This is a genomic window from Pseudomonas sp. LBUM1653 (assembly GCF_059716115.1).
Window position 1 is genome coordinate 930514 of sequence record NZ_CP166803.1, and the last position, 452548, is coordinate 1383061.

General features: G+C 59.7%; 414 protein-coding genes, 3 tRNA genes and 7 pseudogenes (2 of these 424 running past the window's edge). 242 read left to right on the top strand and 182 right to left on the bottom strand.

From position 1 onward, the window contains the following. The 4 genes from ACA054_RS04100 to gatC form a co-directional block, all read right to left on the bottom strand. Positions 1-164: the beginning of a septal ring lytic transglycosylase RlpA family protein gene (locus tag ACA054_RS04100; RefSeq protein ID WP_497688299.1), read on the bottom strand. 208 nt of this gene lie to the left of the window's left edge; 164 of the gene's 372 nt are visible here — the first part of the coding sequence; its start codon is at positions 162-164; the stop codon falls past the left edge of the window. A 163-nt stretch (positions 165-327) separates the two neighbouring features. Next, the gene (gene gatB, locus ACA054_RS04105) at positions 328-1773 is read right to left on the bottom strand and encodes an Asp-tRNA(Asn)/Glu-tRNA(Gln) amidotransferase subunit GatB (protein WP_497688300.1); all 1446 of its coding nucleotides are present in this window, start codon (positions 1771-1773) and stop codon (positions 328-330) included. Positions 1774-1783: 10 nt separating this feature from the next. After that, entirely contained in the window at positions 1784-3235 is a 1452-nt protein-coding gene (gatA, locus tag ACA054_RS04110) for an Asp-tRNA(Asn)/Glu-tRNA(Gln) amidotransferase subunit GatA (protein ID WP_497688301.1), read from the bottom strand. 16 nt (positions 3236-3251) lie between these two features. Further along, positions 3252-3539: an Asp-tRNA(Asn)/Glu-tRNA(Gln) amidotransferase subunit GatC gene (gene gatC, locus ACA054_RS04115; protein ID WP_008054345.1), complete on the bottom strand. Its 288-nt coding sequence runs from the start codon at positions 3537-3539 to the stop codon at positions 3252-3254. 211 nt (positions 3540-3750) lie between these two features. On the opposite strand from gatC, the gene mreB reads away from it, so the two are divergent. The 8 genes from mreB to tldD all read left to right on the top strand — a co-directional run bounded on the left by mreB (position 3751) and on the right by tldD (position 15059). Then, positions 3751-4788, top strand: coding sequence for a rod shape-determining protein MreB (mreB, locus tag ACA054_RS04120; RefSeq protein WP_002555108.1), 1038 nt, complete (start codon positions 3751-3753; stop codon positions 4786-4788). Between the two features lie 142 nt (positions 4789-4930). After that, positions 4931-6067 (top strand): rod shape-determining protein MreC, encoded by a 1137-nt coding sequence (mreC, locus tag ACA054_RS04125; protein WP_497690243.1) that lies wholly within the window; start codon positions 4931-4933, stop codon positions 6065-6067. Next, the gene (gene mreD, locus ACA054_RS04130; protein WP_497688302.1) at positions 6067-6558 is read left to right on the top strand and encodes a rod shape-determining protein MreD; all 492 of its coding nucleotides are present in this window, start codon (positions 6067-6069) and stop codon (positions 6556-6558) included. The genes mreC and mreD overlap by 1 nt, the downstream gene beginning before the upstream one ends. A 33-nt stretch (positions 6559-6591) precedes the next feature. After that, the gene (locus ACA054_RS04135) at positions 6592-7188 is read left to right on the top strand and encodes a Maf family protein (RefSeq protein ID WP_497688303.1); all 597 of its coding nucleotides are present in this window, start codon (positions 6592-6594) and stop codon (positions 7186-7188) included. A 48-nt stretch (positions 7189-7236) separates the two neighbouring features. Then, a complete protein-coding gene (gene rng, locus ACA054_RS04140) occupies positions 7237-8694 on the top strand; it encodes a ribonuclease G (RefSeq protein WP_110746812.1) in 1458 nt (485 codons plus the stop codon). A 75-nt stretch (positions 8695-8769) separates the two neighbouring features. Further along, positions 8770-12573 carry a YhdP family protein gene (locus ACA054_RS04145; RefSeq protein WP_497688304.1) on the top strand — a complete coding sequence of 1268 codons (3804 nt, stop codon included), beginning with the start codon at positions 8770-8772 and terminating at the stop codon, positions 12571-12573. Positions 12574-12749: 176 nt separating this feature from the next. Next, complete coding sequence (locus tag ACA054_RS04150) at positions 12750-13598, top strand: carbon-nitrogen hydrolase family protein (protein ID WP_497688305.1); 849 nt, start codon at positions 12750-12752, stop codon at positions 13596-13598. 18 nt (positions 13599-13616) lie between these two features. After that, a complete protein-coding gene (gene tldD / locus ACA054_RS04155; RefSeq protein WP_497688306.1) occupies positions 13617-15059 on the top strand; it encodes a metalloprotease TldD in 1443 nt (480 codons plus the stop codon). 48 nt (positions 15060-15107) lie between these two features. On the opposite strand, the gene yjgA is transcribed toward tldD, so the two are convergent. Then, positions 15108-15632 carry a ribosome biogenesis factor YjgA gene (gene yjgA / locus ACA054_RS04160; RefSeq protein ID WP_034148278.1) on the bottom strand — a complete coding sequence of 175 codons (525 nt, stop codon included), beginning with the start codon at positions 15630-15632 and terminating at the stop codon, positions 15108-15110. A 108-nt stretch (positions 15633-15740) separates the two neighbouring features. Here yjgA and pmbA point away from each other — a divergent pair, with 108 nt between their 5' ends. The 6 genes from pmbA to ACA054_RS04190 all read left to right on the top strand — a co-directional run bounded on the left by pmbA (position 15741) and on the right by ACA054_RS04190 (position 21092). Further along, complete coding sequence (pmbA, locus tag ACA054_RS04165) at positions 15741-17087, top strand: metalloprotease PmbA (protein ID WP_497688307.1); 1347 nt, start codon at positions 15741-15743, stop codon at positions 17085-17087. Positions 17088-17334: 247 nt separating this feature from the next. After that, a complete protein-coding gene (locus ACA054_RS04170) occupies positions 17335-17742 on the top strand; it encodes a FagA protein (RefSeq protein WP_497688308.1) in 408 nt (135 codons plus the stop codon). Then, the gene (locus ACA054_RS04175; protein WP_497688309.1) at positions 17723-19099 is read left to right on the top strand and encodes a class II fumarate hydratase; all 1377 of its coding nucleotides are present in this window, start codon (positions 17723-17725) and stop codon (positions 19097-19099) included. Before ACA054_RS04170 ends, ACA054_RS04175 begins: the two co-directional genes overlap by 20 nt. Positions 19100-19126: 27 nt before the next feature. Next, positions 19127-19555 carry a DUF2753 family protein gene (locus ACA054_RS04180; RefSeq protein WP_497688310.1) on the top strand — a complete coding sequence of 143 codons (429 nt, stop codon included), beginning with the start codon at positions 19127-19129 and terminating at the stop codon, positions 19553-19555. 2 nt (positions 19556-19557) lie between these two features. Next, complete coding sequence (locus ACA054_RS04185) at positions 19558-20169, top strand: superoxide dismutase (protein WP_497688311.1); 612 nt, start codon at positions 19558-19560, stop codon at positions 20167-20169. 29 nt (positions 20170-20198) lie between these two features. Then, a complete protein-coding gene (locus ACA054_RS04190) occupies positions 20199-21092 on the top strand; it encodes a ZIP family metal transporter (protein ID WP_497688312.1) in 894 nt (297 codons plus the stop codon). A gap of 582 nt (positions 21093-21674) precedes the next feature. Here ACA054_RS04190 and ACA054_RS04195 read toward each other — a convergent pair. From ACA054_RS04195 to ACA054_RS04240, 10 genes are all read right to left on the bottom strand, one after another. Then, positions 21675-21950 carry an HPr family phosphocarrier protein gene (locus ACA054_RS04195; protein WP_497688313.1) on the bottom strand — a complete coding sequence of 92 codons (276 nt, stop codon included), beginning with the start codon at positions 21948-21950 and terminating at the stop codon, positions 21675-21677. A 15-nt stretch (positions 21951-21965) separates the two neighbouring features. Next, the gene (gene rapZ, locus ACA054_RS04200; protein ID WP_020796638.1) at positions 21966-22823 is read right to left on the bottom strand and encodes an RNase adapter RapZ; all 858 of its coding nucleotides are present in this window, start codon (positions 22821-22823) and stop codon (positions 21966-21968) included. Positions 22824-22825: 2 nt separating this feature from the next. After that, positions 22826-23290: a PTS IIA-like nitrogen regulatory protein PtsN gene (ptsN, locus tag ACA054_RS04205; RefSeq protein ID WP_056742951.1), complete on the bottom strand. Its 465-nt coding sequence runs from the start codon at positions 23288-23290 to the stop codon at positions 22826-22828. Between the two features lie 12 nt (positions 23291-23302). After that, complete coding sequence (gene hpf, locus ACA054_RS04210) at positions 23303-23611, bottom strand: ribosome hibernation-promoting factor, HPF/YfiA family (protein WP_008018717.1); 309 nt, start codon at positions 23609-23611, stop codon at positions 23303-23305. A gap of 75 nt (positions 23612-23686) precedes the next feature. Continuing rightward, entirely contained in the window at positions 23687-25180 is a 1494-nt protein-coding gene (locus tag ACA054_RS04215) for an RNA polymerase factor sigma-54 (protein WP_497688314.1), read from the bottom strand. A gap of 184 nt (positions 25181-25364) precedes the next feature. Beyond that, positions 25365-26090, bottom strand: a complete 726-nt coding sequence (gene lptB / locus ACA054_RS04220; protein WP_008054366.1) for an LPS export ABC transporter ATP-binding protein — start codon at positions 26088-26090, stop codon at positions 25365-25367. Beyond that, the gene (gene lptA, locus ACA054_RS04225; protein ID WP_497688315.1) at positions 26090-26638 is read right to left on the bottom strand and encodes a lipopolysaccharide transport periplasmic protein LptA; all 549 of its coding nucleotides are present in this window, start codon (positions 26636-26638) and stop codon (positions 26090-26092) included. Before lptA ends, lptB begins: the two co-directional genes overlap by 1 nt. Beyond that, positions 26625-27197, bottom strand: a complete 573-nt coding sequence (gene lptC, locus ACA054_RS04230; RefSeq protein WP_497688316.1) for an LPS export ABC transporter periplasmic protein LptC — start codon at positions 27195-27197, stop codon at positions 26625-26627. Before lptC ends, lptA begins: the two co-directional genes overlap by 14 nt. An 8-nt stretch (positions 27198-27205) precedes the next feature. Beyond that, entirely contained in the window at positions 27206-27730 is a 525-nt protein-coding gene (locus ACA054_RS04235; RefSeq protein WP_497637944.1) for a KdsC family phosphatase, read from the bottom strand. Beyond that, a complete protein-coding gene (locus ACA054_RS04240) occupies positions 27730-28704 on the bottom strand; it encodes a KpsF/GutQ family sugar-phosphate isomerase (protein WP_497688317.1) in 975 nt (324 codons plus the stop codon). Before ACA054_RS04240 ends, ACA054_RS04235 begins: the two co-directional genes overlap by 1 nt. A 275-nt stretch (positions 28705-28979) precedes the next feature. Here ACA054_RS04240 and ACA054_RS04245 point away from each other — a divergent pair, with 275 nt between their 5' ends. From ACA054_RS04245 to hisC, 10 genes are all read left to right on the top strand, one after another. Then, complete coding sequence (locus ACA054_RS04245) at positions 28980-29789, top strand: ATP-binding cassette domain-containing protein (RefSeq protein ID WP_497688318.1); 810 nt, start codon at positions 28980-28982, stop codon at positions 29787-29789. After that, positions 29789-30586, top strand: coding sequence for a lipid asymmetry maintenance ABC transporter permease subunit MlaE (gene mlaE / locus ACA054_RS04250; RefSeq protein WP_497637947.1), 798 nt, complete (start codon positions 29789-29791; stop codon positions 30584-30586). Before ACA054_RS04245 ends, mlaE begins: the two co-directional genes overlap by 1 nt. Continuing rightward, entirely contained in the window at positions 30586-31053 is a 468-nt protein-coding gene (gene mlaD / locus ACA054_RS04255; protein ID WP_497688319.1) for an outer membrane lipid asymmetry maintenance protein MlaD, read from the top strand. Before mlaE ends, mlaD begins: the two co-directional genes overlap by 1 nt. An 11-nt stretch (positions 31054-31064) precedes the next feature. Next, a complete protein-coding gene (locus ACA054_RS04260) occupies positions 31065-31706 on the top strand; it encodes an MlaC/ttg2D family ABC transporter substrate-binding protein (protein WP_497688320.1) in 642 nt (213 codons plus the stop codon). Then, positions 31703-32008 carry an STAS domain-containing protein gene (locus ACA054_RS04265; protein ID WP_497688321.1) on the top strand — a complete coding sequence of 102 codons (306 nt, stop codon included), beginning with the start codon at positions 31703-31705 and terminating at the stop codon, positions 32006-32008. The genes ACA054_RS04260 and ACA054_RS04265 overlap by 4 nt, the downstream gene beginning before the upstream one ends. Before the next feature lie 114 nt (positions 32009-32122). Then, positions 32123-32362, top strand: coding sequence for a BolA family protein (locus ACA054_RS04270; RefSeq protein WP_007912386.1), 240 nt, complete (start codon positions 32123-32125; stop codon positions 32360-32362). A 22-nt stretch (positions 32363-32384) separates the two neighbouring features. Continuing rightward, positions 32385-33650 (top strand): UDP-N-acetylglucosamine 1-carboxyvinyltransferase, encoded by a 1266-nt coding sequence (murA, locus tag ACA054_RS04275; protein ID WP_497637951.1) that lies wholly within the window; start codon positions 32385-32387, stop codon positions 33648-33650. A gap of 128 nt (positions 33651-33778) precedes the next feature. Beyond that, a complete protein-coding gene (hisG, locus tag ACA054_RS04280; RefSeq protein WP_008018703.1) occupies positions 33779-34414 on the top strand; it encodes an ATP phosphoribosyltransferase in 636 nt (211 codons plus the stop codon). A 126-nt stretch (positions 34415-34540) separates the two neighbouring features. Next, positions 34541-35866: a histidinol dehydrogenase gene (gene hisD / locus ACA054_RS04285; protein WP_497688322.1), complete on the top strand. Its 1326-nt coding sequence runs from the start codon at positions 34541-34543 to the stop codon at positions 35864-35866. A 1-nt stretch (position 35867) separates the two neighbouring features. Continuing rightward, positions 35868-36920, top strand: coding sequence for a histidinol-phosphate transaminase (hisC, locus tag ACA054_RS04290; RefSeq protein ID WP_497688323.1), 1053 nt, complete (start codon positions 35868-35870; stop codon positions 36918-36920). Between the two features lie 123 nt (positions 36921-37043). Here hisC and algW read toward each other — a convergent pair whose 3' ends face one another. After that, complete coding sequence (algW, locus tag ACA054_RS04295; RefSeq protein WP_497688324.1) at positions 37044-38204, bottom strand: Do family serine endopeptidase AlgW; 1161 nt, start codon at positions 38202-38204, stop codon at positions 37044-37046. A gap of 103 nt (positions 38205-38307) precedes the next feature. On the opposite strand from algW, the gene ACA054_RS04300 reads away from it, so the two are divergent. The 3 genes from ACA054_RS04300 to cysN all read left to right on the top strand — a co-directional run bounded on the left by ACA054_RS04300 (position 38308) and on the right by cysN (position 42141). Beyond that, positions 38308-39066, top strand: coding sequence for a Nif3-like dinuclear metal center hexameric protein (locus tag ACA054_RS04300; protein WP_497688325.1), 759 nt, complete (start codon positions 38308-38310; stop codon positions 39064-39066). A gap of 249 nt (positions 39067-39315) precedes the next feature. Further along, on the top strand, positions 39316-40233 hold the full coding sequence (cysD, locus tag ACA054_RS04305; RefSeq protein WP_053154630.1) for a sulfate adenylyltransferase subunit CysD: 918 nt from the start codon (positions 39316-39318) through the stop codon (positions 40231-40233). Between the two features lie 9 nt (positions 40234-40242). After that, positions 40243-42141 carry a sulfate adenylyltransferase subunit CysN gene (gene cysN, locus ACA054_RS04310; RefSeq protein WP_497688326.1) on the top strand — a complete coding sequence of 633 codons (1899 nt, stop codon included), beginning with the start codon at positions 40243-40245 and terminating at the stop codon, positions 42139-42141. A gap of 165 nt (positions 42142-42306) precedes the next feature. On the opposite strand, the gene yihG is transcribed toward cysN, so the two are convergent. The 3 genes from yihG to ACA054_RS04325 all read right to left on the bottom strand — a co-directional run bounded on the left by yihG (position 42307) and on the right by ACA054_RS04325 (position 45697). Then, positions 42307-43209, bottom strand: a complete 903-nt coding sequence (gene yihG, locus ACA054_RS04315; RefSeq protein WP_497688327.1) for a 1-acylglycerol-3-phosphate O-acyltransferase, YihG family — start codon at positions 43207-43209, stop codon at positions 42307-42309. Beyond that, entirely contained in the window at positions 43210-45309 is a 2100-nt protein-coding gene (gene pta / locus ACA054_RS04320; protein ID WP_497688328.1) for a phosphate acetyltransferase, read from the bottom strand. A 61-nt stretch (positions 45310-45370) separates the two neighbouring features. Further along, complete coding sequence (locus ACA054_RS04325) at positions 45371-45697, bottom strand: DUF3565 domain-containing protein (RefSeq protein WP_497688329.1); 327 nt, start codon at positions 45695-45697, stop codon at positions 45371-45373. Here ACA054_RS04325 and ACA054_RS04330 point away from each other — a divergent pair. The 3 genes from ACA054_RS04330 to ACA054_RS04340 all read left to right on the top strand — a co-directional run bounded on the left by ACA054_RS04330 (position 45666) and on the right by ACA054_RS04340 (position 48077). Next, complete coding sequence (locus ACA054_RS04330) at positions 45666-46151, top strand: FKBP-type peptidyl-prolyl cis-trans isomerase (RefSeq protein ID WP_008054392.1); 486 nt, start codon at positions 45666-45668, stop codon at positions 46149-46151. The genes ACA054_RS04325 and ACA054_RS04330 overlap by 32 nt on opposite strands. 122 nt (positions 46152-46273) lie before the next feature. Further along, positions 46274-46756 (top strand): glutathione peroxidase, encoded by a 483-nt coding sequence (locus tag ACA054_RS04335; RefSeq protein WP_497637960.1) that lies wholly within the window; start codon positions 46274-46276, stop codon positions 46754-46756. A 217-nt stretch (positions 46757-46973) separates the two neighbouring features. After that, entirely contained in the window at positions 46974-48077 is a 1104-nt protein-coding gene (locus ACA054_RS04340; protein ID WP_497688330.1) for an NADH:flavin oxidoreductase, read from the top strand. Between the two features lie 118 nt (positions 48078-48195). Here ACA054_RS04340 and ACA054_RS04345 read toward each other — a convergent pair whose 3' ends face one another. Together ACA054_RS04345 and cysZ are read right to left on the bottom strand one after the other, a co-directional pair. Further along, positions 48196-49395: a glycosyltransferase family 4 protein gene (locus ACA054_RS04345; protein ID WP_497688331.1), complete on the bottom strand. Its 1200-nt coding sequence runs from the start codon at positions 49393-49395 to the stop codon at positions 48196-48198. Between the two features lie 40 nt (positions 49396-49435). Further along, positions 49436-50188, bottom strand: a complete 753-nt coding sequence (cysZ, locus tag ACA054_RS04350; protein ID WP_408599759.1) for a sulfate transporter CysZ — start codon at positions 50186-50188, stop codon at positions 49436-49438. Positions 50189-50502: 314 nt separating this feature from the next. On the opposite strand from cysZ, the gene trxB reads away from it, so the two are divergent. Then, positions 50503-51459 (top strand): thioredoxin-disulfide reductase, encoded by a 957-nt coding sequence (trxB, locus tag ACA054_RS04355; protein ID WP_497688332.1) that lies wholly within the window; start codon positions 50503-50505, stop codon positions 51457-51459. A 172-nt stretch (positions 51460-51631) separates the two neighbouring features. Here trxB and ACA054_RS04360 read toward each other — a convergent pair whose 3' ends face one another. The 6 genes from ACA054_RS04360 to folM form a co-directional block, all read right to left on the bottom strand. After that, positions 51632-52882, bottom strand: coding sequence for a 2-aminoadipate transaminase (locus ACA054_RS04360; protein ID WP_497688333.1), 1251 nt, complete (start codon positions 52880-52882; stop codon positions 51632-51634). Positions 52883-53135: 253 nt separating this feature from the next. Beyond that, positions 53136-53474: a HopJ type III effector protein gene (locus ACA054_RS04365; RefSeq protein WP_497688334.1), complete on the bottom strand. Its 339-nt coding sequence runs from the start codon at positions 53472-53474 to the stop codon at positions 53136-53138. Beyond that, complete coding sequence (locus ACA054_RS04370) at positions 53467-53763, bottom strand: DUF1244 domain-containing protein (RefSeq protein WP_497637966.1); 297 nt, start codon at positions 53761-53763, stop codon at positions 53467-53469. The genes ACA054_RS04365 and ACA054_RS04370 overlap by 8 nt, the downstream gene beginning before the upstream one ends. A 104-nt stretch (positions 53764-53867) precedes the next feature. After that, complete coding sequence (gene folX / locus ACA054_RS04375; protein WP_008054404.1) at positions 53868-54239, bottom strand: dihydroneopterin triphosphate 2'-epimerase; 372 nt, start codon at positions 54237-54239, stop codon at positions 53868-53870. A 2-nt stretch (positions 54240-54241) separates the two neighbouring features. Beyond that, positions 54242-54817, bottom strand: a complete 576-nt coding sequence (gene folE, locus ACA054_RS04380; protein WP_497688335.1) for a GTP cyclohydrolase I FolE — start codon at positions 54815-54817, stop codon at positions 54242-54244. Positions 54818-54835: 18 nt separating this feature from the next. Beyond that, a complete protein-coding gene (gene folM, locus ACA054_RS04385; protein WP_497688336.1) occupies positions 54836-55546 on the bottom strand; it encodes a dihydromonapterin reductase in 711 nt (236 codons plus the stop codon). 220 nt (positions 55547-55766) lie between these two features. On the opposite strand from folM, the pseudogene ACA054_RS04390 reads away from it, so the two are divergent. Next, positions 55767-56726, top strand: a pseudogene (locus tag ACA054_RS04390) (MerR family transcriptional regulator). 3 nt (positions 56727-56729) lie between these two features. Here the strand turns inward: ACA054_RS04390 and ACA054_RS04395 are convergent. Next, the gene (locus tag ACA054_RS04395) at positions 56730-57335 is read right to left on the bottom strand and encodes a hypothetical protein (protein ID WP_497688337.1); all 606 of its coding nucleotides are present in this window, start codon (positions 57333-57335) and stop codon (positions 56730-56732) included. 54 nt (positions 57336-57389) lie between these two features. Next, a complete protein-coding gene (locus ACA054_RS04400) occupies positions 57390-57866 on the bottom strand; it encodes a PAS domain-containing protein (protein ID WP_497688338.1) in 477 nt (158 codons plus the stop codon). A gap of 102 nt (positions 57867-57968) precedes the next feature. Here ACA054_RS04400 and ACA054_RS04405 point away from each other — a divergent pair, with 102 nt between their 5' ends. The 4 genes from ACA054_RS04405 to ACA054_RS04420 all read left to right on the top strand — a co-directional run bounded on the left by ACA054_RS04405 (position 57969) and on the right by ACA054_RS04420 (position 62429). Beyond that, positions 57969-58424, top strand: coding sequence for a flavodoxin (locus ACA054_RS04405; protein ID WP_497688339.1), 456 nt, complete (start codon positions 57969-57971; stop codon positions 58422-58424). A gap of 168 nt (positions 58425-58592) precedes the next feature. Then, complete coding sequence (locus ACA054_RS04410; RefSeq protein ID WP_497688340.1) at positions 58593-59375, top strand: class II aldolase/adducin family protein; 783 nt, start codon at positions 58593-58595, stop codon at positions 59373-59375. Further along, a complete protein-coding gene (locus ACA054_RS04415; protein ID WP_497688341.1) occupies positions 59375-60277 on the top strand; it encodes an alpha/beta fold hydrolase in 903 nt (300 codons plus the stop codon). The genes ACA054_RS04410 and ACA054_RS04415 overlap by 1 nt, the downstream gene beginning before the upstream one ends. Positions 60278-61517: 1240 nt before the next feature. Then, the gene (locus ACA054_RS04420) at positions 61518-62429 is read left to right on the top strand and encodes an SDR family oxidoreductase (protein WP_497688342.1); all 912 of its coding nucleotides are present in this window, start codon (positions 61518-61520) and stop codon (positions 62427-62429) included. A 47-nt stretch (positions 62430-62476) separates the two neighbouring features. Here ACA054_RS04420 and ACA054_RS04425 read toward each other — a convergent pair whose 3' ends face one another. Beyond that, entirely contained in the window at positions 62477-62737 is a 261-nt protein-coding gene (locus tag ACA054_RS04425) for a bacteriocin immunity protein (protein ID WP_497688343.1), read from the bottom strand. Then, positions 62724-64781, bottom strand: a complete 2058-nt coding sequence (locus ACA054_RS04430) for a pyocin-S2/colicin E7-DNase domain-containing protein (protein ID WP_497688344.1) — start codon at positions 64779-64781, stop codon at positions 62724-62726. The genes ACA054_RS04425 and ACA054_RS04430 overlap by 14 nt, the downstream gene beginning before the upstream one ends. 706 nt (positions 64782-65487) lie before the next feature. Here ACA054_RS04430 and ACA054_RS04435 point away from each other — a divergent pair. The 4 genes from ACA054_RS04435 (at position 65488) to ACA054_RS04450 (ending at position 74001) form a co-directional block, all read left to right on the top strand. Continuing rightward, on the top strand, positions 65488-67281 hold the full coding sequence (locus ACA054_RS04435) for a DUF1302 domain-containing protein (protein ID WP_497688345.1): 1794 nt from the start codon (positions 65488-65490) through the stop codon (positions 67279-67281). 24 nt (positions 67282-67305) lie between these two features. Further along, the gene (locus ACA054_RS04440; protein ID WP_497688346.1) at positions 67306-68676 is read left to right on the top strand and encodes a DUF1329 domain-containing protein; all 1371 of its coding nucleotides are present in this window, start codon (positions 67306-67308) and stop codon (positions 68674-68676) included. A 140-nt stretch (positions 68677-68816) separates the two neighbouring features. After that, positions 68817-71369, top strand: coding sequence for a helix-turn-helix transcriptional regulator (locus tag ACA054_RS04445; protein WP_497688347.1), 2553 nt, complete (start codon positions 68817-68819; stop codon positions 71367-71369). A gap of 190 nt (positions 71370-71559) precedes the next feature. Next, the gene (locus tag ACA054_RS04450; protein WP_497688348.1) at positions 71560-74001 is read left to right on the top strand and encodes a dermonecrotic toxin domain-containing protein; all 2442 of its coding nucleotides are present in this window, start codon (positions 71560-71562) and stop codon (positions 73999-74001) included. Positions 74002-74006: 5 nt separating this feature from the next. On the opposite strand, the gene ACA054_RS04455 is transcribed toward ACA054_RS04450, so the two are convergent. Then, positions 74007-74801, bottom strand: coding sequence for an IclR family transcriptional regulator (locus ACA054_RS04455; RefSeq protein WP_497688349.1), 795 nt, complete (start codon positions 74799-74801; stop codon positions 74007-74009). Between the two features lie 165 nt (positions 74802-74966). Between ACA054_RS04455 and hmgA the strand changes: the two genes are divergently transcribed. The 3 genes from hmgA to maiA are packed head-to-tail and all read left to right on the top strand — an operon-like array spanning position 74967 to position 78227. Further along, entirely contained in the window at positions 74967-76271 is a 1305-nt protein-coding gene (gene hmgA / locus ACA054_RS04460) for a homogentisate 1,2-dioxygenase (protein WP_497688350.1), read from the top strand. Between the two features lie 3 nt (positions 76272-76274). Next, positions 76275-77579 carry a fumarylacetoacetase gene (fahA, locus tag ACA054_RS04465; RefSeq protein ID WP_497688351.1) on the top strand — a complete coding sequence of 435 codons (1305 nt, stop codon included), beginning with the start codon at positions 76275-76277 and terminating at the stop codon, positions 77577-77579. A gap of 12 nt (positions 77580-77591) precedes the next feature. Beyond that, positions 77592-78227 (top strand): maleylacetoacetate isomerase, encoded by a 636-nt coding sequence (gene maiA, locus ACA054_RS04470; protein WP_497688352.1) that lies wholly within the window; start codon positions 77592-77594, stop codon positions 78225-78227. 152 nt (positions 78228-78379) lie between these two features. Here the strand turns inward: maiA and ACA054_RS04475 are convergent, their stop codons facing one another. After that, complete coding sequence (locus ACA054_RS04475; RefSeq protein ID WP_497688353.1) at positions 78380-79183, bottom strand: SirB1 family protein; 804 nt, start codon at positions 79181-79183, stop codon at positions 78380-78382. Positions 79184-79366: 183 nt separating this feature from the next. Between ACA054_RS04475 and ACA054_RS04480 the strand changes: the two genes are divergently transcribed. Further along, positions 79367-80386 carry a Glu/Leu/Phe/Val dehydrogenase family protein gene (locus ACA054_RS04480; protein ID WP_008054432.1) on the top strand — a complete coding sequence of 340 codons (1020 nt, stop codon included), beginning with the start codon at positions 79367-79369 and terminating at the stop codon, positions 80384-80386. A gap of 202 nt (positions 80387-80588) precedes the next feature. On the opposite strand, the pseudogene ACA054_RS04485 reads toward ACA054_RS04480, so the two are convergent. Further along, positions 80589-80828 (bottom strand): annotated as a pseudogene (locus ACA054_RS04485) (YebG family protein); the annotation flags it as partial. Positions 80829-81120: 292 nt separating this feature from the next. On the opposite strand from ACA054_RS04485, the gene ACA054_RS04490 reads away from it, so the two are divergent. Next, a complete protein-coding gene (locus ACA054_RS04490) occupies positions 81121-81621 on the top strand; it encodes a phosphate-starvation-inducible protein PsiE (protein WP_008054441.1) in 501 nt (166 codons plus the stop codon). Here the strand turns inward: ACA054_RS04490 and ACA054_RS04495 are convergent. Next, a complete protein-coding gene (locus ACA054_RS04495) occupies positions 81618-81935 on the bottom strand; it encodes a DUF3509 domain-containing protein (protein ID WP_497688354.1) in 318 nt (105 codons plus the stop codon). The genes ACA054_RS04490 and ACA054_RS04495 overlap by 4 nt on opposite strands. 314 nt (positions 81936-82249) lie before the next feature. Continuing rightward, complete coding sequence (locus ACA054_RS04500) at positions 82250-83626, bottom strand: L-serine ammonia-lyase (protein ID WP_497688355.1); 1377 nt, start codon at positions 83624-83626, stop codon at positions 82250-82252. Between the two features lie 135 nt (positions 83627-83761). Here ACA054_RS04500 and ACA054_RS04505 point away from each other — a divergent pair, with 135 nt between their 5' ends. From ACA054_RS04505 to ACA054_RS04540, 8 genes are all read left to right on the top strand, one after another. After that, entirely contained in the window at positions 83762-84709 is a 948-nt protein-coding gene (locus ACA054_RS04505; protein WP_497688356.1) for a LysR substrate-binding domain-containing protein, read from the top strand. Positions 84710-84923: 214 nt separating this feature from the next. Next, on the top strand, positions 84924-85334 hold the full coding sequence (locus tag ACA054_RS04510; RefSeq protein WP_497688357.1) for an HPF/RaiA family ribosome-associated protein: 411 nt from the start codon (positions 84924-84926) through the stop codon (positions 85332-85334). A 197-nt stretch (positions 85335-85531) separates the two neighbouring features. Then, the gene (locus tag ACA054_RS04515; RefSeq protein ID WP_497688358.1) at positions 85532-85837 is read left to right on the top strand and encodes a DUF3649 domain-containing protein; all 306 of its coding nucleotides are present in this window, start codon (positions 85532-85534) and stop codon (positions 85835-85837) included. After that, entirely contained in the window at positions 85834-87414 is a 1581-nt protein-coding gene (locus ACA054_RS04520; protein ID WP_497688359.1) for a PepSY-associated TM helix domain-containing protein, read from the top strand. The genes ACA054_RS04515 and ACA054_RS04520 overlap by 4 nt, the downstream gene beginning before the upstream one ends. Beyond that, positions 87415-87741, top strand: coding sequence for a DUF3325 domain-containing protein (locus ACA054_RS04525; RefSeq protein WP_497688360.1), 327 nt, complete (start codon positions 87415-87417; stop codon positions 87739-87741). A 4-nt stretch (positions 87742-87745) separates the two neighbouring features. After that, positions 87746-88312 carry an RNA polymerase sigma factor gene (locus tag ACA054_RS04530; protein ID WP_497688361.1) on the top strand — a complete coding sequence of 189 codons (567 nt, stop codon included), beginning with the start codon at positions 87746-87748 and terminating at the stop codon, positions 88310-88312. Further along, a complete protein-coding gene (locus tag ACA054_RS04535; protein WP_497688362.1) occupies positions 88309-89298 on the top strand; it encodes a FecR family protein in 990 nt (329 codons plus the stop codon). Before ACA054_RS04530 ends, ACA054_RS04535 begins: the two co-directional genes overlap by 4 nt. A 214-nt stretch (positions 89299-89512) precedes the next feature. Further along, complete coding sequence (locus ACA054_RS04540) at positions 89513-91939, top strand: TonB-dependent siderophore receptor (RefSeq protein WP_497688363.1); 2427 nt, start codon at positions 89513-89515, stop codon at positions 91937-91939. A gap of 97 nt (positions 91940-92036) precedes the next feature. Here ACA054_RS04540 and ACA054_RS04545 read toward each other — a convergent pair whose 3' ends face one another. Continuing rightward, positions 92037-92483 (bottom strand): hypothetical protein, encoded by a 447-nt coding sequence (locus ACA054_RS04545; RefSeq protein WP_497688364.1) that lies wholly within the window; start codon positions 92481-92483, stop codon positions 92037-92039. 148 nt (positions 92484-92631) lie between these two features. Then, complete coding sequence (locus ACA054_RS04550; protein ID WP_497688365.1) at positions 92632-93507, bottom strand: helix-turn-helix transcriptional regulator; 876 nt, start codon at positions 93505-93507, stop codon at positions 92632-92634. 138 nt (positions 93508-93645) lie between these two features. On the opposite strand from ACA054_RS04550, the gene ACA054_RS04555 reads away from it, so the two are divergent. After that, entirely contained in the window at positions 93646-94548 is a 903-nt protein-coding gene (locus ACA054_RS04555; RefSeq protein ID WP_497688366.1) for a DMT family transporter, read from the top strand. A 5-nt stretch (positions 94549-94553) separates the two neighbouring features. On the opposite strand, the gene ACA054_RS04560 is transcribed toward ACA054_RS04555, so the two are convergent. Both ACA054_RS04560 and ACA054_RS04565 read right to left on the bottom strand, forming a co-directional pair. Beyond that, a complete protein-coding gene (locus tag ACA054_RS04560) occupies positions 94554-95063 on the bottom strand; it encodes a DUF2165 family protein (protein ID WP_497688367.1) in 510 nt (169 codons plus the stop codon). 176 nt (positions 95064-95239) lie between these two features. Next, complete coding sequence (locus ACA054_RS04565) at positions 95240-96214, bottom strand: 2-hydroxyacid dehydrogenase (protein ID WP_497688368.1); 975 nt, start codon at positions 96212-96214, stop codon at positions 95240-95242. 199 nt (positions 96215-96413) lie between these two features. Here ACA054_RS04565 and ACA054_RS04570 point away from each other — a divergent pair, with 199 nt between their 5' ends. Continuing rightward, positions 96414-96671, top strand: coding sequence for a hypothetical protein (locus tag ACA054_RS04570; protein WP_497688369.1), 258 nt, complete (start codon positions 96414-96416; stop codon positions 96669-96671). On the opposite strand, the gene ACA054_RS04575 is transcribed toward ACA054_RS04570, so the two are convergent. Both ACA054_RS04575 and norR read right to left on the bottom strand, forming a co-directional pair. Further along, positions 96668-97447: a YkgJ family cysteine cluster protein gene (locus ACA054_RS04575; protein WP_497688370.1), complete on the bottom strand. Its 780-nt coding sequence runs from the start codon at positions 97445-97447 to the stop codon at positions 96668-96670. The genes ACA054_RS04570 and ACA054_RS04575 overlap by 4 nt on opposite strands. Before the next feature lie 106 nt (positions 97448-97553). Beyond that, positions 97554-99104, bottom strand: a complete 1551-nt coding sequence (gene norR / locus ACA054_RS04580; RefSeq protein ID WP_497688371.1) for a nitric oxide reductase transcriptional regulator NorR — start codon at positions 99102-99104, stop codon at positions 97554-97556. A gap of 156 nt (positions 99105-99260) precedes the next feature. On the opposite strand from norR, the gene hmpA reads away from it, so the two are divergent. Then, complete coding sequence (hmpA, locus tag ACA054_RS04585; protein WP_497688372.1) at positions 99261-100442, top strand: NO-inducible flavohemoprotein; 1182 nt, start codon at positions 99261-99263, stop codon at positions 100440-100442. A gap of 126 nt (positions 100443-100568) precedes the next feature. Here hmpA and ACA054_RS04590 read toward each other — a convergent pair whose 3' ends face one another. From ACA054_RS04590 to ACA054_RS04610, 5 genes are all read right to left on the bottom strand, one after another. Beyond that, entirely contained in the window at positions 100569-101210 is a 642-nt protein-coding gene (locus tag ACA054_RS04590; RefSeq protein WP_497688373.1) for a helix-turn-helix transcriptional regulator, read from the bottom strand. Between the two features lie 99 nt (positions 101211-101309). Beyond that, positions 101310-102437: an NAD(P)/FAD-dependent oxidoreductase gene (locus tag ACA054_RS04595; RefSeq protein WP_497688374.1), complete on the bottom strand. Its 1128-nt coding sequence runs from the start codon at positions 102435-102437 to the stop codon at positions 101310-101312. A 137-nt stretch (positions 102438-102574) separates the two neighbouring features. Beyond that, on the bottom strand, positions 102575-103519 hold the full coding sequence (locus ACA054_RS04600; RefSeq protein WP_497688375.1) for an ornithine cyclodeaminase family protein: 945 nt from the start codon (positions 103517-103519) through the stop codon (positions 102575-102577). A 123-nt stretch (positions 103520-103642) separates the two neighbouring features. After that, positions 103643-105133, bottom strand: coding sequence for an ATP-dependent RNA helicase RhlB (gene rhlB, locus ACA054_RS04605; protein WP_497688376.1), 1491 nt, complete (start codon positions 105131-105133; stop codon positions 103643-103645). A gap of 98 nt (positions 105134-105231) precedes the next feature. Beyond that, the gene (locus tag ACA054_RS04610; RefSeq protein WP_497688377.1) at positions 105232-105888 is read right to left on the bottom strand and encodes an alpha/beta hydrolase; all 657 of its coding nucleotides are present in this window, start codon (positions 105886-105888) and stop codon (positions 105232-105234) included. A gap of 467 nt (positions 105889-106355) precedes the next feature. On the opposite strand from ACA054_RS04610, the gene ACA054_RS04615 reads away from it, so the two are divergent. From ACA054_RS04615 to ACA054_RS04630, 4 genes are all read left to right on the top strand, one after another. Next, the gene (locus ACA054_RS04615) at positions 106356-107387 is read left to right on the top strand and encodes an amino acid ABC transporter substrate-binding protein (protein WP_497688378.1); all 1032 of its coding nucleotides are present in this window, start codon (positions 106356-106358) and stop codon (positions 107385-107387) included. A gap of 65 nt (positions 107388-107452) precedes the next feature. Further along, positions 107453-108634 carry an amino acid ABC transporter permease gene (locus ACA054_RS04620; protein ID WP_497688379.1) on the top strand — a complete coding sequence of 394 codons (1182 nt, stop codon included), beginning with the start codon at positions 107453-107455 and terminating at the stop codon, positions 108632-108634. Positions 108635-108644: 10 nt separating this feature from the next. Further along, the gene (locus ACA054_RS04625) at positions 108645-109742 is read left to right on the top strand and encodes an amino acid ABC transporter permease (RefSeq protein WP_497688380.1); all 1098 of its coding nucleotides are present in this window, start codon (positions 108645-108647) and stop codon (positions 109740-109742) included. A 28-nt stretch (positions 109743-109770) separates the two neighbouring features. Further along, on the top strand, positions 109771-110535 hold the full coding sequence (locus tag ACA054_RS04630) for an amino acid ABC transporter ATP-binding protein (RefSeq protein ID WP_007905492.1): 765 nt from the start codon (positions 109771-109773) through the stop codon (positions 110533-110535). Between the two features lie 964 nt (positions 110536-111499). On the opposite strand, the gene ACA054_RS04635 is transcribed toward ACA054_RS04630, so the two are convergent. Further along, on the bottom strand, positions 111500-112468 hold the full coding sequence (locus ACA054_RS04635; protein ID WP_497688381.1) for a LysR family transcriptional regulator: 969 nt from the start codon (positions 112466-112468) through the stop codon (positions 111500-111502). Between the two features lie 270 nt (positions 112469-112738). Between ACA054_RS04635 and ACA054_RS04640 the strand changes: the two genes are divergently transcribed. The 4 genes from ACA054_RS04640 (at position 112739) to ACA054_RS04655 (ending at position 117637) form a co-directional block, all read left to right on the top strand. After that, positions 112739-114238 (top strand): efflux transporter outer membrane subunit, encoded by a 1500-nt coding sequence (locus ACA054_RS04640; protein WP_497688382.1) that lies wholly within the window; start codon positions 112739-112741, stop codon positions 114236-114238. Positions 114239-114377: 139 nt separating this feature from the next. Continuing rightward, positions 114378-116576, top strand: coding sequence for an FUSC family protein (locus tag ACA054_RS04645; RefSeq protein ID WP_497688383.1), 2199 nt, complete (start codon positions 114378-114380; stop codon positions 116574-116576). Beyond that, positions 116566-116766 (top strand): DUF1656 domain-containing protein, encoded by a 201-nt coding sequence (locus tag ACA054_RS04650; RefSeq protein ID WP_008153498.1) that lies wholly within the window; start codon positions 116566-116568, stop codon positions 116764-116766. Before ACA054_RS04645 ends, ACA054_RS04650 begins: the two co-directional genes overlap by 11 nt. A 10-nt stretch (positions 116767-116776) precedes the next feature. After that, positions 116777-117637: an efflux RND transporter periplasmic adaptor subunit gene (locus ACA054_RS04655; RefSeq protein WP_497688384.1), complete on the top strand. Its 861-nt coding sequence runs from the start codon at positions 116777-116779 to the stop codon at positions 117635-117637. Here ACA054_RS04655 and ACA054_RS04660 read toward each other — a convergent pair. The 17 genes from ACA054_RS04660 to yaaA form a co-directional block, all read right to left on the bottom strand. Further along, positions 117600-118385, bottom strand: coding sequence for an NHL repeat-containing protein (locus ACA054_RS04660; protein ID WP_497688385.1), 786 nt, complete (start codon positions 118383-118385; stop codon positions 117600-117602). The two genes, ACA054_RS04655 and ACA054_RS04660, sit on opposite strands and share 38 nt — an antisense overlap. 213 nt (positions 118386-118598) lie before the next feature. After that, positions 118599-118994, bottom strand: coding sequence for a DUF4440 domain-containing protein (locus tag ACA054_RS04665; RefSeq protein ID WP_497688386.1), 396 nt, complete (start codon positions 118992-118994; stop codon positions 118599-118601). A 119-nt stretch (positions 118995-119113) separates the two neighbouring features. Then, entirely contained in the window at positions 119114-119938 is an 825-nt protein-coding gene (locus tag ACA054_RS04670; protein WP_497688387.1) for an SDR family oxidoreductase, read from the bottom strand. Positions 119939-119968: 30 nt separating this feature from the next. Beyond that, positions 119969-120433 carry a multidrug transporter gene (locus tag ACA054_RS04675; protein ID WP_497688388.1) on the bottom strand — a complete coding sequence of 155 codons (465 nt, stop codon included), beginning with the start codon at positions 120431-120433 and terminating at the stop codon, positions 119969-119971. Positions 120434-120721: 288 nt separating this feature from the next. Beyond that, positions 120722-122173 carry a mannose-1-phosphate guanylyltransferase/mannose-6-phosphate isomerase gene (locus tag ACA054_RS04680; protein ID WP_497688389.1) on the bottom strand — a complete coding sequence of 484 codons (1452 nt, stop codon included), beginning with the start codon at positions 122171-122173 and terminating at the stop codon, positions 120722-120724. Between the two features lie 209 nt (positions 122174-122382). Next, positions 122383-123039, bottom strand: coding sequence for an alginate O-acetyltransferase AlgF (locus ACA054_RS04685; protein ID WP_497688390.1), 657 nt, complete (start codon positions 123037-123039; stop codon positions 122383-122385). 17 nt (positions 123040-123056) lie between these two features. After that, the gene (locus tag ACA054_RS04690) at positions 123057-124232 is read right to left on the bottom strand and encodes an alginate O-acetyltransferase (RefSeq protein WP_497688391.1); all 1176 of its coding nucleotides are present in this window, start codon (positions 124230-124232) and stop codon (positions 123057-123059) included. Positions 124233-124243: 11 nt separating this feature from the next. After that, a complete protein-coding gene (locus ACA054_RS04695; protein WP_497688392.1) occupies positions 124244-125809 on the bottom strand; it encodes an MBOAT family O-acyltransferase in 1566 nt (521 codons plus the stop codon). A 195-nt stretch (positions 125810-126004) separates the two neighbouring features. Further along, the gene (locus ACA054_RS04700) at positions 126005-127117 is read right to left on the bottom strand and encodes a mannuronate-specific alginate lyase (RefSeq protein WP_497688393.1); all 1113 of its coding nucleotides are present in this window, start codon (positions 127115-127117) and stop codon (positions 126005-126007) included. A gap of 8 nt (positions 127118-127125) precedes the next feature. Next, complete coding sequence (locus ACA054_RS04705; protein WP_497688394.1) at positions 127126-128577, bottom strand: alginate O-acetyltransferase; 1452 nt, start codon at positions 128575-128577, stop codon at positions 127126-127128. Positions 128578-128587: 10 nt separating this feature from the next. Further along, entirely contained in the window at positions 128588-130174 is a 1587-nt protein-coding gene (algG, locus tag ACA054_RS04710; protein ID WP_497688395.1) for a mannuronan 5-epimerase AlgG, read from the bottom strand. A gap of 26 nt (positions 130175-130200) precedes the next feature. Continuing rightward, complete coding sequence (locus tag ACA054_RS04715) at positions 130201-131685, bottom strand: alginate export family protein (protein WP_497688396.1); 1485 nt, start codon at positions 131683-131685, stop codon at positions 130201-130203. Next, positions 131682-133193: an alginate biosynthesis TPR repeat lipoprotein AlgK gene (algK, locus tag ACA054_RS04720; protein ID WP_497688397.1), complete on the bottom strand. Its 1512-nt coding sequence runs from the start codon at positions 133191-133193 to the stop codon at positions 131682-131684. The genes ACA054_RS04715 and algK overlap by 4 nt, the downstream gene beginning before the upstream one ends. Before the next feature lie 9 nt (positions 133194-133202). Beyond that, positions 133203-134372 carry a PilZ domain-containing protein gene (locus tag ACA054_RS04725; protein ID WP_497688398.1) on the bottom strand — a complete coding sequence of 390 codons (1170 nt, stop codon included), beginning with the start codon at positions 134370-134372 and terminating at the stop codon, positions 133203-133205. Positions 134373-134408: 36 nt separating this feature from the next. Then, the gene (gene alg8, locus ACA054_RS04730; RefSeq protein ID WP_497688399.1) at positions 134409-135890 is read right to left on the bottom strand and encodes a mannuronan synthase; all 1482 of its coding nucleotides are present in this window, start codon (positions 135888-135890) and stop codon (positions 134409-134411) included. A 168-nt stretch (positions 135891-136058) separates the two neighbouring features. After that, positions 136059-137375, bottom strand: a complete 1317-nt coding sequence (locus ACA054_RS04735; protein ID WP_497688400.1) for a nucleotide sugar dehydrogenase — start codon at positions 137373-137375, stop codon at positions 136059-136061. A gap of 810 nt (positions 137376-138185) precedes the next feature. Further along, positions 138186-138965, bottom strand: coding sequence for a peroxide stress protein YaaA (gene yaaA / locus ACA054_RS04740; protein ID WP_497688401.1), 780 nt, complete (start codon positions 138963-138965; stop codon positions 138186-138188). Positions 138966-139227: 262 nt separating this feature from the next. Here yaaA and ACA054_RS04745 point away from each other — a divergent pair, with 262 nt between their 5' ends. The 6 genes from ACA054_RS04745 to ACA054_RS04770 all read left to right on the top strand — a co-directional run bounded on the left by ACA054_RS04745 (position 139228) and on the right by ACA054_RS04770 (position 144569). Continuing rightward, positions 139228-140352: a polysaccharide deacetylase family protein gene (locus ACA054_RS04745; RefSeq protein WP_497688402.1), complete on the top strand. Its 1125-nt coding sequence runs from the start codon at positions 139228-139230 to the stop codon at positions 140350-140352. Positions 140353-140688: 336 nt separating this feature from the next. Further along, the gene (locus tag ACA054_RS04750) at positions 140689-142083 is read left to right on the top strand and encodes a PhoH family protein (protein ID WP_497688403.1); all 1395 of its coding nucleotides are present in this window, start codon (positions 140689-140691) and stop codon (positions 142081-142083) included. Between the two features lie 233 nt (positions 142084-142316). Further along, a complete protein-coding gene (gene moaC, locus ACA054_RS04755; protein WP_008080206.1) occupies positions 142317-142790 on the top strand; it encodes a cyclic pyranopterin monophosphate synthase MoaC in 474 nt (157 codons plus the stop codon). Next, positions 142787-143029: a molybdopterin converting factor subunit 1 gene (gene moaD / locus ACA054_RS04760; RefSeq protein ID WP_497688404.1), complete on the top strand. Its 243-nt coding sequence runs from the start codon at positions 142787-142789 to the stop codon at positions 143027-143029. The genes moaC and moaD overlap by 4 nt, the downstream gene beginning before the upstream one ends. 3 nt (positions 143030-143032) lie before the next feature. Then, on the top strand, positions 143033-143485 hold the full coding sequence (gene moaE, locus ACA054_RS04765; RefSeq protein WP_497688405.1) for a molybdopterin synthase catalytic subunit MoaE: 453 nt from the start codon (positions 143033-143035) through the stop codon (positions 143483-143485). Positions 143486-143792: 307 nt separating this feature from the next. Beyond that, positions 143793-144569 carry an ABC transporter substrate-binding protein gene (locus ACA054_RS04770; RefSeq protein WP_497688406.1) on the top strand — a complete coding sequence of 259 codons (777 nt, stop codon included), beginning with the start codon at positions 143793-143795 and terminating at the stop codon, positions 144567-144569. On the opposite strand, the gene ACA054_RS04775 is transcribed toward ACA054_RS04770, so the two are convergent. Beyond that, positions 144570-145526, bottom strand: a complete 957-nt coding sequence (locus ACA054_RS04775) for a DMT family transporter (protein ID WP_497690244.1) — start codon at positions 145524-145526, stop codon at positions 144570-144572. It abuts the gene before it with no gap. Positions 145527-145648: 122 nt separating this feature from the next. On the opposite strand from ACA054_RS04775, the gene ACA054_RS04780 reads away from it, so the two are divergent. The 9 genes from ACA054_RS04780 to ACA054_RS04820 all read left to right on the top strand — a co-directional run bounded on the left by ACA054_RS04780 (position 145649) and on the right by ACA054_RS04820 (position 154346). Further along, positions 145649-146542, top strand: coding sequence for a LysR family transcriptional regulator (locus ACA054_RS04780; protein ID WP_497688407.1), 894 nt, complete (start codon positions 145649-145651; stop codon positions 146540-146542). A 107-nt stretch (positions 146543-146649) separates the two neighbouring features. After that, positions 146650-147159, top strand: a complete 510-nt coding sequence (locus ACA054_RS04785) for a disulfide bond formation protein B (protein ID WP_497688408.1) — start codon at positions 146650-146652, stop codon at positions 147157-147159. Between the two features lie 828 nt (positions 147160-147987). Further along, positions 147988-148923, top strand: a complete 936-nt coding sequence (gene cyoA / locus ACA054_RS04790) for a ubiquinol oxidase subunit II (protein ID WP_497638037.1) — start codon at positions 147988-147990, stop codon at positions 148921-148923. A gap of 3 nt (positions 148924-148926) precedes the next feature. Next, positions 148927-150957, top strand: coding sequence for a cytochrome o ubiquinol oxidase subunit I (gene cyoB, locus ACA054_RS04795; protein ID WP_497688409.1), 2031 nt, complete (start codon positions 148927-148929; stop codon positions 150955-150957). A 3-nt stretch (positions 150958-150960) separates the two neighbouring features. After that, complete coding sequence (locus ACA054_RS04800; protein WP_497688410.1) at positions 150961-151584, top strand: cytochrome o ubiquinol oxidase subunit III; 624 nt, start codon at positions 150961-150963, stop codon at positions 151582-151584. Continuing rightward, positions 151585-151923, top strand: a complete 339-nt coding sequence (cyoD, locus tag ACA054_RS04805; RefSeq protein WP_497638040.1) for a cytochrome o ubiquinol oxidase subunit IV — start codon at positions 151585-151587, stop codon at positions 151921-151923. It begins immediately after the preceding gene. An 11-nt stretch (positions 151924-151934) separates the two neighbouring features. Then, positions 151935-152822 carry a heme o synthase gene (gene cyoE, locus ACA054_RS04810; protein WP_150754930.1) on the top strand — a complete coding sequence of 296 codons (888 nt, stop codon included), beginning with the start codon at positions 151935-151937 and terminating at the stop codon, positions 152820-152822. A 455-nt stretch (positions 152823-153277) separates the two neighbouring features. After that, positions 153278-153910, top strand: a complete 633-nt coding sequence (locus ACA054_RS04815; RefSeq protein ID WP_497688411.1) for a DUF6036 family nucleotidyltransferase — start codon at positions 153278-153280, stop codon at positions 153908-153910. Then, positions 153894-154346, top strand: coding sequence for a hypothetical protein (locus tag ACA054_RS04820; RefSeq protein WP_497688412.1), 453 nt, complete (start codon positions 153894-153896; stop codon positions 154344-154346). The genes ACA054_RS04815 and ACA054_RS04820 overlap by 17 nt, the downstream gene beginning before the upstream one ends. Before the next feature lie 100 nt (positions 154347-154446). Here the strand turns inward: ACA054_RS04820 and ACA054_RS04825 are convergent, their stop codons facing one another. Further along, positions 154447-154743, bottom strand: a complete 297-nt coding sequence (locus ACA054_RS04825; protein ID WP_497688413.1) for a DUF3077 domain-containing protein — start codon at positions 154741-154743, stop codon at positions 154447-154449. A gap of 291 nt (positions 154744-155034) precedes the next feature. Beyond that, the gene (locus ACA054_RS04830) at positions 155035-156453 is read right to left on the bottom strand and encodes an aminotransferase-like domain-containing protein (protein ID WP_497688414.1); all 1419 of its coding nucleotides are present in this window, start codon (positions 156451-156453) and stop codon (positions 155035-155037) included. Between the two features lie 148 nt (positions 156454-156601). Here ACA054_RS04830 and ACA054_RS04835 point away from each other — a divergent pair, with 148 nt between their 5' ends. The 10 genes from ACA054_RS04835 (at position 156602) to ACA054_RS04880 (ending at position 165920) form a co-directional block, all read left to right on the top strand. Continuing rightward, positions 156602-157702: an MFS transporter gene (locus ACA054_RS04835; protein WP_497688415.1), complete on the top strand. Its 1101-nt coding sequence runs from the start codon at positions 156602-156604 to the stop codon at positions 157700-157702. 42 nt (positions 157703-157744) lie between these two features. Beyond that, a complete protein-coding gene (locus ACA054_RS04840) occupies positions 157745-159025 on the top strand; it encodes an ATP-grasp domain-containing protein (protein ID WP_497688416.1) in 1281 nt (426 codons plus the stop codon). A 49-nt stretch (positions 159026-159074) separates the two neighbouring features. Further along, on the top strand, positions 159075-159569 hold the full coding sequence (locus ACA054_RS04845; protein WP_497688417.1) for a RidA family protein: 495 nt from the start codon (positions 159075-159077) through the stop codon (positions 159567-159569). A gap of 84 nt (positions 159570-159653) precedes the next feature. After that, complete coding sequence (locus ACA054_RS04850) at positions 159654-160139, top strand: cupin domain-containing protein (RefSeq protein WP_497688418.1); 486 nt, start codon at positions 159654-159656, stop codon at positions 160137-160139. A gap of 211 nt (positions 160140-160350) precedes the next feature. Then, entirely contained in the window at positions 160351-161007 is a 657-nt protein-coding gene (yfcF, locus tag ACA054_RS04855; RefSeq protein ID WP_497688419.1) for a glutathione transferase, read from the top strand. Between the two features lie 34 nt (positions 161008-161041). Then, entirely contained in the window at positions 161042-162394 is a 1353-nt protein-coding gene (locus ACA054_RS04860; protein WP_497688420.1) for a KamA family radical SAM protein, read from the top strand. A 31-nt stretch (positions 162395-162425) separates the two neighbouring features. Continuing rightward, positions 162426-163298: a branched-chain amino acid aminotransferase gene (locus ACA054_RS04865; RefSeq protein WP_497688421.1), complete on the top strand. Its 873-nt coding sequence runs from the start codon at positions 162426-162428 to the stop codon at positions 163296-163298. A gap of 21 nt (positions 163299-163319) precedes the next feature. Further along, complete coding sequence (locus ACA054_RS04870; RefSeq protein ID WP_497688422.1) at positions 163320-164078, top strand: TauD/TfdA family dioxygenase; 759 nt, start codon at positions 163320-163322, stop codon at positions 164076-164078. Between the two features lie 67 nt (positions 164079-164145). Then, a complete protein-coding gene (locus ACA054_RS04875; RefSeq protein WP_497688423.1) occupies positions 164146-165105 on the top strand; it encodes a diiron oxygenase in 960 nt (319 codons plus the stop codon). A gap of 14 nt (positions 165106-165119) precedes the next feature. Continuing rightward, the gene (locus tag ACA054_RS04880) at positions 165120-165920 is read left to right on the top strand and encodes an N-acyl homoserine lactonase family protein (protein WP_497688424.1); all 801 of its coding nucleotides are present in this window, start codon (positions 165120-165122) and stop codon (positions 165918-165920) included. Between the two features lie 108 nt (positions 165921-166028). On the opposite strand, the gene ACA054_RS04885 is transcribed toward ACA054_RS04880, so the two are convergent. The 7 genes from ACA054_RS04885 to ACA054_RS04915 all read right to left on the bottom strand — a co-directional run bounded on the left by ACA054_RS04885 (position 166029) and on the right by ACA054_RS04915 (position 173923). Continuing rightward, positions 166029-167459, bottom strand: a complete 1431-nt coding sequence (locus ACA054_RS04885) for an aminotransferase-like domain-containing protein (RefSeq protein WP_497688425.1) — start codon at positions 167457-167459, stop codon at positions 166029-166031. A 202-nt stretch (positions 167460-167661) separates the two neighbouring features. Next, complete coding sequence (locus ACA054_RS04890) at positions 167662-168366, bottom strand: hypothetical protein (RefSeq protein WP_497688426.1); 705 nt, start codon at positions 168364-168366, stop codon at positions 167662-167664. A gap of 338 nt (positions 168367-168704) precedes the next feature. After that, positions 168705-169532: an ABC transporter permease gene (locus ACA054_RS04895; protein WP_497688427.1), complete on the bottom strand. Its 828-nt coding sequence runs from the start codon at positions 169530-169532 to the stop codon at positions 168705-168707. A gap of 7 nt (positions 169533-169539) precedes the next feature. Continuing rightward, on the bottom strand, positions 169540-170412 hold the full coding sequence (locus ACA054_RS04900; RefSeq protein WP_497688428.1) for an ABC transporter permease: 873 nt from the start codon (positions 170410-170412) through the stop codon (positions 169540-169542). 10 nt (positions 170413-170422) lie between these two features. After that, positions 170423-171535 (bottom strand): ABC transporter substrate-binding protein, encoded by a 1113-nt coding sequence (locus ACA054_RS04905; protein ID WP_497688429.1) that lies wholly within the window; start codon positions 171533-171535, stop codon positions 170423-170425. 91 nt (positions 171536-171626) lie between these two features. After that, positions 171627-172718 (bottom strand): ABC transporter ATP-binding protein, encoded by a 1092-nt coding sequence (locus tag ACA054_RS04910; protein WP_497688430.1) that lies wholly within the window; start codon positions 172716-172718, stop codon positions 171627-171629. Between the two features lie 299 nt (positions 172719-173017). Continuing rightward, entirely contained in the window at positions 173018-173923 is a 906-nt protein-coding gene (locus tag ACA054_RS04915) for a LysR substrate-binding domain-containing protein (RefSeq protein ID WP_497688431.1), read from the bottom strand. 147 nt (positions 173924-174070) lie between these two features. Between ACA054_RS04915 and ACA054_RS04920 the strand changes: the two genes are divergently transcribed. From ACA054_RS04920 to ACA054_RS04935, 4 genes are all read left to right on the top strand, one after another. Further along, positions 174071-175675: a 5-guanidino-2-oxopentanoate decarboxylase gene (locus ACA054_RS04920; RefSeq protein ID WP_497688432.1), complete on the top strand. Its 1605-nt coding sequence runs from the start codon at positions 174071-174073 to the stop codon at positions 175673-175675. Positions 175676-175757: 82 nt separating this feature from the next. Then, positions 175758-177506 carry an amidohydrolase gene (locus ACA054_RS04925; protein ID WP_497688433.1) on the top strand — a complete coding sequence of 583 codons (1749 nt, stop codon included), beginning with the start codon at positions 175758-175760 and terminating at the stop codon, positions 177504-177506. After that, positions 177503-178447, top strand: a complete 945-nt coding sequence (locus ACA054_RS04930) for a CobW family GTP-binding protein (protein WP_497688434.1) — start codon at positions 177503-177505, stop codon at positions 178445-178447. Before ACA054_RS04925 ends, ACA054_RS04930 begins: the two co-directional genes overlap by 4 nt. Then, the gene (locus tag ACA054_RS04935) at positions 178444-179199 is read left to right on the top strand and encodes a class II aldolase/adducin family protein (protein WP_497688435.1); all 756 of its coding nucleotides are present in this window, start codon (positions 178444-178446) and stop codon (positions 179197-179199) included. Before ACA054_RS04930 ends, ACA054_RS04935 begins: the two co-directional genes overlap by 4 nt. Positions 179200-179521: 322 nt before the next feature. On the opposite strand, the gene ACA054_RS04940 is transcribed toward ACA054_RS04935, so the two are convergent. The 4 genes and pseudogenes from ACA054_RS04940 to ACA054_RS04955 all read right to left on the bottom strand — a co-directional run. Next, positions 179522-180592, bottom strand: a complete 1071-nt coding sequence (locus ACA054_RS04940) for an RHS repeat-associated core domain-containing protein (protein ID WP_497688436.1) — start codon at positions 180590-180592, stop codon at positions 179522-179524. Between the two features lie 139 nt (positions 180593-180731). Further along, positions 180732-182252, bottom strand: coding sequence for a sensor histidine kinase (locus ACA054_RS04945; RefSeq protein WP_497688437.1), 1521 nt, complete (start codon positions 182250-182252; stop codon positions 180732-180734). Beyond that, positions 182249-182968: a response regulator transcription factor gene (locus ACA054_RS04950; protein ID WP_497688438.1), complete on the bottom strand. Its 720-nt coding sequence runs from the start codon at positions 182966-182968 to the stop codon at positions 182249-182251. Before ACA054_RS04950 ends, ACA054_RS04945 begins: the two co-directional genes overlap by 4 nt. A 684-nt stretch (positions 182969-183652) precedes the next feature. Continuing rightward, positions 183653-183742: pseudogene (locus ACA054_RS04955) on the bottom strand (outer membrane lipoprotein carrier protein LolA); the annotation flags it as partial. 149 nt (positions 183743-183891) lie between these two features. Between ACA054_RS04955 and msrB the strand changes: the two are divergent. Both msrB and msrA read left to right on the top strand, forming a co-directional pair. Next, positions 183892-184422: a peptide-methionine (R)-S-oxide reductase MsrB gene (gene msrB, locus ACA054_RS04960; RefSeq protein ID WP_497688439.1), complete on the top strand. Its 531-nt coding sequence runs from the start codon at positions 183892-183894 to the stop codon at positions 184420-184422. 20 nt (positions 184423-184442) lie between these two features. Further along, positions 184443-185150: a peptide-methionine (S)-S-oxide reductase MsrA gene (gene msrA, locus ACA054_RS04965; protein WP_497688440.1), complete on the top strand. Its 708-nt coding sequence runs from the start codon at positions 184443-184445 to the stop codon at positions 185148-185150. 25 nt (positions 185151-185175) lie between these two features. Here msrA and ACA054_RS04970 read toward each other — a convergent pair whose 3' ends face one another. Next, positions 185176-186081: a LysR family transcriptional regulator gene (locus ACA054_RS04970; RefSeq protein WP_497688441.1), complete on the bottom strand. Its 906-nt coding sequence runs from the start codon at positions 186079-186081 to the stop codon at positions 185176-185178. 102 nt (positions 186082-186183) lie between these two features. On the opposite strand from ACA054_RS04970, the gene ACA054_RS04975 reads away from it, so the two are divergent. After that, positions 186184-187371: an aspartate aminotransferase family protein gene (locus ACA054_RS04975; protein ID WP_497688442.1), complete on the top strand. Its 1188-nt coding sequence runs from the start codon at positions 186184-186186 to the stop codon at positions 187369-187371. Here the strand turns inward: ACA054_RS04975 and ACA054_RS04980 are convergent. The 4 genes from ACA054_RS04980 to ACA054_RS04995 all read right to left on the bottom strand — a co-directional run bounded on the left by ACA054_RS04980 (position 187339) and on the right by ACA054_RS04995 (position 190554). After that, on the bottom strand, positions 187339-187593 hold the full coding sequence (locus ACA054_RS04980) for a Txe/YoeB family addiction module toxin (protein WP_008057655.1): 255 nt from the start codon (positions 187591-187593) through the stop codon (positions 187339-187341). The genes ACA054_RS04975 and ACA054_RS04980 overlap by 33 nt on opposite strands. Continuing rightward, positions 187590-187844 (bottom strand): type II toxin-antitoxin system Phd/YefM family antitoxin, encoded by a 255-nt coding sequence (locus ACA054_RS04985; protein WP_497688443.1) that lies wholly within the window; start codon positions 187842-187844, stop codon positions 187590-187592. The genes ACA054_RS04980 and ACA054_RS04985 overlap by 4 nt, the downstream gene beginning before the upstream one ends. A 181-nt stretch (positions 187845-188025) precedes the next feature. Continuing rightward, the gene (locus ACA054_RS04990; protein ID WP_497688444.1) at positions 188026-188508 is read right to left on the bottom strand and encodes a P-loop NTPase family protein; all 483 of its coding nucleotides are present in this window, start codon (positions 188506-188508) and stop codon (positions 188026-188028) included. A gap of 126 nt (positions 188509-188634) precedes the next feature. After that, a complete protein-coding gene (locus tag ACA054_RS04995; protein ID WP_497688445.1) occupies positions 188635-190554 on the bottom strand; it encodes an alkaline phosphatase D family protein in 1920 nt (639 codons plus the stop codon). A gap of 139 nt (positions 190555-190693) precedes the next feature. Between ACA054_RS04995 and ACA054_RS05000 the strand changes: the two genes are divergently transcribed. Together ACA054_RS05000 and ACA054_RS05005 are read left to right on the top strand one after the other, a co-directional pair. Continuing rightward, on the top strand, positions 190694-191035 hold the full coding sequence (locus ACA054_RS05000) for a potassium channel family protein (RefSeq protein WP_497688446.1): 342 nt from the start codon (positions 190694-190696) through the stop codon (positions 191033-191035). A gap of 61 nt (positions 191036-191096) precedes the next feature. Next, entirely contained in the window at positions 191097-191465 is a 369-nt protein-coding gene (locus ACA054_RS05005) for a PH domain-containing protein (RefSeq protein ID WP_497688447.1), read from the top strand. 152 nt (positions 191466-191617) lie between these two features. Here ACA054_RS05005 and ACA054_RS05010 read toward each other — a convergent pair whose 3' ends face one another. The 5 genes from ACA054_RS05010 to ACA054_RS05030 all read right to left on the bottom strand — a co-directional run bounded on the left by ACA054_RS05010 (position 191618) and on the right by ACA054_RS05030 (position 197765). Beyond that, complete coding sequence (locus tag ACA054_RS05010; protein ID WP_497688448.1) at positions 191618-191833, bottom strand: formate dehydrogenase subunit delta; 216 nt, start codon at positions 191831-191833, stop codon at positions 191618-191620. Next, a complete protein-coding gene (fdhF, locus tag ACA054_RS05015) occupies positions 191830-194712 on the bottom strand; it encodes a formate dehydrogenase subunit alpha (protein ID WP_497688449.1) in 2883 nt (960 codons plus the stop codon). Before fdhF ends, ACA054_RS05010 begins: the two co-directional genes overlap by 4 nt. Continuing rightward, positions 194709-196265, bottom strand: a complete 1557-nt coding sequence (locus ACA054_RS05020; protein ID WP_497688450.1) for a formate dehydrogenase beta subunit — start codon at positions 196263-196265, stop codon at positions 194709-194711. Before ACA054_RS05020 ends, fdhF begins: the two co-directional genes overlap by 4 nt. Beyond that, positions 196265-196741 carry a formate dehydrogenase subunit gamma gene (locus ACA054_RS05025; RefSeq protein WP_497688451.1) on the bottom strand — a complete coding sequence of 159 codons (477 nt, stop codon included), beginning with the start codon at positions 196739-196741 and terminating at the stop codon, positions 196265-196267. Before ACA054_RS05025 ends, ACA054_RS05020 begins: the two co-directional genes overlap by 1 nt. 712 nt (positions 196742-197453) lie before the next feature. Further along, positions 197454-197765 (bottom strand): DUF3077 domain-containing protein, encoded by a 312-nt coding sequence (locus tag ACA054_RS05030; RefSeq protein WP_497688452.1) that lies wholly within the window; start codon positions 197763-197765, stop codon positions 197454-197456. A gap of 824 nt (positions 197766-198589) precedes the next feature. Between ACA054_RS05030 and ACA054_RS05035 the strand changes: the two genes are divergently transcribed. Further along, positions 198590-199375 carry a hypothetical protein gene (locus ACA054_RS05035; RefSeq protein ID WP_497688453.1) on the top strand — a complete coding sequence of 262 codons (786 nt, stop codon included), beginning with the start codon at positions 198590-198592 and terminating at the stop codon, positions 199373-199375. A gap of 218 nt (positions 199376-199593) precedes the next feature. Here the strand turns inward: ACA054_RS05035 and ACA054_RS05040 are convergent, their stop codons facing one another. From ACA054_RS05040 to ACA054_RS05060, 5 genes are all read right to left on the bottom strand, one after another. Further along, positions 199594-200082, bottom strand: a complete 489-nt coding sequence (locus tag ACA054_RS05040; protein ID WP_497688454.1) for an SLATT domain-containing protein — start codon at positions 200080-200082, stop codon at positions 199594-199596. Between the two features lie 308 nt (positions 200083-200390). Then, on the bottom strand, positions 200391-200603 hold the full coding sequence (locus ACA054_RS05045; protein WP_497688455.1) for a KTSC domain-containing protein: 213 nt from the start codon (positions 200601-200603) through the stop codon (positions 200391-200393). 9 nt (positions 200604-200612) lie between these two features. Further along, positions 200613-202385 (bottom strand): ATP-binding protein, encoded by a 1773-nt coding sequence (locus tag ACA054_RS05050; protein ID WP_497688456.1) that lies wholly within the window; start codon positions 202383-202385, stop codon positions 200613-200615. Continuing rightward, complete coding sequence (locus ACA054_RS05055; RefSeq protein ID WP_497688457.1) at positions 202382-203566, bottom strand: SIR2 family protein; 1185 nt, start codon at positions 203564-203566, stop codon at positions 202382-202384. Before ACA054_RS05055 ends, ACA054_RS05050 begins: the two co-directional genes overlap by 4 nt. Before the next feature lie 51 nt (positions 203567-203617). After that, positions 203618-205027 (bottom strand): DUF2130 domain-containing protein, encoded by a 1410-nt coding sequence (locus ACA054_RS05060; protein WP_497688458.1) that lies wholly within the window; start codon positions 205025-205027, stop codon positions 203618-203620. 1133 nt (positions 205028-206160) lie between these two features. Here ACA054_RS05060 and ACA054_RS05065 point away from each other — a divergent pair. Further along, positions 206161-207063, top strand: a complete 903-nt coding sequence (locus ACA054_RS05065) for an FRG domain-containing protein (RefSeq protein ID WP_497688459.1) — start codon at positions 206161-206163, stop codon at positions 207061-207063. Between the two features lie 174 nt (positions 207064-207237). Here the strand turns inward: ACA054_RS05065 and ACA054_RS05070 are convergent, their stop codons facing one another. Next, positions 207238-207567 (bottom strand): hypothetical protein, encoded by a 330-nt coding sequence (locus ACA054_RS05070; RefSeq protein WP_497688460.1) that lies wholly within the window; start codon positions 207565-207567, stop codon positions 207238-207240. A gap of 157 nt (positions 207568-207724) precedes the next feature. Continuing rightward, a tRNA-Leu gene (locus ACA054_RS05075) sits at positions 207725-207809 on the bottom strand. 105 nt (positions 207810-207914) lie between these two features. Here ACA054_RS05075 and queA point away from each other — a divergent pair. From queA to ACA054_RS05105, 6 genes are all read left to right on the top strand, one after another. After that, the gene (gene queA, locus ACA054_RS05080) at positions 207915-208964 is read left to right on the top strand and encodes a tRNA preQ1(34) S-adenosylmethionine ribosyltransferase-isomerase QueA (protein ID WP_497688461.1); all 1050 of its coding nucleotides are present in this window, start codon (positions 207915-207917) and stop codon (positions 208962-208964) included. A gap of 14 nt (positions 208965-208978) precedes the next feature. Then, positions 208979-210094, top strand: coding sequence for a tRNA guanosine(34) transglycosylase Tgt (tgt, locus tag ACA054_RS05085; protein WP_497690245.1), 1116 nt, complete (start codon positions 208979-208981; stop codon positions 210092-210094). A 43-nt stretch (positions 210095-210137) separates the two neighbouring features. After that, positions 210138-210473: a preprotein translocase subunit YajC gene (gene yajC / locus ACA054_RS05090; RefSeq protein ID WP_007982729.1), complete on the top strand. Its 336-nt coding sequence runs from the start codon at positions 210138-210140 to the stop codon at positions 210471-210473. A 63-nt stretch (positions 210474-210536) separates the two neighbouring features. After that, positions 210537-212405 carry a protein translocase subunit SecD gene (secD, locus tag ACA054_RS05095; RefSeq protein ID WP_497688462.1) on the top strand — a complete coding sequence of 623 codons (1869 nt, stop codon included), beginning with the start codon at positions 210537-210539 and terminating at the stop codon, positions 212403-212405. Between the two features lie 9 nt (positions 212406-212414). Beyond that, positions 212415-213329, top strand: a complete 915-nt coding sequence (gene secF, locus ACA054_RS05100) for a protein translocase subunit SecF (RefSeq protein ID WP_497688463.1) — start codon at positions 212415-212417, stop codon at positions 213327-213329. 120 nt (positions 213330-213449) lie between these two features. After that, the gene (locus ACA054_RS05105) at positions 213450-214001 is read left to right on the top strand and encodes a glycine zipper 2TM domain-containing protein (RefSeq protein ID WP_401314676.1); all 552 of its coding nucleotides are present in this window, start codon (positions 213450-213452) and stop codon (positions 213999-214001) included. Between the two features lie 272 nt (positions 214002-214273). Here ACA054_RS05105 and suhB read toward each other — a convergent pair whose 3' ends face one another. Next, complete coding sequence (gene suhB, locus ACA054_RS05110) at positions 214274-215092, bottom strand: type III secretion system regulator SuhB (protein WP_008057724.1); 819 nt, start codon at positions 215090-215092, stop codon at positions 214274-214276. A 145-nt stretch (positions 215093-215237) separates the two neighbouring features. On the opposite strand from suhB, the gene trmJ reads away from it, so the two are divergent. The 21 genes from trmJ (at position 215238) to ACA054_RS05215 (ending at position 234247) form a co-directional block, all read left to right on the top strand. After that, positions 215238-216008, top strand: a complete 771-nt coding sequence (gene trmJ / locus ACA054_RS05115; RefSeq protein WP_497638094.1) for a tRNA (cytosine(32)/uridine(32)-2'-O)-methyltransferase TrmJ — start codon at positions 215238-215240, stop codon at positions 216006-216008. A 2-nt stretch (positions 216009-216010) separates the two neighbouring features. Then, complete coding sequence (gene cysE, locus ACA054_RS05120; protein ID WP_046820397.1) at positions 216011-216787, top strand: serine O-acetyltransferase; 777 nt, start codon at positions 216011-216013, stop codon at positions 216785-216787. 248 nt (positions 216788-217035) lie between these two features. Next, positions 217036-217527, top strand: coding sequence for a Fe-S cluster assembly transcriptional regulator IscR (gene iscR / locus ACA054_RS05125; protein WP_007903581.1), 492 nt, complete (start codon positions 217036-217038; stop codon positions 217525-217527). 50 nt (positions 217528-217577) lie between these two features. After that, complete coding sequence (locus ACA054_RS05130) at positions 217578-218792, top strand: IscS subfamily cysteine desulfurase (RefSeq protein WP_497688464.1); 1215 nt, start codon at positions 217578-217580, stop codon at positions 218790-218792. Between the two features lie 101 nt (positions 218793-218893). Further along, entirely contained in the window at positions 218894-219280 is a 387-nt protein-coding gene (gene iscU / locus ACA054_RS05135) for a Fe-S cluster assembly scaffold IscU (protein ID WP_046820395.1), read from the top strand. 34 nt (positions 219281-219314) lie between these two features. After that, positions 219315-219638, top strand: coding sequence for an iron-sulfur cluster assembly protein IscA (gene iscA, locus ACA054_RS05140; protein ID WP_003227904.1), 324 nt, complete (start codon positions 219315-219317; stop codon positions 219636-219638). An 8-nt stretch (positions 219639-219646) separates the two neighbouring features. Next, positions 219647-220168 (top strand): co-chaperone HscB, encoded by a 522-nt coding sequence (hscB, locus tag ACA054_RS05145; protein WP_497688465.1) that lies wholly within the window; start codon positions 219647-219649, stop codon positions 220166-220168. Positions 220169-220219: 51 nt separating this feature from the next. Next, complete coding sequence (gene hscA / locus ACA054_RS05150) at positions 220220-222082, top strand: Fe-S protein assembly chaperone HscA (protein WP_497688466.1); 1863 nt, start codon at positions 220220-220222, stop codon at positions 222080-222082. A gap of 2 nt (positions 222083-222084) precedes the next feature. Further along, entirely contained in the window at positions 222085-222426 is a 342-nt protein-coding gene (fdx, locus tag ACA054_RS05155; RefSeq protein ID WP_497688467.1) for an ISC system 2Fe-2S type ferredoxin, read from the top strand. A gap of 14 nt (positions 222427-222440) precedes the next feature. After that, positions 222441-222641: a Fe-S cluster assembly protein IscX gene (gene iscX / locus ACA054_RS05160; RefSeq protein ID WP_497688468.1), complete on the top strand. Its 201-nt coding sequence runs from the start codon at positions 222441-222443 to the stop codon at positions 222639-222641. Between the two features lie 92 nt (positions 222642-222733). Beyond that, entirely contained in the window at positions 222734-223159 is a 426-nt protein-coding gene (gene ndk / locus ACA054_RS05165; RefSeq protein ID WP_007916882.1) for a nucleoside-diphosphate kinase, read from the top strand. 28 nt (positions 223160-223187) lie between these two features. Continuing rightward, complete coding sequence (rlmN, locus tag ACA054_RS05170; RefSeq protein WP_497688469.1) at positions 223188-224330, top strand: dual-specificity RNA methyltransferase RlmN; 1143 nt, start codon at positions 223188-223190, stop codon at positions 224328-224330. A 16-nt stretch (positions 224331-224346) separates the two neighbouring features. Then, the gene (gene pilW, locus ACA054_RS05175; protein ID WP_497688470.1) at positions 224347-225105 is read left to right on the top strand and encodes a type IV pilus biogenesis/stability protein PilW; all 759 of its coding nucleotides are present in this window, start codon (positions 224347-224349) and stop codon (positions 225103-225105) included. Beyond that, positions 225105-226118: a RodZ domain-containing protein gene (locus ACA054_RS05180; RefSeq protein WP_497688471.1), complete on the top strand. Its 1014-nt coding sequence runs from the start codon at positions 225105-225107 to the stop codon at positions 226116-226118. The genes pilW and ACA054_RS05180 overlap by 1 nt, the downstream gene beginning before the upstream one ends. Before the next feature lie 3 nt (positions 226119-226121). Continuing rightward, positions 226122-227231 (top strand): flavodoxin-dependent (E)-4-hydroxy-3-methylbut-2-enyl-diphosphate synthase, encoded by a 1110-nt coding sequence (gene ispG, locus ACA054_RS05185; protein WP_007944259.1) that lies wholly within the window; start codon positions 226122-226124, stop codon positions 227229-227231. A gap of 37 nt (positions 227232-227268) precedes the next feature. Then, positions 227269-228558, top strand: coding sequence for a histidine--tRNA ligase (gene hisS, locus ACA054_RS05190; RefSeq protein ID WP_497688472.1), 1290 nt, complete (start codon positions 227269-227271; stop codon positions 228556-228558). A 41-nt stretch (positions 228559-228599) separates the two neighbouring features. Continuing rightward, positions 228600-229241, top strand: a complete 642-nt coding sequence (locus ACA054_RS05195; protein ID WP_497688473.1) for a tetratricopeptide repeat protein — start codon at positions 228600-228602, stop codon at positions 229239-229241. Next, positions 229234-230385, top strand: coding sequence for an outer membrane protein assembly factor BamB (bamB, locus tag ACA054_RS05200; protein WP_032831492.1), 1152 nt, complete (start codon positions 229234-229236; stop codon positions 230383-230385). Before ACA054_RS05195 ends, bamB begins: the two co-directional genes overlap by 8 nt. A gap of 239 nt (positions 230386-230624) precedes the next feature. Beyond that, positions 230625-232094, top strand: coding sequence for a ribosome biogenesis GTPase Der (gene der / locus ACA054_RS05205; protein WP_160390245.1), 1470 nt, complete (start codon positions 230625-230627; stop codon positions 232092-232094). A gap of 225 nt (positions 232095-232319) precedes the next feature. Next, positions 232320-233468: a pyridoxal phosphate-dependent aminotransferase gene (locus ACA054_RS05210; protein ID WP_497688474.1), complete on the top strand. Its 1149-nt coding sequence runs from the start codon at positions 232320-232322 to the stop codon at positions 233466-233468. Further along, positions 233456-234247: an amidohydrolase gene (locus ACA054_RS05215; protein ID WP_497688475.1), complete on the top strand. Its 792-nt coding sequence runs from the start codon at positions 233456-233458 to the stop codon at positions 234245-234247. The genes ACA054_RS05210 and ACA054_RS05215 overlap by 13 nt, the downstream gene beginning before the upstream one ends. A 179-nt stretch (positions 234248-234426) precedes the next feature. Here the strand turns inward: ACA054_RS05215 and leuA are convergent, their stop codons facing one another. After that, the gene (leuA, locus tag ACA054_RS05220) at positions 234427-236106 is read right to left on the bottom strand and encodes a 2-isopropylmalate synthase (protein WP_497688476.1); all 1680 of its coding nucleotides are present in this window, start codon (positions 236104-236106) and stop codon (positions 234427-234429) included. Between the two features lie 391 nt (positions 236107-236497). On the opposite strand from leuA, the gene ACA054_RS05225 reads away from it, so the two are divergent. Further along, positions 236498-236854, top strand: a complete 357-nt coding sequence (locus tag ACA054_RS05225) for a hypothetical protein (protein ID WP_497688477.1) — start codon at positions 236498-236500, stop codon at positions 236852-236854. A 108-nt stretch (positions 236855-236962) separates the two neighbouring features. On the opposite strand, the gene ACA054_RS05230 is transcribed toward ACA054_RS05225, so the two are convergent. From ACA054_RS05230 to ACA054_RS05240, 3 genes are all read right to left on the bottom strand, one after another. Next, positions 236963-237784 (bottom strand): peptidoglycan DD-metalloendopeptidase family protein, encoded by an 822-nt coding sequence (locus ACA054_RS05230; protein ID WP_497688478.1) that lies wholly within the window; start codon positions 237782-237784, stop codon positions 236963-236965. 3 nt (positions 237785-237787) lie between these two features. After that, complete coding sequence (gene xseA, locus ACA054_RS05235; RefSeq protein ID WP_497639860.1) at positions 237788-239167, bottom strand: exodeoxyribonuclease VII large subunit; 1380 nt, start codon at positions 239165-239167, stop codon at positions 237788-237790. Positions 239168-239562: 395 nt separating this feature from the next. Beyond that, positions 239563-240621: an IS110 family RNA-guided transposase gene (locus tag ACA054_RS05240; RefSeq protein ID WP_497690228.1), complete on the bottom strand. Its 1059-nt coding sequence runs from the start codon at positions 240619-240621 to the stop codon at positions 239563-239565. 142 nt (positions 240622-240763) lie between these two features. On the opposite strand from ACA054_RS05240, the gene ACA054_RS05245 reads away from it, so the two are divergent. After that, on the top strand, positions 240764-241528 hold the full coding sequence (locus ACA054_RS05245; RefSeq protein ID WP_497688479.1) for a sulfite exporter TauE/SafE family protein: 765 nt from the start codon (positions 240764-240766) through the stop codon (positions 241526-241528). Positions 241529-241589: 61 nt separating this feature from the next. Further along, positions 241590-242138 carry a sugar ABC transporter ATPase gene (locus tag ACA054_RS05250; RefSeq protein WP_497638110.1) on the top strand — a complete coding sequence of 183 codons (549 nt, stop codon included), beginning with the start codon at positions 241590-241592 and terminating at the stop codon, positions 242136-242138. A 301-nt stretch (positions 242139-242439) separates the two neighbouring features. Here ACA054_RS05250 and ACA054_RS05255 read toward each other — a convergent pair whose 3' ends face one another. Further along, on the bottom strand, positions 242440-243498 hold the full coding sequence (locus tag ACA054_RS05255) for an IS110 family RNA-guided transposase (protein WP_497690246.1): 1059 nt from the start codon (positions 243496-243498) through the stop codon (positions 242440-242442). Between the two features lie 285 nt (positions 243499-243783). On the opposite strand from ACA054_RS05255, the gene guaB reads away from it, so the two are divergent. Both guaB and guaA read left to right on the top strand, forming a co-directional pair. Continuing rightward, complete coding sequence (gene guaB / locus ACA054_RS05260; RefSeq protein WP_497688480.1) at positions 243784-245253, top strand: IMP dehydrogenase; 1470 nt, start codon at positions 243784-243786, stop codon at positions 245251-245253. Positions 245254-245352: 99 nt separating this feature from the next. Next, complete coding sequence (gene guaA / locus ACA054_RS05265; RefSeq protein ID WP_497688481.1) at positions 245353-246930, top strand: glutamine-hydrolyzing GMP synthase; 1578 nt, start codon at positions 245353-245355, stop codon at positions 246928-246930. A 73-nt stretch (positions 246931-247003) separates the two neighbouring features. Here guaA and ACA054_RS05270 read toward each other — a convergent pair whose 3' ends face one another. Beyond that, a complete protein-coding gene (locus ACA054_RS05270) occupies positions 247004-250087 on the bottom strand; it encodes a membrane-targeted effector domain-containing toxin (RefSeq protein WP_497688482.1) in 3084 nt (1027 codons plus the stop codon). Positions 250088-250293: 206 nt separating this feature from the next. Between ACA054_RS05270 and ACA054_RS05275 the strand changes: the two genes are divergently transcribed. Next, complete coding sequence (locus ACA054_RS05275) at positions 250294-251670, top strand: multicopper oxidase family protein (RefSeq protein WP_497688483.1); 1377 nt, start codon at positions 250294-250296, stop codon at positions 251668-251670. Beyond that, positions 251670-252167: a tRNA adenosine(34) deaminase TadA gene (gene tadA / locus ACA054_RS05280; protein WP_497688484.1), complete on the top strand. Its 498-nt coding sequence runs from the start codon at positions 251670-251672 to the stop codon at positions 252165-252167. The genes ACA054_RS05275 and tadA overlap by 1 nt, the downstream gene beginning before the upstream one ends. Positions 252168-252301: 134 nt before the next feature. On the opposite strand, the gene cmoB is transcribed toward tadA, so the two are convergent. The 7 genes from cmoB to ACA054_RS05315 all read right to left on the bottom strand — a co-directional run bounded on the left by cmoB (position 252302) and on the right by ACA054_RS05315 (position 259219). Continuing rightward, the gene (gene cmoB, locus ACA054_RS05285; protein ID WP_497688485.1) at positions 252302-253258 is read right to left on the bottom strand and encodes a tRNA 5-methoxyuridine(34)/uridine 5-oxyacetic acid(34) synthase CmoB; all 957 of its coding nucleotides are present in this window, start codon (positions 253256-253258) and stop codon (positions 252302-252304) included. Beyond that, positions 253255-254034, bottom strand: a complete 780-nt coding sequence (gene cmoA / locus ACA054_RS05290; protein WP_497688486.1) for a carboxy-S-adenosyl-L-methionine synthase CmoA — start codon at positions 254032-254034, stop codon at positions 253255-253257. Before cmoA ends, cmoB begins: the two co-directional genes overlap by 4 nt. Before the next feature lie 155 nt (positions 254035-254189). Beyond that, on the bottom strand, positions 254190-254825 hold the full coding sequence (locus ACA054_RS05295; RefSeq protein ID WP_497688487.1) for a lysoplasmalogenase: 636 nt from the start codon (positions 254823-254825) through the stop codon (positions 254190-254192). A gap of 2 nt (positions 254826-254827) precedes the next feature. Further along, the gene (locus ACA054_RS05300; protein WP_497688488.1) at positions 254828-255220 is read right to left on the bottom strand and encodes a protease inhibitor I42 family protein; all 393 of its coding nucleotides are present in this window, start codon (positions 255218-255220) and stop codon (positions 254828-254830) included. Positions 255221-255436: 216 nt separating this feature from the next. Next, positions 255437-257854, bottom strand: coding sequence for an endopeptidase La (gene lon / locus ACA054_RS05305; RefSeq protein ID WP_497688489.1), 2418 nt, complete (start codon positions 257852-257854; stop codon positions 255437-255439). A 184-nt stretch (positions 257855-258038) separates the two neighbouring features. Continuing rightward, a complete protein-coding gene (locus tag ACA054_RS05310) occupies positions 258039-258542 on the bottom strand; it encodes a L,D-transpeptidase family protein (RefSeq protein ID WP_497688490.1) in 504 nt (167 codons plus the stop codon). A gap of 125 nt (positions 258543-258667) precedes the next feature. Continuing rightward, a complete protein-coding gene (locus ACA054_RS05315; protein WP_497688491.1) occupies positions 258668-259219 on the bottom strand; it encodes an NUDIX hydrolase in 552 nt (183 codons plus the stop codon). A gap of 146 nt (positions 259220-259365) precedes the next feature. Between ACA054_RS05315 and ACA054_RS05320 the strand changes: the two genes are divergently transcribed. From ACA054_RS05320 to purT, 4 genes are all read left to right on the top strand, one after another. After that, positions 259366-259965, top strand: coding sequence for a CoA pyrophosphatase (locus ACA054_RS05320; RefSeq protein WP_497688492.1), 600 nt, complete (start codon positions 259366-259368; stop codon positions 259963-259965). Positions 259966-260020: 55 nt separating this feature from the next. After that, positions 260021-260545: a gamma carbonic anhydrase family protein gene (locus tag ACA054_RS05325; protein ID WP_212625688.1), complete on the top strand. Its 525-nt coding sequence runs from the start codon at positions 260021-260023 to the stop codon at positions 260543-260545. Continuing rightward, complete coding sequence (locus ACA054_RS05330) at positions 260542-260757, top strand: DUF1289 domain-containing protein (RefSeq protein WP_497688493.1); 216 nt, start codon at positions 260542-260544, stop codon at positions 260755-260757. Before ACA054_RS05325 ends, ACA054_RS05330 begins: the two co-directional genes overlap by 4 nt. A gap of 373 nt (positions 260758-261130) precedes the next feature. After that, on the top strand, positions 261131-262312 hold the full coding sequence (gene purT / locus ACA054_RS05335) for a formate-dependent phosphoribosylglycinamide formyltransferase (protein ID WP_497688494.1): 1182 nt from the start codon (positions 261131-261133) through the stop codon (positions 262310-262312). Positions 262313-262406: 94 nt separating this feature from the next. Here the strand turns inward: purT and ACA054_RS05340 are convergent, their stop codons facing one another. From ACA054_RS05340 to ACA054_RS05350, 3 genes are all read right to left on the bottom strand, one after another. Then, positions 262407-263723 (bottom strand): MFS transporter, encoded by a 1317-nt coding sequence (locus ACA054_RS05340; protein WP_497688495.1) that lies wholly within the window; start codon positions 263721-263723, stop codon positions 262407-262409. A gap of 233 nt (positions 263724-263956) precedes the next feature. Then, positions 263957-265222 carry a transporter associated domain-containing protein gene (locus ACA054_RS05345; protein ID WP_497688496.1) on the bottom strand — a complete coding sequence of 422 codons (1266 nt, stop codon included), beginning with the start codon at positions 265220-265222 and terminating at the stop codon, positions 263957-263959. 12 nt (positions 265223-265234) lie between these two features. After that, positions 265235-266047 carry a cytochrome C assembly family protein gene (locus ACA054_RS05350; RefSeq protein ID WP_497688497.1) on the bottom strand — a complete coding sequence of 271 codons (813 nt, stop codon included), beginning with the start codon at positions 266045-266047 and terminating at the stop codon, positions 265235-265237. Positions 266048-266242: 195 nt separating this feature from the next. On the opposite strand from ACA054_RS05350, the gene ffh reads away from it, so the two are divergent. The 11 genes from ffh (at position 266243) to ACA054_RS05405 (ending at position 276623) form a co-directional block, all read left to right on the top strand. After that, entirely contained in the window at positions 266243-267619 is a 1377-nt protein-coding gene (gene ffh, locus ACA054_RS05355; protein WP_497688498.1) for a signal recognition particle protein, read from the top strand. A 250-nt stretch (positions 267620-267869) separates the two neighbouring features. After that, positions 267870-268121 (top strand): 30S ribosomal protein S16, encoded by a 252-nt coding sequence (rpsP, locus tag ACA054_RS05360; RefSeq protein WP_003198088.1) that lies wholly within the window; start codon positions 267870-267872, stop codon positions 268119-268121. Between the two features lie 5 nt (positions 268122-268126). After that, positions 268127-268663 carry a ribosome maturation factor RimM gene (gene rimM, locus ACA054_RS05365; RefSeq protein ID WP_046820360.1) on the top strand — a complete coding sequence of 179 codons (537 nt, stop codon included), beginning with the start codon at positions 268127-268129 and terminating at the stop codon, positions 268661-268663. Positions 268664-268665: 2 nt separating this feature from the next. Next, positions 268666-269418: a tRNA (guanosine(37)-N1)-methyltransferase TrmD gene (gene trmD / locus ACA054_RS05370; protein WP_008057805.1), complete on the top strand. Its 753-nt coding sequence runs from the start codon at positions 268666-268668 to the stop codon at positions 269416-269418. A gap of 45 nt (positions 269419-269463) precedes the next feature. After that, a complete protein-coding gene (gene rplS / locus ACA054_RS05375) occupies positions 269464-269814 on the top strand; it encodes a 50S ribosomal protein L19 (RefSeq protein ID WP_003175895.1) in 351 nt (116 codons plus the stop codon). A 99-nt stretch (positions 269815-269913) separates the two neighbouring features. After that, on the top strand, positions 269914-270810 hold the full coding sequence (gene xerD / locus ACA054_RS05380) for a site-specific tyrosine recombinase XerD (RefSeq protein WP_497688499.1): 897 nt from the start codon (positions 269914-269916) through the stop codon (positions 270808-270810). Between the two features lie 250 nt (positions 270811-271060). Beyond that, the gene (dsbC, locus tag ACA054_RS05385; RefSeq protein WP_008057812.1) at positions 271061-271792 is read left to right on the top strand and encodes a bifunctional protein-disulfide isomerase/oxidoreductase DsbC; all 732 of its coding nucleotides are present in this window, start codon (positions 271061-271063) and stop codon (positions 271790-271792) included. A gap of 124 nt (positions 271793-271916) precedes the next feature. Next, positions 271917-273221 carry a homoserine dehydrogenase gene (locus ACA054_RS05390; protein ID WP_046820355.1) on the top strand — a complete coding sequence of 435 codons (1305 nt, stop codon included), beginning with the start codon at positions 271917-271919 and terminating at the stop codon, positions 273219-273221. Positions 273222-273290: 69 nt separating this feature from the next. Next, a complete protein-coding gene (gene thrC / locus ACA054_RS05395) occupies positions 273291-274700 on the top strand; it encodes a threonine synthase (protein ID WP_497688500.1) in 1410 nt (469 codons plus the stop codon). Positions 274701-274821: 121 nt separating this feature from the next. Then, positions 274822-276174, top strand: coding sequence for a transporter substrate-binding domain-containing protein (locus ACA054_RS05400; protein WP_497690247.1), 1353 nt, complete (start codon positions 274822-274824; stop codon positions 276172-276174). 161 nt (positions 276175-276335) lie between these two features. Further along, complete coding sequence (locus ACA054_RS05405; RefSeq protein ID WP_497688501.1) at positions 276336-276623, top strand: DUF3509 domain-containing protein; 288 nt, start codon at positions 276336-276338, stop codon at positions 276621-276623. Positions 276624-276793: 170 nt separating this feature from the next. Here ACA054_RS05405 and ACA054_RS05410 read toward each other — a convergent pair whose 3' ends face one another. Further along, complete coding sequence (locus ACA054_RS05410) at positions 276794-277804, bottom strand: TIGR02285 family protein (RefSeq protein WP_497688502.1); 1011 nt, start codon at positions 277802-277804, stop codon at positions 276794-276796. Continuing rightward, positions 277758-278957: a CaiB/BaiF CoA transferase family protein gene (locus tag ACA054_RS05415; RefSeq protein WP_497688503.1), complete on the bottom strand. Its 1200-nt coding sequence runs from the start codon at positions 278955-278957 to the stop codon at positions 277758-277760. The genes ACA054_RS05410 and ACA054_RS05415 overlap by 47 nt, the downstream gene beginning before the upstream one ends. A gap of 147 nt (positions 278958-279104) precedes the next feature. On the opposite strand from ACA054_RS05415, the gene ACA054_RS05420 reads away from it, so the two are divergent. From ACA054_RS05420 to ACA054_RS05430, 3 genes are all read left to right on the top strand, one after another. Further along, the gene (locus ACA054_RS05420; RefSeq protein ID WP_008057823.1) at positions 279105-279647 is read left to right on the top strand and encodes a YaeQ family protein; all 543 of its coding nucleotides are present in this window, start codon (positions 279105-279107) and stop codon (positions 279645-279647) included. A 57-nt stretch (positions 279648-279704) separates the two neighbouring features. Beyond that, the gene (gene recJ, locus ACA054_RS05425; protein ID WP_497688504.1) at positions 279705-281414 is read left to right on the top strand and encodes a single-stranded-DNA-specific exonuclease RecJ; all 1710 of its coding nucleotides are present in this window, start codon (positions 279705-279707) and stop codon (positions 281412-281414) included. Between the two features lie 305 nt (positions 281415-281719). After that, positions 281720-282826 (top strand): NADH:flavin oxidoreductase/NADH oxidase, encoded by a 1107-nt coding sequence (locus ACA054_RS05430; protein ID WP_497688505.1) that lies wholly within the window; start codon positions 281720-281722, stop codon positions 282824-282826. Between the two features lie 975 nt (positions 282827-283801). On the opposite strand, the gene ACA054_RS05435 is transcribed toward ACA054_RS05430, so the two are convergent. Then, positions 283802-285427 carry a glucan biosynthesis protein D gene (locus ACA054_RS05435; protein WP_497688506.1) on the bottom strand — a complete coding sequence of 542 codons (1626 nt, stop codon included), beginning with the start codon at positions 285425-285427 and terminating at the stop codon, positions 283802-283804. 412 nt (positions 285428-285839) lie between these two features. Here ACA054_RS05435 and ACA054_RS05440 point away from each other — a divergent pair, with 412 nt between their 5' ends. Further along, entirely contained in the window at positions 285840-286025 is a 186-nt protein-coding gene (locus ACA054_RS05440) for a hypothetical protein (RefSeq protein ID WP_090453315.1), read from the top strand. 63 nt (positions 286026-286088) lie between these two features. Here the strand turns inward: ACA054_RS05440 and ACA054_RS05445 are convergent, their stop codons facing one another. The 9 genes from ACA054_RS05445 to ACA054_RS05485 form a co-directional block, all read right to left on the bottom strand. Beyond that, positions 286089-286601 carry a BRO-N domain-containing protein gene (locus tag ACA054_RS05445; protein ID WP_497688507.1) on the bottom strand — a complete coding sequence of 171 codons (513 nt, stop codon included), beginning with the start codon at positions 286599-286601 and terminating at the stop codon, positions 286089-286091. Between the two features lie 694 nt (positions 286602-287295). Continuing rightward, positions 287296-288780 (bottom strand): APC family permease, encoded by a 1485-nt coding sequence (locus ACA054_RS05450; protein ID WP_497688508.1) that lies wholly within the window; start codon positions 288778-288780, stop codon positions 287296-287298. A gap of 279 nt (positions 288781-289059) precedes the next feature. Then, on the bottom strand, positions 289060-290484 hold the full coding sequence (locus tag ACA054_RS05455; protein ID WP_497688509.1) for a gamma-aminobutyraldehyde dehydrogenase: 1425 nt from the start codon (positions 290482-290484) through the stop codon (positions 289060-289062). 160 nt (positions 290485-290644) lie between these two features. Further along, positions 290645-291469: an ABC transporter permease gene (locus ACA054_RS05460; protein ID WP_497688510.1), complete on the bottom strand. Its 825-nt coding sequence runs from the start codon at positions 291467-291469 to the stop codon at positions 290645-290647. Further along, the gene (locus ACA054_RS05465) at positions 291459-292406 is read right to left on the bottom strand and encodes an ABC transporter permease (RefSeq protein ID WP_497688511.1); all 948 of its coding nucleotides are present in this window, start codon (positions 292404-292406) and stop codon (positions 291459-291461) included. Before ACA054_RS05465 ends, ACA054_RS05460 begins: the two co-directional genes overlap by 11 nt. Before the next feature lies 1 nt (position 292407). After that, positions 292408-293445 carry an ABC transporter ATP-binding protein gene (locus ACA054_RS05470; protein WP_497688512.1) on the bottom strand — a complete coding sequence of 346 codons (1038 nt, stop codon included), beginning with the start codon at positions 293443-293445 and terminating at the stop codon, positions 292408-292410. Between the two features lie 215 nt (positions 293446-293660). Further along, positions 293661-294815: a putative ABC transporter substrate-binding protein YdcS gene (gene ydcS / locus ACA054_RS05475; RefSeq protein WP_497688513.1), complete on the bottom strand. Its 1155-nt coding sequence runs from the start codon at positions 294813-294815 to the stop codon at positions 293661-293663. Positions 294816-294898: 83 nt separating this feature from the next. Beyond that, entirely contained in the window at positions 294899-296356 is a 1458-nt protein-coding gene (locus ACA054_RS05480) for a gamma-aminobutyraldehyde dehydrogenase (protein WP_497690248.1), read from the bottom strand. A gap of 131 nt (positions 296357-296487) precedes the next feature. Then, positions 296488-297402, bottom strand: a complete 915-nt coding sequence (locus tag ACA054_RS05485; RefSeq protein WP_020799666.1) for a LysR family transcriptional regulator — start codon at positions 297400-297402, stop codon at positions 296488-296490. 650 nt (positions 297403-298052) lie between these two features. On the opposite strand from ACA054_RS05485, the gene ACA054_RS05490 reads away from it, so the two are divergent. The 15 genes from ACA054_RS05490 to ACA054_RS05560 all read left to right on the top strand — a co-directional run bounded on the left by ACA054_RS05490 (position 298053) and on the right by ACA054_RS05560 (position 314639). Then, positions 298053-298736: a tellurite resistance TerB family protein gene (locus tag ACA054_RS05490; RefSeq protein ID WP_497688514.1), complete on the top strand. Its 684-nt coding sequence runs from the start codon at positions 298053-298055 to the stop codon at positions 298734-298736. 294 nt (positions 298737-299030) lie between these two features. Continuing rightward, positions 299031-300653 (top strand): methyl-accepting chemotaxis protein, encoded by a 1623-nt coding sequence (locus tag ACA054_RS05495; protein ID WP_497688515.1) that lies wholly within the window; start codon positions 299031-299033, stop codon positions 300651-300653. Continuing rightward, positions 300653-301189: a chemotaxis protein CheW gene (locus ACA054_RS05500; RefSeq protein WP_497688516.1), complete on the top strand. Its 537-nt coding sequence runs from the start codon at positions 300653-300655 to the stop codon at positions 301187-301189. The genes ACA054_RS05495 and ACA054_RS05500 overlap by 1 nt, the downstream gene beginning before the upstream one ends. Then, on the top strand, positions 301186-302457 hold the full coding sequence (locus tag ACA054_RS05505) for a CheR family methyltransferase (RefSeq protein ID WP_497688517.1): 1272 nt from the start codon (positions 301186-301188) through the stop codon (positions 302455-302457). Before ACA054_RS05500 ends, ACA054_RS05505 begins: the two co-directional genes overlap by 4 nt. Then, a complete protein-coding gene (locus ACA054_RS05510) occupies positions 302454-303137 on the top strand; it encodes a chemotaxis protein CheW (RefSeq protein ID WP_497688518.1) in 684 nt (227 codons plus the stop codon). Before ACA054_RS05505 ends, ACA054_RS05510 begins: the two co-directional genes overlap by 4 nt. Further along, the gene (locus ACA054_RS05515; protein ID WP_497688519.1) at positions 303134-305419 is read left to right on the top strand and encodes a hybrid sensor histidine kinase/response regulator; all 2286 of its coding nucleotides are present in this window, start codon (positions 303134-303136) and stop codon (positions 305417-305419) included. Before ACA054_RS05510 ends, ACA054_RS05515 begins: the two co-directional genes overlap by 4 nt. Next, positions 305416-306426 carry a chemotaxis response regulator protein-glutamate methylesterase gene (locus tag ACA054_RS05520; protein WP_497688520.1) on the top strand — a complete coding sequence of 337 codons (1011 nt, stop codon included), beginning with the start codon at positions 305416-305418 and terminating at the stop codon, positions 306424-306426. The genes ACA054_RS05515 and ACA054_RS05520 overlap by 4 nt, the downstream gene beginning before the upstream one ends. A 47-nt stretch (positions 306427-306473) precedes the next feature. Continuing rightward, complete coding sequence (locus ACA054_RS05525) at positions 306474-307475, top strand: diguanylate cyclase (protein ID WP_497688521.1); 1002 nt, start codon at positions 306474-306476, stop codon at positions 307473-307475. A gap of 231 nt (positions 307476-307706) precedes the next feature. After that, a protein-coding gene (gene prfB, locus ACA054_RS05530; protein ID WP_104995687.1) for a peptide chain release factor 2 occupies positions 307707-308802 on the top strand; the annotation gives its coding sequence in 2 pieces (ribosomal slippage) (positions 307707-307778 and positions 307780-308802; 1095 coding nt in all). A gap of 102 nt (positions 308803-308904) precedes the next feature. Beyond that, positions 308905-310407, top strand: a complete 1503-nt coding sequence (gene lysS, locus ACA054_RS05535; protein WP_497688522.1) for a lysine--tRNA ligase — start codon at positions 308905-308907, stop codon at positions 310405-310407. 99 nt (positions 310408-310506) lie between these two features. After that, a complete protein-coding gene (locus ACA054_RS05540; protein WP_497688523.1) occupies positions 310507-311223 on the top strand; it encodes a TetR/AcrR family transcriptional regulator in 717 nt (238 codons plus the stop codon). A 162-nt stretch (positions 311224-311385) separates the two neighbouring features. Next, positions 311386-311940: a hypothetical protein gene (locus tag ACA054_RS05545; protein ID WP_497688524.1), complete on the top strand. Its 555-nt coding sequence runs from the start codon at positions 311386-311388 to the stop codon at positions 311938-311940. Between the two features lie 33 nt (positions 311941-311973). Then, entirely contained in the window at positions 311974-313251 is a 1278-nt protein-coding gene (locus ACA054_RS05550) for a flavohemoglobin expression-modulating QEGLA motif protein (protein ID WP_497688525.1), read from the top strand. Positions 313252-313398: 147 nt separating this feature from the next. Further along, positions 313399-314313 (top strand): alpha/beta hydrolase, encoded by a 915-nt coding sequence (locus ACA054_RS05555; RefSeq protein WP_497688526.1) that lies wholly within the window; start codon positions 313399-313401, stop codon positions 314311-314313. Next, positions 314310-314639 carry a PA3694 family proteiin gene (locus ACA054_RS05560; protein WP_046816479.1) on the top strand — a complete coding sequence of 110 codons (330 nt, stop codon included), beginning with the start codon at positions 314310-314312 and terminating at the stop codon, positions 314637-314639. Before ACA054_RS05555 ends, ACA054_RS05560 begins: the two co-directional genes overlap by 4 nt. 139 nt (positions 314640-314778) lie before the next feature. On the opposite strand, the gene lptF is transcribed toward ACA054_RS05560, so the two are convergent. The 3 genes from lptF to ACA054_RS05575 all read right to left on the bottom strand — a co-directional run bounded on the left by lptF (position 314779) and on the right by ACA054_RS05575 (position 316705). Next, positions 314779-315576 (bottom strand): lipotoxin F family OmpA-related lipoprotein LptF, encoded by a 798-nt coding sequence (lptF, locus tag ACA054_RS05565; RefSeq protein WP_497688527.1) that lies wholly within the window; start codon positions 315574-315576, stop codon positions 314779-314781. A gap of 46 nt (positions 315577-315622) precedes the next feature. Continuing rightward, complete coding sequence (locus ACA054_RS05570; RefSeq protein WP_497638170.1) at positions 315623-316030, bottom strand: DUF4398 domain-containing protein; 408 nt, start codon at positions 316028-316030, stop codon at positions 315623-315625. 330 nt (positions 316031-316360) lie between these two features. Next, positions 316361-316705 carry a pilin assembly protein gene (locus ACA054_RS05575; protein WP_497688528.1) on the bottom strand — a complete coding sequence of 115 codons (345 nt, stop codon included), beginning with the start codon at positions 316703-316705 and terminating at the stop codon, positions 316361-316363. A 200-nt stretch (positions 316706-316905) separates the two neighbouring features. Here ACA054_RS05575 and ppc point away from each other — a divergent pair, with 200 nt between their 5' ends. The 7 genes from ppc to ACA054_RS05610 all read left to right on the top strand — a co-directional run bounded on the left by ppc (position 316906) and on the right by ACA054_RS05610 (position 324182). Beyond that, entirely contained in the window at positions 316906-319536 is a 2631-nt protein-coding gene (gene ppc / locus ACA054_RS05580) for a phosphoenolpyruvate carboxylase (protein ID WP_497688529.1), read from the top strand. Positions 319537-319824: 288 nt separating this feature from the next. Beyond that, entirely contained in the window at positions 319825-320472 is a 648-nt protein-coding gene (gene adk / locus ACA054_RS05585) for an adenylate kinase (protein ID WP_497688530.1), read from the top strand. Between the two features lie 87 nt (positions 320473-320559). Continuing rightward, positions 320560-321234 (top strand): tRNA (adenosine(37)-N6)-threonylcarbamoyltransferase complex dimerization subunit type 1 TsaB, encoded by a 675-nt coding sequence (gene tsaB / locus ACA054_RS05590; RefSeq protein ID WP_497688531.1) that lies wholly within the window; start codon positions 320560-320562, stop codon positions 321232-321234. Between the two features lie 232 nt (positions 321235-321466). After that, complete coding sequence (locus ACA054_RS05595; RefSeq protein WP_497688532.1) at positions 321467-321772, top strand: hypothetical protein; 306 nt, start codon at positions 321467-321469, stop codon at positions 321770-321772. Then, positions 321769-322629 carry a DUF72 domain-containing protein gene (locus tag ACA054_RS05600; protein ID WP_497690249.1) on the top strand — a complete coding sequence of 287 codons (861 nt, stop codon included), beginning with the start codon at positions 321769-321771 and terminating at the stop codon, positions 322627-322629. The genes ACA054_RS05595 and ACA054_RS05600 overlap by 4 nt, the downstream gene beginning before the upstream one ends. Positions 322630-322662: 33 nt before the next feature. Further along, positions 322663-323484 (top strand): isocitrate lyase/PEP mutase family protein, encoded by an 822-nt coding sequence (locus tag ACA054_RS05605; protein ID WP_497688533.1) that lies wholly within the window; start codon positions 322663-322665, stop codon positions 323482-323484. 2 nt (positions 323485-323486) lie between these two features. Next, a complete protein-coding gene (locus tag ACA054_RS05610; protein WP_497688534.1) occupies positions 323487-324182 on the top strand; it encodes an extensin-like domain-containing protein in 696 nt (231 codons plus the stop codon). A 3-nt stretch (positions 324183-324185) separates the two neighbouring features. Here the strand turns inward: ACA054_RS05610 and ACA054_RS05615 are convergent, their stop codons facing one another. Then, entirely contained in the window at positions 324186-324806 is a 621-nt protein-coding gene (locus tag ACA054_RS05615; RefSeq protein WP_497688535.1) for an energy transducer TonB, read from the bottom strand. Positions 324807-324899: 93 nt separating this feature from the next. Here ACA054_RS05615 and ACA054_RS05620 point away from each other — a divergent pair, with 93 nt between their 5' ends. Then, positions 324900-325682: a class I SAM-dependent methyltransferase gene (locus ACA054_RS05620; protein ID WP_497688536.1), complete on the top strand. Its 783-nt coding sequence runs from the start codon at positions 324900-324902 to the stop codon at positions 325680-325682. A gap of 126 nt (positions 325683-325808) precedes the next feature. Here ACA054_RS05620 and ACA054_RS05625 read toward each other — a convergent pair whose 3' ends face one another. Continuing rightward, positions 325809-326444: a TetR/AcrR family transcriptional regulator gene (locus ACA054_RS05625; RefSeq protein ID WP_497688537.1), complete on the bottom strand. Its 636-nt coding sequence runs from the start codon at positions 326442-326444 to the stop codon at positions 325809-325811. Positions 326445-326537: 93 nt separating this feature from the next. On the opposite strand from ACA054_RS05625, the gene ACA054_RS05630 reads away from it, so the two are divergent. From ACA054_RS05630 to ACA054_RS05640, 3 genes and pseudogenes are all read left to right on the top strand, one after another. Further along, complete coding sequence (locus ACA054_RS05630) at positions 326538-327638, top strand: efflux RND transporter periplasmic adaptor subunit (protein WP_497688538.1); 1101 nt, start codon at positions 326538-326540, stop codon at positions 327636-327638. A 6-nt stretch (positions 327639-327644) separates the two neighbouring features. Further along, positions 327645-330710: an efflux RND transporter permease subunit gene (locus ACA054_RS05635; protein ID WP_497688539.1), complete on the top strand. Its 3066-nt coding sequence runs from the start codon at positions 327645-327647 to the stop codon at positions 330708-330710. Between the two features lie 737 nt (positions 330711-331447). Next, a pseudogene (locus tag ACA054_RS05640) lies at positions 331448-332074 on the top strand (Fic family protein); the annotation flags it as partial. A gap of 140 nt (positions 332075-332214) precedes the next feature. Here the strand turns inward: ACA054_RS05640 and ACA054_RS05645 are convergent. From ACA054_RS05645 to plsB, 3 genes are read right to left on the bottom strand one after another with little or no spacing between them, the layout of a single operon-like run. Then, a complete protein-coding gene (locus ACA054_RS05645; protein WP_497638184.1) occupies positions 332215-332904 on the bottom strand; it encodes a DUF4197 domain-containing protein in 690 nt (229 codons plus the stop codon). Between the two features lie 27 nt (positions 332905-332931). After that, the gene (locus tag ACA054_RS05650) at positions 332932-333330 is read right to left on the bottom strand and encodes a YbaY family lipoprotein (protein WP_497688540.1); all 399 of its coding nucleotides are present in this window, start codon (positions 333328-333330) and stop codon (positions 332932-332934) included. 51 nt (positions 333331-333381) lie between these two features. Further along, a complete protein-coding gene (gene plsB, locus ACA054_RS05655; RefSeq protein WP_497688541.1) occupies positions 333382-335877 on the bottom strand; it encodes a glycerol-3-phosphate 1-O-acyltransferase PlsB in 2496 nt (831 codons plus the stop codon). A gap of 164 nt (positions 335878-336041) precedes the next feature. Between plsB and ACA054_RS05660 the strand changes: the two genes are divergently transcribed. Continuing rightward, positions 336042-336251, top strand: coding sequence for a cold-shock protein (locus ACA054_RS05660; RefSeq protein WP_008035470.1), 210 nt, complete (start codon positions 336042-336044; stop codon positions 336249-336251). A gap of 92 nt (positions 336252-336343) precedes the next feature. Here the strand turns inward: ACA054_RS05660 and ACA054_RS05665 are convergent, their stop codons facing one another. The 4 genes from ACA054_RS05665 to ACA054_RS05680 form a co-directional block, all read right to left on the bottom strand. Then, entirely contained in the window at positions 336344-336721 is a 378-nt protein-coding gene (locus tag ACA054_RS05665) for a hypothetical protein (RefSeq protein WP_497688542.1), read from the bottom strand. Between the two features lie 84 nt (positions 336722-336805). Beyond that, a complete protein-coding gene (locus ACA054_RS05670) occupies positions 336806-337615 on the bottom strand; it encodes a putative RNA methyltransferase (RefSeq protein WP_497688543.1) in 810 nt (269 codons plus the stop codon). Continuing rightward, positions 337615-338766: a succinyl-diaminopimelate desuccinylase gene (gene dapE, locus ACA054_RS05675; RefSeq protein ID WP_497688544.1), complete on the bottom strand. Its 1152-nt coding sequence runs from the start codon at positions 338764-338766 to the stop codon at positions 337615-337617. Before dapE ends, ACA054_RS05670 begins: the two co-directional genes overlap by 1 nt. 244 nt (positions 338767-339010) lie before the next feature. Next, on the bottom strand, positions 339011-341602 hold the full coding sequence (locus tag ACA054_RS05680; RefSeq protein ID WP_497688545.1) for a glycosyltransferase: 2592 nt from the start codon (positions 341600-341602) through the stop codon (positions 339011-339013). A gap of 218 nt (positions 341603-341820) precedes the next feature. On the opposite strand from ACA054_RS05680, the gene tcdA reads away from it, so the two are divergent. Next, positions 341821-342630 (top strand): tRNA cyclic N6-threonylcarbamoyladenosine(37) synthase TcdA, encoded by an 810-nt coding sequence (gene tcdA, locus ACA054_RS05685; RefSeq protein ID WP_497688546.1) that lies wholly within the window; start codon positions 341821-341823, stop codon positions 342628-342630. A 117-nt stretch (positions 342631-342747) separates the two neighbouring features. Here tcdA and ACA054_RS05690 read toward each other — a convergent pair whose 3' ends face one another. From ACA054_RS05690 to ACA054_RS05705, 4 genes are all read right to left on the bottom strand, one after another. Continuing rightward, positions 342748-343152 carry a SufE family protein gene (locus ACA054_RS05690; protein ID WP_497688547.1) on the bottom strand — a complete coding sequence of 135 codons (405 nt, stop codon included), beginning with the start codon at positions 343150-343152 and terminating at the stop codon, positions 342748-342750. Beyond that, complete coding sequence (locus ACA054_RS05695) at positions 343149-344354, bottom strand: aminotransferase class V-fold PLP-dependent enzyme (RefSeq protein ID WP_497688548.1); 1206 nt, start codon at positions 344352-344354, stop codon at positions 343149-343151. The genes ACA054_RS05690 and ACA054_RS05695 overlap by 4 nt, the downstream gene beginning before the upstream one ends. Positions 344355-344499: 145 nt before the next feature. After that, complete coding sequence (gene dapD, locus ACA054_RS05700) at positions 344500-345534, bottom strand: 2,3,4,5-tetrahydropyridine-2,6-dicarboxylate N-succinyltransferase (protein ID WP_497688549.1); 1035 nt, start codon at positions 345532-345534, stop codon at positions 344500-344502. A 32-nt stretch (positions 345535-345566) separates the two neighbouring features. Then, the gene (locus ACA054_RS05705) at positions 345567-345929 is read right to left on the bottom strand and encodes an ArsC family reductase (protein WP_497688550.1); all 363 of its coding nucleotides are present in this window, start codon (positions 345927-345929) and stop codon (positions 345567-345569) included. A gap of 197 nt (positions 345930-346126) precedes the next feature. Between ACA054_RS05705 and ACA054_RS05710 the strand changes: the two genes are divergently transcribed. After that, positions 346127-347758, top strand: a complete 1632-nt coding sequence (locus tag ACA054_RS05710) for a Na+/H+ antiporter (protein ID WP_497688551.1) — start codon at positions 346127-346129, stop codon at positions 347756-347758. A 7-nt stretch (positions 347759-347765) separates the two neighbouring features. Here the strand turns inward: ACA054_RS05710 and dapC are convergent, their stop codons facing one another. From dapC to map, 3 genes are all read right to left on the bottom strand, one after another. Continuing rightward, positions 347766-348965 (bottom strand): succinyldiaminopimelate transaminase, encoded by a 1200-nt coding sequence (gene dapC / locus ACA054_RS05715; protein ID WP_497688552.1) that lies wholly within the window; start codon positions 348963-348965, stop codon positions 347766-347768. 168 nt (positions 348966-349133) lie between these two features. Beyond that, complete coding sequence (locus tag ACA054_RS05720; RefSeq protein WP_497688553.1) at positions 349134-351836, bottom strand: [protein-PII] uridylyltransferase; 2703 nt, start codon at positions 351834-351836, stop codon at positions 349134-349136. A 41-nt stretch (positions 351837-351877) separates the two neighbouring features. Next, complete coding sequence (gene map / locus ACA054_RS05725) at positions 351878-352660, bottom strand: type I methionyl aminopeptidase (protein ID WP_497688554.1); 783 nt, start codon at positions 352658-352660, stop codon at positions 351878-351880. A gap of 372 nt (positions 352661-353032) precedes the next feature. Here map and rpsB point away from each other — a divergent pair, with 372 nt between their 5' ends. From rpsB to ispD, 23 genes are all read left to right on the top strand, one after another. Continuing rightward, positions 353033-353770, top strand: a complete 738-nt coding sequence (rpsB, locus tag ACA054_RS05730; RefSeq protein ID WP_008028964.1) for a 30S ribosomal protein S2 — start codon at positions 353033-353035, stop codon at positions 353768-353770. Positions 353771-353960: 190 nt separating this feature from the next. Then, positions 353961-354824, top strand: a complete 864-nt coding sequence (gene tsf, locus ACA054_RS05735; RefSeq protein ID WP_497688555.1) for a translation elongation factor Ts — start codon at positions 353961-353963, stop codon at positions 354822-354824. A 211-nt stretch (positions 354825-355035) separates the two neighbouring features. Then, positions 355036-355779, top strand: a complete 744-nt coding sequence (gene pyrH, locus ACA054_RS05740; RefSeq protein ID WP_003222124.1) for a UMP kinase — start codon at positions 355036-355038, stop codon at positions 355777-355779. Next, on the top strand, positions 355776-356333 hold the full coding sequence (gene frr / locus ACA054_RS05745; RefSeq protein WP_497638199.1) for a ribosome recycling factor: 558 nt from the start codon (positions 355776-355778) through the stop codon (positions 356331-356333). The genes pyrH and frr overlap by 4 nt, the downstream gene beginning before the upstream one ends. 13 nt (positions 356334-356346) lie before the next feature. Then, the gene (uppS, locus tag ACA054_RS05750) at positions 356347-357102 is read left to right on the top strand and encodes a polyprenyl diphosphate synthase (RefSeq protein ID WP_046816513.1); all 756 of its coding nucleotides are present in this window, start codon (positions 356347-356349) and stop codon (positions 357100-357102) included. Further along, positions 357102-357908 (top strand): phosphatidate cytidylyltransferase, encoded by an 807-nt coding sequence (locus tag ACA054_RS05755; protein WP_497688556.1) that lies wholly within the window; start codon positions 357102-357104, stop codon positions 357906-357908. Before uppS ends, ACA054_RS05755 begins: the two co-directional genes overlap by 1 nt. Continuing rightward, positions 357905-359095, top strand: coding sequence for a 1-deoxy-D-xylulose-5-phosphate reductoisomerase (ispC, locus tag ACA054_RS05760; RefSeq protein WP_497688557.1), 1191 nt, complete (start codon positions 357905-357907; stop codon positions 359093-359095). The genes ACA054_RS05755 and ispC overlap by 4 nt, the downstream gene beginning before the upstream one ends. A 65-nt stretch (positions 359096-359160) precedes the next feature. Continuing rightward, entirely contained in the window at positions 359161-360513 is a 1353-nt protein-coding gene (gene rseP, locus ACA054_RS05765; RefSeq protein ID WP_497688558.1) for an RIP metalloprotease RseP, read from the top strand. Positions 360514-360587: 74 nt separating this feature from the next. Then, positions 360588-362963, top strand: coding sequence for an outer membrane protein assembly factor BamA (gene bamA / locus ACA054_RS05770; RefSeq protein ID WP_497638204.1), 2376 nt, complete (start codon positions 360588-360590; stop codon positions 362961-362963). A 45-nt stretch (positions 362964-363008) separates the two neighbouring features. Beyond that, positions 363009-363512, top strand: a complete 504-nt coding sequence (locus ACA054_RS05775; RefSeq protein WP_008057318.1) for an OmpH/Skp family outer membrane protein — start codon at positions 363009-363011, stop codon at positions 363510-363512. 3 nt (positions 363513-363515) lie between these two features. Next, the gene (lpxD, locus tag ACA054_RS05780) at positions 363516-364571 is read left to right on the top strand and encodes a UDP-3-O-(3-hydroxymyristoyl)glucosamine N-acyltransferase (protein ID WP_497688559.1); all 1056 of its coding nucleotides are present in this window, start codon (positions 363516-363518) and stop codon (positions 364569-364571) included. Positions 364572-364679: 108 nt separating this feature from the next. Next, positions 364680-365120, top strand: coding sequence for a 3-hydroxyacyl-ACP dehydratase FabZ (gene fabZ, locus ACA054_RS05785; RefSeq protein ID WP_007940511.1), 441 nt, complete (start codon positions 364680-364682; stop codon positions 365118-365120). After that, positions 365117-365893, top strand: a complete 777-nt coding sequence (gene lpxA, locus ACA054_RS05790; RefSeq protein WP_274077162.1) for an acyl-ACP--UDP-N-acetylglucosamine O-acyltransferase — start codon at positions 365117-365119, stop codon at positions 365891-365893. Before fabZ ends, lpxA begins: the two co-directional genes overlap by 4 nt. A 2-nt stretch (positions 365894-365895) precedes the next feature. Beyond that, positions 365896-367026 carry a lipid-A-disaccharide synthase gene (gene lpxB, locus ACA054_RS05795; RefSeq protein ID WP_497688560.1) on the top strand — a complete coding sequence of 377 codons (1131 nt, stop codon included), beginning with the start codon at positions 365896-365898 and terminating at the stop codon, positions 367024-367026. An 11-nt stretch (positions 367027-367037) separates the two neighbouring features. Next, a complete protein-coding gene (gene rnhB / locus ACA054_RS05800) occupies positions 367038-367664 on the top strand; it encodes a ribonuclease HII (RefSeq protein ID WP_497690250.1) in 627 nt (208 codons plus the stop codon). 344 nt (positions 367665-368008) lie between these two features. Further along, positions 368009-371530, top strand: coding sequence for a DNA polymerase III subunit alpha (dnaE, locus tag ACA054_RS05805; RefSeq protein ID WP_497688561.1), 3522 nt, complete (start codon positions 368009-368011; stop codon positions 371528-371530). Positions 371531-371670: 140 nt separating this feature from the next. Further along, entirely contained in the window at positions 371671-372618 is a 948-nt protein-coding gene (locus ACA054_RS05810; RefSeq protein WP_497688562.1) for an acetyl-CoA carboxylase carboxyltransferase subunit alpha, read from the top strand. Between the two features lie 133 nt (positions 372619-372751). Next, entirely contained in the window at positions 372752-374080 is a 1329-nt protein-coding gene (gene tilS, locus ACA054_RS05815) for a tRNA lysidine(34) synthetase TilS (RefSeq protein ID WP_497688563.1), read from the top strand. A 274-nt stretch (positions 374081-374354) separates the two neighbouring features. Continuing rightward, entirely contained in the window at positions 374355-375986 is a 1632-nt protein-coding gene (pyrG, locus tag ACA054_RS05820) for a CTP synthase (RefSeq protein ID WP_497638211.1), read from the top strand. A gap of 5 nt (positions 375987-375991) precedes the next feature. Continuing rightward, positions 375992-376837 (top strand): 3-deoxy-8-phosphooctulonate synthase, encoded by an 846-nt coding sequence (kdsA, locus tag ACA054_RS05825; protein WP_497688564.1) that lies wholly within the window; start codon positions 375992-375994, stop codon positions 376835-376837. 145 nt (positions 376838-376982) lie between these two features. Then, positions 376983-378272 (top strand): phosphopyruvate hydratase, encoded by a 1290-nt coding sequence (gene eno / locus ACA054_RS05830; protein WP_150630800.1) that lies wholly within the window; start codon positions 376983-376985, stop codon positions 378270-378272. Between the two features lie 171 nt (positions 378273-378443). Further along, the gene (gene ftsB / locus ACA054_RS05835) at positions 378444-378722 is read left to right on the top strand and encodes a cell division protein FtsB (protein WP_008057335.1); all 279 of its coding nucleotides are present in this window, start codon (positions 378444-378446) and stop codon (positions 378720-378722) included. Then, positions 378719-379426 (top strand): 2-C-methyl-D-erythritol 4-phosphate cytidylyltransferase, encoded by a 708-nt coding sequence (gene ispD / locus ACA054_RS05840; RefSeq protein ID WP_497688565.1) that lies wholly within the window; start codon positions 378719-378721, stop codon positions 379424-379426. The genes ftsB and ispD overlap by 4 nt, the downstream gene beginning before the upstream one ends. Positions 379427-379572: 146 nt before the next feature. Here ispD and ACA054_RS05845 read toward each other — a convergent pair whose 3' ends face one another. Then, positions 379573-380469, bottom strand: a complete 897-nt coding sequence (locus tag ACA054_RS05845) for a LysR family transcriptional regulator (RefSeq protein ID WP_497688566.1) — start codon at positions 380467-380469, stop codon at positions 379573-379575. A 108-nt stretch (positions 380470-380577) separates the two neighbouring features. Between ACA054_RS05845 and ACA054_RS05850 the strand changes: the two genes are divergently transcribed. The 8 genes from ACA054_RS05850 (at position 380578) to rpoS (ending at position 387791) form a co-directional block, all read left to right on the top strand. Then, on the top strand, positions 380578-381690 hold the full coding sequence (locus tag ACA054_RS05850; RefSeq protein WP_150704253.1) for an S-(hydroxymethyl)glutathione dehydrogenase/class III alcohol dehydrogenase: 1113 nt from the start codon (positions 380578-380580) through the stop codon (positions 381688-381690). An 88-nt stretch (positions 381691-381778) separates the two neighbouring features. After that, a complete protein-coding gene (gene fghA / locus ACA054_RS05855; protein WP_497688567.1) occupies positions 381779-382624 on the top strand; it encodes an S-formylglutathione hydrolase in 846 nt (281 codons plus the stop codon). Positions 382625-382667: 43 nt separating this feature from the next. Beyond that, positions 382668-383141 carry a 2-C-methyl-D-erythritol 2,4-cyclodiphosphate synthase gene (ispF, locus tag ACA054_RS05860; protein WP_137808032.1) on the top strand — a complete coding sequence of 158 codons (474 nt, stop codon included), beginning with the start codon at positions 382668-382670 and terminating at the stop codon, positions 383139-383141. Then, complete coding sequence (gene truD, locus ACA054_RS05865) at positions 383138-384196, top strand: tRNA pseudouridine(13) synthase TruD (protein ID WP_497688568.1); 1059 nt, start codon at positions 383138-383140, stop codon at positions 384194-384196. The genes ispF and truD overlap by 4 nt, the downstream gene beginning before the upstream one ends. Continuing rightward, entirely contained in the window at positions 384184-384936 is a 753-nt protein-coding gene (gene surE / locus ACA054_RS05870; RefSeq protein WP_497688569.1) for a 5'/3'-nucleotidase SurE, read from the top strand. Before truD ends, surE begins: the two co-directional genes overlap by 13 nt. A 38-nt stretch (positions 384937-384974) precedes the next feature. Continuing rightward, the gene (locus ACA054_RS05875; RefSeq protein WP_497690251.1) at positions 384975-385610 is read left to right on the top strand and encodes a protein-L-isoaspartate(D-aspartate) O-methyltransferase; all 636 of its coding nucleotides are present in this window, start codon (positions 384975-384977) and stop codon (positions 385608-385610) included. 211 nt (positions 385611-385821) lie between these two features. Continuing rightward, a complete protein-coding gene (locus tag ACA054_RS05880; protein ID WP_497688570.1) occupies positions 385822-386679 on the top strand; it encodes a peptidoglycan DD-metalloendopeptidase family protein in 858 nt (285 codons plus the stop codon). A gap of 104 nt (positions 386680-386783) precedes the next feature. Then, the gene (rpoS, locus tag ACA054_RS05885; RefSeq protein WP_046816537.1) at positions 386784-387791 is read left to right on the top strand and encodes an RNA polymerase sigma factor RpoS; all 1008 of its coding nucleotides are present in this window, start codon (positions 386784-386786) and stop codon (positions 387789-387791) included. A gap of 1110 nt (positions 387792-388901) precedes the next feature. Here the strand turns inward: rpoS and fdxA are convergent. Both fdxA and mutS read right to left on the bottom strand, forming a co-directional pair. Beyond that, positions 388902-389225, bottom strand: coding sequence for a ferredoxin FdxA (fdxA, locus tag ACA054_RS05890; protein WP_497688571.1), 324 nt, complete (start codon positions 389223-389225; stop codon positions 388902-388904). 142 nt (positions 389226-389367) lie between these two features. Further along, a complete protein-coding gene (gene mutS, locus ACA054_RS05895) occupies positions 389368-391947 on the bottom strand; it encodes a DNA mismatch repair protein MutS (RefSeq protein ID WP_497688572.1) in 2580 nt (859 codons plus the stop codon). Between the two features lie 202 nt (positions 391948-392149). Between mutS and ACA054_RS05900 the strand changes: the two genes are divergently transcribed. The 6 genes from ACA054_RS05900 to recX all read left to right on the top strand — a co-directional run bounded on the left by ACA054_RS05900 (position 392150) and on the right by recX (position 396449). After that, positions 392150-392884, top strand: coding sequence for a LexA family transcriptional regulator (locus ACA054_RS05900; protein WP_497690252.1), 735 nt, complete (start codon positions 392150-392152; stop codon positions 392882-392884). Positions 392885-393144: 260 nt separating this feature from the next. After that, entirely contained in the window at positions 393145-393495 is a 351-nt protein-coding gene (locus ACA054_RS05905) for a phage holin family protein (RefSeq protein WP_497688573.1), read from the top strand. A 194-nt stretch (positions 393496-393689) separates the two neighbouring features. Continuing rightward, positions 393690-394253, top strand: coding sequence for a glycoside hydrolase family 19 protein (locus ACA054_RS05910; protein ID WP_497688574.1), 564 nt, complete (start codon positions 393690-393692; stop codon positions 394251-394253). 77 nt (positions 394254-394330) lie between these two features. Then, entirely contained in the window at positions 394331-394831 is a 501-nt protein-coding gene (locus tag ACA054_RS05915; protein ID WP_497688575.1) for a CinA family protein, read from the top strand. A gap of 83 nt (positions 394832-394914) precedes the next feature. After that, positions 394915-395973, top strand: coding sequence for a recombinase RecA (gene recA, locus ACA054_RS05920; protein WP_497688576.1), 1059 nt, complete (start codon positions 394915-394917; stop codon positions 395971-395973). 8 nt (positions 395974-395981) lie between these two features. Continuing rightward, positions 395982-396449 (top strand): recombination regulator RecX, encoded by a 468-nt coding sequence (recX, locus tag ACA054_RS05925; RefSeq protein ID WP_497688577.1) that lies wholly within the window; start codon positions 395982-395984, stop codon positions 396447-396449. Positions 396450-396492: 43 nt separating this feature from the next. On the opposite strand, the gene ACA054_RS05930 is transcribed toward recX, so the two are convergent. Further along, positions 396493-397611, bottom strand: a complete 1119-nt coding sequence (locus ACA054_RS05930) for an LOG family protein (RefSeq protein WP_497688578.1) — start codon at positions 397609-397611, stop codon at positions 396493-396495. 478 nt (positions 397612-398089) lie between these two features. On the opposite strand from ACA054_RS05930, the gene ACA054_RS05935 reads away from it, so the two are divergent. After that, positions 398090-398284, top strand: coding sequence for a hypothetical protein (locus tag ACA054_RS05935; protein WP_497638227.1), 195 nt, complete (start codon positions 398090-398092; stop codon positions 398282-398284). A gap of 5 nt (positions 398285-398289) precedes the next feature. Here the strand turns inward: ACA054_RS05935 and ACA054_RS05940 are convergent, their stop codons facing one another. Further along, positions 398290-398712 carry a PA3611 family quorum-sensing-regulated virulence factor gene (locus ACA054_RS05940; protein ID WP_497688579.1) on the bottom strand — a complete coding sequence of 141 codons (423 nt, stop codon included), beginning with the start codon at positions 398710-398712 and terminating at the stop codon, positions 398290-398292. A 186-nt stretch (positions 398713-398898) separates the two neighbouring features. On the opposite strand from ACA054_RS05940, the gene ACA054_RS05945 reads away from it, so the two are divergent. The 3 genes from ACA054_RS05945 to ACA054_RS05955 all read left to right on the top strand — a co-directional run bounded on the left by ACA054_RS05945 (position 398899) and on the right by ACA054_RS05955 (position 400951). After that, the gene (locus tag ACA054_RS05945; RefSeq protein ID WP_497688580.1) at positions 398899-399642 is read left to right on the top strand and encodes a tRNA-uridine aminocarboxypropyltransferase; all 744 of its coding nucleotides are present in this window, start codon (positions 398899-398901) and stop codon (positions 399640-399642) included. 219 nt (positions 399643-399861) lie between these two features. Then, complete coding sequence (gene erdR / locus ACA054_RS05950) at positions 399862-400512, top strand: response regulator transcription factor ErdR (protein ID WP_497688581.1); 651 nt, start codon at positions 399862-399864, stop codon at positions 400510-400512. 76 nt (positions 400513-400588) lie between these two features. Beyond that, positions 400589-400951 carry a diacylglycerol kinase gene (locus ACA054_RS05955; RefSeq protein WP_034149863.1) on the top strand — a complete coding sequence of 121 codons (363 nt, stop codon included), beginning with the start codon at positions 400589-400591 and terminating at the stop codon, positions 400949-400951. On the opposite strand, the gene ACA054_RS05960 is transcribed toward ACA054_RS05955, so the two are convergent. Next, entirely contained in the window at positions 400948-401874 is a 927-nt protein-coding gene (locus ACA054_RS05960; RefSeq protein WP_497688582.1) for a LysR family transcriptional regulator, read from the bottom strand. The genes ACA054_RS05955 and ACA054_RS05960 overlap by 4 nt on opposite strands. 140 nt (positions 401875-402014) lie before the next feature. On the opposite strand from ACA054_RS05960, the gene fpr reads away from it, so the two are divergent. Continuing rightward, positions 402015-402794, top strand: coding sequence for a ferredoxin-NADP reductase (gene fpr, locus ACA054_RS05965; RefSeq protein WP_008054100.1), 780 nt, complete (start codon positions 402015-402017; stop codon positions 402792-402794). 172 nt (positions 402795-402966) lie between these two features. Here the strand turns inward: fpr and tsaA are convergent, their stop codons facing one another. The 6 genes from tsaA to rimO all read right to left on the bottom strand — a co-directional run bounded on the left by tsaA (position 402967) and on the right by rimO (position 408176). Further along, a complete protein-coding gene (gene tsaA / locus ACA054_RS05970) occupies positions 402967-403665 on the bottom strand; it encodes a tRNA (N6-threonylcarbamoyladenosine(37)-N6)-methyltransferase TrmO (RefSeq protein WP_497688583.1) in 699 nt (232 codons plus the stop codon). A gap of 174 nt (positions 403666-403839) precedes the next feature. Then, positions 403840-404610, bottom strand: a complete 771-nt coding sequence (locus ACA054_RS05975) for an SDR family oxidoreductase (protein WP_497688584.1) — start codon at positions 404608-404610, stop codon at positions 403840-403842. 194 nt (positions 404611-404804) lie between these two features. Continuing rightward, positions 404805-405275 carry a YehS family protein gene (locus ACA054_RS05980; RefSeq protein WP_103394455.1) on the bottom strand — a complete coding sequence of 157 codons (471 nt, stop codon included), beginning with the start codon at positions 405273-405275 and terminating at the stop codon, positions 404805-404807. Positions 405276-405351: 76 nt separating this feature from the next. Beyond that, positions 405352-406062, bottom strand: coding sequence for an rRNA pseudouridine synthase (locus ACA054_RS05985; protein ID WP_497688585.1), 711 nt, complete (start codon positions 406060-406062; stop codon positions 405352-405354). Between the two features lie 190 nt (positions 406063-406252). Then, positions 406253-406726 carry a GNAT family N-acetyltransferase gene (locus ACA054_RS05990; protein ID WP_497688586.1) on the bottom strand — a complete coding sequence of 158 codons (474 nt, stop codon included), beginning with the start codon at positions 406724-406726 and terminating at the stop codon, positions 406253-406255. Between the two features lie 112 nt (positions 406727-406838). Continuing rightward, a complete protein-coding gene (rimO, locus tag ACA054_RS05995) occupies positions 406839-408176 on the bottom strand; it encodes a 30S ribosomal protein S12 methylthiotransferase RimO (RefSeq protein WP_497688587.1) in 1338 nt (445 codons plus the stop codon). A gap of 290 nt (positions 408177-408466) precedes the next feature. Between rimO and ACA054_RS06000 the strand changes: the two genes are divergently transcribed. Next, positions 408467-410368 (top strand): potassium transporter Kup, encoded by a 1902-nt coding sequence (locus tag ACA054_RS06000; protein ID WP_497688588.1) that lies wholly within the window; start codon positions 408467-408469, stop codon positions 410366-410368. A 7-nt stretch (positions 410369-410375) separates the two neighbouring features. On the opposite strand, the pseudogene ACA054_RS06005 reads toward ACA054_RS06000, so the two are convergent. From ACA054_RS06005 to ACA054_RS06025, 5 genes and pseudogenes are all read right to left on the bottom strand, one after another. Then, positions 410376-410462: pseudogene (locus tag ACA054_RS06005) on the bottom strand (outer membrane lipoprotein carrier protein LolA); the annotation flags it as partial. An 84-nt stretch (positions 410463-410546) separates the two neighbouring features. Next, positions 410547-411842, bottom strand: coding sequence for a virulence factor family protein (locus ACA054_RS06010; protein WP_497688589.1), 1296 nt, complete (start codon positions 411840-411842; stop codon positions 410547-410549). Continuing rightward, a complete protein-coding gene (gene mprF / locus ACA054_RS06015) occupies positions 411842-414484 on the bottom strand; it encodes a bifunctional lysylphosphatidylglycerol flippase/synthetase MprF (RefSeq protein ID WP_497688590.1) in 2643 nt (880 codons plus the stop codon). The genes ACA054_RS06010 and mprF overlap by 1 nt, the downstream gene beginning before the upstream one ends. A gap of 278 nt (positions 414485-414762) precedes the next feature. Further along, positions 414763-414839 (bottom strand) — tRNA-Met (locus tag ACA054_RS06020). 229 nt (positions 414840-415068) lie between these two features. Continuing rightward, positions 415069-415145, bottom strand: a tRNA-Met gene (locus ACA054_RS06025). Positions 415146-415442: 297 nt separating this feature from the next. Here ACA054_RS06025 and dinB point away from each other — a divergent pair. Beyond that, positions 415443-416504: a DNA polymerase IV gene (gene dinB / locus ACA054_RS06030; RefSeq protein WP_497688591.1), complete on the top strand. Its 1062-nt coding sequence runs from the start codon at positions 415443-415445 to the stop codon at positions 416502-416504. Between the two features lie 132 nt (positions 416505-416636). Here dinB and ACA054_RS06035 read toward each other — a convergent pair whose 3' ends face one another. From ACA054_RS06035 to ACA054_RS06050, 4 genes are all read right to left on the bottom strand, one after another. Further along, positions 416637-417590 (bottom strand): hypothetical protein, encoded by a 954-nt coding sequence (locus tag ACA054_RS06035; RefSeq protein WP_110748752.1) that lies wholly within the window; start codon positions 417588-417590, stop codon positions 416637-416639. Between the two features lie 17 nt (positions 417591-417607). Next, positions 417608-419323: a proline--tRNA ligase gene (locus ACA054_RS06040; RefSeq protein ID WP_497688592.1), complete on the bottom strand. Its 1716-nt coding sequence runs from the start codon at positions 419321-419323 to the stop codon at positions 417608-417610. A gap of 142 nt (positions 419324-419465) precedes the next feature. Next, complete coding sequence (locus ACA054_RS06045) at positions 419466-421025, bottom strand: AmpG family muropeptide MFS transporter (RefSeq protein ID WP_497688593.1); 1560 nt, start codon at positions 421023-421025, stop codon at positions 419466-419468. Positions 421026-421069: 44 nt separating this feature from the next. Further along, positions 421070-421423, bottom strand: a complete 354-nt coding sequence (locus ACA054_RS06050; RefSeq protein WP_497688594.1) for an MGMT family protein — start codon at positions 421421-421423, stop codon at positions 421070-421072. 163 nt (positions 421424-421586) lie between these two features. Here ACA054_RS06050 and ACA054_RS06055 point away from each other — a divergent pair, with 163 nt between their 5' ends. Next, the gene (locus ACA054_RS06055; protein WP_497688595.1) at positions 421587-422594 is read left to right on the top strand and encodes a DUF481 domain-containing protein; all 1008 of its coding nucleotides are present in this window, start codon (positions 421587-421589) and stop codon (positions 422592-422594) included. A gap of 111 nt (positions 422595-422705) precedes the next feature. Here ACA054_RS06055 and ACA054_RS06060 read toward each other — a convergent pair whose 3' ends face one another. Continuing rightward, positions 422706-422915: a cold-shock protein gene (locus tag ACA054_RS06060; RefSeq protein ID WP_002554837.1), complete on the bottom strand. Its 210-nt coding sequence runs from the start codon at positions 422913-422915 to the stop codon at positions 422706-422708. A gap of 353 nt (positions 422916-423268) precedes the next feature. Here ACA054_RS06060 and dcd point away from each other — a divergent pair, with 353 nt between their 5' ends. Both dcd and ACA054_RS06070 read left to right on the top strand, forming a co-directional pair. Then, the gene (dcd, locus tag ACA054_RS06065; protein WP_007904652.1) at positions 423269-423835 is read left to right on the top strand and encodes a dCTP deaminase; all 567 of its coding nucleotides are present in this window, start codon (positions 423269-423271) and stop codon (positions 423833-423835) included. 107 nt (positions 423836-423942) lie between these two features. After that, complete coding sequence (locus ACA054_RS06070) at positions 423943-424152, top strand: hypothetical protein (protein ID WP_093225980.1); 210 nt, start codon at positions 423943-423945, stop codon at positions 424150-424152. Positions 424153-424259: 107 nt separating this feature from the next. On the opposite strand, the gene pdeM is transcribed toward ACA054_RS06070, so the two are convergent. Continuing rightward, positions 424260-424916: a ligase-associated DNA damage response endonuclease PdeM gene (gene pdeM, locus ACA054_RS06075; protein WP_497688596.1), complete on the bottom strand. Its 657-nt coding sequence runs from the start codon at positions 424914-424916 to the stop codon at positions 424260-424262. Next, positions 424916-427402, bottom strand: a complete 2487-nt coding sequence (locus ACA054_RS06080) for a ligase-associated DNA damage response DEXH box helicase (RefSeq protein ID WP_497688597.1) — start codon at positions 427400-427402, stop codon at positions 424916-424918. The genes pdeM and ACA054_RS06080 overlap by 1 nt, the downstream gene beginning before the upstream one ends. 128 nt (positions 427403-427530) lie before the next feature. On the opposite strand from ACA054_RS06080, the gene ACA054_RS06085 reads away from it, so the two are divergent. Next, on the top strand, positions 427531-428025 hold the full coding sequence (locus tag ACA054_RS06085; RefSeq protein WP_497688598.1) for a hypothetical protein: 495 nt from the start codon (positions 427531-427533) through the stop codon (positions 428023-428025). Between the two features lie 97 nt (positions 428026-428122). Here ACA054_RS06085 and ACA054_RS06090 read toward each other — a convergent pair whose 3' ends face one another. The 8 genes from ACA054_RS06090 to ACA054_RS06125 form a co-directional block, all read right to left on the bottom strand. Further along, on the bottom strand, positions 428123-428887 hold the full coding sequence (locus tag ACA054_RS06090; protein WP_497688599.1) for an ABC transporter ATP-binding protein: 765 nt from the start codon (positions 428885-428887) through the stop codon (positions 428123-428125). Positions 428888-428900: 13 nt separating this feature from the next. Further along, the gene (locus ACA054_RS06095) at positions 428901-430019 is read right to left on the bottom strand and encodes a succinylglutamate desuccinylase/aspartoacylase family protein (RefSeq protein ID WP_497688600.1); all 1119 of its coding nucleotides are present in this window, start codon (positions 430017-430019) and stop codon (positions 428901-428903) included. Positions 430020-430043: 24 nt separating this feature from the next. Beyond that, positions 430044-430754: an ABC transporter permease gene (locus ACA054_RS06100; RefSeq protein ID WP_497688601.1), complete on the bottom strand. Its 711-nt coding sequence runs from the start codon at positions 430752-430754 to the stop codon at positions 430044-430046. Next, positions 430751-431479 carry an ABC transporter permease gene (locus ACA054_RS06105; RefSeq protein WP_497688602.1) on the bottom strand — a complete coding sequence of 243 codons (729 nt, stop codon included), beginning with the start codon at positions 431477-431479 and terminating at the stop codon, positions 430751-430753. The genes ACA054_RS06100 and ACA054_RS06105 overlap by 4 nt, the downstream gene beginning before the upstream one ends. A gap of 55 nt (positions 431480-431534) precedes the next feature. After that, a complete protein-coding gene (locus ACA054_RS06110) occupies positions 431535-432317 on the bottom strand; it encodes a transporter substrate-binding domain-containing protein (RefSeq protein ID WP_497688603.1) in 783 nt (260 codons plus the stop codon). Between the two features lie 357 nt (positions 432318-432674). Beyond that, positions 432675-434360, bottom strand: coding sequence for an ATP-dependent DNA ligase (locus ACA054_RS06115; RefSeq protein ID WP_497688604.1), 1686 nt, complete (start codon positions 434358-434360; stop codon positions 432675-432677). Then, positions 434357-435388: a ligase-associated DNA damage response exonuclease gene (locus tag ACA054_RS06120; protein ID WP_497688605.1), complete on the bottom strand. Its 1032-nt coding sequence runs from the start codon at positions 435386-435388 to the stop codon at positions 434357-434359. Before ACA054_RS06120 ends, ACA054_RS06115 begins: the two co-directional genes overlap by 4 nt. A gap of 189 nt (positions 435389-435577) precedes the next feature. Continuing rightward, entirely contained in the window at positions 435578-438028 is a 2451-nt protein-coding gene (locus tag ACA054_RS06125; protein WP_497688606.1) for a penicillin acylase family protein, read from the bottom strand. A 227-nt stretch (positions 438029-438255) separates the two neighbouring features. Here ACA054_RS06125 and ACA054_RS06130 point away from each other — a divergent pair, with 227 nt between their 5' ends. The 3 genes and pseudogenes from ACA054_RS06130 to ACA054_RS06140 form a co-directional block, all read left to right on the top strand. Beyond that, the gene (locus tag ACA054_RS06130; RefSeq protein ID WP_497688607.1) at positions 438256-438915 is read left to right on the top strand and encodes a peptidase inhibitor family I36 protein; all 660 of its coding nucleotides are present in this window, start codon (positions 438256-438258) and stop codon (positions 438913-438915) included. Positions 438916-439429: 514 nt separating this feature from the next. Beyond that, positions 439430-440098, top strand: a pseudogene (locus tag ACA054_RS06135) (PAS domain-containing protein); the annotation flags it as partial. A gap of 129 nt (positions 440099-440227) precedes the next feature. Beyond that, a pseudogene (locus tag ACA054_RS06140) lies at positions 440228-440644 on the top strand (methyl-accepting chemotaxis protein); the annotation flags it as partial. Positions 440645-440757: 113 nt separating this feature from the next. Here the strand turns inward: ACA054_RS06140 and ACA054_RS06145 are convergent. Next, positions 440758-441294: a hypothetical protein gene (locus ACA054_RS06145; protein WP_497688608.1), complete on the bottom strand. Its 537-nt coding sequence runs from the start codon at positions 441292-441294 to the stop codon at positions 440758-440760. A 172-nt stretch (positions 441295-441466) separates the two neighbouring features. Then, positions 441467-442105 (bottom strand): glutathione S-transferase family protein, encoded by a 639-nt coding sequence (locus ACA054_RS06150; RefSeq protein ID WP_497688609.1) that lies wholly within the window; start codon positions 442103-442105, stop codon positions 441467-441469. Positions 442106-442571: 466 nt separating this feature from the next. Here ACA054_RS06150 and ACA054_RS06155 point away from each other — a divergent pair, with 466 nt between their 5' ends. Beyond that, a complete protein-coding gene (locus ACA054_RS06155) occupies positions 442572-442820 on the top strand; it encodes a DUF6124 family protein (RefSeq protein ID WP_497688610.1) in 249 nt (82 codons plus the stop codon). Positions 442821-443090: 270 nt separating this feature from the next. Here ACA054_RS06155 and ACA054_RS06160 read toward each other — a convergent pair whose 3' ends face one another. Both ACA054_RS06160 and gntR read right to left on the bottom strand, forming a co-directional pair. Next, positions 443091-443564, bottom strand: a complete 474-nt coding sequence (locus ACA054_RS06160) for a hypothetical protein (RefSeq protein WP_497688611.1) — start codon at positions 443562-443564, stop codon at positions 443091-443093. 190 nt (positions 443565-443754) lie between these two features. Continuing rightward, positions 443755-444786, bottom strand: a complete 1032-nt coding sequence (gene gntR, locus ACA054_RS06165) for an HTH-type transcriptional regulator GntR (RefSeq protein ID WP_497688612.1) — start codon at positions 444784-444786, stop codon at positions 443755-443757. A gap of 215 nt (positions 444787-445001) precedes the next feature. Here gntR and ACA054_RS06170 point away from each other — a divergent pair, with 215 nt between their 5' ends. Next, a complete protein-coding gene (locus ACA054_RS06170; protein ID WP_497688613.1) occupies positions 445002-445535 on the top strand; it encodes a gluconokinase in 534 nt (177 codons plus the stop codon). An 81-nt stretch (positions 445536-445616) separates the two neighbouring features. Continuing rightward, a complete protein-coding gene (locus tag ACA054_RS06175; protein ID WP_497688614.1) occupies positions 445617-446969 on the top strand; it encodes a GntP family permease in 1353 nt (450 codons plus the stop codon). Between the two features lie 179 nt (positions 446970-447148). Here the strand turns inward: ACA054_RS06175 and alaC are convergent, their stop codons facing one another. Further along, positions 447149-448366: an alanine transaminase gene (gene alaC / locus ACA054_RS06180; RefSeq protein ID WP_497688615.1), complete on the bottom strand. Its 1218-nt coding sequence runs from the start codon at positions 448364-448366 to the stop codon at positions 447149-447151. 139 nt (positions 448367-448505) lie between these two features. On the opposite strand from alaC, the gene ACA054_RS06185 reads away from it, so the two are divergent. The 3 genes from ACA054_RS06185 (at position 448506) to ACA054_RS06195 (ending at position 450308) form a co-directional block, all read left to right on the top strand. Further along, positions 448506-449168: a LysE family translocator gene (locus tag ACA054_RS06185; protein ID WP_497688616.1), complete on the top strand. Its 663-nt coding sequence runs from the start codon at positions 448506-448508 to the stop codon at positions 449166-449168. A 67-nt stretch (positions 449169-449235) separates the two neighbouring features. Beyond that, the gene (locus ACA054_RS06190) at positions 449236-449721 is read left to right on the top strand and encodes a GyrI-like domain-containing protein (RefSeq protein ID WP_497688617.1); all 486 of its coding nucleotides are present in this window, start codon (positions 449236-449238) and stop codon (positions 449719-449721) included. A gap of 98 nt (positions 449722-449819) precedes the next feature. Next, positions 449820-450308 (top strand): GNAT family N-acetyltransferase, encoded by a 489-nt coding sequence (locus tag ACA054_RS06195; RefSeq protein ID WP_497688618.1) that lies wholly within the window; start codon positions 449820-449822, stop codon positions 450306-450308. Between the two features lie 201 nt (positions 450309-450509). Here the strand turns inward: ACA054_RS06195 and ACA054_RS06200 are convergent, their stop codons facing one another. Continuing rightward, positions 450510-450995, bottom strand: a complete 486-nt coding sequence (locus tag ACA054_RS06200) for a GNAT family N-acetyltransferase (RefSeq protein WP_497688619.1) — start codon at positions 450993-450995, stop codon at positions 450510-450512. A 141-nt stretch (positions 450996-451136) separates the two neighbouring features. Between ACA054_RS06200 and ACA054_RS06205 the strand changes: the two genes are divergently transcribed. The 3 genes from ACA054_RS06205 to ACA054_RS06215 form a co-directional block, all read left to right on the top strand. After that, positions 451137-451562: a YybH family protein gene (locus ACA054_RS06205; RefSeq protein WP_497688620.1), complete on the top strand. Its 426-nt coding sequence runs from the start codon at positions 451137-451139 to the stop codon at positions 451560-451562. 67 nt (positions 451563-451629) lie between these two features. Then, complete coding sequence (locus tag ACA054_RS06210; protein WP_008060756.1) at positions 451630-451974, top strand: YciI family protein; 345 nt, start codon at positions 451630-451632, stop codon at positions 451972-451974. A gap of 1 nt (position 451975) precedes the next feature. Beyond that, positions 451976-452548 carry the 5' end (the start) of an RNA polymerase sigma factor gene (locus ACA054_RS06215; RefSeq protein WP_497688621.1) on the top strand. The gene runs 663 nt beyond the window's last position, so 573 of the gene's 1236 nt are visible here — the first part of the coding sequence; it begins with the start codon at positions 451976-451978; its stop codon lies off the right edge, out of view.

Sequence of the window (452548 nt, forward strand, 5' to 3'; positions counted from 1 at the left end):
TTCTTGTTGAAGCGCTCGCCACTGGCGGTGCGTTTGCCTTGGTGTTTGGCGCCGTAATAGGAGGCAACGCCGGTTTTGTCGTAGCCGTGCGGGTCGATGGTGTCGGTGCTGGCGCAGCCGGCGAGCAGCGAGAGCAGGGCGCAAAGTCCAAGTAGATGCTTCATTTGAAAGCTTCCGAAAACAAATGTGGGAGCGAGCTTGCTCGCGATTGGCATTCTGACAGTCAACTTTGTGTTGAGTGCCGGACCGCTATCGTCGGAACGCCGCCCGGAGCAAGCTCGCTCCCACAGTGATTTGAGCCAGACTTAAAAACTGGCTCCATTGCAATCAGCCTTCGAGCTTGCTTTTGAGCAGTTCGTTGACCTGTTGCGGGTTGGCCTTGCCTTTGGAGGCTTTCATGGCCTGGCCGACGAAGAAGCCGAACATCTTGCTGCGCTTGGCTTCGTCTGCCGCGCGGTATTGCTCGACCTGCTCGGCATTGGCTGCGAGCATTTCGTCCAGCACCGCCGAGATCGCGCCGGTGTCGGTCACTTGCTTGAGGCCGCGCTTGTCGATGATCTCGTCCGCGCTGCCTTCGCCGTTGGCCATCGCTTCAAACACCACCTTGGCTATCTTGCCGGAGATGGTGTTGTCCTTGATGCGCAGCAGCATGCCGCCCAGTTGCTCTGCGGAAACCGGCGACTGATCGATGTCCAGGCCTTGCTTGTTGAGCAGGCTGCCCAACTCGACCATCACCCAGTTCGCTGCCAGCTTGGCGTCACCGCCGATGCTCGCAACTTTCTCGAAGTAATCGGCTTGTTCGCGGCTGGTGGCCAGCACGCTGGCGTCGTAGACCGACAGACCGAACTGCTCCTGGAAACGCTCGCGTTTTTGCGGTGGCAGTTCCGGCAGGGTGGCGCGCACGTCATCGAGGAAGGTGTTTTCGATCACGACGGGCAGCAGGTCCGGATCGGGGAAGTAACGGTAGTCGTTGGCTTCCTCTTTGCTGCGCATCGGACGGGTTTCGTCCTTGTTCGGATCGTACAGGCGGGTCTGCTGGATCACCTTGCCGCCGTCTTCGATCAGCTCGATCTGACGCTGGATTTCGCTGTTGATCGCCTTCTCGATGAAGCGGAACGAGTTGACGTTCTTGATCTCGCAGCGCGTACCGAATTCGACCTGGCCCTTTGGACGGATCGACACGTTGCAGTCGCAACGCAGCGAGCCTTCGGCCATGTTGCCGTCGCAGATGCCGAGGTAGCGCACCAGGGCGTGGACCGCCTTGACGTAAGCCACGGCTTCCTTGGCGCTGCGCATGTCCGGCTCGGAAACGATTTCCAGCAACGGCGTGCCGGCACGGTTCAGGTCGATGCCGCTGGCGCCGCTGAACTCTTCGTGCAGGCTTTTACCGGCGTCTTCTTCCAGATGCGCGCGGGTGATGCCGACGCGTTTGACCGTGCCGTCTTCCAAGGCGATGTCCAGGTGGCCCTTGCCGACGATCGGCAATTCCATCTGGCTGATCTGGTAGCCCTTGGGCAGGTCCGGGTAGAAATAGTTTTTACGGGCGAACACGTTGTGCTGGCCGATCTCGGCGTCAATCGCCAGACCGAACATCACCGCCATGCGCACCGCTTCCTGGTTCAGCACCGGAAGCACGCCGGGCATGCCCAGGTCGATCAGGCTGGCCTGGGTGTTCGGCTCGGAACCGAAGGTGGTGGAACTACCGGAAAAGATTTTCGACCGGGTGGTGAGCTGGGTGTGAATCTCCAGCCCGATCACGACTTCCCATTGCATGTGTGTCTCCTCAGAAGCCGGTTGGGGTGCGGGTGTGCCAGTCAGTGTTTAGCTGATACTGGTGGGCAACGTTCAACAGGCGACCTTCCTGGAAATACGGAGCGAGCAGTTGCACGCCCACTGGCAGACCATCGACAAAACCGGCCGGCATCGACAGGCCTGGCAGGCCGGCGAGGTTGGCGGTGATGGTGTAGACGTCTTCCAGGTAGGCTGCGACCGGGTCGCTGTTCTTGGCGCCGAGCTTCCAGGCCGGGTTCGGCGTGGTTGGGCCGAGGATGATGTCGACCTCATTGAAGGCCGCCATGAAGTCGTTCTTGATCAAGCGACGAATCTTCTGCGCCTTCAGGTAGTAGGCGTCGTAGTAACCGGCGGACAGGGCGTAGGCACCGACCATGATCCGGCGCTGCACTTCCGTTCCGAAACCTTCGCCACGAGAGCGCTTGTACAGGTCTTCCAGGTTTTTCGGGTCTTCGCAGCGATAGCCGAAACGCACGCCATCGAAACGCGACAGGTTGGAAGAGGCTTCCGCCGGGGCGATCACGTAGTACGCAGGAATCGCGTGCTGCATATTCGGCAGGCTGATTTCCTTGACCACGGCGCCGAGCTTTTTCAGCTCTTCGACGCTGGCCATGACCAGATCGGCAATGCGCGGGTCGAGACCGGCGCTGAAATACTCTTTAGGCACGCCGATGCGCAGGCCTTGCAGCGAACCGTTGAGGCTGGCGCTGTAGTCCGGCACGGGCTCATCGATGCTGGTGGAGTCGTTCGGATCGAAGCCGGCCATACCTTGCAACAAAATTGCGCAGTCTTCGGCAGTGCGCGCCAATGGACCGCCCTGATCGAGGCTGGAGGCATAGGCGATCATGCCCCAGCGCGAAACGCGACCGTACGTCGGTTTCAGGCCGGTCAGGTTGGTCAATGCAGCGGGCTGACGAATGGAGCCGCCAGTATCGGTGCCGGTCGCCGCAGGCAGCAGACGAGCAGCAACTGCCGCCGCCGAACCGCCGGATGAACCACCCGGAACGTGTTCCAGGTTCCACGGGTTTTTCACCGCGCCGTAGTAGCTCGACTCGTTGGCCGAGCCCATGGCGAATTCGTCCATGTTGGTCTTGCCCAGGGTCACGGCCCCGGCAGCGGCCAGCTTGGCGACGACGGTGGCGTCGTACGGAGCCTTGAAGTTGTCGAGCATCTTCGAGCCGCAGCTGGTGCGGATGCCCTGGGTGCAGAACAGGTCCTTGTGGGCGATCGGCGCACCAAGTAGCGCGCCGTTCTCACCATTGGCCCGACGGGCGTCAGCGGCTTTCGCCTGCGTAAGCGCGAGGTCTTCGGTGAGGCTGATGAAGCTGTTGAGCTGCGGATCGAGCTGGGCGATGCGCGCCAGCAGGACTTTGGTCAGCTCTTCGGAGGAAAACTTTTTATCGGCGAGTCCGCGGGCGATCTCGGCCAGAGTCAATTGATGCATTGCAGGCTCTTTCCCTTTAGTCGATGACTTTCGGAACCAGGTACAGGCCGTTTTCGACCGCTGGTGCGATGGACTGGTAGGCCTCGCGATTGTTGCTCTCGGTCACGACGTCTGCACGCAGGCGCTGGCTGGCTTCCAGTGGGTGGGCGAGCGGCTCGATACCATCGGTATTGACCGCCTGCATTTCGTCGACCAGCCCGAGAATGCTGTTGAGGGCCGAAGTAATGTGTGGAAGATCGGCATCATTGAGGCCAAGGCAGGCCAGATGAGCGATTTTTTCCACGTCGGAGCGTTCAAGCGCCATTGGGATTCTCCAGTGGAAAACAAGACGGACGGCGTCCGTGTGTTAGATTGTCGGAACACTACCGCACTTCTACGGTCATATGGCCGCGATTGTGGGGTTTGGTGCACAGAAAAGCGGCCAATTTAACATATTGGCGCCTTGCCCAAAATCCCTGTCGTTGTTAGAGTTTGCCGCACTTTTTTACCCACGCGTTGCCTAGGGTCCCTATCCCATGTTCAAGAAACTGCGTGGCATGTTTTCCAGCGATCTTTCGATCGACCTGGGCACTGCCAACACCCTTATTTACGTGCGTGAGCGCGGTATCGTCCTGAATGAACCATCGGTTGTGGCCATTCGGACGCACGGTAACCAGAAAAGTGTCGTTGCTGTCGGCACCGAAGCGAAGCGCATGTTGGGCCGTACGCCGGGCAACATTGCTGCCATTCGTCCGATGAAAGACGGCGTGATCGCCGACTTCAGCGTCTGCGAAAAGATGCTGCAGTACTTTATCAACAAGGTTCATGAAAACAGCTTCCTGCAGCCTAGCCCTCGTGTGCTGATCTGCGTGCCATGCAAGTCCACCCAGGTTGAGCGTCGCGCCATCCGTGAATCGGCGCTCGGTGCCGGTGCCCGTGAAGTGTTCCTGATCGAAGAGCCGATGGCTGCTGCGATCGGTGCAGGCCTGCCGGTTGAAGAAGCCCGCGGTTCGATGGTCGTGGATATCGGTGGCGGTACCACCGAAATCGCGCTGATCTCCCTGAACGGTGTGGTCTACGCCGAATCCGTACGCGTTGGTGGCGACCGTTTCGACGAAGCGATCATCACTTATGTGCGTCGCAACTATGGCAGCCTGATCGGTGAGTCCACTGCCGAGCGCATCAAGCAGGAAATCGGTACCGCCTACCCGGGCGGCGAAGTACGCGAAGTCGACGTTCGTGGCCGCAACCTGGCTGAAGGCGTTCCGCGCGCATTCACCCTGAACTCCAACGAAGTGCTCGAAGCGCTGCAAGAGTCGCTGGCGACCATCGTTCAGGCCGTGAAAAGCGCTCTGGAGCAATCGCCGCCGGAACTGGCTTCCGACATCGCCGAGCGCGGCCTGGTGTTGACCGGCGGTGGCGCCTTGCTGCGTGACCTCGACAAGTTGCTGGCCCAGGAAACCGGCCTGCCGGTGATCGTTGCCGAAGACCCGTTGACCTGCGTTGCTCGCGGCGGTGGCCGTGCATTGGAAATGATGGATAAACACACCATGGACCTGCTCTCCAGCGAATAAATCGCCGGATCGCCTCTATGCTGTTGAGCGCGCAGGCGGCACTTTGCAGTGCTGCCTGTTCGCGTTTATCTTCTGTCGTCTGCATCCAGGCCGGTTTGATGCCGTATGAATAAAGAGAACATTTGCCTGGGAGGAGCGGCTTATTAAACCGCTTTTCACCAAGGGTCCCTCACTGGGCGTGCGCTTGTTGGTGCTGGTCGTGCTGTCGGTCGCGCTGATGGTGGTCGATGCCCGCTTCACACTGTTCAAGCCAGTGCGTAGCCAGATGTCGCTGGTGCTGATGCAGTCTTACTGGATCACCGACCTGCCGCAGCGGCTATGGCAGGGTGTGGCCAGCCAGTTTGGCAGCCGCACCGAACTGGTCGCAGAAAACGAAAAACTCAAGAGCGAAAACCTGCTGTTGCAGGGACGCATGCAAAAGCTTGCCTCCCTGACCGAGCAGAACGTTCGGCTGCGCGAGTTGCTCAACTCTTCGGCGCTGGTCAACGAAAAGGTCGAAGTGGCCGAATTGATCGGCATGGACCCCAACCCGTTCACCCACCGCATCATCATCAACAAGGGTGAGCGCGACGGCGTGGTGCTCGGTCAGCCGGTCCTCGATGCCCGTGGTCTGATGGGCCAGGTGGTCGAGTTGATGCCCTACACCTCCCGGGTCCTGCTGCTGACCGATTCCACCCACAGCATTCCGGTGCAGGTCAACCGCAACGGTCTGCGCGCCATTGCCAGCGGTACGGGCAACCCGGAGCGCCTTGAACTGCGTCACGTGGCCGATACCGCCGATATCAAAGAAGGCGACCTGTTGGTCAGTTCCGGCCTCGGCCAGCGCTTCCCGGCAGGTTACCCGGTGGCGACGGTCAAGGAAGTGATCCACGATTCCGGCCAGCCGTTCGCCATTGTTCGCGCCGTACCGACCGCCGCCTTGAACCGCAGCCGTTACCTGCTGCTGGTGTTCAGCGACACCCGGACCGCCGAAGAACGTGCCAACGATGCTGCCCAGGCCCAGGAAAGCCTGGATGCGCAGGGCGGTGGGCCGATCATTCCGGCGACCGTGCCAAGGCCGGCGGTTGTACCGGCGGCTGTTGCTGCTCCCGCTCCCGCTGCTCCTGCGTCTCCAGCGGCCACGCCGGCTGCCTCGACCCCGGCCAAGCCTGCCGCCAAACCTGCTGCCAAACCCACTGCGACTGCACCCGCCAAGCCACCGGCGGCGCAACCCGCTGTCGTCAAGCCTGTTGCCAAACCGCCTGTCTCCGCGCCGGCTACCACTGGGGGACGAGAATAATGGTCGGTGTTACAGCTTCCCGAAACGGCTGGATCGTCTGGCTGACATTCGCCATCGGCATGTTGCTCAGCGTATCGCCGCTGCCGCAATTCATGGAAATCCTGCGCCCCCTGTGGCTGGCCTTGCTGCTGGCGTTCTGGGCGCTGGCGCTGCCGCAGAAAGTCGGGATGGTCACCGCCTGGTGCCTGGGGCTGGCCGAGGATGTGCTGTACGGCACGCTGCTGGGTCAGAATGCGTTGATCCTGTCGCTCATCACCTACCTGGTGCTGGCGCTGCAACAACGCCTGCGAATGTTCCCGATGTGGCAGCAGAGCCTGGTGATCCTGGTGATCTTCGGCCTCGCCCAGCTGGTACAACTATGGCTCAGCGCCCTGACCGGCAACCGTCAACCGACCCTGGCGCTGGTATTGCCGGCACTGGTCAGCGCGTTGCTCTGGCCTTGGGTCAGCTTCGGTTTGCGCGGATTGCGTCGACGCTACAAAATCAACTGAGTCGCTCATGTATTCAGACAGGGAGAGGTCTTGATGAAACGGTTGTACCTCGCCTCTGGCTCACCGCGTCGGCGTGAACTGCTCACGCAGATCGGCGTGCCGTTTTCCGCAGTCAGTGCGGACATTGATGAAACCCCTTCATGTCACGAATCCCCCTCGGCCTATGTCGAACGCCTCGCGCGTGGCAAGGCTGAGGCCGGGCGCGGTGCGGTCGTGTCCGATGTAGATTTTTGCGTGCTGGGCGCCGACACCGCGGTCGTGCTGAACGGGAAAATTCTCGGCAAGCCGGTTGATGAAGCTGACGCTTGCGCCATGCTTATGATGTTGGCAGGACAAGAGCATGAAGTGCTGACGGCCATTGCCGTGCTTGACGGCGAGCGCTGCGAGTCCCGGGTGGTGCGCAGTCTGGTGCGTTTCCGTTCTGTCGGTCGCGATGAAGCGGCCGCCTACTGGGCCAGCGGCGAACCCCGGGACAAGGCCGGTGGCTACGGCATTCAAGGACTGGGCGCGGTGTTTGTCGCCGGGCTCACTGGAAGTTATTCGGCGGTGGTTGGACTGCCGTTGTGCGAAACCGCGGAACTGCTCGGCCATTTCGGCATACCCTGTTGGCAACCCAATAACGCGCGCTAAGCGTCGTACCCGGCCATTATCGTGAACATGCCTGAACGAGACCCTGCCATGAGTGAAGAGATCCTGATCAACATCACGCCGATGGAATCGCGCGTGGCGGTGGTCGAAAACGGTGTCCTGCAAGAAGTTCATGTCGAGCGCACGCAAAAGCGCGGGATCGTCGGCAACATCTACAAAGGCAAGGTCGTGCGGGTATTGCCCGGCATGCAGGCGGCGTTCGTCGATATCGGCCTGGACCGCGCTGCGTTCATTCATGCCTCGGAAATATCCTTGCGTGAAGGGCCGGCAGTCGAGAGCATCAGTGCGCTGGTGCACGAAGGCCAGAGCCTGGTGGTGCAAGTCACCAAGGACCCCATCGGCTCCAAAGGTGCGCGCCTGACGACGCAGCTGTCGATCCCTTCGCGTTATCTGGTGTACATGCCGCGCACCGCTCACGTCGGTATTTCGCTGAAGATCGAAGACGAAGCCGAACGCGAACGCCTTAAGCAAGTGGTCACCGATTGCGTGGCCAAAGAAGGCATCAAGGAAGCGGGCGGGTTCATCCTGCGCACGGCGGCCGAAGGCGCCGGGGCCGATGAAATCCTCATGGACATCCGCTACCTGCGACGTCTGTGGGACCAGATCAGCGAGCAGATCAAGACCATCAGCGCACCGAGCGTGATCTATGAAGATCTCGGCCTGGCGCTGCGCACTCTACGCGACCTGGTGAGCCCGAAGATCGAGAAAATTCGCATCGATTCCCGGGAAACCTTCCAGAAAACCACGCAGTTCGTCGCCGAACTGATGCCAGAGATCGCCGATCGTCTGGAACATTATCCGGGCGAACGACCGATTTTCGACCTGTACGGTGTCGAAGATGAAATTCAGAAGGCACTTGAGCGCAAAGTCCCGTTGAAGTCTGGCGGTTATCTGGTGGTCGACCCGGCGGAAGCGATGAGCACCATCGACGTCAACACCGGGGCTTTCGTCGGGCATCGCAATCTTGAAGAAACCATCTTCAAGACCAACCTCGAAGCGGCGACCGCCATTGCCCGTCAGCTGAGGCTGCGCAACCTGGGCGGGATCATCATCATCGACTTCATCGACATGGAAGATGAAGAACACCAGCGCCAGGTGCTGCGCACGCTCGAGAAGCAACTGGAGCGCGACCACGCCAAGACCAACATTATCGGCATCACCGAGTTGGGCCTGGTACAGATGACCCGCAAGCGCACCCGCGAAAGCCTCGAACAGGTCCTGTGCGAGCCGTGCACCAGTTGCCAGGGGCGCGGCAAGCTGAAGACACCGGAAACCATTTGCTACGAAATCTTCCGCGAAATCCTCCGTGAGGCACGCGCCTATCAGGCGGAAGGCTATCGTGTATTGGCGAACCAGCGAGTTGTCGACCGTCTGCTCGATGAAGAGTCGGGTAACGTCGCCGAACTTGAAGTTTTCATCGGGCGCACCATCAGGTTCCAGGTCGAAACCATGTATTCCCAGGAACAATACGACGTCGTGCTGCTCTGAACTGCTGCGTCTTGAATTTTCCTGAACGGCTGGCCTCAGCTTTCTGCAAGACTTTTGCCATGGGAGCCAACTGACATGGAGCGTCTGACACGCATATTGGCCACACTGACCCGCTGGGGTCTGGGCCTGTGCGCGTTGGTTTTGGTGTTGATGGCGTTGTACGTCAGCCTTGGCCGGGAACTGGCGCCGTTGGTGGCCGAGTACCGTGTCGAAGTCGAAACCAAGGCCAGCGAGGCCTTGGGCATGCCCCTGCAAATCGGCGAGTTGACAGGCAGCTGGAGTGGCTTCGCGCCCATCTTGTCGGCTCACGACGTGACCGTAGGCGAGGGTGCCAACGCCCTGCACCTGGAACACGTACAAGCTGTCCCGGACCTGTGGGCCAGTCTGCTGGCGCGCGACGTGCGCATCGCCAATCTGGAGCTTAATGGCCTGAAGATCAGCGTCAAACAAGGCGATGATGGCGAGTGGGCGCTGGAAGGATTGCCGGTCAAGGACAATCAGCCCCTCGACCCGGAGCAGTTGCTCAATCACATGCAAATGATCCAGCAGTTGTCGGTACTCGACAGCCAGGTCACTTTGCAGCCGTGGGGAGAATCGCCGCTGACCCTGACATACGTCGGCGCGACTTTGAAATCCGGCTCATCCCGTCAGCGACTCGATGCCCGCCTGACCCTGCCCGATGGCCAGCCATTGGCCATGAGTGTGCGTACCCGCATTCGTGCCAGCCAGTGGAAGGAAGGCGAAGCGGAGTTTTATGTAAGCTTGCCGCAAAGCGACTGGTCGAAATGGTTGCCCGAAACCCTGACCCAGCAATGGAATTTCTCCGAGATCAAGGCCGGTGGCGAGCTGTGGGCAACCTGGGGCAAGGGCGCCTTGCAAAGTGCCGCCGTCCGTTTCAATGCACCGCAATTCAAGGGTGCCTATGCCGAACGCAAGCCGATCCTGATCAACAACCTGGCGCTTAACGGTTATTTCCAGCGCAGCGCCGAGGGCATGCTGGTAACAGTGGATTCCCTGGCCATGAACCTTGGCGAGACCCGTTGGGAATCACGTCTGCAATTCAAGCAGACCACGGTTTCGGACAGGGCGCAGGATCTCTGGCACCTGCAAGCCGACCGTCTCGACCTGACGCCACTCACACCCTTGCTCAATGCCCTGGCGCCATTGCCGGAAGGGGTCGCCAAGGTGGTCGAGCAGCTCAAAGTCACCGGTGGACTGCGCAACGTCCTGATCGATGTGAAGCCCAATGCCACCGACGACAGCAGGTTCAGCTTCGCGGCCAACCTTGATCAGGTCGGCTTTGACGCGTATCACGGCGCACCCGCGGCGCGTAATGTCACAGGCAGCATCAGCGGGGACCTTGGTCATGGCGAGTTGCGCATGGACAGCAAGGATTTCATGCTGCACCTGGAGCCGATTTTCGCCAAGCCATGGCAATACATTCAAGCCAACGCAACCCTGTCCTGGAAGCTCGATAAGGAAAGTTTCACCCTGATCGCGCCGTACCTGAAGGTGCTGGGCGAGGAAGGCAAGATTGCCGGCGACTTCCTGATCCGCCTGTTTTTCGATGACACCCAGGAAGACTACATGGACCTGCGGGTCGGTCTGGTGGACGGCGACGGTCGCTACACCGCCAAATACCTGCCGACAGTCCTCAGCCCGGCGCTGGACGAATGGCTGCGTACGGCGATTCTAAAAGGTGCAGTGGATCAGGGTTTCTTCCAGTACCAAGGCTCGTTGAACCATGGCGCGGCTGAAACGGCCCGCAGCATCAGCCTGTTTTTCAAGGTCCACGATGCCGAGCTGGCGTTTCAGCCCGGCTGGCCGCATGTCAGCAAGGTCACGGGTGATGTGTTTGTTGAAGACAGTGGCGTGCGGATTCTAGCCAGCAAGGGACAGTTGCTCGACACCCAGGTCCGCGACATTTACGTCAATATCCCCCACGTGCCTGCCGGGCAGAACAGTCATCTGTTTCTCGATGGCGCGTTCGCCGGCGGATTGGGCGATGGTCTGAAAATTCTCAAGGAAGCGCCGATCGGCACTGCCGAGACTTTTGCTGGTTGGGAGGGCGAGGGCGATCTGCAAGGCAAGCTGAAGCTGGATATTCCGCTGGCCAAGGGCGAGCAGCCGAAGATCCTGGTTGACTTCAAAACGGCAAAGGCCCGTCTGAAACTGCCCGAGCCCCCCCTCGAGCTGACTCAGCTCAAAGGTGACTTCCGTTTCGACAGCAGCAAAGGCTTGAGCGGGCAGAACATCAGCGCGCGCGCCTTCGATAAACCGGTGACTGCGCAAATTTTCGCCGAGGGTCGCGAGGGCAAGCTCAACACCCGGGTCACCGCTTCCGGGCAGGTCGAAGTCAAGAAACTCACGGACTGGCTGAGCGTGACCCAGCCGTTGCCGGTGAGCGGCGTGATCCCGTATCAACTGCAACTGACCCTGGATGGTGCTGACAGTCAGTTGTTGGTCAGCTCCAATCTCAAAGGCGTTGCGGTTGATTTGCCAGCGCCCTTCGGGATGGCTGCCGATGCGGGGCGCGATACGACATTCCGCATGACCTTGCAGGGGCCGGAACGGCGCTACTGGGTGAACTACGGTGAATTGGCGAATTTCACGTTTGCCGCACCAAAAGACAATTTTGCCGACGGTCGTGGTGAGCTGTTTCTGGGCAGCGGCAATGCCGTTCTGCCAGGTGCCAAAGGCCTGCGGGTACGCGGTGTGCTGTCGGAACTGGATGTCGGCCCGTGGCAGGATCTGCTGAGCAAGTATGCCGGGCAAGATCCCGGCGGCAGTGCCAAGCAGTTGCTCAGTGGTGCCGACATCAAGGTCGGCAAGCTCAGCGCCTTCGGCACCACGCTGGATCAGGCAGCGGTGCAATTGACGCGCAAACCGTCCGCATGGGCCTTGCAACTCGACAGTCAGCAGGTCAAGGGCACCGCCAACATCCCCGATGCCAAAGCCGCGCCGATGGTGATCAACCTGCAAACTGTGCGTCTGCCGGCACCTGACCCTAAGGTCCTGGCCGACGAAAACTCGCCGGATCCGCTGGCCTCGGTGGACCCGAAAAAGATCCCTGCCCTGGATATCACCATCAATCAGCTGTTCCAGGGCAACGACCTGGTCGGCGCTTGGTCGCTGAAGGTGCGTCCGACAGCCAAGGGCATTGCACTCAACTCGCTGGACATGGGCCTCAAGGGCATCCTGTTGCAAGGCAGCGGTGGTTGGGAAGGCGCGCCCGGCGCCAGCACAAGTTGGTACAAGGGGCGGATCAGCGGCAAGAACCTGGCGGATGTGCTCAAGGGCTGGGGCTTTGCGCCGAGCGTCACCAGCCAGGAGTTTCACATGGATGTCGACGGCCGCTGGCCCGGCTCACCGGCATGGCTGGCCACCAAGCGTTTTTCCGGCACCCTCGATGCGTCGCTCAATGAAGGCCAGTTTGTCGAGGTTGAAGGCAGTGCCCAGGCGTTGCGGGTATTTGGCCTGCTCAATTTCAACTCCATTGGCCGCCGCTTGCGCCTGGACTTCTCCGACCTGTTCGGCAAAGGCCTTAGCTATGACCGGGTCAAGGGCCTTCTGGTGGCGACCAATGGCGTGTACGTGACCCGCGAGCCTATCCGCTTGACCGGCCCGTCGAGCACCATCGAGCTCAACGGCACTCTGAACATGGTGGCCGATCAGATCGATGCGAAACTGTTGGTGACCTTGCCGGTGACCAACAACCTGCCAATTGCAGCCCTGATCGTCGGTGCACCGGCGATCGGCGGGGCACTGTTCCTGATCGACAAGTTGATCGGTGACCGTGTGTCGCGCTTTGCCAGCGTGAAGTACACCGTCAAGGGGCCGTGGAAAGAACCGAAAATCACCTTCGACAAGGCTTTTTGACGCCATCTATGGAGTAGCATGGCCATAGGTTCCAATGCTCCGACGCTAATCCCTGTAGGAGCGAGGCTTGCCCGCGAACCAGGCGCCGCGGTTTATCAGCATTACCGCGTCATCGTTCTTCGCGGGCAAGCCTCGCTCCTACAGGAGTGTGTTGATTTCCAGATATAGGAAAGGCCATGTCTGTAGCTGTTATCCAAATGGTCAGCCAGAGCGATGTGCCGGCCAATCTGGCCCGGGCGCGTCAGTTACTTGAACAAGCGGCCGCGGGCGGTGCGAAATTGGCCGTGCTGCCGGAAAACTTCGCCGCCATGGGCCGGCGCGACATCGCTGACATCGGCCGCGCCGAGGCGCTGGGCGAAGGCCCGATCCTGCCGTGGTTGAAACAGACGGCCCGCGACCTCAAGTTATGGATAGTGGCCGGCACCTTGCCATTGCCGCCGGTGGATCAGCCGACGGCCAAGGTGCATGCCTGTTCGTTGCTGGTCGATGATCAAGGCCAGACAGTGGCGCGTTACGACAAGCTGCACCTGTTTGACGTGGACGTGGCGGATAATCGCGGCCGTTATCGCGAATCCGATGACTATGCTTATGGCAGTGGCGTGGTGGTTGCGGACACACCGGTCGGGCGAGTTGGCCTGACGGTTTGTTATGACCTGCGCTTCCCGGAGCTGTACAGCGAACTGCGTGCTGCCGGTGCGCAGCTGATTACCGCGCCGTCGGCCTTTACTGCCGTGACCGGCGCTGCACATTGGGATGTGCTGATTCGTGCGCGAGCCATCGAGACCCAGTGTTATGTGCTCGCGGCCGCCCAGGGCGGCACGCATCCGGGGCCGAGGGAAACCTGGGGGCACGCGGCAATTGTCGACCCATGGGGACGGGTGCTGGCACAACAGGATCAAGGCGAGGCCGTGCTGCTGGCCGAACGCGATAGCAGCGAACAGGCGTCCATAAGGGCGCGGATGCCGGTGTCCAGTCACCGGCGCTTTTTCTCGCAGGGCGCCCAGCGGCCTGCCTCAGAACGATGAATTTAAGGCGTAAAGCATATGAGCGAGTTGTTGTCCTCAGTCAGTGAACACCTCCTGGCACCCGGTGGTGTAACGATCGAAAGTCTCCAAGGTGTGCTCGGCGACCTGGCCGGCCCCGGCATCGATGCCGCCGACTTGTATTTCCAGGGGCAGATTTCCGAGTCCTGGGCGCTGGAAGACGGCATCGTCAAGGAAGGCAGCTTCAACCTCGACCAAGGGGTTGGCGTTCGCGCGCAATCCGGTGAGAAGACCGGGTTTGCCTACAGCAATGCCATTACCCTGGAAGCCCTGGGCGCGGCGGCCCGTGCCGCTCGTTCGATCTCCCGGGCCGGGCAGAATGGCACCGTGCAAGCGTTCACCACCCAGGATGTGGCGCAGTTGTACGGGCCGGACAATCCGCTGGAAGTGCTGACCCGTGCCGAGAAAGTCGATCTGCTCAAGCGCATCGATGCCGCCACGCGCGCCCTTGACCCGCGTATCCAGCAAGTCACCGTGAGCATGGCCGGTGTCTGGGAGCGGATTCTGGTGGCGTCCACCGATGGCGGCCTGGCGGCGGATGTACGACCACTGGTGCGCTTCAACGTCAGTGTGATCGTCGAGCAGAACGGCCGTCGCGAACGCGGCGGCCACGGCGGTGGCGGGCGTACCGATTACCGTTATTTCCTCGGTGAAGACCGCGCCATGAGCTATGCCCGTGAAGCGCTGCGCCAGGCGTTGGTCAATCTGGAAGCCATTCCGGCGCCGGCGGGTACCTTTCCGGTGGTGCTGGGTTCCGGCTGGTCGGGCGTGCTGTTGCACGAAGCGGTCGGTCACGGTCTGGAAGGTGACTTCAACCGCAAGGGCAGCTCGGCTTACAGCGGGCGCATGGGCGAGATGGTTGCCTCCAAGCTCTGCACGATCGTCGATGACGGCACCCTGTCCGGTCGCCGTGGCTCCTTGAGTGTCGACGATGAGGGCACGCCGACCGAGTGCACCACGCTGATCGAAAATGGCGTTCTCAAGGGCTACATGCAGGACAAGCTCAACGCCCGCCTGATGGGCGTGGCCCGCACTGGTAACGGCCGTCGCGAATCCTACGCGCACCTGCCGATGCCGCGCATGACCAACACCTACATGCTCGCCGGCGAAAGCGACCCGGCGGAAATCATCGCGTCGGTGAAGAAGGGCATCTACTGCGCCAACCTCGGCGGCGGTCAGGTGGACATCACCAGCGGCAAGTTCGTGTTCTCCACCAGCGAGGCGTACCTGATCGAAGACGGCAAGATCACCGCCCCGGTCAAAGGCGCGACATTGATCGGCAACGGCCCGGAGGCCATGAGCAAGGTGTCGATGGTCGGCAACGACCTGGCATTGGACAGCGGTGTGGGGACGTGTGGCAAGGACGGGCAGTCGGTGCCGGTGGGTGTCGGCCAGCCAACGCTGAAGATTGATGCGATCACCGTGGGTGGCACGGGCGCGTAAGAGTTGGAGCTGTGGGTGAGTCGCGTGGCGACTCACCCGGTCAGATACTTAACGCAGACCGCGTTGAGTCTCGTCCAGCTCTCGGATGTACTTGAAGATTTTACGGCTCGAAGCAGGAGGCTTGTTTTGCGCAACCTCGTGTTGGGCCTGACGGATCAGGGAACGCAATTGCTGGCGGTCCGCGTCCGGGTAGTCGACGACGAATTTTTCCAGTACGGCATCGTCGCCGGCGATCAGGCGATCGCGCCAACGTTCCAGGTTATGGAAACGTTCGTTGTACTGGCGAGTGGAGGCATCGAGTTGATCGAGCAATACCAGAATCGCGTCAGTGTCCTGATCGCGCATCAGTTTGCCGATGAACTGAAGGTGCCGTTTACGCGCGATGTTCGCAGTGTGCTTGGGCGCATCGGCCAGGGCCCGACGCATGGCGTCGGTCAACGGCAATTTTGCCAGCAAGTCAGGCTTGAGCGTTGTAAGGCGCTCGCCGAGGTCAACCAGAGCATGCAGCTCGCGTTTAACCTGGGATTTGCTTTTTTCTCCCGTATCGAGGGAGTCGTCGTAAGAATCAACCATGGTGGCCGTCCGCAAAGAAACGCCGCCATGATAACCAGTCGGGGGCCGCTTGTCCGGCCCGGTCGCTCGATGACCGTTACCGAAAGTAGAATTTGAGTGGAGAACAGCATGAGTGCAGTTGAAAGCGTCGGCCCACAAGCGTTGCCGGCACTGCAAGAACAAGTCGAGCAGATCATCGCTGAAGCCAAGCGACAGGGAGCCAGTGCCTGTGAAGTGGCGGTGTCCCTGGAGCAAGGCCTGTCGACCACGGTTCGCCAGCGTGAAGTCGAAACCGTCGAATTCAACCGTGATCAGGGTTTTGGCATCACCTTGTACGTCGGTCAGCGCAAGGGCTCGGCCAGCACCTCGGCCAGTGGGCCGGAGGCAATTCGCGAAACCGTAGCCGCTGCCCTGGCGATTGCCCAGCACACCTCGGAAGACGAAGCCTCGGGCCTGGCGGATGCAGCGCTGATGGCCAGGGATGTTCAGGACTTCGACCTGTTCCACCAGTGGGACATCACCCCGGAACAAGCGATCGAGCAGGCGCTGGCCTGTGAGGCCGCAGCGTTTGCCGCCGACAGCCGGATCAAGAACGCCGATGGCACCACCCTGAGCACGCATCAGGGCTGCCGCGTCTACGGCAACAGCCACGGATTTGTTGGCGGTTATGCGTCGACCCGGCACAGCTTGAGTTGCGTCATGATCGCCGAGGCGGATGGCCAGATGCAGCGCGATTACTGGTACGACGTGAACCGCCAGGGCAATTTGCTGGCCGATCCGGTGAGCATCGGCCAACGTGCTGCGCAACGGGCGGCAAGCCGTCTGGGCGCGCGCCCGGTCCCGACCTGCGAAGTGCCGGTGCTGTTCTCCGCGGAGCTGGCCGGCGGGTTGTTCGGCAGTTTCCTGTCTGCGATTTCCGGCGGTAACTTGTACCGTAAATCCTCGTTCCTCGAAGGAACCCTGGGGCAAAAGCTGTTCCCGGAATGGCTGACCATCGACGAGCGTCCGCATTTGATGCAGGCCATGGGCAGTGCGGGGTTCGATGGCGATGGCCTGGCAACCTACGCCAAACCATTCGTCGAAAAAGGCGAGTTGGTGTCCTACATACTCGGCACGTACTCAGGTCGCAAACTTGGTATGCCGAGCACCGCCAACGCTGGCGGCGTGCACAACCTGTTCGTCACCCATGGCGATGAAGACCAGGCCGCCCTGCTGCGTCGCATGGGGCGTGGTCTGCTGGTCACCGAATTGATGGGCCAGGGCCTGAACATGGTCACCGGTGATTACTCCCGTGGCGCGGCGGGTTACTGGGTCGAGAACGGCGAAATCCAGTTCGCTGTCCAGGAAGTGACCATTGCCGGCAACATGCGTGACATGTTCAAGCAGATCGTAGCCGTGGGTAATGACCTGGAACTGCGCAGCAACATTCGCACGGGTTCGGTGTTGATCGAGCGGATGACGGTGGCGGGCAGCTAAGCCGCACCGTTACACAAAAAAGGCGCGCCACCCAATGGGTGGTGCGCCTTTTTTATTGGGATTACACGTCCCCTGTGGGAGCGAGCCTGCTCGCGAATGCGTCCTCACTTCCGACTTACATGTCGTCTGACACTCCGCTTTCGCGAGCAGGCTCGCTCCCACAATGGATCTGGTGTGTTGGCTTATACTTGTGTTGGTTCTCATTATCATCTAATAATAAATCTCATTACCGAATGAGCCCCGGATCATGAGTTCTGCCTTGCACGAGCAGCCTTACCTCGAAAGCTGGCGCTGGATGAGTCGCCAGATCCGTTGTGCGATGGATCCAGACGAGCCGCGCCTGATCGAACATTACCTGGCCGAAGGCCGGTATCTGGCCTGTTGCACGGCAACCTCTCCATGGACCATTGCTGAAACATCCTTGCGTTTGCTGCTCGACACCGCCGCCGATGTCGCGCTGCCCTGGCACTGGCGCACCTATTGCCTCGACCAGGCCTGGCGCCCGTTGCGCGAACTCGAACGCCTCTCATTGTGCAAATGCCGCCTCAAGCGCTGGCAAAGCTACACCTGGCAACTGGCGACCTGCGAGTTGCAACCCTCGATTCCTCTCATAGAACTGGTGCAAGGATTTTCAGATGACCAAGACACGTATTGAGCGCGACAGCATGGGCGAACTTCAGGTCCCACAAGACGCCCTCTACGGCGCACAGACTCAACGTGCGGTGGATAACTTCCCGATCAGCGGCAAGCCGATGCCGGTGCAGTTCATTCGCGCGCTGATCCTGGCCAAGGCTGCTGCTGCCAGGGCCAACATCGAGCTCAAGCAGATCAGCGAGTCCCAGGGCAACGCCATCGTCGAGGCGGCGCAAGGTCTGCTCGAAGGCGATTTCATGCAGCATTTCCCGGTGGATGTTTTCCAGACCGGGTCCGGCACCAGCTCCAACATGAATGCCAACGAAGTGATCGCCACCCTGGCCAGCCGCCTGTTCGGCGAGCCGGTGAACCCCAACGATCACGTCAATTGCGGTCAAAGCAGCAACGACATCATCCCGACCACTATTCACGTCAGTGCCGCGCTGGCCTTGCACGAGCAGTTGCTGCCAGCCCTGACCGGGCTGCTACAGGTGATCGAGCGCAAGGCGCAAGAGGTGCATCACCACGTCAAGACCGGTCGCACCCACCTGATGGATGCCATGCCGGTGCGCATGAGCCAGGTACTCAATGGATGGGCGCAACAACTCAAGGCCAACATCGGTCATTTGCAGGGCCTGCAGCCGAGCCTGCAATCCTTGGCCCAGGGCGGCACGGCAGTGGGCACTGGGGTCAATGCGCATCCCGAATTCGCTGCGCGCTTCAGCCAACAGCTGAGCAAGCTGACCCAGGTGCAATTCACCCCGGGCGTGGATCTGTTTGCCTTGATCGGGTCGCAGGACACCGCCGTAGCCGTATCCGGCCAGCTTAAGGCCACCGCGGTTTCGCTGATGAAAATCGCCAACGACCTGCGCTGGATGAACTCCGGTCCTTTGGCCGGCCTTGGTGAGATAGAGCTCGAAGCCTTGCAGCCGGGGTCTTCGATCATGCCCGGCAAGGTCAACCCGGTGATCCCGGAAGCCACCGCCATGGTCGCCGCTCAGGTGATCGGCAACGACACGGTAATCACCATTGCCGGTCAGTCGGGCAATTTCGAGCTCAATGTGATGCTGCCGATCATTGCCCAGAACCTGCTGAGCAGCATCGAGTTGCTGGCCAATTCCAGCCGGCTGCTGGGTGAAAAGGCGATTGCCAGCTTCAAGGTCAACGAAGACCGGATCAAGCAAGCGCTGTCGCGCAATCCGATTCTGGTGACGGCACTCAACCCGATCATTGGCTACCAGAAAGCCGCTGAAATCGCCAAGAAGGCCTATCAGCAGGGGCGTCCGGTGATCGATGTCGCGCTGGAGCACACCGACCTGTCGCGTAGCCAGCTGGAAGAGTTGCTCAATCCGGAAAAACTCACCGCTGGCGGCGTGTAAGCACCACCACCGCTTTGGAGGCTCACCATGGAGCACTGGAAACGCACGATCGAAAGGGCAAATCGCTGTTTCATGTTGGGCGAGCTGGTCGATGCCCGCGAGGCTTACTTGCAGGCATTGGCCCTGGCCCAAGTGCTGTTCGAGCGCTGGGGAAATGCCGATGAAGCGGTGGCGGCCTGCGTGATCTCCCATCACAACCTGGCGGACCTGCATCTGAGCCTGAATCAGCCGGAGGAGAGCGCCGAGTATCTGTGCGCCATCCACCAGCACTTGTTGCAGGCCATGCAGGAGCCGCGACTGACGCCAGCCCTGCGTGAAGCGGCGCTGCGCCAGAGCAACAAGACCTACGTCGAGCTACTGAATTTCATCAGCGAACACGGTGAATACCCACGCACCCATCGTTTGCTGCACATCGATGCTGCCTCGCCTGCGCCTCACCATCATGGAGTCCACTGAACATGGCTTTTACCCTGCCTGCCTTGCCGTATGCCTATGACGCCCTGGAACCGCACATCGATGCGCAGACCATGGAGATTCACTACACGAAGCACCACCAGACCTATATCAATAACCTGAACGCTGCTGTCGAGGGCACCGAGTTCGCCGAGTGGCCGGTGGAAAAACTGGTCGCCGCCGTGCAGCAACTGCCTGAGAAGCTCCGTGCGGCGGTGATCAATCAGGGCGGCGGCCACGCCAACCATTCATTGTTCTGGGAGGTCATGGCGCCCCACGGCGGCGGCAAGCCTGAAGGCACGCTGGCCCAGGCTATCGATGAGCAATTGGGTGGCCTCGACAGTTTCAAGGACGCTTTTACCAAAGCCGCGCTGACCCGTTTCGGCAGTGGCTGGGCCTGGCTGAGCGTTACACCGCAAAAGACCCTGGTGGTGGAAAGCAGTGGCAACCAGGACAGCCCCTTGATGAACGGCAATACGCCGATCCTTGGCCTGGATGTGTGGGAGCACGCTTATTACCTGCAGTATCAGAACCGCCGTCCGGAATACATCAGCGCGTTCTACAACGTGATCAATTGGCCAGAAGTTGCTGCGCGCTATCAAGCGGCACTGGCCTGAGTCTTTTATAAAAACAACCAAGGCTGATTATGTGCACTGAAACACTGGCGGTCGGAAGTGGACGAATGTTTCGTTACGCATTTGGATCGCTGTTACTGCTGGCGGGCATGAGCCTGTTGGTTGCACACGGGCTAGCGTGGCTGGACCTGGAGCCGAGGCTATCGCGGGCATTGCAGGGCGGAGCGATCTGCGCCCTTGGCACTGCGCTCGGGGCCGTGCCGGTGCTGGTGATCCGGCGTATGCCCCAGGCACTCGGCGATACGCTGCTGGGCTTTGGTGCTGGCGTGATGCTCGCGGCGACAGCGTTTTCGCTGATCGTGCCGGGGATTGCCGCAGCAGAAAACCTTGGCATGACGCCGTGGGTAGCCAGCAGCCTGATCTGTTTTGGCATCATGCTCGGCGCGTTCGGTCTTTTCCTGGTGGATCGCAAGGTCTCGGGGGCTTCACCACAAATGCTCGTCGGCACCGTCGAGCATCCGGTGATCCCGCCACGGATCTGGCTGTTTGTGTTTGCAATCATTGCCCATAACATCCCTGAAGGCATGGCGGTCGGTGTGTCGGCCGGTGGCGGCATGGCTGATGCCGACAGTCTGGCAATGGGTATTGCCTTGCAGGATGTGCCGGAAGGGTTGGTGATCGCGTTGGTCTTGGCCGGGGCAGGGATGTCGCGTTTCAAGGCCTTTCTGATTGGTGCGGCGTCAGGGTTGGTCGAGCCTGTGTTCGCGCTGTTGTGCGCGTGGCTGGTGAGCCTGGCCGAACTGCTGTTGCCTTTGGGGTTGGCGCTGGCGGCGGGGGCGATGCTGTTGGTGGTTACCCATGAAGTCATTCCCGAGTCGCGGCGGCACGGTCACGACAAGCTGGCCAGCCTTGGGTTGCTGATCGGGTTTTGTTTGATGATGGTGATGGATACGGCGTTGGCCTAAAAAGATCGTAAGAACGCGGTTCGAGCCTGCGGCAGCTCCTGGATGGATCGTGTTTCCCAAGGAGCTGGCTTGTCGGCTATGAGGGCCACATCGTAGCGATGGCGGCCTCGCAGCCGACCAATCTCTTGCGGCTATACCCGATCTATTGTGGGAGCGAGCCTGCTCGCGAATGCGGCCTGACAGCCGACCTGGATTTTGTTGACTGAGTACATATCCATTCCTGCGGTAACGGCCACTTATGGTTTCGCCCTTACGGCGAGTCACTTGGAAAAGCCCCAAGTAACCAAGGGCTCTTGCCCCTGGCGTTCGGTGCCTCGCTAAGGCTCGGCATGCCCTCGCTCCGGTCCTGCTCCGTGGGCCCGCCGCCATCGGCCATCCATGGCCGGGGGCGGCTAACCCGGCATCCATGCCGGGTTGCCCACTGCGCAGAACCTCCACTCGGCCTCTCGAGGGGGCAAGAAAATCAAAAACAAAGCCAAAGCAAAAGCCAGAGCGAGGCGGCCTGCCGGTCGGCCTGATTTTATGTTCCGTGTAGATGCCGCAGGCTCGGCCAGCGTTCGGGCGATCTTTTGATCTTGACCTTTACTCGCCTTCGTCGAAGAAGTTGTTGATCAACGTCACCAGCGCATCCAGCGCTTCCTGTTCCTGCTCGCCTTCCGTGCTTAGATAAATCTTGGTGCCCTTGCCGGCAGCCAGCATCATCATTGCCATGATGCTTTTACCGTCGACAGTGGTCTCTGGCGTGCGTCCTACCCTGATCGTGCAATCCTTGAATTGACCGGCGATCCCAACGAATTTTGCCGAAGCGCGCGCATGCAGGCCCAGCTTGTTGATGATTTCGATTTCCAGAGCAGGCATCGCGGTGTGAATCCTTTAGCTGAGGTCGCGGTGGCGAACCTGGACGTTCTTCAGGGATTGCTGCAGGACCTGGCCAAGACGTTCAGTCAGGTAGACGGAGCGGTGATGGCCGCCGGTGCAGCCAATGGCAATGGTGACATAGGCACGGTTGCTGGCGGCAAAGCGTGGCAGCCATTTGAGCAGGTAAGTAGAAATGTCCTGGAACATTTCCTCGACATCGGGTTGCGCCGCCAGGTACTCGGCCACCGGTTGGTCGAGTCCGGACTGCTCGCGCAGTTCCGGCTTCCAGTAAGGATTGGGCAGGCAGCGCACATCGAAGACCAGGTCGGCGTCGACCGGCATGCCACGCTTGAACCCGAACGACTCCACGAGGAATGCCGTACCGGGTTCCGGCTGGTTCAGCAGGCGTAGCTTGATGGTATCGCGCAGCTGATACAAATTCAGGCTGGTAGTGTTGAGCTTGAGATCGGCAAGGTCGGCAATCGGTCCGAGCAGGGTGGTCTCGTCGTTGATCGCTTCAGCCAGTGAGCGGTTGGCATTGCTCAGCGGGTGACGCCGACGGGTTTCCGAGAAACGTTTGAGCAGGGTTTCCTCATCGGCATCCAGGTACAGGACATCGCACTGGATATGGCGGCTGCGCACTTCTGCCAGCAACTCGGGGAACCGCGACAGGTGACTTGGCAGGTTGCGAGCATCGATGGATACGGCAACCAGCGGTTGTGCCAGCTCGGTGTGTATCAGCGCTCGCTCGGCCAGTTCGGGCAGCAACCCGGCAGGCAGGTTGTCAATGCAGTAGTAGCCGTTGTCCTCGAGGACGTCGAGGGCGGTACTTTTACCGGAGCCGGAACGCCCGCTGACGATGATCAAGCGCATGATTAATGACCGTTTTGCTCGTCCAGGACAACCTGATACAAGGCTTCATTGCTCGGGGCGCTGCGCAGTTTTTCGCGCACTTCCTTGCGGTCGAGCATGCTGGCGATCTGGCGTAACAGCTCCAGGTGCGCATCGGTAGCGGCTTCCGGGACCAGCAGAACGAACAGCAGGTCAACCGGGGCACCGTCGATGGCGTCGAAATCGATGGGTGCATCAAGGTGCATCAGGGCGCTGATGGGCGAGGTGCAACCCTTCAGGCGGCAGTGAGGAATGGCGATGCCGTTGCCAAAACCGGTTGAGCCGAGTTTTTCACGGGCAATAAGAGCCTCGAAGACATCTTGCATCTCCAGATCCGGCACTTCTTTGTGGATAAGGTTGGCAATTTGCTCGAGGGCTTTCTTTTTACTGCCGCCCGGCACGTTCACCAGGGAACGGCCGGGGGTCAGGATGCTTTCAAGTCGGATCATGGGTTGGGAGTGTTAACGACCCGTAGCGCCCTGGAGGAGGCTCTGGGTCTTTTCCTTATGCTTTTTGAGTTGTTTATCCAGCTTGTCGGTAAGGGCGTCGATTGCCGCGTACATATCGGTATGTTCCGCGTTGGCGACCACTTCATTGCCGGGAATATGCAGCGTGGCTTCGATTTTCTGCTTCAGCTTTTCGACCGTCATCGTGACCTGCACGTTGGTGATCTTGTCGAAATGTCGCTCCAGTCGTTCGAGTTTTTCGCCGATGTAGGAGCGAAGAGGTTCGGTCACTTCCAGTTGGTGTCCACTGATGTTGACTTGCATACAGCTTCTCCTTCGTTGCCAGTGCATAAAGCGGCAGATCCAGATGATCTGCCACTGGAACGCTGTGGCGTGGCCCTACATCAACCGCTTGCGTTCGCTCGAAGGCGCGATCCCCAGGGATTCGCGGTACTTGGCGACGGTGCGGCGAGCCACCTGAATGCCTTGTGCCTCCAGTAAACCAGCGATCTTGCTGTCACTCAACGGCTTTTTCTGATTTTCCGCGGCAACCAGTTTTTTGATGATCGCGCGAATCGCCGTGGACGAGCATTCTCCGCCCTCGGAGGTGCTGACGTGGCTGGAGAAAAAGTATTTCAATTCATAGATGCCCCGAGGGGTATGCATGAATTTCTGCGTGGTCACCCGTGAAATCGTCGACTCGTGCATGCCGACCGCTTCGGCGATGTCATGCAGCACCAATGGTTTCATGGCTTCGTCGCCGTACTCCAGGAAGCCGCGCTGATGCTCGACGATCTGTGTGGCCACTTTCATCAGGGTTTCGTTGCGGCTTTGCAGGCTTTTGATGAACCAGCGGGCTTCCTGCAGCTGATTGCGCATGAAGGTGTTGTCGGCGCTGGTGTCGGCACGGCGAACGAAGCCTGCATACTGGGCGTTGACCCGCAGGCGAGGCACCGACTCCTGGTTGAGCTCCACCAGCCAGCGCTCGTTGTCCTTGCGCACGATCACGTCCGGAACCACGTATTCGGCTTCGGTCGACTCGATTTGCGAGCCCGGGCGCGGGTTGAGGCTCTGGACCAGTTCGATCACCTGGCGCAGTTCATCTTCCTTGAGCTTCATGCGGCGCATCAGCTGGCTGTAGTCGCGGCTGCCGAGCAAGTCGATGTAGTCAGTGACCAGGCGCTTGGCTTCGGCCAGCCAAGGCGTCTTGGCGGGTAGCTGGCGCAATTGCAGCAGCAGGCATTCGCCCAGGTTGCGCGCTCCGATGCCGGCGGGTTCGAATTGCTGGATGCGGTGCAGGACGGCTTCGATTTCGTCCAGTTCGATGTCCAGTTCCGGATCGAAGGCTTCGAGGATTTCCTCCAGCGTCTCGTCCAGATAACCCTGGTTGTTGATGCAGTCGATCAGGGTCACGGCGATCAGGCGATCGGTGTCGGACATCGGTGCCAGGTTCAATTGCCACAGCAGGTGGCTTTGCAGGCTCTCGCCGGCCGATGTGCGGGTGGTGAAGTCCCACTCGTCGTCATCGTTGCTCGGCAGGCTGCTGGCGCTGGTCTGGTAGACGTCTTCCCAGGCGGTGTCGACAGGCAGTTCGTTGGGAATGCGCTCGTTCCAGTCGCCTTCCTCGATGTTATCGACCGTCGGGGCGCTTTCCTGGTAGGAGGGTTCCTGGATTTCGGTGTTGGGTTTGTGTTCGGCGTTGTCGGCCAGAGGGTCGGAATTGTCGAAGTCGTCGCCTTCTTCCTGGCGCTCGAGCATCGGATTGGACTCCAGGGCCTCCTGGATTTCCTGTTGCAGGTCCAGGGTCGACAATTGGAGCAGGCGGATGGCCTGTTGCAGCTGCGGTGTCATCGTCAGCTGCTGGCCCATTCTCAAGACTAGCGATGGTTTCATGGCAGGGGCTTAACACCTTATTCGCCGGCGCACATGCGCCATCCACTACAGGGCGCCGGAGCGCCAAACATAAGCAAATTATATGCCCGAAACCGCGGCGTTTGCCTAGAGCGCTGTAACAATAAAAAAAGGTTGATTTTTTATTGCGGCAAGCGTTTGGGCGACCCGCCGGACACCTCGACGCTTACAGACGGAATTCATGCCCCAGGTACACTTCCTTCACCAGGTCGTTGGCCAGGATGGTTTCAGCGTCGCCTTCGGCGATCAGTTGGCCATCGTTGACAATGTAGGCGGTTTCGCAGATATCCAGGGTTTCGCGGACGTTGTGGTCGGTGATCAGCACGCCGATGCCCTTGGCCTTGAGGTGGTGGATGATCTGCTTGATGTCGCCCACCGAGATCGGGTCCACGCCGGCGAAAGGTTCGTCGAGCAGGATGAATTTCGGGTTGGTGGCCAGTGCCCGGGCGATTTCCACCCGGCGGCGTTCGCCACCGGACAGGCTCATGCCGAGGTTGTCGCGGATGTGGCTGATGTGGAACTCCTGCAGCAGGCTTTCCAGTTCCTTTCGGCGACCGGCCTTGTCGAGTTCCTTGCGGGTCTCGAGGATGGCCATGATGTTGTCGGCCACCGACAGTTTGCGGAAGATCGACGCTTCTTGCGGCAGATAACCGATGCCCGCCTTGGCGCGACCGTGCATCGGCTGGTGGCTGACGTCGAGGTCATCGATCAGCACGCGGCCCTGATCGGCCTGTACCAGGCCGACGATCATGTAGAAGCAGGTGGTCTTGCCGGCGCCGTTAGGGCCGAGCAGGCCGACGATCTGGCCGCTGTCGATGGACAGGCTGACGTCACGCACGACCTGGCGGCTCTTGTAGCTCTTGGCCAAGTGCTGGGCTTTCAGAGTTGCCATTACGGGGCCTTTTGCTCTTCGGTTTTCTTTTTCGGCTGGATCACCATGTCGATGCGCGGACGCGACTCGGTCACCTTGCTGCCCGTGGCGCGACCGGCGCTGGCCAGCTTCTTCTCGGTGTCGTAGACGATTTTTTCGCCCTGGGTGACGTTGTTGTCCTTATCGATGACTTTGGCCTTATCGATCAGTACTACGCGGTTTTGCGGAGCGAGGTACTGGATGGTCACGCCCCAGCCCTGAACAGGCTTGGTGTCGCCAGCCGTCTGCAGTTGCTCGAAGTAGGCCAGGTTGCCCACCGAAGTCACCACGTCGATGTCGCCGTTTGGGGCGCGGGTCATGGTCACCTTGTTGCCGGTGACCTTCATCGAACCCTGGGTGATGATGACGTCGCCGGTGTAAGTGGCGATGCCTTGCTTGTCGTCCAGTTGGGCGTCGTCGGCCTGAATGCGGATTGGCTGCTGCTGATCGTCCGGCAGAGCCCAGGCGCTCACGCTTCCCAGTGCTGCGCCCAGACTGAGCAAAATAGGGAGGGTTTTAACGAGCCTCATACTGTCCTCTTACGTTCGATAGCAGGTGTATCCTGCTTTCTTTCAAATACGCCTTCATTCCCTTGCCAGTCGATACACCGCCAGCGCCGTCGATTCTAACGTCTTGCTCGGTCTGCGCATATTGCTGCTGCGGGAACACGGTCATGCGAGTAGTGGTGATCAGCGTCCTGCGGTTTTTCTCGTCGAAACGGGTAATGCGCACCGAATCGATCAGTTCGACCTGGGTGCCGTCGGGGTTGACTTCGCCTTTTTCGCTCTGGACGTGCCACGGGAACTCGGTGCCCCGGAACATGTTCAGGTCGGGGTTGGTCAGCAGCGTCACTTCGGTGGCTTTCAGGTGCTCGACCTTGTCCGACGTCATCTCGTATTGCAGTCTGCCATCCGGCAGGTACTGCACGCTGTGGGCGTTGGTGGCGTAATAGTCGATTGCGCTCTCATCGACCCGCACTACCGGCTTGTCGAGGAAGCGTTCCGGGCTGATGTTCCAATAGCCGACCGCAGCGAAAATCGCCGTGATGCTACCGAACACCAGAATGTTGCGAATCTTTTTACTTAGCATGATCTGGCTCACAGGTACGCGGCGTTGGCCTCATCGAGGCGGCCTTGGGCGCGCAGGATCAATTCGCAAAATTCACGGGCGGCACCTTCGCCACCGCGGGCTTGGGTGATGCCGTGAGCGTGCTCGCGCACGAAACTGGCGGCGTTGGCCACTGCCATGCCCAGACCAACACGGCGGATCACCGGCAGGTCCGGCAAATCGTCACCGAGGTAGGCGACCTGCTCATAGCTTAGGCCGAGTTGGCCAAGAAGCTCGTCGAGCACCACCAGTTTGTCTTCGCGACCTTGATACAGGTGGGGAATGCCGAGGTTTTTCGCTCGTCGCTCGACCACAGGGGTTTTGCGGCCGCTGATGATCGCGGTCTGCACGCCGGCCGCCATCAGCATCTTGATGCCCTGGCCGTCGAGGGTGTTGAACGTCTTGAACTCGCTACCGTCTTCGAGGAAGTACAGGCGCCCGTCGGTCAGGACGCCGTCGACATCGAACACTGCGAGTTTGATCTGTTGGCCGCGTTGCAGCAGGTCCGTGCTCATTACATTACTCCCGCACGCAGCAAGTCGTGCATGTTCAGGGCACCGACCGGGCGATCTTCGCTGTCGACCACGACCAGCGCGTTGATTTTGTGATCTTCCATTATTTTCAGGGCCTCGGCGGCGAGCATTTCGGCACGGGCGGTCTTGCCATGGGCCGTCATGACCTGATCGATAATGGCGTTGTGGATGTCGATGCTGCGGTCCAGCGTGCGACGCAAGTCACCGTCGGTGAATATCCCGGCCAGCTTGCCGTCGGCCTCGAGTACGACGGTCATGCCCAGGCCTTTGCGGGTCATTTCCATCAATGCATCCTTGAGCAGGGTGCCACGCTGTACTTGCGGCAGCTCCTGTCCGGCGTGCATGACGTTTTCCACTTTCAATAGCAGGCGTCGGCCCAGCGCACCGCCCGGGTGGGAAAAGGCGAAATCCTCGGCGGTAAAACCGCGGGCTTCCAGCAACGCAACGGCCAGGGCATCGCCCATGACCAGCGCGGCGGTCGTCGACGAGGTGGGCGCCAGGTTCAGCGGGCAGGCCTCGTGCTCGACATGAACATTCAGGTTGACCTCCGCCGCCTTGGCCAGCGGGGAGTCGGGCTTGCCGGTCATGCTGATCAGCTGGATGCCCAGGCGCTTGATCAGCGGCAGCAGGGTGACGATTTCGTTGGTTGAGCCGGAGTTCGACAGCGCCAGGATGATGTCGTCGCGGGTGATCATGCCCATGTCGCCATGGCTGGCTTCGGCAGGGTGCACGAAAAAGGCCGTAGTGCCGGTACTGGCAAGGGTAGCGGCAATCTTGTTGCCGATGTGCCCGGATTTACCCATGCCGACCACGACGACGCGTCCCTTGCTGGCCAGAATCATCTCGCAGGCGCGCACGAAATCCGCGTCGATACGGGGTAGCAAGCCTTTTACGGCTTCCAGTTCGAGGCGGATGGTGCGCTGTGCTGACTTGATCAGGTCGCTGGATTGGCTCATTTCGAAAACGTTCAGCCTGATGAAAAGGCGGCGATTATAGCTGTTATGGCCCAAACCCTCACACAAGTTCGTCGCCCATTGTCATTCGTTGTTACCGAATCCCCTCTAGATGGAGCTTTTTGGCTGTCATGATGCTGAACATCGCCCGGCATTGGCCTTGGGCGCGTGGCGCTTGCAGTGATATAGTTCGCCGCCAGTTCGGCCCGCCCAGGAGGTATGTGCTTTTGTCAGGAAGCCAGGCGTCCGAGTGTGAGGCTGCATCGCAAGGAGTTTAGATGAGTGCCGATAACGCCTACGCGGTCGAGCTGAAGGGACTGACCTTCAAGCGCGGTGCGCGCAGCATTTTCAATAACATTGATATCCGTATCCCGCGCGGCAAGGTCACCGGCATCATGGGGCCTTCCGGGTGTGGCAAGACCACGCTGTTGCGCTTGATGGGCGCGCAGTTGCGGCCTGCCAGTGGCGAAGTCTGGGTCAATGGTCAGAACCTGCCGGCGTTGTCGCGCAGTGATCTGTTCGATGCACGCAAGCACATGGGTGTGCTGTTCCAGAGTGGCGCGCTGTTTACCGACCTCGATGTCTTCGAGAACGTCGCCTTTCCATTGCGCGTTCATACCGCGCTGCCCGAAGAAATGATCCGCGACATCGTCCTGCTCAAATTGCAGGCCGTGGGGTTGCGGGGCGCCATCGACCTGATGCCCGACGAGCTGTCCGGCGGCATGAAGCGTCGCGTCGCGCTGGCGCGGGCGATTGCGCTCGATCCGCAGATTCTCATGTATGACGAGCCCTTTGTCGGCCAGGACCCCATCGCCATGGGTGTGCTGGTGCGCCTGATCCGCTTGCTCAACGATGCGCTGGGCATTACCAGTATCGTGGTTTCCCATGACCTGGCCGAAACCGCCAGCATCGCCGACTACATCTATGTGGTGGGCGACGGGCAGGTGTTGGGGCAGGGCACGCCGGACGAGCTGATGAACTCGGACGAGCCGCGTATCCGTCAATTCATGACAGGCGAACCGGACGGTCCGGTCGCCTATCACTTTCCAGCGACGGACTACCGCGCAGATCTTCTGGGGAAGCGTTGATGCGCAAAATTTCACTTTTGGAAAGGGTGCGCCGGTTCGGCCACGCTGGCATCGATGTGCTGGCGGTGTTCGGGCGCTCGTCGATTTTTCTGTTTCACGCACTTCTGGGGCGCGGTGGCATTGGTGGCGGGTTTGGCTTGCTGATCAAGCAACTGCATTCGGTGGGTGTGATGTCCCTGGTGATCATTGTGGTCTCCGGGATATTCATCGGCATGGTGCTGGCGCTGCAAGGCTTCAACATCCTGTCCAGCTACGGTTCGGAGCAGGCGGTGGGGCAGATGGTGGCGCTGACGCTGCTGCGTGAGCTGGGGCCGGTGGTCACGGCATTGCTGTTCGCCGGGCGTGCCGGGTCGGCGTTGACGGCGGAAATCGGCAACATGAAATCCACCGAACAGCTCTCCAGCCTGGAAATGATCGGGGTGGACCCGCTCAAGTACATCATTGCCCCGCGCCTGTGGGCCGGCTTCATTTCCTTGCCGGTGCTGGCGATGATTTTCAGCGTGGTGGGTATCTGGGGCGGTTCCTGGGTGGCCGTCGACTGGCTGGGTGTCTATGAAGGTTCCTACTGGTCGAACATGCAGAACAGCGTGACCTTTGCCGACGATGTGCTCAACGGCATCATCAAAAGCATGGTCTTTGCCTTCGTCGTGACCTGGATCGCCGTATTCCAAGGCTATGACTGCGAGCCCACTTCAGAAGGGATCAGTCGTGCCACTACCAAGACCGTGGTGTATGCCTCTTTGGCTGTGCTCGGCCTGGACTTTATTCTGACCGCCTTGATGTTTGGAGATTTCTGATGCAAAACCGCACCCTGGAAATCGGTGTCGGCCTTTTCTTGCTGGCTGGCATCCTGGCTTTGCTGTTGCTGGCGTTGCGGGTCAGTGGACTGTCCCCGAGCCCGAGCACCGAAACCTATAAACTTTATGCGTATTTCGACAATATCGCCGGTTTGACTGTCAGAGCTAAAGTGACCATGGCCGGTGTGACCATCGGCAAGGTCACGGCAATCGATCTGGACCGCGACAGTTTCACCGGTCGGGTGACCATGCAGGTGGAGAAGCGCGTAGATAATCTACCGGCAGACTCCACTGCATCTATCCTGACCGCTGGCCTGTTGGGCGAGAAGTACATCGGTATCAGTGTGGGCGGGGAAGAAGCCCTGCTCAAAGATGGCGGGACCATCCACGACACCCAGTCGTCGCTGGTGCTCGAGGACCTGATCGGTAAATTCCTGCTCAATACCGTTAGCAAAGACGCCAAATGAGGAGCTTTTGAATGATCTCTACCTTGCGACGTGGCCTGTTGGTTCTGCTCGCGGCCTTGCCGTTGGTGGCCAACGCCGTGGCGGCGCCTACCGCGCACGAGCTGGTTCAGGACACCACCAACCGCCTGCTGGCCGACCTGGCCGCCAACAAAGAGAAGTACAAGCAGGATCCGCAGGACTTCTACACGGCGCTCAACACCATTGTCGGGCCGGTGGTGGATGCCGAAGGTATTTCCAAGAGCATCATGACGGTCAAGTACTCGCGCAAAGCTACCCCTGCGCAAATGAAGACCTTTGAAGAAAACTTCAAGAAGGGTCTGTTCCAGTTCTATGGCAATGCCTTGCTCGAGTACAACAACCAGGGCATCACCGTTGATCCTGCCAAGGACGAGTCGGGCGAGCGTACGAGCGTCGGCATGACGGTCAAGGGCAGCAACGGCGCGATCTATCCTGTGTCCTACACACTGGAAAAGGTTGGCGGCGAGTGGAAACTGCGCAACGTCATCATCAACGGCATCAATATTGGCAAGCTGTTCCGTGATCAGTTCGCTGATGCGATGCAGCGCAATGGCAACGACCTGGACAAAACCATCAATGGTTGGGCCGGGGAAGTCGCCAAGGCCAAGGAAACCACCGAGAAACAGACCCAATGAGTGAGTCGGCGGTCCGGATGGACGACGCCGGCGAGCTGCGGCTCAGCGGCGTGCTGGATTATCGCACCGGCCCTGAGCTGCGCCAGCAGGGGCAGGCGCTGATCAATGCCAGCAAGGCTGCGGCCGTGGTGGTCGATTGTTCGGCGGTGGAGAAGTCCAGCAGCGTCGGTCTGTCGTTGTTGTTGTGTTTCATGCGCGATGCCCAGGCGGCCGGCAAGGCGCTGAGCATCCGCGGGATGCCAGAAGACATGCGCGAAATCGCTCAGGTCAGTGAACTGACCGAGCTGTTGGCGCATCCCTAACCCGCATCTATGAACAAGCCCCCCGTCAGAGTCCTGCTTCGCGGGGTTCGCAGGCGCGGGGCTTTTTTGTATGATGTCCGACCCGCGCGCACAGGGCGCCGATTGAGGTTGAGCATGCAGGCCGTAGAAGTGAAGAGCTTCCTTGAAGGAAAGCTGCCCGGAACATTGGTTGAAGTCGAGGGCGAAGGCTGCAATTTCCAGCTGAACGTGATTAGCGATGAACTGGCGGCGTTGAGCCCGGTGAAGCGTCAGCAGCAGATCTATGCCCATTTGAACCCATGGATCACCGATGGCAGCATCCATGCTGTCACTATGAAATTTTTCAGCAGCGCGGCCTGGGCCGAGCGCACCTGAGCCCAAGGGCGTCGAGATTCTTATGGATAAATTGATTATTACTGGCGGTGCTCGTCTTGACGGCGAGATCCGCATCTCCGGGGCAAAGAACTCTGCCCTGCCGATCCTGGCGGCCACCCTGCTGTGCGATGGTCCGGTGACTGTTGCCAACCTGCCACACCTGCATGACATCACCACCATGATCGAGCTGTTCGGTCGCATGGGGATCGAGCCGGTGATCGACGAGAAGCTGGCCGTCGAAATCGATCCGCGCACCATCAAGACCCTGATCGCTCCGTACGAACTGGTTAAAACCATGCGTGCGTCGATCCTGGTGCTGGGCCCGATGGTTGCCCGTTTCGGTGAAGCCGAAGTCGCGCTGCCTGGCGGTTGCGCCATCGGTTCGCGTCCGGTTGACCTGCACATCCGTGGCCTGGAGGCCATGGGCGCGGTCATCGACGTCGAAGGTGGCTACATCAAGGCCAAGGCGCCTGAAGGCGGCCTGCGCGGTGCGCACTTCTTCTTCGACACCGTCAGTGTGACCGGTACCGAAAACATCATGATGGCCGCGGCCCTGGCCAAGGGCCGCAGCGTCCTGGCAAACGCCGCGCGCGAGCCTGAAGTGGTCGACCTGGCGAACTTCCTGAACGCCATGGGCGCCAAGGTTTCCGGCGCTGGTACCGACACCATCACCATCGATGGCGTCGAGCGTCTGCACACCACCACTTACAAGGTGATGCCGGACCGTATCGAAACCGGCACCTACCTGGTAGCCGCGGCCGTGACCGGCGGTCGTGTGAAGGTCAAGGACACCGATCCGACCATTCTCGAAGCTGTTCTGGAGAAACTCCGGGAAGCGGGCGCGGAAATCACCTGCGGCGAAGACTGGATCGAGCTGAACATGCACGGCAAGCGGCCGAAAGCCGTCAACGTGCGGACCGCTCCGTACCCGGCGTTCCCGACCGACATGCAAGCGCAGTTCATCTCCCTCAACGCCATTGCCGAAGGCACCGGTGCCGTGATCGAGACGATCTTCGAAAACCGCTTCATGCACGTGTACGAACTGCACCGCATGGGCGCCAAGATCCAGGTCGAAGGCAACACCGCCATCGTCACCGGCACCGAGAAGCTCAAGGGCGCGCCAGTGATGGCCACCGACCTGCGGGCTTCGGCCAGCCTGGTGATCTCGGCGCTGATTGCCGACGGCGACACCCTGATCGACCGCATCTACCACATCGACCGTGGTTACGAGTGCATCGAAGAGAAACTGCAGATGCTGGGCGCCAAGATCCGCCGCGTTCCGGGCTAGTTTTTGCTGCATGGGCACAGGGACGTGCCTGTTGAATTCGTTTCAAGTCGAGCCGGTTTCCGGCTCGATGTGTGTCCGGCGCCATTTGCGACCGGGCATGAGTACCTTGATAAGGACTGACGTTTCCCATGTTGACCATCGCACTGTCCAAGGGCCGCATCCTTGACGACACCCTGCCGCTTCTGGCTGAAGCGGGCATCGTGCCGACCGAGAATCCGGACAAGAGCCGCAAGCTGATCATCCCCACGACCCAGGAAGATGTACGCCTGTTGATCGTGCGTGCCACCGACGTGCCGACGTATGTCGAGCATGGTGCCGCCGACCTCGGTGTCGCTGGTAAAGACGTGCTGATGGAATACGGCGGCCAAGGCCTGTACGAGCCGCTGGACCTGCAGATTGCTCAGTGCAAGTTGATGACCGCCGGCAAGGTCGGCGCGGTCGAGCCCAAGGGCCGCCTGCGTATCGCCACCAAGTTCGTCAACGTTGCCAAGCGTTACTACGCCGAACAGGGCCGTCAGGTCGATATCATCAAGCTCTACGGCTCGATGGAGCTGGCGCCGCTGATCGGCCTGGCCGACAAGATCATCGACGTGGTCGACACCGGTAACACGCTGCGAGCCAATGGCCTGGAGCCACAGGATTTCATCGCGGCCATCAGTTCTCGGCTGATCGTTAACAAGGCTTCGATGAAAATGCAGCACGCCCGTATCCAGGCGTTGATCGACACCCTGCGCAAGGCAGTGGAGTCTCGACACCGCGGCTGATTCACCTGCGCGACCGTAAGGCGCGCCCGTCTATCCGCCTCATAGCCAGAATTCTCAGGTGCCCAAGCGGAAACGACTGCTAAGTTAGGGCGCCTGAGTTTTTGCCAATCCTATGAGGCTCTCGCTATGACCGCACCGACTGCAATTCGCCGACTCAACGCTGCTGACCCGGATTTCGCACATCATCTGGATCATCTGCTGAGCTGGGAAAGTGTGTCTGACGACTCGGTCAATCAGCGGGTGCTGGACATCATCAAGGCCGTGCGCGAGCGTGGCGATGCGGCGCTGGTGGAGTTTACCCGCCAGTTCGACGGGCTGGACGTCGCGTCTATGGCGGACCTGATCCTGCCGCGCGAACGCCTGGAGCTGGCACTGACGCGCATTACCGTGCCACAGCGCGAAGCCCTGGAAAAAGCCGCGGCGCGCGTGCGCAGCTACCACGAAAAGCAGAAACAGGACTCCTGGAGCTACACCGAAGCCGACGGCACCGTGCTGGGCCAGAAGGTCACGCCGCTGGACCGCGCCGGCCTCTACGTGCCGGGTGGCAAGGCGTCTTACCCGTCATCGGTGCTGATGAACGCCATTCCGGCCAAGGTCGCCGGCGTGACTGAAGTGGTCATGGTGGTGCCGACGCCTCGTGGCGAAATCAACGAGCTTGTGCTGGCGGCTGCCTGCATCGCCGGCGTTGACCGCGTATTCACCATCGGTGGCGCCCAAGCGGTGGCCGCGTTGGCCTATGGCACCGAAAGCGTGCCGAAGGTCGACAAGGTGGTTGGTCCGGGCAATATCTATGTCGCCACCGCCAAGCGCCACGTATTCGGCCAAGTCGGTATCGACATGATCGCCGGTCCGTCCGAGATCCTCGTGGTGTGTGACGGCCAGACTGATCCGGACTGGATCGCCATGGATCTGTTCTCCCAGGCCGAGCACGACGAAGACGCCCAGGCGATTTTGGTCAGCCCGGACGCCGAGTTTCTCGACAAGGTCGCCGCCAGCATCAACAAACTGCTGCCGACCATGGAGCGGGCCGAAATCATCGAAACCTCGATCAATGGCCGTGGCGCCCTGATTCTGGTCGAAGACATGAACCAGGCCATCGAAGTGGCCAACCGCATCGCGCCGGAGCACTTGGAGCTGTCGGTTGCCGATCCGCAAGCCTGGCTGCCTCAGATCCGCCATGCCGGTGCCATCTTCATGGGCCGTCACACCAGCGAAGCGCTGGGCGACTACTGCGCAGGCCCGAACCACGTTTTGCCGACTTCCGGCACGGCGCGATTCTCGTCGCCGCTGGGCGTATACGACTTCCAGAAACGCTCCTCGATCATCTTCTGCTCCGAGCAGGGTGCCTCCGAACTGGGCAAAACCGCTTCCGTGCTGGCCCGCGGCGAGTCGCTGACCGCCCACGCCCGCAGTGCCGAATACCGCATCATCGACGACAAGCAGGGGAACTGAGATGAGTAAATTCTGGAGCCCGTTCGTCAAGAATCTGGTGCCTTACGTACCGGGCGAGCAGCCGAAACTGGCGAAACTGGTGAAGCTCAACACCAACGAAAACCCGTACGGCCCATCGCCGAAAGCCCTGGCCGCGATGCAGACCGAACTGAATGACAATCTGCGCCTGTACCCGGACCCGAACAGCGATCTGCTGAAAAATGCCGTGGCCAAGTACTATGGCGTGCAGAGCAATCAGGTGTTCCTCGGCAACGGTTCCGACGAAGTCCTGGCGCACATCTTCCACGGGTTGCTGCAGCACGATCAGCCGCTGCTGTTCCCGGACATCAGCTACAGCTTCTATCCGGTCTACTGCGGGCTGTACGGCATCAAGTTCGACGCGGTGCCGCTGGACGAGCAGTTCCGGATCAACCCGGCGGACTACGCCAAACCGAACGGCGGGATCATCTTCCCCAACCCGAACGCACCGACCGGTTGCCTGTTGGCGCTGGACGCGGTCGAGCAAATCCTCAAGGCCAGCCCGGACTCGGTGGTCGTGGTGGACGAGGCTTATATCGACTTCGGCGGTGAAACGGCGATCAGCCTGGTGGACCGTTATCCGAACCTGCTGGTGACCCAGACCCTGTCCAAATCCCGTTCCCTGGCCGGCCTGCGGGTTGGCCTGGCGGTGGGGCATCCGGACCTGATCGAAGCGCTGGAGCGAATCAAGAACAGCTTCAACTCTTATCCGATCGATCGCATGGCGAATGTCGGCGCTGCGGCGGCGTTCGAGGATCGCGAGTACTTCGACAAGACGTGCCGGTTGGTCATCGAGAGTCGCGACAAGGTGGTCGCGCAGCTGGAGGCGAAGGGCTTTGAAGTGCTGCCCTCGGCCGCGAACTTCATTTTCGCCCGTCACCCCAAGCACGATGCGGCAGGCCTGGCAGCCAAACTGCGTGAGCAAGGCGTCATCGTGCGGCACTTCAAGCAGGAGCGGATTGCCCAGTTCCTGCGGATCTCGATCGGTACGCCTGAGCAGAATCAGGCCCTGATCGACGGCCTCGGCGACCTCTAAGACATCCCTCGACCCTGTGGGAGCGAGCCTGCTCGCGAAAGCGTCGGCACATTCAACATAAATGTGCCTGAGAGACCGCTTTCGCGAGCAGGCTCGCTCCCACAGTGGTTTTGTGTTGGATGACTAGTTTTCTTCTTTCTCTTTGACCGGCGCAGGCGGCGGACGCAAGCCTATTTCCGCCGTGAGCTTGAGTTCCTTGCCGTTGCGCATCACCTGGATCGCGACCTTGTCGGTCGGCTTGATTCGCGCGACCTGATTCATCGAGCGGCGGCCATCGCCAGCCGGCTCGCCGTCGATGCTGAGGATCACGTCACCCAATTGCAGGCCGGCCTTTTGCGCCGGACCGTCACGGAAAATCCCCGCGACCACAATGCCCGGACGCCCCGACAGACCAAACGACTCCGCCAGTTCCTGGGACAATGGCTGCACTTCGATACCGAGCCAGCCGCGAATCACCTGGCCGTGTTCGATGATCGACTTCATCACTTCCATGGCCAGCTTCACCGGAATCGCGAAACCGATGCCTTGCGACCCGCCGGACTTGGAGAAGATCGCCGTGTTGATGCCGGTCAGGTTGCCGTTGGCGTCTACCAGCGCACCGCCGGAGTTGCCGGGGTTGATCGCGGCGTCGGTCTGAATGAAGTCTTCGTAGTTGTTCAGGCCCAGCTGATTTCGCCCGGTGGCACTGATGATGCCCATGGTCACCGTCTGGCCGACGCCGAACGGGTTGCCGATGGCCAGGGTCACGTCGCCGATGCGCAGGTTGTCGGAGCGGCCGACGGTGATCGAAGGCAGTTTCTTCAGGTCGATCTTGAGGACCGCGAGGTCGGTTTCCGGATCGCTGCCGATCACCCGTGCCAGGGTTTCACGGCCGTCCTTGAGCGCCACCACGATCTGGTCGGCACCGCTGGTCACGTGGTTGTTGGTCAGGATGTAGCCTTCCGGGCTCATGATTACGCCGGAGCCAAGGCTCGACTCCATGCGTTTCTGCTTGGGCGAGTTGTCGCCGAAGAATCGACGAAACTGCGGATCCTCGAAGAGTGGGTGATTGGGTTTGTTGATGACTTTGGTGGTGTACAGGTTCACCACCGACGGCGCGGCGGTGGTCACCGCGTCGGCATAGGACACTGGGCCTTGCTGCATACTGGTGGTTTGCGGGGCTTGTTGCAGGTTGACGTCGAGGCTTGGAAGCCCGACCCACTGCGGGTAACGCTGGATGATTAACAGAGCGACAAGCACGCCGGCCAACAGCGGCCAGCCGGAAAAACGCAGCGCCTTGAGCATTAAGCACGTCCTGAGAGAGTTGCAGGCGGTATGAGACCGCTCATAATGACGCGCATTATACGAGGCCACGCGTGCCTCTGAACGGGATATTTAGGAGTCTTTTATGGCCGTCGCCCTGAGCACCCTGGTCGAAGAAGCCGACCGTTACCTCGGCAGTTCGAAAATTGCCGATTACTGCCCCAACGGCCTGCAGGTCGAGGGCCGGCCGCAGGTGATGCGCATCGTCAGTGGCGTCACCGCCAGCCAGGCCTTGCTCGATGCTGCAGTGCAGGCCAACGCCGACCTGGTGCTGGTGCATCACGGCTACTTCTGGAAAGGCGAGAACCCGTGCATCACCGGCATGAAGCAGCGCCGCCTGAAGACGCTGCTCAAGCACGATATCAGCCTGCTGTCCTATCACCTGCCGCTGGACCTGCACCCTGACGTTGGCAACAACGTGCAGTTGGCGCGGCAGCTGGACATCACCGTCGAAGGTCCGCTTGATCCCGACAACCTGAAAATCGTCGGCCTGGTCGGCTCGTTGAACGAACCCGTGACGCCCCGGGATTTCGCCCGTCGGGTGCAAGAAGTCATGGGTCGCGAGCCGTTGCTGATTGAAGGCAGCGCAATGATTCGCCGCGTTGGTTGGTGCACCGGTGGTGGGCAGGGCTACATCGATCAGGCGGTACTGGCGGGTGTCGACCTGTACCTCAGTGGCGAAGCCTCGGAGCAAACCTTCCACAGCGCCCGGGAAAACGACATCAGCTTCATTGCTGCCGGTCACCACGCCACCGAGCGCTATGGCGTGCAGGCGCTGGGTGATTATCTGGCCCGCAGGTTTGCGCTGGAGCACATCTTCATCGATTGCCCGAATCCCATCTGAATCGACCCATATCCCCCGTGGGAGCGAGCCTGCTCGCGAAGGCTGCGTCACATTCACCATTGATGCGTCTGACATGCCGCTTTCGCGAGCAGGCTCGCTCCCACAGGAGGCTGGGCACCCAAACAGGCGGGCATATTCATATGCTCTTTCGATCTAGTAGGCGTCCTGATTAGAAGGGGGCGCTGTGCTAGGATTCCCCGCTCGAACACGGCCCGGTGGCCGTTCATAAGAAAGTTTTCGTGAGTAGCCATGGTCGACAAACTGACGCATCTGAAACAGCTGGAGGCGGAAAGCATCCACATCATCCGCGAGGTGGCCGCCGAGTTCGACAACCCGGTGATGCTGTACTCCATCGGTAAAGACTCCGCCGTGATGCTGCACCTGGCACGCAAGGCCTTCTTCCCCGGCAAGCTGCCGTTCCCGGTGATGCACGTCGACACCCAGTGGAAATTCCAGGAGATGTACAGCTTCCGCGACAAGATGGTCGCCGAGCTGGGCCTCGACCTGATCACCCACGTGAATCCAGAAGGCGTGGCACAAGGCATCAACCCGTTCACCCACGGCAGTGCCAAGCACACCGACATCATGAAGACCGAAGGCCTGAAACAGGCTTTGGACAAATATGGTTTCGACGCCGCCTTCGGTGGTGCACGCCGCGATGAAGAGAAATCCCGCGCCAAAGAGCGCGTGTATTCGTTCCGCGACAGTAAGCACCGCTGGGACCCGAAAAACCAGCGCCCCGAGCTGTGGAACGTCTACAACGGCAAGGTCAACAAGGGCGAATCCATCCGCGTATTCCCATTGTCGAACTGGACCGAGCTGGACATCTGGCAGTACATCTACCTTGAAGGCATCCCGATCGTCCCGTTGTACTTCGCCGCCGAGCGTGAAGTCATCGAGAAGAACGGCACGCTGATCATGATCGACGACGAGCGCATCCTCGAGCACCTGAGCGATGAAGACAAAGCCCGCATCGTCAAAAAGAAAGTGCGTTTTCGTACCCTTGGCTGCTACCCGTTGACGGGCGCGGTGGAGTCCGAGGCCGAAAGCCTCACGGACATCATTCAGGAAATGCTCCTGACGCGAACTTCCGAGCGCCAGGGCCGTGTCATCGACCACGATGGCGCAGGCTCGATGGAAGACAAAAAACGTCAAGGTTATTTCTAAGGGGCTGTCATGTCGCACCAATCTGATTTGATCAGCGAGGACATCCTCGCCTACCTGGGCCAGCACGAACGTAAAGAGCTGCTGCGCTTCCTGACCTGCGGTAACGTCGACGACGGCAAGAGCACCCTGATCGGGCGCCTGCTGCACGACTCCAAGATGATCTATGAAGATCACCTGGAAGCGATTACCCGCGACTCGAAAAAAGTCGGCACCACCGGTGAAGACATCGACCTGGCACTGCTGGTCGATGGCCTGCAGGCCGAGCGTGAGCAAGGCATCACCATCGATGTCGCGTACCGCTATTTCTCCACCGCCAAGCGCAAATTCATCATCGCCGACACCCCCGGCCATGAGCAGTACACTCGCAACATGGCCACCGGTGCGTCCACCTGTGACCTGGCGATCATCCTGGTCGACGCCCGCTACGGCGTGCAGACCCAGACCCGTCGCCACAGCTTCATCGCCTCGTTGCTGGGCATCAAGCACATCGTCGTCGCCATCAACAAGATGGACCTCAAGGACTTCGACGAAGGCGTGTTCGAGTCGATCAAGGCCGACTACCTGAAGTTCGCCGAAGGCTTGAAGTTGAAGCCGACCAGCATGCACTTCGTGCCGATGTCGGCACTGAAGGGCGACAACGTGGTGAACAAGTCCGAGCGCTCGCCGTGGTACACCGGCCAGTCGTTGATGGAAATTCTCGAGACCGTGGAAGTGGCGGGCGACCGCAACTTCACCGACCTGCGTTTCCCGGTGCAGTACGTCAACCGTCCGAACCTGAACTTCCGCGGTTTCGCCGGCACACTGGCCAGCGGCATCGTCAAGAAGGGCGACGAAGTCGTGGTCCTGCCATCGGGCAAGAGCAGCCGCGTGAAATCCATCGTCACCTTCGAAGGTGAACTGGAACACGCAGGTCCAGGTCAGGCAGTAACGCTGACCATGGAAGATGAGATCGATATCTCCCGTGGCGACCTGTTGGTGCATGCCGACAACGTGCCGCCAGTCACCGACAGTTTCGAAGCGATGCTGGTGTGGATGGCTGAAGAGCCGATGCTGCCAGGCAAAAAATACGACATCAAACGCGCTACCAGTTACGTGCCGGGCTCCATCGCCAGCATCGTCAACAAGGTCGACGTGAACACCCTGGAAGAAGGTCCGGCCAGCGCGTTGCAGCTGAACGAAATTGGCAAGGTCAAGATCGCGCTCGACGCGCCGATTGCCCTCGACGGTTACGACAGCAACCGCACCACCGGCGCGTTCATCATCATTGATCGCCTGACCAACGGTACCGTCGGCGCCGGCATGATCGTCGCGCAACCGGTGGCGCATGGCTCCAGCACGCACCACGGCAAGCTGGCCCACGTCGCCACCGAAGAGCGCGCCCAGCGTTTCGGCCAGCAACCGGCCACCGTGTTGTTCAGCGGCTTGTCCGGCGCGGGCAAAAGCACCCTGGCCTATGCGGTTGAACGCAAGCTGTTCGACCTGGGTCGTGCGGTGTTCGTGCTCGATGGCCAGAACCTGCGTCACGACCTGAACAAAGGTCTGCCGCAGGATCGCGCAGGGCGTACCGAGAACTGGCGTCGTGCCGCGCACGTGGCGCGTCAGTTCAACGAAGCCGGTCTGCTGACCCTGGCGGCATTCGTTGCACCGAGTGCCGAAGGTCGTGAGCAGGCCAGGGAACTGATCGGCAAGGAACGTCTGGTGACGGTCTACGTCCAGGCTTCGCCGACGGTCTGTGCCGAGCGTGACCCGCAAGGCCTGTATGCGGCGGCCGGGGATAACATCCCGGGCGAGTCCTTCCCGTATGACGTGCCGCTGGATGCCGATCTGGTGATCGACACCCAGTCCGTGTCGCTGGAAGAAGGCGTCAAGCAAGTGCTGGAACTGCTGCGCAAGCGTGGCGCGATCTAAGCGCTAGCCGGTAAAAAGAAACCCGCCGATGAGTGATCATCGGCGGGTTTTTTTGTGTCTGGTCGGACGCCTTCGCGAGCAGGCTCGCTCCCACAAGGTCAAAGTTCACCGAAGATCAACTGTGGGAGCGAGCCTGCTCGCGAAGAGGGCGGAACATTCACCGAACTACTTCGCTGGATACTCCCGATGCATCTGCCCCAGCAACGCATCCTTGTCTTCCCACAACTGGTTGATCCACCCCTGGAACTGCAGGCGATACTCGCCGTCCTGGTCATAATTCTTGCCGATGAACTGCGGCGGAATCTTCAGCTCTTCAAAATGCACCACCACATCCGCAACATTCCCGCACAGCAAATCCCAGAAACCGGGACGCCCGGCCGGGTAGTGGATGGTCACGTTGACGATCGACTCCAACTGTTCACCCATGGCATCCAGCACAAAGGCAATGCCGCCGGCCTTGGGCTTGAGCAGGTACTTGAACGGCGATTTCTGCTGGGCATGCTTGCCTTCGGTGAAGCGTGTGCCCTCGACGAAATTGAAAATGCCCACCGGGTTGTTGCGAAACTTCGCACAGGTCTTGCGCGTGGTTTCCAGGTCCTTGCCTTTTTTCTCCGGGTGCTTTTCCAGATACGCCTTGGAGTAGCGCTTCATGAACGGAAAACCGAGCGCCCACCACGCCAGTCCAATCACCGGCACCCAGATCAACTCCTGCTTGAGAAAGAACTTCAGCGGCTGGATACGCCGATTGAGCACGTATTGCAGCACCAGGATGTCGACCCAGCTCTGATGGTTGCTGGTGACCAGATACGAGTGCTGATAGTCGAGGCCTTGCAGGCCGCTGAGGTGCCAGCGGGTGCGACGGACCAGGTTCATCCAGCCTTTGTTGGTGCTGATCCAGGCTTCGTGGGTATGGCGCATCAACCAGTGTGCAATGCGTTGGGTGAGCGCGAACGGCAGTACCTTGAACAGCGCCACACAGAACAGAAACGAGCACAGCAAAATCGTGTTCAGCGCCAGCAGTAGCGCGGCGATCACGCCGCGCGCCGGGGCAGGTAGAAAATCCAGCATTTACACATCCATAGGTCGGTTGGCAGCTTGAATCGCGGTGAGGGCAATGGTGTAGACGATGTCGTCGACCTGCGCGCCGCGCGGCAAATCGTTCACCGGTTTGCGCAGGCCCTGCAGCATCGGCCCGAGGCTGACGCAATCGGCACTGCGCTGCACGGCTTTGTGCGTGGTGTTGCCGGTGTTCAGGTCGGGGAACACGAACACGGTAGCGCGACCGGCCACCTGGCTGTTCGGTGCCAGTTGCCGGGCCACGGTTTCGTTGGCGGCGGCGTCATACTGAAGGGGGCCGTCGATCAGCAGCGAGTTTTGCTGTTCATGGGCGAGTAATGTCGCTTCGCGTACCTTCTCGACTTCCTCGCCGCTGGCCGACTCACCGCTGGAATAGCTGATCATCGCCACACGCGGAGTGATGCCGAATGCAGCCGCCGAGTCGGCGCTTTGCAGGGCGATCTCGGCCAGTTCGACGGCGCTCGGGTGCGGGTTCATCACGCAGTCGCCGTAGACCAGCACTTCTTCGGGAAACAGCATGAAGAACACCGACGATACCAGGGTGCAGCCCGGCGCAGTCTTGATCAGCTGCAGGGCCGGGCGGATGGTGTTGGCGGTGGAGTGAATCACGCCCGATACGAGGCCGTCGACTTCATCCAGCGCCAGCATCATGGTGCCGATCACCACGGTGTCTTCCAGTTGCTGCTCGGCCATCGGTGCGTTGAGGCTTTTGGTTTTGCGCAGGGCCACCATCGGCTCGACGTAGCGTTCGCGAATCAGGTCAGGGTCGAGAATTTCCAGCCCCGGCGGCAGTTCGATGCCTTGCGCGCGGGCCACGGCTTCGACATCTGCCGGTTTGGCCAGCAACACGCAACGGGCAATGCCACGGGCCTGGCAGATGGCGGCGGCTTGTACGGTCAGTGGTTCGCTGCCTTCCGGCAGGACGATGCGCTTGTTGGCGGACTGGGCGCGCTGGATCAATTGATAACGGAACACCGCCGGCGACAGGCGCATTTCCCGAGGGGTACCGCAGCGCTGGTGCAGCCAGTTGGCGTCCAGGTGGCTGGCGACGAAATCGGTGATGATCTCCGCGCGCTCGCGGTCGTCGATCGGGATTTCCTTGTTCAAGCCATTGAGCTGGTTGGCGGTGTCGTAGGACCCGGTGCTCACCGACAACACTGGCAGGCCCGCCTGCAGGGCGCCGCGACACAAGTCCATGATGCGCGGGTCGGGCAGGGTGTCGCTGGTCAGCAACAGGCCGGCCAGGGGCACGCCATTCATGGCTGCGAGGCTCACGGCGAGGATGATGTCGTCACGATCGCCAGGGGTCACCACCAGCACACCCGGTTTGAGCAGCTCCACGGTGTTGCGCATGGTACGCGCGCAAATGATGATCTTGGTCATGCGCCGGGTTTCGTAGTCGCCGGCGTTGAGCACCTGTGCGCCCATCAGGTCAGCCACGTCTCGAGTACGCGGCGCGTTCAGCTCCGGCTGGTACGGAATACAACCGAGCAGACGGAAGTCGCCGCTGCGCAACAGCGGCGAGTGTTCGTTCAGGCGTGCGGCGAAGGCCTCCATGCTTTCCTCGGTCTTGACCTTGTTGAGGATCACGCCGAGGACTTTCGGATCCTTGGGGCCGCCGAACAATTGCGCCTGCAGTTCCACGCGACCGGACAGTTCGGTCAGCACTTCGTTTTCCGGTGCCGAGACCAGGATCACCTCGGCATCGAGGCTCTTGGCCAGGTGCAGGTTGACCCGCGCGGCATAGCTGGCGCTGCGGGTTGGGACCATGCCTTCGACGATCAACACATCCTTGCCGATGGCGGCCTGCTGATAAAGGGTGATGATTTCTTCGAGCAACTCATCGAGCTGGCCGTCGCCGAGCATGCGCTCGACATGGGCCAGACCCAATGGTTGTGGGGGTTTGAGACCGTGGGTACGCGCCACCAGTTCGGTGGAACGCTCAGGGCCAGTGTCACCTGGATGGGGCTGGGCAATCGGTTTGAAAAAGCCGACTTTGAGGCCGGCCCGCTCAAGGGTGCGCACCAGCCCGAGGCTGATGGAGGTCAGGCCCACGCCAAAATCGGTGGGTGCGATAAAAAAAGTTTGCATGCGGATTCTCTAGAAGGTGCATGGCAATGGTGACGGCCTATAACTGGCCAACTACCGAAATTCAGTCGCCAAGGTTATCGCTAACCGTGCCTTGTGCGCACCAACCGCAATCAAAGGGCTGGCCTATTTTTTCGTGGCGCTGCAACGGGTCCATGACCCAGGCCCGCGATTGCCAGGGTGGCTGATGGCGCAGGTGCTGCGTGTGGCCGCAGGAAAGCTCGACCACCCAGTGGCCGTCTTCGTCCTGATGGAAGCCTGTAATCGTCGAATCCCGTTTGTCCGGGTTGTGTTCGCTTTCGGGCGATTGCTTCGCTAAACTGGGTCTTTCATTATTCTTATGCAAAAGGTCTCGCCCCATGCTGATCGCCGCCAATAAGGCTGTCTCCATCGACTATACCCTGACCAACGACGCTGGTGAGGTCATCGACAGCTCCGCCGGCGGCGCGCCGCTGGTCTACCTGCAAGGCGCAGGCAACATCATCCCGGGCCTGGAAAAGGCTCTGGAAGGCAAGGCTGTCGGCGACGAGCTGACCGTGGCCGTTGAACCGGAAGACGCTTACGGCGAATACGCCGCCGAACTGGTCAGCACCCTGAGCCGCAGCATGTTCGAAGGTGTCGACGAGCTGGAAGTGGGCATGCAGTTCCACGCTTCCGCTCCGGACGGCCAGATGCAGATCGTGACCATCCGCGATCTGGACGGCGACGACGTCACCGTAGACGGCAACCACCCGTTGGCCGGTCAGCGCCTGAACTTCCAGGTCAAGATCATCAACATCCGTGATGCCAGCCAGGAAGAAATCGCCCATGGTCACGTTCATGGCGAAGGTGGCCATCACCACTGATTTCTGCGCTAAGCTCAGATAGCTGGAGAGGCGCCCCGAGGGCGCCTTTTTAGTCTGCGGCTGTTCCAGGCGACACCACCAAGTGGCTGTTTCGAGAAGAACACGGGAATCTGGAGTACGTCATGAGTGCTTTTCACGAACTTAATTTGACAGCCCTGGATGGTCAGGCGCTACCTCTGGCACCTTTCAAGGGGCACGTCGTGCTGGTGGTCAACGTGGCCTCCAAATGTGGCTTGACGCCACAGTACGCGGCGCTGGAAAACCTCTACCAGCAATACAAAGGTAAAGGCTTCAGCGTGCTCGGCCTGCCGTGCAATCAGTTTGCCGGGCAGGAACCAGGTACCGAGCAGGAAATAAAGGACTTCTGCAGCCTCAACTATGGCGTGACCTTTCCGTTGTCCAGCAAGCTGGAAGTCAACGGTCACGAGCGTCATCAGCTGTACAAGTTGCTGGCGGGCGAGGGCGCGGAGTTTCCCGGTGACATCACCTGGAACTTCGAAAAATTCCTGCTAGGCAAAGACGGTCGTGTGCTGGCGCGTTTCTCGCCACGTACTGCTCCGGACGATCCAAGCGTCGTTCAGGCGATTGAAAAAGCCCTGGCCTGACATCTCCCCTCGTAGGAGCCGGCTTGCTGGCGATGGTCGTCAACGATGACGCGGATAGCCTGACACCCCACGGTGTTATCGAGTCCATCGCCAGCAAGCCGGCTCCTACAACGTCTCCCGCCTTTTGGCGTTCAATCACCCAAATCAATAGTGCTTTTCAGCGCGCACGAACCTCCATATTATCGCCGTCATAAAGTCATTCTTAGTGGAGCGTCCCATGCCCGTAAAAGCCCTGTTCAAACCGTTCCACCTCGGTACCCTCGAACTGCCCACCCGTGTCGTCATGGCGCCAATGACCCGCTCGTTTTCGCCGGGCGGCGTACCGAATTCCAAAGTGATCGAGTATTACCGTCGTCGCGCCGCTGCTGGCGTGGGCTTGATCATCACCGAAGGCACCACCGTCGGGCACAAGGCTTCCAACGGCTACCCGAACGTACCGCATTTCTATGGCGAAGCCGCGCTGGCTGGCTGGAAGAAAGTCGTTGATGCGGTTCACGCCGAGGGTGGCAAGATCGTTCCGCAACTGTGGCATGTCGGCAGTGTGCGTCGCATCGGCACCGAGCCGGACGCCAGCGTGCCGGGTTATGGTCCGTCGGAAAAAGTTAAGGACGGTCAGGTCGTGGTTCACGGCATGACCAAACAAGACATTCAGGACGTGATTGCCGCGTTCGCCCAAGCGGCGAAGGATGCCCAGAGCATTGGCATGGACGGCGTGGAAATCCATGGTGCCCACGGCTATCTGATCGACCAGTTCTTCTGGGAAGGCAGTAACCAGCGCACCGACGAATACGGCGGCAGCCTGGCCAACCGTTCGCGTTTCGCCATCGAATTGATTCAGGCGGTACGTGCGGCGGTCGGTGATGGTTTCCCGATCATCTTCCGTTTCTCCCAGTGGAAACAGCAAGACTACACCGCGCGCCTGGTGCAAACCCCGGAAGCGTTGGGCGAGTTTCTCAAGCCATTGTCCGATGCTGGCGTGGATATTTTCCATTGCTCGACACGCCGCTTCTGGGAGCCGGAGTTCGACGGTTCTGAACTGAACCTTGCGGGCTGGACGCGCAAGCTCACTGGCAAGCCGACCATCACCGTGGGCAGCGTTGGTCTGGACGGTGAGTTCCTGCAGTTCATGGTCAACACCGACAAGGTGGCACAGCCGGCCAGCCTGGAAAAACTGCTGGAGCGGTTGAACAACGATGAGTTTGACTTGGTGGCGGTTGGGCGTGCGCTGTTGGTGGACCCTGACTGGGCACAGAAAGTGCGCGACGGTCGCGAGGAAGACATCCTGCCGTTCAGCCGTGAGGCGTTGATGACGCTGGTTTAAGCAGCGTCTGGAAGAATGCTTTCGCGAGCAGGCTCGCTCCCACAGTGGTTATGCGTTGTACACAAAACCTGTGGGAGCGAGCCTGCTCGCGAAGACTGACTCAATATCACCAAAAATCTTATGGTACGGTCGGCGCATTCGGAATCGCCTGCTCCCCGACACAAGCCCCCCGCAACTGCCCCTCAAACTGCTCGATGATCGCCGCCCAACCCTGCCGACTGGCATGCTGGCGCGCATTGAGCCGCACACAACGCAAGGTTTCGCGCTTTTCCAGCAACCACACAGCGGCATCGCAGAATGCCTCCTCATCCCCCGGCATCGCCAGCACGCCGTTGTAGCCATGGCGAATATGCTGCGCCGCTGCCGCCTGGTCGTAAGCCACCACCCCCAGTCCCGAGGCCAGCGCCTCAAGCACCACATTGCCGAAGGTCTCGGTCAGGCTCGGAAACACAAATACATCCCCCGACGCATAGTGACTGGCCAGGGCTTCACCTCGTTGCGCCCCGCAGAAAATCGCTTCGGGCAACTCGCTTTCCATCAGCAGGCGTTGCGGGCCATCACCCACCACGATCAGTTTCAGAATGCGCTGTGGATAAGTGGCCTTGAGCGTATCGAAACAGCGTTTGAGCAAACCGAGGTTTTTCTCCGCTGCCAAACGGCCTACATGGATAACGGCAAGGTCTTTCTCGCCCAGCCCCCATTGCTCGCGCAGCGCATTCAAGCGTTTGCTCGGGTGAAACAACTGGCTGTCGACTCCGCGGGACAGCAACGCCAGGCGCTCGAAGTGCCGGCGTTCCAGCTCCATGCGCTGGCTGACACTGGGCACCAGCGTCAGGTTCGAGCGATTGTGGAACCAACGCAAATAGTGGGTCAGCAGCCGAGCCAACAAGCCGAACCCGTACTGGCTGGAGTACTGCTGGAAGTTGGTGTGAAAGCCGCTGACCACTGAAATGCCCAGGCGGCGTGCTGCGCGCAATGCCGACAAACCGAGTGGTCCTTCGGTGGCGATGTACAACACATCGGGGCGATGGCGCTTCCAGCGCCGGAGCAGCTTGTGCATCGACGACTGACCCCATTGCAACCCGGGATAGCCCGGCAGCGGCCAGCCTCGGCACAGCAACAACTCATCGTCGCCGCTCGCCGATTGATCGCAGCCCTGGCGTGGTCGCACCAATTCCACCTGGTGCCCGCGCGCGCGCAATCCGTCGCACAAGCGCCCAAGAGTATTGGCCACGCCATTGATTTCCGGAGGGAAGGTTTCAGTGATCAGGGTGATATGCAGAGCTGTCGTCATGACCTCAGTGTGGGCTGAGGCCATGTCGGCGTTGTGACGGTGAGATGATGGATTTGTGACCGATCTAGCGTTGGGTCACCAGATTTTCCGCCCCACGTTCGCGGACCCAGAACAAGGTCGCCCCCGCCACGGCCGCCGGCATCATCAGGATGTTGACCACCGGAATCAGCAGCACCAGGTAAACACTGCCGCCAAAACTCATGCTCTGCCAGCGCTTCTGCCGCAGCCAGGCGAGCATCTCGTTCCAGCCCAGCTTGTGGTTGTCCGCCGGGTAGTCGATGTACTGGATCGCCATCATCCACACCCCGAACAGCAGCCATAGCGGTGCTGCGATGATGTTCACCACCGGGATGAACGAGAGGATGAACAGCCCGAGCGCCCGGGGCAGGAAATAACCGAGTTTGCGCATTTCCCGGGCCAGGGTCCGCGGGATCATGGCGATCAGCTCGCCCCAGCTGAAGGCCGGAAAGTCGTCAGTGCCGCGCACCACCACTTCGACTTTTTCCGCCAGGAAGCCGTTGAACGGCGCCGCGATGACGTTGGCGAGCATGGTGAAGGTGAAAAACACCATCAACACCACCAGCACCACGAACAACGGCCACAGCACATAGTTGAGAAAACTTAGCCAGTCGGGCAGAGATGGCATCAGCGTATCGACCCACAGGCTGAACTGATGGCCGGCCAGATAGATCAATCCGACGAACAGCACCAGGTTGATCACAAGTGGAAGTAATACAAAAAGGCGCAGGCTGGGGCTGAGAACCAGTTTCAGGCCTTCACGCAGGTATTGCGGGCCGGACAGAACAGGGGCGGGCATAAGGTGCTCCGAGCAAAGGAAAACGCGCCGACCTTACCGGCTTTGCCTGACAGGCGAAAGCGCGACAGCGACATCGACATTAACTGTAACAAAGGCGTCCTGAATATCGCTCAGTGGGGATAGAGACCACCTATGAGCTGGATTGTTAAACCGTATTTCCTTAATCTTCGCCCCCTCGATACGCTGCACACATTCTTTTTACAGGACTGTCGAGTTCAAGCCTTCCCCAAGTGCTTTCAATGGTCCTTTTTTATTCCCGCCGGTCAGCCGGCGTTCCGCGCCAGGTATTCCGGGCCGGTCAACAGGAGCAGGTCATGTCTGAAGTCCGTCATTCGCGAGTGATTATTCTCGGTTCCGGCCCTGCCGGTTACAGCGCCGCCGTCTATGCCGCCCGTGCCAACCTCAAGCCACTTTTGATCACCGGCATGCAGGCCGGCGGTCAACTGACCACCACCACTGAAGTCGACAACTGGCCGGGCGATGTCCATGGCCTGACCGGCCCGGCGCTGATGGAACGCATGAAAGAGCACGCCGAGCGCTTTGAAACCGAGATCGTTTTCGATCACATCAATGCCGTGGACTTCGCTGCCAAGCCTTACACCCTGACCGGCGACAGCGCGACCTACACCTGCGACGCCCTGATCATCGCCACCGGCGCCAGCGCTCGTTACCTGGGCCTGCCATCGGAAGAGGCGTTCATGGGCAAAGGCGTTTCGGCCTGCGCAACCTGCGACGGTTTCTTCTATCGCAACAAACCTGTGGCAGTGGTCGGCGGCGGCAACACCGCTGTCGAAGAAGCCCTGTACCTGGCCAACATTGCCAGCAAGGTCACCCTGATCCACCGTCGCGAAACCTTCCGCGCCGAGAAGATCCTGATCGACAAGCTCAATGCCCGGGTTGCCGAAGGCAAGATCGAACTGAAGCTGAACGCGACCCTGGACGAAGTCCTGGGCGACAACATGGGCGTGACCGGTGCCCGTCTGAAGAACAACGACGGCAGCTTCGACGAAGTGAAAGTCGACGGCGTGTTCATCGCCATCGGCCACACCCCGAACACTTCGTTGTTCGAAGGCCAGTTGACCTTGAAAGACGGCTACCTGGTCGTGCAGGGCGGCCGTGACGGCAACGCCACGGCGACCAGCCTCGAAGGCATCTTCGCCGCCGGTGACGTGGCTGACCACGTCTACCGCCAGGCGATCACCTCCGCTGGCGCCGGTTGCATGGCGGCACTGGATGCCGAGCGTTACCTGGACAATCTGCAGAACGCTTGATTCTGCTTTCGTCGAAATAAAAAAACCGGCTTAGGCCGGTTTTTTTGTACCTTCGGAAAATGCACATACCCCTGTAGGAGCTGCCGCAGGCTGCGATCTTTTGATCTTGATCTTAAACAAACCAAGATCAAAAGATCGCAGCCTGCGGCAGCTCCTACAGGGGGGCGTATGTTCAGGCCAATTTCTTCAGGCACGCTTCGAGAATGTCGAGGCCTTCCTCCAGTACCGCAGATTCAGTCGTCAACGGCGCCAACAGCCGAATGATGTGCCGCGATTTGCCGCTGGGCATCAGCAACAAACCGGCGTCCCGGGCCAGTGCCAGCAGTTGCGTCAACTGCGCCGAAGCCGGTGTGCCGTCGGCGTTGATCAGCTCGATGCCGCGCATGGCGCCCACGCCGGTCAAGCGACCCAGATACGGCGACAGCTTGTTCGCGCGCCAGGTTTCGTAGCGACTGACAATCGCTTCTTCCTGTTGCGAACCCCAGGCTTGCAGATTGGCGTCAGTCATTTCATCCAGGGTCGCCAACGCTGCGGCGCAAGCGATGGGGTTGCCGGAATAGGTGCCGCCGAGCCCGCCCTTGGGCAAGTTGTCGAGCAGCGACTTGCGCCCGACCACCGCACCCAGCGGAACGCCGCCGGCGATGCTTTTGCCCAGCAGGATCAGGTCCGGTTCGATGCCCAGTCGCGAGAATGCAAACCGCTGGCCAGTGCGGCCGAAGCCGGACTGGATTTCATCGGCAATCAGCACGATGCCTTTTTCGTCGCAAAACTTGCGCAACGCCTGGGCGAACTCGACATCCATGGCCAGGAAACCCGCTTCGCCCTGCACCGGTTCGACGATAAAGCAGGCCACGTCCTCGACATCGATTTCGACGCTGAACAGGCGTTCCATGGCTTTGAGAGCCTCGGCGCAGGTCACGCCGTTGTCCCGGCTGGGGAACGGCAGGTGATACACCGGCCCAGGCAGCACACCGATTTTCTGTTTGTACGGCGCAACCTTACCGTTGAGGTTGAGGGTGGCCAGCGTGCGGCCGTGGAAGGCGCCATCGAAGGCAATGACCGCTGTGCGCCCGGTCGCGCCGCGGACGATCTTCAGCGCATTCTCGGCCGCTTCGGCGCCGCTGTTGGTGAGCATGCCGCTGACCGGGTAATCCACCGGGATAAATGCCGTCAGGCGATCCATGAGTTCGATGTAGGGCGTATGCGGCGCGGCATTGAAGGCGTAATGGGTCAGTCGGGTGGCTTGCTCGCGGATGGCCTCGACGATGCGCGGATGGCAATGGCCGAGGTTCAATACACCGATGCCGCCGACAAAGTCGATGTAACGTTTTCCATCGGTGTCCCAGACCTCGGCGTTTTTGCCGTGGCTGAGCGTGACAGGGTGAACGATATTGATCGACTGGCTGATGGATTCGCTGCGCATGGATGACCGGCTCGGAAGAAGGAGGGCTTCTTTTTATCTAAGCCGGGAGCAGCGGTGCCCGGCAAACGAAATAAAGTCGCCGGGTTAATCTTAAAAGTCGGGATGTGCTTAGCGCTGTGAACGCTGTCCCTGTGGGAGCGAGCCTGCTCGCGATGGTCGTGAACGATAACGCTGGGAGCCTGACACCCCGTGGCGTTCTTCAGTCCATCGCGAGCAGGCTCGCTCCTACAAGTTTAATCGGCAGCAAATTAGATCAGCGGCGGGTCAGTGGTGGCTGAGTGAATTTTACGCCTGCCAGGCCATGGGCAATCAAAGCACGGATATTGCCGTGATCGCTGCCCTCGGGTGTCGCCAGCACTGAACGGTAATGCTCGCCGAACGCCAGCAGCGCTTCTTCATCGCTCAGGCCTTCCAGCAGGGCCAGGCCCAGCGTCTTGCACGAACCTTCGTTCTGCCCGGCGGCGTTTTCCACGCCGCCATTGTTGAAGGCCTGGGGCTGGTAGTCATAACCGGCGGCAATGAACACCAGGGTATCGGCGAAGACGTGTTCCCCGCTCTTGAGGCTGGTGCGCAGGGTATTCAAATCACTCATTGGGTTTTCCTTTGGCAAACGCCGCTTGTTGTTCGACGCTGGCTTCTTGCTGAAATTGGGCTTTCCACTCGGCGTATGGCATGCCGTAGACCACTTCGCGGGCTTCATCGAGGCTGACCTCGATCTGGCGTTCATCGGCCGCTGCCTTGTACCACTTGGACAGACAGTTGCGACAGAAACCCGAGAGGTTCATCAGGTCGATGTTCTGCACATCCTTGCGGCTGTCCAGGTGGGCCACCAGCCGGCGGAAGGCGGCGGCTTCGAGCTCAAGGCGTTCTTGATCGGTCATAGGGGTCTCTTCGAGACAGCTTCAAGCGGCAAGCTTCAAGCTGCAAGATGGATTGCGGTGGCTTGTAGCTTACCGCTTGAAGCTTGAAGCTTGAAGCTTGAAGCTTAGCGGCTTGCCGCGAGTGTAATCGACACCGACTCGGCGAATCTCAGGGCATGAGGCTTGTCGACTTCGACTTCGGCGTACAGCACCGACTCATTGGCCATGACCAGGTCCAGCAGCTCCTGGGTCAGGCGTTCGAGCAGGGCGAATCGATTGCCTTCCACGTGGGCGATGATCGCCTTGGTGATGGTGCGGTAGTTCAGCGCGTGATCGATATCGTTGTCGCGCACCGCTTCCTGGGCAGCATAGAGGATGGTCAGGTTGATCAACACATCCTGCTTGTTGAGGATTTCATCTTCGTTGATGCCAATGTAGGTGCGCAGGCACAGGTCCTTGACCCGGATGCGCGCCATGCCTGGTTGAAGTTGTGGCATTGCTACTTGCTCCGTCCAATCAATTGCAGGAACTCCTGACGGGTGTTGGCCGACTCGCGGAAGGCGCCGAGCATCACCGAGGTGTTCATGGTCGAATTCTGTTTCTCGACGCCGCGCATCATCATGCACATGTGCTGCGCTTCGATGACCACGGCGACGCCTGCCGCGCCGGTCACCTGTTGCACGGCGTCGGCGATTTGCCGGGTGAGGTTTTCCTGGATCTGCAGGCGCCGGGCGAACATGTCCACCAGCCGCGCAATCTTCGACAGGCCCAGCACCTTGCCCGTTGGAATATAAGCCACATGCGCCTTGCCAATGAAGGGCAGCAGGTGATGTTCGCAGAGGGAATAGAGTTCGATGTTGTCGACGATCACCATTTCATCGTTGTCGGAAGCGAACAAGGCACCGTTGATGATTTCCTCGACACATTGCTCGTAACCGTGACACAGGTACTGCATGGCCTTGGCCGCGCGCAGCGGCGTGTCACGCAGGCCTTCGCGGTCAGGGTTTTCACCGAGACCGATGAGGATCTCGCGATAGCTCTGTGACAGGCGGTTCTGGGGTAGGGAAAGCGTCATGGAAGATCCTCGGGACACTTATTTGATGTGCCTTCCGCCGTTGACGGTCAGGGTCGTGCCGGTGACATATGGATTATCGAGCAAATAACGCAGGCTCTGGTAGATCACTTCACTGCCAGGTTCGATGCCCAGCGCGGATTTGGCCAGTGCCTTGGCGCGATAGGCGGCATCGTCGTCGGCATTGAACAGTAGCAGGGCGGGCGCGATCCCGTTGACCTTGATGCCAGGCGCGTACCTGGCGGCAAAGGACAGGGTCAGGCTGTCGAGCCCGGCTTTGCTGGCACAGTAGCCGATGTGCTTGCTGCTGCCCTTGCGGGTCACATCATCGCTGATGTGCACGATGTCGGCGGGGCTTGAGCGTTCGAGCAGGTCGGCGCAATGCAGGTTGATCAGGTAAGGCGCCAGCATGTGCACGCTGAACATGCGGGTGAATGCGGTGGCATCGGTGTCCGGGGCTTCGGCCAGCCATTCGGAGGCGTTATGGACAATCGCCCGCAGGCTGTCGGTCTGTGTTTTCAATTCACTGATGAAGGTGACGATCCCGGCTTCGCTGGAGAAGTCCGCGAACAGCCCGATCGCCCCCAGGTCACGCAGGGTTTGCACGCCGGGACGTTCGCTGCGGTAACTGAAAATCACGCGGTGGCCGTCTTCGAGCAATCGCTGCGCGCAATGCAGGCCGACACGCTGGCCGGCACCGGTGATGAGAATGGGGGCTGCGGAAGAGGTCATGAACGGCTCGCGTCGCGGTAAGAGCAAAACTATACCAGCGACAAGCCATCAGGTGGCTTTTGTAGGCGCGAGGCTTGCCCGCGACATCTTGGGACAAGCAAATACTATTCCTGATTCTACCTGCGACGTCGGTGACCTCGGTAACAATCTATTTCTTGAATCATTGAGGTGCAGCGGAGGTAAAATGGGCCTTGATTAATACATGGATGTAGGCCTACAAATGCCTGTCTTGACCGACGTTGACCTGGATGTGTCACCGGCGCTCTCCCTGGAACGGGAAGAGCTTTTTCCAATTCGCGAGGTGGCACGCCTGACCGGTGTGAATCCTGTCACGCTTCGCGCGTGGGAGCGACGTCATGGCCTGATTGTGCCCACTCGCACCGAAAGCGGGCATCGCCTGTATTCGATGAGCGATATCGAGCGGGTCCGAAGCATCCTCAACTGGATCGCACGCGGTGTAGCGGTCAGCAAGATCGGCAAGATCCTGGCCAAGGCAGCGCCGTTACAGGCATTGGCCCACATCATCCCCAGCAATCTGGTGCAGGCGGATTACGCACAGTGGCAGCATCAGCTTGCGGTCGCGGTCAATGCGTTCGACGACACCCGGCTGGAGCAGGTCTACGGGCAGATTTTTTCCAGCTACTCGCAGTCGGTTGTTTTCCAGGACATCATTCTTCCGCTGTGGAGGCAATTGCTGCAGCGCCAGGATACGTTTGGCCGGGCCAGCGAGTGGTTGTTCCTCGATGGTTTTCTACGCTCTCGGGTGGTGCAGCGCCTGCTGCTGATCCGTGACAGGGACCCCAGGCGAGTCATCGTCAGCGCCTTGGCAGGCCAGTGTCGCGAACTTGAGTTGCTGATCGCCGCCCTGTTCCTCGGCAACGATCAAATGGGTGTGCGGGTGCTGACTACCGGGCAACCGTTCGACGAACTGGCCCTGGTCTGCGAGAGGATCAAGCCCAGGGCGCTGGTGTTGTTTTCCAACCACGTCCCCACCTCCGATTTGCCTCAGCGCCTGAATCGTCTGGCGATGAGCCTGGATTGCCCCTTGTTGCTGGCCGGTTAGGCTTGTGACCTGGCGCAGGAAAGCCTCGCCGGGTCGTCGATCGGTTGCCTGGGAAACGAGGGCACGGTGATGCGCCAGCGCCTGAACCAGTTTCTGGCCGGCAGCCTGGATACCTGAGTGTCAGAGGTGCAGGGTAGGATGGGTCAAGCGATGCTGTTGCAGAATGAACTGGCGCAGGCGCTCGGTTTCATCCAGGTCGTTCTGGCTCAGCTGGTAGGCATAAAAACCCTGATCGGTTTCTTTTTCGAGGGTCCCACGCAGGGCGATTCGCTCATAGCCTGACGGGCTGAACCACAGGGCGAAGTGCTTGGGTGCCTTGGTCTTGTTGCGAATCTCCAGCAAAACCCCTTTGAACGATACTTCGTGCACCCACAGGGTGCCGGGTTGACCCTTGGCATTTTCCAGTGCCACCGGCTCGTCGAGCACCAGCCGCCATGGCCGGACCGATGGCCCGCCTTCATAAATGCTGGGCACGCCCAGGCGCAGATGCATGGCATGAAACTCGTCTTCCACCAGGTGCAGGGGGAAGGTCATCTGCTGGTTTTCGAAGTTGGCTTGAAGGGTGACCTGCTCATGCGCTGCCAGGCGCGTTAGCAGGTCACGGATCTGCGATCCACCATTGACGAGCAGGCTCGACGTCGCATCCCGCACATTCAGCTGCGGGTTGTGTTGCATGGTCTGGATAAAATCCAGCTCATCCTGGGTCAGGAGCGCGTCGCGTTGCATGGTGGGCTCGAAAGATTTAGTTACAGAGGCACTGGTGATTGTAGTTAATGACAATTAATTCGCTGTTTTGTTTTTGCCGTTCGTCGCTTTCAGCGCATCAAGCTCGGCCTGGACTTGCGCCAGTTGCGCTTCAAGCTGCGTCACGCGCTGCTGCGCCTTGACCTGTATGGTCACATCCTTCTGCACACCGATAAAATAAACCTGCCCATCATTTGGATTTTTCACCGTTGAAAGCGACAGTTCGTTCCAGAACGGAGTGCCATCCTTGCGATAGTTGCGCAGGATTTCCCGGCAGGCGCCTTCACTGTTCAGTGCGTCACGAATCTTCGGCAAGGCATCCTGATCGCGGTCCCCTGACTGCAGGAAGCGGCAGTCCTGGTAGAGAATTTCTTCGCTGGTGTAACCGGTCAGGCGTTCGAATGCCGGGTTGACGTAGATCAGGATCTTGTCTTGATCGCCTTCTTTTTCGGCAATCACGATGCCGTCGTTGGAGGCGTTGATCGCCAGCTGCAGCAGTTTCGCGTTGATCATCGGTGAAACCCTTCCTTGTTGGTTGTCTGTGGGATTCTAAAAGAACAATGCAGACCGTGCTGTTAATATCCCGGTCTTTTATTCAGCTTCAGGATCAGATTGATGAAAGTCGCCATCATTTCCGGCTCGGTGTACGGCACGGCTGAAGAAGTTGCCCGCCACGCCGCCAGCATTTTGAAAACCGCCGGTTTCGAAACCTTCCACAACCCCCGGGCAAGCCTCGCCGATCTTCAAGGTTTCGGTCCCGAGGCCTTGCTGGCGGTGACGTCGACCACCGGCATGGGCGAGCTACCGGACAACCTGCAACCCTTGTACTCGATGATTCGCGACCAGTTGCCCGCCGCCTGGCGAGGCTTGCCGGGGGCCGTGATCGGCCTGGGCGATGCGAGCTATGGTGATACGTTTTGCGGCGGTGGCGAGCTGATGCGGGAGTTGTTCGGTGAGCTGGGCATTCGCGAAGTCCTGCCGATGCTGCGCCTGGATGCCAGTGAAAGCGTGACTCCGGAAGCGGATGCCGAGCCCTGGTTGGCGGAACTGGTCACAGCTCTGCGGGCCTGATCGGCAACGCTGGTGCACCCGGCAGCCAGGCCAGTGATCCAAACTCTTCGGATCACTGACTCGCTCGGCCATCAAGCTGGCTGCCAATGCAACTACCCGAACCTCGGAGGGTGACTAGACTCGGTAGTCATTGGAAACACTCCATAATAAAAACCGAGGTTCCTTGTCGTGAGCGTTGCCCCCGTCCAGTCCCCCTCCAATGTCAAAGACCAGGTCAGCGCTGCCGAGTGGCAGACCCGCGTCGACCTCGCTGCCTGCTACCGCCTGGTCGCCCAGCATGGCTGGGATGATCTGATTTTCACGCACATCTCCGCCAAGGTGCCGGGCACCGAAGACTTCCTGATCAACCCATACGGCTTGATGTTTCACGAAATGACCGCGTCGAGCCTGGTCAAGGTCGATCAGGCCGGCAACAAGTTGATGGACAGCCCCTACGAGATCAACCCGGCGGGATACACCATCCATAGCGCGGTGCATGAGGTTCGCCACGATGTCGTGTGCGTGCTGCACACTCATACGGCTTCGGGCGTGGCGGTGTCGGCGCAGAGACAAGGCATCTTGCCGATCAGCCAGCAGTCGCTGTTTGTCCTGTCCAGCTTGGCGTATCACGCCTACGAAGGTGTTGCGCTCAACCACGAGGAAAAGGGGCGACTGCAAGCCGACCTCGGTGAAAACAATTTCCTGATGCTGCACAACCACGGTCTCCTGACCTGCGGCGGCAGCATCGCCGACACTTTCCTGATGATGTTTATCTTTCAGCGCGCCTGCGACATTCAGGTCATGGCGCAGAACGGTGGCGCTGAGCTGATTGCCATCGAACCGCAGATTCTGGCGGGTGCCAAGGCGATGATCGCCGGTGTCACCAAAAGTGCTCAAGGAATGGGCGGAGCGCTGGCCTGGCCGGCGCTGCTGCGCAAGCTCGATAAACTGGACCCGGGATACAAACTCTAATGCCACTCGCCGAGATTCCCCTGAGTGTCTGGCGCAAGCGCAGCCAGACCTTCATGTACCGTGGCCAGGCCATCCGTTACTGGACAGCGGGGCAGGGTGAGCCGTTGCTGCTTATCCATGGCTTCCCGAGCGCCAGTTGGGACTGGCATTACCTTTGGCAACCATTGGCCCAGCGCTATCGGGTGATTGCCTGTGACATGCTCGGTTTCGGCGACTCGGCCAAACCGGTTAATCACGAGTACAGCCTGCTGGAGCAGGCCGATCTGCAACAGGCGCTACTGGCGCATCTGAAGGTCGAGCAGCCGCTGCACCTGCTTGCCCATGATTACGGCGACAGCGTGGCCCAGGAACTGTTGGCCCGGCATTACGAAGCGGACATCAACCTCGCCAGTTGCGTGTTCCTCAATGGCGGGCTGTTCCCCGAAACCCATCGCCCGGTGCTAATGCAAAAACTCCTGCTCAGCCCACTGGGGTGGATGATCGGCCGTGCTTTCAGTCGTGATGGGCTGGTGAAGAGTTTCCGCCAGATCTTCGGCCCGCAGACCCGTCCCAGCGAGAGCCAGATGGATGATTTCTGGAGCCTGGTTGAAAGCAATCACGGGCCACGGGTCATGCATAAATTGATTGCCTACATCCCCGAGCGGCGAACCCAGCGCGAGCGCTGGGTCGGCGCGATGCAACGCGGTGAAGTACCGCTGCGGGTGATCGCTGGCGAGGTCGATCCGATCTCCGGTGCGCACATGGTCGCGCGCTATCGTGAGCTGATACCCAACCCGGACACGGTCCTGCTCGACGACATTGGTCATTACCCACAGATCGAAGCGCCGTGCCAGGTGCTCAAGCACTACCTGGCGTTTCGTGACCGGTCGATTTCACCACCGCTGAAGGTGGCTTGTTCGTAAGGACCGCGCTCATCCGAAATCAGCCCGAACGTCAGGGCTGTACCCGATCTACTGTGGGAGCGAGCCTGCTCGCGAAGGCGGCCTGACAGCCGACCTATTGTTTGTTGACGGAGTACATATCCGTTCCTGCTATAACGGCCACCTAGGGTTTCGCTTTTACAGCGAGTCACTTGGAAAAGCCCCAAGTAACCAAGGGCTCTTGCCCCTGGCGTTCGGTGCCTCGCCTAGGCTCGGCATGCCCTCGCTCCGGTCCTGCTCCGTGGGCCCGCCGCGATGGGCCATCCTTGGCCCAGCGCGGCTAAACCGGCATCCATGCCGGTTTGCCCACTACGCAGAACCTCCACTCGGCCTCTCGAGGGGGCAAGAAAATCAAAAGCCAAAGCCAAAGCCAAAGCCAAAGCAACAGCGAAAGCGAGGCGGCCTGACAGCCGACCTGATTGCAGGTCTGTCCGCGATCCAATTGTAGGAGCGAGCATGCTCGCGATAAATGTCCAGACAACGCGTTCATCCAGACAGGGCGCGTTATCGTTAACGTCCATCGCGAGCAGGCTCGCTCCCACAGGGGATCCAGGTACGGACATAAAAGTCAGGTCGGCTGTCAGGCCGCCTCGCTTTGCTTTTGATCTCGAGCGCCCCGTTAAACCACGCTGGCCGAACGCAGGCATTGCGCAGTGGGGAAACCGGCAGGACGCCGGTTTAGCCGCGCTGGGCCAGGGATGGCCCATCGCGGCGACCCACGGAGCAATGCCGGAGTGAGGGCATGCCGAGCCCTAGCGAGGCACCGAGTGGTGGGGCAGAGCCTTTTGCTTACTTTTCGCTGGGCCGGCATTCCGGCGTTTGGAAAAGTGAGTCGCCGTAAGGGCGAAACCATAAGCGGCCGTTACCGCAGCAATGGAATGTACTCAGACAACAATCTCCCACAAGCTTTGACGTGGAGTGGATCAACGTTGGTAGAGGTGCCGATGGAGGTCGTCACAGGTTGACGGATAGGCTCAGGGCGTGAGGGGGCAAGAAAATCAAAAGCCAAAGCAAAAGCGAGGCGGCCGACCGGCCGGCCTGATCTCAGGTGAACGTGTTCCCCCTGTGGGAGATTCCATGGTTTAAGGGAAGCCCTCAAACCGCCTAGCCTCATCATCCCCCTACCTTATCGCACACCATTCAGCCTTCCCCGTATTCATTGTGACCCGCGCCGCCGTGCCTGAAACTCCAAGCCAATGTCCCTGGCCTGCTGGAGTTCCCCATGAATGAGTCTGTGCGTTTCGAAGATAAAGTCGTGATCATCACCGGTGCGGGTGGCGGCCTGGGACGGGCGCACGCACTGCTGTTCGCCAAACAGGGCGCCAAAGTACTGGTCAACGACCTCGGCGGCTCAACCCAGGGCGAAGGCGCCAATGCCTCGGCGGCAGACCGCGTGGTCAACGAAATTCGCGAAGCCGGCGGCACCGCCGTGGCCAACCACGACTCGGTCACCGACGGCGACAAAATCGTTCAACACGCCCTCGACGCCTTCGGCCGCGTCGATGTGGTGGTCAACAACGCCGGCATCCTGCGCGACAAGACCTTCCACAAAATGGACGATGGCGACTGGGACCTGGTTTACCGCGTCCACGTCGAAGGCGCCTACAAAGTCACCCGCGCCGCCTGGCCGCACCTGCGCGAGCAAAACTATGGCCGGGTCATCTTCACCGCGTCCACCTCGGGCATCTATGGCAACTTCGGCCAGTCCAACTACGGCATGGCCAAGCTCGGCCTCTACGGCCTGACCCGCACCCTGGCCATCGAAGGCCGCAAGAACAACATCCTGGTCAACGCCATCGCCCCCACCGGCGGCACCCGCATGACCGAAGGCCTGATCCCGCCGCAAGTGTTCGAACAACTCAAACCGGAACTGGTCAGCCCGCTGGTGGTGTACCTGGCCAGTGAAAACTGCCAGGAAACCTCGGGGCTGTTCGAAGTGGGCGGCGGCTGGATGGGCAAAGTGCGCTGGGAACGCAGTCTCGGTGCGGGATTTGATCCGCGGGTTGGTTTCTCGCCGGAAGACGTGGCGGCGCATTGGCAGCAGATTTGTGATTTTGAGGGCGCCGCGCATCCGAAGGACAACATTGAGGCGTTGAAGGAAATGATGGGAAATTTGCAGAAGTATTCGTTGTAATAGAAAAAGGGGATCAAGCGTAAATGCTTGATCCCCATTTTTAGGTTTTATTCTTCGGTTTTAAATCCTGGCTTTTCGTTCGCTAGCCGCCAAGTTTTTACTTTTTCAATAATGGCTTCGGGGGTGGACTCTTCATCCGAATTTGCGTAGTAAATTAAATCAGACCCATGTGGGTGCTCAGTTAGCTTTTTAAACAATAGTATCGCATCTGTATGCTCCTTTTCGGTTGAAAAGTCTGCATTGCAGATTCTTGTGACGAACTCAAGAAATTCAGTTTCTGTAAAGTCTGAAAAATTAATGTTGTTCATTGTTTTTTACCTTTTTGTGCAGTTCAGAGTGTCTTTTTGGCGTGACAACTCTGATGTTGTCGATGTCATACACGGCACCGCCTTCTGAGATTAGATCTATATGGTGAAGCTCAAATTTGATTTTGTCTCCCAGATGATCGTCCTCGCGTGCAGATGGAGCCTTTCCGTTCATCATTGCTTTTATATTATGAGCTCTAAACTGTTTTGCTAATTCGGGATCTGAACCTGCGGCCTTCCAAAGTGCCTCTCTAAAGGCCCTGAAATTAGAAAAATTTTGTCCTCGGAGTTTGTCCGCGATTTGATTGGGGATCGCTGCCCCATTACCCTCTGAGGCTGATCCTAGCCATATACCAGGGGCAGGTTCTCCAAAACCAGTAGCCGCGCCTGGATCGTCCCGTCGATCCCTGAACATCACAAACTGAGGCGGAATACCCGACTCGATCGGGAATACGTAGATGTCACCCCCAAAGCTATAGAGATCCAGCTCCGGATTTGTATCTACCCTTCCTTCGAGAGCGGTTGCGGTAGCACCGGTGTAGGGGGCAGCGTCCGGTTGTGCCGCAGGAAGCGCCGTTGATGCATTGCCCGGGCTGACGATTGGCGTCCATGTCATGCCGGGGGACTGGGCGTCCGGGTTCTCGGCCCTGTAAAGGTTTAGAACCGGATCGTAGGTGGCGAAACGCACCGGCACTTTTCGAGGTAGTGCGGTGCCATTCGTGGCTGCGACGGAAAACTCTGTGGTGTTACCCACAGTCCGGGAGCCGATCGCGACCGGCAATTCGATTTCCCCATTTGCCTGGGCGATGGCATGCAGTGCATCGGCGTCGTAGGTCGTTAGATCCGAGAGCGGCACGCTCAAGGCGTACGGTTCTTTGTTATCCCGTAATGCGTAATAAACAAGCGCTGCGACGCCAACAACTATCACGACGCCGGACGCTGTCCCGACGGCTGCTGCCAAAGTCGTGATTGCCGCGGCGGCTGCCGAGCGTAGAGCGGTCCTGATCGCGAGCGTGGTTACCGCATCGACTGTCAGTGTTCCGGCTGCAACAGTGAACACCGGACCGCTTGCCGCCGCTGCGCCCGATACTGGAAACGGGCGACTAGCTTTGCTGGCATTCAGCAACTCCATCGCCTCACGGAGCGCTTGCTCCTCCGCCTGCCGTTGATTTTCGAGACGCAACTGCTCGGCTTGACGCTGTACCTCGGCCTCGGCTTCCAGGCGAGCCCTTTCAGCAGCGATGTACCGTGCCGCAGCCTCAGCGGCAATCCGGGCTTGCTCGGCGGCCACTCGCTCGGCTTCAGCCAGTGCCGTTAACCGCGCCTGCTCTTGCGCAAACGCCAAGGCTTCAGCTTCAGCCCTGATGCGTGCCTGCTCAGCCGCGACACGTTGAGCTTCCTGTTCAGCTGCCAATCGCGCCTGTTCAGCGGCCTGCATGGCATTGAAGGAATGTTGAAGATTCACAGTTCGCTGCTGGAGAGACTGCAAGGTTTGAGACAGCAGTTTTGTGTCATTAGCGGCGCTGAGTGATTGGTTCAGAGCCCGCATGGCAATGCCGTTCGGCCCCGGCCATTGTTCCATTTTCGTGGCTTTCAACATGTACTCGTGAATATTCCAGTCAAATGGATTTCGTCCATAAAACGCGTTGGCCGTTGTTGTTTTATTGTGGAGCTCTGCAGTTTTTCGCTGAGTAAGTGTATTTAGAACCTGTAGCTCGCGGATTATTGACTGCAGCGGCGCAACTGGCTCATTAGGACTTTCTGATCTGACTGCTGACAGGTCTGCCTCAATGGTTTGAGATAGTTGGCTGGATCTGATCTGATATTCCTGTTCCAGTTCGTTAATTCTACGTACAATGGCTGCCCGATTTTGAACGAAACTTTCTGCTCGACCGTAGCCGAATGGACCATTTCTAAGATGACTTGATCCTTTAGGCGGGATATTGATGTGGTCAGGCGCAACGCCTCTTATATCGACATAGCCATCAATTTCCAGATAGCCCGGTCTTGATTGGTTTGGACGTGGTGGTCCAGGTAGCTTTTGCATATTCATATCCTTGTGAATTTGCACGCTGTTTGAGAGTTAAGCTTTGCTTTTGTGCTTTATAAAATTACCGCGAAAATAGTAGCGATGGGTCTGAGAACTGTGTGGCCCTTTACGTGGGTATTTGAAAGGTATTTCGCTAGGGCGGAAGTAATTGCGAGACTATCTTCGGTTCACAAAGATATTTCTTACGTAGTTATAGGAAGTGCCCTGTAAGACTTGTTTAATATCAAATGAAACAGGCTGGCGACCGTCCATAAAAAAGGCCGCTGCAAACGCAGCGGCCAAAGAAGACGTTGGATCCAGGAGCTACAAATCAACGTCGATGTACACAGGGTGATGACTCGATACGTTCAAATCATCTGAAATCTGTCGCAAACGGCAGGGCGAGGGCACCTTCCGTTGCTTCGCGCTTTGCGGCTGTTGTCCCGAAAGCGCAGGGCAAGAATAAGTCTTTGCCGACAAACGAAAAATAGCGATCGCGGAGATGCACCGTTACCGCTGGCGCAACAGTCCTGCCTGCCAGCAGCGTAGACCATGTTTTCAATTGATGCCGCCACATCCAGTGTGTCTATGCCCCCGCGTAATCCCCCGTGCCACGCAGGCAGTCATCCTTTGGAGCGACACCACGAATACCTCCTTGGTGCGCTTATCGCTCCCGGCGTGCGGCAGTAGGGTGTGGCCTTCTGTCACTCACCGGGGAAGACGCATGACAAAAACAACAATGCGCGCCATCTTCACACCGCAGGCGCTGGCCGTTGCGGTGGCCTTGGGGTGCTGTGCCCAGGCGCAGGCTCTTTCATTCAACATTGGGGAAATCGAGGGCACGTTTGACTCGTCACTGTCGGTCGGTGCGAGCTGGGGCATGCGTGATGCCGATGATGCCCTGGTCGGCATCGTCAACGGCGGCAGCGGGCAGGCGTCGACCGGTGATGACGGGCGGCAGAATTTCGGGAAGGGTGAAACCTTCTCGAAGATCTTCAAGGGCATTCACGACCTCGAGCTGAAGTACGGCGACACCGGTGTGTTCGTCCGTGGCAAGTACTGGTACGACTTCGAATTGAAGGACGAAGACCGGCCATTCAAGCCGATCAGCGATCACAATCGCAAAGAAGGTTCCAAGTCGTCCGGTGGGCAAATCCTCGACGCCTTCGTCTATCACAACTATTCCATCGCTGATCTGCCGGGCACGGTGCGCGCCGGCAAGCAGGTGGTCAGTTGGGGCGAAAGCACCTTCATCGGCAACTCGATCAACAGCATCAACCCGGTCGACGTGTCCGCCTTCCGCCGTCCCGGTGCCGAGATCAAGGAGGGCCTGATTCCGGTCAACATGCTGTTTGCCTCCCAGGGCCTGACCGACAAGTTGACGGTGGAAGGCTTCTATCAACTGGAGTGGGACCAGACCGTCGTCGATAACTGCGGCACCTTCTTTGGCGTCGACGTGGTGGCCGATGGTTGTGACAAGGGCTACACCGTGGCCAGCCCGGCCATTGCGCCATTGCAGCCGATTGCCGCTGCCTTTGGCCAAGGTTTCGAGGTTACCCGCGAAGGCGTGGTCGTTCCCCGTGGCAGCGACCGTGATGCCCGCGATTCGGGACAGTGGGGCACGGCGTTGCGCTGGTTGGGGGACGACACCGAGTACGGTCTGTACTTCATGAACTATCACAGTCGCACGCCGAATGTCGGTACGACAACGGCCGGTCTCGCGACACTGGCGAGCATTCCGCGAATCGTCGCCACGGCCAATGCCATCGCCCCTGGCAGTGGTTCGGCCCTGGCGCAAAGCGTGATGCTTGGTCGCGGTCAGTATTACCTTGAATACCCGGAAGACATTCGCCTGTATGGCGCGAGTTTCTCCACCACCTTGCCCACAGGTACAGCGTGGACCGGCGAGATCAGCTATCGCCCCAACGCGCCGGTGCAGATCAACAGCACCGACCTGACCCTGGCGATGCTCAACCCGATCGCCGGTGGCGCGGCGTCGCCGATTGCGACTTCGCCTGGCGCCGACAACAAAGGCTACCGTCGCAAGGAAGTGACCCAGATCCAGAGCACCCTGACGCACTTCGTCGATCAGGTCGCGGGCGCGGATCGCCTGACCCTGGTGGGTGAGGCGGCCGTGGTTCACGTCGGTGGCCTGGAGTCGCGCAGCAAGTTGCGCTACGGCCGCGACTCGGTGTACGGGCAATACGGTTTCGGCGGCGATACCGATGGTTTCGTGACCTCGACCTCCTGGGGTTATCGCGCCCGCGCCATCCTCGATTACAACAACGTCATCGCCGGGATCAATTTCCGTCCCAACCTGTCGTGGTCCCACGACGTCTCCGGCTACGGCCCCAACGGGCTGTTCAACGAAGGTGCCAAGGCCGTCAGCCTCGGCGTCGATGCGGACTACCGCAACACCTACACCGCAAGCCTCAGTTACACCGACTTTTTCGGGGGTGACTACAACGTGCTCGAAGACCGCGATTTCGTGGCGTTGAGCTTTGGCGTGAACTTCTGACCTGGCTGAAAAAGGATGAATTCGATGCGCAAGATGATTCTGCAATTGGGCACCGCCCTGGCCCTGAGTCTGCTGGCCGTCAACGTGATGGCGGCGGTATCGGCCGATGAAGCGAACAAGCTTGGTACCAGCCTCACCCCGCTGGGCGCGGAGAAGGCCGGTAATGCCGCTGGATCGATTCCGCCGTGGACCGGCGGCATTCCGAAAAATGCGGGGGCGGTGGACAGCAAGGGCTTTTTGGCCGATCCGTTCGCCAATGAAAAACCGTTGTTCATCATCACCGCGGCGACGGTCGACCAGTACAAGGACAAGCTGTCCGATGGCCAGGTCGCGATGTTCAAGCGCTACCCCGAGACCTACCGGATCCCGGTCTATCCGAGCCATCGCACCGCAGCGCTGCCGCCGGAAGTTTATGAGGCGGCCAAGCGCAGCGCACTGAATGTGACACCGACCAACGACGGCAACGGCCTGGCCAATTTCACCGGCAATCGTTACTACGCCTTTCCGATTCCGAAGAACGGGGTCGAGGTGATCTGGAACCACGTCACCCGTTACCACGGCGGTAACCTGCGTCGCACCGTTACCCAGGCAACGCCCCAGTCCAACGGCGATTTCACCGTCATCCGCTTCAAGGACGAAGTGGCGGTGCCGTCGCTGTTGGGTGACTTGAAGCCTGGCAGCGATGAAAACGTCCTCAACTATTTCAGGCAGGAAGTGACCGCGCCGGCTCGTCTGGCGGGCAACGTGCTGCTGGTTCACGAAACCCTCGACCAGGTCCAGGAACCACGCAAGGCCTGGATCTATAACGCAGGTCAGCGCCGTGTTCGACGGGCACCACAAGTGGCTTATGACGGCGTGGGCACCTCTTCCGACGGCTTGCGGACCACGGACAACTTCGACATGTTTTCCGGAGCGCCGGATCGCTATGACTGGAAACTGATCGGCAAGAAAGAGATGTACATCCCCTACAACAGCTACAAACTTGACTCGCCCGACCTCAAGTACACGGATGTGATCAAGGCCGGCCACATCAATCAGGACCTGACCCGTTATGAGCTGCATCGGGTCTGGGAGGTCGTCGCCACGGTCAAGCCCAATGAGCGGCATGTGTATGCCAAGCGTCACATGTACATCGATGAAGACACCTGGCAGGTGGCCCTGGCCGATCACTACGACGGTCGTGGCCAACTCTGGCGGGTGGCCGAAGGGCACGCGCAGTTCTACTACGATCATCAGGTCCCGGCCTACACGGTCGAAGCGCTGTACGACCTGATTGCCGGTCGTTATATCGCCTTGGGAATGAAGAATGAGGAGAAGCGCAGCTTCGAATTCAACATCGCTGCCAAAGCCGGGGACTACACGCCAGCGGCGCTACGGAGTACAGGTGTGAGGTAAGTTTCCTACAGCTGCTACACAAAAAGGTGACCTCGCGGTCACCTTTTTTATAGGGCTCGATCAGTGCGTTGAATACTTCTTCAACAAGCGCCCAACAGAGGGCTAGGGTGGCGCCACAAAAATAAAAAAGGCGCACCACTATGACTGCCATGACGACGTGTCTGGACCGTCCTGGACTCCTGCCCCGATTGTCTCCCCATCACTTGTATCGTGCGCGTCTGGTCGAGCCGTTGCTGACCTCGACGGCGCGGGTGAAATTGCTCTGTGCGCCGCCCGGTAGTGGCAAGAGCGCGCTGCTGGTCGAGTGCATGCTCAACGCGCCTGCAACCTGTGAGGTCCGCTGGCTGCCATTGGCGGGTGAGGCGATCAGCGTGGGTGGTTTTTGCCAGCGCCTGGCTCAGACACTGGGACTGGCTACGGCGGATGAGTCCGTATTGGTGCAGCACCTGGCTCGATTACCGACAGCGACCTGGCTGTTCATCGATGACTACTGCCGTGTTCCTCACCCGGAGCTGGACCTGTTGCTCGACCGGCTGCTGGCCGGCAGCAGCCCGTTGGTCACCTGGTGGCTGAGTGGGCGGCGGCGTCCGCAATGCAATTGGCCACGGTTACTACTGGATGATGAACTATACAATGGCGAGCGCGCTGCGCTGGCGTTCAATCAAGGTGAAATCGAAAAGCTGTTGCATCACCTGGAACCGGCCCAGGCCGCGAAAGGTGCCGAGAGGATTTTCCGCCACAGTGGTGGCTGGTGCGCCGGGGTGCGGATTGCACTGCTGCAAAAATGCGACTGGACACGCCACGGCACCCTCTACGGTCGACCGGACACCCTGCACGACTACCTCGAGCATGAGCTCTTCGCCAACCTGACTCCGGAACTTGCCGAGGCCTGGCGGGTGCTGGCGCTGTTGCCGCGATTCAACGCTCGGCTCAGCGATCACCTGTTCGGCGCCGGCGAGGGCGCGCAATACTTGAGTGCGTTGCAGGCTCTGGGTTGTTTCATCGAGCCCTGGCAAGACTCGACAGACTGGTTGCAGATTTTCGCTCCCCTGACCCTGTTGATGCGCGATGAACAATGGCCGGCCGGACGCTTCTGGCATCGTCGTGCCTGTCAGTGGTTCGTCGCCGAACAGGACTGGAAGGCCGCGTTCGAACAGGCCTTGCTCGCGCAAGAGTTCGAGGTCGCGGTCAGTCTGTTGCAGCATTTCAGTTTTGAGCAGTTGTTCGAAGAGCAGACCGTGGTACTGCTGCTGCGTTTACACGAGCAACGAGGCGAGGAACTGATGTTCGGCTCGCCGCAACTGGTGGGACTGATTACCGGGGCCCTGTTGTTTGCCGGGCGCTTCGAGCAGGCGGCCGAGTGCATCGAACAGTTGTCCCGATTCACGCCCCAGCCGTCGGCATCCCTTCAACGGCAATTGATCGCACGTTGGCAGGCGCAACAAGGTTGGTTGCTGCATTTGCAGGGGCGCATGGACGCGTCACGGGCACACTTTCTCGAGGCGCTGGGCGAGCTCGACCTCGAGTGTTGGCCTGCCAGGCTGATGTGCCTGTCCGGTTTGACGCAACAAGCCTTGCTGCGGGGCGAACTTGACGTCGCACAGGCGCTTAACCGCGAAGCGTTGTGCCTCGCCCGGGCGCAAGGATCACTGGTTTTCGAAGGGTTGCTGGAGCTCGATCACGCCCAGTTGCTCGAGCAGCGCGGAGCGTCCTGCAGGGCCGATGACCTGCTCGCCAACATGCACAGCCTGCTCTGCCGGCAGCATTCGAATGCCGAACCCTTGTTGGGACGAATCGCCCTGCGTCGTGGCCGATTGAACTTGAGTCTGGGTCGGGAGCAGCAGGCGACCCTGTACTTCGAGACCGGCCTGCAGATCTGCTTGCGCAGCCAGGACAAGCGAGCGCTTTATGGTTTTCTGGGGCTGGCGCAGCTGGCGGCCAATCGCCTGGATTACGCTCAGGCTTTCGACCTGCTGCGTGACGCCGAACGGTTAATGCAACAACGGCGGATTCCCGAGACGGTTTATCGCGGTGTTTTGCTGCACACCAGTATCCATTTCTGGCTGCAACAAGGGCGACCGGAATTGGCTCACCAAGCCCTGACACGCGTCCTGCGTCACTATCACGGCCCCTGTGCACGCCAGGCTCCACCGGCAACGCTGGAGCTGATTGCCGGCCTGGAGTATCTCCTGGTCCTGACCGAGGTTTACCTGGGGCAGGCGCAAACGGCTCTGGAGCGGCTTGAAGCCCAACTGCAACAGGCCAGTCAGCGGGGAATGGCGGCACTGCAAGCGCAATTGCATCTTGCTTTGGTTGAAGTCGCCTGGCTTAAAGGTGACCCGGACGTTGCCCGGCAATCACTGGCGCAAGGATTGGCACTGGTTGAGCGGTGCAACCTGCAACAGGCCCTGCGCGATCTGCAGTTGCGCCAGCCGCAGCTGCCGCAAGCCATTGGCCTGACCGAGTGTGATGATCACTTGGCGCCGGGTGCAGCCCAACACCGCTTGAGCCAGCGTGAAATACAGGTACTCCGGTTAGTGGCGCAGGGCAACTCCAATCAACAAATTGCCGATCTGTTATTCATTTCCTTACATACGGTCAAGACCCACGCGCGACGTATCAACGGGAAGTTGGGAGTGGAGCGCAGAACGCAAGCCGTGGCCAAGGCGAAAGTATTGGGCATTGTTACTTGATGCGAATTGTCAGGTCTTTGTCTGTTCATGAATGCACACAAGTTCCGGGGTGTACTTCGATGGCTGGAGTGTTTATAAGTTTTGAATCGCCCCGGGAATTTCAGTCATTCAGTTGAGATTTTGAACAAGTTGAGATAGAGGGGGTTCACAGTAACGATCTGCATAATGATGTATGCAAAAAGGACAGTGCATGAATATTAATGGATTAACCAATGAGGCCACATACAGGCTTCAAGAAGAAGTTTTACGCCCCTCCAGGCAAACATCACAGCTGCCGGATTGGCTGCAACGTACAAGTGAGGAAGATCGCCAATACTACTTTGATGCCGAGCAATCCCTGACAGATAGTGAACAGGCGCTGGATACACTGCTTGGAGAAGCAAAGTCCCTCAAGGCGTTCGCCAGATTTCAAGCGCGGGAAGTTGTTCGAGTCCTCAGCGGTGAAGTTATTGACCCGGAACATGTTTTCGTCAGCGCTCACCACACATTCTTCGTCGGCAAGCAAAAGGTTGTGCAGAGCAATCGCTTGACGCTTCCAGAATTCATGCTTAACGAATTTTACGGATCCACAACAGTTTCGTTGGAGATCAAGCTGGAAGGCCAGGCGCTGCCGTCCGGCATGACCGAGGAGGATCTTCTGGAGGTGATGGTCGACGCAAGCATGCGCAAATTCTATGCGGAAAAATTCGAAAAGAAATACGCGGACGAAGCGGTGCTCCAAGCGCAACAGAACCTGTTGAGTAGTCGTATAAGCCTGAGTTCATTCAGCGCTAAGCTGCAGCGGCATATCAGTGACGAGAGCCTGCGGATGGTCGCTATCGCCGCGCAGGGTGACGAGCGTTGTTCCATGGGAGCGCTCTCGTTCGGTGATGCGAAAGGCGCTTTCGAGGGGATGATTGTTTATTGCGGGCCGCAGGGTGAAGAGGGCCTTTGTGTACTTTATGCTCCGCAGGCTCCCGGAGGCCGGAGCTGGTATGAGTTCGCGAGCTTCAGGCAGTTGAATTTCCATCTGGCCGAATGGACCGCTCAACCCGAAGGGCGCAGTTACCTGAGCCGCCAGTCCCTGGCCAGTGAACGCGCCAGCTTCGACGCTTACATGACACTTCTCCAAGACCTGCCGAGTGAGTGGTGTGGTATCCAGCGTAGCCCTTGGTCAAACAGCGCAGAGGGTGTATTGCGCGAGGGAGTCATGTTGCATGTCGATTGGTTGCGGGGGGAAATACAAGCGGTTGTTCCTGCCGGGTATCGCTCGGCCACCGCCACCCAGCGACAATGTTTTGCCCGGCTGAACACCGAGCTCAAAGGTTTGACCCGACTGGCAAGCCGCGAGGCAGCGCTGATCAGTTACGAGGATTTCGCCTCTAAGCTGATCAAGAAGCGCGCAGAGGAGGACCTGGCGCAACACGGCGAAACAGTCGATATAGATCCTGAACTGATTGTGGTGAGGCTTGATGATTCCAAAGAGATGACCTTGTCCCGGATGATCATCGAGGAATATCACATTACCGAAGCGAGTGGTCCGGCTCATAACCCCGGCATTTACCCGTCCATTCGTCTATCACCCGGTCATCCACCCGTTTCCGACCTGCTGATCAAGTATGTGCCTGGCTGGTCAAGAACGTTGCGCCCAGGTGAGCAGTACATCGCCATGTTAAAGGCCGATTATCTGGATCAGGACGCCCCGGATCATGCCTTGAAACGCGACGTCTACGTGGGTCTACGGCGTCATGAAATGCATCGTTCAGCATTGGAAGCGCTGTTCAGTGGTCATCTTGAACGCAAACAATTCGAGCAGATCGAACAGCTCATTAATCAGTTGCGCAATGCAGAAGTTGACGCAGGCTGGAACCCTGAAGATCCCGAGTCCCCTCGACGCCAGGGTGTCTACAAGTTTTATCTGCAAAATAGCCGGGTCGACGGCGTTTACATTTTCCGCCTCATGCGCAATGGCGTCGCGGATGATCTGCTGTATACCCCCTATGCACCGGATTGCAGATCGTTCAGACCCTTGGCCGGGTTTGCCAAATCGGTGAAAACGGCGGGGCTTGGCAGTTATTACAGCAAGCGAGTCAAGTACACGGAGCAGACAGTCGTCAGTGCGTACCTCGAGAAAGTGAAGCGCCGTATCATCGAGGACATCCCTCATTTGCAGCTCGATAGTCGAGTCTGCGATTTCTCCCGATGCTACACCGAGGGTATCGGTCAGATCATTGACGACGTTGATGCCAAGACCTCCAGCCTTGGGGAGATTGTCGGCAAGCTGATCTACGACACTGCAGTCGCGGCGGTCGCCATTGTCAGCATCCCTTTTGCACCCATCGGACTCGCGTTGAGCGCTGTCGTGATGACGAAAGCGGTGTTTGAGGGGGTGGGCGCGTACCGGGAAGGGGACTACGAGAAGTTGTTCTCAAGTTACCTCGATTGCATGATGGAACTGGCCACGATGCGCATCGGCAACTTAGGTTTTTCGGTGGTGCAGAAGGCCATTGCCAAACAGCTCGGCAATGTTAATACCTGCATGGGCGTCATCTCTGCGTGCACCGGCAAAACGGTGGACCTGGCCATTGTCAGCGAACTGATGAAGCAGTCGCTCGCCGAGCCTGAATCCAGCGAGCAAACGATTTTGATGTAATTCGGCTAGCCGATGACGCTGGGCGCTTCATACCCCATACGCCAACTCACGGCCCGTGTCGCCGCCAGCAAACGCTGCGCCGCCGGGCCGTTTTCGTCGGCATGAAACAACGATGCCGGGCCGACAATGGTGATCACTGCCACCACGTGCCCGACGGCGTTGAACACCGGTGCCGACAATGCATCGACACCCGGCATCAGCAAACCATGCACATGATGCAAGCCGCGGCCGCGGATCTGCCCACATAGCGTTTCATAGACCTGATCATCGCTGAGGGGATGAGCGCTGCCGGATTGCAGTTCCTGCTCACGCAACTCCACGGTTTCACGCTTGGGCAGGTACGCGCCAAACACCAGGCCCGTGGAGGAGCTGAGCAACGGCAACACCGACCCCAACTGCGTCACCACCGTCACCGCGCGCACCGCCGGTTCGATATGCACCACGGTCGCGCCCTGATTGCCCCACACCGCCACAAAGCAGGTTTCGTTCAAGTCGTCGCGCAACTCGGCCAACGGCAGGGCGGCGACTTTCAGCACGTCCATACTGTTGAGTGCCGCCAGCCCGACGCGCAAGGCTTCGCGGCCCAGGCCATAATGGTTGGTCGCTGCATTCTGTTCGGCAAAGCCACTGGCAATCAGCGCCTGCAAATAGCGGTGAACCTTGCTCGCCGGCATCTGCACGTGCTCGGCCAGGCGCGAGAGTGAAGTCGAGGGCGACAACTCGGCCAGGGCCTTGAGGATGTCGGTACCCACCTCGGCCGAGCGGACTTTCTGTTTACCGTTGCTGTCAGGCTTTTCCATGGAGGCGTTGTGATCCCGGGACGAATGGGCGTCTTTATAGCTTGACGGTCAATACCAATCAAATTACGTTAAGCGTAATTGAATTACGATAAAAATAACCCCGGCGTGCCACGAACTCTCCAACAGAGCGACCGGCCACTGTCGACTCTCTGTTCAGGAGGCTCCATGAACTCCGATTCAACGACGCCAGCACTGGCCTATCAGTCAGGCTTCGGCAACGAATTCAGCAGTGAGGCATTGCCCGGCGCATTGCCCGTCGGCCAGAACTCCCCGCAAAAAGCCCCTTATGGCCTCTACACCGAACTGTTCTCCGGCACCGCGTTCACCATGGCCCGCAGCGAAGCGCGGCGGACGTGGATGTACCGGATTCAGCCTTCGGCCAATCACCCGGCATTCGTCAAACTTGACCGGCAATTGGACGGCGGCCCATTGGGCGAAGTGACACCCAATCGCCTGCGCTGGAACGCGCTGGATATTCCCGCCGAGCCAACCGATTTCATTGACGGCCTGGTGAGCATGGCTGCCAACTCCGGCGCGGATAAACCGGCGGGGATCAGCATCCACCAGTACCGCGCCAACCGCTCCATGGAGCGCGTATTCTTCAACGCCGACGGCGAAATGCTGCTGGTGCCGCAACAGGGCCGCTTGCGCATCGCCACGGAGCTTGGAGTGCTGGAAGTGACGCCGCTGGAAATTGCGGTATTGCCTCGCGGGTTGAAATTCCGCATCGAACTGCTCGACTCGCAAGCGCGCGGTTACATTGCCGAGAACCACGGTGCGCCATTGCGCCTGCCGGATCTGGGGCCGATTGGCAGCAACGGCCTGGCCAATCCGCGGGACTTCCTGACTCCGGTGGCTGCCTACGAAAATCTTCAACAACCCACGACCGTGGTGCAGAAATTCCTCGGCCAGTTGTGGGGTTGCGAGCTCAACCATTCGCCGTTGAACGTGGTCGCCTGGCACGGTAACAACGTGCCGTACAAATATGACCTGCGCCGTTTCAACACCATCGGTACGGTCAGCTTCGATCACCCGGACCCGTCGATCTTCACGGTGCTGACCTCGCCGACCAGCGTCCACGGCTTGGCCAACCTCGACTTCGTGATCTTTCCACCCCGCTGGATGGTGGCCGAGAAAACCTTCCGTCCACCGTGGTTCCACCGCAACCTGATGAACGAATTCATGGGCCTGATCCAGGGCGAGTACGATGCCAAGGCCGAAGGTTTTGTGCCCGGCGGCGCGTCGCTGCACAGCTGCATGAGCGCTCACGGGCCAGATGGCGAGACCTGCACCAAGGCGATCAACGCCGACCTTACGCCTGCGAAAATCGACAACACCATGGCCTTCATGTTCGAGACCAGCCAGGTGCTGCGCCCGAGCCGGTTCGCCCTTGATTGCCCGCAACTGCAAAACAACTACGATGCCTGCTGGGCGACTTTGCCCGCCACTTTCGACCCGACCCGGAGATAACCCATGACGCAAACTTCCATTACTCGCAGCTGGGTTGCTTCGGCCAACGATCATGCGGATTTCCCGCTGCAAAACCTGCCGCTGGGCGTGTTCAGCGTGAAGGGTTCGGCGCCACGCAGTGGCGTGGCCATCGGCGAACATATCTTCGATCTGGAAGCGGCACTCGATGCCGGCCTGTTCGATGGCGCTGCAAAAGTCGCAGTCGAAGCCACCCGCGGCGGTCAGTTGAATACATTCTTCGAACTGGGCCGCGAAGCTCGCGTGGCCTTGCGTGAACGTTTGATCGAATTGCTCAAGGATGGCAGCACCCTGCACGGCAAGATCGAAGCCCAGGGCGCAAAACTGCTGCCACTGGCTGTGGATTGCCAGATGCACCTGCCAGCGAAGATCAACGACTACACCGACTTCTACGTCGGCATCGAGCACGCACAGAACGTCGGCAAACTGTTCCGCCCGGACAACCCGTTGCTGCCTAACTACAAGTACGTGCCGATCGGCTATCACGGCCGCGCCTCGACCATTCGCCCGTCGGGCACCGACGTGCGCCGTCCGAAAGGCCAGACGCTGCCGGCCGGTCAGACCGAGCCGACGTTCGGCCCGTGTGCACGCCTGGACTACGAACTGGAACTGGGCATCTGGATCGGCCAGGGCAACGATATGGGCGACTCCATCGCCATTGGTGACGCAGCTGACCACATCGCCGGTTTCTGCTTGCTCAATGACTGGTCGGCGCGTGACATCCAGGCTTGGGAATACCAGCCTTTGGGGCCATTCCTGTCGAAGAGTTTCATCACCAGCATTTCACCGTGGGTCGTGACCGCCGAAGCGCTGGAACCGTTCCGCCGCGCCCAGCCGGCACGTCCGCAAGGCGATCCGCAGCCGCTGCCGTATCTGTTTGAGAAACGCGATCAAGCCGCTGGCGCGTTCGACATCGAGCTGGAAGTGCTGCTGCTCACCGAAACCATGCGCGAGCAGAACCTGCCGGCCCATCGCCTGACCCTGAGCAACTCGAAACACATGTATTGGACCGTGGCGCAAATGGTTGCGCATCACAGTGTCAACGGCTGTCAGTTGCAGGCCGGTGACCTGTTCGGATCGGGCACCTTGTCGGGGCCGGAAAACGGTCAGTTCGGCAGCCTGCTGGAGATCACCGAGGGCGGTAAAAAGCCGATCGAACTGGCCTCGGGCGAAGTGCGCAAATTCCTCGAGGACGGCGATGAAATCATCCTGCGTGGCCGTTGCAGTCGCGAAGGGTTTGCGTCCATCGGCTTCGGTGAATGCCGCGGCAAAGTGTTGGCGGCGCGTTAAGGGGATCGGTTCATGGAACTTTATACCTACTACCGCTCGACATCGTCCTATCGGGTGCGCATCGCGTTGGCGCTCAAGGGCCTGGATTACCAGGCGCTGCCAATCAATCTGATCGCGCCACCGGGTGGCGAGCATCGCCAGCCATCGTACCTGGGCATCAATCCGCAAGGCCGCGTGCCCGCGTTGCGCACCGATGAAGGCGACCTGCTGATTCAGTCACCGGCGATCATCGAGTACCTGGAGGAACGTTATCCACAGGTGCCGCTGCTGTCCAAAGATCTCTTTGCCCGCGCCCATGAACGCGGCTTGGCAGCGCTGATCGGCTGCGATGTGCATCCGCTGCACAATGTCAGCGTACTCAATCGGCTGCGCCAGTTGGGCCACGATGAACCGCAGGTTGTTGAGTGGATCGCGCACTGGATCAACCAGGGGCTGGCGACCGTGGAGCAGTTGATTGGCGATGAAGGTTACTGCTTTGGTTCGCAGCCTGGGTTGGCGGAGGTGTATTTGATTCCGCAGCTGTACGCCGCCGAGCGTTTCAACATTTCCCTTGAGGCTTATCCGCGAATCCGCCGGGTAGCGGCGCTGGTGGCCAGCCACCCGGCGTTCATCAAGGCGCATCCGGCTAATCAGCCTGACACTCCTTAAAGCGTCGCAAATACCTGTAGGAGCCAGCGGTGCGGCGATCCGACTTGCCGGCGAACCAGACGCTTCGGTGTACCTGCTGCACCGCGTTATCGTTCTTCGCGGGCAAGCCTCGCTCCTACAAAGCGAAGAACGATTACGCGATGCTGTATGGTTCAATGAACGATGGAATTAGGCGGCAAATGCCCCAGTCGCTCGGTCAGGCGAATCCGCTGGATCGGATCGTCGCTGAGCAGCAGTGCATGTTCCAGGTCGAAGCGCTCGGCATTCGGGCAGTCCAGCCGTTGATAGAGGCTGGCCCGGGCCAGATAGTCGGAGGCACTGGCGCTGCCCAGTTCCAGCACGCGTTCGGCATCGATCAACGCGCCTATGTAATCGTCGTGGGAAAGATGCAGCTGGCGCAAATTGCGTGACAGGCGTTGGAGCATTTGCGCGGGGTCGGCGGTGACCAGGTGTTCAGCGTTGAGCTGCATGTTCGGGCCGTACTGGCGGTGCAGCAGTTCCCGGCAATCGTTGGGATACAGGCGCCGGCCACCGCAGGGGTCAAGCAGATGATCGGCGCCTGGCACCCGCAGCAGGAAATGCCCCGGGAAGTTGACACCGACCAGAGGAATCTCCAGGCCCCTGGCCAGTTCCAAAGCTATCAGCCCCAAAGCCAGCGGTTGCCCGCGACGACGTTCCAGGACTTTATCGAGCAATGCCACTTGCGGTCGCAAGGGGGCGAAGTCGTCCTGAGCGAACCCCAACTCGACCATGCGCCTGAGCAACGGTTGCGCCAACTCGCTCACCGGCAGCATCGGCAAGCCGCCACTGACCCGCAGTTGCAGTTCCTTGAAGTGCGCCAATACGGCCTCGGTGTTCACCTGGTTGTCATGTTCGACGGCAATCCATAGCGCCGCCTCGAACAGCGCAGGCGGTGATCGTTGCAGGCAGGCAAAAAACGATTGGCGCGGCGTCATCAAAATCTCCGGGCTATGCCTCGTTTTAGACCGGTCTTTGCCATTCGTCCAGTACCGCACAGGGGCCAATTCCGGTTATTTCCTAAATCATGCATCGCGCCATTGTTTATTCCGGTGCGCTTCTGCAATTTTTGGGCGCAAGCCTATACTGGCGACTACAAGAAGTGATTCGGGAGCCCTACGATGTTCGCTCTCATGCAAAGCACTCGCCTTGAATCGCTACATCTGAGCGTAGACCCGGCCACCGGGTTGAAGGCGGTCATTGCCATTCATAACAGCCGTCTGGGGCCTGCTCTGGGCGGTTGCCGTTACCTTGCCTATCCCAGCGACGAATCCGCGGTCGAGGATGCGGTGCGCCTTGCCCAAGGCATGAGTTACAAGGCGGCACTGGCCGGCCTGGCCCAGGGCGGCGGCGTGGCGGTGATCATTCGCCCCGTTCACGTGGCCAATCGCGCTGCGCTGTTTGAAGCCTTCGGGCGCTGTATCAATCAGCTCGACGGGCGCTACATCACCGCCATCGACAGCGGAACCTCGGTGGCGGACATGGATTGCATCGCCCAACAGACCCAACACGTCACCAGCACCACGTCGGCGGGCGACCCTGCGCCGCACGCGGCGATGGGCGTGTTTACCGGTATACGCGCCACGGCGATGGCACGGTTGGGCAGCGATAACCTCGAAGGCCTGCGCGTCGCCATCCAGGGCCTGGGCAACGTCGGTTTTGCCCTGGCAGAACAGCTGCACGCCGCCGGGGCCGAGTTGCTGGTCAGCGACATCGACCATGGCAAGGTACAACTGGCGATGGAGCAACTCGGCGCGCACCCGATTGCCAACGACGCATTGCTCAGCACGCCTTGCGACATTCTTGCGCCGTGCGGTCTGGGCGGGGTGTTGAACAGCCACAGCGTGACGCAACTACGCTGCTCGGCGGTGGCCGGCTCGGCGAACAACCAACTGACCCATCTGGACGTCGCTGATCAGCTGGAACGGCGGGGCATCCTGTATGCGCCCGATTACGTGATCAATGCCGGCGGATTGATCTATGTCTCGCTCAAGCATCGTGGCGAAGAGCTGGGGACTATTACCGCGCACCTGTCGAAAATCAGCTCGCGACTCACCGAAGTCTTCGCCCACGCCCAGGCGGAAAAACGCTCCCCGGCCCGAGTGGCGGACGAGCTGGCGGAGAAAGTGTTGTATCGATAGCAAGATCAAAAGATCGCAGCCTGCGGCAGCTCCTACAAAGGCTGCGATCTTTTGATTTTTACGACGTTGACTTCGCTGTTTTCGCAGCCTTGGCAGGCTTGGCCGGGGCAACCGGTTCTGCGCTTTTCTCTTCAACAGCCGCAGGCGCTTCAACAGCAGCAGGTGCTTTAACCGGCTCTGCGACTTCTGCTGGCGCTGTGAGCAGTTCGGACAAAGCGTCCGGCTGGCTCTTGAACGCCTTGGCGAACACATCGCGGTTCTTCGCCATGTAAATCCCGACTTCGTCCACTTGCTGTTCGGTCAGGGACGGAACGGCTTTTTGCAACACTTCAGCCAGCAACTCGGCCAGCTCGAGCATTTTGTCATGACGGTCAGCTTCGGCTTTATCCATGAACAAGCGCTCCAGATCTCGGCTGCTGCGGTATACCACTTCGACGGCCATTCACCACCTCACATGCCTTCACATTTGTTAGTCTGATTCGACTACTGTATCTATATACAGCAAAGGATAAGCGAATCCTTGGGGTTTGGGTAGTGGCTTTTTAATGTAGGCCGGTTTCGGGATTTGTCAGGCCTCGGGTATTGGTAGCTTGGTAAAGGTAGCTGCGACCAAACGCCACGGAGCAGAATCTACGGCGGCTCGCCATCATGGTCGTGGCCTTGTTTCTGCATGCAGAACAAACGTCACGTCCAACCTGCATTATCCGGTCGAGCCGACCTAAGGAAGCATCATCTTGAAAATCAACTGGGCCGAAAAGCTGCGGCAGAACGTGCATGAACTGGCCGAGTCACTGGGCAACCTCTTCGTCGAAACCTTCCACTACCTGGCGCTGTTTGCCATTGGTGCGGTGACCGCGTGGGCAGCGGTGATGGAGTTTCTCGGGATGCTCGAGCAGGGTCATATCAAGATCGATGACATCCTGCTGCTGTTCATCTACCTGGAGCTGGGTGCGATGGTCGGGATTTACTTCAAGACCAACCACATGCCGGTGCGTTTCCTGATCTACGTGGCGATCACGGCGCTCACGCGGCTGCTGATTTCCAACGTGTCCCATCACAATCCACCGGACCTGGGGATCATCTACCTGTGCGGCGGGATTCTGCTACTGGCGTTTGCGATCCTGGTGGTGCGCTACGCCTCCTCGCAATTTCCCTCGGTAAAGATCGAGCACCCGCACCGTAAGACAGGTGCGGGTTCGGGTGAACATCCGGAAGTGGAGAAGGGCGAGCTTTAAAGCCCGATGACCGGGCGCGGCCGGTCTTTCACAGGGGGTGGCGGCAGGCTGCGCGTGCCGCCACCGGTCATGGCTTCGAGGATGGCCACCGCGCTGTGGCCCTGTTCGATGGCAATGCCGAATTGGATGCTTTGCACCAGGCGTTTGAGGCGTTGCGGATCGTTGCGTTGCTCGGCACTGATCATGCGTTTTGCTACTACGCGGCCACTGTTGGACAGGGTCAGCATGATGCTGCCGTCCAGGCCCTGAATGCTCAGGTTGATCTGATAGTCCGCTGCAAAAGCATCGGTAATGAGCTGAAAAGGGTTGTCCATGATGCGTCACCGCTTGATTGAACGTGCAGTTGTTGACCGGCCGTGATCGGGTTGGTTCGCAACGCCAGACCACCGGCCATTTCTCGTCAATATCGCCATCATTGTTTCAAGAGGGGTGTAGCAAGGGACATGCCGGAAAGATTGTCAGACAAGAAACGCGAACTGTAGGAGCGAGCATGCTCGCGATGCAGGTCAACGATGACGCGGGATATCTGGCGCCACGCGGCGCTCTCAGGTTTTTCGCGAGCAGGCCCGCTCCTACAGGGGGCCTGCCCGTTTCAGGGCAATTTTTCGCCTGCGTGCCACCAAACCGGTCAGCATTCCACCCAGCTCACCGCCAGACCACCCCGCGATGTCTCTTTGTACTTGTCGTGCATGTCGGCACCGGTATCGCGCATGGTCCGGATCACCCGATCGAGGGAAATGAAGTGTTTGCCGTCGCCACGCAGGGCCATTTGCGTGGCGTTGATCGCCTTTACGGCAGCAATCGCGTTGCGCTCGATGCACGGCACTTGCACCAGCCCGCCGACCGGGTCGCAGGTCAGGCCGAGGTTGTGTTCAAGGCCGATCTCAGCGGCGTTTTCCAATTGCTCCGGCGTGGCACCGAGCACCTCTGCCAGACCGGCGGCGGCCATGGCGCAGGCAGAGCCGACTTCCCCCTGACAGCCGACTTCGGCGCCGGAGATCGAGGCGTTTTTCTTGCACAGGATGCCGACGGCGGCCGCGCCCAAAAAGAACGCCACGACGTCATCATCCGACGCGTCGGGGTTGAACTTCATGTAGTAGTGCAGCACCGCCGGAATGATTCCTGCAGCGCCGTTGGTCGGCGCCGTCACCATGCGACCGCCGGCGGCGTTTTCTTCGTTCACGGCGAGGGCGAACAGGTTCACCCATTCCATGGCCGACAGGGTCGAAGTGATGACGTTCGGCTTGCCGATTTCCAACAGACTGCGGTGCAATTTCGCCGCACGTCGCGGCACATTCAGGCCGCCAGGGAGGATGCCTTCGTGCTCAAGTCCCTGCTCGACGCACTCGCGCATCACCGACCAGATATGCAGCAAACCTTGGCGTATTTCTTCGTCACTGCGCCAGGCCCGTTCGTTGGCCATCATCAACTCGCTAACCCGCAGACCGTGCTGGTTGCAGAGCTTGAGCAGTTCGGCGGCGCTGGAAAAATCGTATGGCAAATCCACGTCGCGGGTGGGTGAAATCCCGGACTCGGCTTCTGCCGCCTCGATGATGAAACCACCACCGACCGAGTAGTAGGTCTGTTCGAACAGCTCGCCGGTTTCGCCGAAGGCTGTCAGGGACATGGAATTGGGATGGTAGGGCAAACTCTCGTCGAGCAGCAGGAGATCGCGCGACCAGTTGAAGGCAATGCTCACTTGGCCTGCCAGCAACAACTCGCCGGTTTCACGCAAGGTATGGATCCGGCTGTCGATGGTGGAGGGATCGATACGGTCCGGCCATTCGCCCATCAACCCCATGACGCAGGCACGGTCGGTGGCGTGACCGACACCAGTCGCCGACAGGGAGCCGTAGAGGCGGATTTCCACTCGCCGTACGTCAGTCACTGAACCCTGGTCCACCAGCGCCTGGGCGAAGGTCGCGGCAGCACGCATGGGGCCGACGGTATGGGAGCTGGACGGGCCGATGCCGACTTTGAAGAGATCGAAAACACTGATAGCCATGCTAAAGCCTATTCCTGCAATGGAAGATGAATCGCTGCCATTTTTGTAGGACAAGCGCACTTTCAGCGATACTGCCTCTCTAGGTCCTACGTGACCAACGAAACTTCCTAAGACAGCCTTTAGCAGGACTAAACGATGAGCCGTCAATTGCACGCCCAGACTTACGTGTGGCTGCAGGTGTTTTCCTGTGCCGCACGGCACTTGTCGTTCACCCGTTGCGCCGAAGAACTGCACATCACGCCGGGGGCGGTTAGCCAACAGATTCGGCAACTGGAGGAGCGCCTGGGTTTTCGCCTGTTTCACCGGCGTGCACGGGGCGTGGAACTGAGCGCCGAAGGCCAGCGACTGGCCATTACGGTCAACGAGGCTTACGGCAGCATCGATGCGGAATTGCGCCGCTTGGACGCGGGCATGATCAGCGGCACCCTACGGGTGCGTTCGATCCCTTCCTTCCTGAGCAAATGGCTCACGCCGCGACTGCCGCGTCTGCAGCAACGGTTTCCGGACATTCAGTTGCGCCTGGTGGCCGAAGACAGCAGCGTGCCGTTGCACGAAGGCGATTTCGACCTGGCCATCGATCTGAATGACGGCAGCTACCCCGGTCTGTTATCCACAGCCTTGCTCGATGAGCAGATTTTCCCGGTGTGTGCCCCGGGCCTGTTGCGCGGTCGTCCGCCGTTGCATGGCCCGGCGGACCTGCTGCATTTTCCGTTGCTGCATGACATCACTGCCTGGCGCGGCAGCTACGAATACGCGGAATGGGAGTTCTATCTCGATGCCATCGGCTTTGAAGGTGCTGACGTGCGGCGTGGGCATACCTTCAATCGCAATCACCTGACCATCGAAGCGGCCATCGCCGGGATGGGCGTGGCAATCGCACGGCGTACGCTGCTCAATGACGAGCTGGAGCGGGGCGCATTGATCGTACCGTTCGGTTTGGCGGTGCCCAATCACAAGCGCTACATGGTGCTCTACGCGCCGGGGGCGCTGAGCCATCCGGGGGTGCGTGCGGTGCATGACTGGCTAGTGGAGGAAGCGGGGATTTTTCGCAGCTTGCACCCGCTGGGGGAGCGGCAGATGTGAGCAATTATTACGTAAGAGCGGGGCGACCCAACTCCCGACCTTAACAGCGCTTTTGCCGGTTGTCCGGCTTTTTCTGCGATTAGATATTTATCTTTTTTTAGGGGTTGAATTGTTCATCGTACAGACCGATTGTGTAAGTAAGAGGTCACGGTGATGACGCCCAAGGGCTTAGCTGACCGGCCTCTCGCGAGCTAGCTGAAATAAGGGATGAACTATGCAAATCCAAGTCAATAGCGATAACCATATTCAAGGCAGTAAACGACTGGAGGAGTGGGTACGAACCACCATTGAGAGCACGCTCGAACGTTATGAGGAGGACCTGACCCGAGTCGAGGTTCACCTGCGGGACGAGAACGGCGACAAGCCCGGTCCCCATGATTTGCGCTGCCAACTTGAAGCGCGGCCAAAAGGCCACCAACCGATTTCTGTCACCCATAAAGCCGCCAGCCTGGAACTGGCGATCGACGGAGCTGCAGAGAAACTCGAACACGCCCTTGAACACCTGTTCGGCAAACTGCGCGGCAAACCACGCGCTGCCGTGGTGCCCTTCGAGCGCAGGCCTCACGCCGACAAGCTGCTGGAAGAAGAGTTTCTTGAAAACGAACAGGCTGCGCAAAACGCCTGACGCCTGATTCACTTTTACCTTCCCACAGAAAACGGGCCTGCATTGCAGGCCCGTTTTGTTTTTCGTGCTCGCCCTGATTGTTTTCGTCGAACCTGATCTCATCCGACAGTTTTGCGTATGAGAATATTAATCATTAGTATTGCGCCTTGCTGGCCCCGTGACGTTCATGCGGCCTCACCTGGTTTCAAGGTCGCGACATGAAAGCCAAAAGCACCATGCTCCCCGTTTCCTATCGACTGGCAGTCACTTCGCGGGTGCTGGCGGCCGTGTTCGGCGGCTACCTCGTGACGGCGTTGGCCAGTGTTTGCCTGACGCTTTGGATGCCCATGGCCCGTACCGAAGCGGTAGTGACCGGGATGATGAGCTCATTTATGGTCTATCTGCTGGCGGTGATCTGGTGCTTTGCCTGCCGCACGGCGTGGCGGGCGTGGTTCGGATTGATCGTGCCTTCTCTGCTTCTGGCGGCGGCAGCGGGCCTGGCGTACTGGATGGAGCGGTCATGAAAGAGGGCTTTCGCCAGGCGATGGCCTGGCTGCACACCTGGGCCGGCTTGACCTTCGGCTGGCTGCTGTTTGCGATATTCCTGACCGGCACGCTCGCGTACTTCAAGGACGAGACCAATCACTGGATGCAGCCGGAAATCCCTGCCCGTTCAGTGTCCACCGAAGCCAGTCTGGCGCTGGCCCAGGCCTATCTTCAACAGCACGCCCCGGGCGCCGCGCGGTGGATCATCGATTTACCGGGTGCCCGCGATCCCCGCCTGTCGGTGCGCTGGCAGCAGACGCCGGCCAAGTCCGGTGAGCGCGGCCAGCTCACGGAAAGACTCCTCGACCCGCAGACCGGCAATGAAGTGCAGGGCCGCGACACCCGAGGCGGCGAGTTCTTCTATCGCTTCCACTTTCAACTGCAAATGCCTTATCCGTGGGGCCGCTGGTTGTCGACCCTCGCGGCCATGGTGATGTTTGTCGCGCTGATCAGCGGCATCATCACCCACAAGAAAATCTTCAAGGACTTCTTCACCTTCCGTCCGCGCAAGGGCCAGCGTTCCTGGCTCGACGGGCATAACGCGGTGGGCGTGCTGGTGTTGCCGTTCCACCTGATGATCACCTACAGCAGCCTGGTGATTTTCATGGCGATGGTGATGCCGGCCAGCATCCTTGCTGCGTACAAGGGCGATGCCCAGGCGTTTTACAGCGAAGTGTTTCCGGCTGCCAATACGCCACCATCCGCTGGCCAACCTGCTCCTTTGGTGGCGTTGGCGCCATTGCTGGAGCAGGCTCGCGAGCAGTGGGCAGGCGGTCGGGCCGCACGCTTGACGGTGAGCAATCCTGGCGATGCGAATGCGTCGGTGGTTCTGGCCCGGGAAAGCGCGGACCGGGTGGTCTACGACTATGGCAGCGCCGTGACCTTCAATGGCGTGACCGGCCAACTGCTCGACTCGACACCGCCACGAACGCTGCCCATGGCGATTGCGGGCGGTTTCTATGGCTTGCACATGGGGCATTTCGCCGGCCCGGTGTTGCGCTGGCTGTATTTCATCTGCGGACTGGCGGGCACGGCGATGATCGGCACGGGGCTGGTGATCTGGCTCGGCAAGCGCCAGCTCAAGCATGCCAAAAGCGGTGTGATGCCATTCGAATTGCGCCTGGTGGAAGTCCTTAATATTGCCAGCATGTCGGGGTTGCTGGCCGCCGTCGCCGTGTTCTTCTGGGCCAACCGATTGCTGCCGGTCGAGATGGCCGGGCGGGCGGATTGGGAGGTCAACAGCTTCTTTGTGGTTTGGGGTTTGAGCCTGCTGCATGCCTTGGTTCGCCCAGGTCGCGTTGCGTGGGTGGAACAGTTGACGCTGGCCGCGTCGCTGTTTGGCGCGGTGCCGTTGCTCAACGCCTTGACCACGCCCCATCACCTTGGCGTCACGCTCGCCGAGGGTGATTGGGCCATGGCCGGTTTCGATCTGGCGTGCCTGGCCAGCGGTCTGTTGCTCGGTTGGGCAGCCTGGAAAATGCAGCGCGCAGGGCGGACGCAAGTCCGTGGGCAGCCACGCGCCCGATCGACCCGACTTGAGCAAGAGGCGAACTGAATGCTGCTGGTCTCGCTGCTCTGCTACGCCGGTTTCACGGCACTGTGTTTATCAATGGATCGGCATCATGCCGACTTGCTCGCGCGCAAACCATCGCGCCGCTTACGCCTGGGATTGAAGCTGGCTGGCGCGATGTTGTTGGCCTTGTCACTCTGGGCTGCGGTGTCGGTCACAGGCTGGGGGCTGGGCCTGGTGGAGTGGTTCGCGGTGCTGATGCTCAGTGCCTTGCTGCTGGTGATGTTGCTGCCGTATCGCCCGCGCCTGGCGTTGGCGCTGGCCGGGGCGAGCCTGTTGGCCAGCCCGATTGCCGCTATGGCGCAGTACTGAATCGATGACTCCCCCCGAACCTCCCAAGATCGAGCACGCCGAACCACGGGGCGACCGTGCGCATTTTCTCCAGGTATTTCTCTCCCAGCGTTCGCAAATGGAAGCATTGGTGAGCCGTCGCGTGGGTTGCCGGGCAACGGCGGCGGACCTGGTGCAAGACTTGTTCGTGCGGTTCTGGCGACGCCCCCTGGTGCAAGTTGAAGAACTCAGCACCTATCTGTTGCGCTGCGCCGGCAACATCGCCATCGACCACTTGCGCAGTGAAGGCACGCGGGCACGGGCCAACGAAGGTTTGATGGTGGAACCGGCGGACAGCGTGGGCGGCGAGCCGCAGGCGGCGCTGGAGGCAGGCAACGATCTGCGTCACGTTGAAGCGGCGTTGCGTGCGTTACCCGAGCGCACGCGGCAGATCTTTTTGCTCAACCGCATCCATGGCCGCAAGTATGCCGAGATCGCCAAAGCCATGGGCCTGTCCCAAAGTGCCGTGGAAAAACATATGATGCGCGCGCTCGAGGCCTGCAAGGCCAGCCTGCGCGAATCCGAGCCGCGCACGCCAGGGAAAGCACAGTGAATAGCATCGAACGCGTCCTCCCAACGCCCGCTCAGGAACAGCAAGCGCTGGCCTGGTTGAGTCTGTTGCATGACCAGCCGAGTAGTGGCGATCAAGCCACCTTCAGTCAGTGGTTGCAGGCCAACCCTGCCCACGCCGAGGCTTACGCCCGTGCGCAAGTGCTGTGGGAATTGAGCGAAGTGCCGGCGCGCAAGCTCGCCGATGAGGACGCGCTGGCCTTGCAGGGTTACCTCAACGCCATGAATCGCTCACGCCGCAGCAACGTTCGGCGCTGGTCGGGTGCGCTGGCCATGGCGGCTTGCCTGCTGCTGATGATCAGCCTCGGCAGCGGTTGGCAGCCCTTGCGTTGGATCGACGACCTGGGCGCCGATTATGTCTCGGCACCGGGGGAAATCCGCACCGTCACCCTGGCCGATCAATCGCAAGTCACCCTTGATGCCGACAGCGCGATTGCCGTGGATTTCAGTGCTGGTGAGCGGCATGTGCAGGTGCGTCGCGGCGCCGGATTTTTCAGCGTGACCCATAACGGCGAGCCCTTTGTAGTCGACGCCGAGAAGGGTCAGGCGCGGGTGCTCGGCACTCAGTTCGAAGTGCGCCTGCAACCCCATGGGGCGCAGGTGACGGTGTTGTCTGGTCGGGTTGGCGTGACCGCGGACAGGAACGCGGATCAGCAGATCCTCACGGCCGGCCAGCAAGTGGCTTACGGCGAAGGCTCAGCGGAAAAACTCCACGCGGTGGACAGCGAAGCTCAGTTGGCGTGGCGCCAGGGGTGGCTCAATTACTACAAGGCGACGCTGGCCGATGTGGTTGAGGATCTGCGGCGGTATTATCCTGGGAGAATCGTATTGCTCAATGATGAACTGGCAAACCGGCAAATCAGTGGCAGCTTTCCAAGCAAGGACCCGCAGGCGGTGTTGAGTTCATTGCAGGGGGTGTTTGGGTTTGAGCAGCATCAGGTTTTGGGGCATTTGATTATTTTGCGCTGAGGCGACCGGCCCCTTCGCGAGCAGGCTCGCTCCCACATTTGGAATGCATTCTCCTGTGGGAGCGAGCCTGCTCGCGAAGGCGTCAGATCACACACCTCATCTCCCAAGGAAAAATATTTCAACTTTCTGCTGAGGTAAAACCGAATGCCATCCGTGTAGTGACTGAAACTGCGAGTCATTCGCATCCGTTGCGGTTCTACACAGGTCATGAGTCATGAAGTCCAGGGCAATATCGGGTTCGGTCACACAATGGTTGGGTGTGTCTGCGTTGAGTTTCGCGGCGTTAGCGCTGCTGCCGCTGAATGGGGCGATGGCCGAGCAGGCCAGCACCCGGCAAAGTACGTTGTTCAGCTTTTCGATGCTCGCCAAACCACTGCCCCAGGCCTTGAGCGACTTCAGTCACGTCACCGGTATCAGCGTGGTCTACACCGATGAAGCGCCGTACGGCCTCACTGCCCCGGCGCTCAACGGACAGTTGAGTGCCGAACAGGCCCTGCAGCGTTTGCTCAGCGGTTCTGGCTTGACCTCGCGCCGCATCGATGGTCACACCATGGTCCTGGAACCGCTACCGACCGAAGGCGCGTTTAACCTGGGCGCCACCACCATCACCTCGGTGATGGATCAGTCCACAAGCTACCAGCCGCCGCCCACCAGTTCGGTGATGCGCTCCTCGACGCCGCTTCAGGAAATTCCCCAGACGGTCAACGTCGTCCCGGCCCAGGTCATTCGCGACCAGGCCCCGCGCAACCTGGATGACGCGCTGGCGAACGTCAGCGGCATCACCCAGGGCAACACGCTGGGCAGTACCCAGGATTCGGTGATGACCCGCGGTTTCGGCGATAACCGCAACGGCTCGATCATGCGCGACGGCATGCCGCTGGTGCAGGGGCGGGGTATGAACGCTACGGTGGACCGGGTCGAAGTGCTCAAGGGCCCGGCCTCGTTGCTCTATGGCATCCAGGATCCCGGCGGCGTGGTCAACATGGTCAGCAAGCAGCCGGAGCTTCATCCATACAACGCCCTGACCCTGCGTGGCTCGACCTATGGCGACGGCAAGAACGGCAGTGGCGGCACCTTTGACAGCACTGGCGCCCTGGGTGATTCCGGGTTGGCCTACCGCATGGTGCTGGACCACGAAGACGAAGATTACTGGCGCAATTACGGTGTGCACCGCGAGACCCTGGTGGCGCCGTCGCTGGCCTGGTTCGGTGAAAGCACCCAGCTGTCGTTCGCCTATGAACACCGGGAGTTCCTGACCCCGTTCGACCGTGGCACGGTGATCGATCCGCGTGACAATCATCCGCTGGACATCTCCCGTGAGCGCCGGCTCGACGAACCGTTCAACAACATGGAAGGGCGCTCCGACCTGTATCACTTCCAGGCCGATCACCAACTCAACGACAACTGGAAAGCCCATTTCGGTTACAGCTGGAATCGCGAAACCTATGACGCCAGCCAGGTGCGTGTGACCGCCATCGACACCAGCAAAGGCACGCTGACACGCAGCATGGACGGCACGCAGAATGCAATCAGCACTGACCGTTTCACCACCGCCAGCCTCGAAGGCAAGGTCGATGTCGCCGGCATGCAACATGACCTGGTGCTCGGGATCGATGACGAATACCGCAAGATCTATCGCGCCGACCTGATCCGTCAGAAAAGCCTGAGCACCTTCAGCTACCTCGACCCGATATACGGCCGCGAAGTCGCAGGCACCACGGTCAGCCCGGCCGACAGTGCGCAGACCGATATTCTGCGCAGCGATTCGGTGTTTTTGCAGGACTCCATCCACCTCACCGACCAATGGATTCTGGTGGCGGGCGGACGTTTCCAGGAGTACGACCAGTACGCCGGCAAAGGCGTGCCGTTCAAGGCCAACACCGACAGCAACGGGCAGAAATGGGTACCGCGCGCCGGTCTGGTCTACCGTTATACCGATGAGCTGTCGTTCTATGGCAGCTACACCGAATCGTTCAAACCCAACTCGACCATTGCGCCATTGAGCGGCAGCAGCACCGTGCTCGATGGCAGCATTGCGCCGGAAGAAGCCAAGTCGTGGGAAGTGGGGGCCAGGCTGCAAATGCCGGGCCGCATAACGGGCAACATTGCGCTGTTCGACATCAAGAAACGCAACGTCCTTGTAGCTAACGCTGAAGGCCCGGTGACCCTCTACAGTGCGGCGGGCGAAGTACGTTCCCGTGGTTTGGAAGTGGACTTGAGCGGCCAGCTCAGCGACCGCTGGAGCATGATCGGCAGCTACGCCTACACCGATGCCGAAGTGACCGAAGACCCCATCTATGAAGGCAAAAAACTGCAAAACGTCGCGAAGAATAGCGGCTCGCTGTCGGCGGTCTACGATTTCGGCACGATTGTCGGTGGTGACCAGCTACGGGTCGGTGCGGGTGCTCGTTACGTCGGTGAGCGGGCGGGTAACGCGGTGAACGATTTCGACCTGCCTAGCTACACCGTGGCCGATGCGTTCGCCACCTACGACACCCAACTCGACGGGCAGCGGGTCAAGTTTCAGTTCAACGTGAAGAACCTGTTTGACCGCACGTATTACACTTCGGCGGCGAGCCGGTTCTTTGTGTCAATGGGGGATTCGCGGCAGGTGACGTTGTCGAGCACCTTGGAGTTTTGACGATGGTTGTGCAGTGGGGATTAGCGATTTTTTGTTCCTGAATCACATCGTCCTTGTCGTGCTGCTGGCAAGGACGGTGGGGTGGGCGGGGTGAGCGTTATTTACTATTAAGTTTGATTTGCCCCGTTGACCAATCCAGCAGCCCGTCGACTCCGAGTTTCAGGTTAAGTTTAAAGTCAATTTCTTTAATGCTTCCGTCATCATTTAGCTTGATGTGGATCCGGCCAGCTTTGTCGTGGACGAGAGCATAAACATCGTGAGAGCCATTGTGTTGTTTTGCCAGAAATTGCATTTGGTAAATAACGCGGAGAGAGTCCTCGCTCTCATCAAACTTCTTGTGAAGTTTAAGTGTCAAACCGTAGGACTTATCGTCGTTGAAGGCGAAAATTTCAAACAGTGATGAATCCTGCCTAGTGGAGACGTTCGCAAAAGAGAAGTCTTTACCGTAGCTTGTAAGGTTGATCGTTGCGGAACCTTCGGTTTTAGTTTTATCTGGTTCGCTGTTTTGGGTGGCTGCTTCAGTATTAAAGGTTGTTGTGGGCATAGTATAAATCTCCTTGGTGATGGAGGAGTATTACTTGTCCTGGTGTGGAATGGCTACTGTCAGAAATACTAGGTTTTAGTTATGTATGATTGTATTTCGAAATAAACAATATCGATTTTTGTATTGAAATAATCGGAGGTTTCCCCTTTTATCGTAAAAACGCCAGCCGATATTCTCCCGGCGTTCCACCTAGCGCCAGCCGGAAACGATTGGTGAAATGACTCGCACTTGCAAAACCGCACGCTAATGCAATCTCCCCCAACGGCTGCGAGGTGGTACGCAGCAAATCCCGCGCCCGGCTCAAGCGCCGCGCCAGCACATATTGATGCGGCGGCAAGCCGAAACTCTCACGAAACATCCGCGCAAAGTGGTATTCAGATAATGCACACAGCGCAGCCAACTGCCCCAAACTGATGGCTTCGGCCAACTGACTGTCGATGAACTCCACCAGATGCCGCCGCTGATGCGCAGCCAGGCCACCCTTGAGGCGCAAGCCGGGACGCACGCTGACCTGGCTGAGCAGGGCGTGGGCGAGCATTTCATGGGCCAGGCTGCTGGTGAGCAGACGTTCTCCCGGTTCGTCCCAATTGAGGGTGATCAATCGCCGAAAACGCGCCGCCTGTTGCGGGTCATCAAGAAACGTTTGCTCACGCAACTGTAGTTGCCGTGGTTCGCGGTCGAGCAGGGTGACGCAGCCAAGGGCAAATTGTTCGGGGCTGAAATACAGGTGAGCCAAGCGGATGTCACCGTTGATCACCCAGCCTGACTGATGGTCGGCCGGCAGAATGCACAGCTTGTCCGGACCGCCCTTGGTGCCGGGCTGGTCACGCCGGAAGGTCCCGGTGCCGCCAGCGATGTAGCAGGACAGCGTGTGGTGGCTCGGCGCTTCATAGTCCTGGGCATCGTGGTGGTTGTTCCACAAGGCCGCTGCCAATCCGTCACCGAGCTCGGCGCTGTGCTCGAGGCGAGCATTGGGCGAGCGGTTGAGGGCTTGAAAGACTTGCAGGGATTCCAGTGCGGGCATGATCGTTTCTCTCCAACGCCTTGCATCCTACTCCGTAGACATCCGCCTGCCAGACGGTCGCCGGACAAAAGCGCAAGATTATGCAAGTGCGGCGCAACGGGGCGCAGGACACTGGGCGCCTACCGAGGAGCCTTTGCCATGAACCTTTCGTTGTACCTGCTGACCGTGCTGATCTGGGGCACCACCTGGATTGCCCTGAAATGGCAACTGGGCGTGGTGGCGATTCCCGTGTCCATTGTCTATCGCTTTGGTTTGGCGGCGCTGGTGCTGTTCGTGATCTTGCTGCTCAGCCGCCGCCTGCAAGTGATGAACCGCCGTGGGCACCTGATTTGCCTGGCGCAGGGGTTGTGTCTGTTCTGCGTCAACTTCATGTGTTTCCTGACCGCCAGCCAATGGGTCCCCAGCGGCTTGGTCGCCGTGGTGTTTTCCACGGCCACGCTGTGGAATGCGCTTAATGCACGGGTGTTCTTCGCTCAGAAAATCGCCCGCAATGTGCTGATGGGCGGGGCGCTGGGCTTGCTCGGCCTGGGCCTGCTGTTCTGGCCCGAGCTGGTGGGTCACACCGCCAGCCCGCAAACCTTGCTCGGCCTTGGCTTGGCCCTGTGTGGCACCTTGTGTTTCTCGGCGGGGAACATGCTGTCGAGCCTGCAACAAAAGGCCGGGCTCAAGCCGCTGACGACCAATGCCTGGGGCATGGCCTACGGCGCGGCGATGTTGTCGGTGTGGTGCCTGGTCAAGGGCATTCCATTCGACATGGAATGGAACGCCCGCTACATCGGCTCGCTGTTGTACCTGGTGATTCCCGGTTCTGTCATCGGTTTCACTGCCTACCTGACCTTGGTCGGGCGCATGGGCCCCGAGCGCGCAGCCTATTGCACCGTACTGTTTCCGGTGGTGGCGCTGAATGTCTCGGCGTTTGCCGAAGGCTACCAATGGACTTCCCCGGCGCTCGTGGGCCTGGTGATGGTCATGCTGGGCAACGTACTGGTGTTTCGCAAGCCCATGGCGAGCGCCAACCCCGTGGCGGGGAAGCTGGCCTAAGATGTTCAGCTGTCTTTTACTGCGGTGAGATAGATCAGGCCGAGAAACATGTATTCAATGTTGTTTTCTGCCCAATCATAGGTGTTGCGATGAGTAGAGTAATCCAGGTCAAACCATTCATTGAGTATGATGACGTATAAGGCCTGATAAACAAAAATAGCTGTCACGAGGCCCGCTACCGCGAATTTTTTTGCTTCGTGAAACTCGTTGCGTGGTGCATCGACTTTTCGGCAGAGCTGCCAGGTCCCTACCAGACAACTAAAAGTATAAATGATCTCGAGCGAAATGATTGCCCAGTAAAAGCGATGATGAAACATGTTGGAGGTGATTGCCCTGTAGCGTCGGGAGTCGTTACCCTCGGTGTCGCTCATGCTGATGATGCGCCCAATGTAATCGGCGTATGCCGCATAATCGGTGACATTGTTAGCGATCGTCATCAGTCCGAATAATGCCGCTGTCAAAACAATAATTATTTTGCTCCGCCTAATCACAGAGGCGGTGGTGAGTTTATTCATGGGGATATTCTCCGAGTGCACGTTTGGTGCTTTGTTTTAATCGCTCGAAGTTTATAGCTGTTCAGAAAAGTGCAGCCGGAGACTGCATTGCAAGTTATGTCGTGTGTTTTATTTAAATGGCAAGCTGTTTGATGTTATGGAAAGTGGCACGTCCAGCCAGGCGTGCCATGGTTCATTCAGTCTTTCCATACCTGCGGGTTAACCAGGTCTTGTGGGCGCTCACCCAGCAAGGCACTGCGCAGGTTCGCGAGGGCACGGTTGGCCATGGCGTCGCGGGTTTCATGGGTGGCCGAACCGATATGCGGCAAGGTCACGGCGTTTTTCAGTTGAAACAGCGGCGACTCGGCCAGCGGCTCCTTTTCATACACATCCAGCCCGGCGCCGCGGATGCGGTTATTTTGCAGCGCCTCGATCAGCGCCGGTTCGTCTACCACCGGACCACGAGCAATGTTCACCAGGATGGCGCTCGGCTTCATCAGGGCCAGTTCGCGATGGCTGATAAGGTGTCTGGTTTTCTCGCTGAGCGGGACCACCAGGCAGACGAAGTCGGCTTCAGCCAGCAGCTCGTCCAGGCTGCGCATCTGCGCACCGAGCTCCTGTTCCAGCGCGGTCTTGCGGCTGTTGCCGCTGTAGATGATCGGCATGTTGAAGCCCAGGCGACCACGGCGCGCGATGGCTGCGCCGATATTGCCCATGCCGACGATGCCCAGGGTTTTGCCGTGGACATCGCAGCCGAACAGCGGTGCGCCGACGGTGGCTTGCCATTGACCCGCCTTGGTCCAGGCGTCGAGCTCGGCGACGCGGCGTGCACTGCTCATCAACAAGGCGAAGGCCAGGTCGGCGGTGCTTTCGGTGAGTACGTCCGGCGTGTTGGTGAGCATGATCCCGCGCTCGTTGAAATAGGCCACGTCATAGTTGTCATAGCCCACCGAGACGCTGGACACGACTTCCAGGCTGGCGGCGTTTTCCAGTTGTGCGCGACCAAGCTTGCGGCCGACCCCGATCAAGCCGTGGGCATGGGGCAGGGCTTCGTTGAACTGGGCGTTGATGTCGCCATTTTTCGGGTTCGGCACGATGACGTCGAAGTCTTGTTGCAGGCGTTCAACCATTGCTGGCGTGACGCGGCTGAAGGCGAGGACAGTCTTTTTCATGGGCACAGGGCTCGTCGGGCGGAGGAGAAAGGTTGGAAAGCTACAAGCAACAAGCAACAAGCCGCAAGTCAAAAGCCGTGCGCAGCGCTTTTAACTTGAAGCGTGCAGCTTGAAGCTTATGGCTGCCATTCCGTTATACTGAAGTCTTTCGCGGCTCGCTGACCGGGCCCGACACAGTGTGCATCACCCGGAGCTTTTCATGACTTCCCCGAAACAACCGCCGGTAGCCGACGCCTTGAGCGACGAACAGGCAGAGCTGCAAGACAGCGTCGACTCCAGCGCTGACAGCGAAACCAAAACAGCGATCCCGGCGTTCAAGTTCCCATTCAAGCCGGGTGAGCTGCAGGCCACCAAGGACGCCAGCCAGCCGTGGTACAAGAACGGCGCCAAGAATGGCCACACCAAGACGCCGGGGATGGCGCCTCCGGGGACGCGCCGTTCGATGGGCAAGCGTTAGGATTCAGGTTTTTCCAGCGCTTGGGCCTGAGTTTTTGCCAGCGAAATAAACGCATAGTCAGCCGGTGCATCGGTCACCACCTGCGCACCTGCTGCCAATACTTGTCCGGCGACATCGTCCCCCGACACATGAAACTGCCATTCGCTTTCCCATGCCGGTAACGTCTGCCCGACCAGTTCGTCGATGATCGTGGCGAACTCGGTCATGTCCGGCAGGTAAGCGGTAAACCCGTCACCCTTGAGTGCAGTGGTTCGAATCCCCAATAACGCGCATACCGCATCCTTGATGTGGATGTCATCGCGATCGGCCTGACGAGAGCGCTGGATCAGTTGCGCCAGTTCCGGGTCTACCAGTTGGCCACCCACAATCAGTTGCGGTCCCTGTTCCCACGATTGCGGCGGGCATTCCTTGATGGCGATGTTCAGGGCAATGTGCGGATTGATCTCCATCGGGTAGATGCGGCACACCAGCGGCCGGCGTTCGTAGATGCGGCACAGGTTGTCTTGATCAAGATTTCTGCAGGCTCCGGGGTTGTAGGCGGCAAAAGTGATGGCGACGTAAGCCTCGCAGGCGCCGCTGCGTACCATCGCCGAGCGACGTTCGGCGTGCTCGCGTTGCTGCACCGACAGGCCCAGGCCATTGCTCAGGAAGGCTTCCACCAGCACGATCACCTGGCCACCGTCGGCTGCCCACATCCGGGCTTCGGGCAGGGTCAGGGGCACGTGGTGGTCATTGCAGCATTTGCCACAGCCTACACAGGAAAACGTTGTATTCATTGAGCGGCCAGTCGCATCCGAGGGCAGGAAGTGGCGACAGAATGCCGCCGCAAAGGTTGCACTCGAAGCAAGTTATGCGCCACTCACAGCGATCACCGCCCGGTGCTTATTTCATCCCCAGTCGCTTGGCCATCCGCCCGAGATTGGCCCGGTCCAGGCCCAGCTCACGGGCAGCGCTCGCCCAGTTGTGGTGGTGGCGTTCCAGGCAAGCGCCGATCAATTGGCGCTGATAACGCTCGGTGGCTTCGCGCAAATCTCCGGTCACCGTTTCCACGGCCGCTTCGGCGGGTTGCTCGGCGCTGACTTCGACACTGCCATGAGGCAGATCGAGGTCGGCTGCACTCAAACTAAGAATCTTCGGCCGTTCCTTGCAATTACCCAACGCCTTCAACGCACTGCGGCCGATCAGGTGTTCCAGTTCACGCACGTTGCCGGGCCAACCGTAGGCCAGCAACGCAGCCTGGGCATCGGTGCTCAGGCGCAGGCTGTTGAGGCCCATGCGCGAGCGGTTCTGTTCGAGGAAGTAACCGCTGAGCAGCAACACATCTCGCCCACGGTCCCGCAGCGCCGGTACCTGCAAGGGGTAGACACTGAGCCGGTGATAAAAGTCGGCGCGGTAACGGCCACTGCGCACTTCCTCGGCCAGGTCACGATTGGTCGCTGCGATCAGTCGCACATCGACCTGATGCTCCTTGTCCGAACCCAGTCGCTGCAGCTGACCGCTTTGCAGCACGCGCAGCAATTTGGCCTGCACCGTCAGCGACAGTTCGCCCACCTCATCAAGAAACAGCGTGCCGCCATTGGCCAGTTCGAACTTGCCGCGTCGGTCATTCATTGCGCCAGTGAAGGCCCCGCGGACATGCCCGAACAGCTCGCTCTCCACCAGCGTGTCCGGCAAGGCGGCGCAGTTGAGGCTGATGATGGGTTTGTCGGCACGAGGTGAGGCGGCATGGATGGCCTGGGCCACCAGCTCCTTGCCCACCCCGGTTTCCCCGGTGATCAGCACCGTCAGATCGCTGCCGCCCACCAGGTTGATTTCTTCCACCAAGCGTTTGTGCGCCTTGCTTTGGCCGATCATTTCGCGGTTTTGCTGGCCGCTGGCCTGGCGGTACACCTCGGCGCGCTGGTGTTCGTCTTCGACCCTGTTGTTCAACCGCTCAATGCGTTCGGCCGCGTTGACGGTAGCCGCCGCGAGGCTGGCAAAGGCCTCCAGGGCATCCAGCTCGATTGGTTCGAACTGTTCCGGATTGAGGGCATCGAGTGTCAGCAGGCCCCACGGCCGCTCATCGATAAACAGCGGGCAACCCATGCAATCGTGTACTTCCAGATGATCGTCAAGACCATCGACCAGGCCGTCGTACGGGTCGGGCATATCGCTGTCAGCGGCAAACCGCGTGGGGCCGGTGCTGCCGAGCAGTGCCTGGAAGCGCGGGTGTTCGCTGACCTTGAAGCGTCGGCCGAGGGTGTCGGTGCTCAACCCGTCGACAGCCAGCGGCACCAGCCATTCGCCATCAAGGCGCAGCAGGGCGGCGGCATCGCAGGGGAGCAGGGCGCGCATGGCTTCAAGCAAGCGCCGATAGCGTTCGCCCTCGGGGAGTTCTCGGGACAGGTCCGCAACCAGTGGCAACAGCGCGGTGAGCAGGGATTTTGCAGTCATAGTGACTCCGTGTAGTCGATAAGACTATAACCTGCTGTGGGTCGTAATGACTATCGTGTTATTAACTTATTGATTTATAACGATTTAATAGTTGGCATGGAAACTGATAAGCCTAAGGCAACTGTTAAGAAAATCCCGTTGCCCAGGAGTCACCCTATGCTTAGCGTTCAAGACCGTGCCATCGTCAAGTCCACTGTGCCATTGCTGGAAAGCGGTGGCGAAGCGCTGATCACTCACTTCTACCGAATGATGTTGTCCGAGTATCCGCAAGTCCGTCCGCTGTTCAACCAGGCTCACCAGGCCAGCGGAGACCAGCCGCGCGCCTTGGCTAACGGTGTATTGATGTACGCCCGCCACATCGACCAACTCGATCAGTTGGGTGACCTGGTGGCCAAGATCATCAACAAGCACGTGGCCCTGCAGATTCTGCCGGAACACTACCCGATTGTCGGCAGCTGCCTGCTGCGGGCCATTGCCGAAGTGCTGGGCGAAGAAATCGCCACCCCTGAAGTGATTGCGGCATGGGGGGCAGCTTACGGTCAACTGGCGGACATTCTGATCGGTGCCGAAACCAGCATCTACGACCAGAAAGAGCAGGCACCGGGCGGCTGGCGCGGGGCGCGGGAATTCATCGTGGTGGCCAAGGTCGAGGAAAGTGCGGAAATCACCTCCTTCTATTTCGAGCCGGCAGACAAGGGGCCGATTCTGGCAGCCGAGCCTGGCCAGTACATCGGCATGAAACTGATCCTCGATGGAGAAGAAATTCGTCGCAACTATTCGCTGTCGGCCTTGGCGAACAAGGGCCAGTACCGCATCAGCGTCAAGCGTGAAACCGGGGGTCGAGCCTCCAATCACTTGCACGATCAACTGCAGGTAGGGGCGAGCATCCAGCTGTTCCCGCCATCGGGCGAGTTCACCCTGAGCGCCAGCGACAAACCGCTGGTGCTGATCAGCGGCGGCGTCGGTATCACCCCGACCCTGGCCATGCTGGAAGCGGCGCTGGAAACCGAGCGGCCGGTGCACTTTATCCACTGCGCGCGCAATGGCAGCGTCCATGCGTTCCGCGACTGGATCGACGGGCTGGCCGAGCGTCACCCGCAACTCAAGCGTTTCTACTGCTATGCCGAAGATGACGGCGTCAGCCCGGCGGCGCACAAGGTCGGGATGTTGAGCCAGGAACAACTGGCCGCCTGGTTGCCCGAAGAGCGCGACCTGGATGCTTACTTCCTCGGGCCCAAAGGCTTCATGGTGGCGGTCAAGCGTCACCTCAAGGCGCTGGGCGTGCCAGAGAAGCAGAGTCGTTACGAGTTCTTCGGGCCGGCTTCGGCGCTGGAATAAACGCCGGACGCACACCCGTACCCGTAGGAGCCAGGCTTGCCGGCGAAGGCGATCTCATGGACGCCTTCGCCGGCAAGCCTGGCTCCTACAGGTACATAGGGTTCCCAACCAAATGCACGGTGTATCTCAGCCTTTGAGTTCCTTCAAATGCTTGTACACCGTCGCCCGCCCCATGTTCAGTACATTGGCAACATAATTCGATGAGCTCTTGCCTTTGAAGGCGCCCTCGGCGTGCAGGGCCAGCACCAGTTCACGTTTGTGATCGCGGGTCAGCAGGTTCAGGCTCAGCTGGCGTTCGCGCAGCCAGGCGTGGAGGAAGGTGTTGATCCGTTCCTGCCAGTCATCGCGGAACAGTGAATCGGGCTGCGGAATCAGCTTGGTCGGCGACAGGAACAAGTCCAGCGCGGCCTTGGCATTCTCGAACAGCGAAATATTCAGGTTGATGCACAGCACCGCCAGCGGGTGCCCCTCGCGATCGCGCAGCACGGTGCTGAGGCTGCGAATCTTCTGACCATCCCAATTGAGCTTTTCGTAGGGCCCGATGTTGCGTTCGCTGACATCGTCGCTGAGCATGTCTTCCAGCGCCGAATCGTCACCGATTTCCCGTTTCGACAGGTTGTTGGCGATGTAGTCGACTTTTTGCGTGCGCAAATCGTGCAGCACCACCTCGGCGTGGGGGAAAAACAACGTGGCGATGGCATCGGCAATCGCCCGGAAGTTATCCAGGGAAGTCTCGTTCAGGGTCGGGTCTTGTTCAGGTGCGTTCATACAGTGGGGCTCCGGACAGCTTCAGCGCCCCGTAAAACAGGACGCTGAAAGTGTGCCGCAATCGAGTCAGCGCGTCACCTGAGGACAACAGTCAAACAGTCAGCCCAGGCGGGCAGGGGACAGCATGCCGGCATTCAGGCCGAAATGGGTGAGGGGTTCGGGCAGGGGTTCACCGCGTACGAGCGCGGCACTGGCCTGGCCCATGGCCGGCGAGGTCTGGATGCCGTAGCCGCCTTGTGCCGCCACCCAGAACAACCCCGGCACCTGCGAATCGAAACCGGACAGCAAGTCGCCATCGCTGACGAAACTGCGCAGGCCGGCCCAGGTTCGGGTCGGGCGGCGTATGGTCAGGGTCGTGGCTTCCTCGATCTGGTAAATGCCCATGGCAATGTCCAGTTCTTCGGGCTGCACGTCGTGGGGTTCCACCGGGTCGGCGTTGGCCGGCGAGCCGAGGAACATCCCGGCGTCGGGTTTCATGTAGAAGGATTCGTCGAGGCTGACCAGCATCGGCCAATGGTGGATGTCCACGCCCTCGGGGCCGGCGAAGATGAAGGCCGCGCGGCGCTTGGGTTGCAGGCCCAGTGGTTGGGCACCGGCCATTTCGCCGATCTTGTCGGCCCAGGCACCGGCGGCGTTGATGATGACTGGCGCGCTGAAGGTTTGACCCTGGGTTTGTACCTGCCACAGACCTGCGGCATCACGTGTCAGGCTCAGGACTTCGCTGTCGGTATGGACTTCACCTTGATTGCGGCGGATACCGCGCAGGTAACCCTGATGCAGGGCATCGGTGTCAATGTCGCTGGCGGTCGGATCGTAGATCGCACCGTGGACTTTTTCCCGGCGCAGGATCGGCATGCGCACGCAGGCTTCTTCGGCGCTGAGTAACTGCATCTCCGGCACCGTGGCTTTCGCGCTCAGGTACTGGTTGTTCAGTTCGGCCGGGTCGCCGGTGAAGTCCACGGTCATCTCGCCGCGCGGGGTCAGCAGCGGGTGTTCGCAGAAGCCGCTTGGCGGGGCGTCGAAAAAGTCGCGGCTGGCCTGGGTCAATGCGCGCACCTGAGGGGTGCCATAGGCGGCGGTGTACAGGGCCGCGGAGCGACCGGTGGAGTGATAGGCCGGATGGGACTCGCGTTCGAGCACGATCACGCGTGCGTGCTGCGACAGCCAGAAACCGGTGGAAGCGCCGGCAATCCCGCCGCCGATGATGATGAAGTCTGCCTGGCTCATGAACGTCTCCTGTAGAACGCAAATGCCAAAGGTTCGATGATCACTGTAGGAGCCGGCTTGCTGGCGATGCAGGCACCGCGGTCTGTCAGGAAAACCGTGGTGATGCGATCGCCAGCAAGCCGGCTCCTACAGGGGGGTTAGCGCTGTAGTTGGTAAAGGGCATTTGCCAGCGCGATGTCTTCCAGGCCCAGCCCGATCGAGCGGAAGAACACATGGCGCTCATAGTCGGGGCGCTGCACCTTGCCACTGAGCAGGTCGGGCAGGTCGCCGACAATCGCATTTTTATCCCAGCCATGCTGCTCGCCGGCAATTAGCATCTCGCCGGCCGAGCCGGGGGTGGTCACACGGTAGTCGCAGAATACCTGCATGTCGTTGAGGCTCTGCGGCGGCACCTCGTGGGCGCGCGGCGCGTTGGTGCTGATGGAGGTGATCAGCGCCGGTTTGCCCAGGGTCGACGGATCGATCACCGGACCTGCGGACGAGGTGCAGAGCATGACGACATCCGCGTCGGTTATGGCGGCCTCGCGACTTTGCGCGATGGTCAGGCGCGGCTCGATACTTTTCAGCAGGCTCGCCGTTTCAGGGTCTTCGCTCAAGCTCGGCGAATACAGGCAAATGCTTTGCCAGTCGCGCAGGCCTTTCACGTAATGCAGGTGCGCCTGGGCCACTTTGCCGCTGCCGATGATTGCCAGGCGATTGGCTGTGAGTGGCGCGAGGGCGTCGACCGCCACGGCGGTAGTCGCAGCGGTGCGTGCCGTGGTCAGTTCGCCAGCATCACACAACAGCAGCGGCTGGCCGGTCTGCATCGACATCAACAGCGTCCATGCCGTCACCAGCGGCCCCTGTTCACGGACGATGTACGGCGATGTCTTGATCCCGTACACACCGTCTTCGGCCAACACACCCAGGTAATTGATGAAGTCGCCGGCACCCTGCGGAAACTCCACCAGCTGCTGCGCCGGCTGCACCGCTTGCCCGGCGGCCAGGTCGCGGAACAGTTTGCGCAGGATTTGCGGCACGTCGACCCGCATCAGCAGCTCGCGGGCCTGGGTTTGATTGATCACGTAAGGAGTGCTGGACATGGTCGGCTCCGAAACTGGAAGTAAACTAATTTGTCTATTATGGACTTTTAGTTATCGCTGGCAATCTCCGGGCGAAAAAAAAGCGCAGTCCGTTTCCGGCTGCGCTTGTCTTTTCAGCGTCGCTTAATGAGGACGCTTGCGCTCAACCGCCCGCAGTAGATGCGTCGGTGGTGTTTCACAGCTGATCTTGCGCCCCAGCTTTTCCTCGATGGCCGGTAGCTGGTAGGAGTCGTCTTCACCGGCAAAACTGATGGACACACCGTCGGCGCCGGCGCGACCGGTACGGCCGATGCGATGCACGTAGTCGTCCGGGACTTCCGGCAGGGTGAAGTTGATCACGTGGCTGATGCCGTCGATGTGGATGCCGCGTCCAGCCACGTCGGTGGCGACCAGCACGCGGATCTGGCCTTCGCGGAAACCTTCCAGGGTCTTGATGCGCTTGTGTTGCGGCACATCACCCGATAACTGCGCGGCGTTGACGCCATCGCGCACCAGGCGTTCTTCGATGCGCCGCACTTCATCCTTGCGGTTGGCGAAGACGATGACCCGCTCCCAGCCGTTGTCGTTGACCAGGTTGTAGAGCAGTTTGTACTTGTCGGCACCGGCCACCGCGTAGATGTGCTGCTCGACGTTTTCGCTGGCCACATTCTGCGACTCGATCTCGACGATTGCCGGGTCGGTGGTCCATTGCTTGGCCAGGTTCATCACGTCTTCGGTGAAGGTCGCCGAGAACAGCAGGGTTTGACGCTCGTTCTTCGGCGGGGTCTGGCGAATGATCTGGCGCACCTGCGGGATGAAGCCCATGTCGAGCATGCGGTCGGCTTCGTCCAGCACCATGACTTCGACCATGTCCAGGTGCACGTCGCCGCGCTGGTTGAAGTCCAGCAGGCGGCCCGGGGTGGCCACGAGGATGTCGCAGTGACGGGCCTCGAGGTGCTTGAGCTGCTTGTCGAAGTCCATGCCGCCCACGAACGTCATGACGTTCAGGCCGGTGTACTTGGTCAGGTCGGCCGCGTCCTTGGCGATCTGCACCACCAGCTCGCGAGTCGGGGCGATGATCAGTGCGCGCGGCTCACCCATGTAGCGCTCTTTCGGCGGCGGGGTCTGCAGCAGTTGGGTGATGATCGAGATCAGGAATGCCGCGGTCTTGCCGGTACCGGTCTGCGCGCGGCCGATGGCGTCTTTGCCGGCGAGGGTGAAGCCCAGCACCTGGGCCTGGATCGGCGTGCAGTACGGGAAGCCCAGGTCCTGGATGGCGTGCATCAGTTCGGGGGCGAGTTTGAAGTCGTGGAAACGGGTCTTGCCTTCCTGGGGTTCGACGACGAAGTCTTCGAGTTTCCAGGGAATCACCGGCGCCTTGGGCTTGGGTTCGCGGCGCGGTTTGGCGGGTTTCGGCGTTTCGCTGCGCGGTTGCTCGGCGGCGGTTTGCGCAACTGGCTCGGCGGCCGCTGCACTCTTTGGCTCGTGTTTCGGTGCCGCTACGGGGGCGGTCCGGCCAGGCTGATTACCGTCGGTACGGTGGCTGGCGGGGTGAGACGGAGCGCTGGAGACTGGCGCGAGTTGCTCAGTCTCGCTTTTACCGAACATTTTCTTGAGTGCTTTGAGCACGGTCATCTCATCAATTGATTAAGGAATGTACGCCGGCCAGTGTAATGCAAGAATCGGGCGCGGCGTAGAGGGATGGATCAAAGGGCGTTTTTAAACGTCGCTGTTTAGCGCAGGCGCTCGGCGAGCCAGCCGCCGATGTCGCGAATCTCCTCGGGTAACACTTCATGGCCCATTGGGTATTCCTGCCATGTCACGGTGACACCGCGCTGCTTCAAATGCTCGTAGGCGGTCCGGCCCATCGAGTTCTGCACCACGTCGTCGTACTGACCATGCAACGACAGCACCGGAATGCGCTGCTGGCTGGCGGACAGTTCCAGGTCATCGCTGAAGGTCGGTGCATAAGTAGAGAGGGCAAGTACGCCACCCAACGGGCCCTGCCATTTCAGAAACGCAGTGTGTAGAACCACGGCGCCGCCTTGGGAAAAACCTGCGAGGAAAATTCGCGAGGCGTCTATTCCGATGGCTCGCTGCACGTCGATCAAATTAACGATCCGCTGTGAGGACTCTTCCAGCTGTTCACGGTTGATCGCGCGCGCCGGGCTCATGGCCAAAATGTCGTACCAGCTCGGCATCTCGTAGCCACCATTGATAGTGACAGCGCAGGTCGGTGCCTGAGGGAAAACGAAGCGCGTGGTCAGCAAGGTTTCCTGCAGCGCTTCCGCCACCGGCAGGAAGTCGTAACGGTCGGCGCCAAGGCCGTGGAGCCAGATGACGCAGGCATCTGCGGGCTTGATGGGTTCAAGAATCAAGGGCTCGGTCATGGTTGCTCCAATTTTGTGCGGGCGCTCTCATTGAGTGCGAGGTCCGAGGGCGCCTCTGGTTGATCAGTTACGAAGATGTCGCAAGGTTACAAGTTTTGCTATTGACCTGTCGCTTAACCGCTTTAGCAGCCGGTGTGGTACGGGCTTTGCTATGGGGAAGCGGTGCAACGCATCTCGCGCCTGGCGGTAACACTATCAGTGTACGACTGGCCGTGGGATAGCAAAAAATCCGGTAATGGATGTTCGCCAGTGGCCGCTACGGGCTTCGCGAACGTGAAAGGGCTACAGCCCGTTCGGCCGATTGGTGAGAAGTGAGTTGTCCTTTATGTGGATTTTCTCCTACTAGACTCATGGCTACGGTCCTACGTCGGTTGACCCTAAAAAAAGCCAACACGGGTCACCAACGCCTCAAAAGGGTGCGACTGGACTCACGCTCCGACACAACAAGAGCAAAACTGGAGGTTTGAATGAAGATGTTGAAATCCACCCTGGCAGTCGTGACTGCAGCCGCGGTACTCGGCGTCAGTGGGTTCGCTCAGGCGGGCGCGACCCTGGATGCAGTGCAGAAAAAAGGTTTCGTACAGTGCGGCGTCAGCGATGGCCTGCCTGGCTTCTCGGTTCCGGATTCCACCGGCAAGATCGTCGGCATCGACGCTGACTACTGCCGTGCCGTGGCCGCTGCCGTGTTCGGCGACGCGACCAAGGTCAAGTTCAGTCAGTTGAACGCCAAGGAGCGCTTCACCGCGCTGCAGTCGGGCGAAATCGACATCCTGTCGCGCAACACCACCATGACCAGCTCCCGTGACGCGGGCATGGGTCTGAAATTCCCTGGCTTCATCACTTACTACGACGGCATCGGCTTCCTGGTCAACAACAAGCTGGGCGTCAAGAGCGCCAAAGAGCTGGATGGCGCGACCATCTGCATCCAGGCCGGTACCACCACCGAACTGAACGTTTCCGACTACTTCCGCGGCAACGGTCTGAAATACACCCCGATCACTTTCGACACCTCCGACGAGAGCGCCAAGTCGCTGGAATCCGGTCGTTGCGACGTGCTGACCTCCGACAAGTCCCAACTGTTCGCCCAGCGCAGCAAGCTGGCCTCGCCGAAGGACTACGTGGTTCTGCCGGAAACCATTTCCAAGGAGCCACTGGGCCCGGTCGTGCGTAACGGCGACGACGAGTGGCTGGCTATCGTGCGCTGGGTTGGCTACGCCATGCTCAACGCTGAAGAAGCAGGCATCACCTCGAAGAACGTCGAAGCCGAAGCCAAGGGCACCAAGAACCCGGACGTCGCTCGTCTGCTGGGCACCGACGGTGAATACGGCAAAGACCTGAAAGTGAAGAAAGACTGGGTCGTGCAGGTCGTCAAGCAAGTCGGTAACTACGGCGAAGTGTTCGAGAAAAATCTCGGCAAAGGCACTCCGCTGGAAATCGACCGCGGGCTGAACGCCTTGTGGAACGCTGGCGGCATTCAATACGCACCACCAGTGCGCTGATGGTTCTATCACCCGGTGGGCCAACCACCGGGTGATGTTCTGTTCCATTATTTGCGGGGCACTTCATGCAAAATTCAATCGGCGCACCAAAGCAGAGGCTCAGCCTCAGCGATCCACGAGTGCGTGCGTGGGTATTCCAGATCATCACCATTATCGGGGTGGTCTCGCTAGGCTGGTATCTGTTCGATAACACACAGACCAACCTGCAACACCGGGGCATTACCTCCGGTTTCGACTTTCTGGAGCGCAGTGCCGGGTTCGGCATCGCTCAGCACCTGATCGACTACACCGAAGCGGACAGCTATGCCCGGGTGTTTGTCATCGGCCTGCTCAACACCTTGCTGGTGACCTTCATCGGCGTGATTTTGGCGACGATACTCGGCTTCATCGTCGGTGTGGCACGGCTGTCGAAGAACTGGATCATCGCCAAAGTGGCGACGGTTTATGTGGAGGTCTTCCGTAACATTCCGCCGCTGCTGCAGATCCTGTTCTGGTACTTCGCGGTGTTCCTGACCATGCCGGGGCCGCGCAACAGCCACAACTTCGGCGACACCTTCTTCGTCAGCAGCCGCGGCCTGAACATGCCGGCCGCGTTGATGGCCGACGGTTTCTGGGCGTTCGTGGTGAGCGTCGTGGTGGCCATCGTCGCCATCGTGTTGATGAACCGCTGGGCGACCAAACGCTTCGAAGCAACCGGCGTTCCGTTCCACAAGTTCTGGGTCGGCCTGGCCTTGTTCCTGGTGATCCCGGCCCTGTGCGCACTGATTTTCGGCGCGCCTGTGCACTGGGAAATGCCGCAGCTCAAGGGCTTCAACTTTGTCGGCGGCTGGGTACTGATCCCGGAACTGCTGGCCTTGACCCTGGCGCTGACGGTGTACACCGCGGCGTTCATCGCCGAGATCGTGCGTTCGGGCATCAAGTCGGTCAGCCACGGCCAGACCGAAGCAGCCCACTCGCTCGGCCTGCGCAATGGTCCGACCCTGCGCAAGGTGATCATCCCGCAAGCCCTGCGCGTGATTATTCCACCTCTGACCAGCCAATACCTGAACCTGGCGAAGAACTCCTCGCTGGCGGCCGGTATCGGTTATCCGGAGATGGTGTCGCTGTTCGCAGGAACGGTGCTGAACCAGACCGGCCAGGCGATCGAGGTGATTGCGATCACCATGAGCGTGTACCTGGCGATCAGTATCAGCATTTCCTTGCTGATGAACTGGTACAACAAGCGCATTGCGCTGATCGAGCGGTAAGGAAAAGCGCATGAGCACTCATACTTTCAAACCCGACATGCCACCGCCGGCCAAGGTCTTCGGCCCGATGGCGTGGATGCGCGCGAACATGTTCTCCAGCTGGCTCAACACCCTGCTGACCCTGTTTGCGTTCTACCTCATCTACCTGGTGGTGCCACCGATCCTGCAGTGGGCGATTCTCGATGCCAACTGGGTCGGCACCTCCCAGGCCGACTGCACCAAGGAGGGCGCCTGCTGGGTGTTCATCCAGCAGCGCTTCGGCCAGTTCATGTACGGCTACTACCCGCCGGAACTGCGCTGGCGCGTGGACCTGACCGTGTGGCTGGCGGTCATCGGCGTGGCACCGTTGTTCATCTCGCGCTTTCACCATAAAGCCGTGTATGGCCTGAGCTTCCTGGTGCTGTACCCGATCATTGCCTGGTGCCTGCTGCACGGCGGCGTCTTCGGCCTGACCCAGGTGGCGACCAGCCAATGGGGCGGCCTGATGCTGACCCTGGTGATCGCCACCGTCGGTATCGCCGGTGCATTGCCGCTGGGTATTGTCCTGGCATTGGGGCGTCGTTCGAACATGCCGGCGATTCGTGTGGTCTGCGTGACCTTCATCGAGTTCTGGCGCGGCGTGCCGTTGATTACGGTGCTGTTCATGTCCTCGGTGATGCTGCCGTTGTTCCTGCCTGAAGGCATGAACTTCGACAAGCTGCTGCGGGCGCTGATCGGCGTGATCCTGTTCCAGTCGGCCTACGTGGCTGAAGTGGTGCGCGGCGGTCTGCAAGCGATCCCTAAAGGTCAGTACGAAGCCGCAGCAGCAATGGGCCTCGGTTACTGGCGCAGCATGGGCCTGGTGATTCTGCCGCAAGCCTTGAAGATGGTGATCCCCGGCATCGTCAACACCTTCATTGCGCTGTTCAAGGACACGAGCCTGGTGATCATCATCGGCCTGTTTGACCTGCTCAACAGCGTCAAGCAAGCCGCCGCCGACCCGAAATGGCTGGGCATGGCCACTGAAGGCTATGTGTTCGCGGCCCTGGTGTTCTGGATTTTCTGTTTTGGTATGTCCCGCTACTCCATGCATTTGGAACGTAAGCTGGACACAGGCCACAAGCGCTAAAGCAGTACCTAATTTAGGAAGTTTTGTCATGAGCGAAGCAATCAAAAAGCCTGTGAGCCCTGAAGGCATTATTCAGATGCAGGGCGTGAACAAGTGGTACGGCCAGTTTCACGTGTTGAAAGACATCAACCTGAACGTCAAGCAGGGCGAACGTATCGTCCTGTGCGGCCCGTCGGGTTCCGGCAAATCCACCACTATCCGTTGCCTCAACCGCCTGGAAGAACACCAGCAGGGCCGCATCGTGGTCGATGGCGTGGAGCTGACCAACGACCTCAAGCAGATCGAAGCGATCCGCCGCGAAGTCGGCATGGTGTTCCAGCACTTCAACCTGTTCCCGCACCTGACCATCTTGCAGAACTGCACCCTGGCGCCGATGTGGGTGCGCAAGATGCCCAAGCGCAAGGCCGAGGAAATCGCCATGCACTACCTGGAACGCGTACGCATTCCGGAGCAGGCGCATAAATACCCGGGGCAACTGTCCGGCGGTCAGCAACAGCGTGTGGCGATTGCCCGTGCGCTGTGCATGAAGCCGAAAATCATGTTGTTCGACGAACCGACTTCGGCACTCGACCCCGAGATGGTGAAAGAGGTACTGGACACCATGATCGGCTTGGCTGAAGACGGCATGACCATGCTCTGCGTGACCCACGAAATGGGCTTTGCCCGCACCGTGGCCAATCGCGTGATCTTCATGGACAAGGGTGAAATCGTCGAACAGGCTGCGCCGAACGACTTCTTCGACAACCCGCAGAACGAGCGCACCAAGTTGTTCCTGAGCCAGATCCTGCATTGATCGAAGCCAGGCAATAAAAAACCCGGACCTGGTCCGTGATGCTGTTCACTTAAGCAAGGGGATGTATTTAAGAACCTGGATTGGGGGGATATCCATTGCTGCGGTAACGGCCACTTATGGTTTCGCCCTTACGGCGAGTCCCTTTTTCAAACGCCAAAAAGGAACCAAAAGGCTTTGCCCCACCACTCGGTGCCTCGCTAGGGCTCGGCATGCCCTCACTCCGGCATTGCTCCGTGGGTCGCCGCGATGGGCCATCCCTGGCCCAGCGCGGCTAAACCGGCGTCCTGCCGGTTTACCCACTGCGCAATGCCTGCGTTCGGCCATCGTGGTTTAACGGGGCCTCCAAAATCTAAAGCCAAAGCGAGGCGGCCTGACAGCCGACCTGACTTTTGCGGATACCCCCCCTGTGATGTGATCGTTCCCACGCTCTGCGTGGGAATGCCGCCAGGGACGCTCCGCGTTCCGCTGACGACGCATGACCTGAGCCATGCGCAATGGTGACGCGGAGCGTCACAGGATGCATTCCTTTGCTGCGCGTGGGAACGATCAGGTCAAGTGCGCGCATCCACAGCCAGGTCGGCTTTAAGGCCGCCTCGCTTTTGCTTTGGCTTTTGATTTTCTTGCCACATCGAGAGGCTGAGTGGAGGTTCTGCGCAGTGGGTAAACCGGCATGGATGCCGGTTTAGCCGCGCTGGGCCAAGGATGGCCCATCGCGGCGGGCCCTGTAGGAGCGAGCATGCTCGCGATGGTCGTCAACGATGACGCTGGGCACCTGACACCCCTCGGTGCTCTCAGGTTCATCGCGAGCATGCTCGCTCCTACAGGCTCTTCCAAGTGACCCGCTGTAAGAGCGGAACCATAGGTGGCCGTTACCGCAGCAATGGATATACACCCAAGTCAAATGCCCCCCAACCTAAAGTGAACAGCATTACGGACCTGGTCCGGGTTTTTTATTGCCTGTCGATCAGGTCGCCATTCGCGCCCCGGCGAGACTGCCGCTCAATTCATACGCCGCCAATTCCGCCTGATGCGCCGCCAACAACTCCGGCAGGGACCCACGCAGGTACTCCACCCAGGTCTTGATCTTCGCATCCAGGTACTGCCGCGACGGATAGATCGCGTACAGGTTCAGTTCCTGCGAGCGGTACTTGGGCATCACCCGCACCAGCGTGCCGTCACGTAAGCCGTCGATGGCAGCGTACAGCGGCAGTACACCGACGCCCATGCCGCTGGTGATCGCGGTTTTCATCGCGTCGGCCGAGTTCACCAGGAACGGCGAACTGTTGATGGTGACCATTTCCTGGCCGTCGGGACCATCGAAGGCCCACTTTTCCAGGGGGATGACCGGGCTCACCAGGCGCAGGCAGGCGTGGTTCAGCAGGTCGCTGGGTTTTTGCGCGCAGCCGTTGGCTTTGACGTAGGCCGGCGACGCGCAAACGATGCTGTAGGTAATCCCCAGACGTTGGGAAACGAAACCGGAGTCCGGCAGTTCGCTGGCGAGCACGATGGACACGTCGTAGCCCTCGTCCAGCAGGTCCGGCACGCGGTTGGCCATGGTCAGGTCGAAGGTCACGTCCGGGTGGGTCTTGCGATAGCGGGCGATGGCGTCGATCACGAAGTGCTGGCCGATGCCGGTCATGGTGTGCACCTTGAGCTGCCCGGCCGGGCGCGCGTGGGCGTCGCTGGCCTCGGCTTCGGCTTCTTCGACGTACGTCAGGATCTGCTCGCAGCGCAGCAAGTAGCGCTTGCCGGCTTCGGTCAGGGCGATGCGTCGAGTCGTTCGGTTGAGCAGACGGGTTTGCAGGTGGGCTTCCAAGTTGGAGACCGCGCGCGATACGTTGGCCGTGGTGGTGTCCAGTTGCACGGCGGCGGCGGTGAAGCTGCCGGCCTCGGCCACGTAACTGAAGGCGCGCATGTTTTGCAATGTGTCCATGGGGTGCTCTCGGGTTCGATGGCAAATTGTGACACGAAGTTTCAGGGGCTGAGACCCCTACAAAGGGATTATCGCGTTAACGGTAACAAAGATTCACAGGAATCCCAGCTTATCGCTATCAAAGCTCACCCCTAGAATTACGCCGGTCCCTTGTAGGAGCGAAGCTTGCTCGCGAAGAACGATAACGCGGTGTACCTGTGAAACCGCGGCGCGCCTTTCGCGGGCAAGCCTCGCTCCTACATATTCCCCTCACCTCAGGAATTTTCAGCAGTGCCGCGTCGCATCAGCAGAGCGCTTCAGCCGCTCAGTGTTTTGGCTTTAACCCTGGCAATCAGCGGCTGCATCGGAACCGCAGGTATTGCCCCGCAGGGCAAGGCGCTGGAGGCCAATTCACTGGCCACCGACGACGCCATCCAGAGCGCGGCCCAGGATGCGCACTGGCCCACCGCCCAATGGTGGCAGGCCTATAACGACCCGCAACTCAACCACTGGATCGACCTCGCCGTGCAAGGCAGCCCGAGCATGACCATGGCGGCCGCGCGGGTGCGTCAGGCCAAATCCATGGCCGGTGTTGCCGAGTCGGCCGAGTCGCTGCAGATCAACGGCGAGTCCACCCTCAAGCGCCACAACTGGCCGACCGATCAGTTTTACGGCCCCGGTGAGCTGGCCAACAGCACCACCTGGGACAACAACGCGGCACTGGGTTTCAGCTACGCCCTCGATCTGTGGGGGCGTGAAAGCAATGCCACCGAGCGCGCCGTGGACATGGCCCACATGACGGTCGCCGAAGCGCGTCAGGCGCAGCTCGAATTGCAGAACAATATCGTGCGCGTCTACATCGAACTCTCGTTGCACTACGCGCAACGGGACATCGTCGAAGCGACATTGAAGCAGCAAGAGCAAATCCTCGACCTGGCGCAGAAGCGTTTGAACGGCGGCATCGGTACCCATTTCGAAGTCAGCCAGGCCCAAACGCCACTGCCGGAAACCCACCGTCAGCTCGACGCGCTGGACGAAGAAATCGCCCTGAGTCGAAATCAACTGGCTGCGCTGGCAGGCAAAGGGCCAGGGGAGGGCGCGCAGTTGCAGCGGCCGACACTGTCGCTGGGCGCCGCACTGAAACTGCCGTCGACGCTTCCGGCGCAATTGCTCGGCCAACGCCCGGACGTGGTTGCCAGTCGCTGGCAAGTGGCAGCGCAGGCGCGGGGCATCGAGGTGGCGCATGCCGGTTTCTACCCGAATGTCGATCTGGTCGGCAGCCTGGGCTACATGGCTACCGGCGGCGGAGCCCTGGAGTTCTTGACCGGCAAGAAGCTCAATTACAGCGTCGGCCCGGCCATTTCTCTGCCGATCTTCGACGGCGGGCGTTTGCGCTCGGAGCTGGGTGAAGCCTCGGCCGGTTATGACATCGCCGTGGCCAGGTACAACCAGACGTTGGTGAACGCACTGAAAAACATCTCCGATCAGTTGATCCGCCGCGAGTCCATGGACAAGCAGCAGGCCTTCGCCGCCGAGTCCGTGGCCACCGCGCAGAAGACCTACGACATCGCGATGATCGCTTATCAGCGCGGACTCACCGATTACCTGAATGTGCTCAATGCCCAGACGCTGTTGTTCAAGCAGCAGCAAGTGCAGCAGCAGGTTCAGGCTGCACGCCTCAGTGCCCATGCAGAACTGGTGACGGCCCTGGGCGGTGGGCTTGGTGCGGGAAACGATGTGCCCAAGGAAAGCCAGACAGCCGCACCGAAAACCCCGAGCCTTCTGCGTTGAACACAAATCCTGTGGGAGCGAGCTTGCTCGCGATGAGGGAGTGTCAGTCGACATCAATGTTGAATGTCAGATCGCAATCGCGAGCAAGCTCGCTCCCACAGGTCCCGAGTCTGGACTTAATTTCTTTGAGCAGGATCTGATGACGCCCTTGCCCGCACCCTTGCGCTGGCTGCACTCCCTTGAATGGCGCCGAGGCTTCTTCGACTGGGCACGCAGCGACGGCGTCACCTGGGTCTACATTTTCAAGGTGTTGTTCGCGGCTTTCCTGACCCTGTGGCTGGCCATGCGTCTGGAACTGCCGCAGCCGCGCACGGCGATGATCACCGTGTTCATCGTCATGCAACCGCAAAGCGGCCAGGTGTTCGCCAAGAGTTTCTATCGCTTTCTTGGTACCTTGACGGGCTCGGCGGTGATGGTGGCGTTGATCGCCCTGTTTGCGCAGAACACCGAACTGTTCCTCGGCTCGCTGGCGATCTGGGTGGGTATCTGCTCGGCCGGCGCGGCGCGTTGCCGCAACTTCCGCGCCTACGGTTTTGTGTTGGCCGGCTACACCGCCGCGATGGTCGGGTTGCCAGCGCTGGCCCATCCGGATGGCGCGTTCATGGCGGCGGTCTGGCGGGTGCTGGAAATCTCCCTGGGGATTCTCTGCGCGACCCTGGTCAGCGCCGCGATCCTGCCGCAAACCGCCAGTGCCGCGATGCGCAATGCTCTGTATCAGCGCTTCGGGGTATTCGCCTTGTTCGTCACCGACGGCTTGCGCGGTCGCAGTCAGCGCGAGGCCTTCGAGGCCGGTAACGTGCGCTTCATTGCCGAAGCGGTGGGCCTGGAAGGGCTGCGCAGTGTCACGGTGTTCGAAGACCCGCACATGCGTCGGCGCAACGGCCGGCTCAGTCGCTTGAACAGCGAGTTCATGGGCATCACCACGCGTTTCAACGCTTTGCACCAGTTGCTCGAACGCCTGCGCAGCAGTGACACCGATCACGCCGTGGCGGCCATCAAGCCAGGTTTGCAAGACCTCGCCGAATTGCTCGACGGCTTTAGCGGCCGCGCGCTGACCAGTGCCGATGCGGCGCGCCTGGTCACGGCGCTGACGACCTACAAGGCCGGTTTGCCGGCGCGGGTGCGCAGCCTGCGGGCAATCTTCCTGGAGAGCGGACCGAGCGACGCCGAGCTGCTGGATTTCCACACCGCGTACGAATTGCTCTATCGCTTTGTCGACGACTTGCACAGTTATGCACAGACCCACGCATCGCTGGCCGATCACAGTCATGAGCGCGAACGCTGGGACGAACCGTTCACCCCGCAAACCAACTGGCTGGTGTCGGCGGCCTCGGGGATTCGCGCCGCGTTCATTCTGGTGGTGCTGGGCAGCTATTGGGTGGCGACGGCGTGGCCGAGCGGGGCGACCATGACGTTGATCGCCGCCGCCACCGTGGGCTTGTCCGCCGCCACGCCGAACCCGAAACGCATGGCGTTCCAGATGGCCTGCGGGACGTTTATCGGGGCGCTGATCGGCTTCGTCGAAATGTTTTTCATCTTCCCGTGGATCGACGGTTTCCCGTTGCTGTGCGTGATGCTCGCGCCCGTGATCGTGCTCGGTTCATTCCTGAGCTCGCGGCCGCAGTACGCCGGTGTCGGCCTCGGGCTTCTGATCTTCTTCAGCACCGGGTCGGTGCCGGACAACCTCACCGTGTACAACCCGTACACCTTCATCAACGACTACATCGCCATGGTCATCGGCATGCTGGTGTGCGCGGCGGCCGGGGCGATCATTCTGCCGCCGAACAGTCGCTGGCTGTGGCGGCGCCTGGAGCAGGACCTGCGTGGCCAGGTGGTGTACGCCATCAACGGCAAACTCAAGGGCCTGGCGTCGAGTTTCGAAAGCCGCACCCGCGACCTGGTGCATCAGGCCTACGGCTTTGCGGCGGGGCAACCACAAGTGCAGCGGAATCTGCTGCGCTGGATGTTCGTGGTATTGGAAGTCGGGCACGCGATCATCGAGTTGCGCAAGGAACAGGCGATCCTGCCGGTGCACCCTGCTTATGCCGAATCCCAGCCGTGGCGCCAGTCCATCCGGGTGATGGGGCGTTCGCTGCTGCGGCTGTTTCTACAACCTGGCCAGAGCAATCTGGAGCGCGCCCTGATTGCCGTCGACCACGCCATCAGCCGCGTACAAGCCACCGACGAACCTTTCGCCCCGCACTTCGATACCTCGGCGCTGCGCCGGGTCAAGAGCTACCTGCACTTCATCCGCACCTCGCTGCTGGATCCGCAATCACCGCTCACCGCCTACGCCTACGCCAATACCAAGCCCCAAGGACTCGAACATGCCTCGTGAAATCGCCTTCCACGGCGTGTACATGCCGACCATGACCCTGATGTTTTTCATTGCGGCGGCGTTGGCCTGGGCACTGGACCGCTTCCTGTCCGGGTTCGACCTGTACCGCTTCTTCTGGCACCCGGCGCTGCTGCGCCTGAGTCTGTTTACCTGTCTGTTCGGCGCCCTGGCGCTGACTGTCTACCACTGAGAATGCCCTGATGAAAAAGCTTTTCAGCCTGCTTGCGACCCTGCTGGTGCTGGCCCTGGCGATATGGATCGGCCGCACACTCTGGGTGCATTACATGGAAACCCCGTGGACCCGCGATGGCCGGGTGCGCGCCGACATCATCAACGTCGCCGCCGACGTCACCGGCGATGTGGTGGACGTACCGGTGCGCGACAACCAATTGGTGAAGAGGGGCGATCTGTTGATGCGCATCGACCCCGAGCACTACCGTCTCGCGGTCAAGCAGGCGCAGTCCCTGGTAGCTTCGCGCAAGGCAACGTGGGAGATGCGCAAGGTCAACGCCCATCGCCGCGCCGACCTGGACAACCTGGTGATCTCCCGGGAAAACCGCGACGACGCCAGCAACATCGCCGACTCGGCCCTGGCCGACTACCAGCACGCCCAGGCCCAACTGGAAGCCGCCGAGCTCAACCTCAAGCGCACTGAAGTCCGTGCAGCCGTCGACGGTTACGTGACCAACCTGAATGTGCATCGCGGCGATTACGCGCGCATCGGCGAAGCGAAGATGGCCGTGGTCGACATAAACTCGTTTTGGGTCTACGGCTTCTTCGAAGAAACCAAACTGCCTCACGTGCGCGTCGGCGACAAGGCCGACATGCAACTGATGAGCGGCGAAGTGCTCAAGGGCCATGTGGAAAGCATCTCGCGCGGCATCTACGACCGCGACAACCCGGAAAGTCGCGAGTTGATTGCCGATGTGAATCCGACGTTTAACTGGGTGCGCCTGGCGCAACGGGTGCCGGTGCGGATTCACATCGATGAAGTGCCGGAGGGGGTGCTGTTGGCGGCGGGGATTACGTGCACGGTGGTGGTGAAACAGCGCTCCGAATAGCCGGCGTCGTCAGGCTGCCGCGATCATCGATGTCAATCGAGAACTCCCGTTGTCGGGACTGACCCGCACCTCCGGCAACCTGAAACTTATTGCTGTCTTGTTGCGCAATCGCGTAGAACCCGGTGTCTGCATTGGGGCGGCCGATCAGGAGGAATCCGCCAATACCAAACTTCGAGTTGAGTGTGCCGTCGGGATTGAGCATCACCAGAAGCCCCTGCTTCAGCTCTCCCTGCGGCTGCGCATGGCCGGCGACCAGGATTCGGCCGTTATCCAGGATATGACAATTGTTTAGAGACGTGGAGGCCGCTGCATCCGGCAGTTTCATTTCAACCCGCCCCCCATTGCCGAACGTTTTTACCGGGAAACCCAGGGCATCAAATTTGAGAAGCGTCGCTGTTTCGACTCCGCACGTGCCTGTTGAGTAGTTGGCTCCAGCGATAATGCTTCCACCGGCAAGGGTTTTAATCACAGTCGCCCCGCCAATGCAGGGCGCGCGATCGCTCGTGTTTCTGACGATTACTCGTCCATTGTCACCGAAGTTTTTGTCCCAGGCGCCATGACTGGCGATGCACTGAATCTCCAGGGGGGGAACCCGGTAGTCAGGTGATCTTGACCAGCCAACCCGAAAGATCCGGCCGTCGACCCCGGCAATGCCTGGCGGGGCGAATTGACCTCGGCTCGACCCCGGGGCTTCATCGCGGTTTCCCGTTGTGTAGGCGCAAGTATTGGGTAGGAGCTGGGAAGTCATGTCGACTCCCTCCTGCATCATGCTTCAGTTGCCGGGAAGTAAACTGATCGCAGGTTGCTAACGTAGTCGGGTCCCAGACCCGTCCTCAAATACCTACCTGTTTTCAGCGACTCAACTTTGAGCTGAGATGATGGAGGTCGTCTACTGTCAACTCTGACAGTAGACAGGGGCTAAATATTGGGTGTCGTGGCTGCGGTCCGACGCGAGTCGGTCTTACTCCTTGCAAAACGTCTCATGCAAATGCCGCCAGAAAATTTTCCCATCCTCCTTCTCGAACACCACGGTAGAGCGGCGATCCGAGTGCTGTCCCGTCGCATCGGTCTGTTGCTCGCGATAGCTGACGGTCGCACCGCCGTCATGCAACGCGATGCCACGCAACTCGCTGAGTTCGATCCTGAACCCGAGTTTCTTGCCGCCCGCCATCAGGAACAACTCGTTCAACGCCGCAAAATCCAACACCCGTCCTAACGGCGAGACCATGGAAAATTGCGCTGAAAAACGCGTCAGCAACTGGTCGAGTTCGGACGCGTCGCGTTCCTCGGCCAGCCATTGTTCGATGGCCACGTGGGCCTGGATTACTTCTTCAAAGTATTCGGTGAAGTCGGTCATGTTATTTCCTGAAAATTCTGCAGCGACTGTTCTGACGTCTTCGCGAGCAGGCTCGCTCCCACAGGGGAATGCATTTCAACTGTGGGAGCGAGCCTGCTCGCGAAAGTGTCGACTCGGTCTCAAAGTTGCCCACGCAAGCCGAAGCGCTTCATCAACCCCGATTCCAGCAAGCCCTTGGGCAACAACCCCGCCAACAACGGCAACGCCCGGCTGCCATTGCCCAAACGAACCAGACGCGGCGGTTTACGCTGCTGCACAGCCTTGAGCAATCCGGCAGCAAATTCACTGGCCGGCGTCGGATTGTCCTGGGAGGCCTTGGCCCGTGCCCGAATGTCTTCGCGCAGCGGGAACCAGGGCGATTGCTCGCTGATCAATTGCTCCGCCTCATGCCCGGCATTCTTGGCGAAGCTGGAGGCGATGGCACCGGGCTGGACTTCCATGACCCGCACCCCAAACGGCGCCAGCTCCATGCGCAAGGCATCGCTCAAGGCATGCACCGCGGCTTTCGACGCGCAATAGGCACCGGCGAACGGCGTTACCAGCACACCGGAGACGCTGCCGATGTTCACCACGATCCCTTTGGCCCGACGCAACACCGGAAATAACGCCCGAGTCACGCCAACGATGGCGAACACGTTGGTTTCAAACTGTCGTTGCATCGCCTGCACCCCGCCATCGAGCAACGGGCCCATGGCGCCGTAGCCGGCGTTGTTGATCAGCACATCGAGGCCGCCATGCTGCCGGTTGATCCGTTCGCTCAACTGTTCGAGTGCCTGGCCATCGTTGACGTCCAGTTGCACGGCGGTAAACCCGGCGGTGGTCAGCGCTGTAACATCTTCAGCCTTGCGGGCACTGGCCCAGACTTCATAGCCGGCAGCCTTGAACGCATCGGCGAGGGCGCGGCCGATGCCGCTGGAACAACCGGTAATCAACGCAACGGGCATGGCGCGGTCCTTGTGCAAAATGGGAATAGGTCAGTCGGAGAAACTACCGTGCAAACGCTCGGCGCGAAACTCCAGGGTTTCCGGTCGATAACCGGGACGTAGCGGCGGCAGCGGCAGGCAGTCTTCCCAACTACCACCGGCCTGCAATTCCCCTGGGCCGCGATAGCGTGGGGCGGTGTATTGATTGTCGGCGAGATTGACCGTGTCGCCCGGCGCATAAGCCGCGACACGCCAGCGTAATTCGGTCAGCGGTACATCGTTGCCGTTGTTCATGGTCAGTTGCAGCGGTCGGTCTGCCGGGCAGTGTTGCGGTGCGTAGCTGATGCGCAACTCCAGGCGCTCCAGTTGCTTGAGCTCGCGGTGATCCATCCAGATCACCCAGGTAGCGACGATGCCCAGGCCCACGGCAGCCGCCATGGACACCGGCAAGGCCTTGGTCGGATAGCGCAGCAACAGGATCAGCCAGGTGATGACCAGCAGGACGCCGATGAACATGACGCGCAAACCTCGGGAATGGAGAGGACCATCCTACCTAAGCGCGGGTGGGGTTGGCGATGGTCTTGATTTGGCGCTGGATGTGCCGGCCTCATCGCGAGCAAGCTCGCTCCCACAGTAAACCGAAGTTGAACACAAAGTCTGCGACCAATCCAAAACCCTGTGGGAGCGAGCTTGCTCGCGATGAGGCCAGACTGGGAAACAAAAAACTCGGACAAAAAAGCCCCCGCCCAGCCCGCTGCGGATAGGGAACGCAGCGGACTGGACAGGGGCTTTTTATTCGATCGCTTACTGCGCGATGGTTTTCACCGACACGCCACGCTCAATCGGGGTCGAGCGCCCGTAGATATCTTCAAAGCGCTCGATATCGTCTTCGCCCAAATAGCTGCCCGATTGTACTTCGATGATTTCGAGTGGAATCTTGCCCGGATTGCGCAGACGGTGAACCGAGGCAATCGGAATGTAAGTCGACTGGTTTTCAGTCAGCAGGAACACATTCTCATCGCAGGTCACTTCAGCCGTACCGCTGACGACGATCCAGTGCTCGGCACGGTGGTGGTGCATCTGCAGCGACAGGCACGCGCCCGGTTTGACCGAGATGTGCTTGACCTGGAAGCGTCCGCCCATGTCCACCGAGTCGTAGGAGCCCCACGGACGATAGACTTCGCAGTGGTTCTGGGTTTCGCTGCGGCCCTGTTCGTTGAGGGTGTTGACCATCTGTTTCACGCCTTGGACCTTGTCCTTGTGGGCGATCATCATGGCGTCCTTGGTTTCGACCACGACGATGTTTTCCAGGCCGATTACCGACACCAGCTTGCCGTTGCCGTGGATCATGCAGTTTTTGCTGTCCTGGATCACCACGTCGCCTTTGGTGACGTTGCCGTTGGCATCTTTTGCGTTCACTTCCCACAACGACGACCAGCAGCCGACATCGCTCCAGCCCGCAGTCAGCGGCACGACACAGGCGCGCTGGGTTTTTTCCATGACCGAATAGTCGATGGAGTTGTCCGGGCAGCAGGCGAAAGTGGCTTCGTCGATGCTAACGGTGTCGGCGTCTTGAGCGCTGCGCTCCAGGGTCAACAGGCAGGTGTCGTAGATGTCCGGATCGTGCTTCTTCAGCTCTTCGAGGAAGCGGCTGGCGCGGAACAGGAACATGCCGCTGTTCCAGAAGTAACCGCCGGACTGGACATACTCGGTGGCGCGTTTGACATCCGGTTTTTCGACAAAGTGGGAAACGCGGCTGACGCCTTCGGGCAGCAGCGAATCGTTGGTCGACTTGATGTAGCCGTAACCGGTTTCCGGTTTGGTGGCCGGTACGCCAAACAGCACCATTTCACCGTTTTCGGCGGCGACGGTGGCCAGGGCCAGGGCGCGTTGCAGGGCTTTCTGGTCTTCCAGCACGTGGTCGGCCGGCAGTACCAGCATCAGCTCGTCACGGCCTTCGTTGACCAGCATCATCGCGGTCAGCGCTACGGCCGGCGCGGTGTTGCGGCCGAACGGTTCCATCAGGATGCGTTGGGTTTCCAGTTTGCGCGCGGCCAACTGCTCGTTGACGATGAAGCGGTGGTCCTTGTTGCAGACCACGATCGGCGTGTCCATGCCTGCGAACACCAGGCGCTCCAGGGTTTGTTGGAACAGCGTGTGTTCGCCAGTCAGGGCCAGGAACTGTTTAGGGAACTGCTTACGGGAAAGCGGCCAAAGACGTGAGCCGCTACCACCTGACAAGATCACCGGAATCATGTTGTTACTCCTTGAAAATCGTTTGGTTAGAGCTACGAACGCTGTGTCGTTTCACTCTTGTTCTTGTTCCGTGTCCGAACTGCCAACCCGACCCTCCTGTAGGAGCCGGCTTGCTGGCGATGGGGCCCTTGAGGACGCCATCGCTGGCAAGCCAGCTCCTACAGGGTCCGCCGTTTATTCAGCGGCCTCGGTGCAGTCCGAAAAAATTGTTAGCGCGTCGATACCGGGCGTTTTACCCAGACCGGCGACAGGCTGCTGCCGCTGCCGGTGACGTACAGCACTGCGGCTTCACCGCGTTCCAGGGCGACGGGTTTCACGTCGCCGACTTTCGTTGCGCCATCGTATAGCGCCAGGCTGACTTTCACCGGGTTGATTTCACGCTCGCCACGGCCCTTGGCGGCCACGTTCGGGACCACGTCGGTCTTGCCGTCGGCGGTTTTCAGGGTCAGCGCCTTGTCGCTGAGGTTCTGCACGCGCACCAGGGATTTCTGCTTGTTCTTGAACGGTGGCTCTTCGATCAGTTGTGGCGCGCCGCTGGCGTTATTGACCAGAGTGTAATAATGGTCGCCGGCCAGCTTCACCGGCAGGGTCTGGCTGCCGACCTTGGCGCTGTAGTCACCGCCCGGCATGAAGCTGAAGTCGCTGCTCGACAGCGGCGCGACTTCGCTCAGGTTGGTGCTGCCGACAGTGGCGCTGACTTCGGCGTTGCTGGCGTTGTAGATGCGCACGAAGGACGAGCCTTTCGGTGCTGTCGGGCCGTACAGCGCGGAATCGCCCGCGGCAAAGGCCTGCATGGACAACACGCTCATACCAGCAACCAAAGCAAAAGTCTTGGCGAGACGACGAGGAGTAGTAGTGAAAGTCATGGTAGTACCTCTCTCTTTCAGTTTTGCGCCCGGTCGGGCGTCTCGGATTTAGTGTTTGCGGCTACGTTTTGTTGGCGGGCGCCGGCTTGTTTAAGCTCTGCGACCCACTGCGGGTCGGCGTCGCCGATTTCGTTGTTCACAGGCAGATAGCGTTCAGGAAACTCCCAGATCAGCACTTGTGGTGGGCTGTTCTTGAAAGCATCGCTTTTGAGGTAGCTGAGCATCGGCAGAATCGGGCCGTGGCCGTCTTCGGCGTAACTGACCACGTCGCTGCGCAGCGCTTGTTTCAGCGCGCCGACGAAGTTCCAGTTCGGGTTGGCGCTGTAGCTGGTGCCGATCAGCGCAACCGGCACCTCGGTGTTGGCGAACAGGGCGTCGTCACCGGCCGGCTGGTCTTGCGCGGCAACGGTGTTGCGCTTCTGCAAAGGTTCTTGCTTCGGCATCAGGTTTTCGAACAGCGGGTCCAGCGGCAGGAACAGACGCAGGTCGCCCTTGTGGGTGATTTTTTCCGCAGGCTCGGTGACGAAGTCTTGCGGTTCACCGCTCAGCGGGTACTTGTCGGAAATGGTTTTGGCCAGGCGGTTGGCGGCAATCTCGGCGCCTTCCGGGGTCCAGTGGGTGTCGGTACGCAGGAACACTTGCTTGCCGTCGCGCTTGGCCGCTTGCAAGGGGCCCAGCAAATCAGGGGCAAGGATGCGGTCGGCGGCCAGGCGCTTATGGAAGTCCTGGTACAGGTTGGCGTGGATGCTGGCCGGTTTCACCTCACCGAGGTGTTCCGGGTACAGGCGCACCTTGGCCGGGACCACCGCCATCACCAGTTTCACGCCTTTGTCTTTCAGGGTCTGGCGCACGCCTTCGACCAGCGCGTAGTTGCCTTGCAGATTCAACTCTTCGTTGACGGTCGGATGAAATTCTTCATCGCTGTACAGCCACTGGTCGCTACCGAGCACAACGCCCGGACGACCCTCGTTGAACAGTTTGAAATCCAGCGCGGCCCAGAGATTGGTGCCCAGGCGCTTGATCGGGAACTCGTCGTCGTAGTGCGTCTCCACGGCTTTGCTCCAGCGGCCGTTGAGCACCGTCGCATCGGCGTTGGTGCTGAAGCCGAGGAAGCTGCGAACCGACCACAGGCCCAGGGCCAGCAAGGTCACCAGGAACAGGGCGATGTAGAGGATGCGTAATGAGCGGGTCATGGTCAGATCCCTCAGAACTGGAAGTAAAGGAACGGCGAGAAGCTTTGCGCCGAGAGTTTGAGAATCGAGGCGATGAACAGCAGCAGCACCAGGGCACGCATCGCATAGCGCGACCAGTCAGCGCTCCAGTAGGCCGGTTGCACCTGGGCATCGACGCCGACGGTGTAGCCAGGCTGGTGGATGCTCGCCGGGTTATCCCCAGGCGCTGCCTTGATCAGGCCCGGTTCGCTGGCGGCCGGGCCATCGCTGTCGACGTTGACCGCAGGCTTGGTCTTGGCTGGAGGCTGGTTGCTGTAGAAATCGCGCAGACCGAAGTACGCCAGGGTTACGTAGGCCACCACCAACGTAGCGATCTGCAGGCCGGTGAGGCTGGCCTGGTTGAGTTCCGACAGCGACCAGTCGCCGAAGCTGAACATGGCGCCGTACATACGGCCGGCAACGTGCAGGTTTTCCGCACGGAAGATCACCCAGCCCATCACCACCAGCAGGAAGGTCAGTGCCCAGCGGATCGGGTTGAAGCTGCGCGGCGAGGTGTTCAGGCCGATGGCTTTTTCGATCGCCAACCACATGCCGTGCCACGCGCCCCAGACGATGTAGGTGATGTTCGCGCCGTGCCACAGACCACCGAGCAGCATGGTCAGGAACAGGTTGCGATAGGTGGTCAGCGTGCCTTTGCGGTTACCGCCCAAAGTGATGTACAGGTAGTCGCGCAACCAGGTCGACAGGCTGATGTGCCAGCGGCGCCAGAACTCGGTAATCGACTGGCTGATGTACGGCTGCTTGAAGTTTTCCATGAAGCGGAAACCCATCATCAAGCCCAGGCCGATGGCCATGTCGCTGTAGCCGGAGAAGTCGAAGTACAACTGCGCGGTGTAGGCGAGGGCGCCGAGCCAGGCATCTCCCGTGGTCGGGTTCTGCAGCGCGAAGCAGTGGTCGGCCACCACCGCGAGGGTGTCGGCGATGAACACCTTCTTGATGAAACCCTGCATGAACCGCGTGCAGCCCTCGGAGAACTTGTCGAGGGTGTGGGTGCGGTTGTTGAACTGGTCGGCCAGGTCGCGGAAACGCAACACGGGGCCTGCGATCAGGTGCGGGAAGATCGCCACGAACGCCGCGAAGTCGATCAGGTTGCGGGTCGCCGGGGTGTCGCCACGGTAGACGTCGATGATGTAGCTGATGGACTCGAAGATGTAGAACGAGATCCCGATCGGCAACAGCACGTGGGTCAGGATGAACGGCGAAAGGCCGACCGAGGTCATCATGGCGTTGATGCTGTCGACGCCGAAGTTGGCGTACTTGAAGTAGCCGAGGATGCACAGGTCGACGGCCACGCCGAGCAGCAGCCAGCGCTGCGCCGGTTTGGTCCGCACGCCGGCGGCGCCGACTTTCAGGCCGATCCAGTAATTCCACAGCGTGACCGCCGCGAACAGTGCGAGGAAGTCCACACGCCACCAGGCGTAGAACACGTAGCTGGCGATCAGCAGCAGCAAATTGCGATAGCGTTGCCCGCTCAAGTAGTACAAGCCGAGAAAGATCGGCAAGAACAAAAACAGGAACACGTTGGACGAAAAAACCATCCCGATCTCTCCTTGTTTGAACCTACATTCAAGGGCCAACGGCCCCCCCAAACCCCCCATGAAAATCTGGAGGGCAAACATCACTTCACTGTGGGAGCGAGCCTGCTCGCGAAAGCGGAATGTCAGTCGACACTTTTGGTGAATGTCAGACCGCATTCGCGAGCAGGCTCGCTCCCACAGGGTTTTGTGGTGGTGCTAAGAGCCTTTGCCTTTTTCATTGGCCGGGTCGTAGACCTTGGTCAGGTCACCGCCGAGGCGGAAGGTCTTGAACGGTTGCATCTCGTGCTTCTTCTCCAGCACGTCCGGCGTGCAGGTGTAGAGCGTGCAGAACGGTTCGAGCCAGGCGAATTTCGAGTCGACCTTCAGGTCGGTCATGTCCTGTTTCTTGCCGTTCTTTTCCTCGAACTCATCCGGGTCTTCCACCCCGGCGAGCACGCGATCACCCAGGCGTTTCAGCGCGCCATTGTTTTCCTGACGCAAGTCCACACCATTGACCTGGGCGAAACTGGCGATCATCGCCAGTGGTGGCAGGGCGTAGTTGTGGTAGGCCAGCGCCCGTTGTTGGCGCTTGAGTTCGTTGGGCAAGAAGCCTTGGGCGTCGACCTGGTTGACGCCGACCTTGTATTCCTTAACGGCCCAGTCGAACAGGTCGCGGCGGTTGGTGGCGACCGAGGTTGCCATCACCGACCAGGCGGCCCAGTACGAGTGGTTGTTGGTTTTTTCCAGCGGCAGGTTGTCCCAGTCGTTGACCACCTGATCGGCCATCTTGCTGAACCAGGCTTCGATCAGCTGCGACTCTTGCTGATGGTTGGCCAGCGGATGGGAGTCGGAGAACTTCAGGCGGATGTACGACGACGCCATGCTGCCCAACGCCCATTTGCGCATCGACTTGCCGGTGTGGTTGAAGTCCTTGGACATCAAGGCATCAGCCTTGGCCCAGGCAGTCAGCCAATTCAAAGTGCATTCCAGCTGTTCCGGGCGACCGTCACGCATGAACTGCATGACACGCTTGCTGGTGCCGCGCTCGATCTTGGTGATGTCGGCGGTGCTGTCGCGGAAGGCTTTTTCCGATTGCACGTTCAATGTTGAACGGGCCTTGTCCGAGCCTTCGTACTTGCTGCGAAATTGCAGCGAGCCGGTGTACGGCGTCGGCATTGCGTCACAGCCTTCGCTCTTGTCGCCGGTTTTGACTTTTTCAATCGGTGCGAAGTAACCCTGTGGCGGACGCAATGGCGCGGCAGCCTGAGTCGCTCCAGCAAACATTGCGAGACTCAGAAGCGTCAGTGTTGCAAGTTTCGGATTTCGCATAGCAGACCTCATTGCCCGGCCGAAGCGGTACGTTGCTCAGCGCTCGGGAATACGTTGCGTTTGCAGATTTTCGCTTCGACTTTCTGTGGCGCGGCACCCGCTTTTTCAGGGCCCTGGATTTCGACGGCCAGCAGATTCTGCGAGGCCCAGTCTTCGTCCGTGCGCAACTCGAAGGCGAAACGCCCGTCGGTGTCGGAGGTTTCCGGTTTGTCGATCTTGATGTCCTCGTGGCGACCGTTCATGTACCAGAGGGTGGCTTGTAAGGTTTTCACCGACGGATCGGCGAAGCGGATGTCGACCTGGTGACTGCTGTTTTGCAGGTTCAGGTTTTTGCTATTGACCATCAGTTCGTTTTTGCCCGGTTTCAAAGTGGTGCTGCCGGACATCTGTGCATCCTTGCCTTCGCAACCGTTATCCAGCAGCGCCATCATCTGGCGGTAGATGGTTTCCTGGTCGAGGCGATAGAGCGGCGAGAATTCCCAGATGAGAATCTTCGGCGGGTTCTTCTGAAACTCGTCGCTGCCCAGGTACTGCAGCATCGAACCTTCCAGGCCGCCGCCGGGGAACGCCACGTTGAGAATGTCGGCGCCGATGGCCTCTTCGAGGAAACCGGCGAAGTTGTAGTTCTTGCCGCTGTGGCTGGTGCCGACCAGGGTGATTTCCGGATTGCCGGAATCGCCGAACAGATCGCCATCGCCCGCTTCGCCTTTCGGCTCGGTGGTGAATTGATCCATGTACTGGATCGCGTAGCTGGTGCCACAGAGTTGACCGGCCATGTTGTGCAATGTTCCGGTCTTGCCCATGCGACCCGACTTATGGGTCTCGAATTCACGCTTGGGAATGTCGGCGAAGGCCGGAATCTGCTTGACCTTCTCGGCGACGATTTTCGCCGTGCGCTGGGCGCCGTATGGCGTCCAGTGCTGGTCACCGCGGAAGTAGAAGTCGTGGGCGGGCAGGGTGTCGGGCAGTTGCTCGTTGGTCAGCGGCGACAGGTCCGGGACCACATAACCCATCTGCGCGAAACGGCCGAGCATGGTCTTGTAGTTCTTCAGTGCCTTGTCGAAGTCGTAGCTGGCTTTCTCGGCAGGGTTGAGCTTGTTGCGGTTCACCAGGCCACGGGTAGGTTGATAAACGACAACCAGCTCCACCCCTTTGCTCTTGAACGCATCGTGCAATTGCTTCATGCGTTTGTAGCCAGCCGGGGTGGTGTCGAATTCGGTGCGCAAGTCTTCCTGGGTACGGAACAACCAGTCGCCCTGAGCCTGCACCAGGGTGGTGAAGTTCTGCTGATAGCGCGTGGTGTAGTTCTTCGCGTCGTGGGCCGCGGGGCACAGGCTGCAGCACGGTTCTGCGCTGAATTTCGGTGCTTGGACTTCGTCCGCTCGTACACCGCCGCTGGCCGCGAGAATGCCGGCGGTCAGGGCCGACAGGCTGAGTAATTTGATCAAGTGTGGGTGCATAAAATTATCCTCAGTCCTGCATTTCGGTCTGGCGTTCGACAGGGTCGATCAGCACGGCTTTCTGCTGGCGCACCAGCAGGTCGAGAATTTCATCCTGGCGCTCGCCGAGGATGCCGTTGAAGCTGATGCCGCTGGATTTGGTCGGCGCGAGCATGGACACGCGATACAACTCGACGCTCAGCGGCGAGTCGATGGATAGCGGGCCGCTGCCGTTGGCCGCCAGTTCACCGCCGACCACAATCAGCGACACCTGGGCGTCGAACGGGTCGAGCTTGATGTCACGGTCAGTGTCGGTGAGGTCTTTGATGTGCCCGTAGACGCCGGTCAGGCCGTTGGCCATGGCGACGTTTTCGTAGAGGCGAATGTTCACGCTGTTACGAATGCGGATGCCGTGACGACGGTTGCTGATCACCTTGTTGCCCCACAGCAGGTTGTCGGCACTCTCGTAGAGGGTGATGCCGTCGGTGTGGTTCTGGTAGATCTCGTTGTGAGCGATCAGGTTGTTGACGCTGTTACGGTCGATCACCAGGCCCGACAACTTGTTGTCGTAGCTGCGGTTGTTGAAGATGAAGCTGTCGTTGACCTCACGGGAAATAATGATCCCGTGCTTCTTCTTGGTTCCGAACACCGTGTTGTCGGCAATGATCAGACCGTGGGAACGGTCGTGCGGGTCGATGCCGTAGACGATGTTGTCTTTGTAGGTGTTGCCCTTGACCACGAAGTCGCGGGTTTCGTAGCAGTAGAAGCCGTACCACATGTCCGAGAACTCGGAACCGACGATCCAGCCGGTCGGTTCAGGACGCTTGAGCACCTTGGCCATGTTCGGCGTGTACTGGGAAATACTCACGCCGTAGGACTTACTGTTGGCGTAGCCGAAACTGGCGATCTTGCTGTTGGCGATGTAGGTCTCGGTGCCGCCCCAGGACAGCAGGAACGGACGGAATTCCTTGGGCGACTTGAAGGCCGCCGGGCCGTTTGCCTTCTCGCTCCAGCCCGTGATTTTGGTGTCACGCACGAACAACTGGCCGTCGTTGACCAGGAACGAACCGGCCTCTTGGGACAGACGCAATTCCTGGGTCTGCTTGTCGATTTCCAGGATGCCCTTGCTACCGACCACGATCGGCAGCTTCGCCAGGAACACGCCCGGCGAGGTCTCGCTGAAGTACTGCTTGGGCAGCTTCTTCGCCAGGTCCTTGAGGTTCATGTAGCCGTCGTCGACGAAGATCGCCTGCGGAATGCCGTGCTGACGCACCACCCACTCGGCCATCTTGTTGTCGCCGCCGATGAAGTCCTTCAAGGCGTCTTCCTGCATCATCCGGCGCACGCTGATCTTGCCGGCCTTGCTGCGCACGATTTTCGCGGCGATGGCCTCGGCGGTGTAGCCCGAGGTGTCCGGCAGTTTCGGCTGGGCCAGCTCCAGCGGCGCGGTCGGAGCGCTGCTGACGGTGTAGGTCTTGGCCTGTTGCAGTTCCTTGGCCATGGTGGCCGGCTTCGCGGGTTGAGCAGCCGGCTCCACAGTGGCGAAGGCGCTCGCACTGGCCAGCAGCATCGCGCCGGCCAACAGGCTGATCGAGCCTTTTATGGCTTGATGATTCATCTGGGAGACTCCCTTCGCAATGTGCATCAGAAGCGCCAGATCACGTCGACGAACGCGCGGTGCATGTACGAATCGACTTCTTTGCCGTAGGCGTCGCCGGGCTTGAACACACCGCCACGGAAGCGCACCAGGGCCGAAGGTTCATCGATCTTCTGGCTCAATGCCGCCGGCAGCAGGCCTTGCTTGAAGTACTTGGTGACCACCAGATCCATTTCCTGGCCGAGGTCTTTGTCACCATTGTTCAGCGGCAGGGAGGTGCTGGACAGTACGGCGCCAGTAACGTCGTCGGTGTTGTTCTGCACGGCGTCGATGCCGTTGCTGGTGATCGGCTTGTTACCGTCGACGCGCCAGAATTTGTGGTAGATCAGGCTGGCGTCGTATTCGTCGTTGAGCATCCACGAACCGAACAGCGTGGCCGATTGCATGTTGTTCATTTCGCCACGGAAGGCTTCGCCGAAACGGTGCACTCGCGAGCGGGTACCGGTGTAGTTCGAGCGGTTGCTTTCCAGGCCGTTCTGTTCGTAATCGGCGCTGGCACGGGCGTAGGCCGCACCGACTTGCCATTGCGGATCGAGGCGCAGACGCACGCCCAGATCCGTAGCCCAGCCGTCGACATCGCCGCTGTGCTTGGCTTGCGCCGGTGCGCTGCCATCGGCGTTCAGCGGGTTGACCGTGTCGCGGTCACCGCTCATGCCGGTGATGCTGCCCCAGTAATTGACCGTGTTGGTGTTGCGCCAGTTGTAGGCATCGCTGTTGGCCTGCAGGCCCAGCCAGCTGATGTCGCCATTCTGTTTTTTGTCCAGCGAATCGCCGGCCACACCCGGTTCCGGATAGTCGAGCTTACCGTCATCGTGGGTGTGATGACCGCGGATACCGGCCCAGTGACCCGGTGTCCATTGGTATTCGGCATCGGCGAAGGCGTGCAAGCGATCCTTGTCCTTCGGCGCCAATTCCTTCAGGTCGGTGCGGTACTCGCTGAAGCGTTCGGCGATACCGGCGTTGGCGCGCAACAGGGTGGTGTCGAAGGTCCAGTTCAGGGCTTCGATGTTGGTGTCGCGCCATTGGCCGTCATCGTTGTGCAGGCGCTGGCGACCGAATTTGAGGATTTCGCCAGGGTAGGGCGTGAAGCCGCTGTAGCCGACCCAGAACTCGCGCATTGCCAGGTAGTTCTTCTTGGTCTTGCGATCATTGTTGACGGTGTTTTCGGTGCCTTCGGATTCCTGCAGGGTGTCGGTCTCGATGATGTCGGTGGACGTCACGGCCTGACCCATGGCGTACGCGCTCCACGCGCCGCTCTCGCCATACACCCAAGGGCGCAGGTCGAGGCCCAGGCCATTGACGTCGCCGCCGCTCTGGGTGCCGAGGTCACGGTCGTCTTCGGACTGGCCGGTGATTTTCACGTCCAGGCCGTAGTTCTTGGTTTCTTCGGTCATCGCGGCCAGTGTCGGGCACGACCAGATCAGGGCGAAGGTGAGGCCGATACCGGCCTTCATGAATGGATTCAACTTCATAGGGATTCCTCGCCGTCTTCTTCTTGCAGGGCGTGCAGTTGCAGCGTGTTCTGGCTCAAGTTGCCGCGAACGGACTGTTCCTGTTTCAACAGGCGTTGGGCCTCGGCCAGCTGCGCAGGCGGCAGTTGGGCTTCGAGTGTTTGCGCAAGCTCGGTGGCTTGCGGGGTGTTCTGGGCCTTGGCGAGCTGGCTGAACACGTACGCATTGAGCGGGTCAGGCTTGGTGCCTTTGCCTTGGGAAAACAGCTGGGCGATGGCGAAGTCGGCGCTGTTCTGGCCGTTGCGTGCAGCGGTCAGCAGATGGTCGAGGGCCTTCTGTGGATAGACCTTGCCCAGGTAGCCACGGCGATAGATCTGGCCGAGGTAGTAATCGGCGGCGACTTCACGGCCGACGGCTTTCTGAAAGTGTTCTTCGGCGACCTTGGCGTCGGCGGGGACCATCTTGCCTTCGTAGTAGAGCTTGCCCAGCAACAGCTCGGCGCGCGGTTGGTCGGCGGCGCGGCCGTTGTCCAGGTACTTCATCATCTGGTCGACATCACCCAGTTCCGGGAAGTCGTAGAGCAGTTGAGCCAGGCTGACCCAGGAAGCGGGGTAGCCCGGGGCGATGTCTTCGAGCAACGACTGCGCGGTTTTTTCGTCGGTCTTGCCCAGGGTCGCATCGCCGAGCACGCGAGCCACACTGTCCACCCGCTGGGCGGTGACGGTGCCGCGACTGTGTGCCGCCTGCATCTGCTTGATCAGCTCGGCTTGTTGCTCCGGTTTACCTTGTTTCTGGTAGACCGTGGCCAGTTCGACGTAGCAGATGTCGGTGGTGTTAAGCGCGGCTTTGCAGACCGTTTCCACTTCGTCGAGGTGCTGGTCGTAGGTGCCTTGGGTGCGATAGAGCAGCACTTGCGCCAGACCCGCTTCCGGCTTGCCTTCAGCGCGCCATTGGCTGATCTGCTTCTGAGCATCGACGTTAGGGAAGCTGTGCGGATATTGCAGGTACAGCATCGCCAATGGGATCAGGGTGTTGCCTTCACTGGCGGCCGAGGCCTTTTTCAACAGGCCTTCGGCTTCGTGCTGCTCGGCTTCGGTGGAGCCGGGCTTGGCCACCAGCAGACGACCCAGGCGCGCCTGGGCGCGCGGTGAAACACTGGCGGCAGCGCGGTAAGTCGCCTCGGCCTGTTTCATCTGCGCCGGGTCGCGGCTGTCGACCTGGATGTCGGCCAGACCGACCTGGGCTTCGCTGTAGCCCAGGTCTGCCAGTTGCTGGTAGTTCGCCGCGGCGGTGGCGGTATCGCCACGCTTGAGCGCTTCGTTGGCCAGGCGCTGGTCGGGCAGGCCGGCGCAACCGGCGAGGCTGACTGCCAGTGCCACAGTACACACCGCATAACCCATGTGGGAGCGAGCTTGCTCGCGATTCAGGCGCCGCGGTGTATCAGGCAAACCGAGCTGATCCCATCGCGAGCAAGCTCGCTCCCACAGGGTCTGCGGTGTTTTGAAGTTATGTGGAAAGGTCACAGGCATGTCCTCGACTTAAAGACCAGCAGCCATGGCTTTATCGATCAGCCAGTTCAGGTTCGGGCCGCGGTCGCTGTTCACTTCCACCGGACGGCCGGCGAGGCTGCTGTCCAGGGCTTCGTCAGGCTGGATCAGCACGCGTATGTCGGAGGACAGGTCGGCGCTTTTCAGGCTGGTGCTGCTGACGATCTTGCCGGTGCGGGTCTTGTCTTCGCCGGCGATCTGGAAGCGCACCGCGGTGCCTGGCAACACGTCGCCGAACTGGCGATAGGAAAAGCGCGCCTCAACGTTGGCTTCGGTGTTACGCGGCACCAGCTGGAAGATCACGTCACCCTTGCTGGCGTACTGACCGTCGGCGACCATTTGCTGGGCCACGGTGCAATCGCAAGGCGAAGTCAGGGTGCCGGTCATTTGCTTGCCGAACAGCTCTTCAACCTTGGCCGGGGCCAGTTGATCGTCTTCCAGATGACCCTTGAGCACGTCGAGCATGCTGGTGCTGAAGGTCGCCAGCGGCGCGCCTTTGGCGGCAACGCCATCGGCTTTCACCAGGCTCTGCACGGTGCCGTCGCGGGGCATGGTGATGTTCACGCCCGGCACGCTGACAAGGCCGGCCTGGGCGTGGCTGACGAAGTACATGCCGTACACCGACTTGAAGATGAACCCGAACGCCGCCAGGCCGACGACGAAAATCCCCAGGCTGAAGGTCACCGCTTTCATGCGCCCGAATGCGCTCATGCCGTGGCCGCCGTCCTTGAGCTTGCGCGCCTTGGTGAAGTTGTCGCGCTGCAGGGTCGCCAGCACTTCGCCGATGGTGACGATGTCGCCGGCCAGGTGCGAAGTGATCAGGTGGCGCAAGGTCGAGATGTCTTGCGGTTCCAGGTTCTGGAACTGGCAACCGGTACGACCGGTCTCGCGATCGAAGGAGCGCACCTGCAACTCCACGTCCATGGCCAGGCCGAGGTTGTCGATGACGAATTGCAGACGTGCCTTGTACTTGTCGCCAATCTTCAGTGGCAGTTGCCCGGCATTGAAGGCCAGGCCACCGGCGGATAGGTCGATCACTCGCGCTTCGACCGGTGTCCGGTCGGGGCCGAAGAAACGCAGCTTGGCCGGGATTTTTACCCGGGCGTGTTGGCGCTGGGCTTCGGATTCGTGCACTACGTTGGCGTTGACGGCGGTATTCATAAGGGCGATTTCCTGGTTAATTCAATAAGGGGGCGGTCAGACCATCATCAGCAGCACGGCGACAAAAATGCTGCCGGCGGAGAAGGTCATGGTCCGAGACGACCAGGTGTTGAACCAACGTTGAAAGCTGGCGAGATCACGGGTCAGGGAAGTGGGCTGGCGAGTCCAGGACTGTTGGTCGAGGCGGAAGAACACGTAGATCTTCACCAGCGCGCCGACGATCTGGTTGTAATAGAGAATCGCCGGGTAGGCCGGGCCGATCCGGTGGCCGGAGCAGGACAGCAACAGGGTCAGGATCAGGCGGGTGATGCCGATCCACAGCAGGTACACCAGGATGAACGCGGTGCCGTACTTGAAGCTGGCGATCAGCGCCACGGTCAGGCCCAGCAGGGAGGTCCACATCGACACGCGCTGATCGAACAGCACCACCGACGTGAATGCACCGAGGCGTTTCACCCCAAGGCCCAGGGCCCGGGAGTTCTGCCGCAGGTTGTTGCCGTACCAGCGGAACATCAGCTTGCGACTGGCCTTGATGAAGCTCTTTTCCGGCGGATGCTCAACAGTGTTGATCGCGGCATCGGGCACGTAGAAGGTGTCGTAGCCCAGACGCATCAGGCTGAACCAGCTGGACTTGTCGTCGCCGGTGAGGAACTTGAAACGACCCAGGCGCCAGTGTTGCAGCGAGTCGCTTTCCACGTCGGCGATGAATTCCGGGTTGGTGACCACGGTGGCACGAAACACCGACATCCGCCCAGTCATGGTCAGCACGCGCTTGGACAGGGCCATCGAGCACATGTTGATGTGACGCTGGGCGAAACGCAGCTTGTGCCATTCGCTCATGATGTAGCCGCCACGCACTTCGCAGAACTCGTTGGTGGTCAGGCCGCCGACATTGCCGAACAGCTGGAACCACGGCACGGTCTTGCGCACCGTGCCTTCGCCGAGCACGGTGTCGCCATCGATCACGGCGACGACGGCGCGGTCATCCGGCAGGTGACGGGAGATGGCGCGGAAACCGTAGGCCAGGCCGTCGCGCTTGCCGGTGCCGGGAATGCGCACGAAGTCGAGCTTGACCCGGGCAGGTGGGTTCATCCGGTTCCACAGGCTTTTCACCAGCAGTTCATCGGACATTTCGACGATGGAGCAGACAATGGTGGTCGGCAGCTCGCAGTCGATCGCTTCGCGGATCACCGAGCTGTAGACCTGCGCGGTGGTCAGCGCATCGATACGGAAACTGGTGACCATCAGAAATACATGGGACGGGTCTGCCGCCTTGCCCAGCTTGCGCACTTTGCGCCGCAGGTGCGGGTAGACCACGTACAGGAACAGCATGCCGCGCACAAAGTGCGTGGCACCCATCGAGTAGCGCCAGATACCGACGATACCGATCAGGAAAATGAAGTCCTTCGACTCGGAGTCGAACGTGGACACAGGCAGCGCAATGGCGATGCCCATCAGTAAACTCAGGTAGAACAGCCAACCGGCGGCCTGGAGTAGGCCGTGCTTTAGCCTGTGCATAATCGGAATCCTAAAGTCAGTTGCAAGTCTCGCGCCCCTGTAGGAGCCGGCTTGTCGGCGATGGCGATCTCAGGTACGCCATCGCTGGCAAGCCAGCTCCTACAGGTTTCGGTGATCTGTAGGAGCCGGCTTGCTGGCGATCAGCGCGAAGCGCTTACAACCCGCCGGTTACCAGCAGATGCCTTCAGCCCGGCCAGCCACACTGGTGGCCTTGGACATGAAGCCGACCAGGTCGATCACTTGCTTGCCGTGCGGAACGTCCTTGACCAGGGCGCGGAATTTCTCGTCACGGTTGCCGAGGATGATCACGTCGGAGTTGTTGATCACCGCGTCGAAGTCGGAGTTGAGCAAGGACGAGACGTGGGGGATCTTCGACTCGATGTAGTCCTTGTTCGCACCGTGCACCCGGGCGTACTCGACGTTGCTGTCGTAGATGCTCAGGTCGTAGCCCTTGCCGATCAGCATTTCCGCCAGGTCAACCAGCGGGCTTTCGCGCAGGTCGTCGGTACCGGCCTTGAAGCTCAGGCCCAGCAGGGCGACTTTGCGTTTGTCATGGCTCTGGACGATGTCGAAGGCGTTCTGCACCTGGGACTCGTTACTGCGCATCAGCGAGTTGAGCAGCGGCGCTTCCACGTCCAGGGAACTGGCGCGGTAGGTCAGGGCGCGTACGTCTTTGGGCAGGCAGGAACCGCCGAAGGCGAAGCCCGGGCGCATGTAGTACTGGGACAGGTTCAGGGTCTTGTCCTGGCAGACCACGTCCATCACTTCACGACCGTCGACGCCGACGGCCTTGGCGATGTTGCCGATCTCGTTGGCGAAGGTCACCTTGGCGGCGTGCCACACGTTGCAGGTGTACTTGATCATCTCGGCGACGGCGATGTCCTTGCGGATGATCGGCGCGTCGAGTTCTTCGTACAGCGATTGCAGAACGTCGCCAGAAGCCTTGTCGAACTCGCCGATGACGGTCATTGGCGGTTGGTCGTAGTCGGCGATGGCCGTGCTTTCGCGCAGGAACTCAGGGTTGACCGCTACACCGAAATCGACACCGGCCTTCTTGCCGGAACAGTCTTCGAGAATCGGGATGACAACGTTTGCGACCGTGCCCGGCAAAACGGTGCTGCGCACCACGATGGTGTGGCGGGTGGTCTTGTCACGCAGGACAAAACCGATCTCGCGGCACACGGCCTCGATGTAGTTGAGTTCCAGGTCGCCGTTCTTCTTGCTCGGCGTACCGACACAGATCATCGACAGATCGGTGTCGCGAATCGCCTCGGCGAAGTTGGTAGTACCGCGCAGACGACCGGTCTGGATACCTTGTGCCAGAAGTTCGCCCAGGCCTGGTTCAACGATCGGCGAACGGCCTGCATTGATCATATCGATCTTGTCTTTGGCAACATCGACGCCGACGACGTCATGGCCCCGTGCAGACAGGCAACCGGCGCAGACTGCGCCAACGTAACCCAAACCAAATATGCTGATGCGCATCGCATTTACCTCAGTGTTGATCAAGCCATTAGATGGCCGGAGTTAATGGTGTTCAGCGGTTATAGTGCACGCGGAAGTTAGGCCTTGCAGGCGCGACAATACCGCGTGCTGGCATAAAAGTTCCGAGTGTCTAAATAAGTGCACTCACGGTGTGCGCAACTAGGCCTTGTTGTTATGACTTGCCCTGTTATGCAGCCAGTCCTCTATTCAGAAGATGTTCGTGCATTGATCCTGCGCGCTCAATGTCGGGCTGAAAGCCCGTAGATCAAGCGTTTTGGTGCTCAGGTGAGCACGTTTATAGGGGCGCGGCCTTGGCCTTGTAGGGGATAGTAATGGTGCGTATCTCCTGTCCGTTCTGGTGTTGCCCAAATCAGGGATAAGTCAGTGCAAGTTAGTATTGCAACTTCACTACATGGATCTCTGTTCTGCGTAAGTTATCTCGTACGTTCGCGGCGAGAATCGTTACCGGTGGTATGAGCGGTGCATTCGGACATAGTTCCGACCCGCTCCTCACGAAATCTGAAATTTCTTGAAATAATGTCAAAGATGGCACTGCTTTCAAATTGATAGCACTTGCCGTTTCGCCCTTTATATATAGGCGGATTCTTGGAGGGGATAGTTTTTTGCCACTACGGATAAAATTTTTCAGTGCCACTACTGAAAAAAATGATCGAAGTCGAGTGAAACTAAAGTTAGAAAATTGACAGATTGTTTTTTGGCGTCATAAAAATGACGAAAAGAGAGGAGGATTTCGAGGCTATCAATGGGGGCGCGCGAGGGAACCGCAGGGTCGCGCGCCGACCCTCTGCTTCACTCTGGTGCGTGGTCGCGCAGGAACACCAGGTTGTCCGGTTTAGACTGCTCGGCGCTGTAGCGATAACCCTGTACATCGAACTGCTTGAGGGCTTGCGGATCGTTGATGCGTTCCTCGATGACGAAGCGGCTCATCATGCCCCGGGCCTTTTTCGCGTAGAAGCTGATGATCTTGTACTGGCCGTTCTTCAGGTCCTTGAACTCGGTGTTGATGATGCGTGCATTCAAGGCGCTGCGCTTGACTGCCGAGAAATACTCGTTGGAAGCCAGGTTGAGCAGCACGTCATCGCCCTGATCGGCCAGGGCTTCATTCAACCATTCACTGATGCGCGTGCCCCAGAAGGCATACAAGTCCTTGCCCCGGGCATTGGCCAGCTTGGTACCCATTTCCAGTCGGTACGGTTGCATCAGGTCCAGGGGCCGCAGCAGTCCATACAGGCCGGAAAGCATGCGTAAATGTTGCTGGGCGTAGTCGAAGTCTGCTTCGCTGAAGGTTTGTGCATTCAGCCCGGTGTAGACGTCACCCTTGAACGCCAGCAAGGCCTGCTTGGCGTTGGCCGGGGTAAAGGCGGGTGTCCAGCTGCCAAAGCGGGCGGCGTTGAGCCCGCCGATCTTGTCGGAAACGTGCATCAACTCGCTGATCTGCGCCGGGGTCAGCTCGCGCAATTGCTGGATCAGCTCCTGGGAGTGGTCGAGGTACTGCGGCTGGGTAAAGCGCTGGGTCGCCGGCGGTGTCTCGTAATCGAGGGTTTTGGCTGGGGAAATCACCATCAGCATGAAGTCGTCTCCTTTAATCGTGGCGGCGATTCTAGGGGGTTGTCCTCGTTGACTCCAGCTATCAAGGCCATAGGTGATGACCGGTGGCAATCCCCTGTGGGAGCGAGCCTGCTCGCGAAAGCGATCTGCCTGTTGGCATTGTCGGGGGCTGACACACCGCATTCGCGAGCAGGCTCGCTCCCACACGAGTTTGGCGGGGCAGCGGGTATCAGGGGTTGGATCAGCTATAGTGCCGCCCGGGTCTGGTTATGGAGACATCCCATTGCGTATCGTTTTCCTGCTCACAGCATGGCTGCTGAGCTTCGGCGTCATGGCGGCGCCGGGTGAAGTGGCGACGCTGGATCGCAGCACCTGGCCGGAAAAACTCGACAACCCGACCCTGTTCGATGTCGCGTCGCGTGCCGAAATCCTCATGTTCGCCCGGGTGTTGCTGGCCAGTGAATCCCTGGACGAAGCGGCATTGGCGCAACGCCTGGGCCTGCGCACGATCAACCTGGAATCGGTCAATCGTGTCCGCCAGCGCCTATGGCAACGCCTGTTGGCCAACTACGACTTCGCCCAGCAGAGCTGCGATCAGGACGCCTCCTTCTGTTTCCTGGTCGAGGACATGGCCACCTTGCGCGAGCAGGCCGGCAAGTTTCAGCTCAGCGAGGACAGCTACTACACAAAGTGGTCCGAACCGAGTCGCCTGTTTCACAGCCAGTACCTGGATGAGCAACTGCGCAAGGCGGCGCTGTTTCCGCAAACCAGCAGTGAAGTCGATCGTTTCGGTGACTATGAGCGCAATGGCGACGCAATGCATGACCGCCTGTTTCTATTGACCTTCGACAGCGCCGCCAATGCCGTGCCGGACAATACCGACTGGATTGCCGAGTACCTGCGCAAGGCCAATCTCAGCGGCACGTTCTTCGTGCTCGGCAAGGACCTCCAGGCCCGTCTGGGCGAGCGCTCGGTGGCCAGCCTGCAGTCGACCTGGTCAACCCAGTGCATCGGCGTGCAAGGCTGGGAGTTTCGCTCCCACAGCCACTGGCAGGACTGGCAGGACTCGGTACGCCGCAGTGTCGAGCTGGCCAAGAACAAACTGCCGGAGAACTTCGTACCCCTGTTTCGCCCGCCCGATGGCCAGCGTCGCGCCGACGCCGCCGCTTTCTTCAAGGCCCAGGGGTTGCAGGTCGCCCTGTGGGACATCGATGCCCTGGACGGTGCGGGCAAGCTCAAGGGCAGCCAGAGTGCGCAGCGGGTGTTGACCCTGATGCTGCTGTGGCGCCATGGGGTGATCAATTTCAATGTGAAACAGGAAGGGGTGAAAACGGCGTTACCCTGGCTGATCGCGCAAACGGCGCAAAGCGGGATCGGTTGGGAAGACTGTCAGGAAGGGTTTCGCTGAAAATGGCAAAAGCCCGGAAACATTGGGTGAACGTCTATTTTAGAGGGGATTTTGCTGCAGGTTGACTTCTGACTGTAAACGGGTGATGGCAGTCCGCCAAGTGTTATTGGTCATTCTGAAAAATAAACTTCAAAAAAGCGTCAAAGTGCTTTTTTCTGTCATGTGTTTTGGAGTATTACGAAGACAGACCGCCGAAACCTGCAACACAGGTGGCGTCTTCCAAGACCCCGCATGTAGGCAGAACACTTGAGTCCCCGCAGGTGTATTCGGTAGTCACTTCGAGGCGCAGCACCGCCAAGGTATTGCGTCCACTGGCTCTGACAAAGGTGACCGAGTATGGATGATCACGGACGTAGCTCTTCTTCCAACCAGCCAATCCTTTATGTACTCGATACCAACGTATTGATTCACGATCCAAACGCGCTGCTTAACTTCGAAGAACACCACGTCGCGATCCCGATGACCGTGCTTGAGGAACTCGACAAGCTCAAGAGCGGGCATCACAGCGTTGCCGCCGAATGTCGCCAGGCCATCCGACTGATCGACAAGACCCTGGGCGATGCCTCACCCGAGGACGTCGAGCAGGGCGTGCCGATCCAGCGGGGCAAGAGCGGTCCGAAGGGCTTGCTGTCAATTCTGATGAGCAAGCAGGCCGACCCCCACATCATTCTGCCTGAGCATCTGAACGACAACAGAATCATCAACCAGCTGATCGACCTGCACGCACGCGAGCCGAAGAAGCCCGTGGTGCTGGTCACCAAAGACATCAACATGCGCCTCAAGGCCCGTGCCTGCGGGATCGCGGCCGAGGACTACAGCACCGACCAGTTGGTCGATGACGTATCGCTGCTGCCCAACGGCTATCACAACATGACCGGCTCCTTCTGGGACCGGGTGAGCAAGGTCGAGACCCGTCAGGACCACGGTCGCACCTGGCACCAGGTGCAGTTGATCGACAACCTGCCGGCGGTGCACATCAACGAGTTCATCATCGATGAGCAAGGGTTCGTCGGCTGGATCAAGGAGATCGAGGAAGACAAGTTGCTGATCCTGGACCTGCACCAGGAACCGCTGCTGCACCAGGAAGCCTGGGGCCTGAAGCCGCGTGACATCTATCAGAGCCTGGCGCTGTATGCCTTGCTCGATCCGGACATCCACCTGGTCAACCTGTCCGGTGCCGCAGGCTCCGGTAAAACCATCCTCGCGCTGGCCGCGGCCATCGAGCAGACCATGGTCAGCAAGCGCTACCGCCGCATCATCGCCACCCGCAGCGTGCAAGGCCTGGACCAGGAAATCGGCTTCCTGCCCGGCACCGAAGCGGAAAAAATGGAGCCTTGGCTGGGCGCCATCACCGATAACCTCGAAGCCTTGCACATGGATGACGAAAGCACCCATGGCAGCGTCGACTACATCCTCAGCAAAGTGCCGTTGCAGTTCAAATCCCTCAACTACATCCGTGGCCGCAGCTTCCAGCAGAGCCTGATCCTGATCGATGAATGCCAGAACCTTACACCGCACCAGATGAAAACCATCATCACCCGTGCCGGTGCCGGCTCCAAAGTGGTGTGCCTGGGCAACCTGGCGCAGATCGACACCCCTTACCTGTCCGCGACCAGCTCCGGGCTGACGTACCTGACGGAACGTTTCAAGGACTTCCCCAACGGGGTGCACATCACCCTGCAAGGGGTGCCACGTTCGATTCTGGCCGAATACGCCGAAACGCATCTGTAAACCTTCACCCAAACCGGGCGGCCCCAAAGCCGCCCGGTTTTTTATGTGCCCGACACAATCCCCCACTGTGGGAGCGAGCCTGCTCGCGAAGGTGTGTCAGTCGACACAGAGGTGCCTGATACGCCTTCGCGAGCAGGCTCGCTCCCACAGTGATCTGTGGTGATCCGATAATCTCGCGTGCGAAAAATTGACCCACAGGTTTACAATCGAGATTCCTGATCAGGAGTAACCCCGTGCTGACTCATCTCGATTCCCAAGGCCGCGCCAACATGGTCGACGTCACCGAAAAAGCCGTGACGTTCCGTGAAGCGACGGCCCAAGCGCTGGTGCGCATGCTGCCCGAAACCTTGCAAATGATTGTCAGTGGCGGGCATCCCAAGGGCGATGTGTTCGCCGTGGCCCGCATTGCCGGCATTCAGGCGGCGAAAAAAACCAGCGATCTGATTCCCCTGTGCCATCCGTTGATGCTGACCGGGGTCAAGGTCGAACTCAGTGCCGAAGGCGAGGACAGCGTACGCATCGTGGCGCGCTGCAAGTTGTCCGGGCAGACCGGGGTCGAGATGGAGGCTCTGACTGCTGCCAGTGTCGCCGCTTTGACTATCTATGACATGTGCAAGGCCGTGGATCGCGGCATGACCATCGAAAGCGTGCGCCTGCTGGAGAAGGTCGGCGGCAAGAGCGGGCATTTCCAGGCAGAACAGCCATGAACGTCACCGTGAAGTTTTTTGCCCGTTACCGTGAAGCGCTGGGCGTGGATTCGCTCAAGGTTGCCGGCGAGTTCGCCACGGTCGACGACGTTCGTGCCCTGCTGGCCGGACGTGACGGCGCCGAGGTGTTGAGCGAGCAGAACCTGATGTGTGCGCGCAACGAAGACCTGTGCCAGCTCGACGAACCGATCAGCGATGGCGATGAAGTGGCGTTTTTCCCCACCGTGACCGGGGGCTGAGACATGGCCATTCGCGTTCAATCGACCGCGTTCGATCCCGGCGTCGAAGTCAATGCCATGCACGATGCCAATGTCGGCGTCGGGGCGGTGGTGAGTTTTGTCGGTTATGTACGCGACTTCAATGATGGCCTGGATGTCGCCGGGATGTTCCTCGAGCACTATCCGGGCATGACCGAAAAAGCCCTCGGCAAGATCGCCATCGAGGCCGAGCAGCGCTGGCCCTTGCTCAAGCTGGAGGTGCTGCATCGCATCGGTGCCCTGGAGCCCGGCGAACCCATCGTCTTCGTCGGCGCCGCCAGCGCCCACCGCCAGGCGGCGTTCGACGCCTGCGCCTTTGTCATGGACTACCTGAAAACCCGTGCCCCGTTCTGGAAGAAGGAAAACACCAGTGACGGTCCGCGATGGGTCGAGGGGCGTGACAGTGATCATGCGGCGGCGGATCGCTGGAAGCAGTAATTCCTGCGGCTTCTGCAAGTACGCCTTCGCGAGCAGGCTCGCTCCCACAGGGAATTTTTGTCGAACACAGAATGTGTGTTCATGAAGTTCAAATGTGGGAGCGAGCCTGCTCGCGAAGGGGCCATCTGCAACACCCGATTTTCTCTCGACTCACCTCCCGACCAGAGGCTGATTTAACAGCGCACGTCCAATTGACTGTCAATACATAAAAGTCCAGTATGGATTTATAAGTACAAAAAAAGGCTTCCCCCCGTTTCTGCTCTTCTTCTGTCTTGCCAAACCAACAACAACCCGCGAGAGAACGAACATGAAGAAATTCCCCCTCATCACTGGTCTGGCCCTGAGCCTGTTGGCGTGCAGCAGCCTGTTTGCCGCCGAAAAAACCCTGCGCATCGGCATCGAAGCGGCCTACCCGCCGTTCGCCTCCAAGACCGACAAAGGCGAGATCGTGGGTTTCGACTACGACATCGGCAATGCCCTGTGCGCGCAGATGAAGGTCAAGTGCGTGTGGGTCGAGGGCGAGTTCGACGGCCTGATTCCTTCCTTGAAAGTGAAGAAAATCGACATGGCGCTGTCGTCGATGACTATCAACGAAGACCGTAAGAAGTCGGTGGACTTCACCCACAAGTATTACTTCACCTCATCGCGCCTGGTCATGAAGGAAGGCGCGGTCGTGGATGATCAATACGCCAGCCTCAAGGGCAAGACGGTTGGCGTGCAACGGGCGACCACCACCGACCGTTACGCGACCGAAGTCTTTGAACCCAAAGGCATCAACGTCAAGCGCTACAGCAACAACGAAGAGATCTACATGGACCTGGCAGCCGGTCGCCTCGATGCCATCTTTGCCGACACCATTCCACTCAACGACTTCCTGGCGATGCCGCGCGGCAAGGGCTATGCGTTTGCCGGGCCGGAGCTCAAGGACCCGAAATACGTGGGCGAGGGCGCCGGGATTGCGGTACGCAAGGGCAACACCGAGCTGGTATCGGATCTGAACACCGCTATCGACGGGATTCGCGCCAGTGGCGAGTACCAGAAGATTTCGCAGCAGTACTTCAAGTCTGATATCTACGGCGACTGATCAATCGCTCCCGGGGCTTTCTCGCGAAAGCCCTACTGCGCTGCAGATTCCCGAGACTTTCGATGGTTCCAGGTTCAGGGCAAGTACGCTCGCCAGCACGATGACCATCCCGATGATGACCATGATCGAAGGGCTTTCAGCCAGAACCACCGAGGCCATTAGCATGGCTGTGGGCGGTATCAGGTAAAGCGAAATGGAAGCGCGGCTGACTTTGCTGTGCGCCAGCACGTATGCCCAGGCCAGGTACGCAAGGGCACTGGGGAAAATGCCCAGGATGAGCACCGCCAGATTGACCGAAGTCGAGGCTTTCTGCACTTCGCTCCACAGCCCCGGTGCGTACACAAGTAGAAGGAGGGTGCCTGACCAAATGGTGTAACACACCATCGTCAGCCCGTTGTAGCGATGGGAATGGCTTTTTTGCATGGCGAAATAGAAACTCCAGGACAATGCCGCCAGCAGGATCAGCAACCCGTGCGCATTCAACTCACCAAAACCACGATCACCAGTGACCACGACAGCGGCACCGAGCAAGCCGCCTAGCACGCAGATCCATTGCCAGCGGTTGACCCGCTCCTTGAAAACGAAATGCGCCAGCAACGCGCTGAACAGCGGCGTGGATTGTGCAAGTACGCTGGAGGCGCCGGCGCTCACGCCTCGTTGGCCGTAGTTGAGGGCGATGTGGTGCAGGCTGACAGCAAAGAATCCCAGCAGAGCCAACAGCGGCAGGTCTTTTAGGCGGGGCAGGGAAATACGCATCACCCATGCGACCCCGGCCATGAACGTCGAGGCGATGAGAAAGCGAATCAGCGCCAAATGACCGGGCTCGTAAGCCTCTAAACCGATGTGGATTCCAGTGGGCGAATAGGCCCAGCAAAGGATGACAAAAAACGTCGCCAAGACGATTTTTACGCCAGGCCTTTCGGCGAGGGGCTGGATTTTGCGCTGAATAAAATCCATAAAACTTCCTGATTTTCCAAAGTGTGATGATTTCAGTGAAGGGCTCACACTCGAATTATCAAAATCATCTGAACTCACTACAAGTGACTTAAACTGACTCAAGTATTCACTTTGGGTGAGCTATGGAATTGTCCCAACTGCGCATGTTCAATACGGTTCACCACCTCGGCAGCATCGCGCGCGCGGCCGAGGTGCTGCACTGCGTGCCGTCCAATATCACCGCACGCCTCAAGTCTCTGGAGCGTGAGCTCGGTACTGCGCTGTTTTTCCGCGACGGCCGAGGGTTGCGGATTACTCCCGCCGGGGAGGTGTTTCTGGATTACACGACGAAAATCCTCGGCCTGGCCGAGGAAGCGCGCAGGGCATTGGCCCCCGGCAGTGCGCCGAGCGGTCCTCTGCGCATTGGTGCCATCGAGTCCAGTGCCACGGGACGCTTGCCTCGGTTATTGGCCAAATACCACGAGCTTTACCCAAAGGTGCTGCTGGAGTTGAGCACCGGCACCTGGGCTCAATTACTCGACGACACCCAACATCGTCGGCTCGATGGGGCATTCGTGGCGGTGAACGTTGAGCGCCCGGGACTGAAGCGGGAGGTGATGTACCGCGAAGATCTGATTCTTATCGCGTCCGCCTCTCATGGGCCTTTGCGCCAGGCCGCGGATCTGCAGGGCAAGGCCATTTTCATGTGGCCGCCGGGCTGCCCGTACCGCTTCGCGCTGGAACAGTGGCTGTTACGTCATGACCAGGTGCAGCCGATCGTCAGCATCGCCAGCTATGGCACCATCGTTGGCTGTGTCAGTGCCGGTGCCGGTGTTTCGCTGGTGCCCCGTGGAATCTATGAGCAGTACTGTCTCAGTGCAGGTTGCCAAGGATATGAATTCCCGGAACTGACGAGCATCGACAACCTTTTTTACTGGCACGAGAACGCAGGTCGGCACCCGGCTCGTGAGGCGTTTGTGAAGTTGTTGCAGGCCGAGTTTGAGGGGCCAGGGTCGTTACAGTTAATGTCTTCTTAACCGATCTGTCGTCTATTCCCACGATACCCGCTTGCACGCGCCAGGCTCTCAAAGGTGAGGGCCAGCGTGTAAACTGGCGGGCAATCGATAGTCAAAAGGGAAACACGATGAGCGAGGAAACGATGCGTCTGGGCCGTGAACGGCGCTACCTGGTGCTGTTGGGCATCATCTGCCTGGCGCTGATCGGCGGTGCGTTGTACATGCAGGTGGTTTTGGGCGAGGCCCCGTGCCCGTTGTGCATCCTGCAGCGTTACGCACTGCTGTTGATCGCGCTCTTCGCTTTCATCGGTGCGGCCATGCGTACGCGTCGCAGCATCACGGTGCTGGAGACCCTGGTGGTGATTTGTGCTCTGGCAGGTGTCGGGGTGGCTGGGCATCACGTCTACACGCAGTTCTATCCGGCCGTCAGTTGCGGGATCGATGTGCTGCAGCCGATAGTCGACGGCTTGCCGCTGGCGAAGATCTTCCCGCTGGGCTTCCAGGTCGACGGTTTCTGCTCCACGCCGTACCCGCCAATCCTGGGGTTGTCCCTGGCGCAGTGGGCGCTGCTGGCCTTCGTGCTGGTGGTGGTGCTGGTACCGTTGCTGACGATGCGCAATCGCAAGGCGCTGCGCTGAAGTCATCGGCTGCATTACTGCGATAGACACAAAACGCCCCGGTCCTCGATGAGAGGGCCGGGGCGTTTTTGCATTTCAGGGGCCAGGTGAAAAGACCGTGATGCGCGGCAATCAGGGGTGTGACAAGTGTGCGACATGTTGTCACATCGCGAGTGTCGCAGCGCGCTTTCGAGTGCCGGATTGGTGCAACCTCCTGCAATGAAATTGGCGTGTATGTGCGTCGCCGGATTTTAGCCGGGTCGCAAGGGAGCAGACAGTTTTAACAGGTTGTGGCGATTTGCCAGAGCCCTTGTCATATCGGGGCTAGGGCGGGTTAGAGGGTCGTTGCCGTGCCATCGATACTGTCTGTATTGCGGGTGGTAGACCTACTATTTTTGGTGTTTTTGTTGCGAATCAATTTCGATAAGATGCGCCACTTTTACAGAATTGGGTCAGGATTGTTGCGGGCTGGGATAAAAATTATTTCGGGATAAGACATGGTTTATAAAACGCTACATATCTACAATCGCCCGCACTGAATTCCCGGCACTGCTCACCCTGGCTCTGATGCATGAGTGGCAAGAGGGTGTCGAGAAGCCTTTTAGCTTCATGCGACGCCCAGGTGTCGGTGCCTCCAACTATCCGCACCAAATGGAATTGGGCTGTAACAAGGCCTTTGACCACGAATTCGAATAAGAACTCACCGCTGGCCCAGGATTTGTCGAAACGCCTCTGACGCTCGACGGGCAAGCCCTTATTCAATCCAAGAAAAATGCCAACCCTTGGCAGGGTGAAGTGTTGGCGATCAAAACCCAACTGCATTGCGCAAGCTGCTTTAGAGGTCGTGAGATGAGTAAAAACAGGTACCCCAGACTACTAGGCTTATTGCCGCTGCTCGGCACGTTGTTGCTGGGAGGCTGCAACATGACCTTGCTCAATCCCACGGGCCAGGTTGGCCTGGAACAGCGAAACCTGATCATCACCGCAACGCTGCTGATGCTGTTGGTCGTGGTTCCGGTCATCGTGATGACCTTCCTGTTCGCCTGGAAATACCGCGCGTCCAACACCAAGGCGACCTACACGCCTAAATGGAACCACTCCACCAAGATCGAGATCGCGGTGTGGACTGTTCCGGTGTTGATCATCATCGCCCTGGGTTACATCACCTACAAGTCGACCCACGAGCTGGACCCGTATCGTCCGATCGAATCCGACGTCAAGCCTGTGACCATCGAAGTGGTCGCACTGGACTGGAAGTGGCTGTTCATCTACCCGGAACAAGGCATCGCCACGGTCAACAAGATCGTGTTCCCGGCGCACACGCCAATCAACTTCAAGATCACCTCCGACGCCGTGATGAACTCGTTCTTCATCCCGGGCCTGGGCGGCCAGATCTACGCGATGGCGGGCATGCAGACCAGAATGCACCTGATCGCCGACCGCAACGCTGAAATGGACGGCATCTCCGCCAACTACAGCGGCGCCGGTTTCACCGGTATGAAATTCAAAGCGATCGCTACTTCCCAGGAAGATTTCGACGCCTGGGTAAGTGAAGTCAAAAAGGCACCTAAACAGCTTGAACAAGCTGAATACGCAGCCCTTTCCAAGCAGAGCCAGAACAACCCAGTCGAGCTCTACTCCTCGGTGACGCCGAACCTGTTCCAGACCATCGTCGACAAGTACGAAGGCATGAAACCAGGCCCGAAGGTCAAGCACGAGAAGAAAGAGAAAGAAGTGGCCGCTACGGACATGAACTCGCATTCAGCTGCCGGGGCAGAGGAGTAAACGATGTTTGGTAAATTAAGTTGGGAAGCGGTCCCGTTCCACGAACCGATCGTGATGATAACCATCGCCATGATCGCGCTCGGTGGTCTGGCACTGTTCGCGGGTATCACTTACTTCAAGAAGTGGACCTATCTGTGGACCGAGTGGCTGACTTCGGTCGACCACAAGAAAATCGGCGTGATGTACATCATCGTCGCCATGGTCATGCTGCTGCGCGGCTTTGCCGACGCCATCATGATGCGTACCCAGCTGGCCATGGCCACCGAGGGTTCGCCTGGCTACCTGCCACCTGAACACTATGACCAGATCTTCACCGCCCACGGTGTGATCATGATCATCTTCATGGCGATGCCATTCTTCACCGGCCTGATGAACCTTGCAGTGCCGCTGCAGATCGGCGCGCGTGACGTTGCCTTCCCGTTCCTGAACTCCCTGAGCTTCTGGCTGCTGGTTTCCGGCGTGGTGCTGATCAACTTGTCCCTGGGCGTCGGCGAATTCGCCAAGACCGGTTGGGTTGCCTATCCGCCGCTGTCGGGCCTGCAATACAGCCCGGGCGTGGGGATGGATTACTACATCTGGGCACTACAGCTATCCGGGCTAGGTACGACGCTGACGGGGGTCAACTTCCTGGCCACCGTGCTGAAAATGCGTACCCCTGGCATGAAGCTGATGGACATGCCGATCTTCACCTGGACCTGCACCTGGGCCAACGTCCTGATCGTGGCTTCGTTCCCGATCCTGACCGCTACCCTGGCACTGCTGACGCTTGACCGTTACATGGATTTCCACATTTTCACCAATGAACTTGGTGGCAATCCGATGATGTACGTCAACCTGTTCTGGGCTTGGGGTCACCCTGAGGTTTACATCCTGATCCTGCCGGCGTTCGGCATTTTCTCGGAAGTCATCTCGGCGTTCACCGGCAAGAAACTGTTTGGCCACAAGTCGATGATCTACGCTTCGGGCGCGATCTCGGTCTTGGGCTTCATGGTTTGGCTGCACCACTTCTTCACCATGGGTTCGGGTGCCAGCGTCAACGCCTTCTTCGGTCTGGCGACGATGCTGATTTCCATCCCGACGGGTGTGAAGCTGTTCAACTGGCTGTTCACCATCTACCAGGGTCGTCTGCGTTTCACCAGCCAGGTGCTGTGGACCCTGGGCTTCATGGTGACCTTCGCCATCGGCGGCATGACCGGCGTACTGCTGGCCATTCCGGGTGCTGACTTCGTTCTGCACAACAGCCTGTTCGTGATCGCGCACTTCCACAACGTGATCATCGGCGGCGCGGTATTCGGCTACATCGCAGGTTTCGCGTTCTACTTCCCGAAAGCGTTCGGCTTCAAGCTGCACGAAGGCTGGGGTAAAGCAGCGTTCTGGTTCTGGATCTCGGGCTTCTTCGTCGCATTCATGCCGCTCTATGCACTGGGCTTCATGGGCATGACCCGTCGTCTGAACGCCACCACCAACCCTGAGTGGGTGCCGTACCTGTACGTCGCCATGTTCGGTGCGGTGATGATCGCTGTCGGTATCGCCTGCCAACTGATCCAGCTGTACGTCAGTGTGCGCGACCGTAAAAAGCCAGAGAACATGTGCGAACACGGCGACCCGTGGAATGCCCACACTCTGGAATGGTCGACCTCGTCGCCACCACCGTTCTACAACTTCGCCGTGCTGCCGAAAGCCGACTGCGTCGACCCGTTCACCGAAGCCAAGGAAAACGGCACCGCGTACAAGGCTCCGGCCAGGTACGAGCCGATCCACATGCCAAACAACACCGCCACCGGTGTGGTCATGGGTGCTCTGCTGACCGTGTTCGGTTTCGCAATGATCTGGCACATCTGGTGGCTGGCGATCGCGAGCCTTGTAGGCACTGTCGTCTACTTCGCGATCCACGCGGCCCGTGATGATCAAGGCTATATGGTGCCGGTCGACGTGATCGAGCGCATCGAAGCCGAGCAGCACAAGCGTCTGGTAGCGGCAGGGAAAATCCCGGCCACCGCCACCCGTGTTGAAACCTCGTTGGAACAGGCTTAAACCATGTCGAACTTAGTGACCAATGTTGGACACGCCCATGGTGACCATGGGCACGATGACCACCACCACGACTCGGGCGAGATGACCGTATACGGTTTCTGGCTCTACCTGATGACCGACTGCATTCTGTTTGCGTCGATCTTCGCGGTGTACGCGGTACTGGTTAACAACGTAGCGGGTGGCCCGTCGGGCCACGACATCTTCGAACTGCCTTACGTACTGGGCGAAACCGCTCTGCTGCTGTTCAGTTCGATCACCTACGGCTTCGCCATGCTGGCGTTCTTCCGTGGCAACAAGAAGCAGGTGCTGGGCTGGTTGGGCATGACCTTCCTGTTCGGCCTGGGCTTCATCGGCATGGAGATCAACGAGTTCCACATCTTGATCTCCGAAGGCTACGGCCCTAGCCGTTCCGGCTTCCTGTCCGGGTTCTTCACCCTGGTCGGTACCCACGGTCTGCACGTGACCAGCGGTCTGATCTGGATGGCGATCATGATGTACCAGGTCAACAAGCATGGCCTGACGTCGACCAACAAGACCCGCCTGAGCTGCCTGAGCCTGTTCTGGCACTTCCTGGACGTCGTGTGGATCTGCGTATTCACCGTTGTATACCTGATGGGGACTATGTAAATGGCTAACGCACATTCCCACAATGGCCACGACGACGCCGGTCACGGCAGCTACAAGTCGTACGCCATCGGCTTCATCCTGTCGGTGATCCTGACCGTCATTCCATTCGGTCTGGTGATGTACCCGACGCTGCCGAAGTCGATCACCCTGTTGATCGTCCTCGCGTTCGCGATCGTCCAGGTGCTGGTGCACCTGGTGTACTTCCTGCACCTGGACCGTTCGGCCGCGCAGCGTAACAACGTGATTGCGTTTGTGTTCGCCGCGATCGTGATCGTCCTGCTGGTTGGCCTGTCGCTGTGGATCATGTTCAGCATCCACACGTTCATGATGGCGAAGTGAGGTAAGTCCGCATGTCCCTCAAGCACTTTATCCAAATCACCAAACCGGGGATCATTTTCGGTAACGTGCTTTCTGTGGCAGGCGGATTCTTCCTGGCCTCCAAAGGGCATGTCGATCTGGCCATCTTCCTGGCCGCCATGATCGGCACGTCCCTGGTGGTTGCCTCCGGTTGCGTGTTCAACAACTGCATCGACCGCGACATCGACATCAAGATGGAACGCACCAAGAACCGGGTGCTGGTGCAGGGCTTGATCTCCCTGAAACTGGCCCTGATCTATGCGACCGTCCTGGGTGTCGCCGGCGTTGCGCTGTTGTACAAGGTGGCCAACCCGTTGGCCGCGCTGTTCGCAGTCATCGGCTTCGTGATCTACGTCGGCTTCTACAGCCTGTACCTCAAGCGCAAGTCGGTTCACGGCACGCTGGTGGGCAGCCTGTCGGGCGCCATGCCGCCGGTGATCGGCTACGTCGCGGTGAGTAACACCTTCGACATGGCCGCTCTGACCCTGCTGGTGATGTTCAGCCTGTGGCAGATGCCGCATTCCTACGCCATCGCGATCTTCCGCTTCAACGATTACCTGGCCGCATCGATCCCGGTGCTGCCAGTGAAGCGCGGAATCCAGGTGGCCAAGAAGCACATTCTGATCTACATCCTGGCCTTCCTCGTGGCGACCTTGATGCTGACCTTCAGCGGCTACGCCGGCATGAGCTACCTCGCCGTCGCCGCGGCCATGGGCATGTACTGGCTGTACATGGCCTGGACCGGCTACAAGGCAGTGGATGACACGGTCTGGGCACGCAAGCTGTTCGTGTTCTCGATCTTCACCATTACCGCGTTGAGCGTGATGATGTCCCTGGACTTCAAAGTGCCGGCCGAGTTGCTGCTGACGTACGCGCCTTAAGCGTCGGATGCTGTAAAGAAAAGCCCCGCCTTCGAGAGAAGAGCGGGGCTTTTTGTTGGGGGCTTTCTGGTGGACCGAGTTGCCGCCATCGCGAGCAGGCTCGCTCCCACAGTGGATCTGTGTTGCAGCCAATGTTGAGTACAGCCCCGATTCCCTGTGGGAGCGAGCCTGCTCGCGATGGCCACGACGCGGATTAAGAGCCGGATGCGATATCTGTCCGCTTAAGAAAAAATTGAGAAAATCCCAAGGAATTAAGATTTTCTTGGCCCGCTTAAGAAAAAATGCGGCCAAGCCCAAAAAATAAGTGCGCCTGTCTGTGAGCTCCAGCACGTCGTCGACGGAAAAAATGCCTACGGATTTTCCTGAAATTTCCCACGAGTTTTTCAGGTTGAGGGTCGGAAGTCGCCTCTCTAGCCTCGGGATGCCGTTATTACAAGCATCCCAGAGGATCTACGATGGAACTGCCAGAGGTAATCACCCCGCGTATTAATACGGATACAGCGTTGGGGCAGGCTTTGATTTCGATGTTCAAATCTGTCGAAGCGGAACTGGAGCTTGAGGACGCAGGACCAGGGGCGGTCAAAATTATCCTGTTCGGTGGCAGCGCTGTTCACCTTTATACCCATCATCGCGTTTCCACCGACGTCGATGCAGAGATTTATGAGGCTAATGTTCCCGAAGGTCTTCACTTACAAACCCTGCTCGCAGAGATACCCGAGCAGTTTGTTGATGAGCGATCCGGTCGATTGATGGAGCTGAACTACGACCTGCAATACAACACCAGTTTTGGCCCAATTCATGAGGACTATTGGGAACGGAGCCTTCCCTTAACAGAGTTCCCTGTTAAGTCTCCGCTGCACCTTCATATCGCGGCACCTGTCGACATTGCCATCTCGAAGCTGGGCAGAGCGACCGATCAGGACATTGGTGATATCAAGGCACTTCTCAGGGCTGGCCTGACTACCGAGTTTCGTCGACTGGCATTGCAGGCGATTGATGTATATGTTGGCAACAAGGAGCCACCAATCTCCGTCCTTACGAATATTTTGCATGATTATCTGGAGAGCACCGATGAGGAAGCCCTATAGCGGCCACGTCCTCTCATCCGCCTTGGACACGCTGGTAAAAAGACCTTTGAATCAAGCGGATGACGCTGCCCTGGTGAGCGCCGCCAAAGCTGTTTGGTACTCGGACTCAAATCTTGAAAGCGAGGTCAGCGCTTTTTTGAATCGTCATTCTGACGAAGTGGAGGTTCGGCGCGCGGGCTATCTGCTCGAGCGATTCACTCGATTTACTTGCTTATCCGATCTCCGGGTGTCGGAAACTCTCAATGTCCTCGAGCTTTTTGCACATTCGACTTCCGTGCTAAACGTGAAGCTACAAGCCGTCACGCCATTGCGTCGACGCCGTGATGAGCTCGCTGTCTCTTGGGGGTTGAGTGAGGGCCTCGGCCTAAAAGCCCAAGCCCTCATGCCTTTCCAGACCCGGCATTACGAAGCTGAGCAACGTGCCATGTTTTCCTGAGCGCTGGTTGCAGCGAAGAGGTCGCATCGTTTGGTCCAAAGGCTGTAACGGCCTGCAGCGTAAAGCCCCTCCCTTCGAGAGAATGGTGGGGCTTTTTCATTTACGCGCGGTTGTTGCACGGTGCATCGAGCACCTTCACCACGTCATCGATGATTGCCTTGCTCATGTCCTGCAAAAAATGCGAGGCCCAGGCGTGTCGGTCGGAGTCACGGACCATGGCGGCGTCTGAGGCGAGCAGTTTGGCGAGGTGGAGCAGGTCGGAGGCGTGGGAGAGGGCCTGGATGATTGGGACGCCGCGGTTGATGCGGTATAGCGGTTGATTGGCGTGATAGGAGAAAGGGGTGAGGCCGATGGTTTCGAGGTCTTGGGGATGCTGGTCGAGAGGTGCTGAGTCCAAGAGAATTAATTTTGAACGGACAGCTGGCATGCATAAGGAGAACTCCAATTGTTCCTGTATCAAGTTCGAGTTCTCAGGCCCGGTCGCTGAATTGGCAGCGACGGGTCGAAGTTAGCGTGTGGGTATCGGATTACACAATCGTGGCCATGTGCTGGCCGGGATGCGTTTGGACACCGCAACCCCTGTGGGAGCGAGCCTGCTCGCGAAAGCAGTGTGTCAGGCAACATTGATGCTGGATGTGACGGCCCCTTCGCGAGCAGGCTCGCTCCCACAGGGATTGGTGGCGGTCGGTTATTTGTGTGGCTTGTCCAGCAACCGGAATAACCGCTCCCGCACCTGCACGTGATCACTGTGTGCCACGTTGAACCGCAGAAACTGATTGGCATCCGCCGCCTTGCTGAGCAAGGTTCCCGGCGCCAAAACCAGGTCTATTTCCAGACCCTTTCTGGCCAGGCACTCGGCTTTGAATCCCTCCGGCAGTCGAGTCCAGATATACAGCCCTTCCCCTGGCAGCGAAGATACCGAACACCCGGCTTCGCCCAGCCACGCTGCCACCCGACTGTTCGACTCATAGAGTCGATCCACGGTGCGGCGCATGTGTTTGGCATAGCTGCCGTCGCTGAGCATCGTGCAGATAATCTGTTCGGCCATTTCCGAGGTCATACCACCGCAGGCCATTTTCAGGGTCACCATCCGCGCGGCCAGTTGCGGTGACAGCACCGCGAAGCTGACGCGGCTGTTGGCGGTCAGGGTTTTGGAGAACCCCGAGACGTAAGAGACATTGTCCAGCCCGCTCGCGGCCAGGCGCGGCGTCCGGCGTTGCTGCATGTCGCAGTACAAATCGTCTTCGAGGATGTGGAAATTGTAGCGATGGCTCAACTCCAGCAAGCGGTAAACCTGCGCCGAGGTGAACGAGTGCCCGGTCGGGTTGTGCAGGGCATTGTTGGTCATGTAGAGCACGGGACGGTGGGCGATCAGCAACTGCTCCAGGGCATCCAGGTCCATGCCGTCACAATCGCGGCGGATGGTGATGACCTTGGCGCCGTGCCAGGCCAGATTGGTGTGCATCGTGAAGTAACAGGGGTCATCGAGCAGCACCGTGTCGCCGGGTTTGACCAGCAGGCGCATCAGCATGTCGATGGCTTGTACGGTGTTGGCGGTGGTGATGATCTGGTCCACCGGCGCTTCGATGCCCAGGGTCGACATCTTGACCCGCAAGGCCTGGCGCAGTGGCAGGTAACCGCTGGCGTTACCGTATTCGCCCATGCGCAGGGTTGTCGCGCGAAGTGTGCCGCGCACGGCTTTGAGCAATTCTTCGGCAGGCAGCCACGAGGATGGCAGAAAACCGGCCCCCGGGCGCAGCGCGCCGTTGTCCAGCAGCACCGCGCGGCGGACCACGCTGAGCGTGTCCTGGGGCAGCAGGTCCGGGCCGGCGTGGACCTGGACGGTGCTGCTGGAACGGTGCACGTAATGCCCCGAGCCCTGGCGTGATACCACCAGCCCCTTGGCGCGCAAGCGGTCGAGGGCGTCGACCACCGTGGACTTGCCCACGTGCATCAGGTCGGAGAGTTCGCGAATCGGTGGCAGCCTTGAGCCGTGGGGCAGGCCGCCCTTGCTGATCGCCACCGACAACTGATCGACGATCTGCTGCACCAGCGGCACACCCGGTTGGAACTCGATAGCGGCGATCACTGCTCGCTTAGCCTGCATTTTACTGGTCTCTCCGGCAGTAAAGTTCGTTTGATTCTATACGAACTTGCTCTGATCAAGACAAGCATCTCTTTCTACCATCGCCTTACAGACTTTCTGGATGATTGACCTATATCGGTCGATCGATACCAGGTTCGTGAGGTGTTGCATGAGTGTCGAAACAACGGTCGTCGTGGCCAAACCGGTGATCAACCTGCGGTTGTTCAGCATCCGGATCATCACTGCCGTGTCGCTGTTCGCGGTGCTGGGCAAGGCCAACGTCTGGCTCGATACCGCCACCAACAGCATCCTGGCCCTGGGTTATCGGGCCTTGTTGCTGCTATTGCCGTTGACGTTGCTGGTACTCGGTCGCCGCTCCTTGAGCGTCACACTGCTGTGCGCCGCCCTCGGGCTGGTATTGCTGGCGGTCACCAGCAACCAGGGTGTGGTCATGTTTGCCGCGGCGTTGTTTGCCTACGGCATTGCGATTGCCGGCTACCTGATCAAGAGCGAAGCGGCCCAGACCAAGGAGGGCGCCGCCTACAACCGCGTCGCCATGAACATGGGCAGCCTGCTGGCAGGGCTGATCCTGCTGTCGCCGTTGCTGACCCCGACCATGTTCTTCCTCGGCGCCGCCAGTTTCGTCCTGTTGTGCCTGCCTATCGCCATGGGCGCGACCTTCACCTGCGACCCCGTGGTTGCCCGTCCCGCCAGCCAGGAAGGTAGCGGCTGGCGCAACAAGCTGCCGTGGGTCATCGCCGGCGTCATCATGGGCATCAAGCTGTTCGGTGTGTTCTCGATCCTGCCGCAAGCGATCCTGCTGAAGACCGGCGAGCTGCCGGCCTGGTATGGCCTGATGCTGATCCTCAACAGCGCCGTGGTGGTCTTCGCGCAAGTACCGGTCATGAAACTGATCGAGAGCACCGGGCGCTTCAAGGTGCTGACGGTGATCGCAATCATTGTCGGCGGTTTTGCCGTGCTGTCTTCGCCTGCCGCGTTCCACGTCGACACCCTGGTCGGCGCGCTGATCTGGGTGGCACTGCTGTCCATCGCCGAGTGCGCCTTCAGTCACCTCGATTACTTCTCGGTCAAGCAGAACAACATGTTCGTCAAGGAAGTGTCCCTGGGCGTCGGCGCAGGGTTGACCGTGTTGATCATGCGGGTCGCGCCACCGCCTTACAACGCGTTGGTACTGGCGGCCATCGGCGCTGGCGGGATCCTGGTCTGGTACTGGCTCAACCGTCGATCAATTGCGTCGTTGCATGACTGAGTCATCGCTGTTTCGGTTTTCACTTTGCAGGTCGGGGACATTATGAATACGACTTCATGCGTAGTAGTGGTGGGGTACAACGGCAGTCGGGTCCACGATATCCAGAAGCTGCGCGACCTGTGCAAGTCGCTATACGACGCCAGGCTGATCCTGCTGGTCGAGCAGGTCCAGCCCGATGACGACCAGGTGGCGGATCACGTCTGCAGCACTTCGCTGGCCGAGCAGGACGTTGCGGCCTCCCTCGAGGTGGTGGTGGGGTGCCTGAAAGCCGATCGCTGGAAACTGATCGGCGTGCTGCCGTTTTCTGACCGTGGCGTGTTGCTCGGTGCAGCGCTGGCGAGTCATTTCGGCTTGCCCGGTATTTCTCCCGTCGAAGCCCGGGCAGGGTTGGACAAACAGATTTTCCGCCAGCTCGAAGCGTCGGCCACCGCGGCTCCCGAAGATTACCGGCCGGTGGTTTCCAGCCGTATCGAGAGCCTGCCGGAACTGCGTCAGCGCGTGATCGAACTGGGCGGCAAGGCGTTCATCAAGCCGGCCTGCGAAGGTGCCAGTCGAGGCTGCCGGGTCATCCGGCACCCGTCCGAATGCGATGAGGCGTGGCAAGCGCTCAAGCCCTATCGCGAGGGCGGCATCGTGCTCGAAGAGCTGATCCAGAATGCCCGGGAATACAGCTGGGACTATGCCGCCGGAAGTACCTGGATCACCGAAAAAACCACCACCGAAGGTGCCTACCGCGCTGAGATCCAGCAAGTGGTGCCCGCACCGTTGACGCCTGAGGTGCAGGCGCGACTGATGGCTGCCGGCCGGCACATGGCGGGGTTGGTTTCCCAGGACAACGGAGCCTGGCACAACGAAGTGTTCTACAGGGCCAATCATCGCACCTCGGCCGTGGAAACCAACATGCGCCCTGGTGGCATGCACATCTGGGACCTGGCGCGTAAGGCGTTCGTCGATTTCGACCCGTGGGAGCGTTGGGTGCGCTGGGCCGTGGAAGGCCAGGTCGATAGCCAGACGCCGGTGCCTCGTGGCTACTGCGGCATACGCCTGCTCCGGGCGACCACTGGCGGCATCTTGCGAGATGTACCGGACATTCAGTCCGTGGCCCGCTCGCTGAACATTGATCTGGTGGAGGCGGTGGTGAGCAAACGCATCGGTGATTCGGTCAGCGCACTGGTGAAAGACAACTTCTCGTTTATCGGCCACATCGTGTTGTTCAACGAAGACTACGGGCAGCTCAGCAATGATCTGTTGCGCCTGGCCGAGGCCATCGAATCAAGCATCGGGATCACCAGCCTTGCGCCATCTGCAAGGGTGGTGTGTTGAGTGTCATGGATCGATGTTTTTCTGCAGTATTGATCAAGAGGTTTGGTAAATGATTGAGCACATGACCTGTGATGAACGCTTCATCGCACTGGCGAAGGAATTCGACTACGACATCTACGGCGAAAACAGCGTAGGTGGGCATTACGCACCGCTGATCCGCCACCACGACGAGTTGTATATCAGCGGCATGGTGCCGCGCGTGAACGGCGAGATCCAATACCCCGGGCGGGTTGGCCTGGACCTCGACATGGCGGATGCGCAAGCGGCCGCCAGCCTCTGCGCGATGCGCGGGTTGGCGTTGATCGTCGACGCCATCGGTTCGCTGGACAAGATCAAGTCGCTGATAAGAATCACGGTGTATGTGAAATCCACGGCGGACTTTGTCGACCTCAGTGAAGTGGCCAATGGAGCCTCGGATGTGTTCAGTCACGTCCTGGGCGATGCCGGCAAACATACACGCTCGACCGTTGGTGTTTATCAGTTGCCAAAAAACGCGGCAGTAGAAGTGGACATGATCGTGGCGTTGCGACCTTCTGCGTTATAAGTGTGAGTTGTTCGACTTTACAGCGCTTAATTGTTCGCCTAAGGTCGAGCGACTTAACTCTGCAGAATAAGTTGGAGCCCGAACATGAATAACGTTCAAGGTGCGTTCTTTTCATATAAAGACTTTCGTCAAAGTCTGGTTCGCCAGCCGATCAAGCCACGGGTGTGGAAGGATGTTGAACTAACGGGTATGCGCCAGAGCCTTGAGGCCAGCGATGTCGATATTGTCGCGCTGGCCCACGACAACAGCCTCGATGGCTGCTCGTTAACGCCAGGAATGGCGGTGTCCATGCAATGGTTGATACCGGGCGCCGAGCTCAATGGCCATGACCATTCGTGGTGGCACCTGTTCATCATCCAGTGCGGCAACGGCACCTTGACCCTGGGCGATGCCGAGGCAGTGCGCGTCGGCAGCGGTGACGTGCTGCTGGTGCCGGCCTGGACCCGCCACGGCTTCCTCAACACCAGCGCTACCGAGCCGCTGGCCATGCTCAATATCAGCAACATGCCCCAGGCGCTGCTGCTCGCCAATTTTACCGACAACGTCGGCCTGATCCCCCGCCAGCTGTAATTTCCCCTCCGTTACACACCAGGGAGTCCGCGTTCGCGGACTCCCTTTTTCTTTTCTGTCATACCCTCGATGCCCCCCTAAGCGATTTGCAATTTCGAATTTTCTGTATCGATGCAAACGGATAATTTCTGTATCTGTTCAGCGCTTGAGCAACTTACTACGATCGCCTGGAATGCAACGGATTAATGTGCTTAGTGCAAGGGAGCGTTCTATGGAAAGCAACAGGATTAAACTCTATGTTGGCGCGGATTTTGTCAGCGCTTTTGCGATGTCAGCGTTCGTGGCACTCAAGGAAAAGCAACTTTCATTTGAATTTGTCACGCTGGATTTAAAGGCGCGAGAGAACTATCAAGCCATATATCGTGATATTTCGCTGACCTGCAAGATCCCCACGTTAGTTCACGCAGGTTTTGCGCTCTCGGAGTCTTCCGCCATCGCCGAATACCTGGAGGAGCTCGCTCCAGGACATAAAAGACTCTTCCCCCAAGACCTCCAGCAGCGCGCCCGGGCCCGTCAACTCCAGGCTTGGCTGCGCAGCGATTTGCTGGTGATTCGCAAAGAGCGCCCGTTTGACCTGGTGTATTTCGGCAAGAAAGACGTGCCGCTTTCCGACGATGCCAGGGCCGCGGTCGAGCGCCTGTTCTTCGTCGCCGACCGCTTGCTGGAGGAGGGCGCCGAGCACCTCTTCGGCGACTGGAGTATTGCCGACACCGACCTGGCGATCATGCTCAACCGACTGGTCGCCAATGGCGATCAAGTCCCGGCGCGACTCGCGGCGTATGTCCGTCGCCAGTGGGACCGCGACAGCGTTCGGGCATGGATGGACATAGAGCGCAAAGCGCCGGCCATCGCACCCGCTGTGGTTTAAGGCGACTGTCAGGGCAATCACCAGGAGCGCTGCCATGCAAGGACTGTCGGAGCACGAACGCTACAAACCCTATAACGCTCGCACCATTCGCGACACACCGTATTGGCACAAGCTGACGCCTGAGTTGCAGGAGGCAATGACGGTGGTGGCTCGGGTCATGCCATTTCGCACCAACGAATACGTGCTGGGGACGCTGATCGACTGGAACAACATCCCGGACGATCCGATTTTCCGCATGACCTTTCCCCACAAGGACATGTTGCTGGCGGATGAGTATGCCTCGCTCAAGCAACTGATCGAGCAGGATGACGCCGCTGCGATCAAGCGGCGGATCGAGATGATCTGGCTGCGCATGAACCCCCATCCAGCCGGGCAGCTGACGCACAACGGCGTGACACTCGACGGAAAAGTCCTGCCAGGCATTCAGCACAAGTACCGTGAGACCGTGCTGTTTTTCCCCGGTGCCGGTCAAACCTGCCACGCCTACTGCACATTCTGTTTTCGCTGGGCGCAGTTCATCGGCGAGGAAGAACTCAAATTCAACGCACGGGAATCCCAGGAACTGCTGAGCTACCTGCGGGTGCACACGGAAGTGACCGACGTCCTGATCACCGGTGGCGATCCATTGATCATGAACAGCCGTTCGCTGGCGGGGTACATCGAGCCGCTGCTGGATCTGGCGCATCTCAAGAGCATCCGCATCGGCACCAAATCGGTGGCGTACTGGCCGCAGCGGTTTGTCAGCGACAAGGACGCAGCCGAGTTGCTCGAGCTGTTCCGGCGGATCGTCGCGGCGGGTAAAAACCTGTCGATCATGGGCCACTACAACCACCCGGTAGAGATTCGCCAGGACATCGCCCGGCAGGCTGTCGGACGGATTCGCTCCACGGGCGCGACCCTGCGCATGCAGGCGCCGGTGATCCGCCATATCAACGAAAACCCCGCCGATTGGGCGGACCTCTGGACCGAAGGCGTACGGCTCGGTGCGGTGCCCTATTACATGTTCGTCGAGCGCGACACCGGCCCCAGCCACTACTTCGCGATGCCGTTGGCCCGGGCGTTCGAGATCTTCCAGGCGGCGTACCGCACGGTGTCCGGATTGGCGCGTACGGTGCGCGGGCCGTCCATGAGCACCTTCTACGGCAAGGTCTTGATCAACGGCATCGAGACCGTCGCCGGGGAAAAAGTCTTCGTGTTGCAGTTCCTCCAGGCCCGGGACCCGCAATGGGTATTGCGTACCTTCTATGCGCGCTTCGATCCGCAGGCGACCTGGTTCGACGAGCTGCGTCCGGCCTTCGGCGAACGAGGTTTTTTCTTTCAGACCGAGCCTGAGCATTTGCTGGCGCCGGTGCCGGAGTTGATACCGGTCCTACTGCAAACGGCGTAGGACGACGCTTAATTATTGGGGAGACAAGGACATGAGCGGTATCCCGTTTGACCAGCGTGAAGGATTGATCTGGCTCGATGGCGAGTTCGTCGAGTGGTCCCAGGCGCGCCTGCATGTGCTGACCCACGGCTTGCATTACGCGAGCACGGTGTATGAGGGCGAGCGCGTGTACAACGGCAAGATCTTCAAGCTGCGCGAACACACCGAGCGGCTGTATCGCTCGGCGCAGCTGATGGATTTTGCCATTCCGTTCGAACCCGCCGAGCTGGAAGCGGCCAGCCATCAACTGCTGCAACGCAACCAGGTGGACGACGGCTATTTGCGCCCGGTGGCCTGGCGCGGCAGCGAGATGATTTCCACTTCGGCGCGTTTCAATTCCGTGCACGTGGCGATCGCCTGCTGGCAATGGCCGAGCTATTTCGACCCGGCGGCGCGCATGGCCGGCATCCGCCTGAAGACCGCCACGTGGCGCCGTCCGCCGCCCAGCAGCAGCCCTTTCGAAGCCAAGGCGTCCGGGCATTACCAGATCGCCACGCTGAGCAAGCACGACGCCGAAAACAACGGCTATCACGACGCCTTGATGCTCGACTGGCGCGGGCATGTCGCCGAAGCCACCAGCGCCAACGTGTTCTTCGCCAAGGGGCGAACCTTGCATACGCCGGTGCCTGATTGCTTCCTCGACGGCATTACCCGCCAGACCGTCATCAAGCTGGCCCGGGCGCTGGATTACCAGGTCATCGAACGCACGATCTTGCCCACGGAACTGGGCGACTTCGACGAGTGTTTTCTCACCGGCACCGCCGCCGAAATCACCCCGGTACAGAGCATCGACGAACAGCGATACCGACCGGGCAACGCCTGCAGTGAATTGATCGCCGCTTACACCTCAACCGTAAACGCCTGATAAACCGCCAGGAAACTCACCATGTCAGACCAAGGGATTGTTGCGTGCACACCTTATGTTTCGCTGGGCCATCGCCATGAAGAGTTGTCGAGTCGTGGCTGGACGGTGCTGACCCCAGGAGAATTTGCCCACGATGTTGCAGGAACCCTGCATGAATTCGGCCCGATCATTCCGCAGTTCAATGGCCAGATAGCTTTCGCCATCACCCGCAAGCCGGGCTACGAGGACTTGCCCTACTCCCAGAGCATGAACGGTATCGGCCCGCACACCGAAGCGCCGGTGTACGGCCCGCCGCCGCGTTACCTGGCGCTGCATTGCCATAAACAGGCGACTTGCGGTGGCGGTCACACGGGGCTGGTGGACGGCTACGAGTTCTTGAAGTCGCTTGAGCGATCCGAGCCGGAACTGCGCGAGTGGCTCGACGACACTCCGGTGGAATTCATCGCCACCGCCAAGCCCGGCGAACCGGCGCAAACCCGGGTCAGGGAATACATCCTGACACCCACCGAGGACGGCGATATTTTCCGCTTCAGCTACAACCAGTTTCACTACGGCGATGTGAATCCTTCCAAGGAGGCCTTGGAGCAATCGCAAGTCGCCAACAGCACGGCGCCGCTGGCAAGATTTGCCGCGCTCGGCGAAACGTACTTCCTTGAACACAACATCCCGGTGCTGATTCCCGACGGATGCATGCTGATTTGGGACAACTGGCGGATGATTCATGCCCGCAGTCGATACACTGACCCGGCGCGCAACCTGACCCGCTACTGGCTGGCCTGATTTTTCCGTCGCCCTTCTTTTTCGGCGTACCTCCCCCCCGGGGTACGCGTTCTACAGGTATCGCGTCATGCAAACAGCAATCGAGATTGCCCAGGTCGATCATCAACTGATCGTGCGGCTCAATCAGGCCTGGACCAAACGCGCCGCGGTCTGTTCGCCGGACAGGGCCCAGATCAATGAAGTGTTCGATCCGGCACGCCCGGATTACCCGGAGTGCATGGTGCCGTTTTTCCATCACCCGAAATTCCAGGCCCTGAGCGACGAGCTCAAAAGCACGGTGGTGACCTGGGGCTGGATCGGCTACAACCTGCGCACCGTCACCGCCGAGGAACACGTGGTGAACCCGGCGCTGAGCGTCATCGCCAATCAGTACCTGGGCAAGGACGATTGGCATTTTCGCGAGGCGATGCAGCAGACCCTGATCGACGAGCACTACCACACACTCATGCACATGCGAGCCATCGAGCGGACCAAACTGGATCGCGCACTGGACCAGGATCTGGAGTTGCCGCCATCGGTGACTTACCTGCGCCTGAAAGCCCTGCGTGAGGAACTGCCCGAGCCATGGCAGCGCGACCTGGCGGCGATCACCTTCGCGGTGGTGGCCGAGATCAGCGTCAATGCCTATCTCGACCTGCTGGCGGACGACCAGACCATTCAGCCGCAAAACCGCCGCGTGGCCGAACTGCACAACCGCGACGAATATGCGCACAGCAAGGTGCTGGCCGAGGTGGCCAAGGTGATGTACGCCAACATGCAGCCCATACAGCGGGAGTTTTTCGCCCGCAACCTGTCGGTGGCGCTGAGTGCATTTATCGCCCAGGACTACTCGATGTGGCAGGCGATCCTCACGCAGCTTGGGGTCGAAGATGCGGCGCTGATCATTGCCGACACCCGCGAGAGCAACAGGAACGCGACGATCATGCGCGACTACAGTGGCCTGCATAAGCTGGCGCAGGACCTGGGCATCAGCGAGCAGATCGACTTCGATTTTCGTCCGACCCTCAAAGCCACCGCAGCCGCCTGAACCCGGAGGTGCCCATGTCCGTTCCCATGTACGAAGTGTTCGCCATCCGTGTCGGCGCCAACGCGCAGCGCACCGCCCGGGAGAACTTCCTCTACGATGCCTGCTGCGGCGATCCGAATGCGCCGATGCCGCTGGACTACTACTTCTGGGTCATTCGCAACGAGCACCAAGTGATCGTGGTCGACACCTGTTTTCAACCGGCCACGGCGCAACGGCGCAACCGTCAGATGTATCGCCTGCCGGAAGATTCCCTGCGGCAACTGGACATCGACCCGGCGCGGGTCGAGCACCTGATTCTCACGCATCTGCACTGGGATCACGCCGGCAACCTGGGGCTGTTTCCCAAGGCCACGGTGCATTTGCAGGAAGCGGAATTGCGCTTCTGCACCGGGCCGAAGATGGCTCATCACACGGTGAACAAGACCTATGAGGTCGAGGATGTGATGTCGGCGCTGCCGCCGCTGTTCGAGGGGCGGATGCGTTTGCACAATGGCACTGTCGAGGTGCTGCCCGGCGTGACACTGCACGCGGTGGGCGGTCACACACCGGGCAGTCAGGTGGTGCGGGTCAACACCGAGCGGGGCTGGATCGTGCTGGCTTCGGACGCTGCGCACTTGTGGATCAATATTCGCCAGCGCAGCCCGTTTCCGATCATCGATGACCTGGCGCAGTCGCTTGAAGCGTTCAGCGAAATCGATCGCCTGGCCGACAGCGAAGACCACGTCATCCCCGGCCACGACCCGCTGATCGCCGAACGTTTTGCGCATTGGAATGACGACCCGCATATCATTTGCCTGCACTGCCCCCCAATCTGAAGATCAGCTTGAACACTGTGGGAGCGAGCTTGCTCGCGATAGCGGTCTATCAGTCACATCATATTGAATGTGCTGCCGCCATCGCGAGCAAGCTCGCTCCCACAGGGATTACACCTGATGTTTGAGCAAGCGGCCCAAGGTCTGCAATGCCTCATCGATCCTCGGTGAATACGGTGTCCCGCAGCCCATACGCACAAAGTGATTGAAACGCTGGGTGTTGGAAAAGATATCCCCAGGGGAAATCTGGATACCGGCCTGCAAGGCGTCGTGGAACAGCGCCATGGACGAATGCCGAGCAGGCAATTGCACCCACAGCAAGGTGCCGCCCTGTGGATGGGTCACGCCGGTGCCTTCGGGAAAATAGCGGGTGATCGCGGCGCTCATCTGCTGGCGTTGTTGCGCCAGGGTAATCCTCAAGCGCCTCAGGTAGCGTTCGTAGGACGGTGTTTTCATGAACGCACTGACCGCCAGTTGCGACAAGACCTCGCAACCCCGGGTCTGGGTATGCTTGAGCATTTCCACGCGGTCGTGCCATTTTCCGGCGCTGATCCAGCCCAGGCGCATGCCCGGTGCCAGGGTCTTGTTCAGCGAGGCGCAGTAGATCACGTTGTTGGTGCGATCCCAGTGCTTGAGGATGGACAACGGCTGCTCGCTGTCCACCAGGTCACCGAAGCTGTCGTCTTCGATCAGCACGGTGTCGTGTTCGGCGCACAACTGCACCAGCCGCGCCTTGTTGGCATCGGGCATGATGCTGCCCAGCGGATTGTGCAGGTTGGGCATGACGATCAGCGCCTTGATCCGCTCGGGGCCTTGCAGCAGATGTTCAAGGGCCGGCAGGTTGATTCCCGCGTGAGCCGAGGCCGGGACTTCCAGCACGCGCAGGTTCAGGCTTTCGAGAATCTGCAGCAGGCCATGGAAGGTTGGCGACTCCACGGCCACGATGTCGCCGGGACGGGTCACCGCTCGCAAGGCCAGGTTGATCGCTTCGGACGCGCCGTGGGTGATCACGATCTGCTCGGCCGTCAGGTTGGCTTTCATGGTCAGCGCCCGGCGGGCAAGGACGTTGCGCAGCGCGCTGGTGCCGCTGGTCTTGCCCGTTACACCCAGCAGGTACTCGTCATGGCGCAGGACTTTGATCATGTTGTCCTGCAAGGTCTTCAGCGGATAGAGCTGCGGCGCGCAATAGGCGCTGGCGAAATTGACCTTGACCGTGGCGCGCTGACTGGCCTTAAGGACCGCAGAAACCTTTTCATGGATGCCCACGTAGACCCCGCTCTCCAGCGCCGGGGGCAGGGCGATCGGCATGGTTCTGGGAGCGGTCTCGGGCTGGCGAATGTAGTTGCCGGAACGCGGGCGGGCCTCCAGCACGCCATGGTCTTCCAGCTCCCGGCAGACCTGTACGGCGGTGGACAGGCTGACGGCATGTTTTTCCATCATCAGGCGGATCGAGGGCAGGCGCTCGCCGGTTTTCAGGGTGCCGCTGCGGATCGCGTCCAGGTAGTGGTTGGCCAACTGACGGTACAGGGGGGGCGTGTTCATGATGACCTCAGCAGTCGCACCACTGAGGTCTTGGGCTGGAAAGTGAGTTGACGCTCCCCGCAGGCGGACCCGTGGTGCAGATGGGTGAAGGGAAGTGTTTCTCTGGCCTTGATACTGGAACACTAAACGCGGTTTCGCTGGAATCGCGGGCAATAAAAAGCCCCGCACGGGGGCGGGGCTCTGGGGGCGGCGCTGGCGGGTATTACTGGGCGGCGATGCTATAGCCGTCGAAGGCGGTCTGCTGTTGCAGGGCGGTGATGATGTTCTTGCGGTTCACCGCTTGTTCGGCGCCCTGGTTGTCCAGGAACGTCTCGCTTTGCAGCTCTGCCTCGTCGCCTTCGCCGACGAAGGTAAAGCCGAGGAATTCCAGGGCTTCACGGTCGACATTCAGGCGCGAGCGCGGGGTACGCAACGGCAAGGTGACGCTGATGCCGTCCTTGCTGATGGTGAACACTTCGACTTCTTTTTTCGCCTTGGCGGCTTTGCTCTTGCCGCCGCTGGGGTTGCTGATGGCCTGGTGGGTCTGGTTCAGCACCTTCAGGGCCAGGCCGTAGACGATTTCCTGAAACGCCGGATCGTCCTTGAAGCTGGACAGGATACGGCTGATCGGGAACTTGCTGCTCAGGTCTTCCAGGGCGGCGATGTCGGCGGCCTCGGCGTCCTTGAGTTGCTTGAGCTCACCCATCAGTTCGTAGGCTTTATCGTCGTCGAAGCTGTCGTGGGCCTGGCGGATCGCGGCACGCAGCTCGCGGATCTGCTCGCTTTCGCGGGTGGATTGAAAAGCGTCCAGGACCATCTCGCTGATGGTCTTGGCCTGGGCTACATGCTGTGAAAGATTGATGGAGTTTTCGTATTCCGCTTTGGACGACAAGGTGACTACGGATTCAGCGGTGTTGGAATCGGACATTGAAATTTCACTACTTCTTTGAACTTGAATAGAGGCGAGAAAGCACGAGGGCTTTTTCAGGCCGCCTAATCTATTGGACCGAGGCGCGGTTGTCACGGCCCAACGGGCCAACGGATAAAATCACGGCCATGCTGCGGTGATGGCTGCTGGTTGGTTGACCCCTCACGGCGGGTGACAAACCTGTAGGAGCCAGGCTTGCCGGCGAAGGCGTCCTTGAACATTGCGCGGGTCTTTCGGGCGCCTTCGCCGGCAAGCCTGGCTCCTACAGGTCCGGGTGAATCGATACAAAAAAGCCCCGCGCTCATGACAAACGCGGGGCTTTCTGTTCGGTTGCATGTTTACGGATGCAGTAGCTTCTGTGCGCGTTTATCCGCCAGATGCTGAACCACCAACCGCCCGATCAGCACCAGCAAGGTCAGCGAGATCAACAACACCGAAATCGCCGCCACACTCGGATCAACGTTATCGCGCAAGCCGCTCCAGATCCGCTTGGGCAGGGTGTCGACGTTGACGCTGGTGATGAACAGGGTCACCGCCACTTCTTCCCACGACAGGGCGAAGCCCAGCAGGGCGGTGGAGGCCAGGCCCAGTTTCAGGTTCGGCAGTATCACCATGAACGTGGTCTGCATCAGGCTGGCGCCGAGATTGCGCGAGGCCAATTCGATGCGTCGGTCGATCTGGCTGAGGGCAACCAGCATGGTCACCACGCCGTACGGCACCACCATGATCACGTGGGCGATCACCACGCCGGTCAGGGTGTCGTAGCCCATGCCGGGAGCGAAGCGGCCGAGCCTGGTTTCCATGAAGTACAGCACCAGCGCGGAAATCACCGGGGGGATCGCCATCGGCAACAACACCAGGCCGATCAGCGCCGTGGCCCATTTGGAGCGCATGTACCAGATGCCCAAGCTGAAACTGGCCGCCAGCAAGGTCGCGACAATGCTCGTGGCGAAAGCGATGGTCAGGCTCTGGCTGATGGCATGGAACCAGTCAGGGTTGCTCACCAGCGCTTCGTAGTGACGCAACGACCAGTTGCCCTGCGGCATCGACAGGAAGCGCTTGCTGGTGAATGACACCGGAATGACCGTCAGCAGCGGGAACAGCATGAAGGCCATGGCGACCACGGCCAGCAGGCGGGTACTCAGGCTTGTACGATGGGTATTCATAGTGATCTCAGCCTACCAGTCGGTTCACGCGGGTCATTTTCAACAGTACCCAGATCAATGCGCTGACCAGGGCCAGCAGCACCACGCTCAGTGCGGCCCCCAGGCCCCAGTTGCTGGTCTGGAACATTTGCAGGAACACGTACTCGGCGATCATCACCGTTTGCCCGCCACCCAACAGCACCGGCGTGATGAAGAAGCCCAGGCAGAACACGAAGACCATGATGAACGCGCCCAGGATGCCCGGCAGGGTCTGTGGCAGCAGCACTTGCCAGAAGGTGCGCAAGGCACCGGCACCCAGGCCGCGCGAGGCCATGAGCACGCGCTGGTCCAGTTGGCGCATGGTCGACAGCAGCGGGAACACGGCGTACGGGATCATCACGTGGAGCATGCCGATGACCACGCCGATTTCATTGCGGCTCAGTTGCAGCGGTTGATCGATCAGGCCCATGCCCAACAGGCTCTCGTTGAGCACGCCATTGCTGCGCAGGGCGATCAACCAGCCGAAGGCGCGCACCAGCACGGAAATCCAGAACGGGATGAAGATGCAGATCTCCACCACCCGCTGCCAGAACGGCGGGCTGAACACCCAGCAGTAGGCCAGCAGGTAACCGATCATCAAGGCCAGTCCGCTGACGGTCAGGCACAGGCGCAAGGTGCGCCAGAGCATCTCGTGGATCGCTGGGTCGGTGGCGATGCGCTGGTACTGCTCGATGCCTGGAGTGGGCAGCGAGAAGCTCCAACCGACCACGCCGAGAAACGGCAACACGTAGAAGACCAGCAGCAATACCGGCAGCGGAAACAGCAGCAAGCTGCGCTCCAGGCCCGGCGAGCTGAAGCGCGGCTTGGGGGTGGTCAGGGTTGAAGCCAGGGTCGTAGTCATGGTCGATGGCTCACTTGGACAGCCGCGTCAGATACTCTTCCAAGGCTTTGGAGTAGTTATCGGCGTACCACTGGGCATTGAGGGCGATCTGTTTTTTCAGGTTGGCTTCGGAGCTGCAGTTGGCTTCCAGTTGCTCGGGCGACATCAGTTTCTCGGTGGCGCTGTTCGACGGACCGTTGCCCAATGCTTCGAACAGTTTGAGCTGGCCTTCGGGCTGCAAGGCTTGCTGGATGAACTGCATGGTCGGTTGGGTACCGCCCGGGTTGCCGTTGAGCACCGCCCAGCTGCTGGAGTTGATGAAACCGTTGTCGAAGCTCCAGCGCACGCGGTTGTCGGTGTCTTCGCTGAGCAGCTTGGCGCGGGTGTGCCAGATCGCCCCCACCGACACTTCGCCGTCGACCATCAATTGCTGGCTCTCGGCGCCCGAGCTCCAGAACGACAGCACGTGAGGCTTGATCTCGTCGATCTTTTTCATCGCCCGAGGTACGTCCAGCGGATAGAGCTGGTCAGCCGCAACGCCGTCGGCGAGCAGGGCCGCTTCGAGCATCCCGTTCATCCATTTGTACAAGGTGCGCTTGCCGGGGAATTTCTTCACGTCCCAGAAATCGGCCCAGGTCTTGGGGCCGTTGTCGCCGAATTTTGCGCTGTCCCACGCCATCACGTAGCTGAACTGATAGCTGGCGATGCCGAAGTCGGAGCTGAGCGCCGGGGCCACCTGATCGCGTTTGATGGTGTTGTAGTCCAGCGGTTGCAGGATCTTTTCGCGGCCCAGCACGATGGCGCTGTAGCTCTCGACGTCGACCACGTCCCAGCTCGGTTGCCCGCTGGCCAGTTGCGAACGGATCGCGCCCTCGGTCGGGCCGGCGCCGTCGATGCGCACCTGGATGCCGGTGTTTTTGGTGAAGGTGTCGGTCCACGCCGAACGGAACGCGTTCAGGGCATCGCCGCCCCAGTTGACTACCACCAGCGGCTTGTCGGCGGACCAGCTGATGCCACTGCGCAACGCCAGCGGTACCGCCGCCAACAGACCCATGGCCTGAATGAAGGTGCGACGATTGATCTGACCACCACGGGCCTTTTCGATAAGCACTTCGATGCAGTCTTGTTGGTGATCCTGGCGCATGGGCAAGTCCTCAGTCGGCGGATGCCTGCGTGGGCACCGGCCTTTTTGTTGTCATTGGAAGAGAGCTTTGTGACGCAATTTCTTGGAGTTTTCAGGCCTGCAGCAGGAAGCTTTGCTGCACCGGCCAGCTCAGCCACACCGGAGCGCCACTTTGCATCAGTGCCCCCGGATGATTGCCGGGCACGGACAGGTTGATCGGCAATGTATCGCCGCCGACCTTCAGCGCCAGATGGGTGCTGGAACCTTGATAGACCTTGTCGGTGAGCTGCGCGGGCATCACGTTGTAGCCCTCCGTGGTCGGGCAATCGCTGTGCAGTTCCATGTGCTCGGGGCGTACGGCCAGTACGATCGGGGCATTGCTCAATGCGTTCGGTGCGACGGCGTGCAACACGCTGGTGCCACAGCGGCCGCTGGCGGTCTGGCCGTTGCGGGTCAGGTTGTCCAGCGGGAACAGGTTCATCTTGCCCAGGAACTCGGCGACGAAACGGCTCTCGGGGCGGTTGTAAATATTTTCTGGAGTGTCGACTTGGGTCAGCTTGCCGTGGTTGAAAATCGCGATGCGCGAGGATAGCGCCAGGGCTTCGTTCTGGTCATGGGTGACGAAGACAAAACTGGTGCCGACCTGACGGTGGATGCGCTGCAATTCGGTTTGCAGCTGTTCGCGCAGGTTCTTGTCCAGGGCTGACAGCGGTTCGTCGAGCAGCAACAGTTCCGGTTCGAACACCAGCGCCCGGGCAATCGCCACGCGCTGCTGCTGGCCACCGGACAGCTCGGCGGGCTTCTTGTGCATGTGCGCGCCGAGGCCGACCACTTCAAGGATGCGCTTGACCCGGCGATTGCGTTCTTCGGCCGCGACTTTGCGGATGCGCAGCGGGTAGGCGACGTTGTCGGCCACGCTCATGTGTGGGAACAGCGCATAGCCCTGGAACACCATGCCGTAGTTCCGCTTCTCGGCTGAGCGCCTGATGATGTCGACGCCTTGCTCCATCAACTTGCCCGAGGTTGGGCTGAGGAAACCGGCCAGGATCATCAGCAAGGTGGTTTTGCCCGAGCCGGAAGGACCCAGCAGGGTCAGGAATTCGCCTTGGCGAACATCCAGGTCGACGTTATCCAGCGCCGCGAAACGGCCGTAATACTGGCTGATACCTTGAGCGCTGAGCTGAATCGCTGAACGGCTGGACACAATGAGGTTCCTCTTTTTATTGCCCATAAGACGTACGAGGACGGATGCAAATCCGAAATGGGCTTTGGGCGTATTATTGTTAAAAATATCGCTACATCAATGGAATTATTTTGCCCGTATTGGTTAGTTTTATTGAACAAATGGCCGTGTTTTTCCTGTGACGATACAAGTCCCGGATCAGAGCGCTTACCTGTGGGAGCGAGCCTGCTCGCGAAAGCAATTTTTCAGACGACATCAATGTTGAATGTGAGGGCCCCTTCGCGAGCAGGCTCGCTCCCACAAGGGATGTGCAGCGGGGCTTAGAGGGTGTCCTGCCAGGTCTGGTGGGACGACTGCAGCTGCGTCTTGACCCAGTTGCTGAAGGCCTGGACCACCGCGCGCTCGGCCTTTTGCGGATCGGCGGCGAGGTAGTAACCACGGTGCAGGTCAATGGTGATGTCGAAGGGGCGAACCAGCAGCCCCTTGGACAAGGCATCTCCGCTGATCAGGTTGTCGCCGATCGCAATGCCCTGGCCGGCAATGCAGGCCGATTGCGCGCAGTGCGCATCGGAGAACAGGATGCCGCTCACCGCGTTGACCCCCGAAGCCCCGGCAGCGGTCAGCCAGACGCGCCAGTCCGAGTAATCCGTCATATGCAACAGCGGGAAGTTGCTCAGTTCCTGCGGGCTTTTCAGGCCGCTCAGCGCGTTGATCAGACGCGGGCTGCACACCGGGAAGAAGCGCAACGCAACGATCTCTTCGACCACCATCTCCGGCCAGTCGCCGATCCCGTAGGCGATGAACAGGTCGGCACCGGGGTTGTTGATGTCGTCCGGCGTGCGGGGGGAAATCAGCTGCAATTGCACCTGCGGGTACTGGCGCAGGAACGCGCCGATGTGGTGGCACAGCCAATAGGTGGCAAACCCCGGTGCGCAACTGACGCACAGCCGACCGGAGATCTCCTGGTCGTCGACCAACTGCCCGGCATCGAGCAGGTTCAACAAGATCCCGTGCACCTCCCGGGCATAACGTTCGCCCTGATAAGTCAGGCCGATACCCCGGCCAATGCGTTCGGTGAGGGCAAAGCCCACGCATTCCTCAAGCTTGCTGATCTGGTGGCTGATGGCGCTGCGGGTCAGGTTCAGTTCGCGGGCCGCAACCGACACGCTGCCGGTGCGAGCGACTGCGTCCAGCGCGCGAAGGGCGGTCATCGAAGGAAAACGCATAAATCATCCCGTTCTTGTTGTGAGCTCGTATGGTGACGTAAATCGAACAGTCAGGCCAAAAAAAATCGATTGTTGTATCGGTTGATTCAACAATACTAGCGCCAATTGTCCTTGGGCCGGTATGGCCCTTCATCAAAGAGGTGCTGCATGACCCGTTGTGCCCAGGCGCTCGTTCAGTTGCTGGAAGGCTATGGCGTTGAAACCGTCTTCGGCATTCCCGGCGTGCACACTGTCGAGCTCTATCGCGGCTTGCACGGCAGCCGCCTGCAACACGTCAGTCCGCGCCACGAACAGGGCGCCGGGTTCATGGCCGACGGTTATGCCCGCGCCAGCGGCAAGCCGGGGGTGTGTTTCATCATCACCGGTCCCGGCATGACAAACATCATCACCGCCATGGGCCAGGCCTATGCCGATTCGGTGCCGATGCTGGTGATCTCCACCTGCAACCGTCGCGAACACTTGCGTCTGGGCCACGGTCATCTACATGAACTGCCGGATCAGCGCGCGGTGGTCGCCGGGGTCTGCGCCTTCAGCCATACCCTGCAACACCCGGCGCAGTTGCCGGAAGTGCTGGCGCGGGCCTTTGCCTTGTTCGGCTGCACGCGGCCACGACCAGTGCACATCGAGATTCCGCTGGACGTGCTGGAAATGTCCGCCGATGGCCTGGACTTGCGCCCGCGTGCGCTGCCGGCAGCACCGGCTCCGGCATCCGAGTCCATCGCCAGCGCCGTCGAATTGATCCAGGGTGCGAAGCGTCCATTAATCCTCGCCGGTGGCGGAGCGCGCCGCGCTACCGAGGCCCTGACCGCGCTCGCCGAACGTCTGCAGGCACCCGTGGCATTGACCACCAACGCCCGTGGTTTGCTGGCCCCCGAGCATCCGTTATTGCTCGACGGTGTGCAGTCCTCGGCCCACGGCCGTGAGCTGTTCGCCGAGGCCGACGTGGTGCTGGCGGTCGGCACTGAGCTGGGGGAAACCGACTACGACTTTTTCGGCCTTGGCCCATTGCAGTTCAAGGCGGCGCTGATTCGCCTGGACATCGATCCACTGCAAATCCTCGGTGTACAAGCGGCTGCGGTCGGCTTGTTGGGTGATGCCGAACAAGGCTTGCTCGCGTTATTGGCGCAACTGCCGCAACGCCAGGCAGATGGCGCCTGGGCCACTGAGCGGGTGAGTCGAGTCAATGCCCTCGAACACGCTGGCTGGACGGCGAAACAGAGTCGCATGCAAGCGCTGCTCGATACGCTGCGCGATCACTTGCCACAACCATTGATCGTCGGTGATTCGACCCAGCCGGTGTACCAGGGCGCCCTGGGCTACCGGGCGCCAACACCCAACAGCTGGTTCAACGCCGGCAGCGGCTACGGCACCCTCGGCTACGGCTTGCCCGCCGCCATCGGCGCCAAGCTCGCGCAACCCTTGCGCCCGGTGGTGGCGTTGGTGGGAGACGGTGGCTTGCAGTTTTCCAGCGCCGAACTGATCGCCGCCAAGGAAGCGGGCGTCGGCGTGATCCTGTTGCTGTGGAACAACAGCAGCTACGCCGAAATCCGCGACTACATGAACGCCAAAGCGGTGCCGTTGCTCGGGGTGGACATCCTCACGCCAGACTTCGCCGCCCTGGCCCAAAGCTGTCACGTCACGCATCACCGGGCGAGCAATCTGCAAGGCCTGCGCGAGCTGTTGGGCCAACTGGGCAACATCGTCGAACCGGTGATGATCGAGGTGGACGCCGCGACCTTTCTGGCCGACTAAAACAACAACAGTTTTTTCAGGTCCCCGGCACGCACAACGCGCGGTGGACCTTTCAATCTCCCTGAACTCAAAGGTGGCTTACATGGCTGAGTCCGATAACTTTTCCTCTACCCATTCCGTGCAGGGGACCTATGCCGACCTGATCCTCGCCAACGGTCGCATCTACACCCAGGACCCTGCCAACCCATGGGCAGAGGCGGTGGCGATTCGCGATGGCAAGTTGATCGGTGTCGCCGGCCTCAGCCAGATCGAAATGTTCAAGGGCCCGAACACCCGTGTGCATGACCTGCAAGGCGCGTTCTGCATGCCAGGCCTGCACGACATGCACACTCACCCCGACCTCGCACTGGCGCCCCGCTACAGCGACGACCTGGATGTCGGCATCGAAGACCCGACGCCCGAGCAACTGCGCGAAAGCATCCTGGCCTATGCCGACAGTCATCCGGGTGATGGCTGGATCTACGGGCAATACTGGGTGCGCTACACCTTCCGCGAAGCCGGCCTGACCCCGGGCCGTGCCTGGCTCGACAGCGTCATGCCCGACCGTCCCGTGGCGCTGCTCGACCGCATGTGGGGCACCATGATGGTCAACTCCAAGGCCTTGGAACTGGCCGGGATCGATGGCAATACCTCAGATCCGCGCAACGGCTATTTCGAGCGTGACGAACTGACCGGCGAACCCACCGGCCTGATGATCGACGGTGCCTACGCGATGATCCACGCCGCCATGCCGCCGACACCGGTCAGCGTGCTGCGCCGCGCCTATCGCGATGGCGTGCACTTCCAAAGCTCACGCGGGGTGACGGCGAGCAAATACGTGCATGTCTGCGAACAGCGTTTGCAGGCGCTGAAGGAACTCGATGACAGCGGTGAACTGACCGTACGCATCGAAGCGGCGATCAGTTGGCAGGACGACATCTTCCCGGTACGTCGTCGCTGGGAACTGCTGGCGGGCGAACGTCACTACTATCGCAGCGCACGCCTGAGCGCCAACGCGGTGAAGTTCCACTTCGACGGCACGGTGGAACCAAAGTCTTCGTACCTGCTGACCCCATGGCCAGAGGAAAAGAGCTGGCGCGGCAAGCTCAACCTGACCCCGGAGCACATCACCGACATGGTGGTGGACATGGACCGCAAGGGCATCCGCGTCATCGCCCACTGCACCGGCGACGGCGCGTCCGACGTGTTCCTCGATGCCGTGGCCGAGGCGCGCCGGCGCAACGGCTTCAGCGGTGTGCGTCACCAGTGCGCCCACAGCACCTTGCTGCACCCGGGCAACCTGCCGCGCTTCAAGGAACTGAATGTCATCGCCGAATTTTCCCCGGCGGCCTGGTACCCGACACCGTTCGCCAGCGGTGCGCGTTCCGGTTACGGCCAGGAGCGGCTCAAGCGTATCTACGACTTCAAGGGCGTGCTCGCCGCGGGTGGCACTGCCGTGATGGGCACCGACTGGCCGGTGGCGTCCATCGACCCGTGGCTGGCGCTGGAAACCATGATCACCCGGCAGAACCCGTGGAACGACGACCCGGCCTGCTTCGGCGACCCGATCAGCCTCGAACAGGCGCTGACCGTGATCACCAGCAACGGCGCCGTGGCCATGGGCCTGGAGCACAGCACCGGCAGCCTGCAAGTGGGCAAGTCGGCGGACCTGATCGTGATCGACCGTGACCTGTTCGCTGCACCGGCACGCAACTACATCCACAAGACCCAGGTGCTGCTGACCTTCGTCGAAGGGCAACTGGTCTACGACCGTCATTCGACACTGGAGTCAGTCGGCCTCAAGGCGGTCTGGCAGGGCGAACCACCGGTGCTGGAGGGCAAGGCGCAATGACCACGCCACGTATCGCCGTGACCGTCGTTTCGGGCTTTCTCGGCGCCGGTAAAACCACCTTGCTCAACCGCATGGTGCGCCGTGCCGAAGGCAGCCGCCTGGCAGTGATCGTCAACGATTTCGGCGAGCTGAACATCGATGCCGCCATCGTTTCGGAGGTGACCGACGCCGTGTACAGCCTGCAAAACGGCTGCATCTGCTGCACCGTGCAGGAAGACCTGCTGGCCCAGCTCGGCAGCCTGGCGCAATTGCAGCCGCGGCTGGAACGCATCGTCATCGAGTGCAGCGGCGTGTCCGATCCACAGCGCATCGTGCAGACCCTGGCGTACCCGCAATTGCGCAGCCAGATGCAACTGGACATGGTCATCACCGTGGTCGACGCCACCCGTCATTTGCAACTCGACGGCGAGTACGCGCGACTGGCGCGGGCACAAGTGGCCGCTGCCGACTTACTACTGTTGAACAAGACCGATCTGGTCGACGAGGCGCAGTTGCAGGCATTGCGTGAGGCGTTGGGGCTCAGGACCCGCGTGCACGAAAGCGTGCAGGCGCAGTTGCCGGATGCGTTGTGGATCGATACCGATCTGGAGCTTGAACCTCGCACTGTGAAACCGCTGACGCGGGTGTCCGATGGCGATCACGGCGAGATGTTCAGCAGTTGGTTGTGGCAGAGCAACGCGGCCCTTGATGCCGAAGGATTGCGCGGCTGGTTGCAGGCGCTGCCCAGCGATGTGTTCCGGGTCAAGGGGCTGGTGAAGCTGGCGCAGGGCAATAAGGCGCACTGGCTGCAACACGTCGGTACCCGCAGTCAGTTTCTGCCGGCGACCGATGAAGCCGGCGCCGATACCACTCGGCTGGTGTTCATCGCCCGTCGTGGCTTCGACGGTTGGGAGGCCTTGGGCCAGGGGCTTGAGGCCTGCACCGTGAAGGTGAGCGCATGAATGCGACCGAACAACGTTTGCGCGAAGAACTCGCCGCCTGTTATCGACTGGTGGCGCATTTCCGCATGACCGATTTGATTTTCACCCACATCTCGGTGCGCATTCCGGGGCCGGAGCATCATTTCCTGATCAACCCTTACGGGCTGATGTTCGATGAGATCACTGCGTCGAACCTGGTGAAAATTGACCTCAACGGCAACGCTGTGGAACCGTCGCCATACCCGGTGAACCCGGCCGGTTTTGTGATTCACAGCGCCATTCACGGCGCCCGGGAAGATGCGCAATGCGTGCTGCACACCCACACCCGATCCGGTTGTGCGGTGGCCGCACTCAAGTGCGGGTTATTGCCGGTGAATCAGATTTCCATGGAGTTCTACGACCGCGTTGCCTACCACGACTACGAAGGCGTGGCGCTGGACATGAGCGAGCAGCAACGGCTGGTGGCCGACATGGGCGACAAGCCGGTGATGATGCTGCGCAATCACGGGTTGCTGACGGTTGGCGAGTCGGTGGGGCAGGCGTTCATGCGCATGTACTACCTGGAAAAGGCCTGCGACATTCAGTTGGCGGCCATGGCTGCCGGTGAATTGGTGTTGCCGTCGGCTGAGGTTTGCGCGCATACCGAGCGCCAGTTCAATGAGCCGGGGCGGCCGCTGGAAGAGGGTGAGCTGAATGATCCGGATGCGATGCAGCTGGCCTGGACGGCGTTGTTGAGATTGCTGGAACGGGTGGCGCCGGGGTATCGGGACTGAATGGACTGACGCCATCTCTTGTAGGAGCCAGGCTTGCCGGCGAACTAGACACTGCGGTGTATCCGTAATACCGCGTCATCGTTCTTCGCGGGCAAGCCTCGCTCCTACAGGTGTGTGGGTGTACGCAACATCTGCGAACGACCAAAATCACTGTAGGAGTGAGCCTGCTCGCGAAGCGATATTTAGGTCATCGCAATTTTTGGTTTCGTCAGAGCACCTGAAACTCAAGCCGGCGGCTGACGTCGATGGCCGCCGGGTGGCGCAAGTCCAGATAATCGAGGCAGCATGCATTGCTGTCTCGATTATCTCAGCAGGTCTACGACTATTGACGAACACGAGAGATCTCTTGCACCACAGTATTAGTGGTGCTAGGCGAATTATCTGCAAAATGTACCTTCTTTTTTTCCGCGTGCGGAGAAGAGGACGCTTGAGGGGTGGTGGGCCCTGTCGGGAGCTCAAATGAACGATTACTCAGTGTTGAGGAGTGGGGCTGTGGCGGTATGTTGTTAAGTGCAATTGCAGCCTCTTGATGCCCCAGCGAGTTTACAGGCGCCGGGCGGTTACGAAGTGTCCAGTTTTCTAATCCCATTACTGGCGGTACATTAGGGAGTGTCGAGGTAATACTTGGGTGTGATACCGGAGTCGGTGTTCCTTTGCTCATACTCATTGCTTTATATCCGAGAGCCCCTCCGACAGCTAAACCACCTCCGATTCCCGTAACGATAACTCCAATTTTTACCATTTCTTCATTATTATCGATCAACCCACCAAATGTGACTGCTGCGCCTGAAACAAGTAAAGCCGCACCAATTCTCAATGATAAATATGGTGCAAATATTGCTGCTAGTGCCCAAGGAAAAGCGTGCCCCGTCGGATCGCTCCGATTTATAGGGTCCGCGCCACAGTACATATAAGCATTGAGTCCACCCTTCCCGAACGGACTCCAACTGTCCGGGCTGTTAAACCGCATCAACGTCGGGTTGAACTGCCGATAGCCGTTGCCCAAATGATAATGCCCGGTCACCGCGTCCGGCCGTTCGCCGTTGAAGCCGAGCAGGCTGAGTAAACCGTTTCCGAATGGATGATGGCCGTAGGGTGAGTAGGCGCGGGGATAAGGTTGCGTCGTGTCGAGTGCATTCAACACCGAACGCTGTTGATCGGTCGCCAGCAGAGTAGTGTCGACTTTGTCTCCCACCTGTCGCTGCTGCGCCAACACCTGCTCGTCATGCTGCAAGAAGCTGTACTTCGCCGCCCCCTGGATTTCGGAGGCCAGGCGACTTTTGCAATAAAAGCGCTGGATGCTGGCCTGTCGGTCGGGCGCCCAGTCAATCGAGCGGTCCAGCGGGTCGTAGCGATAGCGGCACAGTATGGTTTCGCGAGGTGACATGGACATTGGCTGAGCTCCGTGCAGGGTCGGTAAAGCCGGACCTTTAGCTTCGGAGTTTTATTAGCCGTTGGCTACTAGCAGAACTGATAGGGTCTTGGCGCGAAGATCAAGGATCTCCTGGGGTCCTGACAGACACCACGGTCCTTCAGGCCCGCCCCGGTGTATTAAGGTTCATCGACCGTACCGCCAATGCCGACGCCGTCTCTTCATCAATCGGTAACGAAAACCGGAACGTCGCCCCGCGCCCCGGCACGTCGATCAACTGAATCTCGCGCCCATGCAATTGCAGGATGCGGTGCACAATCCGCAGCCCCAACCCGCCATCACGCCGGGCACCACCGATATTGAACGGCCGCAAAAACAGCCCTTCGCGCAGTTCAGGAGCGATACCAGGGCCAGTGTCGCTGACAGTCACTTCAATGAATGATCCTTGCGGGCGCAAGCCTAGTTCGATTTCTCCCCCTGGCGGCGTATGGCGCAACGCGTTGTCGAACAGGTTGGTCAGCACCCGCTCGATCAATCCCAGATCGGCGCAGGCCGCAGAAACGCTGGGGGCGAACGTGGCCTTCAATTCCACCTGACGCGCCTCGGCGGTCAGCTCGAATTTCTGGAAAATATCCTGGGCCAGGTCGGTCAGGGAAAACTGCTCCAGCACCGGTTGCACGAAGCCGTGCTCCAGTCGCACCAGTTCCAGCAGCGACTGCGCAAGCCCGCCTACTTTGCGGCTCTGATCCAGGGCGATACCCAGGTAGCGGCGGCGGTCGGCGGCGGACAGCGTGGCGTCCTTGAGCGACAGGGTTTCCAGATAGCCGTGCAAGGAGGCTAGCGGCGTGCGCAAATCGTGGGAGATGTTCGCCACCAGTTCGCGGCGCTCCTGGTCCTGGCGGGTCAAGGAGCGCCATTGTTCGCCCAGGCGCGCCTGCATCTGCCGGAACGCGGCGTCGAGGACAGCGATTTCATCGTGACTGGCGGCTTTTTCCACGGTGACGGGCAGGGCTGGAGTGACCGGAACGCCATCGATGTCGAACTGGCTGACGGTTTCGGTGAGGCGGCGCAATGGCCGGGTGATCAGCGCAAACGCGGTGAGACCGGCAATCAGGCACAACAGCGCGACCAGGCCGATGGACAGCAAGGCGGTATTGAGCGCAGCGCTGGTGGCGCCGCGTTCGGCCAGGCGATCATGGTCTTCACCCAGCAGTACCACATAGAGATAACCCGCAGGCTTGCCATCGACCTTCAGCGGTGCAGCGCTGAACACCTTGCGCGCATCGACGCTGCGCGGATCATCACCGGCAATTGGCAAGGCATCGCCCCGGAGCAGGCGCTGGATCGGCGCCAGGTCGACGCGCTCGCGCCGAATCCGGCCTTCGGGCGCGGCACTGCCGACAATCTTGCCCTCGGTGTCCAGCAGGTACACCTCGACACTGGGGTTGACCTGCATCAGCTTGCTGAACAGATCCCGCACGGCATTGGGCATCAGGCCCTGGGTGTCCATCAGCACCGTGTCGCGGGCAATGTGTTGCGCCAGGTCCCGGGACAACCCTTGCACCACTTCCTGTTCATGCATCTGGTTGGAACGCACCTGCAGCCACGCCGAGGTGCCGCAGCACACCAGCAGCAGCACGGCGAACACCAGGGACAGGCGCTGCGTCAGGGTCAGCCTCATGGCTGCGGTTCCTCCCCGGTGGCGAACTTGTAGCCGCGGCCCCAGACCGTGAGGATGCGCACCGGTTGCGCCGGGTCGGCCTCGATCTTGGCGCGCAAGCGATTGATGTGGGTGTTGACGGTGTGCTCGTAGCCTTCGTGGCTGTAGCCCCACACGGCGTTGAGCAGGTCCATGCGCGAAAACACCTTGCCCGGCTGGCGAGCGAAAAAGTACAGCAAGTCGAACTCCCGGGGCGTGAGGTCCAGGCGACGGCCGTCGAGGGACACTTCGCGGGTGATCGGGTCGATGGCCAGGCCGTCGGTGAGCAGGCTGCCGGCGTCCATCTTCAGGTTGCGTGCCATGGCATCCACCCGGCGCAGCAACGCTTTGACCCGGGCCACCAGTTCGAGCATGGAAAACGGCTTGGCCAGGTAATCGTCGGCACCGAGTTCCAGGCCGAGAATCCGGTGCACTTCACTGGAGCGCGCACTGGTGATGATGATCGGCGTGTAGCGGGCCATGGCGCGGGCCCGGCGGCAGATTTCCAGGCCATCGACACCGGGCAGCATCAGGTCGAGGATCAGCGCATCCCAGTTGCCTTGCTGCAGCAGGCGCATGCCTTCAGTGCCATCGGCGCTGTGCACCACCTCGAACTGCTCGTCACGCAGGTGCAGGCAGATCAGGTCAGCGATATGCAGGTCATCCTCGACCACGAGGACGCGTTTGGTCTGTTCCATCCAGCTCAATCCTTCTGCGCATTGTGCGTATTGCCACTATTGCCCACTGTAGGAGCGAGCCTGCTCGCGAAAAACCTGAGGGCGCCGTGGGGCGTCAGGTACCCCGCGTCATCGTTGGCCTCCATCGCGAGCATGCTCGCTCCTACATTGTTTGCATTGTGCGTGTTGCCGCTACTGTAGGAGCGAGCCTGCTCGCGAAAAACCTGAGGGCGCCGTGGGGCGTCAGGTACCCCGCGTCATCGTTGGCCTCCATCGCGAGCATGCTCGCTCCTGCATTATTTGCATTGTGCGTGTTGCCCCTACTGTAGGAGCGAGCCTGCTCGCGAAAAACCTGAGGGCGCCGTGGGGCGTCAGGTACCCCGCGTCATCGTTGGCCTCCATCGCGAGCATGCTCGCTCCTGCATTATTTGCATTGTGCGTGTTGCCGCTACTGTAGGAGCGAGCCTGCTCGCGAAAAACCTGAGGGCGCCGTGGGGCGTCAGGTACCCCGCGTCATCGTTGGCCTCCATCGCGAGCATGCTCGCTCCTACATTGTTTGCATTGTGCGTGTTACCGCTACTGTAGGAGCGAGCCTGCTCGCGAAAAACCTGAGGGCGCCGCGGGCGGTCAGGTACCCCACGTCATCGTTGGCCTCCATCGCGAGCATGCTCGCTCCTACATTGTTTGCATTGTGCGTGTTACCGCTACTGTAGGAGCGAGCCTGCTCGCGAAAAACCTGAGGGCGCCGCGGGGCGTCAGGTATCCCTCGTCATCGTTGGCCACCATCGCGAGCATGCTCGCTCCTACATTGTTTGTATTGGCATTGTGCGGGTTTTTCTTGGCCCGAGTTATCACGAATTGTTTAACTTCCCGTGAGGATTTGGCGATCAAGCCAAGACTAGGCTGTGCTTCATGAAAGACCCCTGGATTTTTTGGAGACGGCCATGTTTTCACCACGCTTTTCACGCCGGCAATTCCTCTTCGCCAGCGGCGGTCTGGGCGTCGCAGCCCTGGCGATCGGCCTGTTGCCGAGATTCTCCACGGACACTGCGCTGATCAGTGACGCCAGCGCGGCCGAGGCGTTCGAAGTGACCCACAGCGACAGCGAATGGCACGCCATCCTGAGCGACGAACAGTTTGAAATCCTCCGCGAAGAAGGGACTGAACGGGCCTACAGCAGCCCTCTGAACAACGAGCACCGCGACGGTACGTTCGCCTGTGCCGGTTGCCAGTTGCCGCTGTTCTCTTCGGCAACCAAGTTCGATAGCCACACCGGCTGGCCGAGTTTCTGGGCGCCGCTGGACAAGGCCGTGGCGACCCGCCAGGACCGTTCCTACGGCGTGGTGCGCGAAGAGGTGCACTGCCGGCGTTGCGGCGGGCACTTGGGCCACGTCTTCGACGACGGGCCTAAACCGACCGGCCTGCGCTATTGCATGAACGGTCTGGCGCTGAAGTTCGAGCCCAAGACCGTCTGAATATCTCTGGAGACTGTGACATGAATAACTTTTTCACCTGGCGCCGTACCCTGTTGGGACTGGCCGCTGCCGGCATCATCGGCCAATGCTCGGCGTTTTCCTTTGGCGGCGCTGAAGAAGCCGTTCTCCTTCCACCACCGGCCCTCGACGAAACCACCCAGGCCCGCAGCGAAACCGCGGTGTTCGCCGGTGGTTGCTTCTGGGGTGTGCAAGGGGTGTTCCAGCACGTCAAAGGCGTTAAAAATGCCGTCTCCGGTTACGCCGGTGGTGCAGCCAATACGGCGCAGTACGAGCGCGTCAGCAGTGGCAATACCGGTCATGCGGAATCGGTCGAAGTGACCTTCGACCCGAGTCAGGTCAGCTACGGCACCTTGCTGCAGATCTACTTTTCCGTGGCGCACAACCCGACCGAACTCAACCGACAGGGGCCGGACACCGGCACCCAGTACCGCTCGGCGATCTTTACCAAGAGCAGCGAACAGCAACGGGTCGCCCAGGCCTACATCGCCCAGCTCGACGCCGCGCATTCGTTCGATAAGCCGATAGTGACCAAGCTGGAAAGCTTCAACGGTTTTTACCCGGCCGAAGAAGAACACCAGGACTTCCTGACCGAGCACCCGACCTATCCCTACATCGTGATCAACGACTTGCCGAAGGTGGCGCAGCTCAAGCAGCTGTACCCGGATCGCTATCAGGAAAAACCGGTGCTGGTGAAGGCGGGGATGTGACGGTCGTTATCCGGTGATCACATGCTTACTGCTTGCCCCACATCTGCACGGCGAAGTCGACGAAACGCCGTAATTTCGGCAAGCGGTAGCGGTCTTGGGCATACATCAGGTTCATCGGCCGGCTCGGCGGGGTGAACCCGGGCATCAAGCCCAGCAGTTTGCCGTCCTGGATGTCTTGCTCGACCAGGACATCGGGCAGCATCACGATGCCCATGCCGGTTCGCGCCGCCTGATGCAGCCCCGCCGAGCTGTTGATCAGCATCGGTCCGCTGACCGCCACCGAGACCTCGCCTTCGGGGCCGGCCAGGCGCCATTCCTTTTCCACCGAGTGCCAGTCATCGCCTGCCGGATAGGCGAAGGACAGGCAATCGTGGTGGCGCAGGTCTTCAGGTTTCTGCGGCGCGCCGCGCCGCGCCACGTACGCCGGGGAGGCGCACATGGTCAGGGTGTAATTGACGAGAGGGCGGGCAATCAAATTGGTTGACTCAAGGGCGCCCAGGCGAAAGGCCACGTCCAGACCGTTTTCGAGCATATCCGGACGACGGTTGGTGAGCATCACGTCGAGTTTTACCCGCGGGTAGAGCAGGGCAAATTCGCTCAGGGCAGGCGCCAGTTTTTCGGTGCCGAAGGTCAAGGGCGCCGAAATGCGCAGCGTGCCGCTGGGTTCATCCAGCGCTTGCTCGGCCAGGCGTTCGGAATCTGCCACCAGCCCCAACACTTCGAGGCAGCGTTGGTAATACGCGGTGCCGAATTCGGTCAGCCGCTGGCGCCGGGTCGTGCGGTTGAGCAAGCGCACACCGAGGCGCTGCTCAAGGGCCTTGAGGTGGTTGCCGACCATGGTCGTGGACATTTTGCACTGCGATGCGGCGCCCGTCATGCTGCCGGCTTCCACCACTTTGACGTAGACGGTCATTGCTTGGAACAGGTCCATTATCAAGCTCTGCTTTAAAATGATTGAAGTATTGCAGTATTTATCCAGCTCAGGTGGCTAACCATACTGCAAAAACACCGACCCCTGATGGAGCCTGATGCCATGACCGCCGCCTGCCTGATGAGCACTTACCAACCCTTGGCCTTGAGTTTCAACAAGGGCCTGGGCACGCGCCTGTGGGACCAGGCCGGTCGTGAATACCTGGACGCGGTGGCCGGGGTGGCGGTGACCAACGTCGGGCACTCGCACCCGAAAATCGTCGCGGCCATCAGCGAACAGGCTGGACTGTTGCTGCACACCTCCAACCTCTACAGCATCGACTGGCAACAACGGCTGGCCCGCAAGCTGACCTCGCTTGCGGGCATGGACCGGGCATTCTTCAACAACTCCGGGGCCGAGGCCAATGAAACGGCGCTGAAAATCGCCCGGCTGCATGGCTGGCACAAAGGCATCGAGCAACCTTTGGTGGTGGTCATGGAGAACGCTTTCCATGGCCGCACCCTCGGCACCCTGTCCGCCAGCGATGGCCCGGCGGTGCGCCTGGGTTTCAACAAATTGCCGGGGGATTTCGTCAAAGTGCCGTTCGGAGACCTTAAGGCATTGGACAAGGTGCGCCAGGAGCACGGCTCGCGCATCGTGGCGATCCTGATGGAGCCGATCCAGGGCGAAAGCGGCGTGCAACTGGCGCCACCCGGTTACCTGAAAGCCGTGCGCGAACTCTGCAACCAGCGCTCCTGGTTGTTGATGCTCGACGAAATCCAGACCGGCATCGGCCGTACCGGGCAGTGGTTCGCGTTCCAGCATGAAGGCATCGTCCCGGATGTCATGACCTTGGCCAAAGGCCTGGGCAACGGCGTCCCGATCGGCGCCTGCCTGGCCCGTGGCAAAGCCGCCGAACTCTTTACCCCGGGTAGCCACGGCAGCACGTTCGGCGGCAACCCGCTGGCCTGTCGGGTCGGTTGCACGGTGCTGGACATCATCGAGGAGCAAGGCCTGCTGGAAAATGCCCGGCTTCAGGGCGAACGCCTGATGGCAAGGTTGCGCATGGAATTGGCAGACCAACCGAATGTCCTGGCGATCCGTGGCAAGGGCCTGATGATCGGCATCGAACTCAAGCAACCGATCCGCGACCTGAGCCTGATCGCCGCCCGGGATCATGGTTTGCTGATCAACGTGACGCGGGGGCAAACCATTCGCCTGTTGCCGCCACTGACGATTGATGAGCGGGAGGTGGAGATGATTGTCAGGGGGGTGAGTTCAGTAGTGGTATCTGCACATCACGACGCGTAACTCACCGTCTTCGATGGTGTAGACCAAGCGATGTTCAGCTGTTATCCGGCGCGACCAGAAGCCGCTTAAATTGTGTTTGAGCGGTTCTGGTTTTCCGAGACCCTCGAACGGTTCACGCAGGATGGCTTTGATCAGCAGGTTAATGCGTTTGAGTCCTGCCTTGTCGTTTTGCTGAAACCAAAGGTAGTCGTCCCAGCCTTCAGGAGTGAACTCGATATTCATTCTTCAATGAGTTGCCGTGCTTTGGTTTTCCCGGCGCGCAGGTTGCCAATCGATTTGATCAGGCGTTCGGCATTGGCGGGGGAGCGAAGCAGGTAGGCGGTCTCTTCGAGGGCGTTGTATTCCGCCAGCGACATCATCACCACCGGCTCGCCTTTCTGGCGGGTGACCAGCAGTGGGGTGCGGTCTTCATTGACGCGATCCATGGTTTCAGCCAGGTGCGCGCGTGCGGTGGTGTAATTGATGGTGTGCATACTGAAATCCTCGCTCGATGCAAGGAGCGTACAGAAATGAGTACAGGTTGCCAAGGCAATACCTCCGAATGGTCGTTGTGCAATTGGCGCATCAACGTTTCTTCTGAGTATCGTCGAAACCTCCTCGGGACGTTTCCGAGAACGCTGTAGTCCTTATCTGATAAAGCACTGTGAAGATAAATCAATCGGCGCTGGCGAAGTCCGTGATTTCAGTCCGGTCCATCAGTTGAATTCTGCAACCGGTAAACCTTTCGATCAACTGCTGATGGGCTGTATATCCGTTGGACCCATCGCGCTTGCGATAGCTACCCGCCCACTCCAGCAGGGCGATCAGGCGTTCGTCGTCGTTGACTTCACGCTGGCGAATATTGGCGACGCAAACCTCGTCGGCAACGTTCAACCAGATCAGCGCAGTCGTGCGGGGCAGGAGTTCACTGGCGATCCAGCCATACACGCCTTCGATCACCCAGCAATCTTGCTCGGCCGCGACCCGCGCCATGGCCAATGCTTCGGCGCGGGGGCGGGCGATACTGTGTTCGTCGGATAGCCAGTGAATGCGGTCGAGATCGGTCCAGGGCACCTGCAATCGCTCAGCCAGTCGTTGCGCCAGCCAGCTCTTGCCGGAGCCAGAGTTACCGATGATCAGGGTTCGGGTAAGGTCCATGAGCGACACCGATCAAACTGTGGGAGCGAGCCTGCTCGCGAAAGCGGTGTATCAGTCAGCATAAATGCTGAATGTTAAGCAGCCTTCGCGAGCAGGCTCGCTCCCACAGGTTATTGTTCCAGCCTTTCAGTCTTCATCTTCAGGCGCCACCATCCGCGTCTTCGGCGAGCCATCGGAGTTGTGCTGAAAAATATCCCGTGGCTGCCCTTGTTCATTGAAGTACACCTGGCCGATCCCCGCCGAATTCCACAGCCGTTCACCCGCTTCAGCATGCTCCGGAACATGCGGCACGATGCGCATGCGCCGGCGCTTGGTCAGCCAGTTCAACGGCGAGCGCGGTGAATACAGCCAGCGATTGAGGCGGTCGAACCACTCCAGCAGGGCCGGCGGGAACTCGTTCTTGATCCCGCTGCTGGTGATCTGCCAGATGCGCGGGCCGGCCTTGCGGTGGCGGATCAGCACTTCGTAGACGAAGGAGTAATGCACATCGCCGGACAGCACCACGTAGTTACCCGGCGTGCGCGAGTGGCGGAAAATGTTCAGGATCACCTGGGCCGCGCCGCGATGGGCCATCCAGTTCTCGGCGTCCACCAGCAGTGGATAACCCAGCCAGCTGAACACCCGTTGTACGGTTTCGATCAGCTTGACGCCGAAGATCGGCGCCGGTGACACGATGATCGCCGAAGGGTGATCCAGCAGTTCCTGCTGCAGTTCGCTGAGGGCTTCCCAGTCCAGCAGGCCCGAGGGTTGCTTGAGGGTCATCTCGCTGCGCCAGCGCCGGGTACGGGTGTCGAGCACCACCATGGCCGGCGTGGTGGGCAGCACGTAATGCCAGTGCTGGAAGCGCAGCAGCTCATTGATCAGGTCGTCCTGGACATCGCTGTCGAGGTAGCAATCGTCGCCGGTGGCGCTGAGCGAACGGGTTTTTTCCAGCACGGCGCCGAACGCATCCGGATTGTTGCCCCAGCCCTGGCATAGCATGTAGGCCAGCAGCGCATTGCCGATGATGCGCCGGGAAAATGGATGGCCGTAGGCCGTTTCCTCCCATTGCGCAGAAAGATTCCAGTCGTCGGTAATGTCGTGGTCGTCGAATATCATCAGCGTCGGCACGTGTGCCAACGCTCGCGCGACCCTGTCCAGACCGGCCTTGAACGCGTCGATGCGCGTCTGTTCCAGGGCATAACGCTCGCGCCGTTCCTTGATCAGTTTCGGCGGTTTTGGCGTGATCAAGGCCCAGGGTGTCGGCGACCAGACCAGCAGGTACATGGCCATGACTTCGGCGAAGGTCACCAGGTGATTGTCAGCACTGCTGCTGGTGAAAATCGGCTTGCGCGCGCCGCCGAAAAAACGCTCGCGCAGGGTTTCGTTGCTTTGCAGCGCCGGTAGCAAATCCGCGCGGTGGTAGTAACAGGCGGCGTGCCCATAAAGCGCGGCGCTGTCGCTGACCACGGCGCCCTCCAGATGCTCACCGAACAACCCCAGCCGTTCGATCAAGGCATGGATCGCGCGCAGGGTCGGCCCGGCGACATCGTCGGCGTAGACCTGATCGCCGCTCATCATCAGCAGCGCCGGACGGTCCGTGGCCGGGTGGTCTTGCGCCAACAGCTCATCGACGCACAACAGTCCGTCGGTCGCCGGGTGATGGGGCTTGCGGCAGGAGCCGTGCAGCAACTGCTCGATGCGAGCGCGCAGGACGAAGTTCGGTGCAGCTGCATCGCCGTACAACAGATGCGGCGCCCAGGTGGCGATGCCGGTCCCGTCATCGATCAGCAGGTCGTACTCGATCAACTCATCGCAGGGCAGGGCAACGTCCAGCGCTACATCGATCAGGTGCACAAAAGCATGAGTACCCACCGCAATCACCGTGCATTGCCCGGCATCGAGGCGAATATCGCCCACGCCCTGCAATCGCAGCGTCAGCTCCAGCGGCCGCGAACCCACCAGCCACAGCACCAGCCGCGTGGGTTCCAGGCGCCGCAACAGCGGGCCGGCCAGGACCGGTGGCAGTGATTGAGGGTCGTCGGGTAATGGCAGCGTTTGGGACATCCGGGATAAAAACTCTTGGAGGCACAGAGGCGGGGGATGATAACGCAGCTGACGGCGACACAGGCTAAAGTGAAGCTGCCACTGCGTCTGTCACGAAATGATCCGCCAATCCGCCTGCCGCCCCCAGGACACCCATGACATGAAGCCCGCTCATACCTCGCACATCCGTCGAGAGTTCTACAAAGCCGTCGGCTACTACCTTCGAATTGTCTGGCCGATCCTTTCCACCATGCTCATCGTCATCGTCACGTTCGGGCTGATCATCAGCTACCTGGAAGACTGGGACCCTTTTGACGGCATCTACTTCGGCTTCGTGACCGGGTTGACCATCGGCTATGGCGAACTCGTGCCGAAACTGGCGATGTCGCGGGTACTCGCGATATTGCTGGGGTTCAACGGCGTGCTGCTCACGGCGATCTTTGCGGCGATCAGCGTGCGGGCGATCGAGAGTGCGGTACGGATAGCCGGTGGAGAAAAGTAAGGCAGGCCCAATGGCATGAAGTCGTGCTTAGATGCGTGTTTTGACAATCAGGGAGAGACCAATGATCGACTTCAACAACAAGGGATTCTTCAAGCTCAAGCAAAACGACGAATACGCCGAACGCGTCACCGCCTTGTTGCTGGACGGCGAAGAAGTCATTGATTCCTACAAATCCATGCGCGACGGCGTGGTGTTCACCAACAAACGCATCATCGCCGTCAACGTCCAGGGCATCACCGGCAGCAAGAAAGACTTCACCTCGTTGCCGTACAAAAACATAGTGGCGTATTCGGTGGAAACCTCGGGGACGTTTGATCTTGATTCCGAGCTGGAGATTTATTTTTCGTCGTTGGGGAGGGTGAAGTTCGAATTCACCGGCAGGACGTCGATGGTGGAAATTTCGAAACTGATTTCTCAGCATTTGCTGTGAGCAGAATCGGGAACGCCGCAAAAATAAAGCGGAACTCATCCTGTAGGAGCCGGCTTGCTGGCGATGGCGGTTCGTCAGGCGACATCTGTGTCGACTGTACGTCCGCGATCGCCAGCAAGCCGGCTCCTACAGGATTGGCGTTTTTTCAGTCGCTACCAACCCGCCCCACTCACCGCCGCCTGCACCAGCGGGTGCAAATCCGCCCCCTGATGCGCAGTCTGCCAAGCCAACAATTCCTTGCGCATGCTCGGCGCCCAGTACATCTGCAGATGATTACGCACGCCGAGCACCGCCTGCTCCTGGTCCGGTTGGCTGGCAAAGTACTGGCCGATCTGGTTGGCCATCTTGATCAGGTTCTCAGTACTCATCGGCGCACCTCCGCTTTATCGCCACGGGCCTGACGGCGATCCTTGAGCAAACGGTGCTGTTCGTCGCTAAATTCCTGGAAGCGTTTTTGCCACTCGGAAGGGTGGTACACGCGGCTGACTTCCACGGCCGTGACCTTGTACTCCGGACAGTTGGTGGCCCAGTCGGAGTTGTCGGTGGTAATGACGTTAGCCCCCGATTCCGGGAAGTGGAAGGTGGTGTACACCACCCCCGGGGCGACCCGTTCGGTGACCCGCGCACGCAGTACCGTCTGCCCGGCGCGGCTGCCGATGCCGACCCAGTCACCTTCGTTGATACCCCGGCTCTCGGCATCGGTCGGGTGGATTTCCAGACGGTCCTCGTCGTGCCAGGCGACGTTCTCTGTACGCCGGGTCTGGGCGCCGACGTTGTACTGACTGAGGATGCGCCCGGTGGTCAGCAGCAGCGGATAACGACTGTTGACCTTCTCCTCGGTGGGCACGTAGCCGGTGAGCATGAAACGCCCCTTGCCGCGCACGAACTCCTCGATGTGCATGGTCGGCGTGCCGTCCGGGGCCGCGGCGTTGCACGGCCATTGCAGGCTGCCGTGGCGTTCCAGTTCGGCATAGCTGACGTTGGTGAAGGTCGGCGTCAGGCTGGCGATTTCATCCATGATTTCTGATGGATGCTTGTAGTTCATCGGGTAACCCAGGGCGTTGGCCAGGGCCACCGTGCCTTCCCAGTCGGCCTTGCCGCCCAGAGGGTCCATGACCTTGCGCACCCGAGAGATGCGTCGCTCGGCGTTGGTGAAGGTGCCGTCTTTTTCCAGGAACGAGCTGCCCGGCAGTAACACGTGGGCGAACTTGGCGGTTTCGTTGAGGAAAATGTCCTGCACCACCACGCACTCCATGGCCGACAGCGCAGCGGTGACGTGCTGGGTATTGGGATCGCTCTGGGCGATGTCTTCGCCCTGGCAATACAAGCCCTTGAAACTGCCGCCCAGGGCGGCCTCGAACATATTCGGGATACGCAGGCCCGGGTCAGGTTGCAGAGTGACGTTCCACGCCTGTTCGAACTGCGCCCGCACCACCTCGTTGGAGATGTGCCGATAGCCGGGCAACTCGTGGGGGAAGGAACCCATGTCACAGGAACCCTGAACGTTGTTCTGCCCCCGCAGCGGGTTCACGCCCACGCCTTCACGGCCGATGTTGCCAGTGGCCATGGCCAGGTTGGCGATGCCCATGACCGCGGTGCTGCCCTGGCTGTGCTCGGTGACGCCCAGGCCGTAATAGATCGCAGCGTTGCCGCCAGTGGCGTACAAGCGAGCGGCGGCGCGGATGTCGGCAGCGGGCACACCGCAGATGGCGCCAAGCACTTCCGGCGAGTTTTCCGCGCGGCTGACGAACTCGCTCCAGTTGGCGAAATCGCTGCCCTCGCAACGGGCGTCGATAAAGGCTTGGTTGAGCAGGCCTTCGGTGACGATCACGTGGGCAAGGGCGTTGAGCATGGCGACGTTGGTGCCCGGGCGCAGAGCCAAGTGATACTCGGCGCGGGCGTGCACCGAGTCCACCAGATCAATGCGCCGTGGATCGATAACGATCAGCCGCGCGCCTTCACGCAGGCGACGTTTGAGCTGGGAAGCGAACACCGGGTGGGCGTCGCTGGGGTTGGCACCCATCACCAGGATCACATCGGCCTGCATCACCGAGTCGAAACTCTGGGTGCCGGCGGACTCGCCCAGGGTTTGTTTCAGACCATAGCCGGTCGGCGAGTGGCAGACCCGCGCGCAGGTGTCGACGTTGTTGTTGCCGAAGGCAGCGCGCACCAGTTTTTGCACCAGGTAGGTTTCTTCGTTGGTGCAGCGGCTGGAGGTGATGCCACCAATGGAGTCGCGGCCATATTTTTGCTGGAGCCGGCGGAATTCGCTGGCCGCGTAGGTCACCGCTTCATCCCAGCTGACTTCCTGCCACGGGTCGTTGATGTGCTGGCGGATCATCGGCTTGGTGATGCGATCCGGGTGGGTGGCGTAGCCCCAGGCAAAGCGCCCTTTGACGCAGGAGTGGCCGTGGTTGGCCTGGCCGTTCTTGTCCGGAACCATGCGCACCAACTGGTCGCCTTTCATCTCGGCACGGAACGAGCAACCTACGCCGCAATAGGCACAGGTGGTGATCACGCTGCGTTCCGGCTGACCCAGTTCGACCACGCTTTTTTCCATCAGCGTCGCGGTGGGGCAGGCCTGCACACAGGCGCCACAGGACACGCATTCCGAGTCGAGGAAGTTATCCCCACCTGCAGCGGCCACGCGGGATTCGAAACCGCGCCCGGTAATGGTCAGGGCAAAGGTGCCCTGGGTTTCTTCGCAGGCGCGCACGCAGCGGTTGCAGACGATGCACTTACTCGGGTCGTAGTCGAAATAGGGGTTGGACGTGTCCTTCACATCGGCCAGATGGTTGTCACCTTCATAGCCGTAACGCACTTCCCGCAGGCCGACCTGACCGGCGACGGTTTGTAGCTCGCAGTTGCCGTTGGCCGAGCAGGTCAGGCAGTCCAGCGGGTGATCGGAGATGTACAGCTCCATGACATTACGGCGCAGGGTCGCGAGCTTCGGCGTCTGGGTGTGCACGCTCATGCCTTCAGTGACAGGCGTGGTGCAGGACGCGGGGTAGCCGCGCATGCCGTCGATCTCCACCAGGCACATGCGGCAGGAGCCGAAGGCTTCCAGGCTGTCGGTGGCACAGAGTTTCGGAATGGTGGTGCCCAGCAGTGCAGCGGCGCGCATCACCGAAGTACCTTCGGGCACGCTGATGCTGCGGCCATCGATGTTCAGGGTGACCTGCACCTGGCTCTCGCGGGCCGGCGTGCCCAGATCGATATCGGTTTTCGGATCGAATACAGTGATCATTGCTCGGCCTCCGAGGCTTGCAGACCGAAGTCAGCGGGGAAGTGCTTGAGGGCGCTAGCTACGGGAAAAGAGACCATGCCGCCCAACGCGCACAGCGAACCGTATTGCAGGGTGTCGCACAGGTCCTTGAGGATGATCACCTGCTCATCGCGACCGCTCTGGTCAGGCGCGGCCAGCAGCCGGTCAATCACCTCCACGCCCCGGGTCGAGCCGATGCGGCAAGGGGTGCATTTGCCACAGGATTCCTCGGCGCAGAACTGCATGGCGAAGCGCGCCATATGGGCCATGTCCAGGCTGTCGTCAGCCACCACCACACCACCGTGACCGAGCATCGCGCCGATGGTGGCAAAGGCCTCGTAATCCAGCGGCGTGTCGAATTGCGACGGCGGCACCCAGGCGCCGAGGGGGCCGCCGACCTGCGCGGCCTTCAGCGGCCGGCCACTGGCGGTACCGCCGCCGTAGTCTTCCACGAGTTCGCGTAGGGTCAGGCCAAAGGCCCGTTCCACAAGGCCACCGTGACGAATATTGCCCGCCAGTTGGAAGGGCATGGTGCCCAGGGAGCGGCCCATGCCGTAATCGCGATAGAACTGCGCGCCCTTGGCCAGAATCAGCGGCACCGAGGCCAGGGTCAGCACGTTGTGCACCAGGGTTGGCTGGCCGAACAAGCCTTGCAGCGCTGGGATAGGCGGCTTGGCGCGGACGATCCCGCGCTTGCCTTCCAGCGAGTCCAGCAGCGCGGTTTCCTCACCACAGATATAGGCACCGGAACCGACGCGAACTTCCATATCGAAGGCCTGGCCGCTGCCGCCGACATTGGCGCCGAGGTAACCGGCAGCCCGGGCGATGTTCAGCGCCTGGCGCAGGGTGGCCACGGCGTCGGGGTATTCCGAACGTACATAGATGTAGCCGAAGGTGGCGCCGACGGTAATGCCGGCAATGGCCATGCCTTCGATCAACAGGAAGGGGTCGCCTTCCATCAGCATGCGGTCGGCGAAGGTGCCGGAGTCGCCTTCGTCGGCGTTGCACACAACGTATTTCTGCGCCGCCTGAGTGGCGCGCACCGTGCGCCATTTGATCCCGGCGGGGAAGGCCGCGCCACCACGGCCACGCAGGCCTGAATCGAACACTGCGGTCGCGGTCTGCTCGCCGCCAATGGCGACGGCCCTTGTTAGGCCTTCGAAACCGCCGTGAGCGCGGTAATCGTCCAGCGACAACGGCCGGGTAATACCGGCGCGGGCGAACAGCAGGCGTTGTTGAGATTTGAGATAAGGCAGCTCTTCCACCAGGCCCAGGGCCAGTGGGTGCGCGGATGGATCGCCCAGCGCTTCGAGCACGGACGGCACATCGGAAGCGGTCAGCGGACCGAAACCGATACGGCCTTGCGGAGTGTCCAATTCCAATAGCGGTTCCAGCCAATACAACCCGCGCGAGCTGGTGCGTTGTAGCTCCAGCGGCAGATTGCGTTCCTTGGCCTGAGTGATCAGCGCCGTGGAGACCTCATCGGCTCCCACGGCACGGGCAAGGGAGTCACAGGGCAGATAAAGAGTCGGCATCACGCGTCCTCCCGGCAAGCATCGAGCAAGGCATCCAGACGCTCAGCACTAAGCCGCGCATGCACCCGGCCATCCAGTTCCAGGGCAGGCGAACAGGCACAGGCCCCGAGGCAATACACCGGACGCAAACTGATGCTGCCGTCGGCACTACTGCCGTGATCGTCCAATTGCAACCGCTCACGCAACTGCGCGGCAAGCTGCTCGGCGCCGCGACTCTTGCACGACTCAGCTCGGCACAGCCGCAGGATATGCCGCGCCGGCGGCGAGGTACGGAAATCATGGTAAAAACTGATCACCCCACGAACCTCCGCCTGACTCAGATTGAGGGCATGAGCAATCTCGGGGACGGCCGCATCGGGGATATAGCCGATGCGTTCCTGAATATCATGAAGAATGGGCAACAGCGCACCCGCAGAGCCCTTATGGCGCTGCAGCAGGGTATTGACCACAGACAGGTGCAAACTCTCATCAGGCATTCAGCAATCCTCACGGTCACGGACAAACCAGAAGGTCGTCGGTCGTCCGAAAGTGTCGGCTGCGGCACTCACACCACGTCACGGAATCGTGGCAATTTCAGGCCGTTGGCCAGGGCACCCTGAGCGGGCATCTTGTTGTGCCCGGCACGGTCTTCGCCGCACCTCTACTGGGCATAAAGGGCAGCTTGCCACGCCGCTATTGATCGAACTGCACCAAAGCGACGTGCTCGGTTCTGCCTACGACTATCCATTAAGTCTAGATGAGTGCCGCGCGGGGCGTTTACTCACCGGCCTAATGCCCGAAGGGCTTGTCGATGGCTGATGTATAACAAGCATTACAGGTGGGAAAAAGCATCAGAACCGTAGGCAATTCTACGGAGCAGATGCGCTGATCCATTCAGCCGTAACCCAAAAGCCATTCCCCGACCCGAATACTAAAAAGCCCCGAAAAAGCTCGAGGCCAATCCCAAATCCCAGCCACCACACAAAACCCCTGTGGGAGCCAGCCTGCTGGCGATAGTGCCAGCCCAACCACCACCAATGCTGAAACTGCACCCCAAACCCACTCACACACCGTGGCCAAACAATGCCCATCAGCTCACCGCAACCCCCTGTGGGAGCGGGCTTGCCCGCGATAGCGCCAGCCCAACCAACACAAATGCTGAATCAGCCACCACCATCACAAGCCACCAACACCCACAGGCCTCAACCACTAACCTTCAGCCTTTGCCCCCGCCCGCTCGGATACCGGCGCATAAGCCCGATCCCGAGTAAACACCTTCACCGCATCATCCACCAACGCCTTACTCATCGACGTCAAATAATGCGCAGCCCAGGCATGCCGGTCGGTATCTCTCGCATAGGCAGCATCTTCAGTCAGCGTCTTGGCCAGAAACAGAAAATCAGAAGCCATCGACAACGCATCACTGAGCGGAACGCCGCGAGTGACGTGGAACAGTGGTTGATCGGAACAGTAGATGGCGGGGGTTAAGCCGATGGTTTTGAGCTCAGATTGTTCGGTCATTGGCCACCTCCGAGGATGGAGAGGCAATGGGGGAGGGCGTTACGCGATTGGGAATCGCATAGAGAGAAAAGCCAAATTTCAAACGGATTGATACTGCACATTATCCAACTCCTTGATACGAGGAGCTGCCACGTTCGTTACCACACGAATGGGTGACAGCTGTGCGCAGGGTGGTAAACCGGGTATCAAGGAAACCGGCACGCCCGAGGGCGTCCCACGCACAGCCGCCATAACTCACGCCGCAGGCATAGAAAAAGCGCCTGATGACGTGATTGGGGGCGCTGTAGCGCCTTGAATAACTCGGGTTACCACACCCGGTCGCTGAATTTGCAGCGACGGTGGGAGGGTATCGTCCAGTTGCTTTTCCTGCAACCTTCTAGGACCCGCTCGTAGCCATCCGAGTCGAAAAGTATTTTCTGTCCCTGTTATGTTCGTTACGGGTTGTATAGATTCATGTATTGTTCGATGCCAAAGTAAAAGTGTTACTAAGCCGAGGGGTTGGCTAATTTGGACGCTAAGCTTTGCGTCTGTTTGGTTTGGGGCGTCGGTTGTTAAATTGAAAGACCGCTATCGGCCAGAGGCAGCCGCTCAGAGCGAGAAAAGTCGACTATTAAAAGTAAGTTTGAGAATCATCTGACCTCCCCTGCACGAGTCATTAACAATGCGTCGCTTGTTCTCGACTGATACAGCGCTTGAATGAGTTAGTCCAGGTGATGGCAGTACGCAGGCTGCATAAGGTACGATCAAATGCATATCAGCTTATGCTGTCAAAAAAAGCATCAACAAAAAATGCGAGCGATTTCAGTAAGATTTATGGAGTTAACATGCGCAAAACGGTTATGCGATACCTTGACGGTCAGAAACTAGAGTGGTTGATTTCAGATAATGGCATATTTTTAAGTGCGGCATCAGATCAGTCAGATGAAAATGAAGGTGTTTATGATCATACTTTTTTATCTGGTCATATTGCCAATGCAGTTACAGGCATTGATTCTGCGCTTCTAGATGGTCTTGATAGAAGTCAATTAAATCTGCAGAAAATTAATAGAGAAAATAGTTTCTTAAGTTGCTGGTATCTTGATTCTGAAGAGTCAATGGATATGTGGAAAGAATTTGGTAGGGGGGGTGTCGTCATTTTTAGTGATGACTGGGCGCTCTCTGATGCACTTCCTGAACCGTTGGAGCAGGCAACTTCATATTATGATGTGATTTACAGCGATGAGCTTAAGCCTCATGCAAATCATGAGCCTTTACGCATTAAAAATAGTAAATTTCAAAAGGAAAAGGAGTTTCGCATTGTTTTTGATCTTGTAAAGTATTCAGTGCTTACGGGTTTCGAAGCACGCACGGAGGTTCGTATTGGCGGTATATTGTCGCACTTGAGTAACGAAATAACTTCGTGCATGTCGAGGAGAGGAAAAGAACAAAGTCACAAGGTTTTAAGGAAAAAAGATCACGGCTATATCTTTGTGTACTCTTTGAATTCAATTATTAAAGAAGTGCGCGTTCATCCGGAAGCTACAGATGCTGAGTTGTACGAGGTTAGAAAACGTCTGCAGGGTTTAGGCTTGAAGTGCCCAATCAACCATTCAGCCCTTCGTGCGATATGACAGAGAAAATATTAGATTATAGGGCTTGGCAAGTATCTTCTGAGGCTGTTGAGGTTGTAGCGATTTTAACCAAGTTGCCGGAAGTTGTCGGACTCTTCTGATACTAAGGGAACGATTCCTTAGTACGGGTATTCAGATGTTGCGCATAGATCCGCCAAAATCGGCGACTTGGGTTAAAGTCGCATCAACGTCAACAAGTTTTTAATGGTTTGCGTTCTTCAGTTGTATTCAGAAAGTTTCTTTATTTTTTTTCTAGCTGAGTTTGGTGTTAATGGAGAGTCTTCTGCAACACTATTCCACTCATACATGATTTCTTTACTGAAGGATGCCCATTCTGACTCCCGATTATCATTTAAAGAAAAAAACTCAATTTTTCTTTTAAGGCAGCCATACCTAGATGCTTTGACTCTATGCATTTCTGCTTTCTCTGATGGGCGTATCAACGTTTGGAGTGGTGATAGAACTGCTACTGCTATTGCCGCACCTTTCAAAAGTACCGAGGTGGTTTCCTCCGGTCCTGATTGAAAAAATAGAAAAGAACCTACTACAACTGAAAGGAAGACAAGCGGCACTGAAAACAGTAGATTAAGTTGTAAATAGCGCTCGGAGACAATGTAGTGCCCTGTTTGAGCCATGTTCAACCTGCTTCCCCATTCAGTTAATTTTTGTTCCATCTTTGAATTTTTGCAATTTTCTGTGGTATGCATGGTGGATCAACTTATTTCATTGAGTTAAAGGATAAGGGGCGCTACGTATTAGGGTGTCATATTCCTAATTGTCCGCTATACGTATATAGTTAGTGCCTGCTTAGGGCCACTTTTTCTGCGTCGATACTATACCCCCTAAGCATCGATTTTTTTGACTAGGTAGAAGTCTGGCGCGCAATCTTGCTAAGTCAAATCGTAAATCACTGATCGAGAGCTATTTTTCATCGAGGACGTTCGCATTGCGACGCGAACCTCCTCTGAACAAAACGTGACTCACGAAATTTTAGCAAAAAAACTACTCAAGCGCTCTATCCAACACGAGCGAAGCTATACACATTTTTAACCTGCTGGGCGAAATAACTCCCCGCCGAGGATGCACTTATCAACTCTTGGTACACATATTCAGGAACGTCGTAATATTCGTACAATGCACCGCTCAAGAACTCCACTTCGAGAGTCTGCGATGACTCGTTATGTCCAACAGAGGCGATATTTGAAGAGCTAACAGGCACACGTTCCATGAGTTTCTCCTATTGGGCGCTATCTTGGTTTCTCCAGGCCCTTACGAGCTTGGAATAGTCTTCATTGCTGCGCGCAGAACTCCATTTTTCGCCAATTTTAGGATCTCCGCTATTAGGGAATTTACCATCTGGCAAAACATTGAATCTGCACCGTGTAGGGAGTTGCGCTGCTTCCCCCACTATAATGGCCTCTCCAGTTCTAAGGATGGGTAGTGAGTCAACGATACCGGCCAAACCGTCGGACATAGCTGCTTTAACTATTCCACGATCCGTTGAATTATTTATACGTAACGATATAATCGTCCCGCATTGAGATAAAATAGTTTCATCTATCTCGGATGGACGCTGGCTAACAATCATGGCGCCGACTCCAAACTTGCGACCTTCCTTGGCGATCCTCTGAACCATTTCTTTTGCGTGCCCAATCTCTGACTTTCCAAGATAACGGTGAGCTTCTTCAAGGACTATAAGAAGAGGACGCTCACGCATACCCTCGGTGACATTTCGACCCCAAATGGCCGACTCAAAGATAATGTCGAGTACTGCCCCCAAAAGAAGAGTCAACCGTGACGAGGGCATACCAGACAAATCAAATATCGTTATTGGCTTATCATGCCCTAACCAATCCTCCAGAAGTCCGTCTAAATCTTTATTGATCTTGCCCTCTTTGTCAGGGTTCCAATCGCCTGGCTCCAGCAAGAACGAGTATTGCGTATCGAGCAGCCTTGACTTCATCAAATCAAGCTGCCTCTTCATTGCCCCTGTTCCACCCTTCTTCGGTAATGATGAGCCAGCCCCAGGAGGGAGAAATTTAGGGGCCGTCAGATCATCAAAATCCCCCTCCCCGCCAGGGGAGTATGCTGGCTTAGTCATGGCAGCATCACTGTAATTAACACCGTCCTCATGGCAAAGGTCGTACCATATTTTCTTTAATCTATAAGGAAGCGGTGTATTACTTGTGATTTTATCCGCGTCTATATTTGGTATATGATTCTCAACTATGCCAAGTTTTTTTTCATCAACGGTTTTATCCATGAAAAGTGAACGTTGAGAATCGTTTGGGTTGTTGCAAAGAAAATCAATAAGCTTATCGGGCGAGATGCACCAAAATGGTATGTACAGCTGGTTTTCGCCTGAGGGCATGATTGAAAAGGTCTTGGCGACATCTCTAAGTGCTGGACCATATTCACCGTGAATATCTATCAGCAAAACTCTCGCAGATGGTAAGGGAGATCCATCTGGCTTGATCACCATTGACCGAAGAATGCTTGCCGTGCTGGTAGACTTCCCGGATCCGGTAGACCCCAAAATTGCAGAATGGCGAGCGACAAGCTTATCCAGATCCAAGCTTATTTCAATTCCTTCCGAACTAGATAGGCGCCCCACTGGGAAATGACTATTTAAGTGTTTTTTGAAAATTAATTTCAGGTCGCTTTCGACGACAAAATGAACATGGTCGCCTATGCTTGGGTACTCGCTTATGCCTCGATCAAAATTTCCGCCGATGGATTCTCCAACTAGCTCCACTTTGATCCATTTTCTCGCGGAAGACATTTTGGAATCGGCGTCGACAGTTGAGCTTTCACTAGATTCGGAAATAACTCCGTAGAGGTGGTTATACCCTAACGGAATTTTCACGAAGCTTCCAACTTGACCGATCCGATAATTGCGTCCTTCCAGAACAACAATTCCAGACTCCACTGAGGCAGCGAGTTCAACGGCCACCGAAGAGCTAGATACGGCGCTTACAAGTCCAAGAAACGTTGGCTGGATGGTTGTCATACCAACTCCTCTTGCTCATTCTGGGGTACGGGAGGAACTGCATCTTGAGATATATCGCTACCAGCAGTCGCCAGAAAACGAGCTAACCGTAGGAAGTCACCAAGCAAGAACTTACCATCTTTATAGTATTCTGCTCGAATCTCATGCCAGTTTTTGGTTGGAGGGGTGCCGATTTTCCACTTTGCTTCCACTCCATTAATCACAGCACCATCGCTACAAAAAACACTTATACCTGGGCACTTTAGCGCCAATTCCTTCGCGGCCTTTTCATCTGCCAGACCATTAAACTGAAAAGCAAATAATGCGGCGGTGGGGTTAGCCATTAGGCACTCAAGCAGCCGCGATGAAATATGGGCGTCAGCGAAAGAAAATCCGGCGCTTAAAATTAATGTGTCAGGCTCAAGGATGAAGTTCTTCAAGCGATCAAAGAGAGACGAGTAGGGGGCTGCTTGTGTTTGATCGTACTTGATGTGCGATGGATAAACCATATTGGCACTTTTAGAATTCGGTACGCGTACAACCTCTCCATTAGCATTTGACTCCCAGCCAATGGAGCCATGAAGCTTCCAAAGCCGTACCCAGCGCGGCGGAAGATCATTTTTTGAAATGCTTGAGGGATCAAAAAAAGCACTCTTGGAGCCGCTGAACCCATCAAAGTAAGGTGTTCGGGCCCGCTCCAAGGCATTTTCCATTAAAAGATCGTAATTCGTGGTAAAGATTTCCACCGCATACTTCCTATTGATACCGTTAATCCACGATACGAGTTCGGAGTATGGGTTTGCGCCCAATGGTAAGTCTTGTGCAACCACTTCTCGAATTGAGTTGCATATGGCTTCGGATAAATCGGAAAAGTCTTTCTCCATAAAATCAAACAGCTTGCCGTTACCAATTACTTCTGCAAGCATTCTGACGCGTGACAGAACCTTCTCAAGGTTTGAGTCAGAAAATGAAGATTTTATTTGACTGTAGACTCCCCGTTGACTTTCCGAGAGTTCGTCTAACACAATTTTCTCAAGGCCGGCGATATTTGGTATCAACGGTTTCCAGCTTCCTGCCCCACCTACGTCAATGCTAACAGGCGCCCCTGCACCGATCAGTAGTCCTATCCTCTTTCTTCCATTTGTAGCAAGCTGGCGAAATCCAAACATGTGCTGGTCGGGGTTGTGCGAGGTATTTTCCATTTTATTTACCTAATTTATTAATTCGACGATCCCGGGGAGATTGCAGAAATTTTACTTTCCCGGGCTTGCCGCGTCGCTTTTGAGATCGGAAAATTTCGCAGCCATGGTTGGGTTGCCACGGTTAAGTTTTTTTATCGTAACATCCTGCGCTTTATCGTTCGCTAGACGAAGGTTTCGGTCGGTACCTAGTAATGCCTCCTTCGTCTTTTGTAGGTGGTCGATTGACTTATCAATTTCACTAATCGCCGTTTGAAATCGCTTTGAGGCCAAGTCATAGTTTTTTGCGAATGCTGTCTTAAATGTCTCAAGCTCAGATTCGAAATTTGTGATGTCTATGTTTTGCGCTTTCATAAGCGCAAGCTCAGATTTGTATTTTAGTGAATTCATTGCTGCATTTCGCAACAGCGTTATGATTGGAATGAAGAATTGAGGTCTGACGATGTACATTTTTGGGAAGCGGTGAAACACATCAACGATTCCTGTGTTGTATAACTCACTTTCAGGCTCTAGAAGGGAAACCAGTACCGCGTACTCACACCCTTTCTCAATGCGATCTTTGTCAAGCTCTTTAAGGAAATCTTCATTCTTGTTTTTAGTTGCGGTTCGGTCATTCTCATTCTTCATTTCGAACATAATGGAAACGATCTCTGTTCCCGTCTCGTCCAAATCGCGAAATATGTAGTCCCCTTTACTTCCGGTCCGGGCATCATTGTCTTTTTCGAAGTATGCCCTAGGAAAGGCTGTGGCTCGAATACGGTTGAACTCTGTTTCGCAATGCTGCTCGAGGGATTCACCGATCATTTTTGTCGATAAGCGAACTTTCATATCTCGGAGACGTTCGATAGTGTCATCACGATCTTTGATCTGCGTTTCGTACTTGTCCCTGAGCGATTTTTCTGCAAGCTGTTTTTCTAGTTCGGCTTTTTCAAGTCCGCTTTGCAGCTTGTCTCGCTCTTTCTCGACCGAACTAATAGCCTCCGTAATCGCGAGCTTTTTGCCGACTTCAATGGAATCAAGCTTGGATTTCAATTCTTGAATTTCAGAGTCTTTGGTCGCTGAGGTTTTCTGCATTTCATTTAGAAACTTCGCTTCAGCCAACCTTGAGTGGGACTCTTGTTCGCGGCGTGCCTGCTCAAGCTCGTAAGTAAGCGTGTCACGCTCTTTCTCTACGGCACTTAGTGCCTCACTGACGGCGAGTTTTCGCGTAACCTCTTCAGTATCAATCCTGGACCGCAGTTCTTGAATTTCTGCATCCTTGGTCGTCGCTGACTTCTGCATTTCGCTAGCGGCCTTGGCTATCGCTAGCTCAACGGCGTTTCGCTTTTCTTGTTCAGCCAGTTCAAGTCGGTCATGTAACTGCTTCTCGAAATCGGTATCTCTAACCTGTTTGAGGATATCTGCGTATCCAGCCTCATCAATTTTGAACGCCTTTGCACAATGCGGACAGATAATCTCATGCATGCTTTCGCCTCCGTGCAATTTCCTGAGTTTTCCTGACGGCTACGGCGCGGCTTCCAGCTTCGGACCTGCGCGGTTCGCTTGAGTGTTGGTCCCTCAGGACGGCCGTTGCCGTGTTCCTTGGGTCTATTATTTTCCTCGCGACTGTAGCACATGGCCGCGTGCCATCAAGTCGCGCCAGGTCATGTTCCCCGCTTCGCCTGTGACGCACACTGCCTGTGCAGATTGAAAATAGACTCAGGACAGGTTGGTTTTAGGGTGATTGCCAAGTTCATCGAGGATCACAAGATCTGTCCTTAACAGTCCTTAGGCAATCCTGCCCGTCTCATCGTTGTGCTTTTCGCGCTCCAGCAAGTTGATCAGATCCGCTGAGGATTGGAAGAGCAGATGCCTGTTGTGTCGCGTGATACCAGCCAAAACTAATGCAGTCGCTACGTACGTTTCCTGTACTGGAGCTGCCGATGGATACCACGTTCTGTGCTGTATCTGTAAAGGCCATAGGGGACAATCCCTTACCAAAGGGGCGTCGGCACTGAAGACATTAAAATCGAAACCTAGCAGATCGGGGTGAATGGTGAGCTTGACCACGCCTATCTGGTGGCTAATTGAAAGCACAATCTTGTCGAAATTTCCATGTGATCAATTTTTTTGCTTATGATCAAATGTTGAGCAAGAGCAGTGAAGCATCTAGGCTAGTTTTCAATCAGCAGAAGGAGTCGAAATGGGGCAGTTTCGGTGCACTCAAGGCAAAATGGTACGGGTAACCTCCGTATGCCAAATTCATGGGGGATTGCAGCGGAGCAGTTCGTAAGCGAAATTGTTCCAGAGAAAATCCAGGGTGGGTCAATGAAGGTTCTGCATTCAACTACTGTCGGTATGGAGTGGTTGAGGTTGGCAAAATCAGCTCTGGGTCGATAACAGCCGACAGTGGCTAACCGCGAATTCACAACTCATAGCTTCCGAAGGTGAGCGCCAAAAAACGACCAAAAAGCTATCATCCTTGACTCCCCTGCGAATCGAAGGTGATTCCATAACAGAATATGAGCTAAAATTCGGCTATTGTTCCAGTCCAGTTTTTGGGGTAAATATTAGTTTGTTTACTCTATCTATTAATAATTAAATATTAAGATTTTATAATGGAACGAATCGCTAGGTCGACTAAAATGCATAGGGAATATGAGGCGCGAGACCTAATTTCTTACCTTACTATAATTTATGGTCTTGCCGGTGAGCCTACCGGTCCACGTTGTTATCGTGGTCAATCTGACAGTGCGTGGAAGGTTAAACCGTCTGTCATGAGAGAGTTAAAGTCTGATGCTGAAAATCAGATATTAAGTGAGCTTTTGCTAGAGGCGCCAAATGAGTTTGGAGCAGACAAAAGTATGTTTGATAAGCTGGTACGAGCACAGCATTACAGCTTACCCACGCGACTTCTCGATGTTACGCTAAATCCGCTTGTAGGATTATATTTTGCTTGCGACGAGGAAGAGCATCAGCAGAAAGATGGCGTAGTGCAAATTTTTGATTTTCAAAGAAATCGGGAGAAATTTGCAGATAGTGACACTATCAGTATCATTTGCAATCTGTCGAGACTGTCTGATATCGAAAGAAGGAAAATATCGGTTAAGTATAATGAAGTTGGCTCAAGGTTGGCCGACTGGAGTGGGCCTAATAAAAAAACTTTTCGTTCGATGCCTGAAGTCAAGAGGCTTATGCAGTTTGTTCGGGTAGAGAAGCCCTATTTTCTAGATGTGATTAATCCATTAGATTTATTCAGATATTATTTTGTGTATCCATCTAAAAATAATAAGCGGGTAATTGCTCAGTCAGGTGCTTTTATAGCAGCTGGGCTCTTGCAGTACCGTTCGCTTGAGCGGTCCGCGGGGCTGCAACACAAAAAAATTATTATCCCGGCTGAATGCAAAAAAGATATAATCATTCAGCTTGATGCCTTGAATATTAACTCTAGATCAATGTTTCCTGAGATTGAATTTACTTCAAAATATATAAAAAGGAAGTGGACTATTGAGTCGAGTTAATTTGCGCAGGAGCGTTTTCTACTGGCCGGAAGCGGACTTGGCTAACGCTCTTGGAGGGCAACAAAAATGAGGAGAGGGGTGCGAAAAATGGAGCATACTAAATATTGGATTGGACGTGGCGACTAGCATTGGTTTGGTATCCTGGTGTTCTCTTTTTTTGTCGCCCGCCTTCATTCATTGAATATCTTTCAGATAATCCATAAGCGCAATGAGCGGAACATCAAGCTGCTCCATCATCTGAATACTGCCAAATTCCCCCACCAACCTCCCCAACTCCCGCCCCAACGGCTTATCCACACCCCCAACAGCCTCCAACGCCAACCCCACACACTCATCCACCTTCACCTGAATCCCCTCAACATCCCCCCGCCGCACCAGCAACTCAAACACATCCCGCTGGTAATCACCCATGACCAAATCGTCACGCAAAATCGGGCTTGAACCTTCCGTCTCATAAGCCAGCTTGAGGGAGAAGAGGGCGACGGTTTCCAGTTGCGATTCCATGAGGGGTCCTTGTGAAAGGGTCAGGCGGGGTGAAGGGTAAAAGAGAGAAGCAAGGTCAAAAGATCGCAGCCTTCGGCAGCTCCTACAGAGCGGCACGGTGGATAACTTTCCTATAGGCGAAAAAAAAGGCCTTGCTAAGCAAGACCTTTCTTAATTTTGGTGCCCCGAGGGAGACTCGAACTCCCACTCCTTTCGAAAACGGATTTTGAATCCGCCGCGTCTACCAATTCCGCCATCAGGGCAATGGCCGCGGAGTATAGAGATGAGATAACCGTCGGTCAATCAGGTACATGGAGAATTTTTGATATTTCCGCTAGACTTCCCGGCCCTGCTAGACGAACCCCATCATGCGCGTTGCTGACTTTACTTTCGAGCTCCCTGATTCGCTGATCGCCCGCCACCCTTTGGCCGAGCGTCGCGGTAGTCGCCTGTTGACCCTGGATGGGGTCAGCGGCGCCCTGGCACACCGTCAATTCACTGATTTGCTGGAGCATTTGCGCCCCGGCGATTTGATGGTGTTCAACAATACCCGGGTGATTCCGGCACGGCTGTTTGGCCAGAAGGCTTCCGGCGGCAAGCTGGAAATCCTGGTGGAGCGGGTGCTGGACAGTCATCGCGTGCTGGCCCATGTGCGCTCCAGCAAGTCGCCCAAGCCTGGTTCGAAAATTTTGATCGACGGCGGTGGCGAGGCTGAGATGCTGGCGCGTCATGATGCGTTGTTCGAGCTGGGGTTCGCCGAAGAGGTGTTGCCGCTGCTTGACCGTGTCGGGCACATGCCGCTGCCTCCTTATATAGACCGCCCGGACGAAGGCGCGGACCGCGAGCGTTATCAGACCGTCTACGCCGAGCGTTTGGGCGCGGTGGCGGCGCCGACGGCGGGGCTGCATTTCGATCAGCCGCTGATGGAGGCGATTGCCGCCAAGGGCGTCGAGACCGCGTTCGTGACCTTGCACGTGGGCGCTGGCACCTTCCAGCCGGTGCGGGTCGAGAAGATCGAAGACCACCACATGCACAGCGAATGGCTGGAAGTCGGCCAGGACGTGGTGGATGCGGTTGCCGCCTGTCGTGCGCGCGGCGGTCGTGTGGTGGCGGTGGGGACCACCAGTGTGCGCTCCCTGGAAAGCGCTGCCCGCGATGGCGTGCTCAAGCCGTTCAGCGGCGATACCGACATTTTCATCTATCCGGGCCGGCCGTTTCATGTGGTCGATGCCCTGGTCACCAACTTCCATTTGCCGGAATCCACGCTGTTGATGCTGGTTTCGGCGTTCGCTGGTTATCCCGAGACCATGGCTGCCTACAAGGCCGCCGTCGATAACGAATACCGCTTTTTCAGCTACGGTGATGCGATGTTTATCACCCGTAACCCCGCACCACGTGGCCCTGAGGACAAAGAATGAGTCGCCAATGTCGTATGTCGTTTGAGTTACTTGCTACTGACGGCAAGGCTCGCCGTGGTCGCCTGACCTTCCCGCGTGGCACCGTCGAGACCCCGGCTTTCATGCCGGTGGGCACCTACGGCACGGTCAAGGGCATGCTGCCGCGGGATATCGAGGCGACTGGCGCTGAAATCATTCTGGGCAACACCTTCCACCTGTGGCTGCGCCCTGGCACGGAAGTGATCAAGAAACACGGCGACCTGCACGATTTCATGCAGTGGAAAGGCCCGATCTTGACCGACTCCGGTGGTTTCCAGGTGTTCAGCCTGGGCGCCATGCGCAAGATCAAGGAGGAGGGCGTGACCTTCGCTTCTCCGGTCGACGGCGCCAAGGTGTTCATGGGCCCGGAAGAGTCGATGCAGGTCCAGCGTGACCTGGGCTCCGACATCGTGATGATTTTCGACGAATGCACGCCGTACCCGGCCGACGAAGACGTCGCCCGTGTGTCCATGGAGTTGTCGTTGCGTTGGGCCCAGCGCTCGAAAAATGCCCATGCCGACAACACGGCGGCGCTGTTCGGCATCGTCCAGGGCGGGATGCACCAGGATTTGCGCATGCGCTCCCTGGAAGGCCTCGACAAGATCGGTTTCGACGGCCTGGCCATTGGCGGTCTGTCGGTGGGCGAGCCCAAGCATGAAATGATCAAGGTGCTGGATTATCTGCCAGCCCAAATGCCGGCTGACAAACCTCGTTACCTTATGGGCGTTGGCAAGCCGGAAGATCTGGTGGAGGGTGTGCGCCGCGGTGTGGACATGTTCGATTGCGTGATGCCAACCCGTAATGCCCGCAATGGGCATCTGTTCATTGATACTGGCGTGATCAAGATCCGTAACGCGTTCCATCGCCATGATGATTCGCCGCTGGATCCGACCTGCGATTGCTATACCTGCCAGAACTTCTCCCGCGCTTACCTGCATCACCTGGACAAGTGCGGCGAAATGCTGGGAAGCATGCTCAATACCATCCATAACTTGCGTCATTATCAAGTGCTTATGGCTGGTTTGCGCGAGGCTATTCAACAGGGTACATTGGCCGCCTTTGTCGATGCCTTCTACGCCAAACGCGGGCTACCCGTTCCGCCTTTGGACTGAGTTTTCTGACCCCAAGATTCAACATTTGCAACTGGAGTGCTAAATGAGCTTTTTTATCTCTAATGCCATGGCCGACGCTGCTGCACCTGCGGCAGGCCCAATGGGTGGCGGCTTTGAGTGGATTTTCCTGGTCGGCTTCCTGGTCATCTTCTACCTGATGATCTGGCGTCCACAGGCCAAGCGCGCCAAAGAGCAGAAGAACCTGCTGAGCAGCCTGCAGAAAGGCGACGAAGTCGTGACCACCGGCGGCATCGCCGGCAAGATCACCAAAGTGGCCGACGATTTCGTGGTTCTGGAAGTTTCCGACACCGTCGAAATGAAGTTCCAGAAAGGCGCCATCGCCGCCACGCTGCCAAAAGGCACGCTCAAAGCGATCTAAGTTTCAACTTCTACTCAATCGACGGGGCGCGCAAGGCGCCCCGCGTCATAAGCGGGCGGCGTGATGCTGAACAAATACCCTCTGTGGAAATACATTCTGATCCTGGCGGTGCTGGCGGTCGGTCTGATTTATTCCGCTCCCAATCTATATCCTGATGACCCGGCCATTCAGGTCAGCGGTGCAAGCACCGCGCTGCAGGTCAATCAGGCTGATCTGGACCGTGTGAGCGCAGCGCTCAAGGAGTCCGGGATCAACGTCAAGGCTGCCACCCTGGCAGAGAGCGGCAAGGGCGGTCTGATTCGCCTGACCAAGGCTGAAGACCAACTGCCAGCCAAAGACGTCGTGCGCAAGGCATTGGGTGATGACTACGTCGTTGCACTGAACCTGGCGCAAACCACCCCGCAATGGCTGCGCAGCCTGGGCGCGCACCCGATGAAGCTGGGTCTGGACTTGTCCGGTGGTGTGCACTTCCTGCTCGAAGTGGACATGGACAAAGCCCTCGACGCACGCTTGAAAGTGTACGAAGGCGATGTGAAGAGCCTGTTGCGCAAAGAGAAACTGCGCTATCGCAGCCTGCCGCAACAGGGTGGTGCCATTCAGCTGGGCTTCTCCGATGAAGACAGCCGTGAACAAGCCCGCAGTCTGATCCGCAAGAATTTCAACGATTTCGACATTGTTCCGGCCGACCTCAATGGGCAACCGGTGCTGCTTCTGGCGATGACCCCAGCCAAGCTGGCGGAAATCCGCGAATACTCCATCAAGCAGAACTTGACCACGGTACGTAACCGCGTCAACGAGCTGGGTGTTGCCGAACCGATCGTTCAGCGTCAGGGCGCCAACCGCATCGTGGTTGAGCTGCCGGGCGTGCAGGACACCGCAGAAGCCAAGCGTATCCTCGGCAAGACGGCCAACCTGGAGTTCCGTCTGGCGGCTGAGCCTGGTGCTTCGAAAGCCACTTCCGAATCTTTCGAGTTCCGTGAAGGCAATCGTCCGCCGGCACAGATCGAGCGTGGCCTGATCATCACCGGTGACCAGGTCACTGATGCCAAAGCAGGCTTCGGTGAGCAAGGCACGCCGGAAGTGAACATCCGTCTGGATGGTCACGGTGGCGAGCTGATGAGTCGTGCGACCCGTTCGAACGTTGGTCGCAGCATGGCGGTGATCTTCATCGAGCAGCGACCGGTCACCACGTACACCAAGCAAGTGGTCAACGGCGTCGAGAAAGACGTAGCGGTTCAAACGTTCAAAGAAGAGAAGAAGATCATCAGCCTGGCGACCATCCAGTCGCCGCTGGGTGCGCAATTTCGCATCACCGGCCTGAACGGCCAGGGCGAGTCGTCCGAACTGGCCCTGCTGCTGCGTGCCGGTGGTCTGGCTGCACCGATGTACTTCGCTGAAGAGCGCACCATTGGCCCGAGCCTGGGTGCCGACAACATCACCAAAGGTATCGATGCGTCGCTGTGGGGCATGCTGTTTGTCTCGCTGTTCATCATCGCCATCTACCGCTTCTTCGGCATCATCGCCACCGTTGCACTGACGGTGAACATGGTGTTGCTGCTGGCCCTGATGTCGCTGCTGGGGGCCACGCTGACCCTGCCGGGCATCGCCGGTATCGTATTGACCATGGGTATGGCGGTCGACGCCAACGTGCTGATCTTCTCGCGGATTCGTGAAGAGATCGCGGCGGGCATGACTGTGCAGCGGGCAATCAATGAAGGCTTCGGCCGGGCATTTACCGCGATTCTCGACGCCAACCTGACCACACTGCTGGTCGGCGGCATCCTGTTTGCCATGGGCACAGGTCCGGTCAAGGGCTTCGCAGTGACGATGTCCCTCGGGATCTTTACCTCGATGTTCACGGCCATCATGGTGACCCGCGCGATGGTCAACCTGATCTTCGGCGGACGTGACTTCAAGAAGTTGTGGATTTAAGGGGCTGCCATGTTACGTACAATCAACTTCATGGGCGTTCGCAACGTTGCGTTCGGCGTCACATTGTTCCTTACCGTGCTGGCCTTGTTCAGCGTCGTCACCAAGGGCATGAACTGGGGTCTGGACTTCACCGGCGGTACGCTCATCGAGCTGACCTACGAGCGTCCGGCCGACGTCACCAAGGTGCGTGAGCAACTGGCCACTTCGGGTTATAACGACGCCATCGTGCAGAGCTTCGGTGCAACCACCGATTTGCTGGTGCGTATGCCGGGTGAAGACCCGCAACTGGGTCATCAAGTCGCTGAAGCGCTGCAAAAAGTCGGTGGCGACAACCCGGCTGTGGTCAAGCGCGTCGAGTACGTGGGCCCGCAGGTTGGTGAAGAACTGCGCGACCAGGGCGGCCTCGGCATGCTGATGGCGCTGGGCGGTATTCTGATCTACCTGGCTTTCCGCTTTCAGTGGAAGTTTGCAGTCGGCGCCATTGTTTCGCTGATTCACGACGTGATCGTAACCATCGGTATCCTGTCGTTCTTCCAGATCACCTTCGACCTGACGGTGCTGGCGGCGGTACTGGCGATCATTGGTTACTCGCTCAACGACACCATCGTGGTATTCGACCGGGTTCGTGAGAACTTCCGGGTGCTGCGCAAGGCCAGCCTGATCGAGAACATCAACATCTCGACCACGCAAACCCTGCTGCGGACCATGGCAACCTCGATCTCCACCTTGCTGGCGATCGCGGCCCTGTTGGTCTTCGGTGGCGACAACCTGTTCGGCTTCTCCATCGCCCTGTTCATCGGTGTTCTGGCGGGTACTTACTCGTCGATCTACATCGCCAACGTGGTGCTGATCTGGCTGAACCTGAGTTCCGAGGATCTGATTCCTGCGGCCAACACTGAGACGGAAGTCGACGACCGTCCTTGAAGGGCAATTCCTTCAGCGATGTAGTCCAAAAAAGGCGCGAGTTGAACTCGCGCCTTTTTTTATGCTCCAAGGCTGGGAGAAGCGCGGACGCGTTCCGCATGTGATGGTCAGGAGGTTCATGTGAACAAGTCGATGCTGGTTGGTGCTGTACTGGGTGCTGTCGGTGTGACTGCCGGTGGTGCTGTGGCCACCTACAGCCTGGTTAAAAATAACGGCCCAGAGTATGCGCAAGTACTCGCCGTTGAGCCGGTCAAGACACAAATCAAGACTCCACGTGAAGTGTGCAAGGATGTAGCGGTCACCCGGCAAGCGCCGGTCAAAGATCAACACCAGATCGCCGGTACCGTGGTAGGTGCGCTGGCGGGTGGTTTGCTGGGTAACCAGGTCGGCGGCGGCACCGGCAAGAAGATTGCCACGGTTGCAGGCGCTGTCGGTGGTGGTTATGCCGGTAACAAGGTTCAGGAAGGTATGCAAGAGCGTGACACCTACACCACGACCCAGACCCGTTGTAATACGGTGAATGACATCAGCGACAAGGTTGTGGGTTACGACGTGCGGTATTCGCTCGATGGCAAGGAAGGCAAGGTGCGGATGGATCGCGATCCGGGGAATCAGATTCCTGTGGATAAAGAGGGCAAGTTGATCTTGTCGGAGAATCAGCAGGCGCATTGATCCGCTGAAGCCAGATTCAAAAAGAAGCACCCTGCGGGGTGCTTTTTTTGTGCGCCGAATTTATGCGTCACCTCCAGTCCCTTGTGGGAGCGAGCCTGCTCGCGAAAGCGTCCTCGCATCCAGCAATAATGGTAGCTGATACACCGCTTTCGCGAGCAGGCTCGCTCCCACAGGGGATCAGTGTTCCCACAGGCAATCGGCGGTATTTCGGGGCGTGGATTCCAGGCATAAAAAAAAGCACCCCGCAGGGTGCTTTTTCTGTCGCGGGAAGCTTAACGCTTCAGCGAGGCCGGCAGGTGCGGCTGGATGGCCGTCAGGACTGCCTTGAAGCATTTGGTGTTGCCGGCAACGACGTGGCCTTTTTCAAGGAAGTCGTGACCGCCGGTGAAGTCGCTCACCAAACCGCCTGCTTCCTGGATCAGCAGGGCGCCTGCTGCCATGTCCCACTCGGACAGGCCCGACTCCCAGAACGCGTCGAAGCGGCCGGCAGCCACGTAGGCCAGGTCCAGGCTCGCCGAGCCGGCGCGGCGGATGCCGGCGGTCTGGCCTACCAGGGCGCGGAACATGCCCAGGTAGTTGTCGAGGTTGTCCATTTGATCGTCACGGAACGGGAAGCCGGTACCCAGCAGGGCGCCGTCCAGGCTGGTGCGACCGCTGACGCGCAGGCGACGGCCGTTCAGTTGGGCGCCGCGACCACGGCTGGCGGTGAATTCTTCCTGGCGAACCGGGTCCAGGACAACAGCGTGTTCCAGGCGACCGCGGTATTTGCAGGCGATGCTGACAGCGAAATGAGGAATGCCGCGCAGGAAGTTGGTGGTACCGTCCAGCGGATCGATGATCCACAGGTACTCTTCGCCTTCGATGCCGGAGCCGGCGTGCATGCCGGTTTCTTCACCCAGGATCGAGTGATTCGGGTATGCCTTGCGCAGCGCGTCGATGATTTTCTGTTCAGCGGCGCGATCCACCTCGGATACGTAATCCTTGGCGTCTTTTTCGTCGACCTTGATGGTATCCAGGCGCTCGATGGAGCGGAAGATCAATTCACTGGCGCTGCGGGCGGCGCGCAGCGCGATATTCAGCATGGGCTGCATGGATGTGTCACCTAAGGTTGTTAAAGAAAGCCGGGCATTCTATCAGAAAGTTTCTACAGGAGAAGGACGACGTTCGCTTTCATGGCTTAACGGTAATGAGCGCTGTAAGATTCTGCTCCCGATAATGTGTTCGAGAGCGCCTCCCTTGCTGCAAAACATTCGTGTCGTCCTGGTCAATACCAGCCATCCGGGCAATATCGGCGGGGCTGCGCGTGCCATGAAGAACATGGGCCTGTCGCGGCTGGTGCTGGTTGAGCCGCGCCTGTTCCCGCACCACGAGGCCGATGCCCGTGCTTCCGGTGCCGGTGACATCCTTGAAAAGGCGCAAGTCGTCGCCACCTTGGAAGATGCCCTGGTCGGTTGCAATCTGGTGCTGGGCACCAGTGCTCGTGACCGGCGCATCCCCTGGCCACTGCTCGATCCGCGCGAATGCGGGACCAAAGTGGTCGAGGAAGCCGGGCAGGGCGCCGAAATTGCACTGGTGTTCGGTCGTGAAGATTCCGGCCTGACCAATGAAGAGCTGCAGCGATGTCATTATCACGTGCACATCCCATCAGACCCTGAGTTCAGTTCGCTGAACCTTGGGGCGGCGGTGCAGGTGTTGAGTTATGAAGTGCGCATGTCCTGGCTGGCCGCCCAAGGTCAGCCGAGCAAGGTCGAGAAGGAAGAAGTGGCATCGGTCAAAAGCGCTGAGCTGGCGACCATGGATGAGCTGGAGCGATTCTATGAGCACCTGGAACAAACCCTGGTGGCCATCGAGTTTCTCGATCCGGAAAAACCACGGCACTTGATGGCGCGCCTGCGCCGGTTGTACGGACGCAGCTCGGTCAGCCGGGCGGAAATGAATATTTTGCGTGGCATCCTCACGGAAACCCAGAAAGCGGCCCGTGGTGAGCTTCTTAAGCGGAAGGATTAATGATGTTTGAGCGTTTGCGTGAAGATATCCAGAGCGTATTCCATCGAGACCCGGCGGCGCGTAACGCTTTTGAAGTCCTGACCTGCTACCCCGGCATGCATGCCATCTGGATTCACCGTTTGTCGGCAATGCTGTGGCGCGCGGACCTGAAATGGCTGGCGCGGCTGGTGTCGAACTTCGGTCGCTGGTTGACCGGGATCGAGATTCATCCGGGGGCTAAAGTCGGTCGTCGTTTCTTCATTGACCATGGCATGGGCATCGTCATTGGTGAAACGGCTGAAATCGGCGATGACGTGACCATTTATCAGGGCGTGACCCTGGGTGGTACCAGTTGGAACAAAGGCAAGCGTCACCCGACCCTGGGTGATGGTGTGGTGGTCGGGGCGGGTGCGAAGGTGCTCGGTCCGTTCACTGTTGGTGCCGGCGCCAAAGTGGGCTCCAATGCCGTTGTGACCAAGGAAGTGCCGCCGGGCGCCACAGTGGTGGGTATTCCGGGGCGGATCATCGTCAAGCCGGACCAAGAGCTGGACGCCAAGCGCAAGGCCATGGCCGAGAAGATTGGCTTCGATGCCTATGGTGTGACTGAAGACATGCCGGACCCGGTGGCGCGCGCCATTAACCAGTTGCTCGACCATCTGCAGGCGGTTGATGGGCGTCTGGAGGGGATGTGCGGGGCGTTGAAGGATCTGGGCAGTAATTACTGTGCCAAGGATTTGCCTGAGCTGCGCGAAGAAGACTTCGCCTGTGTGAAGGATAAGGATCAGAGTCAGGCCAGTTAAACCGCGTCGCGCCGTTCGCGAGCAGGCTCGCTCCCACATTGGTTCTCCGTTGATTGTGAGATTGGTGTGGGAGCGAGCCTGCTCGCGAAGAACGATAACGCGCAATTGCTGGCTGTAACCGCCCAGCCTTTGCTATGATGCGGCCGCTCTTTTGCGGGTAAACCTGACTAAAGTACTAGGTCTTATAGTTGACTTAAATACTCGGGAATTGCATACTCGCCCCATTCCGAACTCCGTGGTAATTGTCCATGCGACTGACTACAAAAGGCCGATACGCCGTGACCGCCATGCTCGACCTGGCGTTGCACGCGCAGCACGGGCCCGTGTCCCTGGCCGATATCTCCGAGCGCCAAGGCATCTCCCTGTCCTACCTCGAGCAGCTGTTTGCCAAATTGCGCCGCAGCAATCTGGTGTCCAGCGTCCGCGGTCCAGGCGGCGGCTACCAGCTGTCTCGCGACATGCAAGGTATCCAGGTCGCCCAGGTGATCGATGCGGTGAACGAATCGGTCGATGCAACCAAATGCCAGGGCCAGGGTGATTGCCATCAAGGCGACACCTGCCTGACCCACCACTTGTGGTGCGATCTGAGCCTGCAGATTCACGAATTTCTGAGCGGTATCAGCTTGGCTGACCTTGTGACTCGCCGTGAGGTGCAAGAAGTAGCCCAGCGTCAGGATCAACGCCGTTGCAACAGCAAGGCGCCACGCCTGGACAAGATTGAAGCGTCCGCCGTCGAATGACAGCCAGAGAGCCAGCGGCACGCCAGCCAGCCTGATTTAGGAGATAGTCCATGAAATTGCCGATTTACCTTGATTACTCTGCGACTACCCCGGTTGATCCGCGTGTCGCGCAAAAGATGAGTGAATGCCTGCTGGTCGACGGAAACTTCGGTAACCCGGCGTCCCGTTCCCACGTGTTTGGCTGGAAAGCCGAAGAATCCGTCGAAAACGCCCGTCGTCAGGTGGCCGACCTGGTCAACGCCGACCCGCGTGAAATCGTCTGGACCTCCGGTGCCACCGAATCGGACAACCTGGCAATCAAGGGTGCGGCACATTTCTATGCCACCAAAGGCAAACACCTGATCACCACCAAGATTGAGCACAAGGCTGTCCTCGACACCATGCGCCAACTGGAGCGTGAAGGTTTCGAAGTGACCTACATCGAGCCTCGCACCGACGGTCTGGTCACTCCTGAGATGATCGAAGCCGAACTGCGCGACGACACCATCCTGGTGTCGGTGATGCACGTGAACAACGAAATTGGCACCGTCAACGACATCGCAGCGATCGGCGAACTGCTCCGTTCCAAGGGCATCCTGTTCCACGTCGACGCGGCTCAGTCCACCGGCAAGGTCGAGATCGACCTGCAGAAGCTGAAAGTCGACATGATGTCGTTCTCCGCCCACAAGACCTACGGTCCTAAAGGCATCGGCGCCCTGTACGTAAGCCGCAAGCCGCGCGTGCGTATCGAAGCGACCATGCACGGCGGCGGTCACGAGCGTGGCATGCGTTCGGGCACCCTGGCGACCCACCAGATCGTCGGCATGGGCGAAGCTTTTCGTGTAGCCAAGGAAGACATGGCTGCCGAGAACGTGCGCATCAAGGCCTTGAGCGACCGTTTCTACCAGCAGGTCGAGCATCTGGAAGAGCTGTACGTCAACGGCAGCCTGACCGCCCGCGTCCCGCACAACCTGAACCTGAGCTTCAACTACGTTGAAGGCGAATCGCTGATCATGGCGCTCAAGGACCTGGCGGTTTCGTCCGGTTCGGCCTGCACCTCGGCGTCCCTTGAGCCTTCGTACGTGCTGCGCGCCCTGGGCCGCAACGACGAACTGGCGCACAGCTCGATCCGCTTCACCTTCGGCCGCTTCACCACCGAAGAAGAAATCGATTACGCCGCGCAGAAAGTCTGCGAGGCCGTTACCAAGCTGCGCGCTCTGTCGCCGCTGTGGGACATGTACAAAGACGGCGTCGATATCTCGAAGATCGAGTGGGCGGCACACTAAATAAAGAAGCCGCCGGATACGGTTCCTGTAGCGACGCGGCGACTGACGCAGCGCAGCTACAGGGTCTCAAGAGCGGCCCTGATGAGTGAGGATTGAGAATCATGGCTTACAGCGAAAAGGTCATCGACCACTACGAAAACCCGCGTAACGTCGGCAAGATGAATGCCGAAGACCCGGACGTCGGCACCGGCATGGTCGGCGCCCCAGCGTGCGGCGACGTCATGCGCCTGCAGATCAAGGTTAACGAAGCCGGCATCATCGAAGATGCCAAGTTCAAGACCTACGGCTGCGGTTCGGCTATCGCTTCCAGCTCCCTCGCCACCGAGTGGATGAAGGGCAAGACCCTGGACGAAGCGGAAACCATCAAGAACACTCAGCTGGCTGAAGAGCTGGCCCTGCCGCCAGTCAAAATTCACTGCTCCGTGCTCGCTGAAGACGCCATCAAGGCGGCCGTTCGCGATTACAAGCAGAAGAAAGGCTTGATCTGACTTTCAGTTTTTGGCGACGAGTAAGGAGTCACCGATGGCTATCAGCATGACAGAAGCGGCTGCTCGACACGTGCGGCGCTCCCTCGACGGGCGCGGCAAAGGTGAAGGGATTCGTCTGGGTGTTCGCACTACAGGCTGTTCCGGCCTTGCCTACGTGCTGGAGTTTGTCGATGAGGTGGTTGCAGAGGACCAGGTGTTCGAGAGTCACGGCGAGAAAGTGATCATCGACCCGAAGAGCCTGGCCTACCTGGACGGCACCGAGCTCGATTTCGTCAAGGAAGGGTTGAACGAAGGCTTCAAGTTCAACAACCCCAACGTACGCGGTGAATGTGGCTGCGGCGAAAGCTTCAACATCTGAGGCTTGTCGTGGGTACTCCTTGTCATTTCGCTTTATTCGAGCTGCAACCGAGCTTCAATCTGGATCTCGACCAGCTGGCTACGCGCTATCGTGAGTTGGCGCGCAGTGTTCATCCGGACCGCTTTGCCGACGCTTCCGAGCGGGAGCAGCGGCTGGCGCTAGAGCAATCCGCGAGCCTCAACGAGGCCTACCAGACGCTCAAGAACCCACCCAAGCGCGCGCGTTACCTGCTCGCCTTGAATGGTGGCGAGCTGCCGCTGGAGGTCACGGTGCATGATCCGGAGTTTCTTCTGCAACAGATGGAGTTGCGCGAAGAGCTCGAAGACCTGCAGGACAGCGCCGACCTGGATGGCGTTGCCGTCTTCAAGCGCCGCCTCAAGGCTGCCCAGGATGAACTGAACCAAAGCTTCGCAGCTTGCTGGAACGATGCCGCGCACCGCGAACAGGCCGAACGCCTGATGCGGCGCATGCAGTTCCTCGACAAGCTCACCTACGAAGTGCGCCAGTTAGAAGAGCGCCTCGACGATTAACCCAGTGCCGCTCCGGTCGCACGCCTGATATACAGATAAGTCCTGATAACGATGGCCCTACTGCAGATCGCCGAACCCGGCCAAAGTCCTCAACCGCACCAGCGTCGTCTGGCTGTGGGGATCGACTTGGGCACTACCAATTCGCTGGTCGCTGCGTTGCGCAGTGGTCTTTCCGAACCTCTGGCCGACGCGCAAGGGCAGGTTATCCTTCCGTCTGCCGTGCGCTATCACGCCGATCGCGTCGAGGTTGGCGAATCCGCCAAGCTGGCTGCCGCCACCGACCCCCTGAACACCGTGCTGTCGGTCAAGCGCTTGATGGGTCGTGGTCTGTCCGACGTCAAGCAGCTGGGTGATCAGTTGCCCTACCGCTTCGTCGGTGGCGAGTCGCACATGCCGTTCATCGACACGATCCAGGGCCCGAAAAGTCCGGTCGAAGTGTCCGCCGATATCCTCAAGGTCCTGCGTCAGCGCGCTGAAGCGACCCTGGGTGGCGAGCTGGTAGGCGCGGTGATCACCGTTCCGGCCTATTTCGACGACGCTCAGCGCCAAGCCACCAAGGACGCGGCCAAGCTGGCCGGCCTGAACGTACTGCGTTTGCTCAACGAGCCAACGGCAGCGGCGGTGGCTTATGGTCTGGATCAGCACGCCGAAGGCCTGGTCGCGATTTATGACCTGGGCGGCGGCACCTTCGATATTTCGATTCTGCGCCTGACTGGCGGTGTGTTCGAAGTCTTGGCTACCGGCGGCGACAGCGCCCTGGGCGGCGATGACTTCGACCACGCGATCGCTGGCTGGATCATCGAGAGCGCCGGCCTGTCTGCCGATCTCGATCCGGGTGCGCAGCGTCAACTGCTGCAAACGGCCTGCGCTGCCAAAGAAGCGTTGACCAATGCCTCGTCGGTCGAAGTGGCTCACGGCGACTGGAAAGCCGAGCTGACCCGCGAAGCCTTTGATGCGTTGATCGAGCCGATGGTCGCCCGCAGCCTGAAAGCCTGCCGCCGTGCGGTACGTGATTCCGGTGTTGAACTGGAAGACGTGCATGCAGTGGTCATGGTTGGCGGTTCGACCCGCGTGCCTCGTGTTCGCGAAGCCGTCGCTGAGGCTTTTGGTCGTCAGCCTCTGACTGAAATCGACCCGGATCAAGTGGTGGCCATCGGTGCTGCGATCCAGGCCGATACCCTGGCCGGCAACAAGCGCGATGGCGATGAACTGCTGTTGCTGGACGTGATTCCGTTGTCCCTGGGCCTGGAAACCATGGGCGGCTTGATGGAGAAGGTGATTCCACGCAACACCACCATCCCCGTCGCTCGCGCCCAGGACTTCACCACTTACAAAGACGGCCAGTCGGCCATGGCGATCCACGTGTTGCAGGGCGAGCGCGAGCTGATCAGCGACTGCCGCTCCCTGGCGCGCTTCGAATTACGCGGTATCCCGGCGATGGTGGCCGGTGCAGCGAAGATTCGCGTGACCTTCCAGGTCGATGCCGATGGCTTGCTCAGTGTTTCCGCTCGCGAACTGGGTTCGGGCGTGGAAGCCAGCATCCAGGTCAAGCCATCCTACGGCCTGACCGACGGTGAAATCGCCAAGATGCTCAAGGATTCGTTCCAGCACGCCAATGACGACAAGGTTGCCCGTGTTCTGCGCGAGCAGCAGGTCGATGCCCAGCGCCTGATCGAAGCGGTGCAGGGCGCCCTGGAAGCCGACGGCGACCGCCTGCTCGATGCCGAAGAACGCATGGTCATTGAATTGCAGATGCAGGAACTGACCGAACTGATGAAAGGTTCCGATGGTTTTGCCATCGAGCAGCAGACCAAGCGTCTGTCGCAAGTAACCGACGCTTTTGCCGCCCGTCGCATGGACTTGACCGTGAAAGCCGCGCTGTCGGGGCGCAACCTGAATGAGATTGAGGAATAACGATGCCGCAGGTCATTTTTCTGCCACATGAGAAGTTTTGCCCGGAAGGCATGGTTGTTGAGGCTGAGACCGGTAAGTCCATCCTCGAACTGGCTCACGAACACCATATCGAGATGGAAAGTGCCTGCGGCGGCGTCTGCGCCTGCACCACTTGTCACTGCCTGATTCGCGAGGGTTTTGACTCCCTGGAAGAGGCTGACGAGTTGGAAGAGGACTATCTTGATCGGGCCTGGGGGCTGGAGCCTGTGTCCCGCCTGGGCTGCCAGGCCAAGGTCGGCACCGAAGACCTGACCGTCGAAATTCCGAAGTACTCGCTCAACCACGCAGCCGAAGCGCCGCACTGATTCAAGGAATTGTCATGAGTCTCAAGTGGACTGATGTGCTGGAAATCGCGATCCAGCTGGCTGAAAGCAAGCCCGATGTTGACCCGCGCTATGTGAACTTTGTCGATCTGCATCAATGGGTGCTGGGATTGCCAGAGTTCAGTGATGATCCGGCGCGCGGTGGCGAGAAGGTTCTTGAAGCCATTCAGGCGGCCTGGATCGACGAAGCGGACTGAGTTCGCCACGTACGCAGTTAGGCAATACCCAAGAACCCGCGTATAATTCGCGGGTTTAATTTTTCACAAATTACCGTTTCTGGAGTTACACCATGGCTGTTCAACGTACTTTCTCCATCATCAAGCCTGACGCTGTTGCAAAAAACGTTATCGGCGAGATCACCACTCGTTTCGAAAAAGCTGGCCTGCGCGTTGTAGCTTCGAAACTGAAGCAACTGTCCAAAGCTGAAGCTGAAGGCTTCTACGCTGAGCACAGCGCTCGTGGTTTCTTCGGCGACCTGGTTGCTTTCATGATCTCCGGTCCGGTTGTCGTTCAGGTTCTGGAAGGCGAAAACGCTATCGCTCTGAACCGTGAGCTGATGGGCGCTACCAACCCTAAAGAAGCTGCTGCCGGCACCATCCGTGCTGACTTCGCTGATTCCATCGATGCCAACGCTGTACACGGTTCGGACTCCGAAGCCGCTGCTGCTCGCGAAATCTCGTACTTCTTCGCAGCTACTGAAGTAACCACTCGCTAAGCATTGGCTTAGGAGTGAAGGTGAATCCATGACTACATCGACTGTTAAAACCAACCTGCTGGGTCTGACTCAGCTGGAAATGGAAAAATTCTTCGACTCAATCGGGGAGAAGCGTTTCCGTGCCGGTCAGGTAATGAAATGGATTCACCACCTTGGCGTCGATGATTTCGACGCCATGACGAACGTCAGCAAAGCCTTGCGCGACAAGCTCAAGGCCATTGCTGAAGTTCGCGGTCCGGAAGTGGTCAGCGAGGACATCTCCAGCGACGGCACCCGCAAGTGGGTGGTGCGCGTGGCGTCCGGCAGCTGCGTCGAGACCGTGTACATTCCCCAGGGCAAACGCGGCACTTTGTGCGTTTCGTCCCAGGCAGGCTGTGCCCTGGATTGCAGTTTCTGCTCCACCGGCAAGCAAGGTTTCAATAGCAACCTCACCGCCGCCGAAGTCATCGGCCAGGTGTGGATTGCCAATAAATCGTTCGGCAGCATCCCGGCGACCGCCGACCGTGCCATCACCAACGTGGTGATGATGGGCATGGGTGAGCCGCTGCTGAACTTCGACAACGTCGTGGCCGCCATGCATCTGATGATGGATGACCTGGGCTACGGCATTTCCAAGCGCCGCGTAACCCTGTCCACTTCGGGTGTGGTGCCGATGATCGATGAGCTGTCCAAGCACATCGACGTCTCCCTGGCGTTGTCCCTGCACGCACCGAACGACGCATTGCGTAACCAATTGGTGCCGATCAACAAGAAGTATCCGCTTAAGATGCTCCTCGAGTCGTGCCAGCGCTACATGTCGTCCCTGGGCGAAAAGCGCGTGCTGACCATCGAGTACACCTTGCTCAAGGACATCAACGACAAGGTCGAGCACGCGGTTGAAATGATCGAGTTGCTCAAGAACGTTCCGTGCAAGATCAACCTGATTCCGTTCAACCCGTTCCCGCATTCCGGGTACGAGCGGCCGAGCAACAACGCCATTCGTCGGTTCCAGGATCAGCTTCATCATGCCGGTTTCAACGTCACTGTCCGCACCACCCGTGGTGAAGACATCGACGCGGCCTGTGGTCAATTGGTAGGGCAGGTGCTGGATCGCACCCGTCGCAGCGAACGTTATATCGCCGTGCGTGAACTGAACGCCGACAACGATATGGCTTCGAACGCTGCGAAGTAACCAAGAGAGGAACTCCATGTCCCTGCGCTTTGCGCTGCTTTTGCTATTGGCCAGCCTGTGTGCTGGCTGTGTGCTTTCGGGCGACTACAACCCGATGAAGACCAGCAAAGGCCGTGACGAGGCGCGCGAGGCCTACGTGCAATTGGGCATCGGTTATTTGCAACAGGGCATGACCGAGCGCGCAAAAGTGCCGTTGAAGAAGGCGCTGGAGCTGGACGCCGCAGACCCGGACGCCAATGCGGCGCTGGGGTTGGTATTCCAGGCCGAAATGGAGCCGGAGCTGGCTGATCAGCATTTTCGCAAGGCGCTGTCTTCCCGTCCCGCCGATGCGCGAATCCTCAACAACTACGGCAGCTTTCTCTTCGAGCAGAAACGTTACAAGGAAGCCTACGAGCGCTTTGAACAGGCCGCCGCCGATACCCTGTATCCTGAGCGTTCGCGAGTGTTCGAGAACCTCGGCATGACGGCCTCGATGCTTGGCCAGCGTGAGTTGGCCCAGCAGCAACTGGAAAAAGCCCTGCGTTTGAATCGACAACAGCCTCGGGCATTGCTGGAAATGGCTGAGTTGTCTTACGAAGACAGGCATTATGTGCCCGCGCGTGACTATTACGACCGTTTTAGCCTGCTTGCCGAGCAAAATGCACGTAGTCTGTTGCTCGGCATTCGGCTGGCAAAAGTGTTTGATGATCGCGACAAGGCCGCCAGTGCGGGCCTGCAATTAAAACGACTCTATCCCGGTACACCGGAATATCAGCAATACCTGTCGGAGCAATGATGAAAGCGGCGCATCCCGAAGTTGTAGCAGCGAATCGCGTTAACCCCGGTGAGACCTTGCGCCAGGCCCGCGAAAGCAATGGCTGGTCGCTGGCCGAAGTGGCCCTCAAGCTCAACCTTACCGTCAATTCCCTGAGCAATCTGGAAGCCGGTGATTTCGACAAGCTGCCGGGGCATACCTTTGCCCGCGGCTATATTCGCACCTACGCCAAATTGCTCGGCATGGACCAGGCCGTTCTGGTCCAGCAGTTTGACCAATCCACCGGTACCGATTCCAAGGGCAGCAGCGTTCACAGCCTGGGCCGTATCGAAGAGCCCGTGCGCGTGTCCCACACCATCTTGCGCATTGTCAGCCTGTTGTTGCTGGTGGCCGTGGTCGGTGGCGGTTTTGTCTGGTGGCAGGACCAGACCTCGCAGCGCACCAAGGACCTGATCAGCCTGAGCCCGGAACACGTTGAAGTCGAAGGCGCCGACGGCACCACCCAGATTCATCCGCTGGACGAGCCGGAAGACCAGGCTGTCGCAGAGGGTGAGGCGGAAAACGCAACGGCCCTGGCATTGCCGCAGGCCGACACCGCGACCCAGTCACCGACTGAAACGCCAGCGCCGGCACCTGTTACGCCGTCCGCCGCCGCTCCGCTCGTCGCCACACCTGCGACGCCAGCCCCGGCTGCTCCTGCCGTTGCGGTGCCGACGGTAACTGCACCGGTTGCTCCAAGTGTGCCAGCGCCAACCGCTGCCGCTCCAGCGCCAGCAGCACCTGCGGTGGCTGGCCAGGGCCAGGTTCAATTGCAGTTCACTGCCGATTGCTGGACTCAAGTGTCCGACGGCACCGGCAAGGTGCTGTTGAGCGGTCTAAAGCGTAAAGGCGATAGCGTTTCCCTCAATGGCAAGCCGCCGTTTTCCGTGCGCCTGGGCTATGCCCGCGGCGCGCAGGTCAGCTACAACGGTCAGGCGGTCAATGTCGCTCCGTTCACCAGTGGCGAGACTGCTCGCCTGAAGTTGGGTCAATAAGTCATGCACGGCGAATCTCCAATCAAACGTCGCGAATCGCGCAAGATCTGGGTCGGTAACGTACCTGTTGGCGGCGATGCGCCCATCGCTGTGCAAAGCATGACCAACAGCGACACCAACGACGTCGCTGCAACCGTTGCCCAGATCAATCGCCTGGAAGCCGCAGGTGTCGATATCGTGCGGATCTCCGTGCCGGACATGGACGCCGCCGAGGCCTTCGGCAAGATCAAGCAACTGGTCAAGGTGCCATTGGTCGCCGACATTCACTTCGACTACCGGATCGCCTTGCGCGTGGCCGAACTGGGCGTTGACTGCCTGCGGATCAACCCGGGCAACATCGGTCGCGAAGACCGCGTGCGCGCGGTGGTCGATGCCGCCCGCGACCGCGGTATTCCGATCCGTATCGGGGTGAACGCCGGCTCCCTGGAAAAAGACCTGCAGAAAAAATACGGCGAGCCGACGCCCGCCGCGCTGGTCGAATCCGCATTGCGCCACGTCGAACACCTTGAGCGCCTGAACTTCCAGGACTTCAAGGTCAGCGTGAAGGCCTCCGACGTGTTCATGGCCGTAGAAGCCTACCGCTTGCTGGCCAAGGAAATCGTCCAGCCGCTGCACCTGGGGATTACCGAAGCTGGTGGTTTGCGTTCAGGCACAGTGAAATCTGCCGTGGGCCTCGGTATGCTGCTCGCCGAAGGGATTGGCGATACCATTCGCATCTCGTTGGCGGCTGACCCGGTCGAGGAAGTGAAAGTCGGCTACGACATTCTCAAGTCCCTGCATCTGCGTTCCCGTGGCATCAACTTCATCGCCTGCCCGAGTTGCTCGCGGCAGAACTTCGATGTGGTGAAGACCATGAACGAGCTGGAAGGGCGTCTCGAAGACCTGCTGGTGCCGCTGGACGTCGCGGTCATCGGTTGCGTGGTCAACGGACCGGGCGAAGCCAAGGAAGCCCATATCGGCTTGACCGGCGGCACGCCAAACCTGATTTACATCGACGGCAAGCCGTCGCAGAAACTGACGAATGACAATCTGGTGGATGAGCTTGAACGCTTGATCCGCCAGAAAGCGGCCGAAAAGGTCGAAGCTGACGCAGCGGTTATCGCGCGCGGCTGAGCCGACTGAAGAGCCGAACGGAATTTAAGGATTTAATGTGAGCAAGTCTCTGCAAGCCATACGTGGCATGAACGACATCCTGCCCGAACAGACCCCCCTGTGGCGTCATTTCGAAGGCACCGTTTCGCGGTTGCTGGATAACTACGGTTACAAGCAGATCCGCATGCCGATCGTCGAGTTCACCGAGCTGTTCAAGCGCTCCATCGGTGAAGTGACCGACATCGTCGAAAAAGAGATGTACACCTTCGACGACCGTAACGGCGATTCCCTGACCCTGCGCCCTGAGGGGACCGCAGCCTGCGTGCGTGCCGTGCTCGAACACGGCATCACCGGTGGCGGCCAGGTGCAGAAACTCTGGTACATCGGTCCGATGTTCCGCCACGAGCGTCCGCAAAAAGGCCGTTATCGCCAGTTCCACCAGATCGGTGTCGAAGTGTTCAACCTCGACGGTCCGGACATCGACGCCGAGCTGATCGTGCTGACCTGGCGCCTGTGGGGCGAGCTGGGCATCCGCGATGCGGTCAAGCTCGAACTCAACAGCCTGGGCACCAGCGAGTCCCGTGGCCGCTATCGTGAAGCGTTGGTCGAGTTCCTGTCCGGTCACTTGGACAAGCTGGACGAAGACAGCCAGCGCCGCCTGAAGACCAACCCGCTGCGGGTCCTGGACACCAAGAATGCCGACACGCAGGCGATTCTGGTCGATGCGCCGAAAATGGCTGACTACCTCGACGAAGAATCCCGTGTGCATTTCGAGGGCCTCAAGGCTCGTCTGGACGCTGCCGGCATTCCCTACGTGATCAACCCGAAGCTGGTTCGCGGGCTGGACTACTACAGCAAGACCGTTTTCGAATGGGTCACCGACAAACTGGGTGCCCAGGGCACCGTGTGTGCCGGTGGTCGCTACGACGGGCTGGTCGAGCAGATGGGCGGCAAGCCGACTGCGGGCGTCGGTTTCGCCATGGGCATCGAGCGCCTGGTGCTGCTGCTGGAAACCCTGGAACAGATCCCTGAAGAGATCTCCCGTCAGGTCGACGTCTACCTCTGCGCCTTCGGTGAAGCCGCCGAGCTGGCTGGCCTGACCCTGGCCGAGCGCGTGCGCGACCAGTTGCCCAACCTGCGCCTGCAAGTCAATGCCGGTGCTGGCAGCTTCAAGAGCCAGTTCAAGAAAGCCGACAAGAGCGGTGCGCTGTACGCACTGATCCTCGGTGACGACGAGATGGCCCAGCAAGTGGTAGGTTTCAAACCCCTGCGTGGCCAGGGCGAACAACAAAGCATTGCCTGGGATGCGCTTGCTGCACACCTGGCCACCTGCGTCGTGCAGGGTTGAAGCTGTCATAACAGCCGAATTAGCGATTAAGGAGTATTGGGGTGTCGAGTACCGAAGACGAACAGCTGGCGGATTTTAAGGAATGGTGGTCACGCAACGGCAAGCCCCTGGTCACTGGCGGCCTGTTGGCGCTGGTCATCGTGTTCGGTTGGCAGGCGTTCCAGAAGTATCAGAGCAACCAGTCGCAAGGCGCCTCGGTGCTCTATCAGCAATTGCTCGAAACCACGCTGACGCCTGACGGCAAGCCTGATGCGGCGCGTGTTTCCGACCTTGCTGGCAAGCTCAACAGCGAGTTTGCCGGTAGTGCTTACGCACAATACGGCAGCCTGTTCGTGGCGAAAGTTGCGGTCGACAGCGGCAAGCTCGATGACGCAGCCAGCGAGCTGAAAGCCATCGTCGCCAAACCGGCCAACCCGGCACTGGGCGAAATCGCCCGTCAGCGCCTGGCGCAGGTACTGGCCGCGCAGAACAAGACCGATGAAGCCCTGAAGCTGCTTGAAGGCGATGCCGACAAGGCTTTCCTGGCCACTCGCGAAGAACTCAAGGGCGACCTGCTGGTGCAGCTGGGTCGTACCGACGAAGCGCACGCGGCGTATCAAAAAGCCAAGGCGGCGCTGTCGGATGAAGCGGCGGTCGGTGGCCTGCAAATCAAGCTGGACGACCTGGCCAAAGGGGATGCGTGACGTGATCCGTTGGAAGCATGCAGCATTGCTGGCCCTGGCCATTTTGGCCGCGGGTTGCAGCAGCAACAGCAAGAAAGAATTGCCACCGGCCGAGTTGACCGACTTCAAGGAAGAAGTGGTCCTGCAAAAGCAGTGGAGTCGTTCGATCGGTGACGGTCAGGGCGAAACCTACAACATGCTGGTTCCGGCGATCGATGGCGATACCATTTATGCCGCCGATGTCACCGGTGTGGTGATGGCGCTGGATCGCAGCAACGGCGACGTCAAGTGGAAGAAAGATCTCGAACTGCCTGTTTCCGGCGCCGTTGGCGTGGGTTACGGTCTGCTGACGATCGGTACGATCAAGGGTGAAATCGTTGCCCTGGACGCCATCAACGGCGAAGAGAAATGGCGCGCTCGCGTGTCCAGTGAAGTCCTCGCACCGCCGGCCAACAATGGCGATGTGGTCGTGGTTCAGACCCAGGACGACCGTTTGATCGGTCTGGATGCCGCCACCGGCAACCAGCGCTGGTTGTACGACAGCACCCCGGCGGTGCTGACCCTGCGCGGTACCAGCGCACCGATCGTCACCAACCGCCTCGCGGTGGCTGGCTTTTCGACCGGTAAAGTGGTCGCTCTCGACATCTCCAACGGCGTGCCGGTGTGGGAGCAGCGTGTAGCGATCCCGCAAGGCCGTTCGGAACTGGAACGTGTTGTCGATATCGACGGCGGCTTGCTGTTGTCCGGTGAGACGATTTATGTCGCCAGCTACCAGGGTCGCGTTGCGGCACTGGACCTGCAAAGCGGCCGTCAGCTCTGGCAGCGTGATGCTTCCAGCTACGCCGGTGTCGCCCAGGGTTTCGGCAGCGTCTACGTAAGTCTGTCTTCGGGCACGGTTGAAGGCGTCGACGAGCGTTCCACCACAGCCTTGTGGAGCAACGATTCGCTGGCTCGCCGCCAACTGTCGGCTCCGGAAGTGTTTTCCAGCTACGTTGCAGTCGGTGACCTGGAAGGTTACCTGCACCTGTTGAGTCAGGTGGACGGTCGATTCGTCGGCCGTGAGCGCATCGACAGCGACGGCCTGCGTGCGCGTCCGCTGGTGGTGGGTGACACGATTTATGTATATGGCAACAGCGGCAAACTGGAAGCCCTGACCATTAAGTAAAGGTTTGACTATGCTTGGGTAAAACCCCAAGCGGCTTCACTTGTAGGTATGAATGTGGGAGCGAGCCTGCTCGCGATGGACGTTAACGATAACGTTGGCGACCTGAATAAACGCGGTGCCTTTGCGTTTATCGCGAGCAGGCTCGCTCCCACAGAAAAGCACACAGTGATTGCCCCGAGCACCAGCCGCTGCCTCGCAGCGGCTTTTGTATTTTCTGAAATAACGAAGTGGAGAGCCGCATGGTTCCCGTAATCGCCCTGGTGGGCCGACCGAACGTCGGCAAGTCCACCTTGTTCAACCGCCTGACCAGGACTCGCGACGCCATCGTCGGCGACTTGTCCGGTCTGACCCGTGATCGCCAATACGGTGAGGCCAAGTGGCAAGGGCGTTCCTACATTCTGGTCGACACCGGCGGTATCTCCGGTGACGAGCACGGTATGGACGAAAAAATGGCCGAGCAGTCGCTGCTGGCCATTGAAGAAGCGGATGTTGTTCTGTTCCTGGTAGATGCCAAGGCCGGTTTCACCGCCGCCGACCAGATGATCGCCGAGCATTTGCGCAAACGTAACAAGCGTTCCTACGTGGTTGCCAACAAGGTCGATAACATCGACCCTGAAATGGCCCGCGCCGAATTCGCTCCGTTGGGCATGGGCCACGCGATCCCGATCGCCGGTGCGCATGGCCGTGGCATCACCCAGATGCTGGAAATCGCCCTGAGCGAGTTCCCGAAAGACGAAGAAGAGCCGGAAGAAGGCGAGGAAGAAGACGTCGCCGAAGGCGAGGAAGCCAAGCGCATTCCTGGCCCGAGCGAAAAAGACGGGATCAAGATCGCGATCATCGGTCGCCCGAACGTCGGCAAGTCGACCCTGGTCAACCGCATGCTCGGTGAAGACCGGGTCATCGTCTACGACCAACCCGGCACCACCCGCGACAGCATCTACATCCCGTTCGAGCGTAACGACGAGAAGTACACGCTGATCGACACCGCCGGTGTGCGCAAGCGCGGCAAGATCCACGAAGAAGTCGAAAAATTCTCCGTGGTCAAAACCCTGCAAGCGATCAAAGACGCCAACGTGGTGATCTTCGTGATGGACGCCCGCGAAGGCGTGGTGGATCACGACCTCAACCTGCTGGGCTTCGCCATTGAGTCGGGTCGTGCGCTGGTCATCGCGATCAACAAGTGGGACGGCATGACGCCGAGCGAGCGTGACTTCGTGAAGGTCGAGCTGCAACGTCGACTGTTCTTCGTTGACTACGCCGACATCCACTTCATCTCGGCACTGCACGGCACTGGCGTGGGCAACCTCTACGCCTCGGTACAGAACTCGTTCAAGTCCGCGGTCACCCGCTGGCCGACCAACCGCCTGACCCAGATCCTGGAAGACGCGGTCGGCGAGCACGCGCCACCGATGGTCAACAACCGCCGGATCAAGCTGCGTTACGCCCACTTGGGTGGTGCGAACCCGCCGATCATCGTGATCCACGGTAACCAGATCGAGAAGGTGCCGAAGTCTTACGTGCGTTATCTGGAAAACACTTACCGCCGTGTCTTGAAGCTGGTCGGTACGCCGATCCGCATCGAGTTCAAGGGCGGCGAGAACCCGTATGAAGGCAACAAGAACTCGCTGACAGACCGCCAGGTCAACAAGAAGCGTCGCTTGATGTCGCACCACAAGAAGGCTGACAAGAAGCGCCGCGACAAGCGCTGATCTAAGGTTTGCCCCACCCATGTGGGAGCGAGCCTGCTCGCGAATGCAATCTGTCAGTCAACGCTTATCGCGACTGACACACCGCCTTCGCGAGCAGGCTCGCTCCCACAGGGTAGGTCGAGAAAAAGGGCGCTTTTGGCGCCCTTTTTTTATGGGCGCCGTTTGGGCTATCCTCGGGCTCTCCCGCGCCGCCGTTAGAGCCGGGTGTAGAGCAGGGAATCCTCGATGATCACCAGTAAGCTGCCGAATGTCGGCATCACCATCTTCACGCAGATGTCTCAGCTCGCGGCGCAAACCGGGGCGATTAATCTGTCCCAGGGGTTTCCCGATTTCGCTGCCCCGAAGGCCCTGTGCGATGCGGTCGGTCGGCATATTGCCAGTGGCCACAACCAGTATTCGCCGATGACCGGCCTGCCAGCGCTGCGTCAGCAGATTTCGGCGAAGATCGGTCGCAGCTACGGCGTCAACGTGGATGCCGACCATGAAGTAACAGTCACTCCCGGAGCCACTCAAGCGATCTTCTGTGCGATTCAGGCGGTTATCCACAGCGGCGACGAAGTGATTGTGTTCGATCCGTGCTATGACAGTTACGAGCCCTCGGTGGAGCTGGCCGGCGGCCGTTGCGTGCATGTGCAGCTCGGGCTGAATGATTTCTCCCTCGACTTCCAGAAACTGGCTGAGGCGATTACGCCGCGCACGCGCATGATTGTGCTGAACGCACCGCACAACCCGAGTGGCGCGCTGATCAGCCGTGCCGAGCTGGATCAGTTGGCGGATCTGATTCGTGATCGCGATATTTATCTGGTCAGCGACGAAGTCTACGAGCACCTGGTGTTCGACGGTGTGGCTCACGTCAGCGTGCTCAACCATGAAGAGTTGTATCAGCGTGCCTTCGTGGTCAGCTCGTTCGGCAAGACCTATCACGTCACGGGCTGGAAAACCGGCTACGTGGTCGCGCCACCGGCCCTCACGGCGGAGTTGCGCAAGGTGCACCAGTACGTGAGTTTCTGCGGCGTGACCCCGCTGCAATATGCCTTGGCCGACTTCATGGCCGAACACCCGGAACACGTGGAAGAGCTGCCAGCGTTCTATCAGGCCAAGCGCGACCTGTTCTGCGATCTGCTGGCGCCGTCGCGATTCAGTTTCACCCGGGTAACAGGCACTTATTTTCAATTAGTCGATTACTCGCAGATCCGTCCTGACTTCAACGATGTCGAGATGGCGCTGTGGATGACCCGTGAACATGGCGTTGCGAGCATCCCGATCTCGGTGTTCTACCAGACGCCGCCGGTCGGCCAGCGCCTGGTGCGCCTGTGCTTTGCCAAACGTGAGGAGACCCTGCGTGAAGCAGCGGAAAAACTATGCGTGATCTGAGTGCGCTGCCGAACCTGACCGTTGCACTGATCCAGACCACCCTGGCCTGGCACGACCGCCAGGCCAACCTGGAGCATTTCGAATCGTTGCTGGAGCAGGCTCGCGGCGCGGACCTGATCATTCTGCCGGAGATGTTCACCACCGGTTTCTCGATGGAATCCGAGACCCTCGCCGAAGCGGAAAACGGTCCTACCAGCAAATGGCTGCGGGCTCAGGCTTTGAGGCTCGATGCGGTGATCACCGGTAGCGTGATTGTGCAGGCCGCTGATGGCAGCCATCGCAACCGCCTGTTGTGGGCACGGCCGGACGGCGAAGTGTGGCACTACGACAAGCGCCACTTGTTCCGCATGGCCGGCGAGCACAATCACTACACCCCCGGCGAACGCCAGGTGCAGTTTGAGCTCAAGGGGTGGCGGGTGCGGCCACTGATTTGTTATGACTTGCGTTTCCCGGTGTGGAGTCGTGATGCGCAGGACACCGACCTGCTGCTGTACACCGCCAACTGGCCGGGTGCTCGGCGTCAGCACTGGAACCGCTTGCTGCCAGCACGGGCGATCGAGAACCTGTGTTATGTGGCGGCGGTGAACCGCGTCGGCACCGACGGGAAGGGCTTCGCGTATACCGGCGACAGTCAGGTGCTGGATTTCCAGGGCGAGACGTTGCTCGGCGCAGGTGAGGCGGACGGGGTGTTCAAGGTGGTGCTGGATGCGGCGGAGCTGGCGGCTTATCGCACAAGGTTTCCAGCGAATCTGGATGCCGACACTTTCGAATTTACCTGAGATTTTCTTCGCCTGAGCTGGCCTCTTCGCGAGCAGGCTCGCTCCCACAGGGGATGTGCATTCCAATGTGGGAGCGAGCCTGCTCGCGAAGGGGCCGGGACAGGCAAAACAAAAACTACAGGCAAACAAAAAGGCCCCGAGATTCGCATCTCGGGGCCTTTTGCATTACAGCGGAGGGCTTACGCCGCTTTCGCTTCCGGCTGGCTCAGCGAGCGGTTCAGTGCGCTGAACAGGGCCTTGAAGCTGGCGGTGGTGATGTTTTCATCGATACCCACGCCGTGCACCGCACGTTCACCATTCACGCGCAGCTCGATGTAGGCCGCCGCCTTGGCATTGGTGCCCGCGCCGATGGCGTGTTCGTTGTAGTCCATGATTTCCACCGGGATCGGCAGACCGGCCACCAGTGCTTCCAGGGCGCCGTTGCCCTTGCCGCGCCAGTGCAGGTTGGTTTCGCCCTGGCCTTTGCTGGCCACTTCCACTTCGACGGCGCTGTGGCCGTTTTCTTCCTGCAGGCGATGGCTGACCAGCGCGTACGGGGTGTTGGCCTGCAAGTACTCGCTGTGCAGCAGCGCGTGGATTTGTTGGGCAGTCATTTCCAGGCCCAGGCGATCGGTTTCACGCTGCACGACCTGGCTGAACTCGATCTGCATGCGACGCGGCAGGCTGATGCCGTATTCCTGCTCCAGCAGATAGGCGATACCGCCCTTGCCCGACTGGCTGTTGACGCGGATGACCGCCTCGTAGCTGCGGCCGATGTCGGCCGGGTCGATCGGCAAGTAAGGCACTTCCCACAGGGCATCGGATTTCTGCTGGGCGAAGCCCTTGCGGATTGCATCCTGGTGCGAGCCGGAGAACGCGGTGTGCACCAGGTCGCCGACGTACGGGTGACGTGGGTGCACCTGGATCTGGTTGCACTCTTCGACGACTTTGCGCACGCCGTCGATGTCGGAGAAGTCCAGCTCAGGGTTCAGGCCCTGGGTGTACATGTTCAGGGCTACGGTCACCAGGTCGACGTTACCGGTGCGCTCGCCGTTGCCGAACAGGCAGCCTTCGACACGGTCGGCGCCGGCCATCAGGCCCAGCTCGGTGGCGGCCACGCCAGTGCCACGGTCGTTGTGGGTGTGCAGGCTGATGATCACGCTGTCACGACGGTTGATGTGACGGCCGAACCATTCGATCTGGTCGGCATAAATGTTCGGGGTTGCGCATTCGACGGTGGCCGGCAGGTTGAGAATCATCTTGTGCTCGGGCGTCGGGTTCCAGACTTCGATCACCGCATCACAGACTTCCTTGGCGAAATCCATTTCGGTCGCGCTGAAGGTCTCTGGCGAGTATTGGAAGGTCCACTGGGTTTCCGGCTGCTGGGCGGCGTATTTGACGAACAGCTTGGCCGCGCTCACGGCGATTTCCTTGATTCCGTCCTTGTCCTGGTTGAAGACAATGCGGCGGAAGGAAGGGGAGGTCGCGTTGTACAGGTGAACGATGGCTTTCTTCGCCCCTCGCAGGGATTCGAAAGTGCGCTCGATGAGGTCTTCACGGCCCTGGGTCAGCACCTGGATGGTGGTGTCGTCCGGGATGTGGCCACCTTCGATCAAGGTGCGCACGAAGTCGAAGTCGGTTTGCGAAGCGGCCGGGAACGAGGCTTCGATTTCTTTCACGCCGACAGACACCAGGGTTTTCCAGAAGCGCAGCTTCTTGACGGCGTCCATCGGTTCGATCAGCGACTGATTGCCATCACGCAGATCGGAGCTGCACCAGATCGGCGCGGCGGTGATGGTCTTCGACGGCCAGGTGCGGTCCGGGATATCGATGGTCGGGAACGCGCGGTATTTCGAAGACGGGTCTTTGAGCATGCTCATCGGGAAATCCTTATTGTGTGGGCCGAAAAAAGGCGGCCTGCCGGTGGATCAATGTTCTTGGAGTAACGCTAGGGATGAGGCGCCGCGGTTCAGCCCGGCAGTCGTGCGCTAACAAGGCACAAGCTGCGGTGCTGACGAAGCTGAATGAGGGTGTGAGAGGTTTTCATGCCTTCAACCCTAACCGCGGGGGTGAAGGATGGCAAGCGGTCGAAAAAAATTGAGAGGAATCCTCTTTAGGGCATCTGTAACGAGATTTTATTGCTGAGAATCGTGATGATCTTGAGGTTGTTTGTGCAAGGTTTGAGCGATGCGCAATCGGCAGTTGGAGCGCCGCGTCCTCGCAGCGGGGCTATTCTTCTTTAAAGCCTCGACTGGCAAACAGGAGTCGGTGATGAACGAGTCCGATTGGAAACAGTATTGCGTATTGCGTCCGGTGGCCCATGAGCGGATGTGCGTCCGGATCATTACGGATGTCGAAAAGATCGTGCTGGACAAGAGTATTGCGCCCTACGAGCGGATCGAGGCCAGCGAGGACTTGTTGAAGGGCGGGCAAAAAGAACTGTATTGGGCGTTTGGCGTCTTCAGGTTTTCACGTCATGAGGCGCGCTCGCATCTGCTTGGGTTGTGCGCGCGCGAGTTGATCACGCCGGAGGAGTTGAGCTGGTTTTCAGTGGAGACTCAGGAGTGGGTCAAGCACTGTCTGGCGGACCGGGAAGTCCATGGGATAGAGGATCTGGAGGCGGAGTAGGTGGCGCCAGTGATGCCGTCTTCGCGAGCAGGCTCGCTCCCACAAGGATCACCGAAAACCTGTGGGAGCGAGCTTGCTCGCGATGAGGCCGGTGGCTATAACGCAAATTCAGGGTTGAAACGCGCCGATAAAAATCGCCGGATCCACCCGCGCATCATTCAGGCTGACGTTCCAATGCATATGCGGCCCGGTCGCCCGACCGGTCGCACCGACTTTACCAACCACTCCACCGCGAGCCAGCTGCTGCCCAACCTTCACATCAATCTTCGACATGTGGCAGAACATGCTGATGAAACCCTGGCCATGGTCGACAAACACCGTGTTGCCATTGAAGAAGTAGTTGCCGATCAAGATCACCTTGCCCGCCGCCGGGGTCTTGATCGGCGTACCTGCAGGCACGGCAAAATCCAGTCCCGAGTGAGGATTACGCTCTTCACCGTTGAAAAACCGGCGCACGCCGAACTTGCTCGACAGCGGTCCGTTGACCGGTTTGTCCAGCAGCAGGTTGCTTGGCGTATTCGGGCTGAAGGTGCGGTAGGCAGCGATCTGCTCGGCCAGCTCACGCTCGATGCGCTTGAGATTGTCCGGGTCAGGATTGACCTGCTGGGTGTTCTTGAGGGTGATGCGCTGTTCCGGGTATTTCTTGTTGCCGACGGTGAAACCCAGGCTGCGCCCATCGCTGCTGATGGACTGCGCGCCCGGCTTGACCGTCAGCGGCACGCCGACAATCGCCAGCCAGTTGTTCTGTTCCTTGACCACCAGCAGCGGTTTGCCCTGGTAACTGGCTTTCGGCGCTTGCGCGGAACTGCCCAGGTCGACCACCGCCACGCCGCCCGGCACCGGTTTGTTCAACAGGCGGGTGATGTAACTGTCGGCGTGGGCGTTGAAGGTCAAGCACAGTAACAGCAGCGGAGCAAAAAAACGCGGCATGGATCAATCCAGTAGAGAGAGGGTGACAGGCGTCAGGTGATTGTCTTCGACCCGCACCTGCAGTTCGCCTTCACCCAATTTGGCCTTCAGGCGCTGGCCAGTATGGGTCTGTGCGGCGTTGCGGATCGCGTTGCCACGCTCGTCGAGCAGAATGCTGTAGCCACGTCCGAGGGTTGCCAGGGGGCTGACCACGTGCAGTGTTTGCATCTGGCTCTGCAGTTGCATACGACGGCTTTTCAGGCCCTCGCGGATGGCGCGGGGCAAGCGTTCGGCGAGGCTGTCGAGACGCTGGCGCAGCATCGCCAATTGACGGCCTGGATGTTGCCCGGCCAAGCGGGTTTCCAGGCGGATCAGCCGTTCGCGACGGGTGTTGAGGCTGCGTTCGAAGGCGCGACGCATGCGCATGTCCAGATCATCCAGGCGTTGCGCTTGCTGGCGCAGGCGTTCGCCGGGATGTCGCAGGCGGCGAGAGATACCTTCCAGGCGCAGCCGATCACGCATCAGGCGATCGCGCATGCGCATCACCAGGCGCCGATGCAGGCTTTCGACCCGACGTACAAGGTCGCTGGAATCCGGTGCCAGCAGTTCGGCGGCGGCCGATGGCGTGGGCGCGCGGACGTCGGCGACGAAGTCACTGATGGATACATCGGTTTCATGGCCGACGGCGCTGACGATCGGCGTCACGCAGGCATCCACCGCGCGCGCCACGGCTTCTTCGTTGAAGCACCAGAGGTCTTCCAGCGAACCGCCACCGCGGGCCAGGATCAGCGCGTCGAAACCACGGGCATCCGCCAGTTTCAGGGCGCGGACAATCTGCGCAGTGGCTTCGCGGCCCTGCACGGCGGTGGGGATCAGGGTCAGTTGCACCTGCGGCGCGCGGCGGCGGAACACGCTGATGATGTCGCGGATGACCGCACCGGTGGGCGAGCTGATGATGCCGATGCGCTGCGGATGTGCCGGGAGCGGCACTTTGCGCTCGGCGCTGAACAGGCCTTCGGCGCTGAGTTTTTCCTTCAAGGCATCGAAAGCCAGGCGCAACGCCCCATCACCGGCCGGCTCCACGGTATCTAGGATCAGTTGGTAGTCGCCGCGGCCCTCGAACAACGAGACCTTGCCGCGTACCTTGACCGCCAGGCCATCCTTCAACGCTTGGCGCACGCGCGCGGCGTTTTGCCGGAACAGCGCGCATCGCACCTGGGCACCGCTGTCCTTGAGGGTGAAATACACGTGGCCCGACGCCGGCCGGGCGAGGTTGGAGATTTCGCCTTCGACCCAGATGTTGCTGAAAACGTCTTCAAGCAACACCCGCGCGCGGCCGTTGAGCTGGCTGACGGTCAGGACTTCGCGGTCCAGGCCGAGTCTTGCAAAGGGATCTTTAATCATGGGGCGCATGATAAAGGCAATGCACGCCACCTGACACCCCGCACACTTGTAGGAGCTGCCGAAGGCTGCGATCTTCTGATCTTCAGCGGCTCTGGCATCGCCGCAAATCAAGATCAAAAGATCGCAGCCTGCGGCAGCTCCTATGTATGGACTCGCCCCCACTGTCTACCCGCTTTTGAAAAACTGTCGCCCCGTTGCATCTATGTATTAGGCCTATTCGTGGAAGCCGTCTTCGGCCTCTGGCCAAAATTGGAAGAGCTCGTGGTATGCCGATTACAGTCAGGCCTCGAAGGCCAGTAGGAGCTTAGGCATCAATCCACGCCGGTCTTACCTGGGGTCAATTTTTTTCAGCAAAGGGTCAGACAGTCAGTACCTCGGTGGCAGAACTCTGTCGCTCAGTGGCTCATCGTCGCTTGCTGACCATCACCAGCATGGCGACGATAAGACTGGTCATTCTGTAGAAGCACCCAGACGATTCGCAGGTTGCGGTTGGCTAGCCTGATCGCAGCCTCCTTACGGCCCAGTCGGCTCATCCACCGCAACAAGCGGCGGTCATCGGGTTGCTGGGAATCAGGTCGTAGTTGTTGCAGCACCGCATGGGCTCCCTGGATCATCAGGCTGCGTAAATAAACATCACCTCGCTTGGTCATGTCCCCCAGCCGGACCGTCTGCCCGCTACTGTGCTGGTCAGGTACCATGCCAAAGTACGCGGCAAACTTGCGGGCATTGGGAAATCGCTCAGGCTTGCTTTCCTTGGCCACCAGTGCCGTGGCAGTGACTGGGCCGATGCCGCGCACAGTCATCAGTCGCTTCGCCGTCATGTCGGCGTTGGCGGCCACTTCCAGGCGTCCCGTCAGCACGCTGATGCGCTCGCCCAAATGGCGCCACTCGGCCAACAGTTCGTGGATCAGTTCACGCAGCAGGCCCGGCACCGGCTGGGTGGCATCTTCCAGTACCCGCGGAATTTTCTGACTGATCGCAACATCGCCCTGCGCCAAGGCCACGCCGTGCTCGAGCAGCAGGCCGCGCATCTGATTGCTTACCGCTGTGCGTCGACGCACATAGCCCTGACGGGCGCGATGCAGCGCTTGCATTGCCAGCGCCGCAACGCTTTTGACCGGTACCGCGCAGATTTTTTCATCGCGACCCGCCCGCAGAATCGCCAGCGCATCGTTGCGATCATTTTTAGGCCCGCTGCGGTGTGTGGCCACCAAACCGGCTGGAAGAATCCGCGCCAGATTGCCTTTGTCTTGCAGCTGCCGGGCCCAGGCTTGAGCACCCGGACCGGTCTCCATCAAAATCACGACATGAGGCGGCAACTGCTGGAGAAACTCATAAAACGCCTCACGCGACTTGATCCGCTGCTCGTAGCGCACTTGGCCAAGGACATCTTCACCGGCGACCTGAAAGACCTGCTTGGCCAGATCGACCGCCAAAGTTGTGCAGGCCGACAAATCGGAAGAAGACAGGGATTGATCAATCGAACTATGATTTTTCATGGACTCGCCCTCGCTGTCGTTGGCTGTTTAGACTGCCATCGTGGCGCATTGACGCCTCGGCTGGGGCGAGTCCATCCAATTACAGGGATGAATACAAATGTTGGTTGATTTGTTCGGTCAATGGAATTTTGGCACGGTGGATTGGCTGGTAATCGGGCTGGGCATCGCCCTGGCCTACATCGTGTTCGGCATTGCAGGCTTTGGCACGGCGCTGGTGGCCGGCCCGATCTTGATCCTGTTCATGCCGCTGTCGAAGATCGTGCCCTTGCTGGTGTTGCTGGATTTTGTCGCGGCATTCGGCAATCTGTTGCCCTCACGGCGTGATGTAGCCAAGCCTGAGCTGCTGCGATTACTGCCCTGCATGGCCGTGGGTTGCACGCTGGGTGTGATCTTCCTGTTGAACCTCAAGTCCGATCTGTTACTGCTGTTGATGGGGCTGTTTATCACTGCGTATGCCATCTACAGCCTGTGGATCAAAACCCGTCCGGCGCAATTGTCTGCCGCCTGGGCGTTGCCGATGGGCACCGTGGGCGGGATGTTCGGGGCGTTGTTTGGCAGTGGCGGCTTTCTATATGCGATCTATTTGAACAGCCGCTTGCCCAAGGAGGCGGCTAGAGCGACCCAGAGTGCGCTGATCAGTTGCAGCACGGTGGTGCGTTTGAGCCTGTTCATTGTCGCGGGTGTCTATGCCGAGCTACCCTTGTTGGTGCTGGCGCTGTGTTTGCTGCCGGCCATGGTACTGGGCCTGTGGATCGGTCGACGGTTGACCATGAAGTTGTCGCGCGAGGCGTTTGTCCGGCTGGTGACCTGGCTGGTCCTGGCCAGCGGTATCGCCTTGATCGGGCGTTACTTGAGTACTTGACCTCTGGAGCCTGGGGCTTAAGCTGCCGGGCTTCTTTCAAAGCGTTGCAGCAGGCCGCCCCATGAATTCCCAAAGCATCATTGTCCCGAAAATTTCCACACTGCCGGTGCATGAACCACGGGCCCGGGCGATCGTGCGTTGGCTGGTGCGCAAGAACATCATCAACGAAGAGCTGACCACCTGTGGCCGCACCGGAAATCGCATGGCCCACGCCATCGCCGATGGCGCCCGGGCAGTGGTCCTGCACCCGCAAGCCCTACCGTTCGGTGAGCCGATCAATGGCCTGGAGATCGTCACCAAGCGCTGCATTTATACGCCGGCCAAGGGATTTCTTGGCGAGGCCGGTTGTGCCGAGTGTCGCAAGGAAATCGGTGAAGCGCTGTTTGAAAGCCTCGAAGACTGGATGCCGGGGCGTACCGATAACTTCACCTGCCCCGAATGCGGGCATGAAGACGACATCAACGGCTTTCTGTACTTGCAGGAGTGCGGCTTTTCCAACCTGGGCTTCATCTTCAACAACTGGGCCGAGGCGGGGTTCAAGCAAAGCTTTATCGATGAGTTTGCCGATTGGCTGGATCAGCCGGTGAGTTGGGTGAAAGTGGAGTTGTGAAACGGCTGATGGACCGCGTTATCGTTCTTCGCTGGCAAGCCAGCTCCTATGTATGGACTCGCCCCCACTGTCTACCCGCTTTTGAAAAACTGTCGCCCCGTTGCATCTATGTATTAGGCCTATTCGTGGAAGCCGTCTTCGGCCTCTGGCCAAAATTGGAAGAGCTCGTGGTATGCCGATTACAGTCAGGCCTCGAAGGCCAGTAGGAGCTTAGGCATCAATCCACGCCGGTCTTACCTGGGGTCAATTTTTTTCAGCAAAGGGTCAGACAGTCAGTACCTCGGTGGCAGAACTCTGTCGCTCAGTGGCTCATCGTCGCTTGCTGACCATCACCAGCATGGCGACGATAAGACTGGTCATTCTGTAGAAGCACCCAGACGATTCGCAGGTTGCGGTTGGCTAGCCTGATCGCAGCCTCCTTACGGCCCAGTCGGCTCATCCACCGCAACAAGCGGCGGTCATCGGGTTGCTGGGAATCAGGTCGTAGTTGTTGCAGCACCGCATGGGCTCCCTGGATCATCAGGCTGCGTAAATAAACATCACCTCGCTTGGTCATGTCCCCCAGCCGGACCGTCTGCCCGCTACTGTGCTGGTCAGGTACCATGCCAAAGTACGCGGCAAACTTGCGGGCATTGGGAAATCGTTCAGGCTTGGTTTCCTTGGCCACCAGTGCCGTGGCAGTGACTGGGCCGATGCCGCGCACGGTCATCAGTCGCTTCGCCGTCATGTCGGCGTTGGCGGCCACTTCCAGGCGTCCCGTCAGCACGCTGATGCGCTCGCCCAAATGGCGCCACTCGGCCAACAGTTCGTCGATCAGTTCACGCAGCAGGCCCGGCACCGGCTGGGTGGCATCTTCCAGTACCCGCGGAATTTTCTGACTGATCGCAACATCGCCCTGCGCCAAGGCCACGCCATGCTCGAGCAGCAGGCCGCGCATCTGATTGCTTACCGCTGTGCGTCGACGCACATAGCCCTGACGGGCGCGATGCAGCGCTTGCATTGCCAGCGCCGCAACGCTTTTAACCGGTACCGCGCAGATTTTTTCATCGCGACCCGCCCGCAGAATCGCCAGCGCATCGTTGCGATCATTTTTAGGCCCGCTGCGGTGTGTGGCCACCAAACCGGCTGGAAGAATCCGCGCCAGATTGCCTTTGTCTTGCAGTTGCCGGGCCCAGGCTTGAGCCCCCGGACCGGTCTCCATCAAAACCACGAAATGAGGCGGCAACTGTTGGAGAAACTCATAAAACGCCTCACGCGACTTGATCCGCTGCTCATAGCGCACCTGGCCGAGGGCATCTTCACCAGCGACCTGAAAGACCTGTTTGGCCAGATCGACCGCCAAAGTTGTGCAGGCCGACAAATCGGAAGAAGACAGGGATTGATCAATCGAACTATTATTTTTCATGGACTCGCCCTCGCTGTCGTTGGCTGTTTAGACTGCCATCGTGGCGCATTGACGCCTCGGCTGGGGCGAGTCCATCCAATTACAGATTTGGCGCAATCCTGTAGGAGCTGGCTTGCCAGCGAAGCTCTTCAAATCTCCCGTCGATCACCGCATCGATAATAGACAGAGTTTTACATTGAACCCGAGGGGGTGTCTGACTATAATGGCGCGCTTCCATTTTCCCGCTCGGGAGCCCCCGCGATGCTGCGTATCAGCCAAGAAGCTCTGACATTCGACGACATTCTCCTAGTGCCCGGTTATTCCGAGGTGCTTCCTAACGAAGTCAGTCTCAAGACCCGCCTTACCCGTGGCATCGAGCTGAATATTCCACTGGTTTCCGCCGCCATGGACACCGTCACTGAAGCCCGTCTGGCAATCGCCATGGCTCAGGAAGGTGGTATCGGCATCATCCACAAGAACATGACCATCGAGCAGCAAGCTGCCGAAGTCCGCAAGGTCAAGCGTTACGAAGCCGGCGTGGTCAAGGACCCGATCACTATCGAGGCCGACGCCACGGTTCGTGAACTGTTCGAACTGACCCGCCAGCACAACATCTCCGGCGTTCCGGTTTTGCACAATGGCGACCTGGTCGGCATCGTCACTTCCCGTGACGTGCGTTTCGAAAACCGTCTGGAAGCCACTGTCCGTGAAGTGATGACGCCTAAAGAGCGCCTGGTCACGGTCAAGGAAGGCGCCGACAAGAACGACGTTCGCGAGCTGCTGCACAAGCACCGCATCGAGCGCGTTCTGATCGTTGACGACAAGTTCGCCCTCAAAGGCATGATGACCGTCAACGACATCGAAAAAGCCAAGGCTTACCCGCTGGCCAGCAAGGACGATCAAGGTCGCCTGCGCGTTGGCGCTGCCGTCGGTACCGGTAAAGACACCGGTGACCGCGTCGCGGCCCTGGTCAATGCCGGCGTTGACGTGGTGGTGGTCGACACCGCTCACGGTCACTCCAAAGGCGTGATCGACCGCGTTCGCTGGGTGAAAGATAATTTCCCTGAAGTGCAGGTGATCGGCGGCAACATCGCCACCGGCGCAGCAGCCAAGGCCCTGGCCGAAGCTGGCGCTGACGCAGTCAAGGTCGGTATCGGCCCTGGCTCGATCTGCACCACCCGTATCGTCGCCGGTGTCGGCGTCCCGCAAATCAGTGCCATCGCCAACGTCGCCGCTGCCCTTGAAGGCACTGGCGTGCCGTTGATCGCCGACGGCGGCATCCGTTTCTCCGGTGACCTGTCCAAGGCCATCGTAGCCGGTGCCTCCTGCGTGATGATGGGCTCGATGTTCGCCGGTACCGAAGAAGCGCCGGGCGAGATCGAACTGTTCCAGGGCCGTTCGTACAAGGCTTATCGCGGCATGGGTTCGCTGGGCGCCATGTCCCAGGCTCAAGGTTCCTCCGACCGTTACTTCCAGGACTCCTCGGCAGGCGCCGAGAAGCTGGTTCCGGAGGGGATCGAAGGGCGTGTGCCATACAAGGGCACCCTGAGCGCCATCATCCATCAACTGATGGGCGGCCTGCGTTCTTCCATGGGCTACACCGGTAGCGCCAACATCGAAGAGATGCGTACCAAGCCTGAGTTCGTGCGGATCACCGGCGCTGGCATGGCCGAGTCCCACGTTCACGACGTGCAGATCACCAAGGAAGCGCCAAACTACCGCGTAGGTTGAGCCTTCAAGTAAAAAGTTAAGCAACCGGGGCTGTATTATTCAGCCCCGAGTTGTTTCTGAATCACGACTGTTTCTGAATGACTTAGACGAGACTGAATCATGGCCCTCGATATTCACGCCCACCGCATCCTGATCCTCGACTTCGGTTCCCAGTACACCCAGCTGATCGCCCGCCGCGTGCGTGAAATCGGCGTGTACTGCGAACTGCACCCGTTCGACATGGATGACGAAGCGATTCGCGAATTCGCGCCAAAAGGGATCATCCTCGCCGGCGGCCCCGAGTCCGTACACGTCGCCGACAGCCCGCGCGCACCGCAAGCGGTGTGGGACCTGGGCGTGCCGGTCTTCGGTATCTGCTACGGCATGCAGACCATGGCCGAGCAACTGGGCGGCAAGGTTGAAGGTTCCGAACTGCGTGAGTTCGGTTATGCCCGCGTTGACGTGGTCGGCAAGAGCCGCCTGCTCGACGGCATCGAAGACCACATCGACGCCGATGGCCTGTTCGGCCTCGACGTGTGGATGAGCCATGGTGACAAGGTCACCCGCATGCCGGAAGACTTCCACATCCTGGCCAGCACCCCGAGCTGCCCGATCGCTGGCATGTTCAGCGATGAGCGTCGCTACTACGGCGTGCAGTTCCACCCGGAAGTGACCCACACCAAGCAGGGCGGTCGCATCCTGTCGCGTTTCATCCTCGACATCTGCGAGTGCGAAGCGCTGTGGACTCCATCGAAAATCGCTGAAGACGCCATCGCCCAGGTTCGCGCCCAGGTCGGCACCGACAACGTACTGCTCGGCCTGTCCGGCGGTGTTGACTCCTCCGTGGTTGCCGCGCTGCTGCACAAGGCGATTGGCGATCAACTGACCTGTGTGTTCGTCGACAACGGCCTGCTGCGCCTGCACGAAGGCGAGCAAGTGATGGCCATGTTCGCCGAGAACATGGGCGTCAAGGTGATCCGCGCCAACGCTGAGGAGCAGTTCCTCAACAACCTGGCTGGCGAAAGCGATCCAGAGAAGAAGCGCAAGATCATCGGTCGTACCTTCATCGACGTCTTCGATGCCCAGTCCAACAAACTGGACAACATCAAGTACCTCGCCCAGGGCACCATCTACCCGGACGTGATCGAGTCGGCTGGCGCGAAAAGCGGCAAGGCTCACGTGATCAAGTCGCACCACAACGTGGGCGGCCTGCCGGAAGAAATGAACCTCAAGCTGGTTGAACCCCTGCGTGAGCTGTTCAAGGACGAAGTCCGTCGTCTGGGCCTGGAACTGGGCCTGCCGTACGACATGGTCTACCGTCACCCGTTCCCGGGTCCGGGCCTGGGCGTGCGTATCCTCGGTGAAGTGAAGAAGGAATACGCCGACCTGCTGCGTCGCGCCGACCATATCTTCATCGAAGAACTGCGTAAAGCTGACTGGTACCACAAGGTCAGCCAGGCGTTCGTGGTGTTCCAGCCGGTGAAATCGGTTGGCGTGGTTGGCGATGGCCGTCGTTACGCCTGGGTCGTGGCCCTGCGTGCCGTGGAAACCATCGACTTCATGACCGCGCGTTGGGCGCACCTGCCTTACGAACTGCTGGAAACCGTCAGCGGCCGCATCATCAATGAAATCGAAGGCATCTCCCGCGTCACCTACGACGTGTCGAGCAAGCCGCCAGCGACGATCGAGTGGGAATGATCCCGGTCTGACTGATCGCCTGTAGCACCAAAAAGGCCCCGAGAACGCGAGTTCACGGGGCCTTTTTTATTCATCAGGCAGCAAAAGCCGGCAGGCGTCCTTCCAGCGTCAGGCCCATGCGGTTGAGTGCGTGGGCAAGGCTGATCAGATTCGCGTAGGTGACCTGATGCACAGCGGCCCAGGCAGGGCGGTTGATCTGAAAGCCGCCATTCATTGTTCGCTCGATCATCGTGTGCACAATCTGGTTGTTGCGGCTGCGATGAATCAGCGTCAGGGTTTCATCTGACCTTTCGATGGTGAACATGCCCTGGCGGAACAGGAGCTGATTGAGCTGTTTGGGCGTTCTTTGCACAGCCTGTGTCGGCATCTGCAGGCTGATGTCGGCATACAGGGTGTCGAAGTTACCGCGCATCTGGGTGCCGATTCCTGCAACGTCACTGCCTACTTCGATGCCATTATCCATGTCCAGATGCAAAGGCTGCTCGGGGCCCACTTCCTCGATGCGCAAACCAATGCCACCTTCCGTTTCGCTGATGCCGGCCAATCCCCTGAATGTGTTGATATTTTCCTGGTCGGTGAGCACCACCCATTTTCCGCCGCCGTTGCTGGCTTGAGTGGCTTGCATGATGGTATGGGTGAGGTAGGTCTTGACGGATTGCCGTGAAATGGCGCGGAAGTTCGTGTCCGTGTAGCGATAACTCGCCAGGCAATCAGTGGCCTTGATTCGAATACCGTTCTGTTGGGCCGTTTTGACGACCTCCAGCGGCGTGAACTGACCCGCAGGATCGCCTGGCAGCTTTTTCAGGTACTTATCCAGCATGCCATCCATCTTCCCGGTTTCGGCGAAGTTGTTCAGGTCGATTTGACTGTAGTCGTTGAGCAGACGATGCATGTAGATCGTCTTGACGCCTTGCTTGGCCAGCGTCGGCATGTTTTCGATCAGGAACCGCATACTGGCAACGCGATCCTGGCTTTCACCGACCACCAGCCCCGGTGCTGCATCGAATATCTTCTCGATGAGTTCGGTAACCGTCGTGGATGGCGTGATCACGGGCTGGACCGGCCGGGGAGGCAGCGAGGTGAAAAAGTCTTTGGGCATCTGGAATCCGGTTGCTTCCCTGACCAGTACCGTGCGACGTCCGGCGACAAATTCCTCGAAAGGAGAGACTCCTCTTATGCCTCCATGAGGCGTGGTGACGATTTTTATATGGGTTTCCGGTTCTCCCAAAGCCAGGAAGTTCAACGAGCGACCGTTGGGGGCATCGTATCGGGTCAAGTGCGTTAGATCTTTCACTTTGGGCAGTACTGGAGCCGTGGGCTGCGATGTTCCGGGAACAGGCTCGCTGGGGCCGGTGGGCCGCGAGTGTCCGGGAACAGGCTTGCTGAGGCCTTTGCCGCCGCCGGTCAGGCGTAGTTTCGGCGCCAGCTGCCATTCACCCTCGGCATTCAGGCGTACCGGAATCGACCCCGTAAAGGCATCAGGGTTTTCCGGGTCGATGATGGCCCAGATGCCGCCGCCGTTGACGTCAGCCTCGTAACGTACGTAGTAAGCCTGTTCGTTGATCAGGATGGCGTTGGGAGGGTTTGAGTCCAGGGTGTAGATACCCTGGTATTTCCCGCTGGTGGCCATGGGGTAGCTTTCGAGGATTTCATTGCTTTGCCAGTGCTCTGGCACTTCAATAGCATCCCCGGTCTCGTCGGGCAGGGTCGGTAATACATCAGGTTGCCTAGGACCCTCCTCTGATTCATCGGTCGCGCGCGGTTCTGCGGATTCTTCCGGGTCGACCGTCTTTTCCAGATCCGCCGTCTCGGCCGCTTCAGCCGCTTCAGCCGCAGCCCCGGCTTCGTCCAAAACACTGACCTCCTTGAGCAGCGGAATATTGAACAGTACGTTGATGCCATCGAGCACCGCGCCGATGACGCCTGCCTTGCGTTCCGCCGCCGTTCTACCATTGACCGCCTTGTCGATGTTCAGACCCATCGCGGCGATGCTGGCCCCGATCACGGGCAAGGCGATGGGCCAGCCGAGAACCGCCAGTGGGCCGAAGACCTTCAGGCCGACAGTCAGATAACCCAGCCACAGGTGTTCGCGCATCTGCCCATTGGTCACCAGGGTAAGATTGGCTTCTTCCAGCATCGCGCCTTGCACGGCCCGGCTCTGCCAAGTGAACACGTCGCCGCTGACGGTGATGTTTTTCTGATTGATCAGGTGGTGATCGTATTTGCCCCAGGTGCCGACCAGCTGGTTCATCAGCGGGGTGATGTTGTCGTGGACCTCCTTGCGCACCGACAGCGGGAAATGGGTCATGAATTCGCTGCGAGCTTGCTCTTCGTTCATCTGCAGCAGCACCCACCAGTGCATGTCCGTGGCAGTCGGGTGCACGTGGAAAGGTGTGGCTGCGCCAGGGACGTAGGTGATCTGCCGACCATTGCGGTCGACGATGCGCAGGATGTCGGTGGCGACATACCCGCAAACATCCAGCGCGCAGACTCGCAGATCTGCAGGCACGGTGTTCTGCGCCTGCAGTGTCGCCAGGGTGATAGGCCAGATCGTGTCGCCGACGGCGGCCCTGACGACGGTCTGGAAATCTTCTTCCCCCAGCTGCCCGCTCTCGCACGCCTCTATGGCTTTACTGAGGTAGTTACACTTGGCCAGGGCCCGATAGTCATCGAAATGCGTGGCCCAGAATGCATTGAATTTGGTCAGGTAGTGGTCACTGAGGTTGAGCTCCCACAGGTCGGCGAGAACCTTGCTGGGGTACATCCGCACTTCATTGGTTTCGTTGTAGATGCTGGCATTGGCATCTGCGGTGTAGAACCCGCCATTGCTGTTCAGTTCGAGGGCGTCGTCCTGATCGGTCACGCGAAACCGATGTATGACCAGTTGCGTCAGCGTGAAGGATTCACAGGGTTTGGGGGCGTGTTCCCAGCCCAGGAAAGTCTTGTTGCTGCTGGCGGTGACGTTGTCGAACCGATGCCACCAGACCTGGTCGGGGTCGTGGCCGGTGATGCCGTGTTTTTTCAGGATCTCACTGGCGACGGCATGGGCTTCTTCCTGAAGGCCGGGGCAGGCGGTCACGACGACGGGCGCAATAAGTTTGAGCTGTTCCCGGTCGGCGGCGTTGCTTGATGCGGGGGTGTTTTGTTCAGTGGACATGCTCTCGCTCCTTGAGAAATAGGCAGCGATGATTGCCCGTTTCCATGCCGGCCGTGCACTACATATATACGCATGGATAAACGGTCAGCGCGGATCAGACTGTGACCAGTCGCCGCGCCGCCCTTACTGTTTCTCAACCGCAGGTGTATCGTATTCGCCTTTTCAGGCCTGTGGGCCTGTCGCTGATACGTGAGGTAGTTGAGTTCATGTCCTTTACCCGTCGCCAAGTCCTCGGTGGCCTGGCTGGTCTTGTTGTCGTTGGCGTGGGAGCAGGAGGCGCGTCGCGTTACTGGCTGGGCAAGATGGCCGACGCTGATGCGGGCCACGACTATGAGCTGATTGCGGCGCCGCTGGACATCGAACTGGTGGCCGGGCACAAAACCGAAGCCTGGGCGTTCGGTCCGTCGGCGCCGGGTACCGAATTGCGTGTGCGCCAGGGCGAATGGCTGCGGGTGCGCTTCATCAATCATCTGCCGGTGGCAACCACCATTCACTGGCACGGCATCCGCCTGCCGCTGGAAATGGACGGTGTGCCTTACGTGTCGCAGTTGCCGGTATTGCCCGGTGAATACTTCGATTACAAATTCCGCGTGCCGGATGCCGGCAGCTACTGGTATCACCCGCACGTGAGCAGCAGCGAAGAACTTGGGCGCGGGCTGGTCGGCCCGCTGATCGTCGAGGAGCGCGAGCCGACCGGTTTCAAGTATGAGAAAACCTTGAGCTTGAAGAACTGGCATGTCGATGAGCAGGGCGCTTTTGTCGACTTCAGCATTCCTCGCGAAGCAGCCCGAGGCGGTACGGCGGGGCGTCTGTCGACGATCAACGGTGTTCCGCAAGCGGTAATCGACTTGCCCGCCGGGCAGATCACTCGCGTGCGTCTGCTCAACCTCGATAACACGCTGACCTATCGCCTCAACATTCCGGGCGTCGAAGCGCAGATCTATGCGCTGGACGGCAACCCCGTCGAACCGCGCCCGCTGGGCAAAGAGTACTGGCTCGGCCCGGGTATGCGTATTTGTCTGGCGATAAAGGCACCGCCGGCGGGTGAAGAGTTATCCCTGCGCAACGGCCCGGTTCGTTTGGGCACGTTCCGCTCCGTGGCCAACACCGACGCGCCCACTGCATGGCCTGCGGCACTGCCCGCCAACCCGGTAGCGGAACCGGACCTGGCCAATGCCGAGAAACTCAACTTCAATTTCGAATGGGTCGGCTCGGTGTCGGTCAACGTCGACAACGGCAAGCCGCCAAGCCTGTGGCAGATCAACGGCAAGGCCTGGGACATCACCGACAAGACCTGCGCCGACCGCCCGATTGCCAAGCTGGAAAAGGGCAAAAGCTACATTTTTGAATTGAAGAACATGACTCAATATCAGCATCCGATTCACTTGCATGGCATGAGCTTCAAAGTCATCGCCTCGAACCGGCACAAGGTCATCCCGTATTTCACTGACACGTATTTGTTGGGCAAGAACGAGCGTGCGCAAGTGGCGCTGGTGGCGGATAACCCTGGGGTGTGGATGTTCCATTGCCATGTGATCGATCACATGGAAACCGGCCTGATGGCCGCCATCGAGGTGGCGTGATGCGTCAGATTCGTCCCGCCGCAATCATCGACCGCAGCCGTGATCGTGACTACATGCGCGAAGCCCTGGCGCTGGCTGCACAAGGCGCAGCGCTAGGCGAAGTGCCGGTGGGCGCGGTGCTGGTGCAGGACGGTGAAATCATCGGCCGTGGTTTCAATTGCCCGATCAGCGGCAGCGATCCGAGTGCTCATGCCGAGATGGTCGCCATCCGTGCCGCCGCTCAAGCCGTCAGCAACTATCGCCTGCCGGGCAGTACGCTGTATGTGACGCTGGAACCGTGCAGCATGTGCGCAGGCTTGATCGTGCATTCGCGGATTGCGCGGGTGGTGTATGGCGCGCTGGAGCCCAAGGCCGGGATTGTGCAGAGTCAGGGGCAGTTTTTTACCCAGGGCTTTTTGAATCACCGGGTGTTGTATGAGGGCGGGGTGTTGGCGGAGGAGTGTGGGGCGGTGCTCAGCGAATTCTTCAAGGCCCGGCGAGCCAAACCTGCAGACTAAACACCTAGCCTTTGTGGGAGCGAGCCTGCTCGCGAAGACGGTTTAACATTCAACAGAGATGCTGACTGAGCTACCGCATTCGCGAGCAGGCTCGCTCCCACAAGGAGATCTCCGGTGATTTGGAGATCGGGTTTTTACTTGCGAGCAACAATGACAGCCCGCATCGGCGCTGGCAGCCCTTCAATGGTTTTGCTGTGATCTTCGGGATCGAGGAAGTCGCTCAGCGACTGATACTTCATCCATTCCGTGCCGCGCTGTTCCTCGACCGTGGTCACGCTCACGTCCACGCATTTCACATCGGTGAATCCGGCGCGCCGCAACCACAACTCCAGGGCCGGCACCGACGGCAGGAACCACACGTTACGCATCTGCGCATAGCGATCCTCCGGCACCAGCACCTGATGTTTGTCGCCTTCGACCACCAGGGTTTCGAGCACCAGTTCACCACCCTTGACCAGGCAATCCTTCAGCGCCAGTAAATGCTCGATCGGCGAGCGACGGTGGTAGAACACGCCCATGGAAAACACGGTGTCGAAGCCCTCGAGGTTCGGCGGCAGGTCTTCGAAAGGGAATGGCAGGTGCCAGGCATTCGGCTCGGACAGGTAACGCTGAACCGCTTGGAACTGACAGAAGAACAACCAGTTCGGATCGACACCGATCACGCTGTCCGCACCGGCACCCAGCATGCGCCACATGTAGTACCCGTTACCGCAGCCAACATCGAGGATGCGTTTGCCCTTCAGGTTCAGGTGCGGGGCAACGCGCGACCACTTCCAGTCCGATCGCCATTCGGTGTCCACATGCACGCCGAACAGATCGAACGGACCTTTGCGCCACGGCGACAAGCCCATCAGCGCGGTGCGCATCTGCGCCCGAGTAGCGTCGTCGCAATCGGTGTCCAGCTTCAAACCGTTCAACAAGTCGACTTCGCTCGGCTGGATCTTTGGCAGGGCGTCCAGTGCGCTTTGCCAGCGCTCGAGGTCGCCATGGCCTTTTTCCATTTTCTTGTCGAGTTGCGCTTGCAGAGTGTTGGCCCATTCGGCCAGCGGTGTTCCGGCCAGGCGGCGGGCGAGGGGAGACAGATCAATCATGGCAAGGCAATCAACGAGGCAAAGTTAAGACACTGAAACCACGGCACGACTTTCGAGAACCCGGCGGCCAACAGGCGTTCGCGGTGTTCTTCGAGGCTGTCGGGCTTCATGACGTTTTCGATGGCGCTGCGCTTCTGGGCGATTTCCAGTTCGCTATAGCCGTTGGCGCGCTTGAAGGCGACGTGCAGGTCGGTGAGCAGCGCATGCTCCTGTTCGTCTTCAAAGCGCAGTTTTTCCGAGAGAATCAGTGCACCACCGGGCAACAGGGACTGGTGGATGCGCGACAGCAACGCCGTACGCTGATCCTGAGCAATGAATTGCAGGGTGAAGTTCAGCGCCACCACCGAGGCGGGTTTGAATTCGAGGGCGAGGATGTCGCCTTCGATCACTTCCACCGGTAGCAACTCCTGGAACATCGAGTCCTGGCCGTTCAGATACTCACGGCATCGCTCGACCATCGCCGCGGAGTTATCCACAGCGATAACGCGACAACCGTCGGTGCGCACATGTCGACGCAGCGCCTGAGTCACAGCGCCCAGGGACGAGCCGAGGTCGTAGAGCACACTGTTGGGCTGGGCGAATTGCGCGGCGAGCACACCGAGGTTTTCGACGATGGTCGGGTAACCCGGCACCGAGCGCTTGATCATGTCCGGGAACACCCGCACCACATCCTCGTTAAAGGCGAAGTCAGGCACCTGGGCCAAAGGCTGGGCGAAAAGGCGATCGGATTCTTTGCTCACGGCGGTTCCGGCGGTATCGGTGGAAAAGGCCGGCATTTTAGCCAAGTTGGCGCGGGGATGCGCGGGTTGTCTGATAAACCGGCGGGACAGGCCTCGGAACCTTCGCTGTCAGTGATATTGCTATCGCGAGCAAGCTCGCTCCCACAGGTTGATCACCGTCCTCTGTGGGAGCGAGCCTGCTCGCGATGGGATCAGCGCGGTTTCTGATCGAACGCCGATGCCGTGATGCCCCATTGCCCCAGCCAGTAACTGAGGATAATCACATAGGCCGCAGCCTCGAACGGCAACACAAATCGACTGATACCAATCACGCTATCGGAAAACACAAACGCCACGGCCCCGGCTGCGGCAAGCAGCGCTGAACGCTTGGGCACGTCGGTGCCGAGTCGAGCCAGCGCACGCCAGAGCATGGCGCTGATTGCCAGGCCATAGACGATCACCGGAATCAGCAATGGCCCCAGTCCATGGGCAATCAGTATCCCCAGCAGCACCGCGCCGACGCCGAGGGCCAGGATCAGTGGCAACACGGCCAACCGTCTGCAGTCAGTCAAATAAGCTTTCAGATAGGCCAGATGGGCGACGAGGAACGCCCCGAGGCCGAACACAAACAAATCCCCCGGCCATGCCAGCAACACGTCGCCGAGCAGGGAGAAAATCAATCCAAGACTGATCCAGCGCCGATACTCGCCGGGTGGTGCATCGTGCAGCCAGCCGAGCAGGGCCAGGACGGGCAGCGGCTTGACCAGCAGGCAAAGCAGCGCTGCGTGCACGCTCAGGCCATAGAGAAAAGTCACTGCGCCCATCAGCGCCAGAACCAGCCAGCCCACGGTCAGTTGACCGAAATGGCGCAGTCGAAGGCATCCACCGGCAGCACTTCCGGTGCCCAAGGTTGTTGCGAGGTCAGGCGTAAACGTCCCGCGCCAGTGGCGAACGCCTGGAATCGCCAGGTCGAAACACCGGCAGCACCCACAACGCCAGCATCTTCGGGATTGCTATAGACCTCTGGGCTGAGCGCGCGCAACACGCCACCGGCCGAATCCTGGATCGACCAGCGGTAACCCGTGGTCGGATTGCTCGGCAGGGTCAGGATCAGGTTTTGCCCACTGGTGAGCTTCACCGGGCATTCGCTTTGTTTTTCCACGGTCACGTTGTGCGCAGGTTGCGTGGCGCATGCGGCCAGCAAGGCGAGTGCGAGGGGGACAAACAGGCGAGTAGGGGACATAGGCTCAGCGGCTCCGGCGTTCACGACGAACGGCGAGCATAACTGAAGATGAGACAAAGTGTGACAGCCACCGAAGGAGGGCGGTGACAGGGCTGAAGCCATCGCGGGCAAGCCTGCTTCCACAGGGGCCTTGGTGAACACCAAATTTATGTTCACGCATTTCACTGTGGGAGCGGGCTTGCCCGCGATGGCACCCTCGCGGGCGCTACATCATTGTCAGAACAACACCTTCGCCACATCCGCAAAACGCTTGGCAAAGTGCACGGTAATCCCTTCCTTCAAGTAATCCGGTAGTTCTTCAAAGCTCCCACGGTTAGGCTCCGGCAAAATCAACTCAAAGATCTTCTGCCGCCGCGCCGCAATCACCTTCTCACGCACCCCGCCAATCGGCAGTACATGCCCGGTCAGCGTCAGTTCCCCGGTCATGGCCACGCCTTTTTTCGGCGGCTGGTTGCGCGCCAGCGAAAGCAAGGCACTGGCCATGGTCACACCGGCGCTCGGGCCGTCTTTCGGGGTGGCGCCTTCCGGTACGTGCAAGTGCACGAACGCTTCGTCGAAGAATTTCGGATCACCGCCAAACGACTTCAGATTGGAGCTGACGTAGCTATAGGCAATTTCTGCGGACTCTTTCATCACATCGCCCAATTGCCCGGTGAGCTTGAAACCGCGATTGAGGGTATGAATGCGCGTGGCTTCGATCGGCAGGGTCGCACCGCCCATGCTGGTCCAGGCTAAACCTGTGATCACACCCGTCCCTGACAGCACTTGCTCATTTCGGAACACCGGCTTGCCCAACGACGATTCGAGGTCCTTCGGTCCAATTTTGATCACCGCTTCTGGATCTTCAAGCAGCTTCACCACGGCTTTGCGCACCAGTTTGCCGAGGTTTTTCTCCAACTGGCGGACCCCGGCTTCACGGGCATAGCCGTCGATCAGCGCTTTGAGGGCGGTGTCGCTGACGCTCAGACTGCCTTTGGATACCCCGGCCTTCTCAAGCTGTTTCGGCCACAGGTGGCGTTTGGCGATGGCGACTTTTTCTTCGGTGATGTAACCCGACAGGCGGATCACTTCCATCCGGTCCAGCAAGGGGCCGGGAATCGAATCCAGGGTGTTGGCGGTGCAGATGAACAGGACCTTCGACAGGTCCATGCGCAGGTCGAGGTAGTGGTCGAGGAATTCGACGTTCTGTTCCGGATCGAGGGTTTCCAGCAGCGCCGAGGCCGGGTCACCCTGATAGCTTTGGCCCATCTTGTCGATTTCGTCGAGCATGATCACCGGGTTCATCACTTCGACGTCTTTCAACGCTTGCACGAGTTTGCCCGGCATCGCACCAATGTAGGTACGTCGGTGGCCCTTGATTTCGGCTTCGTCACGCATGCCGCCTAGGCTGAAGCGGTAGAACGGTCGGCCGAGGGATTCGGCGATGGATTTGCCGACGCTGGTTTTACCCACGCCCGGCGGCCCCACCAGCAGCACGATGGAACCGCTGATTTCGCCCTTGTAGGCACCAACCGCGAGAAATTCGAGGATGCGGTCCTTGATGTCGTCAAGGCCGGCATGGTGGTTGTCCAGTACTTTGCGCGCGTGTTTGAGATCGAGTTTGTCCTCGCCGAACACGCCCCACGGCACCGATGTCGCCCAGTCGAGGTAGTTGCGAGTGACCGCGTACTCCGGCGAACCGGTCTCGAGGATCGACAACTTGTTCATCTCTTCTTCGATGCGCTTCTGCGCCTGCGACGGCAGCACCTTGCCGGTCAGGCGTTGCTCGAATTGTTCGATGTCGGCGCTGCGGTCGTCCTTGGTCAGCCCCAGCTCCTGCTGGATGACCTTGAGTTGTTCCTTGAGGAAGAATTCGCGCTGATGCTCGCCGATCTTGCGGTTCACTTCGGCGGAAATCTCTTTTTGCAGGCGCGCGACCTCGACCTCCTTGCGCAGCATCGGCAGGACTTTTTCCATGCGCTTGAGCATGGGCACGCAGTCGAGCACTTCCTGCAGTTCGCTGCCGGTCGCCGAAGTCAGTGCGGCGGCAAAGTCGGTCAACGGCGATGGATCGTTGGGGCTGAAGCGGTTGAGGTAGTTCTTCAGCTCTTCGCTGTACAGCGGGTTGAGCGGCAGCAGTTCCTTGATCGCATTGATCAGCGCCATCCCGTAGGCCTTGACCTCGTCGGTCGGCTCGGTGGGTTGGTGCGGGTATTCGACTTCCACCAGGTACGGCGGGCGATGGTGCTTGAGCCAGGTCTTGAGGCGCACACGGGTCAGGCCTTGGGCGACGAATTGCAATTTGCCGTTTTCGCGACTGGCGTGGTGCACCTTGACCAGGGTGCCGTACAGCGGCAGGGCCGAGGTATCAAAATGGCGCGGGTCTTCCTGGGGGGAGTCCATGTAGAACAGGGCCAGGGAGTGATGCTCGGATTTGGCGACCAGGTCGAGGGTTTCAGCCCAGGGTTCTTCATTGACGATGACCGGCAGGACCTGGGCCGGGAAGAAGGGGCGGTTGTGAATCGGAATGATGTAGACCTTGTCCGGCAGGTTCTGGCCGGGCAGGGCGAGACCCTTGCCTGGGGCGTGGTGTTCGGCGTTTTCCGGGTCGGCGTATTCGCTAGGGTCTTCGGGGAAGGCTTGCTGGTCGCTCATGGGGCACCTGCGCAATGGGGTATGGGTCTTAGATGGGGCAGGCCTTTGGTGGTTTCAATGGGGGAGGGGATATTCGGGGAGCGTTCAGGATCTGGACAGGTCCTGGACATCTGCCTGTTGCAGGCATGGCGCGCAGGGCAAACCGGGCAGCGTTCCCACGGCATGGGAACGCCCATCCGGCATATTAAGGGCGAATCTCGATCATCGTGCCGTCCGGCACCATGTTCCAGATTTCGCGCATGTCCATGTTGCGCATGGCAATACAGCCGTCGGTCCAGTCCAGGGTGTGGAACAGGTGCTCGGGGTTTTCTTCGGTGTCCGGGGTGCCATGGATCATGATCATGCCACCGGGATCTACACCTTCACGTCGTGAGCGGGCGGAATCACTGATGTTCGGGTAGGAAATGTGCATCGCCAGGTTGAAGCGGTCGCTGACCTTGCGCCAGTCGATCCAGTAGAAACCTTCTGGCGTGCGTTTGTCGCCTTCCATCAGCTTCGTCCCCTTGGGCCGTTTACCCAGGGAAATGCGATAGGTCTTGAACGGCTTGCCGTCATTGATCAACTGCAATTGATGGGCAGACTTGAGAACCAGGACTTTCTCGATGACCTTGCCGTCCGGGGGCTCCATGGCAGTAGCCTGGGACACCGTGACGAACGACAAGCAGAACAGGGCAAGCAACCAGCGCATTGAAACGATTCCCCAGGAGGTGTCGCGACTATATATATATTTATAGGTGTTTTTGCAGGCGCTGCCGAAGGTTCGGGCCGTGTTCGGACGATCGTTGTGCGCCTGGCGATGATACCAAGATGACATCAACTGATGACAGGCTGAACCAGCGGCGGGATCGATTCGGACCGCACGGGGTAGATCTCGGTCCGTCGATCAGCGAAGAAGCATTCTAAGGTACGGCCCACCGTGCGGAAAGCCAGCTCGTCCCAAGGGATGTCGGCTTCGTCGAATAGTTGCACTTCCAGGCTCTCGGGACCTGCGGCAAAATCCAGGTCCGCCAGCTCGGCGCGGAAGAATACATGCACCTGGCTGATGTGCGGCACATCGATCAGCGTATAGATGCTCAGGTTGCGCACCCGGGCGCAGGCTTCCTCGGCGGTCTCGCGAATGGCCGCCTGCTCGATGGTTTCACCGTTTTCCATGAAGCCAGCGGGCAGGGTCCAATAGCCACGGCGCGGCTCGATGGCGCGGCGGCACAATAGCACCTGGGTGCCCCAGGTCGCCACGCAACCGGCGACGATGTTGGGGTTCTGGTAGTGAATGGCGTGACAGCTGTCGCAGACAAAACGCAGGCGTGAATCGCCCTCGGGAATGCGTTGGGTCACCGGGTTGCCGCACTGACTGCAAAATTTCATGCTTGGGTTCCTGAATGCTGGGCCTATCTTGGCGTGCGGCGGTGGCTGTCGGCAAGTTGTCGTTTCGCGACATGCCACTGTCCGGGGGGTTGGGCGACCGAAGCGATTGGTGCATGATGCAGGTAAGGCACTGATCGAGAACACTCATGCTGGACGAGCTACTGCATCGGGTAAGTCACCACACACCGAGTACGTTGGAGACCGACCGACGTTTCCCCGAGGCCGCCGTCCTGGTGCCGATTACCCGCAGTGACGAGCCGGAGTTGGTCTTGACCCTGCGCGCCAGCGGGCTCTCGACCCATGGTGGCGAAGTCGCCTTCCCCGGTGGTCGACGCGACCCCGAAGACCCCGACCTGATTTTTACCGCCCTGCGCGAAGCCGAAGAAGAGATCGGCCTGCCACCGGGCCTGGTCGAAGTGATCGGCCCGCTGAGCCCGTTGATCTCCCTGCACGGCATCAAGGTCACGCCTTATGTCGGGGTGATTCCGGATTTCGTCGAATACCGGGCCAACGATGCCGAGATCGCTGCCGTGTTCAGTGTGCCCCTGGAGTTCTTCCGCAAGGACCCGCGTGAGCATACCCATCGCATCGATTACCAGGGGCGTAGTTGGTACGTGCCGAGTTATCGCTATGGCGAATTCAAGATCTGGGGCCTGACGGCGATCATGATCGTCGAGTTGATCAATCTGCTCTATGACGCGAAAATCAGCCTGCACTTACCGCCCAAAAGTTTTATCAATACCTGAAGCCATCACTCGAATGGCCTGAACACGCCGCTGCCTGAGCCTTGAGGACAACAAGATGAAATACCGCCTGGGCGACGCCCGTGTCGAGACCCACCCACAGAGCTGGGTCGCTCCCAATGCCGTGCTGGTGGGCAAGGTCAAACTGGAAGAGGGCGCCAACGTCTGGTTCAACGCCGTGCTCCGGGGCGACAACGAGCTGATCCTGATCGGCAAGAACAGCAACGTCCAGGATGGCACCGTGATGCATACCGACATGGGTTACCCGCTCACCATCGGTACCGGCGTGACCATCGGCCACAACGCCATGCTGCACGGCTGCACCGTGGGTGACTACAGCCTGATCGGTATCAATGCGGTGATCCTCAATGGCGCGAAAATCGGCAAGAACTGCATCATCGGCGCCAATTCGTTGATCGGCGAAGGCAAGGAGATACCCGACGGTTCGCTGGTCATGGGCTCACCCGGCAAGGTGGTGCGCGAGCTGACCGAACAGCAGAAAAAGATGCTGGAAGCCAGCGCCGCTCACTATGTGCATAACGCCCAGCGTTATGCACGCGATCTGGCTGAGCAGGAACAATGACTGCGACCGAACGACCAGTGCCATCGCCCTGCGTGAACATTTGCGCACTGGACGACGATGACATTTGCACGGGCTGTCAGCGCACGGTCGAGGAGATTACCCGCTGGAGCCGCATGACCAACGAAGAGCGCCGCACGGTGCTGGGGTTGTGCCATGAGCGGGCCAAGGCCAGTGGGTTGGTGTGGATGATCGGCAAGACGCCCGGTCAGTAAGGTAATGCTTTTCATTTAAGTGTGGGGCCCTTGTGGCGAGGGGATTTATCCCCGCTCGGCTGCGAAGCAGTCGTAAAACCAAACAACTCAGTCAGTCTGAATGAACGCAGGGGGGGCGCTTCGCGACCCAACGGGGATAAATCCCCTCGCCACAAATGTGCGGCCCGCGCCTAAGTGAACAGCATTACGGTCAGTAAGGGGATTTTGTGTTTGGCTGGAATTCGCCGGCGTCACGCCGTATGGCTGATCACGGCCTGGCGCTTGCGCAAGCTGAAGCCAAACCCTGCGGTTCATGTAAAATGCCGCGCTTTCTCCCCATGGGAAGCGCGCCAGGCGCCGCATCCCTCGATGATCCGCTTCTTGAGGACTTGAGATGACCCGTATCGGAACTCCATTGTCGCCCACCGCGACCCGCGTATTGATGTGTGGCTGTGGCGAACTGGGCAAGGAAGTGGTGATCGAGCTGCAACGCCTGGGCGTTGAAGTGATTGCCGTGGATCGCTACGCCAATGCGCCGGCCATGCAGGTGGCGCATCGCAGCCACGTGATCAACATGCTCGATGGTGCGGCCCTGCGCGCGGTGATCGAAGCCGAGCAGCCGCACTTCATCGTGCCGGAAATCGAAGCTATTGCCACCGCGACCCTGGTGGATCTGGAGTCCGAAGGCTTCACCGTGATCCCCACCGCGCGAGCTGCACAGCTGACCATGAACCGCGAAGGCATCCGTCGCCTGGCCGCCGAAGAGCTGGACCTGCCGACTTCGCCTTACCACTTCGCCGACACCTTCGAGGACTACAGCAAGGCCGTCGAGGATCTCGGTTTCCCGTGCGTGGTCAAGCCGGTCATGAGCTCGTCGGGCAAGGGGCAGAGCCTGCTGCGCAGCGTCGATGACGTGAAGACTGCCTGGGATTACGCCCAAGAAGGCGGGCGTGCCGGTAAAGGCCGGGTGATCATCGAAGGTTTTATCGATTTCGATTATGAAATTACCCTGCTGACCGTGCGTCACGTCGGCGGCACCACCTTTTGCGCGCCGGTCGGCCATCGCCAGGAGAAGGGCGACTACCAGGAAAGCTGGCAGCCGCAGGCCATGAGCCCGGTCGCCCTGGCTGAATCCGAGCGCGTGGCCAAGGCGGTTACCGAGGCTTTGGGTGGCCGTGGCCTGTTTGGCGTCGAGCTGTTCATCAAAGGTGATCAGGTGTGGTTCAGCGAAGTGTCGCCGCGTCCGCACGACACCGGTCTGGTGACCCTGATTTCACAGGACCTGTCGCAATTCGCCCTGCATGCACGGGCGATCCTCGGTTTGCCGATCCCGTTGATCCGTCAGTTCGGACCATCGGCCTCTGCCGTCATTCTGGTGGAAGGCCAGTCGACCCAGACCGCTTTCGCCAACCTGGGCGCGGCGTTGAGCGAGCCGGATACGGCGTTGCGTCTGTTTGGCAAGCCTGAAGTGAATGGCCAGCGCCGGATGGGTGTGGCATTGGCTCGCGATGAGTCGATCGAAGCGGCTCGGGCGAAGGCGACCCGTGCTGCTCAGGCTGTCGTGGTAGAGCTCTAAACCGAGTCGGAGCCATTCGCGAGCAGGCTCGCTCCCACATTGGATCACCAGAACCATGTGGGAGCGAGCCTGCTCGCGAAGCTTTTGCTTTTTCTTAAGAAACCCGATTCAAATCGTTATTGCGCGTCTCCTTCAGGCACAGCACAGCAATCAAGCTGAGCACCGCCGCCCCCGACACATACCCGCCGACATAACTCAATCCCCCCATCGCCACCAGTTTCTGCGCGAAGAACGGTGCTGCCGAAGCCCCGACGATCCCGCCCAGGTTGTAGGCCGCCGATGCGCCGGTATAACGCACGTGGGTCGGAAACAGCTCTGGCAGCAGCGCTCCCATCGGCGCAAAGGTTACGCCCATCAGAAACAGTTCGATGCACAGGAACAGCGCCACGCTCCAGGTCGAACCCTGGGTCAGCAGCGGCTCCATCAGGAAGCCGGACAGGATTGCCAGCACACCGCCGATGATCAGCACCGGTTTGCGCCCGTAACGGTCACTGGCCAAGGCTGAGAGCGGGGTGGCAGCGGCCATGAACAGCACCGCGAAACACAGCAGGCCGAGGAAGGTTTCGCGGCTGTAGCCGAGCGTCGCCACGCCGTAACTCAGGGAAAACACGGTCGAGATGTAGAACAGTGCATAGCACACCACCATCGAGCCAGCCCCCAGCAACACCGGTAACCAGTATTGGCTGAACAGCTCCACCAGCGGGATCTTCACCCGTTCCTGGCGCGCCATGGCGTTGGCGAACACCGGTGTTTCGTGGAGTTTAAGGCGCACGTACAGGCCGACCATCACCAGCGCGGCGCTGAGGAGGAAGGGAATCCGCCAGCCCCAAGAGCGGAACTGTTCGTCGTCCAGGGACATGGCCAGGGTCAGGAACAGGCCGTTAGCCGCGAGAAAGCCGATGGAGGGACCCAGTTGCGGGAACATGCCGAACCAGGCGCGTTTGCCCTTGGGCGCATTCTCCGTGGCGAGCAAGGCGGCGCCGCCCCATTCGCCGCCCAGTCCCAGGCCCTGACCGAAGCGCAGCACGCACAGCAGGATCGGTGCCCAGGCCCCAATGCTGTCGTAACCCGGGAGTACGCCAATCAGCGTGGTGCACACGCCCATCAGCAGCAGGGACGCGACGAGGGTCGATTTGCGGCCGATGCGGTCGCCAAAGTGCCCGAACAACGCCGAACCCAACGGTCGTGCAAGGAATGCGATGCCGAATGTGAGGAAGGCCGAGAGCATCTGCGCGGTGCCGGAGGTCTGTGGAAAGAACACCGGGCCAATCACCAGCGCGGCTGCGGTGGCATACACATAGAAGTCGTAGAACTCGATCGCCGTGCCGATGAAACTCGCGGTGGCCACGCGGGTGGCGGAGTTCACCGGTTGTGCGGGGGTGGAGTCGTTGTACGTCGTGCTGGTAGTCATGCGGTAATCCCTGACAGTCATGTGCCCCAGTGGAGCGAATTATTATGGTCGAATACCCAGGGATGTGGGTGAAGGCGCGGTCGCTGTTCCAGGTAGGAGCAGGCGTCGGTTGGTAGCGGACGTTTCTGATGGTCAGGCCGGAACTTGCGGTGTGCGGGGTAAGCACGGGGCGGCGAGGCTTGGGTAAGCGCCTCGATTATAGGAAGGTGGCTAACGATTCAACAAGTGCAAATCTAATGGGCGGGTAACGCAGTGGGAGCCGGGTTGGTGTGCCAGATCAGCACCCGAGTGACACGATTGTCTTCAGTCTCGAGAATTTCCAGGCGATAGCGGCCGATTTTCAGGCATACCGGACAATCCGGGATGGTTTCCAGCGCTTCGGTCACCAGGCCGTTCAGGGTTTTCGGGCCGTCGCTGGGCAGGTGCCAGCCGAGGCTCTTGTTCAGGTCGCGGATCGAGGCGGCACCGTCGATTACCAGGCGGCCATCGGCCTGTGGATGGATATGCGGGTTGTCCAGGCTCTGCTGGCTTTCGAATTCGCCGACGATTTCTTCGAGAATGTCTTCCAGGGTGACGATGCCCAGTACTTCACCGTATTCGTCGACCACCATGCCCAGACGCCGCTGCTGCTTGTGGAAATTCAGCAGTTGCAGTTGCAACGGGGTGCTTTCAGGGACGAAATACGGTTCGCGACAGGCCGCCAGCAACGCTTCCAGGGTCAGGCTGCCGTCGGGGAGCAAGTGGCCGATTTGCCGGGTATTGAGCACCGCTTCGACCTGGTTGATGTCGCTGTGGAACACCGGCAGGCGCGTGCGCTGGTTGTGGCGCAGTTGCTCGATGATTGTTTCGATCGGGTCGTCGAGGTTGATCCCGTCGACTTCGCTGCGCGGCACCAGAATGTCGTTGACCGTGATGTTGTCCAGCGCATGGATGCCGGGCAGCGGGTGCGGGCGGCTGACGGCATGCTCGTGATGGCCGCCGTGATGGCCGTAAGGGTCGTGCCGCTGCGGCGCAGGCTCGTCTTCGCTCTGTTGCACGACGTTGGCTTTGCGGGCGAACGGGCGCATCAGCAATTGGCTGATGGCGTTGAGCGGCCACGCCGCCGGGTAGATGAGCTTCAGGGGTATGGCCAGCAAGTTGTTGCCCAAGGCCAGGATCGCGTCCGGATGACGGGCGGCGAGGGCGCGGGGCAGGTAGTCGGCCAGGATCAATAGAAGGGCACCCGCGCCGAGACAGGCCAGCCACGGGCCGTTTTCGGCCCAGGTGAAAATCGCCAGCAAGGTACAGATGACCAGCACCAGGGCGCGGCACAGGGTATTGCAGAAAATCAGGCTGACGAGGGGGAAACTCAGCCGGGCCAACGGTTTGTCGCTTGCGCGCGAGGCTGTGCGCTGGGCCAGCAAATGCTGCTGCGCGGCTTCTATGGCAGTAAACAGGCCCGACCATAAGATCAGCAAGGCCACTACTGCAAGCATCGGCCCTATGGGCAAGTCGTCCATTATTGCCGCCCGTCAGATATGCAGGATGTATTCACGAACCAGCTTGCTGCCGAAATACGCCAGCATCAACAGGCAGAAACCGGCCAGGGTCCAGCGGATGGCCTTGTGCCCGCGCCAGCCAAGGCGGTTACGGCCCCAGAGCAGCACGCTGAAGACGATCCAGGCCAGGCAGGCCAGCAAGGTCTTGTGCACCAGGTGCTGGGCGAACAGGTTGTCGACAAACAGCCAGCCGGAGATCAGCGATAGCGACAGAAGCGTCCAGCCGGCCCAGAGGAAGCCGAACAGCAGGCTTTCCATGGTTTGCAGCGGCGGGAAGTTCTTGATCAACCCGGACGGGTGCTTGTGCTTGAGCTGATGATCCTGAAGCAGCAGCAGCAAGGACTGGAACACCGCGATGGTGAACATGCCGTAGGCGAGGATCGACAACAGGATGTGGGCGAGAATGCCTGGCGCTTCGTCGATGATCTGCACGGTGCCGGCGGGGGCGAACTGCGCCAGCAGCGCGGTCAACGCGCCCAGGGGGAACAGCAGCACCAACAGGTTCTCCACCGGAATCCGTGAGCAGGCCAGCAGCGTCAGGGCGATGACCGCGGCGGCGATCAGGCTGGCGGCGCTGAAAAAGTCCAGGCCCAGGCCAATCGGAGTCAGCAGGTGGGTCACCAGGCTGGCACTGTGGGCCAGCACCGCAAGCACGCCGAGCGTAACCAGCAGGCGCTTGTTGGCCTTGGCGCCGGTGGCCAGGCGAGTGCCTTGATAGATAGTCGCAGCGGCATATAAGCAGGCGGCGGCGAGGGTGGTCAGCAAACTGGGTGACAAGGGGAGCATAAGTCCTGTTAGGCAAGCCCGAAAGGCGCTGAGTTTGGCATAGAACCCACGCGACACGAAAGTGCGAGGTGTCCGCCAGACGCAGTCTTCGCTATAATCCGCGACCTGCCCACGCCGCAGGCTCGCCGAGCACAAGTTTAGTCCGGTCTGGGCCGCCATTATCCCGGTCTACACAGGGCCTGAAAGGATCGCGCAATGTTTGAAAACTTAACCGACCGTCTCTCGCAGACGCTGCGCCACGTCACCGGCAAGGCCAAGCTGACCGAGGACAACATCAAAGACACCCTGCGCGAAGTGCGCATGGCGTTGCTCGAAGCCGACGTCGCCCTGCCGGTGGTCAAGGACTTCGTCAATTCGGTCAAGGAACGCGCTGTCGGCACCGAGGTGTCGCGCAGCCTGACGCCAGGCCAGGCCTTCGTGAAAATCGTCCAGGCCGAACTCGAAAGCCTGATGGGCGCGGCCAACGAAGACCTGAACCTGAGCGCCGTGCCGCCAGCGGTCATTCTGATGGCCGGTTTGCAGGGTGCTGGTAAAACCACCACCGCCGGCAAACTTGCGCGCTTCCTTAAAGAGCGCAAGAAAAAGTCGGTCATGGTCGTGTCCGCGGACGTTTATCGTCCAGCGGCGATCAAACAGCTGGAAATGCTCGCGGGTGAAGTGGGTGTGACCTTCTTCCCGTCCGACCTGAGCCAGAAGCCGGTCGAGATCGCGCAAGCGGCTATTAAAGAAGCAAAACTCAAATTCATCGATGTGGTCATCGTCGATACCGCCGGTCGCCTGCACATCGATGAAGAGATGATGGGCGAGATCAAGGCGCTGCACGCCGCGATCAACCCGGTAGAAACGTTGTTCGTGGTCGACGCCATGACCGGCCAGGACGCCGCCAACACGGCCAAGGCCTTCGGCGATGCGCTGCCACTGACCGGCGTGATCCTGACCAAGGTCGACGGCGATGCCCGTGGCGGTGCCGCCCTGTCGGTGCGAGCCATCACTGGCAAGCCGATCAAGTTCATCGGTATGGGCGAGAAGAGCGAAGCGCTCGACCCGTTCCACCCTGAGCGTATCGCCTCGCGCATCCTCGGCATGGGCGACGTGCTCAGCCTGATCGAGCAGGCGGAAGCGACCCTCGACAAGGACAAGGCCGACAAGCTGGCCAAGAAGCTGAAGAAGGGCAAGGGCTTCGACCTCGAAGACTTCCGTGATCAGCTGCAACAGATGAAGAACATGGGCGGCCTCGGCGGCCTCATGGACAAACTGCCGAACATGGGCGGTGTTAACCTGGCGCAGATGGGCAACGCCCAGGGTGCGGCAGAAAAGCAGTTCAAGCAGATGGAAGCCATCATCAACTCCATGACCCCGGCCGAGCGCCGCGACCCTGAGATGATCAGCGGTTCGCGCAAGCGTCGTATCGCCATGGGCTCCGGCACCCAGGTGCAGGACATCGGTCGCTTGATCAAGCAGCACAAGCAGATGCAGAAGATGATGAAGAAATTCTCCACGAAAGGCGGAATGGCCAAGATGATGCGCGGCATGGGCGGTATGTTGCCCGGCGGCGGCATGCCGAAAATGTAAAGAATCCGCGCCGGTCATCGCGCCGGCGCAGACCCGCAAGGAAGCGGGATCTCCAGCAAACCCGCACTTGGCGGGAGCTGACTGGCCGTTTTCAACGACGGCTCTATAGCAAATCTTGATGGCGGCCGATAGGCAGCCGGAAAAAGTCATTTGCAAAAGTCCGGATATTCCTTAGAATATGCGGCCTTTCGGGCACCTATGCCCGCTGTGCCTTTAGATTTGCAGCACCGACTACAGGAACGATGTTCACATGCTAACAATCCGTCTTGCCCTTGGCGGCTCCAAAAAGCGCCCGTTTTACCACCTGACCGTAACCGACTCCCGCAACCCGCGTGACGGTTCGCACAAGGAACAGGTTGGTTTCTTCAACCCTGTTGCTCGTGGTCAAGAAGTTCGTCTGTCCGTGAACCAAGAGCGCGTAGCCTACTGGCTGAGCGTTGGTGCACAACCTTCTGAGCGCGTTGCTCAGTTGTTGAAGGAATCTGCTAAGGCTGCGGCCTGAGCAATATGAACGCGACGCCAGCTGTTGCTGATGATTTGATCGTTATCGGCAAGATTTACTCGGTTCACGGCGTTCGCGGCGAAGTGAAGGTGTATTCCTTTACTGATCCGATTAAGAACCTGCTGGAATACAAAACCTGGACGCTCAAGCGTGACGGTAATGTAAAGCAGGTAGAGCTGGTCAGCGGACGCGGGAACGACAAGTTCCTGGTCGCAAAGCTCAAGGGTCTTGATGATCGTGAAGAAGCTCGTCTTCTGGCCGGTTATGAGATCTGCGTGCCGCGCAACCTGTTCCCTGAACTGACCGACGGCGAGTACTACTGGTACCAGCTGGAAGGTCTCAAGGTCATCGACACCCTCGGACAATTGTTCGGGAAGATCGATCACCTGCTGGAGACCGGCTCGAATGATGTAATGGTGGTCAAGCCTTGCGCTGGCAGCCTGGATGATCGCGAACGCCTGTTGCCCTATACCGAGCAATGCGTGTTGGCCGTCGACCTGGTCGCAGGCGAGATGAAGGTGGATTGGGATGCGGACTTCTAAGCGTGGCTAATTTGCGCGTAGAAGTGATCAGTTTGTTTCCCGAGATGTTCTCCGCCATCAGCGAGTACGGCATCACCAGTCGGGCGGTGAAACAGGGGCTGTTGCAGCTCACCTGTTGGAACCCGCGAGACTACACGACGGATCGACATCACACTGTGGATGATCGCCCTTTTGGCGGTGGTCCGGGCATGGTGATGAAGATCAAGCCCCTGGAAGATGCTCTGGTTGAGGCCAAGGCAGTCGCCGGGGAGGGCGCGAAGGTTATTTACCTGTCCCCCCAAGGCCGTCAACTGACTCAGTCGGCGGTGCGCGAGTTGGCGAATCTGGATGCATTGATCCTGATTGCCGGCCGCTATGAAGGCATTGACGAGCGTTTTATTGATGCTCATGTCGATGAAGAGTGGTCGATTGGCGACTATGTACTGTCTGGCGGCGAGCTGCCGGCGATGGTCTTGATCGATGCGGTTACACGACTGCTGCCTGGAGCTTTAGGGCATGCGGACTCCGCCGAGGAAGATTCCTTTACGGATGGTTTGCTGGATTGCCCGCACTACACCCGACCGGAGGTGTATGCGGATCAGCGTGTTCCCGACGTATTGCTAAGTGGCAATCACGCGCACATCCGGCGTTGGCGTTTAAAGCAGTCCCTTGGTCGGACCTTTGAACGACGCGTCGATCTTCTGGAAAGCCGCTCGCTTTCTGGAGAAGAGAAGAAGCTGCTCGAGGAATACATCCGCGAGCGGGACGATAGTTAACAACGTATCGATGGTAGATCCGACGATTTACCTTAGGAGCACAGCATGACTAACAAAATCATCCTTGCACTCGAAGCAGAGCAGATGACCAAAGAGATCCCTACCTTTGCCCCGGGCGACACCATTGTCGTTCAGGTGAAAGTGAAGGAAGGCGACCGTTCGCGTCTGCAAGCGTTCGAAGGCGTTGTAATCGCCAAGCGTAACCGCGGCGTAAACAGTGCATTCACCGTGCGTAAAATCTCCAACGGTGTTGGCGTAGAGCGTACTTTCCAGACCTACTCCCCGCAAATCGACAGCATGGCTGTCAAGCGTCGCGGTGACGTACGTAAAGCCAAGCTGTACTACCTGCGTGACCTGTCGGGTAAAGCGGCTCGCATCAAGGAAAAACTGGCTTAAGTCCAGCTTCCGATGCAGAAAAAAGCAGCCTACGGGCTGCTTTTTTGTTGCCTGCGATTTATCTTCGTTGACCGTGTTGCCGGTCCTGCCTGAGCCTTTATGCCCGCCATCGATCATCCCCTGATAGACCAGTTCCTCGACGCCCTCTGGCTGGAAAAAGGCCTTTCCGACAACACCCGCGATGCCTATCGCAGCGACCTGGCACTGTTCAATGGCTGGCTGCAGGAAAAAGGCCTGGAGCTGAGCAACGCCGGACGCGAATTGATCCTCGATCACCTGGCCTGGCGCCTGGAGCAAAACTATAAGCCCCGTTCCACCGCAAGATTTCTCTCTGGCGTGCGTGGCTTCTATCGCTATTTGCTGCGGGAAAAGTTGATCGCTGTCGATCCGACGTTGCGCATCGATATGCCTCAGCTGGGTAGGCCGTTGCCCAAATCCTTGTCGGAAGCTGATGTGGAAGCACTGCTGAAAGCACCGGACCTGAGCGAAGCCATCGGCCAGCGCGACCGCGCCATGCTCGAAGTGCTTTACGCCTGCGGCCTGCGGGTGACGGAGCTGATCAGCCTGACACTGGAGCAGGTCAATCTGCGCCAGGGTGTGCTGCGAGTGATGGGCAAGGGCAGCAAAGAGCGGCTGGTGCCGATGGGCGAGGAGGCGATCGTCTGGGTCGAACGCTATCTGCGCGATGGTCGTGGTGAACTGCTCGGCGGCCGGCCCAGCGATGTGTTGTTCCCCAGCCAGCGCGGCGAGCAGATGACCCGCCAGACGTTCTGGCATCGGATCAAGCACCAGGCCAAGGTCGCCGGGATTGGCAAGTCGTTGTCGCCGCACACCTTGCGCCATGCCTTTGCCACGCATTTGCTTAACCACGGCGCTGATTTGCGAGTGGTGCAGATGCTGCTCGGCCACAGCGACCTGTCGACTACCCAAATCTATACCCACGTTGCGCGGGCGCGTTTGCAGGATTTGCATGCCAAACATCATCCCCGCGGCTAATGATGTCCCCTGTGGGAGCGAGCCTGCTCGCGAATGCGGTGGACCAGCCGAATCATCTTTGGCTGACACACCGCTTTCGCGAGCAGGCTCGCTCCCACAGAAAAGCGGTCTGCAATGCCTTGCATCACCGGGAGTCGGCCACACGAGCCTTATGTGGTAGGCTTTGCCGGTTTGCACGATGGGCGTTTATGACCCGGTGTTTCGGCACGGGCGTTCTGAGTGTCTCATTTGTCCGCCTTCAGGAGTTCTCATGCGTCTGACCCAGATTTTCGCCGCCGCCGCCATTGCGTTGGTCAGCACCTTTGCCGTCGCCGATGACGCGGCTGACAAAGCCATTCGTAAAAGCCTGGAAAACCTCCAGCTCGAAGTACCGGTAGAAAGCATCTCCGCCAGCCCTCTGCCAGGTCTGTACGAAGTCAAGCTTCAAGGCAGCCGTGTGCTCTACGCCAGCGCCGACGGCCAGTACGTGGTCCAGGGCTACATGTTCCAGCTCAAGGACGGCAAACCGGTCAACCTCACCGAGAAGACCGAGCGCCTGGGCGTTTCCAAACTGGTCAACGCAATCCCTGTCGCGGAAACCGTGGTTTACCCTGCCATCGGCGAAACCAAGTCGCACATCACCGTGTTCACCGACACAACCTGCCCGTACTGCCACAAACTGCACGCCGAAGTGCCTGAGCTGAACAAGCGCGGCATCGAAGTGCGTTACGTTGCGTTCCCGCGCCAGGGCCTGGGTTCGCCGGGTGACGAGCAACTGCAGGCGGTCTGGTGCTCGAAAGACAAGAAAGCGGCCATGGACAAGATGGTCGACGGCAAGGAAATCAAGGCCGCCAAGTGCGATAACCCGGTGTCCAAGCAGTTCGCCCTCGGCCAGTCGATTGGCGTGAACGGCACACCGGCCATCGTTTTGGCGGACGGTCAGGTGATTCCGGGCTACCAGCCGGCGCCACAAGTCGCCAAACTGGCGCTGAGTGCCAAGTAATTCGCGTCGTTCATTGACGAGCGTGGTCCGGCGGCAGTTCCAGCCGGGCCATCAATAGAGAGCCGCGAGTATGCGGCTGTTTTCACGGCCGGCCTTGAGTCGGCCGTTTTATGGGGAGTTCACAGTGAAACCGGTCAAAGTAGGCATCTGTGGGTTAGGGACCGTCGGTGGCGGTACCTTCAACGTACTTCAGCGCAACGCCGAGGAAATTGCTCGTCGTGCCGGGCGTGGAATCGAAGTGGCACAAATTGCCATGCGCACGCCAAAGCCTCAGTTCCAAACGACCGGTATTGCGATTACCACCGATGTCTTCGAAGTGGCCACGAACCCTGAGATCGACATCGTCATAGAGCTGATGGGCGGCTACACCGTTGCCCGCGAGCTGGTACTCAAGGCCATCGAGAATGGCAAGCATGTGGTCACCGCGAACAAGGCGCTTATCGCCGTTCACGGTAATGAAATTTTCGCCAAGGCACGCGAGAAGGGCGTGATTGTTGCGTTCGAAGCGGCCGTGGCCGGCGGCATTCCGGTGATCAAGGCGATCCGTGAAGGCCTGTCCGCCAACCGCATCAACTGGGTGGCCGGCATCATCAACGGCACCGGCAACTTCATTCTCACCGAGATGCGCGAGAAAGGCCGGACCTTCGAAGACGTGTTGGCCGAAGCGCAAGCCCTGGGTTACGCCGAAGCCGATCCGACCTTTGACGTTGAGGGTATCGATGCGGCGCACAAGCTGACGATTCTGGCCTCCATCGCCTTCGGCATCCCGCTGCAGTTCGACAAGGCCTACACTGAAGGCATCACCAAGCTGACCACCGCTGACGTGAACTACGCCGAAGCGCTGGGTTACCGCATCAAGCACCTGGGCGTGGCGCGCAGCACCGCGGCGGGTATCGAACTGCGCGTGCACCCGACGCTGATCCCGGCCGATCGCCTGATCGCCAACGTCAACGGCGTGATGAACGCGGTGATGGTCAACGGCGACGCCGCCGGTTCGACCTTGTTCTACGGTGCGGGTGCCGGCATGGAGCCGACCGCTTCGTCGGTGATTGCCGACCTGGTAGACGTGGTTCGCGCCATGACCTCGGACCCGGAAAACCGCGTTCCGCACCTGGCCTTCCAGCCGGATTCGCTGTCGGCGCACCCGATCCTGCCGATCGATGCCTGCGAAAGCGCGTACTACCTGCGAATCCAGGCCAAGGACCATCCGGGCGTCCTGGCCCAAGTGGCCAGCATCCTGTCCGAGCGCGGCATCAACATCGAGTCGATCATGCAGAAGGAAGCCGAGGAGCACGATGGCCTGGTACCGATGATCCTGCTGACCCACCGCGTGGTGGAGCAGCGTATCAACGATGCGATCGCCGCTTTGGAAGCCTTGGCGGGTGTGGTCGGTCCGGTTGTACGGATCCGTGTCGAGCACCTGAACTAAGCCGTTATCGTTTACCGGGCTCCGTGACTGGCGCCCGGCATTGCGAACACTGTCCCAATGGAGTCAGTCATGCGTTACATCAGTACCCGCGGCCAGGCACCGGCCCTGAATTTCGAAGACGTCCTGCTGGCAGGCCTTGCCACCGACGGCGGTCTGTACGTCCCGGAAAACCTGCCACGTTTCACCCAGGAAGAAATCGCTTCCTGGGCCGGCCTGCCGTATCACGAGCTGGCCTTCCGCGTCATGCGCCCGTTCGTTACCGGCAGCATTCCGGATGCCGATTTCAAAAAGATTCTTGAAGAAACCTACGGTGTGTTCGCGCACAGCGCCGTTGCGCCACTGCGTCAGCTGAACGGCAACGAATGGGTGCTGGAGCTGTTCCACGGCCCGACCCTGGCGTTCAAGGACTTCGCCCTGCAGCTGCTCGGTCGCCTGCTCGACTACGTGCTGGAAAAGCGCGGCGAGCGCGTGGTGATCGTCGGCGCCACTTCCGGCGATACCGGCTCGGCGGCCATCGAAGGCTGCAAGCACTGCGAAAACGTCGACATCTTCATCCTGCACCCGCACAACCGTGTCTCCGAAGTGCAGCGTCGGCAGATGACCACCATTTTCGGTGAGAACATCCACAACATCGCCATCGAAGGCAACTTCGATGACTGCCAGGAAATGGTCAAGGCGAGCTTCGCCGACCAGGGCTTCCTCAAGGGCACACGCCTGGTGGCGGTAAACTCGATCAACTGGGCGCGGATCATGGCCCAGATCGTCTACTACTTCCACGCGGCCCTGCAGTTGGGCGGTCCGGCGCGCTCGGTGGCGTTCTCGGTGCCAACCGGTAACTTCGGCGACATCTTCGCCGGTTACCTGGCACGCAACATGGGCCTGCCGATCAACCAGTTGATCGTCGCCACCAACCGCAATGACATCCTGCACCGCTTCATGAGCGGTAACCAGTACGTCAAGGAAACTCTGCACGCGACCCTGTCGCCGTCGATGGACATCATGGTGTCCTCGAACTTCGAACGCCTGCTGTTCGACCTGCACGGTCGCAACGGCTTGGCGATTGCCGGTCTGATGGACAGCTTCAAGCAGGGCGGCGGCTTCAGCGTCGAGCAGGAGCGCTGGACTGAAGCGCGCAAACTGTTCGACTCGCTGGCCGTGGACGATGCGCAAACATGCGAAACCATCGCCGAGGTCTTCGAACAGACCGGTGAAGTGCTGGACCCGCACACCGCGATCGGCGTCAAGGCCGCTCGGGAATGCCGTCGCAGCCTGGATATCCCGATGGTGATTCTGGGCACGGCCCATCCGGTCAAATTCCCCGACGCCGTGGAAAAAGCCGGTGTAGGAAAAGCCCTCGAGCTCCCTGCACATCTTTCTGATTTGTTCGAAAGAGACGAACGCTGCACCGTATTGCCGAATGACCTCAAGGCCGTGCAGGCCTTTGTCAGTCAGCATGGCAACCGCGGTAAGCCTTTGTAACAGGCAAACCTTGTCACACAAGAAAGCCCGTCTCCTGACGGGCTTTCTTGTTTGTGCATGCCACACTTGCCAGCAGGAGTCGCCCATGGAAACCGGCGAACTGATCACCAAGGACGTGGCAATGCTGGTTTACAGAAGATCAAGGCCCGCTGCATGCTGGCTGGTTTTGCTCAGTACGCTGGGCGTCATGGCTCAGTGGGTATTGGCTGCGCCTCATCCGGTTCATGAACCCGCAAAGGCGGTCGCCGGTGTCCGGATCGCGCTGGATGCCAAGGAATTAAAATGGATTGCCGAGCACCCGCCCGTCAAGGTGGCGTCGCTGGAGTACCCGCGGTATCTGTTCAAGAATGAGCATGGCCAGTGGAACGGCCTGAACCGGGATATGCTCGATCGGATCAGCGCCATGACCGGTTTGCGCTTTGTCCATGTCGAGTCGTTCTCCACCGAGCAGATGCTTGAACGCCTGGAGCGCGCAGAGGCGGACATGAGCACCACGCTGGCAATGAATGACGAGCGTAAGGTGTTCCTGGATTTCAGCCATTCCTTTGGCGGCTCTGGCTGGGTGTTTGTCGGGCGGGCCGGGGCACCGCAGGTCGAGTCCCTGCAGCAGTTGGCCAAACGCGTGCTGGTACTGCCGACCCGGCATGCGCTGGAGGCGGTGATTCGTCGTGACTACCCCTCCATCGAGTTGCGTTCGGTCAAAACCTACGATGAAGCCCGCGCGCTGGTGGAAAGCGGTGAGGCCCATGCCACCATCGACAGCGAAACAGGCGCACGACTCTTTCCCTCCGGCCAGCTTCAGGTCGGGCAAGTCGTGGAAGGCCAGTGGGACCCGGATTACCTGACGGTGCGCAAAGGTCAATCGCAGCTGTTGAGCATCCTCAACAAGGCCCTCGAGGCTTTTCCTCCCGCTGAACTACGCGCTCTGCGCTCGAAGTGGCTCAATGGCGCTACCCCGGCCCCGACAGCCTGGCAACGATTTGCCCCATGGGCTGGCTGGGGCCTGTTGGCCGCCAGCCTGTTCGCTTTGCTGTCGCTACTCTGGAGCCGCCGCCTGGCGGTGTTGATCCGACAGCGGCAGGAGGCCGAACAGGCCTTGGGCGATCAACTCGCCTTCCAGCACGCGTTGATCGACGCCATGCCCGATCCGCTGTTCGTGCGTGATCTCCAGGGGCGCTTGATCCTGTGCAACAAGCGTTATGAGGAGAGCCTGTCGACCCGTTTCGAGCGGATCCAGGGGCGGCAATTGATCGAGCTCGACCTGCTGCCCAAAGCCACCGCCGAACTGTTGCATGACGAGTTCATGGCCCAGCTGGGAACGCGTAAACCACGCTTTTGCGAGCGGCAATTGCTGTTCAATACAGGCCCCAGGGCGATCTACCAGTGGACGGTACCGTTCTATGGTGCGGACGGCCAACTGCGAGGTTTGCTGGGTGGCTGGAGTGATATTCGTCGGCGAACCGGGCAGGCGTGAGGCTGTTGTTTTTTCCCTGTCATCTTCCGCGTGCATGCTCTATCGACCGCAGGCGCAGGCTCACCTGCTCTCGGTCTTCAGAACTTTCTACTCGGGCCAGCGGTCATTTACTGTAGACACGCCCCAGGCACTTTGTTTTCGGACTATTGAGTGGTGATCGGATGGAAAGTATCAGTCTCTTGCTCGGTGAGGCTCTGAGCCCGTATCAGGTGACGGTGACCCCGTCAGGCATGCATGGCGAATGCCGGGTGACCTTGAAGAATGCAATCGGCGCCATAGTGGTCGATCGCGCGTTCAATCAGGCGCAGTTGACCGACAGGCGCCAGCTGACGGACGTCGTCGACGGCTTGCACCGCGACGTACTGATTGCTGAAGGACGCCTGGAACCCTGTGTCATAGCGGCGTTGCGCAATGCGGCACAGGACAAGCTGCTGGCCAGCCGAAACTGAATTGTCTTTTGTGGGAACCTTCCTGCATCCGCATCAGTCAGAACTATTAACAGCAGGATCAAGCATTGTGCTCCGGTGCTTGTCGCTTGCTGTTACTGGTCCTTGAAAAGACCACGTTTAACCCCGAGTCGTCTCCCCACTTCTCGGGGTTTCTTTTTGCCCGGCAATTGTCAGTAGCCGTTCTGCTGCTCGAAAAACTCCCGGGCCGCTTGCAGGTAGTCGCTGCGACTTTGCGGGTCGAGCCACCTGGCGTATGCCTCGCTCAACTGCTCTCGGGGCAGGGCACGCAGCAGTTGGTTGATCTCGATGATAGCCTGGCGGCCCTGGGGCGTATTGGTGCAGCCGATGTAGCCGGACAGGTATTTGCCGGTTCCACGAATCGGATAGAAATGCAGTTCCTCTTCAGCGATTCCTTGTTGCTGGGCCTGATAGCGAATTTCCGGACGATAGCCCAGCAGCAATTGCAGGCGTCCCAGGCGTTGCATCTGCAACAGGCTGCCCAAGGCGTCGTTGCCGTAATGAAGCGTCAACACCTTGCCCGGCGCCTGTTTGAGCAAGGCGTCGAGATATTCGCCATAGTTGCGTTCGGCAACAATGCCCAGCGTCACTGTGCCGGTGGCCAACAGGGCGGCCAGGTCCACCTCGCCATCCTTGAGGAAAGGCGTCAGTACTTCCCGATCGATGCGCCGCACGGCCAGGCCATTACTCATGGCGCGAAAGACCGGCAGGGAAAAGGCGATCCAGCTTTCGCGCTCCTTGCTCCAGTTCAGCGCCGCATCGCAGGTGAGGGCTGGTTCGTGAAGCATTTGCAAGCCACGGGCACGATTGACCTTCAATACACTGTGGCGGTACTGCGGCATGCCGGCGATCAGTTGCCGGAGCAATTGATCGATGACCCCCTGGCCTTTTTCCGGACCGTCGAAAATGAACAGCGGCGGTAGATCGCGTTTCAGCCAGACCAGGGTTTCCTTGGGCTGCGCCGACACCGGCGAGGCCAGCGTAATAATCAGGACCAGGCTCGCCAACGCGCCCAGGCGCCGCCCGGCCAACAACAGTCGCCGCCCGGCCAAAAACAGGCGCCGCCCGTCCAGCAACAGGCCGGGCGTGATAAGTCGCGCAAACAGACGCTTGAGCTCAGATGGCTCCGTCTTTGCGCAACTGTGTGATCTGCGACGCGTCATAGCCAAGTTCCTGGAGTACCTGGGCGTTGTGCTCACCCAGTTGCGGCCCGACCCATTCACAATCACCGGGTGTCTCTGAGAGTTTCGGCACGATCCCTGGCATCTTGAAGTCCCTGCCATCGGGCAGCTTGGCCTGCAGGAACATTTCCCGGGCGAGGTACTGAGGATCGCTGAACATGTCTTCGGCGCTGAAGATCCGGCTGGCCGGTACGTCGGCCTGATTCAAGCGCTCGATAACAGTGTCCAGGGGCAACGAATTGACCCAGCGATCAATGACCCCGTAAATTTCGTCGCGACGGCTGTCCCGGCCGTCATTACTGGCCAGCATCGGATCGTTGGCCAGGTCTTCCCGTCCGATGATCAGCATGAAACGCTTGAAGATCGCATCGCCATTGGCGCCGATCTGCACATGTTTGCCATCGGCACTGGTATGGATCGAAGAGGGCGTGATGCCCGGCATGATGTTGCCGGTGCGTTCGCGGATGAAGCCGAACACGTCGAACTCCGGCACCATGCTTTCCATCATGGCGAAGATCGCCTCGTACAGCGCCACGTCCACCACTTGCCCCTCACCGCCATTGACCTCGCGGTGACGCAGGGCCATCAGTGCACCGATCACGCCCCACAGCGCGGCAATCGAATCACCGATGGAAATCCCGGTACGCACCGGTGGCCGGTCCTCGAACCCGGTGATGTAGCGCAGGCCGCCCATGGATTCGCCAACCGCGCCAAACCCGGGCTGATCCTTCATCGGGCCGGTCTGGCCGAAACCCGAGAGCCGCACCATGACCAGCTTTGGATTCAAGGCATGCAGGACGTCCCAGCCCAGGCCGAGCTTTTCCAGCACGCCGGGGCGGAAGTTTTCGATCAGGATGTCCGCTTCACTGAGCAGTTTCTTCAGGATCGCCAGGCCGTCCGGATGCTTCAGGTTCAGCGTCAGCGATTTTTTATTGCGTGCCTGAACGAACCACCACAGCGAGGTGCCCTCGTACAACTTGCGCCATTTGCGCAATGGATCGCCACCGTCCGGAGATTCGACCTTGACCACATCGGCACCGAATTCCGCGCAAATGCGCGAGGCAAACGGGCCGGCGATCAAGGTACCCAGTTCGATGACTTTCAGGCCTGAGAGCGGTTTGGCAGAGGACGGCATGCGGCTTCCTGTAGGACAAAGTTTGAGCGAGAACAGAGTTTTAACATAGCCGATTGTCAGGCGCCCAAGGTAGATCGCCTTCTATTCGTTGATTGGTGGCTGCATCGGTTAGACTTGCCGCCTTTCCACGTATCAAGAAGCCCGTTCATGGCCCAGCCGTCCACGACCTACAAGTTTGAACTGAACCTCACCGACCTCGATCGCAGTGTCTACGAGTCCGTCAAGCAGACCATCGCCCGCCACCCTTCGGAAACCGAAGAGCGCATGACCGTGCGCCTGTTGGCCTACGCCCTCTGGTACAACGAGCAGCTGTCGTTTGGCCGTGGCCTGTCGGACGTGGATGAACCGGCCCTGTGGGAAAAGAGCCTGGATGACCGTGTCCTGCACTGGATCGAAGTCGGCCAGCCGGACGCCGATCGCCTGACCTGGTGCTCGCGCCGCACCGAACGCACCAGCCTGCTGGCCTACGGCAGCCTGCGTGTCTGGGAAGGCAAGGTGATCCCGGCGATCAAGAACCTGAAAAACGTCAACATCGCGGCGGTACCTCAGGAAGTCCTGGAAACCCTGGCCAAAGACATGCCCCGCGTCATCAAGTGGGACGTGATGATCAGCGAAGGGACGATTTTCGTCACCGACGACCGCGGCCAGCATGAAGTCCAGTTGCAGTGGCTGTTGGGCGAACGCGGCTGATCAGTCGCAGCTTGACCGTTTTTTTCCTACGTATTGAAGAGAAGCCCCTGTCACCCCATGCGCATCGAACCTCGCCTGCTGCCCGACACCCTGCCATTTCTCGGTGATATTCCACCGCTGCTGACCCGGCTGTATGCAGCGCGGGGCGTGCAATCCGAAGCCGAACTGGACAAAAGCCTGGCGCGTCTGATTCCGTTCCAGCAGCTCAAGGGCATCGAGGCGGCGGTGGATTTGCTGGTGACTGCGCTCGAACAGCGTCAGCGGATCCTGATCGTTGGCGACTTCGATGCCGATGGCGCGACAGCCAGTACCGTGGGCACATTGGGCTTGCGCCTGTTGGGTGCGGCGCACGTCGACTATCTGGTGCCCAACCGATTTGACTACGGCTACGGTCTGACCCCGGAAATCGTCGCGGTGGCGCTGGAGCGTCAGCCTCAGTTGCTGATTACCGTGGACAACGGCATTTCCAGTGTCGAAGGCGTGGCTGCGGCGAAAAAGGCCGGACTCAACGTGTTGGTCACCGACCACCATTTGCCGGGCGATGAACTGCCGCTGGCCGACGCCATCGTCAATCCGAACCAGCCCGGTTGCACGTTCCCGAGCAAGGCACTGGCCGGCGTCGGGGTGATTTTCTATGTGCTGATGGCCTTGCGCGCGCGTTTGCGCGAACTCGGCTGGTATGCGAGCAAGCCGCAGCCGAACATCGGCGAATTGCTCGATCTGGTGGCGCTGGGCAGCGTGGCCGACGTGGTGCCGCTGGATGCCAATAACCGGATCCTGGTGCATCAGGGCCTGGAACGGATACGTGCCGGACGTGCCCGGCCGGGGATCAAGGCGATTCTTGAAGTGGCCAAGCGTGACCATGCGCGCATCACCTCCACCGACCTGGGGTTTATTGTCGGCCCACGCCTCAACGCCGCCGGGCGACTTGATGACATGAGCCTGGGCATCGAATGCCTGCTGACCGAAGACGCGGCGCTGGCGCGTGAGATGGCGGCGCAACTGGACGGGATGAACCAGGACCGTAAATCCATCGAGCAGGGCATGCAGCGTGAAGCGCTGGCCCAGCTCAAGGATTTGCCGGTGGAATCGATGCCATTTGGTTTGTGCCTGTTCGATCCCGAGTGGCACCAGGGGGTCATAGGCATCCTCGCGTCGCGCATGAAAGAGCGTTATTTCCGTCCGACCATCGCCTTTGCCGATGCCGGCGACGGGTTGCTCAAGGGCTCGGGGCGTTCGGTCCAGGGCTTTCATATTCGCGACGCCCTTAGCGTGGTGGCGGCGCAGCATCCGAACCTGATCACCAAGTACGGCGGCCATGCCATGGCCGCTGGCCTGACGCTGCCGGAGGCGAATTTTCCATTGTTCGCCGAGGCTTTTGACGCCGAGGTCCGTCGTCAATTGCGCGACGAAGACTTGACCGGGCGCCTGTTGTCGGACGGCACCCTGGCGGTCGAGGAGTTTCACCTGGAACTGGCCCGTGCCTTGCGCCATGCCGGCCCTTGGGGGCAACACTTCCCGGAGCCGCTGTTTCATGGGGTGTTTCAACTGGTCGAGCAGCGTGTCGTCGGCGAACGGCACCTCAAGGTGGTGCTCAGGAGCGAGTGCGGTTCGGTCAAGCTCGACGGCATTGCCTTCGGGATCGACCGCGAGGTCTGGCCGAACCCGACCATCAAGTGGGTGGAATTGGCTTACAAACTTGATGTCAACGAGTTTCGTGGGAACGAGACCGTACAGCTGATGATTGCCCACATCGAACCGCGTTGAGCTCATCGCCTGTAGGAGCCAGGCTTGCCGGCGAACCAGACGCTACGGTGCGTCTGTCGTACCGCGTAATCGTTCTTCGCGGGCAAGCCTCGCTCCTACAGGCGAAGGCGATTTCCTTCACGCCGAATCTCTCTGAATCCTCCACCATCCCCCGATGTCGACTAGGCTCTAAACACTGCTTGATTATCCTTGTGACGTCTTGTCAATTTTTTGCCCGCGGGGGCGGGTGCTGCATCCCTTTCATGTCACTCGTCGACTATTCAAACAGAACCCTGGAGCCTGCCCACTGATTTGAGAGGTGCCCCATGAGTCTGCTGCTTGAACCCTACACCCTTCGTCAATTGACCCTGCTCAACCGCATCGCGGTGTCGCCAATGTGCCAGTATTCGAGTGTCGATGGCTTGGCCAATGACTGGCACCTGGTCCACCTCGGCAGCCGCGCTGTCGGCGGCGCGGGACTGGTATTTACCGAAGCCACGGCGGTCACGGCCGACGGGCGAATCACGGACCAGGATCTTGGCCTGTGGAACGATGAACAGATCGAACCCTTGCAACGCATCACTCGCTTCATAGCCGCTCAGGGCGCCGTCGCCGGCATCCAGCTGGCCCACGCGGGGCGCAAGGCCAGTACCTATCGACCCTGGCTCGGCAAGCATGGCAGCGTAAAGATCGACGAGGGCGGCTGGTTGCCGGTTGGCCCATCACCGATCGCCTTTGACCCACAGCACACACAACCCAAGCAGCTCGACGAAGGCGAGATCGCTGACGTCATTCAGGCCTTTGTCGACTCGGCGAAGCGCGCTTTGACCGCCGGTTTCAAGGTGGTCGAAGTGCACGCGGCCCATGGCTATTTGCTGCACCAGTTTCTTTCGCCCCTGAGTAATCAGCGGCGTGATCAGTACGGCGGTTCCTTCGAAAACCGCATTCGCCTGGTGTTACAAGTGACCGAAGCGGTGCGCAAGGTCTGGCCGGAAGAATTGCCGCTGTTCGTGCGGGTGTCCGCCACCGATTGGGTGGAGGATGGCTGGAACCCGGATGAAACCGTCGAGCTGGCGCGACGCCTGAAAAACCTGGGCGTGGACCTGATCGACGTTTCGTCAGGCGGCACCGCAGTCAACGCGGAAATCCCCACAGGCCCGGGTTATCAGACCCGTTTCGCCGAACGTGTGCGCAAGGAGTCAGGCATCGCCACCGGTACCGTAGGAATGATCACCGAGCCCGCACAGGCCGAGCATATCCTGCGCACCTGTCAGGCCGACATCATCTTCCTCGCTCGCGAGCTGTTGCGAGATCCTTATTGGGCGTTGCATGCCGACGATGACCTGGGTGGGCGCAAAGCCATATGGCCAGCGCAATATCACCGCGCAACCCACCGTGAACAGCCTGTTCATGAGTCGGATTTGCGTGACTGAGTGAGGCTTCAAAGCAAAAAGCCCCGGTCGATGACCGTAATGCTGTTCACTTTGGGTTGAATGGCTCCAGGTGCGTATTTGGTTTGGGTGTATATCCATTGTTGCGGTAACGGCCACCTAAGGTTTCGCTTTTACAGCGAGTCACTTGGAAAAGCCTGTAGGAGCGAGCATGCTCCGGGCGGCGTTCCGACGATGGAGGCCAACGATGACGCGGGGAGCCTGACACCCCGTGGTGCTCTCAGGTTTTTCGTCGGAACGCCGCCCGGAGCATGCTCGCTCCTACAGAGCCCGCCGCGATGGGCCATCCTTGGCCCAGCGCGGCTAAACCGGCATTCATGCCGGTTTACCCACTGCGCAGAACCGAAACGAAGCCTCTCGATGGGGCAAGAAAATCAAAAGCCAAAACAAGAGCGAGGCGGCCTTATAGCCCACCTGATTACAGGCTAGTCCGCGATCCCATTGTGGGAGCGAGCCTGCTCGCGATGGACGTCCAGACAACGCGTTCATCCAGACAGGGCGCGTTATCGTTGGCGACCATCGCGAGCAGGCTCGCTCCCACAGGGGATCAGGTACAGCCGCAAAGGTCAGGTCGGCTGTCAGGCCGCCTCGCTTTTTTTTTGATCTGGGCGCCCCGTTAAACCACGATGGCCGAACGCAGGCATTGCGCAGTGGGGAAACCGGCAGGACGCCGGTTTAGCCGCGCGGGGTCAGGGATGGCCCATCGCGGCGACCCACGGAGCAATGCCTTCGTTACGGCATGCCGAGCCTAAGCGAGGCACCGAGTGGTGGGGCAAGAGCGCTTTGGTTACTTTCGACTGGGCCGGCTTCCGGATTTTCGAAAGTGCCTCGCCGTAAGGGCGAAACCATAAGTGGCCGTTACCGCAGCAACGGATATCTCCCCAATTCAGTTCTTAAATACAACCCCATGCTTAAGTGAACAGCATTGCGGTCGATGACCGGGGCCTTGTTTTTCCGTCAGGTGTACTTGCGCTTGTCCGGTGCAGGAGGGAAGTACTGGTACAACCAGGTTTCACTCAGGGTCCGGTCATTGGTGCGGATGAACAGGCGTAGCTCTACTGGCTCGACACTGTCGTTGGTCGGGTACCAGTCAAAGGTGATGCGGTAGCCCTTGATGTCATCGAGCACCAGCACGTTGAAGTCCTTGACCTGGCCGTTCGAACAGGTGACCACCGGCTCTATCCCGGCGCCTACAGGCAAGCGATCCAGGCCACCACCGGTGAAGTCCACTGCGAAGCGACGGGCCCAGACCTCCGGATAATGCTCGCCCGGCGCCCAGCCTTCGATGAAACCGCCCATGCCCGAACGGGTCGCGTTAACCCGTGCCAGCGGCGTGCCGACGGGCGGCAGGGCGCTCCAGTAGAGTCTGTAGCCGTAGTTCAGCGAGTCGCCGGCCGCGACCGGTTTTTTCGGGGTCCAGAAGGCAACGATGTTATCGAGGGTCTCGCCGGTGGTAGGAATTTCCAGCAGATCGATAGAGCCTTCGCCCCAGGCGGTCGTAGGTTCCACCCACAGGCTCGGGCGTCGGCTGTACCAATCGACCGTGTCCTGATAACTGGCGAACTCGTGATCGGTCTGCACCAGGCCGAAACCTTTCGGGTCCTTGTCGGTGAAGGCGTTGAATTGCAGGGTGGCCGGGTTGTTCAGCGGGCGGCAGATCCATTCGCCGTTGCCACGCCACATCGCCAGGCGATCGGAGTCGTGGATCTGCGGGTGAATGGTGTCGCACATGCGGCGCTCGTGGGTGCCGCAGCTGAACATGCTGGTCATCGGCGCGATGCCCAGTTGTTCGATGGCGGTGCGCGCGTTGACATGGGCGTCGACCTCCATGACCACGCGCTCGGCCTGACAATCGATGTCAAAACGATAGGCGCCGGTGGCGCTCGGCGAGTCGAGCAAGGCGTAGACCACGAAGCGCGTGCTGTCCTTGTCTGGCGTCTCGAACCAGAATTTGGTGAAGTCGGGGAATTCTTCGCGCTTCTTCGCATAGGTGTCGATCGCCAGGCCGCGGGCCGACAAGCCGTACTGGCCAGTGGCGTCTACCGCGCGGAAATAACTGGCGCCGAGGAAAGACACCACGTCGTGTTTGTCCAGTTCCGGCGCCTTGAACAGCTTGAACCCGGAAAAGCCCAGGTCGCCCTTGAGCTGCTGGGTATCGACTGAAGTATTTTCATAGTTGAACAACGACGGGCGGAAATGTACTTCTCGGGCCATGTGGGTCTTGGGATCGACGCTGTACATGCGCACCGGCTGGCGGAAACCCATGCCGACATGGAAAAACTGCACATCCAGCTGACCATTCAAGTCATTCCACAACGAATGCTTGCCGTCATAACGGATCGCGTTGAAATTCTGCGGCGTCATGGTCGCCAGGGTGGGCGGCAGCACCTGCTTGGTATCCTGGTAGCGGTTGCTGGCCAGTTGCTTGGCCTGGACCTTCAGCGCTTCGAAGTCGAACGCCTGGGCCTCGCCATCCGCCGTGCCATTGCTTGCCCAGGCACGGGCAGCGAGCAGGCCAGTGGCCGACAAACCGGTGTAGGCCGCGATGGCCATGGAGGCTTTGAGCAAATTCCTGCGATACATAAGTACAACCCGTCGTGAACGATCCCGCGCCGTTCCTGGCACTGCTGGATCAAAAATATCGGTTCGGACATGCCTTCGGCCAAACGCAACTGACTTTAAACAGATAACGAATAGCTTAAACCGTTCGGTTGTGCAGAAAAAATGATTGATGGCGTGACGATGGCGCGGCAATGAAACAAGACATGTCGGTTAACGTTTCCGACAGCGGGTTCTGATTTATAGGGCATTTCTGCTTTTTTCGACTAATTACTCTAAAAAGCGCTTTTCAGCGCCCGGATAGTTTCTATTCTATGGGCATGACCGGTTTCTGCCCTTCGGGCCGGTGGCTTCAGTGGGCACAGGGTGGCTGCTGAAAAGGGGTAGGGCGATGCGGTTTCTGAAGTTTTCTTTGACGTAGAGAAGGACATCGTCCATGTCGAAAGTACAAGGCATCACCGAAATCCTGGGAATCTTTCCGTGCCTATCCACTGGCCGGCGAAGACGTCGGCTAAATAGCGAGGAGATGAAGTTGGTGGAGCGCTATCGGGAGCTGTCGGAGAGTGACCGCATTGCGATGCGTTATCTGGTGGATGCGATGCGCAGTGTTTCGCGGTTTTGAGCAGGTAAATCAAAGGGGCAGACTGTGAGGGCTGCCCCTTTTTTATCCGTTCGATTTATCCCTTCAGCTGCAAGTGCCAGCGATTGGGAAGGGGCGCTGCACCTGCATCAACTCAGGCATGTCGCGCCATTTGATCCAGGCGTGATGTTGGTAATGCAGCAAAGACACCGTGATGCCGGCCCAATTCAACGAACTCAGGCTCGGCAAGTTTTCCAACGCCGCTGTCTGCGCATTTCGCAGCATCGGAAAAACCTCGTGACTCAACCATTGCCTCAAATGGCGGTTTTCCGGAATGAAGTGGTGAACCAGCAACGCGTACACCCCTGATTCGCTGACCATCAGGGATTCGAGGGTTTTGCCATCTTTGCGCAACCACACATGGCGACGTTGATCCGGATCGAGCTTTTGGATGAGCCGTTCGTTCAGCGGTTTGCCCATCAGACGGCCCAGATCCTGGACGCAGAACCAGGCTTGATGGTCCTGCATGAAGGCGTGAAGGAAACGGTTGTGGCGGGTGAAGATGGTTGGGGTGAAGCAGGAATGAGTTTCAGACGGATTTGATGCGGGCTTGTGCATGTTTCGACTCCAAATTGAAAAGGGAGCCGCCACTCAGATGAGCGCGGTTGCGCCATGTTGAATGTCTACCGGCTTCGACTCCGGGTCGCTGATTTGGCAGCGACGGGACAAAGCCTATCGGTCAGGCGCTCGCGGCGCCAAGTCTATTCTGGGGGCGCTTGTCGTAGGAATGAGAGTCTTCGATGGAAGGCATGGTCTGTAGGAATTTCCTGTTTTTGCGCCGGTTGCAGAGAAGCGGCAGCAGAGCCGCAGTTTTTACTCTATCTATTTAACTTCAAAAAATGGATAGCAAAAACTTGGGTTCGACGGAAAGTCGTTCACTTAGATCTTCAGGCGAATAAGAAATCTGTGGCGAGGGGATTCATCCCCGTTCGGCTGCGAAGCAGTCGTAAATCCGAGCAACTCCGTCTATTTGAACGGACGCTGGGGGCCGCTTTGCGACCCAACGGGGATAAATCCCCTCGCCACAATGTTGGTGCCCGGCTCTATCTGATCAGGAGGGAAATGTCTGTGATCAAAGATGGCGACAAGAGACCTAATGCTTTTACCCAAGATCGCTTCGACGCCGTGCGCGGCAAAGCCGATATTAAATGGCGCACGGATGATTTGATGGATGTACTTCGAGGGGACGATAAATGCTGTTTGAAGGAGGAAGCTTGCCCCGGGAATTCGCTGGATCCCGGGGCAACTCAGGTTAGCGACCAACCTTCCACGCATCCCCCGCAGGCGCCTTACCGTGGTCATACGGCTTGGCAATCCACATGTAGAGCAACCCCAGGCCGATGACGATGGCGGTACTCAGAACCATGGCGTAGTTGATGTACCACGCTGCGTCCGGGGTCCGTGGCCAGGCCATGTTGATGATCGCGCCGATGCCATAGACCAGCGCGCCGATGTTCACCGCCCAGCCCCAGGCACCGAGGGTGAATTTGCCGCTCGGTTTCCAGCCTTTCATCCGTGCGTAGAGTGCCGCCAGCACGATCATCTGGAAGGCCAGGTAGATACCGATGGCGGCGAAGCTGACGATGGTGGCGACCGCATCCTGCAGGAAGAAGCCGAGGATGATGATCAGCGCTGGCAGGACGCCGGATACAAACAGCGCCGCAACCGGAACCTGGGTTGTCGGAGAAATCTTCTTCAGCAGTCGGCTGCCGATGACCATTTCATCCCGGGCGTAGGAGTACAGCAGGCGACTCGCCGCCGCTTGCAGGCTGATGACGCAGGAGATGAAGGAAATCATCACCACGCCCATTACCATCTTCGAGCCGACCGGGCCGAAAGCGTTGTTGAGGATAGTGCCGACCGGGTCCTTGTCAGTGCCATCGATCACCGCTTGCATGTCCGGCACGGCGAGGATCAGCGCCAGGCAGGCGAACATCGCCGCAACGCCGCCGATGTAGATGGTCATGCGCATGGCCACCGGGATCTGCTTGCTCGGGTTCGGGGTTTCTTCGGCCACGTCGCCGCAGGCCTCGAAGCCGTAGTACAGGAACATCCCCGCCAGCGACGCGGTGAGGAAGGCCGGCAGGTACGAGCCGTCGACGCTGATGTCGAAGGTGTTGAACAGCACACTGATCGACTGATGGCGCTCGAAGATCAGCAGGTAAACGCCGACGATCACCGCGCCCACCAGTTCGCAGAGGAAGCCGAACATGGCAATGCGCGCCAGCACCTTGGTGCCGCTGAGGTTGATCAGGGTCGCGAACAGCGTCAGCACCAGGGCAATGACGATGTTGGTGTTGTTGCTCGGTTCAAAACCCAGCATGGCGGCCAGGTACGGGCCGGCGCCGACTGCTACGGCGGCAATGGTTACACACAGGGCGATGGAGTAGATCCAGCCGACCATCCACGCCCAGCGTTTGCCCACCAGGCGACGCGCCCACGGGTATACGCCACCGGAAATCGGGAACTGCGAAACCACTTCACCAAAGATCAGGCACACCAGCAACTGGCCGCAACCGACCAACAGGTAGGCCCAGAACATCGGCGGCCCACCAGCGGCGAGGCACAGGCCGAAGAGGGTATAAACCCCTACGACGGGCGAGAGATAGGTGAAGCCCAGGGCGAAGTTTTCCCACAGGCTCATGCTGCGATTGAAGTTGGAGGTGTAGCCCAGTTTACGCAGCTGCTCGGCGTCGCTGTCGACAACGGCGGCAGAGAGATCGGGTGATGCACTCATGTGTGTTTCTCCGGAAAATCGGCAGATTTCGGATGTCCGATGCCGTGGCGGGGCCGTGGGGGCGCTGCCCGGATCGGTGGTTATTGTTTTGATTTCTTTGGTGTGGAACCTGGTGGTGCCTAATGCCGGTTTCGACCTTGAAACCGAGGTGACGCCATCGCTGTACTGTAGGAGCGAGCATGCTCGCGAGAAACCGGAGGGCACCGCGGGGCGTCAGGTTTCCCGCGTCATCGTTGACCTCCATCGCGAGCAAGCTTGCTCCTACAGGCGTGGCGTTTGTTAGTGCTTGAACATCACATGCCTTACAACGGTGTAATCCTCCAACCCATACATCGACATGTCCTTGCCATACCCGGACAATTTCTGCCCGCCATGGGGCATTTCGCTGACCAGCATGAAGTGCGTGTTCACCCAGGTGCAGCCGTACTGCAAGCGCGCCGCCAGGCGATGGGCGCGGCCGACGTCGGCGGTCCACACCGACGACGCCAGGCCGTAGTCCGAATCGTTGGCCCAGCCCAGCACCTGCGCTTCATCGCTGAATTTGGTCACCGACACCACCGGCCCGAACACTTCGCGACGGACGATCTCGTCGTCCTGCTGCGCGTCGGCCAGCACCGTCGGTTCGAAGAAGAAGCCGTTGCCTTCAACAGCCTTGCCCCCGGTGACCAGACGAATGTGCGGCTGCGCCACGGCGCGCTCGACAAACCCGGCCACGCGGTCGCGGTGTTGCGCGGTGATCAGCGGGCCGAGCTCGGTCGATGGATCGTCCTGCAAACCGTACTTGATGCTGCTGACGGCCGCACCGAGTTTCTCCACGAACTTGTCGTAGATCCCTTCCTGGGCATAGATGCGGCAGGCGGCGGTGCAATCTTGCCCGGCGTTGTAGAATCCGAAGGTGCGGATGCCGTCGACGGCGGCGTCGATGTCGGCGTCGTCGAAGATGATCGCCGGGGCCTTACCGCCCAGTTCCATGTGCATGCGTTTGACGCTGTCGGCGGTGCTGGAAATGATGTTCGAGCCGGTGGCGATCGAACCGGTCAGCGACACCATGCGCACTTTCGGGTGGGTGACCAGCGGACTACCGACGGTAGGGCCGCGGCCGAATACCAGGTTGAGCACACCGGCCGGGAAGATTTCCGACGCCAGTTGCGCCAGGCGCAGGGCGGTCAACGGCGTTTGTTCCGAGGGCTTGAGCACCACGGTATTGCCGGCGGCCAGGGCCGGGGCGATTTTCCAGGCGACCATCATCAGCGGGTAGTTCCACGGCGCGATGGAGGCGATCACCCCCACCGGGTCGCGGCGGATCATCGAGGTGTGGCCGGGCAGGTATTCGCCACCGGCCGCGCCGCTCATGCAACGGCTGGCGCCGGCGAAGAAGCGGAACACGTCGGCAATCGCCGGGATTTCGTCGTTGAGCGCGGCGCTGAAGGGCTTACCGCAGTTGTCCGATTCCAGCTTGGCCAGCTCTTCGCCATGGGCTTCGATGGCGTCGGCGAGTTTGAGCAGCAGCAGCGAGCGTTCTTTGGGTGGGGTCTGCGACCAGCTGTCGAACGCAGCATCGGCGGCGCGCACGGCGGCATCAACCTGGGCTTCGCTGGCTTCGTTGATTTCCACCAGCACGCGACCCAGCGCCGGGTTGAACACCGGTTGGGCGGGGCCTTCGCCGTCGAGCAGTTGGCCGTTGATCAAGAGTTGGGTTTGCATGGCATCGTCCTCTTCAAAGCAGTTCTTGTTTTGGAGCCGGCCCTTGTGGGAGCGAGCCTGCTCGCGAATGCGGTTTAACATTCAATATTGATGCTGGCTGATACACCGATTTCGCGAGCAGGCTCGCTCCCACAGGGGATAGTTGTTGTCTGTGCGTGATTTATTTCCCACCGCTACCGGCAACGCTCTCACCACCCCGGGTCAGGTAATAGGCGCCGAGAATCGGCAGCATGGTCACCATCATCACCAGCATCGCCACGACGTTGGTCACCGGCACGTCCCGCGGGCGGCTGAGCTGGTTGAGCAGCCACAGCGGCAGGGTGCGTTCGTGGCCGGCGGTGAAGGTGGTGACGATGATCTCGTCGAACGACAGCGCGAACGCCAGCATGCCGCCGGCCAGCAGCGCCGAGCCGAGGTTCGGCAGGATGATGTAGCGAAAGGTCTGCCAGCCATCGGCGCCGAGGTCCATCGAGGCTTCGATCAAACTGTGGGAGGTGCGGCGCAAGCGGGCGATGACGTTGTTGTAGACGATCACCACGCAGAAGGTTGCGTGGCCGACGATGATGGTGAACATCCCCGGTTCGATGCCCAGCGTCTTGAAGGTCGCCAGTAGCGCGATCCCGGTGATGATGCCCGGCAGGGCAATCGGCAGGATCAGCATCAGCGAGATGCCTTGCTTGCCGAAGAAGTCCCGCCGGTACAACGCCGCTGACGCCAGTGTGCCGAGGACCATGGCGATCAGCGTGGCAATCGAGGCGATCTGCAGCGACAGCTTGATCGCTTCCAGTACGTCAGGCCTCGAGAACGCCACGCCGATCCACTTCAGGGTGAAGCCCTTGGGCGGGAAACTGAACGCTGCGTCTTCGGTGTTGAAGGCATACAGGAAGATGATCAGGATCGGGAAGTGCAGGAACACCAACCCGCCCCAGGCTGCGATTCGCAGGCCGATAGAAGCCTGCCCTTGAGATGAAGAGTCAGAGTGCATCGAAGGCCCCCAGTCGTTTGACGATGGACAGGTAAATGGCGATCAGCACGATCGGCACCAGGGTGAAGGCGGCAGCCATCGGCATGTTGCCGATCGCACCTTGCTGGGCGTAGACCATGCTGCCGACGAAGTAGCCCGGCGGGCCCACCAGTTGCGGCACGATGAAGTCGCCCAGGGTCAGCGAGAACGTGAAGATCGAACCTGCGGCGATCCCCGGAATCGACAGCGGCAAAATCACCTGCGTAAAGGTCTGGCGCGGTTTCGCACCGAGGTCGGCGGACGCTTGCAGCAGCGACGGTGGCAGGCGCTCCAGCGACGCCTGGATCGGCAGGATCATGAACGGCAGCCAGATGTAGACGAACACCATGAAGCGTCCCAGGTGCGAGGTCGACAAGGTACTGCCGCCGACGCCCGGAATACCCAATACGAACTGCAACAGCGGCTCCAGCCCGAGGTGCTGGACAAACCATTGCGCTACGCCCCCCTTGGCCAGTAGCAGCGTCCAGGCATAGGCCTTGACGATGTAACTGGCCCACATCGGCATCATCACCGCGATGTAGAAAAACGCCTTGGTCTTGCCGGTGGTGTAGCGCGCCATGTAATAGGCAATCGGGAACGCGACAATGGCGCTGGCGATGGACACGACTATGGCCATGCTCAGGGTGCGCAGGATGATGTCGAAGTTCGATGGCTGGAACAGCGCGGCGAAGTTCGCCAGGGTCAGGTCGGGAGTGACCGCCATGGTGAAGTCGTCGAAGGTGTAGAAGCCTTGCCACAGCAACGTCAGCAACGAGCCCAGGTAGATCGCGCCGAACCACAGCAACGGCGGCACCAGCAGCATCGACAGGTACAGGTTCGGCCGGCGATACAACAGATTGGAAAACCTGCGCAACGGCGAGCCTCCCGACGAGGTTTGAGAAGCAGCCAGGGTGCTCATGTCACACCCCGCCTGTCAGGGTGTCGTGCAGCGGGATCATCGCTTCGCGGGCCCAGCGAGCACTGAGGCGCTGGCCGGTCTGGTGCTGGGCGCTGGTATCGAGCCACTGATTGTTGGCCTGGCTGATGTTCAGGGTCTGGCCGTTTTCCAGTTTCAGTTCGTAGCGTGTGGCGCTGCCTTGGTACTGGATGTCGTGGAGCAGGCCGCTGACTTCGATCTCGTGGCTGGCCAGCGGGCCTTCGGCGAAACGCACGTGTTCCGGGCGAATCGAGAAGGGCTGCGGATTGCCACTCAACTGCCGGGCCAGGTCGCCGCGAATCACGTTGGAGGTGCCGACGAATTCGGCGACGAAAGTGGTCGCCGGTTTCATGTACAGGTTGCGCGGCGAATCGACCTGTTCGATGCGACCCTTGTTGAACACGGCGACGCGGTCGGACATCGACAGCGCTTCGGTCTGGTCGTGGGTGACGAAGATGAAGGTGATGCCGAGCTGGCGTTGCAACTTCTTCAATTCGCCTTGCATTTGTTCGCGCAGTTTCAGATCCAGCGCCCCGAGTGGTTCGTCGAGCAACAGCACCCGTGGGCGATTGACCAGGGCGCGGGCCAGGGCCACGCGCTGGCGCTGGCCACCGGAAAGCTGCACCGGTTTGCGTTCGCCGTAGCCGCCGAGGGCGACCATGTCGAGGGCTTCTGCGGCGCGCTTGAGGCGCTCGGCCTTGCCGACGCCTTTGACTTTCAAGCCGTAGGCGACGTTATCGCGAACGTTCATGTGCGGGAACAGCGCGTAATCCTGGAACACGGTGTTCACGTCGCGCTGGTACGGCGGCAGGCCGGCGGCCTCCTCGCCATGAATACGGATCGAACCCGCGCTCGGTTGTTCAAAACCGGCGATCAGGCGCAGACAGGTGGTTTTGCCCGAGCCGGAAGGCCCCAGCATGGAGAAGAACTCGCCGTCCTGGATGTCGATGGAAACCCGGTCAACGGCTTTCACTTCGCCGAACTGACGGGAAACGTTGGTGAACTGGACTGCAAGCGTCATGGTGCGGTGCTCCAAAAAGGCGAAGGCCGTCGCAGCGGCCCTGCCTGGACTTCTGAAAAATCTGAATCAATTGCCTGAATGCCGGGCACGGTAGTGGCAACGGCGGTGATCCAATGTGGGAGCGAGCCTGCTCGCGAAGGCGGAGTGTCAGCCACCATCAATGTTGAAGGTGATGGCCTCTTCGCGAGCAGGCTCGCTCCCACAGGGGGCGCTTGTTATCTGCCGCCCATGATCGCGATGTAGTCCTGGGTCCAGCGGCTGTACGGCACGAATTTGCCGCCTTCGGCCTGTGGGGTTTTCCAGAAGGCGATCTTGTCGAAATTGTCGAAACCGTTGGTCTTGCAACCTTCGGCACCGAGCAATTCGCTCTCCTTGCACGCTGCCGGTACCGCTGGCAACGAACCGAACCACGCGGCCACGTCACCCTGGACTTTCGGTTGCAGCGACCAGTCCATCCACTTGTACGCACAGTTCGGATGCTTGGCCTCGGTGTGCAGCATGGTGGTGTCGGCCCAACCAGTGGCGCCTTCTTTCGGGATGGTCGAGGCGATCGGCTGTTTCTCGTTGACCAGTCCGTTGACCTGATACGGCCAGGCCCCGGACGCCACCACACCTTCGTTCTTGAAGTCACTCATTTGTACGGTGGTGTCGTGCCAGTAGCGGTGGATCAACGGCTGCTGGGCGCGCAACAGATCGAGCACCGCCTTGTATTGCGCTTCGGTCAGTTCGTAGGGGTTCTGGATGCCCAGTTCCGGCTTGGCGGTTTTGAGGTACAGCGCCGCGTCGGCGATGTAGATCGGGCCGTCATAGGCCTGCACGCGGCCCTTGTTCGGCTTGCCGTCCGGCAGGTTTTCCGCATTGAACAACACGCCCCAACTGTCGGGCGCGGTCTTGAATACGTTGGTGTTGTACATCAACACGTTCGGGCCCCACTGATACGGGGTGCCGTAGGTCTGCTTGTTGACCACATACCACGGCGCATCTTTCAAGCGTGGGTCGAGGTTCTTCCAGTTCGGGATCAACGCCGTGTTGATCGGCTGCACGCGCTTACCGACGATCAGGCGCAGGGAGGCGTCGCCCGATGCCGTCACCAGGTCATAACCACCCTTGGCCATCAGGCTGACCATCTCATCGGAGGTCGCCGCGGTTTTCACGTTGACCTTGCAGCCGGTTTCCTTCTCGAAACCGGTCACCCAGTCGTAGGCCTTGTCGCTTTCGCCACGTTCGATGTAGCCGGGCCACGCGACGATATCCAGTTGGCCTTCGCCGGCACCGACAGCCTTCAACGGCTCGGCAGCCTGGGTGAACACGCCACTGGCCAGCAGTAAGGGGGTGATTGCACTGAGCAGTGCGGTCTTGTGCACGAACATGGGATTTCCCTCTTCTTCAAATTATGGTCGGGGCAGTAGTGAACGTGGTGAAGCATGCCGTTATCGGCTTGTTATTAGCGTAGTCAGAGATGCTGCCCGTGGCGGGCCATGATGTGCCGCACCACGCTGTAGTCCTGGAGTGAATCGCTGGACAGGTCTTTGCCGTAGCCCGAACGCTTGAGCCCGCCGTGGGGCATCTCGCTGACCAGCATGAAATGGCTGTTGATCCAGGTGCAGCCGTACTGCAACCGGGCGGCGACCTGCATCGCCTTGTCGAGGTTCTGCGTCCAGACGGACGAGGCCAGGCCGTATTCCGAGTCGTTGGCCCAGTCCACCGCCTGTTCCAGTTGATCAAATCGGGTCACGGTGACCACCGGCCCGAACACTTCGCGCTGGACGATTTCATCGCTTTGCTTGCAACCGGCGAGCAAGGTCGGCTGGTAATAGAAGCCGGCACCGGAGTGCACCGCCGCACCGGTCACCCGTTCGATGTGTGGCTGGCCGAGGGCGCGTTCGACGAAACTGGCCACGCGGTCGCGCTGGCGGGTGCTGATCAGCGGGCCGATTTCGTTGTCGGCGTCGCGTTTGCCGGCGAACCGCAGGCTGCTGACCGCCGCGCCGAGTTCGGCCACCAGGCGGTCGTGAATGCCGGCCTGTGCATACACCCGGCAAGCGGCAGTGCAGTCCTGGCCGGCGTTGTAATAGCCGTAGGTGCGCACGCCTTCGACCACCGCTTGAATGTCGGCATCGTTGCAGACGATCACTGGCGCTTTGCCGCCCAGTTCGAGGTGCGTGCGCTTGAGGGTTTTTGCCGCGGCCTGGAGGATTTTCTGCCCGGTGACGATATCGCCGGTCAGCGACACCATGCGCACCTTGGGATGGCTGACCAGGTGACTGCCGACACCTTCTCCGCCACCGCAAACAATGTTGATCACACCGGGCGGCAGGATTTCGGCCAGCGCCGGGGCCAACGCCAGGATCGACAGGGGCGTGTGCTCCGATGGCTTGAACACCAGCGTGTTGCCGGCGGCCAGGGCCGGGGCGATTTTCCACGCCGCCATCATGATCGGGTAATTCCACGGCGCAATCGATGCGACCACGCCAATCGGATCGCGCCGCACCATGCTGGTGTAGCCCGGCAGGTACTCGCCGCTGAGCTGGCCGGTCTGGCAACGCACGGCGCCAGCGAAAAAGCGGAACACATCGACCGTGGCGCTCAGGTCGTCCTGACGGGCCAGGTGCAACGGCTTGCCACAGTTCAGGGATTCGAGGCGGGCGAGCAGGTCGGCGTTTTTTTCGATGGCGTTGGCGATATCGAGCAACAGGTTCGAGCGCTGCTGTGGCGTGGTCCGCGACCAGCCGGCGAAGGCGCGGTGCGCGGCGAGGATGGCGGCTTCGACTTGTTCGGTGCTGGCTTCGGCGATGTGCGTCAGCACTTCGCCTGTGGCCGGGTTGAGAATCGCCTCGACACGGCCTTGCCCTGCGACTAATTCACCCTCGATCAACAATGCGGTGAACAACGGGGTCGGTGCGCCAGCCATTCTTCGGGTTCTCTTTTCTTGTGTGGCCATGCTGCTCCCTGTGACCGGGGCTGGCCGTCTTATATAGATACAACAAGACTAGTGCGCAGACCCGAGGTCGACAAATTCTAAATACTGAAGGTGGCGTTCGATTAAATAGATGGCTTGCGCCCGCCGTGGGGTTGCTCGCGGGCGACCGTCAGGAACGGGTCCACCAAGGCCGGACGCGCGGTGCCGCGGCGCCAGGCCAGGCCGACATCGAGGGTCTGGCTCAGGTCGGCAATCGGCCGCGCTTCGATGATGTCGCCCTCCAGTGACCAAGGGCGGTAAGTCATGTCGGGCTGGATCGACACACCCAGGCCGGCAGCCACCAGGCTGCGCACCGCTTCGGTGGAGGCGGTGCGCAGGGTGATGCGTGGTTGCAGGGAGGCGGCTGTCCACATGCGCTGGGCGTTGCGGTCCATTTCGTCGACGTTCAATTGAATCAGCGGCTCGCGGGCCACGTCGGCGAGGTTGATGCTGTCGTGTTCCAGCAGCGGATGCTGGGCCGGCAACCACAGTCGATGGGGCGAATGGGTCAGCACTTCGGTCTGCAAGGCGTGGCGGTCTTCGAGGTTGGAAAGGATCAACACGCCGACATCGATCTCGCCGCTGACCAGCAAGTGTTCGATGTAAGGGCGTTCGTCTTCCATCACGCGGATTTCGACGTTGGGGTAGGCGCGCTGGAAACGCGTGAGCAGGTCCGCCAGGTAGTAACCGGCCACCAGGCTGGTCACCCCGACGATCAATTGCCCGGCCACCTGGTCGGTGCTTTGTTGCAGGCTGCGCTTGGCGTTGTCCACGGTGGCCAGGATCAAATGCGCCTGACGCAAAAACTGATGCCCCTGATGGGTCAGGGTCATGCCCTTGGCGTGGCGATTGAACAGGCCGACGCCGATTTCCTGCTCGAGCTGCTGGATCGCCAGGGTCAGGGTGGACTGGGAAATGAACGCGGTTTGCGCGGCGGCGGAGATCGAGCCGGTCTCGGCCACGGCGATGAAGTGACGGATTTGACGCAGGGTCATCATGGAGCCGTACCGAGTGAGCGGTTTTATAGATTTTTTTGAGTGTATATCTTTTTTTTCGATAGGTGGCTGAGCCGTGGTTTCGGGCAAGCACTGCCACAGGAGCCTCGCATGGGGCTAATCATTTCCGGTTTTTTGCCGACTACTCTTGAGACTGCATGATCTTTGAACTGGGAGGGGACGAGATGAGTACCAGGAAAATGTCGCTGGGGTTGGGACTGTTGCTGGGCCTGGCAGGGAGTTGTCTTGCGTCTGCACCGACAGGGCGAGGTGATATCCATTTCCAGGGGGCGATTGTGGAGACGCCATGCAAAGTCTCTGTTACCGGCCAAGGTCTTGCATTGCATGGCTGTCCGGGGGCCGCGTATGGAGGCCTGATCATGGAGCCAGTGATGACTGTCAGTTCGCTCGACTCACCAGCCACCCCCGCCAGATTGCAGGTCGATAACGGGCAGTACAGATTGGTGGACGCTGCATCCAGACCGATCAATTCGGGAAACTATCGGGTGACCCTGGCTTATCCCTGAGCATCATCGCCCGCGGAATCTGCCGTCCAGCAACATCTGGAAGCAAACCCGCCGGGAGTTGCCGGGCACTTTCGATCTAGGCTGATGGCCTTAGTGTCCGGATGAACCCTTTTGTGGAGGCGGAAAATGATCACCCGTGGATTGCTCGACCAACTGCTCAAGTCTGGCCAGGATTTGTTGCAAAAACAGACCGGCGGGACGCAGAACAAGGGGGCGAACGGTGGCATCGGCAGCCTGCTCTCCGGTGCGGGCGGCGGTGCCCTGGCCGCCGGGGCCATGGGCCTGCTGCTGGGTAACAAGAAGGTGCGCAAGGTCGGGGGCAAGGTCGCGGTTTATGGCGGCCTCGCCGCATTGGGCGTGCTGGCCTACAAGGCCTACGGCAACTGGCAGGCCCAGCAGGGCACGGCGCCGAGGACCGAACCGCAAACCCTTGATCGCTTGCCGGCGGCGCAAGTCGAGCAGCACAGCCAGGCGATTCTCAAGGCCCTGGTGGCCGCGGCCAAGGCCGACGGTCATATCGACGCGCGCGAACGCGAGCTGATCGAAGGTGAGTTCAGCAAGCTCGACAACGATCAGGAGCTGCAACACTGGCTGCACGCCGAACTGAACAAACCGCTGGACCCGAGCGATGTCGCCCGCGCCGCCAGTACCCCGGAAATGGCTGCCGAGATGTATATCGCCAGTGTGATGCTGGTGGATGAGGAGAGCTTCATGGAGAAGTCCTATCTCGATGAACTGGCGCGGCAACTCAAGCTGGAACCGGGTTTGAAGGCCGAGCTGGAGAATCAGGTGAGGTTGGCTACGGTGTAAGACTTCATGCCGCCTTCGCGGGCAAGCCTCGCTCCTACTGACCCGGTGAACCCGTAGGAGCGAGGCTTGCCCGCGAAGCAATTCAGCCGCACCAAATTCCTCAATGACCAATCCACGGTCCCTTTCTTCCGAAATACCACTGGCACATTTCCTGAGCAATGTCGGAAAGTTCCCACCCAGAGCCCATCCCGGCTTTTTTCCGCGGGATGAGAAGTGGTGCGCAACCGTCTTATAAATGAAACAGCGCCCTCGGCTATACTCCCCGCATTTCGAAATGCCCCCCGAGGATTGACTGTGAAGAACTGGACGTTGCGCCAACGCATTTTGGCGAGCTTTGCGGTAATTATCGCCATCATGTTGTTGATGGTGGTCGTCTCGTATTCGCGGCTGTTGAAGATCGAGATCAGCGAAACCAGCGTTCGTGAAGATGCGCTGCCGGGGTTGTATTACAGCTCGATGGTTCGCGGCGCCTGGTCTGACAGTTATTTGCGGATGCTGCAGATGCTGGGACTGGAACAGGGGCAGGGCTACACCGCCAAGGATGCGTCGGACTTCAAGGACTTCTCCGCGCGCCTGCAAGAGCAGATGGAGCTTTATCGCGCGACAGTCATGACGGATGAAGACAGGGCCGAGTATGCCGCGTTTGAAAAATTCCACGCGGACTACCACCGGATCCTGCTTGCCGTTACCGAGTTACATAAACGCAATCAGGACGCCGAAGCCATCAGGATGTTCAACGAAGAGTTGACCCCTGTCTGGACGGCCGGTCGAAAGAAGCTCAGTGATATTCTGCGTCACAACAAGGCAGTGGCAGACCAGGCTGCGGCGGCCATCGAAGATGCGGTGCTCACCGCCAAGGTCATCATGGGCATTTCCCTGGTGTTCGCAGTATTGGCCGCCGGCCTCTGCGGCCTGCTGTTGATGCGCGCCATCATGGCGCCGATGAATCGTATCGTGAACATCCTCGAAATCATGCGCACTGGCGATCTGAGCTCGCGTCTCAATCTTGAGCGCAAGGACGAATTCGGTGCCGTGGAAAACGGCTTCAACGACATGATGACCGAGCTGACCACCCTGGTGTCCCAGGCCCAGCGCTCGTCGGTGCAAGTGACCACATCGGTCACCGAGATCGCCGCGACGTCCAAGCAACAGCAGGCCACCGCCACCGAAACGGCCGCCACCACCACTGAAATCGGCGCGACTTCCCGGGAAATCGCCGCCACCTCTCGTGATCTGGTACGCACCATGACCGAAGTGTCCACCGCCGCCGACCAGGCCTCGGTGGCTGCCGGTTCCGGGCAGCAGGGCCTGGCGCGAATGGAAGAGACCATGCATTCGGTGATGGGCGCGGCCGACCTGGTCAACGCCAAGCTGGCGATCCTCAACGAGAAGGCCGGCAACATCAACCAGGTGGTGGTGACCATCGTCAAGGTCGCCGACCAGACCAACCTGTTGTCGCTCAACGCGGCTATCGAAGCCGAGAAGGCCGGCGAATACGGTCGCGGTTTTGCCGTGGTCGCCACCGAGGTCCGGCGCCTGGCGGACCAGACCGCCGTCGCCACCTATGACATCGAACAGATGGTGCGCGAGATTCAATCGGCGGTGTCGGCCGGTGTGATGGGCATGGACAAGTTCTCCGAGGAAGTGCGCCGCGGCATGTTCGAGGTGCAGCAGGTCGGTGAACAATTGTCGCAGATCATTCATCAGGTCCAGGCGCTGGCGCCGCGGGTGTTGATGGTCAACGAAGGCATGCAGGCCCAGGCCACCGGCGCCGAGCAGATCAACCACGCACTGGTGCAATTGGGTGATGCCAGCAGCCAGACCGTAGAATCCCTGCGCCAGGCCAGTTTCGCCATCGACGAGCTGAGCCAGGTGGCTGTAGGGCTGCGTAGTGGCGTCTCGCGATTCAAAGTCTGATGAGCGAACTCACGGCCAAGCGCACTGCCGTGAAACAGGCGGCGCATGCGTTGTTTCTGGTGTTTCGCATCGGTCACGAGCGGTATGCCTTGCAGGCGATCGAGGTGGCGGAAGTGCTGCCGCGCCTGCCATTGAAGCCGATTGCCCAGGCGCCGCACTGGGTCGCAGGGGTATTTGCCTATCGCGGCGCGGTGGTGCCGGTCATCGACCTCAGCGCATTGACCTTTGGTACGCCCGCGCAGGCACGCACCAGCACGCGGCTGGTGCTGGTGCATTACCGCCCGGATGCAACCGCCGAGGCGCAATTGCTCGGGCTGATTCTGGAACGGGCCACCGACACTTTGCGTTGCAACCCGGCGGATTTCCAGCCCTATGGCCTGGACAATCCCCAGGCGCCGTACCTGGGGCCCGTGCGTGAAGATGCCCAGGGTTTGTTGCAATGGGTGCGTGTGGCCGATCTGCTGGACGATCAGGTGCGTGCGCTGTTGTACCCGACGCCCCCCCTGGACCTGACAGTGCTGGAGGAGCGGCGATGAGCAGCGACCAGCGTTTTTTCGATTTCCTCAAGGAGCGCATCGGCCTCGACGTGACGTCTGTCGGCCCGGCGCTCATCGAGCGTGCGGTACGTCAACGCAGTGTCGCGTCCCAGGCGCAGACGGCCGACGAGTACTGGCACACCTTGCAGTATTCAAGCGACGAGCAGCAGGCGCTGATCGAAGCGGTGATCGTCCCTGAGACCTGGTTTTTCCGTTACCCGGAATCCTTCGCCACCCTGGCGAAGCTGGCGACCAGGCGCCTGGCCGAGCTCAACAGCATGCGCGCCCTGCGGATTCTCAGCCTGCCGTGCTCCACCGGCGAAGAGCCTTATTCGATTGCCATGGCGCTGCTGGATGCCGGGTTCAAGCCGCACCAGTTCAAGGTCGAAGGCATGGACGTCAGCCCGTTGTCGGTGGAAAAAGCCCGGCGAGCGCTCTACGGCAAGAATTCGTTTCGCGGTCAGGACATTGCGTATCGCGAGCGCTATTTCACCACCGAAAATGACGGCTTTCGACTCAGCGCCCGGGTGCTGGAGCAGGTGCGCCTGCAGGTCGGCAATCTGCTCGATCCGGCCTTGCTCGCCAACGAGCCGCCCTATGACTTCGTGTTCTGCCGCAATCTGCTGATCTATTTCGATCTGCCGACGCAAAAACAGGTTTTCGAGGTACTCAAGCGCTTGACCCATGATGATGGGGTGCTGTTTATCGGCCCGGCGGAGGGCAGTCTGCTGGGGCGCCTGGGCATGCGCTCGATTGGCATCGCGCAATCCTTTGCCTTCAGACGCCATAGCGCTCCAGAGCCTGAGCCTCTACCGACATTCGTACCCACACCGTTGCCGATACCGCAACCTGTGCGCAGGATCGCGCCGGTGCCGACTCAACGGCGCCCGTTCGCCAGCGCTACGCAGACATCGCACTCGGCTGCACCGCACAAATCCGACGCCGCCGCGCTGCTGGCGAACGTCGCCGCGCTGGCCAACGAAGGCAAAAGCGCCGAAGCCCGTGCCGCCTGCGATAGCTATTTACGCCACCACGAACCAGTGGCCCAGGTGTTTTACTGGCTGGGACTGCTCAGCGATGTCGCCGGCAGTGTCCTCGAAGCCCAGGGTTTTTATCGCAAGGCGTTGTACCTCGAACCGCAACATGCCGACGCCTTGATGCACCTGGCCGCCTTGCTGCAATCCCAAGGCGATACGGCGGGAGCCAGACGATTGCAGGATCGCGCCGCTCGCAGCGAGCGCGCCGCCGACAGTGAGCGTAAACGATGATCGCCTCCGACACCTTGAGCGTCACCCATGAAGATGCCCAGGCCATCGACGACTGCTGGAACCGCATTGGTATTCACGGCGACAAGTCCTGCCCGCTACTGATCGAACACATTCATTGCCGCAATTGCGCGGTGTATTCGGCGGCCGCCACGCGTCTGCTGGATCGTTACGCGTTGCAGCAGGAAGACCGCGCGTCAGCGTCCATTGCCGTCGAGAGCGAGGTGAGAACCCGTTCGCTGCTGATGTTTCGCCTCGGTGAAGAATGGCTGGGCCTGGCCACGCGCAGTCTGGTGGAAGTGGCGCCGTTGCAAACCATTCACTCATTGCCGCACCAACGCTCCCGGGCCTTGCTTGGGGTGGCGAATGTGCGGGGTGCGCTGGTGGCGTGCCTCTCTTTGGTTGAGCTGCTGGGACTCGATAGCGTCAGCAGCGTGGCCTCTGGCGCGCGGGTCATGCCGCGCATGCTGATCATCGCCGCCCACGGCGGTCCCGTGGTGGTACCGGTAGACGAAGTGGATGGGATTCATGCCATCGACGAACGCATCCTCGATGCGGCGTCCCGCTCTGGCGCGCAGGCCAGTGGCAAGTACACCCGTGGCGTGATGCAATTCAAGGGTCGCAGCCTGCGCTGGCTGGATGAAGAGCAGCTGATGTCCGCCATATCCCGGAGCCTCACATGACCCCCGAGCAAATGCGCGACTCCTCTTTGCTGGAACTGTTCAGCCTGGAGGCCGAGGCCCAGACCCAGGTGCTGAGTGCAGGTCTGTTGGCGCTGGAGCGCGATCCGACCCAGTCTGTTCATCTCGAATCGTGCATGCGTGCGGCGCATTCGCTAAAGGGCGCGGCTCGGATCGTCGGCGTCGATGCCGGCGTCAGCGTCGCGCATGTCATGGAAGATTGCCTGGTCAGTGCCCAGGAAGGGCGCCTGTACCTGCGCCCGGAACACATTGATGCGTTGCTGCAAGGCACCGATCTGCTGATGCGCATTGCGACACCGAACAGTGCGCCGGGGCCTGCGGACATCGAAGCTTATGTCGCATTAATGGGGCGATTGCTCGATCCGATGACCGCCGCAACTCCGAACCTGGCACCCGCCGCGCCGGTGATGGCAGCGCTACAACTCGAAGCGCTCGCACCCGTGTTCGAAGAGCCGGCGCCGCCCGTCGAACCGCTGCCGGTTTCGCCGAAACAGGCCAAGCGCACCACCGAAAACGGCGAGCGCGTGCTGCGCGTCACCGCCGAACGTTTGAACAGCCTGCTCGATCTGTCGAGTAAATCCCTGGTGGAAACCCTGCGGCTCAAACCGCACCTGGCCACCATGCAACGTCTCAAGCGTATCCAGAACAACAGCCTGCGGGCGCTGGAAAACCTCAACGTCCATCTCAAGGAGCAAGCCCTGAGCCTCGAAGCCCGGGAAGCCCTCGACGATGCGCGCCGGCTCTTGGCGGAGTCGCAGCAATTGCTGGTGGAAAAAAACGCCGAACTGGATGAGTTTGCCTGGCAGGCCAGCCAGCGCGCACAGGTGTTGTACGACACCGCCCTGGCGTGTCGCATGCGGCCGTTCGCCGATGTCTTGACGGGGCAGGTACGGATGGTCCGCGACCTCGGTCGTAGTCTCGGCAAGCAAGTGCGGCTGGAGATCGAGGGCGAGAAGATCCAGGTCGATCGCGACGTGTTGGAAAAGCTCGAAGCGCCACTGACGCACCTGCTGCGCAATGCCGTCGATCACGGTATCGAAAGCCCGGAACAACGGCTGTTGGCGGGCAAACCGGCGGAGGGCCTGATCCGGCTGCGCGCCTCCCATCAGGCTGGATTGCTAGTGTTGCAACTGAGCGATGACGGTCACGGTGTCGATCTGGAAAAGGTCCGGCGCAGCATCGTCGAACGCCAATTGTCCCCGGCCGATACCGCCGCGCAATTGAGTGAAGAGGAACTGCTGACGTTCCTGTTCCTGCCCGGCTTCAGTCTGCGCGACACGGTCACCGAAGTCTCCGGGCGAGGCGTCGGCCTGGATGCGGTGCAGCACATGGTCCGCCAGTTGCGCGGTGCGGTGGTGCTGGAGCAGACGGCGGGCGAGGGCAGTCGCTTCCATCTGGAGGTGCCACTGACCCTTTCGGTGGTGCGCAGCCTGGTGGTGGAAGTCGGCGACGAGGCCTATGCCTTCCCGCTGGCCCACATCGAACGCATGTGCGATCTGGAAACAGCGGATATCGTGCAGGTCGAGGGGCGCCAGCATTTCTGGCATGAAGGCCGGCATGTCGGGCTGGTTGCCGCTAGCCAATTGTTGCAGCGACCGGCGAGTCAGGGCAGCCAGCAAACCCTGAAAGTTGTGGTGATCCGCGAGCGTGATGCGGTTTACGGGGTTGCGGTCGAGCGTTTTATCGGCGAGCGGACATTGGTGGTATTGCCCCTGGATGAGCGCCTGGGCAAGGTCCAGGATATCTCCGCCGGGGCGCTGCTCGACGACGGTTCGGTGGTGTTGATCGTCGACGTCGAAGACATGCTGCGTTCGGTGGACAAATTGCTCAACACCGGGCGCCTGGAGCGCATCGCGCGCCACAGCAACCAGGCCGTCGAAGCCGCCCGCAAGCGGATCCTGGTGGTTGACGACTCCCTGACCGTGCGTGAGCTGCAGCGCAAACTGTTGCTCAATCGAGGTTATGACGTGGCCGTGGCGGTCGATGGCATGGACGGCTGGAATGCCTTGCGTTCGGAGGATTTCGACCTGCTGATCACCGACATCGATATGCCGCGCATGGACGGCATCGAGCTGGTGTCATTGTTGCGCCGGGACACTCGTCTGCAATCGCTGCCGGTGATGGTGGTGTCCTACAAGGATCGTGAGGAAGACCGTCGTCGTGGACTGGACGCTGGGGCCGACTATTATCTAGCCAAAGCCAGTTTTCACGACGACGCCCTGCTCGATGCAGTGGTAGAGCTCATTGGAGGAGCACGGGTATGAAGATCGCAATCGTCAACGACATGCCCATGGCCGTGGAGGCCTTGCGCCGGGCTTTGGCCTTCGAGCCGGCACACCAGGTGATCTGGGTTGCGGGCGACGGCAGGGAGGCGGTGCAAAAGTGTGCCGAGCAGACGCCAGACCTGATCCTGATGGATTTGATCATGCCGCTGATGGACGGTGTGGAAGCCACCCGGCGCATCATGGCTGAAACGCCCTGTGCGATCGTCATTGTCACCGTTGATCGCGAGCAGAACGTGCATCGGGTGTTCGAGGCCATGGGCCATGGCGCCCTGGACGTGGTCGACACGCCGGCCCTCGGTGCGGGCAATGCCCAGGAAGCGGCGGCACCGCTGTTACGCAAGATCATGAACATCGGCTGGCTGATCGGCGAGAAGGGCAATCGGGAGCGATCCGCACCGAATCCGACGCGCAGTTCCGGCCCACGCCAGAGCCTGATCGCCATCGGTTCATCCGCTGGCGGGCCGGCGGCGCTGGAAGTCCTGCTCAAGGGACTGCCACGGGATTTTTCCCCGGCCATCGTGTTGGTGCAACACGTTGACCAGGTATTCGCCGCCGGCATGGCCGAATGGCTCGGCAGCGCCAGCGGCCTGAATGTGCGCCTGGCTCAGGAGGGCGAACCGCCACGAAGCGGCACCGTGCTGCTGGCGGGCACCAACCACCATATTCGTTTGTTGAAAAACGGCACGCTGGCCTACACCGCCGAACCGGTCAACGAGATCTACAGGCCCTCTATCGATGTGTTTTTCGAAAGCGTGGCCAGTTACTGGAACGGCGATGCGGTTGGCGTTTTGTTGACCGGCATGGGGCGTGATGGGGCGCAAGGGCTTAAACTCATGCGCCAGCAGGGCTACCTGACCATCGCACAAGACCAACAAAGCAGTGCGGTGTACGGCATGCCGAAGGCAGCAGCGGCCATTGATGCCGCCGTGGAAATACGCCCGCTGGAAAAGATAGCGCCACGATTGCTGGAAATCTTCCCCAAATGACACTCTCAACCACAATCCTGGCCCAAGCAGTATTCAGGTGAACGCACATGAATGATTTACAGCTCGACGACTTCAAGACTGACGAAAACGCCGCCATGGTGCTGTTGGTGGACGATCAGGCCATGATCGGCGAGGCAGTACGACGCGGTTTGTCGAACGAAGAAAACATCGACTTCCACTTTTGCGCCGACCCGCACCAGGCCATTGCGCATGCCGTGCGCATCAAGCCGACGGTGATCCTGCAGGACCTGGTCATGCCGGGCCTGGACGGTCTGAGCCTGGTGCGCGAATACCGCAACCACCCGGCGACCAAGGACATTCCGATCATCGTCCTGTCGACCAAGGAAGACCCGCTGATCAAGAGCGCGGCGTTCGCGGCCGGGGCCAATGATTACCTGGTCAAGCTGCCGGACAACATCGAGCTGGTCGCGCGTATTCGCTATCACTCGCGCTCCTACATGACGTTGCTGCAGCGTGATGCGGCGTACCGCGCCTTGCGAGTCAGCCAGCAGCAGTTGCTCGACACCAACCTGGTGCTGCAACGGCTGATGAACTCCGACGGCCTGACCGGGCTGTCGAATCGTCGGCATTTCGATGAATACCTGGAGCTTGAATGGCGCCGCTCGCTGCGTGAGCAGAGCCAATTGTCGTTGCTGATGATCGACGTCGATTACTTCAAGACCTACAACGACACCTTCGGCCACCTGGAAGGCGACGAAGCCCTGCGCCAGGTCGCCGCAGCGATCCGCGACGCCAGCGCCCGGCCTGCCGACCTGCCGGCCCGCTACGGCGGCGAAGAATTCGCCCTGGTGCTGCCCAACACCTCGCTCGGCGGGGCGCGGCTGGTGGCGGAAAAACTGCGCATGACCGTGGCGGCGCTGAAGATCCCGCATATTGCCCCGACCGAAGGATCGAGCCTGACCATCAGCATCGGCCTGTCGACCATCACCCCGACAGCAGGCAGCAATTGCCGCGAATTGATCTCGGCGGCGGACAAGGGGCTGTACCTGGCGAAGAACAATGGGCGCAATCAGGTGGGCATAGACTGACCGACGCAAATCCTGTGGCGAGGGGATTTATCCCCGCTGGGCTGCGAAGTGGCCCCCAAAATGGGACTGCTACGCAGTCCAACGGGGATGAATCCCCTCACCACATCTGATCTCCATCGTTGCAAAGGTCGTAGGTGAACCCCGGCTTTTCAGCCAAGCGGACTGCCGTTTCCGGCCGTTTGCCGTTATACTCGCCGGCTTTCAAAAGTTCGCCAACGAGTGCTGCCCGCCATGGAAATCAACCCGATCCTTAACACCATCAAGGACCTGTCCGAGCGCTCCGAAACTATTCGGGGGTATCTTTGACTACGATCAAAAGCATGAGCGTCTGACCGAGGTCAATCGCGAGCTTGAAGATCCGAGTGTCTGGAACAAACCTGAATACGCCCAGGAACTGGGCCGCGAGCGCGCTGCGCTGGCGCAGATCGTCGATACCCTCGACGAACTGAACGCCGGTCTGGCCGATTGCCGCGACCTGCTGGACATGGCCGTCGAAGAAAACGACGAAGGCGCAGTGGGCGATGTCGTCGCCGAGCTGGCCCGTCTTGAGGAAAACCTCGCCAAGCTTGAATTCCGCCGCATGTTCAGCCATGAAATGGACCCGAACAACGCTTACCTGGACATCCAGGCAGGTTCCGGTGGCACCGAGGCCCAGGACTGGGCCAACATCCTGCTGCGCATGTACCTGCGCTGGGCTGACAAACGCGGCTTCGACGCCACCATCATGGAACTGTCGGCCGGTGAAGTCGCCGGCATCAAGGGCGCGACCGTGCACATCAAGGGTGAATACGCCTTTGGCTGGCTGCGTACCGAGATCGGCGTACACCGCCTGGTACGCAAGAGCCCGTTCGACTCCGGCAACCGTCGCCATACATCTTTCTCTGCGGTATTCGTTTCTCCCGAGATCGATGACAAGGTGGAAATCGAGATCAACCCGGCCGACCTGCGGATCGACACCTATCGTTCCTCCGGTGCCGGTGGTCAGCACGTAAACACCACCGACTCGGCCGTACGTATCACCCACGTACCGACCAACACCGTGGTCAGCTGCCAGAACGAACGTTCCCAGCACGCCAACAAGGACACCGCCATGAAAATGCTGCGGGCCAAGTTGTACGAGCAGGAAATGCAGAAGCGCAACGCCGCGTCCCAGGCGCTGGAAGACACCAAGTCGGACATCGGCTGGGGTCACCAGATCCGTTCTTATGTGCTCGATGCGTCGCGGATCAAGGATCTGCGGACCAACATCGAACGCAGCGACTGCGACAAGGTGCTCGACGGTGATATCGACGAATACCTGGAAGCGAGCCTGAAATCAGGCCTGTAAGACATGCAATACGGGATCGGTCTCGATCCCTGTAGGAGCCGGCTTACCGGCGATCCCCGGCCGCAGGCCGGGGGCAACGAACCAGATGGAATATTTAAAGACATGAGCGACCTAGAACTCGACCCGCAAGCCCTGCAACAGGAAGAAAACTCCCTGATCGCCCTGCGCAAGGAAAAGCTTGCTGCCGAGCGCGCCAAGGGCAATGCCTTCCCCAACGACTTCCGCCGCGAAAACTACTGCGAAGACTTGCAGAAACAGTACGCGGACAAGACCAAGGAAGAGCTGGCAGAGGCTGCAATCCCGGTCAAGGTTGCCGGTCGCATCATGCTCAACCGTGGCTCGTTCATGGTGATTCAGGACATGACCGGGCGCATCCAGGTCTACGTCAACCGCAAGACCCTGTCCGAAGACACCCTGGCCGCGGTGAAAACCTGGGACATGGGCGACATTATTGCCGCCGAAGGCACCCTGGCCCGTTCCGGCAAAGGCGACCTGTACGTAGAAATGACCCACGTGCGCCTGCTGACCAAATCCCTGCGTCCGCTGCCGGACAAGCACCACGGCCTGACCGACACCGAGCAGCGCTATCGTCAGCGTTACGTTGACCTGATCGTCAACGAAGATGTGCGCCAGACGTTCCGCGTGCGTTCGCAAGTCATCGCGCACATCCGCAGCTTCCTGATGAAGCGTGACTTCCTGGAAGTGGAAACGCCGATGCTGCAGACCATTCCAGGTGGCGCGGCAGCCAAGCCGTTCGAAACCCACCACAACGCGCTGGACATGGAAATGTTCCTGCGTATCGCGCCTGAGCTGTACCTCAAGCGGCTTGTTGTTGGTGGGTTTGAAAAAGTGTTTGAGATCAACCGCAACTTCCGTAACGAAGGCGTTTCGACTCGTCACAACCCTGAATTCACCATGTTGGAGTTCTACCAGGCCTACGCCGACTACGAAGACAACATGGACCTGACCGAAGAACTGTTCCGTGAACTGGCGCAGCTGGTCCTGGGCAGCACCGACGTGCCGTACGGCGACAAGGTGTTCCACTTCGGCGAGCCGTTCGTGCGTCTGTCGGTGTTCGACTCGATCCTCAAGTACAACCCTGAGCTGACCGCTGACGACCTGAACGACATCGACAGGGCTCGCGCCATCGCCAAGAAGGCCGGCGCCAAGGTGCTGGGCTTCGAAGGCCTGGGCAAGCTGCAAGTGATGATTTTCGAAGAGCTGGTCGAGCACAAGCTGGAGCAGCCGCACTTCATCACCCAGTACCCGTTCGAAGTGTCGCCGCTGGCGCGTCGCAACGACGAGAACCCGAACGTCACCGACCGCTTCGAGCTGTTCATCGGTGGTCGTGAAATCGCCAACGCCTACTCCGAGTTGAACGACGCGGAAGACCAGGCCGAGCGCTTCATGGCCCAGGTGGCCGACAAGGACGCCGGTGACGACGAAGCCATGCACTACGACGCCGACTTCGTTCGCGCGCTGGAGTACGGCATGCCGCCGACGGCGGGTGAAGGCATCGGCATCGACCGTCTGGTGATGCTGCTGACCAACTCACCGTCGATCCGTGACGTGATCCTGTTCCCGCACATGCGGCCGCAAGCGTAAGTGTTTCAATTAAAAAGCCGCCTCTTCAGGCGGCTTTTTATTGCCTGTCTGGTACAAACGTATCAACTTGTTACTTTCATCTGAGAGGAAAGACCTGTCGTGAATCGTGCAATGGCTCAAGAAGGTGCAGCGGGTATCGCCACTGCGGTCGCTGAAAGTGTTCAGTACCAGGGCCGCAAGGCCAGCCGGCAGGGCAGTGAGCAGCGTCGACAGGACATTCTCGATGCCGCGATGCGCATCGTCGTGCGGGATGGCGTACGGGGCGTGCGGCACCGTGCTGTGGCCGCTGAGGCTGAAGTGCCATTATCGGCGACCACTTACTACTTCAAAGATATCGATGACCTGCTCACCGATACCTTCGCCCAATACGTAGAACGCAGCGCGGCCTACATGGCCAAGTTGTGGGTGAACAACGAGGGCCTGCTGCGCGACATGATCGCCAGTGGCGACGGCAGCCCGCAGGCTCGTTCAAAACTGGCGGACGACATTGCGCGGTTGATGACAGAGTATGTTCATCGGCAACTGGTCACCCGTCGTGAGCACCTGATGGCCGAGCAGGCGTTCCGTCAGGAGGCGTTGTTGAACCCGCGTCTGGCCGAGTTGGTGCGCTCCCATCAGCAAATTCTGTTGCAGGGCTCCTGCCAGCTTTTCCAGGTGCTGGGCTCTCGCGAGCCACAACAGGATGCCAAAGTGTTGACGGCGATAATCGGACGGATGGAATATCAGGGCCTGCTCAACGACGCCGAGCCGGGCGCTGAAGAGGAAATGCTGGGCATACTTACGCGTTATATGCATTTGGTGCTTGCTTCGGTTTAATCCCTTGGGGTGAACGCTTAGCCCCTGTGGGAGCGAGCCTGCTCGCGAATACGGTCTGACATTCAACATCTTTGTTGCCTGACACTCCGCCTTCGCGAGCAGGCTCGCTCCCACAGTGGCCGGTGATCACTTTGGGCGAGGTGTGTTCATAGGGAGTGTTGAATGAAAGCCTGGCGTGTCGTGGTGATCGCCTTGTCGTTCCTGCTGCTCAGTGGCTGCCTGGTGACCTTCAAGGGGCCGCTGCCCGAAAGCGAGCCCGCGCCCAAAGGGTTGCTCGGCAAATGGACCAGCACCAACGCCTGGGGCGAGCCGCTGAACCTGGAGCTGACGCGCATCGGCGACAATCGCTATCAGGCTGTGAGCTACTTCAAGGCCAGGCCCAAGGAGCGCGAAGCCTACCCCTTCACCGTGTCACACCACGGTAGCCGCTGGTATCTATCGGCGAAAGTGCCGGCTCAACTCGGCGGGCATTTCACCATTGCCGGCTTCGAAATCACCGACAAGCACGAACTGGTGGTCTACAACCTCGACCTCGAACAGATCAACCAGGCGCTCAAGCAAAAAGTCTTGAGCGGCGAAGGCATTCAGACCGACGACGGCGATGGCGTATTGATCAACAGCCACATGGACCAGGTGTCCGCCTACCTCGACGACCCGGCCAACTCCGATGTGTTCGTCGAAGTGGTGCGTTATCAGCGCCAGGCCAAAACCAAGTAACCGCAGCACAGAAGATTTCTACAGGAGTTTCGGGTGGACGATTACCAGCAGTCGATACGCATTTTGTCCGATCGCATTGTGCTGGCGCAGACGCCGATTCGCGTCCTCGATGCGGTGAAATGGGACGACAATATCCGCAAGGGTTTCCTCAAGGCCAAGGGCAAGGAAATGCCGGCGGTGGACCGTGACTACTACCTCAACCGTCCGCTGGCCTTCGATTCCAGCAAGGTGAAGCTGGAATTCCAGAACATCGAGCGCGACATCACCCGCCAGCTTGGCCAGTTCAACCCGGTCGGGCAGATCATGCGCCGCATGTGCAAGGAATACCGGATGGTGGTGCGCATGCTCGAAGCGCGCGGCACCGAGGATTTCGGCCTGATTTCCCAGGAGTTGTATGGGGCTGCGTCCGACGCGTTTCACGCTGGCGACCCGACCTTGTCCGACCTGGGCCTGATGCTCTCCGATTACCTCAACAACATCGACGGCCGTGGTGACCTCAAGGACGAACCGAAAACCCTCACCGCCAAAGAGGCCGTGGGCATGCTACAGCACCGGTTGAGCAAAGTGTTTGGCGAGGCCGAGGAAACCATTCGAGTATTCGAGTCCGACGGGATCGTTGCCGATGCGGCGGCCGGTGCCGACTACATCAAGATCCGTAGCGATGCGATGTTCAACGAGCGTGATGTGCGCGCCCTGGAAGTCCATGAAGGCCTGGTGCACGTAGGCACCACCCTCAATGGTCTGAACCAGCCGATCTGCACCTTCCTGTCCAAGGGCCCGCCCTCGTCGACGGTGACCCAGGAAGGCCTGGCGATCCTGATGGAAATCATCACCTTCGCCTCCTACCCAAGTCGCCTGCGCAAACTGACCAACCGCACCCGCGCCATTCACATGGTCGAAGAGGGCGCCGACTTCCTCCAAGTGTTCGAGTTCTTCCGCGAGCAAGGCTTCGAGATGCCCGAGAGTTACAGCAACACCAGTCGCGTTTTCCGTGGCTCGGTGCCGACAGGTCTGCCATTTACCAAAGACTTGTCCTACCTCAAGGGCTTCATCATGATTTACAACTACATTCAGTTGGCGGTGCGCAAAGGCAAGCTGGAGCAGATACCGCTGCTGTTCTGTGGCAAGACCACCCTGGAAGACATGCGCACCTTGCGCCTGTTGGTGGACGAAGGGCTGGTGGTGCCGCCCAAGTACCTGCCGGAACAATTTCGCGACATGAACGCGTTGTCGGCGTGGATGTGTTTCTCCAACTTCCTCAACCACCTGAGCCTGGACCGGATCGAGGCGGATTACTCCAATATCCTCTAAGGCTGGAGAAATCTCCCTGTGGGAGCGAGCTTGCTCGCGATAGCGGAGTGTCAGTCGACGAAAATGTTGGCTGACCCGACGCTATCGCGAGCAAGCTCGCTCCCACAGGGTTGTGTATTCCACTCCACTATTGCGAGGTTTCAACGGATGAGAATCCTCGGCATCCTCTACCTTCTCCTGACTCTGAACGGCTGCAGCTCGCTGCTGTTCTACCCTGAACCCGGTCAGCTGTTCACCCCGGAAAAAGCCAAACTCGAATACCGCGACGTCACCCTGGTCACCGCCGACGGCCTCAAGCTGAACGCCTGGTGGCTTCCGGCGAAGCAGGGCGTCGAGGTCAAGGGCACCGTACTGCACCTGCACGGCAACGGCGGCAATCTGCCCATGCACCTGGGCGGGAGCTGGTGGTTGCCCAAAGAGGGTTACCAGGTGCTGCTGGTGGATTATCGCGGCTACGGCTTGTCCGAGGGCGAGCCGAGTCTGCCAGCGATCTACCAGGACATCGACACCGCGTTCAAATGGCTCGACCAGGCCCCCGAGGTCAAGGGCAAGCCGTTGATCCTGCTGGGCCAGAGCCTCGGTGGGTCGATGGCGGTTCACTACCTCGTGCAACACCCCGAGCGGCAGAAACAGCTCAAGGCGTTGGTGCTCGATGGTGTGCCCGCCAGTTACCGCAGTGTCGGCCGCTATGCGCTGAGCAATTCATGGGTGTTCTGGACGTTCCAGGTGCCGCTGTCCTGGCTGGTGCCCGATGGCGACAGTGCGATCAATTCCATGGCGCAGCTCGATGGCGTGCCGAAACTGATCTACCACAGCATCGACGATCCGATCGTGCCTCTTTCCAACGGCATCCGTCTGTATCAAGCTGCGCCGCCGCCGAGAGTGCTGCAACTGACCCGTGGCGGTCACGTGCAGACATTCGCCGACCCGGTCTGGCGCAAAGTCATGCTGCGTTATCTCGATGACCCACAGCATTTCAACGGCCTGCGCCGCCTGGGTGAAATCCCCAATTACCCGGCACCCGAACATTCTGAAGATGAACCACCAGAGAGCCCGCAATGAGTGAAGAACGTAACGCCATCCCGCTGATCATCACCGGTATCTGCAGCATCCTCGGCACCGTCGCAGCCCTGTGGTGGTACGGCTACCTGCACTTCGCCAAGCCAGAGGATGCGTTGCTGCTCAACGAATTCACCATGCTCAAGACGGTGCCGGGTGAGGACTACAAAGTCTCCCTGGAACCGGCCGCGCAAGTTGCTCAGTGCATCGATGGCGTGCTGGTGCTGTTTGATACCGAGCAGAAAGGCCTGACGGGCGTGCTGATCAACAACAAGAAAAAGGCCGTGCGTTGCATGGGGCAGGAAACGCCGCAGAAGCTTGAACAATAATCAAAATCCCTTTGCGACATCAATCAACTGTGGGAGCGAGCCTGCTCGCGAATACGATTTTTCATTCAACATTTATGTTGACTGATCCACCGCTTTCGCGAGCAGGCTCGCTCCCACATTGGTTTTGCATTGTCGTCGATTATTGCGTGTTGGCACTCACTGCCGAACGCGGAATCACCGGCTGGTTGTCATTGGAAATCGTCACTTCCACCCGACGATTCTGTGCCCGGCCCGACGTGCTGGTGTTATCCGCCACCGGATACTCCTTGCCGTAACCCTGGGCGACGATGCGTGTCGGATCGACGCCCATTTTCACCAGTGCCATGCGCACGGAAGTCGCGCGGCGTTCCGACAGCGACTGGTTGTGCGAGGCGGTACCGGTGCTGTCGGTGTAACCCTCGACAATCACTTTACGGTCGGGGTTTTCCTGGAGGTACTGCGCCAGTTTGTTGATGTTCATCAGACCGTTGGATTTCAGCTCGGCCTTATCGGTGGCGAACAGTACATCACCGAAGGTCACCAGCGTGCCGCGATCGGTCTGCCTGGCGTTTAGGCTGTCCTGCAACTGTTTGATCTGCTGATCACGAGCATCCAGACGTGCCTGGGCCCGTTGTGCAGAAGCGTTTTTCAGGTTGGCTTCGGCGTTTCGCAGGGCGATAGTTTGTTTTGCCACTTCGACACGCTGGTTGGTCAGATAGGCCAATTGGTCGACCTTGGCCTGGTCTTCCTTGTCCAGGTAGGCCTTGTCGGCCTTGTCCAGGTAATCGCTGGCTTCCTTGGTTTCCAGCGCCGCGACTTTGCTCGCCTGCGGGTTGGCTTGCAGGCCGGAATAATTGGTGCGGGCCTGTTCCAGGTTGGCGTTTGGTGGCGTGGAGCATGCGGCCAAAGCAACGCTGGCGGCCAGCAGGGCAGGGATCATCAGCTGTTTTGAATTCATGGTTTTCGTCCTTTTAATCGAGTAAGAAATACGTCGTGCCGCGCCGTTACTGAACGGTGCGCTGGCTTTCCTGACGCAGTTCCTGAACCCCTTTCTGAGAGTCCTTCACAGACTGTTCGGCTTTCATCGCCTGGGCTTTGCGCTCGGCGACGCGAGCGTCCCACTCAGCCTGTTCGGCCAGGGTCTTGGCTTGATCGTACTTTTTGTCGTGCATGGCAATTTCGGCTTGCTTGAGTTTGTCCTGTGCCGACTTCATTTCCACCGCGGCGAATTCGGTACCACCCGCGCTGACAGCGTTGTTGACCGCTGACTCGGTGACGGCGAATTGCTCGGTAGGTGGGTTGCCGGCGCAACCGGCCAGCACCAGGCCGGTGCCGATGGCCAGGGCTGTCATTTTCAGGCCGTGCAAGTATGAGGATTTGCCAGTTCGGGTTTTCATCGTTTTCAACTCCATTGGGCTAGCTCCTGAGCAACGTGAACATCCATCCTGGGCAAAGAGCCGAAACCGTATTTCACATGATGTTTTGAAACGGCCGTCCCAGGCGTGGTTACTGGGTTGACCCGAGGGGTTTTTTGAAAGTTCAGAGAAATTAGCCTGCTACCGAAAAAACTTCGGCGCAGTGGGCAGGGCTCTAGAGCGAGGGATTGAACATTGTGGGAGCGAGCCTGCTCGCGATGGGCTTCGATACACCGCGTTGATTCAGACAGCACGCGTTATCGTTGACGACCATCGTCGGAACGCCGCCCGGAGCCGGCTCGCTCCCACAGGGGATCAAAGGATAAATCAGTGTTTCTGCTTGTCGTCAGCCGCCGACAAGTCGTGCAAATGACGACGGGACAAGGCGAGAAAACGTGGGGTAGGGCCGATGTCTTCGTACAGCGGATCGCCTTCTTCGTCAGTGGCCACTACGGTCGAACCTTTCACATAGGGAAAGCTTTTTTCCAGTTCTTCCAGGGCGGCACCGATCAGTTCGCCCAGCAGTTCTTCGGGATGCCGCTTGGGGTACATCTCGATAATTGCCGCAAGCCGTGCGGCAGCCTCCACATCCAGGTGAATCGAATAGCCTGTGTCGGTCAGGCGACCTTTGGCGTTTTCTTCCCAGTGGTTGGCAAGCTCGCGGATTTTCATAATGACCTCATTGCGCTCCTGCTCCTGGCAGGCGGGGAATGTCCGGCAGTCGCCGGCGACAGCCGTTGTACGGCTTACTGTTGAGACTAGCCTCAACGACAAAGGTTTAAAGTCCCTTCGTCGTCTTGCTTGTAAGAACCGGTCTGGAGCGGCACTCTTAAGGTTCCTGGTCGACCGGATTTTTCGCTGGAGAACTGTTGATGACCGATATTGATGCACGCTTGCGCGAAGACGTTCACCTGCTCGGTGAGTTGTTGGGCAACACCATTCGTGAACAGTACGGGGACGGCTTTCTCGACAAGATCGAGCAGATCCGCAAAGGCGCCAAGGCTGACCGTCGCGGTTCCATGGACGCCGAGCTCAGCGCCAGCCTTAACCAGTTGACGGAGGACGAACTGCTGCCGGTGGCGCGGGCGTTCAACCAGTTTCTCAACCTGGCCAACATCGCCGAGCAGTACCAATTGATTCACCGACGCGAAGAATCCCAGGCCGCGCCATTCGAGGCGCGGGTGCTGCCAGAGTTGCTCGCCCGCCTGCGCGCCGAAGGTCATGGCGCCGAGTCTCTGGCCCGCCAACTGGGGCGGCTGGAAATCGAGCTGGTGTTGACGGCGCACCCGACCGAAGTCGCGCGCCGCACACTGATCCAGAAATACGACGCCATCGCCGCGCAACTGGCGGCCCAGGACCACCGCGACCTGACCGGCGCCGAGCGCGAGCAGATCAAGTCGACGTTGCAGCGCCTGATCGCCGAGGCCTGGCACACCGAAGAAATCCGCCGCACGCGCCCGACGCCGGTCGACGAAGCCAAATGGGGTTTCGCGGTGATCGAACATTCGCTGTGGCAAGCGATCCCCAATTACCTGCGCAAGGCCGACCAGGCCCTGCACGCTGCCACCGGTCTGCGCTTGCCACTGCAGGCAGCACCGATTCGTTTTGCCTCGTGGATGGGCGGCGACCGCGACGGCAACCCGAACGTGACGGCGGCGGTGACCCGTGAAGTGCTGCTGCTGGCGCGCTGGATGGCGGCCGATTTGTACCTGCGCGATGTCGATCATCTGGCTGCCGAATTGTCGATGCAGAAGGCCAGTGAAGCGTTGAAAGCCAAGGCTGGCGACAGCGCCGAACCCTATCGCGCGGTGCTCAAGCAACTGCGCGAACGACTGCGCGCGACGAGAAACTGGGCGCACAGCGCGTTGTCGACGCCGACACCTGCATCGGCCGACGTATTGCAAAACAACCGCGAACTGCTCGACCCGCTGGAGCTGTGCTACCACTCCCTGCATGAGTGCGGCATGGGCGTGATCGCCGACGGTCCGTTGCTCGATTGCCTGCGCCGGGCCGTGACGTTCGGCCTGTTCCTGGTGCGCCTCGATGTGCGTCAGGACTCGTCGCGCCATACCGCGGCCATGACCGAAATCACCGATTACCTCGGCCTGGGTCGCTATGAAGACTGGAGCGAAGAAGAGCGCATTGCCTTCCTGACGCGCGAACAGAATAACCGTCGGCCATTGCTGCCGGCGCACTACAAGCCCTCGGCCGACACCGCCGAAGTGCTGGCGACCTGCCGGGAAATCGCCGCGGCGCCAGGGGCGTCGCTGGGCTCTTACGTGATCTCCATGGCCGGTGCCGCGTCCGATGTGCTGGCCGTGCAGCTGTTGCTCAAGGAGTCCGGGGTATTGCGGCCGATGCGCGTGGTGCCGCTGTTCGAAACCCTCGCCGACCTCGACAACGCCGGGCCGGTGATGGAGAAACTGTTGCTGCTGCCGGGCTATCGCTCGCGCCTGCAAGGCCCGCAGGAGGTGATGATCGGCTATTCCGACTCGGCCAAGGACGCCGGGACCACGGCGGCCGCCTGGGCACAGTACCGGGCGCAGGAGCAGTTGGTGGATATCTGCCGCGAGCAACAAGTGGAACTGCTGTTGTTCCATGGTCGCGGTGGCACCGTGGGGCGTGGCGGCGGCCCCGCCCACGCGGCGATTCTGTCGCAGCCACCGGGTTCGGTCGCCGGACGTTTCCGCACCACCGAGCAGGGAGAAATGATTCGTTTCAAATTCGGCCTGCCGGACATCGCCGAGCAAAACCTCAATCTGTATCTGGCCGCGGTACTCGAGGCGACCTTGCTGCCGCCGCCACCGCCAACGCCTGAGTGGCGCCACTTGATGGACGAACTGGCCGCCGACGGTGTCAGCGCCTATCGCGCCGTGGTGCGGGAAAATCCGCAATTCGTGGAATATTTCCGCCAGTCCACCCCGGAACAGGAACTTGGGCGCCTGCCGCTGGGCAGTCGTCCGGCCAAGCGCCGTGCCGGCGGAATCGAAAGCCTGCGGGCCATCCCGTGGATCTTCGGCTGGACCCAGACACGGCTGATGCTGCCGGCCTGGCTGGGCTGGGAAGCGGCTTTGAGCAAGGCGTTGGAGCGCGGTGAAGGCGAACTGCTGCAGCAGATGCGCGAGCAATGGCCGTTCTTCCGCACCCGCATCGACATGCTGGAGATGGTCCTGGCCAAGGCTGACGCGGATATTGCTCGCTCTTACGATGAGCGTCTGGTCGAACCGGACTTGCTACCTTTGGGTGCGCATTTACGCGACCTATTGTCGCAGGCATGCGCCATCGTTCTCGGGCTGACCGGTCAGTCCCAGCTGCTGGCACATAGCCCAGCCACACTTGAATTCATTCGTTTGCGCAACACTTACCTCGACCCGCTTCATCTATTGCAGGCCGAGTTGCTGGCACGATCGCGGCAACCGGATGTGGCACAGGACAGCCCGGTAGAACAGGCGTTGCTGGTGTCTGTAGCGGGGATTGCCGCCGGTTTGCGCAACACCGGCTGAGGATTTTTGCCGTGCTTTTGGGCATCCGGCGCAGGCGCCGGATGCGGTTCAATGGCGGCTGTAAATGTGCTGCCAGGCGACAGTTAATGTTGGGGTTGCGACTTGGGGAACCGAGTTGAAAGGTCACGACAGGCAGCGGTTTCTCCGACTTTTGGCGGCTTGTGTGGGCGCAGCCTGCTGTGTATCTTGATCAGCCTTTGGCCGTTTGGGCGGTCACGACCCTATTTTTGAGATTGGCCCCACGAGGCGAATCTGACGTTATCCATATAAAAATTGAGGAGCACATCGATGCGCGTCATTCTGCTGGGAGCTCCCGGGGCCGGTAAAGGTACTCAGGCTCAGTTCATCACCGAAAAATTCGGCATTCCGCAAATCTCCACTGGCGACATGCTGCGTGCCGCGGTCAAGGCCGGCACCGAGCTGGGCATCAAGGCCAAGAGCATCATGGATGCGGGTGGCCTGGTGTCCGATGACTTGATCATCGCCCTGGTCAAGGACCGTATCGCCCAGCCCGACTGCGCCAACGGTTTCCTGTTCGACGGTTTCCCGCGCACCATTCCACAGGCTGAAGCCCTGGTGACTGCCGGTGTCGAGCTGGATGCGGTGGTTGAAATCGCCGTTGAAGACGAAGAAATCGTCCAGCGTATCGCCGGTCGCCGTGTTCACGAGGCCAGCGGTCGTGTTTACCACATCGTCTACAACCCGCCGAAAATCGCTGGCAAGGACGACATCACCGGGGAAGAGCTGGTGCAGCGCAAGGACGACACCGAAGAAACCGTGCGTCATCGCCTGTCGGTCTACCATTCGCAGACCAAACCGCTGGTGGCCTTCTACCAGAAGCTGTCTGCTGCCAATGGCAAGCCGAAGTGCAGCCACATCGAAGGTGTCGGTTCGGTTGAAGCGATCACCGCCAAGGTGCTTGCGGCCCTGAGCTGAAAACAGCTTGATCTTCTACGGCCCGCTTGCGGGCCGTAGTTGTTTATACTGACGGACTTTTTTCTGATCTCTCTTGTGGAAACATCGATGAGCACCTTGCTGGCCCTGGACACCGCGACTGAAGCTTGCTCTGTTGCCTTGCTGCATGACGGCAAAGTGACGAGCCATTACGAGGTGATTCCGCGCCTGCATGCACAGAAGCTGTTGCCGATGATCCAGCAGCTGCTCGCCGATGCCGGCACCACCCTGCAAGCGGTCGACGCCATCGCTTTCGGTCGCGGGCCGGGTGCGTTCACCGGCGTGCGCATTGCCATCGGTGTGGTGCAAGGCTTGGCATTTGCCCTCGAACGCCCGGTATTGCCGGTGTCGAACCTGGCAGTGCTGGCACAACGCGCCTATCGCGAACACGGTGCCAGCCAGGTCGCGGCGGCCATCGATGCGCGGATGGACGAGGTGTATTGGGGCTGCTACCGCGAAACGGCAGGGGAGATGCGCCTGGTCGGCGCTGAAGCGGTATTGCCACCGGAAGTCGCTGCATTGCCGGCCGATGCCAGTGGCCAATGGTTCGGCGCAGGCACCGGCTGGGGGTATGCCGAGCGTATCGCCGTCGACCTGAGTGGCCAGGACGCGGGCATGCTGCCCCACGCCGAAGACCTGCTGACCCTGGCGCGGTTTGCCTGGGCGCGTGGCGAGGCGATTGTAGCGGATGAGGCGCAGCCGGTTTATCTGCGCGATAAAGTGGCGACGCCCAAGGCGCGTTAATTCGCTACACCGAGTTGTCCCCTTCGCGAGCAGGCTCGCTCCCACAGGATTTACGCCAATCCCTGTGGGAGCGAGCCTGCTCGCGAAGGAGGTTTCAAGAACACAGCCAATCGTCAGTTTGTAACCCTGGTTTTAAACCTTTTGCCCTTTATGTGTTCTAGTTATCACTCGGCAGTTTGCGAAGTGGGTTATGTGCCACTAGACTGCCATTACTGATACCGAGCATGCACCTATGCGTATAGACGGCGTTTCCTCTCAGTCATACCCCATCAAACGCAAGCCTCACAAAGGCCAGCGGGTAGAAGACGAGTCCGTCGATATCGAAGGCGAGCTGGAATTAGCGACCGAGGAGCAACTGGCTGCCCGTGCCGCCAAAACCGCTGCGCAGAAGCTGAGCAATCTCCCCGCCCGTCAGCAGGACATGCTTTATCACCGCGCGATGAGCAAAAGCGTGTCACTGGCACTGGCCAGTTACCTGAGCACCGCCAGTTTCGTCGATTGGGATGCGCAAGTGCTGGGCCTCGACCTGTACATCTGATGTTGCCTTACAACCTCGGTTGCCCGTCCTGGAGCGAAAACGCCTGGCGTGATTACCTGTACCCGCCAGCGGCCAAGCCCGCCGACTTTCTGAATCTCTATGCGCAAGTGTTCAATGCCGTCGAAGGCAACACGACCTTCTACGCCAGTCCAGCTGCCAGCACCGTGCAACGCTGGGCCGAGGTCATGCCCGGACACTTTCGATTCACCGCGAAGTTTCCCCGCGAGATCAGCCACGGCGGTGACCTGCGCGAACAACTGATCGCCGCCGAAACCTTCACCCGATTGCTCAGCCCGCTGGGCGACCGGGTGTCGCCGTTGTGGCTGCAATTATCCAAAGGCTTTACGCCGCAACGGCTGCCCGAGCTGGCCGGATTCATCGACGCGCTGCAGCGCCCATTGGCGGTGGAAGTGCGGCATGACGACTTCTTTGCCAAGGGCGAAAGCGAGCGGATGCTCAATCGCCTGTTGCTCGATCGTGGTGTCGAGCGCATTTGTCTCGATCCCCGTGCGTTATTCAGCTGTACCTCGACCGAGCCCTCGGTGCTTCACGCCCAATCGAAGAAACCCCGAGTGCCACCGCGCCCGGCAGCGTTCACGCAGTTCCCGCAGGTGCGTTTCATCGGTCATCCGCAGCTTGAGGCCAACGAACCGTTTCTGTTGCCGTGGGTGGAGAAAATCGCCCTGTGGATCGAAGAGGGCCGTACGCCCTACATCTTCCTGCACACCGCCGACAATGTGCTCGCGGCAAAACTGGCACAACGTTTTCACGCGCGCCTGATGCTGCGACTGCCTGGCTTGCCGGCGCTGCCTGAGCTATACAGAGAGCCCGTGGCCGAGCAACTTGGCTTGCTCTGAAGCGGACTCGTTTCCCTTCTCAGGAGCCTGCCAATGGATGCGCAAACCCTTCGAGCCCAAGCGTTCAGAGCCTTGCACGAACGCGATGGGGCCTTTGTGATTCCCAATCCGTGGGATGCCGGTTCGGCAAAAATGCTCGCCAGCCTGGGGTTCGAGGCGCTGGCGACCACCAGTGCCGGTTACGCTTTTTCCCAAGGACGCCCCGATGGCGGCCTGACGCTGGACGACACCCTGGCCAACGTGCGGGCGATTGTCGCCGCCACCGACCTGCCGGTAGCGGTCGATCTGGAAAACGGATTTGCCGATGATCCCGCCGAATGCGCGCAAAGCATTCGAGCGGCCGCGGCCGCAGGTGCCGTCGGCGGTTCGATCGAAGACTTCACGTGCCGTCCGGACGCTCCGATTTATTGCTTCGAACATGCCGTGGCGCGCATTGAGGCCGCCGTCGCTGCCGCCCGCAGCTTGCCTTTCGCGTTTACGCTGACAGCCCGGGCCGAGAACTATCTGCATGGCAACCCGGATCTGGCCGACACGATCCGCCGCTTGCAGGCGTTCGCCGAAGCCGGTGCCGACGTGTTGTACGCGCCAGGGTTGCGCAGCGCTGAAGAGGTATTGGCGGTGGTTCGCGCCGTGGCGCCGAAACCGGTCAACGTGTTGATGTCCGGCGGCTTGAAGCTCACGGTCGAGCAGTTGAGTGAAATGGGCGTCAAGCGCATCAGTGTCGGCTCGGCACTGGCCCTGGCGGCGCTAGGCGAGTTCTACCGCGCCGCCGAAGAGATCAAGACGGCGGGCACGTTCGGCTTCACGTCGCGGTCCATGCCCTACGCGCAGGCCAATCAATTGTTCAAAGGCTGACGATGCGGTTTCGCGGGTGGCTGTTGCTGATGCTGTTGATCATTGCAGCGGCAGGAGCGGGTGTGTGGCGCGGCTGGATCTCCCTGCCGCCGCAGTGGGATCCGTGGGCGCCGCTGGACGTGAAAGCTCAACCTAACCTGCTGACCCGCTACAAACTGATGCGACTGCGCGCTGATCCGCAGCTGTGCGACCAGGCTTTGAGCAGCTCCGGATTGCGCGTGGTCCGTCAAGCCGACAGCCCGGACGCCAAATGCCCGCTGACCGATACCCTGCGTGTTCAGGGTAGCGACGTGGCCCTGAGCAGTAGTTTTCTCGCCAGCTGCCGACTGGCGGTGTCATTTGCCCTGTTCGAGCATCACGCGCTGCAACCTGCGGCGCAGGCGGTCTACGGGCAAGCGGTCACGCGGGTCGATCACCTCGGCAGCTTTGCCTGCCGCAATGTCTACAGTCGCGAGAATGGCAGGCGTAGCCAGCATGCGTCGGCCAATGCACTGGATATCGCCGGTTTTCGACTGGCTGACGGTCGGACCATCAGCGTGCTCAAGGATTGGCCGAAGGATAACCAGGACGCAAAATTTTTAAGGCAGGTTCGCGATGGCGCCTGCGGCCTGTTCAGCGTGGTGTTGAGCCCGGATTACAACGCTGCCCATCGCAATCACTTTCATGTGGATGTCGGGCCGTGGTGGGTCTGTCGTTGAGGCTTATGCGGCCAGGCGCAGGTTCTGCAGGACGATCGGGCGCGCCCAGCGGTTATCGAAATCGAGCTGTTTCTGCTGCGCCACCAATTCTTCAGGCGAGAACGGCGGGAGCGGCTTGTCCAGCAGGTCGAGTTCGAACTCGGCGATCGGCAAACGCAGCGGACGCGGTTGCGGCGCCGGACCGGCTTCTGGCAGCGGTTGACCGGCGGTAAGCACGATCGGACGCACCCAACCGCTGTCGAAGTCCTGCTGTTGCTGCTGGGCAACGATTTCTTCGGCGGGGAACGGCGGGAATGGCTTGTCGGCCAGGTCCATTTCGAACTCGGCAATCGGCAGGAACAGCGGCTCGGGCGGGCGAACTTCGTTGTCCTTCACGTCGCATTCGCGCTGGGAAACGATGTGCGCCAGCAGGTCACTGCCAACGGTGGGTTCATCTGGGCTTTGCAGATCGACCGGTGGAAAATTCAGCGATTGCGGCAGCACTTCACCCGACTGTTCGGCGAGTGCACGGGCAAAGAAATCCTGCCAGATGTGACTGACGCCGCTCAGTGCCTGGGTATTTCGCAGGTTGTAATCGCCGTAGGGCGAGATAAAACCTGTGATTGTGGGTTGAATGTCTGACATTTCTCTCGGTCGACGCTCAGCTCTGGCAAAATGCTCGATAGTTTTGTTATCGGCCGTTTTTGCCGATCATTAATTTTTTGAGCGTGTTTTCCGATGATTGATCAACCTGCGGCCTGCCGCATCCATGTCGAGGCGCTGAGCGCGGCCTTCGAGCCCCAGGCCGAGCAATGGGCCGAGCGTCTGGGCCTGCCGCTGCAAGTGGCTGATGGCGAGTTCGCGTTGCAGGTGGGTGACCAGGGTTTGCAGCTGCAACAGCTGGGGCCGGATGCGCCCGGCCCGGTGCGGGTGGATTTCGTCGAGGGTGGCGCGGCGCATCGCCGGTTGTACGGTGGCGGCAGCGGGCAGATGATCGCCAAGGCCGTCGGCGTCGCCCAAGGCGTGCGCCCGCGTGTGCTGGATGCCACCGCCGGACTGGGCAAGGATGCGTTCGTGCTGGCCAGCCTGGGCTGCGAGATGAGCCTGATCGAGCGCCAGCCTTTGATTGGAGCCTTGCTCGAAGATGGCCTGGCCCGGGGCGCGGAAGACTTCGACGTAGCGCCCATCGTGGCTCGCATGCGCTTGCTCAAGGGCAACTCGATCGAGGTGATGCGCAATTGGGAGGGGGAGCCGCCGCAGGTGATCTACCTCGACCCGATGTTCCCCCATCGTGAGAAAACCGCCTTGGTGAAGAAGGAAATGCGCCTGTTCCGGCCGCTGGTGGGTGATGATCCGGATGCGCCGGCATTGCTCGAAGCCGCCCTGGCCCTGGCCAGCCACCGTGTGGTGGTCAAGCGACCGCGCAAGGCGCCGTGCATCGAAGGGCCCAAGCCGAGCCATGCGCTGGATGGCAAGTCGAGCCGCTATGACATCTACCCGAAAAAAGCGCTTAAGCCCTGAGTTGAAGCCGATCGTTCCCATGCTCCGCGTGGGAATGCAGCCCGGGACGCTCCGCGTCCCATTCGAAAGCTGGAACGCGGAGCGTCCCTTGAGGCATTCCCACGCAGAGCGTGGGAACGATCACTGCTAGGGCCGATAAGCCCGCATAAACAACCCCACCACTTCCTGCACATGGCTCTCGGCCGCGTCCCCGGTCAACGGCTCACCGCAGCCATACAGCAACCGAAAATTCCCCGCCCCCTTGAGCAGGCAGAAGAAGTGCTCAGCCGCATTGTGCGGTTTGTCGATACTCAACACGCCACTTTCGTCGATCCGGGTCAGCAAGCGCTCCATGCCATGCAGCATGCGTTGCGGGCCAGCCTCGAAGAAAATCTGTGAGAGCTTCGGGTCCTGGCTGCCCAGGGTCATCATCAGCCGGTGCAGGTTCACCGACTCGTCGCTGTTGATCAACTGGTGAAAGCCGCGGGCAATGTTCAGCAGCACTGTTTCCACTGCTACGCCTTCCGGCAATTCAAAGAACAGCGACGGCAATTGCTCCTCGCACTTGGCCACCACGGCAGCGCAGAACAGCGTCTCCTTGTCGTTGAAGTGGCTATAGACCGTCAACTTCGACACCCCGGCCTGCGCTGCGACAGCATCCATGCTGGTGTTGGCGTAACCCTTGGTCAGAAACAGCGTTTTCGCTGCATCGAGGATCGCCTGGCGCTTGGCCAGATCCTTGGGGCGGCCCGGGCCATTGGGTGCTGAAAGATTGTTCGACATATTCGCTTTTATTACTGGACTGGTGAGTTTGCTATTAATAACATACTCGTCAGTATAATTATTCCAAGCACCATTGGCGAAAGGTCCTTCACCATGTTCCGCTATGCCTTGCCCCTCGCGTTGCCAGTCACCCTGGCGTTTTTATTGACCGCGTGCGGTCACGAAGAGGCGCCTCAAGTCAGCATTCGACCGGCCATGGTGGTCCAGCCAGAGCCTTCGACCCAGGCAATGGAAAGTTATCCAGGTGAAGTTCGCGCCCGCTTTGAACCGGACCTGGCGTTCCGCATTGGCGGAAAAGTCAGCCGACGACTGGTCGACGAAGGGCAGCGGGTCAAGGCCGATCAACCGCTGGCGGAACTTGACCCCCAGGACGTGCGCCTGCAACTGGAGGCCACCCGCGCCCAGGTCGCGGCCGCCGAGGCCAATCTGAACATGGTTCGCGCCGAGCGTGATCGCTATAAAACGCTGATGGAGCGTCAGCTGGTCAGCCGCTCGCAGTACGACAATCACGAAAACCTGTACCGCTCCGGTGAAGCGCGTCTTAAACAGATCAAGGCCGAGTTCAACGTCTCGACCAATCAGGCCAGTTACGCGGTGCTGCGGGCGCCGCAGGATGGCGTAGTCGCCAAGCGAGCGGTGGAAGTCGGGCAAGTTGTCGCAGCCGGGCAAACGGTGTTTACCCTGGCCACCGATGGCGAGCGTGAAGTGTTGATCAGTCTGCCGGAGGCGAGTTTCGGCCGCTTCAAGGTCGGCCAACCGGTGTCGGTGGAGCTGTGGACGCAACCGGATCAGCGCTTCGCCGGGCACATCCGCGAACTGTCGCCGGCCGCCGATCCAAAGTCGCGCACCTTCGCCGCGCGTATCGCCTTCAATGCGGGCAAGGTGCCAGCCGAACTCGGCCAGAGCGCCCGTGTCTTCGTGCAGACCGCCGAAGCCGTTCCGTTGTCGGTGCCACTGTCGGCACTGACCGCGGAAAACGGCGTGACCTACGTCTGGGTGGTCAGCGCCAACAACACCTTGAAGAAGACCCCGGTGCGGGTCGGCGCCTTTGGTGAGAAAACCGTCCCGGTACTCGAAGGCCTCAATGCCAGCGACTGGGTGGTGGCCGCCGGTGTCCATGTGCTTCTCGACGGGCAGTCCGTACGCCCGGTGGATCGCTCCAACCGCGTGGTCAATCTGGCGGACAAGGAGTAATCCCCGATGGGTTTCAATCTTTCCGCCTGGGCGCTGCGCAATCGCCAGATCGTCCTGTTCCTGATGCTCTTGCTGGCGATTGTCGGTGCACTCTCCTACACCAAGCTGGGTCAAAGCGAAGACCCGCCGTTCTCCTTCAAGGCCATGGTGATCCGCACCAACTGGCCGGGGGCGACCGCACAGGAAGTCTCGCGCCAGGTCACCGAACGCATTGAAAAGAAGTTGATGGAAACCGGCGAGTACGAGCGCATCGTGTCGTTCTCCCGCCCGGGTGAATCCCAGGTGACGTTCATCGCCCGAGACTCCATGCACTCGGTGGAAATACCGGAACTCTGGTATCAGGTGCGCAAGAAGGTCAGCGACATTCGTCATACCTTGCCGCCGGGTATTCAAGGGCCGTTCTTCAACGATGAATTCGGCACCACTTTCGGCAATATCTACGCCCTGACCGGCGAGGGTTTCGACTACGCCGTGCTCAAGGATTACGCCGACCGCATCCAGATCCAACTGCAGCGGGTCAAGGATGTGGGCAAGGTCGACCTGCTAGGTCTGCAGGACGAAAAGATCTGGATCGAGCTGTCCAACGTCAAGCTCGCCACCCTTGGGCTGCCGTTGGCGGCAGTGCAACAAGCCCTTGAAGAACAGAATGCGATGTCTACCGCCGGCTTCTTCGAAACCACCAGCGAGCGATTGCAGCTACGGGTCTCGGGGAATTTTCAGACGGTCGAAGAGATCAAGAACTTCCCGATTCGCGTCGGCGATCGGACGTTCCGCATCGCGGATGTCGCGAACGTGCGTCGAGGTTTCAACGATCCACCGGCACCGCGCATGCGCTTCATGGCTGAAGACGCCATCGGCCTGGCCGTGGCCATGAAGGACGGTGGTGACATCCTGGTGCTGGGCAAGGCGCTGGAAATCGAGTTTGCCCGCATCCAGAAGAACCTCCCGGCCGGCATGCAATTGCGCAAGGTCTCCGACCAACCGGCCGCGGTGAAAACCGGGGTCGGCGAGTTCGTCCAGGTGTTGGTCGAAGCGCTGGCCATCGTGTTGCTGGTGAGTTTTTTCTCCCTCGGTGTGCGCACCGGCATGGTGGTGGCCCTGGCCATTCCGCTGGTGCTGGCGATGACGTTCGCCTGCATGTATTACCTGGGGATAGGCCTGCACAAGATCTCCCTCGGCGCCCTGGTGTTGGCGCTGGGCTTGCTGGTGGACGACGCCATCATCGCCGTGGAAATGATGGCGATCAAAATGGAGCAGGGCTTCGACCGGATTAAAGCGGCGAGCTATGCCTGGACCAGCACCGCCTTCCCGATGCTCACCGGTACGCTGATCACCGCCGCCGGTTTCCTGCCGATCGCCACCGCGCAATCGGGCACCGGTGAATACACCCGTTCGATCTTCGAAGTAGTGACCATTGCGCTGCTGGCGTCTTGGGTGGCTGCAGTGCTCTTCGTGCCTTACCTGGGGGAAAAGCTCCTGCCGGACCTGGCGAAAATTCACGCGGCCAAACACGGTACACGCCAACCCGATCCTTATGGCACGCCGTTCTATCAGCGCGTCCGTCGTCTGGTGGAGTGGTGTGTGCGTTGGCGTAAAACTGTGATCACGGCGACGGTTGTGCTGTTCATCGCATCTATCGTGCTGTTCCGTTTTGTGCCACAGCAATTTTTCCCGGCGTCGGGCCGACTGGAGTTGATGGTCGATCTGAAGCTGGCTGAAGGTGCGTCCCTGAGCAATACAGCCGAGGAGGTCAAACGCTTCGAAGCGTTGCTCAAGGACAAAGCCGGGATCGATAACTATGTGGCCTACGTCGGTACCGGTTCGCCGCGTTTTTACCTGCCCCTGGATCAACAATTGCCGGCGGCGAGTTTCGCCCAGTTCGTCGTCCTGGCGAAAACCATCGAAGATCGCGAACCCCTGCGCACCTGGCTGATCACGACCCTCAACGAACAATTCCCGGCCTTGCGCTCGCGGGTCACGCGTCTGGAAAACGGCCCGCCGGTTGGCTATCCGGTGCAGTTCCGGGTGACCGGTGAGCACATCGAGGAAGTCCGCGCACTGGCACGCAAAGTCGCGGCCAAGGTTCGCGAAAACCCCCATGTGGTCAACGTCCACCTGGACTGGGAAGAGCCCAGCAAGGTGGTGTACCTGAATATCGACCAGGACCGGGCGCGGGCACTGGGTGTGAGCACGGCGAACCTGTCGCAGTTTTTGCAGAGCTCGCTGACCGGTTCTAGCGTCAGCCAGTATCGCGAAGACAACGAGTTGATCGAGATCCTGTTGCGCGGCACCTTGCATGAGCGCACCGAGCTGTCGCTGCTGCCAAGCCTGGCGGTGCCGACCGACAACGGTCGCAGCGTCGCCCTGTCGCAAATCGCTACCCTGGAATACGGCTTTGAAGAAGGCGTGATCTGGCACCGTAATCGCCTGCCCAACGTGACGGTTCGGGCCGACATCTATGGCAAGGAGCAACCGGCCACGCTGGTGGCGCAGATCATGCCGACCCTCGATCCGATTCGCGCTGAACTGCCTGACGGCTATTTGCTGGATGTCGGTGGCACCGTCGAAGACTCGGCGCGTGGGCAGAACTCGGTGAAGGCTGGCGTACCGTTGTTTATCGTCGTCGTGCTGACCTTGCTGATGCTGCAACTGCGCAGCTTCTCGCGCACGGTGATGGTGTTCCTGACGGCGCCCTTGGGGTTGATCGGGGTGACGCTGTTCCTGATGGTGTTCCGCCAGCCGTTCGGCTTTGTCGCCATGCTCGGGACTATCGCGTTGTCGGGGATGATCATGCGTAACTCGGTTATTCTGGTGGATCAGATCGAGCAGGATATTGCGGCCGGATTGAAGCCTTGGCAGGCGATCATTGAGGCGACCGTGCGGCGGTTCCGGCCGATTGTGTTGACGGCACTGGCGGCTGTTCTGGCGATGATTCCGTTGTCGCGCAGTGTGTTCTTCGGGCCGATGGCAGTGGCGATCATGGGGGGGCTGATTGTGGCTACGGCGTTGACGCTTTTGTTCCTGCCTGCGTTGTATGCGGCTTGGTTCCGGATCAAGAAAGAACCGGCCTGAGTTGTTGGACTTGGCGGCCTTTGGGCCGACCATGCGCTTTGTTGACCGAGTACATATCCGTTTCTGCGGTAACGGCGGCTGGCGGTTTCGCCCTTACGGCGAGTCCCTTTTGGCAAACGCCCCAAAAGGAACCAAAAGGTCTCGCCCCGGCGTCCGGCCCCTCGCTAAGGCTCGGGGTTCCTTCGCTCCGGTATCCATCCGGGGACACTGCCCTCCGGTTGGCTTCGCTGCACCTACATGCAGCGTGTTCGACTGCGTCGAACGGCGCTGCGCGCCACTCCCCGGATGAACACCTCCACTCAGCCTCCCGAAGGGGCGGGCAGATCAAGATCAAAAGCTGAAGGCGAGCTAACGCTCGGCCTGATGAGTGGTGAAGATCGGGTGGATGTACGCCGATCCACTGTAGGAGCGAGCCTGCTCGCGATGGCGGCCTGCCAGCCACCCTGCATATGGCGGATGTACTGGAACGCTGTAGGAGCGAGCGGGCGACGATCCGGCTTGCCCGCGAAGACGGCCTGACAGCCAACCTGCATCTGACGGATGTACCGGATCTCCTGTGGGAGCGAGCTTGCTCGCGATGGCTGCCCAACAGTCATCAATGTTCATCGTCAAAGCCAACCATTCGGATCGTTCTGCCGCAGGCTCCTACAGCTTTATCAGAACCGTCCGATATTGAGACCCGGAGGTCCGGATGTTGTACTCAAAACTCGGTTTCACGAGTTTTCGAGACAGCGCCAATGAAAAAGCCACCCATGCTGAAGGGGAGGTCAGACCCGGTTTTCGATTTGCTGACAAAATCGCCACACAAGGAACGCCTCACGGAATACCTCACCTTACTCAAGCCCCTGGACGATCAGGGGCGCTATTTGCCATTCGATGATTTGCGCTATCGCTGGGCACCGGGGCTGGATTCGAATCTTTGCTGGGCTTTGGTCAAGAAAGCCCGAACAGCGCAGTACTCCAGCCTGTTGCCATTGGGTGAGCCGGTGCAATGGGGCAGTTTCGTGTTGACGCCAGTGGCGCAAAAAGCGATTTCCTCCGTGGACCGTCAAACGACGACGGCCGCGTTGGAATACATGTCCAGTCAAATAGGCGAGAGTGCGCATTTCAGCTACCTGCTCAACGACCTGATCGAAGACGAAGCCATCAGCAGCAGTCAGCTTGAGGGTGCAGCGACCACCACTCGGGTGGCCAAGGACATGCTCAAGCGCCATCGCCTGCCGCGTACGCCGGATGAGCGAATGGTGATCGGCAATTACAAGATGATGAACTTTGCCTGGGAGAAACGTTACGAGCCCTTGAGTGTCGAGCTGATCACGGCACTGCATCGCGTTGGTGTATCAGGTATCGATGACGCGCAATATTTTGATCGTTCCCACGCTCTGCGTGGGAATGCCGCCGGGGACGCTCCGCGTTCCGCTGTCAACGCAAGGCTTGAGTCCTGCGCACTGTGACGCGGAGCGTCACGGGATGCATTCCCACGCAGAGCGTGGGAACGATCAAACTACAAAGTACCGAAAACTTTCTTCGCCAAACTGGTCGCCGCAGCCGCTGGGTTCTGGCGGATGGTTTCTTCCTGTTTGCCGATCATCTCGAACAAGCCGTTCAACGCCTGTTCGGTCACATAGTTTTCGACGTTGGCATTCTTCGTGTCGATCACGCCCATGGTCGCGGCCTGGCCGGCGAACGAGTTGTACTGCTGGGCCAGGCCGACCTGGTCGGTGGCTTGCTTGACGATCGGCAGGAACTTGGCGCGGATCTGCTCGCGGCTGGTCTTGTTCAGGTACTGGGTGGCCGAGTCGTTGCCGCCGCTGAGGATGCCCTTGGCATCGTCAACCGTCATCTTCTTCACGGCGTCGACGAGAATCGGCTGGGCCTGGACCACGGCCGTTTCCGCCGCCTTGTTCATGCTGGCTTCCAGTTGATCGACCTGATCACCCATGCCGAACTGTTTCATTTTGCTGGCCACTTTACCCAGTTTGCCCGGCAGTTCGATCTTCACGTCCGGGTTGTTGCTGAAGCCACCCGGGGTGCCAAGTTGTTTCACGGCCAGTTGCGCGCCTTGGGTCAGGGCGTCCTTGAGTCCGCCGGTGGCGTCTTTCTGCGACAGGTCGCTGAGGGACAGCGCCAGGGCGCTGGCAGAGATCATCAAGCCTGCACACAGGCCGGCAAAGCGGAGGGTGGGGCGGAACATGGCAACTTCCTTCTTTGAAAAAGACACTTAACGGGCCGGGTCGACACGAACCTTCACGGGTTGTGGATCGGAGCCGTCGAGGCGTACGGCGTGATTTTCGGTGGTGATGAACATCAGCTTGCCGTCGACTTCAATGCGGGCACTCACCGAGTAACGGTGGTTAGGCTCTACTTTCAGCGGGTCGTAGCTGAGATGGAACGCCAGTGGCACCTGGCCTTTGACCGGGCCACGTTGTTCGTCAATGACCTTCGCCGGAGCATCGGCGAGTGAAATGTCCTGCAGGCTGACGCTCAGGATCGCCGTCGGTGGCAGTGCGATGCGTTGCAGGTAGAAGACTTCACCATCGAGGCTGGCTTTGGGCGCCGGTGTCGGGTGCTGGCAGGCCGTCAACAGCACCGCGGCTGCGATCAGGGTCAATTTTTTCATTGGAAGATCTCCATATCGAGGGCGCCAGAATCGACTGGCGCCGTGATTAATCTAGACGGTTGGTGTGGGTTGATCCGCCGCATCTTCACTGCGATGCAACGCCACCTGACGGATCGACAGACGAATTTCCGCCGGCAATACACGCTTGGCCGCGCCTTCTGCCAGTTCGCCGAGCAGTTCGTGATAGCTCAGCTTGCCGGCTTCGTCGCGGCGCAGCACGTCGAGGTCGAGCAGGGTCTGGATGAAGTGGCGGAACAGGCTCTTGTCGAAGAATTCCGGGGCGTTCAGGCCATGCAGGATCGACAGGCGCTGGGCCATGACGGTGCACAGGTCTTCCAGTTCTTCGGCGCTGATGCTGTTCTGGCCGCTGTTGAGCAGCAGGGACACGGTCATGTAGAAGCGCTGCAAGGTCTGGGCGATGCTTTTCGACAGCAGCGTCAACAGCACGAAATGCCGTGAACTCGGTGCCGGACGCAGGTAGACGTCGTTCTCGAAACGCAGCAGGCCTTGCTCGACGAACGCTTCCAGCCATTGGTCGATCACCGTATCCAGTTCGTCCAGCGACCAGCGAATGAACAATTCCGCTTGCAGGTAGGGGTACAGCGCACGGGTGTAGCGCAGGATCTGTTCGCGGCTCATGCGCGATGCGCTCTGGAAGAAACTCGCCAGCAGCGCCGGCAGCGCAAAGATGTGCAGCACGTTGTTGCGGTAGTAGGTCATCAGGACGGCGTTTTGCTCGTCCAGATAGAGAATCTTGCCCAAGGCATCGCTCTGCTCGGACAGCAGGTCCATGTCCTTCACATGCTCGATCAACGCCCGCCCGTCACCGTCCGGCAGCGTGGTATGCGGCGAGTACGGGACTTTGCGCAACAACGCCAGGTACAGGTCGAGGACCCGCGCCATGGCGCGATCGTCCAGGGCCAGGCGACTGGTGGACAGCAGCGCCAGCGCTACCAGGTTGACCGGGTTGATCGCCGCCGCTTCGTTCAGGTGCTGCGCGACTTTTTCACCGAGGCGGTTGGTGGTTTCGTTGAGCCAAACCGGTTTGAACTGGGGGCCCAGTTCCTGCTCGCGCCAGTCCGGCTGCTCGCTGTCGAGGAATTGCGCCAGTTTGATCGGCTCACCGAAGTTCACCGCGACTTGACCGAAGCGCTGCTTGAGCGCACCGATGACCTTGAAGATGTCGAAGATCGATTCTTTCTTCTTGCTCGCGCCACGCAACTCGCCAAGGTAGGTCCGGCCTTCCAGTACACGCTCGTAACCGATGTAAACCGGCACGAAGACGATGGGCATGCGCGACGAACGCAGGAAACTGCGCAGGGTGATTGCCAGCATCCCGGTCTTCGGTTGCAGCATGCGCCCGGTGCGCGAACGGCCGCCCTCGACGAAGTACTCCACCGGGAAGCCCTTGGTGAACAGGGTATGCAGGTATTCGTTGAACACCGAGGTATACAGCGGGTTGCCCTTGAAAGTACGGCGCATGAAAAACGCACCACCGCGACGCAGCAGGCCGCCGATCCCGGGCATGTTGAGGTTGATCCCGGCGGCAATGTGCGGCGGGGTCAGGCCGTTGCGGAACAGCAGATAGGACAGCAGCAGGTAGTCGATGTGGCTGCGGTGGCAGGGCACGTAGATCACTTCGTAACCCGGGGCGACCTTCTGCACGCCTTCGATATTGTTGACCTTGATGCCGTCGTAGATCTTGTTCCAGAACCAGCTCAGCACCACTTCCATAAAGCGGATCGCGGTGTAGGTGTAGTCCGAGGCGATCTCGTTGCCGTAGCGCAGGGCCTGGGCCTTGGCTTTCTCCGGCGAGATGTTTTCGCGCTCGGCTTCGTCGAGGATCGCTTGCTTGACCAGCGGCTGGTTGACCAGGCCTTTGACCAGGTTGCGCCGGTGGGAAATGTCCGGGCCGATAACGGCGGCTTTCAGATTGCGAAAGTGCACCCGCAGAATTCGCTGGGCCATACGTACGGTGCGCTCGTGACCCTTGTTGTGCTCGACCAGTTCACGCAGGTGAATCGGCGCTGAGAACTGCACGCGAGTCTTGCGCCCCAGCACGATGATGCTGAGCAACCGACGCAGACGCCCGGTGACCGCCCAGCTGTCGGCGAACAACAGTTTCCACGGGCTGTTTTCGCTGTCCGGCGACTGGCCCCAGAACACACTGACCGGAATGATCTGCGCGTCTTCGGCGGCGTTCTGGCTCAAGGCGCTGACCAGGCGGGTCAAGGTTGGCGGCGCGCCGCGCTTGTCCTGGCGACCGAGCCAGTCCGGGTCGGGTGTCAGGTAGAAGAACGCGGCCGGTTCCAGCAGGTTGCCCACCGAGACGGGCAGCACCGGACGCGGCAGGCCGGCCTTGCTGCATTCGGTGTCGAGCACGGCAAGGTCGGTCAGCGAAGGATTTTGCAGGACGTAGAACACCGGGCGACTGCGGTCGAGGTTGAGGGTGAACGACGACTGGTTGATCGTCTCCGAGCGAACCCAGAGGTACAACAGTCGGCGCAGGGTGCCAAACACAAGACGGCGGAACGGGGAGCGGGTCATACGGCTTCTGCGTGAGTGAGTAAAACCGAGCGTTTGCTCGGGTGGCCGATAGTGTGCCGGATTCATCGAAAATCGGCAAAAAAGCAGTCAACCAATCTGTAGTTGAGTGTTTCTGTGTCTGTCATATACTCGGCCGCTCAAAATAAAAACAAGGGGGTACTGACATGGCAACGCGCGAAACCGGCAATGTGAAGTGGTTCAACGACGCCAAGGGCTACGGCTTTATTCAACGCGAGGACGGGGTGGACGTGTTCGTGCATTACCGCGCGATTCGCGGCGAAGGGCACCGTTCGCTGACTGAAGGCCAGCAGGTTGAATATGGGGTGGTGACCGGCGAGAAGGGGTTGCAGGCTGAGGATGTGGTAGGTCTGTAATCGTCAAGATCAAAAGATCGCAGCCTGCGGCAGCTCCTACAGGTGTACACATGACCCTGTAGGAGCTGCCGCAGGCTGCGATCTTTTGGCTTTTAGGCGGTTTTCCAGGTGATCTCTTCTTCACCATCGGCGCTGATGCGAATCCAGCGGTCCGCCGTCTCTTCCCCTTCTTCCTCGATCCAGCTACCCGGTGCGCAGCGCACTTCGACGTTCAGCGCGGCAAACGCGGCGCGGGCGCAGGCGATGTCGTCGTCCCACGGCGTCTGGTCGCTTTCCAGGTACAGGCTGTTCCACTTTCCTACGGCTTTGGGCAACCAGGTCACCGGCACGTTGCCGGCCTTGCACTTGTAGGTCTGGCCTTTCTGCACCCAGTCGGTGCATGGGCCCAATGCCGTGCCGAGCCAGGCCGAGATGGCCTTGTGGTCGACGTCGGCGTCTTTCAGGTAAATCTCGATATCGGGTTGGCGCATGGATGTCCTCACTGCGTGTCTGAAAAATCCATTCGCGGATTTAGCCGGCCTTGAACCGTTGCCCAAGGCCAAAAATGTTTGAAGTTACTGAAGTACGAAATAATCGTAGCGCATCGACACGGTGACTTCGAAAGGCTCAACCTGCTCGATGACCGCTGCCCGGCGTTCGGCACTGGCGCGCCAGCCGTGGGGTGTCATGGCCAGCAGGTTCGCCCGGTCCTGGCCACTGGCAAGCGTCAGTTTGAATGTCAGGGTTTCACTGTGAGCCAGTGCCATGCCTTCGGGCACCAGGTCCATATGCTTGTCGTCGATGTACTCGCGGACTTCGTCGTACAGCCGTTCACGCAATTCCATCAGGTGGCCGCTGGTCGGTCCGACTTTCATCAGGCCGCCGCCGGGGCTGAGCAGGCGTTTGGCTTCCTCCCAATCCAGCGGGCTGAAGACGCTGGCCAGGAACTGGCAGCTGCCCGACGCCAGCGGCACGCGGGCCATGCTGGCGATCAACCAGGTGAGTTTGGGGTTGCGTTTGCAGGCACGCTTGACCGCTTCCCGGGAGATATCCAGGGCGTAGCCGTCGGCGTCCGGCAAGGCGTCGGCGATTTGCGCGGTGTAGTAACCCTCGCCACAACCGATGTCCACCCAGCGCTGTGGCGCGTAGCCCGCCGCCAGTTCCGCCAGGCGCTTGGCCACCGGCGCGTAATGGCCGGCGTTGAGGAAGTCGCGACGGGCTTCGACCATCGCCTGGTTATCCCCAGGGTCGCGGCTGTTCTTGTGCTGCACCGGCAACAGGTTCAGGTAACCCTGGCGCGCGCGGTCGAAACGGTGCCCGGCGGGGCAGGCCACGCCGTTGTCCACCGCACTCAGCGGTTCGCTGCAGATCGGACACGCCAGCATCAGGCGAGCAACTTGATCAGGGTCTGGTAGTAGATTTCGGTCAGCACATCGAGATCAGCCGCCAGCACCCGCTCGTTGACCTGGTGGATGGTCGCGTTGACCGGGCCGAGCTCGACCACTTGCGTGCCCATGGTCGCAATGAAACGGCCGTCGGAGGTGCCACCGCTGGTGGACGCCTTGGTTTCACGACCGGTGATGTCCTTGATGCTCGACGACACCGCATCGAGCAGCGCGCCCGGTTCGGTGAGGAACGGCAGGCCGGACAGTGCCCAGTCGATGTGCCAGTCCAGGCCATGCTTGTCGAGGATGTCGGCGACGCGCTTTTGCAGGCCTTCGACGGTCGACTCGGTGGAGAAGCGGAAGTTGAACACGGCGACCAGGTCACCCGGGATGACGTTGGTTGCGCCGGTGCCGGAGTTGACGTTGGAAATCTGGAAGCTGGTCGGCGGGAAGAAATCGTTGCCGTGGTCCCAATGCTCGGCGGCAAGTTCCGCCAGGGCTGGAGCCGCTAGGTGGATCGGGTTCTTCGCCAGGTGCGGATACGCCACGTGGCCCTGCACACCGCGCACGGTCAGCTTGGCGCCGAGGGAGCCGCGACGGCCGTTCTTGACCACGTCACCGACCAGGGTGGTGCTCGACGGTTCGCCGACGATGCACCAGTCCAGACGCTCCTTGCGCGCGACCAGGCGTTCAATCACGGCCTTGGTGCCGTGATGGGCCGGACCTTCTTCATCGCTGGTAATCAGGAAGGCGACCTTGCCCTTGTGATCCGGGTAGTCGGCGACGAAGCGTTCGGCGGCTACGGTCATCGAGGCGAGGCTACCTTTCATGTCTGCCGCGCCACGGCCGCAGAGCATGCCGTGCTCGTCGATCACTGCGTTGAACGGGTCGATCTGCCAGGCGGTCACGGGACCGGTCGGCACCACGTCGGTGTGGCCGGCGAAGCACAGCACCGGGCCATCGTGTTTGCCGTGGGTGGCCCAGAAGTTATCCACATCTTCGATGCGCATCGGTTCCAGGGCGAAACCGGCATCGCCCAGGCGCTGCATCATCTGCTTCTGGCAATCGGCGTCGATCGGCGTCACGGACGGACGGCGAATCAGGTCGATGGCGAGTTGAAGGGTCGGCGAAAGGTCGGCGTGGGCCGTCATGGAAAACTCCGGAAATCATGAATGTGGGCGCGGACTCACTGTGGGAGCGAGCCTGCTCGCGAAGGCGGTGTGTCAGTAAACATAAACGTTGATTGTGACAACGCCTTCGCGAGCAGGTCGAAGCGTCGAACCGTCGCTCCCACAGGGATCAGGTCAGGCCATCGGGCCGTAGGCCCCGCAAAATGGCGGTTATCTTAAAGCAAAACGGCGACCATTGGCCGCCGTTTAGTGCATCCGCAGAGATTTAGACCACTGGTGCGGTTTGCGCCTCGGCCGAAGGTTTCGGCAGCGAAGACAGGAACGCCATGATCAGCGCGGCCAGGTACGGCAGCGACTGCACCAGCAACATGGTCACCCAGAAACGCATGTCGTTGCTCGGCATGCCGTTCACCAGGTAGATCCCCAGGGCCGCGCCCCACAACAGCAGCATGATGAACAGCTCTTCGCGGGCCTCGGAAATCGCCACCCAGAAGCCGTGGTTATCGGCGTTCTTCGGCGTACGGAAGAACGGAATGCTGCTGGTGAAGAAACCGTACAACACCGCCTTGGCGATGGTGTGCGACAACGCCAGCCCGGCCAGTGCCGCGCAGAATGCATCCTTGAGGTTCACGCCCACCGCACGACGGTAGAGGAAGATGATCTTGCCGACCTTGAACACGAACAGCGCCAGCGGCGGGATCGCGAAAATCAGCAGCGGCGGGTCGACCCGTTGCGGCACGATGATCATCGCCGCCGACCACAACAGCGCGCCGACCGTGAAGAAGATGTTCATGCCATCCGCCACCCACGGCAACCAGCCCGCGAGGAAGTGGTAGCGCTGACCGCGCGTCAGCTCGGAGTCCTTGCCGCGCAGCAGGCTGCGGGTGTGACGCTTGATGATCTGGATCGCGCCGTAGGCCCAGCGGAAACGCTGTTTCTTGAAGTCGATGAAGGTATCGGGCATCAAGCCTTTGCCGTAGCTGTCGTGGTAATACGCCGCCGACAGGCCTTTTTCGAACACGCGCAGGCCCAGTTCGGCGTCTTCACAGATGCACCAGTCGGCCCAGCCCAGTTCTTCCAGCACCGAGCGGCGGGTCATGGTCATGGTCCCGTGCTGGATGATCGCGTCACGGTCGTTACGAGTGACCATGCCGATGTGGAAGAAACCTTTGTACTCGGCGTAGCAGAGCTTCTTGAAGGTGCTTTCGTTCTGGTCGCGGTAATCCTGCGGCGACTGCACCACGGCGATCTTCGGATCGGCAAAGTGCGGCACCATGTGTTTGAGCCAGTTCGGGTGCACGCAGTAATCGGAATCGATCACCGCGATCACTTCGGCATCCTTGGCGGTGTGCGGAATCAGGTAGTTCAGCGCGCCGCCCTTGAAACCGGCCAAGGGTGCGACGTGGAAGAACTTGAAGCGCGGGCCGAGGGTTTCGCAGTAATCGCGCACCGGTTCCCAGACCGCCGGGTCCTTGGTGTTGTTGTCGATGATCAGGACTTCGAAGTCTGGATAGTCGAGGTTGGCCAGGGCGTTGAGGGTCTGTTTGACCATCTCCGGCGGCTCGTTGTAGCAAGGCACGTGGATCGACACTTTCGGACGGTAGTTGGAGTCGCCTTGGACCGGCAGGAACTCGCGCCGGCGCTTGTGCACCCACACGGCTTCGGCCAGTTCATGGGCCTCGGTCAGCAACACGATAAACACCCCGAGTGCACCGAGGGCGAGCAGGAATCCCACGGTCAGGCTGAACCAGGTGCTGTATTGCAGGCTGTAGTCATAACCGATCCACACCAGCACCGAACCGCAGAGGAACGCGATAAAGGTCAGGAAGGTGCGGCCGCGTTGGCGCAGGGCTGAGCCGTCGATCATCAGCAAGGTCAACGACAGCAGTGCCAGAACCACCGAGCCGACGGCCAGCACACGCCATTGCGGAATGGCGACCACCGGGCCTTCGAAGTTGAATTTCTGTTGGCGCGCGGCGTTGAACACACCCCAATAGGCACCTACCGAGCCTTCGTCACTGGCCTTCCACGGCTGGTCGAACGCTTCGATCACGAAGTAGTTGAAGCCCTGGCGGTTGAGCTTGTTGACCAGGGTCCGCAGATAGATCGCCTGGTCTGCCGGCGACGCATCGGCGCCCCCGCGCATGCGGCCGTTGCTCGGCCAGCCCACTTCGGAGAGCAGCAGCGGTTTTTTCGGGAACATCTTTTTCAGGTCGCGGGCGCGGTCGAGGACGAACTGTCCGGCCTTGTCCATCGGGATGAATTCCCAGTAAGGCAGCACGTGGGCGGCAATCAGGTCGACGTGCCTGGCCAGTTCCGGGTGCTCTTCCCAGACGTGCCACTGTTCGGACGTGGTCACTGGCACCTTCACGGCAGCGCGGACGCGGTCCAGCATGACGCTGAGTTCCTGGGCGGTGATTTCCTTGCGGAAGATCGCTTCGTTACCGACCACCACGCGAACCACGCTGCGCGAGGTGTTGGCGATTTCGATGGCGCGGGTGATTTCGCGCTCGTTGCGCTCCTGGTCCGGGCTGATCCAGATCCCCAACGTCACCCGCAGGCCAAACTCTTCCGCCAGCTTGGGAATGTTCTCCAGCGTACCGTCGACCGAGTAAGTGCGGATGTTGTCCGTCAACTTGCTCATGATCTCCAGGTCACGACGCATTTGATCGTCCGTCGGGTACTGCTCTTTCTGTGGGAATTGACCCTGCTGGAAAGGTGAGTACGAGAAGCCGGAAATCTGTTCGGGCCAGTTGGGGGCGGTCACCGGGCGATTGATCAGCGCCCAGAAGCCGGTAAACAAGGCAGCGATGGCGAGCACCACCACCAGGTTGAGTCCAAATTTACGCGATGACATGGTTATTTCGGGTTCCAAAGGCTGTGGAACGAGGGAACGATCGGCTGGCGCCAAGAGGGCGCGCATCCTACACCGGCAGTTCACTGAACGTACATCGGACAGGGAATTGCCTGACATTGGGCAATCGGCTTTCACATAAGTTCTTACACTTGTAGCTTGAAGCTTAAAACTTAGCGCTGCGAAGCCTATACTGCGCGCCGGTTTTTGGGGTAATGGTCATGAGTACAGAAGATCCGCGGTTTGCAGGCATCGCCCGTTTGTATGGCATCGAGGGCCTTGAGCGCCTGCGCGCGGCCCATGTGGCGATCGTCGGCGTCGGTGGCGTCGGCTCCTGGGCGGCGGAAGCCATGGCCCGTTGCGGCGTTGGCGAGATTTCGTTGTTCGACCTCGATGACGTCTGCGTCAGCAACGCCAACCGTCAGTTGCATGCGCTGGACAGCACTGTCGGCAAGCCCAAGGTCGAAGTGATGGCCGAGCGCCTGCGCGGGATCAATCCGGACTGCACGGTGCACGCTGTACCGGATTTCGTCACCCGCGAGACCATGGCCGAGTACATCACGCCGAACATCGACTGTGTGATCGACTGTATCGACAGCGTCAACGCGAAAGCGGCGCTGATCGCCTGGTGCAAGCGCCGCAAGATCCAGATCATCACCACCGGCGGCGCGGGCGGGCAGATCGACCCGACGCTGATTCAGGTCTGCGACCTCAACCGCACGTTCAATGACCCGCTGGCTTCGAAAGTGCGCTCCACCCTGCGCCGCGACTATGGCTTCTCGCGCACCGTGACCCGCCATTACAGCGTGCCGTGCGTGTTCTCCACCGAGCAACTGCGCTACCCGAAACCGGATGGCAGCATTTGTCTGCAGAAGAGTTTTGTCGGCGATGGTGTGAAGCTTGACTGCGCGGGCGGGTTTGGCGCGGTGATGATGGTGACGGCAACCTTCGGCATGGTCGCGGCGACCAAGGCGGTGGACAAGATTGTGGCGGGAGTGCGGCGCCCGGCGGAGCGCATCAAGCCTACCTGACGCCGATCGTTCCCACGCTCTGCGTGGGAATGCAGCCCGGGACGCTCCGCGTCCCTTCCAAAGCCGAACGCGGAGTGTCCGTGGAGGCATTCCTTTGCGGCGCATGGGAACGATCAGTCAGGCGGCGAGTTCAAGCATCCGTTGTAAAACCGCATTTAAGCCATTACTGCGTGACTGCGACAGCTGCCGCCCTAGCCCCAATTGATTGAACCAGTCCGGCAAATCAACTTGCTGCAACTCAGCCGCCGACAATCCATTGACCCGCGCCAGCAGCAACGCCACCAACCCGCGAATCAACCGCGCATCGCTGTTGGCGCTGAACTGCCAATGGCCGTCGCGCAACTCGCCCACCAGCCACACCTGGCTTTCACAACCGTGCACCCGGTTGACGTCGCACATCTGCGCCTGGCTCAAGGCAGGAAGGCGCTCGCCCCACTGCATCAACAGCCGCGCCCGCTGTTCCCAACCAGCGGCAGCCTGAAAGGTTTCGAGTGCAGTAACGGCATCGGCAGACAAGTTCATCGCAATAACTCCAGCGCCTGGTCCAGCGCTTCAAAGAACCGTTCCAGATCCTCGGAATCGTTGTACAACGCCAACGACACCCGAATCGCCCCGGCCAGTTCGAAGCTTTTGAGCAGCGGCATGGCGCAATGATGACCGGCGCGCACGGCGATCCCTTGTTCCGTCAGCAAATGCGCGAGATCCGAGTTATGCACACCTTCGACGGTAAAACTGGCCAGCGCCACTTGCGGTCTGCCCAACAACCGAATGCCGTTGCGTGCCTCAAGGCCTTTCAACAGATAGTCATGCAGTGCCGCTTCATTAGCCGAGACCGCGTCCTGATCGAGACCGGCGAGGTAATCCAGGGTTGCCCCCAGTCCTATGACACTGGAAATCGGCGGCGTTCCGGCCTCGAAACCCAGCGGGGCAGGGCGAAAGCGTGCGTCGTGATAGTTGGCGTCCAGCACCATCTCGCCACCGAACTGCCAGGGGCGCAGTTGTTGCAGCGCCACATTGCGCCCGAACAGCACGCCCAGACCATCGGGGCCGTAAAGTTTGTGGCTGGAAAACACATAGAAGTCGCAGCCCAGCGCCTGCACGTCGTGGCGGCCATGGACCACGCCCTGGGCGCCGTCGACGACGGTCAACGCGTTGTGCGTCTTGGCCAGCGCCAGCAGAGCGGTTAGCGGTTGCCAGGCGCCGATGACGTTGGACAACTGGCTGACGGCCAACAGGCGTGTGCGTGGGCCGATCAGCTGTGTGGCGGCTGCGAGGTCGATCACGCCGTCGGTATCCAGTGGCAGGATTACCAGTTTCAGTTCGCGGCGGCGCGCCAGTTGCTGCCATGGCAGTAGATTGGCGTGATGCTCCAGGGCGCTGATGACGATCTCGTCGCCCGGATTGAATGAGTGTTCCAGGCCATAAGCCAGGAGATTCAGCGCGGACGTCGCGCCGTGGGTAAAGATGATCTGCCCGCTGTCGCCGGCATTGAGCCATTGCGCGACTTTGCGGCGGCTGTCCTCGAACGCCTGGGTGGCGTGGGCGCCGGGCAGGTGTTGCGCCCGATGCACGTTGGCCGCGCCATTGGCGTAGTAATGCACCAAGGCATCCAGCAGGGCTTGCGGTTTTTGCGTGGTGGCGGCGTTGTCCAGATAGGTCTGGCCTTGCCGTTGCAGGGCGGCGATGGCCGGAAAGTCGGCCCGCCAGGGAGAGGGAATCATCATGCTATCGGGCCCTGGTGAACATGGGCGGGCGTACGCCTGACCCCTGTAGGAGCGAAGCTTGCTCGCGAAGGGGCCCTTGAAGCCGCCAAAAGCTTCGCGGGCAAGCCTCGCTCCTACAGGATCAGGTGATTGTTTGACGCTCTGCTTAGTTGTGAGCGTGCAGCGCTTCGTTCAGTTCGATGGCCGATTTGTGGGTTTTGCATTCCACGGCACCGGTTTCCGAATTGCGACGGAACAGCAGGTCGGTCTGGCCGGCCAGTTCACGGGCCTTCACGACCTTGACCAGCTGGTTGTTCTCGTCGAGCAGCGCCACCTTGGTACCGGCCGTCACGTACAGGCCCGACTCAACGGTGTTGCGATCGCCCAGCGGGATGCCGATACCGGCGTTGGCGCCGATCAGGCAGCCTTCGCCAACCTTGATCACGATGTTGCCGCCGCCCGACAGGGTGCCCATGGTCGAGCAACCGCCGCCCAGGTCCGAACCCTTGCCGACGAATACGCCAGCGGAGACGCGGCCTTCGATCATGCCCGGGCCTTCGGTGCCGGCATTGAAGTTGATGAAGCCTTCGTGCATCACGGTGGTGCCTTCGCCCACGTAGGCGCCCAGGCGCAGGCGCGCGGCGTCAGCGATGCGCACGCCGGCCGGTACCACGTAGTCGGTCATTTTCGGGAATTTGTCCACCGAGAACACTTCCAGCAGCTCGCCACGCAGGCGGGCTTCGAGTTGCATCTCGGCCAGTTCGCTCAGGTCGATTGCGCCCTGGCTGGTCCAGGCGACGTTCGGCAGCAGCGGGAAGATCCCGGCCAGGCTCACACCGTGCGGCTTGACCAGACGATGGGACAGCAGGTGCAGCTTGAGGTAAGCCTCAGGCGTGGAAGCCAGTTGCGTGTCTTCGGCCAACAGGGTGGCAACCAGCGGCTTGTGGCTTTCGGCCAGACGGGTCAACAGTTTGCCTTGTACCGCGTCGATGCCTTTCACGGCTTCAGCCAGTTGCGCAGCCTGCGCGGTGGTGAAGGTGATGGCCTGGTTGCCTTCGCTGTAGCCCAGGATCGGCGCAATGGCAGCGACCAGTTCGGCCGACGGGTTGAGCAATGGCTGTGCGTAAAACACTTCCAGCCAGGCGCCTTGACGGTTTTGAGTGCCGACACCAAAGGCCAGGCTGAACAGGGTAGTGGACATGTTGATACCTCTAACAAATTGAAACGGGCTGCTTACTTGAGCGCGGCCGCGTAGATATCTGGCTTGAAGCCAATCAGGGTTCGGTCACCGAGATCGAGCACCGGGCGCTTGATCATCGAAGGTTGTGCGAGCATCAGTTCGATGGCTTTCGACTGGTCGAGATCGGCTTTGCGTTCGTCGTCGAGCTTGCGAAAGGTCGTGCCTGCACGGTTCAACACCACTTCCCAGCCGTGCTCGCTGCACCATTGGGTCAGGTGTTCACGGTCGATACCGACCGCTTTGTAATCATGGAAGTCATAGCTGACAGCGTGTTCATCGAGCCAGGTGCGCGCCTTTTTCATGGTGTCGCAGGCTTTGATGCCGAAAAGGTGCAACGTTTTACTTGAAACGGTCAAGGAATCGCCCCCTTTACAGGTGTCGGAAATAAAAGGTGTCGGATTATGCCATGACCGGACGGTTTCGCGGCGGCTGTAGGACAAAACCTCTGGGAATGCGGTTGTGACAAGGTGCGACATAGGTGTAAGGGCAAGCACACAGTCTAAGCGGCTAATATGGCACTTCAATGCTGTCGATTGTCCGGGAACCACGTTTTATGCAAACCGCCTACACCGTCCTGATCCTTTTAATGCTGGTGGGCGTTTCGCGCCTGCTCGGACGGGTGATCCCGCTGCCGTTGCCGTTGGTTCAAATAGCAGCGGGCGCCTTGCTTGCCTGGCCGACCCTCGGTCTGCATGTGGCGCTGGATCCTGAATTGTTCCTGTTTCTGTTCCTGCCGCCATTGTTGTTTTCCGACGGCTGGCGCATGCCCAAACGTGAATTCTGGCGCTTGCGCGGACCGATCCTGACCCTGGCCGTGGGGTTGGTGCTGTTTACCGTGGTTGGCGCCGGGTATTTCATTCACTGGTTGCTGCCGAGCATTCCACTGCCGGTGGCATTTGCGTTGGCTGCGGTGCTGTCGCCCACGGACGCCGTGGCGGTGTCGGCGATCTCTCAGAATCGCTTACCGACGCCCTTGATGCACATCCTGCAGGGCGAGGCATTGATGAACGATGCCTCGGGTCTGGTGACATTCAAGTTCGCCCTTGTGGCTGCAGTGACTGGGGCGTTCTCGCTGGCCAACGCCAGCGTCACCTTTGTATTGGTGGCGGTTGGCGGCCTGGCCATTGGCGTGGCGTTGAGCTGGCTGGTGGGGCGCTTGCGCTCGTGGATGATTGCCCGTGGCTGGGATGACCCGGCCACCCACGTCGTCTTCATGTTGTTGCTGCCGTTTGCCGCCTACGTGCTCGCCGAGCGCGTGGGGGCGTCGGGCATTCTTTCGGCGGTAGCGGCGGGGATGATGCAGAGCTGGCTCGATCTGCTGCCGCGCCAGACGAACACGCGGCTGCTCAATCGCAGCGTCTGGTCATTGCTCGAGTTCGCCTTCAATGGCTTGATTTTCCTGCTGCTGGGTTTGCAGTTGCCGGACATCATCAAAGCCGTGGCCAGTCATGAAACCTCGCTGTGGCCGACGCTGCTCTATCGCTGCGTCGATGTGTTGGCGATTTTCCTGGTGCTGCTGGTGCTGCGGTTCGTCTGGGTGCAAAGCATCTGGCGCCTGTCCATTGTGCTGCGGCGCTGGCGCGGCAAGGATGAGATCACCCGGGTGCCGAGCGCGCGTTCCTGCTGGTTGCTGACCGTTGGTGGCGTGCGCGGGGCGGTGACGCTGGCAGGTGTGATGTCGGTACCGATGCTCATGGGGGCCGACGCATTTCCCGAGCGTGACCTGCTGATTTTCATTGCTGCCGGGGTGATTCTGCTGTCGTTGATCGCCGCCTGCGTGGCCTTGCCGTTACTGCTGCGCGGTATCGAGAAAAGTCCGGACGACAAGCGCCGCAATGAAGTGCGCGACGCTTGGCGCAAAACCGCCGAAGCCGCCATCCATGCCCTCGAAACCGAAGAGGTCAACCCACAGGACGCCGCTCAAGCGGCGCTGGCGGCGGAGCTCAAGGCGCGGATCATGTCCGAATATCGGCATCAGCTGGAGGTGTTCAATGACTCGGCCGAAGCCCAGGCACTGGCGTTTCAGATGGATTTGCTGGAGCGGCGTTTGCGCGTGAAGGCGCTGCGGGCGCAGCGCCTTGAGTTGTACAGCCTGAGCCGTCATCACCAGATCGGCGATGACGTGTTGCGTGAGGTCTTGGGGGAGCTTGACTTGAGTGAGGCCAAGCTCGGTCAGGTGAAATAACGGGCGGTTACCGGCGGCGCTGGATGAAATCGCGAATCCGCTCGGCCGCGTCCACGCACTCGGGCAACGGCGCAACCAACGCCATGCGCACGCGTCCGGCACCCGGATTGACACCATCGACATCCCGCGACAGGTAGGAGCCCGGCACTACGGTCACATGCTCCTGCTCAAACAGGTCGCGGCAGAAGGCTGCATCGTCGCCAGCCACATTCGGCCACAGGTAGAAACTGCCATCGGGGCGTTGTACGTCCAGAACCGGGCTGAGGATTTCGAGTACGGCGTCAAACTTCTCGCGATACAGCGCCCGATTGGCGCGCACGTGCACTTCGTCGTTCCATGCGGCCACGCTGGCCAGTTGTGTCTGAACCGGCATCGCGCAGCCGTGGTACGTGCGATAAAGCAGGAAGCCTTTGAGAATGTCCGCGTCGCCGGCCACAAAGCCAGAGCGCAGTCCCGGCAGATTGGAGCGCTTGGACAGGCTGTGGAATACCACGCAGCGCTTGAAGTCCTTGCGGCCCAGTTCCGCGCAGGCGCTGAGCAGGCCTGGCGGCGGGGTTTGTTCGTCGAAGTAGAGTTCGCTGTAGCACTCGTCCGCCGCGATCACGAAGTCATGTTCGTCGGCCAGGGCGATTAGCTTTTTCAGGGTCTCGACCGGGATCAACGCGCCGGTCGGGTTACCCGGCGAGCACAGGAACAGGATCTGGCAGCGTTTCCAGATGTCTGGCGACACGGCGTCGAAATCCGGGTTGAAGCCGTTTTCGTCCAGGCACGGCAGGTAATGCGGCTTGGCCCCGGCGAGGAACGCGGCGCCTTCGTAGATCTGATAGAAGGGATTCGGGCTGACCACCAGCGCGTCGTCACCACGGTTGACCACGGTCTGGGTGAAAGCGAACAGCGCTTCACGGGTACCGTTGACCGGCAGCACGTTGCGCGCCGGGTCGATCCAGCCGTTCGGGACGTTGAAACGACGTTCACACCAGGCAGCGATGGCCTCGCGCAGCTCCGGGATACCGAGTGTGGTCGGGTACACCGCCATCTTTTCCAGATTACTGGCCAGCGCTTCGGCGACGAAGCTCGGCGAACGGTGTTTCGGCTCACCGATCGACAGCGCGATGGGGCGCTTGTCCGGGTTTGGCGTGACGCTGCCGAGCAGGGCGCGGAGTTTCTCGAACGGGTAGGGCTGGAGCTGTGTCAGAGCGTTGTTCATTGATGGATCTCGTTCGGTGTGGCGGCTACCGGCCTTTTGTAGGAGCTGGCTTGCCAGCGATGGTCGTTAACGATAACGCGTGCTTACCGGATAAGCGCGGCGCTTTTGAGTCCATCGCTGGCAAGCCAGCTCCTACAAGGGCGGGCTCCATTCGGGGAAATTGTTTATTCAAATACTGATGCGCGACAGTTTGATATCGGGTTCCTGGTTGACGCTCAATTGTTCGACGATTGCATCCTGCAAACGACTGCACAGCAAGGGGTCGGACAACGGTTGGTTGTTCGCGTCGGTGATGAAGAACACGTCTTCCACCCGCTCGCCGAGGGTGGCGATCTTGGCGTTCTGCAGCGACAGGTCGAACTCCAGGAAGATCGTGCCGACCCGCGCCAGCAGGCCAGGGCGGTCAGGAGCGGTCAGTTCCAGTACGGTCACCGGACGCTGGGCGTCGTTGTGGATCGTCACCTGTGGCGCAAAGGCGAAATGCTTGAGCTGGCGCGGCACTCGACGCTGGATGATCGTCGGGTAATCGTCCGGATTGCGCAGGGCTTCGGCCAGACCGTCACGGATCTGCTTGACCCGCGCCGGATTATCGCCGATCGAGTCGCCGTCGGTGTCGAGCACGATGTAGGTGTCGAGGGTGAACTGGCTACTGGAGGTGATGACCCGGGCGTCATGGATGTTCAGGTTGAGCTGGTCCATCGCGGCCACGGTCACGGCGAAGAAATCGTGCTGGTCCGGTGCGTAGATGAAGATCTGCGTGCCGCCCTCGAACTCGCGTTGGGTGGTTTCCTTGATCAGCACCAACGGCCCGCCGTCGGCCGGCTGCTGGAGGATCGCATCGCTGTGCCAGGCGACGTCGCCGGCGGTATGGCGCAGGAAATAGTCATCCCCCAACTGCGCCCACAGTTGCTCGACGTCGTCCGGATCGGTGCCACCGCGCACCAGGATGTCCAGCGCGGCGCTCTGGGTCTGGCGGATCTGTTCTTCGCGGTCCACCGGGTTTTCCAGTCCGCGACGCAGGGCGCGCTTGGTTTCGGTGTAGAGCTGGCGCAGCAGGCTGGCCCGCCAGGAGTTCCACAGTGTCGGGTTGGTGGCGTTGATGTCGGCGACCGTCAGCACGTACAGGTAGTCGAGGCGGGTTTCATCGCCCACTGTCTGGGCGAAATCATGGATCACCTGCGGATCGGACAAATCCTTGCGCTGGGCCGTGGTCGACATCACCAGATGGTTTTGTACCAGCCAGACGATCAGGCGGCTGTCCCACACCGGCAACTGATGGCGTTGGCAGAAGGCCTCGGCGTCCACCGCGCCGATTTCCGAGTGATCGCCATGCCGGCCCTTGCCGATGTCGTGGTACAGGCCGGCCAGGTAGATCAATTCAGGCTTGGGCAGCTTGGCCATGAGCTTGCTGGCCAGCGGGAATTTTTCCGAGACCTGCGTGTACTGCAACTTACGCAGGTGCTTGATCAGGTTCAGGGTGTGGGCATCGACCGTATAGATGTGGAACAGGTCGTGCTGCATCTGCCCGACGATGAAACCGAATTCCGGCAGATAACGCCCGAGAATGCCGTAGCGGTTCATCCGGCGCAGGTTGCGGTGGATGCCGATCTTGCATTTGAACAGCTCGATGAACAGGCTGGTGTTGCGAATGTCGTTGCGGAAGTCGTCGTTGATCAGGTGCCGATTCTCGCGCAGCAGACGAATGGTGTCGGCGCGCACACCCTTGATTTCCGGTTGCTGGGCCATCAGCACGAAGATTTCGAGCATGGCGAACGGCGTGCGGCGGAACACATTGTCGTTACGCGCCTCGATGTAGCCGTCGTGCAGCTGGAATCGCGAATTGACCGGCTGCGGCGGTGCCGCATCCTCCGGCGCGAGGATGACTTCCTCGAAGTGCTGGATGATCAGGTCGCTGAGCTGGGCAATGCTCATGACCACGCGGAAATACTGCTGCATGAAGTTCTCGACCGCTTGCTTGGCGTCGTCCCCTTCAAATCCCAGCAGCCCGGCAATGGTGCGCTGGTGGTCGAACAGCAGGCGGTCTTCGGAACGGCCGGCGAGCATGTGCAGGGCGTAACGGACTTTCCACAGGAACTCCTGGGAGGAGGCCAGCAAGGCGTTTTCGCTTTCGACCAGGAAACCTTCGCCGGCCAGTGCCCGCAGGTTCAGGGTGCCGTATTCGCGACGGGCCACCCAGAGAATCGTCTGGATATCCCGCAGGCCGCCGGGCGAGCCCTTGACGTTGGGTTCCAGGTTGTATTCGGTGTCGTTGTACTTGTGATGACGGGCTTTCTGCTCGGCACGCTTGGCCAGGAAGAAGTCCTTGCTCGGCCACATGTGCGCGGTGCTGGTGACGTCCAGCATGCGTTGGCGCAAGCGCTCGGGGCCGCAGATGGTGCGGCTTTCCATCAGGTTGGTGACAACCGTCAGATCAGCGCGGGCCTCGACGACACACTCGTCGACCGAGCGAACACTCTGGCCGACTTCCAGGCCGATGTCCCACAGCAGCGTCAGGAAACGCTCGATGGAATCGCGGAAAACTTCGTGGTCGGCGCTGTCGAGCAGGATCAACAGGTCGATGTCGGAGTAAGGGTGCAACTCGCCACGACCGTAGCCGCCGACCGCGACCAGCGCAATGTCGGCGTCCTCGCTCCAGTTGAATTGCTCCCAGGCCTTTTGCAGGATGTTATCTACGAACCAGGCACGATCCTCGATCAATCGGCGAATGTCCCGGCCGCTGCGAAAGCGTCCGTCGAGCACTTCGCGAGCCTGGCGGATCGCCTTTTTGAAGGCCGCGATCGGGCTGGCCTTCAGGGCCAGTTCAGCCTGGAACTGGCCGCGATCGAAGAGTTCGGGATCCACCTGCGGCATTGATTGGCTTTCCTTTCTATAGGCTGGGTACGGTGACTGGATCAGGCCGAAACGCGGGGGATGGTGTCATCGGCGCGCAGGGTGAAGATCTCGTAACCGGTGTCGGTCACCAGCAGGGTGTGCTCCCACTGGGCCGACAGCTTGCGGTCCTTGGTGATCGCGGTCCAGCCATCGCCCAGTACCTTGGTGTCGGCGCGGCCCTGGTTGATCATCGGCTCGATGGTGAAGGTCATGCCGGCTTTCAGTTCCATACCGGTGCCGGCACGGCCGTAGTGCAGGATCTGCGGCTCTTCATGGAACACCTTGCCGATGCCGTGGCCGCAGAACTCGCGAACCACCGAAAAACCGTTTTTCTCGGCGTGTTTCTGGATGATTTCACCGATGTCGCCCAGGCGGCAGCCGGGTTTGACGATTTCAATCGCCTTGTACATGCATTCCTGAGTCACTTGCGACAGGCGCTCGGCCCAGACCGGCACGCTGCCGACGTGGAACATGCGGCTGGTGTCACCGTGGTAGCCGTCCTTGATGACGGTAACGTCGATGTTCAGGGTGTCGCCATCCTTGAGCGGCTTGTCGTTCGGGATGCCGTGGCAGACCACATGGTTGATCGAGGTGCAGATCGACTTCGGATAGCCCTTGTAGTTCAGCGGGGCAGGGATGGCCTTCTGTTCGTTGACGATATAGTCATGACAGATCTGGTTCAGTTGATCGGTGGTGACGCCCGGCTTGACATATTCGGCAATCATTTCCAGCACATCGGCGGCCAGTTTGCCGGCGACGCGCATTTTTGCGATGTCCTCGGGGGTTTTGAGGGTGACGGTCATACAGGCTCTCTCTGCGCTCGATGGCGCTTTCTTGACGAAAAGGGCGTTGCGCGATCGATCTTCGCAGCCCTGAAAAATGCGATTCTAACAGACGATCAGCGCAAATCCGCGGCTCTGTGCATCGCTTCTCTCTATAGAATGGTGCATTCTGGGCGGATTCCAAGGGATGGCGTTGTGCGTTTGCCTCGATTTCAGAATCCGGGTTCCGTTTTTTCCTACCTTGTGATATAAAATGCGCCGCTTTCCGGGGATGCCCCGAAAAGCCTAAATCCACACACGTGTCGACACGATGACCTGGGTGCCGCAAGCGAAATGCTGGTGGTTGGTCATTGGGATACGTGGAGGCCAAACCCGACTTATTAAGGAACTATCATGTCCCAAGTCAACATGCGCGATATGCTGAAGGCCGGTGTGCACTTCGGTCACCAGACCCGTTACTGGAACCCGAAAATGGGTAAATACATTTTCGGCGCGCGTAACAAGATCCACATCATCAACCTTGAAAAAACCCTGCCAATGTTCAACGAAGCTCTGACTTTCGTAGAGCGCCTGGCCCAGGGCAAAAACAAGATTCTGTTCGTCGGCACCAAGCGTTCCGCTGGCAAGATCGTTGCTGAAGAAGCAGCACGTTGCGGTTCGCCGTACGTCGATCACCGCTGGTTGGGCGGCATGCTGACCAACTTCAAGACCATCCGTGCTTCCATCAAGCGTCTGCGTGACCTTGAAGTACAAGCCGAAGACGGTACTTTCGCCAAGCTGACCAAGAAAGAAGCGCTGATGCGCTCCCGTGACCTGGAAAAGCTGGATCGTTCCCTGGGTGGTATCAAGGACATGGGCGGTCTGCCAGACGCTCTGTTCGTTATCGACGTTGATCACGAGCGCATCGCGATCACCGAAGCCAACAAGCTGGGTATCCCGGTTATCGGCGTAGTCGATACCAACAGCAGCCCGGAAGGCGTTGACTACATCATCCCAGGCAACGATGACGCAATCCGCGCTATCCAGCTGTACATGGGTTCGATGGCTGACGCTGTAATCCGCGGTCGCAACCACGTTGCTGGCGGCACCGAGCAGTTCGTTGAAGAAGCTCCGGCAGCTGCAGCTGAGTAATTGACGCCCTGGCGTTGACTCAGTAAGCAAAAAGGGGGCTTGGCCCCCTTTTTGCCACCTCGAAAACCGTTTGTCGGCGCCCACTGCTCTATCTGTAACGTGCGGCAGCTAACAAGGGTGGTTCGGGAAGAATTGAACGCCCGTTCGATCGGGTGGAATGGTTGATAACCTATCCAAGAGGAATTTTGAAATGGCAGAGATTACTGCAGCGTTGGTCAAAGAACTGCGCGAGCGTACTGGCGAAGGCATGATGGACTGCAAAAAGGCCTTGACCAAGGCTGGCGGCGACATCGAGCAAGCCATTGATGACATGCGTGCTTCGGGCGCCATCAAGGCTGCCAAGAAAGCGGGCAACGTTGCCGCTGAAGGCGCGATCGCTCTGAGGGAAGACGGTAAATCCGCTGTTCTTCTGGAAGTGAACTCGCAGACCGACTTCCTGGCTCTGCAGGACGACTTCAAGGCATTTGTTGCTGCCAGCGTTGATAAAGCGTTTGCTGACAAACTGACTGATGTCGCTCCGCTGATCGAAGCTCAAGAAACCGATCGCCTGGTTCTGGTCGGCAAGGTTGGCGAAAACGTCAACATCCGTCGCCTGACACGCGTTGAAGGTGATGTTGTCGGTGGCTACCTGCACGGCAACAAGATTGGTGTTGCGGTTGTTCTGAAGGGCGGCGACGTTGAGCTGGCCAAAGACATCGCTATGCACGTAGCGGCTACCAACCCTGAATTCCTGCTGCCATCGGAAGTTTCCGCTGAAGCGATCGAGCGCGAGAAAGGCGTGTTCCTGACCCTCAACGCTGACAAGATCGCCGGCAAGCCAGAAAACATTGTTGAAAACATGGTCAAAGGCCGTATCAGCAAGTTCCTGGCTGAAGCGAGCCTGGTTGAGCAGGCGTTCGTGAAGAACCCTGAAGTCAAGGTCGGCGAGCTGGCCAAGAAAGCCGGCGCTGAAATCGTTTCCTTCACCTACTTCAAGGTAGGCGAAGGCATCGAGAAGCCAGTTGACAACTTCGCTGAAGAAGTTGCTGCACAGCTGGCTGCCGCCAAGCAATAAGACAGGTTTTTAAACTGTCGCCCTGAAGAGGCTGCCCGCTCACGCGCGCAGCCTCTTTTCAGATGGGTTACCAATTTTTATTGGTTTCCGTTTGGAACTGGCTTACAAAGCCATGTTCCGATGGCGCTGAAGCAGCGCCACGCTAGAGTGAACGCCAGCTGAAAACAGCTCGCAAAGAATTTTTTAAAATACGCCGCAGGAGAGATTCGCAATGGCTCAGCAGGGCAGTGGTTATCAGGCTCGCTATAAACGCATTCTACTCAAGCTTAGCGGCGAGGCCCTGATGGGCTCGGAAGAGTTCGGGATCGACCCGAAAGTTCTGGATCGCATGGCGCTGGAAGTCGGCCAGCTGGTCGGCATCGGTGTCCAGGTCGGTCTGGTGATCGGCGGCGGCAACCTGTTCCGCGGCGAAGCGCTGAGCAAGGCTGGCATGGACCGTGTCACGGGCGACCACATGGGCATGCTGGCCACTGTGATGAACGCCCTGGCCATGCGCGACGCGCTGGAACGTGCCAATATCTCGGCCATCGTGATGTCGGCCATTTCCATGGTTGGCGTGACCGATCACTACGATCGCCGCAAGGCCATGCGCCACCTGAACTCCAAGGACGTGGTGATCTTCGCGGCCGGCACCGGCAACCCGTTCTTCACCACGGATTCGGCCGCTTGCCTGCGTGCAATCGAAATCGACGCCGATGTCGTGCTCAAGGCAACCAAGGTCGATGGCGTCTACACCGCTGACCCATTCAAAGACCCGCATGCCGAGAAGTTCGATCATCTGACCTACGATGAAGTACTGGATCGCAAGCTGGGCGTGATGGATCTGACGGCCATTTGCCTGTGCCGCGACCACAAGATGCCGCTGCGCGTATTTAACATGAACAAGCCCGGCGCCCTGCTGAATATCGTGCATGGTGGCGCTGAAGGGACTCTGATCGAGGAAGGCCAACAATGATCAACGAAATCAAGAAAGACGCTCAAGAGCGCATGCAGAAGTCCGTGGAATCGCTGACGCACAACTTCGGTCGTATCCGTACCGGCCAGGCGCATCCAAGCATCCTGGAAGGTGTGATGGTTCCGTACTACGGCGCCGATACCCCGATCAAGCAAGTGGCGAACATCACCGTCAAGGACGCCCGTACCCTGCAAGTCGTTGCCTTTGAGCGCAACATGCTGGGCGCCGTCGACAAGGCCATCGGCAGTGCGGGTCTGAACCTCAACCCGACCAACCTGGGTGAGTTGCTGCTGATCTCCATGCCGGCCCTGACCGAGGAAACCCGCAAGGGCTTCACCAAGCAGGCGCGTGACGTGGCTGAAGATGCCCGTGTTGCCGTGCGCAACATCCGTCGTGACGCCAACAGCTCGCTGAAGGATCTGGTCAAGGAAAAGGAAATCAGCGAAGACGAAGAGCGTCGCGCAACCGGCGAAATCGATGATCTGACCAAGAAGTACGTGGCTCAAATCGACGCGAACCTGGCGCAGAAAGAAAAAGACCTGATGGCCGTATAAGGGTCGCGTTTTCATGGAAAAGACCAAGCAGGTTGCACCTTCCGCGGTGCCGCGCCATGTCGCGATCATCATGGATGGTAATAATCGCTGGGCGAAAAAACGCTTTATGCCGGGTGTCGCCGGGCATAAAGCGGGTGTGGATGCGGTTCGGGCGGTCATCGAGGTGTGTGCCGAAGCCAAGGTGGAGGTGTTGACCCTGTTCGCGTTCTCCAGCGAGAACTGGCAGCGTCCTGCCGACGAAGTCAGTGCCTTGATGGACCTGTTCTTCAAGGCATTGCGTCGAGAGGCCAAGCGCCTCAACGACAACAACATCAGCTTGCGCATCATTGGCGACCGTTCGCGCTTCCACCCGGAACTCCAGGCTGCCATGCGTGAGGCCGAGGCCATGACGGCCGGCGCCAATCGCTTTGTCCTGCAGATTGCCGCCAACTACGGCGGTCAGTGGGATATCGCACAAGCCGCACAGCGCCTGGCGCGTGAAGTCCAAGCCGGTCATCTGCGGCCGGAAGACATCACCCCGGAACTGCTGCAAACCTGTCTGGCCACCGGCGATCTGCCGTTGCCGGACTTGTGCATCCGTACCGGTGGCGAACATCGCATCAGCAACTTCCTGCTGTGGCAGCTGGCCTACGCCGAGTTGTACTTCTCCGACCTGTTCTGGCCGGACTTCAAACACGACGCCATGCGCAACGCGCTGGCCGATTTCGCATCTCGCCAGCGCCGCTTCGGTAAAACGAGCGAGCAGGTCGAGGCTGGAGCCCGGGTTTAATGCTTAAACAACGAATCATCACCGCGCTGATCCTGCTGCCGATTGCCCTGTGTGGGTTTTTTCTGCTGGAAGGTTTCGCCTTTGCGCTGTTTATCGGCCTGGTCGTGACCCTGGGCGCCTGGGAATGGGCGCGCCTGGCCGGTTTCACCGCTCAAGTGTTTCGTGTGGGTTATGCCGCCGTCGTCGCCTTGATGCTGTTCGTCATGTACATCCTGCCTGGCCTCGCGCCATGGGTGCTGGGTGCTTCGGTGCTCTGGTGGGCGCTGGCGACCTATCTGGTGCTGACCTACCCGCGCTCCAGCGAGTATTGGGCGAGCGCCGCCTGCAAGCTGGTGATCGGCCTGTTGATCCTGTTGCCGGCCTGGCAAGGCCTGGTACAGATCAAGCAGTACCCGCTGGGCAACTGGCTGATCATGGCGGTAATGGTGCTGGTCTGGGGCGCCGATATCGGTGCTTATTTCTCCGGACGTGCGTTCGGCAAGCGCAAGCTGGCGCCGCAGGTCAGTCCTGGCAAAAGCTGGGAAGGCGTGTACGGCGGCCTGGCCTTGAGCCTGGTGATCACCACCCTGGTTGCCCTGGTGCGTGACTGGACAGTGGCGCAATTGTTCAAGGGGTTGATCGGCGCTGCGCTGATCGTGTTCGTCTCGGTGGTGGGGGATCTCACCGAAAGCATGTTCAAGCGCCAGTCCGGGATCAAGGACAGCAGCAATCTGCTGCCGGGGCATGGCGGCGTGCTGGATCGCATCGACAGCCTGACCGCGGCGATTCCGCTGTTTGCGGTGCTGTTGTGGATGGCTGCACCGTGAGCCGCCCTCAGCAGATTACCGTCCTGGGGGCCACGGGCTCGATCGGCTTGAGCACCCTGGATGTCATCGCCCGCCACCCTGAGCGCTATCAAGTCTTCGCCTTGAGCGGTTTCAGCCGCCTGAGCGAGCTGCTGGCGCTGTGCGTACGTCACGCTCCGCGGTTTGCCGTGGTGCCTGAAACCTCGGCTGCCAGAGGCTTGCAGGATGATCTGCACGCCGCAGGTCTTTCGACTCGCGTTCTGGTCGGGGAGGAGGGGTTGTGTCAGGTTGCTGCCGACCCTGAAGTCGATGCGGTAATGGCGGCCATCGTCGGTGCGGCGGGCTTGCGCCCGACCCTGGCGGCCGTCGAGGCTGGCAAGAAGATCCTCCTGGCCAACAAGGAAGCGCTGGTCATGTCCGGCGCATTGTTCATGCAGGCCGTGCGCAAAAGCGGGTCGGTCTTGCTGCCGATCGACAGTGAGCACAACGCGATTTTCCAGTGCATGCCCCGGGATTTTGCCCGCGGCCTGGATGCGGTGGGCGTGCGCCGGATCCTGCTGACCGCCTCTGGCGGTCCGTTCCGGCAGACACCCCTGGCTGAGCTGGCGCATGTTTCACCCGAGCAGGCCTGTGCCCACCCTAATTGGTCCATGGGGCGCAAGATCTCGGTCGATTCGGCCAGCATGATGAATAAAGGGCTTGAATTGATCGAGGCCTGCTGGCTGTTCGATGCCAAGCCGTCCCAGGTTGAAGTGGTGATTCACCCGCAAAGTGTGATTCATTCGCTGGTCGACTACATCGATGGTTCGGTATTGGCCCAGTTGGGTAATCCGGACATGCGTACGCCGATTGCCAATGCGCTGGCCTGGCCAGAGCGAATTGACTCAGGCGTGCCGCCGCTGGACCTGTTTGCCGTCGCGCGCCTGGACTTCCAGGCGCCGGATGAAGATCGATTCCCGTGCCTGCGCCTGGCCCGTCAGGCAGCCGAGGCGGGCAATAGCGCTCCGGCGATGTTGAATGCGGCAAATGAAGTCGCTGTCGCGGCCTTTCTCGACGGACGGGTTCGTTACCTGGAAATCGCGAGTATCATCGAGGAAGTACTCAATCTCGAGCCGGTGGTTGTAGTGAATGATCTTGAGGCGGTGTTCACGGCGGACACCAAGGCGCGTGTGCTGGCTGAGCAATGGTTGAGTCGTCACGGGCGGTAAGTGTTGCAATGCGCTGGCCCATTCAGGACTGGATGCAGGCCTAGATAGGAATGCGGAGAAAATAGATGAGCGCGCTCTATATGATTGTCGGCACCCTGGTCGCTTTGGGTGTGCTGGTTACCTTCCACGAGTTCGGCCATTTCTGGGTCGCGCGTCGCTGTGGGGTCAAGGTGCTGCGTTTCTCCGTGGGCTTCGGCATGCCGCTGCTGCGCTGGCACGACAAACAGGGTACTGAATTCGTGGTGGCCGCCATTCCGCTGGGTGGCTACGTGAAAATGCTCGACGAGCGTGAAGGTGACGTACCGGCCGATCAGCTCGATCAATCCTTCAACCGTAAATCCGTGCGCCAGCGCATTGCGATCGTGGCGGCAGGGCCGATTGCCAACTTTTTGTTGGCGATGGTGTTTTTCTGGGCGTTGGCGATGCTCGGCACCGAGCAGGTCCGCCCGGTCATCGGCGCTGTCGAGTCTGGCAGCCTTGCCGCCAAGGCGGGCCTGAATGCAGGCCAGGAAATCATTGCCATCGACGGCGAACCCACTTCCGGCTGGGCTGCGGTCAATCTGCAACTGGTCCGTCGCCTGGGTGAAAGCGGTTCCCTGCAGCTGCTGGTTCGAGAGCAGGGAACCACGGTGGATTCGCCCCGTGAGCTGGTGTTGGACAAGTGGCTCAAGGGCGCTGATGAGCCGGATCCGATTCGTTCCCTGGGTATTCGACCTTGGCGCCCGGCATTGCCACCCGTGCTGGCTGAACTGGATTCCAAAGGCCCGGCCAAGGCTGCTGGCCTGAAGACCGGTGACCGGCTGTTGGCACTCGATGGTAAGGCGGTGGATGACTGGCAGCAGGTCGTTGATACCGTCCGTATGCGTCCTGATAGCAAAATCATGCTGCGGGTCGAGCGTGACGGTGCTCAAATCGACGTCCCTGTCATGTTGGCCGCCCGTGGCGAAAGCAAGGCGCCTACTGGTTACTTGGGGGCGGGGGTAAAAGCGGTCGATTGGCCACCAGAGATGATTCGCGAAGTCAGCTACGGGCCGTTGGCAGCCGTGGGGGAAGGGGCTCGACGCACCTGGACCATGAGCGTGCTGACCCTCGATTCGCTGAAGAAAATGTTGTTCGGCGAGCTCTCGGTAAAAAACTTGAGTGGACCGATAACCATTGCTAAAGTGGCGGGCGCTTCGGCCCAGTCGGGCGTCGCTGATTTCCTGAATTTCCTTGCTTATCTGAGTATTAGCCTGGGGGTTCTGAATTTGCTGCCCATTCCTGTGCTGGATGGGGGGCATTTGTTGTTTTATCTGATCGAGGCGGCGCGTGGTCGTCCCTTGTCGGATCGGGTGCAAGGTTGGGGGATACAGATCGGCATCAGTTTGGTGATTGGGGTGATGTTACTTGCTCTGGTCAATGATCTGGGTCGACTGTAACGCTTCGCTGAATTGCGAATCTGCCGCATTTTGCGGCAGTTTGTTTATTGCCAGTTGGAATAAGAAAGGACTTCATGAAACGTCTGCTGCTAACTGCGGTTCTCACCGTATTGATGATCGCCGAAGTTCACGCCGAGTCCTTCACTATCTCTGATATTCGCGTCAATGGCCTCCAGCGGGTCTCCGCGGGTAGCGTCTTTGGTGCTTTGCCGTTGAACGTCGGTGAACAGGCGGATGATCGACGCCTGGTGGAATCCACTCGTGCGCTGTTCAAAACCGGGTTCTTTCAAGATATCCAGCTGGGCCGCGATGGCAACGTCCTGGTCATCACGGTAGTCGAACGTCCGTCGGTTGCCAGTATCGAGATCGAAGGCAACAAGGCGATCTCCACCGAAGACCTGATGAAGGGCCTCAAGCAGTCCGGTCTGGCCGAAGGCGAGATCTTCCAGCGCGCCACTCTCGAAGGCGTGCGTAACGAACTGCAGCGCCAGTACGTCGCCCAGGGTCGCTATTCGGCTACCGTCGACACCGAAGTGGTGCCTCAGCCGCGCAACCGAGTCGGCTTGAAGGTCAACATCAACGAAGGCACCGTTGCGGCTATCCAGCACATCAACGTGGTAGGCAACACGGTCTTCCCTGATGAAGACCTGATCGACCTGTTCGAACTCAAGACCACCAACTGGCTGTCGTTCTTCAAGAACGATGACAAGTACGCCCGTGAAAAACTCTCCGGTGACCTGGAGCGCCTGCGTTCCTACTACCTGGACCGCGGCTACATCAACATGGATATCGCTTCGACCCAGGTGTCCATCACGCCTGACAAGAAGCACGTCTACATCACCGTCAACATCAACGAAGGTGACAAGTACACCGTTCGTGACGTGAAGCTCAGTGGTGACCTGAAAGTCCCTGAAGACCAGGTCAAGTCCCTGCTGCTGGTGCAGAAAGGCCAGGTATTCTCGCGCAAACTGATGACCACCACGTCCGAGCTGATCACCCGTCGCCTGGGTAACGAGGGTTATACATTTGCCAACGTCAACGGCGTGCCTCAGCCTCACGATGACGACCACACGGTAGACATCACCTTCGCTGTCGACCCGGGCAAGCGTGCCTACGTGAACCGCATCAACTTCCGTGGCAACACCAAGTCGGAAGACGAAGTGCTGCGTCGTGAAATGCGTCAGATGGAAGGTGGCTGGGCGTCGACTTACCTGATCGACCAATCCAAGACCCGTCTGGAGCGCCTGGGCTTCTTCAAGGAAGTCAACGTTGAAACCCCGGCCGTACCGGGTGTCGATGACCAGGTAGACGTCAACTACAGCGTTGAAGAGCAGGCGTCCGGTTCGATTACCGCCAGCGTCGGTTTCGCCCAGAGCGCGGGCCTGATCCTCGGTGGTTCGATCACCCAGAACAACTTCCTCGGTACCGGTAACAAGGTCAGCATCGGCTTGACCCGCAGCGAATACCAGAGCCGCTACAACTTCGGTTATGTCGACCCCTACTGGACTGCCGATGGCGTGAGCCTGGGTTACAACGCCTTCTATCGTACAACTGACTACGACGACCTCGACGTTGACGTTGCCAGCTATGCCGTAGACAGCCTGGGTGCAGGCGTGAGCGTCGGCTACCCGATCAGCGAGACTTCGCGCCTGACCTTCGGCCTGACGGCCCAGCAGGACGAGATCAAGACGGGTGTGTATACCGTTGACGAAATCTTCGACTTCGTTAACAAGGAAGGCGACAAGTATCTGAACTTCAAGGCTTCGGCCGGTTGGTCCGAGTCCACCTTGAACAAGGGCGTACTGGCGACGCGTGGCCATTCCCAGAGCCTCGTGCTGGAAACCACGACGCCGGGCAGCGACCTGTCGTTCTTCAAGCTCGACTACCGTGGCCAGTTGTTCCAGCCGTTGAGCGACAACTACACCATGCGCCTGCATACCGAATTGGGTTATGGCGATGGTTACGGTTCGACCGATGGCTTGCCATTCTATGAAAACTACTATGCTGGTGGTTTCAACTCGGTACGTGGCTTCAAGGACAGCACCCTGGGTCCTCGCAGTACGCCAAGTACCGGCAAGAACCCTGGCACTGCGCTCGACCCGGATCAGGATCCGCTGCCGTTCGGTGGTAACGTGCTGATCCAGGGTGGTGTGGAAGTCCTGTTCCCTCTGCCGTTCGTCAAGGACCAGCGTTCCCTGCGCACTTCAGTATTCTGGGATGTGGGTAACGTATTCGATTCATCGTGCTCGGATACAGTGAACGCCGATGGCTCGAAGTCCAACACCAAGTGCAACGACATCAGCCTGAGCAATATGGCCAGTTCCGTCGGTGTGGGTGTGACCTGGGTCACCGCACTGGGTCCTCTGAGTTTTGCGTTGGCCGTGCCAGTCAAGAAACCGGATGAGGCTGAAACTCAAGTGTTCCAATTCTCCCTCGGCCAGACGTTCTAAGCGTCTGACCCAAGATAACGACAATGGATTTTGTAGGAGTGCATCGTGCGTAAGTTGACTCAATTGGTTCTCCTGGCTTCCGTACTGGTAGCAGGTCCGGCATTTGCCGACATGAAAATCGCTGTTCTGAACTATCAGATGGCCCTGCTGGAATCCGATGCGGCCAAGAAATACGCCGTGGATGCCGAGAAGAAATTCGGTCCTCAGTTGAGCAAGCTCAAGACGCTGGAAAGCAGCGCCAAGGGCATCCAGGATCGCCTGATGGCCGGTGGCGACAAAATGCAGCAAGGCGAGCGTGAGCGTCTGGAGCTTGAGTTCAAGCAAAAGGCTCGTGACTTCCAGTTCCAGTCCAAGGAGCTGAACGAAGCCAAAGCCGTTGCCGACCGTGAAATGCTGAAGCAGCTCAAGCCGAAACTGGACAGCGCTGTGGAAGAAGTCATCAAGAAAGGTGCTTTTGACCTGGTCTTCGAGCGTGGTGCAGTGATTGATGTCAAGCCTCAGTACGACATCACGCGCCAGGTTATCGAGCGCATGAATCAGCTGAAGTAATCCATGACCGTGACCATTAAGCTCGGCCAGTTGGCCGAGTTCCTCGGCGCCACGCTACGTGGTGACCCGGAGAAAGCAATTACTGGGCTAGCCACCTTGCAGGAGGCTGGCCCAGCTCAGTTGAGCTTTCTCGCAAACCCCCAATACCGGAAATACCTGGCAGGCAGTCAGGCGGCAGCGTTGTTGCTCAAAGCCGCTGATGCCGAAGGTTTTGCCGGGGATGCGCTGGTGGTGCCTGATCCTTATGCAGCTTACGCGCGTATTTCCCACCTGTTCGATCCCAAGCCCAAGGCGGCAGCCGGGGTTCATCCGACGGCGGTGATTGCAGCGGATGCGGTAGTCGATCCAGCTGCGAGTATCGGTGCATTTGCGGTCATCGAAAGCGGGGCGCATATTGCTGCCGGTACGACCGTGGGTGCGCACTGCTTCATCGGCGCCCGTAGCGTTGTTGGCGAGGGTGGCTGGCTTGCACCGCGCGTCACGCTGTATCACGACGTGCGCGTCGGCAAGCGGGTGGTGATTCAATCCGGTGCCGTGCTCGGTGGTGAAGGCTTCGGCTTTGCCAACGAGAAAGGCATTTGGCAGAAAATCGCCCAGATCGGTGGTGTGCTGGTCGGCGACGACGTGGAGATTGGCGTTAACACCGCCATCGACCGCGGTGCGCTGGCTGATACCATCATTGGTAACGGCGTGAAGCTCGACAACCAGATTCAGATCGCCCACAACGTCCAGGTCGGTGATCACACCGCCATGGCGGCGTGCGTGGGCATTTCAGGCAGCACCAAGATCGGCAAGCATTGCATGCTCGCCGGTGGCGTAGGGCTGGTGGGGCATATCGATATTTGCGATAACGTTTTCATCACCGGGATGACCATGGTGACCCACTCGATCTCCGAGCCGGGTGCCTATTCCTCCGGTACGGCGATGCAGCCAGCCGCCGAATGGCGCAAAAGCGCGGCACGTATCCGTCAGCTCGATGACATCGCGCGGCGTCTGCGACAGCTGGAAAAGCAAACAGGGGAAGTGACCCCTGGCGGTAATGCTTCATCAGATGGCTGATACCATTTCCATATCAAGTGTGCACAGCCGCTAGACTGCGTCCTTGATTTGCTAGCGGAGTGTGCGTCAGTCGCGCGCTCCCAATCTTTACATAGGCTTCCCCCCGAAATGATGGACATCAACGAGATTCGCGAATACCTGCCTCACCGTTACCCGTTCCTGCTGGTGGACCGGGTCGTGGATCTGGATGTGGAAGGCAAGCGCATTCGCGCCTACAAGAATGTCAGCATCAACGAACCGTTCTTCAATGGTCACTTTCCTGCGCATCCAATCATGCCGGGCGTACTGATCATCGAAGCGATGGCTCAGGCTGCCGGGATCCTTGGTTTCAAAATGCTCGACGTGAAACCGGCCGATGGCACCCTTTATTACTTCGTCGGCTCCGACAAGCTGCGCTTCCGCCAGCCTGTACTGCCGGGCGATCAGCTGATCCTTGAAGCCAAGTTCATCAGCTGCAAGCGTCAGATCTGGAAGTTCGAGTGCCAGGCTTCGGTCGATGGCAAGCCGGTCTGCTCCGCTGAAATCATCTGCGCGGAACGCAAACTATGAGTTTGATCGACCCTCGCGCAATCATCGATCCGACGGCCGTTCTGGCTGACGGTGTCGAGGTCGGCCCGTGGTCGATCATCGGCGCAGGTGTGGAAATCGGCGAGGGGACCGTGATCGGGCCGCATGTGATTCTCAAGGGCCCGACCCGAATCGGTAAGCACAACCGTATCTACCAGTTTTCCTCGGTAGGTGAGGACACGCCCGATCTGAAATACAAAGGCGAGGAAACCCGCCTGGTGATGGGTGACCACAATGTCATCCGTGAAGGCGTGACGATTCACCGTGGGACCATTCAGGACCGTTCGGAAACGACCCTGGGCGATCACAACCTGATCATGGCCTACGCCCACATCGGTCACGACAGCGTCATCGGCAACCACTGCATCCTGGTCAACAACACCGCCTTGGCCGGCCATGTGCATGTGGAAGACTGGGCGATCCTGTCCGGTTTTACCCTGGTTCACCAGTATTGCCACATCGGTGCCCACAGCTTTTCCGGCATGGGGACCGCCATTGGCAAAGACGTCCCGGCCTATGTCACGGTGTTCGGCAACCCGGCCGAAGCCCGCAGCATGAACTTCGAAGGCATGCGCCGTCGCGGTTTCAGCGAAGACGCGATTCACGCCCTGCGTCGTGCCTACAAGGTGGTCTATCGCCAGGGCCTGACGGTTGAGCAAGCGCTCGCCGAATTGGCCGAATCCTCTGCCCAGTTCCCGGAAGTGGCGGTGTTCCGCGATTCCATACAGTCCTCGACCCGCGGCATCACCCGCTAATCATGGCCAATCTGCGTATAGCGCTGGTGGCGGGCGAGGCTTCCGGCGACATTCTGGGCGCGGGTCTGATGCGCGCGCTCAAGGCGCGCGATCCGGCGGTCGAGTTCATCGGTGTCGGCGGCCCATTGATGCAGGCTGAAGGCCTGTCGTCTTATTTTCCCATGGAGCGCCTGTCGGTCATGGGCCTGGTGGAAGTACTGGGCCGTTTGCGTGAATTACTGGCGCGCCGCAAAAAGCTGGTGGCCGACCTGATCGCCGCGAAGCCGGACGTGTTCATCGGTATCGACGCCCCGGACTTCAACCTCAATATCGAACTCAAGCTGCGTCAGGCCGGGATCAAGACCGTGCATTACGTCAGCCCGTCGGTCTGGGCCTGGCGGCAGAAGCGCGTGCTGAAGATTCGCGAAGGTTGCGACCTGATGCTCACGCTGTTCCCGTTCGAAGCGAAATTCTACGAAGAGAAGGGGGTGCCTGTGCGGTTTGTCGGGCACACCTTGGCCGATGCCATTCCGCTGGAAGCCGACCGCGCTGCTGCGCGGGCCGAACTGGGATTGCCGGACGGGCCGTTGGTTGCGCTGATGCCCGGCAGTCGTGGCGGCGAAGTCGGCCGTCTCGGTGCATTGTTTCTCGATACGGCCCAACGCCTACGGGCACTGCGCCCCGGTGTGCGGTTTGTAGTGCCTTGTGCCAACCCACAGCGTCGGGCACAGCTTGAAGAACTGTTGGCCGGTCGCGATTTGCCGCTGACCTTGCTCGACGGCAAGTCCCATCTGGCTTTGGCGGCATGCAACGCCGTGCTGATTGCCTCCGGTACAGCAACGCTGGAAGCCTTGTTGTACAAGCGGCCGATGGTAGTTGCCTATCGCCTGGCACCGCTGACGTTCTGGATTCTCAAGCGCATGGTGAAAAGCCCCTACGTATCCTTGCCAAACCTGCTGGCCCAACGCCTGTTGGTGCCTGAGTTGTTGCAGGACGATGCGACGGTCGAAGCGCTGGCCCAAACCTTGTCGCCGCTGATCGAGGGTGGCGAAGAGCAAACCCGCGGTTTTGATGAAATTCACCGGACCCTTCGTCTGGATGCCTCCAACCAGGCTGCGGATGCAGTGCTGAACCTGATAGACCCGGTAAAATGAGTAAAAAAAGCATGCAGATGGGGCTGGATTTCACCTTGGTCGCGGAGGTTGAAGAATTGGTAGCCGGAGTCGATGAAGTCGGTCGCGGACCGCTCTGTGGCGCGGTGGTCACGGCTGCGGTGATTCTTGATCCGAACCGCCCGATCCTGGGCCTGAACGACTCGAAGAAGCTCACCGAGGCCCGCCGCGAAAAGCTCTACGACGAAATCTGCGAAAAAGCCCTGAGCTGGTGCATTGCCCGCGCGGAAGTCGAAGAGATCGATGAGCTGAATATCCTGCACGCCACCATGCTGGCAATGCAGCGCGCGATATCCGGGCTGCACATCCAGCCGAAACTGGCGATGATCGACGGCAACCGTTGTCCGAAATTGCCGATGCGCGCCGAAGCGGTGGTTAAAGGCGATAGCAAGGTCCCCGCCATCGCGGCAGCGTCGATTCTGGCCAAGGTCAGCCGTGATCGTGAAATGTCTGCTTTCGAATTGATCTATCCGGGTTACGGCATCGGCGGCCACAAAGGCTACCCGACGCCCGTTCATCTGGAAGCACTGGCGCGCTTGGGCCCGACCCCGATTCACCGGCGCTCGTTCGCCCCGGTACGGCTGGCGTATGAGGCTCGGGAAAGCCTGATCGAGAGTTAGGGGGCGTTCTCAACTAGTTTCCCCGCCGCGCCGGGTCTGCTGTTGTGCAGGGCAAGGCGCGAGAAGCGTAGTTTGGTCATTCCAAATAAGCTTCGAGCAACGCAGCCCTGCACAACAGCAGGCCCGGCCCTTCGGGTTGTGCCTTAAAGCGGGCCAGGCTGCGTTGCAGGCCTTGGAAAGGGAACAACCATTCCCAGCGGCCTGCGCCTTGCCTGGCCCGCTTTAAGGCGACAACGCGGCGGGGAAACTAGTTGAGAACGCCCCCTATCGCAAGGCTGATTTTTTCTACCAAGGCCCGGTACAATCCGGGCCTTGTTGTCTTCACGTTCACAGACAGGATCACTATGCCGGCTTCATTCGTTCACCTACGCCTGCACACTGAATACTCCCTGGTCGACGGTCTGGTGCGGATCAAGCCGCTGGTCAAGACCCTGGTCGGCATGAGCATGCCTGCCGTAGCGGTCACTGACCAGAACAACATGTGTTCCCTGGTCAAATTCTACAAAAACGCCATGGGTGCCGGGATCAAGCCGATCTGCGGCGCCGACCTGTGGCTATCGAACAAGGATCCGGACAACCCTCTGAGCCGGATCAGCCTGCTGGTGATGAATGCTGCGGGTTATCGCAACCTCACCGAATTGATCTCTCGCGGTTTCATCGACGGCCAGCGCAATGGCGCGATCATCATCGAGCGCGAATGGGTGGCCGAAGCCAGCGACGGCCTGATCATGCTGTCTGCGGCCAAAGAGGGCGAAATCGGCCAGGCCATGCTCAGTGGCAACCCGGACGAAGCCGAAATCCTGGCGCGCGAGTGGATGGCGGTGTTTCCAGATCGTTTCTATCTGGAAATCCAGCGCACCAACCGCCCCAACGATGAAGAGCAACTGCATGGCGCCGTTGCTTTGGCCGACAAGATCGGCGCGCCACTGGTCGCGACCAACGATGTGCGTTTCATCAAGCAGGAAGACTTCGCCGCCCACGAAACCCGCGTGTGTATCGGTGAGGGTCGTGCCCTCGACGACCCACGACGTTCGAAGAACTACAGCGATCAGCAGTACCTCAAAAGTGCCGATGAAATGGCGGAGCTGTTCAGCGATATTCCCGAAGCGCTGGAAAACACCGTAGAGATCGCCAAGCGCTGCAACATCGACGTGAAGCTGGGCACGCACTTCCTGCCCAACTTCCCGATCCCCGATGGCATGACCATCGACGAGTACTTCCGCAAGGTGTCGTTCGAAGGCCTGGAAGAGCGCCTTGCCGTCCTGCTGCCCAAGGACACCACCGAAGACTATGAAGCCAAGCGCCAGGTCTATGTCGACCGGCTGAATTTCGAGCTGGATATCATCATCCAGATGGGCTTCCCCGGTTACTTCCTGATCGTGATGGACTTCATCCAGTGGGCCAAGAGCAACGGCGTGCCGGTAGGGCCTGGCCGGGGGTCGGGTGCCGGATCGCTGGTGGCCTACGTGCAGAAGATCACCGACCTTGACCCGCTGGAATACGACCTGCTGTTCGAACGGTTCCTGAACCCGGAACGGGTCTCCATGCCCGACTTCGACGTCGACTTCTGCATGGACGGTCGCGATCGGGTGATCGACTACGTGGCCGAGAAATACGGCCGCAACGCGGTAAGCCAGATCATCACCTTCGGTTCCATGGCGGCCAAAGCGGTGGTCCGTGACGTGGCGCGGGTGCAGGGCAAGTCCTACGGCCTGGCGGATCGCCTGTCGAAGATGATCCCGTTCGAAGTCGGCATGACCCTGGAGAAAGCCTACGAACAGGAAGAGATCCTGCGTGACTTCATCAAGGTGGATGAAGAAGCCGCGGAAATCTGGGAGATGGCCCGCAAGCTTGAGGGCGTTGTGCGTAACGTCGGCAAGCACGCCGGTGGCGTGGTGATCGCGCCGACCAAGCTGACCGATTTCTCGCCAATCTATTGCGACGAAGCGGGCGATGGCCTGGTAACACAGTTCGACAAGGACGACGTTGAAGCGGCCGGCCTGGTGAAGTTCGACTTCCTCGGCCTGCGGACCCTGACGGTCATCGACTGGGCGCTGAAAACGATTAACCGCGACCGCGCCAAGGTCAATGAGCCACCGCTCGACATCGCGTTCATCCCGCTGGACGACAAACCGACTTACACACTGCTGCAAAAAGCCGAAACCACGGCGGTGTTCCAGCTTGAATCGCGCGGCATGAAAGAGCTGATCAAAAAGCTCAAGCCCGACTGCCTGGAAGACTTGATCGCACTGGTGGCCCTGTTCCGTCCGGGCCCGTTGCAATCGGGCATGGTGGACGACTTCATCAACCGTAAGCACGGTCGTGCCGAGCTGGCGTATCCGCACTCGGACTACCAGTACGAAGGCCTCAAGCCGGTGCTGGCGCCGACTTACGGCATCATCCTGTACCAGGAACAGGTGATGCAGATTGCCCAGGTCATGGCCGGTTACACCCTCGGCGGTGCGGACATGCTCCGTCGAGCCATGGGTAAGAAAAAGCCGGAAGAAATGGCCAAGCAGCGCGGCGGTTTCATTGAAGGTTGCAAGTCCAACAATATCGAAGCCGACCTTGCCGGTAACATTTTCGACCTGGTGGAAAAATTCGCCGGTTACGGCTTCAACAAGTCGCACTCCGCGGCTTATGGCCTGGTGTCGTACCAGACCGCGTGGCTGAAAACGCACTATCCAGCGCCGTTCATGGCCGCGGTACTGTCGGCGGATATGCACAACACCGACAAGGTCGTGACCTTGATCGAAGAAATTCGCACCATGAAGCTGCGTCTCGACGCGCCGGATGTGAATACCTCTGAGTTCAAGTTCACGGTGAACGACGAAGGCCGCATCATTTATGGCCTCGGCGCGATCAAGGGTGTGGGTGAGGGGCCGGTCGAGGCGATAACCGAGGCGCGCCTGGCCGGGCCGTTCGAGGATCTGTTCGATTTCTGCGCCCGTGTCGACCTCAAGCGCATCAACAAACGTACCCTCGATGGCTTGATCCGTAGCGGTGCGCTGGATCGCCTGGGGCCGTATTTCCACGACGAACCGAAAGCCTATCAGGCCAATATCGACCGCAATCGGGCGGTCTTGCTGACCGCGATGGAAGAGGCGATCAAGGCGGCCGAACAAACCGCCCGGACCCGCGACAGCGGCCATGCCGACCTGTTTGGCGGGCTGTTCGTGGAAGAAGACGCCGACGTCTACGCCAATCATCGCAAGGCCAAGGAGCTGACCCTCAAGGAACGGCTCAAGGGCGAGAAAGACACCCTGGGCCTGTACCTGACCGGTCACCCGATCGACGAATACGAAGGCGAAATCCGCCGTTTCGCCCGTCAGCGCATCATCGACCTCAAGCCAGCGCGTGATACCCAGACCGTTGCCGGCATGATCATCGCCCTGCGGGTGATGAAGAACAAAAAGGGCGACAAGATGGGCTTCATCACCCTCGACGACCGGTCGGGGCGGATCGAAGCGTCGCTGTTCGCCGATGCGTTCCATTCCGCGCAATCGCTGTTGCAGACCGATGCGATGGTGGTGGTCGAAGGCGAAGTCAGCAACGACGACTTCTCCGGTGGCCTGCGGTTGCGGGTCAAGCGGGTGATGAGCATGGAAGATGCGCGCACCAACCTGGCCGAAAGCCTGCGCCTGAAGCTGCATGCCAAGGATCTCAAAGGCGATCAGCTACGCTGGCTGGGTGAACTGTTGAAGCGTCACCGCGGTGCGTGCCCGATTACCATGGACTACACCAGTCCTGATGCGAAAGCCTTGCTGCAGTTCGGCGAAGGCTGGCGAATCGACCCGGCGGATGCGTTGATTCAAGCCCTGCGTGACCAGTTCGGGCGAGACAACGTCTTCCTCCAATACCGTTAAGGTCAGGGTGACATTACGCAGCCCTGAGCTTGAGCAGAATTTTTAATCTCGACCTGAACGCGCCTCTCCCTTATGGTAGGGCGCGAATAGACAACCGGCCGGCCCAAGCTCCCTTGGACGCCGACCCAAGACGGACGCCTATGAACCCGAATTTTCTGGATTTCGAACAGCCGATCGCCGACCTGCAAGCCAAGATCGAAGAGTTGCGCTTGGTCGGTAATGACAATTCGCTGAATATCGGCGATGAGATTTCCCGCCTGCAGGACAAGAGCAGCACGCTGACCGAAGACATCTTCGGCAAACTGACCAGCTGGCAGATCGCGCGTCTGGCGCGTCACCCGAAGCGTCCATATACCCTGGACTACATCGAACACATCTTCACCGAGTTCGATGAGCTGCATGGTGACCGTCACTTCTCCGACGACGCCGCCATCGTTGGCGGTATTGCCCGTCTGGACGATGCGCCAGTGATGGTGATCGGTCACCAGAAAGGCCGCGAAGTGCGCGAAAAGGTTCGCCGTAACTTCGGCATGCCGCGTCCCGAAGGCTACCGCAAGGCGTGCCGCCTGATGGAAATGGCCGAACGATTCAAAATGCCGATCCTGACCTTCATCGACACCCCGGGGGCTTATCCGGGTATCGACGCGGAAGAGCGTAACCAGAGCGAAGCGATCGCCTGGAACCTGCGCGTGATGGCTCGCCTGAAAACCCCAATCATCGCCACCGTGATCGGTGAAGGTGGTTCCGGTGGTGCGCTGGCGATCGGTGTTTGCGATCAGCTGAACATGCTGCAGTACTCGACCTACGCGGTGATCTCGCCGGAAGGTTGCGCATCGATCCTGTGGAAAACCGCCGAGAAAGCACCGGACGCCGCTGAAGCCATGGGCATCACTGCCGAGCGCCTAAAAGGCCTGGGCATCGTCGACAAGGTGATTGGCGAGCCGTTGGGCGGTGCGCATCGTAATCCTGCAGCTGCGGCTGCATCGATCCGTGCCGAGCTGAGCTCGCAACTGGCGATGCTGAAAAAGTTCGACCACAAGGCGCTGCTGGACCGTCGTTACGAGCGTCTGATGAGCTACGGTCTGTAAGTCGACCACGCAGTACCCATGTGGGAGCGAGCCTGCTCGCGAAAGCGGTATAACAGCCAACGAATGTGTTGAATGTTGAACTGTCTTCGCGAGCAGGCTCGCTCCCACATTTGATTTGTGCAAAGGGAAAGATATGGATCGGCCCGCGGTTGATTTGCCTTCCAGGCTTTTGCTGAATCTCGCCCCATGGCGCGATGCTACAACCTGGCACATCGCCTTCTCCGGTGGTCTCGACTCCACCGTCCTCCTGCACCTTCTCGCACACCTCGCAAAAACCCAGGCCCTGCCGGCGCTGAGCGCCATCCATGTCCATCACGGCCTTCAGGCTGTGGCTGACGCGTGGCCGGATCATTGCCGGTCGGTGTGCGAGTCACTGGGAGTGCCGTTACAGGTCATTCGCGTCCAGGTGCAACCCGGCGCCAGTCTTGAGCGAGCTGCCCGCGATGCGCGTTATGCGGCGTTCATCGAGGCCACCCAAGCCAATGAAGTGCTGCTGACGGCCCAGCACCGTGACGATCAGGCGGAAACCTTGTTGTTTCGCTTGTTGCGTGGGGCCGGGGTGAGAGGTTTGTCGGGGATGCCGCGCCAGCGCCCTCTGGGTAGAGGGTATTTGTTACGTCCGTTGCTCGATGCTACACGGGCAGAGCTGGAAGCTTATGCAGCCGAGCATCAATTGATCTGGATCGAGGATCCTTCCAACCAGGACCGGCAATTCTCACGCAATTACCTGCGACATCAGGTGGTCCCGACATTGACCGCACGCTGGCCGCAAGCGCTGACGACCATGGCTCGCAGTGCTGCGCACTTGAGCGAGGCGCAGGAATTGCTCGACGAGCTGGCACAGATTGACTTGAGCCAGGCCAGTGCGGCCAGTGCATTCGATTGGCTGGGTCTGCCGTCGCTGGAGCTGGCGCCGCTGGAGAAACTCTCCACCGCTCGCCAGCGCAATGCGCTCAGCCACTGGCTTGAACCGCTCACGCGACTGCCAGACAGCGACCATTGGTCGGGTTGGGTCGATTTGCGCGATGCCACCGGCGACGCCCGGCCGATCTGGCGCCTGGCCGATGGCGAACTGCATCGGGCGGGTGGGCGTCTCTGGTGGTTATCCGGTGCCTGGTTGCGTGCGGCGCCAGCGGTTAGAGCGTGGCCTGACCCCGCGCAGCCGCTGGCGTTGCCCGACAACGGTGTGCTCACGCTGAATGGGCAAATCCCCGATGGCCCCTTGCAGATCCGCTATCGTGAAGGGGGAGAAGTGATGGAGTTATCCGGCCGCGGCCATCGCGACTTGAAGCGTTTGCTCAACGAGCGTGGGGTGCCGCTGTTCGTGCGCGGCAGATTGCCGCTGCTGTTCAAAGGCGAGCAATTGCTTGCGGTGGCTAATCTTGCGGGGCTGGATGGCGAAGCAGCGGGAGGCTGGAATTTGCATTGGCAACCACCAGGCGAAGATCAAGGTTTGAGCTGAAAGGGGCTTTCCGGTAGACTACGCTCCCTTCTTGATACAACTTCTGTGGATTCGCCTGAATTGCAGGAGTTGCCGATTACCAAGCAGTCTTTGCTGGGCGATTCCAAAAAATGTGTAGCGAGCAACGAACCGGTGTTTCATCTCCCGGTCTGTCCCAACGCGGCGGTTTTTTTGAAAGGTGCACTGTGATTAATGCAGGTGATCGGGGGCTTCGGCCTTCCTTCGCTTTCCCCGGCGGCTCGGACCGCTTTAACGCAGACTTCTAGGGTTTTTCATGACGCGCTACATATTCGTCACGGGCGGTGTTGTTTCTTCATTGGGGAAAGGCATTGCATCGGCATCATTGGCGGCCATCCTGGAGGCGCGGGGACTTAAGGTCACCATGCTGAAGCTGGACCCGTACATCAACGTCGACCCGGGTACCATGAGCCCGTTCCAGCACGGTGAAGTGTTCGTCACCCACGACGGCGCCGAGACCGACCTGGACCTGGGCCACTACGAGCGGTTCATCCGCACGACCATGACCCAGAACAACAACTTCACCACCGGCCGTGTCTACGAACACGTCCTGCGCAAAGAGCGCCGTGGTGACTACCTGGGTGCAACCATCCAGGTGATTCCGCACATCACCGACGAAATCAAGCGCCGCATCATCAAGGGCGCAGGCGATGCCGACGTGGCGATGGTCGAGATCGGTGGCACCGTGGGTGACATCGAATCGCAACCGTTCCTCGAAGCCATCCGTCAGTTGCGTTTCGAAGTCGGCGCCAAGCGCGCGATGCTGATGCACCTGACGCTGGTGCCGTACATCGCCACCGCCGGCGAAACCAAAACCAAGCCAACGCAGCACTCGGTGAAGGAGCTGCGCTCCATCGGCCTGCAGCCGGACGTACTGGTATGCCGTTCCGACCACCCGATCGATGTGTCGTCGCGTCGCAAGATCGCGCAGTTCACCAACGTTGAAGAACGTGCGGTGATCGCCCTGGAAGACGCCGACACCATCTACAAGATCCCGGGCATCCTGCATTCCCAGGGTCTGGATGATTTCGTCGTCGAGCGTTTCGGCCTGCAATGTGGCGGTGCCGACCTGTCCGAATGGGAAGCCGTGGTCGACGCCAAGCTCAACCCTGAGCACGAAGTCACCATCGCCATGGTCGGCAAGTACATGGAGCTGCTGGACGCGTACAAGTCGCTGATCGAAGCGATGAGCCACGCCGGTATCAGCAACCGTACCAAGGTCAACCTGCGCTACATCGACTCCGAAGACATCGAAAACCAGGGCACCGCGCTGCTGGAAGGCGTCGACGCGATCCTGGTGCCTGGCGGCTTCGGTCTGCGCGGCGTGGAAGGCAAGATCACTGCCGTTCAATACGCTCGCGAAAACAAGGTTCCATACCTGGGCATCTGCCTGGGCATGCAAGTGGCCGTGATCGAGTTCGCTCGTAACGTGCTGGGCTGGAAAGACGCCAACTCCACCGAGTTCGATCGTGCCAGCGGCCATCCAGTCGTGGGTCTGATCACCGAGTGGGAAGATGCCACCGGCGCCGTCGAAACCCGTACCGAAACGTCCGACCTGGGCGGCACCATGCGTCTCGGCGCGCAGGACTGCCTGCTGGAGCCGGGTTCCCTGGTCCACGGTTGCTATGGCAAGGACGTGATCGTCGAGCGTCACCGTCATCGCTACGAAGTGAATAACAACCTGCTGCCGCAGATCATCGAAGCCGGCCTGAAAATCTCCGGTCGTTCCGGTGATGGCGCGCTGGTTGAAGTGGTTGAAGCACCGGATCATCCATGGTTCGTCGCTTGCCAGTTCCACCCTGAGTTCACCTCGACGCCTCGCGACGGTCACCCGTTGTTCAGCGGTTTCGTCAAGGCAGCTTTGGCTCAACATCAGAAGAAGGCTTGAACCTCATGGCGCAGAAGATCATCCGCGTAGGCGATATCGAGATTGCCAACGACAAGCCAATGGTGCTGTTCGGTGGCATGAACGTGCTGGAAAGCCGCGACATGGCGCTGCAGGTCTGTCAAGAATATGTAGAAGTTACCGAGAAACTCGGTATCCCTTTCGTGTTCAAGGCCAGCTTCGACAAGGCCAACCGTTCCTCTGTGTCCTCTTACCGTGGCCCTGGCCTGGAAGAGGGCATGCGGATTTTCCAGGACCTCCAGCTAGCCTTCGGCGTGCCGATCATCACCGACGTCCACGAGCCCGAGCAGGCTGCGGTCGTCGCTGAAGTCTGCGACATCATCCAGCTGCCGGCCTTCCTGTCGCGCCAGACTGACCTCGTGGTCGCGATGGCCAAGACCGGCGCGGTGATCAACATCAAGAAAGCCCAGTTCCTCGCGCCTCAGGAAATGAAACACATCCTGGACAAGTGCGTGGAGGCGGGTAACGATCAGTTGATCCTTTGCGAGCGTGGTTCGAGCTTCGGCTACAACAACCTGGTCGTCGACATGCTCGGCTTCGGCATCATGAAGCAGTTCGAGTACCCGGTGTTCTTCGACGTGACCCACGCGCTGCAAATGCCTGGCGGTCGCGCCGATTCCGCCGGTGGCCGTCGCGCCCAGGTCCTCGACCTGGCGAAAGCCGGGATGAGCCAGTCCTTGGCGGGTCTGTTCCTCGAAGCCCACCCGGATCCGGACAACGCCAAATGCGACGGCCCTTGCGCCTTGCGTCTGGACAAACTGGAGCCATTCCTGGCCCAGCTCAAAGCGCTGGACGATCTGGTGAAGAGTTTTCCGACGGTAGAAACCGCGTAACATCGGAATCCGGTTGTAGGAGCCGGCTTGCTGGCGATGGGGCCCCTGAGGACGCCATCGCCAGCAAGCCGGCTCCTACAGATGTGACCTACAAGTTATAAATCGAGCAGTAAGCGTTTTCGTCAACTTTGGAGTGTTTACAACAATGGCTAAAATCGTCGACATCAAAGGTCGTGAAGTTCTCGACTCCCGTGGCAATCCCACCGTGGAGGCGGACGTGCTTCTCGACAACGGCATCATCGGCAGTGCTTGCGCGCCGTCCGGTGCTTCCACTGGCTCGCGTGAAGCGCTCGAGCTGCGTGATGGCGACAAGAGCCGTTACCTGGGCAAGGGCGTACTTAAAGCAGTCGCCAACATCAACGGTCCGATCCGCGACTTGTTGAAAGGTACAGACCCAAGCGACCAGAAAGCGCTCGATCTCGCGATGATCAAGCTCGACGGTACTGAAAACAAAGGTTCCCTGGGCGCCAACGCGATCCTCGCCGTTTCCCTGGCCGCGGCCAAGGCAGCAGCACAGGACCAGGACCTGCCGCTGTACGCACACATCGCCAACCTGAACGGCACCCCGGGTGTCTACTCGATGCCGGTTCCGATGATGAACATCATCAACGGTGGCGAGCACGCCGATAACAACGTCGACATCCAGGAATTCATGGTGCAGCCAGTTGGCGCCAAGTCTTTCTCGGAAGGTCTGCGCATGGGCACCGAGATTTTCCATCACCTGAAAGCTGTTCTGAAGGCCCGTGGCCTGAGCACTGCCGTAGGTGACGAAGGTGGTTTCGCGCCAAACCTGGCTTCCAACGAAGACGCTTTGAAAGTGATCTCCGAAGCCGTGGCCAACGCCGGTTACAAGCTGGGCACCGACGTGACCCTGGCTCTGGACTGCGCGGCGAGCGAGTTCTACGAAGACGGCAAGTACAACCTGTCCGGCGAAGGTCAGGTATTCACTGCTGAAGGTTTCGCCGATTACCTGAAAGGCCTGACCGAGCGTTATCCGATCATTTCGATCGAAGACGGTCTGGACGAGTCCGACTGGGCCGGCTGGAAAATCCTCACCGACAAGATTGGCGAGAAAGTCCAACTGGTAGGCGACGACCTGTTCGTAACCAACACCAAGATCCTGAAAGAAGGCATCGACAAGAAGATCGCCAACTCGATCCTGATCAAGTTCAACCAGATCGGCACCCTGACCGAAACCCTGGAAGCCATCCAGATGGCCAAGGCCGCCGGTTACACCGCCGTGATCTCGCACCGCTCCGGCGAAACCGAAGATTCGACCATTGCCGACCTGGCCGTGGGCACTTCGGCTGGCCAGATCAAGACCGGCTCCCTGTGCCGTTCCGACCGCGTTTCGAAGTACAACCAACTGCTGCGTATCGAAGAGCAGTTGAATGGCAAAGCCAAGTACAACGGCCGCAGCGAATTCCGCGGTTGATTGCTACATGGTAAAAAGACACCGGATTGTGTCGGAAAAATCGCTACAGCGATGTTTTTGCCACTAATCTGATGCCTTATCAGCACAAGCCTGGTTTTTCCAGGCTTCGTGCTATCAGAAGCTTCAAAGTTTTGGCATGGCTGTCTTTTTTCACTGGATACCTGATATTCGATGCGCAGTCCCAATTGGTTGTTCCTCGTCTTGCTCCTGCTGCTGGCTGGCCTGCAGTACCGCCTGTGGGTGGGAAACGGGAGTCTGGCGCAAGTGGCGGAGCTGACCCAGCAGATCGCGGATCAGCAGGCCGAGAACCAGACACTGCTGGAGCGCAATCGGGTGATGGACGCAGAAGTCAGCGAGTTGAAGAAGGGCATGGAGACCGTTGAAGAACGGGCTCGCCATGAGTTGGGCATGGTCAAGGACGGTGAAACCCTTTACCAGTTAGCCCAATGAACCTCGATCTGCCGGCCTTCTGGGCCGTGATTCCTGCCGCGGGCGTCGGTGCCCGTATGGCCGCGGACCGTCCCAAGCAATACTTGCAACTGGGCGGGCGCACTATTCTTGAACACAGCCTCGGCTGTTTCCTCGATCATCCTTGCCTGAAGGGCTTGGTGGTCAGTCTTGCTGTTGATGATCCTTATTGGCCGAACCTGACGCTTGCCGGCGATCCGCGTATTGCGCGAGTCGAGGGTGGTGCTGAGCGTTCCGGGTCGGTGCTCAACGCGTTGCTGCATTTGCATGCGCAAGGTGCCGATGATGAGGATTGGGTGCTGGTTCACGATGCCGCTCGGCCGAACCTGAGCCGTAACGACCTGGACAAACTGTTGGCTGAGTTGGCGGATGATCCAGTGGGCGGGCTGCTGGCGGTTCCGGCGCGGGATACGCTCAAGCGCGTCGACAAATATGGTCGAGTCGTTGAGACAGTGGATCGCAGCGTGATCTGGCAGGCCTATACACCGCAGATGTTTCGCCTTGGCGCGCTGCATCGGGCGTTGGCGGACAGCCTGGTGGCTGACGCCGTGATCACCGATGAAGCATCGGCCATGGAGTGGGCGGGGCTGGCGCCAAGGCTGATCGAAGGTCGGTCGGACAACCTCAAGGTTACTCGCCCCGAGGACTTGGAATGGTTGCGTCAGCGCTGGGCCAATCGCCGCTGAGTTGCTCGTTGGCTATTCAATCGCCATCGCGAGCAAACTCGCTCCCACATTCGACTGCACTTTTTCTGAAGGAGCTCGGTAAACTGTGGGAGCGAGCCTGCTCGCGAAAGCGGTAGTCCAGACAACAAATCCGGCACTGATTGACATCAGTTTCGGTACTCCGGCCTTTGCGCCAATCCCTCCTTTAGAAAATCCACCAACTTGCGCACCTTCGGCGACAAATGCCGCTGCTGTGGATACAACGCCCACACCGCCGTATTGGGTGGTTGATGCGCCTCCAGCAGCGAAATCAGCGCGCCGCTTTTCAGATGCTCCAGCACGTAATAGTCCGGCAGCTGACACAACCCCACGCCCTGTAACGCCGCATCCAGCACCGCTTGCCCACTGTTGCACCGCCAGTTTCCCTGCACTCGCTGGGAAAATTCCCGCCCGTTCTGTTCCAGTTGCCACAGATCAGAGCTGCCGATGAGGCAATTGTGCCGGCTCAGTTCCGACAGGCTGTGTGGGCGACCATACCGTTCCAGGTAGGACGGTGATGCGCAGAGGAACATGCGCCTCGGTGCCAGGCGCGTGGCAACCAGTCGCGAGTCCTGCAAGCGCCCCAGACGGATCGCCAGGTCCAGGCCCTCATGCACCAGGTCGAGTTGGCGATTACTCAGCTCGATATCGATCCGCAGTTGTGGATAAAGCCCCATGAAGCGAGTCACCAGCGGCACGATGAAGCGTTCGCCGTAGGCCACTGCACAGGTCATACGCAGCATGCCCTTGGGTTCGCTGGTCAAATCGCCGACCGCGCGCAGCGCCTCTTCGCGGCCATCCTGCAAACGCTGACAATGCTGCAGAAAAGTTTGCCCGGCCTCGGTCAGCGTGACCCGGCGAGTACTGCGATAGAGCAGGCGGGTTTGCAGGCGCTCCTCCAGGCGTACGATTTGTCGACTGATATGCGAGGACGAAACCCCTAGGCGTTCAGCGGCAGCGGTGAACTGGCTGCATTCGGCGACGGCAACGAATTCGTCGATCCCTTCCCAGCGACTGTCAGACATTCAAAGATTATCCCTGTGTGGCAATAATGTTTTGCTTTTGTCCTGATTATTCACCGTAAGCCGCTGTATTACACTCCCAGTCTCGTTTTTATTCACTGGAGAATCACCATGATCAAGTCGCGCGCCGCCGTTGCCTTCGAGGCCAAGAAACCCCTCGAGATCGTTGAAGTCGATGTCGCCATGCCCAAGGCCGGTGAAGTGTTGCTGCGCGTGGTGGCTTCCGGTGTCTGCCATACCGATGCCTACACCCTCTCGGGCGCTGACCCGGAAGGCATTTTCCCGTCGATCCTCGGTCACGAAGGTGGGGCGATCGTCGAAGCGATCGGCGAAGGCGTGACCTCGGTGGCGGTGGGCGATCATGTGATCCCGCTGTACACCCCGGAATGCCGTCAGTGCAAATTCTGCCTGTCGGGCAAAACCAACCTCTGCCAGGCGATTCGTGCGACCCAGGGCAAAGGCCTGATGCCGGATGGCACATCGCGCTTTTCCTACAAGGGCCAGCCGATTTTCCACTACATGGGTACTTCGACCTTCTCCGAGTACACCGTGCTACCGGAAATTTCCGTGGCCAAAATCGCCAAGGAAGCACCGCTGGAAAAAGTCTGCCTGTTGGGCTGCGGTGTCACCACCGGCATCGGCGCCGTGCTCAATACCGCCAAGGTGAAACCAGGTGACACCGTGGCCATTTTCGGCCTCGGCGGCATCGGTCTGTCGGCCGTCATCGGCGCTGTCAAAGCCAAGGCTGCACGAATCATCGCCATCGACATCAACCCGGCCAAATTCGAGATCGCCAAACAGCTCGGTGCAACCGATTGCGTAAACCCGAAAGACTTCGATCGTCCGATCCAGGAAGTCATCGTCGACATGACCGATGGCGGCGTCGACTTTTCCTTCGAGTGCATCGGCAACGTGCAATTGATGCGTGCCGCCCTTGAGTGCTGCCACAAAGGCTGGGGCGAGTCGGTGATCATCGGCGTCGCCGGTGCCGGTCAGGAAATCGCTACCCGTCCGTTCCAGCTGGTCACCGGTCGCGTCTGGCGCGGTTCGGCGTTCGGCGGTGTGCGTGGCCGTACCGAATTGCCAAGCTACGTGGAAATGGCCGAGACCGGCGAAATCCCGCTGGATACCTTCATCACCCACACCATGGGCCTGGAAGATATCAACAAGGCTTTCGACCTGATGCATGAAGGAAAAAGCATCCGCTCCGTCATTCATTTCTGAGAAGCAGCTGCAAGCTTCAAGCTTCAAGCGGCAAGCAGATCGCATCAGCTTGGCGTTTGAGGTTTGGGCTGCTGCCGAGGAGTTTGCTATGAGTTTGGAAAATATCTCCTGCCAAAAAAGTTTTGGCGGTTGGCACAAGCGTTATCGCCATCGCTCAGAAGTACTTGGCTGCGACATGGTGTTTGCCGTGTACCTGCCGCCGCAAGCGGAGCAGGGCGGCAAGTTGCCGGTGCTGTACTGGTTGTCGGGCCTGACCTGCACCGACGAGAACTTCATGCAGAAGGCCGGCGCCATGCGCATGGCCGCCGAGCTCGGGCTGATCATCGTCGCGCCGGACACCAGCCCCCGTGGTCCCGACGTGCCGGGTGATCCGGATGGCGCCTGGGACTTCGGCCTCGGCGCCGGGTTCTACCTGAACGCCACCCAGGAACCCTGGTCGCGCCACTATCGGATGCATGACTATGTCGTGCAGGAATTGCCAGCATTGGTCGAAGCGCATTTCCCGGCGTCGGACAAGCGCGGCATCAGCGGTCACTCCATGGGTGGCCACGGTGCGCTGGTTTGCGCCTTGCGCAATCCGGGGCGTTATCTGTCGGTGTCGGCGTTCTCGCCGATCAACAATCCGATGGACTGCCCGTGGGGCCAGAAAGCTTTTTCCCGCTACTTGGGAGAGGATCGCTCGAAATGGCGCGAGTGGGATGCCTGTGCATTGATTGCCGAGGCTGAAGAAAAGCTGCCGCTGCTGGTTGACCAAGGCGATCGCGACGATTTCCTCGCCACCCAGCTAAAGCCTGAAGCCTTGCAACAGGCGACCAAACAGGCCGGTCATCCGCTGACGTTGCGCCTGCAACCGGGCTATGACCACAGCTATTTCTTCATCGCCAGTTTCATCGATGAGCACTTGCGGCATCACGCGCATGCTCTAGGTGCCTAATGCAGGTAGAATCACGCCCTGACAAAATTCGGGGCGTTTTTTTATGCGTATTGGCCACGGCTATGATGTGCACCGTTTCGCTGAAGGCGATTTCATCACTCTGGGTGGCGTGCGCATTGCACACGGCTTCGGGCTGCTCGCTCATTCCGACGGTGACGTCCTGCTGCACGCCTTGAGTGATGCTTTGCTCGGCGCTGCCGCGCTGGGTGACATCGGCAAGCATTTCCCGGACACCGACCCAAAATTCAAGGGCGCCGACAGCCGAGTGCTGTTGCGTCATGTTGTCGCGTTGATCCACGCCAAGGGCTGGAAAGTCGGTAACGTCGACAACACCATCGTCGCCCAGGCGCCGAAAATGGCCCCGCATATCGAATCGATGCGCGCGCTGATTGCCGCGGATCTTCAAGTTGAGTTGGATCAAGTGAACGTAAAAGCTACCACCACCGAAAAGCTCGGCTTTGTCGGACGCGAAGAGGGCATTGCCGTGCATTCCGTTGCCTTGTTGCTGCGCGCATGAACGAACTGCAATTGCTCGGCCCGCGGGCCTATGGTGAACTGCTCGGCAGCGCCGTACTGAAAGCCACCGCGGAAGATTTCCAGGTCGACGAAGTCCTTGATATTCCCCTTACCGGCGACGGTGAACACCTGTGGATCTGGGTGGAAAAACGTGGTCTGAATACTGAGGAAGCGGCACGGCGCATCGCCAAGGCGGCCGGGGTGCCATTGCGCACCGTCAGCTACGCCGGGCTCAAGGATCGCCAGGCGCTGACGCGCCAGTGGTTCAGCGTGCAACTGCCGGGCAAGGCTGATCCTGATTTGTCGTCGGCGGAAAACGATACGCTGAAAATCCTCAAGACCGGTCGACATAAACGCAAGCTGCAACGGGGTGCCCACTCGGCCAACGGTTTCACTTTGCGTCTGACGCAGTTCGCTGGCGACAAGGCCGCCATTGAAGAGCGTCTGCAGTTGATCGCCAAACAAGGCATCCCCAACTATTTCGGCGCCCAGCGCTTTGGGCATGACGGCGGCAACGTCGTCGATGCCCGCGCCTGGGCCGCGCGCAAGGCCTTGCCGGAGCAGCGCAATGTGCGTTCGCGCCTGCTCTCGACCGCTCGGAGTTTCCTGTTCAACCAAGTGCTGGCCGCGCGTGTCGCCGATGGCACCTGGCAGCGTGCCCAGGTTGGCGATCTGTTGGCGTTCACCGATAGTCGCAGCTTCTTTCCGGCCGGTGAGGCCGAATGCAGCGACCCGCGACTGGCGATTCTCGATCTGCACCCGACCGGTCCGCAGTGGGGCGAAGGTGACTCGCCGGCCACGGGCGTTGTCCATGAACTGGAGCAGGCGATCGCCGCACGCGAAGCAGACCTTCGCGATTGGTTGATCAACGCCGGAATGAGCCACGAACGTCGCATCCTGCGGCTGCCCATTGCCGGGTTGACGTGGCATTATCCCGAGCCTGACATTCTGCAACTGGAATTCGTCCTGCCGGCCGGATGCTTCGCCACCGTATTGGTGCGCGAGCTTGTTGATCTGGTGCCGGTGGGGCAGACGGACAGCCCATGCGTATTCTGATTTCTAACGACGATGGGGTAACCGCACCCGGACTCGCCGCGCTTTATGCTGCGCTGGCGGATTACACCGAGTGCGTGGTGATTGCCCCGGAACAGGACAAAAGCGGCGCGAGCAGTTCGCTCACGCTCGACCGTCCGTTACACCCGCACACGCTGGCCAACGGCTTTATCAGCGTCAATGGCACGCCGACCGATTGCGTGCACCTGGGCCTCAACGGCTTGCTGGAGCGTGAAGCGGACATGGTGGTGTCCGGCATCAACCTGGGCGCCAACCTGGGGGACGACGTGCTCTACTCGGGTACCGTGGCGGCGGCACTCGAAGGTCGATTCCTGGCGCGTCCTGCGTTTGCCTTTTCGCTGGTCTCGCGACAAGTCGACAACCTTGCCACGGCGGCCTACTTTGCGCGCAAACTGGTCGAGGCCCATGCGGATCTCGAACTGCCACCGCGTACGGTACTGAACGTGAATATTCCCAATTTGCCGCTGGAGCACATCCGCGGTATCCAGTTGACCCGCCTCGGGCATCGCGCCCGCGCGGCAGCACCGGTGAAAGTGGTCGACCCGCGAGGCAGGTCCGGGTACTGGATTGCGGCGGCGGGGGACGCTGAGGATGGCGGCCCCGGCACCGATTTCCATGCCGTGATGCAGGGCTACGTTTCCATCACCCCGTTGCAACTGGATCGCACCTTCAATGATGCCTTCAGAAGCCTCGACGGCTGGCTGGAGGGGCTGCACCCATGACCCGTGGACACGACGACATGCTGCACCGCGGCATCGGCATGACCTCGCAACGGACCCGCGAGCGCCTGATTCAACGCCTGTACGAGGAGGGGATTACCAACGCCAAGGTGTTGGAAGTCATTCGTCGTACACCGCGTCACCTGTTCGTCGACGAGGCGCTGGCGCACCGTGCCTACGAAGACACGGCGCTACCCATCGGCAATAACCAGACTATCTCCCAGCCGTATATGGTGGCTCGCATGAGCGAGTTGCTGCTCGAAGCCGGGCCGCTGGACAAGGTCATGGAAATCGGCACGGGGTCGGGCTACCAGACGGCGGTGCTGGCGCAACTGGTCGAGCGGGTTTTTTCCGTGGAACGTATCAAGGTCCTGCAAGACCGGGCCAAGGAACGCCTGGTCGAGCTGAACTTGCGTAACGTGGTATTTCGCTGGGGCGATGGTTGGGAAGGCTGGCCAGCGCTGGCGCCTTACAACGGCATTATCGTGACAGCGGTAGCGACCGACGTGCCTCAGGCGCTGCTTGATCAACTGGCGCCGGGAGGGCGTCTGGTGATCCCGGTCGGGTCTGGTGAGGTGCAACAACTGATGCTGATCATCCGGGAAGAACATGGCTTTTCCAGGCGGGTCCTGGGGTCGGTGCGCTTCGTCCCGTTACTCAATGGTCCACTGGCCTGAGCATTTGTTTAAACGCGCTGAATTCTCTTCGATTGCCTCTGTCTTACAGCGGCGTCGATTGTTTAAACGGGTTGTTTTTTCAGACAGCAAACGTGTGCGCCAAGCCATTTCGCTTCATTAAGGGTAAAGCCGGCACGGCCCGTTATACTTGCGACACTTCGTGCCGGAACACGGCAAATCACATTTTCAGCCACCACAAAGGGAGCGGCGGGTGAGTCTCACAGTCATAGCGCAGCGTATGGGTACAACGAGCTTTCAGCGCCTGGTGACTGGCCTTGTCATGAGCACCTTGCTGGTCGGTTGCTCCAGTAACAAATCCAGCGATGTAGGCGTTGTCGACCGCAACAAAGCCGCCGCCCAGCGTCCGGCCGTGACCACGGGGCAGTACGTCGTTCGACCCAAGGACACCCTGTTCTCCATCGCGTTTCGCTATGGCTGGGACTACAAGGCCCTGGCGGCACGCAACAACATTGCGCCGCCGTACACCATCCGTCCCGGTCAGACGATTCGCTTCGATGGACGCAGCGGTTCAACGCCGACAACCGTGGTCAGCTCGTCCAGTTCCTCGCCTTCATCCTCGAGTAAAACCACAGTCATCCGCCGCTCTGCGGACGGTACGACCACGACCACACCGGTGGTTGTACCGTCCGTCGCGAACAAGCCGGCACCCGCTCCACTGCCTCCACCGGGTCCAGCCCCGACCGGCTGGGGATGGCCATCTAATGGCATTTTAATTGGCAAATTCTCATCAAACGGTAGTTTGAATAAAGGAATTGATATCGCAGGGGATTTGGGACAGCCTGTTTTAGCTGCGTCTGATGGGACGGTGGTATACGCCGGGAGTGGCTTAAGGGGCTACGGCGAATTAGTCATCATCAAACACAGTGAAACCTACGTCAGTGCCTACGGACATAACCGCAGGCTGTTGGTTCGGGAGGGGCAGCAGGTCAAGGTCGGACAGACAATTGCCGAAATGGGGTCAACGGGTACAGACCGGGTGAAACTGCATTTTGAGATTCGCCGCCAAGGTAAACCTGTAGATCCGCTGCAATTCCTGCCGCGTCGTTGATCGCTTCCAGCCTGTTCCGTTACGTAGAGGGGACAGGCTCCAGCGTTGCCAAGGATCAAGGCGCCGCTTGAGCTTGAGGTCGAACTCACCAAAGGACTATAACAATGGCTCTCAGTAAAGAAGTGCCGGAGTTTGACATCGACGATGAGGTTCTCCTGATGGAGACCGGCATCGGCACGGATTCGATGTCGAATGATGAAGGGGCGGCTCCACCTTCCGTTCGTGCCAAATCCAAACACTCCGCGACATTGAAGCAACATAAGTACATCGATTACACGCGGGCACTCGATGCCACGCAGCTGTACCTCAATGAAATCGGCTTTTCCCCTCTACTGTCCCCCGAAGAAGAAGTGCATTTTGCGCGCCTGTCGCAAAGTGGTGATCCGGCCGGGCGCAAACGCATGATAGAAAGTAACCTGCGGCTGGTGGTGAAAATCGCCCGGCGTTACGTCAATCGGGGCCTTTCACTGCTCGATCTGATCGAAGAGGGCAACCTCGGCTTGATCAGGGCGGTGGAGAAATTCGACCCTGAGCGCGGTTTCCGCTTCTCGACCTACGCAACCTGGTGGATTCGTCAGACCATCGAGCGCGCGATCATGAATCAGACCCGGACCATCCGGTTACCGATCCATGTGGTCAAGGAGCTCAACGTGTACCTGCGGGCCGCACGGGAGCTGACGCAAAAGCTCGATCATGAACCCTCACCCGAAGAGATCGCCAACCTGCTGGAAAAACCGGTAGCAGAGGTCAAGCGCATGCTCGGCCTCAACGAGCGGGTTTCTTCGGTCGACGTCTCGCTGGGTCCGGATTCGGATAAAACCCTACTGGACACCCTGACCGACGATCGCCCAACCGATCCATGCGAGCTGTTGCAGGATGACGACCTGTCTCAAAGCATCGATCAGTGGCTCTCGGAGTTGACCGACAAGCAGCGCGAGGTGGTTGTACGCCGCTTTGGCCTGCGCGGTCACGAGAGCAGCACCCTTGAAGATGTGGGCCTGGAAATTGGCCTGACCCGGGAGCGGGTCAGACAGATTCAGGTAGAAGGTCTGAAGCGTCTGCGGGAGATTCTGGAGAAAAACGGGCTGTCGAGCGAGTCGCTGTTTCAATAAGCCACTCGTAAGTGCTCAAAAGAAAGCCCCGACTGGTTCGGGGCTTTCTGTTATCCGCAGGATGGTTTTTTATTGGTTTTTCACGGAATCCCGGGAAAAACAGGTAACGCGATACTTGTAGGAGCCGGCTTGCTGGCGATGGCGGCCTGACAGCCGACTTATTGTTTGTTGACGGAGTACATATCCATTCCTGCGGTAACGGCCGCTATTGGTTTCGCTCTTACAGCGAGTCACTTGGAAAAGCCTGTAGGAGCGAGCATGCTCGCGATGGAGGTCAATGGTGACGCGGGGAGCCTGGACACCACGCGGTGCTCTCAGGTTTTTCGCGAGCATGCTCGCTCCTACAGGGCCCGCCGCGATGGGCCATCCTTGGCCCAGCGCGGCTAAACCGGCATCCATGCCGGTTTACCCACTGCGCAGAACCTCCACTCGGCCTCTCGAGGGGGCAAGAAAATCAAAAGCCAAAGCAAAGCGAGGCGGCCTACCAGCCGGCCTGGTCTAGAGCCGTACGCATTTCCCCCTGTAGGAGCCGGCTTGCTGCGGGCGGCGTTCCGACGATGGTCGTCAACGATAACGCTGGAGAAACTGGTTAAGCGCTGGGCACTTGAGTCCATCGTCGGAACGCCGCCCGCAGCAAGCCGGCTCTTACAGATATTGCGTTGTCTATGTTTCCCGGGATTCCGTGAAGAGCCTTTTTATTCCAGGGACGCCAGCGCAGTTTTGTAGCTTCAGGGTGTAAGTCTTCGCTTACTCTTTTCGTAAGTGTTCACTATTTTTACAGGTTGGCAGTCGACCATATTCTTTGCAGGTCAGTTTTATCCAACTGAAAAACAAGTGAATTATCTAACGTGAACAGGATGTGACAAGTCATTCGGGCCCGCGCGAGCGATTGCTCCTGGCGGTAAACACTCTAGTATCGGTGTTGTGTCAACGGACAGACACGCCCTTCAAGGACGAGGGGAAAGGACATCGCAGGAAGCGATTCATCAGGATGATGAAAAGGAACACAGGGAATAGGGAAAAAATGTGGGCGGGTCAGACCGCCCCTTTTTTTGCCTGCAGAAAAGCAAAAAGGCCCTTGTGGGGCCTTTTTCGGGAACGCGGGGATAATCAGCGTTCGAGGTGTTCGATCTTGCCTGGCTTGCCATCCCATTCTGCGGATTCTGGCAATGGATCTTTGCGTTCGGTGATATTTGGCCATACTTCGGCCAGCTCCATGTTCAGCTGGATAAAGTTTTCCATGCCTGCAGGTACTTCATCTTCAGAGAAGATGGCCACCGCTGGGCATTCAGGTTCGCACAGTGCGCAGTCGATGCACTCATCCGGGTGAATCACCAGGAAATTCGGGCCTTCGTAAAAGCAGTCCACCGGACAGACTTCTACGCAGTCGGTGTACTTGCACTTGATGCAGTTGTCGGTGACGACGAAGGTCATTTCTAATTTTCTCCTCAGGCGCGGCTTGCTGCGCCCCTTCACGTAGGGGTCGCAAGGTTTGAGAGCGATAGTCTGCAGGTCAGGCTAATAGCCTGCAGCATCCCAAACCGCGCGAGATTCTAACAGCTTGCAAGCCTATGCGTTAGACCCGTGTCTTTAGTGTATAGAGCATTTCGAGCGCGCGACGTGGTGTCATGTTGTCCAGATCGAGTCTGGCCAGTTCATCCAGCACCGGATGCGGCAGGCTCGCGAACAGGTCGCTCTGCTGCGGCGCGGCCGGTTTGCCTTTGACAGGCGCAGGTGTTTCATGGGGCAGGGCGGTGTCTTCCAGCCGGCTCAAGTGCTCACGGGCACGCACGATCACTTCGCTGGGCACACCGGCCAACTGTGCAACGGCCAGGCCGTAGCTCTGGCTGGCAGGCCCTGGCAGCACGTGGTGCAGGAACACGATACGTTCGTTGTGCTCGGTGGCATTGAGGTGCACGTTGGCCACCAGCGGCTGAGCTTCCGGCAGGACCGTCAGCTCAAAGTAGTGGGTGGCGAACAAGGTGTAGGCTCGCAAATGCGCCAGGCGCTCCGCCGCCGCCCACGCCAGGGATAGGCCGTCGAAGGTGCTGGTGCCACGGCCGACTTCGTCCATCAGCACCAGGCTGCGTTCGGTGGCGTTGTGCAGGATGTTGGCGGTTTCGCTCATCTCGACCATGAAGGTCGAACGTCCGCCGGCCAGGTCATCACTGGAGCCGATCCGGGTGAAAATCCGGTCGACCAGGGACAACTCGCAGCTGGCTGCCGGGACAAAACTGCCGATGTGCGCCAGCAGCACGATCAGCGCCGTCTGCCGCATATAAGTGGACTTACCGCCCATGTTCGGACCGGTGATTACCAGCATGCGGGTGTTGTCGTCGAGGCTCAGGTCGTTAGCGACGAACGGGGTGGTCAATACCTGTTCAACCACCGGGTGGCGACCCTGGTTGATGCGCATGCATGGCTCGCTGACAAAGCGCGGGCAGTTCAGGTCGAGGTTCAGCGCCCGTTCGGCCAGGTTGCTCAGAACGTCAAGCTCGGCCAGCGCTGCCGCGGTGTCCTGCAGGGGTGGCAACTGGGCAATCAGGTCTTCGAGCAGTGCTTCGTACAGCATTTTCTCCCGCGCCAGGGCACGGCTTTTGGCTGACAGCGCCTTGTCTTCAAAGGCCTTCAGTTCCGGCGTAATAAAGCGCTCGGCACCCTTGAGGGTCTGGCGGCGAATGTAGTCGGCGGGTGCGGACTCGGCCTGCTTGCTCGGCAGTTCGATGAAGTAGCCGTGGATGCGGTTGTAGCCGACTTTCAGGTGAGACAAGCCCGTGCGGGCTTTTTCGCGGGCTTCGAGGTCGATCAGGAATTGCCCGGCGTTCTCGCTGAGCGATTGCAGTTCATCGAGTTCGCTGTCGTAACCGGTTTTCAACACGCCGCCATCACGGATCACCGCGGGCGGGTTGTCGATGATGGCTTTTTCCAGCAATGCCGCCAGTTCCGGGTAGGTGCTGGTGGTGGTTGCCAGTTGGTTGAGGTGCGGCGCTTCAAGCTCGGCCATTGCCACTTGCAGTTGCGGCAACGCGCCAAGGGCATCACGCAGGCGAGCGAGGTCCCGTGGACGGGCATTGCGCAGGCCGATTCGGGCGAGAATGCGCTCGATGTCGCCGATTTCCTTGAGCTGCGGTTGCAGCTTTTCGAAACGGTAGCCGTCAAGCAGGCAGGTGATCGAGGTCTGGCGCGCCAGCAAAACGCTCAAGTCACGCAGTGGGCGGTTCAGCCAGCGAGTCAGCAGGCGGCTGCCCATGGCGGTCTGGCAACGATCAACCACCGATTGCAGGGTGTTGTCGCGGCCACCGGCCAGGTTGGTGTCCAGTTCCAGGTTGCGGCGGCTCGCACCGTCCAGCACCACGGTATCGTCCAGGCGTTCGTGGCGCAGGCTACGCAAGTGCGGCAGGGCAGTGCGCTGGGTTTCTTTGGCATAGGCCAACAGGCAACCGGCGGCACCGATGGCCAGGGTCAGGTTTTCGCAACCGAAACCTTTCAAGTCCTGGGTCGAGAATTGCTGGCAAAGACTCTTCAGTGCCGAATCACGCTCGAAATCCCACGGTGCGCGGCGACGAACACCGCGACGTTTCTCGGCCGGCAGATCCTTGGGCCAGTCATCCGGGATCAGTAATTCCACTGGATTGACGCGCTCCAGTTCCGCCAACAGGTTTTCCCAACCCTTGATTTCCAGCACGCTGAAGTTGCCACTGGTGATATCCAGCACCGCCAGGCCAAACAGGCGCTCATCACCCAGAACAGCGGCGATCAGGTTGTCCCGTCGCTCATCGAGCAGCGCTTCATCGCTCACCGTACCCGGGGTGATGATCCGCACCACCTGACGATCCACCGGGCCTTTGCTGGTGGCCGGGTCGCCGACCTGCTCGCAGATCACCACGGATTCGCCGAGCTTCACCAGTTTCGCCAGATAACCTTCCGCGGCGTGGTAAGGAATGCCGCACATCGGAATCGCCTGGCCGGCCGACTGTCCGCGAGCGGTCAGGGTGATGTCGAGGAGCTTGGCAGCCTTCTTCGCGTCTTCATAGAAGATCTCGTAAAAGTCGCCCATGCGATAAAACATCAATTGGTCAGGGTGCTGGTTCTTCAGGCGCCAGTACTGCTGCATCATCGGGGTGTGCGAGGACAGGTCGGAGAGGGCTTTATTCATCGGTTTGCCAGGAAAACTCGTTCAAAAGGTGTGGGGCAAAAGCGGGCATTGGCACGGCTTTTCCGCGATGGGCGCAAGGTTACCATGTGCAGTCTTGTCGACGCAGGCATCGCGGCCGGGTGACGTCTTTATTGATGATTCATGCATGAGTTATGCAAATAAGCATTTGTCGTGACAAAAAACTTCGAGCAATATGCGCATTATGCAAAAACGCAATGTTTCGACCGTTTTAAGAACGCTGCTCGATCAGCACGGTATCTCCCCCACGGAGCTTCACCGTCGCACCGGCGTACCTCAATCCACTCTCTCGCGCATCCTCGGCGGGAAGATTGTCGATCCCTCGGATAAACACATCTCGAAGATCGCCGAATACTTCGCCGTCAGCACCGATCAGTTGCGTGGCCGGGCGGTCATCGCGCAGGCGTTGAGTACCCGGCGTGAAGCCGCGCATTCTCAACTCACCGACATCAGTCTGTGGGACGACGACACCCCCATCGATGACGACGAGGTCTCGGTACCCTTTCTTCGCGAGGTTGAATTGGCGGCAGGATCAGGAAGATTCGTCATCGAAGAGAGCGAGCGTGCCAGCCTGCGCTTTGGCAAGCGCAGCCTGCGTCATAACGGAGTGCAGTTCGACCAGGCCAAATGCGTGACGGTGCGCGGCAACAGCATGCTGCCGGTGTTGCGCGACGGTGCCACGGTGGGCGTCAACGCCGGCAAGCGCGGGATTGGCGATATCGTCGATGGCGATCTCTATGCCATCAACCATAACGGCCAGCTGCGGGTGAAACAGCTGTATCGACTGCCCACAGGGATTCGCCTGCGCAGCTTCAACCGCGATGAGCATCCAGACGAGGACTACTCTTTCCTGGAAATGCAGGAAGAGCAGATCCTGATCCTGGGTCATGTGTTCTGGTGGGGCATGTACGCTCGCTAACCTTTCGTTTGCCCGCCTTGTAGGAGCGGTGCTTGCCCGCGAACCAGACACCGCGGTGTATCTACAATACCGCGTTATCGTTCTTCGCCGGCAAGCCTGGCTCCTACAGGGAAGGACCCAGGTTTTTTTGCGTTCAGCATGTAATGCGGTGCATTTCTTGCCCTTCTAAAAATGCATTTATGCATTGACTGTATATGCATTCATGCATAGTCTTGTGCCCAACCGCATGCATCGCAAACCAAACACCCTGGAGGCCTGACATGACAAACGAGCAACAACTGTTGCTGGACCTGCCGATCTGGCTCGTCGTCGCGCTCGCAGTGGTCAGCGGGGTGTCCGGGGAAATGTGGCGCGCCGACAAGGAGGGTGCCCGTGGCTGGTCATTGCTGCGACGACTGGCCTTGCGCTCCGGGGCCTGCATGGTTTGCGGCGTCTCGGCCATGATGTTGCTGTACGCCGCCGGGATGTCGATCTGGGCCGCTGGCGCCTTCGGTTGCCTCACCGCGATAGCCGGGGCCGACATGGCCGTCGGATTGTATGGGCGCTGGGTGGCCAGACGTATCGGTATAGATGACGTGCCGCCGCGTGATTCTCGCCCCGACCAACAGTGAATGGCTGTCGCTTTGCTGTTTGCCATGAGTCGAAGTGCTGCGACGTTCGACGGCACAACACTGCGCAACAATTGCAGGTGAGGCATGCGGGGGGCGTTTCTGTAATCTTGCGTTCGGGGCAAGGCGCCCACCACGCCGCTGGAGGGATTTCTCCCCACCTTTCGAGCTTCATGCATCAATCAAAGGAGCGAGCGATGCGCCTCACCGAGCAACAGTTACTCATGATTTTTCCAGGTGCCCGCACTCAGGCGGGCCTGTACATTCTTACCCTTAATAACGCCATGGAACGTCGTAATATCAGTACCCCCGGGCGCATGGCCGCCTTCCTGGCGCAAATCGGCCACGAGTCGGGGGAGTTGCAGCATGTGCGAGAGTTGGGCAACGAGAAATATTTCGAGAAATACGATACCGGGGACCTGGCCCTACGCCTGGGTAATTCCCCTGAGCCCGACGACGACGGTCAACGCTATCGGGGCCGTGGTCTGATCCAGGTCACCGGCCGCAGTAATTACCTGCAGTGCAGTCGGGCACTTTTTGGTGATGAGCGCTTGTTGCACCAACCCGAACTGTTGGAGCTGCCTCAGTGGGCCGCCGAATCCGCAGCCTGGTTCTGGGAGCGAAACGGCCTCAATGAACTGGCCGACTTTGATGAGTTCAACAGTATTACCCGACGGATCAATGGTGGCTTGAACGGGCTGCAGGATCGTTTGCTGTTTTGGGAGCGGGCAAAGGCCGTGTTATGCCCGTCTGCGATCTGATCCTGGCGGGTCCCTGTAACTTGCAAGCGCTATTCGCTCGTGTACGTTAGGCCTCATTGTCCGATCAGGAGATCACCGTGAAAGAAATCACTCAGCTGGCCGCTGAACTCGGCAGGCGCCTGCAGGTTCTCAATGCCCACGTCACCGCCGCCGAGTCCTGTACGGGCGGCGGTATCAGCGAGGCGATTACCCGGATCCCGGGTAGCTCGGCATGGTTCGAAGCCGGTTATGTCACCTATTCCAACCGACAGAAGACTCTCCAGCTGAATGTTCCGACCGAGCTGTTTTCAACTGTGGGGGCGGTCAGTCGGGAGGTGGTCGAGGCCATGGTCCGTGGAGCACAGGAAAAAAGCCGTGCACGTTTTGCCGTGGCGGTCAGTGGTGTGGCTGGGCCGGACGGCGGTTCGCCAAGCAAACCGGTGGGCACCGTATGGCTTGCGTGGGGCGTCGACGACCAGGTGTTCAGCGAGGTGCAGCACTTTGCCGGCAACCGCGACGAGGTCCGCCGACAAACGGTGAGGGCCGCGCTAGAGGGGCTGCTGCGCCATGCCGCGGGAGAAATCTCAAATCAGGGGTAGGCGATCCGCAAACGCTGTGGAATAATACTGTCTACTTATACAGGTGTTGGCCGTCAGGCCTTATTGATTACGTGAGGACTTTAATGGACGACAACAAGAAGAAAGCCTTGGCTGCGGCCCTGGGTCAGATCGAACGTCAATTCGGCAAGGGTGCCGTAATGCGTATGGGCGATCAGGACCGTCAGGCAATCCCGGCCATCTCCACTGGCTCTCTGGGTCTGGACATCGCTTTGGGCATTGGCGGCCTGCCAAAAGGCCGCATTGTTGAAATCTACGGTCCTGAATCTTCCGGTAAAACCACACTGACATTGTCCGTGATCGCCCAGGCCCAGAAAGCCGGCGCGACCTGCGCATTCGTCGATGCCGAGCATGCCCTGGACCCTGAGTACGCCGGCAAGCTGGGCGTCAACGTCGACGACCTGCTGGTGTCCCAGCCTGATACCGGTGAGCAAGCCCTGGAAATCACCGACATGCTGGTGCGTTCCAATGCGGTCGACGTGATCATCGTCGACTCCGTGGCGGCGCTGGTGCCGAAAGCTGAAATCGAAGGCGAAATGGGTGACATGCACGTGGGCCTGCAAGCCCGTCTGATGTCCCAGGCTCTGCGTAAAATCACCGGTAACATCAAGAACGCCAACTGCCTGGTGATCTTCATCAACCAGATCCGCATGAAAATCGGCGTGATGTTCGGTAGCCCGGAAACTACTACCGGTGGTAACGCGCTGAAGTTCTACGCATCGGTTCGTCTGGATATCCGCCGCACGGGTGCGGTGAAAGAAGGCGATGAAGTCGTCGGTAGCGAGACCCGCGTCAAGGTTGTGAAGAACAAAGTGGCTTCGCCGTTCCGTCAGGCCGAGTTCCAGATTCTTTACGGCAAGGGCATCTACCTCAACGGCGAGATGATCGACCTGGGTGTTCTGCACGGTTTCGTTGAGAAGTCCGGTGCCTGGTACGCCTATAACGGCACCAAGATCGGTCAGGGTAAAGCCAACTCGGCCAAGTACCTGGCGGATAACCCGGATATTGCCGCAACGCTCGAGAAGCAACTGCGTGACAAGCTGCTGTCTCCGTCTTCGGTAGCGGACTCCAAGGCTTCTGCGGTCAAAGAGACTGAAGACGATCTGGCTGACGCTGATATCTGATTGATCCGATGACCGCCGTACTCGATACCCTCGTCGCGGTGCGGCGAACCGCAATGGACCTGCTCGCACGACGCGAGCATGGTCGAGTCGAGCTGACGCGTAAACTGCGTCAGCGCGGCGCTCTCCCCGAAATGATCGAAACAGCACTCGACCGATTGACGGAAGAGGGCTTGTTGTCCGAATCCCGCTACCTTGAAAGCTTCGTTTCCTACCGTGCCCGTTCCGGCTATGGCCCTTTACGCATTCGTGAAGAGTTGAGTCAGCGTGGTCTGCAACGTAGCGACATCGAACTCGCGCTGCGCGAGAGCGGCATCGACTGGCAGGAACAATTGCAAGACACCTGGCGGCGCAAGTTCTCCGGGCAATTACCGATAGACGTCCGGGAGCGTGCCAAGCAAGGCAGGTTCCTGGCGTATCGGGGATACTCCATGGAAATGATCAGCCGCTTGTTCAGCGGCCGAGGGATGGACGATTGACTGAAACGACTCGCTATTTCGATAGCGGGCCGTTTTTTTTGCCTCACGTAACCTTTAATGGCTCTCGCGTACGCTGCTGCGCCGGTGGCTGGGTTTGTGCCCAGTTTTCCGGCAGGTTGATGTAATCCACCAACTCGCGCAGCCGGCCGTGATCACGGGCGGTGAAGGTGAAGGCCAGCCGTGCCAGGTGGCTGAACCGTGCTTCGTCGTGCTCCTCGCCGTTATAGGCATGTTGATGGAATTGATCGCTCAGGCACAGGTCGGCGAATGCCTCCTGCATGTGTTCGAGTGCCAGGTCACTGAGCTTGTGGTTCATGCGAATCACGAACTGGTGCTTGAGCCAGCGGCTGGAGTGGTAGTTGCTGTAGAACTGGTTGATCTGCTCCACCGCTTCCTCGGCGCTGTAGACCAGTTTCACCAGCTTCATGTCGGTGGGCAGGATGTAGCGATTCTCCTCCAGTTGATGGTGGATGAAGTCCAGTGCGCCCTGCCAGAATTTACCGCCCGGCGCGTCCAGCAGCACCACGGGCACCAATGGGCTTTTGCCCGTCTGGATCAGCGTCAGTACTTCCAGCGCTTCGTCCAGGGTGCCAAAACCGCCTGGGCATAACACCAGTGCATCCGCTTCCTTGACGAAGAACAGCTTGCGCGTGAAGAAAAAATGGAAGGGCAGCAGGTTGGTCGTGCCCTGAACGGTGGGGTTGGCATGTTGCTCGAAGGGCAGAGTGATGTTGAATCCCAGGCTGTGTTCCAGACCAGCACCTTCGTGGGCCGCGGCCATGATGCCGCCTCCCGCGCCCGTGATGACCATCATGTCCGAGCGCGCCAGGGCGGCGCCGAGTTCCCGGGCGAGGCCATACAAGGGGTGTTCCACTGGCGTGCGTGCGGAGCCGAAGACTGTGACTTTGCGTCGCCCCTTGAACTGCTCCAGCGCACGGAACGCGTGCTCGAGTTCGCGCAGGGCTTGCAGGGTTATCTTGGCATTCCAGCGGTTGTGGTCTTCCTGGGCCATGCGCAGCACGGTCAGGATCATGTCGCGGTAGATCGGGATGTTCGGGCTATTGGGTGAAACCAGTTTGAGCTGTTCTTCGACCTTGCTGATGAGGTCGTGGCCGCTTTCTTCAAAATGACGGCTCAGGAGGTCATTCGGTTGGTAAGGCATTCAACTTCTCCTTCTGCACAGAGCCATCGGCTTCGACCATTGAAGCGTCGACGCCACGACACTTCATGTGTCGCTGTCTGCCCAGGCCCATGCCTGGGCAATTCACTTGACCCTGATCGGGTCATCCATACCGGCTCTGTTTTTCCCTTGGATGAAAGAAACGTTCGCAGAGCGCAAGACGTAACGGGCGGCCGTTTTTCCTGCCCTGAAAAAATGAACGTAGATACCTGAAATCTAGACCCTTGCGATGATTCGTGCTGCCTCGATCATTGCGCCGCAAAGTCTTTCCTGGCAACCGTTTATTGACGATTTGCAAGGTGGTTTCACCGCTCGTCTGAACCCTCCCCGAGTGTTCGGTACTCTGATTTACTAAGTTACAGGTACCACACGACAACTTGGCGTCAAAGGTAGGGCGCAGGGTACAAGCGGTTCAAGGATTTACCGCTGATCACGAGTGAAGTGCAGGGAGCCGTAAACCATGGCCAGGGTCATTCTGGAGATCGATACGCAACTGTATCGATTGCTGAAGTCATCAGCCGAGATCAATCATTTGAGTCTCGAGGAAGAGTGCTGCCGGCGTCTTATGGGCGCAGAGCAACGTTCACGCTATTTGCAGGCGCTGGTGGCGGAACTGCGCGCCGAGGATGAGCAGCGGCGCGCAAAATCCCACTGACTTACTTACTTTTTCTTCTGGGTCGCTTTCGGGCAATCCGATTCCTGATAGCTTGCAGAACCAACCGCACGGTTGGTCTTTACCTCGGTGAAGTCGTAACGCATGACCGCGCCCTTGGCCATCAGCTTGCGGAAGGACGGGTTGTTGCATACCGAGGCGCCCAGCTGGAAGTACACGGCCTTGGGGTCGGCGCGCATCTTGTTGGCATGACTGCTTTGCACGCTCAGGTGGTTGATCAGTACATTGCCTTCGACCGTGTAGCCTTGATCGAGAATGTCTTCACTGATCGCCCGTGGCGTGCCGACGCTGCTTTGGGTGGCGACGTTTCGCAGCTCTCTGTTCAGATTCTGCTCACTCAAGGACGCAGCCTGAGCGTTGAAGGACGACGCCAGCAGAATGGCAGCGGTGGGAACGATAAGGCGCAGCATGAAACTCTCCTGGGGCAGTGATGGGGGTTTGACCCACCACATGACTGTGCGTTCAGTGGCGGCGAATTATAGGGGACCAGGCCTGGACGGTACAGGTTTGCACCGGAGGGTCTGGTAAACTGCCTGCACTTTCATCCTGCGAGTGCTTTTCGTGTCGATCTCTTTTTTCTGCCGGCGTGGCCTGCGATGAACCATGCTTCCAACGCCGTAGCCCGTCTGCGCGACCAGCGCGAAGAGGAAGGTATCAAGCCGATCCAGGCCCGTGGGTGGCGGGCAACACGGTGCCGCGCTTGCCGCGTGATCGAAAGTCACTGCCTGTGCGCCTGGCGCCCGCAGGTCGAGACTCGCTCCGGGGTGTGCCTGATCATGACTGGCAAGGAAGTGTTCAAGCCCAGCAACACCGGCTGGCTGATTGCCGATGTGGTGCACGACAACCATGCATTCATCTGGTCGCGTACCGAAGTCGATCAACAGTTACTGACGTTGCTGTCCGACCCGCAATGGCAGCCTTATCTGGTGTTCCCGGGTGAATATGTCGCGCCCGAGCGGGTGACTCACAGCGTGGCAGTCGACCAGACCAGGCGGCCGCTGTTCATTTTGCTGGACGCGACCTGGACCGAAGCCCGGAAGATTTTCCGCAAAAGCCCCTATTTCGACGCGCTTCCGATTCTTAGCCTGTTGCCCGAAAAGCTCTCCCGCTATCAATTGCGCCGCTCCACCCGCAGCGAGCACCTGTGCACCGCGGAAGTGGCGGCGTTGTGTCTCGATCTTGCGGGAGATGGAGAGGCCGCCTCGGCACTGGACGCTTATTTCGATGTGTTCAGCCAGCATTACCTCGATGCCAAGCGTCAGCTGGAAATGAACGTTTCGACCCCAGCGCACACCGAGTTGATGCCCTATGTTCAGCCAGCAGTGGCATTGATGGACTGATTGTCGCCGAAGCTGCAATAAAGTGTACCGGCCATGTCGCTTGACCACCCCGGTTTCGCTGGGCATGCTTGGCGCCGATTAGGGTGCGGCCAGAGTTTGAAACGCCGTTTTTTGCGTTGAACGTGCCCTGTTGGTGCAGCACCGTAGCTGTTACCTCGAGTTGTTTTGGCGATACCCGAATGCATCGGGCATCCCATGAAAAACAGGATCATTTGAAAAATGGCCACATACGAAATCCTGATTGCCGATGACCATCCTCTTTTTCGTTCCGCCCTGCATCAAGCGTTGACCCTGGGCCTGGGCCCGGATGTGCGCCTGGTGGAAGTGGCGAGCATTGCCGAGCTGGAGACACGCCTGACCGAAAAGGCTGACTGGGACCTGGTGCTGCTGGATCTGAACATGCCGGGCGCGTATGGTTTTTCCGGGTTGGTGCTGTTGCGCGGCCAGTATCCGCAAATTCCTGTCGTCATGGTCTCGGCCCAGGAAGAAGCGACGATCATGGTGAAATCCCGCGAATTTGGTGCAAGCGGTTTCATACCCAAGTCCAGCGACTTGAGTGTTATCCAGAAAGCTGTGCGCGCGGTGCTCGATGGCGATGTTTTCTGGCCACCGCAGGCGTTCGAAGCCGTCAGCGTTTCCGCTGAAGCCAAGGCGGCCAGTGAAGGCCTTGCAAGCTTGACTCCGCAACAGTTCCGGGTGCTGACCATGGTTTGCGAAGGGTTGCTGAACAAACAAATTGCCTACGAACTGAGTGTTTCCGAAGCGACCATCAAGGCCCACGTGACCGCGATTTTTCGTAAACTGAATGTGCGGACCCGCACCCAGGCGGCGTTGCTGTTGCAACAACTTGAGTCAATTTCAAGCCATTAAGCGCTGCCGCCTTCACGCTTTTTTGACTTTGGTTAATCTAGCTTTCCCACTCCCTTTTTGGTCAGTTCCTACTCTTATGTCACCTTTCAAAGGCCAGACCGGCCTGAAACGTATCCTCAATGCTTCCGGTTACTCGCTGGACGGCCTGCGCGCAGCCTTCACCGGCGAAGCCGCTTTTCGGCAACTGGTGTTGCTCAATGTCATCCTGATCCCGCTGTCGTTCTTCTTGAACGTGAGTCGTGTCGAGCAGGCGTTGCTGATTGCGGTATGCCTGCTGGCGCTGATCGTCGAGTTGCTCAATTCGGCCGTGGAAGCGGCCATCGACCGCATTTCCCTTGAATTGCACCCGTTGTCAAAGAACGCCAAGGATATGGGCAGTGCCGCGCAATTCGTGGCCTTGACCATGATAGCGCTGGTCTGGGCGGTGATTCTGCTTTAAGCGATCGATGGCAGAACGATCTCGTCGCTGCGCTGCACCCCGGCGGTGAACGCGCGGCACAGGTCGAGGAACTCACGCATCGCCGAGGTCTGGTACTTCTGCTTGTGCCAGATGAAATAGAACTGTCGCGCCAGGTCCAGGTCCGGAGTCTCCACCGCTACCAGGCTGCCGCGGCGGAACGCATCCCGTAGCGCCAGTCGCGAGATACAGCCTATTCCCAGACCGGACTCTACAGCGCGCTTGATGGCTTCGGTGTGCTCCAGTTCCAGGCGGATGTTCAGCGCGCTACGGTGATGGCGCATGGCCTGATCGAACGTCAGGCGTGTGCCTGAGCCTTGTTCACGCAAGATCCAGGCTTCCTGGCTCAGCTCCTCCATGCTCGCGGTGCCGCGTCTGGCCAGCGGGTGCTGTGGTGCGCAAAAGACCACCAGCTCATCTTCGACCCAACTTTGCACTTCGATGTCGGGGTGGTTGCAATCGCCTTCGATCAGACCCAGGTCAATTTCGTAGTGGGCAACCTGTTGCACAATATTGGCGGTGTTCTGCACGTGCAGCTTTACCTGGCTTTCCGGGTGGCGTTGCATGAAACCGCCGATCAGCAGGGTCGCGAGGTAGTTGCCAATGGTCAGGGTTGCGCCCACTGCCAGTGAGCCGAAACCGGACTTGCCATTGAGCAGGTCTTCGATTTCCTTGGCCTGGTCGAGCAAAGCTACCGCCTGGGGCAGCAGCTGTTTGCCGAGGGCGTTGAGGCTCAGCCGTTTGCCGGCGCGATCGAACAGCTGGCAGCTGCACTGGCGCTCCAGCTCGGTAATTGATGTGCTCGCCGCCGATTGTGAGAGGTTGAGCAGGCCCGCAGCACGGGAGACGCTTTCCTGCTGGGCGACGGCAACGAACACTTGAAGTTGACGGAGAGTAAATCGCATATCGATATAACCGATAACCCTTATCTTAATAATCCAGTTAACAGATATTGTCGTCGCTATTAGAATGCGATGCAATTGCGCACCGCAGGTCTCTTCACTGAAAGAGCAAGCGCAGACCCAATCTCCAGGAGTCCCCGTACATGAGCAACATGAACCACGAGCGTGTCCTCAGTGTTCATCACTGGAACGACACTCTGTTCAGCTTCAAGTGCACCCGTGATCCGGGCCTGCGCTTCGAGAACGGTCAGTTCGTGATGATCGGCCTGCAACAACCCAACGGCCGCCCGCTTATGCGCGCTTACTCGATTGCCAGCCCGAATTGGGAAGAGCATCTCGAGTTCTTCAGCATCAAGGTGCCTGATGGTCCGCTGACTTCCCAGCTGCAACATCTGAAGGAAGGCGACGAGATCATCATCAGCAAGAAGCCTACCGGCACGCTGGTGCTGGATGACTTGAAGCCTGGCAAACATCTGTACCTGCTCAGCACCGGTACCGGTCTGGCGCCGTTCATGAGCGTCATCCAGGATCCGGAGACCTACGAGCGTTTCGAAAAAGTGATCCTGTGCCACGGCGTACGTTACGTCAACGAAGTCGCCTACCGCGAGTTCATCACCGAGCACCTGCCGCAGAACGAGTTCTTTGGCGATGCACTACGTGACAAGTTGATCTACTACCCGACCGTAACCCGCGAGCCGTTCGAAAACGAAGGTCGCCTGACCGACCTGATGCGCAGCGGCAAGCTGTTCAGCGACATCGGCCTGCCACCGATCAACCCGCAGGACGACCGTGCCATGCTGTGCGGCAGCCCGAGCATGCTCGACGAGACCAGCGAAGTGTTGAACAGCTTCGGCCTGAAAGTATCGCCTCGCATGCGCGAGCCGGGTGATTACCTGATCGAGCGTGCGTTCGTAGAGAAATAAGAACACCACGACCCTGTGGGAGCGAGCTTGCTCGCGATAGCGGTAGATCAGCCGACATTGATTCTGAATGTCAGACCGCCATCGCGAGCAAGCTCGCTCCCACATTGGTTTGCGGTGGTAAAAAAGCCCGAGTCACCTGAAAAGGTAGCGCGGGCTTTTTCGTTTCTGGCGGTTATATCTTCGCGGGAATGACTTCGAGCACGCGGATCAGCTTCGGCGTCGGATAATGCCAGCGCACATCCACATCCCAGAATTGCGCACCATATTCCCGTTCTGGCGCAGGCGTCTGGTACGCCGGTCGCGGATCTTGCGCCAGGCATTGCTCAATCAGCTCAACCAAGGGCTCTTCAAGGCGCTGAGCATGCCCGTGAGCCTGTTGCAGGGCCGAGTCCGTCCACTGCACGGCAATCAACAGCGGCGCGGCGCTGGCGATGCTGTTGGTGGCTGTGTCGATGATGTCGGCGTAAGGCACGTAGGGTTTGACATCGAGGATCGGTGTGCCATCCAGTAGATCAATCCCGGATATCCACAGGCGATCAGCTTCGACCTTGTCCAGTTTGACCACGGACTGGCCAATGCCATTGGGCCGATGGGTGGCGCGCGTGGCGAACACGCCCATGGATTTGTTGCCGCCGAGGCGAGGAGGGCGGACCTTCAGCCGCGGCTTTTCCTCCAGCGCCTGATGGAACAGGAACAGCAGCCAGACATGGCTGACCTGTTCCAGGCCCTGTACTGCATCGCCCTGATCGAATGGCGCCACCAGTTCCAGTACGCCACGGGCGGCCGGGGCTAGTTGCGGCTGGCGTGGGATGGCGAACTTCTCCTTGAAGCAGGAGCGGACGAAGCCGATGGGAGAAACGCTGTAGGTCATGGTTGGCGGTCGAGGCGGGGGGAAAGGAGGGCATGATAACCCGATCGACCTGAATTCAGTGGTGCCTGTGCTGGCACCTTCGCGAGCAGGCTCGCTCCCACAGTAGATCTCGTTCGGCCACAGCACAGTAAATCCTGTGGGAGCGAGCCTGCTCGCGAAGGCCACACCGCCGATTTAGAGGCTGAACCCACCATCCAGCGGAATGATATTCCCGGTCATGTAGGCCCCGGCCGTACTCGCCAGGCTGATCGCCAGTGCTGCCATCTCTTCCTCGCGGCCCCAGCGCTTCATCGGGATCAACGCGGTGTCCTGCGCCAATGCCTGTTCATCATTGCCGATATGCTGGGTCATCTTGCTCGGAAAGCGCCCCGGTGCGATCACGTTGACGTTGATGTGCTGGCTCACCAGTTCCCGCGCCAGGATCCGCGAAAGCTGATGCAGGGCCGCTTTACTTGGCCCATACGCATACGCCTGTTCGCCGAAGGAAGAAATCCCGGCGACTGAACCGATATTGATGATCCGTGCCGGGTTCGCAGGTGAACCGGCTTTGCGTAACAGTGGCAGAAACTGCTGGATGCAGTTGAATACTGACGTCACATTCAGTTGCATGACCTTTTCCCAGCCCTTGATCGGGTAGCTTTCCAATGGCGCCCCCCACGTGGTGCCGGCGTTGTTCACCAGAATGTCGAGGTGGGTCATCTGCTCACCCAGCCGCGTGGCCAGCTGCTGCACGCCTTCTTCAGTGGCCAGGTTGGCGGCCACGCCGTGGCAGCGTCCGAGCGCACCGAGCTCGTCGGCGGTTTGCCGGCAGGCTTCGACATCGCGGGCACAGACGTAGACGGTGGCGCCAGCCTCGACATAGGCCTTGGCGATCATTTTGCCGATACCGCGGGTGCCGCCGGTCACCAGTGCGGTGCGGCCTTGCAGGGAGAAGTAGGGATGCATGGCGAATCCTGAGGGCTGAAGGTCATTACACCCTAGTCGTCAGTCGCCGGAAGCGGAGCCACTATTTTTGCGCGGAATGGGGGGGCATACGGCCTTGTAGGAGCTGCCGGAGGCTGCGATCTTTTGATCTTGTTTTTAAAAATCAAAAGATCGCAGCCTTCGGCAGCTCCTACAGGGTAGATCCGCCTCGCATGTTATTGCGGGCGAACGCGCAGGGTCAGGCCCTTGAGGAAGTTGCGCAGCAACTGGTCGCCGCACGGGCGGTAGTTGGTGTGGCCGAACTTGCGGAACAGTGCGCTCAGCTCAGGCTTGGATACCGGGAATTCGGCGGCCTTGAGGATCGCATGCATGTCGTCTTCTTTCAGCTCGAAGGCCACGCGCAGCTTTTTCAGGATGATGTTGTTGGTCACCGGTACTTCGATGGGCTGAGGTGGGCGGCTTTCGTCCTTGCCGCGCTTGAAGATCACCAGGCCGTCGAGGAAGTGCGCCATGACCTCGTCCGGGCAACGTACGAAACCCTCTTCGTCTTCTTCTTTCTTGTCGAGGTAGGTCAACAGGTCGGCCAAGGTCACGTCCATGCCGCCGAGCTTGATGATCTCGATGACTTTCTTGTCGCTGATGTCGAGCATGTAGCGCACGCTGCGCAGTACGTCATTGTGAATCATGGTGTGCAGTCCTGATATTCAGCAGTGGGCGCCGCATAAAGCTGCGGCACCAAAATGTGTGGCGGCGTCAGAAGCCTTAGAACTTCTCTTTGCCGGACAGGTAGCGCCATTGCCCCACGGGCACTTTGCCGATGGACACGCCGCCGATGCGGATGCGACGGATGGCCACGACCTTCAGGCCGACGGCCTGGCAGAACAGGGCGAGTACGCCCGGTTGCGGGTTCTTCATGGCGAAGCGCAGGCGGTTTTCGTTCTGCCAGCTGGCCTTGACCGGCGGCAGTTCCTTGCCCTTGTAGGTCAGGCCGTGTTGCAAGCGGTTAAGGCCATGCTCAACCATGTCGCCTTCGACCTCGACCACGTATTCCTGCTCGATCTTGTTGGAGTCGGCCGTGAGCTTGCGCAGGATCTTCCAGTCCTGGGTGAACACCAGCAAACCGCTGGCATTGGCCTGCAGGTCGGTGCTGGCGGTCAGGCGCTGGAAGTGGCCCTTGAGCGGACGTTTGCCGTAGCGGTGCTCTTCGCTCAGGGTTTCGGCGCTGATGGTCGCCATGGCGGTATCCGCGTCCATGCCGGCGGGCACATTGAACAGGATGGTTACCGGCTCTGGCGCCGTGGCCTTGGCCTCTGGATCGAGCTCGACTTTTTGGCTGCCGACCTTGAACTGCGGCTCGTCGACGACTTCGCCGTCGACGGTGACCCAGCCGCCCTCGATGAACAGCTCAGCCTCCCGACGGGAACAGCCGACGAGTTCGATGAGGCGTTTGGAGAGTCGAATCGGGTCAGTCATGACAGGGCCGTAACAAAAAAGGGGTGGGCATTGTACCTGCCTGGCGCCGGTTAATCCCGGAACCATTTTGCCGCAGGGGCTTTTTGTGGGAGCGAGCCTGCTCGCGAAATGGCCATCAGGCTCAACATCAAGGTTGACTGATAAATCGCTTTCGCGAGCAGGCTCGCTCCCACAGTGGTTTCATGGTGTATCAGCCATTACGCGTCAATTGCTGAGCCTGACGCAAACGCATGTGCAATAGCGGATACGGCTGCCCCATCCCATCGACCTCCGAACGACCGACCACCTCAAACCCCTGTTTGAAGTAAAACCCCAGGGCTTGCGGATTCTGTTCGTTGACGTCCAGTTCATCGGCGTTGAGATTTTCCATGGCATAGCGCAGTAACCGTTTGCCAAGGCCCTGGCCGCGATGCGCAGGGTCGATGAAGAGCATCTCGATCTTGCCCGCCGCGACACCGGCGAATCCGGTGATGCGCTGCTGCGGGTCTTTGGTGCAGATCAGCATCACCGCGTCGAGATAGCGGGTCAGCACCAGGTTCTTCAACAGTTCGATATAGCTGTCCGGCAGAAAATCGTGGGTGGCGCGGACCGAGGCCTCCCAGACCCTGGTCAATTCTTCGTAGTCGCTTTGTTTCGGTGTGTGAATGACCGAATGTTGGCGCATGCCAGCCTGCCCCTTGGGTTATTGGAGATGAGAATCCGTTCCTAACCAAACGATAGCCGTAAAAAAGCCCCGCATCTCGTCAAGAGAGCGGGGCTTTTCATATTTTTTGCGATTAGATCTGTTCAGCCCACAGGTCGTATTCGTCGGCGTCGGTCACTTTGCACCAGACTTTGTCGCCCGGTTTCAAGTTGCTGCCGTTGTCGATGAACACGTTGCCGTCGATTTCCGGGGCATCGAAGAAGCAGCGGCCGACCGCGCCTTGCTCGTCGACTTCATCGACCAGCACTTCGATCTCACGGCCAACGCGCAATTGCAGGCGCGCCGAGCTGATGGCCTGCTGGTGCGCCATGAAGCGCTCCCAACGGTCCTGCTTGACGTCGTCCGGCACGACTTCCAGATCCAGATCATTGGCAGGTGCGCCTTCAACCGGCGAGTACTGGAAGCAGCCGACGCGGTCGAGCTGGGCTTCGGTCAGCCAGTTCAACAGGTACTGGAAGTCTTCTTCGGTCTCGCCGGGGAAGCCGACGATGAAAGTCGAACGGATGATCAGGTCCGGGCAGATTTCGCGCCAGTTCTTGATCCGCGCCAGGGTCTTGTCTTCGAACGCCGGGCGTTTCATCGACTTCAGCACTTTCGGGCTGGCGTGCTGGAACGGGATGTCCAGGTACGGCAGGATCTTGCCGGCGGCCATCAGCGGGATCAGCTCGTCAACGTGCGGGTACGGGTAGACGTAGTGCAGGCGCACCCAGACACCGAGGGTGCTCAGGGCTTCGCAGAGCTCGGTCATGCGGGTTTTCACCGGCGCGCCGTTCCAGAAACCGGTGCGGTATTTCACGTCGACGCCATAGGCGCTGGTGTCCTGGGAGATTACCAGCAGTTCCTTGACGCCGGACTTGACCAGGCGCTGGGCCTCGTCGAGAACGTCACCGACCGGACGGCTGACCAGCTTGCCGCGCATCGACGGGATGATGCAGAAGCTGCAGCTGTGGTTGCAGCCTTCGGAAATCTTCAGGTAGGCATAGTGGCGCGGGGTCAGTTTGATCCCTTGTGGCGGCACCAGGTCGATCAGCGGGTTGTGGTCCTGGCGTGGCGGCACGACTGCGTGCACGGCGTTGACCACTTGCTCGTACTGCTGCGGACCGGTAACGGCCAGCACGCTCGGATGAACGTTGCGGATGTTGCCTTCTTCGACGCCCATGCAGCCGGTCACGATGACCTTGCCGTTTTCCTTGATGGCTTCGCCGATCACTTCCAGCGATTCAGCCTTGGCCGAATCGATGAAACCGCAGGTGTTGACCACCACGACGTCGGCGTCCTGGTAGGTGGACACAACGTCGTAACCTTCCATGCGCAGCTGGGTAAGGATGCGCTCGGAGTCGACCAGTGCTTTGGGGCAACCCAGGGATACGAAGCCAACCTTTGGATTGGCCGGCGCAGGAGTGGTGGACATGTCTAACCTCGGTATTTGTGACGCCTCCAGCCGCAAACGGGCAAGGCGACAAACGGACGCTTTTTTGCGTCTCTGATCAAAAAGTGCGCAATTCTAGCGATGAGACGCTCACTTGACCAGCTTTATGCAGGGAAATACGACGAGTGCTGCGCTATGCTTCGCGCCGATGGGCTTTACCGATTTTTTACAGTCAACAAAACGTCTGTAACAGCAAGTAAAACAGCGCATGCTGCATGACAAAGCATAGTGCTTCTTCATAGAAGCCCGGGTCTGGGTAGTAGGAGTGGTGGATGGGTCAGGCAAGTAGTCAGGCTGAGGGTGCCAGTCATTCGGCGGCCAAGCCGATCGGCATGCTGGTCGCGGCGGTCGGGGTGGTTTACGGCGATATCGGCACGAGCCCGCTGTACACCCTCAAAGAAGTGTTCTCCGGCGGCTATGGAGTACCGGTCAACCATGACGGCGTGCTGGGTATTCTGGCACTGATCTTCTGGTCGCTGATCTGGGTCGTGTCGATCAAGTACATGATGTTTGTCCTGCGCGCCGACAACCAGGGCGAAGGCGGGATCATGGCCTTGACCGCGCTGGCTCGGCGGGCGGCGGCAGGGCATGCGAAATTGCGCACGCTGCTGGTGGTCTGCGGACTGATCGGTGCAGCGCTGTTTTATGGTGACAGCATGATCACCCCGGCGATTTCCGTACTGTCGGCCATTGAAGGCCTGGGGCTGGCATTCGACGGCATCGACCATTGGGTAGTGCCGCTGTCGGTGATCGTGCTGGTGGCGTTGTTCCTGATTCAACGTCACGGCACCGCGCGAATCGGCATTCTGTTCGGGCCGATCATGGTCACCTGGTTTGTAGTGCTGGGGGCATTGGGTGTCTATGGGATCATCCAGCACCCAGAAGTGTTGCAGGCGATGAACCCGGCGTGGGGCGTACGTTTCTTCGTCGTGCACCCGGGCATGGGCGTGGCGATCCTTGGCGCGGTAGTGCTGGCACTGACCGGTGCCGAAGCGCTGTATGCCGACATGGGCCATTTCGGCCGCAAGCCGATTGCCCGTGCCTGGTTCATCCTGGTGCTGCCGGCGCTGGTGCTCAATTACTTCGGCCAGGGGGCGCTGCTGCTGGGCGATCCGGAAGCCGCGCGCAACCCGTTTTATCTGCTGGCGCCGAACTGGGCATTGATTCCGTTGGTCGGACTTTCGACCCTGGCCACGGTGATTGCCTCCCAGGCGGTGATTTCCGGCGCGTTCTCCCTGACCCGTCAGGCGATCCAGCTCGGGTACATTCCGCGCATGCATATTCAGCACACTTCCAGTGCAGAGCAAGGCCAGATCTACATTGGGGCGGTGAACTGGGCGTTGATGGTCGGCGTCATTCTGCTGGTGATCGGTTTCGAATCCTCCGGTGCCCTGGCTTCGGCTTATGGTGTGGCTGTGACTGGCACGATGCTGATGACCACCATTCTTGTGTCGGCAGTGATCTTGCTGTTGTGGAAGTGGCCACCCATCTTGGCGGTACCGTTGTTGCTCGGCTTCCTGTTGGTCGATGGTCTGTATTTCGCCGCCAACGTGCCGAAAATCGTTCAAGGCGGGGCATTTCCGGTAATTGCCGGTTTCGCGCTGTTTGTGTTGATGACCACCTGGAAACGCGGCAAGCAGTTGCTGGTGGAGCGTATCGACGAGGGTGGCCTGCCGCTGGAGATTTTCATCAGCAGCATCGCCGTGCAACCGCCGCATCGCGTGCAGGGCACGGCAGTGTTCCTCACCGCGCGACCGGACGCCGTGCCCCACGCGCTGTTGCACAACCTGCTGCATAACCAGGTGTTGCACGAGCAGGTGGTGCTGCTGACGGTGGTCTATGAAGACATCCCGCGAGTGCCGTCGAGCCGGCGCTTCGAGGTCGAATCCTACGGCGAAGGCTTCTTCCGGGTGATCCTGCATTTCGGTTTCACCGACGAGCCGGACGTACCGAAGGCGCTGAAACTGTGTCATCTCGATGAGCTGGACTTCAGCCCGATGCGCACCACCTACTTCCTCAGCCGCGAGACAGTCATCGCCTCCAAGCTCGAAGGCATGGCCCGTTGGCGCGAGGCGTTGTTCGCGTTCATGTTGCAGAACGCCAACGGCAATTTGCGCTTCTTCAATCTGCCGCTGAATCGGGTGATTGAACTGGGGACGCAGGTGGAGATGTGACCCCTCCTGTAGGAGCGAGCCTGCTCGCGAAAAACCTGAGTGCACCGCGGGCGTTCAGACAGCCAGCGTTATCGTTGACGACCATCGCGAGCATGCTCGCTCCTACAGGGGGTTGTGGTGTTGAATGAAAAAGCCCCCGGAGCCTTGCGGCAGCGGGGGCTTTTTTGTGAGGCTCAGATCATTCCTGAGCTTCAGTTTCCTGCACTTGCCGCTTCTGGATCACATCCACCAACCGCTGTGCCAGGGCCGGGTAGTTCTCGTCGAAGTGGTGACCGCCAGGCAACTTGATGGCTTCGCCCACCGCGCTCTTGTCGGTGCAGCCGCTTTCGTCGACTTCTTCTTCACCGTAGATGCACACCACTTTCGCGGCGGGCAGCTTGGCCATTTCCGGGCCGGTGGCGGCTTCTTTGCCAGCGTTGCCGAGCCAGCCTTCGACTTCAATTTCGAAGCTGCCGGTGCGGGCGAAGGCCAGCAGGATAATGGCGTCGACGCGCTGCTGCTCGGACTCTGCCAGGCGGTTGTAGATCGCTGGCAGCACATCGGCGCCGAACGAGTAGCCGGTCAGGATGAAGCGCTTGGTGCCCCATTTCTGCCGGTAATGCTGCATCAGCTCGGCGAGGTCCAGGGCGCTTTGCTCGGGGCTCTTGTGCTGCCAGTAGTAACGCAGGGTGTCGATGCCGACCACCGGGTAGCCGATCTTGGCCATCTCGCCTGCCACGTCGCGGTCGAGGTCGCGCCAGCCGCCATCACCCGACAGGAACAGGGTCACCGTATCCCTGGCCTGGCCGGCGGGTACTTCAACCACTGGAATCTGCAAGCCGCCGGCGTCCTTGTCGCCACCGACCAGCAGTTTGCGCAGTTCGTTGTTCAGCACTTGTGGCAGGTTGATGTCGTAGTCGCTGATGCTGGTTTCGGCGTTGGGCTGGTCACGCACGAAGCCGGCGCTGGTGTCGTCCGGGTTGTCGTTCCACGCCACCAGCCAGTGGCCGTGGGCGGAGCTTTTCGGCAGCAGGTGGGTGCAGCCGGGTTTTTCCAGAGCCAGGTCCACTGAAACGGCCTGGGCCTTGTCGTTCTTCTGTTCGGACAGCCAGCGCCAGGCCAGCACTGCGCCCGGGCCGATGCCGCTGACCAAAGTGGCCGGGCCTTTCAGTTCCCGCAGGCCCGACTGCAAGGCGCGGCTTTGCAGCAGGCAGTCCTTGGGCAGGATCACTTGGACAATCTGCGCCGAGCCGCTACGGCTCAGGGTCAGCAATTGTTTGTCGCTGAGTTTCTGTTCTTCATTGACCGCCACTAGCACCTGGGCCTTTGGCGTGGTGCCGGGGATAACGCGGGTCATCGCCGCGCCATCGGTTGGGGTCAGCAGATCGAGGGTCGGTTCCGGTGCCGGGCGTTTGAGGTACCAATAGCCACCACCGAGAATCAGGGCAACCACTACCAGGGTGCCCAGGACATAGCGCAGGGAGCGTTGAATCATCAGCGTTTCACCAATCCAGTCAAGCCGCCCGCGATCAGGGCGGCAGTGTCGGCCAAGGCAACCAGCGGATCGAGTCCGGCGGGCACGGCCATATAACGGGGTTCCCAGTCAGGCTGGAACTTGTCTTTGAAGCGGCGCAAGCCTTGGAAGTTGTAGAGCTGCTCACCACGGCGGAATACCATCGAGCCCAGGCGCTGGGTCAAGGGTGCACCGCGACGGGGTTGCAGCCCCGACAACGGCACCATGCCCAGGCTGAAGCGCGCGTATCCGTGACTCTTATAATGTTGGATCAGGCCGACCATCATGAACTCCATGGTCAGCTTGGAGGCCTCGGGGTGCGCACGCATCAGGTCGAGACTGGCCAGGTCATGGCCGTAGGTCTCGAGCAGGTTGGCGAACGCTACCGGGCGTCCTTCGAAACGGATCACTGCAATGCGGAAGTGCTTGAGGTAATCGTCGCTGAAGCGGCCGAGGGAGAAGCCTTTCTCGCGCACGTTCTTACCGGTCAGCCAGGCATCGGAAATCACCTTGAGCTCATCCATTGGCGCCTGGCCCGGCTCATGGATTTCCAGCGACAGGCCATCGCGGGTGCCACGGTTCCAGGTGTAGCGCAGGTCCTTCATCTCCTTGCCCTTGGCCTCGAGGTCAAAGCGCTTGAGGTCGACCCTGGCTTCTTCGCCCAGCTTGATCGCGGTCAGGCCGATGTCCATGTAGTACGGCAGGTTCTCGGCGCGCACTTGATAGAACACGGGGCGGGCGTGATGGATGTCGCACAGGTCGCGAAACTGCCAGATCATTTCCGCCCGTTGCTGGCCCGGACCGATCGGGTCATACAGCGCCACGAGGCTGCGGCCGCGGCGGGCGTACATCAGGAACGCCTCATCGTTGGGGTGGAACAGTAGCGCCTTGTCGCCGGTCAGGGCCAGGCCGCCATCCGGTTGGGCAGACGCCATGAGGATCTTGCTCGCGCGCTCCAGCTCATCGGCTGTCGGCAGGTGGATGACCGGGCGAGCGGTGCGTAGCAACCATGTCAGGGACACCACCACCAGCAGGACCGCCGCGCCGAGCAGCGAGCGCAAGCCACGCGGGGCATCGGCATCGAGGGTGAACTGCCACCAGAGTTGGTGGCTGTACGGCACATCCTGGTAAGCGAACAACAGCAGCCACATCGAGGCGCCGAGTACGCACAGGCTGGCCACCAGATACAGGGGCGAGAACGGCAGCTCGGTCAGGCGGCTGGGGCGATAGAACGAACTCCGGAAAACCCCCAGCAGGCTCGCCGTCAGCACCATCAGAGTGGCTTCTTCCCAGTCGAAACCCTTGAGCAGGGAGAGCAGGGCGCCGACCAGCAGCAGAATGGTGGTCAGCATCCAGGCGGCCGACAGTCGACGACGCAGGCCTTGGGCCAGCAACAGGCACAACACGCCGATCAGGCTGGCGCCAAAGTGCGAGGCGTCGACCAGGCGGTGCGGGATCAGAAAGCCGATATGTTCAAGGCGCGTATCGATTTCCGGGGTCGCGCCGGAAAACAGCAATACCACGCCGGACAGGAACACCAGCACCGCCAATATAGGCGCGGCCAGGCCGGAGGCGGCACGCAGGGTCTGGCGCGTCTGAAACAAGCGCTGACCTTCGCTGATCAGCAGGAACAGGCAGGCCACCAGCATCGGCAGCACCACATAGATCAAGCGATAGAGCAGCAGGGCGGCGGCCAGTGGTGCCGCGCCCAGTTTGTCGGAGAAGGCCGCGAGCAGGATCGCCTCGAACACGCCGACCCCACCCGGCACATGGCTGAGCACGCCAGCGGCCAGTGCCAGCAGATAAACCAGAAGAAACGCGCCGAACGGCGGTGCTTCCGGCAACAACAAATAGAGCACGGTGGCGGCGGCGGCCACATCCAGCGCGGTAATGATCAGTTGCAGAAAGGTCAGGCGGCGCCCAGGCAGGCGCAAGGTGCGGCGGCCGATCTTGACCAGCAGGTTGTCGGCGAAGGGTTGTTCCGGCAGGCGACGGCGGTAGATGCCGATGGCCAGTACCGCAAACAGCAACAACACAGCTGTCGCGATGCTGCCCAGCAAGACTTGCGAAAGCCCCAGGGCGGCGGAGGCGTCGGGCAGGTCGCTGAGTGTCGCCAGCGCGGCGAGCGGTGGCAGGGCGCAGCCGAGCGAGAGGCTGGCGAACAGCGTCATGCGCGCGACTTCAGTGGCCCCCAGGCCATGGCGGGCATACAGGCGGTAGCGAACCGAGCCGCCGGACAGCATCGAAAGACCAATGGCATTGCCGATGGCGAAGGCGGTAAAGCCGCCCAGTGCCAGGGTTCGCGGTGCCAGGCTCACGCCAGCGTAGCGGCTGGCCGACCATTCGTAACCCAGCAAAATGATGAAGCCTGCGACGGTAGCGCCCAGCGCACCCAGCAGTGCCGGTTGCGGTACGTCGAGGATCGAGTCGTGCAAAGCGTCCAGGTCGAGTTCGCTCAACAAGTGACGGCAGGCAATTAGCGCAATGGTGAACAGCAACAGGGTGACCACCAGACCAATGGGTTGGCGGTACTTGCTGATTAGATCAAGCAAGCGCAACCGTTGCGCCTTGATCGGTTGTGTCGCTGTGACGGTGTCTTGTGGATCAGACGAGTTGGCGCGCATCAATCACCTCTTGGATTGTGCGCGACAGGATGGGGGTATCCAGCCAAGTTACCAATCCCTGTAGAAAAAAATAATCACGAATATTAACGCCTGGCACCGAGCCCCGGTGACAGTTCGTCTTCAGTCGTAGAGAGTGCAATGTGCGATTGAGCATAGTCGGAACTCAGCGCATCGGTGACCCCGCAAGGCTCACCACACAGTGACAGATCATTGTTGCGAAAGGACTTTTTCTACAGATACAAAAAAGGCCACTCTTTCGAGTAGCCTTTTTTGATGTTTGGTTGCGGGAGCCGGATTTGAACCGACGACCTTCGGGTTATGAGCCCGACGAGCTACCAGACTGCTCCATCCCGCGTCTGTGTGGCGGCATTCTATAGAGAATCGCCGGGGTGTCAACCGTTAATCCCGAACTGGGTCAAATAAATGTGAGAAATCGCAAAACAGTGGGAGGAGGGGCATAAGTTTCGGAATCACAACGATTTCTCATTGCGGCGTGCTGCTGGTCAATCGAGGAGTGGGCATGCTGATGACAAAACTGACGCGCACAAAAAAGGCCACTCTTTCGAGTAGCCTTTTTTGATGTTTGGTTGCGGGAGCCGGATTTGAACCGACGACCTTCGGGTTATGAGCCCGACGAGCTACCAGACTGCTCCATCCCGCGTCTGTGTTGGCAATTCTATAGAAATACGCGGGGGTGTCAACCTGCAATTTTGATAAAACCTGTTCCGGTTCAATCGCTTAGCTGCAAATTGCGCCACTCGGGTGGCCTGAGAGGCAGGTACGGCAAGGCCTGCGGCTCTATTGGAGAGAACTTTTCGATTGAGAAAATAAATTTACCGCAGGTTCGTACCAGTGAAAAAGATCAATCAAGGTACTGGTGCTATATACAGTTGTCAGTGAGATACTGTTTTTCCTACATCGCGTGACGCTATTTCTACACCATGAACACCGCGTTGAAATGACCCAGCGAAAAATCATCCACGTCGATTGTGATTGTTTCTACGCCGCCATCGAGATGCGGGACGACCCGCGCCTGGCTGGAAAACCCCTGGCGGTAGGCGGGTCGGCGGACCGACGCGGGGTGATCGCCACCTGCAATTATGAAGCCCGGGCCTATGGCGTGCGCTCAGCCATGTCCTCGGGGCACGCATTAAAGCTGTGCCCGGACCTGACGATCGTCAAGCCGCGCATGGAAGCCTATAGAGAGGCGTCCAGGGAAATTCACACGATCTTTCGCGATTACACCGAGATCATCGAGCCGCTTTCCCTGGATGAGGCTTACCTTGATGTGTCGGACTGTGCGCATTTTGGCGGCAGTGCGACGCGAATTGCTCAGGACATTCGCCGGCGCGTCTCCAATCAACTGCATATCACCGTCTCCGCCGGGGTGGCACCCAACAAGTTCCTGGCCAAGGTTGCCAGCGACTGGAAAAAACCCAACGGGTTGTTTGTCATCCCCCCGGATCAGGTCGAGGCGTTTGTCAGTGGCTTGCCGGTGAGCAAGCTGCACGGGGTCGGTAAAGTCACCGCCGACAGGCTGGGCAAGCTTGGCATCGTCGACTGCTCACAGCTGCGTGAGTGGAACAAGTTGGCGCTGGTGCGCGAATTCGGCAGTTTTGGCGAGCGACTCTGGAGCCTGGCCCGTGGGATCGATGACCGCCTGGTGCATAACGACAGTCGCCGCCAGTCCATCAGTGTCGAAAATACCTACGACGTCGACTTGCCGGACCTGCGCAGTTGCCTGGACAAGTTGCCGGAACTGCTGGAAACCCTCGCATCGCGCATGGCGCGAATCGACAGCAGCTATCGGCCGGGCAAACCCTTCGTCAAAGTGAAGTTCCATGATTTCACCCAGACCACGCTGGAGCAGGCGGGTGCGGGGCGGGATCTGGGCAGTTATCAGTTGTTGCTGACACAGGCGTTCAACCGTGGCGGTAAACCGGTGCGGTTGTTGGGCGTGGGGGTGAGGCTGGAGGATTTGCGGGGTGGGTTTGAGCAGATGGAGTTGTTTGAGCGGTAAGGGGTAAATTTTGATTCTGTAGTGAATGTCAGGCTGTCTTCGCGAGCAGGCTCGCTCCCACAATGCATCTGCTCAGATCGGTGATCGCCGCAAATTCCCTGTGGGAGCGAGCCTGCTCGCGAAGCTTTGCTTTTAGTTGGGTCCCGGATCCGCCACCAGTCGCCCGGCATCCTTGGTCAAGGACTTTAGGAATTCGGTCTGCAGCTCCGGGTCGTTGCGAGTCAGTTCGATCAGACTCTGTTCCAGCTCGGTGGCTTCTTCTTCCAGGCCCAGTTCCGACAGGCGCTTGACCCGGTGAACCCACTGGCTCACTTCGTCGTCTTCAAGATCGTCGTAAATCAACCCATGGGCTTCGAGCAACTTGCCGCGCAAAGTGCTGCTCAGTGCCAGCGACGAATCGCTGTGCACATCGTCCTTGGCGTCCTGGACGTTGATCTGCAGCTTGCTCAGGTGATTGAGGTCATGTTCGGCGAACGGGCTGTCCAACAGATTCAGGCGCAAGACGCCGTTCTTGTCGGTGCTCAGCTCGAAGGTTTCCTTGCCGGCCTTGACTTCCACCGGGCGCTCGCTCCAGGGCAGGCTCGAGTACTCCGTGCGCTTGTCGAGCTGGACTTCGTCGATGCCGGCCAGGTTCTGCTGTGCGCGTCCATGGGACTGCACGTTCATGAACGGGTTGAGCCCGGCGAAGCCGTAGCTGAACCAGTCCCTGGTCATGCTGTCTGGCAGATTGCCCAAGGCAAACACGTTGGCCACATTGGCGCCGACCCCGGCCACCACCGCGACCGCACCCAGCGGGATCTCGTAGACCTCCCGCCAGGGTTGGTACGGCGTGTAGCGATCGTAATGGCGGGTGACCTCGAACTCGGTGACTTCGAAAGTCTTCTGCTCGTGGATTTTCACCCGGCGTTGAGGCAGCTCAAGCACCTTGGGCTCACCCACATCGATCTGAAGGCTGTGATCAAGCAGTTTGCGCTCGATACGTTCCTCGTGCTCGCTGCGTTGTGACATGTGATTGGCACAGCCGCTGACCAGCAGGGTGCCGCACAGGGCGGCACCACCGAGGCCTAAGGTGTTTCGCTTGAACATGACGTCTCTATCTGGTTTCAGCGGCGGATACGGGCCTGAAGGAAAGGCAGCACATCGGCGACCGGCAGCGCTTGCGGCTCGGCCTCGGAACGGCTCTTGTATTCCAGGTTGCCTTCGGCAAGGCCGCGGTCACTGACCACGATCCGGTGAGGAATGCCGATCAGCTCCATGTCCGCGAACTTGATGCCCGGGCTGGTTTTCTTGTCGCGGTCGTCCAGCAGCACTTCAAAGCCTGCAGCAGTCAGTTCTGCATACAGCTTGTCGGTGGCTTCGCGAACCAGTTCGGTTTCGTAGCGCAGTGGCACCAGGGCAACCTGGAAGGGCGCCAGGGTGTCGCTCCAGATGATGCCTTTGTCGTCGTTGTTCTGCTCGATGGCGGCCGCAACCACACGGGAGACGCCGATGCCGTAGCAGCCCATTTCCAGGGTGACCGGCTTGCCGTTCTCGCCTAGCACTTCGCACTTCATCGCCTTGCTGTACTTGTTGCCCAGCTGGAAGATGTGCCCGACTTCGATGCCGCGCTTGATTTCCAGGGTGCCCTTGCCATCCGGGCTTGGGTCGCCGCTGACAACGTTGCGCAGGTCGGCCACGGTCGGCACCGGCAGGTCGCGTTCCCAGTTCACGCCGAAGTAGTGCTTGTCATCGAGGTTTGCACCGATGCCGAAGTCGCTCATCAGTTCGACGGAGCGGTCGATGATGATTGGCAGGGGCAGGTTCAACGGGCCCAGGGAGCCGGCGCCGGCGCCAATGGCGTCACGCAGTTCGGCATCGCTGGCCATGACCAGCGGACTGGCCACGCCTGGCTGGTTCGCAGCCTTGATCTCGTTGAGTTCGTGGTCGCCACGGATGATCAGGGCAATCAACTTGCCTTCTTCCTCGGCGCGAACGATCAGGGTCTTGATGGTCTTTTCAATCGGCAGATTGAATTTTTCCACCAGCGCGGCGATGGTCTTGGTATCTGGCGTGTCGACCAGGCGTAGCTCTTCTGCCGGTGCCGGGCGCGAGGTTTCGCGTGGCACGGCTTCGGCCTTCTCGATGTTCGCCGCGTAGTCGGAACCGTTGCTGAAAACGATATCGTCTTCGCCGGACTCGGCCAGTACGTGGAACTCGTGGGAGCCGGCGCCGCCGATGGAGCCGTTGTCGGCTTCAACCGGGCGGAACTTCAGACCCAGTCGAGTGAACACGTTGCAGTACGCCTGGTGCATGCGGTCGTACGTGACCTGCAGCGATGGCTGGTCAGCGTGGAACGAGTAGGCGTCCTTCATGATGAATTCGCGGCCGCGCATCAAACCGAAGCGTGGACGGATCTCATCGCGGAATTTGGTCTGGATCTGGTACAGGTTGATCGGCAGCTGCTTGTAGCTGCTCAACTCGTTGCGCATCAGGTCAGTGATGACTTCTTCGTGGGTCGGGCCGGCGCAGAAATCGCGACCGTGGCGATCCTTGAAGCGCAGCAATTCAGGGCCGTACTCTTCCCAGCGCCCGGATTCCTGCCACAACTCAGCCGGTTGAGTGCTCGGCATCAACACTTCGAGCGAGCCGGCGGCGTTCATTTCTTCGCGAACGACGGCTTCGACCTTGCGCATCACTCGCAAGCCCATCGGCAGCCAGGTGTACAGGCCCGAGGCGAGTTTGCGGATCATGCCGGCGCGCAGCATCAGCTGATGGCTGATCACGACCGCGTCGGAAGGCGTTTCTTTCTGTGTGGCAAGCAAAAATTGACTGGTGCGCATGGTTGGCCGTTATCGATTGCTGATGACGAGAAATGACGGAGCATTGTACGGGCGAGTTCCGCTGTCGTACAGGCGTGCGGTCGGTGCGGTGGCAGGAGGACGGGATTGACTCCGTCCTCTGTAGGATTTCTGCAAGTGTTTCCTACGATTCTTCCACGACCCGGGTAGGAGTCGGTTCCGGTGTCGGTGTCGGACCTGCGCGACGGTTCTCCTGGAACCAGTGCAAGGCGATCAGCAGTAGCGTCGGAACACCCAGCAGGGCGGTGATCAGGAAGAAGTTGTGATAACCGAACTTCTCTACCATGACGCCCGAATAACCGCCGATCAGGCGCGGCAGCAAGAGCATGATCGAGCTGAGCAGGGCGTATTGGGTGGCGGAGAATTTGAGGTTGGTCAGGCTTGACAGGTAGGCGACGAATGCCGAGGTCGCCAGGCCTGAACTGAAATTGTCCAGGGAAATGGTGAGGACCAGCATGTTGAGGTTGGCGCCCATGTCGGCGAGCAACAGGAACAATATGTTGGTGCCCGCCGACGCTACGCCGCCAATGAACAGGATCGGCAGGATGCCAAAGCGCACGATCAGCAGGCCGCCCATGCCGGCGCCCACCAGGGTCATGATCAGGCCGAAGATTTTGCTGACGCTGGCGATCTGATCCTTAGTGAAACCCTGGTCGATGTAGAACACGTTGGCCATCACGCCCATCACCGTATCGGACATCCGGTAAGTGGCGATCAGCCCCAGCAGCAGCAGCGCTTGCCAGCGATAACGCAGAATGAAGTCGTTGACTGGCGTCAGCACCGGCGCCAGGCCACGGCGGCCCATGGCCGACAGGCACAGGGCGGTGAGCGTGGTGTAGAGGATGGCGCGCAGGAATGCGCGGTCTTCGAGCAACAGGTCGAGCAGGCTCTCGCCTTCGAACAGCACGCTGGCGAAGTCGGTGTTGTATAGCTGGGTAAACATGGCCGGCACGGACACCAGCAGCACGATCAGGACAAACACCGAGGCCAGTTGATGCACGAAGCTGTAGCGCCCGGCCTGTAGTTGCGTGCGCAGAGGCACCGCAGGTTCACGCATGAAGAACGAGGTGAGCAGCGCTGGAACCATCAGGGCGCCGAACAGCAGGTAAGTGCCGGCCCATGCCGAGTGCTTGTAGTTGAAACCCGTGGAGCCGAAACCCTCGGCGAAGAACAGGGCGCCGGCTGTGGCCAGCAGTGCTGCTATGCGATAGCCGGACATGTAGCTGGCGGCCAGCGCCGCCTGGCGACTGTCATCTGCGATTTCCAGGCGGTAGGCGTCCACTGCAATGTCTTGCGTCGCCGAGGCGAAGGCGACGACCACCGCGATGGCGATCAGCCAGGACAAATGCTTTTGCGGGTCACAAAAGCCCATCCCGACCAAGCCAAGGATCACCAGCGCTTGCGACAACACCAGCCAGGAACGTCGTCGGCCGAGTTTGCCGAGCAACGGCAGGCGCCATTGGTCGAGCAGGGGGGACCAGACCCATTTGAAGGCATACGCCAGGCCGATCAGGCTCGCGTAACCAATGGTTTCGCGAGCCACACCGGCTTCACGCAACCAGACTGAAAGCGTCGAAAACACCAGCATGTAGGGCAGGCCGGCGGCGAAACCCAGCAATAACAGTACGAGCGTCGAAGGGCTGGCATAGGCAGCAAGCGCGGCGCGCCAGGTTTTACGGGGCATGGGCTGGAGTCTGCCTCAAGAAATACGGAAACAAAGCGCGCACTCTAACCGCTGTGCTCTACCGGGCGCCACCCATGGCGCTGAATATCAACACGATTGTTCAGGATACTGATGCCCTCCATGCGCAATCGCGCGCGCTGTTCGTCCCCGGAGGGACTGCCTGCGGGCAGGCTCAGGCGCCCGCCGGCACCGAGTACGCGGTGCCAGGGCAATTTACTGTCGCCGGGCAGTTGACTCAGTGTCCTGCCGACCCAGCGAGCCGCGCGTCCCAGTCCCGCCAGTTCGGCGAGTTGACCATAACTCACGACCTTACCTTCGGGTACTTGCGCGAGTGTCAAGTAGAGCGCCGTGCGTCGGATTTGCGCAGCACTCTCGGGTTGTTCGGTCGGCTCGATCACGTTCGCAGTTCCTGAAGTCGTTCGCGGTACCGTCTGTAGAGTAAATGCTGGATCGTCGGTTGAGAATTGAACTCAGTAGAAATAGTTGGGTCAGTCCTTGCTAGGGTCTTATTCATGCGGATAATGCCGACTTTTTTTCGCGAACCTGAGCCTGTATTTGCTTATGTTGTCCAGAACCTTGCTATGCCTCGCTGTCATCAGTGCCTCCACTCCCTTGCTCGCGGATACCGTCTGGTTGAAGAACGGTGACAAGCTGAGCGGCAAGATCATCCTGTTCGACGGTGGCAAACTGTTGGTCCAGACAGAGTACGCCGGAGCGGTGCCGATCGACTGGAAGCAGGTCAAGACCCTGGAAAGTGATCAGCAACTGCTGGTCAAGCAGGACGCCTACACCGGCGAGAAGGCCAAATCGCTGCACGCGGCTGATGATGGCAAGGTCACCTTGGAAAACGGTGACGGGCCCAAGACTGTAGAGCTGGCGAGCGTCCAGCAAATTCTCAAGCCCAAGCCGGTGGTCGAGGATCTGGTGTGGAAGGGCAATATCGATGCCGCCCTCGATTACCAGCGTGCCGAGAAAGATACCGATGATTACGACATCGACTTCAAGACCACTGCGCGGCATGGCCGCTGGCGGCACATCGCAGAAGGCGAGTACAACCGCGAATATCAGGATGACGTGACCACCACGGACAATTGGCGAGCGGAATACTCTCTCGACCGTTTCCTGACGGAAAAATGGTTCTGGCAAGGTCGCCTGGTGTACAAGCGTGACAAGGTCGAAGACCTCTCCCGCCAGCGTACGGTCGGTACGGGTCCCGGTTATCAGTTCTGGGATGACGAATTGGGCGCGTTCTCGCTCGGTTCGCTAATCAACCGCACGGACTATCAATTCGCCGATGGCAGTAAGGAGAACTTCTACTCTGTCGCGATGAAGTGGGACTACAACCGTTACCTGATTGGCAAGAAGGTGGAGTTCTTCACCAATGGCGAGGTGGGCAAGCCGCTGTCCGGCGTGGCCGAATATGCGCTGGATGCCGAGATGGGCTTACGCTACAAGGTGACTGACTGGGCGTCGCTGAATCTCAAGGCCGAGCGAGACATTATCGACGGGACCGACAATGCTGACCTGGACAAGACCCGATACACGGCCGGATTTGGCGTGACCTGGTAAGACGTAAAAAATCGCGACTTTCGGGTCGCGATTTTTTTGCCCGGCAAAAACCCACAGGCACAAAAAAGCCCCGCTGTTGAGGGCGGGGCTTTTTACTAAAGCAAGTACAAGTTAGATAACTTGAACTTCTTCAGCTTGCATGCCTTTCTGACCGCGGGTAGCGATGAAAGAAACCTGTTGGCCTTCTTTCAGGCTTTTGAAGCCGTCGGATTGGATAGCTTTGAAGTGAACGAACAGGTCGTCACCGGATTGTGGAGTGATGAAGCCGAAGCCTTTTTCATCGTTGAACCACTTAACGGTACCGGTTTGGCGATTAGACATGGTGTAACTCCTTGAACAAAGATAACTGCGACTCAGGAAGAACCCTGGCCGAGACTGAGTGCAAAGAGCAGGAAAAATTCTTGTAGATGGTTGGATCGAAATTCAACATATCGTGTAGAGATTCTCAGTGACACAAGCAGCACAGTGGCGCCACCTTAACCCTTTTTCCGGAACGTGCCAATCCTTCTTGCGAAGGTTTCTCTCTTTTAAGGATCGACGGTGTGACGCTTCGTCGCCAACGCAAGTAAATCCAGCCTGTTCGGCGGGAATTGCAGCGCGGACTTTGAACCCGGCGGCGCGCCCGGTAAGATGCCGGACAGAATTTTTCGACCTCGCTATTCAGGACACCCGCCATGAGCATCAAATCGGACAAGTGGATTCGCCGCATGGCGCAGGAACACGGCATGATCGAGCCTTTCGTCGAGCGCCAGGTGCGCGGCAGCGACGATAGCCGTGTGATCTCCTACGGCGTGTCCAGCTACGGCTACGATGTGCGTTGCACCAATCACTTCAAGGTGTTCACCAACATCAATTCGGCGATCGTCGACCCGAAAAACTTCGATGCCGGCAGCTTCGTCGACATCCACAGCGACGTGTGCATCATTCCGCCGAACTCTTTCGCCCTGGCCAGCACCGTCGAATACTTCCGCATCCCGCGTAATGTATTGACCATTTGCCTGGGTAAAAGCACTTACGCGCGCTGCGGCATCATCGTCAACGTCACGCCGCTCGAGCCTGAGTGGGAAGGTCACGTGACCCTGGAGTTCTCCAACACCACCAATCTGCCGGCGAAAATCTACGCGAACGAAGGCGTGGCGCAGATGCTGTTCCTCGAGTCTGACGAAGAGTGCGAAGTCTCCTACAAGGACCGTGGCGGCAAGTATCAGGGCCAGCGTGGCGTCACCCTGCCACGCACCTGAGTCAGCCGTCTGACGAACCGTGGGAATTCCTGGGCGAGCGTACACTCTATGGAATGTACTGTTCCGATTCGCGCAAGGCGGGTCGGGCCATCGCCCAGGAGTGCTTTATGAAGATCGACCCACGAATAAGTGCCGAACTGGCAAGGCTTGAGCCCAATCAGGTTGGCGTTTTGGCCTGGTCCTTGTTGGCACACCCGCCAGTCAGCATGGCCGGTGGCATCCCCGGCCAACCTGATCCCGATACCCCCAACGAACAACCGACCGAACCCGGTGAACCGACCCTGCCCGACGAGCCGCCTCCCGCGCCGGTGGTCTGAGATCGCCTTCCTGTGGGAGCGAGCCTGCTCGCGACGGACGTTAACGATGACGAGGTCTGCCTGGAAAAACGCGTTGCCCTCACGTCCATCGCGAGCAAGCTTCGCTCCTACAGGAGGGGCCATATTTCGTTGTCGCCAATGACAAAAATCCTGCAGTCGTCGTCCCGTTCAACCTGATAACCGCCGGTAAACGCGCCGAAGGCCGGTAGCAGGCTGATTTCCCCGCCAAGTCTGAAACAGGCCAGCCGCAGGCTCTGCCGACCCCGACCATTGAGCCGATAGACCGGATGCACGTGACCGGCGAGCACATGCCGATCCGGATGCAGCTCGGGCTCGTGCTGCAACGCGAACGGCCCCAACAGCAAAGGCTCAGGCACCACGCGAATGTTCAACGAGGCCGGCGGATCCCCGGCGCGTTTGTCGTGGTTGCCGCGAATCAGCGTCACGGGCAGCTTGGCGTTGCGTGTTCGCCAGTCAGCCAAGGCTTTCAGCGTGGCGGTTGCATGGGAGCCCGGACCGTGAAGAAAGTCGCCGAGGAAAATCAGCTGTCGGCAGGGCAGGTTGTCCAGCAGCCCGTCGAGTACGGCGATATTGCGGCTGGTGGTGCCTTGGGGTACCGGTTGGCCAAGGCTTCGGTAAGCGGCGGCCTTGCCGAAATGCACGTCGGCGATCAACAAGGCTTGTTGAGCAGGCCAGTACAGGGCTTTTTCCGGCAGCAACCAAAGTTCCTCGCCGGCCAGTCGCACGGGGTAGGCCGTACTCATCAGGCTTTCCCTGTCCCGGCGGTTTTCTCGAGGTCGCTGACCATGCGTCTGATGCGGTCGGCGAGTTTTTCCGAACTCATACTTTCTCGCATACGTTCCACCAGCAGTGGAAACCCGAGGGGCGTAGGGCGTTTGACTTGATGCAGGTCGAGACTGAGTCGACTGATGTGCGCCAACGTTCCTTCCAGGCGCTGAATATCCAGTTCTTCCCGTAGGACTTCTTCGCCGGCCTGAGCCAATAGCAGATTTCCCGCGTCGTACTGTTTGAACACTTCGAAAAACAACCCGCTCGAGGCTTGAACCTGACGTGTGCTTTTCGGTGCGCCGGGATAGCCGGCGAACACCAGCCCGGCGATCCGGGCGATTTCCCGAAAGCGCCGCAAGGCCAGCTCTCCGGCGTTCAGACTGGCGAGCACATCCCTGAGCAAATGCTCTGGACTCAATAACGCCGGGTTCAATGCTTGCGCCCAGTCCACAGGGGTGGCGCTCAGCAGTTCCAGCCCGTAATCATTGACCGCGATGGAAAACGTCACAGCCTGCTGCTGACTGACTCGCCACGCCAGCAAACTCCCCAGGCCAAGATGCACCTGGCGGCCGGCGAAGGGATAAAGGAACAGATGCCAGCCCTCACGGGACTTCAGCGCCTCGGCCAGTAACGATTCCGTCGTCGGCAAGCCAGACCAGCGTTGCTGCACCTCCAGCAGCGCACGCAGTGCCTGCATTTCCGGGCCGCAGAATTCGCCGCGCGCCGCCGCACTGAACCGCGCGACCACCGCTTGCGCCAGTTCATTGGAAAGTGGCATCCGTCCGCCATTCCAACGCGGCACCGCGGCTTTCTTCACGGTGCTGCGTTTGACGTAGGCGGTCATGTTTTCCACGCGCACCAACTCCAGCAACCGTCCGGCAAACAGAAAACCGTCACCCGGTTTGAGCCGTGCGATGAAACCTTCTTCAACACTGCCCAGTTGTTTGCCACCACCCCCCTTGCTCCAGAATTTCAACTGAATGCTCGCATCGCTGACGATCGTGCCGATGCTCATGCGGTGGCGTCGGGCCAATCGCGCATCGGGTACACGCCAGATTCCCTGTTCATCCGGCTCGACCCGGCGGTAATCCGGATAGGCTGTCAGGGAAAGTCCACCATGGCGTACGAAAGCCAGTGCCCAGGTCCAGTCCGCCACGCTTAGATCACGATAAGTCCAGGCCCCGCGCACTTCTTGGTACAACTGATCGGGCACAAACCCACCGCCCAGCGCCATGCTGACCAGGTGCTGAACCAGCACATCCAAGGGTTTATGGGGTGACTTTCGAGGTTCGATCCGTCGCTGCGCCACCGCGTCCTGTGCCGCTGCGGCTTCGATCAGCTCCAGGCTGTGCGTCGGCACCAGCGTCACCCTTGAAATCCGCCCAGGCGCATGTCCCGAACGACCCGCACGCTGCATCAGCCGCGCCACGCCTTTGGCCGAGCCAATTTGCAGCACCCGTTCCACCGGCAGGAAATCCACACCCAAATCCAGGCTGGAGGTGCAGACCACCACTTTGAGTTGACCTTCCTTGAGAGCACGTTCCACCCAGTCGCGGGTGTCTCGGGACAGTGAGCTGTGGTGCAAGGCGATCAACCCGGCCCAATCCGGGCGCGCATCCAATAACGCCTGATACCAGATCTCGGATTGCGCGCGAGTGTTGGTGAACACCAGGCTGCTGGGGCTGGACTCCAGTTCTGCGACGACCTGCGGCAACATCTTCAGCCCGATGTGCCCGGCCCATGGAAAACGCTCGATGGCGGGTGGTAACAGCGTGTCGACCCGCAACGCCTTGCTGGCCTTGCCTTGAACGCTGATGCCGCCTCCCTGTGGGATCAATACCTGCTCGGCGTGCTCCTGATTACCCAGCGTCGCGGAAACGCCCCACACGATCAATTGCGGATTCCAGCGGCGTAGACGGGCGAGGGCCAGTTGCAGTTGCACGCCGCGCTTGTTGCCGAGCAATTCGTGCCATTCGTCGACCACAACCATGCGTAAGGTCGAGAGTGCTGTTTGTGCGTCGGCTCGGGCGAGCATTAACGTCAGGCTTTCCGGCGTGGTGATCAGGGTGGTGGGCAGACGTCGGCTCTGGCGCGCGCGTTCGCTGCTGCTGGTATCTCCCGTACGCAGGCCGACGCTCCACGGGATCTGCAAGTCGAGCAACGGACCTTGCAGCGCGCGGGCGGTGTCCGCAGCCAAGGCGCGCATCGGGGTTATCCACAATACGGTTAGCGGATCGGCCACAGGTTTGCGTTTGCGTGGTGTTTCAACCGCAGGTGAAGAGTGAGCGAAGCGATTGAGCGCGCCGAACCAGATCGCATAGGTCTTGCCAGCGCCGGTGCTGGCGTGGAGCAACCCGGACTGCCCGCGCTTGACGGCCGCCCATACCTGTTTCTGAAACTCGAATGGCTTCCAGTCGCGAGCGGTAAACCAGGGTTTTGCGAAGTCGTTGTGGGTTCCCATTCGGGCCGCGTGCGCTCTGAAAGGCTTCTTTCAATGACCACACCGGCCTGGCAAAGGTTTAATCAAACGGATGGCCCGGCATACTTCTCGCCGCGCCTTCGACGCGCTTCTCATATTCGGAAATAACTGTGTTTGTCATTGAAACCTATTGGCCGATGGGCCGTGGTTTTATCGCTGCGCTGTTCGCACGGCGGTGTTTTGTAAAGGCCGGCAGCCAGTCCATGAATATGAAAAGGAAAATTCAGATGAAGTCAGTTCGAGCGGGGCACTTAATCGCCGATTTGATCACGGCGAGTCGGCCCCTGGCGTTTCGGGCAGCGCCAACCCTCGACTATTTCGAGCAGCCAGGCCTGCACTGCCTTGGCGCGAGCAATGGTCAGGACAAAGCGTTTTATGTCTATCTGCCGCAGGGTATCGAGAGTGGCAGGTTTCCTCTGGGGCTGAGTGAGCGCTCCCCGATGATCATTCATGTGACGGGCAGCTCGGAAGCGGAGCTGTATCGAGGGTCGCTGGAGTTGACGGTGGGGGGTGACGCACAGTTTGCCGGAAGTTTCTGTGGCCTGGATGCCGAAGGCATCGAGGTGGAAAACGGCAGTTTCAGGTTGGAGCACGCAGTAGGCTGACCTTCAAAGGCTGACCTTCAAATGCTGATCTTGAAATGCTGATCTTGAAATGAAAGGGAAAGCCGGTATCGACCGGCTCCCCTTTCATCGGCAAAGGCTACTTCAGGTTGCCGCTGAGGAACTGTTTCAGACGCTCGCTTTTCGGGTTGCCCAGCACGTTCTCCGGCGCGCCTTCTTCCTCCACCAGGCCTTGGTGCAGGAACAACACCTGGCTCGACACTTTGCGCGCGAAGCTCATTTCGTGGGTGACCATGATCATGGTCCGGCCTTCTTCGGCCAGGCCCTGGATCACCTTGAGCACTTCGCCCACCAGTTCCGGGTCCAGCGCCGAGGTCGGTTCGTCAAACAGCATCACTTCCGGCTCCATGGCCAACGCGCGAGCAATCGCCACCCGTTGTTGCTGGCCACCGGACAGGAATGCCGGGTACTGATCCGCTACGCGCGCCGCCAGCCCGACCTTGTCGAGGTAACGTCGGGCACGGTCTTCGGCTTCCTGCTTGCTGCAACCCAGCACCCGGCGCGGGGCCATGGTGATGTTTTCCAGCACCGTCATGTGGCTCCACAGGTTGAAATGCTGGAACACCATGGCCAGGCGGGTGCGGATTCGTTGCAGTTCATCGGCATCGGCCACGTGCATGCCGTGACGATCCTTGATCATGCGGATGGCCTGGCCGTCGAGGCTCATGGCGCCGTCGTTGGGCTGTTCGAGGAAGTTGATGCAGCGCAGGAAGGTACTTTTTCCGGAGCCGCTGGCACCGATCAGGCTGATGACGTCGCCCGTGTTGGCCTTGAGCGAAACGCCCTTGAGCACCTCATGATCGCCATAACTTTTATGCAGGCCTTCAATGGTCAGTTTGTACATGGAGCATGCATCCTCAAGGCGAAAGTAGGTAGCCGCTGCGATAGGCTTCGGCGCCCGCGACGTGGGCGATCACCATGCCAGCCGTGGCCATGCGGCGCAGCGAGCGGGCGTACATCAAGCCGGCGGCCGTGCAATGGACAGGCGTGACACGGTCGCTGATCGGGTCAATGATTTCGGCGATCAGTTGCCCGGCTTTCAGGTATTGCCCCGGCAGCGCACTGAACACCAGCAACCCGCCGACCGGCGTCGCCACAGGTTCCACTCCGGCCAGGGGGGTGGCCGGGTAGGGCAGGTCGGGCAATGGCGCCGACTCACCGGCAATCGCTCCGAAATCAATCAGGTAGTCGATCAGCGCCTGACTGTCGAGGCTGGCCATTGGGTGGTTTACGTCGCCCTGGCCGCGCAGTTCGACGGTGACCGAGAAACTGCCCGGAGGAATGTCGAAATGTTCGCCGAAGCGCTCTTTCAACTGCCACCAGAGCAGGGTGAAGCACTCATCGAACGACTGACCGCCGGAATCAGTTGCCAGCAGACTGGCTTGCGCACCGATGTAGCGGGCCAGCGGCTCGACCTGCGGCCAGGCGTCGGGCGTGGTGTACAGGTGAGCAACAGCCTCGAAATCGCAATGCAGGTCCAGCACCATGTCGGCATCGCAGGCCAGCCGTTGCAGGGTCAGGCGCTGGGATTGCAACTGGGTGCTGGCGGTCTGCCGCGCCAATGCATGGCGCAGGCTGTTGCGGATCAGTTCGAGGTTGCGCTGCGGATCGTCGCCGAGTTGGCCTTCGATCGCATTGCCCACCTCTTCGCTCAAATCGACGAACCAGCGGTTGAAGTTCTGCCCGCTTTCGAGCTCATAGCGGCCCAGCGGTACATCCATCAGCACTTGTTCCAGGCCCGCCGGGTTGGCCACGGGCACCAGGACGATTTCGCTGCGCAGTCGGCCGGCGGCTTCCAGCTCCGCCAGGCGTTGCTTGAGGTGCCACGCCACCAGCATGCCGGGCATTTCATCGGCGTGCAGGGACGACTGGATGTAGATCTTGCCGTTGGCCGGTTGAGGGCCGAAGTGAAAACTGTGGATCTGTCGTGCGGTCCCCGGCAGTGGGGCCAGCAGGTCATGTATCTGGTGGCGCATTTGTCTTGTTTCCCGAAGCGGGTCCTAGTGAGTCGGCCCGAGGAAGGCCAGCCATCGGCGTTCGGCGAGGCGGAACAGGCCGACCAGCGCAAAGGTGACGGTCAGGTAGATCAGCGCGGCGATGCCAAACGACTGGAAGGTCAGGAAGGTCGCCGAGTTGGCGTCCCGAGCGACTTTCAGGATGTCCGGGATGGTCGCGGTGAACGCCACGGTGGTCGAGTGCAGCATCAGGATCACTTCGTTGCTGTAGTAAGGCAACGAGCGACGCAGGGCCGAAGGCATGATCACGTAGGCATACAGCTTCCAGCCTGTCAGGCCGTAGGCCTTGGCTGCTTCGACTTCACCGTGGGCCATGCTGCGGATCGCCCCGGCGAAAATCTCCGTGGTGTAGGCGCAGGTGTTCAGCGCGAACGCCAGGATGGTGCAGTTCATCGCATCGCGGAAGAAACTGTCGAGCGCCGGTTGTGCGCGCACGGCGGCCAGGCTGTAGATCCCGGTGTAGCAGATCAGCAGCTGGATATACAAAGGCGTGCCGCGGAACAGGTAGGTGTAAAACTGCACCGGCCAGCGAATGTAGAAGTGCGGTGAAACCCGGGCGATCGACAGCGGAATCGAGACGATGAAGCCAATGAAGATCGACGCACTGAGCAACCACAGGGTCATGGCCAGGCCAGTGATGTTGTTGCCGTCGCTGTAGAGGAAGGGTTTCCAGTATTCCTGCAGGAGTTCGATCATCGTACGGCCTCCCGGGTACCGGCGGCGTAGCGGCGTTCGAGCCAGCGCAGAATGAAGTTGGAGGCACTGGTGATCGCCAGGTAGATCAGGGCGGCGAGTACCAGGAAGTAGAACAGTTGATAGCTGCTTTTACCCGCATCCTGGGCAGCCTTGACCAGGTCGGCGAGGCCGATGATCGACACCAGTGCAGTGGCCTTGAGCATGACCATCCAGTTGTTGCCAATACCCGGCAGGGCATAGCGCATCATTTGCGGGAACACCACGATGCGGAAACACTGGCCGCGCTTGAGTCCGTAGGCGGTGGCCGCTTCGACCTGGCCGCGCGGTACGGCGAGGATGGCGCCGCGGAAGGTTTCGGTGAAGTACGCGCCGTAAATGAAGCCCAGGGTCAGTACCCCGGCGCTGAACGGGTTGATCTCGATGTATTCCCATTCCATGTAATCGGTGAGCGACGTCAGCCAGGTTTGCAGGCTGTAGAAGATCAGCAGCATCAGCACCAGGTCCGGCACCCCGCGTATCAGCGTGGTGTAGCACTGGGCAAGCAGGCGCAGGAATTTGACTTTTGACAGCTTGGCACTGGCGCCGAGCAGACCGAGCAACACGGCCACCAGCAGCGACATCGCCGATAACTTGATGGTCATCCAGGTGCCTTCCATCAGCAGCGGGCCAAAGCCCTTGAGGCTGAAGGCGGAGAGCCCCAGATTTTGTAAGAGGTTTTCGAACATAAACAGCAACCTGATCGGATGAAAAAAGCGCCCATCTCGAGATGGGCGCCGGGCATTACTTGCCGCTGTACAGATTCAGATCGCTAAAGTGTTTCTTCTGAATGGTGGCGTAGGTGCCATCATCGTGTAACGCTTTGATACCTTTATCCAAAAGTGCTTTCAGCTCGGTGTTACCTTTCTTAATACCGACTGCCGTTTTGGCTGGCAGCAGTTCGCTGTCGACCGGCTGGCTGATTTCGTAACCGGCACCATTTGGCGACTTCAGGAAGCCCAGTTCGGCTTGCAGCATGTCCTGGATCCCGGCGTCGAGACGACCGGAAGTCAGGTCGGAATACACCTGATCCTGGTTCTGGTAAGCCTGGGTTTTCACCCCAGCCTTGTCCAGGACGGCTTTGGCATAGGCTTCCTGGATGGTGCCTTGTTCGTAGCCTACGGTCTTGCCCTTGAGCGAAGCGACGTCTGCGGTCACGCCTGAACCTTTCTTGGACACGTAAGCGGTCGGGCCGGAGAACAGCTCGCTGGAGAAGTCGATGACTTTTTCGCGGGCTGGGGTGACGGTCATCGAAGAGATCACGCCGTCGAATTTATTGGCCTTGAGGCCAGGAATCATGCCGTCGAAATCGCTTTCGACCCATTTGCACTTGACCTTCAGCTCGGCGCAGATCGCGTTCCCCAGGTCAATGTCGAAGCCTACCAGGTTGCCGTCGGCCGCTTTCGACTCGAACGGCGCGTAGGAAGGGTCAACACCAAAACGCAATTCCTTGTATTCCTTTGCCAGCGCGGAACCGGCTGCCACGCACAACGCCAGTGCAGAAAGGGTCAGCAATGCTTTTTTCATTATTCAATCCCTAAGAACCAATATGAGCGCTTGTGGCGCAGAATTATTGTTACTGGTAAGCGTAAGCCGTAATGAAAGTAGCAATTTCCGAACCATAGTGCCGAACAAGCGTTTAAAAGGTTTTCGGGAAATTGCCGGAGGGGATTAGTGCACGAAAATGGGCGTCATGAAAAGCCCGCACTTTTCTGAATCAAGACCAAACGCATTTCCGGGGCGAGGGAGCCGTGGCGAGGGGATTTATCCCCGTTGGGTTGCGCAGCAACCCCCGAAATGGGCCTGCTGCGCAGTCCAACGGGGCGGTGCGACGTTTCGCTAAATCCCCTCGCCACGGGCCTCCTCCAATCCTCAGGCATTGGGTTAACCGAGCAAATTCTGCAACGTGCCGAGATGGTCGGCTTCTTCGACCGATTTGTCCTGGCGCCAGCGCAGCATCCGCGGAAACCGCACTGCAATCCCGCTTTTGTGCCGCTTGGACAAGGCAATCCCCTCGAAACCCAGTTCAAACACCAGGCTCGGCTTGACGCTGATCACCGGGCCGAATTTTTCCACCGTGGTTCTACGCACGATGTTGTCGACCTGGCGCATTTGCTCATCGGTCAACCCCGAATAGGCCTTGGCAAACGGCACCAGCGCGCGCTCGCTGGCGTCGGGTGGAGCGTCCCAGACGGCGAAGGTGTAGTCGCTGTAGAGACTGGCCCGGCGGCCATGACCGCGCTGCGCATAAATCAGCACCGCGTCGACACTGAACGGGTCGACTTTCCATTTCCACCAGACCCCCATGTCCTTGGTGCGACCGACGCCGTAGAGCGCGTCCCGAGCCTTGAGCATCATGCCTTCGACCCCGAGCCTGCGCGATGCTTCCCGCTGCCGGGCGAGGTCGAACCAGTCTTCGCCGGTCAGTAAAGGCGAGGCGAGCAGCAGTGGATTATTGCCCTGGGCGATCACCTGCTCCAATTGACTGCGCCGCTGGCTTTGCGGCTGGTTGCGCCAGTCCGCACCCTCCCATTCCAGCAAGTCGTAAGCGAGGATGACCACCGGCACGTCATTGAGAATCTTGCGGGTTAGGTTTTTACGGCCGATCCGCTGCTGCAACAGGGCGAAAGGTTGCACGCAGGGGGAATCCTGGGGCGGATCGAAGGCATCCTCGGTCCCCGATTCCGCGGCTTTCCAGGCGACGATTTCCCCGTCGATCACGGTGCCGTCGGGCAGGCAGTGGATCAGGCTGGCAAATTCAGGAAAGCGATCGGTGACCAACTCTTCACCCCGCGACCAGATCCACAGGCGCCCCTCGCGTTTGACGATCTGCGCGCGGATGCCATCCCACTTCCATTCGACCTGCCACTGGCTGGCGGCACCGAGCAGCGTTTCGAATTGTTCGACTGGTTGTGCCAGGGCATGGGCGAGGAAAAACGGATACGGCTGACCGCCGCGTTGCGCATGCTCGTCGGGGGATTGCGCGGCGATCAACTTCAAGTAGCTGGCCGCACTCGGCCGGTTGGACAGGTCGGTGTAGCCCACCATTCGCTGGGCCACGCGCTTGCTGTCCAGGTCAGCCATGGAGGCCAGGGCCCGGGTCACCAGCAACTTGGAGACACCGACGCGAAAGCTGCCGGTGATCAATTTGATGCACAGCATCAGGCTGGGGCGGTCCAGTTGCGACCAGAGAATGGGCAGTCGTTCGGCGAGCACCTGCGGGGATTCGCCGCGCAAGGGCAGCAGTTTGTCCTCGATCCACACCGCCAGGCCGTCGTTGGAGCGGTAAGGCATTTCCGGCAGCACCAGGGAAATGGTTTCCGCCATATCGCCCACCGCCTGGTAGCTTTCTTCGAACAGCCACGCTGAAAGCCCGGAATACGCCACTGCCAACTCACGCAAGACGCGCACCGGGACCAATTGCCTGGGGCGTCCTCCGGACAGAAAGTACACCGCCCACGCGGCATCTTCCGGTGCCGCCTGAGCAAAATAATGTTGCATTGCCGCCAGCTTGGCGTTGCTCGACGTCGTGGCATCGAGCTCGGCGTACAACTGGGCGAAAGCCTTCATGGCAGCGCCTCGACGCTCTCGGCTTCGGTCGTCGATGCCTCCTCCTCGTCACCGTACTCGGTGCTGAAGCCCTGGGCATCGAGGCCTTGTTCACGCAGGTGGCGCACCAATACCGCGACAGAACCGTGAGTGACCATCACCCGTTCAGCGCCAGTCTGTTCGATGGCCCAGAGCAAACCCGGCCAGTCAGCGTGATCGGACAACACGAATCCGCGATCCACACCGCGTCGCCGACGCGCTCCGCGTAAGCGCATCCAACCGCTGGCGAAGCCGTCGCTGTAGTCACCGAAGCGGTGCATCCAGGTGCTGCCACCGGCGGAAGGTGGAGCAATGACCAGCGCTTTGCGCAGGATCGGATCGCTTTTCTTGAAGTCACCGGCGTAGAGCGTCGGTGGCAGGTCTATGCCGGCCTCACGATAGACACGGTTCAGCGGCTCGACCGCGCCATGCGCCAGGATGGGTCCGAGGCTGGCATCAATGCCGTGGAGAATGCGCTGGGCCTTGCCGAAGGAATAGCAGAACAGCACGCTGGTTTTATCTTGTGCGGCATTGGCCTGCCACCACTGATTGATCTCGGCAAAGACCTGCGCCTGCGGCTGCCAGCGATAGATCGGCAAGCCGAATGTCGACTCGGTGATGAAGGTGTGACAGCGCACGGGCTCGAAAGCGGCGCAGGTGCCATCGGGTTCGATCTTGTAGTCCCCTGACGCCACCCAGACTTCCCCGTCGTATTCCAGGCGCACCTGGGCCGAGCCGAGTACGTGGCCGGCGGGGTGGAAACTCAGGGTGACGCCGTGATGCAACAGCCGCTCGCCATACGCCAGGGTTTGCAGGTTGATGTCCTGGCCCAGTCGCGCGCGCAGAATCCCTTCACCGGGCGCCGCAGCCAGATAATGCTGGTTGCCGGTACGGGCATGGTCGCCATGGGCGTGGGTGATGACCGAACGCTCGACCGGCCGCCACGGGTCGATGTAGAAATCGCCGGCAGGGCAATACAAGCCTTCGGGGCGCGCGATGACAAGGTCCACGTTGCTATCCAGGTGGAGGGGCTTGTTAGCTAGGAGGCTGGCGCGGGGGGAGAAGTTCTATCGGGATTTCCAGACAAACAACCTACTCCTGTAGGAGCAAGCTTGCTCGCGATTGCGGTATTCCAGTCGCCATCAATGGTGGCTGGCATGGCCTCATCGCGAGCAAGCTCGCTCCCACAGGGAATGTGATTACTTTCCAGGTGTCAGGGTCAAGCGCTTGTTTCCGTACACCTTGTCAAAGTTCTGCGGCTGCATCGGCAGGCTCTGGTACTGCCCCTTCAGCCACGGCTCGATACCGTTGAGGTAGTTCGGGCTGGCCGGGTTGCCGGACTGGCCGGTGGCGATCTGGCCCATCAACGGTTCGGGCTGGCCGAAGTCGACGATCAAGCGCATGGCCGGTACCCGCGTCGTGTTGAAGTCCTGGCCCACGGCGTACGCGGCCGTGTTGAGTGTGGTGTGGTCGCCGCCGGCCGGCTGTGGACCGCGCACGATCTGGCCACTGGCGTTCTTCCACTCATAGCGGTGAAGTTTGCCCCACTGCCAGGCGTTATGATCGCCGCCCAACTGACTGTCGCCTGCGGTGAACGCTGCTGCCAGGCTGCGGGCGAGGATCGCCGGTTTGTCTTCTTTCTGTGCGGTGTGCACATCATCCCAGAACGGACTGTCTTCACGCCCCAGCAAGTGATCGGCTTGCGCCGCGTAAGACAAGGTGCCATTGGCGATGAAGGCTTGCCACGCCGGGCTGCCTTGCGGCCCCAATTCATCGAGGAAAATCTGTCGAGTGCTTTCCTGAAGGAACAGCTGGTAGATCGCCGCGTCAGCGGAGGTCGGGCCGAGTTTGCCGTCAAACGCCATCAAGCGGGTCAAGGTCTCGCGTGCCTTGCGACGGTCCGCCACGGGCAACGCTTCGATGGCCTGCTTGAGCGGTTGTGCCATCCCCGGTGCTTCGAACATTTTCTTCAGTTTGGCGGCGAAGGTGGTGGTCTGGTCGTACTGCATGGCGATCAGGCTACGGGTGTCATGTTTGCCCACGCTGGCCAGCTCGGCCAGGCGCTCGCCACGTTCCGGTGCCGACCAGGAGTTGGACAGCTGCATGCCATAGCCATGGGGAATGACCCGCTGGTTGGCGGTGCCGAGCCAGCCCTGGGCCGGGTCCTGATCGTAGGGGTGCAGCATCGGGTCGGCGTAACCATCCCAATCGTAACGCCCCTCCCAGCCAGGCGAGGGCAGCAGGCCTTCGCCTTCGCGGCGGTTCGGATAGCGACCGGTGACCTGCCAGCCAATGTTGCTGGCATCGGCAAACACCAGGTTCAGTGCAATGGCGCGAATCTCGCGGCTGGCGTCCGACGCTTTCTCGACGTTCTGCGCACGGGACAGGTCAAAGAATGCGTCCAGTGTCTTGTCGTCGGTAAAGCTCGGCGTTTGCAAGGCCAGGCCGAAACCGCTGCCCTGGGCCAGGCCCTGGGCACTGTTGAGCAGGGGGCCGTGGCGGGTTTCGAACACGGCTTCGCGAATCGGTCGCTGGCCTTTGACGAAGTAGGTTTCGTTGCGCACGATCGCCGGCTGCCACTTGCCAGCGGTTTCGTAGGACAACCCATTACCCTGACGTTTGATTTTCTCCAGGAACAGGTCCTGGTTATCGCCCATTACGCTGGTCATGCTCCAGGCCACTTTGCCGTTGAACCCGCCCAAAATCATCGGCAACCCGGCGATGGTCACACCAGAAGCCTGATACTTCGGTGCGCGGATCTGCACGTAGCTAAACAGGGACGGCACCCCCATCGGGCCATGACTGTCGCTGGCCAGCAGGCTTTTACCGCTGCGGCTGCGTTGCGGGGCAATGGCCCAGTTGTTCGATGAAGTGGCGCCCAGCAGATTCAGCTCGGACAGCTGGCTGGTGGCCTTGCTGATGTCAGCCAGACCCGGTACCTGCCCGCTGAGTTTGATGCCTTGCAGCTTTTCACTTTCGGCCAGCGGCAGTTTTTCGTCCGGGGCGGAAGGGCTCAGCCACGGCAGTTTGTCGGTGGTGACGGTCTGGGCCAGCACCAGCGAGGCAATTTCCTCGGGCAGGTTGGCTGACTGGCTGAAGTTGAGCAGGCAGAAAATCAGCGCCGAATCTTCCGGCTTCCAGTACTCGGGCTTGTACCCGATGGCGACGAGGTCGGCAGGCAGCTTGTCGCGGTAGCGGAACAGATAGGCGTTGACCCCGCGGGCATAGACTTCGAAGAAGCGCTTGAGCCGCGGGGAAGAGGCCTTGTACAACTCGCTGGCGCTTTTCTTCAGGTTGACCGCGCGCATATAGCGGTCCGCGTCCAGCACGTCCGACCCCTGCATCTCGGCCAATCGCCCTTGGGCGAGCAAACGCAGGGTGACCATCTGGGTGATGCGATCACTGGCGTGCACATAGCCGAGGGCGAAGAGTGCGTCGTGGAAAGTGTTGCTTTCGATCAACGGCATGCCCATGGCATTGCGGCGCACCGAAACATTCTGCGCCAGGCCTTTGAGCGGCTGTACGCCGGAGCTGGGAGGGAGGGTGTCCTGGGCATTGAAGCTCTGACAACCGGTCAGGCTCAAGACACCCGCCACTGCTGCGGCAACGCCGAACCGGGGTAGAAAATGTGAAAGGGCTGGCGAGGCCATGGCAAAGCTCCTGCGGGGTAGAGGCGGCGGCGCGCAATAAAGCCGCTACGTTAGTGAGCAGGAGGGGGCCGCGCAAGCGCGGCGCGGGGTTATTTCAAGAACCGGTCTGATAGCGCCAGCCGTCGAGCCTGTTACTTCTGACAGTAGACAATCAATTGTGCTGAAGAGACGCTGGTTTCCTGCTCACGCTGACTGTGTTCAGCGTTCCTGGCGAACGGAGTCTCTACATGAACAGCAAATGGCTGGTTGCTTTGGTCTCACTCTGCCTCGGTATAGGCGCACTATTTTTTTCGGCGCAACAGGCGACGGTCGAGCGCAGTCCCTACGCGTTGTTTGAACCCGGCATGACGGCTGAGCAAAAAGTCGTGGTGCAACAACAAATCGACCGCCAACTCAGTCGAAAATCGGGAGGCCAGCAAATCAGTCCCTCTCAAGTGGTTTATGACAATGGTGCTGCTGTGCTGACGTATCCGGTTCCCGGCGACGCAGGTCAGTCAGATCGCACCTGTGATTACGGTTACATCTGTCTCTGGACCGCTGTTGATTTTGCAGGCAGGAAATTGTCGTTGCTCAGTACGGCGAAAAGCCGGCCCGTCAATCTGTCCGACTACGATATGAGCGCCCAGGTCTCCTCCTGGCAGCACAACAACAAGACCGGCTCAGTCAAGATCTTCGGAGTGGATGGGCCGGGCGCGAGGGGCAACATGGTGATGAGCAATATCAGGGAGGTGATCCTGGGCAAGGGCTGTTGTCCGTTCAGCATTCCCGAAGATGCCCGCATCGTCGGCACCTGGACGGAGATCAATTCACAGAACCGGCTGACCGAGAATAACGACCGGATCGTGAGTCTCGCGTTCGCGCCCATGTTCATGTTGTTTGCTCAGTAAAAGTGCAGGCTGACGGTCGGACTAGCCTGACGCTCGCTGAACCGATTTTGTCCTCAATACTGGCCGACTAGTGGCCTTGCAAGCCGCAGGCCCATGTCTATCCTGAGGCGCAGGGCGGGGAAAATCGAACCAGGCTGCCAGAGTGCGCATCCCAAGGCACCAACACACTTGCAGGAAGTCGCTGGAAATGGAGTTCGCTTATGAGCACGTTAGGGCTGGCCCAATCCCGGGCTATCAAGAGAAGGATGTCTTGATGAGAGTGGCGCGATAAGGACCCCTCCGATCGAACATCATTTATCACCTGATTGGTTCCTTCTTTTTGGAGGAACGCGTGTGCCTGTTCTGTTGAACGTAGTGGTGGATTTTGAAAGATCAGCAACTTTCATAAACGCGCATAGGTGATACGACCATGTTTAACCTGCATCACAAGGCTGACCTGCTGGAAATCGAACGTTTCAGCTGCGCGCTGACCGAGGCCAACGCCAAGCTGGCCGCTGTCAGTCGGTCAATGGCGATGATTGAATTCACCCCCGATGGCATCGTCCTCGAGGCCAATGAGAATTTTTGCAACGCCATGGGTTACAGCGCCGACGAAGTGCGCGGCAAACATCATCGGATATTCTGCGAAGAGGCGTTTTACCGCAGTGAGGAGTACGCCAAATTGTGGCGTGATCTGGCCCGCGGCGAACCGATCAGCGGAACTTTTCTGCGCTTGAACAAGAGCGGCAAGGAGATCTGGCTCGAAGCCAGCTACATGCCGGTGCTTGGTCCGGACCGGCAGGTGCGCAGCGTGATCAAGGTGGCCACCGACATTTCCGCCCGGGTTCACCAGGAACACGAAAACGAAAGCAGGCTCGCCGCCCTTGGCCGCTCCATGGCCGTGATCGAGTTCACCCCCGAAGGCCGAGTGATCACGGCAAACGAAAACTTCCTGAAAACCACGCAGTACTCGCTCAATGAAATCGTCGGTCAGCATCACAGCCTGTTCTGTCATCGCGCCGAAGCGGAATCCCAAGGCTACAGGAATTTCTGGGCCTCGCTGAATCGCGGCGAATATCACTCCCATCGTTTCGAGCGCAGGAACAAACAGGGTCAGACGATATTCCTGGAAGCCTCCTACAACCCGTTGTTCGACGCCAAGGGCCGCCTGTACAAGGTGGTCAAGTTTGCCAGCGACATCACCCAACAGATGACCACCCTGCAAACCGCTGCGGATTCGGCCCACAGCACCTCGGTGCAAAACGACGCCTGCGCGCGCAAGGGCTCCGAGGTGGTGCAGCAGACGGTGCAGATCATCCAGGACATCTCCAGGGACTTGAACCAGGCGGCGCTGAGCATTGATGCGGTGAGCAAACAGTCCGACATCATCGGCACTATCGTCCAGACCATTCGCGGGATTGCCGATCAGACCAACTTGCTGGCGCTCAACGCCGCCATCGAAGCGGCCCGCGCCGGCGAGCATGGGCGAGGGTTTGCCGTGGTGGCCGATGAGGTGCGCAGCCTTGCCGCACGCACCAGCCAGGCGACCCTGGAGATTGTCGATGTGGTGCGCAAGAACCACGACCTGTCACTGAGTGCGGTGTCGAGCATGCAGTCGAGCCTCAGTCGAACCGGGCTGGGCGTGGAACTGGCGAACGAGGCGGGGGAGGTGATCCTGGAGATCCAGCAGGGATCGCGACATGTGGTGGACGCGATCAGCCAGTTCAACTCGACCTTGCAGTTGAACTGATTACCCACCTGATTTCGGATGTACGTATCCCTTGTAGGAGCCAGGCTTGCCGGCGAAGGCGTCATTGAACATTGCGTTAGTCTTTCGGACGCCTTCGCCGGCAAGCCTGGCTCCTACAATAGTGGGTTAGTGTTTTCACCATTGCGTTGGTCTTTCTCGGCAGCAGCCATCTGCGCCTTGTCCAGCAGGCGCTGGGCTATCTCTTCGCCGATGACCTGTTGTTTCTCCGGCGGCATTTGATCGATCTCCTCCTGGGTCAACCCCATCTCCTGCAGGATCGCATCGCGCATGCGCTGTTCCGGGGTCTTGCTCATGTAGTCCTTGAATTCGGCCGTCGCCGAGCCATCGCCGATCCTGTCGTTGACCTCGTCAGGCAGTGGCGCGGAGGTCGCTTGCAGGCCTACGCGGGTCTTGGCGAATGCTTCATCGACGTTGTCGCTGATCCGGGTGGCTTCGCTCACCTGTTGCGTGGCCAGTTGCGTGGCGGATTCCTCGACCTGCGTGCTGGTTTGCGCAGTTTGCGCCTGCACGTTGTTTTGCAGGGCCTGCGTCATGACGCTTTGCAGGCCGGCGGCGGCTTCGGCGGTCGGATCTTCACCGGGGCGTTTGGGAAGCGGTGTTGCCAGGTTTAATTTTGCACTGACCAACATGATAGGCAGACCTTGTAGGTATTGGCGGTGCAGTGCATTCAGCAAATAGTATGCCTATAGGTTAAATGCCAACTAAATCAATTGGTTAGATTATTTTAACCGAGCAGGCAGGGTGGGGTTGCGGTCAGGCCTTGCCGCCGGGCGGCAGTGCTCGACCGCTATCGGAAGTCGCTCAAGGCAGGCCGTTACAGCAGTGTTTGAGAAAGCCCGGGTGTTGCGCCAGGCGTTTGAAATACTCGTCGACGGCCGAATAATCGGGGCGCTCCATGGGCGTCATCAGCCAGCGGTTGACCGAGAGGCCGATGACAATGTCGGCCACGGTGAATTTTGCCCCGGCGACATACGCCTTGGTGGCCGCGAGCTGATGTTCGAGGATGGCCATTTTCTGGTTCCAGCCGCGCACGCCGACGTCGATGCGATGTGCATCCTGGAATTCCGGATCCTTGCGCACCAGCGCCATGAACGCATAACTCCAGGACGAATTGAGATCGGTGGCTTGCCAATCCATCCACTGTTCCACCCGGGCGCGCGCAGCCGGTTCGCTGGGCAGCAGCTCCGTGTGGTGATGCTGGTGCTTGGCGCTCAGGTAGCGGCAGATGGTGTTGGATTCCCACAGCGCACCGGCCTCATCGATGATCACCGGTACCTGTGCGTTGGGGTTGTACCGGAGAAACTCAGGGCTGTGGGTCGAGGCAAATCCGCTGCCCCAATCCTCGCGTTCGTAGGAAAGACCCAGCTCCTCGCAGGTCCACAGGACCTTTCTGACGTTGATCGACGAGGCTTTTCCCAGAATCTTCAGTGTGTGTTCCATGGAACGACTCCAACGAGAGTGGCGTATAGGCAAGTGTAGGAGCTGCCGCAGGCTGCGATCTTTTGATCTTGATTTTAACGACGAAGATCAAAAGATCGCAGCCTGCGGCAGCTCCTACAGGAAACAGGTATCACGAGGTTTCTGCAGCCTACGGTTTCTTGCGCCATTGCCTACAACTACGCCAGAATCCGCCGGCTTGTGCGCCTGGAGTCCGGACCCTATCGTTGCGTGTCGCTGCCAATTCAGCGATCGGGTCTAGCAGCCTGGATACTTTAGACGCATAGCGTCCACCACTCATGAACAGGTGTTTTTTATGCCTGCCAGTTCATGTTATGGCGGCTGTGTGTGGGAAGGCCTTCGGGTCTACCGGGTTCTAGAGTCCTGGTCTGCTAGCCCGCATACAGCTGCCACCTTATTTTCGTCTAGCAGCGAATCGTGGCAGCTCCATCACTCTAGGAGCATTGCCATGTTCAAACCCACGCCCAACCCCCCACGCAAACCCAGCCCGATGTTCTCCGTCTCTGCAGACATCAACAACGAAACCCTGCTGGCCCACGCCTGCGAATCACTGGCCTCGGCGAGTGTCATGACCAATGACTTTGCGGCTTTTCTGGAAGGTAGCCAGCGCAACACGGCACTGGCGATTGCCCAGATCATCATGCTGGCCGAACTTTCGGTGAATCGGGTGCTGGACAACCTCGACCCGCAGCAATAGTACGCAGCTGTGGTGAGGGAGGATGCTCCTTCACCACTATGGACAATGAACTACGGAGATTCGATTCTCGTCGAACTAATCAGGTCTTCGACGCCGCTTCGCTGGGCAGCAGCTCCGTTAGCGAATTTGCGCTTCAGGAAATCTAACAGTGTGTCGGCCACAGCAAGCGCTCAGCGGGTTAAGAAACACAATCAAGACTAGTTGAAATCCCAAGGCATGGGCGTTGCACCGCTTGAGGGTACGGAGTGCAAGACCTGGGAATTTTTCGCGTCATTCGCCGTACGATGACAGATCGGTCCAGATTGGAGTAGAGCAGGCGCTGGGAATCTCCAGGTTGAGCATGGGTTGCCGGAGGATCCAGCCCTGAAGCTGTTGGTCGATGAATATCGGGGTGGGTTCGATGCACTCGCCTTGGGGCACAACCTTGACTTGATCCACCGAAACAAACAGCGGACCAGGCAGATCGAACAAGGTCTGGGACCGGCTTCCCAGGCCTGTGTCCTTTCTGGCGTAACATTGATTTCTGCGTCCGGTGAGGTCAGTGGTCAAGACGCCTACTTCTTCAAGACTTGAATGCCAAACATCCATCACGACGGCGGGGCCCTGGCTTTTCGGGTGAGCGGCCAGACAGTTTTTTATCGCCGGCATGAAGCGTGGATCGGTCAGAAAGTGAGTCCAGTCATTGGGCTCCGACGCTTGCGCCTGAGTTGCCTGTCCGAGCGAGAGCGTCAGCAGGGTGGTCATGAAGATCGTCTTGCGCATAGGAATGTCAGCTGGGAATAGAGTTTGCGGATTCTGCATCCTCCATTCGTGAAGCGCAGGATAAAAGATGTTTCGAAATACAGATAAGGGGCCGGAGTGCCTCGCAGGAACGGTCCTCAGGAGGCATCCGGTTTCTCGGCGTTATCCTTTCGCAGGCGGTGAGGTGCCGGTCTCAAGTACTCTCGCGCACCATCAACTCAAACCCCATGTCCTGCACCGGTTTGGCCACGGTATTACCGGCCATCAGCGTCAGCATCTGCTCCGCCGCGCGACGGCCGATGGCTTCGCGTGGGGTGTTGATGCTGCTGAGGCGCGGGACCATGTGTTCCGACATCGGCAAATCGTTGAAACCCAGAATCGCCACCTGCTCGGGGATCTTGATCGCGCAACGCATGGCTTCGAGCAAGGCGCCCTGGGCCAGGTCGTCGTTGCCGAAAAAGATCGCATCGACATCCGGGTGACTGGCCAGCAGTTGCAGAAACAGTTCGCCGCCCAGGCCGACGGACGAGGAGCGCGGGGTCAGCACTTCCAGGTCCGGGTCATACAGTCCGGCCTTTTTCAGAGCTTCGCGGAAACCTTCACCGCGCAGCAAGGTGCGTTGATCCAGCTGCGCGCCGATGTAGGCCAGGCGTTTACGCCCGCGAGACAGCAAATGCTCGGCCGCCGTTTCACCGGCCGCCAGTTGCGAGAAACCGACGCAATTGAGCCCGGCAGCACTGTCCAGTTCCATCATGTACACGCACGGGATGTTGCTGGCTTCGATCATTCGCCGCGAACTTTCGGTGCGGTCGAAACCCGTGAGCAGCAAGCCCCGGGGCTGATAGGCCATGTAGTTGCGCAGCAGATTTTCTTCTTCGTCGCGCGAGTAATGGAAGTTGCCGATCAGCACTTCGAAGCCCTTGGGGCGCAACACTTGGTGAATGGCTTCCAGAGTGTCGATGAACAGCAGGTTGGATAAAGACGGCACCAACACCACCACCGAATGGCTCTGCGCCGAGGCCAGGGCACGGGCGGCGGGGTTGACCACGTAGTTGAGATCCAGCGCGGCTTTCTGGACTTTTTCCACCAGTTCGGTGGCCACCGTGCTGACCCCGCGCAGGGCGCGGGAGGCGGTGATCGGACTGACACCGGCCAGGCGTGCCACTTCGTTCAGGGTGGGGCGGCCAGTGGTGCGCGTATTTTTATCGTTTTTAGTTGGAGTCATCGACGGCTTGCCAAACAAAATTCAAGGCACTAAGGTAGCGCTGTCTCGATGCAGCTGCAAATGCGTGAGCGGGGGTTCGCCTGATCCTCGCTTTTTGGCGTCGGGAACACACATGCTGCAACCCACAAAATGACAAGAAAGGCGTCGGCAACTTCTGCTTTTGATCGAGTGTCATAGCTTGCAAAGGTAGCGCTGTCTGCGCGCTGAGGTGTTACATGAATCATCCCATCACCGCCCTGGTCATCATGGGCGTTGCCGGTTGCGGCAAGACGTGCGTCAGCGAAGCCCTGTGCCAACTGAGCGGCGCCACTGCCATTGAAGGCGACTCTTTCCACCCTGCCGCCAATATCGAAAAGATGAGCGCGGGGATCCCCCTGAACGATGAAGACCGTGCCGGCTGGCTCGACAGCCTGTGCGATGAACTGCGCCGTATCGATGCCCAGGGCCAGCGCCCGGTGCTGACCTGTTCGGCCCTCAAGCTCATATACCGCGAACGTCTGCGCAGTGCCTTGCCGGGCCTGGGCTTTGTGTTCCTGGAACTGACCCCGGAAGTCGCCGCCGACCGTGTCTCCCATCGGCCAGGCCACTTCATGCCGTCGACCCTGATCGACAGCCAGTTCGCCACCCTCGAATCCCCTGTGGGCGAGCCGTTGACCCTGGCGCTGGATGCTTCGACCCATAGTGTCGAGCAACTGGCGGCGCAGGCTCATGCCTGGTGGCAGGCGAACGGCCTGAAGCAGGCGGTATGACTGTGTTTGCAAAGACAGCGCTGTCCTTACGGCTTCTGATTAACCCGCTTTAATAACAACAACAACCAGGAGACACCCCTAATGTTTGGCATGTCCCACGAGACGTTCCTGCTGCTCGACGCAGTGGTCACGGTGATCGGGCTTATCGTCCTGATCACCAAGTTCAAGCTCCACCCCTTCCTTGCCCTGATCATTGCCGCCGCCTTCCTCGGGCTGACCTCCGGCATGCCGATCGGCACCATCATCAAGGCGTTCCAGGACGGCTTCGGTGGCGTGCTCGGTTTCGTCGGCATCATCCTGGCGCTGGGGACCATGCTCGGCAAAATGATGGCCGAGTCGGGTGGGGCGGATCAAATTGCCCAAACGCTGATTCGTGCGTTCGGTAAAGACAAGGTGCAGTGGGCGATGATGTTCGCCGCGTTCCTGGTCGGCATCCCGCTGTTCTTCGAAATCGGCTTCGTGCTGCTGATTCCGCTGGTGTTCATCGTCGCCCGCCGCACCGGCGTGTCGATCATCAAGATCGGTATCCCGCTGCTGGCCGGCCTCTCCGCGGTACACGGCCTGGTGCCGCCGCACCCGGGGCCGTTGCTGGCCATCGGCGTGTTCGGTGCCGACATTGGTAAAACCATTCTGTACGGCCTGATTGTTGCGCTGCCGACGGCGATCATTGCCGGCCCGATCTACGGTACCTTCATTGCCAAGTACATTCCCGGTCATCCGAACCAGGAACTGGTGGATCAACTGGCGCGCGAATCGGATACGGCCGAACTGCCGAGCTTCGGCATCACTCTGGTTACCGTGCTGCTGCCGGTGTTCCTGATGCTGCTCAAGACTTTTGCCGACGTCGTGCTGCCGGATGGCAACATCTTCCGCTCCTTCATGGACCTGATCGGTCACCCGATTTCGGCGTTGCTGCTGGCATTGCTACTGTCGCTGTATACCTTCGGCTACAAGCAGGGCATCGGTTCCAGCCAGATGATGAAATGGCTGGATGCGAGCCTCGCACCGACCGCCGCGATCATCCTGATCATCGGTGCCGGTGGTGGCTTCAAGCAGATGCTGGTGACCAGCGGTGTGGGTGACGTGATCGGCCACATGGCGGTCAATGCACAAATCTCGCCGATCCTGCTGGCCTGGCTGGTGGCGGCGGTGATCCGCATCGCGACCGGTTCGGCAACCGTGGCAACCATTACTGGCGCGGGCATCGTGGTGCCGGTGGTGGGGATGATTCCAGGTGTGAACCGTGAACTGCTGGTGCTGGCGACCGGTGCCGGTTCGCTGATCCTGTCCCACGTGAATGACGCCGGTTTCTGGCTGGTCAAGCAGTACTTCAACATGACCGTGGCGGAGACGTTCAAGACCTGGACCGCGATGGAGACCATTCTGTCGGTGGTGGGGTTGGGCTTTATTCTGTTGTTGTCGATGTTCGTTTAAGCGTTTCGCCAGACACAAAAAAACCGCAGCGATGCGGTTTTTTTGTGGGTGGTCGATTTCACAGGTGAACATAAAACAATGTGGGAGCGAGCTTGCTCGCGATAGCGTCGCATCAGTCAACGTTAATGGCGACTGAAATACCGCCATCGCGAGCAAGCTCGCTCCCACAGGTTTTTATGTCAGGCGTTGGTTTTCGGGGCTAGCCCATCCGCCCGGAACATCCCGCGAATCCCGCGTACGGCCTGACGAATCCGGTCCTGGTTTTCGATCAGCGCGAAGCGCACGTGATCATCCCCATACTCACCAAACCCGACACCCGGCGAGACGCAGACCTTGGCCTCGGCCAGCAGTTTCTTGGCGAACTCCAGCGAGCCCAGATGCGCGTAGGCGTCGGGAATCTTGGCCCAGACGTACATCGACGCCTTCGGGTTTTCCACCATCCAGCCCAGTTCATGCAAGCCTTTGACCAGCACGTTACGGCGCTGCCGATACTGTTCGGCGATGTCTTTCACGCATTGCTGATCGCCTTCGAGCGCCGCAATGGCCGCCACTTGCAGCGGGGTGAAGGTGCCGTAGTCGTGGTAGCTCTTGATCCGCGCCAGGGCGTTGACCAGTTCCGGGTTACCGACCATGAAACCGATGCGCCAGCCCGCCATGTTGTAGCTCTTGGACAGGGTGAAGAATTCGACGGCGATGTCCTTGGCGCCCGGCACCTGCATGATCGACGGGGCTTTCCAGCCGTCGTAGACGATGTCGGCGTAGGCCAGGTCATGCACCACCAGCACATCGTACTGCTTGGCGAGGGCGATCACTCGTTCGAAGAAGTCCAGTTCCACGCACTGGGCGGTGGGGTTGGACGGGAAGCCGAGGATCATCATCTTCGGTTTCGGGATCGAACCGCGAATGGCCCGTTCCAGTTCAGCGAAGAAATCCACGCCCGGCACCAGCGGCACCGAACGCACCTGGGCGCCGGCAATCACGGCACCGTAGATGTGGATCGGGTAGCTCGGGTTGGGCACCAGCACGGTGTCGCCCTGGTCGAGTGTGGCCAGCATCAAGTGCGCCAGGCCTTCCTTGGAACCGATGGTGACAATGGCTTCGCTTTCCGGGTCGATGTCGACCTCGTAGCGTTCCTTGTACCAGTTGGAAATCGCCCGGCGCAGGCGCGGAATGCCCTTGGACGTCGAGTAGCCGTGGGTGTCTTCGCGCTGGGCGACGGTGACCAGTTTTTCGACAATGTGAGGCGGCGTGGCGCCGTCGGGGTTGCCCATGCTCAAGTCGATGATGTCTTCGCCACGACGACGGGCGGCCATCTTCAGCTCGGCAGTGATGTTGAAAACGTAAGGGGGGAGTCGATCGATGCGCGCAAAGCGGCGCGGCGAACCTTGTTCGGCCATTGTTGCCTCGGATAACGTAAGCGCCCGGAACCGTCCGAGCGACGCTGGTCACTGCGGTGACCTGTGGCGGAATGTACGATCAGCTATGGCAGACTGTCCAGCCTCAACGTAAACAAATTTTTCCGAAGGAAAGGGTTAGATGGAATTTACCAGTGGCTTTTTGTTGAGCCTTTCGCTTTGCCTCGACATCGGCGTGGCCAATATCGCGATGATCACCCTGGCGATGCAGCGCGGCTATTTTCAAGGCTTCGCGCTGGGCCTGGGTACCTGCGTCGGCGACCTGATCTACGCCGTGCTGGCGCTGGCCGGGATGACCGTGTTGCTGCAGTACGAAACCGTGCGCTGGGTGCTCTGGATTGGCGGTTCGGCACTGCTGGTGTACTTCGCGGCGAAGATGATTTATTCGGCGATCCACCATGAGGCGCTGTTGGCCGAGACCGCCGAGGTCGGCCACAACTCCCATCGCAAGGAATTTTTCCGTGGGATTTTTCTCGCCATGTCGTCGCCCAGCGCGATTCTCTGGTTCGCCGCAGTAGGCGGCACGCTGATCGCCCGTTCCGGTGGCGGCGGTGCGCTGAGCTCGGCATTGTTCCTGGGTGGATTTCTCTGCGCCGGGTTGCTGTGGTCCGCAGGCCTGTGCTTCGCGGCAAGCCACGGTGGCAAGTTGCTCGGCGACAAACTGCTGCGCTATTCCTACCTGGCATCGGCGGCGATCTTCTGCTATTTCGCGGTGTACGTGATCCTTTCTGGGTACAACGAGTTTGTCGGCGCAGGCGCTGCAGAGCAGTTGCACGCGCTGTAATTTGGCGAATCGGGTTTGGCTTCTATACTCCCAGCCGAACCCACTTTTAAGCTCCAGGAGTCGAGCCATGGATGAACAAACACGCGTCGAAGTGACGGAACCCCGCTTCGAACATGGACACTTCCTGCTGATTGCAGGGCTTGGCGGACAATTTACCCAGCAAACGGTAAAAGGCATTCCCGATCTCTGGGAAAAATTCAGTCCCCACATCGGCAAGATTCCGGGGCAAAAAGGCGAAGTGACCTACGGCGTCTGCTGCAATTTCGACGGCAAGGGCGGCTTCGATTACATCGCCGGCGTCGAGATCAGCAAGCTCGATGATTTGCCGGAAACTTACCGCTGGGTCGAGGTCCAGCCTCAGCAGTATGTGGTGTTCGAACACAAAGGCCCCCTGGAGTCCTTGCCGCAGACCTTCCAGTACATCCATGGCACGTGGCTGCCGCAGTCCGGGCGCGAGCTATTGAACGCCCCGGAATTCGAACGCTACAGCGAAGACTTCAACCCCAGGCTCAATACCGGCAAGCTGGAACTCTGGCTGCCGCTCAAGGGCTGACAAGTGCCTCGGGAGGCGGATCAGCCGATTCGTCTCTCGATGTCGCGCCGAGGCTGATTTATCATTCCCAGCCTTTCCTTCGTCGATTCCGAGCTGCCATGAACACCGTCATCCGCCACGTCACGCCTGCTGATCTGGACCGCTGCTACGCCATCGAAACGGTTGCCTATGAAGGCGACGAAGCCGCGACCCGCGAGAAAATCGCTACCCGCATCGCCACCTGGCCCGAGGGTTTCATCGTCGCTGAAGTGGATGGCGTGGTCGCCGGGTTCATCAATTCCGGCGCGGCGTTCCAGGTGGAAATGTCCGACGAGGCGTTCAAGGAACTGATCGGCCACGACCCGGCTGGCCCGCACGTGGTGATCATGTCGGTGGTCGTGCACCCGGATTATCAGGGGCATGGCCTGGCGAAGCGCTTGATGGGCGAGTTCATCGAGCGCATGCGCGCGATGGGCAAGGTCAGCATCAACCTGATGTGCAAGGAACGGCATATTCCGTTGTACGCAGGCTTTGGCTTTGCCTACATCAAGCCATCGGCGTCCGACCATGGCGGGATGGCGTGGCATGAGATGGTGCTCAATCTCTGATCCCGACGCAGATCCCCCCCGGTGGGAGCGAGCCTTTGTGGTGAGGGGATTTATCCCCGTTCGGCTGCGAAGCAGTCGTAAATCCCGTGGATGCGTTCTGTCTGACGCACCGCGATAAAAAAGTTTGGGGCCGCTTCGCAACCCAACGGGGATAAATCCCCTCACCACAAAAGCTCGCTTCCACAGCGGCTTCGGGCTACCTTAGAACATCAGGCCCATCCGCCGCTCATAGCCGATCCGCCCCTTGTACGCCTCGCCGCTGTCGACGAAACCATACTTGGCATACAACGCAATGGCGGCGTCGTTGTCGGCATCCACCGACAATTCCAGCCCCCTGATCTCCGGCCAGGCTAAACGCGCGGCCTCGGGCAGCGCTTGCAGGCAAGCCTTGCCATAACCTTTGCCCTGAGCGCGCTGATCGACTTGCAACGCATGCAGCGTGGCGCTGTGTTCGTCGGCCCAGGCGGGCAATACCGGGGGGCGTTTCAGCAGCAGAAAGGCCACGGGCACCGCTTCGACCAGCAGGGCAAATCCCTTGACGCCGGGGCCTGGCCTGGATAGCAGGGTGTGCAACGCACCGTGAATGTCGCCGGAAAACCTGATTTGTTCCGGATGCACTTCGATGGCCTCGACCTGCTGGCGCTGCAGCGCGTTCAGGTTTTCGTAAGGCACGAGTAGGGCTGTCACTGGAGTGTCCTTTTTCCAACAGAAATGAGCCTCGGATTCTAGCGAGTTTGCGTGCATGGATTATTTTTATTTCGGCTGTCGATCTGGTGGATCGCCAGTCGACTAAGGGTGTCTTCACAACAACAATCACGGAGAACCACCATGAGCGATACCAACGAAATCCAGACCCTGATCGCCACCTATCGTGAGGCGGTCATCTCGAAGGACGTCGAGAAAATCATGGCCCTGTATGCCGACGACATCGTCTCCTACGATGCCGTCAAGGCCCTGCAGTTTCGCGGCAAGGCCGCCTACCGCGCGCATTGGCTGGAATGCATGGAAATGTGCCAGGGCCAGCACACGTTCGACTTCGACCACATGAACATCGTGGCCGATGAGCACATCGCCTTCGCCCACTGGCTGGCCCATTGCGGCGGCACCAACGAGAAGGGCGAAACCCAGGCCTGCTGGATGCGCGTGACCGCTTGCTATCGGCGCGAGGCAGGGCAATGGCGCATTGTCCACGAACACTGGTCGGCCCCGTTCGACATGATGAGCGGCACGACCTTGTTCAACCTGGAACCCTGATCGTCGGTTCGCGGCGCAAAACCGCCAATCTGCAGCCATAGTTGATCCGTTCAATCAGGAGAGTGCGATGAAGTATTTATGCCTGGTCTACAGCGAAGAGCACTTGCTGCATTCGCTGCCGGAGAGCCCCAAGGACGAGGAGTGCATGGCTTATGCCGAGGCGATCCAGGGCAGCGGCCGGATGGTCGCCGCCGAGGCGCTGGAGTCGGTACAGACCGCCACCACGGTGCGCATGCGCAACGGCAAGATGTCGATCACCGACGGCCCGTTCGCCGAAACCAAGGAGCAGTTGGCCGGCTTCTACCTGATCGATGCCAAGGACCTCAACGAAGCCCTCCAGGTCGCCGGGAACATCCCGGCGGCGCGGGTCGGCAGTGTCGAAGTGCGCCCCGTTCGGCAGTTGAATCCTTAAGATGCCGGGACTGTCGGTACAGGCCAGGGTCGAGCAGGTTTATCGCCAGGAGTCACGACGCATTCTGGCGACCCTGATTCGCCTGCTCGGCGATTTCGACCTGGCCGAAGAGGCGTTGCACGAAGCGTTTTTCGTGGCGGTGGAACGCTGGCAGCAGGACGGCGTACCGGACAATCCGCGCACCTGGCTGGTCTCCACAGGGCGTTTCAAGGCCATCGATGTGCTGCGCCGACGCGCACGTTTTGCTGCGTCCCGACCGCTGTTGGTCGCGCAGCTGGAGGCGTTGGAACAGGCCGACTGGAGTGACGAAGACGTGGAAGACGATCGCCTGCGCCTGATCTTCACCTGTTGTCACCCGGCACTGGCGCCTGACGCCCAGGTGCCGTTGACGCTGCGCGAAGTCTGCGACCTGACCACGGAAGAAATCGCCCGGGCCTTTCTCTCGGCACCGGCTACCATCGCCCAGCGCATCGTGCGCGCCAAGGCGAAAATCCGTGACGCGAAAATCCCTTATCAGGTGCCGTCCCTTGCGGAACTGCCCGAGCGCCTCGACAGCGTGCTGCGGGTGATTTAC

What these genes read in the sequence shown, in the direction of transcription:
- gatB (WP_497688300.1), bottom strand. Translation starts at nt 1,773, where the DNA reads ATGCAATGGGAAGTCGTGATCGGGCTGGAGATTCACACCCAGCTCACC.
- gatA (WP_497688301.1), bottom strand. Translation starts at nt 3,235, where the DNA reads ATGCATCAATTGACTCTGGCCGAGATCGCCCGCGGACTCGCCGATAAA.
- gatC (WP_008054345.1), bottom strand. Translation starts at nt 3,539, where the DNA reads ATGGCGCTTGAACGCTCCGACGTGGAAAAAATCGCTCATCTGGCCTGC.
- mreB (WP_002555108.1), top strand. Translation starts at nt 3,751, where the DNA reads ATGTTCAAGAAACTGCGTGGCATGTTTTCCAGCGATCTTTCGATCGAC.
- mreD (WP_497688302.1), top strand. Translation starts at nt 6,067, where the DNA reads ATGGTCGGTGTTACAGCTTCCCGAAACGGCTGGATCGTCTGGCTGACA.
- ACA054_RS04135 (WP_497688303.1), top strand. Translation starts at nt 6,592, where the DNA reads ATGAAACGGTTGTACCTCGCCTCTGGCTCACCGCGTCGGCGTGAACTG.
- rng (WP_110746812.1), top strand. Translation starts at nt 7,237, where the DNA reads ATGAGTGAAGAGATCCTGATCAACATCACGCCGATGGAATCGCGCGTG.
- ACA054_RS04145 (WP_497688304.1), top strand. Translation starts at nt 8,770, where the DNA reads ATGGAGCGTCTGACACGCATATTGGCCACACTGACCCGCTGGGGTCTG.
- ACA054_RS04150 (WP_497688305.1), top strand. Translation starts at nt 12,750, where the DNA reads ATGTCTGTAGCTGTTATCCAAATGGTCAGCCAGAGCGATGTGCCGGCC.
- tldD (WP_497688306.1), top strand. Translation starts at nt 13,617, where the DNA reads ATGAGCGAGTTGTTGTCCTCAGTCAGTGAACACCTCCTGGCACCCGGT.
- yjgA (WP_034148278.1), bottom strand. Translation starts at nt 15,632, where the DNA reads ATGGTTGATTCTTACGACGACTCCCTCGATACGGGAGAAAAAAGCAAA.
- pmbA (WP_497688307.1), top strand. Translation starts at nt 15,741, where the DNA reads ATGAGTGCAGTTGAAAGCGTCGGCCCACAAGCGTTGCCGGCACTGCAA.
- ACA054_RS04170 (WP_497688308.1), top strand. Translation starts at nt 17,335, where the DNA reads ATGAGTTCTGCCTTGCACGAGCAGCCTTACCTCGAAAGCTGGCGCTGG.
- ACA054_RS04175 (WP_497688309.1), top strand. Translation starts at nt 17,723, where the DNA reads ATGACCAAGACACGTATTGAGCGCGACAGCATGGGCGAACTTCAGGTC.
- ACA054_RS04180 (WP_497688310.1), top strand. Translation starts at nt 19,127, where the DNA reads ATGGAGCACTGGAAACGCACGATCGAAAGGGCAAATCGCTGTTTCATG.
- ACA054_RS04185 (WP_497688311.1), top strand. Translation starts at nt 19,558, where the DNA reads ATGGCTTTTACCCTGCCTGCCTTGCCGTATGCCTATGACGCCCTGGAA.
- ACA054_RS04190 (WP_497688312.1), top strand. Translation starts at nt 20,199, where the DNA reads ATGTGCACTGAAACACTGGCGGTCGGAAGTGGACGAATGTTTCGTTAC.
- ACA054_RS04195 (WP_497688313.1), bottom strand. Translation starts at nt 21,950, where the DNA reads ATGCCTGCTCTGGAAATCGAAATCATCAACAAGCTGGGCCTGCATGCG.
- rapZ (WP_020796638.1), bottom strand. Translation starts at nt 22,823, where the DNA reads ATGCGCTTGATCATCGTCAGCGGGCGTTCCGGCTCCGGTAAAAGTACC.
- ptsN (WP_056742951.1), bottom strand. Translation starts at nt 23,290, where the DNA reads ATGATCCGACTTGAAAGCATCCTGACCCCCGGCCGTTCCCTGGTGAAC.
- hpf (WP_008018717.1), bottom strand. Translation starts at nt 23,611, where the DNA reads ATGCAAGTCAACATCAGTGGACACCAACTGGAAGTGACCGAACCTCTT.
- ACA054_RS04215 (WP_497688314.1), bottom strand. Translation starts at nt 25,180, where the DNA reads ATGAAACCATCGCTAGTCTTGAGAATGGGCCAGCAGCTGACGATGACA.
- lptB (WP_008054366.1), bottom strand. Translation starts at nt 26,090, where the DNA reads ATGGCAACTCTGAAAGCCCAGCACTTGGCCAAGAGCTACAAGAGCCGC.
- lptA (WP_497688315.1), bottom strand. Translation starts at nt 26,638, where the DNA reads ATGAGGCTCGTTAAAACCCTCCCTATTTTGCTCAGTCTGGGCGCAGCA.
- lptC (WP_497688316.1), bottom strand. Translation starts at nt 27,197, where the DNA reads ATGCTAAGTAAAAAGATTCGCAACATTCTGGTGTTCGGTAGCATCACG.
- ACA054_RS04235 (WP_497637944.1), bottom strand. Translation starts at nt 27,730, where the DNA reads ATGAGCACGGACCTGCTGCAACGCGGCCAACAGATCAAACTCGCAGTG.
- ACA054_RS04240 (WP_497688317.1), bottom strand. Translation starts at nt 28,704, where the DNA reads ATGAGCCAATCCAGCGACCTGATCAAGTCAGCACAGCGCACCATCCGC.
- ACA054_RS04245 (WP_497688318.1), top strand. Translation starts at nt 28,980, where the DNA reads ATGAGTGCCGATAACGCCTACGCGGTCGAGCTGAAGGGACTGACCTTC.
- mlaE (WP_497637947.1), top strand. Translation starts at nt 29,789, where the DNA reads ATGCGCAAAATTTCACTTTTGGAAAGGGTGCGCCGGTTCGGCCACGCT.
- mlaD (WP_497688319.1), top strand. Translation starts at nt 30,586, where the DNA reads ATGCAAAACCGCACCCTGGAAATCGGTGTCGGCCTTTTCTTGCTGGCT.
- ACA054_RS04260 (WP_497688320.1), top strand. Translation starts at nt 31,065, where the DNA reads ATGATCTCTACCTTGCGACGTGGCCTGTTGGTTCTGCTCGCGGCCTTG.
- ACA054_RS04265 (WP_497688321.1), top strand. Translation starts at nt 31,703, where the DNA reads ATGAGTGAGTCGGCGGTCCGGATGGACGACGCCGGCGAGCTGCGGCTC.
- ACA054_RS04270 (WP_007912386.1), top strand. Translation starts at nt 32,123, where the DNA reads ATGCAGGCCGTAGAAGTGAAGAGCTTCCTTGAAGGAAAGCTGCCCGGA.
- murA (WP_497637951.1), top strand. Translation starts at nt 32,385, where the DNA reads ATGGATAAATTGATTATTACTGGCGGTGCTCGTCTTGACGGCGAGATC.
- hisG (WP_008018703.1), top strand. Translation starts at nt 33,779, where the DNA reads ATGTTGACCATCGCACTGTCCAAGGGCCGCATCCTTGACGACACCCTG.
- hisD (WP_497688322.1), top strand. Translation starts at nt 34,541, where the DNA reads ATGACCGCACCGACTGCAATTCGCCGACTCAACGCTGCTGACCCGGAT.
- hisC (WP_497688323.1), top strand. Translation starts at nt 35,868, where the DNA reads ATGAGTAAATTCTGGAGCCCGTTCGTCAAGAATCTGGTGCCTTACGTA.
- algW (WP_497688324.1), bottom strand. Translation starts at nt 38,204, where the DNA reads ATGCTCAAGGCGCTGCGTTTTTCCGGCTGGCCGCTGTTGGCCGGCGTG.
- ACA054_RS04300 (WP_497688325.1), top strand. Translation starts at nt 38,308, where the DNA reads ATGGCCGTCGCCCTGAGCACCCTGGTCGAAGAAGCCGACCGTTACCTC.
- cysD (WP_053154630.1), top strand. Translation starts at nt 39,316, where the DNA reads ATGGTCGACAAACTGACGCATCTGAAACAGCTGGAGGCGGAAAGCATC.
- cysN (WP_497688326.1), top strand. Translation starts at nt 40,243, where the DNA reads ATGTCGCACCAATCTGATTTGATCAGCGAGGACATCCTCGCCTACCTG.
- yihG (WP_497688327.1), bottom strand. Translation starts at nt 43,209, where the DNA reads ATGCTGGATTTTCTACCTGCCCCGGCGCGCGGCGTGATCGCCGCGCTA.
- pta (WP_497688328.1), bottom strand. Translation starts at nt 45,309, where the DNA reads ATGCAAACTTTTTTTATCGCACCCACCGATTTTGGCGTGGGCCTGACC.
- ACA054_RS04330 (WP_008054392.1), top strand. Translation starts at nt 45,666, where the DNA reads ATGCTGATCGCCGCCAATAAGGCTGTCTCCATCGACTATACCCTGACC.
- ACA054_RS04325 (WP_497688329.1), bottom strand. Translation starts at nt 45,697, where the DNA reads ATGGAGACAGCCTTATTGGCGGCGATCAGCATGGGGCGAGACCTTTTG.
- ACA054_RS04335 (WP_497637960.1), top strand. Translation starts at nt 46,274, where the DNA reads ATGAGTGCTTTTCACGAACTTAATTTGACAGCCCTGGATGGTCAGGCG.
- ACA054_RS04340 (WP_497688330.1), top strand. Translation starts at nt 46,974, where the DNA reads ATGCCCGTAAAAGCCCTGTTCAAACCGTTCCACCTCGGTACCCTCGAA.
- ACA054_RS04345 (WP_497688331.1), bottom strand. Translation starts at nt 49,395, where the DNA reads ATGGCCTCAGCCCACACTGAGGTCATGACGACAGCTCTGCATATCACC.
- cysZ (WP_408599759.1), bottom strand. Translation starts at nt 50,188, where the DNA reads ATGCCCGCCCCTGTTCTGTCCGGCCCGCAATACCTGCGTGAAGGCCTG.
- trxB (WP_497688332.1), top strand. Translation starts at nt 50,503, where the DNA reads ATGTCTGAAGTCCGTCATTCGCGAGTGATTATTCTCGGTTCCGGCCCT.
- ACA054_RS04360 (WP_497688333.1), bottom strand. Translation starts at nt 52,882, where the DNA reads ATGCGCAGCGAATCCATCAGCCAGTCGATCAATATCGTTCACCCTGTC.
- ACA054_RS04365 (WP_497688334.1), bottom strand. Translation starts at nt 53,474, where the DNA reads ATGAGTGATTTGAATACCCTGCGCACCAGCCTCAAGAGCGGGGAACAC.
- ACA054_RS04370 (WP_497637966.1), bottom strand. Translation starts at nt 53,763, where the DNA reads ATGACCGATCAAGAACGCCTTGAGCTCGAAGCCGCCGCCTTCCGCCGG.
- folX (WP_008054404.1), bottom strand. Translation starts at nt 54,239, where the DNA reads ATGCCACAACTTCAACCAGGCATGGCGCGCATCCGGGTCAAGGACCTG.
- folE (WP_497688335.1), bottom strand. Translation starts at nt 54,817, where the DNA reads ATGACGCTTTCCCTACCCCAGAACCGCCTGTCACAGAGCTATCGCGAG.
- folM (WP_497688336.1), bottom strand. Translation starts at nt 55,546, where the DNA reads ATGACCTCTTCCGCAGCCCCCATTCTCATCACCGGTGCCGGCCAGCGT.
- ACA054_RS04395 (WP_497688337.1), bottom strand. Translation starts at nt 57,335, where the DNA reads ATGCAACGCGACGCGCTCCTGACCCAGGATGAGCTGGATTTTATCCAG.
- ACA054_RS04400 (WP_497688338.1), bottom strand. Translation starts at nt 57,866, where the DNA reads ATGATCAACGCGAAACTGCTGCAGCTGGCGATCAACGCCTCCAACGAC.
- ACA054_RS04405 (WP_497688339.1), top strand. Translation starts at nt 57,969, where the DNA reads ATGAAAGTCGCCATCATTTCCGGCTCGGTGTACGGCACGGCTGAAGAA.
- ACA054_RS04415 (WP_497688341.1), top strand. Translation starts at nt 59,375, where the DNA reads ATGCCACTCGCCGAGATTCCCCTGAGTGTCTGGCGCAAGCGCAGCCAG.
- ACA054_RS04420 (WP_497688342.1), top strand. Translation starts at nt 61,518, where the DNA reads ATGAATGAGTCTGTGCGTTTCGAAGATAAAGTCGTGATCATCACCGGT.
- ACA054_RS04425 (WP_497688343.1), bottom strand. Translation starts at nt 62,737, where the DNA reads ATGAACAACATTAATTTTTCAGACTTTACAGAAACTGAATTTCTTGAG.
- ACA054_RS04430 (WP_497688344.1), bottom strand. Translation starts at nt 64,781, where the DNA reads ATGCAAAAGCTACCTGGACCACCACGTCCAAACCAATCAAGACCGGGC.
- ACA054_RS04435 (WP_497688345.1), top strand. Translation starts at nt 65,488, where the DNA reads ATGACAAAAACAACAATGCGCGCCATCTTCACACCGCAGGCGCTGGCC.
- ACA054_RS04440 (WP_497688346.1), top strand. Translation starts at nt 67,306, where the DNA reads ATGCGCAAGATGATTCTGCAATTGGGCACCGCCCTGGCCCTGAGTCTG.
- ACA054_RS04445 (WP_497688347.1), top strand. Translation starts at nt 68,817, where the DNA reads ATGACTGCCATGACGACGTGTCTGGACCGTCCTGGACTCCTGCCCCGA.
- ACA054_RS04450 (WP_497688348.1), top strand. Translation starts at nt 71,560, where the DNA reads ATGAATATTAATGGATTAACCAATGAGGCCACATACAGGCTTCAAGAA.
- ACA054_RS04455 (WP_497688349.1), bottom strand. Translation starts at nt 74,801, where the DNA reads ATGGAAAAGCCTGACAGCAACGGTAAACAGAAAGTCCGCTCGGCCGAG.
- hmgA (WP_497688350.1), top strand. Translation starts at nt 74,967, where the DNA reads ATGAACTCCGATTCAACGACGCCAGCACTGGCCTATCAGTCAGGCTTC.
- fahA (WP_497688351.1), top strand. Translation starts at nt 76,275, where the DNA reads ATGACGCAAACTTCCATTACTCGCAGCTGGGTTGCTTCGGCCAACGAT.
- maiA (WP_497688352.1), top strand. Translation starts at nt 77,592, where the DNA reads ATGGAACTTTATACCTACTACCGCTCGACATCGTCCTATCGGGTGCGC.
- ACA054_RS04475 (WP_497688353.1), bottom strand. Translation starts at nt 79,183, where the DNA reads ATGACGCCGCGCCAATCGTTTTTTGCCTGCCTGCAACGATCACCGCCT.
- ACA054_RS04480 (WP_008054432.1), top strand. Translation starts at nt 79,367, where the DNA reads ATGTTCGCTCTCATGCAAAGCACTCGCCTTGAATCGCTACATCTGAGC.
- ACA054_RS04495 (WP_497688354.1), bottom strand. Translation starts at nt 81,935, where the DNA reads ATGGACAACCCTTTTCAGCTCATTACCGATGCTTTTGCAGCGGACTAT.
- ACA054_RS04500 (WP_497688355.1), bottom strand. Translation starts at nt 83,626, where the DNA reads ATGGCTATCAGTGTTTTCGATCTCTTCAAAGTCGGCATCGGCCCGTCC.
- ACA054_RS04505 (WP_497688356.1), top strand. Translation starts at nt 83,762, where the DNA reads ATGAGCCGTCAATTGCACGCCCAGACTTACGTGTGGCTGCAGGTGTTT.
- ACA054_RS04510 (WP_497688357.1), top strand. Translation starts at nt 84,924, where the DNA reads ATGCAAATCCAAGTCAATAGCGATAACCATATTCAAGGCAGTAAACGA.
- ACA054_RS04515 (WP_497688358.1), top strand. Translation starts at nt 85,532, where the DNA reads ATGAAAGCCAAAAGCACCATGCTCCCCGTTTCCTATCGACTGGCAGTC.
- ACA054_RS04520 (WP_497688359.1), top strand. Translation starts at nt 85,834, where the DNA reads ATGAAAGAGGGCTTTCGCCAGGCGATGGCCTGGCTGCACACCTGGGCC.
- ACA054_RS04525 (WP_497688360.1), top strand. Translation starts at nt 87,415, where the DNA reads ATGCTGCTGGTCTCGCTGCTCTGCTACGCCGGTTTCACGGCACTGTGT.
- ACA054_RS04530 (WP_497688361.1), top strand. Translation starts at nt 87,746, where the DNA reads ATGACTCCCCCCGAACCTCCCAAGATCGAGCACGCCGAACCACGGGGC.
- ACA054_RS04540 (WP_497688363.1), top strand. Translation starts at nt 89,513, where the DNA reads ATGAAGTCCAGGGCAATATCGGGTTCGGTCACACAATGGTTGGGTGTG.
- ACA054_RS04545 (WP_497688364.1), bottom strand. Translation starts at nt 92,483, where the DNA reads ATGCCCACAACAACCTTTAATACTGAAGCAGCCACCCAAAACAGCGAA.
- ACA054_RS04550 (WP_497688365.1), bottom strand. Translation starts at nt 93,507, where the DNA reads ATGCCCGCACTGGAATCCCTGCAAGTCTTTCAAGCCCTCAACCGCTCG.
- ACA054_RS04555 (WP_497688366.1), top strand. Translation starts at nt 93,646, where the DNA reads ATGAACCTTTCGTTGTACCTGCTGACCGTGCTGATCTGGGGCACCACC.
- ACA054_RS04560 (WP_497688367.1), bottom strand. Translation starts at nt 95,063, where the DNA reads ATGAATAAACTCACCACCGCCTCTGTGATTAGGCGGAGCAAAATAATT.
- ACA054_RS04565 (WP_497688368.1), bottom strand. Translation starts at nt 96,214, where the DNA reads ATGAAAAAGACTGTCCTCGCCTTCAGCCGCGTCACGCCAGCAATGGTT.
- ACA054_RS04570 (WP_497688369.1), top strand. Translation starts at nt 96,414, where the DNA reads ATGACTTCCCCGAAACAACCGCCGGTAGCCGACGCCTTGAGCGACGAA.
- ACA054_RS04575 (WP_497688370.1), bottom strand. Translation starts at nt 97,447, where the DNA reads ATGAATACAACGTTTTCCTGTGTAGGCTGTGGCAAATGCTGCAATGAC.
- norR (WP_497688371.1), bottom strand. Translation starts at nt 99,104, where the DNA reads ATGACTGCAAAATCCCTGCTCACCGCGCTGTTGCCACTGGTTGCGGAC.
- hmpA (WP_497688372.1), top strand. Translation starts at nt 99,261, where the DNA reads ATGCTTAGCGTTCAAGACCGTGCCATCGTCAAGTCCACTGTGCCATTG.
- ACA054_RS04590 (WP_497688373.1), bottom strand. Translation starts at nt 101,210, where the DNA reads ATGAACGCACCTGAACAAGACCCGACCCTGAACGAGACTTCCCTGGAT.
- ACA054_RS04595 (WP_497688374.1), bottom strand. Translation starts at nt 102,437, where the DNA reads ATGAGCCAGGCAGACTTCATCATCATCGGCGGCGGGATTGCCGGCGCT.
- ACA054_RS04600 (WP_497688375.1), bottom strand. Translation starts at nt 103,519, where the DNA reads ATGTCCAGCACTCCTTACGTGATCAATCAAACCCAGGCCCGCGAGCTG.
- rhlB (WP_497688376.1), bottom strand. Translation starts at nt 105,133, where the DNA reads ATGACCGTGCTCAAAGCACTCAAGAAAATGTTCGGTAAAAGCGAGACT.
- ACA054_RS04610 (WP_497688377.1), bottom strand. Translation starts at nt 105,888, where the DNA reads ATGACCGAGCCCTTGATTCTTGAACCCATCAAGCCCGCAGATGCCTGC.
- ACA054_RS04615 (WP_497688378.1), top strand. Translation starts at nt 106,356, where the DNA reads ATGAAGATGTTGAAATCCACCCTGGCAGTCGTGACTGCAGCCGCGGTA.
- ACA054_RS04620 (WP_497688379.1), top strand. Translation starts at nt 107,453, where the DNA reads ATGCAAAATTCAATCGGCGCACCAAAGCAGAGGCTCAGCCTCAGCGAT.
- ACA054_RS04625 (WP_497688380.1), top strand. Translation starts at nt 108,645, where the DNA reads ATGAGCACTCATACTTTCAAACCCGACATGCCACCGCCGGCCAAGGTC.
- ACA054_RS04630 (WP_007905492.1), top strand. Translation starts at nt 109,771, where the DNA reads ATGAGCGAAGCAATCAAAAAGCCTGTGAGCCCTGAAGGCATTATTCAG.
- ACA054_RS04635 (WP_497688381.1), bottom strand. Translation starts at nt 112,468, where the DNA reads ATGGACACATTGCAAAACATGCGCGCCTTCAGTTACGTGGCCGAGGCC.
- ACA054_RS04645 (WP_497688383.1), top strand. Translation starts at nt 114,378, where the DNA reads ATGACGCCCTTGCCCGCACCCTTGCGCTGGCTGCACTCCCTTGAATGG.
- ACA054_RS04650 (WP_008153498.1), top strand. Translation starts at nt 116,566, where the DNA reads ATGCCTCGTGAAATCGCCTTCCACGGCGTGTACATGCCGACCATGACC.
- ACA054_RS04655 (WP_497688384.1), top strand. Translation starts at nt 116,777, where the DNA reads ATGAAAAAGCTTTTCAGCCTGCTTGCGACCCTGCTGGTGCTGGCCCTG.
- ACA054_RS04660 (WP_497688385.1), bottom strand. Translation starts at nt 118,385, where the DNA reads ATGACTTCCCAGCTCCTACCCAATACTTGCGCCTACACAACGGGAAAC.
- ACA054_RS04665 (WP_497688386.1), bottom strand. Translation starts at nt 118,994, where the DNA reads ATGACCGACTTCACCGAATACTTTGAAGAAGTAATCCAGGCCCACGTG.
- ACA054_RS04670 (WP_497688387.1), bottom strand. Translation starts at nt 119,938, where the DNA reads ATGCCCGTTGCGTTGATTACCGGTTGTTCCAGCGGCATCGGCCGCGCC.
- ACA054_RS04675 (WP_497688388.1), bottom strand. Translation starts at nt 120,433, where the DNA reads ATGTTCATCGGCGTCCTGCTGGTCATCACCTGGCTGATCCTGTTGCTG.
- ACA054_RS04680 (WP_497688389.1), bottom strand. Translation starts at nt 122,173, where the DNA reads ATGATTCCGGTGATCTTGTCAGGTGGTAGCGGCTCACGTCTTTGGCCG.
- ACA054_RS04685 (WP_497688390.1), bottom strand. Translation starts at nt 123,039, where the DNA reads ATGACTTTCACTACTACTCCTCGTCGTCTCGCCAAGACTTTTGCTTTG.
- ACA054_RS04690 (WP_497688391.1), bottom strand. Translation starts at nt 124,232, where the DNA reads ATGACCCGCTCATTACGCATCCTCTACATCGCCCTGTTCCTGGTGACC.
- ACA054_RS04695 (WP_497688392.1), bottom strand. Translation starts at nt 125,809, where the DNA reads ATGGTTTTTTCGTCCAACGTGTTCCTGTTTTTGTTCTTGCCGATCTTT.
- ACA054_RS04700 (WP_497688393.1), bottom strand. Translation starts at nt 127,117, where the DNA reads ATGCGAAATCCGAAACTTGCAACACTGACGCTTCTGAGTCTCGCAATG.
- ACA054_RS04705 (WP_497688394.1), bottom strand. Translation starts at nt 128,577, where the DNA reads ATGCACCCACACTTGATCAAATTACTCAGCCTGTCGGCCCTGACCGCC.
- algG (WP_497688395.1), bottom strand. Translation starts at nt 130,174, where the DNA reads ATGAATCATCAAGCCATAAAAGGCTCGATCAGCCTGTTGGCCGGCGCG.
- ACA054_RS04715 (WP_497688396.1), bottom strand. Translation starts at nt 131,685, where the DNA reads ATGAAGTTGAATCCATTCATGAAGGCCGGTATCGGCCTCACCTTCGCC.
- algK (WP_497688397.1), bottom strand. Translation starts at nt 133,193, where the DNA reads ATGCCTGTGACCTTTCCACATAACTTCAAAACACCGCAGACCCTGTGG.
- ACA054_RS04725 (WP_497688398.1), bottom strand. Translation starts at nt 134,372, where the DNA reads ATGAATACCGCCGTCAACGCCAACGTAGTGCACGAATCCGAAGCCCAG.
- alg8 (WP_497688399.1), bottom strand. Translation starts at nt 135,890, where the DNA reads ATGCACAGGCTAAAGCACGGCCTACTCCAGGCCGCCGGTTGGCTGTTC.
- ACA054_RS04735 (WP_497688400.1), bottom strand. Translation starts at nt 137,375, where the DNA reads ATGCGCATCAGCATATTTGGTTTGGGTTACGTTGGCGCAGTCTGCGCC.
- yaaA (WP_497688401.1), bottom strand. Translation starts at nt 138,965, where the DNA reads ATGCTGATGGTGATTTCCCCAGCCAAAACCCTCGATTACGAGACACCG.
- ACA054_RS04750 (WP_497688403.1), top strand. Translation starts at nt 140,689, where the DNA reads ATGGATGATCACGGACGTAGCTCTTCTTCCAACCAGCCAATCCTTTAT.
- moaD (WP_497688404.1), top strand. Translation starts at nt 142,787, where the DNA reads ATGAACGTCACCGTGAAGTTTTTTGCCCGTTACCGTGAAGCGCTGGGC.
- moaE (WP_497688405.1), top strand. Translation starts at nt 143,033, where the DNA reads ATGGCCATTCGCGTTCAATCGACCGCGTTCGATCCCGGCGTCGAAGTC.
- ACA054_RS04770 (WP_497688406.1), top strand. Translation starts at nt 143,793, where the DNA reads ATGAAGAAATTCCCCCTCATCACTGGTCTGGCCCTGAGCCTGTTGGCG.
- ACA054_RS04775 (WP_497690244.1), bottom strand. Translation starts at nt 145,526, where the DNA reads ATGGATTTTATTCAGCGCAAAATCCAGCCCCTCGCCGAAAGGCCTGGC.
- ACA054_RS04780 (WP_497688407.1), top strand. Translation starts at nt 145,649, where the DNA reads ATGGAATTGTCCCAACTGCGCATGTTCAATACGGTTCACCACCTCGGC.
- ACA054_RS04785 (WP_497688408.1), top strand. Translation starts at nt 146,650, where the DNA reads ATGAGCGAGGAAACGATGCGTCTGGGCCGTGAACGGCGCTACCTGGTG.
- cyoA (WP_497638037.1), top strand. Translation starts at nt 147,988, where the DNA reads ATGAGTAAAAACAGGTACCCCAGACTACTAGGCTTATTGCCGCTGCTC.
- cyoB (WP_497688409.1), top strand. Translation starts at nt 148,927, where the DNA reads ATGTTTGGTAAATTAAGTTGGGAAGCGGTCCCGTTCCACGAACCGATC.
- ACA054_RS04800 (WP_497688410.1), top strand. Translation starts at nt 150,961, where the DNA reads ATGTCGAACTTAGTGACCAATGTTGGACACGCCCATGGTGACCATGGG.
- cyoD (WP_497638040.1), top strand. Translation starts at nt 151,585, where the DNA reads ATGGCTAACGCACATTCCCACAATGGCCACGACGACGCCGGTCACGGC.
- cyoE (WP_150754930.1), top strand. Translation starts at nt 151,935, where the DNA reads ATGTCCCTCAAGCACTTTATCCAAATCACCAAACCGGGGATCATTTTC.
- ACA054_RS04815 (WP_497688411.1), top strand. Translation starts at nt 153,278, where the DNA reads ATGGAACTGCCAGAGGTAATCACCCCGCGTATTAATACGGATACAGCG.
- ACA054_RS04820 (WP_497688412.1), top strand. Translation starts at nt 153,894, where the DNA reads ATGAGGAAGCCCTATAGCGGCCACGTCCTCTCATCCGCCTTGGACACG.
- ACA054_RS04830 (WP_497688414.1), bottom strand. Translation starts at nt 156,453, where the DNA reads ATGCAGGCTAAGCGAGCAGTGATCGCCGCTATCGAGTTCCAACCGGGT.
- ACA054_RS04835 (WP_497688415.1), top strand. Translation starts at nt 156,602, where the DNA reads ATGAGTGTCGAAACAACGGTCGTCGTGGCCAAACCGGTGATCAACCTG.
- ACA054_RS04840 (WP_497688416.1), top strand. Translation starts at nt 157,745, where the DNA reads ATGAATACGACTTCATGCGTAGTAGTGGTGGGGTACAACGGCAGTCGG.
- ACA054_RS04845 (WP_497688417.1), top strand. Translation starts at nt 159,075, where the DNA reads ATGATTGAGCACATGACCTGTGATGAACGCTTCATCGCACTGGCGAAG.
- ACA054_RS04850 (WP_497688418.1), top strand. Translation starts at nt 159,654, where the DNA reads ATGAATAACGTTCAAGGTGCGTTCTTTTCATATAAAGACTTTCGTCAA.
- yfcF (WP_497688419.1), top strand. Translation starts at nt 160,351, where the DNA reads ATGGAAAGCAACAGGATTAAACTCTATGTTGGCGCGGATTTTGTCAGC.
- ACA054_RS04860 (WP_497688420.1), top strand. Translation starts at nt 161,042, where the DNA reads ATGCAAGGACTGTCGGAGCACGAACGCTACAAACCCTATAACGCTCGC.
- ACA054_RS04865 (WP_497688421.1), top strand. Translation starts at nt 162,426, where the DNA reads ATGAGCGGTATCCCGTTTGACCAGCGTGAAGGATTGATCTGGCTCGAT.
- ACA054_RS04870 (WP_497688422.1), top strand. Translation starts at nt 163,320, where the DNA reads ATGTCAGACCAAGGGATTGTTGCGTGCACACCTTATGTTTCGCTGGGC.
- ACA054_RS04875 (WP_497688423.1), top strand. Translation starts at nt 164,146, where the DNA reads ATGCAAACAGCAATCGAGATTGCCCAGGTCGATCATCAACTGATCGTG.
- ACA054_RS04880 (WP_497688424.1), top strand. Translation starts at nt 165,120, where the DNA reads ATGTCCGTTCCCATGTACGAAGTGTTCGCCATCCGTGTCGGCGCCAAC.
- ACA054_RS04885 (WP_497688425.1), bottom strand. Translation starts at nt 167,459, where the DNA reads ATGAACACGCCCCCCCTGTACCGTCAGTTGGCCAACCACTACCTGGAC.
- ACA054_RS04890 (WP_497688426.1), bottom strand. Translation starts at nt 168,366, where the DNA reads ATGTCCGATTCCAACACCGCTGAATCCGTAGTCACCTTGTCGTCCAAA.
- ACA054_RS04895 (WP_497688427.1), bottom strand. Translation starts at nt 169,532, where the DNA reads ATGAATACCCATCGTACAAGCCTGAGTACCCGCCTGCTGGCCGTGGTC.
- ACA054_RS04900 (WP_497688428.1), bottom strand. Translation starts at nt 170,412, where the DNA reads ATGACTACGACCCTGGCTTCAACCCTGACCACCCCCAAGCCGCGCTTC.
- ACA054_RS04905 (WP_497688429.1), bottom strand. Translation starts at nt 171,535, where the DNA reads ATGCGCCAGGATCACCAACAAGACTGCATCGAAGTGCTTATCGAAAAG.
- ACA054_RS04915 (WP_497688431.1), bottom strand. Translation starts at nt 173,923, where the DNA reads ATGCGTTTTCCTTCGATGACCGCCCTTCGCGCGCTGGACGCAGTCGCT.
- ACA054_RS04920 (WP_497688432.1), top strand. Translation starts at nt 174,071, where the DNA reads ATGACCCGTTGTGCCCAGGCGCTCGTTCAGTTGCTGGAAGGCTATGGC.
- ACA054_RS04925 (WP_497688433.1), top strand. Translation starts at nt 175,758, where the DNA reads ATGGCTGAGTCCGATAACTTTTCCTCTACCCATTCCGTGCAGGGGACC.
- ACA054_RS04930 (WP_497688434.1), top strand. Translation starts at nt 177,503, where the DNA reads ATGACCACGCCACGTATCGCCGTGACCGTCGTTTCGGGCTTTCTCGGC.
- ACA054_RS04935 (WP_497688435.1), top strand. Translation starts at nt 178,444, where the DNA reads ATGAATGCGACCGAACAACGTTTGCGCGAAGAACTCGCCGCCTGTTAT.
- ACA054_RS04940 (WP_497688436.1), bottom strand. Translation starts at nt 180,592, where the DNA reads ATGTCCATGTCACCTCGCGAAACCATACTGTGCCGCTATCGCTACGAC.
- ACA054_RS04945 (WP_497688437.1), bottom strand. Translation starts at nt 182,252, where the DNA reads ATGAGGCTGACCCTGACGCAGCGCCTGTCCCTGGTGTTCGCCGTGCTG.
- ACA054_RS04950 (WP_497688438.1), bottom strand. Translation starts at nt 182,968, where the DNA reads ATGGAACAGACCAAACGCGTCCTCGTGGTCGAGGATGACCTGCATATC.
- msrB (WP_497688439.1), top strand. Translation starts at nt 183,892, where the DNA reads ATGTTTTCACCACGCTTTTCACGCCGGCAATTCCTCTTCGCCAGCGGC.
- msrA (WP_497688440.1), top strand. Translation starts at nt 184,443, where the DNA reads ATGAATAACTTTTTCACCTGGCGCCGTACCCTGTTGGGACTGGCCGCT.
- ACA054_RS04970 (WP_497688441.1), bottom strand. Translation starts at nt 186,081, where the DNA reads ATGGACCTGTTCCAAGCAATGACCGTCTACGTCAAAGTGGTGGAAGCC.
- ACA054_RS04975 (WP_497688442.1), top strand. Translation starts at nt 186,184, where the DNA reads ATGACCGCCGCCTGCCTGATGAGCACTTACCAACCCTTGGCCTTGAGT.
- ACA054_RS04980 (WP_008057655.1), bottom strand. Translation starts at nt 187,593, where the DNA reads ATGAATATCGAGTTCACTCCTGAAGGCTGGGACGACTACCTTTGGTTT.
- ACA054_RS04985 (WP_497688443.1), bottom strand. Translation starts at nt 187,844, where the DNA reads ATGCACACCATCAATTACACCACCGCACGCGCGCACCTGGCTGAAACC.
- ACA054_RS04990 (WP_497688444.1), bottom strand. Translation starts at nt 188,508, where the DNA reads ATGGACCTTACCCGAACCCTGATCATCGGTAACTCTGGCTCCGGCAAG.
- ACA054_RS04995 (WP_497688445.1), bottom strand. Translation starts at nt 190,554, where the DNA reads ATGTCCCAAACGCTGCCATTACCCGACGACCCTCAATCACTGCCACCG.
- ACA054_RS05000 (WP_497688446.1), top strand. Translation starts at nt 190,694, where the DNA reads ATGAAGCCCGCTCATACCTCGCACATCCGTCGAGAGTTCTACAAAGCC.
- ACA054_RS05005 (WP_497688447.1), top strand. Translation starts at nt 191,097, where the DNA reads ATGATCGACTTCAACAACAAGGGATTCTTCAAGCTCAAGCAAAACGAC.
- ACA054_RS05010 (WP_497688448.1), bottom strand. Translation starts at nt 191,833, where the DNA reads ATGAGTACTGAGAACCTGATCAAGATGGCCAACCAGATCGGCCAGTAC.
- fdhF (WP_497688449.1), bottom strand. Translation starts at nt 194,712, where the DNA reads ATGATCACTGTATTCGATCCGAAAACCGATATCGATCTGGGCACGCCG.
- ACA054_RS05020 (WP_497688450.1), bottom strand. Translation starts at nt 196,265, where the DNA reads ATGCCGACTCTTTATCTGCCCTGTGACTCCCTTGCCCGTGCCGTGGGA.
- ACA054_RS05025 (WP_497688451.1), bottom strand. Translation starts at nt 196,741, where the DNA reads ATGCCTGATGAGAGTTTGCACCTGTCTGTGGTCAATACCCTGCTGCAG.
- ACA054_RS05030 (WP_497688452.1), bottom strand. Translation starts at nt 197,765, where the DNA reads ATGACCGAACAATCTGAGCTCAAAACCATCGGCTTAACCCCCGCCATC.
- ACA054_RS05035 (WP_497688453.1), top strand. Translation starts at nt 198,590, where the DNA reads ATGCGCAAAACGGTTATGCGATACCTTGACGGTCAGAAACTAGAGTGG.
- ACA054_RS05040 (WP_497688454.1), bottom strand. Translation starts at nt 200,082, where the DNA reads ATGCATACCACAGAAAATTGCAAAAATTCAAAGATGGAACAAAAATTA.
- ACA054_RS05045 (WP_497688455.1), bottom strand. Translation starts at nt 200,603, where the DNA reads ATGGAACGTGTGCCTGTTAGCTCTTCAAATATCGCCTCTGTTGGACAT.
- ACA054_RS05050 (WP_497688456.1), bottom strand. Translation starts at nt 202,385, where the DNA reads ATGACAACCATCCAGCCAACGTTTCTTGGACTTGTAAGCGCCGTATCT.
- ACA054_RS05055 (WP_497688457.1), bottom strand. Translation starts at nt 203,566, where the DNA reads ATGGAAAATACCTCGCACAACCCCGACCAGCACATGTTTGGATTTCGC.
- ACA054_RS05060 (WP_497688458.1), bottom strand. Translation starts at nt 205,027, where the DNA reads ATGCATGAGATTATCTGTCCGCATTGTGCAAAGGCGTTCAAAATTGAT.
- ACA054_RS05065 (WP_497688459.1), top strand. Translation starts at nt 206,161, where the DNA reads ATGGAACGAATCGCTAGGTCGACTAAAATGCATAGGGAATATGAGGCG.
- ACA054_RS05070 (WP_497688460.1), bottom strand. Translation starts at nt 207,567, where the DNA reads ATGGAATCGCAACTGGAAACCGTCGCCCTCTTCTCCCTCAAGCTGGCT.
- queA (WP_497688461.1), top strand. Translation starts at nt 207,915, where the DNA reads ATGCGCGTTGCTGACTTTACTTTCGAGCTCCCTGATTCGCTGATCGCC.
- tgt (WP_497690245.1), top strand. Translation starts at nt 208,979, where the DNA reads ATGTCGTTTGAGTTACTTGCTACTGACGGCAAGGCTCGCCGTGGTCGC.
- yajC (WP_007982729.1), top strand. Translation starts at nt 210,138, where the DNA reads ATGAGCTTTTTTATCTCTAATGCCATGGCCGACGCTGCTGCACCTGCG.
- secD (WP_497688462.1), top strand. Translation starts at nt 210,537, where the DNA reads ATGCTGAACAAATACCCTCTGTGGAAATACATTCTGATCCTGGCGGTG.
- secF (WP_497688463.1), top strand. Translation starts at nt 212,415, where the DNA reads ATGTTACGTACAATCAACTTCATGGGCGTTCGCAACGTTGCGTTCGGC.
- suhB (WP_008057724.1), bottom strand. Translation starts at nt 215,092, where the DNA reads ATGCAGCCCATGCTGAATATCGCGCTGCGCGCCGCCCGCAGCGCCAGT.
- cysE (WP_046820397.1), top strand. Translation starts at nt 216,011, where the DNA reads ATGTTTGAGCGTTTGCGTGAAGATATCCAGAGCGTATTCCATCGAGAC.
- iscR (WP_007903581.1), top strand. Translation starts at nt 217,036, where the DNA reads ATGCGACTGACTACAAAAGGCCGATACGCCGTGACCGCCATGCTCGAC.
- ACA054_RS05130 (WP_497688464.1), top strand. Translation starts at nt 217,578, where the DNA reads ATGAAATTGCCGATTTACCTTGATTACTCTGCGACTACCCCGGTTGAT.
- iscU (WP_046820395.1), top strand. Translation starts at nt 218,894, where the DNA reads ATGGCTTACAGCGAAAAGGTCATCGACCACTACGAAAACCCGCGTAAC.
- iscA (WP_003227904.1), top strand. Translation starts at nt 219,315, where the DNA reads ATGGCTATCAGCATGACAGAAGCGGCTGCTCGACACGTGCGGCGCTCC.
- hscA (WP_497688466.1), top strand. Translation starts at nt 220,220, where the DNA reads ATGGCCCTACTGCAGATCGCCGAACCCGGCCAAAGTCCTCAACCGCAC.
- fdx (WP_497688467.1), top strand. Translation starts at nt 222,085, where the DNA reads ATGCCGCAGGTCATTTTTCTGCCACATGAGAAGTTTTGCCCGGAAGGC.
- iscX (WP_497688468.1), top strand. Translation starts at nt 222,441, where the DNA reads ATGAGTCTCAAGTGGACTGATGTGCTGGAAATCGCGATCCAGCTGGCT.
- ndk (WP_007916882.1), top strand. Translation starts at nt 222,734, where the DNA reads ATGGCTGTTCAACGTACTTTCTCCATCATCAAGCCTGACGCTGTTGCA.
- rlmN (WP_497688469.1), top strand. Translation starts at nt 223,188, where the DNA reads ATGACTACATCGACTGTTAAAACCAACCTGCTGGGTCTGACTCAGCTG.
- pilW (WP_497688470.1), top strand. Translation starts at nt 224,347, where the DNA reads ATGTCCCTGCGCTTTGCGCTGCTTTTGCTATTGGCCAGCCTGTGTGCT.
- ACA054_RS05180 (WP_497688471.1), top strand. Translation starts at nt 225,105, where the DNA reads ATGAAAGCGGCGCATCCCGAAGTTGTAGCAGCGAATCGCGTTAACCCC.
- ispG (WP_007944259.1), top strand. Translation starts at nt 226,122, where the DNA reads ATGCACGGCGAATCTCCAATCAAACGTCGCGAATCGCGCAAGATCTGG.
- bamB (WP_032831492.1), top strand. Translation starts at nt 229,234, where the DNA reads ATGCGTGACGTGATCCGTTGGAAGCATGCAGCATTGCTGGCCCTGGCC.
- der (WP_160390245.1), top strand. Translation starts at nt 230,625, where the DNA reads ATGGTTCCCGTAATCGCCCTGGTGGGCCGACCGAACGTCGGCAAGTCC.
- ACA054_RS05210 (WP_497688474.1), top strand. Translation starts at nt 232,320, where the DNA reads ATGATCACCAGTAAGCTGCCGAATGTCGGCATCACCATCTTCACGCAG.
- ACA054_RS05215 (WP_497688475.1), top strand. Translation starts at nt 233,456, where the DNA reads ATGCGTGATCTGAGTGCGCTGCCGAACCTGACCGTTGCACTGATCCAG.
- leuA (WP_497688476.1), bottom strand. Translation starts at nt 236,106, where the DNA reads ATGAGCATGCTCAAAGACCCGTCTTCGAAATACCGCGCGTTCCCGACC.
- ACA054_RS05225 (WP_497688477.1), top strand. Translation starts at nt 236,498, where the DNA reads ATGAACGAGTCCGATTGGAAACAGTATTGCGTATTGCGTCCGGTGGCC.
- ACA054_RS05230 (WP_497688478.1), bottom strand. Translation starts at nt 237,784, where the DNA reads ATGCCGCGTTTTTTTGCTCCGCTGCTGTTACTGTGCTTGACCTTCAAC.
- xseA (WP_497639860.1), bottom strand. Translation starts at nt 239,167, where the DNA reads ATGATTAAAGATCCCTTTGCAAGACTCGGCCTGGACCGCGAAGTCCTG.
- ACA054_RS05245 (WP_497688479.1), top strand. Translation starts at nt 240,764, where the DNA reads ATGTTGGTTGATTTGTTCGGTCAATGGAATTTTGGCACGGTGGATTGG.
- ACA054_RS05250 (WP_497638110.1), top strand. Translation starts at nt 241,590, where the DNA reads ATGAATTCCCAAAGCATCATTGTCCCGAAAATTTCCACACTGCCGGTG.
- guaB (WP_497688480.1), top strand. Translation starts at nt 243,784, where the DNA reads ATGCTGCGTATCAGCCAAGAAGCTCTGACATTCGACGACATTCTCCTA.
- guaA (WP_497688481.1), top strand. Translation starts at nt 245,353, where the DNA reads ATGGCCCTCGATATTCACGCCCACCGCATCCTGATCCTCGACTTCGGT.
- ACA054_RS05270 (WP_497688482.1), bottom strand. Translation starts at nt 250,087, where the DNA reads ATGTCCACTGAACAAAACACCCCCGCATCAAGCAACGCCGCCGACCGG.
- ACA054_RS05275 (WP_497688483.1), top strand. Translation starts at nt 250,294, where the DNA reads ATGTCCTTTACCCGTCGCCAAGTCCTCGGTGGCCTGGCTGGTCTTGTT.
- tadA (WP_497688484.1), top strand. Translation starts at nt 251,670, where the DNA reads ATGCGTCAGATTCGTCCCGCCGCAATCATCGACCGCAGCCGTGATCGT.
- cmoB (WP_497688485.1), bottom strand. Translation starts at nt 253,258, where the DNA reads ATGATTGATCTGTCTCCCCTCGCCCGCCGCCTGGCCGGAACACCGCTG.
- cmoA (WP_497688486.1), bottom strand. Translation starts at nt 254,034, where the DNA reads ATGCCGGCCTTTTCCACCGATACCGCCGGAACCGCCGTGAGCAAAGAA.
- ACA054_RS05300 (WP_497688488.1), bottom strand. Translation starts at nt 255,220, where the DNA reads ATGTCCCCTACTCGCCTGTTTGTCCCCCTCGCACTCGCCTTGCTGGCC.
- lon (WP_497688489.1), bottom strand. Translation starts at nt 257,854, where the DNA reads ATGAGCGACCAGCAAGCCTTCCCCGAAGACCCTAGCGAATACGCCGAC.
- ACA054_RS05310 (WP_497688490.1), bottom strand. Translation starts at nt 258,542, where the DNA reads ATGCGCTGGTTGCTTGCCCTGTTCTGCTTGTCGTTCGTCACGGTGTCC.
- ACA054_RS05315 (WP_497688491.1), bottom strand. Translation starts at nt 259,219, where the DNA reads ATGAAATTTTGCAGTCAGTGCGGCAACCCGGTGACCCAACGCATTCCC.
- ACA054_RS05320 (WP_497688492.1), top strand. Translation starts at nt 259,366, where the DNA reads ATGCTGGACGAGCTACTGCATCGGGTAAGTCACCACACACCGAGTACG.
- ACA054_RS05325 (WP_212625688.1), top strand. Translation starts at nt 260,021, where the DNA reads ATGAAATACCGCCTGGGCGACGCCCGTGTCGAGACCCACCCACAGAGC.
- ACA054_RS05330 (WP_497688493.1), top strand. Translation starts at nt 260,542, where the DNA reads ATGACTGCGACCGAACGACCAGTGCCATCGCCCTGCGTGAACATTTGC.
- purT (WP_497688494.1), top strand. Translation starts at nt 261,131, where the DNA reads ATGACCCGTATCGGAACTCCATTGTCGCCCACCGCGACCCGCGTATTG.
- ACA054_RS05340 (WP_497688495.1), bottom strand. Translation starts at nt 263,723, where the DNA reads ATGACTACCAGCACGACGTACAACGACTCCACCCCCGCACAACCGGTG.
- ACA054_RS05345 (WP_497688496.1), bottom strand. Translation starts at nt 265,222, where the DNA reads ATGGACGACTTGCCCATAGGGCCGATGCTTGCAGTAGTGGCCTTGCTG.
- ACA054_RS05350 (WP_497688497.1), bottom strand. Translation starts at nt 266,047, where the DNA reads ATGCTCCCCTTGTCACCCAGTTTGCTGACCACCCTCGCCGCCGCCTGC.
- ffh (WP_497688498.1), top strand. Translation starts at nt 266,243, where the DNA reads ATGTTTGAAAACTTAACCGACCGTCTCTCGCAGACGCTGCGCCACGTC.
- rpsP (WP_003198088.1), top strand. Translation starts at nt 267,870, where the DNA reads ATGCTAACAATCCGTCTTGCCCTTGGCGGCTCCAAAAAGCGCCCGTTT.
- rimM (WP_046820360.1), top strand. Translation starts at nt 268,127, where the DNA reads ATGAACGCGACGCCAGCTGTTGCTGATGATTTGATCGTTATCGGCAAG.
- rplS (WP_003175895.1), top strand. Translation starts at nt 269,464, where the DNA reads ATGACTAACAAAATCATCCTTGCACTCGAAGCAGAGCAGATGACCAAA.
- xerD (WP_497688499.1), top strand. Translation starts at nt 269,914, where the DNA reads ATGCCCGCCATCGATCATCCCCTGATAGACCAGTTCCTCGACGCCCTC.
- dsbC (WP_008057812.1), top strand. Translation starts at nt 271,061, where the DNA reads ATGCGTCTGACCCAGATTTTCGCCGCCGCCGCCATTGCGTTGGTCAGC.
- thrC (WP_497688500.1), top strand. Translation starts at nt 273,291, where the DNA reads ATGCGTTACATCAGTACCCGCGGCCAGGCACCGGCCCTGAATTTCGAA.
- ACA054_RS05400 (WP_497690247.1), top strand. Translation starts at nt 274,822, where the DNA reads ATGCTGGTTTACAGAAGATCAAGGCCCGCTGCATGCTGGCTGGTTTTG.
- ACA054_RS05405 (WP_497688501.1), top strand. Translation starts at nt 276,336, where the DNA reads ATGGAAAGTATCAGTCTCTTGCTCGGTGAGGCTCTGAGCCCGTATCAG.
- ACA054_RS05410 (WP_497688502.1), bottom strand. Translation starts at nt 277,804, where the DNA reads ATGACGCGTCGCAGATCACACAGTTGCGCAAAGACGGAGCCATCTGAG.
- ACA054_RS05415 (WP_497688503.1), bottom strand. Translation starts at nt 278,957, where the DNA reads ATGCCGTCCTCTGCCAAACCGCTCTCAGGCCTGAAAGTCATCGAACTG.
- ACA054_RS05420 (WP_008057823.1), top strand. Translation starts at nt 279,105, where the DNA reads ATGGCCCAGCCGTCCACGACCTACAAGTTTGAACTGAACCTCACCGAC.
- recJ (WP_497688504.1), top strand. Translation starts at nt 279,705, where the DNA reads ATGCGCATCGAACCTCGCCTGCTGCCCGACACCCTGCCATTTCTCGGT.
- ACA054_RS05430 (WP_497688505.1), top strand. Translation starts at nt 281,720, where the DNA reads ATGAGTCTGCTGCTTGAACCCTACACCCTTCGTCAATTGACCCTGCTC.
- ACA054_RS05435 (WP_497688506.1), bottom strand. Translation starts at nt 285,427, where the DNA reads ATGTATCGCAGGAATTTGCTCAAAGCCTCCATGGCCATCGCGGCCTAC.
- ACA054_RS05440 (WP_090453315.1), top strand. Translation starts at nt 285,840, where the DNA reads ATGTCGAAAGTACAAGGCATCACCGAAATCCTGGGAATCTTTCCGTGC.
- ACA054_RS05445 (WP_497688507.1), bottom strand. Translation starts at nt 286,601, where the DNA reads ATGCACAAGCCCGCATCAAATCCGTCTGAAACTCATTCCTGCTTCACC.
- ACA054_RS05450 (WP_497688508.1), bottom strand. Translation starts at nt 288,780, where the DNA reads ATGAGTGCATCACCCGATCTCTCTGCCGCCGTTGTCGACAGCGACGCC.
- ACA054_RS05455 (WP_497688509.1), bottom strand. Translation starts at nt 290,484, where the DNA reads ATGCAAACCCAACTCTTGATCAACGGCCAACTGCTCGACGGCGAAGGC.
- ACA054_RS05460 (WP_497688510.1), bottom strand. Translation starts at nt 291,469, where the DNA reads ATGCACTCTGACTCTTCATCTCAAGGGCAGGCTTCTATCGGCCTGCGA.
- ACA054_RS05465 (WP_497688511.1), bottom strand. Translation starts at nt 292,406, where the DNA reads ATGAGCACCCTGGCTGCTTCTCAAACCTCGTCGGGAGGCTCGCCGTTG.
- ACA054_RS05470 (WP_497688512.1), bottom strand. Translation starts at nt 293,445, where the DNA reads ATGACGCTTGCAGTCCAGTTCACCAACGTTTCCCGTCAGTTCGGCGAA.
- ydcS (WP_497688513.1), bottom strand. Translation starts at nt 294,815, where the DNA reads ATGTTCGTGCACAAGACCGCACTGCTCAGTGCAATCACCCCCTTACTG.
- ACA054_RS05480 (WP_497690248.1), bottom strand. Translation starts at nt 296,356, where the DNA reads ATGGCTGGCGCACCGACCCCGTTGTTCACCGCATTGTTGATCGAGGGT.
- ACA054_RS05485 (WP_020799666.1), bottom strand. Translation starts at nt 297,402, where the DNA reads ATGATGACCCTGCGTCAAATCCGTCACTTCATCGCCGTGGCCGAGACC.
- ACA054_RS05490 (WP_497688514.1), top strand. Translation starts at nt 298,053, where the DNA reads ATGATCACCCGTGGATTGCTCGACCAACTGCTCAAGTCTGGCCAGGAT.
- ACA054_RS05500 (WP_497688516.1), top strand. Translation starts at nt 300,653, where the DNA reads ATGAGCGAACTCACGGCCAAGCGCACTGCCGTGAAACAGGCGGCGCAT.
- ACA054_RS05505 (WP_497688517.1), top strand. Translation starts at nt 301,186, where the DNA reads ATGAGCAGCGACCAGCGTTTTTTCGATTTCCTCAAGGAGCGCATCGGC.
- ACA054_RS05510 (WP_497688518.1), top strand. Translation starts at nt 302,454, where the DNA reads ATGATCGCCTCCGACACCTTGAGCGTCACCCATGAAGATGCCCAGGCC.
- ACA054_RS05515 (WP_497688519.1), top strand. Translation starts at nt 303,134, where the DNA reads ATGACCCCCGAGCAAATGCGCGACTCCTCTTTGCTGGAACTGTTCAGC.
- ACA054_RS05520 (WP_497688520.1), top strand. Translation starts at nt 305,416, where the DNA reads ATGAAGATCGCAATCGTCAACGACATGCCCATGGCCGTGGAGGCCTTG.
- ACA054_RS05525 (WP_497688521.1), top strand. Translation starts at nt 306,474, where the DNA reads ATGAATGATTTACAGCTCGACGACTTCAAGACTGACGAAAACGCCGCC.
- lysS (WP_497688522.1), top strand. Translation starts at nt 308,905, where the DNA reads ATGAGCGACCTAGAACTCGACCCGCAAGCCCTGCAACAGGAAGAAAAC.
- ACA054_RS05545 (WP_497688524.1), top strand. Translation starts at nt 311,386, where the DNA reads ATGAAAGCCTGGCGTGTCGTGGTGATCGCCTTGTCGTTCCTGCTGCTC.
- ACA054_RS05555 (WP_497688526.1), top strand. Translation starts at nt 313,399, where the DNA reads ATGAGAATCCTCGGCATCCTCTACCTTCTCCTGACTCTGAACGGCTGC.
- ACA054_RS05560 (WP_046816479.1), top strand. Translation starts at nt 314,310, where the DNA reads ATGAGTGAAGAACGTAACGCCATCCCGCTGATCATCACCGGTATCTGC.
- lptF (WP_497688527.1), bottom strand. Translation starts at nt 315,576, where the DNA reads ATGAATTCAAAACAGCTGATGATCCCTGCCCTGCTGGCCGCCAGCGTT.
- ACA054_RS05570 (WP_497638170.1), bottom strand. Translation starts at nt 316,030, where the DNA reads ATGGAGTTGAAAACGATGAAAACCCGAACTGGCAAATCCTCATACTTG.
- ACA054_RS05575 (WP_497688528.1), bottom strand. Translation starts at nt 316,705, where the DNA reads ATGAAAATCCGCGAGCTTGCCAACCACTGGGAAGAAAACGCCAAAGGT.
- ppc (WP_497688529.1), top strand. Translation starts at nt 316,906, where the DNA reads ATGACCGATATTGATGCACGCTTGCGCGAAGACGTTCACCTGCTCGGT.
- adk (WP_497688530.1), top strand. Translation starts at nt 319,825, where the DNA reads ATGCGCGTCATTCTGCTGGGAGCTCCCGGGGCCGGTAAAGGTACTCAG.
- tsaB (WP_497688531.1), top strand. Translation starts at nt 320,560, where the DNA reads ATGAGCACCTTGCTGGCCCTGGACACCGCGACTGAAGCTTGCTCTGTT.
- ACA054_RS05595 (WP_497688532.1), top strand. Translation starts at nt 321,467, where the DNA reads ATGCGTATAGACGGCGTTTCCTCTCAGTCATACCCCATCAAACGCAAG.
- ACA054_RS05605 (WP_497688533.1), top strand. Translation starts at nt 322,663, where the DNA reads ATGGATGCGCAAACCCTTCGAGCCCAAGCGTTCAGAGCCTTGCACGAA.
- ACA054_RS05610 (WP_497688534.1), top strand. Translation starts at nt 323,487, where the DNA reads ATGCGGTTTCGCGGGTGGCTGTTGCTGATGCTGTTGATCATTGCAGCG.
- ACA054_RS05615 (WP_497688535.1), bottom strand. Translation starts at nt 324,806, where the DNA reads ATGTCAGACATTCAACCCACAATCACAGGTTTTATCTCGCCCTACGGC.
- ACA054_RS05620 (WP_497688536.1), top strand. Translation starts at nt 324,900, where the DNA reads ATGATTGATCAACCTGCGGCCTGCCGCATCCATGTCGAGGCGCTGAGC.
- ACA054_RS05625 (WP_497688537.1), bottom strand. Translation starts at nt 326,444, where the DNA reads ATGTCGAACAATCTTTCAGCACCCAATGGCCCGGGCCGCCCCAAGGAT.
- ACA054_RS05630 (WP_497688538.1), top strand. Translation starts at nt 326,538, where the DNA reads ATGTTCCGCTATGCCTTGCCCCTCGCGTTGCCAGTCACCCTGGCGTTT.
- ACA054_RS05635 (WP_497688539.1), top strand. Translation starts at nt 327,645, where the DNA reads ATGGGTTTCAATCTTTCCGCCTGGGCGCTGCGCAATCGCCAGATCGTC.
- ACA054_RS05645 (WP_497638184.1), bottom strand. Translation starts at nt 332,904, where the DNA reads ATGTTCCGCCCCACCCTCCGCTTTGCCGGCCTGTGTGCAGGCTTGATG.
- ACA054_RS05650 (WP_497688540.1), bottom strand. Translation starts at nt 333,330, where the DNA reads ATGAAAAAATTGACCCTGATCGCAGCCGCGGTGCTGTTGACGGCCTGC.
- plsB (WP_497688541.1), bottom strand. Translation starts at nt 335,877, where the DNA reads ATGACCCGCTCCCCGTTCCGCCGTCTTGTGTTTGGCACCCTGCGCCGA.
- ACA054_RS05660 (WP_008035470.1), top strand. Translation starts at nt 336,042, where the DNA reads ATGGCAACGCGCGAAACCGGCAATGTGAAGTGGTTCAACGACGCCAAG.
- ACA054_RS05665 (WP_497688542.1), bottom strand. Translation starts at nt 336,721, where the DNA reads ATGCGCCAACCCGATATCGAGATTTACCTGAAAGACGCCGACGTCGAC.
- ACA054_RS05670 (WP_497688543.1), bottom strand. Translation starts at nt 337,615, where the DNA reads ATGCTGGCGTGTCCGATCTGCAGCGAACCGCTGAGTGCGGTGGACAAC.
- dapE (WP_497688544.1), bottom strand. Translation starts at nt 338,766, where the DNA reads ATGACGGCCCACGCCGACCTTTCGCCGACCCTTCAACTCGCCATCGAC.
- ACA054_RS05680 (WP_497688545.1), bottom strand. Translation starts at nt 341,602, where the DNA reads ATGTCATCGCGTAAATTTGGACTCAACCTGGTGGTGGTGCTCGCCATC.
- tcdA (WP_497688546.1), top strand. Translation starts at nt 341,821, where the DNA reads ATGAGTACAGAAGATCCGCGGTTTGCAGGCATCGCCCGTTTGTATGGC.
- ACA054_RS05690 (WP_497688547.1), bottom strand. Translation starts at nt 343,152, where the DNA reads ATGAACTTGTCTGCCGATGCCGTTACTGCACTCGAAACCTTTCAGGCT.
- ACA054_RS05695 (WP_497688548.1), bottom strand. Translation starts at nt 344,354, where the DNA reads ATGATGATTCCCTCTCCCTGGCGGGCCGACTTTCCGGCCATCGCCGCC.
- dapD (WP_497688549.1), bottom strand. Translation starts at nt 345,534, where the DNA reads ATGTCCACTACCCTGTTCAGCCTGGCCTTTGGTGTCGGCACTCAAAAC.
- ACA054_RS05710 (WP_497688551.1), top strand. Translation starts at nt 346,127, where the DNA reads ATGCAAACCGCCTACACCGTCCTGATCCTTTTAATGCTGGTGGGCGTT.
- dapC (WP_497688552.1), bottom strand. Translation starts at nt 348,965, where the DNA reads ATGAACAACGCTCTGACACAGCTCCAGCCCTACCCGTTCGAGAAACTC.
- ACA054_RS05720 (WP_497688553.1), bottom strand. Translation starts at nt 351,836, where the DNA reads ATGCCGCAGGTGGATCCCGAACTCTTCGATCGCGGCCAGTTCCAGGCT.
- map (WP_497688554.1), bottom strand. Translation starts at nt 352,660, where the DNA reads ATGACCGTCACCCTCAAAACCCCCGAGGACATCGCAAAAATGCGCGTC.
- rpsB (WP_008028964.1), top strand. Translation starts at nt 353,033, where the DNA reads ATGTCCCAAGTCAACATGCGCGATATGCTGAAGGCCGGTGTGCACTTC.
- tsf (WP_497688555.1), top strand. Translation starts at nt 353,961, where the DNA reads ATGGCAGAGATTACTGCAGCGTTGGTCAAAGAACTGCGCGAGCGTACT.
- pyrH (WP_003222124.1), top strand. Translation starts at nt 355,036, where the DNA reads ATGGCTCAGCAGGGCAGTGGTTATCAGGCTCGCTATAAACGCATTCTA.
- frr (WP_497638199.1), top strand. Translation starts at nt 355,776, where the DNA reads ATGATCAACGAAATCAAGAAAGACGCTCAAGAGCGCATGCAGAAGTCC.
- uppS (WP_046816513.1), top strand. Translation starts at nt 356,347, where the DNA reads ATGGAAAAGACCAAGCAGGTTGCACCTTCCGCGGTGCCGCGCCATGTC.
- ACA054_RS05755 (WP_497688556.1), top strand. Translation starts at nt 357,102, where the DNA reads ATGCTTAAACAACGAATCATCACCGCGCTGATCCTGCTGCCGATTGCC.
- rseP (WP_497688558.1), top strand. Translation starts at nt 359,161, where the DNA reads ATGAGCGCGCTCTATATGATTGTCGGCACCCTGGTCGCTTTGGGTGTG.
- bamA (WP_497638204.1), top strand. Translation starts at nt 360,588, where the DNA reads ATGAAACGTCTGCTGCTAACTGCGGTTCTCACCGTATTGATGATCGCC.
- lpxD (WP_497688559.1), top strand. Translation starts at nt 363,516, where the DNA reads ATGACCGTGACCATTAAGCTCGGCCAGTTGGCCGAGTTCCTCGGCGCC.
- fabZ (WP_007940511.1), top strand. Translation starts at nt 364,680, where the DNA reads ATGATGGACATCAACGAGATTCGCGAATACCTGCCTCACCGTTACCCG.
- lpxA (WP_274077162.1), top strand. Translation starts at nt 365,117, where the DNA reads ATGAGTTTGATCGACCCTCGCGCAATCATCGATCCGACGGCCGTTCTG.
- lpxB (WP_497688560.1), top strand. Translation starts at nt 365,896, where the DNA reads ATGGCCAATCTGCGTATAGCGCTGGTGGCGGGCGAGGCTTCCGGCGAC.
- rnhB (WP_497690250.1), top strand. Translation starts at nt 367,038, where the DNA reads ATGCAGATGGGGCTGGATTTCACCTTGGTCGCGGAGGTTGAAGAATTG.
- dnaE (WP_497688561.1), top strand. Translation starts at nt 368,009, where the DNA reads ATGCCGGCTTCATTCGTTCACCTACGCCTGCACACTGAATACTCCCTG.
- ACA054_RS05810 (WP_497688562.1), top strand. Translation starts at nt 371,671, where the DNA reads ATGAACCCGAATTTTCTGGATTTCGAACAGCCGATCGCCGACCTGCAA.
- tilS (WP_497688563.1), top strand. Translation starts at nt 372,752, where the DNA reads ATGGATCGGCCCGCGGTTGATTTGCCTTCCAGGCTTTTGCTGAATCTC.
- pyrG (WP_497638211.1), top strand. Translation starts at nt 374,355, where the DNA reads ATGACGCGCTACATATTCGTCACGGGCGGTGTTGTTTCTTCATTGGGG.
- kdsA (WP_497688564.1), top strand. Translation starts at nt 375,992, where the DNA reads ATGGCGCAGAAGATCATCCGCGTAGGCGATATCGAGATTGCCAACGAC.
- eno (WP_150630800.1), top strand. Translation starts at nt 376,983, where the DNA reads ATGGCTAAAATCGTCGACATCAAAGGTCGTGAAGTTCTCGACTCCCGT.
- ftsB (WP_008057335.1), top strand. Translation starts at nt 378,444, where the DNA reads ATGCGCAGTCCCAATTGGTTGTTCCTCGTCTTGCTCCTGCTGCTGGCT.
- ispD (WP_497688565.1), top strand. Translation starts at nt 378,719, where the DNA reads ATGAACCTCGATCTGCCGGCCTTCTGGGCCGTGATTCCTGCCGCGGGC.
- ACA054_RS05845 (WP_497688566.1), bottom strand. Translation starts at nt 380,469, where the DNA reads ATGTCTGACAGTCGCTGGGAAGGGATCGACGAATTCGTTGCCGTCGCC.
- ACA054_RS05850 (WP_150704253.1), top strand. Translation starts at nt 380,578, where the DNA reads ATGATCAAGTCGCGCGCCGCCGTTGCCTTCGAGGCCAAGAAACCCCTC.
- fghA (WP_497688567.1), top strand. Translation starts at nt 381,779, where the DNA reads ATGAGTTTGGAAAATATCTCCTGCCAAAAAAGTTTTGGCGGTTGGCAC.
- ispF (WP_137808032.1), top strand. Translation starts at nt 382,668, where the DNA reads ATGCGTATTGGCCACGGCTATGATGTGCACCGTTTCGCTGAAGGCGAT.
- truD (WP_497688568.1), top strand. Translation starts at nt 383,138, where the DNA reads ATGAACGAACTGCAATTGCTCGGCCCGCGGGCCTATGGTGAACTGCTC.
- surE (WP_497688569.1), top strand. Translation starts at nt 384,184, where the DNA reads ATGCGTATTCTGATTTCTAACGACGATGGGGTAACCGCACCCGGACTC.
- ACA054_RS05875 (WP_497690251.1), top strand. Translation starts at nt 384,975, where the DNA reads ATGACCTCGCAACGGACCCGCGAGCGCCTGATTCAACGCCTGTACGAG.
- rpoS (WP_046816537.1), top strand. Translation starts at nt 386,784, where the DNA reads ATGGCTCTCAGTAAAGAAGTGCCGGAGTTTGACATCGACGATGAGGTT.
- fdxA (WP_497688571.1), bottom strand. Translation starts at nt 389,225, where the DNA reads ATGACCTTCGTCGTCACCGACAACTGCATCAAGTGCAAGTACACCGAC.
- mutS (WP_497688572.1), bottom strand. Translation starts at nt 391,947, where the DNA reads ATGAATAAAGCCCTCTCCGACCTGTCCTCGCACACCCCGATGATGCAG.
- ACA054_RS05900 (WP_497690252.1), top strand. Translation starts at nt 392,150, where the DNA reads ATGCAAAAACGCAATGTTTCGACCGTTTTAAGAACGCTGCTCGATCAG.
- ACA054_RS05905 (WP_497688573.1), top strand. Translation starts at nt 393,145, where the DNA reads ATGACAAACGAGCAACAACTGTTGCTGGACCTGCCGATCTGGCTCGTC.
- ACA054_RS05910 (WP_497688574.1), top strand. Translation starts at nt 393,690, where the DNA reads ATGCGCCTCACCGAGCAACAGTTACTCATGATTTTTCCAGGTGCCCGC.
- recA (WP_497688576.1), top strand. Translation starts at nt 394,915, where the DNA reads ATGGACGACAACAAGAAGAAAGCCTTGGCTGCGGCCCTGGGTCAGATC.
- recX (WP_497688577.1), top strand. Translation starts at nt 395,982, where the DNA reads ATGACCGCCGTACTCGATACCCTCGTCGCGGTGCGGCGAACCGCAATG.
- ACA054_RS05930 (WP_497688578.1), bottom strand. Translation starts at nt 397,611, where the DNA reads ATGCCTTACCAACCGAATGACCTCCTGAGCCGTCATTTTGAAGAAAGC.
- ACA054_RS05935 (WP_497638227.1), top strand. Translation starts at nt 398,090, where the DNA reads ATGGCCAGGGTCATTCTGGAGATCGATACGCAACTGTATCGATTGCTG.
- ACA054_RS05940 (WP_497688579.1), bottom strand. Translation starts at nt 398,712, where the DNA reads ATGCTGCGCCTTATCGTTCCCACCGCTGCCATTCTGCTGGCGTCGTCC.
- ACA054_RS05945 (WP_497688580.1), top strand. Translation starts at nt 398,899, where the DNA reads ATGAACCATGCTTCCAACGCCGTAGCCCGTCTGCGCGACCAGCGCGAA.
- erdR (WP_497688581.1), top strand. Translation starts at nt 399,862, where the DNA reads ATGGCCACATACGAAATCCTGATTGCCGATGACCATCCTCTTTTTCGT.
- ACA054_RS05955 (WP_034149863.1), top strand. Translation starts at nt 400,589, where the DNA reads ATGTCACCTTTCAAAGGCCAGACCGGCCTGAAACGTATCCTCAATGCT.
- ACA054_RS05960 (WP_497688582.1), bottom strand. Translation starts at nt 401,874, where the DNA reads ATGCGATTTACTCTCCGTCAACTTCAAGTGTTCGTTGCCGTCGCCCAG.
- fpr (WP_008054100.1), top strand. Translation starts at nt 402,015, where the DNA reads ATGAGCAACATGAACCACGAGCGTGTCCTCAGTGTTCATCACTGGAAC.
- tsaA (WP_497688583.1), bottom strand. Translation starts at nt 403,665, where the DNA reads ATGACCTACAGCGTTTCTCCCATCGGCTTCGTCCGCTCCTGCTTCAAG.
- ACA054_RS05975 (WP_497688584.1), bottom strand. Translation starts at nt 404,610, where the DNA reads ATGCATCCCTACTTCTCCCTGCAAGGCCGCACCGCACTGGTGACCGGC.
- ACA054_RS05980 (WP_103394455.1), bottom strand. Translation starts at nt 405,275, where the DNA reads ATGATTCACAATGACGTACTGCGCAGCGTGCGCTACATGCTCGACATC.
- ACA054_RS05985 (WP_497688585.1), bottom strand. Translation starts at nt 406,062, where the DNA reads ATGACTGACCCGATTCGACTCTCCAAACGCCTCATCGAACTCGTCGGC.
- ACA054_RS05990 (WP_497688586.1), bottom strand. Translation starts at nt 406,726, where the DNA reads ATGCGCCAACATTCGGTCATTCACACACCGAAACAAAGCGACTACGAA.
- rimO (WP_497688587.1), bottom strand. Translation starts at nt 408,176, where the DNA reads ATGTCCACCACTCCTGCGCCGGCCAATCCAAAGGTTGGCTTCGTATCC.
- ACA054_RS06000 (WP_497688588.1), top strand. Translation starts at nt 408,467, where the DNA reads ATGGGTCAGGCAAGTAGTCAGGCTGAGGGTGCCAGTCATTCGGCGGCC.
- ACA054_RS06010 (WP_497688589.1), bottom strand. Translation starts at nt 411,842, where the DNA reads ATGATTCAACGCTCCCTGCGCTATGTCCTGGGCACCCTGGTAGTGGTT.
- mprF (WP_497688590.1), bottom strand. Translation starts at nt 414,484, where the DNA reads ATGCGCGCCAACTCGTCTGATCCACAAGACACCGTCACAGCGACACAA.
- dinB (WP_497688591.1), top strand. Translation starts at nt 415,443, where the DNA reads ATGACCCAGCGAAAAATCATCCACGTCGATTGTGATTGTTTCTACGCC.
- ACA054_RS06035 (WP_110748752.1), bottom strand. Translation starts at nt 417,590, where the DNA reads ATGTTCAAGCGAAACACCTTAGGCCTCGGTGGTGCCGCCCTGTGCGGC.
- ACA054_RS06040 (WP_497688592.1), bottom strand. Translation starts at nt 419,323, where the DNA reads ATGCGCACCAGTCAATTTTTGCTTGCCACACAGAAAGAAACGCCTTCC.
- ACA054_RS06045 (WP_497688593.1), bottom strand. Translation starts at nt 421,025, where the DNA reads ATGCCCCGTAAAACCTGGCGCGCCGCGCTTGCTGCCTATGCCAGCCCT.
- ACA054_RS06055 (WP_497688595.1), top strand. Translation starts at nt 421,587, where the DNA reads ATGTTGTCCAGAACCTTGCTATGCCTCGCTGTCATCAGTGCCTCCACT.
- ACA054_RS06060 (WP_002554837.1), bottom strand. Translation starts at nt 422,915, where the DNA reads ATGTCTAATCGCCAAACCGGTACCGTTAAGTGGTTCAACGATGAAAAA.
- dcd (WP_007904652.1), top strand. Translation starts at nt 423,269, where the DNA reads ATGAGCATCAAATCGGACAAGTGGATTCGCCGCATGGCGCAGGAACAC.
- ACA054_RS06070 (WP_093225980.1), top strand. Translation starts at nt 423,943, where the DNA reads ATGAAGATCGACCCACGAATAAGTGCCGAACTGGCAAGGCTTGAGCCC.
- pdeM (WP_497688596.1), bottom strand. Translation starts at nt 424,916, where the DNA reads ATGAGTACGGCCTACCCCGTGCGACTGGCCGGCGAGGAACTTTGGTTG.
- ACA054_RS06080 (WP_497688597.1), bottom strand. Translation starts at nt 427,402, where the DNA reads ATGGGAACCCACAACGACTTCGCAAAACCCTGGTTTACCGCTCGCGAC.
- ACA054_RS06090 (WP_497688599.1), bottom strand. Translation starts at nt 428,887, where the DNA reads ATGTACAAACTGACCATTGAAGGCCTGCATAAAAGTTATGGCGATCAT.
- ACA054_RS06095 (WP_497688600.1), bottom strand. Translation starts at nt 430,019, where the DNA reads ATGCGCCACCAGATACATGACCTGCTGGCCCCACTGCCGGGGACCGCA.
- ACA054_RS06100 (WP_497688601.1), bottom strand. Translation starts at nt 430,754, where the DNA reads ATGATCGAACTCCTGCAGGAATACTGGAAACCCTTCCTCTACAGCGAC.
- ACA054_RS06105 (WP_497688602.1), bottom strand. Translation starts at nt 431,479, where the DNA reads ATGTTCGAAAACCTCTTACAAAATCTGGGGCTCTCCGCCTTCAGCCTC.
- ACA054_RS06110 (WP_497688603.1), bottom strand. Translation starts at nt 432,317, where the DNA reads ATGAAAAAAGCATTGCTGACCCTTTCTGCACTGGCGTTGTGCGTGGCA.
- ACA054_RS06115 (WP_497688604.1), bottom strand. Translation starts at nt 434,360, where the DNA reads ATGAAGGCTTTCGCCCAGTTGTACGCCGAGCTCGATGCCACGACGTCG.
- ACA054_RS06125 (WP_497688606.1), bottom strand. Translation starts at nt 438,028, where the DNA reads ATGGCCTCGCCAGCCCTTTCACATTTTCTACCCCGGTTCGGCGTTGCC.
- ACA054_RS06130 (WP_497688607.1), top strand. Translation starts at nt 438,256, where the DNA reads ATGAACAGCAAATGGCTGGTTGCTTTGGTCTCACTCTGCCTCGGTATA.
- ACA054_RS06145 (WP_497688608.1), bottom strand. Translation starts at nt 441,294, where the DNA reads ATGTTGGTCAGTGCAAAATTAAACCTGGCAACACCGCTTCCCAAACGC.
- ACA054_RS06150 (WP_497688609.1), bottom strand. Translation starts at nt 442,105, where the DNA reads ATGGAACACACACTGAAGATTCTGGGAAAAGCCTCGTCGATCAACGTC.
- ACA054_RS06155 (WP_497688610.1), top strand. Translation starts at nt 442,572, where the DNA reads ATGTTCAAACCCACGCCCAACCCCCCACGCAAACCCAGCCCGATGTTC.
- ACA054_RS06160 (WP_497688611.1), bottom strand. Translation starts at nt 443,564, where the DNA reads ATGACCACCCTGCTGACGCTCTCGCTCGGACAGGCAACTCAGGCGCAA.
- gntR (WP_497688612.1), bottom strand. Translation starts at nt 444,786, where the DNA reads ATGACTCCAACTAAAAACGATAAAAATACGCGCACCACTGGCCGCCCC.
- ACA054_RS06170 (WP_497688613.1), top strand. Translation starts at nt 445,002, where the DNA reads ATGAATCATCCCATCACCGCCCTGGTCATCATGGGCGTTGCCGGTTGC.
- ACA054_RS06175 (WP_497688614.1), top strand. Translation starts at nt 445,617, where the DNA reads ATGTTTGGCATGTCCCACGAGACGTTCCTGCTGCTCGACGCAGTGGTC.
- alaC (WP_497688615.1), bottom strand. Translation starts at nt 448,366, where the DNA reads ATGGCCGAACAAGGTTCGCCGCGCCGCTTTGCGCGCATCGATCGACTC.
- ACA054_RS06185 (WP_497688616.1), top strand. Translation starts at nt 448,506, where the DNA reads ATGGAATTTACCAGTGGCTTTTTGTTGAGCCTTTCGCTTTGCCTCGAC.
- ACA054_RS06190 (WP_497688617.1), top strand. Translation starts at nt 449,236, where the DNA reads ATGGATGAACAAACACGCGTCGAAGTGACGGAACCCCGCTTCGAACAT.
- ACA054_RS06195 (WP_497688618.1), top strand. Translation starts at nt 449,820, where the DNA reads ATGAACACCGTCATCCGCCACGTCACGCCTGCTGATCTGGACCGCTGC.
- ACA054_RS06205 (WP_497688620.1), top strand. Translation starts at nt 451,137, where the DNA reads ATGAGCGATACCAACGAAATCCAGACCCTGATCGCCACCTATCGTGAG.
- ACA054_RS06210 (WP_008060756.1), top strand. Translation starts at nt 451,630, where the DNA reads ATGAAGTATTTATGCCTGGTCTACAGCGAAGAGCACTTGCTGCATTCG.